The 461,373-nt window shown below is 42.0% G+C and carries 433 protein-coding genes, 6 tRNA genes, 3 rRNA genes, 3 pseudogenes, 2 riboswitches and 3 other annotated features (1 of these 450 only partly in view); of the genes and pseudogenes, 399 read left to right on the top strand and 46 right to left on the bottom strand.

Features of this window, described 5'->3' with window-relative positions:
• The first annotated feature begins 195 nt into the window (after positions 1 to 195).
• From NKF87_RS09910 to NKF87_RS09860, 11 genes are all read left to right on the top strand, one after another.
• Positions 196 to 405: a hypothetical protein gene (locus NKF87_RS09910; protein WP_253583511.1), complete on the top strand. Its 210-nt coding sequence runs from the start codon at positions 196 to 198 to the stop codon at positions 403 to 405.
• Positions 406 to 561: 156 nt separating this feature from the next.
• Positions 562 to 996 carry an Rrf2 family transcriptional regulator gene (locus NKF87_RS09905; protein ID WP_005337264.1) on the top strand — a complete coding sequence of 145 codons (435 nt, stop codon included), beginning with the start codon at positions 562 to 564 and terminating at the stop codon, positions 994 to 996.
• Between the two features lie 211 nt (positions 997 to 1,207).
• Positions 1,208 to 1,603: a pyridoxamine 5'-phosphate oxidase family protein gene (locus tag NKF87_RS09900; protein WP_004844992.1), complete on the top strand. Its 396-nt coding sequence runs from the start codon at positions 1,208 to 1,210 to the stop codon at positions 1,601 to 1,603.
• 24 nt (positions 1,604 to 1,627) lie between these two features.
• Positions 1,628 to 1,739: riboswitch (FMN riboswitch) on the top strand.
• Positions 1,740 to 1,813: 74 nt separating this feature from the next.
• Complete coding sequence (locus NKF87_RS09895; protein ID WP_253583509.1) at positions 1,814 to 2,437, top strand: ECF transporter S component; 624 nt, start codon at positions 1,814 to 1,816, stop codon at positions 2,435 to 2,437.
• Positions 2,434 to 3,042: a 4Fe-4S binding protein gene (locus NKF87_RS09890; RefSeq protein WP_253583507.1), complete on the top strand. Its 609-nt coding sequence runs from the start codon at positions 2,434 to 2,436 to the stop codon at positions 3,040 to 3,042. Before NKF87_RS09895 ends, NKF87_RS09890 begins: the two co-directional genes overlap by 4 nt.
• A 3-nt stretch (positions 3,043 to 3,045) precedes the next feature.
• Entirely contained in the window at positions 3,046 to 3,990 is a 945-nt protein-coding gene (locus NKF87_RS09885) for a Sir2 family NAD-dependent protein deacetylase (RefSeq protein WP_253583506.1), read from the top strand.
• A complete protein-coding gene (locus tag NKF87_RS09880; RefSeq protein ID WP_330642770.1) occupies positions 3,987 to 5,027 on the top strand; it encodes a protein-ADP-ribose hydrolase in 1,041 nt (346 codons plus the stop codon). The genes NKF87_RS09885 and NKF87_RS09880 overlap by 4 nt, the downstream gene beginning before the upstream one ends.
• Positions 5,028 to 5,072: 45 nt before the next feature.
• Positions 5,073 to 5,705, top strand: coding sequence for a GyrI-like domain-containing protein (locus NKF87_RS09875; protein ID WP_055247379.1), 633 nt, complete (start codon positions 5,073 to 5,075; stop codon positions 5,703 to 5,705).
• Positions 5,706 to 5,869: 164 nt separating this feature from the next.
• The gene (locus NKF87_RS09870; RefSeq protein WP_118224540.1) at positions 5,870 to 6,151 is read left to right on the top strand and encodes a hypothetical protein; all 282 of its coding nucleotides are present in this window, start codon (positions 5,870 to 5,872) and stop codon (positions 6,149 to 6,151) included.
• A gap of 16 nt (positions 6,152 to 6,167) precedes the next feature.
• A complete protein-coding gene (locus NKF87_RS09865) occupies positions 6,168 to 6,629 on the top strand; it encodes a helix-turn-helix transcriptional regulator (RefSeq protein WP_007887521.1) in 462 nt (153 codons plus the stop codon).
• An 88-nt stretch (positions 6,630 to 6,717) separates the two neighbouring features.
• Complete coding sequence (locus NKF87_RS09860; RefSeq protein ID WP_028087922.1) at positions 6,718 to 7,050, top strand: DUF3784 domain-containing protein; 333 nt, start codon at positions 6,718 to 6,720, stop codon at positions 7,048 to 7,050.
• A 131-nt stretch (positions 7,051 to 7,181) separates the two neighbouring features.
• On the opposite strand, the gene NKF87_RS14600 is transcribed toward NKF87_RS09860, so the two are convergent.
• Positions 7,182 to 7,301 carry a GNAT family N-acetyltransferase gene (locus NKF87_RS14600; protein ID WP_371277988.1) on the bottom strand — a complete coding sequence of 40 codons (120 nt, stop codon included), beginning with the start codon at positions 7,299 to 7,301 and terminating at the stop codon, positions 7,182 to 7,184.
• A gap of 53 nt (positions 7,302 to 7,354) precedes the next feature.
• On the bottom strand, positions 7,355 to 7,549 hold the full coding sequence (locus NKF87_RS09855) for a DUF6061 family protein (RefSeq protein WP_253584332.1): 195 nt from the start codon (positions 7,547 to 7,549) through the stop codon (positions 7,355 to 7,357).
• 412 nt (positions 7,550 to 7,961) lie between these two features.
• On the opposite strand from NKF87_RS09855, the gene NKF87_RS09850 reads away from it, so the two are divergent.
• The 12 genes from NKF87_RS09850 (at position 7,962) to hflX (ending at position 20,194) form a co-directional block, all read left to right on the top strand.
• On the top strand, positions 7,962 to 8,651 hold the full coding sequence (locus NKF87_RS09850) for a response regulator transcription factor (protein ID WP_008120506.1): 690 nt from the start codon (positions 7,962 to 7,964) through the stop codon (positions 8,649 to 8,651).
• A complete protein-coding gene (locus NKF87_RS09845) occupies positions 8,627 to 9,892 on the top strand; it encodes a sensor histidine kinase (RefSeq protein WP_253583504.1) in 1,266 nt (421 codons plus the stop codon). Before NKF87_RS09850 ends, NKF87_RS09845 begins: the two co-directional genes overlap by 25 nt.
• A 136-nt stretch (positions 9,893 to 10,028) precedes the next feature.
• Positions 10,029 to 10,703 (top strand): ABC transporter ATP-binding protein, encoded by a 675-nt coding sequence (locus NKF87_RS09840; protein ID WP_006426335.1) that lies wholly within the window; start codon positions 10,029 to 10,031, stop codon positions 10,701 to 10,703.
• Positions 10,700 to 13,144, top strand: coding sequence for an ABC transporter permease (locus NKF87_RS09835; RefSeq protein WP_253583502.1), 2,445 nt, complete (start codon positions 10,700 to 10,702; stop codon positions 13,142 to 13,144). The genes NKF87_RS09840 and NKF87_RS09835 overlap by 4 nt, the downstream gene beginning before the upstream one ends.
• A gap of 301 nt (positions 13,145 to 13,445) precedes the next feature.
• Positions 13,446 to 13,871, top strand: coding sequence for a GNAT family N-acetyltransferase (locus tag NKF87_RS09830; RefSeq protein WP_117598418.1), 426 nt, complete (start codon positions 13,446 to 13,448; stop codon positions 13,869 to 13,871).
• Positions 13,872 to 14,018: 147 nt separating this feature from the next.
• Complete coding sequence (locus NKF87_RS09825) at positions 14,019 to 14,702, top strand: response regulator transcription factor (protein ID WP_117598419.1); 684 nt, start codon at positions 14,019 to 14,021, stop codon at positions 14,700 to 14,702.
• Positions 14,699 to 16,204 carry a sensor histidine kinase gene (locus NKF87_RS09820; RefSeq protein WP_117598420.1) on the top strand — a complete coding sequence of 502 codons (1,506 nt, stop codon included), beginning with the start codon at positions 14,699 to 14,701 and terminating at the stop codon, positions 16,202 to 16,204. Before NKF87_RS09825 ends, NKF87_RS09820 begins: the two co-directional genes overlap by 4 nt.
• Positions 16,205 to 16,270: 66 nt before the next feature.
• Positions 16,271 to 16,876 (top strand): imidazole glycerol phosphate synthase subunit HisH, encoded by a 606-nt coding sequence (gene hisH / locus NKF87_RS09815; protein WP_055284692.1) that lies wholly within the window; start codon positions 16,271 to 16,273, stop codon positions 16,874 to 16,876.
• A 12-nt stretch (positions 16,877 to 16,888) separates the two neighbouring features.
• Positions 16,889 to 17,650, top strand: a complete 762-nt coding sequence (gene hisF / locus NKF87_RS09810; protein WP_117598421.1) for an imidazole glycerol phosphate synthase subunit HisF — start codon at positions 16,889 to 16,891, stop codon at positions 17,648 to 17,650.
• Positions 17,651 to 17,706: 56 nt separating this feature from the next.
• Positions 17,707 to 18,375, top strand: a complete 669-nt coding sequence (locus tag NKF87_RS09805; protein WP_028086893.1) for a uracil-DNA glycosylase — start codon at positions 17,707 to 17,709, stop codon at positions 18,373 to 18,375.
• A gap of 22 nt (positions 18,376 to 18,397) precedes the next feature.
• The gene (locus NKF87_RS09800; RefSeq protein ID WP_117598422.1) at positions 18,398 to 18,919 is read left to right on the top strand and encodes a tetratricopeptide repeat protein; all 522 of its coding nucleotides are present in this window, start codon (positions 18,398 to 18,400) and stop codon (positions 18,917 to 18,919) included.
• A gap of 6 nt (positions 18,920 to 18,925) precedes the next feature.
• Positions 18,926 to 20,194 (top strand): GTPase HflX, encoded by a 1,269-nt coding sequence (gene hflX / locus NKF87_RS09795; protein ID WP_055284641.1) that lies wholly within the window; start codon positions 18,926 to 18,928, stop codon positions 20,192 to 20,194.
• On the opposite strand, the gene NKF87_RS09790 is transcribed toward hflX, so the two are convergent.
• Positions 20,146 to 20,985 (bottom strand): AraC family transcriptional regulator, encoded by an 840-nt coding sequence (locus NKF87_RS09790; protein WP_117598423.1) that lies wholly within the window; start codon positions 20,983 to 20,985, stop codon positions 20,146 to 20,148. The two genes, hflX and NKF87_RS09790, sit on opposite strands and share 49 nt — an antisense overlap.
• Positions 20,986 to 21,297: 312 nt before the next feature.
• Between NKF87_RS09790 and dapF the strand changes: the two genes are divergently transcribed.
• From dapF to radA, 32 genes are all read left to right on the top strand, one after another.
• A complete protein-coding gene (gene dapF / locus NKF87_RS09785; protein ID WP_028086897.1) occupies positions 21,298 to 22,155 on the top strand; it encodes a diaminopimelate epimerase in 858 nt (285 codons plus the stop codon).
• 111 nt (positions 22,156 to 22,266) lie between these two features.
• Positions 22,267 to 25,626, top strand: a complete 3,360-nt coding sequence (gene addB, locus NKF87_RS09780; protein WP_117598424.1) for a helicase-exonuclease AddAB subunit AddB — start codon at positions 22,267 to 22,269, stop codon at positions 25,624 to 25,626.
• Between the two features lie 2 nt (positions 25,627 to 25,628).
• Positions 25,629 to 29,306, top strand: a complete 3,678-nt coding sequence (gene addA / locus NKF87_RS09775) for a helicase-exonuclease AddAB subunit AddA (RefSeq protein WP_117598425.1) — start codon at positions 25,629 to 25,631, stop codon at positions 29,304 to 29,306.
• Between the two features lie 192 nt (positions 29,307 to 29,498).
• Positions 29,499 to 29,822, top strand: coding sequence for a PadR family transcriptional regulator (locus tag NKF87_RS09770; RefSeq protein WP_055284649.1), 324 nt, complete (start codon positions 29,499 to 29,501; stop codon positions 29,820 to 29,822).
• Entirely contained in the window at positions 29,819 to 30,592 is a 774-nt protein-coding gene (locus NKF87_RS09765) for a DUF1700 domain-containing protein (protein WP_055284651.1), read from the top strand. The genes NKF87_RS09770 and NKF87_RS09765 overlap by 4 nt, the downstream gene beginning before the upstream one ends.
• 3 nt (positions 30,593 to 30,595) lie before the next feature.
• Positions 30,596 to 31,543 (top strand): DUF4097 family beta strand repeat-containing protein, encoded by a 948-nt coding sequence (locus NKF87_RS09760; RefSeq protein ID WP_117598426.1) that lies wholly within the window; start codon positions 30,596 to 30,598, stop codon positions 31,541 to 31,543.
• A gap of 123 nt (positions 31,544 to 31,666) precedes the next feature.
• Positions 31,667 to 31,864: a PspC domain-containing protein gene (locus NKF87_RS09755; RefSeq protein ID WP_055284694.1), complete on the top strand. Its 198-nt coding sequence runs from the start codon at positions 31,667 to 31,669 to the stop codon at positions 31,862 to 31,864.
• 91 nt (positions 31,865 to 31,955) lie between these two features.
• Entirely contained in the window at positions 31,956 to 32,174 is a 219-nt protein-coding gene (locus NKF87_RS09750; RefSeq protein WP_117598427.1) for a small, acid-soluble spore protein, alpha/beta type, read from the top strand.
• 85 nt (positions 32,175 to 32,259) lie between these two features.
• Positions 32,260 to 32,934, top strand: a complete 675-nt coding sequence (locus tag NKF87_RS09745) for a WecB/TagA/CpsF family glycosyltransferase (RefSeq protein WP_055284658.1) — start codon at positions 32,260 to 32,262, stop codon at positions 32,932 to 32,934.
• Positions 32,935 to 33,147: 213 nt separating this feature from the next.
• On the top strand, positions 33,148 to 34,236 hold the full coding sequence (locus NKF87_RS09740; RefSeq protein ID WP_055284660.1) for a PucR family transcriptional regulator: 1,089 nt from the start codon (positions 33,148 to 33,150) through the stop codon (positions 34,234 to 34,236).
• A gap of 16 nt (positions 34,237 to 34,252) precedes the next feature.
• Positions 34,253 to 34,939 carry a cell division ATP-binding protein FtsE gene (gene ftsE, locus NKF87_RS09735; RefSeq protein WP_028086906.1) on the top strand — a complete coding sequence of 229 codons (687 nt, stop codon included), beginning with the start codon at positions 34,253 to 34,255 and terminating at the stop codon, positions 34,937 to 34,939.
• Entirely contained in the window at positions 34,929 to 35,837 is a 909-nt protein-coding gene (gene ftsX / locus NKF87_RS09730; RefSeq protein WP_117598428.1) for a permease-like cell division protein FtsX, read from the top strand. The genes ftsE and ftsX overlap by 11 nt, the downstream gene beginning before the upstream one ends.
• Positions 35,838 to 35,864: 27 nt before the next feature.
• Entirely contained in the window at positions 35,865 to 37,025 is a 1,161-nt protein-coding gene (locus tag NKF87_RS09725) for a murein hydrolase activator EnvC family protein (protein WP_117598429.1), read from the top strand.
• A gap of 31 nt (positions 37,026 to 37,056) precedes the next feature.
• Positions 37,057 to 38,232 (top strand): S41 family peptidase, encoded by a 1,176-nt coding sequence (locus tag NKF87_RS09720; protein WP_117598430.1) that lies wholly within the window; start codon positions 37,057 to 37,059, stop codon positions 38,230 to 38,232.
• Positions 38,233 to 38,368: 136 nt separating this feature from the next.
• Positions 38,369 to 39,295: an orotidine-5'-phosphate decarboxylase gene (gene pyrF, locus NKF87_RS09715; protein WP_117598431.1), complete on the top strand. Its 927-nt coding sequence runs from the start codon at positions 38,369 to 38,371 to the stop codon at positions 39,293 to 39,295.
• 68 nt (positions 39,296 to 39,363) lie between these two features.
• Entirely contained in the window at positions 39,364 to 40,146 is a 783-nt protein-coding gene (locus tag NKF87_RS09710) for a dihydroorotate dehydrogenase electron transfer subunit (RefSeq protein WP_117598432.1), read from the top strand.
• Positions 40,146 to 41,048: a dihydroorotate dehydrogenase gene (locus tag NKF87_RS09705; protein ID WP_028086912.1), complete on the top strand. Its 903-nt coding sequence runs from the start codon at positions 40,146 to 40,148 to the stop codon at positions 41,046 to 41,048. Before NKF87_RS09710 ends, NKF87_RS09705 begins: the two co-directional genes overlap by 1 nt.
• Positions 41,049 to 41,259: 211 nt before the next feature.
• Positions 41,260 to 43,812, top strand: coding sequence for a YhgE/Pip domain-containing protein (locus tag NKF87_RS09700; RefSeq protein ID WP_117598433.1), 2,553 nt, complete (start codon positions 41,260 to 41,262; stop codon positions 43,810 to 43,812).
• Entirely contained in the window at positions 43,809 to 46,004 is a 2,196-nt protein-coding gene (locus NKF87_RS09695; protein ID WP_117598434.1) for a YhgE/Pip domain-containing protein, read from the top strand. The genes NKF87_RS09700 and NKF87_RS09695 overlap by 4 nt, the downstream gene beginning before the upstream one ends.
• A 131-nt stretch (positions 46,005 to 46,135) precedes the next feature.
• Positions 46,136 to 46,816: an orotate phosphoribosyltransferase gene (gene pyrE / locus NKF87_RS09690; protein WP_028086915.1), complete on the top strand. Its 681-nt coding sequence runs from the start codon at positions 46,136 to 46,138 to the stop codon at positions 46,814 to 46,816.
• An 18-nt stretch (positions 46,817 to 46,834) separates the two neighbouring features.
• Positions 46,835 to 46,987 (top strand): hypothetical protein, encoded by a 153-nt coding sequence (locus NKF87_RS09685; RefSeq protein WP_028086916.1) that lies wholly within the window; start codon positions 46,835 to 46,837, stop codon positions 46,985 to 46,987.
• Positions 46,988 to 47,017: 30 nt separating this feature from the next.
• Positions 47,018 to 47,497 carry a VanZ family protein gene (locus NKF87_RS09680; RefSeq protein ID WP_117598435.1) on the top strand — a complete coding sequence of 160 codons (480 nt, stop codon included), beginning with the start codon at positions 47,018 to 47,020 and terminating at the stop codon, positions 47,495 to 47,497.
• On the top strand, positions 47,466 to 47,858 hold the full coding sequence (locus NKF87_RS09675) for a DUF6142 family protein (RefSeq protein WP_055284675.1): 393 nt from the start codon (positions 47,466 to 47,468) through the stop codon (positions 47,856 to 47,858). The genes NKF87_RS09680 and NKF87_RS09675 overlap by 32 nt, the downstream gene beginning before the upstream one ends.
• A 1-nt stretch (position 47,859) precedes the next feature.
• Positions 47,860 to 49,902 carry an aminopeptidase gene (locus tag NKF87_RS09670; RefSeq protein WP_117598436.1) on the top strand — a complete coding sequence of 681 codons (2,043 nt, stop codon included), beginning with the start codon at positions 47,860 to 47,862 and terminating at the stop codon, positions 49,900 to 49,902.
• 42 nt (positions 49,903 to 49,944) lie between these two features.
• Positions 49,945 to 50,457 carry a 5-(carboxyamino)imidazole ribonucleotide mutase gene (gene purE, locus NKF87_RS09665; protein WP_028086920.1) on the top strand — a complete coding sequence of 171 codons (513 nt, stop codon included), beginning with the start codon at positions 49,945 to 49,947 and terminating at the stop codon, positions 50,455 to 50,457.
• Between the two features lie 50 nt (positions 50,458 to 50,507).
• Complete coding sequence (purM, locus tag NKF87_RS09660) at positions 50,508 to 51,533, top strand: phosphoribosylformylglycinamidine cyclo-ligase (RefSeq protein ID WP_117598437.1); 1,026 nt, start codon at positions 50,508 to 50,510, stop codon at positions 51,531 to 51,533.
• Positions 51,527 to 52,153 (top strand): phosphoribosylglycinamide formyltransferase, encoded by a 627-nt coding sequence (gene purN / locus NKF87_RS09655; protein ID WP_028086922.1) that lies wholly within the window; start codon positions 51,527 to 51,529, stop codon positions 52,151 to 52,153. The genes purM and purN overlap by 7 nt, the downstream gene beginning before the upstream one ends.
• 21 nt (positions 52,154 to 52,174) lie before the next feature.
• Positions 52,175 to 53,449 carry a phosphoribosylamine--glycine ligase gene (gene purD / locus NKF87_RS09650; protein ID WP_117598438.1) on the top strand — a complete coding sequence of 425 codons (1,275 nt, stop codon included), beginning with the start codon at positions 52,175 to 52,177 and terminating at the stop codon, positions 53,447 to 53,449.
• Between the two features lie 112 nt (positions 53,450 to 53,561).
• Entirely contained in the window at positions 53,562 to 53,933 is a 372-nt protein-coding gene (locus NKF87_RS09645; RefSeq protein ID WP_055284684.1) for a GntR family transcriptional regulator, read from the top strand.
• A gap of 20 nt (positions 53,934 to 53,953) precedes the next feature.
• Positions 53,954 to 56,389 (top strand): ATP-dependent Clp protease ATP-binding subunit, encoded by a 2,436-nt coding sequence (locus NKF87_RS09640; protein WP_253583500.1) that lies wholly within the window; start codon positions 53,954 to 53,956, stop codon positions 56,387 to 56,389.
• A gap of 56 nt (positions 56,390 to 56,445) precedes the next feature.
• Positions 56,446 to 56,859 carry a hypothetical protein gene (locus NKF87_RS09635; protein WP_028086926.1) on the top strand — a complete coding sequence of 138 codons (414 nt, stop codon included), beginning with the start codon at positions 56,446 to 56,448 and terminating at the stop codon, positions 56,857 to 56,859.
• Complete coding sequence (gene radA / locus NKF87_RS09630; RefSeq protein WP_055284688.1) at positions 56,859 to 58,226, top strand: DNA repair protein RadA; 1,368 nt, start codon at positions 56,859 to 56,861, stop codon at positions 58,224 to 58,226. The genes NKF87_RS09635 and radA overlap by 1 nt, the downstream gene beginning before the upstream one ends.
• Positions 58,227 to 58,307: 81 nt before the next feature.
• Here radA and NKF87_RS09625 read toward each other — a convergent pair whose 3' ends face one another.
• Positions 58,308 to 59,489 carry an MFS transporter gene (locus tag NKF87_RS09625; protein ID WP_117598440.1) on the bottom strand — a complete coding sequence of 394 codons (1,182 nt, stop codon included), beginning with the start codon at positions 59,487 to 59,489 and terminating at the stop codon, positions 58,308 to 58,310.
• A gap of 682 nt (positions 59,490 to 60,171) precedes the next feature.
• Between NKF87_RS09625 and NKF87_RS09620 the strand changes: the two genes are divergently transcribed.
• From NKF87_RS09620 to NKF87_RS09605, 4 genes are all read left to right on the top strand, one after another.
• A 16S ribosomal RNA gene (locus tag NKF87_RS09620) occupies positions 60,172 to 61,703 on the top strand.
• A gap of 118 nt (positions 61,704 to 61,821) precedes the next feature.
• Positions 61,822 to 61,939, top strand: a 5S ribosomal RNA gene (rrf, locus tag NKF87_RS09615).
• A gap of 343 nt (positions 61,940 to 62,282) precedes the next feature.
• A 23S ribosomal RNA gene (locus tag NKF87_RS09610) occupies positions 62,283 to 65,175 on the top strand.
• The 16S, 23S and 5S rRNA genes sit together here, the layout of an rRNA operon.
• A gap of 212 nt (positions 65,176 to 65,387) precedes the next feature.
• A complete protein-coding gene (locus NKF87_RS09605; protein WP_253583498.1) occupies positions 65,388 to 66,125 on the top strand; it encodes a peptidylprolyl isomerase in 738 nt (245 codons plus the stop codon).
• A 97-nt stretch (positions 66,126 to 66,222) separates the two neighbouring features.
• Here the strand turns inward: NKF87_RS09605 and NKF87_RS09600 are convergent, their stop codons facing one another.
• Positions 66,223 to 67,509: an aminotransferase class I/II-fold pyridoxal phosphate-dependent enzyme gene (locus tag NKF87_RS09600; RefSeq protein ID WP_055283975.1), complete on the bottom strand. Its 1,287-nt coding sequence runs from the start codon at positions 67,507 to 67,509 to the stop codon at positions 66,223 to 66,225.
• A 351-nt stretch (positions 67,510 to 67,860) separates the two neighbouring features.
• On the opposite strand from NKF87_RS09600, the gene NKF87_RS09595 reads away from it, so the two are divergent.
• A complete protein-coding gene (locus NKF87_RS09595; protein WP_195257103.1) occupies positions 67,861 to 68,835 on the top strand; it encodes a Gfo/Idh/MocA family protein in 975 nt (324 codons plus the stop codon).
• A 100-nt stretch (positions 68,836 to 68,935) separates the two neighbouring features.
• Here NKF87_RS09595 and NKF87_RS09590 read toward each other — a convergent pair whose 3' ends face one another.
• Positions 68,936 to 70,621, bottom strand: a complete 1,686-nt coding sequence (locus NKF87_RS09590) for a glycoside hydrolase family 13 protein (RefSeq protein WP_253583496.1) — start codon at positions 70,619 to 70,621, stop codon at positions 68,936 to 68,938.
• Between the two features lie 208 nt (positions 70,622 to 70,829).
• Between NKF87_RS09590 and NKF87_RS09585 the strand changes: the two genes are divergently transcribed.
• Positions 70,830 to 71,723, top strand: a complete 894-nt coding sequence (locus NKF87_RS09585) for an AraC family transcriptional regulator (RefSeq protein WP_253583494.1) — start codon at positions 70,830 to 70,832, stop codon at positions 71,721 to 71,723.
• 88 nt (positions 71,724 to 71,811) lie between these two features.
• Here NKF87_RS09585 and NKF87_RS09580 read toward each other — a convergent pair whose 3' ends face one another.
• Together NKF87_RS09580 and coaBC are read right to left on the bottom strand one after the other, a co-directional pair.
• Positions 71,812 to 72,015: a hypothetical protein gene (locus NKF87_RS09580; protein WP_044925779.1), complete on the bottom strand. Its 204-nt coding sequence runs from the start codon at positions 72,013 to 72,015 to the stop codon at positions 71,812 to 71,814.
• Between the two features lie 47 nt (positions 72,016 to 72,062).
• Positions 72,063 to 73,265 carry a bifunctional phosphopantothenoylcysteine decarboxylase/phosphopantothenate--cysteine ligase CoaBC gene (gene coaBC / locus NKF87_RS09575; protein WP_253583492.1) on the bottom strand — a complete coding sequence of 401 codons (1,203 nt, stop codon included), beginning with the start codon at positions 73,263 to 73,265 and terminating at the stop codon, positions 72,063 to 72,065.
• Between the two features lie 156 nt (positions 73,266 to 73,421).
• On the opposite strand from coaBC, the gene NKF87_RS09570 reads away from it, so the two are divergent.
• The 9 genes from NKF87_RS09570 (at position 73,422) to NKF87_RS09530 (ending at position 79,471) form a co-directional block, all read left to right on the top strand.
• Positions 73,422 to 74,060 (top strand): ECF transporter S component, encoded by a 639-nt coding sequence (locus tag NKF87_RS09570; RefSeq protein ID WP_055283986.1) that lies wholly within the window; start codon positions 73,422 to 73,424, stop codon positions 74,058 to 74,060.
• A 173-nt stretch (positions 74,061 to 74,233) separates the two neighbouring features.
• Positions 74,234 to 74,304, top strand: a tRNA-Trp gene (locus NKF87_RS09565).
• Between the two features lie 147 nt (positions 74,305 to 74,451).
• Positions 74,452 to 75,828, top strand: a complete 1,377-nt coding sequence (locus NKF87_RS09560) for a TrkH family potassium uptake protein (protein WP_253583490.1) — start codon at positions 74,452 to 74,454, stop codon at positions 75,826 to 75,828.
• Positions 75,829 to 75,843: 15 nt separating this feature from the next.
• Complete coding sequence (locus tag NKF87_RS09555) at positions 75,844 to 76,485, top strand: potassium channel family protein (protein WP_055283990.1); 642 nt, start codon at positions 75,844 to 75,846, stop codon at positions 76,483 to 76,485.
• A 143-nt stretch (positions 76,486 to 76,628) separates the two neighbouring features.
• Positions 76,629 to 77,153, top strand: a complete 525-nt coding sequence (locus NKF87_RS09550; RefSeq protein ID WP_055283992.1) for a hypothetical protein — start codon at positions 76,629 to 76,631, stop codon at positions 77,151 to 77,153.
• Between the two features lie 64 nt (positions 77,154 to 77,217).
• Positions 77,218 to 77,721 (top strand): NUDIX hydrolase, encoded by a 504-nt coding sequence (locus NKF87_RS09545; RefSeq protein ID WP_055283994.1) that lies wholly within the window; start codon positions 77,218 to 77,220, stop codon positions 77,719 to 77,721.
• Positions 77,722 to 77,735: 14 nt separating this feature from the next.
• Positions 77,736 to 78,218 (top strand): HD domain-containing protein, encoded by a 483-nt coding sequence (locus tag NKF87_RS09540; RefSeq protein ID WP_117598605.1) that lies wholly within the window; start codon positions 77,736 to 77,738, stop codon positions 78,216 to 78,218.
• 74 nt (positions 78,219 to 78,292) lie between these two features.
• Positions 78,293 to 79,069 carry a tRNA threonylcarbamoyladenosine dehydratase gene (locus NKF87_RS09535; protein WP_253583488.1) on the top strand — a complete coding sequence of 259 codons (777 nt, stop codon included), beginning with the start codon at positions 78,293 to 78,295 and terminating at the stop codon, positions 79,067 to 79,069.
• 84 nt (positions 79,070 to 79,153) lie between these two features.
• Complete coding sequence (locus NKF87_RS09530; RefSeq protein ID WP_049947160.1) at positions 79,154 to 79,471, top strand: DUF6465 family protein; 318 nt, start codon at positions 79,154 to 79,156, stop codon at positions 79,469 to 79,471.
• 118 nt (positions 79,472 to 79,589) lie between these two features.
• Here the strand turns inward: NKF87_RS09530 and NKF87_RS09525 are convergent, their stop codons facing one another.
• Positions 79,590 to 79,928 (bottom strand): hypothetical protein, encoded by a 339-nt coding sequence (locus tag NKF87_RS09525; RefSeq protein ID WP_028088332.1) that lies wholly within the window; start codon positions 79,926 to 79,928, stop codon positions 79,590 to 79,592.
• Positions 79,929 to 80,144: 216 nt separating this feature from the next.
• Here NKF87_RS09525 and NKF87_RS09520 point away from each other — a divergent pair, with 216 nt between their 5' ends.
• The 6 genes from NKF87_RS09520 to NKF87_RS09495 all read left to right on the top strand — a co-directional run bounded on the left by NKF87_RS09520 (position 80,145) and on the right by NKF87_RS09495 (position 89,256).
• The gene (locus NKF87_RS09520) at positions 80,145 to 81,029 is read left to right on the top strand and encodes a DMT family transporter (protein WP_055284003.1); all 885 of its coding nucleotides are present in this window, start codon (positions 80,145 to 80,147) and stop codon (positions 81,027 to 81,029) included.
• 21 nt (positions 81,030 to 81,050) lie between these two features.
• Positions 81,051 to 81,497 (top strand): D-aminoacyl-tRNA deacylase, encoded by a 447-nt coding sequence (gene dtd / locus NKF87_RS09515; protein ID WP_055284005.1) that lies wholly within the window; start codon positions 81,051 to 81,053, stop codon positions 81,495 to 81,497.
• A 72-nt stretch (positions 81,498 to 81,569) separates the two neighbouring features.
• The gene (locus NKF87_RS09510; RefSeq protein WP_253583486.1) at positions 81,570 to 84,386 is read left to right on the top strand and encodes an EAL domain-containing protein; all 2,817 of its coding nucleotides are present in this window, start codon (positions 81,570 to 81,572) and stop codon (positions 84,384 to 84,386) included.
• Between the two features lie 241 nt (positions 84,387 to 84,627).
• Positions 84,628 to 85,128, top strand: a complete 501-nt coding sequence (locus NKF87_RS09505; RefSeq protein ID WP_226851355.1) for a MarR family winged helix-turn-helix transcriptional regulator — start codon at positions 84,628 to 84,630, stop codon at positions 85,126 to 85,128.
• An 80-nt stretch (positions 85,129 to 85,208) separates the two neighbouring features.
• Positions 85,209 to 87,455, top strand: a complete 2,247-nt coding sequence (locus NKF87_RS09500; protein ID WP_117598603.1) for an ABC transporter ATP-binding protein — start codon at positions 85,209 to 85,211, stop codon at positions 87,453 to 87,455.
• Entirely contained in the window at positions 87,442 to 89,256 is a 1,815-nt protein-coding gene (locus tag NKF87_RS09495) for an ABC transporter ATP-binding protein (protein ID WP_161144366.1), read from the top strand. Before NKF87_RS09500 ends, NKF87_RS09495 begins: the two co-directional genes overlap by 14 nt.
• A gap of 450 nt (positions 89,257 to 89,706) precedes the next feature.
• On the opposite strand, the gene NKF87_RS09490 is transcribed toward NKF87_RS09495, so the two are convergent.
• On the bottom strand, positions 89,707 to 90,933 hold the full coding sequence (locus NKF87_RS09490) for an argininosuccinate synthase (protein WP_028088325.1): 1,227 nt from the start codon (positions 90,931 to 90,933) through the stop codon (positions 89,707 to 89,709).
• A 453-nt stretch (positions 90,934 to 91,386) separates the two neighbouring features.
• On the opposite strand from NKF87_RS09490, the gene NKF87_RS09485 reads away from it, so the two are divergent.
• The 17 genes from NKF87_RS09485 (at position 91,387) to hemW (ending at position 111,093) form a co-directional block, all read left to right on the top strand.
• On the top strand, positions 91,387 to 92,751 hold the full coding sequence (locus tag NKF87_RS09485) for an NAD(P)/FAD-dependent oxidoreductase (RefSeq protein ID WP_028088324.1): 1,365 nt from the start codon (positions 91,387 to 91,389) through the stop codon (positions 92,749 to 92,751).
• A 264-nt stretch (positions 92,752 to 93,015) separates the two neighbouring features.
• A complete protein-coding gene (locus NKF87_RS09480; protein WP_055284016.1) occupies positions 93,016 to 93,351 on the top strand; it encodes a PadR family transcriptional regulator in 336 nt (111 codons plus the stop codon).
• Positions 93,344 to 94,726 (top strand): permease prefix domain 1-containing protein, encoded by a 1,383-nt coding sequence (locus tag NKF87_RS09475; protein WP_253583484.1) that lies wholly within the window; start codon positions 93,344 to 93,346, stop codon positions 94,724 to 94,726. Before NKF87_RS09480 ends, NKF87_RS09475 begins: the two co-directional genes overlap by 8 nt.
• 879 nt (positions 94,727 to 95,605) lie before the next feature.
• Positions 95,606 to 96,646, top strand: a complete 1,041-nt coding sequence (argC, locus tag NKF87_RS09470; RefSeq protein WP_117598616.1) for an N-acetyl-gamma-glutamyl-phosphate reductase — start codon at positions 95,606 to 95,608, stop codon at positions 96,644 to 96,646.
• Positions 96,647 to 96,686: 40 nt separating this feature from the next.
• Positions 96,687 to 97,133, top strand: a complete 447-nt coding sequence (locus NKF87_RS09465; RefSeq protein ID WP_253583482.1) for a GNAT family N-acetyltransferase — start codon at positions 96,687 to 96,689, stop codon at positions 97,131 to 97,133.
• Between the two features lie 51 nt (positions 97,134 to 97,184).
• Complete coding sequence (gene argJ, locus NKF87_RS09460; RefSeq protein ID WP_028088319.1) at positions 97,185 to 98,408, top strand: bifunctional glutamate N-acetyltransferase/amino-acid acetyltransferase ArgJ; 1,224 nt, start codon at positions 97,185 to 97,187, stop codon at positions 98,406 to 98,408.
• An 11-nt stretch (positions 98,409 to 98,419) separates the two neighbouring features.
• Complete coding sequence (gene argB / locus NKF87_RS09455) at positions 98,420 to 99,319, top strand: acetylglutamate kinase (RefSeq protein ID WP_028088318.1); 900 nt, start codon at positions 98,420 to 98,422, stop codon at positions 99,317 to 99,319.
• A 3-nt stretch (positions 99,320 to 99,322) separates the two neighbouring features.
• Positions 99,323 to 100,498, top strand: a complete 1,176-nt coding sequence (locus NKF87_RS09450; RefSeq protein WP_118224880.1) for an aspartate aminotransferase family protein — start codon at positions 99,323 to 99,325, stop codon at positions 100,496 to 100,498.
• A gap of 68 nt (positions 100,499 to 100,566) precedes the next feature.
• Complete coding sequence (locus tag NKF87_RS09445) at positions 100,567 to 100,998, top strand: DMT family transporter (protein ID WP_055284024.1); 432 nt, start codon at positions 100,567 to 100,569, stop codon at positions 100,996 to 100,998.
• A gap of 64 nt (positions 100,999 to 101,062) precedes the next feature.
• Positions 101,063 to 101,773 (top strand): helix-hairpin-helix domain-containing protein, encoded by a 711-nt coding sequence (locus tag NKF87_RS09440; RefSeq protein WP_253583481.1) that lies wholly within the window; start codon positions 101,063 to 101,065, stop codon positions 101,771 to 101,773.
• Positions 101,774 to 101,787: 14 nt separating this feature from the next.
• Complete coding sequence (locus tag NKF87_RS09435) at positions 101,788 to 102,477, top strand: response regulator transcription factor (RefSeq protein WP_028088314.1); 690 nt, start codon at positions 101,788 to 101,790, stop codon at positions 102,475 to 102,477.
• Positions 102,434 to 103,906: a sensor histidine kinase gene (locus NKF87_RS09430; RefSeq protein ID WP_055284029.1), complete on the top strand. Its 1,473-nt coding sequence runs from the start codon at positions 102,434 to 102,436 to the stop codon at positions 103,904 to 103,906. Before NKF87_RS09435 ends, NKF87_RS09430 begins: the two co-directional genes overlap by 44 nt.
• A gap of 16 nt (positions 103,907 to 103,922) precedes the next feature.
• Positions 103,923 to 104,843 carry a GerMN domain-containing protein gene (locus tag NKF87_RS09425; RefSeq protein ID WP_253583479.1) on the top strand — a complete coding sequence of 307 codons (921 nt, stop codon included), beginning with the start codon at positions 103,923 to 103,925 and terminating at the stop codon, positions 104,841 to 104,843.
• 3 nt (positions 104,844 to 104,846) lie between these two features.
• Complete coding sequence (locus NKF87_RS09420; protein WP_253583477.1) at positions 104,847 to 107,093, top strand: DNA internalization-related competence protein ComEC/Rec2; 2,247 nt, start codon at positions 104,847 to 104,849, stop codon at positions 107,091 to 107,093.
• A gap of 57 nt (positions 107,094 to 107,150) precedes the next feature.
• Complete coding sequence (gene holA, locus NKF87_RS09415) at positions 107,151 to 108,131, top strand: DNA polymerase III subunit delta (RefSeq protein WP_028088310.1); 981 nt, start codon at positions 107,151 to 107,153, stop codon at positions 108,129 to 108,131.
• Positions 108,132 to 108,172: 41 nt separating this feature from the next.
• Positions 108,173 to 109,987, top strand: coding sequence for a translation elongation factor 4 (gene lepA, locus NKF87_RS09410; RefSeq protein ID WP_055284033.1), 1,815 nt, complete (start codon positions 108,173 to 108,175; stop codon positions 109,985 to 109,987).
• A complete protein-coding gene (gene hemW / locus NKF87_RS09405; RefSeq protein ID WP_253583475.1) occupies positions 109,987 to 111,093 on the top strand; it encodes a radical SAM family heme chaperone HemW in 1,107 nt (368 codons plus the stop codon). The genes lepA and hemW overlap by 1 nt, the downstream gene beginning before the upstream one ends.
• Positions 111,094 to 111,718: 625 nt before the next feature.
• Here hemW and NKF87_RS09400 read toward each other — a convergent pair.
• Genes NKF87_RS09400 through NKF87_RS09390 form a run of 3 tightly spaced genes read right to left on the bottom strand, consistent with a single transcriptional unit; the run spans position 111,719 to position 114,307 of the window.
• A complete protein-coding gene (locus NKF87_RS09400; protein WP_028088307.1) occupies positions 111,719 to 112,231 on the bottom strand; it encodes a DUF4364 family protein in 513 nt (170 codons plus the stop codon).
• A gap of 2 nt (positions 112,232 to 112,233) precedes the next feature.
• Positions 112,234 to 113,157: a TIGR01212 family radical SAM protein gene (locus tag NKF87_RS09395; protein ID WP_253583473.1), complete on the bottom strand. Its 924-nt coding sequence runs from the start codon at positions 113,155 to 113,157 to the stop codon at positions 112,234 to 112,236.
• Position 113,158: 1 nt separating this feature from the next.
• On the bottom strand, positions 113,159 to 114,307 hold the full coding sequence (locus NKF87_RS09390) for an NAD(P)-dependent malic enzyme (RefSeq protein ID WP_161144225.1): 1,149 nt from the start codon (positions 114,305 to 114,307) through the stop codon (positions 113,159 to 113,161).
• A 349-nt stretch (positions 114,308 to 114,656) separates the two neighbouring features.
• Between NKF87_RS09390 and rho the strand changes: the two genes are divergently transcribed.
• The 23 genes from rho (at position 114,657) to NKF87_RS09275 (ending at position 139,681) form a co-directional block, all read left to right on the top strand.
• Positions 114,657 to 115,997 carry a transcription termination factor Rho gene (gene rho / locus NKF87_RS09385; RefSeq protein WP_055284042.1) on the top strand — a complete coding sequence of 447 codons (1,341 nt, stop codon included), beginning with the start codon at positions 114,657 to 114,659 and terminating at the stop codon, positions 115,995 to 115,997.
• 103 nt (positions 115,998 to 116,100) lie between these two features.
• The gene (gene rpmE, locus NKF87_RS09380) at positions 116,101 to 116,304 is read left to right on the top strand and encodes a 50S ribosomal protein L31 (protein ID WP_022415351.1); all 204 of its coding nucleotides are present in this window, start codon (positions 116,101 to 116,103) and stop codon (positions 116,302 to 116,304) included.
• Positions 116,305 to 116,404: 100 nt separating this feature from the next.
• Positions 116,405 to 117,331, top strand: a complete 927-nt coding sequence (locus NKF87_RS09375) for a DUF1385 domain-containing protein (protein WP_055284046.1) — start codon at positions 116,405 to 116,407, stop codon at positions 117,329 to 117,331.
• Entirely contained in the window at positions 117,303 to 118,166 is an 864-nt protein-coding gene (gene prmC / locus NKF87_RS09370) for a peptide chain release factor N(5)-glutamine methyltransferase (RefSeq protein ID WP_253583472.1), read from the top strand. The genes NKF87_RS09375 and prmC overlap by 29 nt, the downstream gene beginning before the upstream one ends.
• Positions 118,167 to 118,184: 18 nt before the next feature.
• Positions 118,185 to 119,261, top strand: coding sequence for a peptide chain release factor 1 (prfA, locus tag NKF87_RS09365; RefSeq protein WP_006428954.1), 1,077 nt, complete (start codon positions 118,185 to 118,187; stop codon positions 119,259 to 119,261).
• Between the two features lie 58 nt (positions 119,262 to 119,319).
• The gene (locus NKF87_RS09360) at positions 119,320 to 120,228 is read left to right on the top strand and encodes a DUF2156 domain-containing protein (protein ID WP_055284050.1); all 909 of its coding nucleotides are present in this window, start codon (positions 119,320 to 119,322) and stop codon (positions 120,226 to 120,228) included.
• A 38-nt stretch (positions 120,229 to 120,266) separates the two neighbouring features.
• On the top strand, positions 120,267 to 121,454 hold the full coding sequence (locus tag NKF87_RS09355) for a pyridoxal phosphate-dependent aminotransferase (RefSeq protein WP_253583471.1): 1,188 nt from the start codon (positions 120,267 to 120,269) through the stop codon (positions 121,452 to 121,454).
• Between the two features lie 9 nt (positions 121,455 to 121,463).
• Entirely contained in the window at positions 121,464 to 122,519 is a 1,056-nt protein-coding gene (hisC, locus tag NKF87_RS09350; RefSeq protein WP_253583470.1) for a histidinol-phosphate transaminase, read from the top strand.
• Between the two features lie 12 nt (positions 122,520 to 122,531).
• Entirely contained in the window at positions 122,532 to 123,044 is a 513-nt protein-coding gene (locus NKF87_RS09345; protein WP_117598326.1) for a COG2426 family protein, read from the top strand.
• A 16-nt stretch (positions 123,045 to 123,060) separates the two neighbouring features.
• On the top strand, positions 123,061 to 124,092 hold the full coding sequence (locus tag NKF87_RS09340) for a 3-deoxy-7-phosphoheptulonate synthase (protein WP_117598327.1): 1,032 nt from the start codon (positions 123,061 to 123,063) through the stop codon (positions 124,090 to 124,092).
• Positions 124,093 to 124,437: 345 nt separating this feature from the next.
• Entirely contained in the window at positions 124,438 to 125,397 is a 960-nt protein-coding gene (locus NKF87_RS09335) for a carbohydrate kinase family protein (protein WP_055284060.1), read from the top strand.
• A gap of 7 nt (positions 125,398 to 125,404) precedes the next feature.
• A complete protein-coding gene (locus NKF87_RS09330; protein ID WP_117598328.1) occupies positions 125,405 to 126,745 on the top strand; it encodes a Mur ligase family protein in 1,341 nt (446 codons plus the stop codon).
• A 14-nt stretch (positions 126,746 to 126,759) separates the two neighbouring features.
• Positions 126,760 to 127,482, top strand: coding sequence for a type 1 glutamine amidotransferase (locus tag NKF87_RS09325; RefSeq protein ID WP_171029256.1), 723 nt, complete (start codon positions 126,760 to 126,762; stop codon positions 127,480 to 127,482).
• A 97-nt stretch (positions 127,483 to 127,579) separates the two neighbouring features.
• Entirely contained in the window at positions 127,580 to 127,813 is a 234-nt protein-coding gene (locus NKF87_RS09320) for a hypothetical protein (RefSeq protein ID WP_028088294.1), read from the top strand.
• A 108-nt stretch (positions 127,814 to 127,921) separates the two neighbouring features.
• Positions 127,922 to 128,380 carry a hypothetical protein gene (locus tag NKF87_RS09315; protein ID WP_028088293.1) on the top strand — a complete coding sequence of 153 codons (459 nt, stop codon included), beginning with the start codon at positions 127,922 to 127,924 and terminating at the stop codon, positions 128,378 to 128,380.
• Between the two features lie 121 nt (positions 128,381 to 128,501).
• Positions 128,502 to 129,563 (top strand): flavodoxin-dependent (E)-4-hydroxy-3-methylbut-2-enyl-diphosphate synthase, encoded by a 1,062-nt coding sequence (ispG, locus tag NKF87_RS09310; RefSeq protein ID WP_117598330.1) that lies wholly within the window; start codon positions 128,502 to 128,504, stop codon positions 129,561 to 129,563.
• Positions 129,556 to 134,067 (top strand): PolC-type DNA polymerase III, encoded by a 4,512-nt coding sequence (locus tag NKF87_RS09305; protein WP_117598331.1) that lies wholly within the window; start codon positions 129,556 to 129,558, stop codon positions 134,065 to 134,067. Before ispG ends, NKF87_RS09305 begins: the two co-directional genes overlap by 8 nt.
• A gap of 21 nt (positions 134,068 to 134,088) precedes the next feature.
• The gene (locus NKF87_RS09300; protein WP_055284090.1) at positions 134,089 to 134,652 is read left to right on the top strand and encodes a class I SAM-dependent methyltransferase; all 564 of its coding nucleotides are present in this window, start codon (positions 134,089 to 134,091) and stop codon (positions 134,650 to 134,652) included.
• A 137-nt stretch (positions 134,653 to 134,789) separates the two neighbouring features.
• Positions 134,790 to 136,538, top strand: a complete 1,749-nt coding sequence (gene iorA, locus NKF87_RS09295) for an indolepyruvate ferredoxin oxidoreductase subunit alpha (protein WP_055284066.1) — start codon at positions 134,790 to 134,792, stop codon at positions 136,536 to 136,538.
• Positions 136,538 to 137,107 carry an indolepyruvate oxidoreductase subunit beta gene (locus tag NKF87_RS09290; protein ID WP_117598332.1) on the top strand — a complete coding sequence of 190 codons (570 nt, stop codon included), beginning with the start codon at positions 136,538 to 136,540 and terminating at the stop codon, positions 137,105 to 137,107. Before iorA ends, NKF87_RS09290 begins: the two co-directional genes overlap by 1 nt.
• Positions 137,108 to 137,125: 18 nt before the next feature.
• The gene (locus tag NKF87_RS09285) at positions 137,126 to 138,457 is read left to right on the top strand and encodes a phenylacetate--CoA ligase family protein (protein WP_055284070.1); all 1,332 of its coding nucleotides are present in this window, start codon (positions 137,126 to 137,128) and stop codon (positions 138,455 to 138,457) included.
• Positions 138,458 to 138,472: 15 nt separating this feature from the next.
• Positions 138,473 to 138,916 (top strand): amino acid-binding protein, encoded by a 444-nt coding sequence (locus NKF87_RS09280; RefSeq protein ID WP_055284072.1) that lies wholly within the window; start codon positions 138,473 to 138,475, stop codon positions 138,914 to 138,916.
• An 18-nt stretch (positions 138,917 to 138,934) separates the two neighbouring features.
• Complete coding sequence (locus tag NKF87_RS09275) at positions 138,935 to 139,681, top strand: SseB family protein (protein WP_055284074.1); 747 nt, start codon at positions 138,935 to 138,937, stop codon at positions 139,679 to 139,681.
• A 154-nt stretch (positions 139,682 to 139,835) separates the two neighbouring features.
• Here the strand turns inward: NKF87_RS09275 and NKF87_RS09270 are convergent, their stop codons facing one another.
• On the bottom strand, positions 139,836 to 140,033 hold the full coding sequence (locus NKF87_RS09270) for a cold-shock protein (protein WP_028088285.1): 198 nt from the start codon (positions 140,031 to 140,033) through the stop codon (positions 139,836 to 139,838).
• 217 nt (positions 140,034 to 140,250) lie between these two features.
• Here NKF87_RS09270 and ptsP point away from each other — a divergent pair, with 217 nt between their 5' ends.
• From ptsP to NKF87_RS09235, 7 genes are all read left to right on the top strand, one after another.
• Positions 140,251 to 141,876: a phosphoenolpyruvate--protein phosphotransferase gene (gene ptsP / locus NKF87_RS09265; RefSeq protein ID WP_055284076.1), complete on the top strand. Its 1,626-nt coding sequence runs from the start codon at positions 140,251 to 140,253 to the stop codon at positions 141,874 to 141,876.
• A gap of 49 nt (positions 141,877 to 141,925) precedes the next feature.
• Positions 141,926 to 143,308 carry an NCS2 family permease gene (locus NKF87_RS09260; protein WP_117598333.1) on the top strand — a complete coding sequence of 461 codons (1,383 nt, stop codon included), beginning with the start codon at positions 141,926 to 141,928 and terminating at the stop codon, positions 143,306 to 143,308.
• Between the two features lie 98 nt (positions 143,309 to 143,406).
• Positions 143,407 to 145,248 carry an ABC-F family ATP-binding cassette domain-containing protein gene (locus NKF87_RS09255; RefSeq protein ID WP_117598334.1) on the top strand — a complete coding sequence of 614 codons (1,842 nt, stop codon included), beginning with the start codon at positions 143,407 to 143,409 and terminating at the stop codon, positions 145,246 to 145,248.
• A 16-nt stretch (positions 145,249 to 145,264) separates the two neighbouring features.
• A complete protein-coding gene (locus tag NKF87_RS09250; protein ID WP_117598335.1) occupies positions 145,265 to 145,978 on the top strand; it encodes a DUF975 family protein in 714 nt (237 codons plus the stop codon).
• A 39-nt stretch (positions 145,979 to 146,017) separates the two neighbouring features.
• Positions 146,018 to 146,980: an alpha/beta hydrolase gene (locus NKF87_RS09245; protein ID WP_117598336.1), complete on the top strand. Its 963-nt coding sequence runs from the start codon at positions 146,018 to 146,020 to the stop codon at positions 146,978 to 146,980.
• Between the two features lie 27 nt (positions 146,981 to 147,007).
• Positions 147,008 to 148,828 carry a DUF6320 domain-containing protein gene (locus tag NKF87_RS09240; RefSeq protein WP_117598337.1) on the top strand — a complete coding sequence of 607 codons (1,821 nt, stop codon included), beginning with the start codon at positions 147,008 to 147,010 and terminating at the stop codon, positions 148,826 to 148,828.
• Between the two features lie 189 nt (positions 148,829 to 149,017).
• The gene (locus tag NKF87_RS09235; RefSeq protein WP_055281743.1) at positions 149,018 to 149,521 is read left to right on the top strand and encodes a CarD family transcriptional regulator; all 504 of its coding nucleotides are present in this window, start codon (positions 149,018 to 149,020) and stop codon (positions 149,519 to 149,521) included.
• Between the two features lie 63 nt (positions 149,522 to 149,584).
• Here NKF87_RS09235 and NKF87_RS09230 read toward each other — a convergent pair whose 3' ends face one another.
• A complete protein-coding gene (locus NKF87_RS09230; RefSeq protein ID WP_117598338.1) occupies positions 149,585 to 150,673 on the bottom strand; it encodes an ABC transporter substrate-binding protein in 1,089 nt (362 codons plus the stop codon).
• Between the two features lie 158 nt (positions 150,674 to 150,831).
• Here NKF87_RS09230 and NKF87_RS09225 point away from each other — a divergent pair, with 158 nt between their 5' ends.
• The 7 genes from NKF87_RS09225 to NKF87_RS09195 all read left to right on the top strand — a co-directional run bounded on the left by NKF87_RS09225 (position 150,832) and on the right by NKF87_RS09195 (position 157,315).
• Positions 150,832 to 152,229, top strand: a complete 1,398-nt coding sequence (locus NKF87_RS09225; protein ID WP_117598339.1) for a sodium-dependent transporter — start codon at positions 150,832 to 150,834, stop codon at positions 152,227 to 152,229.
• 42 nt (positions 152,230 to 152,271) lie between these two features.
• Positions 152,272 to 152,688: a C-GCAxxG-C-C family protein gene (locus NKF87_RS09220; protein WP_117598340.1), complete on the top strand. Its 417-nt coding sequence runs from the start codon at positions 152,272 to 152,274 to the stop codon at positions 152,686 to 152,688.
• Between the two features lie 68 nt (positions 152,689 to 152,756).
• The gene (locus NKF87_RS09215; RefSeq protein WP_006428918.1) at positions 152,757 to 153,119 is read left to right on the top strand and encodes a VOC family protein; all 363 of its coding nucleotides are present in this window, start codon (positions 152,757 to 152,759) and stop codon (positions 153,117 to 153,119) included.
• 251 nt (positions 153,120 to 153,370) lie between these two features.
• Entirely contained in the window at positions 153,371 to 154,327 is a 957-nt protein-coding gene (locus NKF87_RS09210) for a ketopantoate reductase family protein (RefSeq protein WP_055281731.1), read from the top strand.
• 18 nt (positions 154,328 to 154,345) lie between these two features.
• Positions 154,346 to 155,635, top strand: a complete 1,290-nt coding sequence (locus NKF87_RS09205; RefSeq protein WP_117598341.1) for a serine dehydratase subunit alpha family protein — start codon at positions 154,346 to 154,348, stop codon at positions 155,633 to 155,635.
• Positions 155,635 to 156,987, top strand: coding sequence for an MATE family efflux transporter (locus tag NKF87_RS09200; protein ID WP_117598342.1), 1,353 nt, complete (start codon positions 155,635 to 155,637; stop codon positions 156,985 to 156,987). The genes NKF87_RS09205 and NKF87_RS09200 overlap by 1 nt, the downstream gene beginning before the upstream one ends.
• A gap of 70 nt (positions 156,988 to 157,057) precedes the next feature.
• Complete coding sequence (locus NKF87_RS09195; protein ID WP_028087213.1) at positions 157,058 to 157,315, top strand: hypothetical protein; 258 nt, start codon at positions 157,058 to 157,060, stop codon at positions 157,313 to 157,315.
• Between the two features lie 463 nt (positions 157,316 to 157,778).
• Here the strand turns inward: NKF87_RS09195 and NKF87_RS09190 are convergent, their stop codons facing one another.
• Positions 157,779 to 158,771, bottom strand: a complete 993-nt coding sequence (locus NKF87_RS09190) for an asparaginase (protein ID WP_028087214.1) — start codon at positions 158,769 to 158,771, stop codon at positions 157,779 to 157,781.
• Positions 158,772 to 158,886: 115 nt separating this feature from the next.
• Positions 158,887 to 159,141 (bottom strand): hypothetical protein, encoded by a 255-nt coding sequence (locus NKF87_RS09185; protein ID WP_055281722.1) that lies wholly within the window; start codon positions 159,139 to 159,141, stop codon positions 158,887 to 158,889.
• 252 nt (positions 159,142 to 159,393) lie between these two features.
• Between NKF87_RS09185 and NKF87_RS09180 the strand changes: the two genes are divergently transcribed.
• The gene (locus NKF87_RS09180; RefSeq protein WP_117598343.1) at positions 159,394 to 160,119 is read left to right on the top strand and encodes a phosphatase; all 726 of its coding nucleotides are present in this window, start codon (positions 159,394 to 159,396) and stop codon (positions 160,117 to 160,119) included.
• Between the two features lie 63 nt (positions 160,120 to 160,182).
• Complete coding sequence (locus tag NKF87_RS09175; protein ID WP_028087216.1) at positions 160,183 to 160,497, top strand: YerC/YecD family TrpR-related protein; 315 nt, start codon at positions 160,183 to 160,185, stop codon at positions 160,495 to 160,497.
• Between the two features lie 70 nt (positions 160,498 to 160,567).
• Here the strand turns inward: NKF87_RS09175 and NKF87_RS09170 are convergent, their stop codons facing one another.
• Positions 160,568 to 161,209 (bottom strand): DUF1836 domain-containing protein, encoded by a 642-nt coding sequence (locus NKF87_RS09170; RefSeq protein WP_055281718.1) that lies wholly within the window; start codon positions 161,207 to 161,209, stop codon positions 160,568 to 160,570.
• 210 nt (positions 161,210 to 161,419) lie between these two features.
• On the opposite strand from NKF87_RS09170, the gene NKF87_RS09165 reads away from it, so the two are divergent.
• The 15 genes from NKF87_RS09165 to NKF87_RS09095 all read left to right on the top strand — a co-directional run bounded on the left by NKF87_RS09165 (position 161,420) and on the right by NKF87_RS09095 (position 175,878).
• Positions 161,420 to 161,872: a MarR family winged helix-turn-helix transcriptional regulator gene (locus tag NKF87_RS09165; RefSeq protein ID WP_044924868.1), complete on the top strand. Its 453-nt coding sequence runs from the start codon at positions 161,420 to 161,422 to the stop codon at positions 161,870 to 161,872.
• Positions 161,873 to 161,938: 66 nt separating this feature from the next.
• Positions 161,939 to 163,687: an ABC transporter ATP-binding protein gene (locus NKF87_RS09160; protein ID WP_253583469.1), complete on the top strand. Its 1,749-nt coding sequence runs from the start codon at positions 161,939 to 161,941 to the stop codon at positions 163,685 to 163,687.
• A 1-nt stretch (position 163,688) separates the two neighbouring features.
• Entirely contained in the window at positions 163,689 to 165,590 is a 1,902-nt protein-coding gene (locus NKF87_RS09155; protein WP_117598345.1) for an ABC transporter ATP-binding protein, read from the top strand.
• A 157-nt stretch (positions 165,591 to 165,747) separates the two neighbouring features.
• Entirely contained in the window at positions 165,748 to 166,185 is a 438-nt protein-coding gene (locus NKF87_RS09150; protein WP_226850897.1) for a DUF3783 domain-containing protein, read from the top strand.
• A 28-nt stretch (positions 166,186 to 166,213) separates the two neighbouring features.
• On the top strand, positions 166,214 to 168,460 hold the full coding sequence (pcrA, locus tag NKF87_RS09145; RefSeq protein ID WP_055281712.1) for a DNA helicase PcrA: 2,247 nt from the start codon (positions 166,214 to 166,216) through the stop codon (positions 168,458 to 168,460).
• Between the two features lie 123 nt (positions 168,461 to 168,583).
• Positions 168,584 to 168,829 carry a hypothetical protein gene (locus NKF87_RS09140; protein WP_028087223.1) on the top strand — a complete coding sequence of 82 codons (246 nt, stop codon included), beginning with the start codon at positions 168,584 to 168,586 and terminating at the stop codon, positions 168,827 to 168,829.
• Positions 168,830 to 168,974: 145 nt separating this feature from the next.
• Positions 168,975 to 169,904, top strand: a complete 930-nt coding sequence (locus NKF87_RS09135; protein ID WP_055281710.1) for an NYN domain-containing protein — start codon at positions 168,975 to 168,977, stop codon at positions 169,902 to 169,904.
• Positions 169,905 to 169,990: 86 nt separating this feature from the next.
• Positions 169,991 to 171,403, top strand: a complete 1,413-nt coding sequence (gene rlmD / locus NKF87_RS09130; RefSeq protein ID WP_253583468.1) for a 23S rRNA (uracil(1939)-C(5))-methyltransferase RlmD — start codon at positions 169,991 to 169,993, stop codon at positions 171,401 to 171,403.
• 68 nt (positions 171,404 to 171,471) lie between these two features.
• Complete coding sequence (locus NKF87_RS09125; protein WP_182370819.1) at positions 171,472 to 171,810, top strand: hypothetical protein; 339 nt, start codon at positions 171,472 to 171,474, stop codon at positions 171,808 to 171,810.
• 462 nt (positions 171,811 to 172,272) lie between these two features.
• Entirely contained in the window at positions 172,273 to 172,458 is a 186-nt protein-coding gene (locus NKF87_RS14595) for an RNA methyltransferase (RefSeq protein WP_242998907.1), read from the top strand.
• 23 nt (positions 172,459 to 172,481) lie between these two features.
• A complete protein-coding gene (locus NKF87_RS09115; RefSeq protein ID WP_117598348.1) occupies positions 172,482 to 173,372 on the top strand; it encodes a LysR family transcriptional regulator in 891 nt (296 codons plus the stop codon).
• Positions 173,373 to 173,486: 114 nt separating this feature from the next.
• Positions 173,487 to 173,741: a hypothetical protein gene (locus NKF87_RS09110; RefSeq protein WP_181978378.1), complete on the top strand. Its 255-nt coding sequence runs from the start codon at positions 173,487 to 173,489 to the stop codon at positions 173,739 to 173,741.
• A 151-nt stretch (positions 173,742 to 173,892) separates the two neighbouring features.
• Positions 173,893 to 174,780, top strand: a complete 888-nt coding sequence (locus tag NKF87_RS09105; RefSeq protein WP_253583467.1) for an aldo/keto reductase — start codon at positions 173,893 to 173,895, stop codon at positions 174,778 to 174,780.
• A gap of 18 nt (positions 174,781 to 174,798) precedes the next feature.
• On the top strand, positions 174,799 to 175,431 hold the full coding sequence (locus tag NKF87_RS09100) for a flavodoxin family protein (protein WP_117598350.1): 633 nt from the start codon (positions 174,799 to 174,801) through the stop codon (positions 175,429 to 175,431).
• A 45-nt stretch (positions 175,432 to 175,476) separates the two neighbouring features.
• The gene (locus NKF87_RS09095) at positions 175,477 to 175,878 is read left to right on the top strand and encodes a flavodoxin (protein WP_242998908.1); all 402 of its coding nucleotides are present in this window, start codon (positions 175,477 to 175,479) and stop codon (positions 175,876 to 175,878) included.
• A 307-nt stretch (positions 175,879 to 176,185) separates the two neighbouring features.
• On the opposite strand, the gene NKF87_RS09090 is transcribed toward NKF87_RS09095, so the two are convergent.
• Complete coding sequence (locus tag NKF87_RS09090; protein ID WP_005341369.1) at positions 176,186 to 176,422, bottom strand: helix-turn-helix domain-containing protein; 237 nt, start codon at positions 176,420 to 176,422, stop codon at positions 176,186 to 176,188.
• A 141-nt stretch (positions 176,423 to 176,563) separates the two neighbouring features.
• Here NKF87_RS09090 and NKF87_RS09085 point away from each other — a divergent pair, with 141 nt between their 5' ends.
• From NKF87_RS09085 to NKF87_RS08820, 55 genes and pseudogenes are all read left to right on the top strand, one after another.
• Positions 176,564 to 176,944: a hypothetical protein gene (locus NKF87_RS09085; protein ID WP_226799356.1), complete on the top strand. Its 381-nt coding sequence runs from the start codon at positions 176,564 to 176,566 to the stop codon at positions 176,942 to 176,944.
• Positions 176,945 to 176,984: 40 nt separating this feature from the next.
• Positions 176,985 to 177,317: a DUF5720 family protein gene (locus tag NKF87_RS09080; protein WP_005341391.1), complete on the top strand. Its 333-nt coding sequence runs from the start codon at positions 176,985 to 176,987 to the stop codon at positions 177,315 to 177,317.
• A gap of 187 nt (positions 177,318 to 177,504) precedes the next feature.
• Positions 177,505 to 178,413, top strand: coding sequence for a ParM/StbA family protein (locus NKF87_RS09075; protein WP_253584330.1), 909 nt, complete (start codon positions 177,505 to 177,507; stop codon positions 178,411 to 178,413).
• The gene (locus NKF87_RS09070; RefSeq protein ID WP_055155830.1) at positions 178,410 to 178,700 is read left to right on the top strand and encodes a hypothetical protein; all 291 of its coding nucleotides are present in this window, start codon (positions 178,410 to 178,412) and stop codon (positions 178,698 to 178,700) included. Before NKF87_RS09075 ends, NKF87_RS09070 begins: the two co-directional genes overlap by 4 nt.
• A 154-nt stretch (positions 178,701 to 178,854) precedes the next feature.
• Complete coding sequence (locus NKF87_RS09065) at positions 178,855 to 179,445, top strand: hypothetical protein (RefSeq protein ID WP_253583465.1); 591 nt, start codon at positions 178,855 to 178,857, stop codon at positions 179,443 to 179,445.
• Between the two features lie 70 nt (positions 179,446 to 179,515).
• Positions 179,516 to 180,811, top strand: coding sequence for a DNA (cytosine-5-)-methyltransferase (gene dcm, locus NKF87_RS09060; protein WP_055247004.1), 1,296 nt, complete (start codon positions 179,516 to 179,518; stop codon positions 180,809 to 180,811).
• 2 nt (positions 180,812 to 180,813) lie between these two features.
• Positions 180,814 to 181,770, top strand: coding sequence for an amidoligase family protein (locus tag NKF87_RS09055; RefSeq protein ID WP_006426990.1), 957 nt, complete (start codon positions 180,814 to 180,816; stop codon positions 181,768 to 181,770).
• A 12-nt stretch (positions 181,771 to 181,782) separates the two neighbouring features.
• Positions 181,783 to 182,265, top strand: a complete 483-nt coding sequence (locus NKF87_RS09050; protein WP_006426989.1) for a gamma-glutamylcyclotransferase family protein — start codon at positions 181,783 to 181,785, stop codon at positions 182,263 to 182,265.
• 73 nt (positions 182,266 to 182,338) lie between these two features.
• On the top strand, positions 182,339 to 186,715 hold the full coding sequence (locus tag NKF87_RS09045) for a SpaA isopeptide-forming pilin-related protein (protein WP_253583463.1): 4,377 nt from the start codon (positions 182,339 to 182,341) through the stop codon (positions 186,713 to 186,715).
• Between the two features lie 88 nt (positions 186,716 to 186,803).
• A complete protein-coding gene (gene metK, locus NKF87_RS09040; RefSeq protein ID WP_195368715.1) occupies positions 186,804 to 187,964 on the top strand; it encodes a methionine adenosyltransferase in 1,161 nt (386 codons plus the stop codon).
• Positions 187,964 to 188,941 (top strand): DUF3991 and TOPRIM domain-containing protein, encoded by a 978-nt coding sequence (locus NKF87_RS09035; RefSeq protein ID WP_117482319.1) that lies wholly within the window; start codon positions 187,964 to 187,966, stop codon positions 188,939 to 188,941. Before metK ends, NKF87_RS09035 begins: the two co-directional genes overlap by 1 nt.
• A 6-nt stretch (positions 188,942 to 188,947) precedes the next feature.
• Positions 188,948 to 189,694, top strand: a complete 747-nt coding sequence (locus NKF87_RS09030) for a hypothetical protein (RefSeq protein ID WP_117482320.1) — start codon at positions 188,948 to 188,950, stop codon at positions 189,692 to 189,694.
• A 20-nt stretch (positions 189,695 to 189,714) separates the two neighbouring features.
• Positions 189,715 to 190,518: a DNA-methyltransferase gene (locus tag NKF87_RS09025; RefSeq protein ID WP_330609020.1), complete on the top strand. Its 804-nt coding sequence runs from the start codon at positions 189,715 to 189,717 to the stop codon at positions 190,516 to 190,518.
• Positions 190,519 to 190,599: 81 nt separating this feature from the next.
• Positions 190,600 to 190,923, top strand: a complete 324-nt coding sequence (locus tag NKF87_RS09020; RefSeq protein WP_178809504.1) for a hypothetical protein — start codon at positions 190,600 to 190,602, stop codon at positions 190,921 to 190,923.
• Positions 190,924 to 191,061: 138 nt separating this feature from the next.
• A complete protein-coding gene (locus tag NKF87_RS09015) occupies positions 191,062 to 191,238 on the top strand; it encodes a DUF3789 domain-containing protein (protein WP_015513331.1) in 177 nt (58 codons plus the stop codon).
• Positions 191,217 to 191,525 carry a plasmid mobilization protein gene (locus NKF87_RS09010; RefSeq protein WP_024852688.1) on the top strand — a complete coding sequence of 103 codons (309 nt, stop codon included), beginning with the start codon at positions 191,217 to 191,219 and terminating at the stop codon, positions 191,523 to 191,525. The genes NKF87_RS09015 and NKF87_RS09010 overlap by 22 nt, the downstream gene beginning before the upstream one ends.
• A 6-nt stretch (positions 191,526 to 191,531) precedes the next feature.
• On the top strand, positions 191,532 to 192,815 hold the full coding sequence (locus NKF87_RS09005) for a relaxase/mobilization nuclease domain-containing protein (RefSeq protein WP_024852687.1): 1,284 nt from the start codon (positions 191,532 to 191,534) through the stop codon (positions 192,813 to 192,815).
• A 2-nt stretch (positions 192,816 to 192,817) separates the two neighbouring features.
• On the top strand, positions 192,818 to 193,624 hold the full coding sequence (locus NKF87_RS09000) for a PcfB family protein (protein WP_253583462.1): 807 nt from the start codon (positions 192,818 to 192,820) through the stop codon (positions 193,622 to 193,624).
• Positions 193,625 to 193,629: 5 nt separating this feature from the next.
• Positions 193,630 to 194,616 carry an ArdC family protein gene (locus NKF87_RS08995; RefSeq protein ID WP_055172977.1) on the top strand — a complete coding sequence of 329 codons (987 nt, stop codon included), beginning with the start codon at positions 193,630 to 193,632 and terminating at the stop codon, positions 194,614 to 194,616.
• 83 nt (positions 194,617 to 194,699) lie between these two features.
• Complete coding sequence (locus NKF87_RS08990; protein WP_253583461.1) at positions 194,700 to 195,011, top strand: hypothetical protein; 312 nt, start codon at positions 194,700 to 194,702, stop codon at positions 195,009 to 195,011.
• A gap of 16 nt (positions 195,012 to 195,027) precedes the next feature.
• Positions 195,028 to 195,306 (top strand): DUF4314 domain-containing protein, encoded by a 279-nt coding sequence (locus NKF87_RS08985; protein ID WP_024852684.1) that lies wholly within the window; start codon positions 195,028 to 195,030, stop codon positions 195,304 to 195,306.
• Positions 195,303 to 197,054 carry a VirD4-like conjugal transfer protein, CD1115 family gene (locus tag NKF87_RS08980; RefSeq protein WP_117559090.1) on the top strand — a complete coding sequence of 584 codons (1,752 nt, stop codon included), beginning with the start codon at positions 195,303 to 195,305 and terminating at the stop codon, positions 197,052 to 197,054. The genes NKF87_RS08985 and NKF87_RS08980 overlap by 4 nt, the downstream gene beginning before the upstream one ends.
• An 87-nt stretch (positions 197,055 to 197,141) precedes the next feature.
• Positions 197,142 to 197,459: a hypothetical protein gene (locus NKF87_RS08975; RefSeq protein WP_006426976.1), complete on the top strand. Its 318-nt coding sequence runs from the start codon at positions 197,142 to 197,144 to the stop codon at positions 197,457 to 197,459.
• 87 nt (positions 197,460 to 197,546) lie between these two features.
• Entirely contained in the window at positions 197,547 to 198,389 is an 843-nt protein-coding gene (locus NKF87_RS08970; protein WP_173689658.1) for a hypothetical protein, read from the top strand.
• Positions 198,390 to 198,393: 4 nt separating this feature from the next.
• Entirely contained in the window at positions 198,394 to 198,825 is a 432-nt protein-coding gene (locus tag NKF87_RS08965) for a DUF4313 domain-containing protein (RefSeq protein ID WP_173818945.1), read from the top strand.
• Positions 198,826 to 198,828: 3 nt separating this feature from the next.
• Positions 198,829 to 199,269, top strand: coding sequence for a PrgI family protein (locus NKF87_RS08960; protein ID WP_195368708.1), 441 nt, complete (start codon positions 198,829 to 198,831; stop codon positions 199,267 to 199,269).
• Positions 199,256 to 201,592 carry a VirB4-like conjugal transfer ATPase, CD1110 family gene (locus NKF87_RS08955; protein WP_195368709.1) on the top strand — a complete coding sequence of 779 codons (2,337 nt, stop codon included), beginning with the start codon at positions 199,256 to 199,258 and terminating at the stop codon, positions 201,590 to 201,592. The genes NKF87_RS08960 and NKF87_RS08955 overlap by 14 nt, the downstream gene beginning before the upstream one ends.
• On the top strand, positions 201,592 to 201,942 hold the full coding sequence (locus tag NKF87_RS08950) for a hypothetical protein (protein ID WP_118702491.1): 351 nt from the start codon (positions 201,592 to 201,594) through the stop codon (positions 201,940 to 201,942). The genes NKF87_RS08955 and NKF87_RS08950 overlap by 1 nt, the downstream gene beginning before the upstream one ends.
• Before the next feature lie 29 nt (positions 201,943 to 201,971).
• The gene (locus NKF87_RS08945) at positions 201,972 to 203,663 is read left to right on the top strand and encodes a lysozyme family protein (protein WP_253583460.1); all 1,692 of its coding nucleotides are present in this window, start codon (positions 201,972 to 201,974) and stop codon (positions 203,661 to 203,663) included.
• 170 nt (positions 203,664 to 203,833) lie between these two features.
• Positions 203,834 to 206,095 (top strand): glycoside hydrolase domain-containing protein, encoded by a 2,262-nt coding sequence (locus tag NKF87_RS08940; protein WP_253583459.1) that lies wholly within the window; start codon positions 203,834 to 203,836, stop codon positions 206,093 to 206,095.
• A gap of 80 nt (positions 206,096 to 206,175) precedes the next feature.
• Complete coding sequence (locus NKF87_RS08935) at positions 206,176 to 206,736, top strand: hypothetical protein (protein WP_006426967.1); 561 nt, start codon at positions 206,176 to 206,178, stop codon at positions 206,734 to 206,736.
• A 403-nt stretch (positions 206,737 to 207,139) separates the two neighbouring features.
• A complete protein-coding gene (locus tag NKF87_RS08930; RefSeq protein ID WP_015513340.1) occupies positions 207,140 to 207,853 on the top strand; it encodes a LytR/AlgR family response regulator transcription factor in 714 nt (237 codons plus the stop codon).
• The gene (locus NKF87_RS08925) at positions 207,850 to 209,124 is read left to right on the top strand and encodes a sensor histidine kinase (protein WP_253583458.1); all 1,275 of its coding nucleotides are present in this window, start codon (positions 207,850 to 207,852) and stop codon (positions 209,122 to 209,124) included. Before NKF87_RS08930 ends, NKF87_RS08925 begins: the two co-directional genes overlap by 4 nt.
• A gap of 191 nt (positions 209,125 to 209,315) precedes the next feature.
• The gene (locus tag NKF87_RS08920) at positions 209,316 to 218,816 is read left to right on the top strand and encodes a DNRLRE domain-containing protein (protein ID WP_253583457.1); all 9,501 of its coding nucleotides are present in this window, start codon (positions 209,316 to 209,318) and stop codon (positions 218,814 to 218,816) included.
• A 59-nt stretch (positions 218,817 to 218,875) separates the two neighbouring features.
• On the top strand, positions 218,876 to 219,502 hold the full coding sequence (locus NKF87_RS08915; protein ID WP_173699801.1) for a hypothetical protein: 627 nt from the start codon (positions 218,876 to 218,878) through the stop codon (positions 219,500 to 219,502).
• 18 nt (positions 219,503 to 219,520) lie between these two features.
• The gene (locus tag NKF87_RS08910; RefSeq protein WP_173699803.1) at positions 219,521 to 219,865 is read left to right on the top strand and encodes a hypothetical protein; all 345 of its coding nucleotides are present in this window, start codon (positions 219,521 to 219,523) and stop codon (positions 219,863 to 219,865) included.
• Between the two features lie 22 nt (positions 219,866 to 219,887).
• Positions 219,888 to 220,514, top strand: a complete 627-nt coding sequence (locus tag NKF87_RS08905; RefSeq protein WP_253583456.1) for a hypothetical protein — start codon at positions 219,888 to 219,890, stop codon at positions 220,512 to 220,514.
• Positions 220,515 to 220,840: 326 nt separating this feature from the next.
• On the top strand, positions 220,841 to 221,275 hold the full coding sequence (locus NKF87_RS08900) for a helix-turn-helix transcriptional regulator (RefSeq protein WP_253583455.1): 435 nt from the start codon (positions 220,841 to 220,843) through the stop codon (positions 221,273 to 221,275).
• A gap of 519 nt (positions 221,276 to 221,794) precedes the next feature.
• Entirely contained in the window at positions 221,795 to 223,762 is a 1,968-nt protein-coding gene (locus NKF87_RS08895) for an ATP-dependent DNA helicase (RefSeq protein WP_227597321.1), read from the top strand.
• Between the two features lie 155 nt (positions 223,763 to 223,917).
• Positions 223,918 to 225,042 carry a tyrosine-type recombinase/integrase gene (locus tag NKF87_RS08890; protein ID WP_006426957.1) on the top strand — a complete coding sequence of 375 codons (1,125 nt, stop codon included), beginning with the start codon at positions 223,918 to 223,920 and terminating at the stop codon, positions 225,040 to 225,042.
• A gap of 28 nt (positions 225,043 to 225,070) precedes the next feature.
• Positions 225,071 to 225,721, top strand: coding sequence for a hypothetical protein (locus tag NKF87_RS08885; protein ID WP_253584342.1), 651 nt, complete (start codon positions 225,071 to 225,073; stop codon positions 225,719 to 225,721).
• A pseudogene (locus NKF87_RS08880) lies at positions 225,715 to 226,236 on the top strand (tyrosine-type recombinase/integrase); the annotation flags it as partial. The gene NKF87_RS08885 and the pseudogene NKF87_RS08880, both read left to right, overlap by 7 nt.
• Positions 226,211 to 226,594: a DUF6262 family protein gene (locus NKF87_RS08875; protein WP_227597930.1), complete on the top strand. Its 384-nt coding sequence runs from the start codon at positions 226,211 to 226,213 to the stop codon at positions 226,592 to 226,594. The pseudogene NKF87_RS08880 and the gene NKF87_RS08875, both read left to right, overlap by 26 nt.
• A 140-nt stretch (positions 226,595 to 226,734) precedes the next feature.
• Positions 226,735 to 227,478 carry a hypothetical protein gene (locus NKF87_RS08870; protein WP_215721249.1) on the top strand — a complete coding sequence of 248 codons (744 nt, stop codon included), beginning with the start codon at positions 226,735 to 226,737 and terminating at the stop codon, positions 227,476 to 227,478.
• 66 nt (positions 227,479 to 227,544) lie between these two features.
• Entirely contained in the window at positions 227,545 to 227,793 is a 249-nt protein-coding gene (locus tag NKF87_RS08865) for a flavodoxin (RefSeq protein WP_243187886.1), read from the top strand.
• A 108-nt stretch (positions 227,794 to 227,901) separates the two neighbouring features.
• Positions 227,902 to 228,903: an aldo/keto reductase gene (locus NKF87_RS08860; RefSeq protein WP_117597790.1), complete on the top strand. Its 1,002-nt coding sequence runs from the start codon at positions 227,902 to 227,904 to the stop codon at positions 228,901 to 228,903.
• Between the two features lie 128 nt (positions 228,904 to 229,031).
• Positions 229,032 to 229,535, top strand: coding sequence for a flavodoxin (locus NKF87_RS08855; RefSeq protein WP_021650495.1), 504 nt, complete (start codon positions 229,032 to 229,034; stop codon positions 229,533 to 229,535).
• A 20-nt stretch (positions 229,536 to 229,555) separates the two neighbouring features.
• Complete coding sequence (locus tag NKF87_RS08850; protein WP_117597791.1) at positions 229,556 to 230,110, top strand: flavin reductase family protein; 555 nt, start codon at positions 229,556 to 229,558, stop codon at positions 230,108 to 230,110.
• Between the two features lie 15 nt (positions 230,111 to 230,125).
• Positions 230,126 to 230,305 (top strand): annotated as a pseudogene (locus tag NKF87_RS08845) (carboxymuconolactone decarboxylase family protein); the annotation flags it as partial.
• Between the two features lie 238 nt (positions 230,306 to 230,543).
• On the top strand, positions 230,544 to 230,810 hold the full coding sequence (locus NKF87_RS08840) for a hypothetical protein (protein WP_117597792.1): 267 nt from the start codon (positions 230,544 to 230,546) through the stop codon (positions 230,808 to 230,810).
• 25 nt (positions 230,811 to 230,835) lie between these two features.
• A complete protein-coding gene (locus NKF87_RS14260) occupies positions 230,836 to 230,964 on the top strand; it encodes a hypothetical protein (protein WP_274600900.1) in 129 nt (42 codons plus the stop codon).
• 855 nt (positions 230,965 to 231,819) lie between these two features.
• Entirely contained in the window at positions 231,820 to 231,987 is a 168-nt protein-coding gene (locus tag NKF87_RS08835) for a hypothetical protein (protein WP_330368907.1), read from the top strand.
• Positions 231,988 to 231,994: 7 nt separating this feature from the next.
• Entirely contained in the window at positions 231,995 to 232,516 is a 522-nt protein-coding gene (locus NKF87_RS08830) for a hypothetical protein (protein ID WP_006428884.1), read from the top strand.
• 71 nt (positions 232,517 to 232,587) lie between these two features.
• Positions 232,588 to 233,934, top strand: coding sequence for an MATE family efflux transporter (locus NKF87_RS08825; protein ID WP_117597793.1), 1,347 nt, complete (start codon positions 232,588 to 232,590; stop codon positions 233,932 to 233,934).
• 45 nt (positions 233,935 to 233,979) lie between these two features.
• Positions 233,980 to 234,501 carry a phosphatase PAP2 family protein gene (locus NKF87_RS08820; RefSeq protein ID WP_117597794.1) on the top strand — a complete coding sequence of 174 codons (522 nt, stop codon included), beginning with the start codon at positions 233,980 to 233,982 and terminating at the stop codon, positions 234,499 to 234,501.
• A gap of 29 nt (positions 234,502 to 234,530) precedes the next feature.
• Here NKF87_RS08820 and NKF87_RS08815 read toward each other — a convergent pair whose 3' ends face one another.
• Genes NKF87_RS08815 through NKF87_RS08805 form a run of 3 tightly spaced genes read right to left on the bottom strand, consistent with a single transcriptional unit; the run spans position 234,531 to position 237,764 of the window.
• On the bottom strand, positions 234,531 to 235,688 hold the full coding sequence (locus NKF87_RS08815) for an ABC transporter permease (RefSeq protein WP_117597795.1): 1,158 nt from the start codon (positions 235,686 to 235,688) through the stop codon (positions 234,531 to 234,533).
• Positions 235,675 to 236,817, bottom strand: a complete 1,143-nt coding sequence (locus tag NKF87_RS08810; RefSeq protein ID WP_117597796.1) for an ABC transporter permease — start codon at positions 236,815 to 236,817, stop codon at positions 235,675 to 235,677. The genes NKF87_RS08815 and NKF87_RS08810 overlap by 14 nt, the downstream gene beginning before the upstream one ends.
• 14 nt (positions 236,818 to 236,831) lie before the next feature.
• Positions 236,832 to 237,764, bottom strand: coding sequence for an ABC transporter ATP-binding protein (locus NKF87_RS08805; protein ID WP_055195684.1), 933 nt, complete (start codon positions 237,762 to 237,764; stop codon positions 236,832 to 236,834).
• Positions 237,765 to 237,874: 110 nt separating this feature from the next.
• Here NKF87_RS08805 and NKF87_RS08800 point away from each other — a divergent pair, with 110 nt between their 5' ends.
• The 17 genes from NKF87_RS08800 to NKF87_RS08720 all read left to right on the top strand — a co-directional run bounded on the left by NKF87_RS08800 (position 237,875) and on the right by NKF87_RS08720 (position 257,040).
• A complete protein-coding gene (locus NKF87_RS08800) occupies positions 237,875 to 239,041 on the top strand; it encodes a sensor histidine kinase (RefSeq protein WP_117597797.1) in 1,167 nt (388 codons plus the stop codon).
• Complete coding sequence (locus tag NKF87_RS08795) at positions 239,038 to 239,694, top strand: response regulator transcription factor (protein ID WP_055281489.1); 657 nt, start codon at positions 239,038 to 239,040, stop codon at positions 239,692 to 239,694. The genes NKF87_RS08800 and NKF87_RS08795 overlap by 4 nt, the downstream gene beginning before the upstream one ends.
• 17 nt (positions 239,695 to 239,711) lie before the next feature.
• Complete coding sequence (locus tag NKF87_RS08790; protein ID WP_253583454.1) at positions 239,712 to 241,106, top strand: MATE family efflux transporter; 1,395 nt, start codon at positions 239,712 to 239,714, stop codon at positions 241,104 to 241,106.
• Position 241,107: 1 nt separating this feature from the next.
• Positions 241,108 to 242,055, top strand: coding sequence for an ornithine cyclodeaminase family protein (locus NKF87_RS08785; protein WP_138376332.1), 948 nt, complete (start codon positions 241,108 to 241,110; stop codon positions 242,053 to 242,055).
• A 4-nt stretch (positions 242,056 to 242,059) separates the two neighbouring features.
• Positions 242,060 to 242,437, top strand: coding sequence for a RidA family protein (locus NKF87_RS08780; protein ID WP_117597800.1), 378 nt, complete (start codon positions 242,060 to 242,062; stop codon positions 242,435 to 242,437).
• A gap of 5 nt (positions 242,438 to 242,442) precedes the next feature.
• Positions 242,443 to 243,276 carry an Mrp/NBP35 family ATP-binding protein gene (locus tag NKF87_RS08775; RefSeq protein WP_022415642.1) on the top strand — a complete coding sequence of 278 codons (834 nt, stop codon included), beginning with the start codon at positions 242,443 to 242,445 and terminating at the stop codon, positions 243,274 to 243,276.
• A 202-nt stretch (positions 243,277 to 243,478) separates the two neighbouring features.
• Positions 243,479 to 243,552, top strand: a riboswitch (glycine riboswitch).
• Between the two features lie 102 nt (positions 243,553 to 243,654).
• Entirely contained in the window at positions 243,655 to 244,902 is a 1,248-nt protein-coding gene (gene glyA, locus NKF87_RS08770) for a serine hydroxymethyltransferase (RefSeq protein ID WP_117597801.1), read from the top strand.
• Between the two features lie 68 nt (positions 244,903 to 244,970).
• The gene (gene gcvT, locus NKF87_RS08765) at positions 244,971 to 246,059 is read left to right on the top strand and encodes a glycine cleavage system aminomethyltransferase GcvT (RefSeq protein WP_117597802.1); all 1,089 of its coding nucleotides are present in this window, start codon (positions 244,971 to 244,973) and stop codon (positions 246,057 to 246,059) included.
• A gap of 37 nt (positions 246,060 to 246,096) precedes the next feature.
• On the top strand, positions 246,097 to 246,477 hold the full coding sequence (gcvH, locus tag NKF87_RS08760; RefSeq protein WP_117597803.1) for a glycine cleavage system protein GcvH: 381 nt from the start codon (positions 246,097 to 246,099) through the stop codon (positions 246,475 to 246,477).
• Between the two features lie 34 nt (positions 246,478 to 246,511).
• Entirely contained in the window at positions 246,512 to 247,831 is a 1,320-nt protein-coding gene (gene gcvPA, locus NKF87_RS08755) for an aminomethyl-transferring glycine dehydrogenase subunit GcvPA (protein WP_117597804.1), read from the top strand.
• Positions 247,825 to 249,249, top strand: coding sequence for an aminomethyl-transferring glycine dehydrogenase subunit GcvPB (gcvPB, locus tag NKF87_RS08750; RefSeq protein ID WP_117597805.1), 1,425 nt, complete (start codon positions 247,825 to 247,827; stop codon positions 249,247 to 249,249). Before gcvPA ends, gcvPB begins: the two co-directional genes overlap by 7 nt.
• Positions 249,250 to 249,273: 24 nt before the next feature.
• On the top strand, positions 249,274 to 250,272 hold the full coding sequence (locus NKF87_RS08745; protein ID WP_117597806.1) for a lipoate--protein ligase: 999 nt from the start codon (positions 249,274 to 249,276) through the stop codon (positions 250,270 to 250,272).
• A gap of 52 nt (positions 250,273 to 250,324) precedes the next feature.
• Positions 250,325 to 251,731 carry a dihydrolipoyl dehydrogenase gene (lpdA, locus tag NKF87_RS08740; protein ID WP_117597807.1) on the top strand — a complete coding sequence of 469 codons (1,407 nt, stop codon included), beginning with the start codon at positions 250,325 to 250,327 and terminating at the stop codon, positions 251,729 to 251,731.
• 832 nt (positions 251,732 to 252,563) lie between these two features.
• Positions 252,564 to 253,220 carry a corrinoid protein gene (locus tag NKF87_RS08735; protein ID WP_117597808.1) on the top strand — a complete coding sequence of 219 codons (657 nt, stop codon included), beginning with the start codon at positions 252,564 to 252,566 and terminating at the stop codon, positions 253,218 to 253,220.
• Between the two features lie 80 nt (positions 253,221 to 253,300).
• On the top strand, positions 253,301 to 254,332 hold the full coding sequence (locus NKF87_RS08730; protein ID WP_117597809.1) for an MtaA/CmuA family methyltransferase: 1,032 nt from the start codon (positions 253,301 to 253,303) through the stop codon (positions 254,330 to 254,332).
• Positions 254,333 to 254,365: 33 nt separating this feature from the next.
• The gene (locus tag NKF87_RS08725; RefSeq protein WP_242998873.1) at positions 254,366 to 256,159 is read left to right on the top strand and encodes an ASKHA domain-containing protein; all 1,794 of its coding nucleotides are present in this window, start codon (positions 254,366 to 254,368) and stop codon (positions 256,157 to 256,159) included.
• On the top strand, positions 256,156 to 257,040 hold the full coding sequence (locus NKF87_RS08720) for a uroporphyrinogen decarboxylase family protein (RefSeq protein WP_117597811.1): 885 nt from the start codon (positions 256,156 to 256,158) through the stop codon (positions 257,038 to 257,040). Before NKF87_RS08725 ends, NKF87_RS08720 begins: the two co-directional genes overlap by 4 nt.
• 100 nt (positions 257,041 to 257,140) lie before the next feature.
• On the opposite strand, the gene NKF87_RS08715 is transcribed toward NKF87_RS08720, so the two are convergent.
• Positions 257,141 to 258,202, bottom strand: a complete 1,062-nt coding sequence (locus NKF87_RS08715) for a uroporphyrinogen decarboxylase family protein (RefSeq protein ID WP_253583453.1) — start codon at positions 258,200 to 258,202, stop codon at positions 257,141 to 257,143.
• Positions 258,203 to 258,463: 261 nt separating this feature from the next.
• Between NKF87_RS08715 and NKF87_RS08710 the strand changes: the two genes are divergently transcribed.
• The 6 genes from NKF87_RS08710 to NKF87_RS08685 all read left to right on the top strand — a co-directional run bounded on the left by NKF87_RS08710 (position 258,464) and on the right by NKF87_RS08685 (position 265,235).
• Entirely contained in the window at positions 258,464 to 259,534 is a 1,071-nt protein-coding gene (locus NKF87_RS08710) for a uroporphyrinogen decarboxylase family protein (protein WP_117597812.1), read from the top strand.
• On the top strand, positions 259,506 to 260,375 hold the full coding sequence (locus NKF87_RS08705; RefSeq protein ID WP_242859258.1) for an acyltransferase domain-containing protein: 870 nt from the start codon (positions 259,506 to 259,508) through the stop codon (positions 260,373 to 260,375). Before NKF87_RS08710 ends, NKF87_RS08705 begins: the two co-directional genes overlap by 29 nt.
• Positions 260,376 to 260,481: 106 nt before the next feature.
• A complete protein-coding gene (locus tag NKF87_RS08700) occupies positions 260,482 to 261,783 on the top strand; it encodes an ABC transporter substrate-binding protein (protein WP_055284145.1) in 1,302 nt (433 codons plus the stop codon).
• A gap of 62 nt (positions 261,784 to 261,845) precedes the next feature.
• Entirely contained in the window at positions 261,846 to 262,724 is an 879-nt protein-coding gene (locus NKF87_RS08695) for a carbohydrate ABC transporter permease (RefSeq protein WP_117597813.1), read from the top strand.
• Positions 262,724 to 263,557: a carbohydrate ABC transporter permease gene (locus NKF87_RS08690; RefSeq protein ID WP_181978350.1), complete on the top strand. Its 834-nt coding sequence runs from the start codon at positions 262,724 to 262,726 to the stop codon at positions 263,555 to 263,557. The genes NKF87_RS08695 and NKF87_RS08690 overlap by 1 nt, the downstream gene beginning before the upstream one ends.
• Positions 263,558 to 263,573: 16 nt before the next feature.
• Positions 263,574 to 265,235 carry a DUF4091 domain-containing protein gene (locus NKF87_RS08685; protein ID WP_117597815.1) on the top strand — a complete coding sequence of 554 codons (1,662 nt, stop codon included), beginning with the start codon at positions 263,574 to 263,576 and terminating at the stop codon, positions 265,233 to 265,235.
• Positions 265,236 to 265,508: 273 nt separating this feature from the next.
• Here NKF87_RS08685 and glgB read toward each other — a convergent pair whose 3' ends face one another.
• Positions 265,509 to 267,293, bottom strand: coding sequence for a 1,4-alpha-glucan branching protein GlgB (glgB, locus tag NKF87_RS08680; protein ID WP_117597816.1), 1,785 nt, complete (start codon positions 267,291 to 267,293; stop codon positions 265,509 to 265,511).
• Between the two features lie 179 nt (positions 267,294 to 267,472).
• Here glgB and NKF87_RS08675 point away from each other — a divergent pair, with 179 nt between their 5' ends.
• Both NKF87_RS08675 and NKF87_RS08670 read left to right on the top strand, forming a co-directional pair.
• Entirely contained in the window at positions 267,473 to 268,030 is a 558-nt protein-coding gene (locus tag NKF87_RS08675) for a TetR/AcrR family transcriptional regulator (protein WP_117597817.1), read from the top strand.
• Positions 268,027 to 270,396, top strand: coding sequence for an ATP-dependent DNA helicase (locus NKF87_RS08670; RefSeq protein ID WP_117597818.1), 2,370 nt, complete (start codon positions 268,027 to 268,029; stop codon positions 270,394 to 270,396). The genes NKF87_RS08675 and NKF87_RS08670 overlap by 4 nt, the downstream gene beginning before the upstream one ends.
• A gap of 75 nt (positions 270,397 to 270,471) precedes the next feature.
• Here the strand turns inward: NKF87_RS08670 and NKF87_RS08665 are convergent, their stop codons facing one another.
• A complete protein-coding gene (locus NKF87_RS08665) occupies positions 270,472 to 271,350 on the bottom strand; it encodes a LysR family transcriptional regulator (protein WP_055284140.1) in 879 nt (292 codons plus the stop codon).
• Positions 271,351 to 271,460: 110 nt separating this feature from the next.
• Between NKF87_RS08665 and NKF87_RS08660 the strand changes: the two genes are divergently transcribed.
• The 16 genes from NKF87_RS08660 to sigH all read left to right on the top strand — a co-directional run bounded on the left by NKF87_RS08660 (position 271,461) and on the right by sigH (position 287,380).
• Positions 271,461 to 272,168 (top strand): TIGR01906 family membrane protein, encoded by a 708-nt coding sequence (locus tag NKF87_RS08660; protein WP_242998874.1) that lies wholly within the window; start codon positions 271,461 to 271,463, stop codon positions 272,166 to 272,168.
• Between the two features lie 109 nt (positions 272,169 to 272,277).
• On the top strand, positions 272,278 to 276,045 hold the full coding sequence (locus NKF87_RS08655; protein ID WP_117597819.1) for a phosphoribosylformylglycinamidine synthase: 3,768 nt from the start codon (positions 272,278 to 272,280) through the stop codon (positions 276,043 to 276,045).
• A gap of 309 nt (positions 276,046 to 276,354) precedes the next feature.
• Entirely contained in the window at positions 276,355 to 277,689 is a 1,335-nt protein-coding gene (gdhA, locus tag NKF87_RS08650; protein WP_006427973.1) for an NADP-specific glutamate dehydrogenase, read from the top strand.
• Between the two features lie 195 nt (positions 277,690 to 277,884).
• Positions 277,885 to 277,957: transfer RNA gene (locus NKF87_RS08645), tRNA-Val, on the top strand.
• A 22-nt stretch (positions 277,958 to 277,979) separates the two neighbouring features.
• Positions 277,980 to 278,053: transfer RNA gene (locus NKF87_RS08640), tRNA-Met, on the top strand.
• Positions 278,054 to 278,061: 8 nt separating this feature from the next.
• Positions 278,062 to 278,135, top strand: a tRNA-Met gene (locus NKF87_RS08635).
• A gap of 194 nt (positions 278,136 to 278,329) precedes the next feature.
• Positions 278,330 to 278,650, top strand: coding sequence for a hypothetical protein (locus NKF87_RS08630; RefSeq protein ID WP_253583452.1), 321 nt, complete (start codon positions 278,330 to 278,332; stop codon positions 278,648 to 278,650).
• Between the two features lie 3 nt (positions 278,651 to 278,653).
• Positions 278,654 to 279,205, top strand: a complete 552-nt coding sequence (gene ispF / locus NKF87_RS08625) for a 2-C-methyl-D-erythritol 2,4-cyclodiphosphate synthase (protein WP_253583451.1) — start codon at positions 278,654 to 278,656, stop codon at positions 279,203 to 279,205.
• Between the two features lie 26 nt (positions 279,206 to 279,231).
• The gene (locus tag NKF87_RS08620) at positions 279,232 to 280,236 is read left to right on the top strand and encodes a GNAT family N-acetyltransferase (protein ID WP_117597822.1); all 1,005 of its coding nucleotides are present in this window, start codon (positions 279,232 to 279,234) and stop codon (positions 280,234 to 280,236) included.
• Positions 280,237 to 280,349: 113 nt separating this feature from the next.
• Positions 280,350 to 281,057 (top strand): response regulator transcription factor, encoded by a 708-nt coding sequence (locus NKF87_RS08615; protein WP_055284154.1) that lies wholly within the window; start codon positions 280,350 to 280,352, stop codon positions 281,055 to 281,057.
• Complete coding sequence (locus tag NKF87_RS08610; RefSeq protein ID WP_055284136.1) at positions 281,029 to 283,140, top strand: sensor histidine kinase; 2,112 nt, start codon at positions 281,029 to 281,031, stop codon at positions 283,138 to 283,140. Before NKF87_RS08615 ends, NKF87_RS08610 begins: the two co-directional genes overlap by 29 nt.
• A 15-nt stretch (positions 283,141 to 283,155) precedes the next feature.
• Positions 283,156 to 283,401, top strand: a binding site (T-box leader).
• Positions 283,402 to 283,478: 77 nt separating this feature from the next.
• Positions 283,479 to 284,192 carry a serine O-acetyltransferase EpsC gene (gene epsC / locus NKF87_RS08605; protein ID WP_028086017.1) on the top strand — a complete coding sequence of 238 codons (714 nt, stop codon included), beginning with the start codon at positions 283,479 to 283,481 and terminating at the stop codon, positions 284,190 to 284,192.
• The gene (gene cysS, locus NKF87_RS08600; RefSeq protein ID WP_117597823.1) at positions 284,179 to 285,585 is read left to right on the top strand and encodes a cysteine--tRNA ligase; all 1,407 of its coding nucleotides are present in this window, start codon (positions 284,179 to 284,181) and stop codon (positions 285,583 to 285,585) included. The genes epsC and cysS overlap by 14 nt, the downstream gene beginning before the upstream one ends.
• Positions 285,570 to 286,013, top strand: coding sequence for a Mini-ribonuclease 3 (locus NKF87_RS08595; protein ID WP_117597824.1), 444 nt, complete (start codon positions 285,570 to 285,572; stop codon positions 286,011 to 286,013). Before cysS ends, NKF87_RS08595 begins: the two co-directional genes overlap by 16 nt.
• A 12-nt stretch (positions 286,014 to 286,025) precedes the next feature.
• Positions 286,026 to 286,778 carry a 23S rRNA (guanosine(2251)-2'-O)-methyltransferase RlmB gene (rlmB, locus tag NKF87_RS08590; protein ID WP_117597825.1) on the top strand — a complete coding sequence of 251 codons (753 nt, stop codon included), beginning with the start codon at positions 286,026 to 286,028 and terminating at the stop codon, positions 286,776 to 286,778.
• Positions 286,775 to 287,380 carry an RNA polymerase sporulation sigma factor SigH gene (sigH, locus tag NKF87_RS08585; protein WP_055284132.1) on the top strand — a complete coding sequence of 202 codons (606 nt, stop codon included), beginning with the start codon at positions 286,775 to 286,777 and terminating at the stop codon, positions 287,378 to 287,380. The genes rlmB and sigH overlap by 4 nt, the downstream gene beginning before the upstream one ends.
• 92 nt (positions 287,381 to 287,472) lie before the next feature.
• On the opposite strand, the gene NKF87_RS08580 is transcribed toward sigH, so the two are convergent.
• Positions 287,473 to 287,545 (bottom strand) — tRNA-Thr (locus tag NKF87_RS08580).
• Between the two features lie 145 nt (positions 287,546 to 287,690).
• Here NKF87_RS08580 and NKF87_RS08575 point away from each other — a divergent pair.
• The 4 genes from NKF87_RS08575 to NKF87_RS08560 all read left to right on the top strand — a co-directional run bounded on the left by NKF87_RS08575 (position 287,691) and on the right by NKF87_RS08560 (position 292,736).
• On the top strand, positions 287,691 to 289,037 hold the full coding sequence (locus NKF87_RS08575) for an MATE family efflux transporter (RefSeq protein ID WP_081021063.1): 1,347 nt from the start codon (positions 287,691 to 287,693) through the stop codon (positions 289,035 to 289,037).
• A 192-nt stretch (positions 289,038 to 289,229) separates the two neighbouring features.
• Positions 289,230 to 289,562 (top strand): sporulation initiation factor Spo0A C-terminal domain-containing protein, encoded by a 333-nt coding sequence (locus NKF87_RS08570; protein WP_055284130.1) that lies wholly within the window; start codon positions 289,230 to 289,232, stop codon positions 289,560 to 289,562.
• 83 nt (positions 289,563 to 289,645) lie between these two features.
• Positions 289,646 to 291,319, top strand: coding sequence for a glutamine--tRNA ligase/YqeY domain fusion protein (locus NKF87_RS08565; protein WP_028086010.1), 1,674 nt, complete (start codon positions 289,646 to 289,648; stop codon positions 291,317 to 291,319).
• A gap of 19 nt (positions 291,320 to 291,338) precedes the next feature.
• Positions 291,339 to 292,736 carry a PLP-dependent aminotransferase family protein gene (locus NKF87_RS08560; protein ID WP_055284153.1) on the top strand — a complete coding sequence of 466 codons (1,398 nt, stop codon included), beginning with the start codon at positions 291,339 to 291,341 and terminating at the stop codon, positions 292,734 to 292,736.
• A 94-nt stretch (positions 292,737 to 292,830) separates the two neighbouring features.
• Here NKF87_RS08560 and NKF87_RS08555 read toward each other — a convergent pair whose 3' ends face one another.
• The gene (locus NKF87_RS08555) at positions 292,831 to 293,115 is read right to left on the bottom strand and encodes a hypothetical protein (RefSeq protein ID WP_055284129.1); all 285 of its coding nucleotides are present in this window, start codon (positions 293,113 to 293,115) and stop codon (positions 292,831 to 292,833) included.
• A gap of 211 nt (positions 293,116 to 293,326) precedes the next feature.
• Between NKF87_RS08555 and cls the strand changes: the two genes are divergently transcribed.
• From cls to NKF87_RS08540, 3 genes are all read left to right on the top strand, one after another.
• A complete protein-coding gene (gene cls / locus NKF87_RS08550) occupies positions 293,327 to 294,889 on the top strand; it encodes a cardiolipin synthase (RefSeq protein ID WP_055284128.1) in 1,563 nt (520 codons plus the stop codon).
• A gap of 140 nt (positions 294,890 to 295,029) precedes the next feature.
• Complete coding sequence (locus NKF87_RS08545) at positions 295,030 to 296,322, top strand: adenylosuccinate synthase (protein ID WP_055284127.1); 1,293 nt, start codon at positions 295,030 to 295,032, stop codon at positions 296,320 to 296,322.
• A gap of 277 nt (positions 296,323 to 296,599) precedes the next feature.
• Entirely contained in the window at positions 296,600 to 296,779 is a 180-nt protein-coding gene (locus NKF87_RS08540; RefSeq protein ID WP_055284126.1) for a hypothetical protein, read from the top strand.
• Here NKF87_RS08540 and NKF87_RS08535 read toward each other — a convergent pair.
• Positions 296,749 to 296,988 carry a hypothetical protein gene (locus NKF87_RS08535; RefSeq protein ID WP_055284125.1) on the bottom strand — a complete coding sequence of 80 codons (240 nt, stop codon included), beginning with the start codon at positions 296,986 to 296,988 and terminating at the stop codon, positions 296,749 to 296,751. The genes NKF87_RS08540 and NKF87_RS08535 overlap by 31 nt on opposite strands.
• 95 nt (positions 296,989 to 297,083) lie before the next feature.
• On the opposite strand from NKF87_RS08535, the gene NKF87_RS08530 reads away from it, so the two are divergent.
• The 17 genes from NKF87_RS08530 (at position 297,084) to rplT (ending at position 313,579) form a co-directional block, all read left to right on the top strand.
• A complete protein-coding gene (locus tag NKF87_RS08530) occupies positions 297,084 to 297,587 on the top strand; it encodes an SEC-C metal-binding domain-containing protein (RefSeq protein WP_055284124.1) in 504 nt (167 codons plus the stop codon).
• The gene (locus tag NKF87_RS08525; protein ID WP_055284123.1) at positions 297,572 to 298,324 is read left to right on the top strand and encodes a YdcF family protein; all 753 of its coding nucleotides are present in this window, start codon (positions 297,572 to 297,574) and stop codon (positions 298,322 to 298,324) included. Before NKF87_RS08530 ends, NKF87_RS08525 begins: the two co-directional genes overlap by 16 nt.
• Before the next feature lie 35 nt (positions 298,325 to 298,359).
• Positions 298,360 to 298,597: a binding site (T-box leader), on the top strand.
• 160 nt (positions 298,598 to 298,757) lie between these two features.
• Positions 298,758 to 300,686, top strand: coding sequence for a threonine--tRNA ligase (gene thrS / locus NKF87_RS08520; RefSeq protein ID WP_117597840.1), 1,929 nt, complete (start codon positions 298,758 to 298,760; stop codon positions 300,684 to 300,686).
• 73 nt (positions 300,687 to 300,759) lie between these two features.
• Entirely contained in the window at positions 300,760 to 301,098 is a 339-nt protein-coding gene (locus NKF87_RS08515) for a DUF1540 domain-containing protein (protein WP_055284121.1), read from the top strand.
• Positions 301,099 to 301,290: 192 nt separating this feature from the next.
• Positions 301,291 to 302,634, top strand: coding sequence for an AI-2E family transporter (locus NKF87_RS08510; RefSeq protein WP_055284120.1), 1,344 nt, complete (start codon positions 301,291 to 301,293; stop codon positions 302,632 to 302,634).
• Positions 302,635 to 302,637: 3 nt separating this feature from the next.
• Positions 302,638 to 303,570: a homoserine O-acetyltransferase MetA gene (gene metA, locus NKF87_RS08505; RefSeq protein ID WP_055284119.1), complete on the top strand. Its 933-nt coding sequence runs from the start codon at positions 302,638 to 302,640 to the stop codon at positions 303,568 to 303,570.
• Between the two features lie 71 nt (positions 303,571 to 303,641).
• Positions 303,642 to 303,911 (top strand) — a binding site (T-box leader).
• A 152-nt stretch (positions 303,912 to 304,063) separates the two neighbouring features.
• Complete coding sequence (locus tag NKF87_RS08500) at positions 304,064 to 305,074, top strand: ABC transporter substrate-binding protein (protein ID WP_253583450.1); 1,011 nt, start codon at positions 304,064 to 304,066, stop codon at positions 305,072 to 305,074.
• Positions 305,075 to 305,094: 20 nt separating this feature from the next.
• Positions 305,095 to 305,976 carry an ABC transporter permease gene (locus NKF87_RS08495; RefSeq protein WP_055284097.1) on the top strand — a complete coding sequence of 294 codons (882 nt, stop codon included), beginning with the start codon at positions 305,095 to 305,097 and terminating at the stop codon, positions 305,974 to 305,976.
• Entirely contained in the window at positions 305,969 to 306,742 is a 774-nt protein-coding gene (locus NKF87_RS08490) for an ABC transporter ATP-binding protein (RefSeq protein WP_055284096.1), read from the top strand. Before NKF87_RS08495 ends, NKF87_RS08490 begins: the two co-directional genes overlap by 8 nt.
• A 102-nt stretch (positions 306,743 to 306,844) precedes the next feature.
• Positions 306,845 to 307,360, top strand: coding sequence for a deoxyuridine 5'-triphosphate nucleotidohydrolase (locus NKF87_RS08485; protein WP_253583449.1), 516 nt, complete (start codon positions 306,845 to 306,847; stop codon positions 307,358 to 307,360).
• Between the two features lie 92 nt (positions 307,361 to 307,452).
• Entirely contained in the window at positions 307,453 to 308,817 is a 1,365-nt protein-coding gene (locus NKF87_RS08480; RefSeq protein WP_138376827.1) for a spore germination protein, read from the top strand.
• A 69-nt stretch (positions 308,818 to 308,886) separates the two neighbouring features.
• On the top strand, positions 308,887 to 310,236 hold the full coding sequence (locus NKF87_RS08475) for an MATE family efflux transporter (RefSeq protein WP_253583448.1): 1,350 nt from the start codon (positions 308,887 to 308,889) through the stop codon (positions 310,234 to 310,236).
• Between the two features lie 46 nt (positions 310,237 to 310,282).
• Positions 310,283 to 311,146, top strand: coding sequence for a DegV family protein (locus tag NKF87_RS08470; RefSeq protein WP_028085974.1), 864 nt, complete (start codon positions 310,283 to 310,285; stop codon positions 311,144 to 311,146).
• A gap of 378 nt (positions 311,147 to 311,524) precedes the next feature.
• On the top strand, positions 311,525 to 312,190 hold the full coding sequence (locus NKF87_RS08465; protein ID WP_055284093.1) for a B3/4 domain-containing protein: 666 nt from the start codon (positions 311,525 to 311,527) through the stop codon (positions 312,188 to 312,190).
• A 271-nt stretch (positions 312,191 to 312,461) separates the two neighbouring features.
• On the top strand, positions 312,462 to 312,956 hold the full coding sequence (gene infC / locus NKF87_RS08460; RefSeq protein WP_028085973.1) for a translation initiation factor IF-3: 495 nt from the start codon (positions 312,462 to 312,464) through the stop codon (positions 312,954 to 312,956).
• A 32-nt stretch (positions 312,957 to 312,988) separates the two neighbouring features.
• Positions 312,989 to 313,186 (top strand): 50S ribosomal protein L35, encoded by a 198-nt coding sequence (gene rpmI / locus NKF87_RS08455; RefSeq protein ID WP_006427930.1) that lies wholly within the window; start codon positions 312,989 to 312,991, stop codon positions 313,184 to 313,186.
• Positions 313,187 to 313,222: 36 nt separating this feature from the next.
• Positions 313,223 to 313,579, top strand: a complete 357-nt coding sequence (gene rplT, locus NKF87_RS08450) for a 50S ribosomal protein L20 (RefSeq protein WP_006427929.1) — start codon at positions 313,223 to 313,225, stop codon at positions 313,577 to 313,579.
• A gap of 102 nt (positions 313,580 to 313,681) precedes the next feature.
• On the opposite strand, the gene NKF87_RS08445 is transcribed toward rplT, so the two are convergent.
• Positions 313,682 to 314,161, bottom strand: a complete 480-nt coding sequence (locus tag NKF87_RS08445) for an S-ribosylhomocysteine lyase (RefSeq protein WP_028085972.1) — start codon at positions 314,159 to 314,161, stop codon at positions 313,682 to 313,684.
• Positions 314,162 to 314,329: 168 nt separating this feature from the next.
• Here NKF87_RS08445 and NKF87_RS08440 point away from each other — a divergent pair, with 168 nt between their 5' ends.
• Both NKF87_RS08440 and NKF87_RS08435 read left to right on the top strand, forming a co-directional pair.
• The gene (locus NKF87_RS08440) at positions 314,330 to 314,968 is read left to right on the top strand and encodes a histidine phosphatase family protein (protein WP_215720479.1); all 639 of its coding nucleotides are present in this window, start codon (positions 314,330 to 314,332) and stop codon (positions 314,966 to 314,968) included.
• Between the two features lie 75 nt (positions 314,969 to 315,043).
• Complete coding sequence (locus tag NKF87_RS08435) at positions 315,044 to 315,559, top strand: hypothetical protein (protein ID WP_253583447.1); 516 nt, start codon at positions 315,044 to 315,046, stop codon at positions 315,557 to 315,559.
• 628 nt (positions 315,560 to 316,187) lie between these two features.
• On the opposite strand, the gene NKF87_RS08430 is transcribed toward NKF87_RS08435, so the two are convergent.
• Complete coding sequence (locus NKF87_RS08430; RefSeq protein WP_055282698.1) at positions 316,188 to 317,819, bottom strand: ABC-F family ATP-binding cassette domain-containing protein; 1,632 nt, start codon at positions 317,817 to 317,819, stop codon at positions 316,188 to 316,190.
• 190 nt (positions 317,820 to 318,009) lie between these two features.
• Here NKF87_RS08430 and NKF87_RS08425 point away from each other — a divergent pair, with 190 nt between their 5' ends.
• Together NKF87_RS08425 and NKF87_RS08420 are read left to right on the top strand one after the other, a co-directional pair.
• Positions 318,010 to 318,867, top strand: a complete 858-nt coding sequence (locus NKF87_RS08425; RefSeq protein WP_055282695.1) for a patatin-like phospholipase family protein — start codon at positions 318,010 to 318,012, stop codon at positions 318,865 to 318,867.
• 7 nt (positions 318,868 to 318,874) lie between these two features.
• Positions 318,875 to 319,903, top strand: a complete 1,029-nt coding sequence (locus NKF87_RS08420) for a bifunctional HD family hydrolase/N-acetyltransferase (RefSeq protein WP_044925015.1) — start codon at positions 318,875 to 318,877, stop codon at positions 319,901 to 319,903.
• Positions 319,904 to 319,921: 18 nt separating this feature from the next.
• On the opposite strand, the gene NKF87_RS08415 is transcribed toward NKF87_RS08420, so the two are convergent.
• Positions 319,922 to 320,083, bottom strand: a complete 162-nt coding sequence (locus NKF87_RS08415) for a hypothetical protein (protein WP_173792067.1) — start codon at positions 320,081 to 320,083, stop codon at positions 319,922 to 319,924.
• Between NKF87_RS08415 and NKF87_RS08410 the strand changes: the two are divergent.
• Positions 320,070 to 320,264, top strand: a pseudogene (locus NKF87_RS08410) (GntP family permease); the annotation flags it as partial. The gene NKF87_RS08415 and the pseudogene NKF87_RS08410 overlap by 14 nt on opposite strands.
• Positions 320,265 to 320,378: 114 nt before the next feature.
• Positions 320,379 to 321,488 (top strand): cation diffusion facilitator family transporter, encoded by a 1,110-nt coding sequence (locus NKF87_RS08405; protein ID WP_253583446.1) that lies wholly within the window; start codon positions 320,379 to 320,381, stop codon positions 321,486 to 321,488.
• Between the two features lie 379 nt (positions 321,489 to 321,867).
• Here the strand turns inward: NKF87_RS08405 and truA are convergent, their stop codons facing one another.
• A complete protein-coding gene (truA, locus tag NKF87_RS08400) occupies positions 321,868 to 322,605 on the bottom strand; it encodes a tRNA pseudouridine(38-40) synthase TruA (RefSeq protein ID WP_117597860.1) in 738 nt (245 codons plus the stop codon).
• Positions 322,606 to 322,717: 112 nt separating this feature from the next.
• Here truA and NKF87_RS08395 point away from each other — a divergent pair, with 112 nt between their 5' ends.
• Positions 322,718 to 323,188, top strand: coding sequence for an acyl-CoA thioesterase (locus NKF87_RS08395; RefSeq protein WP_226851036.1), 471 nt, complete (start codon positions 322,718 to 322,720; stop codon positions 323,186 to 323,188).
• Between the two features lie 18 nt (positions 323,189 to 323,206).
• Here NKF87_RS08395 and NKF87_RS08390 read toward each other — a convergent pair whose 3' ends face one another.
• The 4 genes from NKF87_RS08390 to NKF87_RS08375 all read right to left on the bottom strand — a co-directional run bounded on the left by NKF87_RS08390 (position 323,207) and on the right by NKF87_RS08375 (position 325,158).
• Positions 323,207 to 323,536, bottom strand: a complete 330-nt coding sequence (locus tag NKF87_RS08390; protein ID WP_044925018.1) for a hypothetical protein — start codon at positions 323,534 to 323,536, stop codon at positions 323,207 to 323,209.
• Positions 323,529 to 323,783: a hypothetical protein gene (locus tag NKF87_RS08385; protein ID WP_253583445.1), complete on the bottom strand. Its 255-nt coding sequence runs from the start codon at positions 323,781 to 323,783 to the stop codon at positions 323,529 to 323,531. The genes NKF87_RS08390 and NKF87_RS08385 overlap by 8 nt, the downstream gene beginning before the upstream one ends.
• Before the next feature lie 320 nt (positions 323,784 to 324,103).
• Positions 324,104 to 324,427 (bottom strand): chorion class high-cysteine HCB protein 13, encoded by a 324-nt coding sequence (locus NKF87_RS08380; RefSeq protein WP_253583444.1) that lies wholly within the window; start codon positions 324,425 to 324,427, stop codon positions 324,104 to 324,106.
• A 68-nt stretch (positions 324,428 to 324,495) separates the two neighbouring features.
• Positions 324,496 to 325,158 (bottom strand): DnaJ domain-containing protein, encoded by a 663-nt coding sequence (locus tag NKF87_RS08375; protein ID WP_253583443.1) that lies wholly within the window; start codon positions 325,156 to 325,158, stop codon positions 324,496 to 324,498.
• Positions 325,159 to 325,339: 181 nt separating this feature from the next.
• Between NKF87_RS08375 and ylxM the strand changes: the two genes are divergently transcribed.
• From ylxM to NKF87_RS08305, 14 genes are all read left to right on the top strand, one after another.
• On the top strand, positions 325,340 to 325,684 hold the full coding sequence (gene ylxM, locus NKF87_RS08370; protein WP_028087456.1) for a YlxM family DNA-binding protein: 345 nt from the start codon (positions 325,340 to 325,342) through the stop codon (positions 325,682 to 325,684).
• Position 325,685: 1 nt separating this feature from the next.
• A complete protein-coding gene (gene ffh, locus NKF87_RS08365; RefSeq protein WP_028087457.1) occupies positions 325,686 to 327,035 on the top strand; it encodes a signal recognition particle protein in 1,350 nt (449 codons plus the stop codon).
• Positions 327,036 to 327,157: 122 nt separating this feature from the next.
• Entirely contained in the window at positions 327,158 to 327,403 is a 246-nt protein-coding gene (gene rpsP / locus NKF87_RS08360) for a 30S ribosomal protein S16 (protein WP_028087458.1), read from the top strand.
• 24 nt (positions 327,404 to 327,427) lie between these two features.
• Positions 327,428 to 327,658, top strand: a complete 231-nt coding sequence (locus NKF87_RS08355) for a KH domain-containing protein (RefSeq protein ID WP_006427257.1) — start codon at positions 327,428 to 327,430, stop codon at positions 327,656 to 327,658.
• Between the two features lie 151 nt (positions 327,659 to 327,809).
• Positions 327,810 to 328,316: a ribosome maturation factor RimM gene (gene rimM / locus NKF87_RS08350; protein WP_117597864.1), complete on the top strand. Its 507-nt coding sequence runs from the start codon at positions 327,810 to 327,812 to the stop codon at positions 328,314 to 328,316.
• A 14-nt stretch (positions 328,317 to 328,330) separates the two neighbouring features.
• Positions 328,331 to 329,137 carry a tRNA (guanosine(37)-N1)-methyltransferase TrmD gene (gene trmD, locus NKF87_RS08345; RefSeq protein WP_253583442.1) on the top strand — a complete coding sequence of 269 codons (807 nt, stop codon included), beginning with the start codon at positions 328,331 to 328,333 and terminating at the stop codon, positions 329,135 to 329,137.
• A 156-nt stretch (positions 329,138 to 329,293) separates the two neighbouring features.
• Positions 329,294 to 329,641 (top strand): 50S ribosomal protein L19, encoded by a 348-nt coding sequence (rplS, locus tag NKF87_RS08340; protein WP_022415029.1) that lies wholly within the window; start codon positions 329,294 to 329,296, stop codon positions 329,639 to 329,641.
• A gap of 113 nt (positions 329,642 to 329,754) precedes the next feature.
• Positions 329,755 to 330,414 (top strand): signal peptidase I, encoded by a 660-nt coding sequence (gene lepB, locus NKF87_RS08335; RefSeq protein ID WP_177999011.1) that lies wholly within the window; start codon positions 329,755 to 329,757, stop codon positions 330,412 to 330,414.
• 22 nt (positions 330,415 to 330,436) lie between these two features.
• Positions 330,437 to 331,285 (top strand): ribosome biogenesis GTPase YlqF, encoded by an 849-nt coding sequence (gene ylqF, locus NKF87_RS08330; protein ID WP_028087462.1) that lies wholly within the window; start codon positions 330,437 to 330,439, stop codon positions 331,283 to 331,285.
• Between the two features lie 17 nt (positions 331,286 to 331,302).
• Entirely contained in the window at positions 331,303 to 331,872 is a 570-nt protein-coding gene (lepB, locus tag NKF87_RS08325) for a signal peptidase I (RefSeq protein ID WP_055282658.1), read from the top strand.
• Positions 331,865 to 332,524 (top strand): ribonuclease HII, encoded by a 660-nt coding sequence (locus NKF87_RS08320; RefSeq protein WP_253583441.1) that lies wholly within the window; start codon positions 331,865 to 331,867, stop codon positions 332,522 to 332,524. Before lepB (NKF87_RS08325) ends, NKF87_RS08320 begins: the two co-directional genes overlap by 8 nt.
• A 57-nt stretch (positions 332,525 to 332,581) precedes the next feature.
• Positions 332,582 to 332,959: a YraN family protein gene (locus tag NKF87_RS08315; protein ID WP_055282654.1), complete on the top strand. Its 378-nt coding sequence runs from the start codon at positions 332,582 to 332,584 to the stop codon at positions 332,957 to 332,959.
• A gap of 33 nt (positions 332,960 to 332,992) precedes the next feature.
• The gene (pgeF, locus tag NKF87_RS08310) at positions 332,993 to 333,847 is read left to right on the top strand and encodes a peptidoglycan editing factor PgeF (protein WP_055282652.1); all 855 of its coding nucleotides are present in this window, start codon (positions 332,993 to 332,995) and stop codon (positions 333,845 to 333,847) included.
• A 3-nt stretch (positions 333,848 to 333,850) separates the two neighbouring features.
• Positions 333,851 to 334,744, top strand: coding sequence for a mechanosensitive ion channel family protein (locus tag NKF87_RS08305; RefSeq protein WP_253583440.1), 894 nt, complete (start codon positions 333,851 to 333,853; stop codon positions 334,742 to 334,744).
• Positions 334,745 to 334,848: 104 nt separating this feature from the next.
• On the opposite strand, the gene NKF87_RS08300 is transcribed toward NKF87_RS08305, so the two are convergent.
• Positions 334,849 to 337,302, bottom strand: a complete 2,454-nt coding sequence (locus NKF87_RS08300; RefSeq protein ID WP_253583439.1) for a GH36-type glycosyl hydrolase domain-containing protein — start codon at positions 337,300 to 337,302, stop codon at positions 334,849 to 334,851.
• 181 nt (positions 337,303 to 337,483) lie between these two features.
• On the opposite strand from NKF87_RS08300, the gene NKF87_RS08295 reads away from it, so the two are divergent.
• From NKF87_RS08295 to NKF87_RS08280, 4 genes are all read left to right on the top strand, one after another.
• Positions 337,484 to 338,554: a LacI family DNA-binding transcriptional regulator gene (locus NKF87_RS08295; RefSeq protein WP_301291906.1), complete on the top strand. Its 1,071-nt coding sequence runs from the start codon at positions 337,484 to 337,486 to the stop codon at positions 338,552 to 338,554.
• A 17-nt stretch (positions 338,555 to 338,571) separates the two neighbouring features.
• Positions 338,572 to 339,978, top strand: coding sequence for an ABC transporter substrate-binding protein (locus NKF87_RS08290; protein ID WP_195956734.1), 1,407 nt, complete (start codon positions 338,572 to 338,574; stop codon positions 339,976 to 339,978).
• A 99-nt stretch (positions 339,979 to 340,077) separates the two neighbouring features.
• A complete protein-coding gene (locus NKF87_RS08285; RefSeq protein WP_253583438.1) occupies positions 340,078 to 341,016 on the top strand; it encodes a carbohydrate ABC transporter permease in 939 nt (312 codons plus the stop codon).
• Position 341,017: 1 nt separating this feature from the next.
• The gene (locus NKF87_RS08280; protein ID WP_253583437.1) at positions 341,018 to 341,881 is read left to right on the top strand and encodes a carbohydrate ABC transporter permease; all 864 of its coding nucleotides are present in this window, start codon (positions 341,018 to 341,020) and stop codon (positions 341,879 to 341,881) included.
• A 65-nt stretch (positions 341,882 to 341,946) separates the two neighbouring features.
• Here NKF87_RS08280 and NKF87_RS08275 read toward each other — a convergent pair.
• Positions 341,947 to 342,019: transfer RNA gene (locus NKF87_RS08275), tRNA-Thr, on the bottom strand.
• A gap of 151 nt (positions 342,020 to 342,170) precedes the next feature.
• Here NKF87_RS08275 and NKF87_RS08270 point away from each other — a divergent pair.
• The 11 genes from NKF87_RS08270 to NKF87_RS08220 all read left to right on the top strand — a co-directional run bounded on the left by NKF87_RS08270 (position 342,171) and on the right by NKF87_RS08220 (position 355,210).
• Positions 342,171 to 343,319, top strand: a complete 1,149-nt coding sequence (locus tag NKF87_RS08270; protein ID WP_253583436.1) for a ComEC/Rec2 family competence protein — start codon at positions 342,171 to 342,173, stop codon at positions 343,317 to 343,319.
• Positions 343,320 to 343,353: 34 nt separating this feature from the next.
• Positions 343,354 to 343,800, top strand: a complete 447-nt coding sequence (locus NKF87_RS08265) for an A24 family peptidase (protein WP_161143853.1) — start codon at positions 343,354 to 343,356, stop codon at positions 343,798 to 343,800.
• A gap of 245 nt (positions 343,801 to 344,045) precedes the next feature.
• Entirely contained in the window at positions 344,046 to 346,157 is a 2,112-nt protein-coding gene (locus NKF87_RS08260) for an NAD(P)-dependent oxidoreductase (protein WP_253583435.1), read from the top strand.
• A complete protein-coding gene (locus NKF87_RS08255; protein ID WP_161143855.1) occupies positions 346,154 to 347,047 on the top strand; it encodes a hypothetical protein in 894 nt (297 codons plus the stop codon). Before NKF87_RS08260 ends, NKF87_RS08255 begins: the two co-directional genes overlap by 4 nt.
• Entirely contained in the window at positions 347,035 to 348,879 is a 1,845-nt protein-coding gene (locus tag NKF87_RS08250) for a DUF2194 domain-containing protein (RefSeq protein WP_253583434.1), read from the top strand. Before NKF87_RS08255 ends, NKF87_RS08250 begins: the two co-directional genes overlap by 13 nt.
• 39 nt (positions 348,880 to 348,918) lie before the next feature.
• The gene (gene pelF, locus NKF87_RS08245) at positions 348,919 to 350,343 is read left to right on the top strand and encodes a GT4 family glycosyltransferase PelF (protein WP_161143856.1); all 1,425 of its coding nucleotides are present in this window, start codon (positions 348,919 to 348,921) and stop codon (positions 350,341 to 350,343) included.
• Complete coding sequence (gene pelG, locus NKF87_RS08240) at positions 350,324 to 351,793, top strand: exopolysaccharide Pel transporter PelG (protein WP_055282631.1); 1,470 nt, start codon at positions 350,324 to 350,326, stop codon at positions 351,791 to 351,793. Before pelF ends, pelG begins: the two co-directional genes overlap by 20 nt.
• Entirely contained in the window at positions 351,780 to 353,558 is a 1,779-nt protein-coding gene (locus NKF87_RS08235; protein ID WP_253583433.1) for a CotH kinase family protein, read from the top strand. Before pelG ends, NKF87_RS08235 begins: the two co-directional genes overlap by 14 nt.
• Complete coding sequence (locus NKF87_RS08230; protein WP_253583432.1) at positions 353,548 to 354,297, top strand: polyphosphate polymerase domain-containing protein; 750 nt, start codon at positions 353,548 to 353,550, stop codon at positions 354,295 to 354,297. Before NKF87_RS08235 ends, NKF87_RS08230 begins: the two co-directional genes overlap by 11 nt.
• A complete protein-coding gene (locus tag NKF87_RS08225; RefSeq protein ID WP_253583431.1) occupies positions 354,294 to 354,965 on the top strand; it encodes a DUF4956 domain-containing protein in 672 nt (223 codons plus the stop codon). Before NKF87_RS08230 ends, NKF87_RS08225 begins: the two co-directional genes overlap by 4 nt.
• Before the next feature lie 59 nt (positions 354,966 to 355,024).
• The gene (locus NKF87_RS08220; protein ID WP_055282626.1) at positions 355,025 to 355,210 is read left to right on the top strand and encodes a response regulator; all 186 of its coding nucleotides are present in this window, start codon (positions 355,025 to 355,027) and stop codon (positions 355,208 to 355,210) included.
• Positions 355,211 to 355,251: 41 nt separating this feature from the next.
• On the opposite strand, the gene NKF87_RS08215 is transcribed toward NKF87_RS08220, so the two are convergent.
• Entirely contained in the window at positions 355,252 to 356,133 is an 882-nt protein-coding gene (locus NKF87_RS08215; protein ID WP_330419042.1) for an ABC transporter permease, read from the bottom strand.
• Positions 356,111 to 356,893 (bottom strand): ABC transporter ATP-binding protein, encoded by a 783-nt coding sequence (locus NKF87_RS08210; protein WP_334304175.1) that lies wholly within the window; start codon positions 356,891 to 356,893, stop codon positions 356,111 to 356,113. The genes NKF87_RS08215 and NKF87_RS08210 overlap by 23 nt, the downstream gene beginning before the upstream one ends.
• A 155-nt stretch (positions 356,894 to 357,048) precedes the next feature.
• Here NKF87_RS08210 and NKF87_RS08205 point away from each other — a divergent pair, with 155 nt between their 5' ends.
• The 41 genes from NKF87_RS08205 (at position 357,049) to NKF87_RS08005 (ending at position 402,654) form a co-directional block, all read left to right on the top strand.
• Entirely contained in the window at positions 357,049 to 357,696 is a 648-nt protein-coding gene (locus NKF87_RS08205; RefSeq protein ID WP_118224281.1) for an epoxyqueuosine reductase QueH, read from the top strand.
• A gap of 156 nt (positions 357,697 to 357,852) precedes the next feature.
• Positions 357,853 to 359,229, top strand: a complete 1,377-nt coding sequence (argH, locus tag NKF87_RS08200; protein WP_055282623.1) for an argininosuccinate lyase — start codon at positions 357,853 to 357,855, stop codon at positions 359,227 to 359,229.
• A 28-nt stretch (positions 359,230 to 359,257) separates the two neighbouring features.
• Positions 359,258 to 360,343: an aspartate-semialdehyde dehydrogenase gene (gene asd, locus NKF87_RS08195; RefSeq protein WP_118377890.1), complete on the top strand. Its 1,086-nt coding sequence runs from the start codon at positions 359,258 to 359,260 to the stop codon at positions 360,341 to 360,343.
• Positions 360,344 to 360,763: 420 nt separating this feature from the next.
• The gene (gene ppk1 / locus NKF87_RS08190) at positions 360,764 to 362,902 is read left to right on the top strand and encodes a polyphosphate kinase 1 (protein WP_253583429.1); all 2,139 of its coding nucleotides are present in this window, start codon (positions 360,764 to 360,766) and stop codon (positions 362,900 to 362,902) included.
• A 71-nt stretch (positions 362,903 to 362,973) separates the two neighbouring features.
• A complete protein-coding gene (locus NKF87_RS08185) occupies positions 362,974 to 365,031 on the top strand; it encodes a DNA topoisomerase (protein ID WP_253583428.1) in 2,058 nt (685 codons plus the stop codon).
• A gap of 15 nt (positions 365,032 to 365,046) precedes the next feature.
• Entirely contained in the window at positions 365,047 to 365,724 is a 678-nt protein-coding gene (locus NKF87_RS08180; protein ID WP_253583427.1) for a UDP-N-acetylglucosamine pyrophosphorylase, read from the top strand.
• A 22-nt stretch (positions 365,725 to 365,746) separates the two neighbouring features.
• Positions 365,747 to 366,622, top strand: coding sequence for an NAD(P)-dependent oxidoreductase (locus NKF87_RS08175; RefSeq protein ID WP_173818592.1), 876 nt, complete (start codon positions 365,747 to 365,749; stop codon positions 366,620 to 366,622).
• A 385-nt stretch (positions 366,623 to 367,007) separates the two neighbouring features.
• Entirely contained in the window at positions 367,008 to 367,733 is a 726-nt protein-coding gene (locus NKF87_RS08170; RefSeq protein ID WP_253583426.1) for a CpsB/CapC family capsule biosynthesis tyrosine phosphatase, read from the top strand.
• Between the two features lies 1 nt (position 367,734).
• Complete coding sequence (locus NKF87_RS08165) at positions 367,735 to 368,517, top strand: YveK family protein (RefSeq protein WP_253583425.1); 783 nt, start codon at positions 367,735 to 367,737, stop codon at positions 368,515 to 368,517.
• A 9-nt stretch (positions 368,518 to 368,526) separates the two neighbouring features.
• Positions 368,527 to 369,222 carry a CpsD/CapB family tyrosine-protein kinase gene (locus tag NKF87_RS08160; protein WP_253583424.1) on the top strand — a complete coding sequence of 232 codons (696 nt, stop codon included), beginning with the start codon at positions 368,527 to 368,529 and terminating at the stop codon, positions 369,220 to 369,222.
• Positions 369,223 to 369,233: 11 nt separating this feature from the next.
• A complete protein-coding gene (locus tag NKF87_RS08155) occupies positions 369,234 to 370,019 on the top strand; it encodes an immunoglobulin-like domain-containing protein (protein ID WP_117597886.1) in 786 nt (261 codons plus the stop codon).
• A 19-nt stretch (positions 370,020 to 370,038) separates the two neighbouring features.
• Positions 370,039 to 371,475, top strand: a complete 1,437-nt coding sequence (locus tag NKF87_RS08150; RefSeq protein ID WP_117597887.1) for an LCP family protein — start codon at positions 370,039 to 370,041, stop codon at positions 371,473 to 371,475.
• Positions 371,476 to 371,653: 178 nt separating this feature from the next.
• Positions 371,654 to 373,468 (top strand): polysaccharide biosynthesis protein, encoded by a 1,815-nt coding sequence (locus tag NKF87_RS08145; protein ID WP_242998879.1) that lies wholly within the window; start codon positions 371,654 to 371,656, stop codon positions 373,466 to 373,468.
• Positions 373,469 to 373,520: 52 nt separating this feature from the next.
• Positions 373,521 to 374,804 carry a DegT/DnrJ/EryC1/StrS family aminotransferase gene (locus NKF87_RS08140; RefSeq protein ID WP_117597889.1) on the top strand — a complete coding sequence of 428 codons (1,284 nt, stop codon included), beginning with the start codon at positions 373,521 to 373,523 and terminating at the stop codon, positions 374,802 to 374,804.
• Positions 374,805 to 374,828: 24 nt separating this feature from the next.
• The gene (locus NKF87_RS08135) at positions 374,829 to 375,203 is read left to right on the top strand and encodes a sugar transferase (RefSeq protein ID WP_117597890.1); all 375 of its coding nucleotides are present in this window, start codon (positions 374,829 to 374,831) and stop codon (positions 375,201 to 375,203) included.
• 251 nt (positions 375,204 to 375,454) lie between these two features.
• The gene (locus NKF87_RS08130; protein WP_253583423.1) at positions 375,455 to 376,606 is read left to right on the top strand and encodes a radical SAM protein; all 1,152 of its coding nucleotides are present in this window, start codon (positions 375,455 to 375,457) and stop codon (positions 376,604 to 376,606) included.
• A 12-nt stretch (positions 376,607 to 376,618) separates the two neighbouring features.
• Positions 376,619 to 377,476, top strand: a complete 858-nt coding sequence (locus NKF87_RS08125) for an SDR family oxidoreductase (protein ID WP_253583422.1) — start codon at positions 376,619 to 376,621, stop codon at positions 377,474 to 377,476.
• A gap of 2 nt (positions 377,477 to 377,478) precedes the next feature.
• The gene (locus NKF87_RS08120; RefSeq protein ID WP_253583421.1) at positions 377,479 to 378,567 is read left to right on the top strand and encodes a hypothetical protein; all 1,089 of its coding nucleotides are present in this window, start codon (positions 377,479 to 377,481) and stop codon (positions 378,565 to 378,567) included.
• Entirely contained in the window at positions 378,551 to 379,114 is a 564-nt protein-coding gene (locus NKF87_RS08115; protein ID WP_253583420.1) for a GNAT family N-acetyltransferase, read from the top strand. Before NKF87_RS08120 ends, NKF87_RS08115 begins: the two co-directional genes overlap by 17 nt.
• Before the next feature lie 57 nt (positions 379,115 to 379,171).
• Complete coding sequence (locus NKF87_RS08110) at positions 379,172 to 379,684, top strand: PglB (protein WP_253583419.1); 513 nt, start codon at positions 379,172 to 379,174, stop codon at positions 379,682 to 379,684.
• A 57-nt stretch (positions 379,685 to 379,741) separates the two neighbouring features.
• Entirely contained in the window at positions 379,742 to 381,685 is a 1,944-nt protein-coding gene (locus tag NKF87_RS08105) for a polysaccharide biosynthesis protein (RefSeq protein WP_253583418.1), read from the top strand.
• A 43-nt stretch (positions 381,686 to 381,728) separates the two neighbouring features.
• Positions 381,729 to 383,012 carry a DegT/DnrJ/EryC1/StrS family aminotransferase gene (locus tag NKF87_RS08100; protein ID WP_253583417.1) on the top strand — a complete coding sequence of 428 codons (1,284 nt, stop codon included), beginning with the start codon at positions 381,729 to 381,731 and terminating at the stop codon, positions 383,010 to 383,012.
• Between the two features lie 16 nt (positions 383,013 to 383,028).
• Entirely contained in the window at positions 383,029 to 383,697 is a 669-nt protein-coding gene (locus NKF87_RS08095; RefSeq protein ID WP_253583416.1) for a sugar transferase, read from the top strand.
• A gap of 18 nt (positions 383,698 to 383,715) precedes the next feature.
• Positions 383,716 to 384,684, top strand: a complete 969-nt coding sequence (locus tag NKF87_RS08090; protein WP_253583415.1) for an ATP-grasp domain-containing protein — start codon at positions 383,716 to 383,718, stop codon at positions 384,682 to 384,684.
• 5 nt (positions 384,685 to 384,689) lie between these two features.
• Positions 384,690 to 385,895 (top strand): glycosyltransferase family 4 protein, encoded by a 1,206-nt coding sequence (locus tag NKF87_RS08085; RefSeq protein ID WP_253583414.1) that lies wholly within the window; start codon positions 384,690 to 384,692, stop codon positions 385,893 to 385,895.
• A gap of 28 nt (positions 385,896 to 385,923) precedes the next feature.
• A complete protein-coding gene (locus NKF87_RS14255; protein WP_301291668.1) occupies positions 385,924 to 386,538 on the top strand; it encodes a CatB-related O-acetyltransferase in 615 nt (204 codons plus the stop codon).
• A gap of 1 nt (position 386,539) precedes the next feature.
• The gene (locus tag NKF87_RS08075) at positions 386,540 to 387,745 is read left to right on the top strand and encodes a glycosyltransferase family 4 protein (protein WP_253583413.1); all 1,206 of its coding nucleotides are present in this window, start codon (positions 386,540 to 386,542) and stop codon (positions 387,743 to 387,745) included.
• Between the two features lie 17 nt (positions 387,746 to 387,762).
• Positions 387,763 to 388,695 carry a hypothetical protein gene (locus tag NKF87_RS08070; RefSeq protein WP_253583412.1) on the top strand — a complete coding sequence of 311 codons (933 nt, stop codon included), beginning with the start codon at positions 387,763 to 387,765 and terminating at the stop codon, positions 388,693 to 388,695.
• 34 nt (positions 388,696 to 388,729) lie between these two features.
• The gene (locus NKF87_RS08065; RefSeq protein WP_253583411.1) at positions 388,730 to 389,851 is read left to right on the top strand and encodes an EpsG family protein; all 1,122 of its coding nucleotides are present in this window, start codon (positions 388,730 to 388,732) and stop codon (positions 389,849 to 389,851) included.
• Positions 389,852 to 389,883: 32 nt separating this feature from the next.
• Entirely contained in the window at positions 389,884 to 391,398 is a 1,515-nt protein-coding gene (locus NKF87_RS08060) for a lipopolysaccharide biosynthesis protein (RefSeq protein ID WP_253583410.1), read from the top strand.
• Positions 391,399 to 391,756: 358 nt separating this feature from the next.
• Positions 391,757 to 392,794: a polysaccharide biosynthesis protein gene (locus tag NKF87_RS08055; RefSeq protein ID WP_253583409.1), complete on the top strand. Its 1,038-nt coding sequence runs from the start codon at positions 391,757 to 391,759 to the stop codon at positions 392,792 to 392,794.
• 31 nt (positions 392,795 to 392,825) lie between these two features.
• Positions 392,826 to 393,356 carry a hypothetical protein gene (locus NKF87_RS08050; RefSeq protein ID WP_253583408.1) on the top strand — a complete coding sequence of 177 codons (531 nt, stop codon included), beginning with the start codon at positions 392,826 to 392,828 and terminating at the stop codon, positions 393,354 to 393,356.
• A gap of 13 nt (positions 393,357 to 393,369) precedes the next feature.
• Positions 393,370 to 394,764 (top strand): hypothetical protein, encoded by a 1,395-nt coding sequence (locus tag NKF87_RS08045; RefSeq protein ID WP_253583407.1) that lies wholly within the window; start codon positions 393,370 to 393,372, stop codon positions 394,762 to 394,764.
• A 64-nt stretch (positions 394,765 to 394,828) separates the two neighbouring features.
• Positions 394,829 to 396,007 (top strand): non-hydrolyzing UDP-N-acetylglucosamine 2-epimerase, encoded by a 1,179-nt coding sequence (gene wecB / locus NKF87_RS08040; protein WP_301291905.1) that lies wholly within the window; start codon positions 394,829 to 394,831, stop codon positions 396,005 to 396,007.
• A gap of 50 nt (positions 396,008 to 396,057) precedes the next feature.
• Positions 396,058 to 397,254, top strand: coding sequence for an NAD-dependent epimerase/dehydratase family protein (locus NKF87_RS08035; RefSeq protein WP_253583405.1), 1,197 nt, complete (start codon positions 396,058 to 396,060; stop codon positions 397,252 to 397,254).
• Positions 397,255 to 397,276: 22 nt separating this feature from the next.
• A complete protein-coding gene (locus tag NKF87_RS08030; protein ID WP_253583404.1) occupies positions 397,277 to 398,515 on the top strand; it encodes a nucleotide sugar dehydrogenase in 1,239 nt (412 codons plus the stop codon).
• A 3-nt stretch (positions 398,516 to 398,518) separates the two neighbouring features.
• Entirely contained in the window at positions 398,519 to 399,154 is a 636-nt protein-coding gene (locus tag NKF87_RS08025) for a TRADD-N-associated membrane domain-containing protein (protein ID WP_253583403.1), read from the top strand.
• 23 nt (positions 399,155 to 399,177) lie between these two features.
• Positions 399,178 to 401,046: a glutamine--fructose-6-phosphate transaminase (isomerizing) gene (gene glmS / locus NKF87_RS08020; protein WP_253583402.1), complete on the top strand. Its 1,869-nt coding sequence runs from the start codon at positions 399,178 to 399,180 to the stop codon at positions 401,044 to 401,046.
• A gap of 79 nt (positions 401,047 to 401,125) precedes the next feature.
• A complete protein-coding gene (locus NKF87_RS08015) occupies positions 401,126 to 401,449 on the top strand; it encodes a hypothetical protein (protein WP_253583401.1) in 324 nt (107 codons plus the stop codon).
• Complete coding sequence (locus NKF87_RS08010; RefSeq protein ID WP_253583400.1) at positions 401,418 to 402,149, top strand: hypothetical protein; 732 nt, start codon at positions 401,418 to 401,420, stop codon at positions 402,147 to 402,149. The genes NKF87_RS08015 and NKF87_RS08010 overlap by 32 nt, the downstream gene beginning before the upstream one ends.
• The gene (locus tag NKF87_RS08005) at positions 402,118 to 402,654 is read left to right on the top strand and encodes a VanZ family protein (protein ID WP_253583399.1); all 537 of its coding nucleotides are present in this window, start codon (positions 402,118 to 402,120) and stop codon (positions 402,652 to 402,654) included. The genes NKF87_RS08010 and NKF87_RS08005 overlap by 32 nt, the downstream gene beginning before the upstream one ends.
• 10 nt (positions 402,655 to 402,664) lie before the next feature.
• Here NKF87_RS08005 and NKF87_RS08000 read toward each other — a convergent pair whose 3' ends face one another.
• Positions 402,665 to 403,675: a helix-turn-helix domain-containing protein gene (locus NKF87_RS08000; RefSeq protein WP_253583398.1), complete on the bottom strand. Its 1,011-nt coding sequence runs from the start codon at positions 403,673 to 403,675 to the stop codon at positions 402,665 to 402,667.
• A 574-nt stretch (positions 403,676 to 404,249) separates the two neighbouring features.
• On the opposite strand from NKF87_RS08000, the gene NKF87_RS07995 reads away from it, so the two are divergent.
• The 19 genes from NKF87_RS07995 to NKF87_RS07905 all read left to right on the top strand — a co-directional run bounded on the left by NKF87_RS07995 (position 404,250) and on the right by NKF87_RS07905 (position 421,659).
• Positions 404,250 to 404,459 carry a hypothetical protein gene (locus NKF87_RS07995; protein WP_147345593.1) on the top strand — a complete coding sequence of 70 codons (210 nt, stop codon included), beginning with the start codon at positions 404,250 to 404,252 and terminating at the stop codon, positions 404,457 to 404,459.
• A 293-nt stretch (positions 404,460 to 404,752) separates the two neighbouring features.
• Positions 404,753 to 404,926, top strand: a complete 174-nt coding sequence (locus tag NKF87_RS07990) for a hypothetical protein (protein ID WP_253583397.1) — start codon at positions 404,753 to 404,755, stop codon at positions 404,924 to 404,926.
• A gap of 103 nt (positions 404,927 to 405,029) precedes the next feature.
• Positions 405,030 to 405,365 (top strand): helix-turn-helix transcriptional regulator, encoded by a 336-nt coding sequence (locus tag NKF87_RS07985; RefSeq protein ID WP_253583396.1) that lies wholly within the window; start codon positions 405,030 to 405,032, stop codon positions 405,363 to 405,365.
• Positions 405,366 to 405,653: 288 nt separating this feature from the next.
• Complete coding sequence (locus NKF87_RS07980; protein WP_253583395.1) at positions 405,654 to 406,025, top strand: hypothetical protein; 372 nt, start codon at positions 405,654 to 405,656, stop codon at positions 406,023 to 406,025.
• A gap of 143 nt (positions 406,026 to 406,168) precedes the next feature.
• Positions 406,169 to 406,486, top strand: a complete 318-nt coding sequence (locus NKF87_RS07975; protein ID WP_330642814.1) for a sugar transferase — start codon at positions 406,169 to 406,171, stop codon at positions 406,484 to 406,486.
• 20 nt (positions 406,487 to 406,506) lie between these two features.
• A complete protein-coding gene (locus tag NKF87_RS07970) occupies positions 406,507 to 406,872 on the top strand; it encodes a hypothetical protein (RefSeq protein WP_253583394.1) in 366 nt (121 codons plus the stop codon).
• Positions 406,814 to 407,179, top strand: coding sequence for a GNAT family protein (locus NKF87_RS07965; protein WP_330642813.1), 366 nt, complete (start codon positions 406,814 to 406,816; stop codon positions 407,177 to 407,179). The genes NKF87_RS07970 and NKF87_RS07965 overlap by 59 nt, the downstream gene beginning before the upstream one ends.
• A 16-nt stretch (positions 407,180 to 407,195) precedes the next feature.
• A complete protein-coding gene (locus NKF87_RS07960; RefSeq protein WP_253583393.1) occupies positions 407,196 to 408,302 on the top strand; it encodes a glycosyltransferase family 4 protein in 1,107 nt (368 codons plus the stop codon).
• A gap of 130 nt (positions 408,303 to 408,432) precedes the next feature.
• The gene (locus NKF87_RS07955; RefSeq protein ID WP_253583392.1) at positions 408,433 to 408,819 is read left to right on the top strand and encodes an acyltransferase; all 387 of its coding nucleotides are present in this window, start codon (positions 408,433 to 408,435) and stop codon (positions 408,817 to 408,819) included.
• Positions 408,770 to 409,174: a hypothetical protein gene (locus NKF87_RS07950; RefSeq protein WP_253583391.1), complete on the top strand. Its 405-nt coding sequence runs from the start codon at positions 408,770 to 408,772 to the stop codon at positions 409,172 to 409,174. The genes NKF87_RS07955 and NKF87_RS07950 overlap by 50 nt, the downstream gene beginning before the upstream one ends.
• Before the next feature lie 97 nt (positions 409,175 to 409,271).
• A complete protein-coding gene (locus NKF87_RS07945; RefSeq protein ID WP_253583390.1) occupies positions 409,272 to 410,210 on the top strand; it encodes a DUF2971 domain-containing protein in 939 nt (312 codons plus the stop codon).
• Between the two features lie 141 nt (positions 410,211 to 410,351).
• The gene (locus tag NKF87_RS07940) at positions 410,352 to 411,296 is read left to right on the top strand and encodes an aldo/keto reductase (RefSeq protein WP_253583389.1); all 945 of its coding nucleotides are present in this window, start codon (positions 410,352 to 410,354) and stop codon (positions 411,294 to 411,296) included.
• 33 nt (positions 411,297 to 411,329) lie between these two features.
• On the top strand, positions 411,330 to 412,508 hold the full coding sequence (cytX, locus tag NKF87_RS07935) for a putative hydroxymethylpyrimidine transporter CytX (protein WP_253583388.1): 1,179 nt from the start codon (positions 411,330 to 411,332) through the stop codon (positions 412,506 to 412,508).
• A gap of 201 nt (positions 412,509 to 412,709) precedes the next feature.
• A complete protein-coding gene (locus NKF87_RS07930) occupies positions 412,710 to 414,710 on the top strand; it encodes an FAD-dependent oxidoreductase (RefSeq protein WP_253583387.1) in 2,001 nt (666 codons plus the stop codon).
• 178 nt (positions 414,711 to 414,888) lie between these two features.
• Positions 414,889 to 416,508 (top strand): phosphotransferase, encoded by a 1,620-nt coding sequence (locus NKF87_RS07925; protein WP_253583386.1) that lies wholly within the window; start codon positions 414,889 to 414,891, stop codon positions 416,506 to 416,508.
• A 142-nt stretch (positions 416,509 to 416,650) separates the two neighbouring features.
• Positions 416,651 to 417,127: a methylglyoxal synthase gene (locus NKF87_RS07920; RefSeq protein WP_006427320.1), complete on the top strand. Its 477-nt coding sequence runs from the start codon at positions 416,651 to 416,653 to the stop codon at positions 417,125 to 417,127.
• Between the two features lie 219 nt (positions 417,128 to 417,346).
• A complete protein-coding gene (locus NKF87_RS07915; RefSeq protein WP_118224333.1) occupies positions 417,347 to 418,876 on the top strand; it encodes a sodium:solute symporter family transporter in 1,530 nt (509 codons plus the stop codon).
• Between the two features lie 195 nt (positions 418,877 to 419,071).
• Positions 419,072 to 421,060, top strand: a complete 1,989-nt coding sequence (locus tag NKF87_RS07910) for a 2-isopropylmalate synthase (protein ID WP_253583385.1) — start codon at positions 419,072 to 419,074, stop codon at positions 421,058 to 421,060.
• A 167-nt stretch (positions 421,061 to 421,227) separates the two neighbouring features.
• Positions 421,228 to 421,659: a hypothetical protein gene (locus NKF87_RS07905; protein ID WP_028085856.1), complete on the top strand. Its 432-nt coding sequence runs from the start codon at positions 421,228 to 421,230 to the stop codon at positions 421,657 to 421,659.
• 50 nt (positions 421,660 to 421,709) lie between these two features.
• Here NKF87_RS07905 and NKF87_RS07900 read toward each other — a convergent pair whose 3' ends face one another.
• Positions 421,710 to 423,074: a peptide MFS transporter gene (locus NKF87_RS07900; RefSeq protein ID WP_253583384.1), complete on the bottom strand. Its 1,365-nt coding sequence runs from the start codon at positions 423,072 to 423,074 to the stop codon at positions 421,710 to 421,712.
• Positions 423,075 to 423,467: 393 nt separating this feature from the next.
• On the opposite strand from NKF87_RS07900, the gene NKF87_RS07895 reads away from it, so the two are divergent.
• The 19 genes from NKF87_RS07895 to NKF87_RS07805 all read left to right on the top strand — a co-directional run bounded on the left by NKF87_RS07895 (position 423,468) and on the right by NKF87_RS07805 (position 441,374).
• Positions 423,468 to 424,079 (top strand): hypothetical protein, encoded by a 612-nt coding sequence (locus NKF87_RS07895; protein ID WP_118309994.1) that lies wholly within the window; start codon positions 423,468 to 423,470, stop codon positions 424,077 to 424,079.
• A 238-nt stretch (positions 424,080 to 424,317) separates the two neighbouring features.
• Positions 424,318 to 425,757: an acyl-CoA carboxylase subunit beta gene (locus NKF87_RS07890; protein WP_118309992.1), complete on the top strand. Its 1,440-nt coding sequence runs from the start codon at positions 424,318 to 424,320 to the stop codon at positions 425,755 to 425,757.
• A 14-nt stretch (positions 425,758 to 425,771) separates the two neighbouring features.
• The gene (locus tag NKF87_RS07885; protein WP_330642764.1) at positions 425,772 to 426,557 is read left to right on the top strand and encodes an OadG family transporter subunit; all 786 of its coding nucleotides are present in this window, start codon (positions 425,772 to 425,774) and stop codon (positions 426,555 to 426,557) included.
• A gap of 21 nt (positions 426,558 to 426,578) precedes the next feature.
• Entirely contained in the window at positions 426,579 to 426,953 is a 375-nt protein-coding gene (locus NKF87_RS07880; protein WP_006427330.1) for a biotin/lipoyl-containing protein, read from the top strand.
• 44 nt (positions 426,954 to 426,997) lie between these two features.
• Positions 426,998 to 428,152 carry a sodium ion-translocating decarboxylase subunit beta gene (locus NKF87_RS07875; protein ID WP_006427331.1) on the top strand — a complete coding sequence of 385 codons (1,155 nt, stop codon included), beginning with the start codon at positions 426,998 to 427,000 and terminating at the stop codon, positions 428,150 to 428,152.
• A 26-nt stretch (positions 428,153 to 428,178) separates the two neighbouring features.
• On the top strand, positions 428,179 to 429,594 hold the full coding sequence (locus NKF87_RS07870) for an oxaloacetate decarboxylase subunit alpha (RefSeq protein ID WP_117597378.1): 1,416 nt from the start codon (positions 428,179 to 428,181) through the stop codon (positions 429,592 to 429,594).
• 729 nt (positions 429,595 to 430,323) lie between these two features.
• On the top strand, positions 430,324 to 431,262 hold the full coding sequence (locus NKF87_RS07865) for a MurR/RpiR family transcriptional regulator (RefSeq protein WP_028085848.1): 939 nt from the start codon (positions 430,324 to 430,326) through the stop codon (positions 431,260 to 431,262).
• Positions 431,259 to 432,500, top strand: coding sequence for an NAD(P)/FAD-dependent oxidoreductase (locus tag NKF87_RS07860; RefSeq protein WP_253583383.1), 1,242 nt, complete (start codon positions 431,259 to 431,261; stop codon positions 432,498 to 432,500). Before NKF87_RS07865 ends, NKF87_RS07860 begins: the two co-directional genes overlap by 4 nt.
• A 30-nt stretch (positions 432,501 to 432,530) precedes the next feature.
• Positions 432,531 to 433,187 carry a (d)CMP kinase gene (cmk, locus tag NKF87_RS07855; RefSeq protein WP_028085846.1) on the top strand — a complete coding sequence of 219 codons (657 nt, stop codon included), beginning with the start codon at positions 432,531 to 432,533 and terminating at the stop codon, positions 433,185 to 433,187.
• Positions 433,188 to 433,218: 31 nt separating this feature from the next.
• Positions 433,219 to 434,076, top strand: coding sequence for a 4-hydroxy-3-methylbut-2-enyl diphosphate reductase (gene ispH / locus NKF87_RS07850; RefSeq protein WP_118309988.1), 858 nt, complete (start codon positions 433,219 to 433,221; stop codon positions 434,074 to 434,076).
• Complete coding sequence (gene rpsA / locus NKF87_RS07845) at positions 434,057 to 435,142, top strand: 30S ribosomal protein S1 (protein WP_117597383.1); 1,086 nt, start codon at positions 434,057 to 434,059, stop codon at positions 435,140 to 435,142. Before ispH ends, rpsA begins: the two co-directional genes overlap by 20 nt.
• A 268-nt stretch (positions 435,143 to 435,410) precedes the next feature.
• Positions 435,411 to 436,733 carry an electron transport complex subunit RsxC gene (gene rsxC, locus NKF87_RS07840; RefSeq protein WP_118224343.1) on the top strand — a complete coding sequence of 441 codons (1,323 nt, stop codon included), beginning with the start codon at positions 435,411 to 435,413 and terminating at the stop codon, positions 436,731 to 436,733.
• 49 nt (positions 436,734 to 436,782) lie between these two features.
• On the top strand, positions 436,783 to 437,712 hold the full coding sequence (locus NKF87_RS07835; protein WP_055180443.1) for an RnfABCDGE type electron transport complex subunit D: 930 nt from the start codon (positions 436,783 to 436,785) through the stop codon (positions 437,710 to 437,712).
• Complete coding sequence (locus tag NKF87_RS07830; protein WP_118377975.1) at positions 437,712 to 438,293, top strand: RnfABCDGE type electron transport complex subunit G; 582 nt, start codon at positions 437,712 to 437,714, stop codon at positions 438,291 to 438,293. The genes NKF87_RS07835 and NKF87_RS07830 overlap by 1 nt, the downstream gene beginning before the upstream one ends.
• A 17-nt stretch (positions 438,294 to 438,310) precedes the next feature.
• Complete coding sequence (gene rsxE / locus NKF87_RS07825) at positions 438,311 to 439,030, top strand: electron transport complex subunit RsxE (RefSeq protein ID WP_028085840.1); 720 nt, start codon at positions 438,311 to 438,313, stop codon at positions 439,028 to 439,030.
• Positions 439,031 to 439,044: 14 nt separating this feature from the next.
• A complete protein-coding gene (locus NKF87_RS07820; RefSeq protein ID WP_117597385.1) occupies positions 439,045 to 439,620 on the top strand; it encodes an electron transport complex protein RnfA in 576 nt (191 codons plus the stop codon).
• A gap of 13 nt (positions 439,621 to 439,633) precedes the next feature.
• Positions 439,634 to 440,425: an RnfABCDGE type electron transport complex subunit B gene (locus NKF87_RS07815; RefSeq protein ID WP_006427345.1), complete on the top strand. Its 792-nt coding sequence runs from the start codon at positions 439,634 to 439,636 to the stop codon at positions 440,423 to 440,425.
• Between the two features lie 16 nt (positions 440,426 to 440,441).
• Positions 440,442 to 440,888: a DUF2752 domain-containing protein gene (locus NKF87_RS07810; protein ID WP_253583382.1), complete on the top strand. Its 447-nt coding sequence runs from the start codon at positions 440,442 to 440,444 to the stop codon at positions 440,886 to 440,888.
• 42 nt (positions 440,889 to 440,930) lie between these two features.
• Positions 440,931 to 441,374 carry a hypothetical protein gene (locus tag NKF87_RS07805; protein WP_242998833.1) on the top strand — a complete coding sequence of 148 codons (444 nt, stop codon included), beginning with the start codon at positions 440,931 to 440,933 and terminating at the stop codon, positions 441,372 to 441,374.
• 682 nt (positions 441,375 to 442,056) lie between these two features.
• Here NKF87_RS07805 and NKF87_RS07800 read toward each other — a convergent pair.
• On the bottom strand, positions 442,057 to 443,058 hold the full coding sequence (locus NKF87_RS07800) for an FAD:protein FMN transferase (RefSeq protein WP_253583381.1): 1,002 nt from the start codon (positions 443,056 to 443,058) through the stop codon (positions 442,057 to 442,059).
• A gap of 162 nt (positions 443,059 to 443,220) precedes the next feature.
• On the opposite strand from NKF87_RS07800, the gene NKF87_RS07795 reads away from it, so the two are divergent.
• The 16 genes from NKF87_RS07795 to recG all read left to right on the top strand — a co-directional run bounded on the left by NKF87_RS07795 (position 443,221) and on the right by recG (position 457,921).
• On the top strand, positions 443,221 to 443,586 hold the full coding sequence (locus NKF87_RS07795) for a NusG domain II-containing protein (RefSeq protein WP_118225684.1): 366 nt from the start codon (positions 443,221 to 443,223) through the stop codon (positions 443,584 to 443,586).
• 10 nt (positions 443,587 to 443,596) lie between these two features.
• Positions 443,597 to 444,088, top strand: coding sequence for a Gx transporter family protein (locus NKF87_RS07790; RefSeq protein WP_028085834.1), 492 nt, complete (start codon positions 443,597 to 443,599; stop codon positions 444,086 to 444,088).
• Between the two features lie 10 nt (positions 444,089 to 444,098).
• Positions 444,099 to 444,713: a Holliday junction branch migration protein RuvA gene (gene ruvA, locus NKF87_RS07785; RefSeq protein ID WP_055283816.1), complete on the top strand. Its 615-nt coding sequence runs from the start codon at positions 444,099 to 444,101 to the stop codon at positions 444,711 to 444,713.
• A gap of 16 nt (positions 444,714 to 444,729) precedes the next feature.
• Positions 444,730 to 445,731, top strand: coding sequence for a Holliday junction branch migration DNA helicase RuvB (gene ruvB, locus NKF87_RS07780; RefSeq protein WP_117597388.1), 1,002 nt, complete (start codon positions 444,730 to 444,732; stop codon positions 445,729 to 445,731).
• Between the two features lie 71 nt (positions 445,732 to 445,802).
• Positions 445,803 to 446,210, top strand: coding sequence for a cell division protein ZapA (gene zapA / locus NKF87_RS07775; protein ID WP_006427639.1), 408 nt, complete (start codon positions 445,803 to 445,805; stop codon positions 446,208 to 446,210).
• A gap of 59 nt (positions 446,211 to 446,269) precedes the next feature.
• Positions 446,270 to 448,393: a U32 family peptidase gene (locus NKF87_RS07770; protein WP_253583380.1), complete on the top strand. Its 2,124-nt coding sequence runs from the start codon at positions 446,270 to 446,272 to the stop codon at positions 448,391 to 448,393.
• An 8-nt stretch (positions 448,394 to 448,401) separates the two neighbouring features.
• On the top strand, positions 448,402 to 449,874 hold the full coding sequence (locus NKF87_RS07765) for an FtsW/RodA/SpoVE family cell cycle protein (RefSeq protein WP_117597390.1): 1,473 nt from the start codon (positions 448,402 to 448,404) through the stop codon (positions 449,872 to 449,874).
• A 37-nt stretch (positions 449,875 to 449,911) separates the two neighbouring features.
• Positions 449,912 to 451,240 carry a peptidoglycan D,D-transpeptidase FtsI family protein gene (locus tag NKF87_RS07760; RefSeq protein WP_253584324.1) on the top strand — a complete coding sequence of 443 codons (1,329 nt, stop codon included), beginning with the start codon at positions 449,912 to 449,914 and terminating at the stop codon, positions 451,238 to 451,240.
• 21 nt (positions 451,241 to 451,261) lie between these two features.
• Complete coding sequence (locus NKF87_RS07755; RefSeq protein WP_028085828.1) at positions 451,262 to 451,585, top strand: hypothetical protein; 324 nt, start codon at positions 451,262 to 451,264, stop codon at positions 451,583 to 451,585.
• Between the two features lies 1 nt (position 451,586).
• Positions 451,587 to 452,603, top strand: coding sequence for a DUF2953 domain-containing protein (locus NKF87_RS07750; RefSeq protein WP_253583379.1), 1,017 nt, complete (start codon positions 451,587 to 451,589; stop codon positions 452,601 to 452,603).
• Positions 452,604 to 452,630: 27 nt separating this feature from the next.
• The gene (locus tag NKF87_RS07745; RefSeq protein WP_055283804.1) at positions 452,631 to 453,020 is read left to right on the top strand and encodes a GerW family sporulation protein; all 390 of its coding nucleotides are present in this window, start codon (positions 452,631 to 452,633) and stop codon (positions 453,018 to 453,020) included.
• A 54-nt stretch (positions 453,021 to 453,074) separates the two neighbouring features.
• A complete protein-coding gene (locus NKF87_RS07740) occupies positions 453,075 to 453,212 on the top strand; it encodes a hypothetical protein (RefSeq protein ID WP_171029403.1) in 138 nt (45 codons plus the stop codon).
• 121 nt (positions 453,213 to 453,333) lie between these two features.
• Positions 453,334 to 453,522 carry a 50S ribosomal protein L28 gene (gene rpmB, locus NKF87_RS07735; protein ID WP_022415556.1) on the top strand — a complete coding sequence of 63 codons (189 nt, stop codon included), beginning with the start codon at positions 453,334 to 453,336 and terminating at the stop codon, positions 453,520 to 453,522.
• A gap of 147 nt (positions 453,523 to 453,669) precedes the next feature.
• Positions 453,670 to 454,029, top strand: coding sequence for an Asp23/Gls24 family envelope stress response protein (locus NKF87_RS07730; RefSeq protein WP_022415555.1), 360 nt, complete (start codon positions 453,670 to 453,672; stop codon positions 454,027 to 454,029).
• A gap of 29 nt (positions 454,030 to 454,058) precedes the next feature.
• A complete protein-coding gene (locus NKF87_RS07725) occupies positions 454,059 to 455,741 on the top strand; it encodes a DAK2 domain-containing protein (protein WP_118225679.1) in 1,683 nt (560 codons plus the stop codon).
• A gap of 146 nt (positions 455,742 to 455,887) precedes the next feature.
• Positions 455,888 to 457,921, top strand: a complete 2,034-nt coding sequence (gene recG, locus NKF87_RS07720; RefSeq protein WP_253583378.1) for an ATP-dependent DNA helicase RecG — start codon at positions 455,888 to 455,890, stop codon at positions 457,919 to 457,921.
• Positions 457,922 to 458,079: 158 nt separating this feature from the next.
• On the opposite strand, the gene NKF87_RS07715 is transcribed toward recG, so the two are convergent.
• Together NKF87_RS07715 and NKF87_RS07710 are read right to left on the bottom strand one after the other, a co-directional pair.
• Complete coding sequence (locus NKF87_RS07715) at positions 458,080 to 458,286, bottom strand: alpha/beta-type small acid-soluble spore protein (RefSeq protein ID WP_028085823.1); 207 nt, start codon at positions 458,284 to 458,286, stop codon at positions 458,080 to 458,082.
• A gap of 129 nt (positions 458,287 to 458,415) precedes the next feature.
• The gene (locus NKF87_RS07710; RefSeq protein WP_173792050.1) at positions 458,416 to 458,694 is read right to left on the bottom strand and encodes a type II toxin-antitoxin system HicB family antitoxin; all 279 of its coding nucleotides are present in this window, start codon (positions 458,692 to 458,694) and stop codon (positions 458,416 to 458,418) included.
• Positions 458,695 to 458,868: 174 nt separating this feature from the next.
• On the opposite strand from NKF87_RS07710, the gene NKF87_RS07705 reads away from it, so the two are divergent.
• Entirely contained in the window at positions 458,869 to 460,053 is a 1,185-nt protein-coding gene (locus NKF87_RS07705) for a D-alanyl-D-alanine carboxypeptidase family protein (protein ID WP_420315297.1), read from the top strand.
• Between the two features lie 611 nt (positions 460,054 to 460,664).
• On the opposite strand, the gene NKF87_RS07700 is transcribed toward NKF87_RS07705, so the two are convergent.
• Positions 460,665 to 461,373, bottom strand: the 3' end of a protein-coding gene (locus NKF87_RS07700) for an aminopeptidase P family N-terminal domain-containing protein (RefSeq protein ID WP_253583376.1). Its footprint extends 1,079 nt past the window's final position; the window shows 709 of its 1,788 coding nt (coding positions 1,080-1,788); its start codon lies off the right edge, out of view; the stop codon is at positions 460,665 to 460,667.

Here is a 461,373-nt window from a genome sequence, read left to right as displayed (position 1 = left end):
CCCTTGTTTTTGCCCTTATCAGAGTTCGTAAATACTCATGGGACAATATAATACAAGGGAAACAATAAGGGAAAGCTCACCTGCGATAAACTTAGTGTTTTCAAGGGCTTGAGAGATATTTGATAATAAAATATAACAATTATTAAATCCCTTGGAATATATGAAATCTCAATTCAAGTTTTCGGAGGTCGAAGTATGGGATTGCTTGATAGGTTAAAATCGAATAAAAACAACAAAGATTTCTTTGAATGGTTAGATTTACTTTTAAAGAATGAATTGAGTAGTGAAATAAAAGCGATTATCTTTAATTTATATGAAGATACAGATAATAAATGGTTTATTGAATTAGTTGGCACATTTTCATTCAATGTGAAAGACTGGCGGGAAGAACGAGGATATTACTAAAACAAAAAGAAAAACAGGAAGATTTTGTAAAGTATCTTCCTGTTTTTCTAAAGCAGACTATTGATTATATTTATATTAGGTTTTTAACAACAATGTAACCATTGAAATTACATCTGTTTTTTGATATGATTACTGTCGAAGAGAGGTGTTTATATAATGCAGATTTCAAGCAGATTTACAATGGCAATCCATATGTTTGCCTGTATAGATACATTTTCAGATCAGAAGATGACCAGTGATTTTATGGCAGCAAGCATTGGAACCAATCCGGTGATTGTCCGTAAAATATTGCAACAATTAAAGGCTGCTGGTCTTATTGAAGTTGCAAGAGGGACAGGCGGTGTGACAATTACCAGACCATTGGAGCAGATTACATTCCTTGATGTGTATAAAGCAGTGGAGTGTTCACCAGATGAGGAACTATTTCATTTTCATGAGAATCCCAATCAGAAATGTCCGGTAGGAAAGAATATTCACCATGTTCTTGATAAGAGGCTGTTAGAGGTACAGAGGGCGATGGAGGAAAAGCTTTCAGAAATGACACTTGCTGATGTGAAAAAAGATATTGCAATGTATACAGAGAAAGAGTAGCATACAGAAGGCTTCGGATGCGTGATTATATCATCACAATTTCCGGAGCCTTTTAGTTTGTCATAATCAATGTAAAACTTTTAAAGGAAGTTGTAACAAAAAAAGTTACAAAAAGTTTGATGTAACTGTTGACATTACATCAAACAAATGCTATAGTACAAACATAAGATGTAACAAACAGTGTTACAACAAATTAAGGAGGTAATTTAAAATGCAGAAAGTAGTAGAATTTTTACAGAAAAATCCGGTTCAGTATTTAGCAACAGTCGGAAGAGATGGAAAGGCAAAATGCCGTCCATTCATGTTCTGCTTTGAGCAGGACGGAAAGCTTTGGTTCTGTACTAACAACACAAAGGATGTTTACAAGGATATGTTAGCAAATCCTGAGGTAGAAGTATCAGTATCTTCCCCTGAATACGCATGGATCCGCCTTCATGGCAAAGCAGTATTTGAGGACAACAAGAGTGTAAAGGAAGGATGCATGAATAATCCTATCGTTAAGGGACAGTACCAGACAGCAGATAATCCTATTTTTGAGGTATTCTATCTTGAAAATCCTCATGGTTTAATCGCAGATTTCTCTGGAAATCCACCTTATGAATTTTAATAATAGGTAATCAACAGAAAAAATTACAGTCTTCGGGGCAAGGTGTAATTCCTGACCGGCAGTATAGTCTGCGAGCAAAAGCTGATATGGTGCAATTCCATAACCGACGGTAAAGTCCGGATGAGAGAAGATATGATAAAACACGTCTCGCAGGAAATCCCGTCCTGCGGGCTGTTTTAAATTCAGACATATCTCACAAAAAGGAGATTTATGAGTAACAATACAGCAACTATTAAAATAAGAAAAAATTTAGTTTCTACAAGGACGATAACAATGACAGCTCTACTGGCAGCTATATCATATGTGTTGGCATTTTTAGAGTTTCCGGTTCCTTTGAGTCCATCATTTGCACGAATGGATCTGTCAGATTTACCTGCACTGATTGGGGCGTTTGCGTTTGGACCGGTTACAGGAGTGATGATAGAATTGATAAAGAATATATTACAGCTTCTGTCAACATCAACAGGAGGAATTGGTGAACTTGCCAATTTCCTGATATGTACATCATATGTAATGGCTGCTGGTTTTATATACAAACATAAAAAGACTAAGAAAACGGCGATATGGGCATGTGTTATATCAAGTATTGTTATGGGAATAGCAGCGGCGATTGTGAATTATTTTATTCTTCTGCCACTGTTTGAAACATTTATGCCGCTTGATCAGCTGATTGCATCCTTTGGTGAGTTCCTGCCATTTATTGAGACAAAGTTGGACGTTGTGTTATTCAATGCATTGCCGTTTAATATTTTAAAAGGCTTGGTAATCGGAGCAATTACCATGATGATATATAAAAAACTTACACCGATACTGAAAGGAGAGACTTTGAAATGACAAAAATGGATTACCTTAAACTTCTGGTGGACGATATTCACTCCACAACAGTCGCCACAATAGGTTCGGACGGACATCCTCAGGCTAGGATTATAGATATGATGTACTATGATGAGGAAGGCGTGTATTTTCTTACAGCAAAAGGAAAAGCATTTTATGACCAGTTAATGGAGCAGCAGTATGTGGCAATATCTGCAACAAAAGACAAAATTGCAGTTTCTCTTCGTGGAAAAATAAAGAACATCGGGAAAAAGAATCTTGATATTATGTTTGATAGAAATCCATACATGAAGAAAATCTATCCGGGAGATACGAAAGACGCAATCGAAGTGTTTCAGCTGTATGAGGCACAGGGCGAGTATTTTGATATCAGCAATCCATCAAATATTGTGAGAGATACTATAACAATCGGAAAAGCAGAAGTTGTTCAGACGGGGTATTTTGTTGGGAAAGACTGTATCGGATGTAAGTTGTGTTACTCGGTATGTCCGCAAAAATGCATTGATATATCTTCAGTTTCTGTTGTAATCAATCAGAATCATTGTCTGCATTGCGGAAGATGTGCAGAAATTTGTCCGAAGCAGTGTATTGAGAAAAGAGGTTAAGCTATGATCTTTAAGAAAATCAGAAAAGGGCATATTAACTGGCAGGATTTTTTATGCAGTATTCCGGCAAGGGATTATGTATTCCAAAAGGATGCATATGAAGACCAGATTGACAGAACAGCAGAGTATATAAGAAATGCAGACTGTGTTATAATCGGGGCAGGAGCCGGGGCATCGACAGCGGCAGGAATCCAGTATGGCGGCAAAAGGTTTACGGACAATTTTGCAGAATTTATAAAAAAATACGGTGGGCACTACATGACAGATATGTATGCAGCCGGATTTTATCCATATCCGTCTGAGGAGGCAAAGTGGGGATACTGGTCAAAACATGCATTGATGAACCGCTTTGATCCTCCGGCATTGCCGCTTTATATAGAGCTTTATGATATTGTAAAGAACAAAGAATATTTTGTGCTTACAACCAATGTGGATCATCAGTTTTATAAGGCAGGATTTGATGAACAAAGAATATTTGCAACACAGGGAGACTATGGAAAAATCCAGTGCCAGAAAGCCTGTCATCCAAAGACATATAATGCGGAAGAACTGTTTCATAAAATGGATGAAGCAAGAAAGGATTGCCTGATTCCATCAGAGCTTGTACCAAAATGTCCGGTGTGTGGCGGCAATATGGCTATGAATCTGCGTTGTGATAATTATTTTGTGGAAGATGAAGCGTGGCATGAGGCAGCCGACAGGTATGCAGACTTCATGGAACAGAATAAGGATAAAAAGGTTGTTCTTTTGGAACTTGGAGTTGGATTTAACACCCCGATAATTATAAGATTTCCTTTTGAAAAGATGGTGCGGGAGAATTCATCTTATAGTCTGATACGTCTGAATATGGACGAAGCGGTAGTGCCGGAAAGCTTCGGGAAGCGTGCAATCGGTATTGGCGGTGATATGGCAAAGGCAATTACGGATATAAGGGGGAAAGTATTATGACACAGGATGAACGAAGAGAATATCTGATCCATTATCTTTTAAAAGAAGAAATGAAATTTGTCAGACAGAGTATTCCTACGGATAAGCAGGGGCAGGAAAATCTGCTCCGCTCACTTATGAATGTCAGACCGCCAAGACCAATCAGTAATGATTTTTTGAAAATACAGGATGAGTATCTTACAGAAAGAAATATAGAGCGTGGAATCACAGATGTTGACACGCTTGCACCTGTAAAATCCGATTTGAGATTATATATCTGGCAGGGGGATATTACCACTTTGAAATGTGATGCGATCGTGAATGCGTGTAACTCACAGATGCTTGGTTGTTTTTCACCGATGCATGCCTGTATTGATAACTTTATTCATACTTATGCTGGAATGGAACTTCGTCTGAAAATGCATGAAATTATGGCAAAGCAGGGGCATGAAGAAGAGACCGGCAAAGCAAAGATAACATCGGGATACAATCTTCCGACAAAATATATTCTTCATACGGTAGGACCTATTATACAATGGAAAGTCACAAAAGAAGACGAAGACCTGTTGGCAAGCTGCTACACAGAGTGCCTAAAGCTTGCAGCTGATACTGGTGTGGAATCTATTGCATTCTGTTGTTTGTCTACAGGTGTATTCCGTTTTCCACGGCAACGAGCTGCCGAGATTGCAACGAACACTGTAAAGCAGTATCTTAACAAAGACAGCAGAATAAAAAAGGTAATCTTTAATGTGTTTATGATGATTTGGGCAAATGTTACAGAGGATGAACTCAAAGAGAAAAAAGAAATTCAGACAACCTTTGGAGAGACTCTTTCATGGGATTATCTTTGCTATGCAAGAGAAAATCCTATTATATGGGAAATCCCAACGCACATTTTGTATGGTGAAAAAGATAATCTTACCGCTTATGGAACGATATTTGAATTTGTACAGAGGACTAATTCAACACTTTCTATTATGAAAAATGGAGAGCATTGGTTTCATACGGATGAACAAATGAAATTTCTTGATGAATGGATAATAAAATCTTCCAAATAAATTCAAGTTTGGAGAATTGAGAAAATCGGAATTTTGGAGGTTATTATGGCTTTTGATTTTAAAAAAGAGTATAAAGAATTCTATATGCCGAAGAACAAACCAGAGATTGTAAATGTACCTAAGGCAAATTATATTGCAGTTAGAGGAAAAGGCAATCCAAATGAAGAAGGCGGAGCATATCAACAAGCAATCAGTGTTCTATATGCTGTTGCATACACATTAAAAATGAGTTACAAGACTGATTATAAAATTGAAGGATTTTTTGAATATGTTGTTCCGCCATTGGAAGGTTTTTGGTGGCAGGATGATGTCGAGAGTGTAGATTATACAAATAAGTCTGCTTTCAGCTGGATTTCTGTTATCCGTTTGCCTGATTTCATTTCTAAAGCTGATTTTGACTGGGCGGTAGAAACAGCAACGAAAAAGAAGAAACTTGATTGTTCGTCAGCAGAGTATCTTACGATTGATGAGGGATTATGCGTTCAAATTATGCATATAGGTTCTTTTGATAATGAGCCAGCAACTGTTGCGCTTATGGATACTTATTTAGAACAAAATGGATATGTTAATGATATTAACAAAGATAGGTTGCACCACGAGATTTATATGTCTGATGCAAGAAAGGTTGCCCCAGAAAAATGGAAAACTGTAATTAGACATCCAATTAAGAAAGCGTAAAATTCCCGTTTATTGGGAAGTCGCAGAGAACGAAAAATCGGAATTTTGCTTTCGATGACCAGAATGAAAATCGTTACCGTTGCGCCTGTTTTCACAAGCGTTGCGTGACATAAAAAGAATTCTATTTTAATATCAAAGTATCAAAAACAAAGGAGGTTCTTTTTATGTTGAAGGAATTAAAGAAAAACAAAATGAGTGTTGTTGCAACTGGAATTTTATTTGGTGTTATGGGGGTATTAATTATTCCTATGATAGCAGTAATTATAAAAATATCGAATGCATTATCCCAAAAACATCCTAGGATATACAAGTATAGTATGATTGCTTTTATCGGTATGTTATTGGCAATTAGCCTATTTTGCGTTGTTATTAAACATCAGATGAGTTTTCTTGTAATAGTTGCTTGTTTAGCAATAACATTATGCGACACTATTAAAAACAGATAATAAATGGAGTACAACTATGGAAATATCAGATTTGATTAAATCAGCCAGAATTGAAAAGGGCTTAACCCAACAACAACTGGCTGATGTTGTCTTTGTTACGCGACAGACAATTTCGAAATGGGAATTGGGAAAAAGTGTTCCCGACCAAGCCTCTCTTATATTGCTATACCAGTATTTGGACATCAAGGATAATGAGAAAAAACAGTTATCAAAGCTTATTTTTAATAAGCAAAATATTATATTAATTTTGATTGCAATCTTATTTTCTCCTATGGTTATTGGAGTACGTTTTATCTGTTGTAAAATTGATAAGATTGAAAATCGAAAAATTAAAGCGGTAATCAAGGTTATTGGCTTTGTTGTATTCTCATCGTATCTAGTATCTTTAAAAGAAAATGTGGCGTATTTGTTAATTGGTATATTTTCTCTGGTGTATTTGTTATATCAATTCTATTTGAGTGGATTGGAAACTAAATGATTTGTGTCAGCAAGTTTAAGGCAAGCGATAATTCATGAAATTCCAGTTTATAGAATTAAGAAAATGAAATGTAAGGAGGAGTATGTAAATGAAATTAGCAGATTTAGCAACAGGCTCTGATTGGATAGTGTGGATTGTCTTTGTGATATTTGCTGTACTTTCTATTATTTTACTTTCTGGACATGGAAGCTGGTTCATTTCTGGATATAATACAGCTTCAAGAGAAGAAAAGGAAAAATATGATGAAAAGAAGTTATGCAGAACAATGGGAATTGGAATGTCTATTATAGCAATTCTTGCATTAACTATGAGCTTGTTTGAAAATATTTTGCCTGCATTTTTTATATATATTGCATTGGGGATTATTTTGGTTGATGTCGTGGTAATTATCATTTTAGGAAACACACTATGCAGAAAGTAATAACTTCCAGTATGTAGAGAATAAGTAGTAATAAAAATCTGTAAACCCCTTACGCCACCCAAGGGCGTAAGGGGATACAGATTTTTTTTGATGGAAAGATAAGAAAGTTTATACAAAAATTGAATAATTTTTTATGGAAAATATAAAGATATTTTGGTATAACCTAATTGCTTAGCAGTATTTTTAGCTTCGGATAATAGGTGTTTTCCGATGCCCTTTTGCCGGTAATATTCGTCTACATATAAATAAATGCCTTATGACGTTATAACGCTTCAAGTGAAAACTATGCATTTTATATTTTGTTCTACATCTCCAGTGAATCTTCTGTGTCTACCCAAATTTGCATCGTGCCATCAAGGTACAGCCTTGCATATTCAAGCGGTTCGTCAATCGCCAGTGCATTTAACGCACACTGAGAGCATGGTGTAGTTTTAATACTATTTTCTGCCTTATTGCAGTCAATACGAAGCATATAACCAGTATGGGTGTAGATGTCTATGCTGTTCTAGTACATATTGTATTCTGCGTAAATAATATTCATATCGTGTCTCCTTCAAATCAATTAATCACATTAAAAAAATCAGAAGCATTTCAATCAGTTCACCATGTCAGTTTCATTTTGTGTTATACTGTGTTATATGATTTTGTTGCCCTTGCTTTTTCCCTTACCAGAGTCCGTAAACTCTGGTGGGACGATATAACACAAGGGAACATATAAGGGAAAGATCACCTGTCACAAACTTAGTGTTTTCAATAGTTTGTGAGAAATTTGATAACAAAATATAACAGTTATTAAATCCCATAAAACAGGTGAAATCTCAATCGGAATTGTTTTAATATGTCTTGGATGCGGAAGGCGAACAAAAGCTAATTTCTATTCTGGATAGTTAATAAAGAGAGGTGCATATGCTATGCCAGGTATACTCGTGGTTGAAGATGATGAAAATTTAAATCGTGGAATTACATTCTCACTGAAAAAATCCGGATATGAGGTTTTTTCAGCAGAATCAGTGAAAAAAGCGAAAAGAATTGCAAGTGATAATAATGTGGATGTTACCATTTGTGATGTGAATCTTCCGGATGGGAATGGACTGGAATTTGTAAGGTGGATGAGATGCAATTATAATACATACATTATTTGTCTTACAGCACTAGATCAGGAGATGGATCAGGTCATGGGATATGAAGCAGGGGCAGATGATTATATTACAAAGCCGTTTAGTCTTTCGGTACTTCTTTTGAAAATAGAAGCACATTTCCGCCGCAGACAGGAGAAAACGGAAGCCGGAAAGATGATTTCGGGAGATATCGTATTTATCGCAGGAGAAATGAAAGTCCTGATAAAGAGTCGTGAAATCAGTCTGACAAAAACGGAGTTGAAAATGCTGACTTTTTTTCTTCAGAATCCGAAACAGATTCTTTCAAAAACACAAATATTGGAAAATGTGTTTGATCTGGAAGGGGATTTTGTGGATGAAAATACAATCGCTGTCAATATCAGAAGACTCCGTGAGAAAATCGAAGACAATCCGGCTGCACCGGTCTATATAAAGAATATCAGAGGTCTTGGGTATATATGGAATCAGGAGGTAAGGCAGTGACAAAGAGATATCGCAAGAAGATTACAGTAGTGCTCTCCTTGGTATTACCTGTCATATTATTGTTTGCAATATTAAATTGCTTTACCACGTATGTGTTTTATGAAGATTATAAATATAAAATGAATCTTATGACAGAGATTGCTACAAAGGAAGAATTTTCCGGGCTGGATGCTGTTTCGGAATTGCTTAAGAATAAGGATGTTGAAACCAACGAACAGGGAATGCAATTATTGGAGCAATATGGATACTGGGGAAATAAAGGGAATGCATTTTATTTGCAATTCCGGCATCAGGTTATGGTGACCAGTGCTGTAAGCACTGTGATATGTGTGCTTCTCTTGACTTTTTTATTTTATTGGAAGAAAAAAGAAGATGCGTGTCATCAGAAAATTTTAGACCAGTTGGAAGAAATTCTGATCAGATTCCGTGAAAATAAATTTGATGATTTACTGAAAACGGAAAATCTTGCAGAACTGGAAAAATTGAATGACCAGCTTGAAGCAATCGGACATCATATTCAGTTGCTAAAGGAAGAAGCAAGGGCAGAAAAGGAGAACACGAAAGAAATGGTTTCTGATATTTCTCACCAGTTAAAGACACCGGTTGCAGCTTTGGATACATGTTTTAGTGTGCTGATGCAGAATGACTTAAGTGCCACAGAACAGGAGGAGTTTCGTATCCGTTGTCGGAGTGCTCTGGATGGACTGGAGACATTATTGCAGTCGCTTCTTGAAATATCCAAGATGGAAACTGGACTGATTCAGATTAATAAGAAAAAACTTCCGCTTATGGATACTGTCATATCTGCTGTGAACTGTACTTATCCAAAAGCGGATGAGAAAGAAATTGAATTCGTTTTTGACTATGCAAAAGAGCTGGAAACATGTATGGTTATGCAGGATAAAAGATGGCTTGGTGAAGCTGTGATCAACGTTCTGGATAATGCAATCAAGTACAGTCCGTGTGGTTCAAAAATATTTATCCGGTTACAAAAAAGAAACGATCTTGTAAGAATGGAAATTGAGGATCAGGGAATTGGTATTCCGCAGAATGAGTATCACAAAATTTTTCAACGATTTTACAGAGGAAGTTCCAAGGAGGTCATGGAAAAGAGTGGTACAGGAATCGGACTTTTTCTATCGAGAGAAATTATCGAAAAACACGTAGGTACGATTACGGTAACCTCCGGCAAAAAGAAAAAAGGAAGCACGTTTGTGATTCAATTACCATATGTTGGTTAAATTTTAAGTGGGCAGAAATCTTACAATTCTGTAAGACTTCTGCTCGTTTTTTGAAAGTGAAATGAAAGATTATCCTGATACAATTTGGATGTAGGTTGAAAAGGTACACTTTACAGAATTAAAAAGGAGGCAACACATGAGTGTGATATTAGAAACCAAGCAGCTTTGTAAATTTTATGGCGCGGGTGAGAATCAGGTCAAAGCGGTCAATCAGGTGGACATTCAGATTGAGCAGGGAGAATTTGTCGCAATTGTTGGAAAGTCAGGTTCCGGTAAAAGTACATTACTTCATATGCTTGGAGGGCTAGACACCCCGACAAAAGGCAGTGTTACTTTAGCAGGGAAAGATTTATACAGGATGAAGGAAGATGCCCTTGCTGTTTTCCGCAGAAGAAAAATCGGATTTGTTTTTCAGGCATTTAATCTGGTTTCATCTGTTAATGTCTGGGAAAATATTGTACTGCCACTGGGGCTGGATGGAAGAAAAGTGGATGAAGCGTATGTAAATGATATCATTGCAACTCTGGGGATTGAAAACCGGATTTATAATCTGCCAAATCAGTTATCCGGAGGACAGCAGCAGAGAGTAGCAATTGCAAGAGCACTGGTGAATCGTCCGGAAATTATATTTGCAGATGAGCCGACAGGAAATCTTGATTCCAAGACCAGTGATGAGGTAATCGCCCTGCTTAAGATGACAGCAAAAAAATATGGACAGACAATTGTAATGATTACCCATGATGACGAAATTGCACAGGTCGCTGATCGTATTCTGGTGATTGAGGACGGACAGGTGGTGGATTTCAGATGAAGACAATAAGCAGGATTGCATATAGCAATGACAAAAGGAACAGGACAAGAAGTATACTGATCATGATGGCAATCTGTCTGACCACGATGCTGCTTGTTATCATCAGTACTGTGGGAAATGGGGTAATTCATTTACAGAAAAGTCAGGCGGCAGGATCATATGGAAGCAATTATGGTCTGTTTGTTTCCGCAGACGGATCGCAGTTAAAAGAAGTAAACCGCCGTGCGGAAATAGATGCTACAGGCACTATGTGCACCGAAGGTATCATAAAAGGCAATGAAAAAGGCGGGTTTGTCTGCATGGATGAGACTGCAAGAAAAATGCTTCCTTATAATAAAGAATATGAGTTGAAGGAAGGAAAGTATCCGGAAAAAATGCAGGAAATTGCCGCAGGAAGAGCATTTTTTCGTGCAATGGGGTATGGTGATGTAAAGATCGGAGATACGGTTACACTGGATTACCGCGCAGGGATGCAGTCAGAATATAAGCCGGAAGAATTTGTTGTCAGCGGAATCCTATATGATCGGGATGAGTATACCATCGAGGCATCTTATGTTGCTTTCGGGTCACAGGAGTTTTATGATGAGCACGTCGCAGAGAATGACAGACAGTATAATATTTATTTTACTTTAAATGATTCTGCAAATGTATCTATGAATAATATTGATTCGGTTATAAAGCAGATTGCAGCAGCTTGTGGGATCGAAGAAAAAAACGTTATAGTCAATGATCTCTATTTGCAATGGGTCTTGCAGCCGAGTTATGAAACGATTGCGGTATGCGGGGTTTTGATTCTTGCAATTGTACTTTTCTCTGTTGTGGTCATTTATAATATTTTTCAGGTCGGTATTGCCAATAAGATACAGGAGTATGGAAAAATCAAGGCTCTGGGAGCAACAAAAAAGCAGATGAAACAACTGATCTTCAGAGAGGGTATGTTTTTGACAATTTTTTCAATACCGGTTGGATTGCTTCTGGGCTTTCTGATTGCAAAATGCGGTTTTAACTGGCTGGTAGAACAGGGGAATCTTGTATCAACCGGAACTGACTCTATGGGAGTCCAAAATCAGCAGGTGTCACTGTTTTCCCTGCCTGTTATGCTTCTATGTATTTTCGTATCATTTCTTACCGTTGCTTTGGCACTGCGTAAACCAATGAAAATTGTTTCACGGATTTCACCTATCGAAGCAACACGGTATTTAGAAAATGCAGAAACACAAAAAAAAGGAAAACGAAATGGCAGAAAAAATGTCACCGTGTTTTCTATGGCAATGGCAAATGTAACGGGTAATCCCAAAAGAACTATTGGTACCATCCTCACAATGGGGCTTTCCTGCACATTGTTTGTGATTATTTCTAATTATGTGGGAAATATTGACACGGAGCATGAAGCACGTCTTTCCGTTAATCATGGACAATTTGAACTGCAGCTTGACTATTCTTCTGAGTATGATGAAAGATATCCGGAGAATAATCTGGATACGATTCTGACGGATAATCCATTGAATGATTCGCTGATTGAAGAAATCAAAAGCATTCCGGGAGTGACAGATGTCATGACGAGAGAGATTGTCTCTGTAAATCTGAACGGAACAAGATTTCCGGCTGCTGTTGTGAGTAAAAAGGATTTTGATTTTATGCGCCAAGATGGGGATATTGGTTCTATGGACTATGATCAGGCGGTAAAGAATGGTGATATTTTCTTTGGCTGGTCAACGTGGATGGAACAAGATGGATATGCTCCGGGTGAATCAATTGCATTTGACTTTGAAAATGGAAGTGGAACCTATACCTATCAGGGAAAGATTGCAGGATCCTTTGTAAGTGCGGACACTTATCTTGTCATTCCGGAAGGTGTATACCGTTCCATGAATCCGAGAGGAACAGCCTATGGTTATCTGTGGGTGGACTGTGATAAAAAAGATGTGGCATCTGTGGAACAGAGTCTGAATACTTTGATTTCTAATACTTCGCATATAAAAATGGATACCTATCATGCACAGTTAGAATCTGCAGAATCAGTAACCCGCATGATGAAGCTTGGCTGTTATCTGTTTATGGCGGTTGTAGGACTCATCGGTTTTATGAATATGGCAAACACCATGATCATGAATATTACGACAAAAAAGCAGGAATATGGTGTATTACAGGCTGTGGGCATGACAAATAAACAATTAAATTTATGCCTGCAGTTACAGGGACTGATGTTTACGGTTGGCACCATATGCGTAGCTTTGATTATTGGTCTGCCGCTCGGCTATGCACTTTTTTCCTATGCAAAGCATAATGGAATATTTGGAATGAATATTTATCATGTTCCAATCGTACCAATTTTTATTATGATTTTTTTGGTCGGTCTGTTGCAGATTGTACTTTCCTGCGTTTTAAGCAGTAATCTGAAAAAGGAAACGCTGGTTGAAAGAATAAGGTATCAGGGATAGCAAGTAACCAAGCTGTCACTCGGGCAATGAGTGACAGCTTGGTTTGCGAGTATACGTCAAAAGATTCTGTGCCCCTTTGACATTATCATAATTCTAAAAAATCTTCTGCATCGCCCAACCGCTTTCAAAAATACACATTTTTTTATTTCTTGAAAGTGGAAACTATGTAAAGGCAATCCGATTCTTTACTTAATTTCAGGAAAAAGAAAAAATATCAAAAAATTGATGATTAATGGTGAGCTTGTGATAGAATGAAAAAAAGAGAAAAGCATAAAGGATGTAGTTGGGGAGAATATTTGTTATGATTAGAAAGTTGCTGAACGGAGATGTAGATAGAGTTGCTGATATATGGTTAAAGACAAATCTGAAAGCACATTATTTTATTTCCAATCGATACTGGACAAGTAATTATGAATTAGTGAAAGAAATGGTGTCACAATCCGAAGTCTATGTGTTTGAAGCGGATAAAATGATACAAGGATTTGTAGGACTAAATGATGAATATATCGAAGGTATTTTTGTCGCTGAAGAAACGCAGTCATGTGGCATAGGTAAGCTTTTATTGGATTATATTAAGGATAAAAAAGTTAGATTACAATTAAATGTATACCAGAAGAATACCAGAGCAATTTCTTTTTACCAAAGAGAAGGGTTCATTATTCAATGCGAAGGTTTGGATGAAGCTACTGGTGAAAAAGAGTACACCATGCTATGGAAACAAAAATAAAAATCGTTAAGGAAAAAATCGAAATTGATGCAAACGAAAGGGCAGTTAATGAAAATTCACAAAGGCTACATAGTTCTCTGTTATAATAGATAAAGTCAAAGAAAAATATATCATGAAAATATAGATTTAAGAGGAGGGCCGGGTCTTATGGATAAGATCAAAATATTAGTAGTAGATGATGAAAGCAGGATGCGGAAACTGGTGAAGGATTTTCTGGAAAGAGAAGGATATCAGGTGATCGAAGCCGGAGATGGTATGGAAGCAATGGAACAATTTTATGATGAAAAAGATATTGCGCTGATCATCCTGGATGTGATGATGCCAAGAATGGACGGCTGGCAGGTATGCCGTGAAGTGCGCCAGTCATCCAAAGTTCCGATTATCATGCTGACTGCAAGATCAGAAGAGAGAGACGAATTACAGGGATTTGATCTTGGTGTCGACGAATATATCTCAAAACCATTCAGTCCGAAGATCCTGGTAGCCAGAGTGAATGCAATCTTAAGAAGAGCCAATGTAATAGGAGAGAGTAATGAGATCAATGCCGGCGGAATTGTGATCGACAAAGCAGCACATCAGGTGAAGATTGATGATAAGGAGATTGAATTAAGCTTTAAAGAATTTGAACTTCTGACGTATTTTGTTGAGAATCAGGGCATTGCATTATCAAGAGAGAAAATTTTGAATAACGTATGGGATTACGATTATTTTGGAGATGCAAGAACCATTGATACACATGTTAAGAAGTTGAGAAGCAAACTCGGAGAAAAAGGAAATTATATCAAGACAATCTGGGGGATGGGGTACAAATTTGAGGTTGATGAAGAATGAAGATCATAAGTGAAGAAAAAAAAGCAAAGATCAAAAACAGGCATCATTCGATCAAGACGCAGATGATCATGGCATTTGTAGGACTGCTGATCTGCCTGGTAGTGACATTAATGTTCATCAATGGCAAATTTCTGGAACCATATTATATCAGTAAGAAGGAATCCCGTTTTATAGAGCTTTATGAAAAGCTGAATAATGTATCAAATGAAGATAAGTGGAACAGTGCAAGGAAAAATAGTTCACTTATTCATTTCGCTGAAAAGAATAATATTTCTTATCTGGTCATAGAAAAAGATAATGATGTACATACAAATGTGCATGATAAGAATATGCTGAAGAATCAGATGATGGGATATTTTCTGAATCAGGCACAGAAAGAAAGCAGAATCCTGGATTCCACGGAAGTTTACCAGATCAATCAGTCATGGGATCCATGGAATCAGAACTATTATGTAGATATGTGGGGAAGCCTGGATGATGGCAGTCAGTTCCTGCTCAGAAGTCCGGTGGAAAGTATGCGGGAGAGTGCGGCGATATCGAATCGTTTCTTATTATATATAGGAAGTATTTTGATGGTTGTATCTATCCTGCTGATCTGGTATTTTGCAAAACGTATCACAGAACCGATCCGCGAATTGGCAAGATTATCAGACCGTATGGCAGATCTTGATTTTGATGCAAAATATACCAGTGGTGGAAGTAATGAGATTGGGGAACTTGGTGAGAACTTTAACCGGATGTCGGAAAAACTGGAAAGTACAATTTCGGAGCTCAAGAAGGCGAATAACAGCCTGCAGAAAGATATCGAAGAGAAAGACAAGCTGGAAAAGATGAGAAATGAGTTTCTGGGAAATGTATCGCATGAATTAAAGACACCGATCGCACTGATCCAGGGATATGCCGAAGGATTAAAAGAGGGTGTGAATGAAGATGCGGAGAGCCGGGAATTCTACTGTGATGTAATCATGGATGAAGCTTCCAAGATGAATCAGATGGTTAAGAATCTTCTGACATTAAACCAGTTGGAATTCGGCGATGAGGATATTGTGTTTGACAGATTTAATCTTACAGCACTTGTAAGAGGTGTGCTCCAGAGTATGGAAATCATGGCAGATCAGGCAGGGGCAAAAATTCTCCTGCATACAGAAGAAGATATCTATGCATGGGCAGATGAATTTAAAGTAGAGCAGGTCGTGAAAAATTATGTCAGCAATGCATGTCATCATGTCAGCGGGGATATGGTGATAGAGGTAAAAATGGTTCAAAAAGACGGTAAAGTGCGGGTATCCGTATTTAATACCGGAACTCCGATACCAGAAGCAGATATTGCACATATCTGGGATAAATTCTATAAAGTCGATAAAGCACATACACGCGAATATGGCGGCAATGGAATCGGTCTTTCTATTGTAAAAGCGATTATGAAATCGTTCCATCAGGAATATGGAGTAAAGAATTATGATAATGGAGTTGAATTCTGGTTTGAACTTGATGTACAATAAAGAATAATGGGCACGGAATGAATGGCCGGAGAGTTCCAGATCACATACGAAAGGCAGGACGACGAGATGATAGCGATTATTGACTACGATGCAGGAAATATAAAGAGTGTGGAAAAAGCCATGCAGCTTCTGGGACAGGAAGTAACAATCACAAGAGACAGAGAGACGATCATGAATGCAGATAAGGTAATCCTTCCGGGAGTCGGAGCATTCGGAGATGCGATGGGAAAACTCAGACAGTATGGACTTGATGAAGTAATCAGAGACGTAACAGCCAAAGGAACGCCATTTCTTGGAATCTGCCTCGGACTGCAGTTATTATTTGAACGAAGTGATGAGACTCCGGGTGTGGAAGGCCTTGGGATCTTGAAGGGAGAGATATTAAGAATCCCGGATCAGGAAGGACTTAAGATCCCTCACATGGGATGGAACTCACTAAAATTCCAAAATAACGGAAGATTATTTAAAGATATTCCGGAAGATTCCTATGTATATTTTGTACATTCGTATTATCTGAAAGCAGAGGATGAAGGCATTGTGACTGCAACAACAGAGTATAGTACACATATCCATGCTTCGGTAGAACAGGGAAATGTGTTTGCATGCCAGTTCCATCCGGAAAAGAGCAGTGATATAGGAATTCAGATTTTAAAGAACTTTGTGGAATTATAGGGGGACAAGGCAATGCATACAAAAAGAATTATTCCATGTCTGGATGTAAATAACGGAAGAGTGGTAAAAGGAGTCAATTTTGTATCTTTAAGGGATGCGGGAGATCCTGTCGAGATTGCAAAGGCATATGATAAGGCAGGGGCGGATGAACTGGTATTTTTGGATATTACAGCATCTTCGGATGCGAGAGGTACAGTCGTCGATATGGTCCGCAAAGTAGCGGAAAATGTGTTTATTCCGTTTACGGTAGGTGGAGGAATCCGTACAGTGGACGATTTTAAAGTTCTTTTGAGAGAGGGTGCGGATAAGATTTCTATTAATTCATCTGCAATCAATACACCAAATTTAATTTCTGAAGCGGCGGAAAAGTTTGGAAGCCAGTGTGTGGTAGTGGCAATCGATGCAAAGAAACGAGAAGATGGAAGCGGATGGAATATCTATAAGAATGGCGGACGTATCGATGTAGGAATTGATGCTGTGGAATGGGCAGCGAAAGTGGAGAAGCTTGGTGCAGGAGAGATTCTTCTGACCAGTATGGACTGCGACGGAACGAAAGCAGGATATGATCTGGAACTTACAAGAGCAATCGCAGAAGAAGTGAGTATTCCGGTAATCGCATCCGGCGGGGCAGGCAATCTGGAACATTTCTACGATGCACTGACAGAGGGAAAGGCAGATGCAGCGCTGGCGGCATCCTTATTCCATTACAAAGAGCTGGAGATCAGGGAAGTAAAAGAATATTTAAGAGAAAAAGGTGTATCTGTCCGTCTATAGTTTGTAGTCTGTATGACAGCGTGGACAAAAAAATAAAAAGGATAGTGTGAAAAATAATGGCAGCGATTAATAATGACTGGCTGGACGCTCTGAAAGAAGAGTTCAAAAAGCCATACTATAAGAAATTATTCGAGACAGTAAATGAGGAATACAGAACAAGACAGATCTTTCCTCCGGCAGATGATATCTTCAATGCATTTCATCTGACACCGCTTCATAATGTAAAGGCAGTAATTCTGGGGCAGGATCCATATCATAATGTAGGACAGGCGCATGGACTCTGCTTTTCGGTAAAAAAAGGCGTGGATGTGCCGCCTTCGCTTGTGAATATATATAAAGAACTACATGATGATCTGGGATGTACAATCCCGAATCACGGCTGTCTGACTAAATGGGCAGAACAGGGTGTGCTGATGTTGAATACGGTATTAACCGTAAGGGCACATCAGGCGAATTCCCATAAGGATATCGGATGGGAAGAATTTACCGATGCGGCGATCATGGCGCTTAACAGTCAGGATCGTCCGATCGTGTTCATCTTATGGGGAGCACCGGCGCAGAGAAAGGCGAGGATGCTGAATAATCCGAAGCATCTGATTCTGAAAGCACCGCATCCGAGTCCGCTGTCTGCGTACCGCGGATTTTTTGGAAGTAAGCCATTCAGTCAGACGAACGATTATCTGAGAGCGCACGGAATAGAGCCGATCGACTGGCAGATCGAATAAATGAGGAGTATATAGAAAAAGTATGAAAAGAGGAAAAGCACTACTTGCAATATTCAGTGCAGGTCTGTTACTGACTGCCTGTGGGAATCCTTCGGAAAAAGGAGTCGAGTATCTTGAAAAAGGAGAATACGATCAGGCGGTTGAACAGTTTGAGCAGGCAATAGAAAAGAATAAGAATACCGGAGATGCCTGGAGAGGAATCGGCATCGCGAAATGGGAACAAAAAGATTATAAAGGAGCAAGGAATGCATTCAGGAAGGCTTTGGATAATAATGCCGAGAAGACAGGAACCATTTATAATCTCATTGGAAACTGTGATCTGAAATTAGGCAAAGCAAAAGAAGCATTGAACTATTATAATCTTGGACTGGAACAGGATGACGTCAGCAAGAAGATGAAGAAAGAAATGAAATATAATATCATCGTTGCCTATGAGAAGATGGAAGACTGGGAGAGCGCGGAAGTAAAACTGGAAGAATATCTGGAAAGTTATCCGAATGACAAAGCAGCCAAAAAAGAAGCAGAATTCCTGGAGACGCGTTAATAGAATATGATAGAAATAAAAGATGAAACAGAAAAAGTGATTCTGGTCGGAGTTGCTCTTTCAGATCAGGATGATACAAAAGAATCACTGGAAGAATTAAAAGATCTGGTATCGACAGCCGGGGCAGAGACGGCAGGAATGCTGATCCAGAACCGGGAACAGCAGCATCCGGCAACTTATGTCGGAAAGGGAAAGATTGAAGAATTAAAAAATATGATCTGGGAATTGCGTGCGACCGGGATTGTGTGTGATGATGAATTGTCTCCGGCGCAGATGAAGAACCTGCAGGATGAACTGGATGTGAAAGTTATGGACAGAACCCTGATCATTCTGGATATCTTTGCGGCAAGGGCATCGACCAGTGAAGGTAAGATACAGGTAGAACTGGCGCAGCTTAAGTATCAGCAGACCAGACTGACCGGCTGGGGAAGAGCGATGTCCAGACTGGGAGGCGGAATTGGAACCAGAGGACCGGGAGAGAAGAAACTGGAGATGGATCGCCGCCTGATCAAAAGCCGGATCGCACAACTGAACCGTGAATTGAAGGATGTCAAAAAACACCGGGAAGTGACCAGAGAGCAGAGAAGCAGAAGTCATATTCCGGTGGCAGCAATCGTAGGATACACGAATGCAGGGAAATCTACACTCTTAAACACTCTGACCGGTGCAGGAATTCTTGCAGAAGATAAATTATTTGCAACTCTGGATCCCACTACCAGGGATCTGAAACTGCCAAGCGGTCAGGAAATTCTCATGACGGATACGGTAGGATTTATCAGAAAGCTTCCACATCATCTGATAGAGGCTTTTCGGAGTACACTGGAAGAAGCAAAATACGCAGACATCATCCTGCATGTAGTGGATGCTTCGAATCCACAGATGGATGAACAGATGTATACCGTATATGAGACACTGCAGAATCTCGGAGTGAAAGATAAGCCGGTGATCACGGTATTTAATAAGATTGACCGCATGGAAGATACCTGGGTTCCGAGAGACCTGCGTGCAGATTATCATGTAAAAATCTCGGCAAAGACGGGAGAAGGAATTACAGGATTCCTTCAGTCCATAGAAGCTGTATTGAGGGAGCGGAAAGTGGAGATTGAGGCATTGTATCCATATAAAGAAGCCGGAAAGATCCAAAAGATCCGGAAGTACGGAGAACTTCAGGAGGAAGAATACCGGGAGGATGGTATCTTCGTGAGGGCATTCGTTCCGGCAGAACTTTATGGGCAGGTACGTCCGGAAGGCGTCACACCGAACAATTGCTTATAAGCTCTGGAAAACGTAGAATAATCTTTAAATCCACAATCATAACAGACCTGTGTGCCCGGCACACCGGAAGATAATAGTTCTTTTGCAAGCAGGAGCCGCTTCTGGGAGATGTACTGTCCCAGTGTATAACCAGTTTCCTGCTTAAATAATCTCATCATATAATATTTGCTGATATAGAACTGTCCGGCGATCAGGTCGATCGATAAGTTCTCACAGAGGTGCTCGCCGACGTAATCAAGGATGGCGAGCACCTTTTCGTTACAATTAACCGTGTCAATGTATTCCAGCCGGTTTTTTCTTACCGCACGGTTCAGATGGATCATGAATTCCAGGAACATTACCTGCCGGTAGAGTTCGGAGGCATAGCCGCCGTCAGTGAAAGAGTGTTCCAGATTAGAGATAGAACGGAACAGGGAACTCTTTTCCGGCGAGGGGATGCGCAGAACATTGGAGTGCTCCTGATCAGCTTTTTGGAAACAATAACTCAGATCATAGCTTTCGGTCTGATATGCGTTCATAAAATTCGGAGAGATGTAGACAATAATTCTCTCATAAGGGCAGGAATTGTCTACTGTCAGCTTATGAATATCTCCCTGTTTTACCAGAACGATATCATAAGGCTTTAAGTCGTAAGAGCGGCCTTCGATCATATAATTGACCTTTCCCCGAATAAAGATTGTAATCTTATCAAAATCGTGATAATGGTAATCGATTTCTTTGGTCTCCTGATCAGTCAGGTGAAAAAGTCTGAATTCACTGTTCAGATATCCTTTTTTCTCGTATTGTTTCATATATATCCTCCATATATTATTAAAAATACAATATCAAAATCAGAGTGATTCGAGACAGATAAAAAGCTGCAAATAGTATCTGTAATCAGTTTATAGGAAAATGGCATTATTTGCAAGAAACATGGCATTATTTGTGTAGATTATGGAAATAATGCCTGTTATGATATGGATAAAGAGAAAGATGCAGCTAACAGATGCAGTGAGCGGCGAATACTCTGCGTGAACTATATACAGTTAAAAGAAATAAAAATACAACAGAAGAAATTTTTGAATGTAATCAAAGACGGGGATTAAAAATCAGGAGGAAGAAAGATGAAAGTAGTATTGGAACGTTATCATGGATTGGGGAATGATTATCTTGTATTTGATCCGAATCACAATGAATTAGAACTGGATCAGGCAAATGTAAAAATGATCTGTGATCGTAATGAGGGGCTTGGCGCTGACGGAGTTCTGGAAGGACCGATCCTGAAAGAAGACGGTATGCATGTAAAAGTATGGAATCCGGACGGAAGTGAATCAGAGACCAGTGGAAACGGTGTCCGTATTTTTGCAAAATATCTGAAAGATGCCGGTTACGTACAGAAAAAGAATTTCAAATTATATACAGGAAACGGTCCGGTGGAAGTGACATTCTTAAATGAAGATGGAAGCCGGCTGCGTGTATCTATGGGAAAATTATCATTTTGGAGTGATGAGATCCCGGTCATCGGCGAGAGGCGTGAAGTGATCAACGAGGACATGGTATTCGGAAGGACGTTGTATCCGGTTACCTGTGTATCCATCGGTAATCCACACTGCGTGATCCCTATGCGTGAGATTTCCAAACCGCTGGTATGCAAGATCGGTGATTATTCCGAGATCGCAAGATATTTCCCGAACAGAATCAATACACAGATCATGCAGGTGATGGATAAAGAGAATATTGCGATCGAGATCTTTGAGCGTGGTGCAGGATACACCAGAGCATCCGGAACCGGAGCATGTGCGGCAGCAGGTGTAGCGTACAAACTGGGACTTACGAACAGTAAAGTGATCGTTCATATGCCGGGAGGAGAACTCCAGGTAGAAGTAGAAGATGACTGGAATGTATACATGACAGGAGATGTGTTCTACGTTGCGAAGATGACACTTAGTAATGAATTTGCAGAGAGACTGCGTGCATTATAAGATACCGGGGAAATCTTGCAAAAGCTGTCGTGAATGACAGTATAAAAGCAGGTTTTACAGCTATACACAAACATATATTCGTGTTATACTAGGGCATAAGGAGGAAACCTTATGCCTTTAAAATTTGTATTCGGGCCATCCGGCTCAGGAAAATCAACTTATTTATATCAGCATGTCATAGAAGAATCAGAAAAATACCCACTGAAGAATTTCATAGTGCTCGTACCGGAACAGTTCACAATGCAGACGCAGAAGGATCTGGTCAGTATGCATCCGAGACACGGTATCATGAATATCGATGTACTGAGTTTTGCAAGACTTGCTTACCGGGTATTTGAAGAGACCGGTACAAAGCAGATGCAGGTTCTGGATGATGAAGGAAAAAACCTGATCCTCAGAAAGATTGCAGGGGATTATGAGAACAAACTGACGGTATTGAAAGGGAATATTAAGAAACTTGGCTATATCAGTGAGGTAAAATCCGTGATATCCGAATTTACACAGTATGATATCGGGGAAGAAGAGATTGATGAGATGCTGGATCATCTGGATGAAGACTCCAGATTGTATTACAAGTTAAAAGATATCAGGCTTTTGTATGAAGGTTTTCAGGATTACTTAAGAGAGCGGTATATCACGAAGGAAGAATTGCTGGATGTATTGAACAGTCAGGTAAAAGAATCAGAACTTTTGAAAAACAGTGTTGTAGTTCTTGACGGATTTACCGGATTTACACCGGTGCAGAACCGGCTGATACTGGAACTTATGCGGTGCTGCAAGGAAGTCTGGGTGACAGTTACGATGGATGAACGGGAGAATCCGTATGCTTATAAACATCCATATCAGCTGTTTGGACTGAGTAAGCAGATGATAACGACACTGGTCAGAATGGCGGGGGAAGATCATATAGAGGTAGAAGAACCGGTCTGCCTGTATGGATATCCGGTGAAACGATTTGAAAAGAACCAGGAACTTGCATTTTTGGAGAGAAATATCTTCCGGTACGGGTCTGGAAGGTATGATAAAGCTGTGGAGAATCTGGAAATCCATGCAGCAGGGAACCCAAGACAGGAAGCAGATGCAGTGGCAGAGGGAATCCGCAGACTGGTACGTAAAGAGCAGTACAGATACAGAGATATCGGTGTGATCGTCAGTGATATGAATGTATATGGAGACTATCTGGAACAGGCATTTGAGAATTACGGGATTCCGGTGTTTATGGATCATAAGAGAAGCATCCTGTTGAATTCATTTGTAGAATATATAAGGAGTCTTCTAAATATGGCGGAAAAGAATTTCTCTTATGAAAGTGTATTCCGCTTCTTAAGAACGAATCTTGCAGGATTCGCCTGCGAGGAAGTCGATGAACTGGAAAACTATGTGCTCGGACTGGGAATCAGGGGATATAAAGGCTGGCAGAACCGTTGGATCCGCAGATTGAAGGGGATGGAAGAAGAGGAACTGGACCGGCTGAATCATTACCGTGTACAACTGGTAGAAAAAGTGGATAACCTGATGTTTGTATTAAAACAAAAGAGGAAAACGGTGCGAGATATCACGATGGCAGTATATGAGTTCATGGTGAAGGAAAATATACAGGAACGCCTGCAAAGAACAGAAGAAGAATTTCAGAAAGCAGGTGAGCTGGCACTGGCGAAGGAATATTCACAGGTCTACCGGATCATTATAGAATTATTTGATAAATTTGTAGAACTTCTGGGTGAGGAACCGGTGGGACTGAACGAATATTGTAAGCTTCTGGATGCAGGACTGGAAGAGGCAAGAGTCGGTGTGATTCCTCCAAGTGTGGATCAGGTAGTGGCAGGAGATATGCAGAGAACAAGATTAAAAGACATCAGGGCACTCTTTTTTCTTGGAGCCAATGACAGCTTCCTTCCCGGAGCACTTATGAGAACCGGTCTGTTAACGGAACAGGACAGAGAGAAGTTCCGGCAGGCGGATCATGCGCTGGCGGCAGGCGGAAAGGAAAAAGCATATGTCCAAAAGTTTTACCTGTATATGAACCTGACTAAGCCGTCGGAGAAACTGAAGATTTATTATAGTAAAGTGTCTGCAGGAGGGAAAGCACAGCGTCCGTCTTATCTGATACAGGAATTATCAAGATTATATCCGGAGTTAAAGGTTCAGGATGAAGAAGCAAAAAAACTAAAGGAAAAAGAACTGACGGAGAAAAGTGGAGTTGCTTATCTGATCCGTGGACTGCAGGAGAAGAATCTGGACCTCACCTGGCAGGAATTATATACCTGGTATCAGAAATCTCCGGAATGGAAAGCTGCGGTGGACCGGATTTTGCGCGCATGGTACTACAGGCGTCCGGAAGATCCATTATCGGAACGTGTAGCAAGAGAACTTTATGGAGAGAATTTCGAAGGAAGCATCACGAGAATGGAACGGTATGCGACCTGTGCGTGTGCACATTTCCTTGCTTACGGGCTCCGCCTGAAGGAACGGCCGCTGTATGAATTTAAAGCAGTCGATCTGGGAAATGTCTGTCACAGGGCCCTGGAACTGTTTTCGAAAAAGGCGTCGGAGGCGGGCGGCTGGACAGTATTGCCGGAAGAAGAAAGAAAAAAGCTGATCGATGCAAGTGTGGAAGAAGCGATTACAGATTATGGCAATTCTGTATTATACAGTACGGCAAGAAATGAACAGATGATCGTGCGCATGAAGCAGATGCTGGAGAGAACAGTATGGGCACTTACGAACCAGCTGAAAGCCGGGGACTTTGTGCCGGAGGCATATGAACTGCGTTTCTTCGGAGGAAAGATTGACCGCATTGATATATGTGAGACGGAAGAGCAGATATATGTCAAAGTTATGGATTACAAGACCGGAAGTAAGGCATTTGACGTGGTTGCATTGTATCATGGCTTACAATTACAGCTTATGGTCTATATGGATGCAGCAGTCGAATTTCAGAAAAAGCGCCATCCGGATAAGGAGGTAATCCCGGCCGGTGTGTTCTATTACCGTATTCAGGATCCTCTGGTAGATAAGACAGAAGACAAAGAAAAAGCAGAGCGTGCAGTTCTAAAGCAGTTAAAACCGGATGGCATCATTCCGCTTGGGACAGAGATATTAAAGCATCTGGATCATAATACTTCGGGCGAATCTCTGGCGGTTCCGGTAAAATATAATAAGAACGGCAGCGTATCAGGGTACTCCAAAGTGGTTGCGGGAGAGGATTTTTCTGCGATGATGACTCATGCAAAAAGGCAGATGGAAGAGGCAAGAACGAAGATATTGAATGGTGAAGCAGGAGCCCTTCCTTATAAGCGCGGCCAGGAAAGCGGCTGTGATTACTGTCCGTACCGGCATGTCTGTGGATTCGATGTTAAGATCCCTGGATATGAATACCGTGATATCGGAGCGATGGGAAAAGAAGAGGCTATGGCGGCGATGCGGATAGAGCAGAGTGAGGCAGAGCAGAGCGGGAAAGGAGGAAATTAAGTATGGGTGTGAAATGGACCGAAGAACAGCAGAAAGTCATACAATTGAGGAATCGTAACATTCTGGTATCGGCAGCAGCAGGTTCCGGAAAGACGGCTGTTCTGGTGGAACGTATCATTACGATGCTGACAGAAGATGATCCTCCGGTGGATGTAGATAAGCTCCTGATCGTGACATTTACCGAGGCGGCAGCCTCAGAGATGAAAGAAAGGATTCGTCTTGCAATTGAGAAGAAACTGACGGAATACCCGGAAGATGAGCATTTGAAACAACAGGCAACCCTGATCCATAATGCGCAGATCACAACCATCCACAGCTTCTGTCTTTCTGTGATCCGCGATCATTTTCATGCGATTGATATTGATCCGGGATTCCGGATCGGTGAAGAAGGAGAACTGAAGCTGTTAAGACATGATGTGCTGGAGGAGATGCTGGAGGAGAAATATCAGGAAGGAAATAAACGGTTTCTTGATTTTGCGGCAGCTTACAGCACCGGAAGAGATGATAAAAAGATTGAAGATCTGATATTGAAGATCTATGAATTTTCCAGAAGTTATCCGGATAGTGAAGAATGGCTGGATTCCTGTGTGAAAGTATATGGAATACCGGATGTGAAGACGCTGGAAGAAAGCAGCTTCATGAAAAAGGTGATGACAGATATCCGAAAGAATCTGGATGATGCAAGAGAACTGCTGGCTCATGCGGAGAAGATCGCATTAAGTCCGGATGGTCCGGCGGTGTATGAGGCAACGCTGGATAAAGACATGCAGGTGATCGAGGATCTGTCCGGGATTCCGTCTTATGAGAAGATGGCAGAAGCATTTGCGAACGTAAAATGGGCAAGGATCGCAGCAAATAAAGATAAGACGGTATCGGAAGAAAAGATTGAGCAGGTTAAGAAGATCCGTGAACTGGTAAAAGGAATTGTAAAGAATATCAGCGGGCAGTATTTTTATGAAAGTCCGCAGGAACTGGTAGAGGATCTGAAACTATGTGCCCCGGCGATGGAAGAACTGGGAGATCTTGTGCGGCTGTTTGCGGAGAAGTTTGAGGAGCAGAAGCGTGCACAGAATATGATCGACTTTTCGGATATGGAACAATATGCACTGCGTATCCTGACAGAGAAGACTGAAGCGGGACTTGGACCGTCAAAAATAGCGGAAGAATACCAGAAACAGTTCCAGGAGATCATGATCGATGAATATCAGGACAGCAACCTGATCCAGGAAGCAATCCTTACCAGTGTATCGACCTGCAGAAGCGGAAGGTACAATATCTTCATGGTGGGGGATGTGAAGCAGAGTATTTACCGGTTCCGTCTGTCGAGACCGGAATTATTTCTGGAGAAATTCCACACATATAATATAGAAGAAAGTCAGACCCAGAGGATTGACCTGCACAAGAATTTCCGAAGCCGGAAGGAAGTACTGGAAGGTGCCAATGCGATATTCCGGCAGATTATGACGGAGAAACTGGGCGGGATTGTCTACGATAAGCAGGCAGCATTATATCCGGGAGCAGAATATCCGAAGACGGAGAATCTGGAGACAGAGATTCTGGTGATGGACGGTGATCTGGATGGATATCAGGAGAATGATGCAGTAGAAGAAGAAAACAGCACTGGTAATACGGATAAAGATACGGGAAAGGGAATTGTTTCCGAGAGAGAGCTGGAAGCCCGTATGATCGCCATGCGTATCCGGGAACTTCTGCGGTCGCAGAAAGTTACGGATAAGGAGACCGGAGAACTGAGAGATGTCCGCTATTCGGATATCGTGATCCTGACAAGAAGTATTAAAGGATTTGCCGATGTATTTACGGAAGTGCTGAACCGTGAAGGGATCCCGACCTATGCGGGAACCAGTGAAGGATATTTCCAGACACAGGAGATCGGCGTGCTTCTGGATTATCTGAGGGTTCTGGATAACCGGAGACAGGATATTCCGCTGGCAGCAGTATTAAGCTCGGCATTTGCGGAAATATCAGACGAAGAGCTGGCAGTGATCCGGTGTGCGTATCCGGATAAGCCGTTCTTTGAAAGCGTTGCAGAGTACAGAGTACATGGAAGTGAACAAAAGATCCGGGAAAAGCTGGAAAAGTGTCTGGGAGAGATGGACGAATTACGTAGAATTGTACCATATACACCGATGCATGAGCTTTTATGGAAGATACTGGATCGAACCGGATATGGAGATTATGTGGCAGCGATGCCCGGCGGCGCACAGCGCAGAGCGAATCTGGACATGCTGATCGAAAAAGCCAGGGCATACGAGGCAACCAGCTATAAAGGATTGTTCCATTTTGTAAGATATATCGAACAGCTGCAGAAATATGATGTGGATTATGGTGAAGCAAGTATTGAAGATGAACATGCGGATACGGTGCGCGTAATGACGATCCACAAAAGTAAAGGTCTGGAGTTCCCGGTTGTGATCGTTGCAGGAATGGGAAAACGTTTTAACATGCAGGATGCAAGAAGTGCAGTGGCACTCCATGCCGGTATGGGAGTCGGACTGGATGCGGTGAATCTGGAATATCGTACGAAGATTCCAAGTATCATCAAGAAAGTGATACAAAAAGAGGAAGCACTCGAGAGTCTGGGGGAGGAACTGCGTGTATTATATGTAGCCCTGACGCGTGCGAAAGAGAAGCTGATCATTACAGGAACACTTTCAAAACCAGAGGATAAGATTACCGGATATCAGATGTTTGGAGGAAACGCAGACGGAACATTATCATTCGCCCAGCTTAGCCATGCTTCCACATACTGGGACTGGATACTTCCGGCGGTATTAAAGAGTCAGAAAGAAGAACTGTTCAGACTTCAGATCCTGCATATGGAGGATCTGATAAAAGAAAGCATAGAGGAAGAAGAAAAGAGCGGTCTTTCAAGAGCCATTCTTGAAAACTGGAATGTAGAAGAAATCTATGAACCGGAATTGCACGAGATGCTGCAGGAACAGTTCGCATTTTCCTACCCATATGAAAAGAGCAGTGAAAGAAAGCTGAAATTCACCGTTACGGAATTGAAAAAAAGAGCTTATGAGATTGCGGTAGATGGCGGCCGGGAAGAACTTGAAGGCCAGGGTGATTTATTATACGAAGAACCGGAAGTGGTGCCGCTTTTACCGAAATTCATGCAGCAGGAAGAGGGACTGACAGGAGCACCGAGAGGTACGGCGTATCACCGTGTGATGGAGTTACTGGATTTTTCCGGTATGCAGGAGCCGTGGAAACAATGGTTCACCGGATGGCTGGAGGAACAGGTCAGAAGAGGAAGGATAGAAGAAGAGGCGGCAGCATGTGTCCGTTGGACAGATATTCTGAGATTTCTGCAATGTGATTCGGGAAAACGGATGCAGGAAGCAGACAGAAATCAGAAGCTCTGGAGAGAACAGCCGTTTGTACTTGGAATTAATGCAAAAGAGCTGTATCCGGAGGAAGAAGACGGGGAACTGATCCTGGTACAGGGAATCATTGATGCTTATTTTGAAGAACCAGATGGACTGATTGTGCTGGATTATAAGACGGATAAGGCAGACAGAGGAGAAGAACTGGCAGAGAAGTACCAGGAGCAGCTGCGCTATTATGCTAAGGCACTGGAACAGATGACAGGAAAAAAGGTTAAAGAAAAGATTATATATTCATTTACTTTGAAGAAAGAAATTTATATAAAATAACAAAGAGAAGCATATCCCAAGTCGGGGTGTGCTTCTTTTTGCGTTATGTATTTGGAAGAATCCGCTAGTGTCATATGATCAGCATCTTACAATTTTGTAACATACATAATATGTGTTGACATACTATATTATACGACGTATAATATGCGTAACAAAATAATATTAGATAATAGTGCGAAAGGGAGTGAGAGCATGGTTTTTAATACAGGTGCAGCTCTTCTGGATGCAATTGTGCTGGCGGTAGTATCGCGGGAAGATGAAGGAACGTACGGATATAAGATTACACAGGATGTAAGAAAAGCAATCGATGTATCAGAATCTACATTGTATCCGGTGCTTCGAAGACTGCAGAAAGGGGAATATCTGGAAGTCTATGACAGGCAGTTTGACGGAAGAAACCGACGTTATTATAAAGTAACAGAAAGCGGAAGAATCCAGCTTGCCATGTATCAGAAAGAATGGAAAGAATATTCCGGGAAGATCAGCGAATTGTTTGAGGGAGGTAGACTAGAATGAACAGAATAGAATTTATGGAGACGCTGTCCAGACTGCTTCTGGATATTCCGGAAGAGGATCGGATCGATGCATTGAAGTATTATAATGATTACTTCGATGACGCAGGAAGTGAGAATGAGCAGAATGTCATTGAAGAACTGGAGAGTCCGGAAAAAGTGGCGATGAAGATCAAAGCGGACCGGGAAGACACAGGAACTACGGAAGAATATGACACAGATACTGGAAAAGGGCAGGCAGAAAGAACTTCAGATTCCGAATACAAGGCTCAGACGGATACGGAAAATACATATCAGTATTATCAGGAGGACAGATCCGGAGATGAAAAAGATAATAAAATATACCAGGATAATGGAAGCTATGAGTATGGAGAGCGTCAGGAGAATAAGCCGTGGACGAATAAATGGTTAAAATGGACTATGATCGTGGCAATCGTTGTGATCGGATGTCCAATTGTGATACCACTTGCAGCCGGACTTCTGGCGTTGATCGCAGGAATTGTGATTGCGGCGTTCTGTGTGTTTGTGGCGATTGTACTTGCGTTTGCAGCAGTGGTGATGGCTGGTGTTGTACTTTTCGCAGCGGGGATAGGATGCATGATCGCAAATCCCGGCGTAGGGCTTGCAGTTCTTGGAGCCGGACTGATGGCAGTTGCAATCGGAGTGATCGGAACAGTAGTCGGTGTAAGGCTGTGCATTATCGTATTTCCGGGGATAGTCAGAGGAATTGTATATATATTAAGAAAACCATTTCACAGAAAGGTGGTGGCATAAAAGATGAAGAAGCGATGGAAAATATTCTGGATCGTGTGCGGCTCGATGTTTCTGGCCGGAATCATATGTTGTTCGGTTTCGTGGGGAATGGGAACGACCCTGACAGATATCGCGCGTCAATTTCCACATGGGATCAGCTGGATATCGGAAGATGAAGACTGGGATGATGCAGATGAAGAAGATGAAGAAGATATAGAGGATGATCAGGACGAAGAAGATGATCAAAATGAACGGAAGCAGGAAGAAACAGCAGCATCACAGGAGAAAGAGACGATGAAAGATGCAACGGGAATTATAGAAGGAAACGGAAAGGCTGCATATCAGAATATCCGGGAGATAAAGAGTACAGTAGGTGCAGGAAGGATTCATCTGAAAACACAGCCGGATACAGATGAGATTACGGTAGAAAGTAAAGACACACATAAAAAACTTGGCTTCCGTGCATACGCAAAGGATGGAATTCTATATCTGACATCGAATAAAAAAATTACAAAGACCAGGAATGTAGGAAAAGGAACAATTACCGTGACACTTCCTGCAGATATAGAGCTGGAAGAAGTAGAACTGAACCTGAAGGCGGGAGAATTAAAAGCAGAACAGATTCTTGCCAAAGATCTGGAGGTAAATGCCGGAGCAGGTGAAGTAAATATTCTGGAATTTTCAGCTGATAAAGCAGAATTCAAATGTGGAGCCGGTTCCGTAACCGCAGCAGGCGATGCGAAGAAAAAGATCGATGCAGACTGCGGTGTAGGAGAGATCAATTTAAAGCTAAAAGGAAACCAGAACGATTATAATTATGATCTGGACTGCGGTATCGGAGAGATTCAGTGTGGCGATTACAGTTTCTCAGGTTTCGGCAGAGAGAACAGTATTGACAATGGTGCAGACAAGAAAATGGATATCGACTGTGGTATCGGATCTATCAATGTGACATTTATGGAACAGATGTAAATCGCCATGCGTTCGAAAGGAGCTGCCGGTGGCAGATCCTGCAGATGCACACGGATCCGGAAATCGGGAAATATAAACAGCGTATGTATCGTAGATTATATCAAGAATATGGAGGATAGAATTATGGAAGGAAAAAGATTATACCGGTCAAGAAAAGACAGAATGATATGCGGAGTATGCGGTGGAATTGCAAAATATTTCAATATAGATCCGACGCTTGTAAGACTGGCATTTGTGCTGATCTCAATGGGAGCAGGATCAGGAATACTGGCTTATATCGTTGCGGCAATCATCATACCGGATGACCCGGAAGAGTATTAGGATATTTTTATTCAGGGATGAAAAAATACTGTGATGTATGAAATAGCAGGAAAGGTGGCATACTGATAAAAAACGAAAGGAATCAATCAATATGCCATCAAAAAAGAAAATACCTGTCCGTCTGGAAGATCTTACACCTGATGAAAAAGTCAAATACGAGATTGCGGAAGAATTAGGACTTCTCGACCGGGTAATGAAAGATGGGTGGAAATCCCTCACTTCCAAGGAAACCGGAAGAATCGGAGGCCTGATCACGAAAAAGAAACGACAGAATGACAAAAATGACAAAAATATTACGAATGTTAATTAGTATGAATATTATGTAATAAAGGTTGAAAAGAAAATATCCATTTGCTATAATCGAACAACTGGTAAAAGAGTTAGCAGGTGAGGATATGAACGAGAAGATTAATGTTTTAGGTGTAAATATAGACAGTTTTACAGCGAAAGAAGCCATGAAGGAAACAATTGCATTTCTGGAATCTGAACCTGTGAGTGTGATAGATGTTGTATCGGTAGATGCGCTGATGCAGATGAACGATCTCCCGGAACTGAAAGAAAAGATGAATGAATTTGATATGATATTGCCGGGGGAAAAGCTGATCCTTGAAGCAGCGGAAGAACCGGAACTGCCGGAAGAGATTAATATGGAATTGTATCTGAAGATGTTTATGCGCTATCTGCATAAGAACCATAAAAGACTCTATCTGCTGGTAGAGTCAGAAGAAGAAGGGCAGGAGGCATTCCGGTATCTGCAGAAGGCATATAGTGGGATTCAGTTAGTTGGGTTGGCGAAGGTATCTGCAGAAGGCAGAGCGGATGATATGCTGGTGAATGCGATCAACGGAAGTGAAGTGGATTGTGTCCTTTCGGCATTATCGGTTCCATTACAGGAAGATTTTATTGCAAAAAACAGAAATCTTCTGGATGTAAGAGTCTGGATCGGAGTTGGAAAGAAGATATTCTCGCCACGTAAGCCGGGATTCGGTCAGGGGAAAATTGCAAAGTATCTCTTGAATCACATTTTCAGACGTGAAATGGAAAAAAATAAGCTGAAAATGAAATCCTAAGAAAAATATAAGAAAGTTATTTCGTCACTATGTCTATGCAATAAATATGTACAAAATGTAAAAAAACTGAGGAAATCACCAAAAAAGTGTGATTTCCTCTTTATTTTTTTGGTTATATATATTAAGATAAGATTTGACGATATGTATTTTGTAGATTATTGTAGTGAATTTGTTGTGTAAAATGCATATTGAAAAGAGTGGAGGAGATGGAATATGATATCTAATCAAATACTTCAAAACACAATTGAAGGATTGAAAGGGATTACACGAATTGACTTTTGCGTGATGGACACAGACGGTAAATCTCTTGCAAGCACATTCTCAGAACAGGAGAACTACGTAGAGGAGGTACTTTCCTTTGTTGAATCCCCGGCAGACAGTCAGGTCGTGCAGGGATATCAGTTTTTTAAGATTTTTGATGAACATCAGCTGGAATACATACTTCTTGCCAATGGGGGAAGTGATGATGTTTACATGGTAGGCAAGATCGCGGCCTTTCAGATTCAGAATCTTCTTATCGCATATAAAGAAAGATTTGATAAGGACAATTTTGTTAAAAACCTGTTGCTGGATAATCTGCTGCTGGTAGATATTTACAACCGTGCTAAGAAATTACATATTGACACAGAAGTAAGACGTGTTATCTTTATTATTGAAACAAAGCATGAAAAAGATACGAATGCGCTCGACAACGTGAGAACACTTCTTGGTAACCGTACCAGGGATTTTGTGACAGCTGTTGATGAGAAGAATATTATCGTGGTAAAGGAACTGGAACCGAATGATGGCCATGCGGAACTGGAGAAGATTGCGGAGAATATGTATACGCTCCTGAAAGAAGATGGAGAAGAAGATATTCTGATAGCATACGGAACAGTTGTCGGTGATATCAAAGAAGTTTCAAAATCATATAAAGAAGCCAAATTAGCTCTTGATGTCGGTAAGATATTCTTCAGTGAACGCAGCGTTATTGCATACAGTGCTTTGGGAATTGGACGTCTGATCTATCAGCTGCCGATTCCACTTTGTAAGATGTTCATACGTGAGATTTTTGAGGGAAAATCGCCGGATGATTTTGATGAGGAGACATTGATAACGATCAATAAATTCTTTGAGAATAATCTGAACGTATCAGAAACATCCAGACAATTATATATACACCGTAATACACTGGTATACAGACTGGATAAACTGCAGAAGAGTACCGGTCTGGATCTGCGTGTGTTTGAAGACGCCATTACATTTAAAATCGCACTTATGGTAGTGAAGTATATGAAGTATATGGAGTCGCTGGAGTATTAATAATCAGGAGGAACTTATGATTGAACTAAGAGAAGTAACGAAAGAGTACTCAAAAGGGGTTGCAGCCCTGAATGGAATCAATCTGAAGATTGAACAGGGTGAATTTGTGTTTATCGTGGGAGACAGCGGATCTGGTAAGTCTACGTTGATTAAACTTATCATGAAAGAGCTGGAGCCTACATCTGGAACAATTATCGTAAATGGTAATAACTTAAGCCGTATGAAACATCGGAGAGTGCCGATGTACAGAAGAAATATCGGTGTTGTATTCCAGGATTTCCGTCTGTTAAAGGATCGCAATATCTATGAAAATATTGCGTTTGCACAGAGAGTAACAGAGACATCTACAAGAATTATCAAGAAAAAAGTACCGGCGGCATTGTCACTGGTAGGGCTTGCCCAAAAATACAAGGCATTTCCAAAGGAATTATCCGGTGGTGAGCAACAGAGAGTTGCAATCGCAAGAGCAATCGTGAATGAACCTGCAATTCTGCTTGCAGATGAGCCTACCGGTAACCTGGATCCGACAAATTCATGGGAGATTATGAAGCTGTTGGAAGAAGCAAACGACAGAGGAACTACAGTTCTGGTCGTTACGCATAACCAGGAAATCGTGAACGAAATGCAGAAGCGGGTTGTTACAATGAAAAAAGGTGTCATTGTAAGCGACGAGAAAAAAGGTGGGTACAAGCATGAGAATTAGTACAATAGGATATTCGATGAAACAAGGAGTTAAGAACATCCGCAGAAATAAGATGTTTTCCATTGCTTCGATTGCAACGATGGCGGCATGCATCTTCCTGTTTGGACTGTTCTATTCCATTGTAGTGAACTTTAATTATATCGTGGAAAAAGCAGAAGAAGGTGTGGCGATCACCGTATTTTTCAACGAAGATACAACGCAGGAACAGAAAGACTCGATTGGTGCCCAGCTTAAGAAAGAGGACGGCGTACTGAAAGTGAATTATGTAAGTGCAGACGCGGCATGGAACAAGTTCAAAGATCAGTATTTTGGAGAGTCCAGTGATCTGGCGGAAGGATTTAAGAGTGATAACCCGCTTGCAAATTCTGACAACTATGAAGTATATCTCTCGGACGTATCAAAGCAGAAGGGTGTTGTATCTTTTGCAAAATCACTGGAGGGAGTACGTAAAGTTAATAAATCGGATGTGGTAGCAAAGACGCTGACAAGTGTGAATAAGCTGGTGGGATATGTGTCTGTAGCAATTATTGCAATTCTGCTCGCAGTATCTGTATTCCTGATCAGTAATACAGTTACTATGGGTATTACAGTAAGACGTGAAGAGATTGCGATCATGAAGTATATCGGTGCAAAAGACGGATTCGTCCGTGCTCCGTTTGTAATCGAAGGTCTGATCATCGGAGCTGTAGGAGCGGTCATTCCGCTGGTACTTTTGTACTTTATGTATGATAAAGCAATTACATATATTATGACAAAATTCAGCCTGCTGAATAACATTGTAGACTTCCTTCCAGTAGCAAATGTTTACAGAACATTGCTTCCAATCGGAATCGCATTAGGTGTGGGAATTGGTTTTGTTGGAAGTTTCTTTACAATCCGCAAGCATTTGAAAGTATAATGCTTCTGATCCGGAAAGGAACGACATATGATAAATAGAAAGAAGAGGATAAGTCTTCTGCTGACAATGGCACTTACATGTGGAATGTTCATGCCGGCGTATGCAACTGAGATAGATGATACAAAGAAAAAAGCAGAAGAGCTGGAGAATAAGAAAAAAACTGCCGAGAGTGAGAAGACATCTCTTGCCAATCAACTGAGTAATCTGGTAAATGAGATGGAAAAGACAAAGAAAAAAATCTCGGATAAGGAAAGTGAAATCTCGAATAAAGAAGACGAGCTGATTCTTGCAAAAGCAAAAGAAAATGACCAGTATGAAAGCATGAAAAAGAGAATCCGTTTTATGTATGAGAACGGAAATACCGGATTTATTGAAATCTTATGCTCTTCTAAATCAATCGGAGAATTTCTGAATAATGCAGAATATATCAGTACGATATCTGGTTATGACAGAAATATGCTGGTGGAGTTTCAGAAGGTTGTAACAGATGTGGAGAATCAGGAAGCAGAGCTTCAGAAAGAATACAAACAACTGCAGACAATGCAGGATGATCTGATCGCAAAACAGGATAATGTCAATCAGCTGCTGACGAGCAAACAAAGCGAGATACAGAAGCTGGACAGTGAACTTGGCGATACAAAGAATAAGCTGGCTCAGTTAGAAGCAGCGGCAGCCGCAGCTGAGAAAAAACAAAAAGAGGCAGCTGAAGCAGCGGCAGCAGCGAAAAAAGCGCAGGCAGCAGCGGCATCTAAGAATACAGGTTCATCTTCAAGTTCTGCCGGTTCGCCGGTTGTATCAGGGAATGGAACATTTACCCATCCTTGTCCGGCCGGGTATATCTCAAGTACATTTGGCTATAGAACACAGCCGATTGCAGGAGCAAGTACGAATCATAAAGGAATTGATTTTGCAGCTGCAACAGGAACACCAATCTATGCAGCGGCAGCGGGAACTGTGATTTCAGCAGGATATGCAGGGAATGCAGGAAATCTGCTGGTAATCAATCATGGTAACGGTCTGCTGACATATTATATGCATTGCAGTAAGATTTATGTAAGTGCAGGGCAGAAAGTCAGCAAAGGACAGAATGTTGCGGCAGTAGGAACAACCGGTAATTCAACCGGACCGCATCTTCATTTTCAGGTAATGTTGAATGGAACACCGGTCAATCCGGCAAACTATCTGTAATAAAAGACAGATCATAGTAAGAGGCAGATAAATGAAAAACAGAAAAAGTTTTTTGAAAGGGGCGCTTTGTGGCGCCCTTGCTATGTTATTGGCAGCGGGACTTGTGTCCTGCGGATTAAAAGTAAATAGTGGAAGCAGTGATATCACATCAAAAACAGAGGATAAGATATCGGAATTACAGAACCTGGTCAAGAAGCATTATATGGGGGACGTAAAAGAGAAGAATCTGGAAGATGGAATCTATAAAGGTTATATCAATGGTCTGAATGATCCATACTCGGTATATTACAACAAGAAAGAGACGAAAGAATTATATGAATCGACCGGTGGGGAATATTCCGGAATCGGTGCTGTGATGTCTCAGAACACGGAGACAGGAGTGATTACTCTGGTTCAGATATATAAGGATTCTCCGGCTGAAAAAGCTGGACTTAAGGACAATGATATCCTATATAAGGTAGAAGGAAAAGAAGTAACAGGAAAAGATCTTTCGAAAGTTGTAAGTAAAATAAAAGGCGAAAAAGGAACAACAGTAGAACTTACCGTATTAAGAGGAGAAAATGCGAAGGAGGTAACTGTGACTGCTACAAGAGACACTGTGCAGGCACAGACGATAGAGTATAAGCTGATGGATGACAAGATCGGTTATATCAGAGTGTCTGAATTCGATACGGTAACCTATGATCAGTACGAAGAAGCACTGGATGATCTTGAGAAGCAGGGAATGACAGGATTAGTGGTGGATCTGCGTAATAATCCGGGAGGTTCACTTAGTACGGTATGTGATATGCTGGATCTGATGCTGCCAAAGGGACTGATCGTCTATACAGAAGACAAAGATGGCAAAAAGACAGAGATGAAATCTGATGAAGAGCATCAGTTTACCAAGCCGCTGGCAGTTTTGGTAAATGGTAACAGTGCCAGCGCATCAGAAATCTACTCCGGTGCAATCCAGGATTATGGAATCGGTAAGATTGTAGGAACCCAGACATATGGAAAGGGTGTTGTACAGCAGATTTTTGATCTGGATGACGGAACAGCTGTAAAACTTACGATTGCAGAGTATTTTACTCCAAAGGGAAGAAGCATTAATGGAAAAGGAATTACACCGGATGTAAAAATCAAGTACCAGAGCGATGAAGAAAATCCGGATGCAGATAACCAGCTTGAAAAAGCAGTAGAGACAGTAAAGGCACAGATGAAGTAATGGTGTGCCGGCAATGACATGGCAGAAGAAGAGTTTGGAAGGGAATGCAGTTAGGCATTCCCTTTTAGTATGCCTTATGGTAAAATATAAATAATGTAAAATTAAGATGATACATGTAAAATAGGAGGAAAAGACATTGATTAATCAGTTAGTAGCCAACATAAAGAAGACAGGAGCACCGATCGTAGTAGGTCTGGATCCAATGTTAAACTACATTCCAGAACAGGTTCAGCAGAAAGCGTTTGCAGAGTATGGTGAGACACTGGAAGGTGCCGCTGAAGCAATCTGGCAGTTCAATAAAGAAATCGTAGATAAGACGTATGATCTGATCCCTGCAGTAAAACCACAGATCGCGATGTATGAACAATTCGGTCTTCCGGGACTTGCGGCATTTAAGAAGACGGTAGATTACTGTAAGGAAAAAGGACTGGTTGTCATCGGGGATATAAAAAGAGGAGATATTGGCTCTACATCTGCAGCTTATGCGGTTGGTCATATTGGAAAAGTGAAAGTAGGAAGCAAGATATATGCACCATTTGACGAAGACTTTGTAACAGTCAATCCATACCTTGGTTCAGACGGAGTCAATCCATTCCTGGATGTATGCAAAGAAGAAAAGAAGGGAATCTTTGTCCTTGTTAAGACTTCCAATCCATCCAGCGGAGAATTCCAGGATCAGAAGATCGATGGGCGTCCGTTGTATGAACTGGTCGGAGAGAAAGTGGCTGCATGGGGATCAGAAGTCATGGGTGATGAGTACAGTTATGTAGGAGCAGTAGTTGGAGCAACTTATCCGGAGATGGGAAAAGTACTTAGAAAAGTAATGCCGAAGGCATATATCCTGGTTCCTGGCTACGGTGCACAGGGGGGAAAAGGAAAAGATCTGGTACACTTCTTTAATGAGGATGGACTTGGAGCAATCGTGAACTCTTCAAGAGGAATCATTGCGGCATACAAGCAGGAGCAGTATGCAAAGTTTGGAGCTGAGAACTTTGGTGATGCATCCAGAGCAGCAGTTGAGACTATGGTAGCAGATATCAAAGGAGCACTTGAGAACAGATAAGGTCTGATCTGAAAAAAAAGACAGATAAAAACGTATGACAGAGTAATCTTAACAGGAGATAAAGGAAGATGGAGAAAAAGAAAGAACAGGCGAAAGTTCTGTCACAGGAGATGCTGGCAGACGGGATCTACAGTCTGTGGATTGAGACAGAAGCAGCACGGACTGCCAGACCGGGACAGTTTGTATCTGTATACACGGCAGATGCAAGCAAATTACTTCCGCGTCCGATCAGTATCTGTGAAATTGATAAAGAGGGAAAAAAATTAAGACTGGTATACCGTGTAACCGGAGAAAAGACCGGAACAAAACAGTTCTCGGAATTAAAGTCAGGAGATACTGTGCCGGTGATCGGACCTCTGGGAAATGGATTTCCATATGAGAAAGCAGAAGGAAAGAAAGTATTCCTGATGGGTGGAGGAATCGGTGTTCCGCCAATCCTGGAACTTGCCAAACAGATGCAGTGCGAAGAAAAGCAGATTGTTGTCGGCTACAGAGATGCACATACATTCCTGAAAGACGAATTTGAACAGAACGGGACCTTATATATTTCCACAGAAGACGGAAGTGTAGGAACAAAAGGGAATGTCATGGATGCTATCCGTGAGCAGAATCTGGATGCAGATATGATATTTGCATGCGGACCGACACCAATGCTGCGGGCGATCAAGACTTATGCAGAAGAGAAGGGGATCGAATGCTATATTTCTCTGGAAGAGAGAATGGCATGCGGAATTGGAGCCTGTCTGGCATGTGTCTGCAAGACAAAGGAAAAAGATGCACACAGCAACGTGAATAACAAGAGAATCTGTAAAGACGGACCAGTATTCTTGTCTACGGAGGTGGATTTATAATGGATATGAAAGTAAATATTGCCGGCGTAGAGTGGAAGAATCCGGTTACAGTGGCTTCCGGTACATTTGGTTCGGGAGAAGAATTCGGTGAGTTTGTCGATCTGAACCGTCTCGGAGCGGTGACGACCAAGGGAGTCGCAAATGTCCCGTGGCCGGGCAATCCGACACCACGTGTAGCAGAGGTATACGGCGGGATGATGAATGCGATCGGACTTCAGAATCCGGGAATTGACCTGTTCTGTAAAAGAGATATTCCGTTTCTGAAGAAATATGATACAAAGATCATTGTGAATGTCTGCGGACATGCGCCGGAAGAGTATCTTGCGGTTGTTGAGCGGCTGGCGGATGAACCGATTGATATGATGGAGATCAATATCTCGTGCCCGAATGTCAATGCGGGATTTCTTGCATTTGGACAGGACGCAAAGCATGTAGAAGAACTGACGGCTCAGATCAAAAAGATCGCAAAACAGCCGATCATCATGAAACTGACACCAAATGTTACGGATATTACAGAGATCGCAAAGGCAGCAGAAGCCGGTGGTGCGGATGCATTGTCTCTGATCAATACCCTGACGGGAATGAAGATTGATATCAACCGCAGAACATTTGCGGTAGCTAATAAGACCGGCGGCGTATCGGGACCGGTTGTACATCCAATCGCAGTCCGTATGGTATACCAGACGGCGCAGGCGGTCAATATTCCGATTATCGGAATGGGAGGAATTGCTACACCGGAAGATGCAATCGAGATGATTCTTGCAGGAGCATCCGCAGTATCTGTGGGAACCGCGAATTTCTATAATCCAAATGCAACAATAGAGATCATTGACGGAATCGAAGCATATATGAAGAAAAATGGATTTGAATCCGTGAAAGATATGGTTGGTATTGTAAAATAATGATAAAGAGACACTGCTATCGGCAATGTCTCTTTTTTCTTGGAAATATGTAAGGAAAATATAAGAAAAATCGTGAATGGTAAAAATACGGGTGCCTGTATAGCAAATGCTATAATAAAAACATGACTGGCAGTCAGTTTTTTGAGTAGATTTTCAGAAATGTTTTTGTTATACTGATATGTATATGACGATACCAAAGGAGGATGTGTGGATGAAGAAATCATTTCAGATTTTCAAAAGAGATCTCGGTCGGTTATTCCGTAACCGTGCGGCGGTACTGATCCTGGTTGGAATCAGTGTACTGCCGTCTCTTTATGCATGGTTTAATATCGCTGCCAATATGGACCCGTACGGGAATACCAAAGGAATTCAGGTAGCGATTGCCAATGAGGATAAAGGTGCCGACAGTGAGCAGATGTCACTGGACGCAGGACAAAATATTGTAGACAATCTGAAGAAAAATGACCAGCTTGGCTGGAAGTTTGTAGATGCAAAAGAAGCAAAAAAGGGAGTAAGATCTGGAAAATATTATGCGGCGATCGTGATACCGGATAATTTCAGCGAATCACTTCTGAGCATTTTATCGGGAGATATCAAACAGCCGGAGCTGGATTATTATATTAATGAAAAGAAAAATGCGATCGCCCCGAAGATCACAGATACAGGTGCAGGCACGATCCAGCAGGAGATCAATGACACCTTTTCTTCGGTGGCGGCAGAATCCATTTCAAAGCTGCTGAGTGAAAAAGCCGGAGATATCGCAGGAAGAGTGACGGAGGGAAATTCGAGTCTGATCCGTGCGGTTGCCGAGACAAGGAAGAATCTGGAAGAATATAACAAAGTGCTGGAAAATTTTCAGAAAACGGTGGATAAGTCAGATGAAGTGATCCAGAATGCGGTAAAAACACTGGATCAGGTCAATGCATCGGCAAAATCAGGAGTGCAGACACTTTCAGATAGCGGAACGGTACTTTCAGACACAAGAACAGCAGTAGGAATATTTTCGACACAGTTCTCGGATAATATGTCGAACGGCGAGACGCTTCTGAATAATACCTATGTGTCTGCATCGGCAAAACTGGGCATATTCGAGACGAAGGCAGGACAGGCTCTGACGACAGTAGACGGAAGCCTGACAACAGCATCCACTCTCCTTGCCAGGAATCAGGAATTGCTGAGTCAGTTAAAAGCGCTGAATGAACAGATTCAGGGAAATACAGAATTATCACAGCAGTTTTCGGCATTGATCGCACAAAAGATTTCCGAACTGGAGAGCCAGAATGCGTCCCTTCAGGGGCTGGTGTCTTCATTGAAGAATGGCAATAAAGGAATTCAGAATGCAGTGACAACAGCGCAGAGTACACGGACATCTCTGGAAAAGCTTGTAAAAGACAGCAAGAAAAGTCTGCAGGATTACCGCAGTAATTTTGCGCAGACATTAATGCCGCAATTGAACCAGTCACTGGACAGTCTGGCTTCATTAAGCGGAAGCCTGGCCTCAACACTGGATGGTGTAGAACCAACGGTTGAACAGATGAAGAGTATCCTGAATCAGCTCAACAGCAGCTTGAAAGACAGTGCCTCGGCACTGGGACAGACAAAAGAGGTGCTGAAGCGGGTAGATGAATCGCTGGCTTCGGTTCAGGACGATCTGGGAGCACTGCAAAGTTCACAGATGTATCAGAAACTGACCTCTCTGGAGGGGATTGATGCGGATTCCATTGCCGGTTTTATGTCTTCGCCGGTAAGTGTTCAGTCGAAAGTATTGTATGATGTGGAAAATTATGGATCCGGTATGACACCGTTTTATACCAATCTGGCATTGTGGGTAGGCGGACTGATCCTGGTATCCATTCTGAAACAGGAAGTGGATAGAGACGGGAAGATTCACAGATTTACGGCATCACAGGCTTATTTTGGCAGATGGATGTTATTTATGGCGGTAGGCCTGGTACAGGGTCTGATCGTGTGTCTGGGCGATATTGTGCTTCTGAAAGTACAATGCGTACACCCGGTCGCATTCGTATGTGTAGGCATCTTCTGTTCCTTTATCTATGTAAATCTGATCTATGCACTGGCACTTACGTTCAAGCATATCGGAAAAGCACTGGGAGTTGTACTGGTTATTTTACAGATCCCGGGATCGGCAGGAACATATCCGATCGAGATGACACCTGCATTTTTCCAGAAACTTCATCCGCTGCTTCCTTTCACATATGGAATCAGTGCAATGCGTGAATGCATTGCCGGTATGTATGGAGCGAATATCTGGAAATATCTGGGAATACTGGCAATCTTCTTCCCGATATCGATTTTCATCGGTCTGGGACTTCGTCCGCTGCTTATGAATCTGAATCATTTGTTCGATAAGCGGCTGTCAGAGACAGAACTGATGCTGGGAGAGACGGAAACAGCAGAGCGGAAACGGCCGGAACTGACCATGATGATGAAGACGTTAATGGAAGATGATGAGTGGAAACAGGAATTCCTGGAAAGATCAGAAAAATTCGAGAAGCGTTATCCGAAGATGATCCGCTTTGGATTCCTTGGAATGATCATTATCCCGCTCATTTTCCTGATACTGATGTTCAGCTTGGAATCCAAACTGGTATTTCTGGTGTTATGGATCGTATCGCTGATCGCGCTTGCACTGTATCTGATCTGTGTAGAATATATACACGATAAGATGTTAAAACAGCTTGCTGCCACAGGAATGACAACAGAAGATCTGATACGGGGAATAAAGGAGGAAAAAGGCGTATGAAAAATATATGGGAGATTTTCCGGAGAGATATAAAACGGATTAAAAATAATGTGATCGCTATGATCGTCATTATGGGAATCACCGTTGTTCCCTGCCTTTATGCCTGGTTTAATATTGCAGCAAGCTGGGATCCATATAAAAATACAGGAAACTTAAAAGTTGCGGTGGCAAGCGTGGATAAGGGGTATGAAGGCAGCCTGATTCCGCTCGAACTAAATATGGGAGATCAGGTACTGACATCACTTCGCAGTAATTCGCAGCTTGACTGGGTATTTACCAGCAAGAAAAAAGCAGTATCCGGAGTAAAATCCGGAAAATACTATGCGGCGATCGTGATACCGGAAAACTTCAGTACAGATATGATGAGTCTGTTCTCTGAAAATATCAGTAAACCAAGTATCACATACTATTCGAATGCAAAAGAAAATGCGATCGCACCGAAGGTTACAGATAAAGGAGCAAGCGCGATCCAGAGACAGGTCAATGAAGTATTTATTGAAACGATCAGTGATACGGTTATTACTTCTTTCAAAGCAGTTACCAATGTGGCAGATCAGAATGGAGTAGAATCCATTGCAGGGAATCTGGCAAATAATCTGGACCAGATCGGTTCGGACCTGAATGTGGCATCTGCGACATTAAGTTCCTTTGCGGGAATGACGACATCTGCACAGCAGCTTCTGGATACGACAGGCACATTTCTGAAAGAGACACAGAACCGTTCGGATAAGACAACAGATGCCTTGAAGACAACGAAGAAATCATTCAATGGGATTGAAGGAACGATCAACGGTGCAACGGATGGCGTAAATGAGGCACTGAATTCCGGAAAGGAATTTTATTCACAGATGTCCGGGATCATTGATTCCGCATTTGCATCCAATTCACAGAGTGCGGCAGATGTAGCGGCGACATTGAACACTCTGGCATCCAGCGTGGAAAAGGTAACAGCCGCCTATCAGTCACTGCAGAATTCGGTAGATGATATGGCAGATAAAGTGAGCGGACTTGGCAATACGAAACTGAATGCATTGCTCGGCAACATTTCAGGGAAGCTCGGTGAGACAATCGCAACACAGACAGAGCTTAAGAATCAGTTACAGAGCACGGCATCCTCTCTGACAGATGCATCCGGCACAGCAATCCAGAATAAGGCAGAGCTGGACAAACTGGTAAAAGAAAGTGCGGACAGTCTTGCAAATGTGAAATCCGACTATGAAAAGAATGTAAAAAATAGTTTGGATAAGCTTTCCAAATCCATGGGAGATACCAGCAGCAGTCTGGGCAGTCTGATGGATCAGCTGGATGCAAGTGTGGACGGAGTCTATGATCTGTCATCTTCGGCTTCCGCAGATCTGACACAGATCAATAAGGCACTGGATCATTCCTGCAAGCTGTTGGATAAAGCATCCGGAAAGATCAGCGAGACAACAGGAAAGATCAGTCAGATGCAGTCGGGCGGAGACTTTTCTCAATTGGAAGAACTGATCTCCGGGGATTCCAGTGTGATCGGAGAGTTCCTGGCAGCACCGGTAAGCCTGAAGACGAATCAGGTCTATAAGATTGAAAATTATGGTTCTTCGATGGCACCGTTCTATTCCACCTTGTCGATCTGGATCGGCGGAATCGTACTGGTTGCCATGTTAAAGACAGGTGTTTCGACAAAATGTACTGAAGGTCTGAAGAAAGTAAAACCACATCAGGAATACCTGGGCCGTTATCTCATCTTCCTGATCGTTGGTCTGCTGCAGAGCACTCTGATCTGTCTGGGAGATCTGTTATATCTGGGCATCCAGTGTAAGCATCCGTTCTTGTTTATGCTGGCAGGATGGTTCTCGAGCATCGTATATGTGAATATCATTTATACACTGACGGTGTCATTCGGAGATATCGGAAAAGCAGTCAGTGTTGTACTTCTGGTCATGCAGGTGGCAGGTTCCGGAGGAACATTCCCGATTGAAGTGGCACCGGCGTTTTTTAAAGCAGTATATCCGTTACTGCCATTTGTTCATAGTATGGCGGCATTCAGGGAGACGATTGGCGGAATGTATGGTATGACATACTGGACGGAACTTGGGAAGCTGGGAATCTTCCTGCTTTTGTCATTGATTCTAGGACTGCTTCTGCGCAAACCGGTAATCCGGATGAACGAGGCATTTGCAGAAAAGCTGGAAGAGACAAAGATTATGTAATGATTACGTGTATATACTGTTCTTTTTTTCTGACGTGAATTGAAAAACTGATTTTCTTATGATAGAATTAAATGGAATTATTATGCAATAAATAAGACGCACAGAGTCTGAAATATATGGAGGGAATCAAAATGGAAAGTTATAAACAGGAGTTTATTGAATTTATGGTAGAGAGCGATGTGCTCAAGTTTGGAGAATTTACATTAAAGAGCGGAAGAAAATCACCGTTCTTTATGAATGCCGGAGCTTATGTAACAGGATCACAGCTGAAAAAATTAGGTCAGTATTATGCGAAGGCAATCCATGATACCTATGGAGATGATTTCGACGTGTTGTTCGGACCTGCATACAAGGGAATCCCGCTTGGAGTGGTCACGGCAATTGCTTACAGTGATCTTTACGGAAAAGAAGTACGCTATTGTTCTGACCGTAAAGAAGAAAAAGATCATGGTGCCGATAAAGGAAGCTTTCTCGGAAGTAAGTTAAAAGACGGAGACCGTGTGATCATGATCGAAGATGTGACAACATCAGGAAAGTCTATGGAAGAGACCGTACCAAAAGTAAAAGGTGCCGCAGATGTAACAATCGTAGGTTTGATGGTATCCCTGAACCGTATGGAAGTAGGAAAAGGCGGCGAGAAATGTGCATTGGATGAGATCAAAGATCTGTATGGATTCGATACAGCTGCAATCGTAACAATGGAAGAAGTTGTAGAGTGCCTGTATAACAAAGAATGTGACGGGAAAGTTGTGATCGATGATACATTAAAAGAAGCAATCGATGCATATTATGAACAGTACGGAGCAAAATAGAAAACGGGGGATCAGGATATGAATGAAAAAGCATATAAAGCAATGGGGCTAGCCGGTGCAGCAGGGATTGCGGTAGGAATTGTAGTCACGGTAATAGGAATCGCCGCAGGTGTGATCTCCATTATAAGCGGTGCCCGTTTACTGAAAGAAAAGAAAGGAATCTTATTCTAATACCGAAGAGACACAGGAGGTTGTAGGACGTTGGATTCAGGAAAAAGAAAACGAATCCGGATACTGGGAAAGATATTATTTATATTATATGTAATATTTATTGTATATTTCCTGCTGTTCTCTGATTGGTATGGACGTACAGGTGAGATGAGGGAATACCATTATAATCTGGTACTGTTTAAAGAAATCAAAAGATTCTGGCAGTATCGTGAGCAGGTGGGATTCTTTGCAATGTTCACTAATTTATTTGGAAATGTGATTATATTTATTCCGTTTGGATTTTTCCTCCCGATGGGAAGCAGGCAGAGAAGTTTTATTGCAACGGCATATTACAGCTTTGTACTGAGCCTGTGCGTGGAAGTCTTCCAGCTTATTACAAAGGTGGGGAGCTTTGATGTAGATGACCTGTTACTGAATACCATCGGTGGAATTTGCGGATATCTATTATTTGCAATATGTGCGGCAATAAGGAGAAGACATGCTGGGAAAAAAACTAAGAACAGAAGATGATAGAATTAAAGCGGTAGCGAAAGCCCGTAAAAAAAAGCGGAAAAAAATGATTAAAACGAAATATGGACAGAAAGCAGTCAGACACTCCAAAAGGGGTGTCTATTCCTGTACTTATGCAGTGGTGATTGCATTTCTGGTGATCGTGATGATTCTTTTTTCATTTTTAAATAAAGGAAATGTCAATATATTGATCGGATTTTTCGGACTGGGAACCTGTGCGATGGCAGTGATTGGAATCTGGCTTGGCATGAAAGGATTCAGAGAACGCGAAAAGATTTATACAACATGCAAGGTGGGAATCACGGTAAATGCGGTATTTCTCGCCGTTATGGTTGGATTATTCGTCAGGGGGCTTATGTAGAATGATAGAAGAAAGATATGAACTGGCACTTGACCGTATCCGTCTGATGCAGACAGAAGATACGGTGAAAGAGCCTTACAGAGATTATTTTAAGAAGATGGCAGAGTTCGTGCTTATGCTGGACGAACTGAGAGATGAACTTCTGGACGGAAGGTATCAGAAATTTACGCTGGAAGAATTAAGAACATGGAACAGACGGCTGTATCAGGATGTTTTGCCGGAGCAGTATGAAGAAAGTTATGCGAATCCGGATTATGCGTGTAAGATGTTTGGAAAAGAATCAGGACAGATTCTTGGGATGTTATATGCGGAACTTCGTGGGGCAGTCGTTTATGTTTTTGAGGGAAAGACGGAATATCTGGCAATTTTGTATGAATTATTGATTGAAATATATAACCAGTTCGAGGATACACCGGATGCAAAAACAGCCCGTGATATTTTTTACTGGTATGCAAGTGATTATTGTGATGTATTCCTTGCGGATCGTATCAGAGAACAGATCCTGCCGGAAGAATCCTTCGCAACAGATCTGATCATGAACAGTGATCTTAAAGATCTCAGATATCTGTATCAGTTTGGAGAGTATATCAGCGAAAACGAATGGAAGACAGCGGAGCATCTGAACCGTCTCCCGGAAGAGACTATCCAGAAGATGGCAGATGTCTATTCGGAAGGATACCGCATCGGATTCGTAAATACCGGAAAAGATCTTTCGAAGAAATCGGTAGTGAATATCCGTTATATTCTTGGATTTGAACGTGTAGTAAAGAAAGCGATAGAGAACTTTGAAAAAATGGGATTAAAACCGGTCATCTATCGTGCAGCGGTCAGTGTGTTGACAAAGAGACAACATTACAAGATCGGATACTGCGGAGCAGTGGCAAATAAGCAGTATGAATACGATCATAAAGATGATCAGGCAATCTTCATGGATAAGAAGTACCTGGAGCGCAAACTGGAAGTGATGCAGACAACATATGAACATTATAAGAAAGAGGCAGCCGGGTTTGCAGGACCGGCATGCATTGACATGTTTGGTGAAGAACCATTCGAACCGGTGGCAAAAGAGACTGTGGCAAAGCTTTCGGAGAGTCAGGAAGAGATGATCCTGCAGTATGACAGCCGTCAGAGCCAGATGGTGAACAGGTATATCAAAGGAGAAGAGCGCAGCTTTACGATCATTGCCTATCCGGTGCCGGAGATCGGAGAGAAGTATGAAGAGATTTTCGATGAGATTATCCGTATAAACACACTGGATGCAAAAGTATATGAAAAAGTACAGCAGACACTGATTGATGCATTGGATCAGGGAGAATACGTGCATATTCTCGGGACGAATGGGAATCGTACAGATCTGAATGTGCAGTTACATCCGTTGAATGACCCGGCAAAAGAAACAATCTTTGAGAACTGTGTGGCAGATGTGAATATTCCGGTCGGGGAAGTCTTTACTTCTCCTGTTCTGGAAGGAACGAACGGAGTCTTACATGTCAGCAAAGTGTATCTGAATGAACTGCAGTATCGTGATCTGGAGATCACATTCTCAAATGGCATGGTATCAGAGTATAACTGTGCGAACTTTGATCGCGATCTGGAAAATAAAGCGTATATTCACGATAATGTATTATACAAACATCCGACGCTGCCGCTTGGTGAATTTGCGATCGGAACGAATACAACTGCATATATAACTGCCAGGAAGTATGGAATCGAGGATAAGATGCCGATCCTGATCGCAGAGAAGATGGGACCGCATTTTGCGGTGGGAGATACATGTTACAGCTGGTGCGAGGATATCAAAGTCTATAATCCGAACGGAAAAGAGATTATTGCAAGAGACAATTCGGTATCGATCCGCAGAAAAGAAGATGTATCAAAAGCATATTTCCACTGCCATACAGATATTACCATTCCATATGAAGAACTTGGAAGTATTACGGTTGTTACAAAGGATAAAAAAGAGATTGTGTTACTGGAAAATGGAAAATTTGTACTTCCCGGTACAGAGATTTTAAATGAACCATTGAAAAATTCTAATAAATAGGGTATGATTTATTTGTCAAACTTATAAGAAAGGATGAAAATTATGCCAAAAGTAGGAATTATCATGGGCAGTGACTCAGATCTTAAAGTTATGAGTAAGGCTGCAGTAATGCTGGAAGAGTTAGGAATCGAGTATGAGATGACGATCATCTCAGCACATCGTGAACCAGATGAACTGATTGAATGGACCAGAGGAGCAGAAAGCCGCGGAATAAAGGTTATGATCGCCGGTGCAGGAATGGCAGCAGCCCTTCCGGGAATGTGTGCAGCATTATTTGCCCTTCCGGTTATTGGTGTACCTCTTTCAGGAAAGAATCTGGATGGAATGGATGCAGTGTTTTCAATCATGCAGATGCCGCCGGGAGTTCCGGTTGCAACCGTTGCGATCGATGGCGCAAAGAATGCAGCAATTCTTGCAGCAAAGATTCTTGCGGCTTCAGATGAAGAACTTCTGAAGAAACTGAAAGCTTATACAGAAGAACAGAAAGAGGCAGTCAAAGCCAAAGCAGCAAAGCTTGATTCTATCGGATATGAGGCATATCTGGCATCAAAATAATAGATATAAAAGTACAAAAATAAATAACAGGTACAAAAGGAGATCGGATTATGGATTACAAAAAAGCTGGTGTGGATATTGAAGCAGGTTACAAGTCAGTAGAACTTATGAAAGAGCATGTAAAGAAGACCTTGCGTCCGGAAGTTCTTGGAGGACTCGGAGGATTCTCGGGAGCATTTTCTCTTGCGAAGATCAAAGAAATGGAAGAACCGGTGCTGTTATCAGGAACAGACGGATGTGGAACAAAGGTCAAACTTGCCATGATCATGGATAAGCACGATACCATTGGAATCGATGCAGTAGCTATGTGTGTGAATGATATTGCATGTGCAGGCGGCGAGCCGTTATTCTTCTTAGACTATATTGCATGTGGAAAAAATTATCCGGAGAAGATCGCATCTATCGTAAAAGGTGTGGCAGAAGGATGCCTGCAGTCAGAAGCAGCCCTGATCGGCGGAGAGACAGCAGAACATCCGGGACTTATGCCGGAAGATGAATACGATCTTGCAGGATTTGCAGTTGGTGTATGTGATAAAAAAGATATGATTACAGGAGAAGACTTAAAAGCAGGAGACGTACTGATCGGTATGGCATCTTCAGGTGTGCACAGCAATGGATTCTCACTGGTACGTAAAGTATTCGAGATGACAAAAGAATCGTTGGATACATATTATGATGATCTGGGAACTACACTCGGAGAAGCACTGCTTGCTCCGACAAGAATCTATGTCAAAGCATTAAAGAGCATAAAGAACGCAGGAGTGAAAGTGAAAGCCTGCAGCCATATCACAGGAGGCGGATTCTATGAGAACATTCCAAGAATGTTAAAAGACGGAGTAAAAGCCGTTGTAGAAAAAGACAGTTATCCGGTTCCGCCAATTTTCACAAAGCTTGCAAAAGAGGGAAATGTAGACGAGCATGCAATGTACAATACTTATAATATGGGGATTGGTATGATCGTTGCGGTTGATCCTGCTGATGTAGATAAGACAATAGAAGCAATCAAAGCGACCGGAGATACTCCATATGTGATCGGTCATATCGAAGATGGTGAAAAAGGAGTGACATTATGTTAAATGTCGTAGTTCTGGTATCCGGTGGCGGAACAAATCTGCAGGCAATCATAGATGCAGTAGATTCCGGCGAGATTACAAACACAAAGATTGCCGGCGTCATCAGTAATAATAAGAATGCATATGCACTGGAGCGTGCTGAAAAACATGGAATTCCGAATCAGTGTATATCTCCAAAAGATTATGAAAGCCGTGAGATTTTCAATCAGGAATTTATGAAGGCTGTGGATGTCATGCAGCCGGATCTGATCGTTCTGGCCGGATTTCTGGTAGTGATTCCGGCAGAGATGATCGCAAAATACAGAAACCGTATGATCAACATTCATCCGTCCCTGATCCCGGCATTTTGCGGAACAGGATTTTATGGATTGAAGGTGCATGAAAAAGCACTGGAACGCGGAGTGAAGGTGGTTGGTGCAACGGTACATTTTGTAGATGAAGGAACCGATACCGGTCCGATCATTTTGCAGAAAGCAGTTGAAGTGGAACAGGGAGATACCCCGGAAGTTCTGCAGAGACGTGTAATGGAGCAGGCAGAATGGAGAATTCTGCCAAGAGCCATTGATCTGATCGCAAACGGTAAAGTTAAAGTAGAAGGACATCGTGTGACGATCGAGTCATAGAGGATAAAGGAGCAGTGTAAGATGAAAGTATTAATCGTTGGAAGTGGCGGAAGAGAACATGCAATCGCATACAGCGTTGCAAAAAGCGATAAAGTAGACAAGATTTACTGTACTCCGGGAAATGCGGGAATTGCAGAATTTGCAGAGTGTGAACCGATCGGAGCCATGGAATTTGACAAGATCGTAGCATTTGCAAAAGAAAAAGAGATTGATCTGGTTATTGTGGGAATGGATGATCCACTGGTTGGCGGTCTGGTGGATGAACTGGAAGCCGCAGGTATCCGTACTTTCGGACCTAAAAAGAATGCAGCGATCCTTGAGGGATCAAAAGCATTTTCCAAGGATCTTATGAAGAAATATAACATTCCGACTGCAGCTTATGAGAATTTTACAGATCCGGATAAGGCAGTTGAATATCTGAAGACGGAGGCCAGATTCCCAATTGTATTAAAAGCAGACGGACTGGCACTTGGAAAAGGCGTGCTGATCTGTAAGAATCTGGAAGAGGCTGAAGAAGGCGTGAAGACGATCATGCTGGATAAGAAATTCGGTACAGCCGGTAATGAGATGGTTATAGAAGAATTCATGACAGGAAGAGAAGTCTCAGTACTGTCATTTGTAGATGGAAATACAATCAAAACGATGACCTCGGCACAGGATCATAAGCGTGCAGGTGATGGAGATACAGGTCTGAATACAGGAGGAATGGGAACATTTTCACCAAGTCCGTTCTATACAGAAGAAGTAGATGACTTCTGTAAGAAATATGTATATCAGGCAACCGTTGATGCTATGAAGGCAGAAGGAAGACCGTTCAAAGGTGTAATCTTTTTCGGACTGATGCTGACAGCGGACGGACCGAAGGTTCTGGAATACAATGCCAGATTCGGAGATCCTGAAGCGCAGGTGGTTCTTCCGAGAATGAAAAATGATATCATTGATGTAGTAGAAGCTTGTATTGATGGTACGCTGGATCAGATCGATCTGCAGTTTGAAGACAATGCTGCAGTATGTGTTGTTCTGGCAAGTGACGGATATCCGGTGAAATATGACAAAGGACTTCCAATCAGCGGACTGGAGGAATTTGACAGGCACGAAGGCTATTACTGCTTCCATGCAGGTACGAAATTCAACGGTGATCAGATTGTGACCAACGGCGGACGTGTACTTGGTGTGACAGCAAAGGGAAAAGACTTAAAAGAAGCAAGAGCTAATGCCTATGCGGCAACCGAATGGGTAAAATTCGATAATAAATATATGCGTCATGATATTGGTAAAGCGATTGACGAAGCATAAAAAGTACGAAAAGAGTATGAAAAGAAGAGCTTACGATTTAGGTTGTAAGCTCTTTTTAATTGTGTTATAGTATCCATATAACAAAAGAAAAAGACAGATAACAGGTGATGAGATGTTGATAGAAATTGATTTTAACAGCAGCGAGGCAATCTATGTACAACTGCAGAATCAGATTATCATGGGGATTGCAACAGACATGATTCGGGAGGGAGATACCTTACCGTCTGTCAGACAGCTGGCGGATACTGTGGGAATTAATATGCATACGGTGAATAAAGCGTATTCGATCTTACGGCAGGAAGGGTTCATCCAGTTGGATAGAAGAAGAGGAGCCGTAGTCGCCATTGATGCGGACAAGGCACAGGCAATGTTAAAACTCAGGGAAAAGCTTGCGATATTACTTGCAAAAGGATGCTGCAAGAATATTGGAAGAGAAGATGTGCATGCATTGGTAGATGAGATATTTGACGAGTATAGAAGATAGGCAGAAAGGAACAAAAAGGCATGGATTATACAAGGCAGGCTAAGGAAGTGCTGAAGATTGCAGAAAAAAGTGCGAAGGAGATGGCACACCCTTATGTAGGAACAGAACATCTGCTTCTGGGACTCAGAAAGGTGTATACCGGCGTAGCGGCGCAGGTTCTGGGAATGAACGGGGTAGATGAGGAAAATATACAGAAAGTGATGTCCGAACTGATCTCTCCTGCAGGTGAGATGCCAGGCAGAAAGAAACCAGAATACAGTCCGAGACTGGAATATATTCTGGAAGACAGTAAGACAGAGGCAGAACAGTTCCGCTCAGAAGAGATTGGAACAGAACATATGCTGACGGCACTTATCCGTGATATGGATTGTGTTGCTGCAAAGATCCTGACTACGTTAGGTGCGAATCTTCAGAAGATCTATCAGGAAATATTTGAAACTGTCGGGATCGATCCGAAGATGTATCAGGAAGAATATGGACCGGAAGAGGGGAGAAAGAACGGAGTATTGGATCAGTATGGTACCGATCTGACAGCAGAAGCAGAAGAAGGAAAGCTCGATCCGGTCATCGGAAGAGAAGAAGAAATCGGACGGCTGATGCAGGTCTTAAGCAGACGCACAAAGAACAATCCCTGTCTGGTCGGGGAACCGGGTGTTGGTAAGACAGCAGTCATCGAAGGGCTTGCAATACAGATTGCAGAAGGCATCGTGCCGGAAGGAATCAGGGGAAAACGTATCTATACCATGGATCTGGCAAGTATGATCGCCGGATCAAAATACCGCGGAGAATTCGAAGAACGTATGAAACGTCTGATTCAGGAGGTGAAGGCGGCAGGTAATATCATTCTGTTTCTGGATGAAGTGCATACGATCATTGGTGCGGGTGGTGCAGAAGGAGCGATGGATGCGTCTAATATTCTGAAGCCGTCACTTGCAAGAGGAGAACTGCAGCTGATCGGTGCCACAACGATCGTGGAATACCGCAAATATATTGAAAAAGATGCGGCACTGGAAAGAAGATTCCAGCCAATCACGGTAGAAGAACCAGATAAAAATCAGTGTCTGGAGATACTGAAAGGTCTGCGCTCCAGATATGAAAAACATCATAAAGTAAAGATAAGAGAAGAAGCACTGGAGGCAGCAGTCAGCTATTCCAACCGCTATATCAATGACCGTTTTCTTCCGGATAAGGCGATTGATGTTGTGGATGAAGCATGTTCAAAAGTAAGCTTGCGTGGATTTAAAGTACCGGAAAATGTATATAAACTGGAAAAGGCACAGACGGAACTTGCAAAGGAACTGGAAGAAGCAATTCAAAGCGGCAATATCATTGAGGCATCCATGCTTCATAAAGAATTAAAGGATGCAGAAGAGAAATCAGAACAAATCAAGAAACGTATTCACAAGAAGAATGATGCAAAGCATCTGGAAGTAACGGAAGAAGATATTGCAGAGGTCGTATCACAGTGGACGAAGATTCCGGTAAGTCGTCTGGCTGAGTCAGAAAGCACAAGGTTAAATAAGCTTGAACAGACACTTCATAAGCGTGTGGTCGGGCAGGATGAAGCGGTAACAGCAGTAGCAAAATCTATCAAGCGCGGAAGGGTCGGACTGAAAGATCCAAAGCGTCCGATCGGTTCGTTCTTATTCCTGGGGCCAACAGGAGTCGGAAAGACAGAATTATCCAAAGCTCTTGCGGAAGCTCTCTTTGGAGATGAGAATTCTATGATCCGTGTAGATATGTCTGAATATATGGAAAAGCATAGTGTGGCAAAGCTGATTGGTTCGCCTCCGGGATATGTCGGACACGATGACGGTGGACAGCTTAGCGAACAGGTGAGAAGACATCCATATTCCGTCATCTTGCTTGATGAGATAGAAAAAGCACATCCGGATGTGTTTAATATCTTTTTGCAGGTGTTAGATGACGGGCACATTACAGATTCACAGGGAAGAAAGGTGGATTTTTCGAATACTGTGATCATTATGACATCTAATGCCGGAGCACAGTCAATCATCGATCCGAAAAAGCTGGGCTTTAATACAAAAGAAGATGCCGCAGGAGATTATAAGCGGATGAAGAATAACGTTATGAATGAGATCAAGTTTATCTTCCGTCCGGAATTTTTGAACCGTATTGATGAAATTTTGGTATTCCATCCACTGACAGTTGAGCAGATGCAGAAGATTGTGGGATTGATGTGCAGAGAACTGATCAAACGTGCAAAAGATCAGCTTGGAATCGATCTTACGATTCGTGATTCTGTGAAAAAGCATATTGTAGAGACTGGTATGGATAAGAAGTATGGGGCAAGACCACTCAGACGCGCTGTACAGAATCAGTTAGAGGATAAACTTGCCGAGGCGATTTTAAGTGGGGAAATCAGAAGAAATATGAAAGTTGTTGTTGGAATCTCTAAAAAAGAAATTAAATTTACGGCAAAGACTACAAATTAAAAATATTTTATTATATAATAGAATGAACGAAAGAAGAACCTTAGGAGGACAAGAAAATGGCAGCAGTGAAAGAGCTTTTAAGAGCTGAAACAGACGGTACACTTAGTTTTGGAGATTATACATTAGACAGCAAAACTAAGTTAGACGGATTCGAATTTCAGGGGGATATCTACAAAGTTAAGACGTTCAAAGAGATTACAAAATTAGAAAAGAACGGAATGTTTGTATACGAATCCGTACCGGGAACTGCAGTAGAGAATTTCAAGGCAACAGAGAACGTAGTTTCGTTTAAAGTATGTGGAGAGACAGATTTTCAGTTTACACTTGGAATGGAAGCGGATGCAGAGTATGTTGTATACATGGATGATGTGAATATCGGAGACATGACAACAAACTTAAGTGGAAAACTCAGCGTAAGTGCAGAAGCAGATCCGGGAAAAGAGATTGGAATTAAAGTCGTAAGAAAATAATGGCAAAAATAAAGAAAAGTATATATTTCTGTCAGAATTGCGGACATGAAGAAAGCAAGTGGCTGGGGCAGTGCCCAATGTGCAAAGAGTGGAATACATTTGTGGAGGAAAAGGTGAGTACTCCGGCAGCCGGTGTATCCAGAGGCAGCAGTGTGGCAAAGAAAAAGAGTCAGATTGTGACTTTATCCAGTGTATCAACGACAGATGAAGAACGAACAAAAACTGGAATAAAAGAATTAGACAGAGTATTAGGCGGGGGAATCGTACAAGGTTCCCTCGTATTAGTAGGTGGGGATCCCGGAATCGGAAAATCAACACTGCTGCTTCAGGTGTGCCAGAAGCTGGCAGCCAGGCAGAAGAAGGTGCTTTATATTTCCGGAGAGGAATCATTGAAGCAGATTAAATTGCGTGCAAATCGAATGGGAGAATTCGCGGATAGTCTCTTTTTATTATGTGAGACGAATCTGGCAGCAATTCAAAGTGTGATTGAGAAAGAAACGCCGGATGTTGTTGTGATTGATTCGATTCAGACAATGTATAATGAAGAAGTGTCATCTGCACCGGGAAGCGTATCCCAGGTGCGGGAATCAACAAATGTACTGATGCAGCTGGCAAAGGGGCTGAATATCTCGACTTTTATCGTGGGACATGTGACAAAGGAAGGAACGGTTGCAGGCCCGAGAGTACTGGAACATATGGTGGATACAGTACTTTATTTTGAAGGCGACAGGCATGCATCATACCGGATACTCCGAGGAGTGAAGAATCGTTTTGGATCAACAAATGAGATCGGCGTATTCGAGATGCGCAGAGAGGGACTATGCGAGGTAGAGAATCCTTCGGAATTCATGTTGAGTGGAAAGCCGGAGAATGCAGCCGGATCTGTGGTGGCATGTGCGATGGAAGGCACAAGACCGATGCTGATGGAGATTCAGGCACTGATCTGCAGGAGTAATTTCGGAATGCCGAGAAGAACTGCGGCAGGATTGGATTATAACCGTGTTAACCTGCTGATGGCAGTTTTGGAAAAGAGGATGGGGCTTCCGTTATCCAATTACGATGCTTATGTCAATATTGCCGGCGGGATTCGTATGAACGAACCGGCAGCTGATTTGGGCATTGTAATGGCTATTGCTTCCAGTTATAAGAATAAACCAATCGCAGAAGATACGATCGTATTCGGAGAAGTTGGATTAAGCGGGGAAGTAAGGGCTGTATCTATGCCCGAGCAGAGAGTTGCAGAAGCTAAAAAACTAGGATTTAAGACTTGTATTGTGCCATCGGTTACATTGAAGTCCATTGGGAAAGTGGACGGAATCGAAGTGATCGGGGTCAGTAGCGTGAATCAGGCAATGAATTATATTTAGAACCAGTGGGGACGGAGTTTTGTGGCTTTTTTAGTGTCCCCACTGGTTCTTTTTTATTTATTGTTATGTGGTATGAGAAAACTATACTATATGAGTTTTTTTGATAACTGTTTCATACATAAAGAACATGATGCATAAAAAGACTCCCAGATAAATTGGAAAGAGTGTAATATCTATGGATCTTGCAATAATGCCAAAAAATGGAGGCATCAGACAAGTTCCAATATAGGCAAACGCCATCTGTACTCCAATAATCGACTGAGATTTGTCTGCACCAAAATGTGCGGGGGTTGAGTGAATAATGGATGGGTAAATCGGTGCACATCCAAGTCCGATGAGGATAAGTCCGGTTAAAGCAATTGTTTTTCCAAAAGGAAAAATCATGGCGAGGACACCGATAAGTATGATCCCTTCACCAAGATGGATCATCTGTGAGTCATTTAGCTTAAAAGTAATGAAACCGCTGATACCTCTGCCTACAGTAATTCCAATAAAGAAGAGACTTGCGAATCCAGCTGCTTTCTCTGAAGAATAACCCAGGTGCAGAACGAGATAACTACTGGCCCAGAGAGAGGATGTCTGTTCGATTGCAGAGTAACAGAAGAAAGCAAAAAGAATTTCTCTGGCGCCTGGAATCTGAAAAATCTGCTTTAAAGTCAGGGCCGGCAAAGTACAGACGGAACTGGAATCAGGTTGTCCGGTGTTTCCTTTGTTCTGAAATTGCTTCCAAAGAGGAAGACTTATGATTAAAATAGCAGTAAGTCCAATCTGGAAAATGGAAATGTAGCGGTATCCCATAGACCACCCCTGCTTATTAGATAAAGCATATCCCATAATATAAGGTCCAATAGAGGCACCGACACCCCACATACAGTGCAGCCAGCTCATATGCCGGCTTTCGTAATGAAGTGCAACATAATTATTGAGTGCTGCATCAACACTTCCACCGCCAAGTCCGTAAGGAACTGCCCACAGACACAATGCAATAAATGAATGGCTGACAGAGAATCCAATCAAAGCAACAGCAGTAGTAGCTACACTGATGGCAGTGATTTTACCTGTACCAAGTTTTTTGGTAAGTCTGTCATTTTGCAGACTAGATATAACGGTACCGGCGGCTATGATCATGGAAATGATTCCTGCGTAAGAAACGGGTACATGAAAGACCGGATACATGGAGGGCCATGCGGAGCCCAAAAGTGCATCCGGAAGTCCGAGGCTGATGAATGCCAGATAGATTACGGCAAGTAATAAGTGAAACATATAATAGTAACTCCTTCCTTTTATATAAGAAGAATCATAAAAGAAAAGATAGACAGTGTCAAGAAAGGAAAACAGGCAATTTATATAGAAATAAGCAAGGGAAAAGAATAAAATTGTCTGAATTGTCTAAATTGCAGAAAATATAAAAACAACATTGACAATTCAAACGCCCTTGTGGTATATTAATCTAGCTGTCGCGTTAGACAAGGCCGTGAGGTAACAGAGTCGAAGCAGAAGACGGCGGGAACTGATTACGGAAAAGCAGAGAATGCCGGATCATAATCAGAAATCTTCGGGAATTGTTCCTGAAAAAAAGAATAAAATAACAGTTGACAAACACAACTGCTTGTGATATTCTTAATAAGCTGTCGCTTGAGACAAACGAATGTTTGAAAAAGAGATGGCAGACGGACAGCTGAAAAGCTGGTCGAAAAAAGATTAAAAAAGTTCTTGACAAACGTCAATGAATATGATAATCTAAATAAGCTGTTTCAAACAGCAAAGACAAAGAACCTTGATAATTAAACAATAGACAACAACCCTGAAAATTCTAAAGAGAATTATTCAGAACAGACATTTAATGTCGAACCTTAAAACAGTAAAGGGGATAAGAAAGCTAGTAGTTTTCTTGAACTGGAACGAACTTGATCTTTGAATCTGTGTTAAAGCAGGTTTGAGATATTTTAACGAGAGTTTGATCCTGGCTCAGGATGAACGCTGGCGGCGTGCTTAACACATGCAAGTCGAGCGAAGCACTTAAGTTTGATTCTTCGGATGAAGACTTTTGTGACTGAGCGGCGGACGGGTGAGTAACGCGTGGGTAACCTGCCTCATACAGGGGGATAACAGTTAGAAATGACTGCTAATACCGCATAAGACCACGGTACCGCATGGTACAGTGGTAAAAACTCCGGTGGTATGAGATGGACCCGCGTCTGATTAGGTAGTTGGTGGGGTAACGGCCTACCAAGCCGACGATCAGTAGCCGACCTGAGAGGGTGACCGGCCACATTGGGACTGAGACACGGCCCAGACTCCTACGGGAGGCAGCAGTGGGGAATATTGCACAATGGAGGAAACTCTGATGCAGCGACGCCGCGTGAAGGATGAAGTATTTCGGTATGTAAACTTCTATCAGCAGGGAAGAAAATGACGGTACCTGACTAAGAAGCCCCGGCTAACTACGTGCCAGCAGCCGCGGTAATACGTAGGGGGCAAGCGTTATCCGGATTTACTGGGTGTAAAGGGAGCGTAGACGGCACGGCAAGCCAGATGTGAAAGCCCGGGGCTCAACCCCGGGACTGCATTTGGAACTGCTGAGCTAGAGTGTCGGAGAGGCAAGTGGAATTTCTAGTGTAGCGGTGAAATGCGTAGATATTAGGAGGAACACCAGTGGCGAAGGCGGCTTGCTGGACGATGACTGACGTTGAGGCTCGAAAGCGTGGGGAGCAAACAGGATTAGATACCCTGGTAGTCCACGCCGTAAACGATGACTGCTAGGTGTCGGGTGGCAAAGCCATTCGGTGCCGCAGCTAACGCAATAAGCAGTCCACCTGGGGAGTACGTTCGCAAGAATGAAACTCAAAGGAATTGACGGGGACCCGCACAAGCGGTGGAGCATGTGGTTTAATTCGAAGCAACGCGAAGAACCTTACCTGATCTTGACATCCCGATGACCGCTTCGTAATGGAAGTTTTTCTTCGGAACATCGGTGACAGGTGGTGCATGGTTGTCGTCAGCTCGTGTCGTGAGATGTTGGGTTAAGTCCCGCAACGAGCGCAACCCCTATCTTCAGTAGCCAGCAGGTTAAGCTGGGCACTCTGGAGAGACTGCCAGGGATAACCTGGAGGAAGGTGGGGATGACGTCAAATCATCATGCCCCTTATGACCAGGGCTACACACGTGCTACAATGGCGTAAACAAAGAGAAGCGAACTCGCGAGGGTAAGCAAATCTCAAAAATAACGTCTCAGTTCGGATTGTAGTCTGCAACTCGACTACATGAAGCTGGAATCGCTAGTAATCGCAGATCAGAATGCTGCGGTGAATACGTTCCCGGGTCTTGTACACACCGCCCGTCACACCATGGGAGTCAGTAACGCCCGAAGTCAGTGACCCAACCGTAAGGAGGGAGCTGCCGAAGGTGGGACCGATAACTGGGGTGAAGTCGTAACAAGGTAGCCGTATCGGAAGGTGCGGCTGGATCACCTCCTTTCTAAGGAATTGGAAAAGTAAGTCGTGGAAACGGCTGAATCAATCCAACTAAAACGGATAAAGTAAGGGTTGTTATCTATTGTTTAGTTATTAAGGCTGTCAAAAGCTTAATAATGATTTTTGGTGGCGATGCGCTTGAGGGTAACACCCGTTCCCATCCCGAACACGATGGTTAAGACTCAAGCGGCCGATGGTACTTCACTGGAGACGGTGCGGGAGAGTAGGTGGCCGCCAAATCTAAAAAAAGAAAAATAACACTTAAGATAAAACTGGTTTTACCAGTGATCAGAGTTTTAAACATTGTTTAGAGTTCTGATGACTGATAAACTTCAGTCAAAATTGAATAGATGCAGAAGCTCTAAGGAGAAAAAGCATCTCTATGTACCTTGAAAATTGCATATAAGAAATAGAAATGATAAGATTTTTAAATATCTTAATCAAGACATCCGAGGTAATTGTTATAAACAGAGTAATAATTACTGTCTGAAGAAAACAGACGTAAATAAAATTGACCTTAAGCCAACGCCGATAACGCTATATCGGTGTAGTGATCATCCATTCCCGTGGATGAGAACAAGTTGGTCATGCTAGAAAGAGCGTATGGTGGATGCCTTGGCACTAAGAGCCGATGAAAGACGTGATAAGCTGCGAAAAGCTTCGGGGAGGAGCAAATATCCTTTGATCCGGAGATCTCTGAATGGGGAAACCCACTTGAGCAAACCTCAAGTATCCTTAAGCCAATACATAACTTAAGGAAGGGAACCCGGTGAACTGAAACATCTAAGTAGCCGGAGGAAGAGAAAACAACATGTGATTCTGTGAGTAGCGGCGAGCGAAAACGGAAGAGCCCAAACCGGGGTGCGTGCATCCCGGGGTTCGGACCGCATAATTGATTCAACAAATTTAGCAGAACGGTTTTGGGAAAGCCGGCCAGAGAGGGTGAAAGCCCCGTAAGCGAAAGATGAGTTGACATGGCGGTATCCAGAGTAGGTCGAGACACGTGGAACCTTGACTGAACACGCGGGGACCACCCCGTAAGGCTAAATACTCCTTAGTGACCGATAGCGCATAGTACTGTGAAGGAACGGTGAAAAGGACCCCGGGAGGGGAGTGAAACAGAACCTGAAACCATATGTTTACAAGCTGTGGAACCATGTTTTATGTGGAACCGCGTACTTTTTGTAGAACGGTCCGGCGAGTTGCGCTGGCTGGCGAGGTTAAGCACCAAAGGTGTGGAGCCGAAGGGAAACCAAGTCTTAATAGGGCGAAAGAGTCAGTCGGAGCAGACCCGAAACCGGGTGATCTATCCATGTCCAGGTTGAAGTTGCCGTAAAAGGCAATGGAGGACCGAACCCACATCCGTTGAAAAGGGTGGGGATGAGGTGTGGATAGGGGAGAAATTCCAATCGAACCCGGAGATAGCTGGTTCTCCTCGAAATAGCTTTAGGGCTAGCCTCATATAAGTCTTGCGGAGGTAGAGCACTGAATTTCCTAGGGGGCGTCAAAGCTTACCGAAGAATATCAAACTCCGAATGCCGTGTAGATGTTGTATGGGAGTCAGACTGTACGAGATAAGTTGGACAGTCAAAAGGGAAAGAGCCCAGACCTGCAGCTAAGGCCCCAAAATGTGTGTTAAGTGGAAAAGGATGTGGGATTTCAAAGACAACTAGGATGTTGGCTTAGAAGCAGCCATACATTCAAAGAGTGCGTAATAGCTCACTAGTCGAGAGGTCCTGCGCCGAAAATGTCCGGGGCTAAAACACACTGCCGAAGCTCAGGAATGATCCTAGATCATTGGTAGAGGAGCATTGTATACGGGACGAAGCAGTACCGATAAGGAGCTGTGGACTGTATAGAAGAGAGAATGCCGGAATGAGTAGCGAGAGGAAGGTGAGAATCCTTCCGGCCGAATATCTAAGGTTTCCAGAGTAAAGCTGATCTGCTCTGGGTAAGTCGGGGCCTAAGGCCAGGTCGAAAGACGTAACCGATGGACAACAGGTTGAAATTCCTGTACCTTAAGTAAACAGAACTGTGGGGACACGTGTGGAGAGCACAAGCCGGAAATGGAAAAGCCGGTGCAAGCGAGGTAGGAGATGAATAGGCAAATCCGTTCATCAATCCGAAGACGTGATGCGGACCGAATTAAGAGTAGGGAAGTGTGTGAGCCATGCGTCAAGAAAAGCCGCTATTGTTTTACTTAAGCCCGTACCGTAAACCGACACAGGTGGATGAGGAGAGAATCCTAAGGCCGACGGGAGAAGCATTGTTAAGGAACTCGGCAAAATGACTCCGTAACTTCGGGAGAAGGAGTGCCAGCGAGAGCTGGCCGCAGAGAATTGGCCCAAGCAACTGTTTAGCAAAAACACAGGTCTATGCAAAACCGTAAGGTGAAGTATATGGGCTGACGCCTGCCCGGTGCTGGAAGGTTAAGAGGAGAGGTTAGCGGCAACGCGAAGCTTTGAATTTAAGCCCCAGTAAACGGCGGCCGTAACTATAACGGTCCTAAGGTAGCGAAATTCCTTGTCGGGTAAGTTCCGACCCGCACGAAAGGCGTAATGATTTGGGCACTGTCTCAACAATGCACCCGGTGAAATTGAAATACCAGTGAAGATGCTGGTTACCTGCGCCAGGACGGAAAGACCCCATGGAGCTTTACTCCAGCTTGATACTGGGATTCGGTATTGCATGTACAGGATAGGTGGGAGGCTAGGAAGTGATAACGCCAGTTGTCACGGAGCCGCTGTTGGGATACCACCCTTGCAGTATTGGATTTCTAACCAGCGACCATGAACTGGTCGGGGGACAATGTCAGGTGGGGAGTTTGACTGGGGCGGTCGCCTCCGAAAGGGTATCGGAGGCGCTCAAAGGTTCCCTCAGAATGGACGGAAACCATTCGAAGAGTGCAAAGGCAGAAGGGAGCTTGACTGCGACACCGACGGGTGGAGCAGGTACGAAAGTAGGACTTAGTGATCCGGTGGTATAAAGTGGGATTGCCATCGCTCAACGGATAAAAGCTACCCTGGGGATAACAGGCTTATCACTCCCAAGAGTTCACATCGACGGAGTGGTTTGGCACCTCGATGTCGGCTCATCGCATCCTGGGGCTGAAGTAGGTCCCAAGGGTTGGGCTGTTCGCCCATTAAAGCGGTACGCGAGCTGGGTTCAGAACGTCGTGAGACAGTTCGGTCCCTATCCGGCGTGGGCGTAGGATATTTGAGAGGAGCTGTCCTTAGTACGAGAGGACCGGGATGGACTGGCCGCTGGTGTATCTGTTGCATACCAAGTGCATGGCAGAGTAGCCAAGCCGGGACGGGATAAACGCTGAAGGCATCTAAGCGTGAAGCCCCCCTCAAGATGAGATATCCCTACGTAAGTAGTAAGACCCCTTGAAGACGACGAGGTAGATAGGTCAGAGGTGGAAGTACAGTAATGTATGGAGCTGACTGATACTAATCGGTCGAGGGCATGACCAAGCAAGGTGATAGGTAGGATGAAAGAAATATTTCTTGTATGCAGTTTTGAAGGTATATATAAAAGGTAAAAAGCAATCAACATATGTTGGTTGCTTTTTTGATATTCGGCATAAAGAATAAAAAATATATAAAATCTCAAATATCTTTTGACCATATATGCTATAGATGATACAATTGAAACATTGTTGGAATAGAAAAGGAGTTTATTAATTATGGAACAGAAAGTAATTGCCACAGTTGGCGGACATCAGATTACAGAAGCAGAAGTAGAGGCATTCATTCGCAGCCTTCCGAGAGAACAGCAGGCATATGCTTCACATCCGGATTTTCGTAAACAGTGTGAAGAACAGCTGATCGCAGTTTATGCATTTGCAAAATACGGAGAAGAAGAGAAGATCGATGAGACAGAAGAGTTCAAGAGTGTGATGGAAAATGCGAGAAAAGACATTCTTGCGCAGATGGCTATGAGAAAGCTTTTTGCAACAGTAAACGTAACAGACGATGAGATCAAAGAATATTACGAAGCAAATAAAGGGAAATATTCTAAAGGTGCATCTGTACATGCAAAACACATCCTTGTAGATAATGAAGAGAAATGTACAGAGCTTTTGAACGCAATTACAAGCGGGGAGAAGGTATTTGAGGATGTTGCAAAAGAATCTTCTACATGTCCTTCAGGAGCAAACGGAGGAGACCTTGGAGAGTTCGGAAGAGGACAGATGGTGAAAGAATTCGAGGATGCTGCATTTGCTGCAGAGATCGGACATATTGTAGGACCGGTAAAGACACAGTTTGGATATCATCTGATTAAAGTAGAAGATAAGAAAGAAGCCGGTGAATCAAATCTGGAAGAAGTAAAAGACCAGATTCGTGCAGAATTATCTCAGAAGAAACAGGAAGAAGCTTACAGAGCTAAAGTAGATGAACTGAAGAAAAAATATATGGATTAATCTGTTAATCCACTAAAGAGATAATATAATAAAAGCAGGGGCATGATTATTGAAGATCATGCCCCTGCTGCGTCTTAGATGGCGATTTGCGCCTGTTTTATTTGGTTTGCAGTAATTTATCAATACTTACAAGTTTTACGCTTAAAACAAATATTTTAGCAGCTAATTTCAGCTCTTTTACAGTTGGATAAGAAGGTGCAATACGGATATTGCTGTCCTTCGGATCTTTTCCATAAGGGAAAGTAGCACCGGCACCAGTCATTACAAGACCGGCCTCTTTTGCTTTGGCAACGATTGCTTTGGCACATCCATCCATAGAATCAAAGGAAATGAAGTAGCCACCGCGTGGAGCAAGCCATGAACCAATTCCAAGTCCGCCAAGTTCTTTGTCCAGTGTTTTTAGTACGATATCAAACTTAGGACGGAGAATATCTGCATGTTTCTTCATGTGCTGAACCATTCCGTGAATATTTCCGAAATATCTTGCATGTCGGAGTTGGTTCAGTTTGTCATGTCCGATTGTCTGAATACGCATCTGTTTTCTGATATCAGCCAGGTTGGCATCAGATGCTGCGATTGCTGCGATACCGGAACCAGGGAAACTGATCTTGGAAGTAGAAGAGAACTTGTAAACCATATCCGGGTGTCCTTCTTTCTTACACTCCATTAAGATTTCAATCAGATAATCCTGTTTATCTTCATATAAATGGTGAATACCATATGCATTATCCCAAAAGATACGGAAGTCTTCTGCTGCAGGATTCAGTTTTGCAAAACGATGAACTGTTTCATCAGAGTAAGTGATGCCCTGTGGGTTGGAATATTTTGGAACACACCAGATACCTTTGATTGCTGGATCAGTGCTGACCAGTTCTTCTACCATGTCCATGTCCGGACCGGTTGGTGTCATCGGAACGTTGATCATTTCAATTCCGAAATATTCTGTAATTGCAAAATGTCTGTCATATCCAGGAACCGGACATAAGAATTTTACTTTATCAAGTTTTGCCCACGGAGTACTTCCCATAACACCATGAGTCATACTGCGTGCGATTGTATCATACATTATATTCAGGCTGGAGTTTCCAAAGATAACGATATTATCTTTTGGTACTTCCATCATATCTGCAAGCAACTGTTTCGCTTCTGCGATACCATCCAGAACACCGTAGTTACGGCAGTCAACACCTTCTTCACATACAAGGTCTGAGTCACTTCTTAATACATCCATCATATCCATGGACAGATTCAGCTGTTCTGTGGACGGCTTACCTCTGGACATATCCAAGTGTAGATTCTGTGCCTTTACATCTTCAAACTGGGCTTCCAGATCACTTTTCAGCTGCAATAATTCTTCTTTGGATAATTCTTCATATGCTACCACTATACCATCCTCCATATCATATATACCATTCAACATTATAATATTTTAACAGAATTTGACGTTTCGTCAATGGTTTCTTGCAAAATGATGAGAAATTATAGAAAAATATGCAATTCAAGACTTGTAAAATGAAATTTTTGTGAAAAAGTTATGCAAAAAATGCGATGTGATAAAGCATGCAAGTGAAAAATACAGTACCTATCCGAAGGAACAATCAGGAAATTACGGTAAAAATAAAAGGTGAATTATACAGGGAAGAAGTTGCCGGTGGCAGATTCCGGAGATTAGACATTCACAAAAACGGACAGCCTGTGTTATGATATGCTCAGATGATAACAAGGAGGAATTAATATGAGAGACATTAACTGGGCAGTACTTGGCACAGGCGTTATTGCAAATGAGATGGCCGTTGCATTAAAAAAGAACGGAAAGAATATCTATGCTGTTGGTAACAGAACTTATGAAAAAGCCGTCGCATTTGGTGAAAAGTATGGCATAGGGAAAGTTTATACGGATTATAATGAGATGTTTACTGATCGGGATGTTGATGTAATTTATATCACAACACCTCACAATACACATAAAAAATTTATGAAACAGGCAATTGAGAATGGGAAACATATTCTGGTAGAAAAGTCGATTACACTTAACAGTGATGAACTGAATGAGATGGCAGAACTGGCAGATAAGAATCATGTCATCATCGGAGAGGCAATGACAATCTATCATATGCCAATCTATAAAAAGTTAAAAGAAATTCTGGAAACCGGCGTATTAGGAAAAGTAAATCTTATTACAATGAATTTTGGAAGTTTCAAAGAATACGATATGAATAACCGCTTTTTTAACCCTGATCTTGCCGGTGGAGCAATGTTGGATATTGGAGTATATGCGCTTTCATTCATCCGCTGGTTCATGGATTCAAAACCAGATCAGTTGCTGTCGCAGGTGAAATCCGCACCCACAGGGGTAGATGAGCAGGCCGGACTGCTGTTGATGAACAAAGAAGGGCAGATGGCAACCGTTATGTTATCACTTCATTCAAAACAGCCAAAGCGGGGCATGATCTCCTGCGAAAAGGGATACATTGAGATTATGGAATATCCAAGAGCATGGGAGGCAAGAATTACCTATGTGGAAACCGGAGATGTAGATGTCATAAGAGCGGGAGAAAATGCAGATGCACTTGCTTATGAACTTGAAGATATGGAAAAAGCGATTGCAGGAGATTCGGAATGTATGCATTTTGACTATACAAAAGATGTTATGGATATGATGACGGAATTCAGAAAAGCATGGAAGTTCACTTATCCGGAAGAGGAATAGTTTGCAGAGATAAAAAACAGCACATAGATATCAGCTGATAATATCTGATATCTATATGCTGTTTTTGTTTCTTAGACATATAAAAACGATACAAAAGAAATTATAAAGTTTCTAATTCAAATACAAGAACTTCACAACTGTTAAGTGTAATTATATCATTGGCAGGAAGAGAATGCTCAGCACTGGCCATATTAGAAAGAAGAATCTGTTTTACGGGATATTCCAGCGTAAGAGAAACGGCTTCTTTCCCGAAGTTGGCGGTGATAAGGATTCGTTGATTTTCAGTCTTTCGATAATAAGCCATGACCGAGCTGGTATTCTGATAAACAGGCAGGAATTCGCCATAAGCAAATACTTCTTTGTAAGCAGGAGATTTGCGCAGTGCGATCAGCTTCCGATAATAATTTAATACAGAATCAGGATCTGTGTCCTGCGTTTCCATGTTGATTTCGGTATAATTATCATTTACTTTCAGCCATGGAGTTCCCGTGGTGAATCCGGCATTTTTTTCCGCATTCCATTGCATCGGAGTTCTGGCGTTATCACGGCTCAGTCTGCTGCATGCTTCAAGGGCTTCTTTATCGGTGAGCCCGGCATCTCTGGCAGTATGATACTGATCTATGGTATTGATGTCATTAAATTCGTCAACAGTGTTCCAGACTGCATTTTGCATACCGATTTCCTGCCCCTGATAGATAAAAGGAATTCCACGGAGGAGAACACTGATTGTTCCGAGCATCTTAGCACCGGTGGGATTCTGGGCATAGTCAGGAAGAAAACGAGATACACCTCTTGGTTCATCATGATTTTCGATGATATTTGCTTCCAGGCCACATTTCTGAACTCTAAGCTGGGAGTCGGTGATTGCTTTACGCCATTCTTTGAAGTCTACAGGTGGCGCATCATACCATCCATGTTCTCCTTCACTGAGTATATGTGCACTAAAGTCAAAAATTGTGGAAAAATGACCATTTTCACCGATAAATGCATCAAGTTCGCCCTCTTTCATATTAAATACTTCGCCTACAGTAAATGCTTCGTATTTCTGGAATGTATGTTTCTTCAGATCTTCAAGAAGTTCACCGACACCATCTACTTCGTCTACCATTTTCCAACAGCCGGCAAGTCCATCCGAACCATCCGGTTTGAAATTCGGAAAGTCCAGATCCTTCTTGATATTAATGATTGCATCAATACGGAATCCGGCAAGTCCTTTTTCAAGCCACCAGTTGATCATTTCATAAAGTTTTTCTCTCAGAACCGGGTTTTCCCAGTTAAGATCTGGCTGTTCTTTGGCAAACATGTGCAGGTAGTATTTATCAGTACCCGGTATTGGTTCCCAGCAGTTTCCACCAAAGTAAGAACGTAAATTACTTGGGGGATTTCCATTTTTTCCCTTACGGAAATAGAAATAACCGGCATATTCTCCGTCGGGATCGGCCAGGGCTTTCTGAAACCATTCGTGCTGGTCGGAACAGTGATTGATGACCAGATCCATAATAATATACATATCCCTTTTCTTCGCTTCGGCAAGCAGTTCGTCGAACTCTTCCATCGTTCCAAATTCTTCCGCAATTGCATAGTAATCGGAAATATCATAGCCCTGATCTACAAAAGGTGATTTGTAGATTGGAGAGAGCCAGATGATATCAATCCCCAATTTTTTTAAATAGTCTAATTTAGAAATGATTCCACGAAGATCTCCGATTCCGTCTCCGTTTGTGTCCAAAAAGCTTTTTGGATAAATCTGATATGCGACCTTATCATGCCACCATTTTTTTATCATAATTTTTACCATTATATACGAAATTGATTTCGTAAATTCCTTTCAGTTATTGTAGTCTTCTGTATGCTGCTTTGCCAAGATCACATTGAGGCATAACAGAAAATGTATTATAATGCTATTATATGAAAAAAAAAGCCTGATATCTTGCAGTATAGTGTTGTTATATAACATAATACTGCCTTGCAGAAGCAGAGAAAGGGAAAAGAAAATGAAGAAACAGTATTTCCATGCACCGGAACAAAAAGAAGAGACAAAGCACGGAGAGCCGTACTTTCCGGTTCAAAAATATATTACCAGACTGTCTGGAGAATATCCGGCGGTAACAACACACTGGCATGAAGAGGCAGAGCTTACATTGATTGTAAAAGGAAAATGCCATTATCAGGTAGATCTGGTCGATTATGAAGTGAAAGAAGGAGATCTGTTATTTGTCCCGCCACTATTTTTACATGCGATTTCAAAAGGAAGATGTGAAGAATTTATTTCGGAGACGTATGTATTTCATTTGAATTTTCTCGGAGGTAATTCAACAGATATATGCTCGACACGCTATCTGGTTCCAATTATGAACCAGGAATTTGCAATGCCTTGTCTGATTACAGAAAAACATTCGGTCTATGCTTCACTTAGAAAAGTCTTTGATCAGATTACTTCGCTTTGTGATGAAAATGTAGACGGATATGAACTGGCATTGAAAGCGTTGCTTTTACGAGCAATCTTTTTATTGCTTCAATATAGTAAAAAAATCACAAAGAAAGAAAAAGAGCAACATTCTGAGAAACTAAAAAGTGTACTGGATTATATCGGAGAACACTATGCAGAACCCATTTCAATAGCGGAACTGGCAAAGGTGTGCTATTTTAGCGAATATCATTTTATGCGTTTTTTCAAAAAGCATATGAATATGACTTGTGTGGAATACATGAATAATTTTAGATTGGAGAAAGCTGTGGAATTATTTGAACAGGCGCATTTATCGATCCTTGAAGTCTCGATGTCAGTCGGATTCCGGAATCTTTCTTATTTTCATCGTGCATTTAAGAAAAAATATGGTATGACACCACTTACCTTTATAAATAAACTGAAAAACACTGTCCAATAACATATTAAGATCATTGGACAGTGTTAAGTAATATCTATATGTTTTGAAAACTGTCAGAGACAGATTCCAGATCATCAACTGATAAAATTTATAAACTTGCTTCAACCAGTACAGCCACAGCCAGTGTGTCGTCTTCTGTAAATCCCTGTGCGCAGGTAAGGATTGTCTGCACATAGTCTTTTGAAAGATCTAGTTTGTGAGAGATGACATCCATATCATAACCCTCCTGATTCAATTCGGTTACATTCTTTACATCCTTGCGGATCTGTTCCATTGATAAATTTGCGTCCATTTTCATATATCCTCCTGTAAATTTCCGGATTTCTTTTTATACTGTATTTACATTTTGTTCTTAATCTCTAATATTTTATCAAGCAGATGGAAGGCAACTTCTTCTTTGCTCATCAGTTCAAGTTCGAATATCTGATCTGGTGTGATCATAGTAACGATGTTTGTATCCGTTTCAAATCCGGCGCCTCGTTCTTTCAGATTATTGGCAACGATCATATCCAGATTCTTCTTCTCTAGTTTTTTCTTGGAGTTCGCAAGCATATTCTGAGTCTCCATAGAAAAGCCGCATAAGAACTGACCGGCTTTTTTGTGTTCGCCGAGATATTTCAGGATATCATCCGTGCGCTCCAGTGGAATCGACATGGCATCGCCGTCTTTCTTTTTGATCTTTTCATCAGAGACATTGCATGGTCTGTAATCGGCAACGGCGGCAGCCTTGATGATAATGTCCATATCCTGGCTTCTGGAAGTGACTTCCCTGTACATATCCTTGGCAGACACAATTGGAACGGTATTGACAAAAAGCGGTGCATCAAGAGCGGTGCGTCCTGTTACAAGGGTAACATCTGCGCCGCGGAGCATGCAGGCTTTTGCAATGCTGTATCCCATCTTTCCGGAAGAATGATTCGTAATATAACGGACCGGGTCAAGGGCTTCCTGTGTCGGTCCTGCAGTTACAAGTACTTTCATACCGGTCATGTCTTTTTTGCATGCAATAGATTTGCAGATATACTGGAATAAAGTTTCCGGTTCCGGCATCTTTCCGGCACCATTATCACCACAGGCCAGATGACCTGTGGCAGGTGTAATGACTTCCATTCCATAATGCTTCAGTAATTCCATATTATCCTGTGTGACAGGATTCTCATACATAGCTGTATTCATAGCAGGAGCAATGATCTTTGGCGCACGGCTGGCAAGTACGGTTGTTGTCAGCATATCGTCGGCAAGACCATGAGCAAGCTTGGCCATCACATTTGCAGTTGCGGGAGCAACCATAACGACATCAGCAAGCTGGGCAAGTGCAATATGTTCCACTTTGAATTCAAAGTTCCGGTCGAATGTATCAGTGATACACTTATGTCCGGTGAGAGTCTCAAACGTAATCGGATTAATGAAATTGGCAGCGTTCTCTGTCATGATGACATGAACGTCAGCCTGTGCTTTTACCAGAAGACTTGCAAGAGTTGCAATCTTATAAGAAGCAATTCCACCGGTCACGCCAAGGAGAACGTGTTTTCCTTTTAACATAAATATTCATCCTCATTTCAATGTTTGTCATAATAATACAATCACTATAGCTCTTTTTATTCATTCTTGCAAGTAATAGATAACGATGTTATAATCGGATTCGTAATTGTATTGTATCCCGGATACCGGGAATGATAACAAGGAGGAAGATTAAACATGAAGACAAAAAAACATAACACCAGCTGGATGGTCAGTGTTGCACTTATGGCAGCAATCGTAATCGTTCTGGCGAACACACCGCTTGGAATGATACAGCTTCCGATCATTAAGGCGACAACGGTACACATTCCGGTAATTATTGGAGCAATTTTGTTAGGACCTGCAGCAGGAGCAATCCTGGGCGGTGTATTCGGTATTTGTTCATTGATCAGTAATACAATGGCACCGACGCTTTTATCATTCGCATTCTCTCCGTTTATGAGCACTACAGGAATACCCGGAGCGGTTAAGGCAGTCTGGATTTCAGTAGGATGCAGAATTTTGATCGGTGTGGCAGCAGGATGGCTTTGGATTCTCTTATCAAAACTGAAAGTAAACAATATCATTGCACTTCCTGTCGTAGGATTCGCCGGAGCAATGGTGAACACGATCACGGTAATGGGAAGTATCTACATTCTTTTTGCAAAACAGTATGCAGAAGCAAAAGATGTGGCAGTCAGTGCCGTATGGGGACTGGTAATGGGAACTGTTACGGCATCGGGAATACCTGAGGCAATTGCAGCGGCAATTCTGGTTCTTGCAATCGGTAAAGTTCTGATCGGTGTATTTAGAAAAATGAATATCGGAAATGTATAGATGAAAGATGGAATCTCCGGCTCGGATAAAGAAAGCCGGAGGTTTTTTAGAATACGGATTATATAAGAAAAAACAGAAATTTTCCAAAAAAATAAAAAAAATGAAAAATTCTGTTGACATATATGGAACTAATATGGTATAAATAATAAGCACTCAGCAATGAGTTACAATATAGGGGATTGGTCAAGTGGTATGATAGGGGTCTCCAAAACCTTTGGCGGGAGTTCGATTCTCTCATCCCCTGCTCCTGAAAGAGTCAGAAATGCTTTGTTTATAAGCTTTTCTGGCTTTTTTGTTTTTGCTGGAAAATAACTATTGACTTCTTTAAGGTGCAAGCGTAAATTATAGTCGTTATAGAAGAAAAAATACAGATAAGAAAGGCAAAATAAAAATGAAGAGAAAGCAAAATATCAGATGGAATACCATGAAAATTCTGGTAATTGGTTTTCTGAGTGTGATTGTTCTGGGAGCGGTACTTTTATGGCTTCCGGTATCGAATGAAAAACCAATCAGCTTCCTGGATGCATTATTTACATCAACAACATCGGTATGTGTGACGGGACTGGTTACGGTTGTTCCGAAATATCAGTTCACGATAATGGGAAAGATAATTTTATTGATTCTGATTCAGATCGGAGGTCTGGGCATAATTGCATGTATCACAGCATTCTTTATGCTTCTTAAAAGAAAGATTACGGTAAAAGAGAGAATTGTCATTCAAGAAGCTTATAATATGAATTCTCTTGGTGGTCTGGTAGGCATGGTCCGCAGAATTTTGTTCGGGACGGTAGTGGTAGAAGGAATCGGCGCCGTTTTTTATGCAATACAATTCAGTCGGGATTATGGACTTGTAAAAGGAATTTGGTATGGAGTTTTTCACTCGGTTTCTGCATTTTGCAATGCGGGAATTGATATTCTCGGAGAGGACAGCCTGGCAAGATACGTAACCAATCCATTGATCAATATTACAACGATGATGCTGATCATTCTTGGCGGAATTGGATTTACGGTGTGGTATGACGTGATTGATAACGGAAAGAAGATCTGGTATCGTGAAATTCCGAAGAAATGGTGTTTTACCAGACTTAAGTTACATTCAAAGATAGCAATTGTTACGACATTGATTCTGCTGATAGCAGGGACACTTTTGAATTTTGTACTGGAGTACCGGAATCCGGAAACGATTGGGAATCTGAATACCGGACAGAAGATAATGGCTTCGGCATTTCAGGCTGTGACGACCAGAACGGCCGGATTTAGTACATTTCAGCAGTCGGGAATGCATGAAGAGACCGGATTCCTGAATATTATTTTAATGTTTATCGGAGGATCTCCTGGAGGAACTGCGGGTGGTCTGAAGACAACGACATTTGCGCTTTTATTTCTCGCTTTTCACACGATGCTCAGGGGAGGTCATGATATTGAATGCTTCCAGAGAAAAGTGGCTGAAGATAGCTTTCGTGTAGCGTTCGTGACATTTATGCTGGCATTGGGCATATATGTAACAGGAACCACGGTTATTGCTGTGATAGAGCCGGATACAATCTCGCTTCAGAAAATTATGTATGAGACCGCATCTGCGATGGCAACAGTTGGCCTGACACAAGATCTGACAACTCATCTGAGGGTAGGAAGCAAGATCGTGTTGATGATACTGATGTATGCAGGACGAGTCGGACCGATGACCATTGCGTTATTATTTGCCGGAAAGGTAAATTTGCAGGAAAAGATGCGGACACTTCCGACGGAAAAGATTATGATTGGTTAATGAGGAGGAGTAACTATGAAGAAACAATTTGCAGTATTTGGTCTGGGCAGTTTTGGGGAAAGTATTGCGTTAGAATTACAAAAACTTGGATGCGAGGTCGTAGCAGTAGATAAAGATATGGAGCGCGTAAAAGGAATCGCCGACTCGGTATCGTATGCGATGCAGGCAGATATCGGTGATCCGGATTTTGTCAGATCTCTCGGCACGAGGAATCTGGATGGCGTTGTGATCGCAGAAGCAGAAAGTCTGGAAGCAAGTATTATGGCAACGCTGGTGTGTAAAGAAATTGGTGTACCGAATGTGATTGCAAAAGCAAAAAATGAGCGTCATGCAACCGTATTGAAAAAAATCGGTGCAGACTCCATTATTTTCCCGGAAAAAGAAATGGGAATCCGGATGGCAAAGAATCTTATGTCTGCCAGCTTCACAGATTGGATCGCTTTATCACCGGATTATAGTATAGTTGAGACACCGATGCCTGTAAAATGGAGTGGAAAAACGTTGCAAGAACTGGATGTGCGCCGGAATTATGAAGTGAATGTCGTGGGAATTAAAAGTGGGGCGCACGTAGAAGTGAATCCGGATCCTTCAGAAGTATTGCGTGAAGATATGGTTCTGATCCTGGTGGGATCTAATAAAGCATTAGAAGCATTATAAGAAAATTCCATGTCTGGAGATGATCCTGGCTGGTGTGACGAAGGTTGTAATATCGGCTTTGCAATCATAACAAGATAATGGTATAATATTCATACTGATTTGATCTGAAGATACGAAAGCTTTACCGTAAGGAGGACATGAGGATGAAAGAAAAAATAATACAGGGTGGGATCGTGAATGGCGAGAAGATGCTGGTATGTCCGACCTGGGAAGATGAATTTCAAAAAGCAATCAACAGTACAGGCGGCTGTTTCCGAATCAGCATGGATTATTCTGCTGTAGATGTTTCGTGGTGGAAAGAACTGGAAGCGATTGCTAAAAAATATGGATACACACTGGATTCCGAATCATTGGAGATCATTCAGGAATATGTACAGAAATATAAAAAGTACGAGAATCATTTCTGGGAATATGGAAAGAAAATCATAACATTTGAACAGTTCAGCAGGATGTTGAGTAAAAAGGCGGGAATACAGCCAAAAGAAGCAAAAGACTATGTGGCCGCTAATCTTCAGAATCTGGAGCATAAAGAGATTTTGGAGGCATTGTTGTTCTCGTTGCAGCTTATTAAATCCGAAAAGGGACTGGAGGGAACGCAGTGGACAAAACCGACGTGCGATTTTATTAAGAAAGAATTTGAGAAGATGATTGTAAACGGGGAATATTAAGAAGAAAAAGTGGGGAGTCAGTCAGAATGATTCTCCACTTTTGATGTAAAAGGAGATAAAGAGTATGGAATTATGGGATATTTATGATGAAAATAAAGAGCGTACAGGAGCTACAATGAAACATAATGACTGGAATATGAAACCGGGAGAATTTCACCTGACTGTTCTTGGTGTGCTGATGCGCCCGGATGGGAAATATCTGATTACCAGAAGAAGAATGGATAAAGAATGGGCAGCCGGATGGTGGGAAGTGCCGGGAGGCGGAGTACGTGCCGGGGAAGATTCGTTGGATGCAGTGATTCGGGAAATCAAGGAAGAGACAGGAGTCGATGTGACGGAAGCAGAAGGAGGCTATGCATTTTCATATAAGAGAGTAAATCCGGAAGAAAAAAACAATTACTTTGTGGATATCTACAAATTTATTCTGGATTTTGATGAATCTGATGTGAAGACACAGGAGGAAGAGGTGTCGGGATTTGCAATCGCAGATATCGAAGAAATCAAAAGATATGCGGATCAGGGGATATTTCTTCACTATGAAAGTATCCGACAGGTTTTCGAGGGATAAAACAGGCAGGCTGTATGAATGATGAAGAGAGAATCCTGAAGGAAATCAAAGATGTATTAAAAGAACTGGATGAGCAGGGAAGAATGAAGTATACGCAGAAATACATGCAGCATAGTGATATTTCGGTATATAAGCATTGCATTAGTGTGGCATATACAAGCGTAGAACTGGCGGATCGCTTGGCGTGGAATGTCAACCGCAGAGAACTGATCAGAGGTGCGCTTCTGCATGATTATTTTCTATATGACTGGCATGAAAAGAATGCAGGACACAGATTTCATGGATTTATCCATGCCGGCAGAGCGCTGCAGAATGCCAGGAAAGATTTTAAACTGACCATACGGGAGGAGAATATCATATTACGTCATATGTTTCCGTTGAATGTCGTACCTCCGATGTGTAAGGAGGCATGGCTGGTATGCCTCGCCGATAAGATATGTGCATCCAAAGAGACTGTGGCCGGAAGAATACATAGAAAAAGGAAACAGCAGAGATGAAAGATATGGTTGACTTGTCAGATATCCTACTATTATAATAGGGAATATTATGAAATATGAGTGGAGGAACAAATATGTTAAATCAGTTTTCCAGAACACAGCTTCTGTTAGGGGCTGACAATATGGACAGACTTGCAGATGCAAAGGTAGCGGTCTTTGGGATCGGCGGAGTAGGCGGATACGTGGTAGAAGCACTTGCGAGAAGCGGAGTAGGATCATTTGTCCTGGTGGATGACGATAAAGTGTGTCTGACGAATATCAACCGTCAGATTATTGCGACCAGAAAGACCGTAGGGAAGTATAAAGTAGATGTGATGAAAGACCGAATTCTGGAAATTAACCCGGATGCAGATGTAGAGATAAGAAAATGTTTTTATCTTCCGGAGAATGCACATGAATTTCCGTTTGAAGAATATTCTTATGTGGTAGATGCGGTAGATACGGTAACTGCAAAGATTGAGATCATAATGCGTGCGAAGGCCGCAGATGTTCCTGTTATCAGTTGTATGGGAGCCGGCAATAAACTGGACGCATCTGCATTTCAGGTGGCAGATATCTATAAGACAAAGATGTGTCCGCTTGCAAAAGTTATGCGGAGGGAATTAAAAGCACGTGGGATAAAAAAACTAAAAGTTGTATATTCGGAAGAAAAACCGGTACGTCCATTAGAAGATATGAGCATCAGCTGCAGACAGCATTGTGTATGCCCACCGGGGACAGAAAGAAAATGTACCCAGAGAAGAGATATTCCGGGAAGTATTGCATTCGTTCCATCCGTAGCAGGCCTGATCCTTGCCGGAGAAGTGGTAAAAGACCTGACCATCAATCAGTATGGACGGGGAACGGAATAATGGGGGATATCTTTTGACATTTTCTGTAAATCCGATATAATAGAAAACGTAATGTTCTATTTGTAGATTGAGGAGGTTATCAATATGAAAAAAAATAGAAGAAACAATTCAAGACCTGCAGCAATCACAACTGCAAAAGATACAACAAAGGCAATCGAGACAAGAGCAGGCGTATTGAAAGAAGCAGAAGATGTGAAGAAAGAGGCAAAGACAAGCTTTTATCTTCAGTATATGGGAAAAGAAATCAGCACAGAGGAGATTACACAGAAAGTACACGAAGCATGGAAAACTTTGGGGAAAAATGTAGATGAGATCAAAACGCTGAATGTATATTTGAAACCGGAAGAAGCAGCAGCTTATTACGTGATCAATGAAGAAACAACTGGAAAAGTAGCAATTTAATGTAATAACTATATTGAACGTCCGGTATATGGATACAGCAGTATAGAATTGTTCTATACTGCTGTATCTTTTTTGGACAGAAATGGAAGTCGTTACACCTGTCTAATGCCAATTGTATCTAGTATTTTGTTACATCTTCTTCAAGATGTGCAATCTGTTCCAAAAGCCCGGTAGTTTCTTTTTCGGAAAGACTTTCCAGGATCATGTTCATATCATCCGCAATTTTTGCGGGATTATAAGGAACTTCCAATGCAAAATCACTGAAAGCGCGAATCTTCTGGAAATAAGTGCGGGTCTCAGGTTCTTCACCTCCGGTCCGGCACATCTGATACATGGTGACACAGTCTGTGGCATCCTGATCTGTACATTTTTTACAGATCCATTTTCCAAGATAATAATAATTACTTCCAATCTGATAAAGGAATCCTGGAAGCTTTAATAATCGCTCTGATAACATGACAGAACCTCCTTGCATTGATGAAGTCCGGTTAAGAGGACTTACTTTTTCTGTTTTTAGTATCCGGTGAAGTGACAGAAATGTCAAGTCAGATTTGTCTGAAAAAAATATATAATTTGAAAATGCTCGAAATATGTCGTATTATAGACTATAGTATGATAAGATTTTGGTAAAAGAAAATTATATATGTAATTTGTAGTATAGGTGGAAAGTAGAATGAAACTGAAAAATGGGGGCATGCTGTTACTGACAGCATTTATATGGGGAACAGCATTTGTTGCCCAGAGTGTAGGAATGGATTATCTGGGACCTTTTTCTTTTAATGGAATCCGCTGTCTGATAGGAGCGGTGGCACTTTTACCGTGTATCTGGTTTTTGAACAGAATGAATAAAGATACTGAAACGGACTGTTCGGAAAAAGAAAAATCAGGGAAAGATCTGATAACAGGAGGTATTGCATGCGGGGTATTATTATTCACAGCGGGCAGTCTCCAACAGGCTGGGATTCAGTATACCACAGCGGGAAAAGCAGGATTTATTACTGCTTTTTATATCGTGATCGTTCCGGTTCTTGGAATTTTTCTTCATAAAAAAATCAAATGGAAGGTATGGATGGCAGTGTTACTGGCACTTGTCGGATTGTACTTTTTGTGTATTACGGAGTCTTTTTCTATTGGAAAGGGAGATATTCTGGTATTTTTGTGTGCACTTGTTTTTTCTGTGCATATTCTGGTGATTGATCATTTCTCTCCGAAAGTGGATGGTGTGAAGATGTCCTGCATCCAGTTTTTCGTGAGTGGAATTCTGTCATTACCATTTATGTTTGTGCTGGAGACACCAAGACTTGTAGCTGTGGCGGCTGCATGGATGCCGCTTTTGTATGCGGGTGTATTATCCTGTGGTGTTGCATATACATTGCAGATACTTGGACAGAAGAATGTGAATCCGGCGGTAGCATCGCTGATTTTAAGCCTGGAATCCTGTTTTTCGGTACTTGCGGGCTGGATCATACTTGGAGAACGTTTGTCATTCAGAGAATCGTTAGGGTGTATACTGATGTTTCTGGCAATTATACTGGCACAGCTTCCGGATAAAAAATAATGGGTAACAGGAGGAGAGAAAATGCGGTTTGTGATTCAGAGAGTTACAGAAAGCAGCGTAAAAGTGGATGGAAAAGTAATCGGACAGATAGGAAAAGGATTTATGGTCCTGATAGGTGTGGCTGATTCAGATACAAAAGAGATTGCTGATAAGATGGTTAAGAAAATGACTGGATTACGTATTTTTGAGGATGAAGAAGGAAAGACGAATCTTTCACTGGATGCGGTGGGAGGGGAACTCCTTCTGATCTCGCAGTTTACTTTATATGCGAACTGCAAAAAGGGAAACCGGCCAAGTTTTGTCGAAGCAGGGAAACCGGACATGGCAGAAGAACTTTACGAATATATTATCAGTAAGTGCAAAGAACAGATACCGGTAGTAGAACGGGGAATGTTTGGAGCGGATATGAAGGTGAGCCTGGTAAATGACGGACCATTTACAATTGTACTGGATTCAGACAGATTATAGTGATAAAATATAGATTATGATGAGGGAAGTAAAAAAACGAACAAATATTTGGGGGGGGGGGGGGTAAAACGTATGGAAGAACAGAGGAAGAAGATATTAATCGTCGATGATTCAGAAATGAACCGTGAGATTCTGGTGAGTATGCTCGAGGACGAATATGATCTGATACAGGCAGAGGACGGACAGCAGGCGGTTTATATTATGTCAGAACACCATATGGAATTATCCCTGCTGTTATTGGATATGAATATGCCTGTAATGAATGGATATGAAGTGCTGCAGGTTATGAAAGAAAGACTATGGCTGGATCGTATACCGGTTATCAGTATCTCGGCAGATTCCTCTGATGATAATATCGGACGCGCATATAAGCTTGGTGTAAACGATTATTTCTCACGTCCATTTGATGCGGCTGTTGTTTTGAGAAGAGTGCATAACACGATTGCACTGCATGATAAATCCATGGGGAATTTTCAGGATACATTGGGAATGCTGTCAGATTTCTATTATGTAATATTGAAAGTCAACCTGACAACAGACAGTTATCTGATATTGAAAGACGGATTTGATGATCAGAAAAAATATTTCGACAGTTTGACCTCCTTTTCAGCGAGACTACGCGGCTTTGCGGACATGGATTGCATTTATGAAGATGATAAAAAAGAATATCTTGAGTTTTGTAATATAAAACGTCTGAGAAAAGCGTTCGCAGGAGGAAACAGAAAAGAGATGATCCGTTATCGGCGGAAAGTGAAGGATGAATTCAAGTGGGTATCACTTACAATGATATGCAGTGAGGAATACGAAGATGATAATCAGATCGTGATGCTATATGTAAGGGATATTAATGATGACTATCTGAAACAGCTGGATGAAGTCATGAGAAAGACGACGGATTCACTGGGAACGGTGACCGTAAATGTAAGTAAGGGAATGTGTATCTCCTGTGCAGTGAAGAATAAGAATATCAGAATCAGGGGAGAAAAGGAAAATCTGGACGATTACGTAAGAAGAATATCGATGTATGCGATCGGCTGTGAAGACAGAGTAAAAGCAAACCAGTTGTTTGTACAGGAAAATCTACTGAAAGAATTTGCAGCTGGGAGAACAATTATTTCGCTCGAAACAGTTGCTCAGGGAGATCAGGATGAGAAGATTCGTATGTTCCGCATTACGATAGAGATGATCCGGAACTCTGTGACAGATGACATTGAAGGGGTGCTTTATTTTCAGGACATAACCGAAAGTTATCTGGCAGAAAAAATCCCACAGCTTCTTTACCAGAAGAATTTTGAAAAGGTTGCATTGATCGATGCTCGCAGAAATTTGATCAATATGGAATCGACAGAAGATTTTAATGCATACAGATATCTTCATACGAAGATCGATTATAATACGTATTGCCGGGAGATCCTGGGTACGATGGTTCCGGAGCAGGAAAAAGAGCATCTGAAGAAAAATACAGACATAGAAAAGATATGCAGGGAATTGAATCAAAATGGCTGTTATTCCTTTACAGTCCATCAGATCAGTGAGGATGGAGAGATACGCCTGAAAGAGTTTAATTTCATGTATCTGTTCAGAGAACTGGGAATCATTCTGGCTGTGACAGAAGATATTACAGAGCTTTCCGGTACAGATATGCTGACCGGCGGGTACAACAGACGGGGATTCATCCATAATTCGGAAAACATATTCCGGCACTGTGCCGACAGGACCGATTATGCAGTGTTGTACTTTAACGTCCGCAATTTCAAAGCAGTAAATGAGCTTTTTGGAATTGATACTGGTGATAGTGTGCTGCGCACAATTTATAAGAATCTGCGATCATCCAGCCTGAAGCCATGTGTAGTGGCGAGAGTGGAGGCTGATCAGTTCACCTGTCTGGTAGAGAAAAAGAATCTGGATTTTGATGCGCTTTCCGGACTTTGCGAGTGGAATTTCACAAAGAAGGGAAAGACGATGCACATCTTCTGCGGTTGCGGAATTTTCTTTGTTGAAAATAAAGAAATGAGCATCAATGGTATGATCGACCGTGCGAAGCTTGCAAAAAAATATATTACAGATGAATATGTAAAACCATATAATATCTATGATGCATCGATGAAATCATATTACATCGATCGTGCGGAACTTGCAGGAGAACTCAGAAACGGACTGGCACAGGAACAGTTTAAAGTATATTATCAGCCGGTTGTAGATGCGAAGACCGGAGAGATCCGGTCTGCAGAAGCCCTGATCCGCTGGGTGCATCCAAAGAGAGGATTCGTATCACCTGCCATATTTATTCCGGCATTAGAAGAGAGTGGTCATATCTCAGAACTGGATTTTTATGTGACAAAAAAAGTATTTGAATTCATGCGGAAGCGATGCGAAGACGGTAAGAAAAATATTCCGATATCAATCAATTTGTCATGGATGGATTTTTATGATGAAAAGATGATGAAATGGATCGAGGAAAATGTAGAGTCGTCTCAGAAGCTTGGAATCAAATCAAGATTTGAGATTACAGAGACATCGTTTGAGGCGATGAAGCAGAACCGCAATAATATCCTGGAATCATTGCAGAAAAAAGGTGCGGTGACACTGCTGGATGATTTTGGAAGCGGATATTCTTCTTATGGTGTACTTCAGGACTATAATTTTGATATTTTAAAGATCGATATGAGTCTGGTACGTCAGATTGAGACAAATCCGAAGTCGAGAAGCATCTTAAAATCTATCATTGCGATGGCTCATGAACTGGGGATGCAGCTGGTGGCAGAAGGAGCAGAGACGGAAGAACAGATTGTATTCCTGAGGGAAAACGATTGTGATTGTATACAGGGATATTATTATTCCAAGCCGCTTCCGGAAGACGAATTTTTGGAATACCTTGGGGAAAATTAAACGACAGATCAGAATCAGATTTTGAAGATATAAGCTGTGTGAGTGTGAAAACTCTCCGGAAATCTGCGCAAAAGTGTGGACTTCCGGGGATTTTTTTGACTGTATATTAGTTAGTATTCTAAATAAATAAAATATAAAACAAACAATAAAAATATAAAAAAAATATAAAAACATTGACAATATTGGTGGAAATGACTAATATAATTGTTAGAATTCTAATTAATAAAAGGAGGTAGAGGATTTGGAAAAAGATATGGAAACGTCAACATTTTTTTCCGTATTTCAATTAATGAAATTTATGCAATATCAGTCAATGAAGCGTATGGAAAAAATGGACTTGAAACCAAGTCAGGCGGGAGTCTTGTTTTCGTTGAAACATTGGGGTGAACAGTCGCAGAAACAACTGGCAGAACGTGTCGGCATTACACCACCATCCATGACTGTTGCGTTACGGAAGATGGAAGAAAAAGGATACGTGACACGAAGACAGGATGAAAAGGATCAAAGAGTGGTGAAAATTCATCTCGCGCCCAAAGGAGAAGAATGTATAGAAGGAATTCAAAGAGTAATTTGTGAAATGGAAGAAATAGTTTATCAGGGAATATCAAGAGAAGAGATACTTCTGATGAAGCGCCTTCTGACAGAAATGAAAAACAATCTGTTGAACTCAAAGGATTTCAAAGGTGTGGATATGGATACGATCATAGAAAAGACATGTCCATCGGCACGTGGGAGTTTTTAGTAATAGAATATACAGACGGAACTGGATAGGACAGATCCGTTGTATATAGATATGAATGCAGAAAGGAAAGACATAAGAAAATGGGAAAATTATTTAAGTTTCTGAAACCATATGCAGCTGCTGTGGCAGCGATTATCTGCATACTGGTTGTCCAGGCTTATTGTGATCTGTCTTTGCCGACTTACACATCGGATATTGTGAATGTAGGTATCCAGCAGGGCGGCATTGATGAAGCTCTACCTGATACAATTTCCAAAAAAGATCTGAACCATCTGTTACTGCTGGTTCCGTCGGACAGACAGAAAATTGTAAAAAACGCGTATACAGAGTCGGTGGAAAAATACGACTATAATGGTACTGTAATGGAATTAAAAGCTTCTGTGAAAGAAGATAAAAAGAAAGTGGACAGGCTTTCAGAGATTCTTGGAAAGCCAATGCTCATGGCAGCAGGATTTGATTCCGGCAGTGAGATGACACAGAAAATCGAAGAGCAGATGCGGACACAGATGTCTGGAATTCCGAATGTTGATAAGATGGATATCTATGATATGTTGGAGTTTATGGGAGCTGAAGGCAGGAATGCGCTGATCGGACAGATGGATCAGCAGATGGATTCCATGCAGGATTCAATTATTGCCCAGGCAGCAGCAGGGTACATTAAAGACGCTTACACCCATATAGGAATTGATACAGATCAGATCGAAACTACCTATATTTTACATACAGGAGCCAAGATGCTGGCACTTGCATTCCTCGGAATGGCAGCAAGTATACTGGTCGGACTGCTGGCATCACGTGTCGGTGCCGGTGTCGGACGCAGACTTCGTGAAAATGTATTCCGTAAAGTGGTTGGTTTCTCCAATGCGGAATTTGATAAATTCTCTACGGCATCACTGATTACAAGAAGCACGAATGACATTCAGCAGATCCAATTATTACTTGTTATGATCCTTCGGATGGTTCTGTATGCACCGATTATGGCAATCGGAGGAATCTGGAAAGTCTTTCATACGAATGTCGACATGTCGTGGATCATCGGACTTGCGGTTGCTGTTATTATAGTTATCGTAGGATTCTTATTCCTGGTGGTAATGCCGAAGTTTAAGCTAATCCAGAATCAGGTTGACAAACTGAATCTTGTCAGCCGTGAAATTCTGACAGGACTTTCGGTTATCCGTGCATTTGGTACACAGAAGTACGAGGAAGAACGTTTTGATGATGCAAATAAAGCACTGACAAAGACGAACTTATTTGTAAACCGCGCAATGACATTTATGATGCCGCTTATGATGTTCGTTATGAACAGTATTGCGGTCCTGATTGTATGGGTGGGTGGTCACAGCATCAATGATGGAGCAATGCAGGTTGGTGATATGATGGCATTTATCCAGTATACGATGCAGATTATCATGGCGTTCTTAATGATCTGTATGATCTCGGTTATGCTGCCAAGAGCAGCTGTATCTGCAGGCCGTGTAGACGAAGTACTGACAAGTGAGACTATGATCCATGATCCCAAGAACCCGTCACACATTCCGGAAGAAGGAAAAGGAAAGATTGTATTCGACCATGTATCGTTCCGTTATCCGGGGGCAGAAGAAGATGTCCTGCATGACATTTCCTTTACCGCAGAGCCTGGAAAGACGACGGCATTTATCGGAAGTACCGGGTGTGGTAAGTCTACGCTGGTGAATCTGATTCCGAGATTCTATGATGTTACAGACGGTAAGATTACGATTGACGGAAAAGATATCCGAAATGTATCACAACACGAACTCCGGGAGAAACTGGGATATGTACCGCAGAAAGCTGTATTATTCTCAGGCGATATTGCTTCAAATATCTTATATGGTAATCCGGATGGAAGTGAAGCCGAGATGACAGAGGCAGCAACGATCGCACAGGCAACTGAATTTATTGAACAAAAGAAGAAAAAGTATAAGAGTACCATTTCCCAGGGAGGATCGAATGTATCCGGAGGTCAGAAACAGAGACTTTCGATTGCAAGAGCGATAGCAAAACATCCAGATATATATATATTTGATGACAGTTTTTCAGCACTGGATTATAAGACAGATGCAACACTTCGTGCAAAGCTGAAAGAGAAAACATCAGAAAGTACGGTTATGATCGTCGCACAGAGAATCAGTACGATTCTCCATGCAGATCAGATCATTGTGTTAGATGATGGTCAGATCGTCGGAAAAGGTACACATAAAGAACTGCTTAAGAACTGTGAAGCATATTATCAGATCGCATCTTCACAATTATCAGAGAAAGAATTAGAAGAAGATCTTAAGGAGGTGGAATCATATGCCAAGAGGTAGAGGACATGGACCGAGAATGTCCAATGAAAAGGCAAAAGATTTTAAAGGCACGATGAAAAAGCTGATGGCATATTTGAGCGCATATAAGATTGGAATATTTTTTGTGATTGTATTTGCCATCGGAAGTACGATATTTAATATCGTAGGACCGAAGATACTTGGAAAAGCAACGACCGAGATATTTAAAGGTCTGGTCAGAAAAGTATCCGGCGGAGCTGGGATCGATTTTGACAAGATCGCACATATTGTACTGACTCTGTTATGCCTGTATCTGACAAGTGCAGTGTTTTCATTCGTACAGGGGTATATCATGACAGGAGTATCACAGAAGCTGACTTATCGTCTGAGAAAAGAAATCTCAGAAAAAATCAATCGCCTGCCGATGAATTATTTTGATAAACAGACACATGGAGAGGTGTTATCCCGTATCACAAATGATATAGATACCTTAAGCCAGAGCCTGAACCAGAGTGCAACGCAGGTGATCACATCGGTGACAACGATCATAGGTGTGCTGATCATGATGCTCAGTATCAGTCCGTTGATGACATTGGTAGCACTTCTGATTCTTCCGGTTTCAATGGGACTGATTTCTATGATCGTAAAACGTTCGCAGAAGTACTTCATGAGCCAGCAGGAGTATCTGGGCCATGTAAACGGACAGGTAGAAGAAATCTATGGCGGTCATAGTATCATCAAAGCATTCAATAAAGAGGAGGATGTAATCGCTACATTCAAGCGGGACAATGATATTTTATATACTTCTGCATGGAAATCGCAGTTTCTTTCCGGAATGATGATGCCAATCATGCAGTTTGTCGGAAATCTTGGTTATGTCGGAGAAGTTATCCTGGGCGGTTATCTTGCTATGAAAGGAAGAATCCAGGTTGGTGATATCCAGTCTTTTATCCAGTATGTAAGAAGCTTTACGCAGCCGATCCAGCAGGTTGCGCAGGTGGCAAACATGTTACAGTCCACAGCTGCAGCATCTGAGCGTGTCTTCGAATTCCTTGAGGAGGCGGAAGAAGACCAGACAGTGGAACATCCGGCATGTATTGATGAAATGGAAGGAAGCGTAAGCTTCGAACATGTTCATTTCGGATATAATCCGGATCACACGATCATCAATGATTTCAGTGTGGATGTAAAGCCGGGACAGAAGGTTGCGATTGTAGGACCTACCGGTGCAGGAAAGACGACGATCATTAAATTACTGATGCGTTTTTATGATGTTGGAAGTGGTTCGATCAAGGTGGACGGGCATGATGTCCGTGACTTTAACCGCGATGATCTGAGAAAAATGTTCGGAATGGTATTACAGGATACCTGGCTGTTCAAAGGAAGTATCGAAGATAATATCCGTTATGGACGGCTGGATGCAACGCATGAAGAGGTAGTGGAGGCTGCAAAGGCAGCACGTGCACACCGTTTTATACAGACCCTTCCGGGTGGTTATCAGATGGAGTTAAATGAAGAAGCAAGTAATGTGTCACAGGGACAGAAGCAGCTTCTGACAATTGCAAGAGCAATGCTTGCAGATCCTAAGATACTGATCCTTGATGAGGCGACAAGTTCGGTAGATACAAGAACCGAAATTCAGATCCAGAAGGCAATGGATCAGTTGATGAAAGGAAGAACCAGCTTTGTGATCGCACATAGATTGTCAACAATACGTGATGCAGATATGATTCTGGTTATGAAAGACGGAGATATCGTAGAACAGGGGAATCATGAAGAACTTCTTGCACAGAATGGATTCTATGCTGAACTGTATAATTCGCAGTTTCAAAGAAGTGCATAAAAACAGGATCATTGCGTTAAAGATTACGGAATCCTTAAAGAGAAATAAGGCGCTGTCAGAAGAAAATCTGACAACGCCTTTTGAATATGCACGGAAACATGCCGGAAATAATCCGGATCGTTCTGCTTTCATAACGTTTAGAGGGCAAAAAAGCGTATGTTACTATGCAAGGAAATATACGGTCAATATCCATTGCATGAAATAAACGAATAAAATCAGAACGGGAAGATCCGGATTCTTTTAAAGAAAAATGAAAGTGTGTAAAAAAACTGCTACCTGACAGCCTTTTTACCTGTTTAAGATGAATGCTTTAAAGTAATTAAATTATATCATAAATATACAAAAAATATATAAAAATATACAAATAAAAAATAAAGCAACGAAATGTGGCGTGAAAAAGAAGCACATATCTGCTCATGCATACCAGGTTTCGTTGCTTTTTTGTAAAAATTATTTCTGATTCTTATTTACGTTCTGCAGCTTCATTGCACGAACTTTCAGCGGAAGTCCGAACAGGTTGATGAATCCACTAGCATCATGATGATCATACAGATCACCGGTTGTAAAGCTTGCAAGAGACTCGCTGTACAGAGAGTACGGAGAAGTAGTTCCGGCTTTTGTGATCGTTCCTTTATACAGTTTGAACTTCACTTCACCTGTTACATATTCCTGTGTGCTTTCAACGAAAGCCTGGATTGCCTCACGCAGTGGTGTGAACCATTTTCCTTCGTATACAATCTGGGCAAGCTTGTCAGCCATTTCTTTCTTCACTTCTGCTGTAGCACGGTCAAGAATAAGTTCCTCTAACTGCTGGTGAGCGGCATACAGGATTGTTCCGCCAGGTGTCTCGTATACGCCGCGGGACTTCATACCTACAACACGGTTCTCAACAATGTCGATGATTCCGATACCGTGTTTTCCGCCAAGTTCATTCAGCTTGCGGATGATATCAGATACTTTCATTTCTTCGCCATTGATACTCTTAGGCACACCTTTTTCAAAAGTCATAGTAACATATTCTGCTTTGTCAGGAGCTTTTTCCGGTGTGGTAGACATTACCAGAAGGTCATCGTAGTTAGGTTCATTGGAAGGATCTTCCAGTTCCAGACCTTCATGGCTGATATGCCATAAGTTACGGTCACGGCTATAGCTGTGCTTTGCGTCGAATGGGAGGTCGATTCCGTGTGCTTTACAGTAATCAATCTCGTCTTCACGTGACTGCATGGTCCAGATATCTGTCATTCTCCAAGGAGCAATGATTTTGATGTCCGGAGCAAGTGCTGTGATACCAAGTTCAAAACGGATCTGGTCATTTCCTTTACCGGTAGCACCGTGGCAGATGGCAACAGCATTTTCTTTCCGTGCAATTTCCACGAGACGTTTTGCGATTGCAGGACGGGCCATGGAAGTTCCGAGAAGATATTCATCTTCGTATACGGCATGTGCCTGAACGCAAGGTACAATGTAGTTATCAGCAAAATCATCTACGATATCTTCGATATATAACTTGGCTGCGCCGGAAAGCTTTGCTCTTTCTTCCAGTCCATCCAGTTCTTCCCCCTGACCACAGTCGATACAGCAGCAGATAACATCATAGTTAAATGTCTCTTTCAGCCATGGGATAATTGCTGTGGTATCAAGACCACCTGAGTATGCTAATACAACTTTTTCTTTCATCTTATATATCCTCCTACATGAAATATAGTTTTATCAATCGCTTTAAAATAATCTTCTCGTATACAGCCGGAAAAGTCAAGTCTTTCTTCTGACAGTGTGTGTTTGCGGTTGCAAGGAATACTATACACCTAATTTTATAAATATGCAAGAAAAAACGAGAAAAAAGTTGGAAAATATGCAAATTAATGCATAAAAACAACAAAATGATGCATAAAATAAGCGAAGAAGAATAGATGCGGAAAGGAGAATTTGTCTGTTGGGAAACATTACAAAAATGCAGAGATATATACTGTGAACAATCTTTAAAAATCTATGGAAAAAGCTTGACGAAATGTGAATGTCAACGTAGAATATAGCCGGCACTTTACTTGCAAATAGTATAATTAGAAACAAGAATAAATATAAAACCGGAAGAAAGGTTTATATATATGTCATGAGAAGGAGAAGATACTTATGAATTATGATGTGATCATTATTGGAGCAGGTCCGGGAGGGATTTTTGCGGCGTATGAGCTGATGAAAAAGAAGCCGGAATGTAAGATTGCCGTGTTTGAAGAGGGATATCCGCTTGAAAAGAGAAAATGTCCGATTGACGGGGAAAAAATTAAGAGCTGTATCAATTGTAAACGATGTTCGATCATGTGCGGCTTCGGGGGAGCAGGAGCATTTTCTGATGGGAAATATAATATTACCAATGATTTCGGGGGAACATTGTTCGAATATATCGGGAAGAAACAGGCAGTAGAACTGATGAAGTATGTAGATGAAATCAACATGGAAAACGGTGGGGAAGGAACAAAACTCTATTCGACAGCCGGAACCAAATTCAAGAAGCTTTGTCTGCAGAACAAGCTGAATCTTCTCGACGCATCGGTACGTCATCTTGGAACAGATATCAACTATGTGGTGCTTCAGAATCTGTATGACCAGATGAAAGATCATATAGATTTCTATTTTGATACACCGGTAGAGACGATCGAAATAATTGAAAACGGTTACAAAGTGGTGTGTGAAAAAGGAAACTATGAATGTGAAAAATGCATCGTTTCTGTAGGACGAAGCGGAAGTAAATGGATGGAGAAAGTGTGTAAAGAGCTGGAGATTCCTACGAAATCTAACCGTGTAGATATCGGAGTCCGTGTAGAACTTCCGGCAGTTATCTTCTCGCATCTGACAGATGAACTCTACGAAAGTAAGATTGTATATCGTACAGAGAAGTTCGAAGATAATGTCCGCACATTCTGCATGAATCCAAATGGAATTGTCGTAAATGAGAATACCAACGGAATCATCACGGTAAACGGACACAGCTATGAAGGCAATGAGAAGAAGACAGACAATACGAACTTTGCATTGCTGGTTGCAAAACATTTCTCAGAACCGTTCAAAGACAGCAACGGTTATGGGGAAAGTATCGCAAGACTTTCCAATATGCTTGGCGGTGGTGTTATTGTACAGCGCTTCGGTGATCTGGTACGTGGAAGAAGAAGTACAGAGAAGCGTATTGAAGAAGGCCTTGTAACGCCAACCTTATCTGCAACACCCGGAGACTTAAGCCTTGTACTTCCAAAACGAATCCTGGATGGTATCGTGGAGATGATCTATGCGCTGGATAAAGTAGCACCTGGAACGGCGAATGATGACACGCTTCTTTACGGTGTGGAAGTGAAATTTTATAATATGGAAGTAGACATCGATGAGAATCTCGAAAGCTGCCATAAAGGTCTGTATGTGATCGGAGATGGAAGTGGAGTGACACATTCTCTTTCTCATGCATCGGCAAGCGGTGTATATGTAGCAAGACATATTATTGGATAGCCAATGGGGACGGGGAAAGTGGCTCTGACCAGTGAAAACGGAGAAATAAAAAGAAATGTCAGTTTCGGTAAAAGCAAGCCGGAACTGACATTTCTTTTTATTATATCTTCGAAAGAGGCTGACAGAAAAAAAGAATATAAAAAGATTCTGAAATAAAATAATAGGAATCATATTGACATATGTAGGTGACCGATATATTATGTAGATAACCGATACTATATGTAGATGATCTATATGTTATGCATGGAAAGGAGAAGAAAAAAGATGGCAGTAGATAAAAGCCTGGTTTCGGGAAGTACAACGATGCTGGTATTAAAATTATTAGAAGAAAAGGATATGTATGGGTATGAAATGATTGATACCCTGCGCGGCAAGTCAAAGAATGTATTTGAATTGAAGGCGGGAACCCTGTACCCTCTTCTGCATGGACTGGAGGAGAAAGGATTCGTGGAAGCATATGAAAAAGAAGCAGTCGGAAAGATCCGGAAGTATTACCACATTACAAGAGCAGGCAAAAAGGAATTAAAGAGAAAATCAGAAGAGTGGAAAGAATATTCACAGGCGGTTCTGGATGTGATGGGTGGTGTGTGCTTTGGATAGGAGAAGATATATACAGACGGTAACAGACCAGATTCGCTGTAAACGCGCACTTCCACTAGTGACCAAAGAACTGGAAGATCATATCGAAGACCAGAAGTGCGATTATATGACAGAAGGAATGGAACCTTCAGAGGCGGAAGAGGCAGCGGTTCTGGAGATGGGCGATCCGGTAGAAGTAGGAATCGAGATGGACCAGATTCACAGACCAAAAATGGCATGGAAAATGATTGGTCTTATTGCAGTTCTGAATCTGGCAGGAATTCTTCTGATGTACTGTCTGAGAACAAGTGCCCTTGCAGATGTGGGAAATAATCCGGGAGAGGTAGAAGGGATTACTTCGGGGATTGGCGGCAATATTGATTATCTGAAAAATATTGCGTGGACATTTGCAGGGCTGGCTTGTATGATCGGAATCTGTTATGTTGATTACAGCTGGATCGGAAAATATGCAAAGCGGCTGGCAGGTATATGGATCGTAGTAATGGGACTGGGGATATTCGTGGGAGCGGTGTATATCAACGGAGCGGTATACGGAATTCCGTTTTTATTCGGTATGGCATTACCGTTACGGCCGCTGTTATATCTGATCGTACCGCTATATGCAGCAATATTATATAGCATGCGAAGTAAAAAAACAGGATGTGTCGGTATCGCAAAGGCCATATTGTGGCAGCTGCTTCCGATATGGTTCATTTTACGCATTCCGAATTTGTCGATGGCAGTTAGTGTAGAATTTACATTTCTGATCTTGTTATCAATTGCAGTCTGGAAAGACTGGTTTGAAGTGAATAGAAAAAGAACGCTGATCACCATGTGGAGTCTGGTAATCCTGCTTCCGGCAGCAGGGATGACATTAATGATTAAAATGGGATATGTAAGAGCTTACCAGTCGGCAAGACTGTCGGCATTCATTCATCCGGAAGGCAATGATGCAGGAAGCTTATGGGGCACAATAAGAAATATGATCTCAGGGGCACATTTTACAGGACGTGGAGATTGTGAAAAGATAGGTTTTTTTAACAATGATTATATGCTGACATTTATCATACATTATTATGGAATACTGGCGGCAGTGTTGGCGATTGCTGTCATAGGCGCTGTCCTGATCTGGTTTCTGCAAAAGACCGGACACCAGAAAAACCAACTTGGCATGATCATGGGAACCGGATGCGTGGTGGTCCTGTTTACTCAGTTCATCGGATATGTAGTGGAGAATCTGGGCTGTTTTCCGCTTTCGAATAATTACTGCCCTTTCCTGACTGCAGGAGGAAGCGAAATTATGATAAGTTATATAATGTTTGGAATATTGCTTAGTATATATAGGTATCAGAATGTGCTGGTTGAGACGGAAGTAAAGAAGAAAATTGGGATTTAATTTAGAAGGCATGACTACCCGGACCTGCATAAAAAGTAGGAAGCCGTTCCTGTTCAGGTTCCGTCGGTGGGAAATACTAAAGCGTCAAAATTATGCTAAAAACGGGCTTCCGAAATTTGCAACTCGCCATTCGGCTCAAACAGGCAAATTTCGAAAACCCAACGCATAATTTTGACGCTTAACTATTTCCAACACCTTCTTCACATTCACTGGAACGGCTTCCTACTTTTTATTCCGTGGGTGTCGAATGCCTTACCAATTAAATGGCAATTGCGTAACGGTTGTGACAGCGGAAGGTTACAGTAATCAGCTGTCATTAGCGGATTTTCAAGGCTTTTGACAAGATTGTGTACCGTAGTGGACTACACCAGGTTATAGTTTCGGGTATTTCATTTCTTAACATCCACAGCCAGTCACGACTTGAAGAAAACAGTATAAAGTGGTTCTGGTGAATGTGGAATGCTCTTAGGAAAAGTTAGAGAGTCAGAATCTCCGTTAAAGGAACGAAGCGAACGTGTTTGAGGCGAACGCCGAGTTTGAGCGTAGTTCCTTTGCTTTTAGGAGATTCTGGCTCTCTTAGTTTTTCTTAGAGCATGGAACCTGAACCAGAACCACTTTATACTGTTTTCTTCAAGGATCGAGAGGCCAACTACGTTAATAAATTAAATTCCAATTAAATCCCAATACAATTTGAAGAAAAAGCTTGCATAATATGCAATGTAGATGTATAATTATGCAAGTTCATGATTTACAACGCAAAAGTAAATATATGGATTTTTGAAAAACAATCCCATCCAACTAGACAATCACAGGAATTTGGGGTACTATAAAACGAACAATAATTTATAAAAATTCAATATCGGAAAGGGTGTTATATAGATGATTAAAGTTGGAATTATTGGAGCGACCGGATATGCCGGAGGAGAACTGGTAAGAATCCTTACCGGACACAAGGACGCAGAGATCGTATGGTACGGCTCCAGAAGTTATATAGATAAAAAATACGCAGATGTATATCAGAATATGTTCCAGATCGTGGATGCAACATGTCTGGATGATAATATGGAAGAACTTGCAAAACAGGCAGATGTAATCTTCACAGCAACGCCGCAAGGCTTCTGTGCATCGATGATGAATGATAAGATTTTAAGTGAGACAAAGATCATCGACTTAAGTGCAGACTATCGTATCAAAGATGTAGCTACATATGAAAAGTGGTATGGAATCGAGCATAAGAGTCCACAATATATTGAAGAAGCAGTGTACGGGCTTTGTGAGATCAACAGAGAAGATGTAAAGAATGCAAGACTGGTAGCCAATCCGGGATGCTATACAACATGTTCCATCTTGACCGCATATCCGCTGGCAAAAGAAGGAATCATTGATATGAATACCCTGATCGTGGATGCAAAATCGGGAACATCCGGAGCAGGACGTGGTGCAAAAGTACCGAACCTTTTCTGTGAAGTGAATGAGAATATGAAAGCGTACGGTGTCGCAAGCCACAGACACACACCGGAGATTGAGGAGCAGCTCGGATATGCATCCGGAGAAAAAGTGCTGATCAACTTCACACCACATCTGGTTCCGATGAACAGAGGAATCCTGGCAACGGAATATGCAACACTCAAAAAAGATGTAACATACGAAGAAGTGAAAGCAATCTATGATAAATATTATAAAGATGAGAAATTTGTCCGTGTTCTTGAAAAAGATGTTTGTCCGGAGACAAAATGGGTAGAAGGAAGTAACTATGTGGACATCAACTTCAAGATCGATTCAAGAACGAACCGCATCATCATGATGGGAGCAATCGACAACCTGGTAAAAGGCGCGGCAGGACAGGCAGTACAGAACATGAACCTGATGTTCGGACTTCCGGAGACAGAAGGACTGGAACTGGTACCGATGTTCCCGTAGATTTACCGGAAAATACAGACAGAGGAGAAAAATAATACATATGAATATAAGAGTAATGACAATTGAAGATTTCGACCAGGTGCACGCACTGTGGATGAGTATCAAAGGATTCGGAATACGAAGTGTGGATGATTCAAAAGAAGGAATAGAACGTTTCTTAAAAAGAAATCCAACAACAAGCGTAGTTGCCGAAGAAGATGGGAAGATCGTCGGAGCGATTCTCTGCGGGCATGATGGAAGACGGGGCTGTCTGTATCATGTGTGTGTAGATGTGAATCACAGAATGAGAGGCATCGGAAAAGGCATGGTAGTATTTACGATGGAGGCACTGAAAAAAGAAGGCATCAACAAAGTATCCCTGATCGCATTCACACAGAACGATATCGGCAATGCATTCTGGAACGAAATAGGATGGACAAAGAGGGAAGATCTGAATTATTACGATTTTACACTGAATGAAGCAAATATCACGGCGTTTATCCAGTAAAGGAATTTATCAAAACATAAGAAAAGAGAATTAAGAAAGGTGGAAGAACAGATGAAACAGGTAAAAGGCGGAGTGACCGCAGCAAAAGGATTTGAAGCAGCAAGTACAGCAGCAGGAATCAAGTATAAAGACAGAACAGATATGGCACTGGTATACAGCCAGGTTCCATGCGTGGCAGCAGGAACATTTACAACAAATGTCGTAAAAGCGGCACCGGTAAAATGGGATCAGCAGGTCGTAAAGAGTGGTGCAAAAGCACAGGCGGTAGTTGTGAACTCAGGAATCGCCAATGCCTGCACCGGAGCAGAGGGATTTGGATATTGTAAAGATACTGCAGATGCAGCAGCAAAAGCACTGAATATTTCTGCAGATGGTGTCCTCATCGGTTCAACCGGAGTGATCGGAAAGCAGATTCCGATCGACAAACTGACAGCCGGAATCAAAGTACTGGCAGGTAAGAAGAATGATACACTGGAAAATGGTACAGAAGCAGCCAAAGCAATTATGACAACCGATACATTTCCAAAGGAACTGGCCGTTGCAATTGAAGTTGGCGGAAAGACTGTTACGATCGGTGGTATGGCAAAAGGATCTGGAATGATCCATCCGAATATGTGCACGATGCTTGCATTTATTACAACAGATGCTGTGATCACAAAGGATGCACTTCAGAAAGCATTAAGTGAAGATGTCGGAGACACTTACAACATGATCTCTGTAGATGGAGATACTTCTACGAACGACTCAGTTGTATTACTGGCAAATGGTATGGCAGAGAATCCGGAGATTACATATGGAACAGAAGATTATAAGAATTTTGCAGAAGCATTGCATACGATAAATGAATACCTTGCAAAGAAAATCGCCGGAGACGGAGAAGGTGCAACTGCATTATTCGAAGTGAAAGCGGTCGGATGCGAGAGTGTAGAGCAGGCTAAGACACTTGCAAAATCAATCGTATGTTCCAATCTTACAAAGACAGCAATCGCAGGACACGATGCAAACTGGGGAAGAATCCTCTGTGCAATGGGATATTCCGGAGCGCAGTTCGATCCTGAAAAGGTTGACCTGTTTTTCGAAAGCAAAGCAGGAAAAATCCAGATCATTGAAAATGGTACAGCTGTAGATTACAGTGAGGCAGAGGCAACAAAGATCCTGTCTGAGACTGAAGTTACAGCAATTGCAGATGTGAAGATGGGTGACAAGACAGCAACTGCATGGGGATGTGACCTGACTCATGGATATATCGAGATCAATGCAGATTACAGAAGTTAGGAGATTGAAAGATGGAAAAAGCAATGCAGAAATATCTGGACAAAGCAGAAGTACTGATTGAAGCCCTTCCGTATATCCAGAGATTCAACCGTAAGATTATTGTAGTAAAATATGGCGGAAGCGCTATGGTAGACGAAGAACTGAAAGCAAGAGTCATTCAGGATGTTACGCTGCTGAAATTAGTCGGTTTCAAACCAATCATTGTTCACGGCGGTGGAAAAGAAATCAGCAAATGGGTAGGAAAAGTCGGCATGGAACCACAGTTTATCAATGGGCTGCGGGTGACAGATGCAGAGACGATGGAACTTGCAGAGATGGTACTTGGGAAAGTGAATAAAAGCCTTGTTCAGCTGGTTGAGCAGCTCGGGGTAAGAGCCATTGGTATCAGTGGAAAAGATGGAGGACTTCTGAAAGTAGACAAGAAGCTGGCAGACGGTGAGGATATCGGATTTGTCGGAGATGTCAAAGAAGTGAATGCGGATATCATCTACGATCTTCTGGAGAAAGATTTCCTTCCGATTATCGCACCGATCGGCCTGGACGATGACTATAATACGTATAATATCAATGCGGATGATGCTGCATGTGCGATAGCAAAAGCAATCAATGCAGAGAAGCTTGCATTCCTGACAGATATCGAAGGAGTATACAAAGATCCAAAGGATCCGTCCACATTGATTTCTGAACTGAATGTATCAGACGGAAAGAAATTGATGGAAGAAGGCTATATCGGTGGAGGTATGCTGCCGAAGATACAGAACTGTATCGATGCGATTGAGAACGGAGTATCAAGAGTACATATCCTGGACGGAAGAATTCCGCATTGTCTGCTTCTTGAAATCTTTACAAATAAAGGTATCGGAACTGCAATTAAAAATGATATAGAAGAACGATATTATTACGGAGAATAAGTTATGAATGAATATATGAAAGAGACAAACGAAGCGCTGTTACATACGTATAATCAGTTTCCGGTAGTATTAGAGCGTGGAGAAGGTGCTTATCTGTATGATACAGAAGGAAAAAAATATCTGGACTTTGCGGCCGGATATGCAGTGTCTTCGCTGGGATATGCTGATAAAGAATTGAATGATGCGTTAAAGGAACAGATCGATAAGATTTTTCATACTTCTAATCTGTACTATAATACGGCTTGCGGAAAGGCAGCAGAAGATCTGAAACGTATTACAGGGATGGACCGTATCTTCTTCACCAACAGTGGAGGGGAAGCGGTAGAAGGAACTTTAAAAGCAGCAAGAAAATATGCATACAAAAAAGGAACAGGACGGTATGAATTCATTGCGATGAAGGAATCTTTCCATGGAAGAAGTTTTGGAGCCGTATCTGTGACAGGACATGATGCGTATCGTGAACCATTCGAACCGCTTGTTCCGGGGGTATCATTTGCACAATACAATGATCTGGACAGTGTGAAAGCACTGGTGACAGATAAGACTTGTGCGATCATTCTGGAACCGTTACAGGGTGAGGGTGGAATCAATGCAGCCACAGAGGAATTCATGAAAGGAATACGTAAACTCTGTGACGAAGAAGGAATCCTTATGATTTGTGATGAAGTACAGTGCGGTATGGGAAGAACAGGCGCTATGTTTGCATGGCAGGCTTATGACATCAAACCGGATATCATGTCTATGGCAAAGGCTATCGGAAGTGGAATTCCGGTCGGTGCATTTGCAATGACAGAGGAAGTTGCAAAATATTCACTGGAGCCTGGGGATCACGGTACAACTTATGGGGGAAATCCACTGGCTTGTACGGCAGTAAGTAAGACTATTGAGATATTTGAAAAGAAGCATCTGGTAGAACATGTGCAGAAAGTCGGAGCATATCTGACAAAAAAACTGGAAGAACTTGTGGAAGAATATGATACTGTAAAAGCGGTCAAAGGAAAAGGTTTGATGCAGGGAATTCAGGTGACAAAACCTATATCTGAGATTACAGGAGCAGCTTTGAAAGAGGGGCTGCTGATTATCGGTGCCGGAAGCGATGTGATCCGTTTTGTACCACCGCTTATTATTGAGCTTGAACAGGTGGATGAGATGATCCGGATATTAAAGAAAGCATTGTAAAAAGTAAAGAAATGGAATATAAAAACCGGTCATGGGACATATTATCTGCATAGGCAGGAGGTATGAAGATGACTGGTTTTTTGATTGCGCTTTTGTCGGGAGCGCTTATGAGTGTACAGGGAGTATTTAATACGCAGGTAACAAAGACAACCGGAATGTGGGTGAGTAACGGCTGGGTGCAGTTCAGTGCATTCCTGCTATGTGCCGTTGCATGGCTTATCGCCGGAAGAGATTCTGTTGGCGCATTGTGGAAAGTGGAACCCAGATATGTATTACTTGGAGGCGTGATCGGTGCAGGGATCACATGGACTGTGATCAAGAGTATGGCGTCGCTGGGACCGGCGAAAGCAGCACTTCTGATCGTGATATCGCAGTTGATCGTAGCATATGTGATCGAACTTCTCGGGTTGTTTGGAGTAGACAAAGAACCGCTGGAAATACGCAAAATTATTGGTATGTCCATTGCCCTGATTGGTGTTGCAATTTTTCAATGGAAATAGTACAATTAATTCACTAGGCATATGCGGGGATTTACAGTTTCCGACAGACTGTAAAGGAGAAGTTATGCGTAGAAAAAAACGACAAAACAAAATAACAGAAAAGAGAAACATACAGAAAGAAATACGCCGGATACCACTGTTTTTTCTGGTATTGTTAAGTGTCATGTGTACAGGTAGCCTGACTGGCTGCAGAGTTGGAAATCCACAAGGACAGACGGAACTGGTTCCGTTGAATAGAAATGATACGGATTCAGACAAACCAGATACCGCTATTAATTCCGGACAGAAAGAACAACAGACAGACCGGGAAAAACTGCAGATCTGTTATGTGCATGTATGCGGTGCGGTAAACCAGCCCGGAGTATACGAACTGACAGCAGACAGCCGTTTGTTTGAAGCCATTCAGATGGCGGGCGGACTGACGGAAGAGGCGGCAGATCAGACACTCAATCAGGCAGAAGTGATCGAAGATGGTTCCAAAATATACGTTCCGACGAAAGAAGAAGTAAAAGCCGGTATGGATAATGGCGGTACTTTGGTGCAGAATGAGGACAATGCAGAAAAAGCCGGAAGTACATCGGATGGAAAGATTGATATCAATACGGCGGCAAAAAACGAATTGATGACACTTTCAGGAATCGGCGAAGCGAAGGCAGATGCGATCGTGCGTTACCGGGAAGAACATGGAGCATTTCAGAAGATTGAAGATCTGATGGAAGTAGAAGGGATTAAAGAAGGTGTATTTCAAAAAGTAAAAGATCAAATTAAGATTTGATAAGGAGTAGGAACATGGGCAAACGCATATTGGTTGTGGATGACGAAAAACTGATAGTAAAAGGGATCCGGTTTAGTCTGGAACAGGATGGATACAGTGTGGACTGCGCATATGATGGGGAAGAGGCACTGAAACTGGCAAAAGAGAATGCATACGATATGATTCTGCTGGATGTTATGCTTCCAAAACATGATGGTTTTGAAGTGTGTCAGCAGATCAGGGAATATTCGGATGTTCCGATCATCATGCTTACGGCTAAGGGTGATGATATGGATAAAATTCTGGGACTGGAATACGGTGCAGATGACTACATAACAAAGCCATTTAATATTCTGGAAGTCAAAGCAAGGATTAAAGCAATCATACGCCGGATCAGTAAGCGTGATAAAAATCAGGAGGATGATAAAGTAATCATCAAAGGTGAGATGCAGATCGATTGTGAAAGCAGACGTGTGATCATCGGGGGGAAAGAGATTAATCTGACCGCCAAAGAGTTCGATCTTCTGGAATTGCTTGCTATGAATCCAGGTAAGGTATACAGCAGAGAGAACCTTCTGAATATTGTATGGGGATATGAATATCCGGGTGATGCGAGAACTGTAGATGTACATATCCGCAGACTTCGTGAGAAGATAGAGACAAATCCAAGCGATCCAAAATATGTATATACGAAATGGGGAGTTGGTTATTATTTCAGGGGTTAAAAAATATCTAAAAAAAAATATATTCAGGAGCATGAAATTCAGGATCATTATGCTGGTAGCATTGGCAGGAATCGTTCCGGTTCTGATAATGCGGGGCGTGTTCCTGAACAGTTATGAAAAATGCGCAGTGAGGGTACGTACTGCGGAGATACAGAATCAATGTACCATTCTCAGTAACCAGTTGAGCAGTTCGGGATATCTCACAGGAGATATATCAGAAGTGATGCGGACGGAACTGGTCCAGTTATCGAATATCTATAGCGGCCGTGTGATGGTGATAGATGGAGCATTTAAGATCCAGGAAGATACTTATGATATGGACAAGGGCAAGACCATCGTATCCGGCAATGTAATCCGTTGTTTCCAAGACAAAGGAACCAGTGAGTATAACAGAAAAAACAGATATATAGAAGTGACCGCACCAATCATAGGAAAAGATGATGCAGTTGTAGGTGTGCTGCTGGTAAGTGCACCTACAGATTCAGTGCTGGACAGTCTGGAAATATTAAGAAACAAGGCAGATGTAGTGGCACTTGCGACGATTCTAGTTATAATGATGATTGCAGTTCTGGCGGGGATAGCGATGCTGAAACCATTCAGACGTATTACAGAGTCGATCTCAGCGGTAACAGAAGGATATGATGATAACTACCTGCATGAGAACACATATACCGAAACGATAGAATTGTCAGAGGCATTTAATAAGATGTCGGGACGTATGAAGACGCTGGACGATTCGAAAAATGAATTTGTATCCAATGTATCACATGAATTGAAGACACCTTTGACATCTATGAAGGTTCTGGCGGATTCGCTGCTTCTGCAGGAGGATGCGCCGGTAGAACTTTATAAAGAATTTATGGGAGACATGTCAGAAGAGATCGAACGTGAGAATAAGATCATTAATGATCTGTTATCGCTGGTGAAGATGGACAAAACAGCGAATAACGCCAATACCATGAACATAAAATCCGAAAATATGAATGAGCTGGTAGAAAAAATCTTAAAGAGACTGCGTCCGATCGCAGCAACAAGAAATATTGAACTGGTTTACGAAAGTATTCGTCCGGTCACAGCTGAAGTCGACGAGATGAAGATTTCGCTTGCAATTTCAAATCTGGTAGAAAATGCGATCAAATATAATAAGGACAATGGCTGGGTTCATGTGACTTTGAATGCGGATCATAAGAACTGTTATATTGAAGTGGCAGATTCAGGGATCGGTATTCCGGCAGAGGCGCAGGAACATATATTTGAAAGATTCTATCGTGTGGATAAGTCACATTCCAGGGAAATCGGCGGGACAGGGCTTGGACTTGCAATCGCACGAAGTGCAGTGGTTATGCATCGCGGGGCGATCAAAGTATTCAGTCAGCCATCTGAGGGAACAACATTTACAGTCAGAATTCCGTTAAACTATGTGTCTTAGGTAGAAGGAGAATGCGATGATAAAGAAAAAGAGTTACTGGATCCTGATGCTTACTGCCATCTGTATTCTGGCGGTGACGGGATGCAAAAAAGAAGGAAAAACAGCAGACTTCCATATCTATTATACAGATTCCGAGGGTGTGTCGCTGGTTGAAAAAGGCATAAAGCCAGAAGGCAAAACACAGAAAGAACAGATTGATGAAATCCTGGATAAGATACAGAAGAATACGGATGACATTGATTACCGCAGTCCTTTTGTAAAAGAGGTAAAGGTGAAAGAATGGTCAGTGAAGGATGGAAAACTTATAGTAGATTTTAACAGGAATTACCAGAAACTGAGTGCGACGGAAGAGATTCTGCTGCGCGCTGCGGTTGTTCAGTCTGTCGGACAGATTTCTGGAGTGGATGCTGTGTTATTCACGATCGACGGAGAATCATTGCAAGATATGAATGGACAGGTGGTTGGTTATATGCAGCCATCGGATTTTGTAAAAAATACAGGTGTGAGTCTCCATTCCTATCAGAAAGAGACATTTTTGTTGTATTATGGTAATAAGCAGGGAGACCGTCTGGTAAAAGAAAAGGCCAGTATCCGGTATAACAGCAGCATATCAAAAGAAAAAGTGCTGGTAGAACAGCTGATCAAGGGGCCTTCATCGGACAACGAGACGGCAGTGATCCCGGCAGAGACAAAGGTGCTGAGTGTATCTGTAAAGGATCATATCTGTTATGTGAACCTGGATAAGGGGTTCCTGGACACAACGAATGTGATGAATCCGGAGCTTCCGGTCTATGCAATCGTGAATACAATTATAGAAGGAAGCTCGATCGGCAGGGTACAGATCCTGATTGATGGAAAAACAAATGTAAATTATATGGGGAAGATAAGTCTGGAAAAGCCGCTTTCCCGAAACCTGAATATTGTGGAAGGGGAGTAGTGCGTGAGGAACAGGCCGCTTCTTAGTGTCTGTCTGATCATTCTATGTGTTCTGGCTTCCTGTACGCTGGTGGGAAAGGAACGGTTTATAAAAGAACTTCGCCCATCGCCGCTTGAAATCTGCACCACGGAAGATGAATCTGTCATCGTCTGTGGTGTGATTTACAGGCAGGAGCAAAAAGAAAATGGTCAGATGATTTATCTGAAACATAATTCTGTTTATTCTATTTCTAACAAACAAAAATTTCAAGAGTCAAAGATAATCGTTTATATCAATTCCAAAGAAAAACTACATATAGGAAACAGGATAAAAGTCCGGGGGACAGTATCATTTTATGAAAATGCAAGAAACCCGGGTAATTTTGATCAGAAGTTTTATTATCAGAAACAGGGGATCCATGGGAAAATCTATGGCAGTCAGATGCAGATCACCGATAAAAGTGTGGACGTTTTCCGGGAAAAGCTGGCAGTGTTCCGTGCCGGGTGGAAGGAACTGCTGGTGCGGGAAATGGGTGAACGGGAAGGGGGAGTCCTTGCTGCGATACTTCTTGGGGAAAAGAGTGATATGGATCCGGAGATGAAGGAACTTTACCAGGTGAATGGGATTGGGCATATCCTGGCTATATCAGGATTGCATCTGTCGTTTGCCGGACTGGGTGCCTACCGTTTATTCCGGCGGTTGACAGGTTCGTACAAAGCAGGAGGACTGGCAGGAGGAATGCTGTTATTTCTGTATGTTTCAATGATCGGGATGACAGTCTCGGTACTAAGGGCATGGGTAATGTTCCTGTTCCGGGTCGGTGCGGATGTTACAGGGAGAAAATACGATATGCCGACGGCACTTTCTGTAGCAGCAGTAATCGCAGTCGGAAGTAATCCGCTGTATCTTTATGATGGCGGTTTTTTGCTTTCATTTGGTGCATTACTTGCGATCTGCACAGTGATACCATTGGTGAAGAAAGAATCACAGCAGCCGGTACTGGTACGTATATTGGGGCCGGGAATTGCCATGAATTGTGTGTTGTGGCCGGTGATTCTGTATTTCTTTTTCGAAGTGCCGTTATATAGTGTGATACTGAATCTTCTGGTGATACCGTTGATGCCGGTAATATTATCCTGCGGGATGGCCGGCTCACTTGTGCGGATGGCAGGGGGAACATTTGGAACATGGATATTGATGGTGTGCAGCCGGATATTAAAATTCTATGACGGATGTTGTGTGTTGCTCCTGAAATTTCCTGTGGCAAGATGGATAGCAGGAAGACCGGAAAAATGGCGGTGCATAGTCTATTATCTTATGTTGTCAGGAGTCATTCTGATATGGAAATATATGGACAGACAGCCGGTAAAAATCAGAAAAAAGTACATGGCTAGTCTGGCACTTTATATTACTGCATGGCTGATACTGATATCAGGACCGCTGCTAAGAAGAGGAATGGAGGTGACAATGCTGGATATCGGGCAGGGAGACTGTATCTGTGTGCAGGGACCAAAGCATCAGAATTATCTGGTCGATGGTGGCAGCAGTGATGTGAAAGAGATTGGAAAATACCGAATAGAACCATTTCTAAAATCCCGGGGCATTGCACAACTTGATTATGTCTTTCTGTCTCATGGAGATCTGGATCATATGAATGGAATAGAAGAACTTCTGATGCGTCAGGATGTGGGAGTGCGCATCCGGAATCTTGTAGTGCCGGGAAAACAGTACTGGGATGAAAGGATTCTTAAAATTATAACAATGGCAAAAATGTATGGCACAGATGTGAAGGAAATGGAATACGGAACGGAACTGAAAGAAGGTGAAATGAAGTTTACTTGTCTGGGTCCGGAAGGGAATACGGATGATAAGAGTCATAATGTGACGACTGGAAATGAATCCTCCATGATCCTGCATCTGGAATACGGTGAATTTGATATGTTGTTTACCGGAGATGTAGAAAAAGAAGGGGAAGAGAGGCTGACGGAGGTCCTGGATGTGATACAGGAAGAAAAGAAGATTACATGGGAAATACTAAAGACAGCGCATCATGGTTCAAAGAATTCTACAACGGAGACATTCCTTCAGACAGTTTATCCGCAGTATGCATGGATATCAGCAGGGAGAAAGAACCGTTACGGACATCCGCATGATCTGACGCTGAAAAGACTTGAAAAATCGGGTGCAAAGATATATTCTACACAGGATAACGGAGCGGTTGCCGTGACGGTCAGGAAAAAAACTATGTGGATTCACGGTGGAAACAGTTGAACTTAAAGTCGGAATTCAGTATACTTTTAAGAGGTGAAAGAAGATGGGAGAGAACCGATGAAAACTTTAAATGAAGACATAAAAACAGGAAATTTTAAGCCGGTATATCTCCTGTACGGAGAAGAAGCTTACCTGAAAAAGCAATACAGAGACCGGATCACGAAAGCAATATTTCCGGACGGGGATACGGTGAATTATGCATATTATGAAGGAAAAGGAATCAATCCGGGAGAACTTATCGATCTTGCAGAGACAATGCCGTTTTTTGCCGACAGACGTCTGATCGTAATCGAAAATTCCGGATTCTTCAAAAATGCGTCACCGGAGCTTGCAGATTATATCAAAACAATGCCGGATACCGCCTGCTTTTTATTTGTGGAAAATGAAGCAGACAAGCGTGGAAAGATGTATAAGGCTGTCAAGAGTAAAGGACGCGTGGTAGAGATGGCACGTCAGGATGAGAAGACACTTTTATACTGGGTTGCAGGGAATGTAAAAAAAGAAGGATATAAGATCAAAGAACAGACGGCCAGGTATCTGTTGTCTACCACAGGGACAGATATGGAAAATCTGGAAAAAGAACTGGAAAAGCTGTTCTGTTACTGTATGGGAAAGGAAGAGATTGAAGTCCGGGATATCGAAGCAATCTGTACGACACAGATTACAAATAAAATCTTTGAGATGGTAGAAGCAGTGGCGGTACGGAATCAGAAGAAAGCACTGGATTATTATTATGATCTGCTGGCATTAAAGGAGCCGCCAATGCGCATATTATATTTGTTGACAAGGCAGTTTAAATTACTTCTGGAAGTCAAAGATCTGGCAGGAAAGCGCTATGACAAGGCTGCGATTGCAAAGACAGTCGGACTGCATCCGTTTGTTGCAGGAAAATATATGCAGCAATGCCGGACATTCGAAAAGAAAGAACTGAGAAGTATTTTGGAAGATGCAGTAGATACGGAAGAACTGGTCAAGACCGGCCGCTTAAATGATGTGATGAGCGTGGAACTTTTCATTGTAAAATACAGTGCTGCATGATAGAATTGATAAGATAAACGTGTAATAAGGAGAAGATATTAGTGTCAGGAATAGATCAAAGTAAAATTCGAAATTTTTGTATTATAGCACACATCGACCATGGTAAATCGACGCTGGCGGACCGTATCATTGAGATGACCGGTCTTCTCACCAGCCGTGAGATGCAGTCGCAGGTGTTGGACAATATGGAACTGGAAAGAGAACGTGGAATTACGATTAAAGCCCAGACAGTCAGAACGGTATACAAAGCAAAAGATGGGGAAGAATATATTTTCAACCTGATTGATACACCGGGACATGTCGACTTTAATTATGAAGTATCCAGAAGTCTGGCAGCGTGTGACGGGGCAATTCTGGTGGTAGATGCTGCACAGGGAGTGGAAGCACAGACGCTTGCCAATGTATATCTCGCACTGGATCATGACCTGGATGTGGTTCCGGTACTGAATAAGATAGATCTTCCAAGTGCAGATCCGCAGCGTGTGATCGAAGAGATTGAGGATGTGATCGGAATTGAAGCAGAGGATGCACCTCAGATTTCAGCAAAGACCGGACTGAATGTAGATCAGGTGCTGGAAGAGATAGTGGCGAAAGTGCCTGCACCGACAGGAGATCCCAAAGCACCGCTTCAGGCTTTGATCTTTGATTCCCTGTATGATGCGTATAAAGGAGTTATTGTATTTTGCAGGATCAAAGAGGGAACCGTGAAAAAGGGAACACCGATCCTTATGATGGCAACAGGAGCGAAGGCAGAAGTTGTGGAAGTCGGTTATTTTGGAGCCGGACAGTTTATTCCGTGTGAGGAACTGAGTGCCGGAATGGTTGGATATATCACGGCCAGCCTTAAGAATGTCAAAGATACCCGTGTGGGTGATACGGTGACCGATGCAGGAAGACCATGTGCAGAACCACTTCCGGGTTATAAAAAAGTCAATCCGATGGTATATTGTGGATTATATCCGGCAGACGGGGCAAAATACCCGGATCTGAGGGATGCATTGGAGAAATTGCAGTTAAATGATGCGTCACTTCAGTTTGAACCTGAGACGTCAATTGCGCTGGGATTTGGATTCCGTTGTGGATTCCTTGGACTTCTGCATTTGGAAATCATTCAGGAACGTTTGGAAAGAGAGTATAATCTGGATCTGGTAACGACTGCCCCAGGGGTTATCTACAAAGTACACAAGACAAATGGAGATGTAATAGAGCTTACGAACCCATCGAATCTTCCGGATCCTTCTGAGATTGAATATATGGAAGAACCGATGGTCAAGGCAGAGATCATGGTGACATCAGAGTTTATTGGTGCGATCATGGATCTGTGTCAGGAACGTCGTGGTGTGTATGAGGGGATGGAATACATCGAGGAGACTCGTGCAGTATTGCATTATCAGCTTCCGCTTAATGAGATTATCTATGATTTCTTTGATGCGTTGAAATCAAGATCCAGAGGTTATGCGTCGTTTGATTATGAGATGGCGGGATATGTGAAGTCTGAACTGGTAAAACTGGATATACTGATCAACAAGGAAGAAGTCGATGCACTGTCATTTATCATTCATGCAGATACGGCTTATGAACGCGGAAGAAAAATGTGCGAGAAGCTAAAAGAAGAGATTCCGAGACAGTTGTTTGAGATTCCGATCCAGGCGGCAATCGGCAGCAAGATCATTGCACGTGAGACGGTCCGCGCGATGCGCAAAGACGTGCTTGCAAAATGTTACGGAGGAGATATCAGCCGTAAGAGAAAGCTTCTGGAAAAACAGAAAGAAGGGAAAAAACGTATGCGGCAGGTGGGCAGCGTAGAGATTCCTCAGAAAGCATTTATGAGTGTATTGAAGCTGGACGATAAATAATGAGACCATTAGAATTATATATCCACATACCATTTTGTGTAAAAAAATGCAGATACTGTGACTTTCTGTCTGCGCCGGCAACACCTGAGGCGAGACAGGAGTATGTCATGGGATTGTGTCAGAAGATACGTTCGTATTATGATCTTGGAGGACTGTACCATGTGAGCAGTATATTTATCGGAGGAGGTACGCCGTCCATCCTTGAGGCACAGCAGATGAGGAGTATCTTCGATGCGATCCGTTCCACGTTCCCGGTTGACTCGGATGCGGAGATCACAGTAGAAGTGAATCCGGGAACGGTAGACAAGTTAAAGTTGATGGCTTATCATAATATCGGAATCAATCGTCTGAGTATTGGGTTACAGTCAACGGATGATCAGGAATTGAAGATGCTTGGAAGGATTCATACATATCAGGATTTCCTGGATACATATTTCCTGGCAAGAGAAGCAGGATTTCAGAATATTAATGTAGACTTGATGTCCGGAATCCCGTTTCAGACACTGGGAGGATGGGAAGATACGATCAAAAGAGTTGCAGAACTTGCGCCGGAACATATCTCGGCATACAGTCTGATTATCGAAGAGGGAACACCATTTTATGAAAAATACGGGGAAGGCGAACGTGCGGAGGCCAGAAGGAGAAGGGAACTTCCGGATGAAGATACAGAAAGACTGATGTATCAGTTTACTAAAAATATCCTGCAGAATTATGGGTATCACAGATATGAGATATCAAATTATGCAAAAGAAGGATACGAATGCCGGCATAATCTCGGCTACTGGAACCGTACGGAATATCTAGGGATCGGAACCGGAGCAGCGTCCCTGATCAACAACCAGCGCTTCGTAGAAGGTGGTGAAATTGAAGTTCTTACTCCGCAAAACCAGATGGAAGAATATATGTTCCTGGGACTTAGACGGATAAAAGGAATATCCAAAGCAGACTTCCGCCGGACATTTGGCAGAAGTGTTGAAAATGTATATGGAAAAGTATTGATCCATATGTATCAGAAACAGTTGCTGGAAGATACGGGAGACAACATTTGCCTTACGGAAAAAGGGATAGATGTGAGTAATTATGTCATGAGTGAGTTTCTATTTTAAATTTAATTGGGATTTAATTTAGAAGGCATGACTACCCGGACCTGCATAAAAAGTAGGAAGCCGTTCCTGTTCAGGTTCCGTCGGTGGGAAATACTAAAGCGTCAAAATTATGCTAAAAACGGGCTTCCGAAATTTGCAACTCGCCATTCGGCTCAAACAGGCAAATTTCGAAAACCCAACGCACAATTTTGACGCTTAACTATTTCCAACACCTTCTTCACATTCACTGGAACGGCTTCCTACTTTTTATTCCGTGGGTGTCGAATGCCTTAAGAATGAAATGGCAAGTGCGTAACCGTAGTGGCCTTCACCGGGTTACACTTCCGAGCATTTTATTTATTAACATTCGCTGTCAGTCACGACTTGAAGGAAGCAATAGATAAGGATTATTGTGAATGTGGAATGCCGTTAGAAACAGTTAGAGAGTCGGAATCACCGTTAAAGGAACGAAGCGAACGTGTTTGAGGCGAACGCCGAGTTTGAGCGTAGTTCCTTTGCTTTTAGGTGGTTCTGACTCTCTTAGTGTTTCTTATGGTATGGAACCTGAACAAGAAGCCTTATCTATTGTTTCCTTCAAGGACTGAGAGGCCGCTTCCCCAGTTAATAAATTAAATCCCGATAATATTTATAAGAGCTTCGCCATCACCGACGCATAAATCTCCTGGTTACGTTTCTGCCAGTTGTTTGCAATGGTTGCGGCTTCGGATTCTGTCGGGGCTGTTACGGTAAGGTCGATGAGGGGAAGTCCCTGTTCAATGACCTGACAGCGCACAGAATATTCCATGTTGGAATTTTCAAAATAATCTGCTTTCACAGACATTTCGTTTTTTAATTCATAATGCTTTTCTTTTAAAAATTCATCAATATCATGCTGGATCGCAGGTGAGATATCGTTGGTGAAATAGTGGATTGTCTCGGCACCATCCTCCGTAAGATGGTAAAATGTACGGTGATGTGTAGACTCTTCTCGGATAAATCCCGATTCCAGAAGTTCGGATAAAGCCTGCTGTAATTTGAAGTAGGTTGTATATCCTTTATCCAGAATGAATTCAGATATCTGGGAATTGGTGAGAGGAAAATCAACTTGATTCAACATATACAAAATGATTAATTTATATAGCGTAAATGATTTGGCCATGGTTAATACTCCTTTCCCTGCCAGATGTCATGTGTTTTAAAGTACGACTGTAACTGATTCAGTACCTGTCTTTTATTACAGGTCCATAAAGGAGCGGTCAGAAGCTCCTTTGGTCCGTCTCCGGTCAGCCTGTGGATAACAATATCAGGTCTGAGGTGGCTGATGCATGCTCCGAGAAGTTTGTAATATTCCTGCGGATCTGGAACCGGAAATGGATCGGACGCATAGATTTCTGCCAGATCGGTGTCTTTTAATATGTGCAAAAGCTGCAGCTTGATTCCCTGGATATCCTGTCTGTTCAGATACTGTATGGTCTGAAGCATGTCAGGCTTTGTCTCGCCGGGAAGGCAGAGGATCGTGTGGACGATGACATCTATTCCCCGTCTGCGAAGTTCAGATACAGCGGTCTCGAATACCGGAAGATCATAGCCTCTTCGGATATAACGGGCAGTTCTTTCGTGAATAGTCTGAAGTCCCAGCTCGACCCACACAGGTTTGATCTGATTCAGACGTTCCAGAAGATCTAAGATTTCTGTGCTCAGGCAATCCGGTCTGGTTGCGATGGACAGAATCCGGATATCAGGATGCAGGATGGCTTCCATATATAACTTTTCCAGATATGCAAGAGAAGCATAAGTATTGGTGTATGCCTGGAAATAAGCGATGTAGGATGATCCGGTATATTTTTTCGCAGATTGTTTTTTACCGGATTCAATCTGCTCTGTGACAGACAGGGTATGGCTTTCGGCAAAATCACCGGAACCTCCGCGACTGCAGAAAATGCAGCCGCGGGTTCCAAGTGTTCCATCCCGGTTTGGACAGGTCATACCGCCATCGAGAGAAATCTTATAGAGCTTTTCACCATAAGTAGTTTTCAGATAATAATCGAGAGAATAATATCTTTTTTCTCCCCAGCGTACAGTCATATCAGATCAGTTCCTTTACAGCACGACTTACAACGTCGGCAACACGTGGATCAAAAGCTTCCGGAAGAATATTATTTTCATTTAATTCTTCATCTGGAACCAGACCTGCGATAGCCTTTGCAGTGGCAAGTTTCATTTCTTCCGTGATTGCAGTTGCACGTCCTTCCAGAGCACCTTTGAAGATTCCAGGGAAAGCAACTACGTTATTTACTTGGTTCGGGAAATCGGAACGTCCGGTTCCCACAACCTTTGCTCCGGCTGCTTTGGCAATATCCGGCATGATTTCTGGTACAGGGTTTGCCATAGCAAAGAGGATGGCATCTTTGTTCATAGAAGCAACCATGTCCTGGGTGACAATATTCGGAGCAGATACACCGACAAAGATGTCAGCACCTTTTAAAGCATCGGCAAGGGTACCTGTTTTCTGCTCCGGATTGGTTACTTCGACCATCTTTTGCTGCATCCAGTTGAGGTTTTGAGATCCTTTTCCGAGGATTCCGCTGATGTCACACATTGTCACGTCTTTGAAACCATAGGTGAGAAGAAGCTTTGTGATAGCAACTCCGGCAGAACCGGCACCGTTTACAACAACTTTGGCAGATTCTTTGTCTTTTCCAGTTACTTTCATGGCATTAATGATACCTGCAAGGACAACGATAGCTGTTCCGTGCTGGTCATCATGAAATACCGGAATGTCAAGGAGTTCTTTCAAGCGTTCTTCAATTTCAAAACATCTGGGTGCACTGATGTCTTCCAGATTAATACCACCGAAAGCAGGAGCGATATTTACAACGGATTTGATGATTTCTTCCGTATCTTGTGTATCAAGACAGATCGGTACAGCGTTGACACCGCCGAATTCTTTGAAAAGTACTGCTTTTCCTTCCATAACCGGCATTGCAGCAAGAGCACCGATGTTACCAAGTCCGAGTACGGCACTTCCGTCGGAAACAACAGCTACAGTGTTGGATTTCATTGTATAAGTATAGGCAGCCTCCGGATCCCTGGCGATCACCTTACAAGGTTCCGCAACACCAGGAGTGTAAGCAATTGCCAGATCTTCTCTTGAGTTTACGTGGGATTTTGCACAGGTTTCAATCTTTCCGTGCCATTCTTCGTGCATTTTTAAAGCTTTTTCGCTATTTGTCATTTTATGGATACCACCTTTTTATGAGTTTTTTTAATCATATCATTCATAGAAGAGCAAGTCAATATACGCAGAAAGCATGAAAAGTGAAACAATTTATTGTGAGAGGGTGCTGTTTGTGAAAAGATGTGCCGGGATGTGCAGTGGATTACTGTGCAGTGGATTACAAAAAAGTCCTTTAAAAATGTAGAGATATATAGTATAATAATGTCATGTTTCAACTAATATCGTCATTTCTGACGTAATTTTCCAGATAACCTGCAAATTAAGAAATGCTGAATCAATGAATGATGAAGTTATGAACGGGAAACCAGATAGAGAATGAAGATATATTTTGAGGTGAAAGGGCTATATGATGAAAGAAAAGTATGAATCTCTTCCGTTGGCGACATTAAAAGACCTGGCAAAGGCAAGAGGATTAAAAGGAATTTCCACCATGAAAAAAGCTGAACTGATCGAGCGCATGCTGGAGGAAGACGAGAAAGTAAAGAATAACGCAAAAGAAACAGTAAAAGAATTATCTGCCAATACCGGAGATAAAGAAGTTCATGACATAGACAAGCTGGACAGTGGTATTACAGTGCGGGGGATTCTTGAAGTTATGCAGGATGGATATGGATTTATCCGTAGTGCGAACTATCTGCCGGGAGATAATGATGTCTATGTATCCCCATCGCAGATCCGTAGATTTAATCTTAAAACAGGAGATATTCTGGAAGGAAATACCAGAATCAAGACGCAGCAGGAAAAGTTCAGTGCACTTTTATATCTGTCAAAGGTAAATAACATTGATCCGATGAAGATCATGCACAGAAAGAATTTTGAAGATATGACGCCGGTCTTTCCGAATGAAAGACTGAGCCTGGAGTGCGGGAAGACAAGTACGGCCATGCGTATTATGGATCTGATGTCTCCAATCGGAAAAGGACAGAGAGGGATGATCGTATCGCCTCCGAAGGCCGGTAAGACAACTTTGTTAAAGCAGGTGGCTTTATCCGTGCAGAAGAATAATCCAGAAGTACATCTCCTGATTCTGCTGATCGATGAACGTCCGGAAGAAGTAACAGATATCCGCGAGTCTATTGAAGGGGAAAATGTAGAAGTTATTTATTCAACATTTGACGAACTTCCGGAACATCACAAGCGTGTATCTGAGATGGTGATCGAGCGTGCAAAACGTCTGGTAGAACACAAGAAAGACGTGATGATCCTAATCGACAGTATTACAAGACTTGCAAGAGCATACAATCTGACTGTTCCACCATCAGGAAGAACCTTGTCCGGTGGTCTCGATCCGGCTGCACTTCATATGCCGAAGCGATTCTTTGGTGCGGCAAGAAATATGAGAGAAGGCGGAAGCCTTACAATTCTTGCAACAGCACTGGTAGATACCGGAAGTAAGATGGACGATGTGGTATACGAAGAGTTCAAGGGTACCGGTAATATGGAACTGGTACTGGACCGCAAGCTTTCGGAAAAAAGAATGTTCCCGGCAATCGATATTCTGAAATCAGGAACAAGAAGAGAAGACCTGCTGCTTTCAAAAGAAGAACAGGAAGCTGTAGAAAGTATGAGGAAAGGTCTGAATGGACTGCGTCAGGAAGAGGCAGTAGATAACATTCTGAATATGTTCTCAAGAACAAAGAATAATGAAGAATTAATACAAATGGTAAAAAAGACAAAATTTATCTAGACAAATATTGATTCTTGTGCTACAATAAACAAGCTGTGTAAATGAAAAGAAATTTACGGCACATTTATGTGCGTGTCAAGAAAATAAAGAAGAGGTGAAAATCATGAAAGAAGGAATACATCCAAATTATTATCAGGCAACTGTAACTTGTAACTGTGGTAATACATTCGTGACAGGATCTACAAGCGAAGAAATCCATGTAGAAATCTGTTCTAAATGTCATCCATTCTACACAGGACAGCAGAAAGCAACTCAGGCTCGTGGCCGTGTTGATAAATTCAATAAGAAATACGGAATGGACAAATAAGATTACAGGTATTGGGTTGAGGTTTTTGAATCTCAGCCCTTTTTTCTTATAATTAATTATATAGAACTTGTAATGATACAGAATATATGAAGGAGAGTATATGAAATCATCGAATATTGGCGGACAGGCGGTGCTGGAAGGTATCATGATGAAGAATCGGGACCGTTATGCCGTAGCTGTCAGGAAGCCGGACGGGGAGATCTTTGTCCAGACAGAGGAATTTCACAGTGTTACCGGCAGATATAAGAAACTGACGACAATTCCGTTTGTCAGAGGAGTGTTCAATTTTATTGATTCTATGGTACTGGGAATTAAGACACTGACATTTTCAGCATCATTCTATGAAGAAGAGGAAGAGAAAAATTTTTCCGAAGCTGAACAAAAGAAAAAAGAAAAACAGGAAAGTCTTTTGATGGCGGGGACGGTTGCATTTTCTATTGTGGCTGCAGTGGCGATCTTTATGGTCCTGCCATATTTCCTGTCATCATTGATGAAACCGGTTGTTCCGTCTTATCATTTGCGGACAGTGATCGAAGGCTTTGTAAGAATCGGAATCTTTATTATCTATATTTTACTGATCTCGAGGATGGAAGATATCCAGAGAACATTTATGTATCACGGTGCGGAGCACAAGTGTATCAATTGCATTGAACACGGACTTCCGCTCACGGTGGAAAACGTAAGGAACAGTTCCCGGCAGCACAAACGCTGTGGTACAAGCTTCCTGTTTTTCGTGCTTGCGATCAGTATTATTCTGCTGCTCCTGATCCGGGTAGAGTCACCGCTTATGAGAGTGGTTGTGCGTATCGTGCTGCTTCCGGTGATCGCAGGTGTTTCCTATGAGGTGTTGAAGCTTGCGGGAAACAGTGACAATCCAGTTGTTAATCTGCTGAGTAAACCTGGAATGGCAATCCAGAAGATGACGACCAGTGAACCGGATGACGGGATGATAGAAGTTGCGATACAGGCAGTAGAAGCAGTATTTGACTGGAGGGCTTATGAACGGGACAATTTTCACACTTCGTAATCTATACAGGGACGGAACCATCTGTCTGGAAAAAGCTGGGATAGCGGATGCAAAGTTAGATGCATGGTACCTGTTGGAATACGAGACAAAGATCAGCAGAGCCATGTTTCTTGCTGATCCGGATAAAGAGGTAGAGAAGGATAAAGCAGAGCACTATCGGAAAGATATTGAGACAAGAGCACAGAGAATCCCGCTTCAGCATATTACCGGTGAACAGGAATTTATGGGGCTGGATTTCAAGGTGAATGAGCATGTGCTGATTCCGAGACAAGATACAGAGACACTGGTAGAAGAGGCGCTGAAGAAGATCCGGCCGGGGATGCAGATCCTGGATATGTGTACAGGATCAGGCTGTATTCTGGAGAGCATTCTGAAATTTGCGGAAAGGAAAGGAATCTGCGTGTCCGGAACCGGATGTGATATATCAGAGGAAGCATTGAAAGTTGCGAAGGAAAATGACAGCAGACTTCAGACCGGAGCGGTTTTTATACAGGGAGATCTGTTCGAGAACATCGCAGAAACATATGACATGATCGTATCAAATCCACCGTATATCAGAACGGAGGAAATCAGCAGTCTGGAAGATGAAGTAAAGCTTCATGATCCATGGATTGCACTGGATGGGAAAAAGGACGGATTATACTTTTACCGTCTGATTGTGAAAGAAAGTGTAAAACATATAAAAAAAGGTGGATATCTTCTGTTTGAGACCGGTTTTGATCAGGGAAAGGATGTATCGGTTCTCCTGGAAGAACAGGGATATGAAGAAATCCAGGTAAAAAAGGATTTGGCGGGACTTGACCGCGTTGTTATGGGAAGGTACAATAAAGAGTAATGTTAAGGAGGAAATACCATGTTTGATAAATTAGAAGATCTGCGCATCCGTCTGGATGAGATATTAAATGAACTTCAGGAACCGGATGTGGCAAATGACCAGAACCGCTTCCGCAAACTTATGAAAGAGCAGAACGACCTGACTCCGATTGTAGAGGCGTATAATGAATACAAAGAATGCAAACAGGCAATCGAGGACAGCCTCGAGATGTTAGAGGAAGAGTCTGATGAAGAGATGCGTGAACTTGCAAAAGAAGAATTGAATGATAACAAAAAGCGTGTGGAGGAACTGGAACAGGAATTGAAAATCCTTCTTCTTCCGAAAGATCCGAACGATGAAAAGAATGTTATCGTCGAGATCCGTGCCGGTGCGGGCGGAGACGAGGCGGCACTTTTTGCAGCTGAAATCTACCGTATGTATATGCACTATGCAGAAAGTCAGAGATGGAAAGTCGAACTGGTAGAGTGTGAAGAGATTGGTATCGGCGGAATGAAAAATGTAACATTTATGATCGACGGAAAGGGTGCGTACTCAAAGATGAAATACGAATCCGGAGTTCATCGTGTACAGCGTGTACCGGAGACAGAATCCGGCGGACGTATCCACACTTCTACTATTACTGTAGCAGTTATGCCGGAGGCAGAAGACGTAGATATCCAGATTGATGAAAAAGATATCCGTATCGATGTAATGCGTGCATCCGGTAACGGTGGACAGTGTGTCAATACGACAGATTCAGCTGTACGACTGACTCACTATCCTACAGGAATCGTGATCTACAGTCAGACAGAGAAATCACAGTTGCAGAACAAGGACAAAGCATTTGCTCTCTTGCGTGCGAAGCTGTACGATCTGGAATGCCAGAAACGTCATGATGCCGAAGCAGAGGCAAGAAAGAGTCAGATCGGTACCGGAGACAGATCCGAGAAGATCCGTACTTATAACTTCCCACAGGGACGTGTGACAGATCACCGTATCGGACTTACATTATACAAACTGGATAAGATCATGAATGGAGACATCCAGGAGATCATTGATGCCTGCATCGCAGCCGATCAGGCTGCAAAGCTTGCAAATATGAATGAGGAAATGTAAGAATCCGGAATATGACTATCAGAAAATAGCTGAAACTAAAAGAAGGTAAATATAAAGGATGGAAGCAATACAGTTTAAGCGTGCAGAATTAGAAGATCAGGAGATTATTGCGCATTACTTTGAACATCATACCAGCAGAAGCTGTGAGAGAACATTTGCCAATGTTTATCTTTGGTCCAGACAATATCCGGTGAAGTGGGCAATTGTACAGAATGCACTGGTATTCAAAAGTGAAGATGAGAATCACGTATCTTTTGCGTATCCGGCAGGAGCGCCGGAAGATGTAAAAAATGCACTGGAAGAGATGATGGAGTATTCTAAAGAAAAAGGCAGACCGTTCCTGATGTACAATGTGACACCGGAATATTTCGAACAGCTGAATGAATGGTATCCGGAAAGATTTCAGATTGAGTATGACAGAGACTCTGCAGATTATGTATATGAATCAGAAAAGTTAGCGACGCTTTCAGGGAAAAAACTCCATGGGAAACGTAACCATATTAATAAGTTCAAAAGTTTGTATGACGGACGCTGGTCATATGAAAGTATGACCAGAGAAAATCTGGAAGACTGCTTTCAGATGGCATTAAAATGGCGGAAAGAGAATGAATGTGAAGACGACGATGAAAAAAGGGGTGAGATGTGTGTGGCATTGAATTCCCTTCGTCTGTTCGAAGAACTTCATCTGACCGGAGGAGTTTTACGGATTGACGGAGAAGTTGTAGCATTTACGATCGGAGAACCTATCTGTGAGGATACGTATGTAGTGCATATTGAAAAGGCATATGCAGATGTACAGGGTGCATATACAATGATCAACCAGCAGTTTGTAGAACATGAATGTATGAACTACAAATATGTGAACAGGGAAGATGATACCGGAGCGGAAGGACTCAGAAAAGCAAAACTTTCATACCGTCCTGTCTTTATGGTGGAAAAGGGCGATGTGACAGAAAAAGATGTTTGAAAGACAAAAAAGACTTGCAGTGAGAAAGGAGCAATAAAATGATAGCGGATAAGATGAAAAATATGGTGGCCAACAGTTCGGCTATCCGTGCAATGTTTGAGGAAGGTAACCGTCTGGCAGGAATTTATGGAGCTGAGAATGTGTTTGATTTCAGTCTTGGTAATCCGAATGTGCCGGCACCGGAGGCTGTAAAGAATGCGATTATCGAGATTGTAAATGACACAGATCCGGTTGCACTTCACGGATATACCAACAGCAACTGCGGATATGCGGAAGTAAGAGCAGCAGTAGCAAAATCTCTGAATGAACGTTTTGATACGCACTTTGAGGGAAAGAATATTGTTATGACAGTTGGTGCCGCAGGAGGTCTGAATGTTATCCTGAAAGCGATCATCAATCCGGGAGATGAAGTAATTGCATTTGCACCATATTTTGGAGAATATCGTTCTTATACAAATAATTACGATGGTGTGCTGGTCGAAATTTCACCGAATACTGTAGATTTTCAGCCGAAACTGGATGAATTCGAGCAGAAGATCACGTCTAAGACAAAAGCAGTCATCGTTAACAATCCGAATAATCCTACAGGTGTGGTGTACTCTGAAGAGACGATTAAGAAGCTTGCTGCCATCATGGAGGCAAAACAGAAAGAATTCGGAACGGATATTGTCCTGATCTCAGATGAACCATATCGTGAACTTGCTTATGACGGAGTAGAAGTTCCTTATCTCACAAAATATTATGATAATACAGTTGTAGGATATTCTTACAGTAAATCGCTGTCTCTTCCGGGAGAACGTATCGGATATCTGGTGATTCCGGATGAGATGAAAGACAGTGAAGAAGTGCTTGCGGCAGCAAATGTGGCAACACGTATCCTTGGATTTGTTAATGCTCCGACACTGCAGCAGAAAGTAGTGGAAAAATGCCTGAATGAAAAGACAGACCTTTCTTTCTATGACCGTAACAGAGAAGATCTTTATAATGGTCTGAAAGAATGTGGATTTGATTGTATTAAACCACAGGGGGCATTTTATCTGTTTGTGAAATCACCGGTTTCGGATGAAAAGCAATTCTGCGAAGCGGCCAAGAAATATAATATTCTGATCGTACCGGGAAGTTCCTTTGCGTGTCCTGGATACGTAAGACTTGCATACTGTGTATCTCACGAGACGATCATCCGTTCACTTCCGAAATTTAAAGAACTGGCAAAAGAATATTTCTAGGAGAGCAGCATGAAAGCATTTGAAAAAAACATTCGAAAAGTAGAACCATATGTGCCGGGTGAACAACCGCAGCGCAAAGTAATCAAGTTAAATACTAATGAGAATCCATATGCACCGGCACCGGGCGTGACAAAAGCACTGGAGGAGATGGATACAGACCGTTTACGGCTGTATCCGGATCCGACGGCAGCACCGCTTGTGAATGCCCTGGCTGATTTTTATCATGTGAATCCGGATCAGGTCTTTGTAGGAGTTGGCTCGGATGATGTATTATCTATGTGCTTCCTGACATTTTTTAATTCGGAAAAACCAATCTTTTTCCCGGATATTACCTATTCCTTCTATAAGGTATGGGCGGATCTGTATCGCATTCCGTATGAATGCCAGAAGTTAGATGAGAACTTCAAGATCGTAAAAGAAGATTACTACAAGGAAAATGGTGGTGTGATCTTCCCGAATCCGAATGCACCGACAGGGCTTTATGAAGATCTGGCTGACGTAGAAGATATTATCGCACATAATCAGGATGTGATCGTAATTGTAGATGAGGCATATGTTGATTTTGCTGGACGTTCTGCGCTGGAACTGATTGACAAATATGAGAATCTGATCATTGTACAGACATTTTCAAAAGCAAGATCAATGGCAGGAATGCGTATCGGTTATGCAATCAGTAATCCGACTCTGATCAAATACCTGAATGATGCAAAATATTCTTTCAACTCTTATACTATGAACCAGACATCACTGGTATGCGGTGTGGAAGCGGTAAAGGATCAGGCATATTTTGAAGCGTGTGTGAATAAGATTATCGAGACACGTGAATGGGCAAAAGAAGAATTAAAGAATCTTGGATTCCGCTGCCTGAATTCCAAATCGAACTTTATCTTTGCCATGCATCCGGATTATGATGCAAAAGAATTATTTGAAGCACTGAAAGAGAATGATATCTATGTGCGCTTCTGGGGCAGTGAGAGAATCGAACAGTATATGCGTATCACTGTAGGAACCAGAGAAGAGATGGAAGCAATGTTTGCGTTCCTGAAAAAATATATGAATAAATAAGAGGAGTTTCTTATGACCAATACATTAATACATGGAATTATTGATGCGTTAAGCGGAAGTGTAAGTAAAGAGGTAATTGTATTTCTGATTTCCATGATTCCGATCCTGGAACTTCGTGGTGCACTTCTGGTTGCGGGACCGATCCTCGGGGTCAAGGTGTCAACAGCGATTCCACTGTGCATTATCGGAAATATTATTCCGGTTCCATTTATTCTGCTTCTGATCACACCGGTATTTAACTGGATGAAGGGAACGAAGACATTCAAGCCGCTCGTGGATAAACTGGAGAACAGAGCCATGAGCCGGAAGGATCAGATTGAGAAATATGAGTTCTGGGGGTTGGTACTTTTTGTAGGAATTCCGCTTCCGGGAACAGGAGCATGGACAGGTTCTCTGATCGCAGCACTTCTGGGAATGAAGTTTAAGAAAGCGTTCCCGGCAGTGATCGTTGGAATCTGTATGGCAACTGTAATTATGTGGTTTATATCGTATGTGCTTCTTGGCGGGGTACATCTGTTAGGATAAAATAAGGAAAAAGATTATGTCTATGAAAGTAAATAAAGTTCTGCCATTGCCGGCAGAACTGAAAGAAGAATACCCTCTGTCTGAGGAACTGATCCGGTTGAAAAAAGAACGTGATACGGAAATCCGGGACATTTTTACCGGAAAATCCGATAAATTCGCAGTGATTATCGGACCGTGTTCGGCAGATAATGAAGATTCTGTATGTGAATATGTAAGCCGGCTTGCGAAAGTGAATGAAAAAGTCAAAGACCGTCTGATGCTGATACCGAGAATTTATACCAACAAGCCGAGAACAACAGGGGAAGGATATAAAGGAATGCTGCATCAGCCGGATCCGGACAAAGCACCGGATCTGTATGCGGGGATTATGGCGATCCGTAAAATGCATATCCGTGCAATGAAAGAAAGTGGCCTGACGGCAGCGGATGAAATGTTATATCCGGAAAACAGAAGCTATCTGGATGACATTCTTTCTTATGAGGCTGTAGGAGCAAGATCGGTGGAGAACCAGCAGCACAGACTGACTGCGAGCGGTATGGACATTCCGGTCGGAATGAAGAACCCGACCAGCGGGGATCTCTCTGTAATGCTGAATTCAATCGTAGCGGCACAGATGGGACACCGGTTCATTTACAGAACGATGGATGTGACGACATCCGGCAATCCGCTCGCACATACCATTCTCCGCGGCGGAGTGGACAAGTATGGACAATGTATGCCGAATTACCATTATGAAGAATGTGTAAGACTCTGGGAATTATATCAGAAAAAGGATCTTAAGAATCCGGCAGCGGTGATTGATGCGAATCATTCGAATTCAAATAAGAAATACAAAGAGCAGATCCGTATCGTAAGTGAGGTACTGCATTCACGCAGATACAACCCGGATCTTAAAAAGATGATCAAGGGTGTTATGGTAGAAAGCTACCTGGAAGAAGGCAGACAGGATATATCGGCGGATATGATCTATGGAAAATCTATCACAGATCCATGCATCGGATGGGAAGATACCGAAAAGCTGATCTATAAAATTGCCGAAGAATGTTAAAGAAAATGAAGAAAGTCACATAAAAAGTTTTGGCGGAAACTTTTTATGTGACTTTCTTACAAAACGCTATCAAGAGAGGGTTCGTGGGAGGGGAGTACCATCCAAACACGAACATTTGTGAAATCGTTGTTTCACAATATAAAATAATACGTCAGGTTGTTGTATTATTTGTTATTATTTTATCAATCATTACCAAATTCGTAAATAGGCAAAAATGACAAAAAAATAACAAAGACTTATGCGGAAATTAGTGATAATGCACTTTCAATACGGACAGGTTTTAAAATGACAAATTATATGGTAAAATAAATAATAATATAAAGATTAAGATAAGGAGTAGTGTATATGGAAAAGAAGTATGACGTGACAGCACTCGGAGAGCTGTTGATCGATTTTGCGGTAAACGGGGAAAGTGAGCAGGGAAATCAGTTATTTGAAGCATGTCCGGGTGGAGCACCATGTAATGTACTTGCAATGCTGAATAAACTGGGAAGAAAAACAGCCTTTATCGGAAAAGTAGGTGATGATCAGTTTGGTAAATTATTGAAGGATACGATTACGAATACAGGAATAGAAGCAAAGGGACTTGTAATGGATAAGGATATCCACACAACACTTGCTTTTGTACATACTTTCCCGGATGGTGACAGAGAATTTTCTTTTTACCGCAAACCGGGAGCAGATATGATGTTAAAGGAAGAGGAAGTAGATTATGATCTGATTCGTCAGTCAAAGGTATTCCATTTCGGAACACTTTCTATGACAGATGAACCGGTAAAAACTGCAACAAAGAGGGCACTCTCCGTTGCAAAAGAAGCCGGATGTATGATCACGTTTGATCCGAATTTACGTCCGCCGCTCTGGAAGACGCTGGATGAGGCGAAGGAGCAGATGGAGTACGGATTTGAAAACTGTGATGTACTGAAGATTTCGGATAATGAGATTCAGTTCGTATCCGGAGAAGAAGATTATGATAAAGGAATTAAGTATCTTCAGGAGAAATATCAGATACCGCTTATCTTCCTGACTATGGGAAAAGAAGGAAGCAGAGCTTATTATAAAAATCTTCGTGTAGAACAGCCGGGATTTACCGTGAAAGCAATCGAGACAACAGGAGCAGGTGACACGTTCTGCGGATGCTCTATCAATGGTGTGTTGAAGTATGGCCTGGATAATCTGGACGAAGAAAAATTAAAAGAGATTCTGACATATGCAAATGCGGGTGCAGCACTGATCACGATGAAAAAAGGTGCAATCCGCTCGATGCCGGAACCGCAAAATATCAAGGAACTGATCGGGGAATAAAAAAATTATGGGAGTACGCAGAATGCTGGCTGTATGGGCAGCAAAGATAAGTGAAAAAGCAAGTGTACACATCTTTCACCGCCAGGGTGTGACCTGGGCGGGGAAAATTGCATTAAAGATTGATCCAAGTATCCTGCACGATCTTGCAGGCCAGGTTAGAAAAGATATTTTTATTGTATGCGGAACCAATGGAAAGACGACGACCAACAATATGCTTTGTGCAGCAATTGAAAAAGAAGGCTATAAAGTAATCTGTAATCATACCGGATCGAACATGTTGAATGGAGTTGTAGCAGCATTTGTATTGGGCGCAGGCTTCAGTGGTAATCTGGATGCAGATTATGCCTGTATTGAGATTGATGAGGCATCAACCAGAAGGGTATTTCCACATTTTAAGCCGGATTACATGGTATTGACAAATCTGTTCCGTGATCAGCTTGACCGCTATGGTGAGATTGATATTACAATGAACATCTTAAAAGAAGTGATGCAGAGTGCACCAAAGATGAAGGTGATCGTGAACGGAGATGATGCATTGTCCGCATACCTTGCAATGGAAAGCGGTAATCCGTATGTGACTTACGGTATCAGCGAAAAGGTAGTGAATGATAAAGATTCGCATGAGATCAGAGAGGGACGTTTCTGTAAAAAATGCGGGGCTCCGTTGAAGTATAATTTCTATCACTACAGCCAGCTTGGAGATTATGCATGTACGGGTTGTGAGTTTAAGCGACCGGCAATTGTATATGATGCATCGGATGTAGCGGTCAGTGATCATCTTGCATTTACAGTTGAGGAAAGACATCTGGAAGCCAATTATAAAGGCTTCTACAATGTATATAATATTCTGGCAGCATATGCAGCGGGAAGAACCGGAGGACTTGGACTGGAACATTTCCAGGACATGCTTGCAGAATTTAATCCGGAGAATGGCCGCATGGAACAATTTGATGTACAGGGCACAAAGATCGTGCTGAATCTTGCAAAGAATCCGGCGGGATTCAATCAGAATATTTCTGCGGTAATGCAGGATGAATCCATGAAAGATGTAATCATTGTGATCAATGACAATGCACAGGACGGAACGGATATTTCATGGCTCTGGGATGTGGATTTTGACAGATTCAAGGGAGCGAATATCAATTCCATTACAGTAAGCGGTATCCGTTGTCAGGATATGAGATTACGTATGAAATACGTAGATATTATGTCCATGCTGGAAGCAGATGTGGAGAAGGCAATCCGTGAAAGAGTAGAAAATGGATGTGGCAACCTGTATGTACTGGTGAACTATACAGCTCTGTTCAGTACCCGGAATGTATTGAAAAAGATGGAAGGAGAAGGATAATGGAGACTAAGGATATGAAACTTACAATTGGTCATCTGTATCCGGATCTTTTGAATCTGTACGGAGACAGAGGGAATATTGCATGTCTGATGAAACGCTGTATCTGGCGGGGGATAGAAGCAGAGACAATAGAATTCAACACCGGAGACAAGATCGATTTTTCAAAACTGGATATCGTTTTGCTGGGAGGCGGTTCCGACAGGGAACAGGCAATCGTGTGTAAAAGTCTTCTGGAGATCCAAAGTGAATTCAAAGATTATGTAGAAGACGGCGGTGTGGTCATCGCAGTGTGCGGCGGTTATCAGCTTCTTGGGAAGTACTATAAAACAGATGCCGGAATGATCGAGGGCCTGAATCTGGTGGATATCTATACGGAGCAGGAAGAAGGACGTCTGATCGATAATATCGTTCTGGACAGTGAACTTGTAGACATGCCGGTAGTAGGATTTGAAAACCATGGCGGAAGAACTTATCTGAATGGAAATAAACCGTTCGGAAAGGTTCTGTACGGAGCCGGAAATGATGGTAAAAGCGGTTATGAAGGTGTTGTGTATAAGAATGTGATCGGAACTTATCTGCATGGTCCGCTGCTTCCGAAAAATCCACAGGTCAGTGATTATCTGATCAGAAAAGCGCTGGAAAGAAAGTATGGCGGAGAAGTGATTCTTACTCCACTGGATGACAGTCAGGAAAAAGAAGCAAATGATTATATTTATCACCGCTTTGTAAAGGAATAAGAACTGTCCGGCAAAAATCGTCAGTTTTTCAAAGGAAAGCTGACGATTTTTGCTTTTTGCGGTATTGTGTGGATAAAAAGAAAAGGAGACAGTAAAAATGCGTGTGGAACGTTTTAAAATGGAAAGAGAAGGTCTGGTGACAGAAGGACAGGAAGTAGAGATCAGTGAACGAAGTGCCGTTACCGGCCAATATACATATCTGGTCGAACCATCCATCGCTATGTCAGGAATCTACCGTACCAGACAGCGGATCAGAGCAAGAAAAGGAAAGATCAAGAAGATTGAACAGACGGACAGGGGATTTTATCTGCTTGTGGAGATTGACGAGTAAAGGGAAGAAGAAACAAAAGACCTGTCGTTGACACGGAAGAAAAAAGCACATATAATCTATAATAGCGGGAATAATAAAAGACACAATAAAAAGAAGGGAAACGGATAGATGATAGAAAACAATGATGAGGCAAAAAGAAGTAAGATATGGACAGTCGTTACGTCTGTTACATCTGTCCTGATTATAATCGTAGCAATATTTCTTCTGATGAAGATGTTTACGGGGAATCCGTTAGAAGGTTCCTGGACGGATGAGGACGGTAATATGAATCTGAAGATCAGTCGTGATGGTCAGATGACGGTAACAATTCCGGCATCGGGAGAAGGAAAAGATACAGAAGTTCCGATGACATATACGATGAACAAAGAATCCAAGACGATTTCTATACAGCAGGACGATGCACAGATTCAGAAAATTGCAGAAAAGTCGGATGGACAGTATACGACAGAGACTTTGAAAAATGCAGTACAATCCATAGGAACGACATTTGAATATAGTATTGATGACGGAACGCTGACATTGACAGAGCGTGAATATGGAGAACAGATGATGTTCAATAAGAATTAAAAATGACAGCCCCTCTATATGTATGGTATAGAGGGGCATTTGTTGCTATAGGGACAAATGCGCATATGCAAGAAGAAAGACAAAAAAGAAGTTTATATATCATAAAAACGGAGGGAAAAGGATGGAAGACTACAGAAATAAAACGAAAAAAGTACAGATCGGTAATGTGTGTATCGGCGGCGGGGAGCGGATTGCGATCCAGTCTATGACGAACACGAAAACAGAAGACGTGGAAGCCTGTGTGGCGCAGATCTTAAAGCTTGAGAAAGCGGGATGCGATATTATCCGGGTGGCGGTTCCGACGATGGAGGCAGCAGAGAGTATCCGCAAGATCAAAGAACAGATACATATTCCGCTGGTGGCAGATATTCACTTTGATTATCGCCTTGCAATTGCCGCAATTGAGAACGGGGCAGATAAGATCCGTATCAATCCTGGGAATATCGGGGATGAAAAAAGAGTCCGTGCAGTGGTAGAAAAAGCAAAAGAATATAATATTCCGATCCGTGTCGGAGTGAACAGTGGTTCACTGGAGAAACATCTGGTAGAAAAATATCATGGCGTAACGGCAGAAGGTCTGGTAGAAAGTGCACTGGACAAAGTACATATGATAGAAGAGATGGGATATGACAATCTGGTAGTCAGTATCAAGTCATCGGACGTTATGATGTGCGTGAAAGCGCATGAGCTCCTGGCACCGGTATGCCCGTATCCGTTACATGTCGGCATTACAGAATCAGGAACCCTGCTGGCAGGGAATATCAAATCTTCCATCGGACTGGGACTGATCTTAAGTCAGGGGATCGGTGATACGATCCGTGTATCGCTGACCGGAGATCCGGTAGAAGAGATCAAATCCGCAAAACTGATCTTAAAGACGCTGGGACTTCGGAAAGGCGGAATCGAAGTGGTATCCTGCCCAACCTGCGGAAGAACCAAGATCGATCTGATCGGACTTGCAAATAAAGTCGAAGAAATGGTGGCCGATATTCCGCTGGATATCAAGGTGGCCGTTATGGGCTGCGTGGTCAACGGACCGGGAGAAGCAAGGGAAGCAGATATCGGAATTGCCGGCGGAATCGGAGAAGGTCTTCTGATCAAGAAAGGTGAGGTCGTGAAGAAAGTAAAAGAAGACGAATTATTGGAGACATTGAGACAGGAGTTGTTACACTGGAATGAGTAAGCCGTTTTTTGAGGTATTTCCGACATTAAAAGTAAAAGATGATATTCAGATGATGTTTCAGGGCGTAGAGGTGACGAAAGTTTCCACAAATTCTACGAGAGACTTTATCCGTGTCAGCATTTACAGCAGACATCTGATCCAGAAAAAGGATATATATGAAGTGGAGCGTATGCTGAAGCAGCAGTTATTTGCCAGAAGCCATATCCAGGTGACAGTGCGGGAGCAGTATGACCTATCGGAACAGTATACACCGGAGAATCTGATGAATGAATACTACGACAGTTTTCTGCTGGAACTGGATCAGAAGAGCGTTGTAGAGCGGAACATGCTCCAGAACGCCAGTTATGAATTTGAAAATGGTAATATTCTCTGTCTGACGCTGACGGATACGATTGTTGCACAAGGAAAAAAGGACTCCCTGTCGGAGTATCTGACGGGTGTATTTGCAGAGCGTTTTCAACGGCCGGTGGAGATACGGGTTCTGTATGAAAAGGCAAAAGACAGTAAGTTGAAATATAACGAAGCCAAATTAGAACAGGAAGTAGAGGCAATTCGTGAACAGTCTGAGGCTGTCAAGGCAAAGAAAGCACAGGAACAGAAAGAAGAGAAAAAAGAGGAAAAAAGTGCGCCAAAAAGCACTTCCGGTGGAGAAAACAGTAATAAAATCAGCGCTAAGAGTTCCAAATCATTTGGAAAAGGCAGCTATTCGTTTGTACGTAAGGCTACGGATGATCCGAATCTGATTTACGGACGAGACTTTGACGATGAGACGATCGAACTGCAGAATGTGTTAGGCGAGATGGGTGAGATCACAATCCGTGGAAAAGTCATCAGTATGGAGACCAGAGAGATCCGTAATGAGAAGACGATCATTATGTTTGCAGTTACAGATTTTACGGATTCTATTATGGTGAAAATGTTTGTGCGGAACGATCAGCTTGCGGATATTTTGGGAGATATTAAGACAGGTGCATTTTTGAAGTTAAAAGGAGTAACAACGGTAGACCGTTTTGATTCGGAACTGAATATCCAGTCGGTAGTCGGAATCAAGAAGATCAGTGATTTTACAGAGTCAAGAGTGGATACTGCACCAGAGAAACGAGTGGAACTTCACTGCCATACCAAGATGAGCGATATGGATGCGGTAACAGACGTCACAACGCTTCTAAAGCAGGCGCATGACTGGGGACATCCGGCGATGGCGGTCACGGATCATGGTGTAGTTCAGGCATTCACGGATGCAAATCATTATATTGAGTCACTGGATAAGGACGATCCGTTCAAAGTTATCTATGGTGTGGAAGGATATCTGGTAGATGATCTGACTGATGTAGCGGTAAATGAAAAAGGGCAGTCGCTGGATGACATGTATGTAGTCTTCGATCTGGAGACAACCGGATTCAGTCCAATCAAGGATAGGATCATCGAGATCGGTGCGGTAAAGGTAGAACATGGCGTGATCACAGACAAATTCAGTACATTTGTCAATCCGAAAGTACCGATCCCGTTCCAGATCACACAGCTTACCAGCATTACCGACCAGATGGTTATGGGGGCGCCGGATATTGAGACGGTTCTTCCACAATTTCTGGAGTTCATAGGAGATGCGGCACTGGTCGCACACAATGCCTCTTTTGATGTAAGTTTTATTGAACAAAACTGCAGATATCAGGATATCCAGCCGGATTTCACATCGGTGGATACGGTGTCGATGGCGCGTATCCTTCTGCCGACGTTGTCAAAGTATAAGCTGAATGTGGTGGCAAATGCACTCCATATTTCACTGGAGAACCACCACCGGGCGGTCGATGACGCCGGAGCAACTGCGGAGATATTTGTAAAATTTGTGGAAATGTTAAAGGACAGAGGCATTTATGATCTGGCGAAGCTAAACCAGTTTGGAGAGAACAATGCTGATGCTGTCCGGAAACTTCCGTCATACCATGTGATCATTCTGGCACTGAATGAAGTGGGACGTGTGAATCTGTATACCCTGATCTCAATGTCCCATCTGAAATACTATGCAAGAAGACCAAGAATTCCAAAGAGCGAACTGTCGAAATACAGAGAAGGACTTCTGGTGGGAAGTGCCTGTGAGGCGGGAGAACTTTATCAGGCGATTCTGAATGAAAAGTCGGAAGAACGAATCGCAAAGATCGTAAACTTCTATGATTATCTGGAGATCCAGCCGCTTGGCAATAACCAGTTCATGATCGAGAGCCCGAAGATTACGAAGGTACAGAACGAGGAAGACTTAAAAGAGATCAACCGGAAGATCGTGGCACTTGGCGAACGGTTCAATAAGCCGGTTGTCGGAACATGTGATGTACATTTCATGAATCCGGAGGATGAGGTATACAGAAGGATTATCATGGCAGGGAAGGGATTCGGTGATGCGGACAGTCAGCCGCCACTGTATCTTAGGACGACTGATGAGATGCTGGAGGAATTCGAATACCTGGGATCTGCAAAGGCAAGAGAGATTGTCATTGAGAACCCGGTGAAGATCGCCGGAATGGTGGAGAAGATCACACCGGTGCGTCCGGACAAGTGTCCGCCGGTCATCCCGGATTCGGATAAGATGCTGCGTGACATCTGTTATAACAAGGCGCATTCAATGTACGGGGAAGATTTGCCGGAGATTGTTACCGAGCGTCTGGAACGAGAATTGAATTCTATCATATCAAATGGATTTGCCGTTATGTACATTATTGCACAGAAACTGGTATGGAAGTCGGTGGAGGACGGATATCTGGTAGGATCCCGTGGTTCCGTAGGATCTTCCTTCGTGGCGACCATGGCTGGGATTACAGAGGTTAACCCGTTAAGTCCTCATTATTATTGTAAAAAATGTCACTACAGCGACTTTGAGTCAGAAGAAGTCAGAAAATTTGCCGGAGGCTGCGGATGGGATATGCCAGACCGGATCTGTCCGGTGTGTGGAGAAAAGCTTACAAAAGACGGTTTCGACATCCCGTTTGAGACATTCCTTGGATTTAAGGGAAATAAAGAACCGGATATCGACTTGAACTTCTCGGGAGATTATCAGAGTAATGCACACAAATATACGGAAGTCATCTTCGGCGCAGGTCAGACGTTTCGTGCCGGAACGGTTGGTACACTGGCGGATAAGACAGCGTTTGGGTATGTAAAGAATTATTACGAAGAACACGGACAGGGAAAGAGAAAATGTGAGATTGACCGTATCGTACAGGGCTGTACGGGAATCCGACGAAGCACCGGACAGCATCCGGGAGGAATTATCGTACTTCCGCTTGGTGAAGAGATCAACTCCTTTACGCCGGTACAGCATCCGGCGAATGATATGACGACCGATATCGTTACCACACATTTCGATTACCATTCGATCGACCACAACCTGTTAAAGCTTGATATTCTCGGACATGATGATCCGACCATGATCAAGACGCTGGAGGAATACATCAGCTCTCCGGCGATGGACAATGAATACAATGAGACGGATAATCGTTTTGATGCAACCAAGATTCCGTTGGATGATCAGGGGGTGATTTCGCTATTCCATGATACATCGGCACTTGGGATCAAACCAGATGATATCGGCGGATGTCCGGTCGGATGTCTGGGAATCCCGGAATTTGGAACAGACTTTGTTATCCAGATGGTCGTGGATACGAAGCCGAATACAATCTCGGATCTGATCCGTATCTCCGGGCTGTCACATGGAACAGACGTATGGCTGAATAATGCCCAGGAACTGATCCGGAGCGGTAAGGCAACGATTTCTACTGCAATCTGTACCCGAGATGATATCATGACGTATCTGATCAACAAGGGAATGGACAGCGAGGAATCCTTTACTATTATGGAACGTGTCCGTAAAGGAACGGTTGCCAAAGGAAAATGTAAGGAATGGCCGGAATTCAAAAAAGACATGGCTGAGCATAATGTACCGGACTGGTATGTCTGGTCGTGTGAGCAGATCAAGTACATGTTCCCGAAGGCGCATGCGGCGGCGTATGTCATGATGGCATACCGTATCGCATATTGTAAGATCAACTATCCGCTTGCATATTACGGGGCATATTTCGGAATCCGTGCAGATGCATTCTCTTATGAGATCATGTGTCAGGGGAAGGAAAAGCTTCAGTACTATATCGATGATTACAATCGTCGTTCTGCGACACTCAGCAAAAAAGAACAGGATACGATGAAAGATATGAAGATCGTTCAGGAGATGTATGCAAGAGGATTCGAATTTGAGCCGCTTGACATCTACAAAGCACAGGCAACGAAGTTCCTGATCGTAAATGGCAAACTGATGCCGCCGCTTTCCAGCATTGACGGTATGGGAGAGAAGGCTGCCGAGGCAGTTGCAGAAGCCTCAAAAGATGGGACCTATCTGTCGCTGGATGATTTCAGACAGAGAACAAAAGCAAGTAAGACCGTTATTGACACGATGGTTGATCTTGGAATCCTTGCGGATCTTCCGGCATCGAACCAGCTGTCATTGTTTGATTTTTAGGAGAGAGAACAGATGGGAAGAATAAAACAGTCACAGATCACATACTGGTGTCACGAGATCATCCGTTCACAGGCAGAAGCAGGCGGATGTTATATCGATGCGACCATGGGAAAGGGGAATGATACCTTGTTCCTGTGTGAGCTTGCCGGAGAAAATGGAAAGGTACTTGCATTTGATATTCAACAGGAAGCACTGGATGCGACGCGAGAATTACTAAGGACACACGGAAAAGAGCAGCAGGCGGAACTGATCCTGGACGGGCATGAGCATATGGACCGGTATGCAATGGAAGAGAGTACAGATGTGATCTGTTTTAATTTCGGATATCTTCCAGGCGGGGATCATAAGCTTGCAACTACATACCAGACCAGCATAGAGGCAATCGGAAAAGGTCTCGGCATACTGAAACACGGTGGTATGATGAGCCTGTGTATTTATAGTGGCGGAGATACCGGATTCGAAGAAAAAGAGAAGATTCTCGAATACATAAAAGGACTTCCGGGAAGAGAGTATACCGTGATCGTCAATGAATACTATAATCGGAAGAACTGTCCGCCGATGCCGGTATTTATATTTAAAGAGTAATCCGGAAGCAAAAGAAACGAAGACAGAAAAATTTGGAATTTGACAAATCAATGCTTTAACTCATGAAAGTATTATGTTATACTATTACAAGGTGGCGTAAACGGAATGCCGCTTACACGAAAGGATGGAAGAGAAGTATGTCAGAAAAAGTAATTATGCTTGGGAACGAGGCAATCGCCAGAGGTGCATATGAGGCCGGAGTAAAGGTATCGGCAGCATATCCTGGTACGCCTAGTACAGAGATCAGTGAGAACCTGGTCAAATATAAAGATAGTTTATACTGCGAATGGTCACCGAATGAAAAAGTTGCAACAGAAGTAGCGATCGGTGCATCCGTATCAGGAGTACGTGCTATGTCCTGTATGAAGCATGTGGGATTTAACGTGGCAGCGGATCCTACATATACCGTATCTTACATGGGAGTCAACGGAGGACTTGTCATTGTTGTTGCAGATGATCCGGGACTTTACAGCTCTCAGAACGAGCAGGATACAAGAATGGTCGCTCGCGCGGCACAGCTTCCAGTGATCGAACCATCAGACAGTGCAGAAGCAAAAGAATTTATTAAGATCGCATTTGATTTAAGTGAACAGTTTGACCGTCCGTTTGTATACCGTACGACAACAAGACTTGCACATTCACAGGGACTTGTAGAATTAAACGAACGCAAAGAGATCGAAGATAAACCATATGAGAAGAATATCCGCAAGAATGTTATGATGCCGGGAAATGCGAAACTCCGTCACGTAGAGATCGAAAAACGGAATCAGGAACTGGCAGAGGCAGCAAATACACTTCCGATCAACAGAGTTGAGATGAACGATACAAAGATCGGTGTGATCACAAGTGGAATTCCTTATCAGTATGTAAAAGAAGCACTTCCGGAAGCATCTGTGTTAAAACTTGGACTGGTGAATCCGCTTCCGAGAAAGCTGATCGAGGACTTTGCTTCGAAAGTAGATACATTATACGTTGTAGAAGAACTGGATCCTGTCATTGAGACACAGGTGAAATCTTGGGGGATCAAGGCAATTGGTAAAGAAATCTTTACAGTACAGGGAGAGTACAGTGCGAATATGATCCGTCAGGCAATCCTAAAAGAGGAACTGGACATCAGCAAACCTGCAGAGGCACCGGGAAGACCACCGATCTTATGTCCGGGATGTCCACACAGAGGTGTGTACTATGTGCTGAATAAGTTAAAGATACATGCAGCAGGTGATATTGGATGTTATACACTGGGAGCAGTTGCACCACTTAGTGTCGTGGATACAACAATCTGTATGGGAGCCAGTATCTCAAGTCTTCATGGTATGGAAAAAGCCAAAGGAAAAGAATATATCAAGAACTGGGTCGCTGTGATCGGGGATTCTACATTCTTACATACCGGTGTCAATTCGCTTATGAATATGATGTATAACAAAGCAACGGGAACAGTTATTATTTTAGATAACTCTACAACGGGTATGACCGGTCATCAGGATCATGCGGCAACCGGAAAGACACTTCAGGGAGATCCGACATACGCAATCGATATTCCTGCTTTGTGCCGCGCGATCGGAGTGAAGAATGTTGTGGAAGTCAATGCAAGAGATATCCAGGCAGTAGAGAAAGCGGTGAAAGAAGAAATCGCAAAAGATGAAGTATCTGTGATTATCACAAAGACACCTTGCGTTCTTTTGGATAAGTCGAAGAAACCGTTATATCAGACACACACAGACAAATGTAAAAAATGTGGTATGTGTATGAAACCGGGATGTCCGGCTATGACAAAGAATGCAGACGGTACCATTTCTATCGATGATACAATGTGTACAGGTTGCGGACTTTGTGCAAGCTTGTGTAAATTTGACGCAATTGAGTTAGTAAAGGAAGGTGACAGATAATGGCAGCAAAGAATATTATGATCGTCGGAGTCGGCGGACAGGGAACACTGCTTACAAGCAGAATCTTAGGAGGCCTTGCCATTGCCGGCGGCTATGATGTAAAGCTTTCCGAAGTACATGGAATGGCTCAGCGTGGCGGAAGTGTTGTAACATTTGTAAGATATGGGGATAAAGTGGCAGAACCGATCGTAGAAGAGGGGCAGGCGGATGTGATCATCGCATTCGAACGTCTGGAAGCACTCAGATATGCACATTTTCTGAAAAAGGATGGTGCACTGATCATCAATGACTGGAGAATCGATCCGATGCCGGTTGTGATCGGGGTAGCACAGTATCCGGAAAATATTATTGAGACACTCGGAGAAGAACACAGAGTCTATACAGTAAATGCAACAGAAGAAGCAAAGAAGATCGGTAATCCAAGAGTGTTCAACCTGATCGTACTTGGTGTAGCGGCTCAGCATATGGATTTTACAAAAGAACAGTGGTACGAAGTGATTGAAAAGACAGTTCCTCCGAAAACCATTGAGATTAATAAAAAAGCATTTGACGTTGGCTATCATTTATAAGGAGGTACGGAACAGGTTATGGCAAGAGTAGCACTGAAAGATTGGAAAGAACAGATCAGAGATCCGAAGATTGAGTGTATGAGCAGAGATGAGATGACTGCACTGCAGAGCGATCGTCTGGTAAAACAGGTGAAAAATGTATACGAAAATGTAGAATTTTATCGTAAGAAAATGGATGAAATAGGAGTAGAACCAGGGGATATCAAAGGGATTGAGGATATTGGTAAGCTTCCGTTTACGACGAAAGAGGACTTAAGAGCAAATTATCCGTTTGGCCTTCTGGCTGTTCCAAAAGATAAGATTGTCAGGGTTCAGGGAACATCGGGAACAACTGGAAAACTTACCCTTGCTTCTTATACACAGAAAGACATAGATGTATGGAGCGAGTGTGTGGCCAGAGGTCTTACGATGGCAGGACTTACAGCAGAAGACCGCATTCATATCTGTTATGGATATGGATTGTTCACAGGAGGCATGGGGCTGGATTTCGGAGCAAGAAAGCTTGGAGCAATGGCTATCCCGATGTCAGCAGGTAATACGAAGAGACAGCTGATGTGTATGGAAGACTTTGGCGCAACTGCATTTGCATGTACACCATCTTATGCGCTGTATCTTGCAGAGGCTGCCAATGAGGCCGGAATTGTAGACAAACTCCAGTTGAAGGTTGGAATCAACGGGGCAGAGCCATGGACAGAAGAGATGCGTCTGAAGATCGAAGAACTCCTGGATGTAAACTGCTTTGATATCTATGGCCTGTGCGAGGTTACAGGACCAGGTGTAGCTTTAGAGTGTATCCATCATAATGGTATGCATGTATATGAAGACTATTTCTATCCGGAAGTATTGAACCCGGCTGATAACAGCCATTGCGCAGACGGAGAGATCGGAGAACTGGTATTTACAACACTTGCCAAAGAAGGTATGCCGTTACTTCGTTACAGAACCAAAGACCTTACAAGTATTGATCATTCTACCTGTGAATGTGGACGAACACTCCCGAGAATCTCAAAATTCAAAGGACGTACCGATGATATGAAGGTTATCCGCGGAGTCAATGTATTCCCGACACAGGTTGAGACTGCACTGCTTTCTGTCGGTGGAGGAGTTGCACCGCATTATCTGATGATCGTTGACCGTGAGAATAATCTGGATGTGCTGACCGTTATGGTAGAAGTGGATGAAAAATATTTCTCAGATGAGATTCGTAAACTGGATGAGTTAAAGAATAAAGTTGCGGCAGTCTTAAAACAGGCACTCGGTGTTGCAGTAAGAGTGAAACTCGTAGAGCCAAAGACCATCGAAAGAAGTGAGGGTAAGGCAAAACGTGTCATTGATAACAGAGGTTTATAAACAGGAGGAAATAACATGGGCGTAAGTAATACCGTACAACAGTTATCGGTTTTTTTGGAAAACAGAGAAGGACGTCTGGAAGAAGTATTAGATGTACTCGCAAAAAGCAATGTGAATATCGTAGCACTGAGTCTTGCGGATACATCTGATTATGGAATGCTGCGTATGATCGTATCAGATCCGCATAAGGGACGCATGGCATTAAAGGAAGTTGGGATTACTTCGATGCTGACAGATGTAGTAGCACTTCGTGTACCACATGCAACCGGTTCATTGAGCAAAGCAATGCATCAGATCGTGGACGGTGAAGTAAACATTGAATATATGTACGCTTTTGCAAATGGAGATGATGCGGCAGCAGTATTAAAGAGTGATGATCCGGCAAGAGTAATCGATATTCTGAAAGGAAGCGGCTTTGATGTGTACAGTGCAGATGAAGCGTATCGTGCAAACCAATAGACATGAAAGAGGAACAGTATGGGTGTAGATAAGAGTGATGTTTTAAAGAAAATGAGGGAAGCAGAAGCCATCTATGTATTGATGTCTGATTGTACCAGAATGCCTTTCGTAGTGTGCGATCCGGAGACTTATGATGATCAGGTGCTGATTTTCTTCTCTGAAGAAGAAGCCATGAAGGGCGGACAGGAATTCCTGAAAGAGGGAAATCCTCTGAAGATATTTAATATTGAAAATAAATACATGCTTCCATTTTACAGCAGTTTATTCCCGGCCGGAGTGAATGGGATGTGGGTAGGAAAAGATACAGAAGAAGAGATCAAGCTTCAACTCACAGAACTGGTCAGAAGACCGGAGCAGAAACCGGGAGAGGAACCGATCGAGAATCCGAGTTTCCAGATTACAGCTATGTACTTCATGCAGAAAGCACGTAAGCAGAAAGAAATGAAGATTACAGAAGATATGAAGGATCTTCAGGAAGAATTGATGGCGCATTATCAGGATGCAACTTTCATTACTGCGGTCACGGAAGAGAAGAAAATGCCGGTGTTGAATAAGAATGACGGACAGGTATTATTGCCATTATTTACCGATGTTCAGGAGTTTCTGAAGTTCCAGAACAATCATTCGGATACAAGATATTCTATGGGAGTGCTGGAAGCGGTAAAAGTTCCGGAAGCAATGGGTGATGAAATGACAGGTGTAGTGGTGAATCCATTTGGTGTGGATCTGCAACTGAATATTGCAAGACCACAGAATCAGAATTAGTACTTACAGGTACGAAAAAGCCGGATAACATTTGTTATCCGGCTTTTTTTCGTAATCTCTCGCATTAAGTCATGTATTTCTTTTAAATATTCAAATCTGAAATAGCTATATTTTAATATATAAAAAGTACATCAAAAACTTAGATTCGTTATGATTAGAGCGGTGTTACATTAACAGCCTGTGGTCCTTTGGCGCCGTCTGTAACTTCGTATTCCACTTCCTGACCTTCTTCAAGCGTCTTGAATCCATCCATGTTCAGTCCTGAATAATGAACGAATACATCATGACCTTCAGCGTCAGAAATGAAACCGTAACCTTTTTGGTTGTTAAACCATTTTACAGTACCTTTCATGATCATACCTCCATAAAATATTATTAAATCGCATATTTATATAGGAAAACTATAAAATACACTATTGTCAGATTAGCATATATTGATAAATACGTCAATGGATATATGAAATGTTTTTGTGTTTTTGTACAAAAAATCAATCTACTTGACGAATGAACGTCAAACGTGTAAAGTAATATTGTTCAAACTAACAAAGGATTAAAAGGTTGGAAAAACTATGATTACATTGACAGGAAAAAAGATATCGGAAGGAATTGCGATCGGAAGACTTTCCTTTTATAAGCGTGATACAAAAGAAATCCGCAGGATCTATGTCAAAGATGTAGAAAAAGAAGTGATGCGTTTTCAAAAAGCCAGACAGAAGGCATTGCAGGAATTACGCGATCTGTATGATCTGGCAGCGAAGGATGTCGGAGAAGCGAATGCGGCAATCTTTGAGATGCAGCAGATGATCCTGGAAGACCAGGAGATCATCCGTCAGATTACAAGTATTATTGTTGAGCATAAGCTGAATGCAGAATATGCGGTAAAAAATGCGGTTGAAAATATTTTGGCAAGCGCTTCAAAGAGTAATAAGAATTATGTGCAGGGGCATGAGGCAGATGTAAAGGATGTATCGACAAGAGTACTCCGGATTCTTGCAAGGACATGGAAAGATAAGATGCTGACGGATGAGCCGTTTATTCTTGCTGCGGGAGAACTTTATCCAAGTGAGACTGTAAAGTTTGATAAGAGCAAAATTCTTGGATTTGTGACCAGATATGGAACTATCAATTCCCACACGGCTGTGCTTGCAAGAACCAAAGGAATACCATCGGTGATCGGACTGGGAGAATCCCTGAAAAAAGAATACGAAGGCAAGACGATCATCATCGACGGTTTTGAGGGAAAAGTATATATTGAGCCGGATTATACGACGATTTCCAAGATGAAGCAGAAGCAGGATGAGAATCATACCCAGGTACAGAATCTGGAACGTCTGAAGGGAAAAGAGAATATTACACAGAGTGGACAGAAGATTGACGTCTGTGCAAATATCGGAACCAGGGAAGATATAGAAAACGTACTGAGAAGTGATGCCGGAGGAATCGGATTATTCCGTAGCGAATTCCTGTATATCGAAAATGGGACAAAGCTGCCGACAGAAGAACAGCAGTTCCAGGTATACCGTCTGGCAGCAGAGGCAATGGGCACCAAAAAGGTCGTAATCCGTACCGCAGATCTGGGAGGCGAAAAGCAGGCAGAATGTCTAGAGCTCGGAGAAGATAGAAATCCGGAGATCGGCTATAGGGGAATCCGTGTATCGCTGGATAAAGATGAGATATTTAAGACACAGCTCCGTGCAATTTTACGTGCATCCGCATATGGAAATATGTCGGTCATGTTTCCGATGATCACGGATGTGGAAGAAGTAAAACAGGCGAAACTGATTCTGGAAAAGATAAAGAATGAACTGAAAGACGAGAAGATTCCGTTCAATGAAGAGATTAAGATCGGTGTTATGATCGAGACGCCTGCAGCGGTTATGATCAGTGGAGAGCTGGCAAGAGAAGCAGATTTCTTCAGTATCGGAACGAATGACCTGACACAGCTGACACTCGGAATGGACAGAACAAACAGCAGACTGGAGCGCTTTTATAATACACATCATCCGGCGCTTCTTAAGATGATCCGTATTATTGCCAATAATATCCACCTGGAAGGAAAGAAAATCGCATTATGCGGTGATCTGGCGGCTGATCTTAGTCTGACTGAGAAGTTTATCCAGATGGGGATCGATGAGTTGTCTGTAGCACCGAGCCAGGTACTTGCTTTGAGAAAAAAAATAAGGGAAATACAGTAAGTTATAGTTAATATCTTGTTGTTGAGAGTATAAGGAGGAAAAGAGTAACATGTTGGAAAAATTATTTAAGCTCCGTGAGAACGGGACGAATGTCAGGACCGAGGTTATGGCAGGTATCACCACGTTCATGACCATGGCGTACATCCTTGCGGTCAATCCGAGTATCCTGTCTGCGACAGGGATGGATTCCGGTGCGATCTTTACATCCACAGCACTGGCGGCAATGATCGGTACGTTTCTGATGGCATTCTTTGCCAATTATCCGTTTGCACTGGCGCCGGGAATGGGATTGAATGCGTACTTTGCATATACCGTTGTTCTCGGAATGGGATATAAGTGGGAAGTTGCACTGACAGCCGTCTTTGTAGAAGGTATCGTATTTATCGTACTTTCGCTTACAGATATCCGTGAGGCAATCTTCAATGCAATCCCGAAAAATCTGAAGTCTGCAGTCAGTGTCGGCATCGGATTGTTCATCGCATTTATCGGACTTCAGAATGCAAATATCGTAGTGGGAGGTTCTACGCTTTTGGAGTTATTCTCAATTGATGGGTACAACAGTGCAAAAGGTGTGGAAGCATCCATGAATAACGTAGGAATCACGGTTCTTCTTGCATTGATCGGTGTGGGAATTACAGGAATTCTGGTAATTAAGAATGTAAAGGGAAATATTTTATGGGGAATCCTGCTCACATGGATTTTAGGAATTATCTGCCAGATGACAGGTATCTATGTGCCGGATCCGGAGATTGGATTCTACAGTCTGCTTCCGGACTTTAGCAGTGGATTTTCAATCCCTAGTATCATGCCGGTATTTGGTAAACTTGATTTTAGCGGAGTATTTTCCCTGAATTTCATCGTCGTTATCTTTGCATTTTTATTTGTTGATATGTTTGATACGATCGGAACATTGATTGGTGTATCTACCAAGGCAGGTATGTTAGATGAAGAAGGACATCTTCCGAATATCAAAGGGGCACTGATGGCTGATGCGGTTGCAACAACCGTCGGAGCAGTTCTTGGAACAACAACGACTACCACGTTCGTGGAAAGTGCATCAGGCGTATCTGAAGGAGGAAGAACCGGGCTGACTTCCGCAACAACAGCCATTTTATTCGGGTTGTCGTTGTTCCTGTCACCAATCTTCCTTGCAATTCCATCGTTTGCAACAGCACCGGCATTGATCGTAGTGGGATTCTATATGTTGACAAATGTGGCGCACGTTGATTTTGATGATTTTTCAGAAGCACTGCCATGCTACATCTGTATCCTGGCTATGCCATTTTTCTACAGCATCTCAGAAGGTATCTCTATGGGAGTGATTTCTTACGTGATCCTGAATCTGATGACTGGAAAGGCAAAAGAAAAGAAGATCAGCGCATTAATGTATGTACTTGCGGTATTATTCATATTGAAATATATCTTTCTGTAAAATATAATAGAAAGTGGAGAACGAAAAGAGATCGGTGTTTCCGGTCTCTTTTATGACTTATAAAAGTATCCGAAAGATACATGAAGGAGAACAAACGTATGAATTTACTTACGATGGAACATATTACAAAGGCTTATACAGACCGTGTTCTTCTGAATGATGTTGCATTCAGTATCAATGAAAATGAGAAGATCGGTGTGATCGGAATCAATGGGATGGGAAAGTCTACGCTGTTAAAAGTGACTGCAGGAATCGAACCATATGATGAAGGGAAGATCAGTATGGGAAAGCAGGTGAAGATCTGCTATCTTCCGCAGACACCGGAATTCGAAGAGGGAACAACAGTTCTTCGCGCAGCAATTGCAGATAATGTAAATGAACTGAACCAGTGGACGATCGAGGCAGATGCAAGATCTATGCTGAATCAGCTGGGGTTCTATGATTATGATGAAAAAGTAGAGCATATGTCCGGCGGACAGAAGAAGAGGATTGCACTGGTCAATGCACTGCTGACACCGGCTGACATACTGATCTTAGATGAGCCGACGAACCACCTGGATAATGCAATGTCAGAGTGGCTGGAGGAATATCTGATCGGCTTTAGAGGGGCAATACTGATGGTTACGCATGACCGTTACTTCCTGGATCGTGTGGCAACAAGAATCGTGGAAGTGGATCAGGGGAAGCTATACAGTTATCCGGGAAATTATTCCGAATTTGTTAAATTGAAAGCAGAGCGTCAGGATATGGCACTGGCTACGGAACGGAAGAGGAAGAGCCTTCTCCGCACCGAACTTGAATGGCTGGGAAGAGGTGCAAGAGCCAGAAGCACGAAGCAGAAAGCACATATTGACCGGATCAAAGCGATGCAGGAGATCAAGGATATTCAGGAAGAAAAGAGAGTGGTACTGGATTCCGTAGCATCCCGTATGGGAAATAAGACGATCGAGCTGGAGAATATCAGCAAATCTTATGGTAACAGAAAGCTGATCAGTGATTACAGCTATATATTCCTGAAAAATGACCGCATTGGAATTATCGGTCCGAACGGCTGTGGCAAGACAACACTTCTTAAGATCATCAATGGGATCGTGAGGCCAGACAGTGGAACAATAGAAATCGGGCAGACTATCCGGATTGGATATTTCTCGCAGGAGAACGAATATATGGATGCGTCCATGAAAGTGATCGACTATGTGAAAGAAGTGGGGGAATATGTCACTACATCTGACGGAAAGATCACGGCATCACAGATGCTGGAGCGTTTTTTATTTGACGGAGCCATGCAGTGGTCGAAAATCGAGAAGCTTTCCGGAGGAGAAAAGCGGAGATTGTATCTGATGCGTGTGCTGATGAGTGCGCCGAATGTGCTGATCCTGGATGAGCCGACGAATGATCTGGATATCCAGACACTGACCATTCTGGAGGATTATCTGGATCACTTTGACGGAATTATCATAACAGTATCTCATGACCGGTATTTCCTTGATCGTATCGTGAACCGTATTTTTTCTTTTGAAGGAGACGGGAAGGTACGCCAGTTTGAGGGAGGATATTCTGATTATCTGATCCGGAAAGAACTGGAAGGTCTGGATACGGAGATGTCATTGAAAGGACATGCTGCAGCAACAGAAGAACAATCAACGAAAGGGGAAAGTTCTTCCAAAGATACATGGAAGCAGAGAAAACCGAAACTTAAGTTCACGTATAAAGAGCAGCGGGAGTTTGAGACCATCGACGATGATATTGCAAAGCTTGAAGAAAAGCTCGAGACGCTGGATGCACAGATTGCAGCTAATGCGACTAATTCAGTGAAATTACGGGAACTCATGGATAAAAAAGAAGAGGCAGGGAATGAACTGGATGAAAAGATGGAGCGTTGGGTATATCTGAATGATCTGAATGAAAAGATTCAGAATGCAGACATAACAAAAGAATAGACAAGGAGGATATGATATGAGTTGGACAAGAGAAAGACTGAAAACGAATGGCAGGATTGCATTTAAAAAGAATTACTGGTCATGTGTCGCTGTAGCCGTGATCATGGGAATTATCACAGGATTAAGTGGTGTGAATGGAGGAAGAGCCGGAGGCAGTGCTTCGCAGAACAGTTTGTATGGAACAGATGGATTTGGATATCTGTTTGCCGGATTGGCGATTACAATGGCAGCAATTATAGTGACTCTCATAATTCTGGCACTGGAGATATTTGTGGGAAGTCTTCTGGAAGTAGGCGGAAAAAGGTTCTTTGTTCTCAATAAGACAGAGAATCCAACAGTCGGAACCATATTTGATGCATTCCGTTCCGGACATTATGTGAATGTTGTGTTGGTGATGTTCCTGAAAAATCTGTTTACATCTTTGTGGACGCTGCTTTTCGTTATTCCGGGAATTGTAAAACATTATGAATATCTGATGATCCCTTACATTCTTGCAGAGAATCCGGGAATGGACAGAAAAGAAGCATTTCAGATCAGTAAGCGTATGATGGACGGGCAGAAGATGGAGACATTTATTCTGGATCTGTCATTTATCGGATGGATATTACTGTCTGCAATTACCTGTGGAATCGTTGGGATATTCTATGTAAATCCGTACAGGGAGGCGACATTTGCAGAATTATATGCATTTAATAAGGCAAAAGCGTATGAAGAAGGATATATCAGATAAGGAAAATCAGAAAGAAAAGTTACAGGTAAAGGAAGTAGTATGGCGATTAATAAATCCATGAGAAGAGTATTGAAAGCTCTGTCTTTTGACGGCATTGAAGTAGAAGCCTCGAGGCATCTGGCAAATTTAAAGGCAATCGATCCAATGAAAATCTTTTATAAGACGATTGATTATAAGATTTATAACGGTGATCATCAGATTCCGGTGAGGATATTCCTTCCGGGAGAGAAGATGGAAGATGATCTCCCGGCATTGTTGTTCTTTCACGGAGGCGGATGGGTAACGGAAAGTATTGACAATTATGAGAGAATCTGTGCCCGTCTGGCATCGGCAACAAATCATATTGTTGTATCGGTAGAGTACAGGCTGGCACCGGAATATCCATTTCCGACAGGTTTCTATGACTGTTATATGGCGGCAAAGGCTATGTTTACGAACCGGTTCATTTTGAATACAGATCCGGACAAGATCACTTTGATCGGGGACAGCGCAGGCGGGAATCTGGCAGCAGCTGTTTCACTGATGGCAAGAGATCAGGGAGAATTTCTGCCAAAGAGACAGATTCTGATCTATCCGGCAGTGAATAATGATTACAGTGAGAATTCCCCGTATCTGTCAGTCAGACGCTATGGAACAGAGTATCTTCTGACAGCTGGAAAGATGAGGGATTATATTAATTTTTATGCTTCGGCAGAAGAAGATAAGAGGAGTAAATATCTTGCACCTCTGATGGAAACGGATTACAGTAACCAGCCGGATACATTGATCTTAACAGCAGAATGTGATCCGCTCAGAGATGAAGGGGAAGAGTATGGAAGGCGTCTGAAAGAAGCCGGAAATCAGGTGGAGATTCACCGGATTCAGGATGCACTTCACGGATTTTTTGCACTTGGGGTAAAATATTACCATGTGCAGGAGAGCTTCGCGATTATTAACCGCTTTCTTGACAGCTATGGACAGAAAGAAAGCGAAAAGAATGTCAATCCGGCGGATGGTAAATAGCAGCGGGAGAGAGAAAGGGGAAAAGCAGTGTTTGAACAAAAACGTGCTTACTGGAGAAGTCTGGATAATGCGGCAAAGTTATTTTCTGCCGCCAGCAGTCCGAAAGATACCAGAGTATTCCGGTTCTATTGTGAACTGAAGGAAGAAGTGGAAGAAAATGCCTTGCAGGAGGCACTGGATCAGACAATTGAGAAATATCCGGTATTCCTGTCGGTCATGAGAAAAGGCTTGTTCTGGCACTATCTGGAGAAAAGCGAATTAAGACCGATAGTAAGAAAAGAATATAAAGAACCATGCAGCAGTCTGTATGTACGGGATAAAAAGACGCTTCTATTCGAAGTGACCTATTATAAAAAACGGATTAATTTTGAAGTGTTTCATGCACTGACTGATGGAACCGGCGCGACGGAATTCTTGCGGGAACTGGTGAAGAATTATCTACATCTGGTTCATAAGGATGAACTTGAACCGGTTGAATTATCAGATCAGTATCTGACGGTAAAGGATCAGGAGGATGACAGCTTCAGCCGTTATTACGATCCGGATTTTCCAAGAAAGAAAAAGAAGAAGATCAAGGCATTTCAGATTAAAAAGAACGGAAAGGGATACGAAGAACTGCAAGTCAATGAGGCGACTGTGCCGGTAAAAGAACTTTTGGGCATCAGCAGGGAAAAGGGAGTATCCATGTCGGTGCTTTTAACGACGGCATTCATATGTGCAATTCATGAGGAAATGAGCCGGATACAGGAAAAAAAGCCGGTCATACTGATGGTTCCGGTGAATTTAAGAAAGATATTTCCATCCGATTCGATGCTGAATTTCTTTGGTTATATAGAACCGGGATATCAGTTTGGAGAAGAAAAAGATTCGTTTGAAGATGTACTGGAAACAGTTAAGATATATTTTCGGGAGAATCTGTCTAAGGAACATATGGCAGGTCGGATGAATGAATTGATCGCAATAGAAAAGCATAAAATTTTAAAGTGGGCACCTCTGGAACTTAAGAACCGGTGTATCCGTGCAGGAGCTAAGATGGCAGAGCAGGAAGTGACGGCTGTGCTTTCTAATATGAGTGTAGTAAAGATGCCGGAAGATTATGCGGACTATATTGAAAAATTCGGAGTGTATACCAGTACGAACCGGACAGAATTATGTATCTGTTCTTTTAAGGATACACTTTCACTCAGTTTTACATCAAGATATGACAGTACAAATATCCAGCGGAATTTTTACCGGATACTGACAGAACTCGGCGTACAGGTTACGGTTACAGAAGCAGATTTTCCGGAGGATGCAAAAGCAAATTACGAAGGGAAGAAAGTGTTGCAGATATTTACATTCTGCTGTATTGCAGCAATTGTGCTCAGTATGATGACCGATATCATCATATCCCCTGGGGTACACTGGTCGGTATATGTAGCGTCCGGCTGTGCAACGATGTGGTTGACGATGGCAGTTGGGTATGTGAAGCGCTTTAACCTGTTGAAGAATGCGGCGTGGCAGCTTCTGATCATGTCCGGCATCTGCGTGTTATGGGATCTGGGAACCGGATGGAGGGGATGGTCGGTAAATATCGGAATCCCGAATATCTGCCTATTGATCCAGATTGTAATGCTGATCATATCCCGAATACGGTCATTATCACCAAGAGAGTATATGATATATTATGTAATGGCGTCGGTATATTCGATGATACTGCCGTTCGTACTGCTCATGACAGGGGTGATCCGCTACAGAACCCCGTCTGTCATCTGTATCGGCTGTAGTTTTCTGCTGATGATTGGACTTATCATGTTCAAAAGAAAAGAATTTAAAGAAGAAATGCATAAAAAATTTCACGTTGGTTGACACTGATATCAAGAGTTATGTTATAATAGCTATATCAAGAGTTTATGTCAGCGCGTTTACAAATTTCATAATACGATACCAGAAAAGTTGGCGTGCAGTTCGATATAACTTCGGATTGTGCGCCCTTTTAGCGTTGTCATACGTCTGCAGAAGTTACCATGAGAGAAGTGTTAAGAACAGGAGGCAGAAATGTTCAGAATAGGAGATTATGTGGCGCATTATAAGGAGGGCGTCTGTGAAGTGGTAAATATTGGAAAGATTGATATGGGCAGTTCGGATAAAGAGTATTATACGTTAAAACCGGTATATGATGCAGCCGGAACGGTCTATACACCGGTTGACAACAAGAGGGAGCAGATCAGACAGTTAATTACAAAAGAAGAAGCAGAGAATCTGATCAAAGAGATGTCGGAGATTGATACAATCGGTGTGACGAATGAAAAGCAGCGGGAAGCAATGTACAAAAATGCGTTATTACACAATCAGTGCAGAGAATGGGTTTCATTGATCAAGACATCTTATGGGAGAAATAAAGAAAGAATCCAGGCAGGGAAAAAGACGATTAATATCGATGAGAGATATATGTCCAGTGCTGAAAAGTTCCTGTATGGGGAACTGGCGGTGGTGATGGAGATGCCGAGAGATAAAGTCAGTGGTTATGTGAAAGAGCATTTGGATACAGAGAGAGAATAGGAGAAGACAGAGTCAAAAATAATGTTGCAAACCAAAGAAATGGTTGCAACATTATTTTTGTGATTAATGTGAAATCGTTGTATCTTTAACTGCTTTTGCGGATTTTTCGGCATAAATTGTCGTTACAAGATTCTTATACGGAGCACGTTTTTTTAGTTCTCCGGCATCTTCTAAAATATCCTGAAGAAGATCAAAACTTTCCTGACGGAAGATTAGATCCTTCTTCCATGTGTCCTGTTCATAGTAACGGGATACGATGGTTGTAATGGTATCCGGTGTCGTCTCTTTGAACTGAGGCGCAATTACCTGAGCAATTTCTTCCGGAGTGTGAGATGCCACATAATTCATACCTTTTTGCAAAGCATTGGTAAATCCCTGAATGATTTCCGGATGTTGCGAGATGTAACTTTTCTTTGCAGAGAATGCGGTGTATGGGACATATCCGCTGTCAGTTCCGAGAGAAGCTACAACATATCCTTTTTCTTGTTTTTCAAGGTTGGTTGCGCCTGGTTCAAATTCTACCGTGAAGTCATAGTCTGCTTTTTCTTCAGCAAAGGCTGCAGCTGTAGAACCGAAATCAATGTTCTGGTCAATTGTAAGATCAGAGGCTGGGTCAATGTGATTCTGCTTTAAGATATATTCGAATACCATTTCAGGCATGCCGCCTTTCCGCCCGCCAATAACTTTTCTGCCTTTCAGATCTTCCCATTTAAAATTTTTAATATCCTCTCTGGCAACTAGGAAGTTTCCGGCTCGCTGAGTGAGCTGTGCAAAATTCACGACATAATCATGAGCCCCTTCATTATAAGTATAAATGGAAGCTTCTGATCCCATAAATCCGATGTCGGCTGTTCCGGAAAGGACAGCAGTCATGGTCTTGTCGGCGCCAAAACCGGTCACGAGAGAAAGGTCGATCCCTTCCTTCTCAAAATAATTCTTTTCCATTGCAACATACATCGGTGCATAGAAGATAGAATGAGCGACTTCATTCAGTGTGACAGGAATCAGATCCGTCTTTTTATCATTGATAGATTTTGAAGATTTTGAAGTTTTGCCTGTCGCAGATTCCGGTTTATCAGCGGATGTGCATGCCAAAAGTGAAGTGACGGATAGTGTAAAAAGTAGAAGAAGAGCGGTGATACACTTTTTCATAAGATCCTCCCAGGGAAATATATTCTATGCTTTATAGTATATTCAGATGTGAAAGATCAGTGACAGGGGGTGGATGGATTACAAAATTTCTTGTTTTATTTTTAATGAATTAATGGTAAAATATTGAAGTATTAACGAAAATGAGAGGAAAAAAGAGTATGAAACAAAAAAATAGCTTTAGCGGGCAGATTGGATTTGTATTTGCAGCTGCCGGAAGCGCAGTCGGTGTAGGAAATCTCTGGCGCTTTCCATATCTGGCGGCAAAAGATGGAGGCGGATTGTTCCTGCTTATCTATCTAGTACTGGTGTTGACGGTCGGATTTGTGTTATTGACTACGGATATTGCAATTGGCCGCAAGACAGGCAAAAGTGCAATCTATGCTTATGAATCAATGCAGAAAAAATGGAAATTTCTTGGAGTGATCACATTCTTGGTTCCGGTGTTGATCATGACCTATTACGCAGTTATAGGCGGATGGATTTTAAGATACATTGTTATTTATCTTACAAGCTCAGGGAAGCAGGCAGTAGCAGATGACTGCTTTACCGCATTCATTTCTTCACCATCGTCGGTGTGGTATGGATTGATCTTTATGCTGCTGACAGCATTGATCGTATATAACGGTGTAGAAGAGGGAATCGAACGGGTTTCGAAATTTATCATGCCGGTTCTGCTGATTATGGTAATCGGAATTGCAATTTTCTCACTTACATTGAAGACTACGCTGGATGATGGAACGGTACGTACCGGATTGCAGGGGCTTAAGGTGTATATGAAACCGGATCTGACAGGAATTACGGTTGGCCGCTTCCTGCAGATTACACTGGACGCAATGAGCCAGCTGTTCTTCTCTCTGAGTGTATCAATGGGAATTATGATTACATATGGCTCATATGTTAAGAAAGATGTAGATCTGAATAAGGCAGTATCGCAGATTGAGATCATGGATACCGGAGTTGCATTCCTTGCCGGTGTTATGATCATCCCAGCAGTATTCGTATTCTCCGGTTTGGACGGAATGTCAGCGGGACCGGGACTGATGTTTGTATCATTGCCAAAGGTATTCTACAGTATGGGAACGGTCGGACGTGTGATCGGAATTCTGTTCTTTGTACTGGCAGGATTTGCCGCATTGACATCCTGCATTTCGGTACTGGAATCAATCACTGCAAACTGTATGGAATTATTTCACACAGAGCGTAAGAAGACGACCAGAGTGTTATCGGTGATCTACCTTATCGCAACAGCAGTGATCGCACTTGGATACAGCATCTTCTATGTAGAAGTTGCACTTCCAAACGGAAGTACAGGACAGCTTCTGGATATCATGGACTATATCAGTAACAGCTTTATGATGCCGTTTATTTCGCTGTTATCAGCAATCTTGATCGGCTGGATCATGAAGCCGTCATGGATTGCAGAGGAAATGGAACTGAATGGCGAGAAATTCAAACGTAAAAAGTTATATAATGTGATGATGCGTTATATTATGCCGGTTATCATGGTGATTCTGTTCCTGCAGTCAACAGGTGTGTTGAATATGATTATGAAATAATAATATTGGAAGTAAATGAAGCAAAAAGGAGATCAGAGAAATATGAGTACAAAAGCAGAACATGCAGCAGAATTACACCAGAGAGGATGCAACTGCGCCCAGGCAGTAGCCTGTACATTTTGCAAAGAATTCGGAATCAGTGAAGACGATATGTTTCGTATCGCAGAAGGTTTTGGTCTGGGTATGGGCGTGATGGAGATGTGTGGTGCATTGTCTGGAATGGCAATGATCATCGGCCTTGATAACAGTCAGGGAGGCACAGAAGAAGGATCCAGAACCAAAGGGGATACATATAAGAAGATCCGAAGCAAAGTAGAAAAATTCAAAGAGAAAAATGGTTCCTGCATCTGCCGGGAGTTAAAAGGTGTGGAGACAGGAAAAGTTCTCTGCAGTTGTCCACAGTGTATCGCAGATGCCGTAGCTTTGACAGAAGAATATCTGGCAGAACAGGGAAAATAAAGTCTGGATAAAATAAAGCTCAGGGAAAATGAAATCCGGGAAAAGTCAATGCATAATGGAGAAAAGAAATGCGATTAAAAAATATATTAATTGTTGTAAAAGATATCGAACATTCCAAACAATTCTATCATGACCTGTTCGGACTGAATACAATTCTTGACAATGACGGCAATGTGATATTAACGGAAGGCCTGGTACTTCAGGACGAAAAGATATGGAAAGAAGTTCTGAATAAGGATATTATTCCAGAAAATCATGCCAGTGAGTTATATTTCGAAGAACCGGATATCGAAGCATTTGCCAGAAAGCTTGAAAAGTTGTATCCTAATGTTAGGTATGTCAACCGGCTGATGACACACAGCTGGGGGCAGAAGGTGGTCCGTTTCTATGATCCGGATGGCAATCTGATCGAAGTAGGAACACCGATGTAAAGAATTCCAATGAATGGTGCGAGGCAGTATCCGATGAAGAATACGGAAAATTGAAATAATCCTACCGAAGTATAAAAAATGTGATAAAATGGTTGCAGTCAGGGAACTGATTGCAGCCATTTTTTTGGTATCGCCATGTGTTCGTAAGGAACTGCCAGTGGCAGGTCATGTAGATACAAAAGTATGCAAGAGAAGTTGCTGGCGGTCGATTCTGAGGATTAACAGAGACAGAACATGAAAGGACAAGAATCATGAAGATAACATCAGTTGCAGTATTAGGTGCAGGTGCGGTAGGTTCCTATGTGATCTGGGGACTTGCGGACCGTGAAGATATAAAGCTTGGTGTGATCGCCGAAGGAGAGAGAAAGGAAAGACTGAGCCGTCAGGGCTGTGCGATCAACGGAAAGGTCTATCATCCGGAGGTGTGGACACCAGAGGAAGCAGAAAATGTGGATTTCCTGATCGTTTCGTTAAAATACGGTGCATTACCGGGAGCATTGGAAAGCATCCGAAAAATAGTTGGAAAAGATACCAGTGTAATGAGCCTGATGAATGGCGTGGACAGCGAAGAGATCATCGCAGAACAGATTGGAAAGTCACACATTCTTCCGGCTGTGATTAAAGTAGCGTCGCACAGAGAAGCGGACGGATATCATTTCGATCCGGAGACAACACTTGGGATCATCTTCGGTGAATATGAAGCCCCATACGAAAGTGAAAGGGTAAAGGCGGTGAAAGAACTGTTTGCCGGTACGGGAATCCATTACCGCTCAACGGAATATGCAATAGAAGAAGTATGGTGTAAATTCCGTCTGAATGTCTGCAATAATCTGCCACAGGCAATCCTGGGAGCAGGTGTTGGCTGTTACCGGGACAGTGAACATATGAAAGCAATTCAGAATGGTTTGAAAAAAGAACTGGAAGCAATTGCAGAAGCGAAAGGAATTGACATCAGTAAAGCGGACAGAATGTCCGGACGGGGAAGTGCGGTTCCGCCAAAGGCCCGTTATTCCACATTACAGGATCTGGATGCAGAACGTCATACGGAGATCGATATGTTTTCCGGAGCGCTGATGCGTATGGGAAAAGAACTGGGGATTCCAACACCATATAATGAATATACCTATCATATGATCAAAGCACTGGAAGAAAAGAATGACGGCAGATTTGCCTATACAGGAGAGGAAGAACCAACCTGGTCGAAATAAAAAGTTTGGAGAAGAGATATGTTAAAAAAAGAAGAAATGATTACACTTTTAAAGAATGACGTAGTTCCGGCACTTGGCTGCACGGAACCGGTATGTGTAGCACTGTGCGCAGCAAATGCAGGGAAAATGACGGAAAATAAGATCCGTTCGATAGAAGTGGAAGTAAATGCAGGAATCTATAAAAATGGAATGTCGGCAGGAATCCCAGGCTGTGATTATGTAGGACTTCCATATGCAGCAGCATTGGGAGTATATCTTAAGAATCCGGAAAAAGGGCTGGAACTTCTGGAAGATATCACACCGGAAATTCTGGAACAGATGAAAGAACTGTGCGGTATGGCTGCTGTATCCGTGAAGATTAAAGAGCAGGAGCAGGGATTGTATGTGAAATGTAAGATCAAGACAGAAGCAGATATGATCACATCGGTCATCAGAGGAACACATACGAATCTTGTATATCTGGAGAAAAATGGAAAGATTATATATGAAAAAAATCAGGAAAACGGACAGGCATCAGATAATGCTCTGATTGAGGCGTTGAAACAGATGACAATTGCACAGATCCGCCAGGTTGCAGATACAGCTTCAGAGGAAGAATTACATTTCCTGATGGATGGAGTGGAAATGAATGAAAGACTGGCAGCTTATTCCGAAGATAAGAAAGTCGGAGTAGGAATTGCAGATACGCTTCGGAGTGAAAAAGGTTCAGAGGTGTTGAAGAATGATCTGCTGACCAGAATTATGCTGAAAGTAAGTTCGGCAGCCGAGAGCCGTCTGGACGGCTGTCCGCTGCCGACGATGAGCAGTTCCGGTGCGGGAACAAAAGGTCTGGTAGTGATCCTGCCGGTCAGTGAAGCAGCAGACGCATTGGAAGTGTCAATGGAGAAAAAGGTGCGTGCGCTTGCAATTGCTCACCTGGTGAACCGTTATATCAATGCTTATATAGGAAAGCTGTCACCGATGTGCTCCTGTGTCATGGCATCATCAACGGCTGCATCCGTAGGAATTGCTTACCTGCTGGGAGGCAGTGACGAACAGCTTGGGTATGCGGTGCGAAATATGTCCGGGACGGTAACGGGAATGATCTGTGACGGCGGAAAGGTCGGCTGTGCAATGAAGGTTGCAACAGGATCAGCAGCAGCCCTGCTTTGTGCGCTGACGGCCGTTCATGATGCGCCGCTTCGTGTGAGTGACGGTATCTGTGCAGAGACACCGGAAGACTGTATCCGTCATATGGCACAGATTGGTAATCAGGGGATGGCGCAGACGGATAAAGAAATCATTCATATTATGGAGCAGAAAAAGTGATGACAGAAAAAGTGAAACAACAGCATATGTTTTCGAATAAAATGATCGCCGGTATTCTGATACCGGTCGTTCTGGAACAGTTATTGAATTCAATTATGGGAACGGCAGATACGATGATGGTAAGTAATATTGGATCTGCAGCTATCTCGGCAGTATCGCTGGTGGACTCTATCAATATTCTTGTGATACAGGCATTTTCGGCACTGGCAGCAGGAGGAGCAATTGTCTGTTCACAGTATATCGGACAACAGAATAAAAAGATGGCGAATGAATCTGCAAGACAGGTGTTATTCATCATCACGGCCATCTCGATCGCAGTCAGTGTGTTATGTCTGGGATTTAAGAAACCGCTTTTGCGCCTGATTTTTGGTTCAGTAGAAGCAGACGTTATGAGAGCCTCAGAGACATATTTCTTTTATACAGCTATTTCATTTCCGTTCATAGCGGCATATGATTCGGCGGCATCCATTTTTCGCGCGCAGGAGAATACGAAGGGTCCAATGCTCATTTCCATGATATCGAATGCGATGAATATTGTTGGAAATGCAATTATGATCTGGATTTTCCATATGGGAGTTGCGGGTGCGGCAATTTCTACACTGGTCTCCCGTATATTCTGTGCAGTGGTAGTATTGATTCAATTAAGAAAAGACCGGCAGCCAATCGTGGTAAGAGATTACCTGAAAATCCGTCCGGACTGGGCAATGATCCGGAGAATACTCGGAATCGGAATTCCGTCCGGTGTGGAAAACAGTATGTTCCAGCTTGGGAAACTGGCGATACAGTCTACCGTATCAACATTAGGTACAACAGCAATCGCAGCACAGGCAATGACAAATATTCTGGAGAATCTGAATGGAATGGCGGCAATCGGAATTGGTGTAGGGTTGATGACAATTGTAGGTCAGTGTATGGGAGCGGACAGAAAAGATGAGGCGGTCTATTACATAAAAAAATTAAGCGTGATCGCGGAAGTGGCAATCATTGTAAGCTGCTTGCTGGTATTTGCATTGACCGGACCTGTAACAGTTCTTGGCGGCATGGAGCCTGCAAGTGCAAAGATGTGTTTCCATATGGTAATCTGGATTACGATTGTGAAGCCGATTGTATGGACGCTGGCATTTGTTCCGGCATACGGACTTCGTGCGGCGGGAGACGTAAAATTTTCTATGATCACGTCGTGTCTGGTCATGTGGCTGTGCCGATTTTGTCTGTGCGTGATACTGATCCGATTTCTGGGATTTGGAACGATGGGTGTCTGGATCGGAATGTTTGCCGACTGGACAGTGCGTGCAGTAATATTTACATGGAGATTCCATAGCAGAAGATGGTTAAGGTATAAGGTGATTTAACCATTATTATGAATCAATAGAGTATGAGATCAAAACAAATAATAATCAGGAAGATTAAAGGAGAAAGAAAATGAATGAATTATATGAATTGATTGAAAAAAAAATAAAGGCATCCGGATATCCGAGACCAATCTCGGGGGCAGATGTATATGATGATATCTGTGATCAGATCGATGGAAAAGAAAACGGGACGTATTTATTATTGTCAAAATTTGAAGAAGATGTGGTATTTGAGTATCATATTACGATTCGGGATGAGGATTTTAATCTGGGAGTTCTGACGATGAAGACACCGGAAGGTACATTTGAAGTAGACTTCGATGCATAGATTTACTTGGGATTTAATTTATTAACTGGGGAAGCGGCCTCTCAGTCCTTGAAGGAAACAATAGATAAGACTTCTATCCTTATCTATTGTTTCCCTCAAGTCGTAACTGGCAGCGAATGTTAATAAATAAAATGCCCGGAAGTGTAACCCGGTGGAGGCCACAACCGTTACGCAATTGCCATTTAATTTGTAAGGTATTCGACACCCACGGAATAAAAAGTAGAAAGCCGTTCCAGTGAATGTGAAGAAGGTGTTGGAAATAGTTAAGCGTCAAAATTATGCGTTGGGTTTTCGAAATTTGCCTGTTTGAGCCGAATGGCGAGTTGCAAATTTCGGAATCCCGTTTTTAGCATAATTTTGACGCTTTAGTATTTCCCGCCGACGGAACCTGAACAGGAACGGCTTTCTACTTTTTATGCAGGTCCGGGTCGTCGTGCCTTTCTGAATTAAATCCCAAATCAACTCAGACTCTGTCGTGATTGATCTCGCGATAAAATAACCGTGCAATCTCATCCTGTTTATCCGTCTGACCAAGAATCCACATCAGTTTTGCAACAATAGATTCTGTTGTCATATCATCGGACTGCAGGATTCCTTTATGATTACTGAATTTTTTTCCAACCTGATATACGCCAAGATCACAGCCTTCTTCCGGCACCTGTGTGGTGACAGCGATTGTCTTGCCGGAATCTACCCAGGAGAAGATCGCTTTTTCAAAGGAATCATCATATTCCGGGATACCGCCGATACCAAAGGTTTCCAGGATGATAGCATCATAGTGACCACTCAACAGATCGAAAATCTCAGCTTTGACTTCCGGAGTCAGTTTCAGCACAAAGACACGGTCATTAAGACTTGCGTAAGATTTCAAATCCTGAGGAGCGGGACGTTCTTCCGTATAGTAACGGATGATACGGCTGTCACGGATAATGGCAAGTTCAGGGAAGTTCATACTGTCAAATGCATCAAAACTTCTGGTGCGCTGCTTACGTCCGCGGGTTCCGGCAACAACTTTTCCGTTAAATACAATGCAGACATTGCAGGAAAGATCGTCGGCAGCATACAGAATACTCTGGAACAGATTGATCTTTGCATCGGTATAAGGATTGGCCATTGGTTTCTGGGAACCGGTCAGTACAATTGGCTTTACACTGTCCTGGATCAGATAAGACAGGGCGGCAGCAGTATATGCCATGGTGTCTGTTCCGTGAAGAACGACAAACCCATCGTAGTTGTTATAATTTTCCATGATTGCATCACGGATCATCAGCCACTGACGTGGACGCATATTGGTGCTGTCGATGTTCATAAGTTGAAGTATTTCCAGATGACAGATGTCTTTGATTCCCGGTACGCTGGCTGCAAGTTCTTCCCCTGTCACAGCCGGTGTCAATCCAAGATCCCCCTCTTTGGATGCAATCGTACCACCGGTTGCTATCATTAGTATGTTTTTCATGATCAGTTACCTCTCAATATACATAATATATTTTTTATACTTCTATAAGATTAGCTGTGATTGGAAGGCATGTCAAGAAAAAACAGGTATTTTGCAGAGTATTTTCAGATGGACATTAACCCTTAATATCAGATGGATTTTTACCGGAAGGCGGAGCCTGCTCCGGAGCATCATCTGCGGATGAGACCGGAGGAAGGAATGGATAAAGTTCCTCATACGAATCTAGTTCCGCAGGATTAAGAGGTGCAGAAGGAATCAGACCGGTACAGTCATGAGAAGAGGCAGCAGTTGCGAGATAATCGTAAGAATCAATGAGTTCCTGGTTGGATAATGGGTTTACATTTACAGTCTTTTTTTCATGTTTCTTCATAATAAAAACTCCTTTATAATTCAGATATATTAGAGGGGTGAATAAATGGTGGTTATTTAGTAAAAAAAGAGGAAAACCTGCTTTCCGGTATAGAATGGGTAGAAAAAAAGAAAATTATACGGTATAATACTTCATGTTGTGAAATATTAGAGCGTTAAAGCTGAAAAGAAGAATAGTTACAATTTAAAATAATAAATAAAAATAACAGATAAAGAAGATCTGATGAAATACAACAGGAAGGAGAAGCAGGAAATGAGAGTAGAAATTGACACACATACGCATACGCTCGCAAGTGGACATGCATATAATACGCTGAATGAGATGGCGCAAGCAGCAGCGGATAAAGGACTGAAGGGACTTGCAATTACGGAACATGCACCAGAGATGCCCGGAACTTGTCATTTGTTCTATTTTCAAAATTTAAGAATTGTTCCAAGAAAAAAATATGGGATTGAGCTGTTATTAGGAACAGAACTGAATATCATGAATGCGCGGGGGGAGACCGATCTCCCGGATTCGGTTCTTGAAAGACTTGATATTGCAATCGCCAGTATTCATATGCCGTGTTTTAAAGATGAACGGACAATAGACAATGTAACCGCAGCATATGAGAAAGTAATGGAACATCCGTATGTGGACATCATTGGACATCCGGACGACGGGAGATTTCCTGTAGATATGAAGCGTCTGGTAAAAAAAGCAAAAGAAACCGGAACATTACTGGAAGTAAATAATTCATCACTGCGTCCGGAAGGATTTCGAGAGAATACAAAAGAGAACTGTCTGGAGATGGTAAAGGAATGTAAAGCACAGGGAGTGATGATCGTGCTTGGCAGTGATTCACATGTGGATGCAGATATTGCAGAGTATCCATATGCGGAAGAAATATTGAGAGAAACAGATTTTCCGGAAAAATTGGTTGCCAATGTTTCACTGGAAAAATTAAAAGCATGTATAAAACATGGGAAAAAACTATAGACTTCGCAATTTTAGTGTGTTAAAATGTAAAAGTAATGAATCTGCTACGAAGGAGATAATGCTATGAGTAAGAAAATCAGAACAGAGGCGGTTGATTATCTGTTTCAGGGAATTTTAAGCCTCAAAGATAAAGAGGAGTGTTATACATTTTTTGAAGATATCTGTACGATTAATGAATTGCTTTCATTATCACAGCGTTTTGAAGTTGCAAAGATGTTAAGAGAACACAAGACTTATCTTGAGATTGCAGAAAAGACAGGCGCTTCAACAGCAACGATCAGTCGTGTGAACCGTTCGCTGAATTACGGTAATGACGGATATGACATGGTATTCGAGAGAATTGGACTTGGGGAAGTCAAAGACGAAAAAGCAGAATAAAGTGCGAAAAAACAGTGCAGATGCATTTGGCAAGAATGCAGAAGCAAAAAAAGAAATAAGACGTGCGGTCTTATTTCTTTTTTTTGGCCGAATCCTTTTTGACACCGGTATTTTCAGAGTGAAGCAGATCGGGGAAATTATCCAAAAGCTTTTCTACAATCTGCTTTTTAACATAGATGTCAAAACTCAGGTTACAGATAAATGCAAACAACTGCAGAGAATCCCTGTCATCTTCCGGTGCTTCATCAAAACATTTTTTAGAAGAATTATAAGAGCGGATAATTTCTTTTTCAAATTCCGGAATTCTGGACTTTTCCAGTTCACATACTTCTTTATAGATAGAAGTGATATCAAAATCCTGATCTGTGTCAAAATACTTATCCGTAATCGGTTCTAACATAGTTTCAATATCTTTAATAGAAAGAAAATTTTTAAAATAATAGATAAAGATCATTATCAGCAGATGCTCTTTGGAGTACTTCTTCTTCACAGGTGGAGGGAGAAGATTGTTCTTGGCATAGTTGTTGATCATGGTCTTGGTAAGGATCTTATCATCTTCATGACGTTTACTGGATGCCAGTTCTTTTTCCATAAAGGTAGTAACCTGATCCATGTATAAATCTATATTCGGAATATCATCGGGTCTCACGTAATCAATCCGTGAGATGCTTGATAAAATGCTGTTCAGCATATCTTTTGTGTCTATTGTCATTTTTTATCACCTCAATGTAATTATTATATAGTTTTGAAAACTAGATGGCAAGCGTTTTTTTATACACGTTGCAGAAAATGTCTGGAAAATACGGCTGAATATCGGAGAAGTTATTGACATTTTAATTGGATATGATAAAATAAGTTCGCTAACAAACAATTTGGTAGCAAACAATTTGAATGCGAACAATTGAACGGAAAGGATGGTAATGTGGAAAGAAAAGGAAGAAAGATCGGACCGGAGATACACTGTGCGGATCTGAAATTGTCAAGGAATTTGTCTGCACATGTGAGAAAGTCCGGAGTGGATGAAGTGACGATGATGCATGGCTGGATCATACGGTATCTGTATGAGAACCGGGAGCAGGATATTTTTCAGAAGGATATTGAACAAAGATTTGCAGTAGGTAGATCTACAGTTACGAATCTGCTTCAATTGATGGAAAAGAAGGGATTCGTAAGAAGAGAATCGGTAAAACAGGATGCCAGGTTAAAAAAAGTAATCCTGACAGAAAAAGGAATTGCAAGTCAGGAATCTTTTGAGGATATTGTGGAGCATATCGAAGAAGAGCTTTCCGAAGGCATATCAGAAGAAGAACTTCATATTTTTTATAAGGTATTAGACCAGATTAATCAGAATGTGAAGAAATATGAAGTCAGGTAATCCGGAAAATCGGAGTTATAAATGTAACTATAAAACAAGAAACGAAACAGAAAGGGCGTAAATGGAATGATTAAGACATTAGCAAAACAGATTAAAGAATTTAAAGCAGCATCCATTGCAACTCCGCTCTTTATGATCCTTGAGGTATTGATGGAGATGATCATCCCATATCTGATGGCATCAATTATTGATAAAGGGGTCAATACCGGGGATATCCACCACATCTACAAAGTCGGCGGAATCATGGTTGTTGCGGCGGTCATCGGATTATTCGCCGGAATGATGGGCGGAAGATTCGGTGCAAAAGCATCGGCGGGATTTGCAAGGAACTTACGAGAGGCTATGTTTAACAATATTCAGACATTTTCATTTTCAAATATTGATAAATTCAGCACAGCAGGACTTGTAACCCGAATGACAACGGATGTAACCAATATACAGAATGCATATCAGATGATCCTGCGTATGTTCACCAGAGCACCGGCCAGTATGATCTGTGCGATGGTCATGGCATTTACAATCAATGCGAGACTGGCATGTATCTATCTTGTAGCGGTAATTATTCTTGGAATTTTATTGTTCCTGATCATGAGCCATGCGACAAAATATTTCCAACAGGCATTTCCAAAGTACGATGATCTGAATGAATCCGTGCAGGAGAATGTATCTGCGATCCGTGTCGTGAAGGCATATGTAAGAGAGGAACAGGAGACATCTAAGTTACGAAGAGCAAGTGAGAATATCTATAACATTTTTGTAAAAGCAGAGACAAATCTGGTATTCAATGCACCGATGATGCAGACGGTGGTATACACCTGTATCCTGTTAGTGAGCTGGTTCGGAGCAAAGATGATCGCAAGTGATTCCCTGACGACAGGAGAACTGATGAGTCTTCTTACATATTGCATGAATATTCTGATGAGTCTGATGATGTTGTCGATGGTATTTGTCATGGTCGCTATGAGTATGGCAAGTGCGAGACGTATCTCCGGAGTGTTAAATGAGACGAGTGATCTTAAGAATCCGGAACATCCGACCATGAAAGTAGAAGATGGAAGTATTGAATTCCGTCATGTGGACTTTGCGTATAAAAAGGACAGTGACGAACCAGTACTGGAAGATATTGATCTGAAGATCCGTTCCGGTGAGACGATCGGAATCATCGGAGGAACAGGAAGTGCCAAGACGAGTCTGGTTAACCTGATCAGTCGTCTGTACGATGTGACGAAAGGCGAAGTACTGGTCGGTGGCAGAAATGTCAAAGATTATGATATGGAAGTGCTTCGTGATCAGGTATCAGTAGTCTTGCAGAATAATGTGCTGTTCTCCGGAACAATCCTTGATAATCTCCGCTGGGGAGACAAGGAAGCAACTTTGGAAGAATGCAGACACGCGTGTGAACTTGCATGTGCGGATGAGTTCATCGACCGTTTCCCGAAAGGATATGAGACCTACATCGAGCAGGGCGGAAGTAACGTATCCGGAGGTCAGAAGCAGAGACTATGTATTGCAAGAGCACTACTTAAGAAGCCAAAAGTACTGATTCTGGATGACAGTACCAGTGCGGTAGATACCGCAACAGATGCGAAGATCCGAAGAGCGTTTCGTGAAGAAATTCCGGATACAACGAAACTGATCATCGCACAGAGAATCTCAAGCGTACAGGATGCTGACCGTATCATCGTTATGGAAGACGGTAAGGTCAATGGATTCGGTACACATGAAGAATTATTGGAACAGAATGATATCTACCGTGAAGTCTATGAATCACAGACCAGTGGTGGCGGAGATTTTGACGAGAAGGAGGGTGAATAAGATGCCGGGACCGGGAAGACAGCCGAGAGGAATGAAAGCACAGGTAAAAAATCCGGGTGAATTATTCCTCCGCCTTATGAAATATGTATTAAAAGATTATAAGTTTCACTGCATCAGTGTAGTAGTATTAATTGTTGTCAGTGTTCTTTGCAATGTGCAGGGAACGATGTTCATGAAGAACCTGATCGACGAATATATCACACCATTTTTATTATCAGATAACCCCAATTTTACACCGCTTGCACATGCGATCGCCAGAGTAGCAGCATTTTATGCACTGGGTGTACTGGCAACATTTGGTTATAACCGTCTGATGGTCAATGTGACGCAGGGGACACTACGCAATTTAAGAAATGATCTGTTCTCTCATATGGAGAAACTACCGGTCAAGTATTTTGATACGCATGCACATGGAGATATCATGTCGGTATATACGAATGATATTGATACATTAAGACAGATGATCAGCCAGAGTATGCCGCAGCTTCTGAACAGTGGGATTACGATCATCAGTGTATTTGTCAGTATGTTGATCTTAAGTATCCCACTTACGGTCGTAACGATGATCATGGTCGGAATCATGGTATTCTGTTCAAAGAAATCTGCCGGACAGAGCGGGGCATATTTTGCAAAACAGCAGAAAGACCTGGGAACTGTGAACGGTTATATCGAAGAGATGATGAACGGACAAAAGGTGGTAAAGGTATTCTGCCATGAAGAGGAGAACATGCAGAACTTCAAGAAGCTGAATGATGAACTATATGTCAGTGCAGACAAAGCCAATACATTTGCCAACTTTTTAGGACCGATCAATGCACAGATCGGAAATATCAGTTATGTGATCTGTGCGATCATCGGGGGTGTGCTGGCACTTGGAAAGGTCGGAGGTTTTACCCTCGGAGGTCTGGCAAGCTTCCTGACATTTAATAAGAGCTTCAGTATGCCGATCAACCAGATCAGTATGCAGATGAATGCAATTGTTATGGCGATGGCCGGGGCCGACCGTATTTTTAAGCTGATGGATGAAAAAGAAGAACTGGATGAAGGTTATGTAACACTGGTCAATGCGAAAGAAGAAGACGGAAAGCTTACAGAGTGTGAAGAAAGAACCGAACGCTGGGCATGGAAACATACACATCAGAATGATGGCAGTGTGGATTATGTGGAGGTGAAAGGTGAAGTCGTATTCAATGGTGTGGATTTCGGTTATAATGATGAGAAGATTGTATTGCATGATATCAAATTATATGCCAAACCGGGACAGAAGATTGCATTCGTCGGATCGACCGGAGCAGGTAAGACGACGATCACTAATCTGATCAACCGTTTCTATGATATCCAGGACGGCAAGATCCGTTATGATGGAATCAACATTAACAAGATTAAGAAAGCGGATCTCAGACATTCACTTGGGATTGTTCTGCAGGATACACATTTATTCACCGGAACGGTGCGTGACAATATCCGCTTTGGCAAACTGGATGCGACCGATGAAGAGATCGTGGCAGCAGCAAAGCTTGCAAATGCCGACAGCTTTATCCGAAGACTTCCGAAAGGCTATGATACGATGCTGACCGGAGACGGAGCAAATTTAAGCCAGGGACAGCGCCAGCTTCTGGCAATTGCAAGAGCCGCTATTGCTGATCCTCCGGTATTGATCCTTGATGAAGCAACCAGTTCCATCGATACCAGAACGGAACGGATCGTACAGGATGGAATGGATAAGCTGATGCGTGGAAGGACAACATTTGTTATTGCCCACAGATTATCGACAGTCCGCAATTCTGACTGCATTATGGTACTGGAACAGGGAAGAATCATTGAGCGTGGTACACATGATGAACTGATCGAAGAGAAAGGCAGATATTATCAGCTGTATACGGGAAATGCGATCAGCGCGTAAATGAATCGGATGATGAATGAAAATGAAAAAGGGACAGGACATTTTTTAAATTTGGGACGGAGGATTTTTTAAAATCCTCCGTCCCAAATTGTTTCTTGCAGAACCCGGACAAAGCAACTATAATGGAAACAGACATTCGAAAAGGGGTAGAATGCATATGAAATCAATCATGCTATGTTATAATCTGAAAGGCACGAAAAAGGGAAGAAAGATCGGCATGCTGGGAAGTTTTCTTGGTTTTCGTGTGAAATATGTGGAAAAAGAAGAGTATTCAAAGACAATCGGAGTACTGACCGGACTGAAAGAAGAAGTGGCGGAAGAGGCATCAAGGGAGGAAACTTCCGGGACAGACAATGAAAAAAATGAAGAAATCACAGACTTTGAAGAAGAGATGCTTGTCATGCTACTGGCAGACAATCGGATATTGGATAAGCTATTATTCCAAATGAAAAAAGAAAAAGTACAGGTTCCGCTGAAGGCAATCGTTACTGCAAAGAATCAGAACTGGACATCAACGGCTCTTTATAGCGAAATAAAAAGAGAGCATGAATCCATGACGAAAGCAGAACAGGCCGGAAAGAAAAAAGAAGAATAAAAAACCGGAAAGAAAGGAAACCATAAGATTGAGTATATACGATACATTAAATGAACAACAAAGAGAAGCAGTGTTCCATACAGAAGGACCACTTCTGATCCTTGCAGGAGCAGGATCCGGAAAGACAAGGGTTCTGACACACAGAATTGCTTACTTAATTGAAGAGCAGCAGGTGAATCCATGGAATATCCTTGCAATTACATTTACGAATAAAGCAGCCGGAGAGATGAGGGAACGTGTCGACAAATTGGTTGGATACGGATCAGAGAGTATATGGGTAAGCACCTTCCATTCCATGTGCGTGCGTATCTTAAGACGCCATATCGATCTGCTCGGATATGATACCAACTTTACAATCTACGACAGTGACGATCAAAAGACACTGATGCGTGAGGTCTGTAAGCTTCTGCAGGTAGATACGAAGATGTTCCGGGAAAGAGCACTGTTGTCAGAGATTTCCAAAGCAAAGGATGAACTGGTGACACCACAGGAATACCGTATGCGTGCGGAAGGGGATTACAGCCGGAAAAAAATTGCAGAAGTATATGAAGAATATGAAAAACAGCTCCGATCAAATAATGCATTGGATTTTGATGATCTGTTGTTTAAGACCGTGCAGCTTTTCCAGACACAGAAAGATGTACTGGAATATTATCAGGAGCGTTTCCGTTATATCATGGTAGATGAGTATCAGGATACAAATACAGTACAGTTCGAACTGATCCGTCTGCTGGCATCCAAGTACCGTAATCTGTGTGTGGTTGGAGACGATGACCAGTCCATATATAAGTTCCGCGGTGCGAACATTAAGAACATCCTGGATTTTGAACATGTGTTTGATGATACTAAAGTGATCAAGCTGGAGCAGAATTACCGTTCTACCGGCAATATCCTGAATGCAGCCAATGCCGTGATCCGGAACAATCAGGGAAGAAAAGACAAGACGCTCTGGACAGAGAATGAAGATGGAGATATGATCCAGTTACGTCAGTTTGATTCTGCTTATGAAGAGGCAGAATATGTAGTCGGTGACATCAGACGTCATGTCAATAAAGAACTCTGCAGCTACAAAGATAATGCAGTTCTTTACCGTACCAATGCACAGTCCCGTATGTTCGAGGAACGTTTTGTCCGTGACAGTATTCCATATAAAGTCATCGGCGGTGTGAACTTCTATGCGAGACGTGAGATCAAGGATCTTCTTGCATATCTGAAGACGATTGATAACGGAAGAGATGATCTGGCTGTCAGACGTATTGTAAATGTTCCGAAGCGTGGAATCGGACTGACCAGCATCAACCGTGTGCAGGAATACGCATCAACCAGAGAATGCAGCTTCTATGATGCACTTCGTGCCGTAGACCTGATCCCGAACATCGGAAGAGGACAGGCAAAACTGGAATCGTTCGTTGCAATGATCGAGCATTTTAAGAATGATACAGAAGACATGAGTGTATTGGAACTGTTGGAGGAAGTTATCAAAGAAACTGGTTATATCGATGCGCTGATCCACGAATGTGAGAGTGAAGAGGCAACATCAAGAATTGAAAATATAGACGAACTCCGCAATAAGATCGCTGCTTATGAAGAAAGCTGTGCGCTACAGAATGAAGCACCGACACTTGGAGGATTTCTTGAGGATGTAGCTCTGGTAGCAGATATCGACAGTCTGGATGAAAGTACAGATTATGTCGTATTGATGACATTACATAGTGCAAAAGGTCTGGAATTCCCACATGTATATCTGGCAGGAATGGAAGACGGACTGTTTCCGAGCTATATGACGATCACAGCAGACGACCCGGCAGAACTGGAAGAAGAAAGACGATTATGTTATGTAGGAATCACAAGAGCAGAGAAAGATCTGACACTGACCTGTGCAAGAAAACGTATGGTACATGGGGAGACACAGTATAAGAAGATGTCCCGTTTCTTAAAAGAAATCCCATTGGAACTTCTGGAGACAGGACCATCAGCAAAAAAAGAGAAGAAAGAAGAAAGTGAGCAGGTAAGGGTGAAGACCTCTTTCATGCAGGCGAAAGAAACATTTAAGACGAAGGCATTTACCGCACCAAAGCCAGTACAGCAGTTCGGGACACCAAAAGGCGGGAAGCTTCCTTACGGAGTGGGAGACCGTGTCAGACATATCAAATTCGGAGAAGGGACGGTAACTGCAATCATTGAAGGCGGACGTGATTATGAAGTAACAGTTCACTTTGACGGACCCGGAACGAAGAAGATGTTTGCCACATTTGCAAGACTTCAGAAAGTATAACAATCCGGAATCTATCCGGGATACAGGAGAAAAATCTGAAAAATAAGTAGTCATACACTACGTAAAGTGTTATAATAAATAAAGAATGATTTGCCGAAAGAGCAGAGGAAAGGACGTGGGAGCATGAGTAAAGTAGAAGATATTATTGCAGCATCCAAGCTTAGCGAACTGATGAATAAAAAAGAAGAGGACAAACACGGCAAGACCGTACTCTGGATTCTGGCAGTAGTCGGAGCTGTAGCTGCAGTTGCAGGAATCGCTTATGCAGTATATTGCTTCTTTACCCCGGATTACCTGGAAGATTTCGAGGATGATTTTGATGACGATGATTTCGACGATGACTTTTTCGATGATGACGATCAGGTATAAGAACCGGGCGGATGAATAAGTGAAGAAAGAGGCAGGTTAGAAACCGATCTGGTAAAAGAAAGGCGACTGGCCTGCTTTTCTTTTGCAATCTCAAATGCGTCCGCATGGAAAATTCAGTAATATTTATAGAAAGAAGAGAGAAGGTATGCAGGAACAGTGTTATGCACTACTGATTGATGCAGATAATGTATCAGCAAAATACATCAAGCCGATCCTGACAGAATTGTCAAAATATGGGATCATTACATATAAAAGAATATACGGAGACTGGACGAGCACACAGCATTCAAGCTGGAAAGATGAACTTCTGACAAACTCGATCACGCCGATCCAGCAGTTTAGTTATACACAAGGAAAGAATTCTACCGATTCAGCTATGATCATTGATGCGATGGATATCCTGTATACGAATGATGTGGATGGATTTTGCATTGTATCCAGTGACAGCGACTTTACAAGACTCGTCAGCCGTCTTAGAGAGAGTGGAAAGATGGTTATTGGCATGGGAGAAAATAAGACTCCGGAGCCATTCAGGAAAGCGTGTGATAAGTTTACGATTCTGGAAAATCTGATGAGTGAGCAGAATCCGGGAACATCGAAGAGCGAGACAACACATGACAGACGAAGTAAAGAGAAGATTGAAGATGCGATCATTAAGATGATCATTGAGAATCAGGATATCAATAAGCCAACCGGACTCGGTGAAGTAGGAAGCCGTCTGGTCAGTCTTTACCCGGACTTTGATGTGCGGAGCTACGGGTATAATATGCTGTCCAAGTTTCTGGAGGAATTCACAAGAATCCAGATGGTAAAACATGGAAATATTGTGTCGGTTACTTTAAGAGAGGATCAGGATCTGAAGGAAAATATCGACGGCTACGTCGTACAGATTGTGAAAAAGTCGGGAAGATCCGGAGTAGAACTCAGTACACTGGGAAATAAAATGTATGAAAAATACAAAGACTTTAAGATCCGCGATTATGGATATTCCCAGTTCAATCAGTATGTGAAAAGTCTGAAACATGTGAAAGTGGAACAGGAAGGGACGATCCTGAAAGCAGTATATAAAGGATAGAAAAGCGGAACAAGAGACAGAACCAGAAATAGTAAAGATAATGAAATAAATTGCAATAGACAAAAGCTATGACAGAAAGGATAGATATGAAAAAAGGACAGGTATACGAAGGAATTATAGAATCCGTAGAATTTCCAAATAAAGGGCGCATTTATCTGCCGGAAGAAGACAGATGGGTAGTCGTAAAGAATGGCGTGCCGGGACAGAAGGTAAGATTTTCTGTCAATAAGATCAGAAAAGGAAAAGCAGAAGGGCGTCTTCTGGAAGTACTGGAACCATCAGCCAGCGAGATTCCGTCAGCCTGTCCACATTTCGGACAGTGCGGAGGCTGTACTTATCAGAATCTTCCGTATGAAGAGCAGCTTGCCATGAAGAATGAGCAGGTGAAAAAAATGATGGATGAAGCGGTAGACGGGGAGTATATCTGGGAAGGTATCAAACCAAGTCCTGTCAGGACCGAGTACCGCAACAAGATGGAATTTTCATTCGGAGATGAATACAAAGACGGACCACTGGCACTTGGGATGCATAAACGCGGAAGTTTTCATGATATTGTAAATGTGACAGATTGTCAGATCGTAGATGAAGATTACAGAAAGATTCTTGCATGTACACTGGAATGTGCGGGAGAATCGGGACTTCCATATTATCACCGTATGCGCCATATCGGATATTTCCGCCACCTGCTGGTAAGAAAAGCAGTAAAGACAGGAGAGATCCTGGTGGATCTGGTCACAGCATCCGATACGGCAGAACTCGGAGTTGACCCGGCAGAGGCAATGAAAAAAATCCAGACATTCAAGGCTGCATGGCTGGAAAAGATGACAGCAATAAACTTTGATGGAACATTGGTCGGAATCCTGCATACAAAGAACGACAGCCTTGCAGATGTCGTAAAAGACGAAGGAACAGAAGTCCTGTTCGGACAGGATTATTTCTACGAGGAATTACTTGGATTAAAATTCAAGATCACACCATTCTCATTCTTCCAGACTAATTCGCTGGGAGCGGAAGTCCTGTATGAAACGGCCAGAGAATACATCGGAGATACGAATGAAAAAGTTGTCTTCGATCTGTACAGTGGAACAGGAACGATCGCACAGATCCTTGCGCCGGTTGCGAAGAAAGTGGTTGGTGTGGAGATTGTAGAAGAAGCGGTAGAAGCAGCAAAAGAAAATGCGAAGTTAAATAATCTGGACAATTGTACATTCTGGGCCGGGGATGTATTGAAAGTCATTGATGAACTGGGGGAAGTTCCGGATCTGATCATGCTCGATCCGCCGAGAGACGGTGTGAATCCGAAGGCACTTATGAAGATCCTGAATTTCGGAGTGGAGCGTCTGGTGTATATCGCATGCAAACCGACCAGTCTGGCACGGGATCTGGAGATGATACAGGGACGTGGATATAAAGTGGAGAAGATCAGCGGGGTGGATTTGTTCCCGGGAACGGTGCATGTTGAGACGGTCTGTCTCCTCTCTAAGAAATGCCTAGTTTAAGCGGGGTTGAGGGGTATATCTGCTAGAACATATTATGAAAATAAGCCTATAAATTAAGAAATTTATTGTTGGATGAGAAGAATGAACTTCATAATCGTACGATGCACATTAGTGGAAGGTTTGCAGAAGTGGACATTGAGAGTGGAGAAGTGGACATTGAAAGCACAAAAGTGGACATTCGAAATAAATTACTTTCTTTCTCAGATACGATTTCAGAAAAAACAATAAATCATACAGTAGAAATATTTTCAAAATGTGGAAAAGAAAATTGTTTCGGAAGAACGATAGTTGAAGAAATTACTGGATTAAAGCCATCAGGAGCTTCCAAGTTAATAAAACTGTTGGTTGATAGTGAGGTAATCGTACCTGTAACAGGACATGGAAAAGGAAAATATCGGTTTCAATAAAAGTGAACATTGAAAGGGTGTTAATGTCATTCGCAAAAATGTCCAAAACAAATCGGCGTACTGATATATTACCAAATTTGGTAGCAGTATTTAGAATAATTTTGTATTATAAAAGTGTTACAAAATATCGGCGTACCCGCCACACGTTTGCAAAGTCAAACGGTCTGTACGCCATGTCTTAACCTTATGATTGCAGATATTAGCAACCTGTCAAAGGGTGTAAAAACTCAGTAACTATGCGGGTTCGCGTACTGTTAAAGCAGTGAAAAACGACACCGCACGTGGAGACGGTATGCATTTTGTCCAAACTCCATGAAGCGAAGCATCATGTGAATGTGAGACTTGACATGGACGAAATGGATTTAACGGCGGCTGAGAGGCGCTAAAGGTCCAGGGGACCTTTGCCCAGCGCGGACTGAAGCGGGGCGTAGACAGGCTACTTATGAGGAGATAAAGAAGTATGTGGCAGAGCATAATGATGGGATGAAGGTATCTAATCTGTATATTGCACAGGTGAAGAGAAAGTGTGGAATTGAATTAGCGGAGAATTTTAATATTCCTAGGTCAGAGGGAGCAAAGCAACCACAATGTCCGAAGGAGAAAGAAGAGGCAATTATTGGGGCACTGAAAGCATTTCAGATGATTTAAAATCACAAAGAGGAGTGAATTACATGATGTATAATCCACAACTTGATACATTTATCTGCGTTGTAGAAGCTGGAAGTTTTAGTAAAGCGGCAGAAGAATTATATATAAGTGCACCTGCGGTTATTAAACAGATAAATTCTTTGGAAAACAGCTTGGATTTGCAATTATTTGAACGAACACACAGAGGTCTTATTATTACGGAAGCTGGTAAATCGCTCTATCAGGATGCAAAATATCTGATTCAATATTCAAAAGAATCGTTGATACGGGCGCAGGAAGCAATGAATCATAATGAAGAAATCATTCGTGTTGGAATATCTCCGATGACGCCACCGGAAGTTTTTGTGGAACTTTGGCCTAAGATACAGAAAATATATCCGGAGATGAAGTTTAAATTGATTACATTTGAAAATACACCAGAGAATGCAAGAGAGATACTGGCTAATATGGGAAAGAATATTGATGTGATAGCTGGAATCTTTGATGAAACAATGCTTGAACTCAGAGGCTGTGATGGCACTGAGATTTCAAGAGAACCATTTTGTGTGGCGGTATCAATTCATCACAGGCTGGCAAAAAAAGAAAAAATAACACTTGATGATCTGGCTGGAGAAAATCTTATGCTCATGCAAAGAGGATGGAGTTATTATGGCGATATGCTAAGGGATGATATGATGAAAAATCATCCTGAAATCAATATTATAGACTTTAATCTGTACAATGTAGAAGCATTTAACCGATGCGAAAACAATAATGAGGTATTACTGGCATTCAAGAGCTGGGAAAGTGTTCATCCACTGATCAGAATCATTCCAGTAGAGTGGGATTATACTATGCCGTTTGGAATTCTTCATTCGAAAAAACCGTCCATTAAGGTTAAGCGGCTGATAAATGCTATTAACAAGGTAAAATAAAAATTGAATACATGCGAGTAGAAACCTAAAGGTTAATACTGAATAACAAAACGAGACTTCTAATGGAGTCTCGTTTTGTTATACTTTAGTTGAAGTGAAAATGGAGGATACTATATGCAGATAAAGAGGATAGCTCTTGGAGGAATCATCATGACTGTTATCATGTTCAGTGGGTGTAGCACAACAGTCCAGAACCTGGCAATCGGGGAAGAAAAAACGCTGGAAACAGGAAAAACAGAGCAAGAGAGCGTGACAGAGAAGGATATCAATATGAATGAAAAAGAAAGTTTTAATGCAGAGAGTAATATAAAGAATGTTATTCACACCGGTCACTTATCAGCATGGCGGTGGCTATCTGTTTTGTCGTGACAAAGAAATTATGGGATGGCTGTTCAATCAGTAAGAACCAGAATAAACCGAAAGGTTAAGACTGAAAAACTTATCGAAACTTCTCAAAGGAATCTATCAGTATTATAGTATGAATGTAAGATGAATGAAAGAAAACAAGGAGGATATGACAATGGAATATGTTTCATTAAATAATGGTGTAAAAATGCCAATACTGGGATATGGCGTATATCAGGTAACAAAAGAGGAATGTGAAAGATGTGTGCTTGACGCTTTAAAAGTTGGATACCGGGCGATTGATACGGCACAGAGTTATTTTAATGAGGAAGAGGTTGGGAATGCAATCCAAAAGTCAGGCATTCCAAGAGAAGAAATCTTCCTTACAACAAAGGTGTGGATTGAACATTATGGATATGAAGAAGCAAAGAAATCAGTTCTTGAATCCATGAAAAAGTTAAAGACAGATTATCTGGATCTGGTATTGCTTCACCAGCCGTTTTCAGATGCTTACGGTGCTTACCATGCATTGGAAGATCTGTACGATGAGGGAAAAATCAGAGCAATCGGAATTTCCAACTTTTATGTAGACAGAATGGTTGATTTTGCATCCTTCAATCGCATTAAACCTATGGTAAATCAGGTGGAAACCCACATCTTCAATCAGCAGAAAGAGATGAAGGAATGGGCAGACAAATATGATATCCGGTTAGAAGCATGGGCACCATTCGGTGAGGGCAGAGGAGGCACCTTTGAGAATCCTGTCATCGCAGAGATTGCAGAAAAATATCAGAAAACTCCGGCACAGGTTATGCTTCGCTGGCATATTCAGAGAGGGGTAGTGGTTATTCCGAAATCAACACACACTGAGAGAATGGAAGAAAACTTTAATGTTTTTGATTTCACACTTTCTGATGAAGATATGAAGACTATTGCAGAACTGGACAAGAAGACAAGCTCCTTCTTCTCGCATCAGGATCCGAATATGGTGGAATGGTTCGTGAAGATGGTTGAGGAAAGAAAAAAGAATAATGACAGTTCAAAAGAAAAAAAGAACTGGTAAGCATAAGAGGAAAAATCAATGAAAGTATTACTTGTCAATGGCAGTCCACACAAAAATGGCTGTACTTATACAGCTCTTTGTGAAGTATCCAGTGCATTAAATGAAAATGGTATAAGTACAGATATTTTCTGGATTGGAAATAAGCCGATTTCAGGATGTATTGCCTGCAGAAAATGTCAGGAAAAAAATAAATGCATCCTGGATGATATCGTGAATGAATTTCTGGAAATAGCAGGGGATTATGACGGATTCGTATTTGGAACTCCGGTACACTGGGGTGGTGCAGGCGGTGCAATCACATCCTTTATGGACAGAGTCTTTTATGCCGATTTAAACGGTGGCGGTGACAGATTCCGCCTGAAACCTGCCGCTGTGGTAATTTCAGCAAGAAGGGCCGGAACAACGGCCACATGGGATCAGGTAAATAAATATTTTGGTCTGATGCAGATGCCGATCATTACATCAAGATATTGGAATATGATACATGGGACGAATCCGGATGAAGTAAAACAGGACCTCGAAGGAATGCAGGTTATGCAGATCCTTGGAAACAATATGGCATATTTCATTAACTGTAAAAATGTTGCGACAAAAATGGGAATTGAAATGCCAAAGGCACCGGATTTTGTATTTACCAATTTCATCCGATAGAAATTAGCGTGACAAACATTTTATACGACAGGAGGTGACCTTAGAATGAAAACAAAGAAAATAGCAGCAGTACTCTTAACATGCATCATGGCAATCGGTTTGATGGCAGGATGTGGAGCAAGCAATACAAACCAGTCTGCTTCTAATACAGAAAATACATCAACAGGAAATGGAAAAACATTGGTTGTATATTATTCAGCTTCAGGAAATACAAAAGATGCTGCTGAAAAGATAGCAAAAATTACAGAGGCAGATCTGTTTGAAATAGAGCCTGTGGAGCCATATACAGATGATGACCTTGACTGGACAGATGATGACAGCCGGGTGTCAAGAGAACATGATGATGAGAGCTTAAGAGATGTGGAACTGGTATCTACAACAGTTGATAACTGGGATTCATATGATACGGTATACATTGGCTATCCTAAAATGGAGTACAGTTTATAGTAGTGTATAGCGTGTACCAAGTTATAATTATGGGGTTGAAAATAACAGTATATACAGATAATGTGGAAAAATGTGTATGACGTTTATATAGAAAATAACATTGAAAAAGAAATTCAAGAATGGGTAAATTCATTAAATTTAAAATAGAATAATAATTACATGAGTGACAGAAGATAAGAATCTGAATTCCCTGTCACTTTTATATTATTTGATAAGAAAAAAGAACTGGTTTATATCCGATAAGAATATAGACTGGTTCTTATTTTTAATATGCTATTATATACACAGGGAGTCGGGGAATGTCGAACTATAGCAAGCCGGAAAAGAAAGCATTGATATCGGTATGAAAGAGTTTTGCAAGTGCAACTAATTCAGATGCCTTAATGTTCATGCGATTTGTTTCCAGTTTGGCATAGGTACTTTTGGTGATGGAGATACCCATAAGATTTAATTTTGCAACTACTTGGTCTTGAGTCATATTGTTTTTATATCGAATTGCTTGGATATTTTTACCAATATCCATATCTGGTCTAATCTTTTGCATAATGATGAACTCCCCTTATAAAATAAAAAGATTCGTAATACAGAAATATATATATTGATTCTAAAGAATTTAAATTTTATAATGTTTCGTAATAAGGAATTATTTTTAACAGGAAGAGGTAAAAGTATAATGGATGTGGAGATGGAAAAGAGAAAATTTTTAAATCTATGTGGCAAAAGAGATCGAGCATTATTGTCAGGTGAAAAAAGAATGACATTGGGGGATATGGAACGATTGACATATCTGACAGAATTTTTTGAACTGGAGAACTATGGAATCGCCTTATGGAAAGAATTTGGTGATGATGTAAAAGAGCCATTTGAAGCGATGATGAAAATGTTAGATGAGCCGGAGTGCATAGAAGATCGATGGCTTGATGACGAAGCAAAAGGGGAAAAGTGGTTGTTAGAATTTCAGGAACTGGCATTAACGGAAGAATACAGGGAATGGATTCGAAATTATATCGATAAAAAATATGAAGAAAGAGGATTACCATATCCGACAGGAGCAGACTTCGATTAAGAGGTCTGCTTTTTTCTGGTCTTTTGGGAGGTGATAAGAGGTGGAAGTAAGTATTTATGAACTCTTGGCGGCAGCAAGAGAATCGGCTAAATCTGATTATATAAAAGGGGACAGCATTTTGTGTGAGAAGAGATTTCATCCAGATACCCATTACATGGTAGAAATAGAACTGCTGAAAAATGATAACAAGCTGGGAAAAAAGGGCAATTATATACGGAAGTTTTTGACAGAACCGGAGTATCTTCCCATTTTACAAAAGCAGGAAAAACATCTCATAAAAATAAAAAGACAGGCAATTGTTCAAAAAGGAAACTTGCGATATATCCCTCCCCCGGACAGGCTGGACCGCCGCCGGGAGAGGGATCTTTTATAACCGGCTGGGAAGGAACAGTAGTGTTCCTCTGGCGATAGTGGTATAAAAAAACCAGATTTTCCGCAGGTTTTGGGACGCTGGAACATAGAAAAGTGTTCACGAATGGCACTTTTGCAACGATCCGTTGCAGCAGTGACAACATTTTTGACCTTACGTTAAACAGAAAAAATGAAAGGATGTGATTGCGATAATCATAGGAATTGATCATGGCTATTATGCCATTAAAACAAGACAAGTGTCTTTCCCAAGTGGAATTATTGGGTATGATTACGAGCCGTATACCATGCAGAATGTTCTGCAATATCAAGGAAAGTATTATGTCTGCGGTACGGGAAGACAGACGCTGGTAAAAAATAAAACGTCCAATGATAATTATTATCTGCTGACGTTGGCAGCCATTGCAGAAGAAATCAAGCATCGGAAAGCGGAACGAAAGACAGAGGTAATTCTGGCTGTTGGACTTCCGCTTTCAAGTTTTGGAAGAGAGAAACAGGGATTCAGGGAGTATCTGTTGCGGAAAGAGCAGCCAGTGCGATTTTTATATGAAAGTGAGTTATATGAGATAACAATAAAAGATGTGAAACTGTTCCCACAGGGATACTCTGCGCTTGCTCTGCATCCAGAGTATCTGAAGAATGAACCGTCTGTTCTGCTTGTTGATATTGGTGGCTGGACCGTTGACCTTATGAGGCTGGACAATGCTGTTCCGAATGCAGCAACGTGCAGAAGTCTGGAACTTGGAGTAATCCGATGTATTGATGAGACAGCAGAACAAGTGCGTAGAAATACCGGACTGTCTGTGACAGAAACTCAAATTGAGCGTGTGCTTCGGAGGGAATCTTGCAGTATGGCAGAGGAGGCCAGACGGATCATACAGGAAAACGGACGGAAATATATAGAAAGAATACTGTCTGCGGTGACAGAATCCGGGTTTGATCTCCGGGCAGTACCCACCGTATTTATGGGGGGAGGCTCCGCAATTTTAAAACGCCACGTGACCGCACAGGACGCGATTTGCCGCCCTGTTTTTATAGAGGACGTCCATGCCAACGCAACAGGGTATGAACGGATTGTAGAGCAGATGTGGGCGAGATGACACGCCCTGTGTATTCGTTCCGCCCGAACCTGAAAAATCCAGAACACCAGAGGGCATGGGAGAAATTTCAAAGTGTTCCAGAAGGGCAGAAAAGCCAGTATCTGGTTCAGGCAATTTTGGAAAAAGAGAATCGGAAATGGTTGGAAGAAGTCATTCAAAAGACGATAAAAGAAAGTGTTCAGGAGTTAGGAATATGTGGCACTACGGAACAATCGATAACGAAACTATCATCGGAAGAAATACCAGATCAGATGATGGATTTTCTATCTCAAATGGAAAATTTGTAAAGGGGGTGAGGCCTATGATTGCACGATACATACATTGTTGGATCTGCTAGGGGTAGGGCAAGAAATGCATCGTTATCTTTGGTGGGTATTGTGAATAGCTTTTCATGCATCTTTGGGGTATGTTGTGTGTAGCGAAAAAGAAAGGAGAAAAGTTATGGCAGAGATGAAAAATATCTGCGGAAAGATCCCGATGGACTTACATGAGAAAGTAAGAGAAGAGATTGAACTCACAGAAAGCAGCACACAAAAATTTTTACAACAGGTCATTGAAGAACATTTCAACAGACTGGACGGAAAAGGAGAAATAAGCATGGGAGCAGTAAGAACAGTAGCAGTACAGGTATCAGAGGAATTATTCCAGAGATTAAAAGTAGTCATCGGACAGAAACACATGAAACAGAAAGACTTCTTAATTCAGATTATAGAAGAAGCACTGGAAAAGGCAGAGGCCGAATGGCAAAGCAAAGATCAGCCTGAAGAATCCGAACAGACAACCGGAGAATTAGGAACAGAAGAAACTCAACCGGAAGAAAGCACTGATCCGGAAAGGAAAAGCGAACCAGAAGAGGAAAGCGAGCCAGATGGAGAGAGCGAACCGAAAGAGGAAAACGAACCGGATGGAGAGAGCGAACCGAAAGAGGAAAACGAACCAGAAGGGGAAAGCGAACCGGAAGAGGAAACTGAAACAGAAAGAGAAACTGATCTGGAAGAAGAAACCAAAGTAGAAGAACCAACAGAATGGTAACCAATTGATACAGAATAACGAAGGGCGGCATGAGAAATCATGCCGTCTGTTTTTAGCAGCAAAAAGGAGGTTGATAGCCGCAACCATTCAATTTTTTGATCTCTTTAGCGGAATCGGGGGATTTCGTGAAGGCTTAAGACGGGCAGGAAACTTTGTCTGTGTCGGACATTGCGAGGTGGATACTTATGCGGATAAGAACTACCGATTGCTGTTTGATACGGAAGGGGAGTGGTATTGTAATGACGCAAGAACAATCGAACCAGAACGAATGCCAGATTTTGATTTACTCTGTGCAGGATTTCCTTGCCAGGCATTCTCTATCGCCGGAAAGCGAGAAGGATTTGCAGATGCAAGAGGAACTCTCTTTTTTGAAATTGCCCGGATTCTTGAAGCTAAAAGACCCTCGTATTTTATCCTTGAAAATGTTCCCGGTTTGTTATCGCATGACAAAGGCCGGACGTTTTGCACCATCCTCAGTACGCTTTCTGAACTGGGGTACCATGTCGAATGGAAAGTGCTTAACAGCAAGGATTTCGGAGTCCCCCAAGCAAGAAAACGGGTGTATATTGTCGGATATTTTGATTTCCGATGTGCCGGAAAAGTATTACCTGAACCAGAAACAAATGGAGCAGCTCTTGTTCAAGTCCGGGCAGGAAGTCAGGGGAAAAGAGTCTACAGTCCCAAAGGACTAAGCTGTACCCTGACATCACAGGCAGGTGGAATGGGCGGCAAGACAGGATTATATGATGTAGGTGTTCCAATCAAAGAGAATACAAAGCTCGGCTACAAACTTGCAAGAGAAGGGGACAGCATCGATCTGGGTTATGCGAATCTCAACAGCAGGAGAGGAAGAGTCGGACACCAGATCGCACATACCCTGACAACAGGTGTTCAACAGGGAACGCTGCACTTTGTCGATCTTTCACCTCCGCCGGTGGTAACGGAAGAATGCAGAAGCCTGAATACCAGACAATGCGGTGTCCACAAATACAAAGGAGAATGTTCTGGTGTATTAGCAGAGGATGGAGCAAGAGCAGTCTTAACACCAGCAAAAGAGAATGTTCGTCAGAACGGCAGACGTATGAAAGAACCCGAAGAACCGATGTTTACAATTACTGCAACCGATCGTCATGGCATCTTGTATCACGGCAGAATAAGAAGGTTAGTTCCGAGGGAATGTCTGCGACTGCAGGGTTATTACGACTGGCAGATTGATAAGATCATAGACAGCACTTCTGACGCACAGCTTTATAAACAGGCTGGAAACGGAGTAACTGTCAATGTTATCGAGGCAATTGGCAGATTGTTACAAAAGGCAGACTCCGAACTTAACACACAGAAAGTGTCTGAGAAAGGAATCCATTAGGCATGATCGGAATAAAAGACCAATACTTTGGCACAGAAATCGAAATGACAGGGATTACCAGACAACGTGCTGCAGAAGTTGTTGCTGAAATGTTTGGAACAGAAGCATATTATGACGGCACTACTTATGGAGTCTGGTCAGTGATAGATCTGGAAGGAAAAAAGTGGAAATTTATGTCTGATGGGAGCATTTATACACAACGGAAAGTATACGGTCGAATTGTAGACGCAGGTGGAGAATATTCAACAGAAATGGTATCACCGAAATTATCCTATGATGAAATGGGAAAGTTACAGGAAGTAGTACGATGTCTGCGACAGCATGGAGGTTTTGTAAATGAGTCCTGTGGTCAGCATGTTCATGTAGATGCATCGAATCATACACCGCAGAGTCTGAAAAATGCACTGACAATTATGTATGCAAAGGAAGATATCCTGTTCAAAGCACTGAAAGTGCAGGAGAGAAGAGCAAATAGTTATTGTCAGAGGGTGCGACCGGAGGTATTGGAGAAAATCCGAAAAATACCAAATAAATCAATCACAATGGACCGAGTAAGAAATGTCTGGTATGGAGGCAGGGATGGAAGTCATACCCATTATGATCATACCCGTTATTATGCTCTGAATCTTCATGCTGTGTTTTCCAAGGGAACTTTGGAATGGCGTTGTTTTGAAAGCACACTACATGCAGGAAAGGTGAGAGCAAATATTACACTGGCATTAGCCATTTCCGCACAGGCAATCAATCAGAGATCGACACAGATGAAAAAGACACTGATATCAGAAAACCCGGCATTTACATTTCGTACATTTTTATTGAGACTTGGGTTAATTGGAGACGAATATAAAAATGTTCGAAAACATCTGCTGGCAAATCTGGATGGTGATCTTGCGTGGAGATATGATAAAAGCACGTATGAGTGTCTGAAGAAAAATCAAAGGACAGAAGGAGTCAGATAGAGGTGAGAAAAAATGAAAGATAGATATTACTTCGCTTATGGCAGCAACATGAATCTGGAGCAGATGAAGTACAGGTGTCCGGCTGCGGAAGTTGTGGAAAACGTCCGGCTTGAAAATTATCGGCTGGCATTTCGGGGAAGGGCTCCGGGCAATGGGGTAGCAACGGTTCTGCCGGAAAAAGGAAGCTATGTCGAAGGAGTCTTATGGAAAATCACAGAAGCGTGTGAGAAGAGTCTGGATTTTTATGAAGGATTCCCAAGTTTTTATGGGAAAGAATCGATTCGGGTAAAAAATCAGGATGGTGTGGAGAAAGAAGTGTTTGTATATATGATGAACGCTCCGCACAAAGATGTTCCGGCAAAGCCATCGAAATTTTATCTGGATGGAATTCTGGAAGGATGTAAGGATAACCAGATTCCAACGGAGTCTGTCATGGAAGCGGTAAAACGTACCAGACAGGAAGTAAAAAAAGAAAAAAATCGATATGCAAGATAAAACGTACCGCAGAGGAAACATCTTCTGCGGTATTTTACTGAAAAAATCTATTTATAATAGGAAGGAAAAGCACATGAAGGTTAGAAAATTAAAGACCAGAATTGCTGCTTTTGGACTGGCTGTCCTGATGGGCATCAGTACCTTGAGCAGTGCGAATGCGTTTGCGGCCGAACAGACAGGCTCGGAACAGCAGACGGAAGTACAGGCATCTGAACAGGCGGTAACAAGCCAGAAAGATACATCAGTTACAGCAGATGATATCACAAAAGCAGTTTCAGATGATACATTTGCAGTGGAAACCAGTATGGAAGGAATCCATTATGATGCAGAAAAAGAAGATGTTACGCTTGTAAGTATCAAAGATGAGAATGGTGGAGAGTATCATTCAGACAAAGCAGGAACATATATTGCCACTTATATGGTCGTTCCAAAAGATAAGAGTGACAGCTATACCATCACCCGTAAAGTGACTCTGACGGATACCGAAGGACAGGCACATTCCGAAGAAAATGGTGGAGAGAAACAGAAGTCAGATACAGAATCTGAAGATGATTCGGATTCGCCTGTGCAGAACTACACAGATGTAGAAATTGAAACATCCGAAGAAGATGCATCTGCACAGGCAATCAAAGAACTGAAAGAGGACATCGAAGAGGGAAATGTGATGGTATTGTCTGCGGCTGAAAGAGCTACAAGCAGCGGTTCCACAGTTACATTGACAAAGGGGAGAACTATTTATTATCCAAGTTATATTGGAAATTATCTTACTTGCCTGTTTACAGTCAATGGAAAAATTGCATACTGCCTTCAGTCCCAGAAAGCATCCCCACCGAGTGGAAGTTATGTAGCACAGGTACTGGACAGCAATAAAAATCTGCAGAAAGTCCTTTATTATGGTTATGGCGGGGCAGGAGATCTGACAGGAAGTTATCTGTCTGGAAAAACGGAAGATGAAAAGTATGTGTATACACACATTGCAGCCAGCTATGCTTATGCAGGAGAAGCCGGATTTACAGGGTGTAATTATAATGACCTTGTAAATGCAGGGGTTATCGCATATATCAATTATCTGTTTGGACAGGAAGAACCGCCAAAAGGTGAACTGAGCCTTTCAAGCACAAAGCTGAATGCAGTACGGGATGGAAACATCCAGAAAACACCAAATATCACACTGTCTGGAGATCACAGAAACTATGTGACACTGAGTGTACCAGAAAATGTGACAGCACATAATCTTTCCAAAGGAACAAGTGTTACAAATGGAAAAATCCAGATTTATGGTGGAGATACATTCTATCTGTCCGCAGATTTATTACTGACAGGCAGTTATGCTTCCGGCAACTTATATGGTTCTGTCGGAAAGACATGGAGAACACTGGTGCTGACAACCGGAAATTCCAAGCAGGATATCGGTGTATTTGAAAGTGAAACAGCAGCTCCGGTAAGTTTTAGTGTACAGTGGCTGAATATGACACGCATTGAACTTATGAAGAAAGATGTCAATACACAGAATCCACTGTCTGGAGCAGTTTATGGTATTTATACCGATAAGAAGTGTGAAAACCTGCTTATAACAATGTCAGCAACCGGAACAGATGGAAAAGCAGTCAGCGATTATTTTGATTCAGCACTGAAAACTGTGTATGTAAAAGAAGTTACTGACCCGACAGGGTACAAACTGAATACAGAAGTATATAAAGTGGATGTTGCAGCCGGAAAGACATTGTCTGTAACTGCAACCGATGAGAGAGTCACAGGAAAAGTAAAAATCGCAAAGATCGATAAAGAAACACTTGCATTTAAAGCACAGGGTGACAGTGCTCTTCGTGGTGCAGTCTATGGTCTGTATGCAAAAGAGGACATCGTGCATCCGGATGGTACAACAGGAGTTCTGTATAAACAGGACAGCCTGATTGCACAGGGAGTCATCGGAGATGACGGAACACTGGAATTTTCAGAATTATACCTTGGAGAAATGTATGTAAAAGAAATCACTCCACCGGAAGGATATACGCTGGATACTACAAAATATGAGGTATCAGTAACTTATGAAGGTCAGGATGTTGCGGAAGTGACAAGAGACCTTACGGTAAAAGAGCAGGTAAAGAAACAGGCATTCCAGTTGATCAAAATCAGTGAAGATGGAGAGCAGACAGAAACAGACCTGGTTGCAGGAGCAGGATTTAAGGTATATCTGATCAGCGACCTGACACAGGTAAAAAATGGGAAACTGAAACCTGCCAATGGAGAAAGCTATACAGCAAACGATTTCAAAAATTATGACTTCAGCAAAGAGCAGGTTGCAGTTACTTATGAGAACGGAACAGCCGTACCAGTACCGGAACTAATTACTGATACAAAAGGATATGCAGTCAGCCCGGAACTGCCGTATGGAAGTTATGTTGTAGTGGAAAGCACTACCCCTGAGAATCTGAAAACCATTGATCCATTTGTTGTAAATGTGGAAAATGACAGCAGAGAGCCAATGCAGTGGAGAGTATTTGATGACCGCCCGTTTGAATTTTTGCTGAAAATCGTAAAGAAGGATGCACAGACTGGAAATACGGTTTTAAAGGCTGGAGCATCTTATAAGATTTACGATGTAACAAATAAGAAATATGTGGAACAGGTTGTTCAGTATCCGAAGAAAGAAAAGATCAGTGTATTCAAAACAAATGAGGAAGGATATCTGATCACACCGCAGGAACTGAAGTGCTCTACCTACCGAATCGAAGAAGTGAAAGCACCGGAAGGATTTGTAAGACAGGGAAGCGAAGAGTCCCTGTATGATGGAACAACGATTATTTCACCATTAGAGCAGACTACAAAAGGAACATATAAAGAAAATCCACAGAGTGGTATTGTAATTACAGTATCCTCAAACACTGCACATCAGATTGATCCGGATACAGGAGCTGCGATTGTAGAGGTAGAACAGAAAAACGATGAACAGGTAGGAAGCCTGCTCCTGACGAAAAAGGGAGAACAGCTTACCGAAGCAACAGGAGATTCTGTTCTGGCAAAAGTAAAAGCACTGGTCTCTAAAGTAAGAAATGCTGTATCTGGTAAAGAAGAAACAGGTATCTATAAAGACTTTAAATATGAAGAAACCGGAGTAGAAGGTGCCCAGTTTGAAGTATATGCCAAAGATACCATCTATTCACCGGACGGAGCAAAGGACGAAGAAGGAAATCCAGTTGTCCGTTATGAGAAAGATGACCTGGTAGCCAAACTGACTACAGATGAAAATGGAACAGCAGTTATCAATAATCTGCCACTGGGAACGTATTATCTGAAAGAGGTTGTAGCAGGAGAGAATTTTGTCCTGAATACAGAACAGAAAGAATTTACCCTGACAGCAGAGGATGATACACAGGCAGTCGTTTATGAAGGCGTTACCTATAAAAATGAAAGACAGAAAGTTTCCGTATCGGTAGAAAAGAAGGATTCTGTCACAGGAGAAAAGCTGGAAGGTGTTATTTTTGGACTGTATGCTGCGGAAGATATTCTTTCTAATCAGGGAGAGGTTCTCGTAGAGAAAGATACCCTGCTGGAAAAGAAAGCAACCAATAAGAACGGAAATCTGACTTTTGACAGTGACCTTCCACATGGAAAATATTATGTCAAAGAGGAAGTCAGAAAAGCCGGATATCTTCCGAACGAGGAAGTATGGAAGGTAGATGCATCCTACGAAAACCAGAATCTTGAAAAGATTGTACTGAGTAAAGAAGTTGAGAACCAGCCGACCGAGACGCGTATCACCAAGACAGATGCGACTACCGGAAAAGAGCTGGAGGGAGCAAAACTTCAGGTGATCGACAAAGACGGAAATGTCGTGGAAGAATGGACCAGTACCAAAGAAGATCATGTGATTTATGGTCTGCCGGAAGGAACTTATACTTTGCATGAAGAACTGGCTCCTTATGAAGACGGCTATGTGTCTGCCAGCGATGTGACCTTTGAAGTCAAAGAAGATGGAAGTGTGACAAAGGTTGAAATGAAAGACGAATATTCCAAAGTGGAAATTTCCAAAACAGACATTAGCACAGGGAAAGAACTGGAAGGGGCAAAGCTTCAGGTGATCGACAAAGACGGAACTGTTCTGGAAGAGTGGATTACGGATGGAAAGCCACATTCCGTTGCAAAGCTCCCGGTCAATGAAGAACTTACTCTGCGTGAGATCACAGCACCGGATGGGTATGAGATTGCCGAAGATGTTACATTTACATTGAAAGATACGATGGAAGTGCAGAAAGTAGAAATGAAAGATGCCAGAACACCGGAGAAAACAACAGAAAAAACAAATGCACCAAAAACAGGTGATAACCAGAAAGTATGGCCGTTTGTTCTGCTTGTACTGGCATCTGCCGGAACAGCTACAGGAGTGACTGTATACCGCAGAAAGAAGTCAAAAATGACAGACAACAAAGAAGAAACAGAAGAAAAATAAAATAAGAATTACAGGATAAACCAATTTGACAGGGCAGGAGATGTGCATAAGGCAGCTTCTGCCCTGTTTGTAGATAAGGAGAAGAATGATGAGACGTTTTTATACAGCAGAATCAGTAACAGAAGGACACCCGGACAAAGTATGCGATCAGATAGCAGATGCAATCTTAGATGAATGTCTGCGTTATGATCCATCTTCGAGAGTGGCGTGTGAAGTCCTTGCCACAAGAGGAAATGTGTTTGTAGCAGGAGAAATCAGCAGCGGATATGAGCCGCCAGTGTTTGATGTAATCCGAAAAGTTTTAGAAGAGTGTGGATATTGTACAGATGGGATAGAAATGGATACGTTTGTACACCAGCAGAGTCCAGATATTGCGAAAGCAGTGAGTGTGTCGAAAGAATTTCGGGATAATATCGGCGCAAAAATAAGAGACAGGAGCAGGGGAGCTGGAGATCAGGGTGTTATGGTCGGATATGCGTGCGATGAGACTCCGCAGCTTATGCCAATGCCGACTGTTCTGGCACACCGGATCACACGTGAACTTTCAGCTTGCAGAAGAAGCGGATATATCAAAGATATCTTTTCTGATGGAAAAGCACAGGTAACCGTAGAATATGAAGATGGAAAGCCAGTGAGACTGGAAAGTGTTGTTGTTTCCTGCCAGCATGGTACAGAAAAGAGTCTGAAAAAGTTAGATGCCGAGATCAGAGAGAAGGTGCTTCGCCCGGCACTCAGATTACTGCCTCCGGATGAGGATACGAAAATTCTGATTAATCCGTCAGGGAGATTTGTGTGCGGAGGGTTTGATGCAGATACCGGACTGACCGGAAGAAAGCTGATGGTGGATACTTATGGCAGTATGGTTCCGCATGGTGGCGGTGCATTTTCAGGAAAAGACTGTTCGAAAGTAGACCGTTCGGCGGCTTATATGGCAAGGTATATCGCCAAAAATATAGTGGCTGCTGAGTTTGCAAGCAAGTGTCAGGTGTCTTTGGCTTATGCAATCGGAGTAGCAGAGCCGGTTATGATTGAGGTAGACACCTTTGGTACAGGAAAAGTGTGTGCGGATGATTGTCTGGCGGCAGCAATCCCACTGGTGTTTGGAGTGACACCCGTTCAGATCATGGAATCCCTTCGACTGAATCGTCCGATTTTCCGTCAGACGGCAGTTTTTGGTCATTTTGGAAGAAAGGAGTTTCCTTGGGAGCGGACGGATAAGGTACTGGCTCTTCAGGATGCAATTCTGTAATGCCTTGGGTAACGGAAGAAGAGATTCAGGCAGCAAAAAATATGACTGCGTATGAGTATTTGCGAACGCATCAGGCACAGCGGCTGCAAAAGACAAGGACCAGAAATGAATGGCAGTTGACGGATCATGACAGTTTTAAAATCAATGAACTGTCCGGCAAATGGCATTGGAAATCCAGAGATATCGGTGGCGTGTCCGCACTGCGCTTCCTGATTGAAGTAGATGGAATGAAATTTACAGATGCCGTAAAACTGTTGTGCGAAGAGAGTCCGTCTTTTATTCCGACACAGGCTGTGGAAAGGGAAAAACTGCCATTTAAGTTGCCGGAGAGGTATTGTAATTGCAGACGAATCAGGGCTTATTTAAACCACAGAGGAATCAGCGATGAAGTGATCACATATTGTATTTCACATGAAATCCTTTATGAAAGTGTCCCGTACCATAACGCTGTTTTTGTTGGGAAAGATGAATCCAGAAAAGCAAGATATGCATTCCTGCGAGGAATCTATGAAAAAAACGGGAAGGGATTCAAGATGGAGCAGACCGGGAGTGAAAAAAAGTACAGCTTTTGCATTCCACCTGAAAGAGAAACAAAGCGAGTTGCCGTATATGAAGCGTGTATTGATGCATTGGCACACATGACACTGGAAGAGGGAAATAGGGATAAATATCGTCTTTCCCTTGGGGGAATCGCTGCTCCGAAAGAAAACGCACAGATACAGAGTGAACGTTTTAAAAAGCCACCGGACGCACTGGAAGAGTTTCTGAAGAACCATTCGGAAATCAAAGAAATTGAAATCTGTACCGATAATGACTTTGCAGGAAGATGGGCGAAAGAACAGATGAAAAAACATTATGAGGGAACGTATCAGATTATCTGCAATCTGCCGAAAAAAGAAGGAGCAGATTATGCAGACCTTGCGAAAGAAAAAAAGCAGGCAAATAAATGCAGGGACAGACCATTAGAAAGAAGGTGATAGAGAATGGAAGAAAAAGGAACGATACACGTACATCTGTTGACGGAGCTGACTGGAAATCTTTATTCAGAAGAATCCGAATGGGAAGAAGATTGGTCGGAGAGTGATGAATATGGAATGCCGTTAGATGGAACAGAACTTGCCGATTATGAAGATGCCATCCGAGAAGAACTGGAACGCTATGGGGAAGATGATCTCATGCAGTATTTTGATGGAAGTGAGTCCATTCATGGAAAAATACAAAGTGCAGTTGTTACGATAGAAAACAAAGATGGAATCCTGTACGGCTGTACCAAACTGGAATTAAATGAATTTTTAAGTCAGGAAGAACTACAGGAATTCACCGAATACATTACAGGGCAGTACAGTGACGGTTGGGGTGAAGGATTTGAGCAGAGGGATATCAAGGTAGATGGTGGAATGCTGAATGTGCATTTCTGGCATCCTGATATGGAGCAGCCGAAAATCTATGAAAAGAAAACAGAGCAGATCCCGATAAAGCCTGAGAAACAACGTCCCAAGTTACAACTCCTTGGACATGATGGGAATATTTTTTCCATTATGGGCGATGCCTCAACTCTTTTGAAAAAGAATAAACAGACAGCAGAAGCAAAAGAAATGTGTAAAAGGGTATTGGAAAGTGGGGATTATTACAAAGCACTTTTGATTATCAGCGAATATGTGGAAACCGAGTTGAGTCCACCACCAAAAGAAAATAAAAAGACAAAGAAGAAAAATCAGCCGGAACGCTGAGAAAAGAAAGGATGATGCCTATGACAAATGGCCTGAGTTTGGAAGAACTTATGAAAGAGGAAACATACCCGGAGGAATATGCTGAAGGGGAAAACTGGAAAATATTACATGGAGATACATTAAAACTGGTCAAAGCATTCCAGCCGGGAATCTTTGATGCAGTCATTACCGATCCACCGTATGCGTCCGGTGGAACAAAGCAGAATGAAAGAAATCGTACTACAAACCAGAAATACAGCAGTATGAGTGCTGCAAATGCACTTCCGGATTTCGATGGGGATAATAAAGACCAGAGATCTTGGACGCACTGGATGGCTGAATGGCTCTATGATGTGCGGAAAGCCTGCAAGAAAGGTGCTCCGATCTGCCTATTCATTGACTGGCGTCAGTATCCATCGATTACCGATGCATTGCAGTGGGCAGGATGGATCTGGAGAGGAACAGCGGTGTGGGATAAGGGAAACTCCCGTCCACAGAAAGGTCGTTTCCGCCAGCAGGCTGAATACATTGTGTGGGGCAGTAACGGACCGATGCCAATCAACCGTCCGGTATCTTGTCTGCCGGGCGTCTTCCGATATGGAAATCCGCAGAACCGGATTCATGTGACAGAGAAGCCGTTGCAGCTTATGAAAGATGTCATCCAGATTTGCGAACCGGGAGGTCTGATCCTGGACCCGTTTGCCGGAGCAGGAACGACTGTCCTTGCAGCGGTTATGACAGGTTATCGTGCAGTGGGAATTGAGGTAACAGATGCCTACTACAAACTGGGAAGTGACAGAGTGAAAATTGCATTAGAAGCAGAGCAGAAAGAGGATGAAAAGTAGCCGGGATGTCCAATTGGACATCTTGTTTTTTATAGAGAAGATGAGTGGCATCCAACTGGATGCAGGAAGGAGATGGAGCGTATGGAACAGGCGCTGGCTTATGTGTGCTGTTCAGCAGAAGAAAGCCGGGTGAAAGTACAGAAATATTGCAGAAAAATCTATGAACTTGGGTATGTACCAATCTGTCCGAGATTTGTATTCTCACCATTCTTGGAAGAATCCGATGCAGAAGATATGCAGGGATATGGAAGAATGTCACATATCCTTTTGCGGAGATGCCGGATGGTAGTCGTATGTGGGAAAGATGTGACAGGAACAATGAATACCGAAATCAGTATGGCAGACAGACTCCATATCATTTGTACGACACTTGATGGACTGGTACAGATAAAAGAATCAAAATAAATCAGAAGCGGGTAAATCCGGTGCTACAGAAACTGGCGGTACTCGTTTTGCAAGCATAGCGTTTGGATATCCAAACGCACTTTGGGGAGAACCCCAATCCCCCGGACACAGACGGAAATGGAAAGGAAGGATCAAGTCATGTTAAGAAATGGAGTAATGATTGTAATCGCATTGATGAGCGGAGGATTTATAGGAGTGATAGTGACCTGTTGCATGGTTGCAGCGAAAAAATCCGATGAGGATCTTGGCGGTATGATGAAAGAGGAAGAGAAAAAAGAAGGGACGGTGATGCAATGCGAAAACGAAACCATGTGATCCCGGTGCGGTTAAATGCAAGGGAACTCAGGGAATTGGAGGAACAGGTGGAAAAAAGCGGACTGAGTCGGGAAGAGTTTATGCGTTCGCTGATCTTAGGAGCGCAGGTACACGCAAAACCCTGTGAGCATCACCCGGAACTGCTTAGGAAGATAGCGGGTCTGTGCAATAATGCGAACCAGCTTGCCCATGTTGCGAATGCTTCGGGAATGGCAAGTGAGCAGAGTGTGCAGGAAATGCTCCGGCTTACCAAAGAGACATGGCATCTGGTAAAGGAAGAGTGGTAATGACAGATGGCTTATACAAGTGTTATCCCCGTCCACCGCCTGGACCGTTCCATCGAATATGTGAAAGACAAAGAAAAAACCACACAGAAAGCAGACTCTCTGGAGGCTGCCATTGATTATGCCATGAACCGGACAAAGACGGAACAGGCGGTCTTCGAAGATACCATCGGATGTACCAATGAAAATGCGTATGCAGATATGGTGGCAACAAAAAAGAGATTCCATAAGATGGGCGGTGTGGAAGGATACCATCTGGTACAGAGTTTTGCAGAAGGTGAGGTGACACCGGAACTGGCACATCTCATCGGACAGGAACTGGCAGACCGGCTCTTAAAGGGACAGTATGAAGTCGTTATCACAACGCATCTGAATACCAGACATTATCATAACCACATTGTCTGGAACTCTGTGAGCATGGCAGACGGGCGTAAGTACCACAGCAATGCAAAGAGTTATTATACGGAGATCCGGAAGATCTCCGATGAGCTGTGCAGAAAATATGGTCTGTCTATCATTGAATCCGACCAGAAAAAATCAATCCCTTATGTACAGTGGAAAGCGGAACAGGAAGGGAAACCGACATGGAGAAGTGCGATCCGTCTGGATATCAGGGAGTCTGTACAGGAAAGCTACTCCTGGTCACAATTCTTAAAAGAAATGGAAAAGCGTGGATACACATGGAAACTGAACCGGAAATATGTCGCTTTAAAGGCTCCGGGGATGGAACGGTACATCCGGCTACGGTCTCTTGGAAAAAACTATTCCGAAGAGGAGATCCGTGGACAGATCTTACAGCCAAAAGTAAAACGCATCTATCAAAAGACGGTGCAGATCCCTCCAAAGAGGAAACTGACCGGGATACAGGCATTATATTATTCCTATCTATATCAGATGGGAGTACTGCCAAAAAGACCGAGAAGAAGTCCGTATGCCATCAGAGAGGATATCCGGAAACTGGATCAGAGGATTGAACAGATTGAGTTTTTAATGAAGCATGACATTACGACCAGAGAACAGCTTGCTACATACCGTGAGCCGTTACAAAAGCAGATTTCAGAACTGATGAAGGAACGCAGAAAGCTCTATCGGAATGACAGTGAAGACAGTGGAAAAGTACGGCTGTCCGAAATCAATGAGGAATTAAAAAATCTCCGAAAAGAAGTCCGTATGACCGTCCGGATTGAAAAGCATTCATTGGAAATCGAAGAAAGACTTCGAAAGGCAGAAGAACAAAACCAGAATGAGAAACGTGTGGAACACAAAGAAAAAGAGAGTCAGGAGGTGAGATAAGTATGAATTACGGAGCAGAACCGGCTGATCAGGTGGTGCGGTACAGTCTGGAAGGAATGGAATACTCTTTGAAGATTACCGGAAATGTGGCAAAGCATGTGGCAATCTTTATTGCAGCCGCCCTGAAAGATCAGAAAAAGACAAGAGGGAAAACAAGACTTACCAGAATGTTAAAGGAACAGCGCCCGATGAAATTTTTTACTGTTCCGGGTGACCGTCTGAAAGAATTTGCAAAAGAGGCAAAGGCGAGAGGTATCTTATATGTAGTCATCAAAGATAAGGTGAATCCGGACCAGACAGAGGTCATGGTATTTGCAGATGATGCCGCGAAGATGAACAGGGTACTAGACCGGATGAATCTGGATTTTGTAAAAGCAGAATCAGGCTCTATGGTTACAGAAGCAGTGGAAAGAGTGACTGCACCGGAAAAGACAGAAAATCAGATGGAAAAAGAATCAAGGGAGAATGTACGGACAGAGACCGTTGTCCTGCCGGAAGGCAAGATAGAATTTGAACTGGATGATGCGGAAGAAATGTTTCAGATTGGGGATGAGGCTTTCCCGGAAGGAAATTTTACACATGCGCAGGAGGGGAAAGCAAAGAATCCGTCCGAACCTTTCTCGCGCAACAAAAATATTTCTTCCGGTCGGGAAACTAGCTGGGAAGAAAAGAATGAAAAACCATCTGTGCGGAAAGAACTCGGAGATATCCGTAAGAAACAGGAAGAGAAACGTAAGAGGCCGGACAGACGGAAAAATGCCAGAGAGAGCAGGAAGAAACGTAAGAATATGAAAACGAAAGGCAGGTAATGTATATGGATTTAACAGATATGATTTCAGGTGGAACGGAAGAACAGCAGATTCCTGAACAGAAATTGACCAAGGAAGAATATGCAGCCAAGAAGCAGCAGGAAAGAGAAGAGGTATGGGCTGAAGTAGATTCACAGGCACAGGGAGTTTTTCAGGATGGAGAAAAACTGAAAGGCTTTCTGGATTTTATGGCAGAGTGTAATACACAGAGAACTCCGAATCTGCTTTTGATCTACGGACAGCATCCGGATTTTAAGGTGGTAAGGTCTTATGAACGCTGGAGAGAAGAACACCGTTCAGTAAAAGCAGGGGAGCATGGCATTACTTATATGATTTCCACTGAATACGAAAAAGACGGAGAAATGCGGAGAGGGTATACGATCGGAAAAGGATTTGACATCAGTCAGATGTCAGGAAAGCCATTGGAAGAACGCCCTCAGCGAAGTCTGACAGAACTGATAGGAACTGTCTTAAAAGACCAGTCGGTACGTGTGCAGATTGAGGATGATCTGCCAGACAAAGTGCAGGCCCAGTACAATCCGAGATACCGTACCATTTATATCCGCAACGGAATGAGTGAAGTAACGACATTCCATGCACTGAACAGAGAACTGGCGTGTGCAGCACTGGACCAGCATACCGGAACCTACAGCCGACAGAAAGTCAGTGCACAGGCTTATTGTGCAGCCTATGTGATTGCGAAACGTTATGGTGTGGATGTCACCGGATTCAATCTGGAGTATATTGCACAGAGGAATGAATGCGGAAAGAAAGATCCGCAGGAACTGAGAGACTTTTTAAATGATGTCCGTCAGGCTTCCTACAGTATACGAAACCATATCGAACGCAATTTTGGTGCAAAGGAACAGGAGTATATAACCGATGAGTTCGCAATCGGAGACCCTGTAAAAATACCGGAAACCAAGGATGAAAAACCATCTGAAAAAGCATCCGGAAAAGAGAAAAAAGCAAAGAGCCAGCCGGAACGATAAAAGTGAAAAAGTTGGACGGTTGGAGTAGCTATTACGGAGGTCTTGTGATATGGTTGGTGTAACAAAAAAAGGAGGTCAGCCAGATGACAAAATACTATTTGAAGATGGATAACATTATGAAAAATATGTTCGTGGTGGCACTGAATGATGAGCTGCAGGTACAGAGTGAGCAGGATGAATGTTTGGAAGAAACGAAAGCTCTTCTGAAAAAAGTAAGTGAATACGACCTCGCTCAGAAACGACTGCAGATTACAGCCGGGGAACAAAGGCAGATCCGTAAGGCACTGAACAGACTCAGAAGTAAATATCTTGCAGCCGGAAGATACAGTGATGGAATAGATAAAGTAATTATTCAGGTTGCAAAACCGAATACTAGCAGACACATGTTCTGGTAGAGAAAGGAGTGGTTGATTGGTCATTTATTCAAGAGAAAAAGTGGCAAGACTTAGAGAACAGTATCCGGCAGGAACAAGAATCTGTCTGAATTCGATGGATGGAGAAGCGGGTATGCCGCAGGGACTGGAAGGAACTGTGCAGTATGTGGATGATGCAGGCCAGCTTGGTGTTAAGTGGGACAACGGCAGAAGTCTCTCACTGATACCGGGAGTGGATTCCTTTCATAAGAAAGAAGGACAGGGACATCCAGAAGAAAAGCCACGCAAGAAAAGAGAATCTGACTTGCAGAGATAAGTACAAAAAAGCAGGACTGGGTTCTGTATCTTGTTTTTCTGCCATTTGTCTGGTGGGCGGCAGCGATTACCGCTTGTGCCATTACACCGGATAAGAATTTTATTCAAATCTTAGAAACGCTGAGCGAAAAACTCGAACAGCCGTTTTTTATCACGTATACACCGTATACGTTCAAATGTATTCTGATATTCACAGCAGCCTATTTCTTAGGCATTGGTATTTATGAATCCCAAAAAAGAAATTATAGAAGAGGCGTGGAACATGGTTCCGCAAAATGGGGCAACGTGTCCGAAATCTGCAGACGCTACTGCGAAAAACAATACACGCAGAATCTGCTTTTAACACAGCATTTCCGCATGGGACTGGACGGCTATAAGCACAAACGAAATCTAAATGTGCTGGTAGTCGGAGGTTCGGGAGCAGGAAAGAGCCGGACGTATGCAATCCCAAACATCATGCAGTGCAACTGTTCGATGGTGATTACTGATCCCAAGGCAGAACTTTTGCGTAAAACCGGAGGTGTCCTGGAACGGAATGGATATGAAGTCCGGGTTTTTGATTTGATCAATCCGGAGACTTCCTGGTGTTATAATCCGTTTGCGTATGTCCGGGATGATAAGGATGTACTGAAGCTGATCAATAACCTGATCCGCAACACAACACCAAAGGGTGCGCAGAGCTCAGACCCGTTTTGGGAGAAGTCCGAGACTGCACTTTTGCAGGCACTTATGCTGTATTTGCTGCATGAAGCTCCACCGGAAGAACAGAACTTCCCGATGATCATGGAAATGCTTGGAAGCGCACAGGTCAAAGAAGATGATGAGGATTACCAGTCTCCATTGGACATTTTGTTTGAAAGACTGGAAATGCGGGATCCGGAGAGTATTGCGGTCAAGCAGTATGCCATTTATAAGCAGGCGGCCGGAAAGACTGCAAAGTCGATTTTAATCTCGGTTGGTGTCCGTCTGGCAGCTTTTAACCTGAAACAGATCGCCAACCTGACCTGTACAGACGAACTGGACTTATACAGCATCGGGGAGAAGAAAGTAGCACTGTTTTGCTGTATTCCGGATGCGGACACCAGCATGAATTATCTGGTCGGCATGATTTACAGTAATCTGTTTCAGACACTGTATTATGTGGCAGACCGGAAGTACGGAGGAAGGCTTCCAATTCCGGTACACTGCATTATGGATGAGTGGCCAAACGTAGCCTTGCCGGATGATTTTGACAAGATTCTGGCAACCATGCGTTCCAGGGGGATTTCCTGCAGTATCATCATCCAGAACATCGCACAGATGAAAGCCTTATTTAAAGACTCGTATGAGAGTCTGATCGGCAACTGCGATGAATTTTTATATCTGGGTGGAAATGAAAAAGAAGGACATAAGTATGTCTCGGAATTATTGGGAAAAGAGACATTGGATACCAATACCTACGGACAGACAAAAGGGCGTAGCGGCAGCTATTCGGTGAATTATCAGCAGACTGGAAGGGAACTTTTAACACCGGATGAAATACGGCTTTTAGATAACCGCAAAGCGATTTTGTTTATTCGTGGGGAGCGTCCGATCATGGACGATAAATATGATTTAAAAAAGCATGTGAATTTCAGATACACAGAGGACGGTGGTGCATCGCCTTATGATTATGCGAAAACACCACTGGCTCACGACGACCTAAAGATTGACATTAACAGATTAGACGACTACGAACTGCTGTCTACCGAGGACATCCTTGGTGAATAGCAGTTTTTTGATGGATTGGAGTGATGTGTATTGAAGAAACTTCTCACAGGAGAAAAAAATAGAACAAAAAAGAATACAACTGAAAAAATGACAACCCCAATGCCGATGGGGAGAAAACAGAAAAAGTGGATGAGCCTTTACATGGCGCTGGTACTGACCGTAACGGTTGGAGCAACGACCGCATTCGCAGCCGGAGATCCGTTGTCCGTTATCAATAACCTGTCTACCTTTATTTTTTCTCTGATTCGTGCGATCGGTTTGATTTTGCTTGGATTTGGTGTTGTGCAGGTTGGTCTGTCTTTAAAAAGCCATGATCCAAGCCAGAGGGCAAATGGATTTCTGACACTGGCCGGAGGGGTAATTATTACGTTCGCCAAAGAAATCCTCGATTTGATTATGGCGTAAGCCTCTTTGAAAAAATATATCAGGAAACAGCAGGAGTGCCGAAAGGCGCTCCTGTATTCAAAAATATGTTTAAGGAGGTGAGAGTTTTTGAGTGATAACTGGATTGTACAGAATCTAAACTCAGCACTATCCACATGGAGTGAAAAGATGGCAGAACTGTGGACTCTGCTGACTGAAAATCCGGCAACTTTTAAGGGCGGCGGCATCTGGCGGATTATGGTAAATATTAATGATGCACTGACAGCCATTGCTTATGGATTACTGGTATTATTTTTCGCAGCCGGAATCATTAAAACGTGTGGCAGTTTTACAGATCTGAAAAAGCCGGAACATGTGCTAAAAGCATTTATCCGGTTTGCACTTGCTCAGGGAGCAATTACATACGGGATGGAACTTATGCAGGCACTGTTTTCCATTGTGCAGGGAATCGTGACAACCGTAATGAGTGGCTCCAGTATGGCAGGAAGCGTGACGGAACTGCCAACGGAGATTGTAGATAAGATTGAGAGTGTGGGAATGTTGGAATCCATTCCATTGTGGATTGTCACACTGCTTGGCAGTCTGCTGATCACTGTATTGTCATTTGTAATGATCCTGACAGTGTATGGCAGAATGTTCAAAATCTATATGTATACGGCAATCGCCCCGATTCCGATTTCCTCATTTGCAGGAGAACCCACGCAGTCCATCGGAAAGAACTTTATTCGTTCTTATATAGGCGTGTGTCTGGAAGGGGCAATTATTGCACTGGCATGCATTATCTTTTCTGCTTATGCGGCAAGCCCTCCGGCTGTCGGAGATACGGAGCTGAGTGCAGTTACAATCGTGTGGAACTATGTAGGAGAACTGGTATTCAATTTACTGGTGCTGGTTGGAGCAATTAAGGCATCTGACCGTATTGTCAGAGAAATGATGGGACTTGGAGGTTAAAAATATGGATACAAAGAAAACATTAAGATATAACTGGGAATTTGGACGTGAGACAGTAGCAATACGAGCGAGCTCTTATCGGAACAATGGAAATTTATATGTAGGACTCTGCCATAAGGAAGGGAGAGAATGGGAAGATTTTGGAGATGTAACCATTAATCTGCCTTATCAGTTCTTAGAGCCAAATGAGGCTTTTATAACAGGAGATTTTACCAAGGATATGCTTAATTTTATCAAGGAACATAAACTTGGAAAAGTGTTGAATGAAACAGGAAGATCAGGATATACAACCTATCAGAAGGTAGCGTTTGATCTAGCAAGACTTGCGGAATTTGATCCGGAAGGCGTTGCGGAACACTGTAGATTTGCCGGGATAGAAGTACCGAAAGAAAAACCACAGAAAACGAAGAAACAAAACAGGGGAGAGGAACGATAATTTATGGAAGTAAAGATGAACAAAGAAATCAGGGACTATCAGGAATCCATGTTTATGGGACTGGACCTGAGACAATGTGTGTGTTCTGTTCTTGCGATTCTTACAGCAATCGGAATTTACTTTGGAATGCGTGATATTACTGGACAGGAAATAACCGGATGGCTGTGTGTGCTTGGTGCTGCTCCATTTGCTGCCTGTGGCTTTTTCAAATATCATGGTATGACAGCCGAACAGTTTTTATGGGCAGTGATCAAATCCGAATTGCTGTATCCGAAGAAACTGGTGTTTCAGTCGGAAGATATCTACTACTCCTGCATGCAGGAGACCATCTCGCTGGGAGAAAAGAATCAAAAGGATGGAGCGGAAATCATAAAAGAGCGGGAGCAAATAGCAGAAGCAAAACAGAGAAAGAAACGCAAGGGAAGGAGTGATGCCTTTGATTAAAACTTTAAGTCAGGCACTTCGGATGGATAAGGAACGCTTCAAAGTTCCGAAATCCGTCCAACAGGCAATTCCCATCCAGCGAATCTGGCCGGATGGAATTTTTCAACAGGGAACGAAATTCTCAAAAACATATCGTTTTACAGATATCAACTATTATATTGCGAGTAAGGACAATAAGACAGAAATGTTTCTGGATTATTCCGAACTCTTAAATGCACTGGATTCCGGCATTTCTGCCAAAATTACCATCAATAACCGGAGAATCAATAAAGAAGAATTTGAAAAATCAATCCTGCTTCCAATGAAGGAAGATGGACTGGACCACTATCGGGAAGAATACAACGAAATGCTCCTGTCTAAGATTACAGGAACAAACAACAGCATCTATCAGGAACGGTATCTGACTGTCAGTGTACATAAAAGATCTATTGACGATGCAAGAACCTATTTTGCACGTATCGGAACAGACATCGTAACACATCTGGCAAAGTTATCGTCCACAGCAGAAGGACTGGACGCAGAGAGCCGGCTCCAGATCTTCCGGGACTTTTTCAAAGGAGATGTCCCACAGGCATTTCCGTTTGATCTGAAACAATTTGCCAAGAAGGGAACAAGTTTCAAGGACTGGATGTGTCCGGATTCTATGGAATTTGAACGTGACCATTTTAAAATCGGTGACAGGTACGGAAGAGTCCTGTATATGCAGGATTATGCAAGTTATGTCAAAGATGACATGATTTCAGAACTGTGTGACTTCAGCCGGAATCTGATGTTGTCGATTGACATCCTGCCAGTCCCTACGGATGAAGCAGTAAGGGAAATCCAGAACCGACTGCTTGGTGTGGAAACAAATGTGACCAACTGGCAGAGAAGACAGAATGCAAACAATAACTTTTCTGCCATCGTCCCATACGATATGGAGTTGCAGAGGAAAGAGACAAAAGAAATGCTCGATGATCTGACAACCAGAGACCAACGGATGATGTTTGGAATTCTGACGATGGTACATCTGGCAGACAGTAAAAAACAGCTGGATTCCGATACAGAACTGCTCCTGTCGGTGGCAAGAAAGCATCTGTGCCAGATGTCAACACTGAAGTGGCAGCAAGTGGACGGACTGAATACAGTGCTCCCGTATGGACTGCGTAAGATCAATGCGCTGCGTACACTGACAACGGAATCTACGGCTGTTTTAATTCCGTTCCATACACAGGAAATCCTGCAGCCGGGAGGCATCTATTACGGGCAGAATGCAGTCAGTAAGAATCTGTTGGTAGCCGACCGGAAGAAACTGATGAATGGAAACAGTTTCCGATTAGGTGTCAGTGGATCAGGAAAGAGTTTCTCGGCAAAAGAAGAGATCGTGCATCTGGCATTGAGTACCGATGATGATATCCTGATCCTTGACCCGGAGTCCGAATTTACAAAATTAGTAGAGGCTCTGGGCGGACAGGTTGTAAAAGTATCTGCGACATCAGACAATCACCTGAATGCAATGGATATGGACGCAGCCTACGGCAATGAAAAGAATCCACTGATTGAAAAATCGGAGTTTATCCTGTCTGTGTTCGAGCAGTTGGTTGGAGCAGGAAATCTGTCGGCAAAAGAAAAGTCGATTCTGGACCGCTGTGCTGCAGATGTGTACCGGGATTATATCCGAAGTGGTTATACCGGAGAAGTTCCGACATTGAAAGATATGTACCGACAGCTGATGTTACAGCCGGAAGAAGAGGCAAGAGGACTGGCATTATCATCTGAACTTTTTATCAATGGAAGCCTGAACACCTTTGCACAGCCGACCAATGTGAATAAGAAGAACAGGATCATGGATTATGACATCCGGGAACTGGGGGAACAGCTGATGCCGCTTGGAATGCTGGTTACCTTAGACAGTATTTTCAACAGGGTAATTCAGAACTGGAAAGAAGGAAAAACGACATGGATATTTGCCGATGAGTTCTATCTGTTATTCCGCTATGAATACAGTGCAAATTTCTTCTACCGACTTTATAAGAGAATCAGAAAATACAATGGATTCGTGACAGGTTTAACCCAAAATGTTGAGGAACTTCTGAAATCGGACACTGCAAGACTGATGTTGGCAAACAGTGAGTTTTTGATTCTTTTGAATCAGGCAAGTACAGACAGGGAAGAACTGGCAGCTCTTTTGAATATTTCCGAAAACCAACTGTCCTATATTACAAATGTATCGGTTGGTAGTGGTCTGATCCGTTGCTCTGGAAATATCGTACCATTTGAGAATACGTTCCCAAAGAATACAGACCTTTATAAACTAATGACAACAAAACCGGGAGAATCATAATGAAGAAAAAAGAAGAAGTAACGATAACTTTTTATGCTGCAGAGTGCGGTGAGTTCCATGATTTAGGAGAATATACAAAATGCAGAACGTTGGAAGAGGCATATAAAAAGTACCAGAAATATTGTAGAACATCTGCCAATATGTGTCCGGCTATTGAGTTTTCCATCCATGATCCGTACTCTATTTATTCGGATATGGAATATCCATTGCCGTTGTCATCAAAAGACAGGGGTGATTTGGAGCTTGTGCCATATTACAACGAGCATCCACTGGTAAATGAAGCAATCAGACAGTTGGAGCAGTTGCAGAAACAGCAGGAAAAAAAGAAACATCGGGATGTTGCCCGATGAGATAAGAGATACGGAAAGAGGGTGACCGGATGAGAGATATCAAGGAACGGGTAAGGGATAAGAATCCGAAGATTCGAAATCCGGATGCCCGGCTTCCGAAAGAACTGGTACGCTCGGCTGTACTGGAAGCAAAAGAAAAGCCAAGGGAACTACATGAGAAAAGCAGTGGTCAGTCAGACTCTCCAACACAGTATGGCATTGAAAAAATAGAATCCGTACAGTACAGGGCGGCGAGTGTGGCAGGAAAAACCATAGGGAAAACCACATATCGAGGTGGGAAAAAACTTGCCGGAGTGACCTACAGGAAGATAAAGGAAAGAAAACGCAGACAGGAAGAAGCGAAAGCTGCCGAAGAAGCAATGGAGCAGGGGGCAGAAAGCGGAAAGAAATTGATCAAGCTGAAACCGGAGCAGGCAGCACTTGCCAAAGAAAACGGTAAACGGCAGGTAAAAGCAGCACCGAGAGTGGTAAAAGTATCTGGTCTGTCTCAAGAAAAAATCAAGACACAGGCATCCGTACAGACACAGCAGGTGGAAAAGAGCCTTCAGGCGATGCAGAAAGCAAGAGCAGTCCAGATGGCAAGAAAATCAGCACAGGCATCGACAGAAAGTGGAAAAGCAGTCCTTCAGGTAACAGGAAAAGGCTCAAAGTTATCCGTAAAGGGAATTACAGCAGTGATTCAAAAAGGGGTAGTAGCTCTTGAAAAAATGGGAAAATGGATTGCTGCCGGAGGCGGTGCATTTCTTCTGGTATTTATTCTGATTGCAGGAATCATTGCAGGAGCAGCCTTCAGCAGTAGTTCGGAAAACTCCGAATCTCTAAGTGATGAGGTGCTGGCTTATACTTCGGTGATACAGCAGTATGCATCCCAATATGGCATTCCAGAATATGTGTCTGCGATACAGGCGATTATGATGCAGGAATCCGGGGGAAGAGGAACAGACCCGATGCAGTGTTCGGAAAGTCCGTACAATACAAGGTTTTCACACAGCCCCGGTTCTATTACCGATCCGAATTATTCGATAGAGGTGGGAGTACAGACCTTTGCAGACTGTATCAGTCAGGCAGGATGCAGCAGCCCACAGGATATGGACAAGTTAAAACTTGCATGGCAGGGATATAACTATGGAAACGGATACATAGTATGGGCGTTGCAAAGAGGCGGATACACAGAAGCCAATGCTTTACAATTTTCACAGGAGCAGGCAGCTTCGCATGGATGGAGCAGCTATGGAGATCCCGAATACGTTCCCCATGTGATGCGGTATTATTCCGGTGGCAGCCTGTTTGCTGGTTTGTTTGGAAGTCAGCAGATTGTATCGGTAGCAATGGGGCAGATCGGGAACAGTGGCGGCCAGAAGTTCTGGAGCTGGTATGGATTCGACAGCCGAGTAGAATGGTGTGCCTGTTTTGTGAGCTGGTGTGCAGATCAAAGCGGTCTGATAGCAAGTGGGAATGTTCCAAAGTTCTCATTGTGCCGTGATGGAGTGTCCTGGTTTCAGGGAAAGAATAAGTGGCAGAGTGGTGGAACAACCCCGACAGCCGGAATGATCATCTTTTTCGACTGGGATCACGACGGAACATCAGACCACGTAGGAATTGTAGAAAAATACGAAGGTGGACGAGTTTACACGATTGAAGGAAATTCCAGTGATCAGGTACGACAGAGGAACTATGCGGTGGATTATGCCTCAATCATAGGATATGGGGTGATAAATTGATGGTTTCTTTCATAATTTGTTAAGGATTTTATAAGGGAGTTAATGAATCCTTTGGAAAATAGTCACAAAATAGGCACAGTTGATTGATAAATTGTTATTGTAACTTTTAGTGATAGACATATAAAGAGTTAGAAATCTTTATAATTGACTTGAATTAGGAGGTAGTGAATATGAGTGATCAGAATGTAAAAGCAGCACAAAAATATTTAAATGCGATGTTTGGTGGACATAAGGATTGGGTAAAACTGGATGAAGATGGAAAGACCGGAACAGCCGTGATGCAGGGAATCATTCGTGCATTTCAGATTCAGAATGGAATCTCAACGATTACAGGAACGGTTGGACCACTTACTATTAATACCATGAAGAAGTTAGCCATTATTACAAAAATGGATCCGAATGATACTCCGCAGGTTAATGTATGCTTGATTCAGTGTGCTCTGTTTTGCAAAGGATATGCTGCTGGAGGAATTACTGGAATTTATTATACATCAGGAGTAAATGCAGTTAAAAAGATGCAGGAAAATGCAGGACTGGAAGTTACGGGCAAAATTGATTGGAAAGTTTGGTCTGGATTGTTATCCCTAAACTGGTTTACAAAGGTTTCTGGTGGGGATTCCAATATTGTTCTTATTCAACAGCAATTAAATAGTGATTGGTCAGATGTTATTGGTGTTGGACCTTGTGATGGAATTGCCTCAAGACAGACAATTTTGTCTTTAGTTGGTGCATTGCAGGCGGCTGAAGGAGTTACAACTGAATTAATTACAGATTTGAATTCCGTTAATTTTGGCGATGCAACAACAAATGCGTTTCCGGGTACATTACAGAACGGACAGAACTCGATGAAATATGTTCCATTTAATAAGATTGCTCAATACGGACTATATTTTAACGGATATAATCCGGGAAGATTCGATGGCGTGTTTGATTCGACTACAGAGTCAAAGGTGTCAGAATTTCAGGAGTTTTATGGCCTGACAGGAATTGGACTTGTAACAAAAGGAAAAGTAAATGTTTCTACTATGAAATCATTGCTTACGAGTAAAGGCGATACAAACAGGGCAGCAAAAGCGTGTGACTGTGCAACAGTATTAAATAAACAACAGGCATTAGATATAAAAAATGCAGGGTATACTCATGTAGGACGTTATCTGACAGGTTCTGTTGGAAAAGAGCATACACCGAAATATCTGACTTCTGCAGAAGTAAAAAATATAGAGAATGCAGGATTATCAGTATTTCCGATATATCAGGATGGGGGATATGAATTAAACTATTTTAAAGATCCATCACAGGGAAGTGTTGATGCACAGACGGCGATTTTAGCGGCAGAGAGAATTGGTATACCAAGCGGAACAACCATATATTTTGCAGTGGATTTTGACTGTTATTCATATCAGATTGATACGTTTATCATACCTTATTTTGAGCAGATTCACATGATCTTTTTTAGTTCGACAAATGACAAAAACTATAAAGTCGGCATTTATGCACCAAGATATGTATGTACAAAAGTTTATGAAGCTGGATTGGCAAGTAAATCTTTTGTGGCAGATATGTCTACCGGATTCAGCTGTAACTTGGGATATTCGATGCCGAAGAACTGGGCGTTTGATCAATTTTGTGAGTTGAGCTCATTTTCTTCATCACCTTCGTTCCCACTGGATAAAGATGCATATTCAGGGAGAGATACTGGATTTAAAAAGTTCGATGCCGTATCGACAAAAACAGATGAGGAAATAGCGCAAGAAAATCTTCGGGCAAAGGTAAAAATAGCACGAAATCAATATGTCTATAATGTAATGGAGCCGCTTGGTTATCTGAATAAAATTATGGATGTGGGTGTGGAGTATGATAAGAAAATTTCACTGGGAACAATGATGAGTCCTCAAGGAGCAATTGATATTTCTACTAAAATATCCACATCGCTTGAAAGTTCAACTGGTAAAATTTATAATATAAAAGTGGATATAGGAAATGATGGAGAATTGACACAAACTTGCAAAAATCAAATTATGGAGATTTCATCAAATTTATCAGATACAGGTATAGAGGGAGCAGATAACTTTGGAAATACGATAGAAAAAATTGCTTTATCGGTTAAATCTGGTAATATTGCTTTTGAAATAAATAATGTTTTTGCCAATAGTGTAGAGTTTTCCATTGTATTTAGTACATCAGATTTGCTGCCAGAAGAGGAAAAAGAGTGGACAATATCGGTTGCTTTGATTTTTACAATGACATTAAATTCTAATAGTGGTCTTGAATTTAATGTTGTAGAATTCACAAAAGAGCATAGTAATATACTGGCAGGAGCCGTAATATTAGTTCTTGCGGGTGCATTAGTTGTAAATGCAATTCCGTCAATTATTGCTTTATTTTCAGCTGGAGCAGGTACTGTTTTTGGTTTGTTGATTCAAGCGCTGTAAATTGTAAAAGAATAAAAGAGACAATGGCCAGAGGTTCGATTTTATAAAGAGGACCTCTGGCAAAAGGGGGATTAAGAAGAATGCATATTAAATCAATTGTGTCAGATGAGGATAGGGAAGAATTAGAAAGAATGCTTTCGCTTGGGTTTATAATTCCTAATCAATTATTTAAAACAAGACAGAAAAGTAGAATGATTATCTATATTTTTACACCTGTAGAATTTTTACTGTCGATTAATTGTTATCTGTCGGAAAGTTATTTGATGTTTGGAATAGGGATTGGAACTTGTGTGGCTTGTGTGGCTTGGATTATTTGGTATCAAATGATTGGTAAAAATTTTGAAAAAAATGTTCATGAATTTGTCTGGGGTAGATCAGGATATGAAACGGTGGATATCGATGAAAACGCAATTAAAATAGATGAAGATCAAATTTATGAATTTAAAAATATTGATAGAATGTTCTTATATAAAAACTTCTTTTTTTTCATAACAAATGAAAAGAAAATATTTATATTTAAAACGACAGATATGGAGTCGGATGAACTTATAAAAATTATTAAAACAACAGGGATTTTATTTGAAAAAAAAGAAAAACCATTTAATATTTATAAGTATTGTAAAAAAGGAAAAAGTTTTTAAAAATAAGCAGAGGATGGTGGATTTATCATCCTTTTAGAGAAGAGCATGTATTTTAAAGGGAATCTGGTTTTGCAGGTTCCCTTTTTGCCATCAAAAACGTTGATGTTTTATCAAATGACGCTAAAAATAAAAAGAATAATGCAGGGGGTGACATTATTAGTTATCGCTGTAATATTTGGATAAAATATAAATAAAACATAAAAAATATAAATAAATTATAAAATGGCGACAGTTTTTTCTTGTTCAAGTGTTTATTATATAGAGGACAAAATAAGACAGCAAAGGAAGTGGTGCTGTTGCATCGGAAAAATGACACAAAATTAGTGATGTCCATTCGGGAAAAGAATTGAAGGGGATTCTTTTCCCCATTTGTCGTGTTACGAAAGACTGAGGGTAAGAAAATATGCTAGAACTTGCAATCTGTGATGATGACATCATCCTATGTAATTGGTTAGAACAGAAGCTGCTCCATTATGGGAAAGCGAATGACTGTCAGATATCTATAGAAATATACTATTCTGCGGAGCAGCTTCTTAACAGGCTGGAAGAAGAATCCTACGATATGTTATTCCTTGATATTTGTCTGGAACATGAGAATGGAATTGATATCGGAACGGAGATACGAAAGAAAAATTATGGAAAAGAACTGCGGATTACCTATATTTCAACATATCAGGAATATGCTATGAAATTATTCCGTATTCATCCATTTGATTTTCTTGTAAAGCCAATCCGAGAGGAAGAACTTTTCCGGGTGATAGGTGAATTACGGGAACTGTTAAAAGAACGGAAGAAAATATTTGAATATACGGATACAAAAGGAATCCACAAGATTTCTTATGACAAGATCCTGTATTTTTATAGTCTGGGAAAAAGAGTACATATCGTGACATCGGAAAAAGAATATGAATATCGAGGAAAATTAAAGGATGTAGCGGATGTAACAGAAGAATATTTCTTACTGATTCACAAGTCCTATCTCATCAATATGGAACACGTGGAGCATTACGAATATGACAACGTGGTTATGAAAGACAAGACACGTCTCAGTATCAGTAAAGCAAATCGCAAGAAGGTCAGGGAAAGACTATTACAAACGGAGAAGAAAAGATTATGAATATCCATTTGATCACTTATCTGACAAGTAAATTATTCTGGATTTATACTGTGTTCCGTTACAATACCATCCTGTATCCAAAAAATGAGGATACACAAAAGCTATTTGCATATTTTTGTGCATATCTGCTTTCATGCTGGGGAAGCATGCAGTGGGGAACGATGTACGGAGATCTGATCTTTGAGCTGATAGCTCTGTTAATTATAACAGTGGCATATCAGGCAGACTGGCAACATCATGTCTGGAATACACTTATGGTATATATTATGGGAATTTTATGTGATGGGATTCCAATCGTGTTCTTTCAACGGTATGCGGTAGCAAGAAATCCGGTGCATCATCACATGGGACCGGGAACTATTGTAATGGGAAATTTTATATTCTTTTTACTGGAAGTCATTATTGAAAGAAAAGTAGGTGTAAAGAGAAGTTATTATATAAAGAACCGTCATTGGCTTGCTATGCTTTCTGTCCCGGTGATCAGCATTATAGTCTGTATCAGGATATTGCTGCCAGACAGAAGAGGTGTGCGGTCTACGATTGTATTATTCTTACTGTTTATCAATGTGTTTATTTTCTATCTGCACGATGAGGTTCAGAAAAGTTATATTGAAACAGCAAAACAGGAAGAGATGAAAATTCAGATGAGCCAGTATGCAAAAGAACTGGAGATGATGATGAAATCACAGGACAGGCTGAATAAGATACATCATGATTACAAGCACCATCTTACAACAATAGGGGCAATGGCAAAAACGGGAGGAAATGAAGAGATTCTATCGTATCTGAAACAAATGGAGAATATAGCCGGAACAGCCTTATGTCATCATTTATATACAGAAAACCGTAATATGAATAATCTGCTGAATTATATTTTGGAAGATGTGAAATCAGTAATTGAAAAGCCAGAGATTTCTGTGGAAATACCGAATCATATAGGGGAAGAATTATTTGATATAAGTATAATAGTGGGAAATCTTATGGATAATGCTATTCGTGGGACAGCAGCTTCAGATGAAAGGAGATTATCGTTTCAGATGTATTATGGAAAAGGAATCATGAATATCCAGATTGAGAATAGCATAAAAGATACACCAAAAGTGCGGAATGGAATTTATCTGACAACGAAAAGCAGGAAAGAAGGACATGGAATAGGATTACAAAATGTGAAACTCGTAGTAGAAAAATATCATGGTCAGATGGAGATCTGCCATACGGAGAAATCCTTTCAAGTGAAAATATTATTATATATGAAATTAGATGAAAAATAGTAAGGCGATGGTGTCTTACTATTTTTTTCGACCGATTTCGTCTATTTTTGCCACCTCAAGGGGCATTTTTACCATTTATGAAAATTTTGTGATTTTTTAGATTATAGTAGTGCCAAAGTCAGAAAAAAGGAGGGTAGCGGTTATTTTGTAAAGGAATTATAGAAAAAGATTACAAGAGGGAGAAAGAGACTATGAAGAGATTTCGAAAGTCGGCTATAGCCTTAGTACTTGCACTCCTGATGGCACTACAGGGAACAGAGCCTATTTTTGTACAGGCAAAAGAGGCCATTGAGGATGTACAGAAGAATGCAGATTTCTCCAGACCAGAGGCTTTGACGGAAGAGGAAGCAGGGATTACAGATTCCACATCTGGAGAACAAGATAAGAGTCAGCAGTCTGATGCGGACGTACAAAATGAAACGACGCCATCAGAAGATACAGAGACGCAGGAAGAACAGACAACTCCAGCGGAAGAAACAGAAGAAAATCCGCAGGAAAAAGAAGTGGAGTTGAAAGAACCACAGGATTACTATCCGATTCCAGAAGAACCGGAAGGTGAACTGATTGATTATGATGCCATTTCCAAGACTTATAAGACAGGGGACAAGCAGTATACAACCGTTTATGGAGGTTATGTCGGAACTTATAAGAATGAGGATGGAGATACCGAGCTGGTTGATAATACACTTGTAAAACCAGAAGAAGCAGATACTCCGGCATCCGAAGAAGCACAGGAAGCCAGCAGTGTAGTGGCAACTGAAGAAAAGGAAGAGAAAACAGAAGTTTATCAGAACAAGGCAAACGATTATGCTATCCTTCTTCCGGAACAGATGTCAGAAGAGAATGGTGTAACGATTGAAAATGGAAAGACCAGAATCGGGATCATTCCGGTAGATGGAGATTATACACATTCCGTTATTAAAGACAATGCGATCCTTTATAATGAAGTTTACGAGGGCGCAGATGTTCAGTATACAGTACTGGATTCCAGCATTAAGGAAGATATCGTACTTCAGCAGCCAACAGACAGGGAAGTCTATGAATACGAGCTGCAGATTCCGGGGTATCAGGCAGAAGTAAAAGACAATCAGGTCTATATCTATCCGGAAGGGAAGACAATCAAAGATGCGAAGTATCTTCTGGAGACGCCATCAATGGAAGATGCTGCCGGGGAAATCAGTTTCCTGATCACATTGGAACTTCGGGAAGAAGATGGAAAAACAATCCTGACCGTAAAACCAGATAGGGATTGGCTTTCGGCAGAAGAACGTCAGTATCCGGTCAGGATCGATCCGACACCAGTAGAGATTCAGAAGAGTTCCTTTAACATGATCGGTGTGGAAGAGGGAAGTCCTACCAGTCAGATTGGTGACAACAATTATCCGTATGTCGGATTTGATGATGGTATTAAGTCTGGGAACCTTGCAGGATTTGGTACTGCACACCAGAACTGCCGGACTTATATCAAAGTAAATTCAAATTTTAGTCAGATTCCGAAAGATTCCAAAATTGACAGTGCAACATTTGCAGTCAGTCAGAAAACTGCATACAGTGGTGGTGCATCCCAGTTTGGACTTTATCGTGTAGATCAGTCGTGGAACACCTCCATCACATGGAAAACAAAACCAGTAAATCTTACGTTTCAGGATGTACAGAATGCAAGTACCAGCAGGAACAGCTATATCAATTATGACGTCAAAGATCTGGTCAATGACTGGGTGCAGGGAACGCATGCGAATAACGGATTTGCACTGGTAGCCATTGCCGAGGCAAATAACCTTGGAGCTTCTATGCAGTGTGAGGTACTGAATAACAGGGCATCCGTTTATGGACCGAAACTCAGCATCCAGTGGTCACCGGCTGAAGATCCATATCTGCGAGATATGTCACTGGATGAAACAACGATCCTGCTTCGCCCGATGACAGAAAAGAATACAAATGGAAAGCTGAAGTTTGATGCCGTATTTGCAGACGGAATTGCAAAGAGCAAATCTACAGTAGAATATTATCTGCTTCCAGATGAGGAAAATGAAGAACATCACGAAACAGATGCAAAACCATTGTATTCCTATCCAGACAGTACTGAATACAATAAGCAGTTCCCGGAGGCGAATAAGTATTACAGCAAAGATTCCAACTGGCAGAGTGCACTGTATTCAGGGCTGACGAAGGACAAGCTTTATAAGATCAAAGCAAAAGCATCGAAAGAGATTGATGGAAAGCTGGAAACAGGAAAAGAAGTGACCAGTGACAGCTTTGTGATCTATGAAGTGAAGCAGTTTGATACATTCCCGAAGATTGCAAAATATTATGGTGTTCCGCTTAAGAACATTATGAAAGACAATCAGGTTATGGACGCACTGGTAGTCGCAAATAACACGATCTTTATCCGTAACCCACAGACAAATGTTCCATATAGTCCTGCACCGCTTACCGATCAGGATAAGATGCGGATTGACGGAGCATTGATGGGAAGAGGCCTGCACTGTGAATTTGGATTTGAACCAGTCAACTTAAATACTGGTAACTTCTACATGGATCAGTCCGATGCGACGATGAATGAACTGAATGGAGAATTCTCCATTACAAGAAGCTACAATTCCAAAGGAACAGACCAGCATTCCATGTTCGGACGTGGATGGAGCTTTAACTATGACCAGTCACTTTCTCAAATGGAGGACGGAAGTCTTCTGTATATGAGAGGGGACGGAAGTTATCTGATCTTTGATAAGAATGAAGATGGAAGCTACACTACTCCGGATGGTTATGTATATGATTTAAAAGCAGTCAGCTATAAAGATACAGACCATGACTACATCGGATGGGAACTGACAGATGCGGATCAGAGCGTCTGGTCATTTGATAAATATGGAATTTTACGTTATGTAACGGATGTGAATGGATTTAAGACAGTATTAGATTATGACGATGATTATAATCTGAGTAAGATTACAACACCATCCGGAAAAACATTCGGGGTAAAACAGGATAAATTCGGGCATATCAAGGAACTGTCTCTTCCAGATGGTGGAAAAGTTTCTTACAAATATGATGAGCAGGGAAATCTGATATCTGTAACAGATCCGAATGGAACAACAAAAGAGTACAAATATGATGATGACAGCCGTATGACAAGCTGGAAAGATGAGAATGGCAATACGGTTGTAAAGAATACTTACGATAAAGAAGGAAGAGTTGTAGAGCAGACTGATGCAGAAAAAGGAACGGCAACTTTCAAGTACGGAAAGAGTTCTACTACAACAACGGATAACGAAGGAAATAAGACCGTTTATCATTATGATGATCAGTACCGCACAACATCCATTGAATATCCGGATGGAACAACCTGTGAAAAGACTTATAATGCAGAGAATCAGCTTGCTTCCGAAACGACAGCAGCCGGAACAAAAACTTACACTTATGATACATTTGGCAATGTAGCAACGGAGACAAGAGAGGATGGAAAGACAGCCTCTTATACTTATAATGAGCAGAATAAGCTGACCAGTGCAACTGGATATAACGGAGCAACGGTTACTTACAGTTATGACGGTAATGGAAATATGGTCACATCTACAAAACCGGATGGAACAGCCATTACCTATACTTACGATGACAAACATCGTATGGTATCCCAGACAGACGGCAGAGGTGTCACAACAACGTATTCGTATGACGGACCGAACATGACCGGATATGTGGATGGAAATGGAGCAGCATGGGGATTCACGTATGACGCGATGAATCGTGCAGTTACCATGACAGATCCACTTGGAAATGTAACCTCGAACAGTTACGATGCGAATGGCAATCTGACTTCCAAGACAGCAGCCGATGGCGGTGTGACCGCTTATACGCTGGATGGTGTGGGAAATATTACAGCAAGTACTGACGCACTGGGGAATACCACCACTTATACTTATGATAAGATGTACAACATGACCAGTGGTACAGATCCGAAAGGAAATCAGATCAGCTACGTTTATGATAAGAATTATCAGCAGGTCAAAGCAACCGATGCAAAAGGAAATACAATTACTTATAAGTATGACAGCATGGGACGTGTCATAGAAGAGAGTAATAAAGATTTTGGAACAAAGCTCTATGAATATGACAAAGCAGGAAATCTGAAAAAATATACCGATGGAAATGGAAATGCAACCGTATCCAAGTTTGATTCTCTTGGACAGGTGCTTCAGTCCAAAGATGCAGTTGGTAATATAACCAAATATGAATATGACGCATTAGGAAATGAAACCAAGATTACTTATGGAGATGGAAGCAGCCATTCCAAGGAATATGATAACTGCGGAAGACTCGCTAAAGAGACAGATGAATTAGGTGCAGTTACCACTTATACTTATGATGCGGCAGACAATCTGGTATCAAAATCAGATGACAGTGGAAGAACCTGGACTTATACCTACGATAATACAGGAAACCGCTTAAGTGAAACCAACCCAGAAGGTGGAACTACCACATATACTTATGATAAAGCAGGAAATCTGGTATCTTCTACCGATGAAGAGGGAAGAACAGATACTTATGCTTACGACAAGGCAGGAAATCTGACTACATCCAAAGATGCCCTTGGATATACCGTATCCATGAAGTATGACTTAAATGGAAATCTGGTATCCTCTACCGATGAAAATGGAAATACCAGTACCATGACTTACGATGGTAATGGAAACATGACATCGGTAAGCGATGCAAAGGGCAACATTACAGCAATGAAATATGATTCCACCGACAATCTGGAACAGACGGTGGATGCCCTGAAAGGAAAGACCACTTACGAATACGATTCACAGGGCAACAGCACAAAGATGACAGATGCCCTCGGCAATGCGTATAGTTATGTGTATGATAAAGAGGGAAATAACACATCCATAATACTGCCGACAGGGGACAAGGTGCTGATGGAGTACGATGCCATCGGACAGCTTGTAAAATGTACGGATGCACAGGGACTCGTAATTACCTATCAATATGACGGAGCAGGCAACCTGATCCATTCCTCCGACAATAGTGGAAACAGTATGGATTATACTTATGATGGTGCCGGAAATGTACTGACACAGACCGATGAACTTGGCAGGACAGCAACATACAAGTACGATCAGTACGGCAGACTCCTGAAACTTACTGAAGCAGACGGAAGTATCACATCTTATGAATATGATGTTATGGACCGCATTACAGCGGTAACGGATGCGGAAGGTCATAAAACAACCTTTACCTACGATAAAGTCGGCAACCAGTTATCCATGACAGAAGAAGAGGAAGCCACATATAAATACGCTTACGATAAGAAAGACCGGGTTATTTCTCAGACAAATCCACTGGGAGCATCCAGCACCTTTAAGTATGACGGAAATGATAATGTGACGGAATCTGTCGATGAAAACGGTACGGTTACCAAGTATGCTTACGATAAAAATGACAACCTCGTATCCCAGACAGACGGAAATGGAAATACGACAACCTACCAGTATGATGAACTGGACCGCAAGATCGGTGAGACTTCTCCGTTAAAAGAAACAAATGAATACCGTTATGATGCCATTGGAAATCTTACCAAATCAAAAGATCCGATGGGACTCATTACCGAATACAAATATGACAGCCTGAGTAACATGACGGAACAGATTTCTCCAAAGGGAGCAGTTACCAAATATGATTACGACAAGCATGGCAATGTCATTTCTGTAACGGATGCAAAGGGAAATGAGACACAGTACAGTGTTGACCTGAATGACAATGTCACAAAGATGACACAGGCGAATGGTGGAGAGTATACCTATAGTTATGATAAAGCCGGACGTCTGAAGAGTATGACCAGTCCACTGGGTTATACCAAGAATTTCTCTTATGATAAAGTGGACAACGTGGTAAAAGAAAGCGACAGCTTAAAGAGTACCACCACTTATACTTACGATAAGCTCCATAACATGAAGTCTTCTACCAATGCACTGGATGGAACAACCAGCTTTTCTTATGATAAGTATGGCAATCTGGTGAAGGAGACAGATCCGCTTGGACGGAGCAATACCTACAGTTATGACCTGGCAGGCCAGATGACTTCTGCAGCTGATCCGCTTGGTAAGATAACTGCTTATACTTACGACCCGGCAGGAAATATTACTGAGATCACCAAACCGGGTGGAAGAAAGACCAGCTATGGATATGACAAGAATTATAATGTGACATCTGTAACAGACCCGATGGGCTATGTTGCAAAGACAGTATACGATAAAGACAATCGTGTAACAGAAGAGACCGATGCACTGGGGCAGAAGGAATCCTATACCTATGATAAGGACAGCAGGGTAACTTCTATTACAGACAAGCGGGGATTCACAACGGGATTTGATTACGATGCACATGGTAATATTCAGGTTGTTACAGATAAGACCGGATTAAAGAGCCATCTGGAATATGACAAGAATGACAATCTGACAAAAGTAACTGATGCTCTTGGCGGTGTAACAACTTACGGTTACGACAACATGGATAACCTGGTGACCTTCACCAATGCAGCAAATAAGACAACGAATTATACTTATGACTTAGAAGGCAACCTGACATCCATTAAAGATCCGGCAGGAAGAACGGAGAAATTCGACTATGATGAAAAAGGCAGACTGACCGGACATACACAGGCAAGCGGCAAGAAAACCACGTATGATTACGACAAGCTGAATGACCTGTTGGAGAAATCTTATCAGAACGCAAAAGGCGAGAAATCCGAAAAGAACGTGACCTACGCATATAACAGTGCCGGGGAACGGGTATCCATGAAGGATCAGACAGGCAAGAGCAGCTACGAATACGATGCACTCGGAAGAATCACCAAAGTAACAAACGGTTCGAAAAAGGATGTCAGCTACGTCTATGATGATGCAGATAATCTGCAGGCAATCGTATACCCGGATGGTACAAAGATCAGCTATGAATATGACTTAAATGATAATCTGGTAAAACTGACAGACCGTAATGGAAAAGTAACCACTTACAAGCATGATGCACTGAATCGTGTGACAGAAGTCATTAGAAGCAATGGAACAAAGACGGAAGTATCTTACGATGCAGAAGATCATATCACAAAGATTGTCAATACCTGTGGTTCGTGTGGCAAAGTAATCAGTACTTATGAGTACAAGTACAATGATCAGGGATATGTAGTTGGAGAAACAGCTACGGAACTGGAAGCTGGAACAAGAAAGACGCCAAGCTGGGAAGACTGGTATAACTGGGGCGATACACAGAAAGAGACAGACAAAGCAGACTGTGAGCATCAGGAAAAAGAGATCCAGACGACACGTACCTATGAATACGATGACAACTGGGAACTGACACGCTGTACGGAAAAAGCAGAGGGCGGTAAAAAGACAGTCCATAATTATACGTATGACAAGATTGGAAACCGGACCTCTTACGAGAAGATCGAAGATGGTGTCAGCAAAGCAAAATATAACTACAAGTATAACGATTCCAACCAGCTCATCAAACGCACGAATGCAAAAATCTGGGGCGATCCGGGAACAACCTACAGCTATGATAAAGATGGCAATCTAATCCAGGAATGTGATAAGACAAACAGTGCAGATCCGGTTACTTATGAATACACAGCAGAGAATCGTCTGGCAGTCGTAAAACAGGGTGGAACAGTCCTGATGGCAGCCATGTACGATGGAGATAACAATCGGGTATTCGAACTGGATAACACTTATAAATGGGAAGACTGCTATGGCGATGAAGTTCTGATTCCGGAGAACCAGCGTACAGAAGATGGAGACAGTCCGAAAGAACAGCTTGCATCTCTGGTAAAAGGCGGTTCCAATGCCAAAGGTTACACATTGACAGAGTATATCAACGATATCAATCGCGAGAATACAGAAGTCCTTGCAGAGTATGGAGCAGACGAGAAAGTACGTCAGGCTTATACTTATGGAGAAAGTGGAATCGGAGAACGGGTAAGCGTTGATAAATCGGAAGAAAGCAGTTATTATTTATATGACGGAAGAAACAGTGTAACCGGAATCCTGACAGAAAATGCTAACCTGACGAACAGTTATCAGTACGATCCGTATGGAAACCTTACATCAGGAACCGCAGATGGAGTCAATTATTACGCTTACAATGGGGAGTCCACAAATGTAAAAACAGGACTTCAGTATCTGCGGGCAAGATACTATGACGCAGAGAACGGAACCTTTACAACTGAAGATAGTGACCTTGGAACGACAGAAAATCCATTAACCAGAAATCGCTATGACTATACGACCAATAATCCGTTGAATTACAGTGATCCAACAGGACATTCCTTGTGGAGCAGGATTAAGGGTGCAGCTAAGAAAGCAGCAAAAAAGGTTGTAAAAACAGTCGTAAATACAGCGAAAAAAGTTGTTAAAACGGTTGCAAAAGGCGTAAAAGCGGCAGCTAAATGGGTGAAAAATGCAGTATCCCATCCAAAACAGGTAATACAGAAAGCTAAAAATACCGTAAAACAAAAAGCAAAACAGGCTTCTCAGAAGATTGTATCCAGTGGATCGAATTTTATAAGAGCTGTGAGCAAAGGTGGAGTAAAAGGCGGTCTTAGTTACATCGGAAATGGTGCTAAGAAAGTATATAGTTCTTTCAAATCCTATGCATCAGAAAAAACAAAAGAAATTCGCCAGACAATTAAAAGAGAAATGTGTACTACGACAAATAGAATTTCTTCAGCTTTTGGAAAAGTTGATTGGAATGTCGTAAAGAAAGTAGTAGCAGGTGGAGCAATCTTAGCTGGTCTTGGAATTGCAACAATAGTAACAGGTGGAGCAGCAGGAGTGATTGCGGCCGGAGCATTCAGTGGAGCTTTGATTGGCGGTGGAACTGGAGCTGTTCTTGGTGGTTTATCTAGTGCTGCAAATGGTGATGGATTTATTCAAGGTGCAGCTGATGGATTCTTGTGGGGAACAATTGGTGGAGCCGTATCAGGTGGTGTTGGAGCAGCAACAGGTTCACTTGCAAGTTCATCTGCATCGTCAATCATGAAAAATCCATTAGCTAAGAGTGCACTTGAAAATGCGGCAGATACAGCAGTTGGAACAATTGACGATTTAGCGCATGGTAGAGATGTATCTATAGGTTCCATAGCTATGGATTTTGGAACTGGGATGGTATCATCGAATATTGATTTGAAAAAGGCATCTCATACCACTTCAGTTATTGAAGACACAACAAAACATAGTGTCAAACCAGATTTTATTGTAGGAACAAATGGGACTACGGTATCTAAAGAAGTATATGATATGTCAAATGCAGAATTTGTTCAAGAAGTTGCAAACATATCGAATAAAAAAGTTAATGAGGAGTTGACACAGGAAGGAAAATCAGTATACGGTCATGTGGCAGGTTCAAAAAAACATAGTGAAGCCTATAGGATAGCAAGTGATTATCAAGAATTTGTAGATGATCGAGGTTTGAAGCTGGAACAGCCTTATAAAGATAATGAAAGCAAAACAAGAAATGAAAAAGAAGGCGTAAGGCTAGACGTTTACGATACAAATGATGGACAAGTATATGATTATAAGTTTGTAAAGAATCCGGGGAAAGGACTATCAAATAGGCAAAAGAACAAAATCATTCGCGAAGGCCCAGATGGATTAACGGAAAATGACATTCATGAAGTAAATCCGAAATAATTAAACAGGAAGCAATATTTGACGATATTGCTTCCGCTAAAGAGAAAAGGGGATAAAAGATGGTAACAAAAAAACAGATAACAAATGATTGGGAGCAACTTTTTCCAGAATTAAAAAAGACTCGATTACTTGAAATGGATAATAGATTGGGTCCATTGATAACAGGAATCTATCTAAAAGTAATTAGAAATACATATTACACACCGGTTTTTTATGTACATAATTTATGCAGAGAATATTCTAGCATTACAACATCATTAGAGTGTACTAGTGAAACAATAGAGTTAGAAAAACATGAAGAACGTTATATGTTTTCAGCAGAAAGGTTAAAAAATAAATTGTTGATTCCACTTAAAGGCGATGTCTCAATAGATAAAATTATAGAAGGCTATAAGTTCTTTTTAAGTAATCCAAGAAGAAAATCATTTGAAGAATATAAAGATATTGCTCTGGTTTGTGGATGGTATGGAGAAAAGAAAATACTTGACGATATCCTCGAATATATTTGGAATAATGTGCAAAAGGATAAAAATCATCCTTTTTTTAGAAATAAAGATAGAGGAGTAGAAGGATGGTTTGAAAAAATTTGCGAGGACTCAAATGATTATGAGAGACTTCATGAAATATGTGAGAGAGAAATACAAAAACATAAAGTAGAAAAGTTGCCATATAGAAACATTATTTAAACTCAGGTATATAAGAAAATGCAAGTAGAAGAATGTGTAAAAAAATTAAAAAGCAAAGGTATTATTGATTCCAGAGAAATATATATATATGCATCATTAAAAAATATAATAGGTGGAATGTTTGGAAGCATAAGAGGATTAGTTTTGTTATGCATATATGAGGATGTTTTATATATTTATCGAGCCAATATTGATAATTCTTATGGCGAACGATTAGCGAAAATTTATATTCCAAATATGAAAAATATCCAAGGGAAAGCCGGATTATTTGGTGGAAAGTTTTCTTTCAATTATGAAGGGCAAGAATATAAATTTAAATTGCCATCAAAAGCTGGAAAATTTGTGGATTTTTTCGTAAAGTAAAAGTATGAGGATAGATACCAAAATGAAAAAATTACAAAAATATATAATGATTTTGGAGACAGTATTGTTATGTACTGGATTTAGTGCTTGTTCAAAACAACCAGACTTCGATGCCAAATCCTACGTCCAAAGTTCTCTTGATGCATACTATCATGGAGAATATAAGGACTATGCGAATCTGTTAGAAATCTCGGAAAAAGATGCCAAGAAAGAAATCGAAGAGGATTTTAATGAGAGCATCCAACAGCAATTTGATGATTCCGATAACATTACAGACAAAGGAATTGCTGATTATGCGGAAAAACTGACAGAAGTAAAGAAACTGGCAAAATATAAAGTACAGGATGTGAAAGAAGAGGATGGAGTCTATACAGTAAGTGTACAAGTTGAACCATCCAATGTATTTCAGACATTGCAACAAAGCTCTACAGAGGTAAGCAATGAAAAAATAAAGCAGGGACTGGATGGAAATGATCCGGAAGTCTTTGCAGCTGTATTAACAGAAAGTGTCCAGAAGAGTCTTGAAAAGAACAGTTATGGGAAAGCTGTTACTGTAAAAGTATCCGTGGAAAAAGATAATTCAGGAAAATATGGTCTTTCGGATACAGAGATGAGTAAGCTGGAAGCAGCAATGTTTCCAACAGAATAAGAAGGAATGGAAAGCTATCAGAAGAAAAAACTGGTAGCTTTCTTTTAAACTCCAAGACAAGAAAATTTGTTAAAAAAGCTATTGTAATAGTAGAAAAATTATAATAAGTAATGGATGACAAGAGACTTTTATTCATTATGAGGAAAAGAAGGAATCTCCTATGAACCAACAAGAAATATTCACATAAGAGAGAAAAAAGTGCTGTAATCGAAGAGGTTGCAGCATTTTTTTCTTTGATATTTTTCAAACATTATAACGTACATATCCGGTCACCGCCATGCTCCGATTTGATCTCTATACGAAAAATCAGATCGGAGGAAAGATAAATGGCTTATAACAAGACAAGTGAAGAACGAAAGTGGAATTATTGGAAAAAACAGGAAGAAAAGAAACTGCGTGAACTGGGAATGGAAGAAGAGAAGATCCGAAAGTTGCGCCAGATGGACAGGGAAGATTTTCTGGAAGAGCGCAGATACCGGGAACATCTGGATGAAATGATGCAGGATATGGATTCCATAAAACAAAGGGACAGAGGACGGTTTGCACAGGACATCCGAGAACTTTTAGACAACATTGGAGACCGACGGATCTATGAATTATTAAAGGGCACAGAACATCAGATATTAGAGATACTTTTGCTTAGTACATGGGGATATTCAGGAAGAGAGATTGCCCAAATTATGGGAATGGCAGAACAGACCGTTTATACCAAAAGAAACCGTTTAAGAAATAAATTAAAAAATTTGTTGAAAATTGAATAATAACAGCATTTTTCGTCGGCTATTTAATAGGCAGGTAAATTTTGCCAGTGTACTTTGACAATCCTATACCAGCATTACAGGTACGTTCCCGTAAGTAGAAGCGTGTCAGGAAGGCGCGAGGACAGATGAAAATAACAGGAAAGAATATAAAAAAATTCTTTGCTGGTGTTTTTGTTTCGAGCGAATCACCTTTAACTGAAACAGGACCGTGGCGGTCTTTTGCGAGGATCACTTACGAGGGGATAATGATACATAGGAACTGCCAGTGAGCAGAGGATGGACTTTGGGTTGTAATCAGCAAGACCTTTAGAAAATCCATGAGCGGTGCAATGCCAAGCATCCGCCTGTAATGTTCCCGTAAGGCAGTGGGGGGAGTCGAGGACAAATACAACGCCAAAAAACAAAAGTATAAGAAATCAAGGAAGAATGTGTCGTTGATATCAGATACATGCGGCTGTAGGGAGTAATCCTTTACAGCCGTATTGATGTGGTATCAGCACGCATATCAGGTAACAAATTATGTATTACACAAAAGAATATTTAAAAAGAGCACATCGTGAAATTGATACAATCTTTCGTGTGCTGTTCCCGGAACATGGAATGGCAGTAAGGGAAGAACAGATTATGTTATGCCACGAAATGCTGGATAACCTGCTGGGAAGAAACATAGCACTGTGTGACGCAGGTGTCGGTATCGGCAAGACGTATGCTTATCTGGTGGCCTGTGTTCTGATGAGAAAATATTCCCTCCTTGCAGAAGGATGTTCCCCTTATGAGCAGCGTCCGGTCGTGATATCCACTTCCAGCATTGCACTCCAGAAAGCAATTCTTACAGAATATATCCCTTTTCTCTCCCGGATTCTTCAGGAGAACGGGACGATTCAGGCCCCCATTAAAGCTGTGATACGAAAAGGGAAAGAGCATTTTGTCTGCGATGAGAGGTTGGAGCAACGAATCGTTGCAATCGAAGAGAAAAACAAAAATGCGTTGCAGAAAGAAGCTCTGCTGTCGTTGAAAGAACATTATGATATGGACGAAGTGTCCAACTTAAGTGGGTTTGACAGAAGGATGGTGAGTGTACCGAAGTTCTGTTCGGGAGACTGCCCGAAAAGAGGTTCGTGCAGGTATCAGCAGTATCTGGAGCGTTCCAGAGATAATGAAATGTTCATTCAGATCTGTAATCACAATTATCTGCTGGCTGATGGTTATCACAGACTGCAGGATTACCGCCCGTTATTGAAAGATTACAGGGCATTGATTGTAGATGAAGCACACAAACTGCCGGATGCGGCAAAGCAGATGTTCGGGAAGAGCCTGTGTTATGACGATATCCGGGAAATATGCTTTTATCTAGGGAAAGAGTACCAAGGACCGGAGATAAGGAAATTGTCCGGCACGATCCGGATGGTGCTGGACATTATAGGAGAAAACCACAGAACCAGATATGGGATAAAAGAAGAATTTCACATGACAGAAGAGTGTGCAATGTATTTATATGAGGGGATACAGACCATGAATAAGATCATAGAAAAATTAGAAAAGAAGATTCCAAAGTGGATCAGAAACAAGCTGGAAGAAACCAGAAGTGTGCTGGAATGCTTTTTCCATCAGGATAAAAAGTATGTGCTGCATCTGAAGCAGGACCATGACCACCGGATTATATTGTGTGCATCCAGCAGACGGATTCCGCAGTACCTGGACCAGATGTTATGGAGCAGAGGTATGGGAGCGATTCTTACAAGCGGAACTTTAAAAACCGGACAGGGATTTTCCCACATTCGGAAAATGACAGGATTACAGAGGATGCGGAGAGTCCGGGAATATGTGGCAGACTCCCCGTTTGAATATCAGAAGAACTGTCTGTTATATCTGCCCAAGAATTTGAAAAAATACAGAAGAGGAAGTCAGGAAGAGGCAGAGATGATAGCAGGTCATATTCATTCGCTGATCTGTTCGACTTACGGACATACGCTGGTGCTGTTCACATCTTATCATTTGATGGGAAACATTTACCAGATGTTAAGGGATGAAATTCCATTCCCGATGATAGAGGTGTGGAGACATTCCCCGGAAGAGATCACAAGATTTAAACAGATGGACAATGCTGTCCTTTTTGCAGCTGGCTCCTGCTGGGAAGGAGTAGACTTCCCCGGAGATATGGTATCTTCGCTGATCATTGTAAGACTGCCCTTCGCTGTTCCAGATCCCATCAGCGAAGCACAGAAGAAGGAATATGCCGGTCTGAAAGATTATATTCAGGCAGTGATTGTTCCAGACATGCAGAAAAAACTAAGACAGGGATTCGGACGGGCGCTCCGCACCGAGACAGATACTTGTGTCGTGTCCATTTTAGACGAGCGTGCAGGAGAAGGCGGCAGGTATCATGAGGAAGTGATGTGTGCGCTTCCAAGCTGCAAGATGGCAAAAGACATCAAGGATATCCAGCACTTTATCCGAAACCGGAAAGGCGTGGAATACTACCTGTAACCGTTCGTGGTTCTGCTACAGGAAAAGCAGATTTTGCACGAAAAGTTTGGTGGTATTTCAAGGGCGTTTTCGGTGGGATTGTTGGTATTGATGAATAGCTATTTCGGCATGAAGTGGGTATACTGTGTATAGCGTTAGAGGAAAGGAGGCAGCTTATGATATACAAGGTGGAAACGATAAAAGATGGAACAGAAAAATATTTTTTCATCAGAAATCTGGAAACAATGAGTATTGAAGAACTGCCAAGTAAATATCTAATGCATAAGATTAAATGTAAACGTTCACCAAATACAGTGAAACGCACAGCATTTTCAATCTGCTATTATATGAAATATATGGCAGAGAAAGAAATGGAACTCACAGAAGTCTATCAGTTAGATTATGAAAAACAGACAGAACACTTTGTGGAATTTTTATACTGGCTTAAAGCCGGAAACCATACAGAGCAAACGGCTGGAGAAAAGAAGTGTCCGAATGAAGGAACCTGCAACGCATACTTAAAAGATGTGTTCAGGTTCTATTTATTTATAGAGGCAGAATATGAACAGTACGGAAGTCTCAAAACCTTATCGTATAACCAGATTATAGCGGTTAATCAGGTGGGAGTAAAAAAGGTACTGCGGAATCATTCTTTTAAAGCCTATCTGAAGGAAGAGGAACATCGTGGGAGAACAGCAAAAGAAAATCAGATTATTACAATTTTACAGGCCTGTACGAACCGAAGAGATCAGCTTCTGTTACTTATGTTAGCAGAAACCGGATACAGAATTGGGGAACTACTGGGAGTAAAATATGTCAAAGATATTGATTATAGGAATCACATGATAAGGGTATGCTTCCGGGAAGATAATGAAAATGAAGCGAGAGCCAAAAATGCGGAATACAGAAGTGCCAAGATAAGTAATGATACGTTTGAATTTCTCATGGATTATCTGGCAAAATATCGGAAAATCCTGCAACATCAGGATTACCTGTTTGTGAATATCATGGGTGAGAACATTGGAAAGCCATTAAGAGTGGACAGTGTATATGATATGTTGGACCGAATGGAAAAGAAAACCGGAGTTAAAATCACACCCCACATGTTACGTCACTATTTTGCAAATATGCGAAAGCAGGCAGGATGGGAACTGGAAATGATCAGTCAGGCATTGGGGCATAAACATTTGGATACGACTATAAAGTATCTGGACTGGCTGGATGATGAACTGATAGAAGCAAGTAATGAGTTTTATGCACAACACACTGCTATTTATGGGGCGGAACGTCTGCTGGAGTAGGGAGGTGTGAGAAATACCTATATATTTATTGCAACAGGCAGAACACATAACAGAATCTGAAGTAGATATTGAGAAGAAAAAGCAGGAACTATATTCAGAAATTGATGCACTTGGAATAAAAAGCGATTCAAGAATTAACAAATTGAAAAAGTTCTTGGCAGATAGAAAAATCTGGCATCTGGAAGAAATGGATTATCCTTTGCGAAATTCGTATGAACAATATTTAAGAGGACAGATACGATCACAAATTGTATCTTTCTATTTGAAAATATATGATACGGTAAAACAACAACATATCTATCAACAGATGCAGACGCTAAATGGAAAGCGGATATATGAATGGAAATATCAAAATAAAATTTATTTTCTGAAGTATTATCCGGAAAAGGAAATAGCTGAGACCTTTGAAACTTCTTATAAAACAAACCTATTGGTGTGGGATTTTACACAAAATTGTTCAGAAGTTTTAAAGAAACAAATTTTTTATACGTTGAGTCGTATCATTGCAAATACTTCAATGTCTAAGGCTTATAGAAATGTCAGGTTAAAATCCTTAAAACTTCTTTATGATTCTTGTGTTCAGTTAAATATTACGGATATTGGATTGCTGGAAATGGAACAAGTGGAAACTATTTTAAAGAATTTTCCCGAAACGAGTCAACGAAGTATTTTACACTGAGACCAGATTGTCTGACGAGAGAAAATGGCCAAGATATGATTGAAATATATCAAGTTAAAACTAAAAGATATAAAAAACCGATCAGTAAAGAACTTGCAAAACTGTTACAGAGTTCTATTGAATATACACAGGAAAAGTTCGGTGATACAGAATACATATTTGTTAATGAAAAAGAACCTGACCGCCCGATGCAGTATATGGCTATAAAAACAAAAGTCATGTCCATGATACAGGAAAAGCAGTTGAAAGATGATCATGGCGAATTATTCGGGTTTGGAACGCACATGTTCCGGCACTACTATGGCGTCAAACTTACAGAAATGCATCTGGATGACTGGACGATAGCGAGACTATTGGGGCATAAAAGACTGAATAATGTACAGCATTACCGGAAAATGAGCAATCAAAGAATGGCAGACGAAACCAGAGAAGTAAGACAGATGATGAGTGACATCATATATATGAGTCTGGCAGGATGGGGTGAAGAATATGAGCAAATACGACAAGATGATTGAGGAAAATCAGAGAAAAAGTAAAGAGAAAATTGAACTGGCATTGCAAGCAATACAAGATATGCTGGCAAATAAAGAACGTATCAGTGTTCCAAAGCTGATGAAGAAAACCGGATTGTCGAGAGGATTCTTTTATAAAAATCCAACCGTCCGAGATACATTGAACCAAGCAGTAGAGCAACAGGCCGGAATGATAGATCCAAGAAGAGAAATTCTGAACATGGCGATGGAAAAACAGATTGAACTGCTGAACCAGAAGGTAGCAGCTCTAACCAGAGAAAATAAGGAACTGAAGAGAAAGAACGAAAAGTTACAGAAGGCATTATGGAAACAGGATTTGAATTTTATTAAGAACTTATAACATTGAAAATAATGAGATGGAAGAGATGTGTGTAGACACATCTTTTCATCGTTGAGGATAAAACATATAGAATGAGAATGGGATTGTTTTATGGTATACTAAAAGTGAAATGCTAACTTTGATATGAGGTATAAAACAATATGACAGAAATACAAATTAAAAATTTAATTAAAGAATATGAAAAAGAATATATTGAGTTTATGGAAATTGAGAAATTACCACAGTATAAGATAGATTTTTTTGAAATTAATGTTGAGGAAAGCGATGCAGCAGGATTCGCTTCAGCCGCCCAAGCTTACTATAATACGAAAACAGATGAACATATATTAAGGATATGCAAAAGTTCGGAAATACCAAGGTATATTGTGTTTCATGAATTTACGCATATTTTAGATACGGAAATGTATGCAAAGCAAGATTCTTGGAAATATATGGCTTTGTCTGGTTATACAGAATATCATGCAGCACAAGTTGAATTGATGATAATGTTAGGAGCAGATAGTATACAAACTCAAGATTTTTCATTTACAGTTGATGTTGAAATAGGTAATAGTACAGTTAGGAATTACCTAAACTCAAGACATCAATTAGTAGTGAATATGATGAATAGAACAGATTTTCCAAGAGATATTGAAGCATTAAAAACAACGGTAGGTGTGCTATATAATTATTTTGGAGTGCGTTCTATATGTAAAATGTATACGAAAGATTATACTGAAGAAGTGGATAACACAATTATTATTCAGAAACTTTCAAAAGTATTATTTGAAGAGATAAATAGCTTTATGGTTGGATGGTTTAATGAAGCACAAGTAGAGCTGAGCTTTGTGTCATATATGAAAATAATGTGGCCTATGCTTCAAAGCTATTTTGGAAAAGAATGAAAGATAGTAACAGTAAACACAGTTTTGTATACAGTTAAACCCAGTAAAATCAACGCATGAGGGGAACTGGCTACATTTTACTATCCTATCTGGTGGGGAATTGCAGCATGGCCAGTAGATAACTTTGTAAAAGAGAATGACTTTACAGGAAAAACAGTCATCCCATTCTGTACAGCAGCGACCTCGGGAATCGGTGACAGCGGTAATCTTCTGGAAGAGATGACAGGAACAGGTGACTGGAAAGAAGGGGAACGATTCCATGGTGGAGCGTCTGAATCAGATATCAGTTCATGGATAGACAGTCTTGGATTATAAAAGAATATAAAAATATTTGGAGGAATCGTAACAAAGAGAGACTTCTGTCCGGAGTCTCTTTTTTTTATACTTACAGTAAAGTTTGAAATATAGAAAAGGAAGATAAAGATGGAAATAAGAATTTTAGGAAGAGACTTAGAAGTATCAGAAATCGGATTTGGATGTATGGGAATGAGTCATGCATATGGAACTGTTTCAACACAGAAAGAAGCAGAAGAATTGATTGAAAAAGCGATTGATGAAGGCTGCACATTTTTTGATACGGCAGAGATATACGGAACAACAGAAGACCCTCATCACAATGAAAAACTGCTTGGGGAAGTGTTAAGGCCATATAGAAACAAAATTGTCCTTGCATCAAAGTGTGGGATACGTTTTGATGAAACTGCAACAACTGTAAATAAACCTTTGATTCCTGATGGACGACCGGAGACGATTAAGGCATCGATTGAGGGATCTTTAATGAGACTTAACACAGACCATCTTGATTTGTATTATATTCATCGTATTGACATGACTGTACCGATTGAAGAGACGGCAGGAGCTATGAAGGAGTTAATGGAGCAGGGAAAAATCACACACTGGGGATTATCAGAAGCCAGTGAAGAGATTATTCGACGTGCACATAAAGTATGCCCGGTTACAGCGATTCAGAATAGATATTCCATGATGTACAGGGATTATGAGAAATTATTCCCGGTGCTTGAAGAATTGAAAATAGGATTTGTTGCATTTTCGCCGCTTGCAAATGGATTACTGACAGCAGCATATCATTCCCATGGGGAATTTGAAAAGCCGGGAGATTATCGAAGCGCAATGCCACAGTTTACAGAAGAAGGATTAAAGGAAAATAATGAATTTATGTCCTGGATGAAAGTGATTGCAGAAGAAAAAAATGCCACGCCTGCACAGATTTCTCTTGCCTGGATGCTTGCAAAGAAACCATATATCGTACCAATTCCGGGAACAAGAAAAGTAAATAGACTGGAAGAAAATATGGAATCAGCAGATATAAAGCTGACTCAGGATGAAGTAAAATCTATTGATGAGATGCTTGCCCATATTCCGATGTCGCAGGTGTTTGGAGGCTCAAAAATACAGAAGAAATAAAAGAGGTGAGCAATGAAAACAAGGAAAAAGATAACCATCGTGGTAATAGTGGTTTTCTTAGCGGTAGTCATGGTGGGTTATATCTATCTGTTTACAGGGACTAAAATAAGTAAAGGAGAATAGAGATAATGAAGAAAATGTTAGTTGTATATTATTCCTGGTCAAATGGAAACACGAAAAGAATTGCAGAGCAGCTGACTAATGGGACAGGTGCAGATATTGCGAGAATCGAAACAACAGAGCCATACAGCGGCAGTCATGAAGATGTGGTTGAACAGGGAAAAAGAGAGGTAGAGGCAGGCTTTATGCCTCAGATCAATCCGATATCTGTAAATCTTGCTGATTATGATGTGATTGCTATCGGAACTCCAACGTGGTGGTATACGATGGCACCTGCAGTGCTTACATTTTTGACAACAAATGATTTTACAGGAAAGACAGTGATTCCATTTATGACAAATGGTGGATGGCCGGGGCATGTTATAAAAGATATGGAGGAAAATTGCAAAGGAGCTGCCTTTGCACATGAAATGCAGATTCAGTTTGATTCCAAAGGAAAAGATCATCTGGAAACTTCAGAAGAGGTGATTACAGAATGGATTGGGCAGATAAATACTGATATAAACAAATAACCATAAGGAGAGATAAAACAATGAGAAAAAATTTTGGAGCAAAGCCATTTTTATATCCACAGCCGGTTATGATTCTGGGAAGCTATGATGAAAATGGAAAGGCAAATGCAATGAACGCTGCATGGGGCGGAATTGTAGGTGCAAATGAGATTATTGTAGATTTGTCTGCCCATAAGACAACAGACAATATTATAAAAAATAAGGCTTTTACAGTAGGGGTGGCAGATCTTGAACATCTGGTTGCCTGCGATTATGTGGGAATTGTTTCTGCAAATAAAGAAGCAGATAAGATGAAAAAAGCAGGCTTTACTACAACGAAAGGTGAATTTGTAAATGCACCAATCATCAATGAACTTCCATTGACTCTTGAGTGTGAACTTGTAAAAGTCATTGATGGCAGCAAGTATCTTGCGGAAATTAAAAATGTAAGTGCAGATGAGAAATATCTCGGTGATGACGGAGAAATTGATCTTAGTAAGTTTACACCAATTACATATGATCCGGTACATCACGGATATTACAGACTTGGAGAACGTGTGGGAAATGCTTTTAAGGATGGAGCAAAGTTAAAATAAGGACAGGTGATTAAAGTGAAAAAAATTGTACAGACAGCAGGAAGAAACGCACTGAATGAATTTGCACCACAGTTTGCACATTTTAATGATGATGTTTTGTTTGGAGAAAACTGGAATAATCAGGATATTGATGTAAAGACAAGATGTATTATAACAGTCACAGCACTTATCGCTTTAGGAATGATTAATACATCTTGTATCAGATTTTTACCTATGTAAAAAACCGCAGCTATCAATTTGGAGAAAAAGAGAATACAGTTTCAGGGATGCTTCTTTACGCGAAGACGGAAGAAGAAATCCAACCGGACAATGTATATCAGATGCATGGTAGTCGGATAAGTGTTAAGATGCTTGATTTGAATTTGCCGTTTGCAGAGATTGTCAGTCAAATGGATAGAATTGTGGAGACACATTTTTCTGGATTAACAAAGGCATGTTCTATGCAATCAGTCAGAAAATATCTGGATTAGAAATAAAAGCCGGTATAGGAGAACTTACTTCGGAAAATGTAATTGTACAGGCAGATAAATTTATCCAGACAGCAGATGCCGGACAAAGATTTATATTGCGTCTTGGAGTTGTAGCTGTTCCGGTAATTTCTATAGGAACTGCGTACATACTGATTAAACGGAAATATATTATTGACGAACGTAAGTATGAAGAACTGGTAGCGGAAATAAAAAGCACAAATAAAAAATGATTCAATAATAAAGCGGAGCAATAGAATGAAAAAAAGAATTATCGTCGGTATATCCATTGCAATATTATTATGTAGTGTTGTTTTTTGTGTGGCAGTTCAAAGAAAAAGTTCATTTGTTGAAGGAGTCGTTATCGAAAAAAATGAGCAGTTTTAAATACTAGAAACAGATATACAAGAAGAAATAATCTGTTATTGGCCAGAAAGATATGATTATTCAGTTATATCGCCGGGAGATAATATAAAAGTTTATTATAGTGGCGAAATTTGGAAAAAGAGTCTTGCACGAATAAAAAATGTAAAAGAGATTGAAAAATAATAGCCTTGCAGACAGGAAAGAGCGAATATAAAGAAAAAATTTTATTGATTTTTTACAGAAATTGAATATAATATAGTTGAACAAAGAGATTTGTTCAATTTGAAGTGCGTTGCTACTTTGAGTGCAAGCCTTTAATTTAAGTACTTCACTACTTTGAATGTGAACCTTTAATTTAAGTGCTTCGCAGCTTTGAATGCGAACCGTTAATTATCAGGGAGATAAGTGTATATCTCCCTGTTTTGCTTTGCTGCGGAGGATAAATATGGATTTTTATCGTATAAATGAGAAATACAATCAGTTTCTGTAAAATTATGAAAAAGAGAAAAGAGGAGTTACAAAAGTACCGAATATCAGATATACAGATCGTAATAAATTTGCTTTTGGTGTGGTTATGCAGATAAATGGAATGAACTATTTTTAATTAAATGTATTTGTAACATATTGAAAAATACAGTACATAAAACATAAAAAACCACAAACCCAGATCTCCCCACACCTCTCACAAACTTAAGTGATGTGTCCAACGGGGAGATTATTTTATTGACAAAAAGAAGGAATCCCCCATGAACCAACAAGAAATATTCACATACATCCAAAAGCAATACCCCACCCACCCGAAAGAACAACTTTCATGGAGGTTCAGGCAGAGCCGGACATGATAGGTAACTACAGCGAAATGTAGCACCTGTCATTGTGATCGAGCGTGATCTGGATGTGATGAAGAATGCAGATTACATGATTGATATGGGCCCGGGAGGTGGAGATGCCGGGGAAACGATTGTAGCAGCAGGCACGCCAGAGGATATTATGGCGTCAGAACAGAGCATAACCGAAAAATATCTGAAAACAGAAAGAGGATAAAAATTACATGAGAACATATAAAATACGTTTATTAAAATGCAGCGGAAAAGACCAGAAGATATCCGCTTATCTGCAGCTTCTGACAGGCCTCGATAAAGTGATGGCTAACCGCATCGTATCGAACCTTCCAGCCACACTGTTTGATAATCTGGACGAAGAAGGCATGGAATATTTTAAAGAGGCGTTTGATTTTTATGAAGTAGAATACGAGATCACACCACTGGAAGAAACATGTGAGGTGTGCGGCTATCCATCCAGACAGGTCATTGTACTTGGGAGAATTGTAGAATATTATGGTCAGAGAAATGGCTTCTTACAGCTTGCGAAAAAATATAATTTTGAAACGAAGGAAGACCTGTCTATGGCACCATTTCTGATCCGGGATGGTATGGATGCGGAGAAAGCCGTTAAGCTTCAGCAGGAATTGACCAACATCGGAATCCGTTCACAGGTTATCCGCAGCGGAAGTCCGGTGACAGAAAGAAAGCGGAAAAAATTCTTTCAGAGATTGCTCTCTTCGGAAGTATGATCTATAATGAGCGGTGCATGTTTTCTTGTAAAGAGAAAATCATACTGAAAAAGGAAGGACATTGAGAAAGAATGAAAGATTTAACGAAGGGAAAGCCCTCGGCACTGATACTAAGTTTCGCATTACCGATATTTTTAGGAAACTTATTACAGCTGACCTACAGTCTGGTAGATACCAGGATTGTCGGCTCGTTTCTGGGAGAAGATGCACTGGCAGCAGTAGGTGCGACCAGCACACTGAGCGGTCTGATCATCGGATTTTTACTGGGATTATCCAACGGATTTGCGATTATTACCGCACAGAAATTTGGTGCGAAGAACATCGCAGATATGAAAAAGTCCTTTGCAATGTCGCTTGTGATCGGGACTGGAATATCCATTTTATTTACGATAGCAGGACTGCTATTTTTGAAACCGATCTTACATTTCTTAAATGTGCCAAAGCATCTGGTTCCAGTGGCGAAAGGATATATCGCGATCATCATAGCAGGACTGCTTGCAACATTTTTATATGATGCCTGTGCGGCGACGCTTCGTGCAATCGGAGATGCAGTAACACCATTGATCATTCTGGCGATATCTGTAGCACTGAATATCGTGGGGGATCTGTTCTTCGTTGTGGTATTGAAGACTGGCGTAAAAGGAGCAGCAATTGCAACTGTACTGGCACAGATCATTGCATTTGTGATCTGCTGGATCTATATGATTAGAAAATATGAGATATTAAGGCTTCAGAAAGAGGATTTTAAAGATCCAAGTCCAATCATGGTAAAAGAGATGATAAGTGCCGGAATGTCGATGGGATTTATGAGTTCTCTGGTTAATATCGGTACTTTGACATTACAGACGGCGATCAATAAGCTTGGAAAAGACATTATCATTGCCCATACAGCGGCGAGAAAGATCTCGGAGATATTCATGATCATGTTCAGTGTATTCGGACAGACGATGGCAACTTACTGTGGACAGAACATGGGAGCAGGGAAGATCGACCGTGTGAAGAGAGGCATCTGGCTGGCGATTGTCTACACTGCGATCTGGTCAGGACTTACGATCATTGCAAGTTATACGATCGGAGTATGGCTGGTATATCTGGTAACCGGAAGTTATAATAAGACAGTAATCTTAAATGCAACAAATTATCTGAAGTTTGATACGCTGTTTTATATTGTGACTACCTTGATCTGTATTTTAAGAAATGCGATGCAGGGATTAGGGGATCATATTACACCACTGATCTCTAGCGGCCTTGAGATGGCAGGGAAGATCGTGATCGCGGCCACTCTGGTTCCGTGGCTTGGATATACGGGTGTGATCATCTGTGAACCGATCGTGTGGTTCATTATGGTAATCCCGCTTTTGATCCAGACATTCCGGATGCCGGTACTCAGGACAGAAAAGACAGATGGAAAAATATAGAGGGGAAATATAAATAAGAAAAATCAATTTGAGAGGATAAGATAGATGGAGATACATATTCTTGATATGATCCAGAATTTAAGAACGCCAATAGGAGATGTGGTTGTTCCGCTCATTACCAGACTTGGAGATGCGGGAATCATATGGATCATTCTGACGGTATTATTACTGATCATTCCGAAGACAAGAAAGACAGGGGTGATCATGATGGCGGCATTGCTGGTGGATGTGCTGCTCTGCAATGTGCTCATAAAGAATCTGGTGGCAAGAACCAGACCATTCGATGTCAATACAGCAGTACAATTACTGGTCGCAAAGCCGCGGGATTACTCTTTCCCGTCGGGACACACGGCGGCTTCATTTGCTTCGGTTACGGCATTGTATCTTGCCGGAGAGAAGAAGATGTGGAAAGCGGCTCTTGTACTTGCGGTTCTGATCGCATTATCAAGATTGTACCTGTATGTGCATTATCCGACTGATATTATCGGCGGCGTGATATTCGGAAGTCTTTCCGGATATCTGGGATATAAGATTGTGGAATGGATACAGAAGAAAAAGATAAAATAGAGATAGAAAAAAGAGCAGGGCAGGCAGCATTATGCTGTCTGCCTTGCTCTTTTACTGACTACCAGTGCGATACAGAAGATCGCAGCGGCAAAAAGTAACTGGATTCCATAGTTGCGGTATAAGAGTTGTCTCTGTGCCTGAGTGAGAACAGCAGAGTTATTCAGCAGATTGTTACTGATCTCATACCAGTAGACCGGAAGAAAATGAGCCACGGTTTTCACGCCTTTTCCCATGATATCAAGTGGAACGAATACACCGCACAGGAAGCTCATGCCAAGTGTGACAACATTTACGAGGGCGGTCAGGATATCTTCTTTGGTGATAAATGTACCAAGAAGGAAGGAAAGAGCAAGACCGACCAGAAGCAGGGTCAGACTGTTGAGCATATAATATGGCATCTTTGACGACTGGAAAAATGCTTTCCGGTAAAAGAAGAAAGCAGGGATCCATGTTGTGAGCAGCCAAACGGAGCATCCGACTGCCAGATATCCCAGTGCAAGCTGCAGATTCTGGCTTCTGATGGACACAGCCGAGCAAAGGATTCGCTTTTGCAGATCCGGCTGATGGAATGCGATCATGATCAGTCCCATTACATAACACAGTATGGAGATTAACACATATGGCAGATACTGATACATGTAACCATAACCCGGCGTCTTTTCAGAAGAAGCAGATTTTAACATCGTAACATGAGAAGAACTGTCTGCATGTTTCAGAATATATGCAGCTGCCTCTTTATCGGAATAACCACTGTCTGTCAGGACACGTGCCTGATTCAGATAGGTGTTGATCTGTTGATCGACGTAGTACCCGTCTGTGCTTCCCGGAATCTTGGATACCGGCAATGCCTGATGTTCACGGAGACAGGAGACTTTAAAATCTTTCGGAATGGTTACGATATAAGAGACATTCCGGTTAAAGAGTGCGTCCTGGAGTTTCGCAGTGTCATCCGGCATTTGCCTGATGGTATGATACTGTGATAAATATGTGGAAAGTCCTTTGGAAAGCACGCCTCCGTCATGATCTACCACACCTACCGTGAGTGCTTGGGCATGGAACCCGGTGCCGGAAGTATTGCTGTCGCTGCCGGAGGCAAGGATTCCGATCGTAAGGAAGATTGCCAGATACATGAATACCATCAGGAGATTGCGTTTGGTTATGATTAAAAATCCTTTAAATACTGTCATAACGTTCCCTCCTTATCATAAGAAATGAGAAGCTGATACAAAGCAGGCACATGATTACAAGAATCAGGATACACCTGCGGTAGCGGACAGCATCATCATAGACACTGAGGCAGTAGAATGCATCACTTAAGACACTGGCAGGATTGATCCGATTGATGACCGGGCAGTGCTGTTCGATCACATTTTTCATTCCACCGAACATCAGGCCTGCAAGGAAACTCGGTAACAGTGTAACGAGGACACCGATTCCGGATTTGACACTGTAGGACAGTTTGCCGGCGCATCCGATCAGGATTCCGAGACAGATACCGATCAGGGTTCCCATAAATGTAATGAGAAGAAGTTTCGGAATGTCATGCCCAAGGCTGATATGAAGTACCTGGGTAAGGTAAAGCTCCAGGATCAGGATGTTGACGAAATGAATACTTTCCAGTACCAGCAGATCGCCGAGAATCAGGGAAAGTTTGTGGGTCGGTGTGATGCTGCGCCGTTCTCCGAGTGCACTTAAGTTCGCCTGAAGCTGAACCGTGGAATGGATGCTTAAGTAGACTCCGCTTAAGCAGGCAAATGCGATTAGTGCGAGAAAATAAGTCAGTGTCGGATCTAAGGAATGTCCGCCTAAGGACTTTTCTTTCACCAGTGTCTGATAGTCGTTCAGGGAGGCAAGGGCGTCCGAAAGCTTTTCCGGATGCTGTGTGGCAATATCCCGGATCATGTCAGCATTCTTTTCATAGCTGTCCAGAAGGGAAGACAGAATGCTCTGGTTAATGCCATTGGAAGCAATGGTAAGGGAAGAAACCGACTTCACGTAATAGATGCCGGATATTTCCTCCCGCCGGAGCGCTTTTTTGGCAGCTTTTTCTGTCTTGTAAGAATGGATATCGATCATGTCCTGATCCGTTTCATTCAGGAATGTCAGGAAAGATGCTGCATTTGCGGAACTGCTGTCTACTGTGACGATGGCAACAGGAACCGGTTCCCAGTCAGTCTCTCCGGTTCCTGCAAGACCGGTATTTCCAAAGGACACATAGAACAGGGCTCCAAGGATGAGCGGAAATGCGAGAGCCCAGAACATGATAGAGCGGGAACGTATTGTCTGTAAGAACTGATATTTTAATAAATGTAACATAAAGTGTCCCTCCTTTAATCCCTGAGTTCTTTTCCTGTGATCTCAAGGAAGACATCATTGAGAGTCGGAAGCTCGGAGAAGACGCGTCCGAATGGAATGTCCTGTTCCTGCAGGTAATTCAGTACCCGGATCAGATTGTGTTTTGCACCGCTGCAGCGTAGGATCATTGTCTGATCTTGGTATGATAAGTCAAATACATGTGAAAGGGAGCGGATATCTGCCAGGTTGTTTTTCGTTAACGCAACCGCTTCGATCGTGATCGTCTCACCGGTCTTGATCATTTTTTTTAGTTCTTCGGTTGTGCCGGAAGCAAGTACACGGCCATGATCAATGATCGCGATCCGGGTACAGATCTGTTCTACCTCTTCCATGTAGTGAGAGGTATAGATGATGGTAGATCCTTGACGGTTGAGTTCCAGAATCCCTTCCAGAATCTTATTACGGCTCTGAGGATCTACAGCAACGGTCGGTTCATCCATGATGATGAGTCTGGGCTTGTGGACAATGCCGCATGCGATATTCAGTCTTCGTAAAAGTCCGCCGGAGAGTTTCTTCGGGCGCATCTTACGGAAATCGGACAGACCGGTGAATGCGATGGCCTCTTCCACGAGTTCTCTTCGTTTTTGTTTGTCTCTGATATAGAGTCCGCAGAAATAATCGATGTTTTCATAGACGGACATCTGCTCGAAGACGGCAACGTTCTGCATGACAACACCGATATCCTGCTTGATATCGTAGCTGTCCGGCTTCATGTCTTTTCCAAAGATCGTGATCGTTCCTTTGTCGTATTTTAACAGTGCGAGCAAGCAGTTGATGGCGGTGGTTTTACCGGAACCGTTTGGTCCGAGCAGTCCGAAGATCTCACCTTCTTCGATGTCGAGTGACAGGTGGTCAAGCGCTAACAGATCACCGTAACGTTTTACCAGATTTTCTATATGTACAAGCATAAGATTCCCTCCTTGATGATTTGTTACTTGTAGTATAGCGGATGGCTGATTATAATGGTAGTGTCACCGGTCATAAATTGAATGTGACAAATGTAATATAGGAGAAAAGAATGAGAAAGATAACAGATGAAGGATTTTTGTTCCTTTACGGAGCAGGACTTCTGGTAACAGCGGAAACAGGGATTCCGGCGGTTATCACTATTCTGTTTGCGTGTATCTATACCTGTGTGAATCTGGTAGGGGAAGAAAAGTATCTGCATTACATTATGACGATTGCTTTCGTGGCAGCCGGAATTGTTTTTAAAGAAATGTGGATGTTTCTTCCGGTAGTTTTATATAATATGCTATGCTTTTATTCTCCGGTTTATATAGGGGTTGGTGGTATAATCGTGGCCTGTGAGGCGCCGGCGTTCCGGGAATATTACGGGTTGGAAAAAGAGATGCTTATTGTTGCCGGGCTGGCAGCAGCAGTTCTGTTATATGGACGGACCAGGAGGCTAAATGAATTGGAGCAGAAATATAAAAGGGCCAGAGATGACAGCAGAGAACTGACACTGATGCTGGAAAAGAAGAATCAGGATCTGCTGGAAAAGCAGGACACAGAAGTATATCTGGCCACACTGAAAGAACGGAATCGTATCGCCAGAGAGATCCATGACAATGTGGGACATATGCTGTCGCGATCTATCCTGATGGTGGGAGCGTTAAAGACTGTTAATCAGGCTGAGAATCTGAAAGTCCCGATGGAGCAGTTGGATCAGACGCTGAACGAAGCCATGACGAATGTAAGACAGAGCGTGCACGATCTGCATGATGAGTCGGTAAATTTAAAAGAAGTGATGGAATCGCTGGCAGAAGAATTCCGTTTTTGTCCGGTACAGCTTACTTATGATATGGGATATGATATTCCAAAAGAGATCAAATACAGCTTTATAGCCATTACGAAAGAGGCACTGAATAACGTGATGCGCCACAGCAATGCAAATGAGGTGAAGATTTTGGCAAGAGAACATCCCGGACTATATCAGCTGATCATAGAAGATAATGGAACGTTAGATGAGCGGATCCGGCCAAACGGAGACCGAGAAGAATATGCAGAGAAGGAAAGTGCTGGAAAGACCGGAAACGATTGGAAAACAGAAAATACAGAAAGCAGCGGAATCGGGATCGAGAATATGAAAAAACGTGTCCGCATGCTTGGCGGAACCATGCAGATCCAGAAAGAAACTGGCTTTCGGATATTTATTACGGTTCCCAAAAATGAGGGGAAAAGATGAAGATAGTAATTGTAGATGATGATATCCTGGTGTCCAGTGCGTTAAAGACAATCCTGGAAGCAGGAGGAGAAGTAGAAGTAACCGGCACCGGACAGGATGGAAAAGATGCCGTCCGGTTATATGATGAACTGCTGCCGGATGTTCTTCTGATGGACATCCGTATGAAGGATATGAACGGTCTGGATGCCGCAGAACAGATTTTGAAAAGGCATACGGATGCAAAGATTCTTTTGCTTACCACGTTTTCCGATGATGCGTACATCGTAAAAGCATTAAAATATGGTGTGAAAGGATATCTGATAAAACAGGATTACGGCAGTATCCTTCCGGCATTGCAGGCGGTGCAAATGAATCAGACCGTATTCGGAACTGAGATTATGTCCAGAATCCCGGGATTGCTTCAGAAAGAGCAGAAAGAAAAAGAGCAGACATTTGACTGGAACAGTTACGGAATCGGAGAACGGGAACTAGAGATCACAGCACTGGTTGCTGAGGGACTCAGTAACAAAGAGATATCGGAGAAAGTCTGCTTAAGCGAAGGAACGGTCCGGAATTATATCAGCAATGTGCTCGAGAAACTGGAATTAAGAGATCGGACACAGCTTGCGGTGTATTATCTGCAGAGAGGAAGAAAATGTGATAAGAATAAATAGGAGCAGAGAAAAAATAAATGAAAGAAAAAAGTAAATATACAAAAACAATCAACTGGAAGCAGTTCTACCGGAATGTATTCGCTCTGGTTATCCCGATCGCAATCCAGAATCTGATCAATGTCGGAGTTACGGCGACGGACGTGATCATGCTTGGAAAGGTTGGAGAGAAAGTGTTATCCGGGGCATCTCTTGCAGGACAGATCCAATACATCATGACACTGATCTTTTACGGAGTGACCTCCGGAGCAACGGTTCTGACGGCGCAGTACTGGGGGAAGAAAGACACCAGAACGATAGAGAAAGTCCTGGGTATGGGATTAAGTGCCGGACTTATCGTTGCGGTAGTATTCGCAGGAGCAGCCCTTGGCATGCCGGAGACACTGATGCGGATTTATACCTCTGATCCGGAAGTTATTGCAGAAGGAGTAAAGTATTTAAGAATCGTAGGATTTTCCTATGTGTTCATGGCGGTGACACAGGTGTATCTGAATATTATGCGCAGTATCGAGAGGGTAATGGTGGCTACATTTATTTATCTGATTTCATTGCTGATGAATATTGTGGTAAATGCGGTTCTGATCTTCGGACTATTTGGATTCCCGGTAATGGGAGTAAGAGGTGCGGCAATCGGTACGCTGTGTGCCAGAGCAGCCGAGACAGTGATGGTTCTCGTTTATGCCATCTTCCGAAATAAAGTAGTAAGGATCCGGCTTAAAGATATGGTGAAGATCGATAAGGTTCTGTTGAAAGATTTCGCAGTTTATTCTATGCCGGTGGTATTAAATGAACTGATGTGGGGACTGGGAACGTCGGCGAATACGGCGGTGATCGGGCATCTTGGAAGCGCAGCAGTGGCAGCTAACTCGGTTGCGCAGGTGGCAAGACAGCTTGCAACAGTCGTAACATTCGGGATTTCCCATGCAACGGCGATCTATCTCGGCAAGACGATTGGGGAAGGCAAGATGGAACTGGCAAAGGCATACGGAAAACGTTTCGTGTGGTTAAGTCTGATTCTTGGAATCCTGGGTGGTGTGCTGATACTGATCTCGGCACCAATCGCCAATGCGAATCTGGCACTGACCGGACCGGCAAAGAATTACTTAAGTTTCATGTTCTTCGTTATGTCGTATTTTACTGTGGCACAGGCATTTAATACCACAATGGTAGTAGGGGTATTCCGTGCAGGCGGGGATACGAAATTCGGATTGATCATGGATGTATCGACGATGTGGGGATTCTCCATTTTACTCGGGGCAGTGGCGGCATTTATTTTGCATGCCAGTGTGCCGGTCGTATATGTTATACTGATGAGTGATGAACTGATCAAAGTATCGATTACTTTAAAGCGGTATTTGACATACAAGTGGCTGAGAGATGTCACAAGGGAACAAAAAGAACTGGAGGAAATGTAAAATGATCGTATTAAGCAAGGAGCAGATCGAAGAAATGGTCGATCCGGATCAGATGATGGATCAGATCGAAGAGGCATACCGGATCTATGGATCAGGTGAGTTCTATATGCCGCCAAGACCGACGGTAGAACATGAAAATAAGCAGCTCATGTATATGCCATGTTACACAAAGGATATCATAGGGACAAAGATCCTGTCGATCTTCCCGGAGAATTCTAAACTGGGATTGCCGTCGATAGATGGAATCGTGTTACTGAATGATTATACGACAGGCGCGCCGCTTGCTGTTATGGACGGGCAGTCGGTAACCGCATGGAGAACCGGAGCTGTCGGTGGTGTGGGAATCCGCCATCTGTCAAGAAAGGACTGCCATACGGTTGGAATCATCGGAGCAGGAATGCAGGGATTCCATCAGGCTGTGTATGCATGTGCGGCAAGAGATATCCATACCGTATATGTGTTCAACCACAGTGACCGTGATCTGACAGATTATCTGGAAAGACTGAAAAAAGCTATTGATAAGGAAGACGTAAAGGTAGTACAATGTAAAGCAGTGGAAGAGCTTGTACGAAACAGTGATATCATCTGTACAACAACTCCTTCTACCACACCTGTTCTTCCAGATGACAAAGAACTTCTGAGAGGAAAATGCATCATTGCGATCGGCTCTTATATGCCGGAGATGAGGGAAATCCCGGATGCAGTACTGGATTTGGTGGACAATGTATACATTGAACTGCCATACGCATGTGAGGAAAGCGGAGATCTAAGCCAGCCTCTGGCAAGTGGAAAACTTACAAAAGACCGGGTAAAACTGATGCATGAATATCTCGTATCGGGGGAAAAAGAGATCAAAGAAGGTCAGACAACATATTTCAAATCGGTTGGAATGGGATTATTTGATGTGTGTATCGCACAGAAATTATATGAAGTAGCAAAGGAGAAATAACATTATGAAAATCGTAGCAACAGAAAAAGCACCAAAGGCACTTGGACCATACTCACAGGGATATGTACACAACGGAGTACTGTATACAGCAGGACAGATCGCAATCAATCCTGAAGTGAATGATGTAGAAGCAACTACAATCGAAGCACAGACAGAGCAGGTATGCAAGAACTTAGGAGAAGTCTTAAAAGAAGCAGGAACATCATTTGACAACGTATTAAAGACAACATGCTTCCTTGCAGATATGAGTGACTTTGCAGCATTCAACGAAGTATATGGAAAATACTTTACATCAAAACCGGCAAGAAGCTGTGTTGCAGTAAAGACACTTCCAAAGGGAGTTCTGTGTGAAGTAGAACTTATTGCGGCTGTAGAGGAGTAAGACAGATGGCAGAAGAACAAAAAACAGGCTGCAGCCCGTCCGATTGTGCGGGCTGTTCCCATGCAGGTGAATGCGGAAGCAAACCGCAGAGTCTGATCAAACCGGAAAATAAAAAATCACACATCAACCATGTGATCGCAGTTGTCAGCGGAAAAGGCGGTGTTGGGAAATCTATGGTTACCGCATCGCTTGCAAGGCTGATGAGAGAACAGGGATTTTCTGTAGGTATCATGGACGCAGATATCACAGGTCCATCCATTCCGAAGATGTATGGAATCCATGAAAAAGCAAAAGGGGATGGAGAAAATATTTTCCCATGTGAGGCAAAGGATGGAACGAAGATCATGTCCATCAACCTTTTACTTCCGGAAGAAGATGATCCGGTTATCTGGAGAGGTCCGGTCATTTCAGGTGTTGTCACACAGTTCTGGACAGATGTTGCATGGGGAGAACTGGATTATCTCTTCGTAGACATGCCGCCGGGAACCGGTGATGTACCGCTTACCGTATTCCAGTCCCTTCCGGTAGAAGGCATCGTGATCGTAACTTCTCCGCAGGATCTGGTACGCATGATCGTAAAGAAAGCTTACAACATGGCAGGACAGATGGATATCCCGGTACTCGGAATCGTGGAGAACTACAGTTATCTGGAATGTCCGGACTGCGGACGTAAGATCTCCGTATTCGGCGAGAGCCACATCGACGAAGTGGCAGAAGAACTCGGCGTTCCGGTCATCGGTAAGATGCCGATCGATGCAAGTCTTGCAGAGGCGGTGGAGAATGAGAACTTTGCAGAAGTAAGCAATGATTATCTTGCGGAAGCAGTGAATAAACTTTAGAAGATACCATTTTTGTGATAAAAAATTAACTTATGGATTTACTGTTGACTTAGAGAAGATAACCTGTTATGCTAATTGCATAGTTGATGGATGAATTTGTGAGATACCTATGTACAAAGTGCATAAATGAAAAAGTGGAGATAGCACGCAGCATAGGAGCCGAAGGGGCATGCAAAAACTCTCAGGTAAAAGGAACGAATTCGGACGACGCTCTGGAGAACAATTAGAATTGTACCGAAGAAGTAATCTTTCAGGTAAAAGGACAGAGGCAGACAAAAAACACTTTTGAGAAGAAAGTATTTTTTGCCTGCTTTTTTAGTGCCTAAAATGGGGAATGGGCATGAAAAGCAGGCAGATTCCGAAGGAGGTAAAACAAAAATGAACAGAATCGAAGATGTAACAAATTACATCACAGAATGTGACAAAGAAGTTGGGGAAGCACTTTCATTAGAGCTTGGCAGACAGAGAAGAAATCTGGAACTGATCGCATCTGAAAATATCGTAAGTCCGGCAGTTATGCTGGCAATGGGAACTGTACCGACCAATAAATATGCGGAAGGTTATCCGGGAAAGAGATATTACGGCGGATGTGAAGATGTGGACATTCTGGAGAATCTGGCAATCGAAAGAGCAAAAGAATTGTTCGGATGTGAACATGCATGTGTACAGCCGCATTCAGGAGCCAATGCCAATACTGCAGTGTATCAGGCACTTCTGGAACCAGGGGACACGGTTATGGGATTAAATCTTGCACACGGCGGACATCTGACACATGGTTCACCGGTGAATTTATCCGGAATCTTATATCACTTCGTACCATACAATGTGAACGACGACGGATATCTGGATTATGATGAGATCCGTAAGACCGCACAGGAATGCAAACCAAAGATGATCGTTGCAGGCGCATCTGCATATCCAAGAGAGATCCGGTTTGATATCTTTGAAGATATCGCAAAGGAGGTAGGAGCATATCTGTTTGTAGATATGGCACACATTGCAGGACTTGTGGCAGCAGGACTGCACCAGAGTCCGGTTCCATACGCAGATGTTGTAACCACGACCACGCATAAGACGCTCAGAGGTCCGAGAGGCGGTATGATCATGTGTAAAGAGAAATACGCAAAAGCGATCAACAAAGCCATTTTCCCTGGAACACAGGGAGGACCACTGATGCATATTATTGCTGCAAAGGCCATCTGTTTCGGAGAAGCTTTAAAACCGGAGTTCAAAGAGTATCAGGAACAGGTGATCAAGAATGCGAAAGCACTTGCACAGGCTATGATCGATGAGGGATTCAACCTGGTAAGCGGAGGAACAGACAACCATCTGATGTTAGTGGATCTGCAGAACATGAATATCACAGGAAAAGAACTGCAAAACAGACTGGACGAAGTCTATATCACAGTCAATAAGAACGCAGTGCCGAATGATCCGGCAAGTCCGTTCGTAACAAGTGGAATCCGTATCGGAACACCGGCAGTGACAACGAGAGGTCTGAAAGAAGAAGACATGAAGACCATCGCAAAACTGATCAAGATAACCGTTACAGACTTTGATACAAAAGCAGATGAGATCCGTGCAGCAGTAAATGAGATTTGTGGTAAATATCCACTTTATGTTTAACAGTTAGTAATGCAACGGATTCGAACTGGTATTGCACTAACACACAGAATGTCAAGGAGGAAAAGACAATGGAATTAAAGACTCCACTTTATGACGCACATGTAAAAGCCGGTGGAAAGATCGTAGAATTTGGGGGATATCTTCTTCCGGTACAGTATGAAACAGGTGTGATCAAAGAACATATGGCAGTACGTACACAGGCAGGACTTTTTGATGTCTCACATATGGGAGAAGTATTATGTGAAGGGAAAGATGCACTGGCGAATCTGAACCAGATCCTGACGAATGATTTTACCAATATGGTAGACGGACAGGCAAGATACAGCCCGATGTGTAATGAACACGGCGGGACAGTGGATGACCTGATCGTATATAAGAAATCGGATGAACACTACTTTATCGTTGTAAACGCAGCAAATAAAGACAAAGATTATCAGTGGATGTTACGTCATCAGTTTGGCAAAGTAACATTCAAAGATGTATCATCCGAGTATGCACAGCTTGCACTGCAGGGACCGAAAGCAATGGAGATCCTTAAGAAGCTGACCGCAGAAGAGAATATTCCGGAGAAATATTATCATGCAGTATTCGATGCTGAAGTTGCCGGAATCCCATGTATCGTTTCCAAGACAGGATACACAGGTGAAGATGGTGTAGAACTGTATCTGGCAAGTGAGAAAGCAGAAGAAATGTGGGATGCATTGTTAGAGGCAGGAAAGGAAGAAGGACTCGTTCCTTGCGGACTGGGCGCAAGAGACACGCTCCGTATGGAGGCAGCAATGCCATTATATGGACATGAAATGAACGATGAGATCACTCCTCTTGAGACCGGACTGAAGTTCGCAGTGAAGATGGCGAAAAATGATTTTATTGGGAAATCAGCTTTAGAGGAGAAGGGGACTCCATCCATCAAACGAATCGGTCTTAAAGTAACGGGAAGAGGAATCATCCGTGAACATCAGGATGTATACGTAGGCGATAAGAAAATCGGACATACAACAAGCGGAACTCATTGTCCGTATCTTGGATATCCGATCGCAATGGCACTCGTTGATGCTGATTCTGTAGAAATTGGGGATACAGTAGAGGCAGATGTGCGAGGAAGAAGAGTGGCAGCAGAGGTGGTTGCACTTCCGTTTTATAAAAGAGAAAAATAAAAAGATATAATAAAAAGATATAAAGGAGAATAATATCATGATTTTAAAAGAAGAATTAAAATATTCAAAATCACACGAATGGATAGCATTAGACGGAGATACAGCAGTTGTAGGATTGACAGATTATGCACAGTCAGAACTTGGAGATCTGGTATTTGTTAACCTTCCGGAAGTGGGAGATACCGTAGAAGCGGGTGAAGTGTTCGGTGATGTAGAATCTGTGAAAGCAGTGTCAGATGTCTATTCACCGGTAACCGGAGAAGTAACAGAGATTAACGAAGAACTCTTAGATTCACCGGAACTGATCAATGACGATGCTTATGAAGCATGGTTCATCAAAGTAAAAGATGTATCAGCAACAGAAGAACTCTTAACTGCAGAAGAATACAAAGCATTTGTAGAAAGCAAGCAGGAATAAACACAAAGTCATTGAAAAAGGCGGTGAAAAAGCGATGGGAAGCTATGTACCGAATACGTTAGAAGAACGGAAAAAAATGCTTCAGGAAATAGGCTATTCGTCCATCGAGGACTTATTCGCACATATTCCGGAAGAAGTAAAATTAAAAGGGGAACTGAATATTCCGAATGGAAAGTCAGAGTTTGAAGTGCGGCGTGAGATGGAGCAGATCGCAGAGAAGAACCAGGTGTTCAAGACGATCTTCCGCGGAGCCGGAGCTTACAGACATTTTATCCCGGCAATGGTAAAAAATGTGACATCCAAAGAAAACCTGCTGACGGCATATACGCCATATCAGGCAGAAATCAGTCAGGGAATCTTACAGTCGATCTTCGAATATCAGACGATGATCTGCGACCTGACCGGAATGGATGTATCCAATGCATCTGTATATGACGGTGCAACTGCAGCGGCAGAAGGTGTTGCAATGTGTCAGGAAAGAAAGAAACATAAAGCGTTGATATCAGGAACTGTTCCGCCATATGTACTGGAAGTGGTAGAGACCTACTGCTTTGGAAATGGAATGGAACTGGAAGTTATTCCGGAAAAAGACGGACTGACGGACAAAGAATATTTAAAAGAACATATCGATGCGCAGACAGCCTGCGTATATATCCAGCATCCGAACTATTACGGTAATCTGGAAGACGCAGAAGAGATTGGCAAGATCGCACATGAGGTAGGAGCCAAATATGTGATGGGAGTGAATCCGATTTCTCTGGGAGTAATCAAGACTCCGGCAGAATACGGGGCAGACGTGGCAGTCGGAGAAGGACAGCCGCTCGGACTTTCTCTCGGATTCGGCGGACCTTATCTTGGATTTATGGCAAGTAAGGAAGCGATGATGAGAAAGCTCCCTGGAAGAATTGTTGGTGAGACGGTCGATCATAACGGAAAGACTGGTTATGTACTGACACTTCAGGCAAGAGAGCAGCACATCCGGAGAGAAAAAGCTTCCAGCAATATCTGTTCGAACCAGGCACTTTGTGCACTGGCAGTCGGTGTTTATCTTGCAACGATGGGAAATGAAGGTGTCAGACAGGCAGCAATTCTGTCTATGTCTAAAGCACATTATTTTGCAGAGAAACTGGAAGAGATCGGTCTGACAGTTTGTAACCAGGCAGAGTTCTTCCATGAATTTGTTACCAGATCAGAAGTGGATTCGGATAAGATATTAAGAGCATTGGAAGAAGAAGGAATCCTTGGCGGATATCCGTTAGATGAGCATCATATTCTGTGGTGTTGCACCGAGGTCAATACAAAAGAAGAGATGGATCAGGCAGTCCATATCTTAAGGGAGGTGCAGGGATGTTAATATTTGAAAAAAGCAGACCGGGAAGAGGCTGCGACCTGTTACCGGCATCAGATGTAGAAATCTACTTACCGGAAGAAAAAGATAAAAGAGAACAGCCGCTTCACCTTCCGGAATTGTCCGAAGGTGAATTGAGCAGACACTATACAGAACTCGCAAAGAAATCACACGGCGTGAATGACGGGTTCTATCCACTTGGATCATGTACGATGAAGTATAATCCAAAGATCAATGAAGATATGGCTTCACTGCCTGGATTTACAGAAATCCACCCATTACAGCCGGAACATACCGTACAGGGGTGTCTGGAAATCATCGGAGAGATTGAAAATTCCCTGTGTGAGATCACGGGAATGGATCGCATGACATTGCAGCCGGCAGCCGGAGCTCACGGGGAGTTCACCGGACTGCTTCTGATCAAGGCTTATCACGAAAGCCGATCAGACGAGAAGCGTACGAAGATTCTTGTACCGGATTCCGCACACGGAACGAACCCGGCAAGTGCAGCGATGGCCGGATATAAAGTTGTCAGCATTCCATCTGCACCGGATGGAGGCGTAGATATTGAGAAATTAAGAGAGGCAGCAGGAGACGATGTAGCAGGACTGATGCTTACCAATCCGAACACAGTCGGTCTCTTTGATAAGAACATTCTGGAGATTACAGATATCATCCATGAATGCGGCGGCCTCTGCTATTATGACGGGGCAAACTTAAATGCAGTTATGGGCACGGTACGTCCTGGCGATATGGGATTCGATGTTATCCATCTGAATCTTCACAAGACATTCTCCACACCACATGGCGGCGGCGGCCCGGGAAGCGGTCCGGTCGGATGTAAGGAAATGTTATCCGACTTCTTGCCATCTTATCTGGTGGAAGGTGAAGAGACGTTGCATCTGGAAAAACCGGCAAACAGTATCGGTGAAATGAAGAGCTTCTACGGTAACTTCCTTGTAGTGGTAAAAGCACTGACTTATATCAAGACACTCGGAAGAGAGGGTATTCCGGAGGCAAGTCGGAATGCAGTACTGAATGCCAACTATATGATGAATAAGTTAAAAGATCTGTATCCGATGGCATATGATGAAATCTGCATGCATGAGTTTGTTATGAGCCTTGCAGACCTGAAAAAGAAGACAGGCATTTCAGCAATGGATATTGCGAAAGGTCTCTTGGATGACGGTATTCACCCACCTACAATGTACTTCCCGCTGATCGTGGATGAAGCACTGATGGTTGAGCCGACAGAGACAGAATCGAAAGAAACACTGGACGATGCAATCGCAGTATTCCGCAAATTATATGAACTGGCAGAGACAGATCCTGAAAAGTTACATCAGGCACCTGTGACAACTCCGGTTACAAGACTGGATGAGGTCAATGCGGCAAGACATCCGCATCTGAGGTATGCGTTTTAAGGAAAAGTGAAGAGAGGAACAGTTATGGTCACAAAGCTTACATATATAGAAAGCGATCAGGTGAACCCATATAAGAATCTTGCAGTGGAGGAGTATTTACTCCTCCACTGTGAGAATAAAGAGTGTATTTTGTATCTCTGGCAGAATCAGAATACCGTTGTAATCGGGCGTAACCAGAACGCATGGAAAGAATGTAAAGTTACAAAATTAGAAGAAGAGAATGGTCATCTTGCGAGAAGACTTTCCGGTGGCGGAGCAGTCTATCATGATCTAGGAAATCTGAACTTTACATTTTTGGTAAATAAAGATGAATACAGTCTGGAAAAACAGTTACAGGTAATCATAAATGCAATGGGACGGTTGGGATTGAAAGCAGAAAAATCCGGAAGAAACGACATCCTGATCGATGGAAAGAAATTCTCCGGTAATGCATTTTATGAGCAGGAAAAACACTGCTATCATCACGGAACCATTATGGTAGATGTAAACAAGGAAATACTGTCCCGATATCTGACCGTATCCAAAGATAAGTTGAAATCCAAAGGTGTGGATTCTGTGAAATCCAGAGTGACAAATCTGAGGGAATATCTTCCGGAACTGACACTGGAAGAGTTAAAGAAGGCACTTCGCGAATCTTTTGAAGAGGTTTATAATCTGAAATCGGAAGAAAAGAAGATGCAAGAGCTGGATGCAGATGAGGTTGAAGAAAAGAAGGCACATTTTTCATCCTGGAAATGGCTGTATGGAAGAAAACTGGACTTCCAGTACGAGATGAGTCACAGATTTGCATGGGGCGGGATTACTATGCAGTTTCAGGTAGATGCAGGAAAGATCAAGGATGTGGAAGTCTATTCCGATGCGCTGAACATTGAACTGGCGGAGGCAATTCCAAAATTTTTAAAAGGAATCAAATACCGAAAAGAAACCATGTGTGTGCAGCTTGGATTATTCTGGTCGAAGGATGAGAATGTCGAAAATATGATGAATGATGTGATTGCCTGGATTCAGGAAACAGATTTATAAGAATGATAAGAAAACCTTGTAAAGATCACAGATTTTACAGGAGGAAAATGAAATGAGCGGAAAATATGATGTTGTGGTAATCGGCGCCGGACCGGGGGGATATGTGGCTGCGATCAAAGCTGCAAAGCTTGGACTTAAGACGGCAATTATAGAAGAACGAAGAGCCGGTGGAACCTGTCTGAACCGTGGATGTATTCCGGCAAAAGCAATGATCCATGCGTCTTCGTTATACAGAGAAATGCAGGAGGCAGAACGGTTTGGAATATCAGCTTCGGATGTAACATATGATTACGAAAAAATTGTTGCTTATAAAGAAGAAACAACGGACAAACTGGTGCAGGGAGTCGAGCAGCTTCTGAAGGCAAATGGCGTAGACGTATACGATGGAAAAGGTACGCTTCTGGAAGAAAAGAAAGTGCGGATCAGGAAAGAAAAGGAAGATGTTGTGCTAGAAGGGGAAAATATTATCCTTGCCAGCGGTTCCAAACCATTAATACTTCCAATTCCAGGAATGGATAGTGAAAGAGTCCTGACCAGTGATGCACTCTTTGCGATGAAAGAAGCTCCGAAGAGTCTGATCATTATCGGAGGCGGTGTTATCAGTGTGGAATTTGCCACAGTATATGCGAACCTTGGATGCAAGATTACAATCCTGGAAGCAATGCCAAAGTTAGTACCGAATATGGATAAAGAGATCAGTCAGAATCTGAAGATGATCTTGAAAAAGAGAGGTATTGATATTCATACTTCGGCTGCAGTACAGGGGGTAACAACAGAAGACGGAACCTGTACCTGTCACTATATAGAGAAGGATCAGGAACAGGAAGTAACGGCAGATTACGTTTTGTGTGCAGTAGGACGTTGCCCGAATACGGATGGTCTGTTTGGGGAAAATGTAAAACCAGATATGGAGCGCGGCCGTGTGCTGGTGAATGCGAACTTTGAATCCAGCATCCCGGGTGTCTATGCAATCGGTGATCTGATCTTTGGTGTACAGCTTGCACATGCGGCAAGTGCCCAGGGAATCGTGGTAGCAGAAAAACTTGCCGGAAAAGAACCATCCATAGATCTGAGTATTGTTCCGGGATGTGTCTATACAGATCCGGAGATCGCATCTGCAGGAGTGACAGAAGATCAGGCAAAAGAAAATGGAATTGCTGTAAAATGCGGCAAGTTCATCATGAGTGCAAATGGAAAATCTATCATTACGCAGGAAGAACGGGGCTTCATCAAAGTCGTAGCAGACGAAGCAACCGGCAAGATCCTGGGAGCTCAGATGATGTGTGCCAGAGCAACGGATATGATCGGAGAATTTGTGACTGCAATTACAAATGGGCTGACTGTAGAGCAGATGCTCAGAGGAATGCGGTCGCATCCGACTTATAATGAAGGAATCGGGGAAGCACTCGAGGAACTCGAAGGCGGTGCAGTGCATGTGGTGCCGAGGAAGAAAAAATAAATTTGGGATTTAATTTATTAACGTAGTTGACCTCTCGATCCTTGAAGAAAACAGTATAAAGTGGTTCTGGTTCAGGTTCCATGCTCTAAGAAAAACTAAGAGAGCCAGAATCTCCTAAAAGCAAAGGAACTACGCTCAAACTCGGCGTTCGCCTCAAACACGTTCGCTTCGTTCCTTTAACGGAGATTCTGACTCTCTAACTTTTCCTAAGAGCATTCCACATTCACCAGAACCACTTTATACTGTTTTCTTCAAGTCGTGACTGGCTGCGGATGTTAAGAAATGAAATACCCGGAACTATAACCTGGTGTAGTCCACTACGGTACACAATTTTGTCAAAAGCCTTGAAAATCCACTAATGACAGTTGATTACTGTAACCTTCCGCTGCCACAACCGTTACGCAATTGCCATTCTTAAGGCATTTGATACACACGGAATAAAGCTTGGAAAGGTGTTCCGGTGAATGTGAAAGAGGCGTTGGTAATTCTTAAGGGGCAAAATTCTGCGTTGGGTTTTCAAAATTTGACTGTCTGAGGCGTATGCCGAGTTTCAAATTTTGAAAGCCTGCTTTTAGCAGAATTTTGCCCCTTTAGAATTGACCCGCCGATGGAACCTGAGCAGGAACGCCTTTCCAAGCTTTATTCCGGTTCGGGTATCCACAGCCTTCCTGAATTAAATCCCAATTTCATGGAAGCTAATCAATAGTAATAAGATAAAGATGCTTTAGGTATGAATTATTATTGCAAAATGAAACGTGTAAATTTATAATGAAAGTAGAATTGGATGAAAGATAATGAGAAGACTAAGAAAAATATTGGGAGGACGTTGAAGATGACGACATCAAAGGAAGAATTATTGAATAAACTTTCAGAATGTGTTCTGGAAATGGAGGATGAAGAGGTTGTTGATGTAGCGGAAGAATATATTGAAGCAGGTTATCCGGCACTGGATGGAATCATGGAAGGTCTGGTAGATGGTATGAATAAGGCCAGTGAGTTGTTCGAAGAGGAAGAGTATTTTGTGACAGATATTCTGCTGTGTTCCGATGCAATGTATGCCGGACTGGAGGTATTAAGACCGTATCTGCCGGACGAAGAGGAACAGGCTGCAAAACCGGTTGCAGTTATCGGAGTGGTAGAAGGGGATACGCATGATATTGGAAAGAATTTGGTTAAGATTATGATGGAAACTGCAGGATTTGAGATGCATGATCTTGGAAGAGATGTGCCGGCGGAAGAATTTGTGAATCAGGCAGAAGCATTAAAGGCACAACTGGTGTGCATTTCCACATTGATGACGACCACAATGAGCGGTATGGAAGATATCATCGAACTTTTGAAAGAAAGAGGAATCCGGGATAATGTGAAAGTCATGGTCGGGGGAAGTCCGGTATCGAAGAAATATGCAGATGATATCGGAGCGGATGGCTATTCTGTTAATGCAGTAGAAGCAGTCAGAGTTGCAAAAGAATTACTGAATATTGCATAGTATGTTATGAAAGTGAGCACGTTAAGGTTGTAAAGTTATTCATCCGAATAGAAGATATCAGATAGGAAAAAAAGTAATCAATGAATGAAAAAGAAAGACTAAAAAAAGCGTTACATCATGAAAAGACAGATCGGCCGCCATGCATCTGTCCGGGCGGAATGATGAATATGATCACGACAGATTTGATGGACAGATCTGGGATTACATGGCCGGAAGCACATCTGAATGCAGAGATGATGGCGGATCTTGCGCAGGCCAATTATGAAAATGGATGTTTTGAAAATGTAGGTGTTCCATTCTGCATGACAATCGAGGCAGAGTCCATGGGTGCAAAAATCACAATGGGAGACAGGGTGCACGAACCGCATGTGACAGAATATGCCTTGCATTCGGTGAAAGAATGGGAGAAAATCAGGCCGATGGATATGAATTCCGGGAGAACCAAGGTTGTACTGGATGCAATCCGCATTTTGAAATCAAGAAATCTGGATGTGCCGATCATTGGAAATATTACAGGACCGGTCAGTACAGCAAGCTCGGTAATGGAGCCGGTGATATTTTATAAAGAGCTGCGTAAGAAAAAAGAAGATGCCCATAAATATATGGAACTGGTAGCAGATGAGATCATCCGTTTTGCGAGAGCGCAGATTGATGCAGGAGCGGATATTATAGCAATTTCGGATCCGAGCGGAACAGGAGAGATTCTGGGACCAAAATTATTTGAGGAATATGCGGTGCACTACATTAACCGTATCATTGACCATCTCCAGGCAGAAAAGATGGGTGTGATCGTACATATCTGCGGGCAGATGAGAAATGTGTATGCGCAGGTGGAAATGATCCATTCGGATGTGCTGAGTTTTGATTCCTGTGTAGCGATGAGCGATGCGAAGAAGCATTTGAAAAAGCATGTGCTGATGGGAAATGTCAGCACATGGACACTGGAATTTGGAAAGCCGGAGAAAGTGGAACAGTTAGCAGTCAAATGTTGGAGAGATGGTTCCGGGATTATTTCACCGGCATGTGGTCTGGGAACAAAATCACCACTTACGAATATTCAGGCAATCAGATTGGGAATCCGGAAAGCAACAGAAGAAAAAGTTGAAGTCTGAAAGACAGTAAATTACGAAATGACGATGAAAAATATGAAAAGAGAAAATCTTCTGGAAAAATTAAGAAAAGAAGGAAGATTCGTAGAAAATCCGTGTAATGGAAAAGGAATCTGCGGAAAATGTAAAGTGAAAATATTAAGTGGTGACGCAGGTAAAGTCACAGAAACAGAAAGGCGCTTTTTAAGTGAAGAAGAACTGGCGCGGGGAATCCGGCTTTCCTGTATGGTCTATCCGAAAGAAGAATTAGAAGTGGAAACCTTTAAGGAAGAGAAAAAGACTGAAGTTCTTTCGGAAGGTTACGTTCCGGAATTTGAGAAGCATACAGAGCTCAAAAAGCAATTGATCCATATCAGAAAACCGAATCTGAAAGACCAAACATCCATGGAAGATCAGCTTCTGAGCCAGTTGGGAAATGTAGAGATTCCATTTTCGTTGCTACAGCATCTGGAATTAGTAGAAGGGACTTATACGGCAGTCATCTGGTCAGAGAAAAGCCTTATGGCACTTGAGCCCGGTGATCAGACAGATTATCTTTATGGTGTGGCAATTGATATCGGAACGACAACGGTAGTAACTTCACTGATTGATATGATGACAGGAAAAGAACTGGGAACCGCGTCAAGAATCAATGCTCAGAAGGAGTTTGGTCTGGATGTTCTGACTAGGATCAGTTATGAGACCGAGCATCCGGAAGATGGAAAAGAACATTTGCAGAAAGTGATTATAGATTCCATTAATGAAATGTTAGACGAAGTCTGCAGAAAACCAGAGGTGCCGGGAAAGGGCAGAATTGAGAAGCATGATATTTATGAGATTACGGTGGCGGCGAACTGTACGATGATGCATATGCTGCTGGGTGTATCTGCCGGATCTATCGGAAGAGCACCGTATGCTCCTGTATTCGTAAAATCAAAGAATCTGCGTGCAGCAGAGATCGGCATTCAGGCAGGAGAAGGTGCGAGGCTTTATTGTCTGCCATCGGTATCTGCTTATATCGGTGCGGATATTGTTGCGGGGGCATATGTCTGCGAACTCCGTAAGCAACAGAAGAATGTATTGTTTATAGATATCGGAACGAATGGAGAGATTGTGTTCTCAGATCATGGAAGGCTACTCAGCTGTTCCTGTGCGGCAGGTCCGGCACTGGAAGGAATGAATATCAGTTCCGGCATGCGTGCGGCGGCCGGTGCGATTGAGAATGTAAAGATCACAGAACAGGGAGTGAAACTGCAGATAATCGGGCAGGAAGAATATCGGCAAGAGGAACCGGAAGGGGTCTGTGGTAGTGGAATCCTTGCGGTAGTAAAAGAACTTAGAAGAACCGGACTGATCCGGAAAGATGGTGCATTTATAAAGCCGAAGGATATCAGTGAAGAAGATTACCGTTATCCGATGTTAGAATTAGATGGCAGAAAGCGTAAATTCAAGATGACGGAAAGACTTAGAATCACACAGGGTGATGTCCGGCAGGTCCAGCTGGCAAAGGGGGCGATCCTTTCAGGATTCTATGCACTGTTGAAAAAGGCAGGAAGGACAATGGAAGATCTGGATCAGGTTATGATTGCCGGTCAGTTTGGAGCACATCTTCCGGCAGAAAGTCTGATCGGAACCGGAATATTACCGAAAGAAGTGAAAGAAAAACTGATCTATGTGGGAAACTCTTCCAAAACAGGAGCTTATCTGGCATTGATGTCCGGTAAAGCGAAACAGGAGATGGAAGAACTGGCACATCATATGGAATATATGGAACTGGGAGCAACGGAAGGATATGAGCGACTGTTTGCAGATTGCCTGATGTTCCCGGATGAGTCGGAGATTACGGAATGATTCAGGATTTTAAATGTACATATGGAAATTCAGCAGGCATCCGTGAAGCGGTAACAAATCGAACAAATCTGACGTTCCCGGATGCATATAAGCATGCGGAAACGATGGCAGAACTGGCACAAGTACTTAAGGAATGCGACAAGGCGCCGTTCTGTGAACTTCCGTTTTGCCATACCGTTGAAGCAGAGGCGATGGGCGGGATTATTAATTATGGAAATGAGAAGACCGGACCGAGAGCGAAAGAATATCTGTGTACGGATATAGAAGAAATATTAGAACTTCCGGCAATTGATTTCGGAAAAGGGAGAATACAGGAGGTTTTAAAAGCCTGCCGTATATTGTATGAAAAAGGAGAACACGTTGTATTTGAAGTTTCAGGACCTCTGACGATATTGAATGTTTTGATCGATCCTAAATATGTGTTCAAAGGGATGCGGAAAAAACCGGAACTTATGGCACGGATATTTGCGAAGTTAGGAAAAGAGATACTTGCCTATATGAAACTAGCGAAAGAACAAGGGGCAGACTTTATCAGTTATGCGGATTCTTCCGGTGGTGTCAACATTCTGGGACCGAAAATGGCCGAACAGATGGTGAATCTTTTTACTTATGATTTTGTAAAACAGGCGGGAAAACTGGCAGATGAGCATACAATGATTCTGCTCTGTCCGAAGACGACATTCGCACTTCTTGGAACGGGAAAAGCGAAATTAATTGATTGCCAGATTCATGATGATAGAAGTCAGGAAGAAGATTCATTAAGTTATGCGGAAGCATGCATTCGGATGAAAGGGAAAATACGTTTTGCAGGACAGATGTGCATAAAAAATCTGGATTACAGGATGAAGAATGGAATTATGAAGGAAGTCCACATACTATAAGAGTGATTTATAGAATATATTATGGGTGATTTTGGCATATCATATCGTATAAAAAGCTTGTGAGTAAAAAAATGTCTTTACTCACAAGCTTTATTAGTCTTTATTCCCAGTTTGATGGCTGAACCGGATATTTTGCGCATTTTCTTGCTGCACGCATATAAGCATCGATATTTTCAAGAGAAGTGGTAACCGGAATATCACATCCAGGTGCAATCGTGAATCCGCGAGGGTTGTCCCAGCATTTGCGGAAGCAGTCGATAACAGCCTGTTCGATACTTTCAGGAGTACCGTTTAAGATTTCCATAGGGGATACATTTCCCATAATAGAAAGTTTATCGCCGACTGTTTCTTTTGCGTAAGCGATATCAACAGAACTGTCGATACTGATGCCTCGGATACCCATTTCAGGGAAGGTTTCTAAGAGTTTGGTAGTGTCACCGCAGATGTGGAAGCCGGAACCATGGCTGCCCCATTCTTTCCATTTATCTATAACTTTTACATAGTATGGAATGACAAATTCACGGAACTGTTTTGGTGATAACAAAGAAGCGGTCGGTTCGGCAAGACCGATACCGATTTTATTTTCTACGAACTTGCGTCCGACTTCAATCGTTGCGTCAGCAGCAAAGTCAAGTAGCTTATGAAGATTCTCTTTGTCTTTGCGCATAGCTCTTAAGATTTTTTCTGTGCCGGCAAGGTTGGCAGCGGTCGTAAATGGTCCCATCAGTCCTACTCCGGTGAAAATCTCATCATTCAATTCATCCTGGATATAGCGGACGGCGTCAAAAGCAACCTGGGCATTATGGTCATTTTCAAAACGAAGTTTTTCAAGATCTAACTGGTCAACATTACCGATATTTTCCAGAACAGATTCCTTGATGATCGGAATTCCGAATGCATCATAAGTAGATGCGGCACCGAACGCAACCGGAATACCATCGATACGGTAATTAACGCTTAAGCCATCCTGACCAAAACGTTTGTAACTTTCAATGAGCCAGTGGGCACGGGATTTCGCCTCTACAAAAGCATCCTGGTAAGATGCTCCAAAGTTCATTCCGATGTACGGAGAAAAAAGCTTGATAGGCATACGGTCTACGGGTTTTCCGGCGAAGAGGGCGAAAGCACGCTCCTTTGGTGTCATTTGATCATCTTTGTGCATAATAAGTACACTCCTTTTATTGTAGTATGCATTAAGAAAATGTCAATGGCAGATTCTTAGCATTATGATAATATTATTATATCTTAAATGAAAGGAAATGTCAGAGAAAGCTAGAAATATCTGATTGAAAATACTTATAAATAATGCAAAATATAAATAAAATTAATGAGAAAAAATAGTATAGACGATATTGAACAAGACTGTGAAGCAGGTATAATAAAAGACAGAAAAATTTGACAGAAATTTTATCCGGGAGGAAACATGAGATTAGAAAAAAACAGACAAGACCAGATGACACCGGCGGAACGGATTACGTCGGCAGGAGAAGGGAAAATGGTGGATCGAGTGATCACAATCCCATTTATGGGAGAATTAAAATGTTATTTAAGCGGCATCAGTATCCGGGACTTCTGGTTTGATGCAGAAAAGATTGCACAGGCAGAGAGAATCGCATTTAACAGATGGGGATATGACAGGATAGTTCTCGGGCCGAATACAAGAGGAATCGTGGAAGCTCTGGGTGGGACATTTATTTATCCGAAGGATGGAATCCCATACATAGAGAGTCCGTATATTACAGATTATGGTATCTTAGACCGTATGGAACCGGTCAATGTGAAAAAGAATCACAGGATACAGGTGTTTGCGCAGGCGGCAGATATACTGAGCAAAGAAGCAGAAAATCTTGTGCCATTAGAAGCAAGTATCGGAGGACCGTTTACGATTGCTTCGAATCTTAAAGGTGTGGAATATCTGCTTAGGGACTGCAGGAAGAAACCAGAGGAGGTGCACAGACTTCTGGAAATTATCACGCAGACGCAGATGAGTTGTATTGAGATGGCAGCAGAATATGGAATGGGGATTGCAATGGCAGATCCGGTTGCAAATCCGGCTCTGATCGGACCGAAGATGTACGAGGAATTTGTCTTCCCATATACAAAGCAGCTGACAGACTACACCGTGAAAAAGACAGGAAAGAAAGTATCACTTCATATGTGCGGCAATACATACAGTATATGGAAGTATCTTGTACAATACGAACTGAACGAATTGAGTCTGGATAATATTATTGATCTGCAGCGGGCAGTAGAGAAAATAGGAAATCAGATCCCGATTGCAGGCAATGTAGATCCTGTGCAGGTTGTAATGAATGGGACAAAAGAAGAGATCGATCGGGCGGTTGCAGCATGTATACAGACTGGGGAAAAAGCAAAAAGGGGATATCATCTGGCAACAGGATGTGATATTCCGGAAAAAACGGATCCGGTACAGATTGACTGGTTTATGGAAGCAGTTAGAAATTATGATAGAGATCATAGTAGAAATAGATAAGGAAGGAATTATGATGAATATACAGGAACTGGAAAAAAGAATCAAACTGCCGGAAGCAGCAGGAAAGGCGGTAGATCAGATAAAGATTACAGAAGCAGAGTATCAGGAGCAGAAACAGATTTTTGATAGAAATCTGGAAGAATTTATTGATAAATGGAAGAATCGGGAGAACAAATATGAATGGGCATTGAAGTTTTATCTGATGTTGTGCTGTGAAACATATGAAGTGTATAAAGAAAAAGGGATTGCCGGCGAGATTTTTGACAAGACATTTTATGATATTACCATTTGGTGCGAAGAGTGTTACCGCAAATATCAGATATATGGACTGGAAGAGATCGGATGGATCGCACAGTCTGTTAAAATGAATCTTTTCAGACTAGGAAGATTGCAGTTCGAACCGTATATACTGAAGGAAAATCTGAAATGTAAATCAGGAATATTAAAGCGAGGAACGGAGGTTCTCAATGTACATATCCCGGCCGGAGAACCGCTGGATCATGAAAAATGCCTGGAGTCATTTAAGATGGCTGAATACTTCTTTGAGGATGATAGCAAAAGGCATATCTATATGTGTGATTCATGGCTGTTATCCCCAAGGTTGAAAGAAGTGCTTGGAGAAGAAAGCAATATTTTGAAATTCCAGGATATGTTCGAGATCGTGAAGGTCTACGAAACGTATCCACAGGCGGAACAAAGAGTATTTTTAGATGTAAAAAAAGATAAACAGCAGTATCCGGAAGACACAGGTCTGAGAAAAAAATTAAAGAAGTATCTGATAGAGGGAAAGAATCCGGGAATAGGCGTTGGAATTATAGAAAAGATTTATAAATTGATATAATTTATAAATATAATCAATTTGAGAGTGCCGAAAGACTTGGTTATAATAAGAAATGGATTATGAAAAATGTTTGGGACATTTGTAAAGAAGAGAAAAGGAGAAAATTATGAAAAAGAAATTCATCAGCGCACTTTTATGTGTTGCAATGACTGCATCACTCGTCGTAGGATGCGGATCAAAATCAGATGATAAAAAAGAATCATCTGATGGAAAAACTACCCTTACTTTTTGGTGCCATGAAAATGAACCATGGGTAAAATCTTACAAGAAAGTAGCAGAAAAATTCGAGAAAGAAAATCCGGACTATAAAGTTGTTGTAAAAGATTATCCGTACAAAGTTTACAATGACAAGATTCAGACTGCACTGACTTCAAAAACAGCAGGACCGGATATTATTGCTGTATGGGGTGGAAATGCACCTGCATTTATTGAATCAGATTCGCTCTCAGAAGTACCGGAGAGTCTGGCAAAAGAGCTGGATGAAGATTATCTTGCACCAACAACCGGTATTTATAAAAAAGAAGGAACTTATTATGGTGTTCCGATGGAATTCAACCTGGAATATGGCGGAATGATTGTCAACAAAAAGTTGTTTGACAAAGCTGGAATTGCTTATCCAAAGACATGGGATGAGTTGAGAAGCGTATCCAAGCAGGTATCAAAGATGAATGGGGATGTATCAGAGATGAAAGGTTTCGAGATGATCGATACAGATGCTCTGATCTGTAACTACCTTGCAATGATTCTTCAGCAGGGCGGACAGTATCTGGAAGAAGATGATTCCATTAATTTTGCAACTCCGGAAGGAATCAAGGCAATGAATGAGATCGTAAGCATGGTAAAGGACGGAGAATGTGATCTTGAGAATCTGACAGCCGGTGAGTATTGCTACAATGATGTATATAAAGATAAAGGATATATGTCATCTGTAGGATCATGGGCGATCGGAGAAGGAACAGATACTTACAGCCTTACATATGGTAAAGATTTCGAATATGTGCCGGTTCCTCAGTATGGTGAGAAGATGGCCTTTGCATCAGAAACAGGATGGGGATTAATGGTTCCTAAGAACAGTGCTAATCAGGATATGGCATGGAAATTCATTGAATTCTTCAGTAATCCGGACAATCTGGTAGAACATAATATTGCATGTAATCAGCTTCCACCGAGAAAATCTCTATTAGACAGCGAAAAATACAAAGAAGCAATGCCAAATATCTCATTCCTTCTGGATATCCTGCCAGACGGACAGTGGATGGGACCATACAACACTTCTGATATGAGAGATATCTTTAATGAAATGTTTATTGACCTTTGCCAGTCTGACAAAACAGACGTAGAAGGTGCATTAAAAGAAGCATCTCAGAAGATTACAGAAAAATGTAAGATCAGCTATTCTATGGAATAGAAAAGTGCATGGCAGAGAATACCGTACAGGTTTCTCTGCCATTTTTATAAAAGGGAAAATCAATGAAGAATAATCGTTTTGTGGCTTGTGTATTGATACCGAGCGTTATATTTTTACTTATATTTGCAGTGTTTCCGGTAGCTTACGGACTGGGAATATCATTTTATGATTATAATCCAACGAGTTCTTATAATGAATTCCTTGGGCTGGAAAATTACAAAAGGCTGCTTACAGATGAAGTGTTCTGGATAGCAGTAAAAAATACGATCATTTTTTGTGTAGTGGCAGTTACAGCGAATATTGTGATCACATTATTCCTTGCCAAAATTATTTCTGTTCTGCCATCCAAAGGAATGAAAACATTCTTCCGTACGATACTCTTTATTCCGTGTATTGCGCCGATTGTCGGAACATCTATGGTGTGGAAATATGGAATGGTCGGAACCGATGGAGGATTATTGAACCGTATTTTGGGACTTATGGGGATGCCGCCTAGGAATTGGTTCCTGACAACCTGGCAGTTGCTTGCAATTATAATCGTATATACATTATGGGCGGATATTGGATATAATGTTGTACTTTTTACAGCAGGAATCGAAGGGGTACCGAAAGAATTTGATGAAGCGGCAGCAATCGACGGTGCAGGACCGGTCCGGAGATTTGTGTCTATAAAATTACCGTTAATGAGCCGTACATTTGCATTCGTGGCAATCATGACAATGGCCAATTATTTCCAAATGTTTGCACAGTTTCAGGTGTTTGCGCCGGACGGAGGACGTAGTAATTCGGCAATGGTTCTGACAAATTACATTTATAAAACGAGTTTTAGCAGCTATGATATGGGGTATGCTTCAGCAGTAGCGGCGGCTTTGTTTATGATTGTATTTATTGTAGCGATGATTCAGAATAAAATGATGCATGCGGATTGGAGTTATGAATAATGAAAAAGAAGAAAAATGTATATAAAAAACACCATATAGTGATTATTGCATTTCTTACCGTTTTTTCGCTCATCATGATGTACCCAATGGCGTGGATGTTGATGACATCATTCAAGAGTAATGCAGATATCCAGATAAATAAGACAAAATTCTTTCCGGAAAAGTGGACGATAGAAGGATACCGGACAGCATTTGAAAAAGCACCGATTGCCCAGTGGTTTATCAACAGTATTCTGGTGGTGATTGTTGTTACGGCGGCGGTGATCATTACCAGTACATTGATCGGGTATGTTTTTGCAAAATATGAATTCAAAGGGAAAAAGGTATTGTTTGTATTGCTTCTGGCAACGATGATGGTGCCGCCACAGGTAACCATGATTCCGCGTTATCTGATGATTCAGGAAATGCATTTATTTAACACGATTGGAGCATTGATTGTGCCGGGACTGATCAGTGCATTTTCAATCTACATGGCAAGGCAATTTATTGCTGATGTACCTGACAGTCTGTGTGAAGCGGCTAAGATAGATGGTGCCGGACCGTTCAGAATCTATTGGAGTGTAATACTTCCGAATATAAAACCAGCCATTGGTTCAATCGGAATATTCACAGCAATGATGAACTGGAACGACTATCTGAATCCGTTATTGATGCTGAATGATATGGAAAAAATGACGCTGCCGTTAGGATTGGTAATTTTTGATACGCAGAGAGTGGCAGATATGTCGGCAACGATGGCGGCCGCATCTATGATGATGATGCCGATGATCATTATATTTGTTGTCTTCCAGAAGCAATTTGTAAAAGGAATGACAATGAGTGGTATAAAGTAATAAGGGGAGGAAGGTTATGTTTGAACAGAAGAAAATAACATACAAAATGAAGCTTTTAAGCTCTTTGGCAAAGGTATTTCAGGATGAAGAACCGGTATACCAGATGGAATGTCAGACGTTGAGTGCTCTTTGGGGTGAAACAGTATCTTTTCAAGCAGCATATACCGGAGACTTTTTTATGCGGGAGAGACTGGATGTGGAAGTAGTATCACCACTGAAAGACTATATCAGAGTCAGAACGGTGGAGCAGGTTCCGGTAGGAAGAGCGACGAATGGAATTGTAGATGATAATTATCTGCGGACAGAGCCTGGATTGTATCCAGATCTTTTGCGGGACGTGAAAGATGGAAAAGTAATCGTGTGCTCGAATCAATGGAGAAGCCTCTGGATTGACATTGAAGTGACGAAAGATATTGCACCGGGAAATTATGAAATAGAGCTTCGATTGAAAAAAGAAGGAGACGTTGTAACGTCAGCAAAGCAGAGATTAACGGTGATAGGAGTGGAACTTCCGAAGCAGAAGATTATGCACACAGAATGGATGCATGCAGACTGCCTTGCTGATTATTATCATGTAGATGTATTCTCTGAGGAACATTGGAAAATACTGGAGAATTATTTCAAGGAATATGTAAAGCGCGGCTGTAATATGATGCTGACTCCGCTTTTTACATCTCCGCTTGATACGGCTGTCGGATTGGAACGTACAACGACTCAGCTGATAAAAGTTGAGGTGGTAAAAGGAGAATACCGTTTTGAATTTTCGGAACTGAAGAGATGGATCGATCTTTGTAAGAAATGCGGAATAGAGTATTATGAAATGTCACATCTTTTCTCTCAATGGGGAGCAAAGTATGCACCGAAAGTTGTGGCAGAAGTAGACGGAAAAGAAGAAAAGATCTTTGGATGGCATACCCAGGCAGTTGGTGAATATACCAGATTCCTGAAGGCTTTCCTTCCACAATTAATTGAAAAATTAAAGGAATGGAACATTGATCAGGTTACATATTTCCATATTTCGGATGAACCGAGAGAAGAGCATCTGGAAAGCTACCGTGTGGCAAAAGAATCTCTGGGAAATATGCTGGATGGATTCCATACATTTGACGCATTGTCAAGTTATGAATTCTACCGTCATGGGCTAATTGATAAGCCAATTCCGGGAAACAATGAAATCGAAGAATTTTTGGAACATGGGCTGACAGATATGTGGACTTATTATTGTACCGGTCAGTTTTATGAAGTGAGCAACCGCTTCATGTCTATGCCGTCCGCAAGAAACAGAATATATGGAGTCCAGCTTTATAAATATAAGATTATCGGAATTCTTCACTGGGGATATAATTTCTATAACAGTCAGTTCTCGATAGAACATATCAATCCATATGAAGTGACAGACGCAGGAAATGCGTTCCCTTCGGGGGATCCATTCTTGGTATATCCGGGTGCGGACAGAAATCCGGAAGAATCTATCCGGATGATGGTTCATTATGAAGCACTGACAGATCTGCGGGCACTGGAACTTTTGGAATCCCTGACCAGCAGGGAACATGTGATGGAACTTATCGAAGGTGAATTGGCGGAGCCATTGACATTTAAGCGGTATCCGAAGTCGGATATGTATTTGATCATGTTGAGAAACCGGGTGAATAAGGAAATCCAGAAATTTGGTATTTAAGTTATTAACAATCCGCTGCCAGTCACGACTTGAAGGAAACAATAGATAAGGATTATTGTGAATGTGGAATGCCGTTAGAAACAATTAGAGAGTCAGAAGCACCGTTAAAGGAACGAAGCGAACGTGTTTGAGGCGAACGCCGAGTTTGAGCGTAGTTCCTTTGCTTTTAGGTGATTCTGACTCTCTTAGTGTTTCTTATGGTATGGAACCTGAACAAGAAGCCTTATCTATTGTTTCCTTCAAGGATTGAGAGGTCGCTTCCCCGTTAATAAATTAAATCCCAAAATACACTGCTGAATACGCCGAAAGATCCAGCACAGCTTTTCCATCCGTAACCTTCACTTTCTTCTTCGTATACTTCTTACTGCCTCCAAATGTTACATCATCACTAGCCAGAATCACTTCCAGTTCCTTTGCATCCGTTATTGGAAGCTCATAGCCTTTCTGATCCTCATCCGAGAAATTAAAGACAGCAACGATACGATCTTTTCCATCTGTTCTTTCAAACGCATAGATACAGCGCTCTTCCTGATGGCAGTCCAGCCACTGAAATCCTGCATTCTCATAATCTTTGGCAGAAAGAGCAGGAGTTGTCAGATACAGATGATTCAGTTCCTGCATGAAGTGGTGGAAAGTATCGTGTATCGGATACTTCAGGATATCCCAGTCCTGCTCACGCTTTTCATCCCATTCGCGGAGCTGGCCGATCTCGTTACCCATGAAGTTCAATTTTTTTCCCGGATGTGCGTACATATACATATAGAACGCACGCGCCTGTGGAAATTTCTCTTCGTACTCACCATACATTTTTTGTGCAATCGTTGCTTTTCCGTGAACAACTTCGTCATGTGAAAGAGGGAGAAGGAAATCGTCGTTATAATAATACATCATAGAGAAAGTAAGCTTGTGATAATCGCGGCTTCTGTATTCCGGTGCGGTGCGGAAGTAGTCAAGTGTATCGTTCATCCAGCCCATATCCCATTTGTAATCGAATCCAAGTCCGCCCTGATCAGCAGGTTTTGTTACGCCTTCGAAAGAAGTAGAATCCTCGGCAGAGAGCATAACTGTCGGGTGCAGTGTTTTTAATCCGCGGTTCATTTCACGAATAAAGTCTACTGCATTATTGTTGACACCTCTTGCCGGTTCACCCTGCCAGTAAATGATACGGCTGATTGCATCCATACGGATTCCGTCCACATGATATACGCTTAACCAGTAGTTCGCAGCAGACTGCAGGAAGCTTCGGACCTCGCCTCTGGAGTGCATGAAGTTGCAGCTTCCCCATTCGCTGACACCGACATCCTGGTGTGGATATTCATAGAGTGCAGTTCCGTCATAGTCGGACAGTGCATAGTGATCAACGGCAAAATGTACCGGTACAAAATCCATGATAACACCGATGTCATTCTTATGGCAGGCATCGATGAATTTCATCAGTTCTTCAGCAGTTCCGTAGCGGGCGGTCGGACTGAAGAATCCAGTGTTCTGATATCCCCAGGATTCATCACATGGATGTTCGCTGAGCGGCATAATCTCAATATAATTGTAATCATTTTCTTTCAGATAAGGAATCAGGATATCGATCATTTCCACATAAGTATACCAGTCGTCTGCTTTTTCAGAAGGCTTTTTAAATGATCCGAAATGCAGTTCATAGATGTTCAGCGGCTTGTCCTTGCATACCGAACGCTTCTGCATCCATTTGCTGTCTTTGAATTTATAGTGGGACAGATCGCGGATGATGGAAGCAAAGGCCGGGCGTAGTTCCATGCCGAAGCCGTAAGGATCGCAGTGCTCTACGCAGTTTCCGTCCTGTCTGTAGATGCGGTACTTGTACATCATGCCCGGCTTTGCACCTTTGGCATAGCATTCCCAAAAATTGCCGTCATAAGTTTTGTTCAGTTCCCATTCCTGCCAGTCGTTAAATTCCCCAATGACTGTAATGCGTGATGCGGCAGGTGCAAAGGTACGGAATGTGGTTCCGTCTTTGTCCGGGTGTGCGCCGAGAAATTCATAAGCGTCGAATATTTTTCCTGTGTAAAATCCGTAAAAATCCATATTAACCTCCGTGAAAATGCAACGTAAAAGATCAACTGTCGAAAAGATAATGGACAGTAGTTGCTTTTTTGATTTATAATTATATTATAAGAAAAATGCGAGGAGGTATCCACCAACAAAACCGACGAAAGGATGGATAACCGACGAATATGAGAAAGTGTTGGGAAATGGGAGGTAAGATGGATCTTAGAATTGAGAAAACAGAGCGGGGAATCAAGAACGCATTTATCGAACTGCGTTCCAGGAAACCTTTGGAAAAGATAACAGTAAAAGAACTATGTGAAAGCGCAAGAATCAATAAGTCTACCTTTTATGCGCATTATAAAGATATCTACGATTTGTCAGATGCGATGGAAGAAGAAGTAGTACAGTCGATTGCGAACAGTATCCAGCATCCGGAATATCTGTTGGAGCATCCGGCAGAGTTTGCACGGGAACTTCTGATGGCTTATGTATCGCAGAATTCCCTGACGGCGATTTTATTTTCCGGCAGTCAGGCGAATCATTTTGCGGATAGTATCGAGCGGAGCATCAAGCAGATGATCTTTGAAAAATACCCGGAATTGAAAGAAGATACAGCAATGAATGTGATGCTCAGCTATTGTATACAGGGAAGCTACCACGCTTACCAGAAGAATCGGAGCGGAGATATCATGACGGTGATCGATGTGATCGCAGGGATGACGGGAGCGATTCGATCGATGTATGAAGAACGATTGGGGGAAAGCAGATCATGAATCTGGAACAGCCGTGTATCCGCATTTCGGTGCGGAATCTGGTGGAATTTATATTAAGACATGGAGATATTGACAATCGGACCGGAGGGGCAGATAAGGATGCCATGCAGCAGGGCAGCCGCATACACCGGAAAATCCAGAGACAGCAGGGGGCAGAGTACCGTGCAGAAGTTCCGTTAAGATATCAGATCACGTGTGATGGATTTATCCTGAGTGTAGAAGGAAGAGCGGACGGAATCATAGAACTTCCGAAGCGTGTGGTGGTCGACGAGATCAAAGGTGTATTTAAAGATCTGAAACGTCTGGAAGAGCCACAGCCTTTGCATCTGGCACAGGCAAAATGCTATGCATATATTTATGCAGAACAAAATAATCTGGAAGAGATCGGAGTGCAGATGACGTATTGTAATCTGGATACCGAAGAGATCCGTAGATTCCGGGAGACATATACCCGGGCAGAACTTAAAAAATGGTTCGAAAAGCTGGTATCTGAATATGAAAAATGGGCAAGATACCAGATGACATGGAGAGCAAAGAGAAATGCTTCCATTAAAATCGTAGAATTCCCATTCGAATACAGAGATGGACAGAAGAAACTGGTTGAGTCTGTATATCGGAGCATTTTAAGAAAAAAGAAATTATTCATCCAGGCACCTACCGGAGTCGGCAAGACGATGGCGGCCGTATTTCCGGCGGTGAAAGCTGTCGGGGAAGAACTGGGAGAAAAGATTTTTTATCTGACGGCCAGGACGATTACCAGAACGGTGGCAAGTCAGGCATTCGCGATTCTGAGAGAACAGGATCTGAAGATGAAGGTCATCACATTGACGGCAAAAGAAAAAATCTGTTTCTGTGAAGAAACCATCTGTAATCCGGATGTGTGTCCATATGCAAAAGGGCATTTTGACCGTGTAAATGATGCCGTTTATGAACTGCTCACATCGACAGACGAGATGAGCCGGGAAGTATTGGAAGAACAGGCAAGAAAATGGAATGTATGTCCATTTGAAATGGCACTGGATGTATCACAGTGGGTAGACGCAGTTATATGTGATTATAATTATGTTTTTGATCCAAATGCACATCTGAAACGCTTTTTCGGAGACGGCGTCAAAGGAGAATACCTGTTCCTGATCGATGAGGCACACAATCTGGTAGAACGCGGCAGGACAATGTACAGCAGCAGTATTTGCAAGGAGGATTTTCTGAAGATCAAAAAGCTGGTAAAATACGGGGAACCGAAACTTGTCTCGGCGTTGGAGAGCTGCAATAAGCAGCTTCTGGAATTGAAAAGAGAATGTGACGGCTGCCAGATACTGAACAGTGTGTCACATGTGTATATTAAGCTTCTGTCTTTGATGACGAAGCTGGAAGAGTTTATAGAAGACTGTAAAGATGAAGCGATACGGAAAGAGGTGCTGGAGTTTTACTTTGGTATCCGTAATTTCATATATATTCATGATCGGCAGGATGAAAATTATCTGATCTATTCAGAACTTAGTGAAGAAGGAAAGTTTTACCTGCATCTGTTTTGTGTCAATCCGGCAGGATGTCTGCAGGAATATATGGGGAAAGCAAATAGTACGATATTATTTTCGGCAACATTTCTTCCGATCAATTATTATAAAAAACTGTTATCTACAACAAAGGAAGACTATGCAATCTATGTGGAATCTCCATTTGAACCAGACAAAAGATTATTGCTTCTGGGAAATGATGTCAGCACGAAGTATACCAGGCGAGGACCGGAGATGTACCGGAAGTATGCAGAATACGTGATGCATGTGATAAAAGGAAGAACAGGGAATTATATTGCTTTTTTCCCGTCTTATCGATTCCTGGAAAAAGTCTGGGAAGTATTCATGGAATTGCCACAGGAACAGATTGAAGTTGTAGTACAGTCCCAATATATGACGGAGCAGGAACGGGAAGAATTCCTGAAAAAATTCGAACAGGAAAGAGCACACAGCCTGATCGGTTTCTGTGTGATGGGTGGTGTCTTTTCAGAAGGAATTGATCTGACGGAAGATAAACTGATCGGGGCAATGATCATCGGGACAGGACTTCCGCAAGTGTGCCTGGAACGGGAACTTTTAAAGTATTATTTCGACCGGAAGAATCTGAACGGATTCGATTATGCTTACCTGTATCCGGGGATGAATAAGGTGTTACAGTCCGCAGGAAGAGTTATCCGGACCGATCAGGACAGAGGTGTGATCACACTGTTGGATGACCGGTTTATGGACAGACAGTGTCAGGAGGTGTTCCCGAGGGAGTGGAATGATTTCCAGATCTGTAACAGTGAAAATATTGAAGAAAAGATTGCAAAATTCTGGAAGGCGGAAGAACAGACAGATATGAAATAAGCAGCATTAAAAAGAAAAATACCATGAGGAACATATGCTCCTATGGTATTTTCCATCATGCATCCGAAAGATGTATTAAAAATAAGATAAAAATTCCTGCGCAGCTTTGGATATCGGGACTTTCTCGTTATATGCGATGACAAGCTCCCTTTCCGGAAGTACTTCTTTTGTCTCGACAATGAAAAGCGAATCCGAATCGGAGGTCTGGGAAAGGCAGAAATCCGGAATAAATGCAATTCCAAGTCCGATGCGGGCAAGATCAATGAGAAGATCATTACTGCTGAGTTCAATCTCCGGAACCAGATCCAGCTGGTTCTGAAGAAACAGATTGTGCAGATATTCACTGGTTGTACTTTTTCTGTCCAGCATAAGGATCGGATAGTTCAGAAGTTCTTTGAAAGAGAGCTTCTTTCCTTTTAATTCCTCAAATGCCTTGTCTGCGATAAATACATCCTGAAAATCTTTGATTTTTTTTACATTCGGAACATTCCCGAGATAAGCATTCGGTGAATTGACAACGATCAGATCCACCTGTCCGGTCTCAAGGAGTTCTACACAGCGAATGGATGTCGCATTGGTAACTTTGATATGCGCTCCGGGAAATTCCCGGTGGAAACGTTCCAGATAAGGTACCAGAAAATACCGGCAGATCGTGTCACTGGCTCCGATATGAAGCTGTCCTCCGCGTGCGCCGACATCGAGGAGCTGGCTTTCGCCGCGCTTGATCAGGCTGATCGCCGGTTCGATGTGGCGCAGAAGGATCTCGCCTTCGGTAGTAAGACGGACTTTCTTGGTACTCCGGATGAATAAGGTCTGATCCAGCTTCTTCTCCAGTGCCTTGATGGACTGGCTGACAGCCGACTGTGAGATGAACAATTGCTTGGAGGCTTCCGAAAAGCTTAAGGTGGAAGCTACATAGTAAAATACTTTATATAATTCATAGTTAATATCCATGATAAGTCCTCCTAATGAATCTTAACTGTATTATAAGTGAAATGAAAGAAAATTACAACCGTATTTATAAATAGAAGTGTTATAATAATGAAAAGCAGGAGGAAAAAGACTTGAAGAAGCTAACAACGATCATATCTGTTACGGCCATGATGTGTGCAGTGATGGCAGCACTGATATTTAGTATATGGCTGGCCGTATATGGAGACAGTAATTACAGGTTTTATAAAAAAGAATATCAACGCTATGAAGTGACGGAAGATCTGGATATGAGCATAGACCATGTCATGTATGTGACAGAACATATGATGAATTATCTGATCGGGAAAGAGGAGAAGCTGTCGGTTGTGACGACAGTGGAAGGAAGAGAGCAGGATTTCTTTAATGAAAGAGACCGGCTGCATATGCGTGATGTCAGGAATCTGTTCCTGGGAGGAATGAAAGTCGGAGTAATCTGTCTGGCTGTGGCAGCAGTTATACTGGCGGTACTGAGAAAACGGGAAGAAGACTGGAAGAGACTGTATTTCAGAACATACTCGATCGCACTGAGTGCCTGGCTGGTCATAGGCGTACTGCTGGGGATTGCATTCCGTGTAGATTTTACAACGTGTTTTACGATTTTTCATAAGCTGTTTTTTACCAATAATCTGTGGGTATTCGACCCGGAGACTGATTATATGATACGGATGCTTCCGGAAGGATTCTTTTTGGATATGGTGATCCGCATCAGTAAAGTGTTTGTTGCAGTGCTGGTTCTGATATGGATTGTATTGTTTTGGGGAAAAAGAAATTATAAAAAGGAAGAGAAAAAAGATGATTGATAAGTATAAGTTATAAAAGTGTTTAGATATATTAATTGTATTAAATAATGATTGTTGTGTTATACTAACAATAGAAAATGTGTAAAAATTCATTTGTGGAGGATTACTTATGAGCAATGTAAAAAGAGTGTACGTGGAGAAAAAATCAGGATTTGATGTACAGGCAAAGGAACTTAAGACCGAGATCCGAAGCTATCTTGGAATCAAAGACGTAGACAGCGTCCGTGTACTGATCCGTTACGATGTGGAAAACGTATCGGATGAGACATTTGAGAAAGCATGTAACGGCATCTTTTCTGAACCACCTGTAGATACATTATATAAAGAAGAATTTCAGGCAGAAGAAGGAAGCAAGATCTTTTCCGTAGAATTTCTTCCGGGACAGTTTGATCAAAGAGCAGATTCCGCTGTGCAGTGTATTCAGTTTATCAAAGAAGACGAGCAGCCGGTAATCCGTACAGCGACTACTTACGTGATCCATGGTGGAAACGGAACTGTTTCGGATGAAGAATTCGAAGCAATCAAAGAGCATTGTATTAACCCTGTAGATTCCAGAGAAGCACAGGAAGAAAAACCGGAGACACTGGTTACTGTATTCGATGAGCCGGCAGATGTAAAGATCTTTGACGGATTTAAAGATATGGAAGAAAGCAAACTGAAAGAATTATACGATTCTCTCGGACTTGCCATGACATTTAAGGATTTCCAGCATATCCAGAATTATTTTGCGTCAGAAGAAGACAGAGATCCTTCTATGACAGAGATCCGTGTTCTGGATACCTACTGGTCAGATCACTGCCGTCATACAACATTCTCGACAGAACTTACAGATGTTTCGTTCGGCGATGGTGATTACAGAGAGCCGATGGAAGCAACTTATAAACAGTATATCGCTGACCACAGTGAGATTTTCAAAGGAAGAGAAGATAAGTTTGTCTGCCTGATGGATCTTGCACTGATGGCAATGAGAAAATTAAAACGTGAAGGAAAGTTACAGGATCAGGAAGAGTCTGATGAGATCAATGCATGCAGTATCGTTGTTCCAATCGAGGTAGACGGAGTGGAAGAAGAGTGGCTTGTAAACTTTAAGAACGAGACACATAACCATCCGACAGAGATTGAGCCATTCGGTGGTGCTGCTACCTGCCTTGGAGGAGCTATCCGTGACCCATTGTCAGGACGTACTTATGTATATCAGGCAATGCGCGTGACAGGAGCTGCTGATCCTACCGTATCTGTAAAGGATACATTAAAAGGAAAGCTTCCACAGAAGAAACTGGTCAGAGAAGCAGCTCATGGATATAGTTCATATGGTAACCAGATCGGCCTGGCAACCGGAGCGGTAAAAGAAATCTATCATCCGAATTATGTTGCAAAACGTATGGAGATCGGAGCAGTGCTTGGAGCAGCACCGAGACGTGCGGTTATCAGAGAGACATCGGATCCTGGAGATATCATCATTCTTCTTGGCGGACGTACCGGACGTGACGGCTGCGGCGGAGCAACAGGATCTTCCAAAGTACATACAGAAGAGTCCATCGAAACATGTGGGGCAGAAGTGCAGAAAGGTAATGCACCGACAGAAAGAAAGATCCAGAGATTATTTAGAAGAGAAGAAGTCAGCAAGCTGATCAAGAAATGTAACGACTTCGGTGCAGGTGGAGTATCCGTTGCTATCGGAGAACTTGCAGACGGACTTCAGATCGATCTTGATAAAGTACCTAAGAAATATGCCGGTCTTGACGGAACAGAGATCGCAATCTCTGAATCACAGGAACGTATGGCAGTTGTTGTAGATCCAAAAGATGTAGATGAATTCATGAAATATGCATCCGAAGAGAACCTGGAGGCAACAAAAGTAGCAGTTGTAACAGAAGATCCAAGACTGGTACTTTCATGGAGAGGAAAAGAGATTGTAAATCTTTCACGTGCATTCCTTGACACCAACGGAGCACACCAGGAGACAACGGTAGCAGTTGACATTCCGAACAGAAAAGACAGTATCCTTGTAAGAGAAGATGTGAAAGATGTAAGAGAAAAATGGCTCGGCATGTTAAAAGACCTGAATGTATGCTCACAGAAAGGTCTGGTAGAGATGTTCGACGGATCGATCGGAGCAGCTTCTGTATTCATGCCGCATGGTGGAAAATATCAGAAGACAGAGACACAGGCAATGGTGGCAAAACTTCCGGTATTAACAGGAGACTGCGATACTGTAAGTATGATGAGTTACGGATTCGATCCGTATCTGTCAACATGGAGTCCATATCACGGAGCAATCTATGCAGTGACAGAATCTATCGCTAAGATCGTAGCAGCAGGCGGTGACTACAGCAAGATCCGTTTCACATTCCAGGAATACTTCCGTCGTATGACAGAAGATCCACACAGATGGAGCCAGCCGTTTGCGGCACTTCTTGGTGCTTACAGTGCACAGCTTGGATACGGACTTCCTTCTATTGGTGGAAAAGACAGTATGTCAGGAACGTTTGAAGACATTGACGTACCGCCGACACTGGTATCTTTCGCAGTAGACATTGCAAAAGAGAAAGACATTATTTCACCGGAACTTAAGAAAGCCGGAGATAAACTTGTATGGCTTCGCATCGAGACGGATAATTACGATATTCCTGTATACGGAAAGGTTATGGATCAGTATGGTAAGTTTACCGAAGATATCCACAGCGGCAAGATCGTAGCAGCTTATGCATTAGACAGACATGGTATCGCGGCAGCAGTCAGCAAGATGGCTTTCGGTAACGGCATGGGTGTGAAGATTGAGCATAATGTAGATGCAAGAGATTTATTTGCACCGGCATTCGGAGATATCATTGCAGAAGTACCTGCAGATAAGGTGTCTGAACTTGGAATTACCTATACCGTGATCGGTGAAGTGACAGATAATGCGGCAATCGAATATAAAGATGTGAAGATCGCATTAGAAGAGGCAGTATCTGCATGGGAAGAAACACTGGAAAAAGTATTCCCGACCAATTCCGGAGCGGAAGGACAGGATGCGAAGGTGGAGACAGGATTATATGATACATCTGATATTTATATTTGTGACCACAAGATTGCTCAGCCGACCGTATTTATCCCGGTAATGCCTGGGACAAACTGTGAGTATGACAGTGCGAAAGCATTTGAAAGAGCAGGAGCAAAGGTGATCACAAAGGTATTCAGAAATATGAGTGCATCTGATATCGTTGATTCGGTAGAAGTATTCGAAAAAGCAATCGGACAGTCACAGATCATCATGTTCCCTGGTGGATTCAGTGCAGGTGATGAACCAGACGGATCAGCAAAATTCTTCGCAACAGCATTCCAGAATGCGAAGATGAAAGAAGCAGTAGAAAAATTACTGAATGAGCGTGACGGACTGGCACTTGGTATCTGTAACGGATTCCAGGCATTGATCAAGCTTGGTCTGGTACCAGGTGGAAAGATCACAGGACAGTTACCGGATTCACCGACTCTTACATACAATACGATTGGACGCCATATCTCCAAGATGGTCTATACAAAAGTGGTAACGAATAAATCTCCATGGCTTAGAGAGGCAGAGCTTGGCGGCGTATATACAAACCCTGCATCTCACGGAGAAGGAAGATTTGTTGCAAATAAAGAATGGCTGGACAGATTATTTGCAAATGGACAGGTTGCAACACAGTACTGTGATCCGGAAGGAAATATCACGATGGATGAAGAATGGAATGTCAACGGTTCTTACTGTGCGATCGAAGGTATTACAAGCCCGGATGGACGTGTACTTGGCAAGATGGCACACTCAGAAAGAAGAAACAGAAGCGTGGCAATGAACATTTACGGAGAACAGGATATGAAGATCTTCGAATCCGGAGTAAAATACTTCAGATAATGAAACAGACAGAGAGAAGAACAGAATTCTATGTATTGTGATAAATGCAATTCAGAGTGCGTTCTGTTTCAAAAAAATGAATAAAATACAAGAAAAAGCACAAAACCCTTGCAAAATCTGCAAGGGTTTTGTAAAAAGTTGCAAAAATAACAAAAAACTGTAAAAATATCTTGCCAGATACACTTGTTTGCTTTACAATAGTAAAGGACAAAGGCGTCAGGGAAAAACAGATGGCGTAAGTCATCTGTTTTTTTATAGTAAAGTATGCCTTTGAAAAGGATACGTATATTATTTAGGAGGTAGAAAGCTATGTCATATGTTGATGAAGTACTAGAGAAAGTAGTAGCTAAGAATCCTGCAGAGCCAGAATTCCACCAGGCAGTAAAAGAGGTATTAGAGTCATTAAGAGTTGTTGTAGAGGCTAACGAGGAGAAATTCAGAAAAGACGCTCTTCTTGAAAGACTTGTTGAACCTGAAAGACAGATCAAATTCCGTGTTCCATGGGTAGACGATAAAGGACAGGTTCAGGTTAATACAGGATACCGTGTACAGTTTAACAGCGCAATCGGACCATACAAAGGAGGATTACGTCTGCACCCATCTGTAAACCTTGGTATCATCAAATTCCTTGGATTTGAGCAGATCTTCAAGAACTCACTGACAGGACTTCCGATCGGCGGAGGTAAAGGTGGTTCTGACTTCGATCCTAAGGGAAAATCAGACAGAGAAGTAATGGCATTCTGCCAGAGCTTTATGACAGAACTTTGCAAATATATCGGAGCTGACACAGATGTTCCTGCAGGAGACATCGGAACAGGTGCAAGAGAGATTGGTTACATGTTCGGTCAGTACAAGAGAATCAGAGGCCTGTATGAAGGTGTTCTGACAGGAAAAGGATTAAGCTACGGCGGATCTTTAGCAAGAACAGAAGCTACAGGATATGGACTTCTCTACTTAACAGAAGAATTATTAAAGATCAACGGAAAAGACATCAAGGGAATGACAGTTGCAGTTTCCGGAGCTGGTAACGTTGCAATCTATGCAATCCAGAAAGCTCAGCAGCTTGGAGCGAAAGTTGTAACAGCAAGTGATTCTACAGGATGGGTATATGATCCGGACGGAATCGACGTTGCAGCATTAAAAGAAATCAAAGAAGTAAAACGTGCAAGACTGACAGAGTACAAGAACTACCGTCCTAATTCAGAATATCATGAAGGACGCGGTGTATGGTCTGTTAAGGTTGACCTTGCTCTTCCATGTGCTACACAGAACGAACTTCACCTTGAAGATGCAAAACAGTTAGTTGCTAACGGATGCGTAGCTGTATGCGAAGGTGCTAACATGCCTACTACATTAGAAGCAACACAGTATCTGCAGGAGAATGGTGTGATCTTTGCACCTGGTAAGGCTGCAAATGCCGGTGGTGTTGCTACATCTGCACTTGAGATGTCACAGAACAGCGAGAGACTTAGCTGGACATTCGAAGAAGTAGATGCAAAACTGAAGAACATCATGGTAAACATCTGCCACAACATGGACGATGCTGCAAAACGTTACGGAATGGAAGGTAACTATGTTGCCGGAGCTAACATTGCAGGATTTGAAAAAGTTGTAGATGCTATGACAGCTCAGGGAATCGTATAATATTTTCAAAAATGCCCCGCAGGCCTTGTGTTTGCGGGGCTTTTTTTGAATCAGATTAACGCACAGCGATTTTGATTTATTCCGGTTATAGAAGAAATTGTAGAAAAAATTTGAAAAAATCAAAAAAACAGTTGACTTTCCAAAAAACCAATGCTATACTAACGAAGTCGGTTCAAGAGAAACGACAAAATATATGGGATCATAGCTCAGCTGGGAGAGCATCTGCCTTACAAGCAGAGGGTCATAGGTTCGAGCCCTATTGGTCCCATACATTTTCTAAAATTGGTTGTGGCGGGATAGCTCAGTTGGCTAGAGCACACGGTTCATACCCGTGGTGTCGCTGGTTCAAATCCAGTTCCCGCTACTGATTATGGCGGGATAGCTCAGTTGGCTAGAGCACACGGTTCATACCCGTGGTGTCGCTGGTTCAAATCCAGTTCCCGCTATTTTTATGCCAATGTATGCGGAACAAGCTGCCTGTGGCAGGTTTGCTGCATTTCTATATATCGTAACACAGCAAGAGAGTCGGAAGTATCCGGTTCTTTTTTGTTGTTTAATTTTATATATCGAAGTATACAAGAAAAGCGAAATCGTCTATAATACATTACATGTGATGTATAGAAACAGGAGGGATAGGAATATGGTACCAAGAAGCAGTTTGATCATTCGTTCGCTTGCCGGGGCGTATATAACTTATTTGGGAGGAAAACTTTTAGTGGATTCGCTGAAGGATCATCCGGACAATTATGTGTTTTATGCGGGAGCCGGGGTTGTTTTTGTGATCATAGGAATCTTCTGGCTTGGAAAATATGGTTCAAAGCTTATAAAAAAGGAATATCAAGATGACAGTGTGATGGGACAATTAAAAGATAAGGAAGAACAGTCAGAAGAAGCAGAAACAGAAGAAGCAGAAACAGAAGAAGCAGGAACAGAAGAAGCAGAAACAAAGGAAGGAGAATAATATATGCGTGTAGGTATGGGCTATGATGTACATAAATTAGTAGACGGAAGAGATCTGATACTTGGCGGAGTAAAGATTCCTTATGAAAAGGGACTTCTTGGTCATTCGGATGCAGATGTATTATTGCATGCGGTCATGGATGCACTTCTTGGGGCGGCGGCGCTTGGAGATATCGGAAAGCACTTTCCGGATACCGATCCGGCGTATGAGGGAGCGTCCAGCATAAAACTTCTGGAAGAAGTAGGAAAATTAATTGATGAAAAATTATATGTGATCGGCAATATCGATGCAACGATCATCGCACAGCGCCCGAAGATGGCACCGCACATTGAACAGATGAGAAAAAATGTGGCAGAAGCACTGCACATTGAAGTTGAACAGGTGAACATTAAGGCAACAACGGAGGAAGGACTTGGATTTACCGGAGCGGGAGAAGGTATTTCTTCTCAGGCAATTGCAAGTCTGGATACGATTGCTAATTACAGTTACAGAGTCGGACTGGCAGAAGGCGGATGTGCCGGATGTGGCGGATGTATGAAAGCGCAGGACAGATAAGAAACTTGTTGGGAAGGAAAATCAAAATGAAAATAAGAAAACTGGAAACAGGAGAAAAGCTGAATACAAGAAAACTGTACGAAGAAGTGTTTTCAGAAGACAGCAAAGACTTTGTTGACTATTATTACGAAGAAAAAGTAAAAGACAATCAGATTTATGTGGTAGAAGAAGACGGGGAGATACAGGCGATGCTGCATCTGAATCCGTACGAACTTGCAGTAAACGGCAGCAGAAAAGACGTGAATTATATTGTCGCTGTTGCAACGAGAAAATCATATCGGAAACGTGGCTTTATGGCAGAAATGTTGAAACAGGCGTTAAATGATATGTATGCAGACGGAGAGACATTTACATTTCTGATGCCGGCATCGGAGAGTATCTATCTGCCATTTGATTTCCGGACGGTGTATGAACAGAATCGGGCATATTATGATCCAGAAGCGGAAGTGGAAGAAGGTACAGATGTGACGGATGCCTCAGTGGAAGATGCAGAAAAAATGGCTGTTTATATGGAAGGCAGGCTGTCGCAGTCGTATCAGGTCTACGCAAAAAGAAATACAGCTTATTATGAACGTCTGATCAAAGAATATGCAAGTGACGGAGGGACGTTAAAGATATATAAAAAAGAAGGAGCGGTCACAGATATTAAGATCGCAGCAGAGGCTGAAGAAGTAGATGGGGAAAAACCTAAGATTATGATCCGTATCATAGATGTCAGACGGATGCTGATGTCTTTGAGACTCAAAACATTTATGGGAACATGTTTTACGGTGACAGATCCGGTTATCAAAGAAAATAACCGATGTGTCATGATTACGGGGACAGAATTTTCGGGAGTGATGCTGATGGATGGAAAGCCGGAAAACAGTGAAGGAACACTCACCGTAGCGGCGCTTACGAGCCTTGTATTCGGTGTGAAGACCGCAGAAGAAATCTGTGCGGACGGTGATGCGGTCATGTCGGATCGAATGAAAGAAGAATTAGATAAGATCATTCCATTGTCACAGATTTATCTGAATGAAACGGTATAAAGAAGAATCTTTTGTTTTTCTTTAGAATTTTCTGAAGTCACCCTTAAGAAATACCGGATAGGATGATAATAACAGAGGAAAAAGCTGGAATCAGGAAAAGGATGAAAAATGTGATGGAGATGAATCATGTACTGGTCGTAGAAGACGACAAGGAAATCAGGGAAGGCGTGGAGATATATCTGAAGAGTCAGGGCTATGAAGTATTTCAGGCGGCTGATGGTGCAGAAGGACTGGATGTTATAGAAAGGGAAGATATTCATCTGGCAATCGTGGATATCATGATGCCGGTAATGGATGGAATCTCTATGGTCGTAAAACTCAGGGAGAAGTATGATTTCCCGGTGATTTTTCTTTCTGCAAAATCAGAAGAAGTGGATAAGATCATGGGATTGAATATGGGGGCTGACGATTATGTGACAAAGCCATTTACTCCGATGGAACTGCTTGCCAGAGTCAATTCGCAGCTTCGCAGATACCGCAGGTTTATGGAACGGCTGGAGGATAAGAACGAAAATTCCAGGATCCATACGATAGGCGGACTGGAGATCAATGAGGATAATGTAGAAGTGACCGTTGACGGCGAACCGGTAAAGATGACTCCGATCGAGTACAAGATCCTGCTGCTTCTGATGAAGAATCCGGGACGGGTGTTCTCTGCGGAGGAGATCTATGAGCGGGTATGGAATGAACGTGCGATTAACACCGATACGATCATGGTGCACGTCAGAAATATCCGTGAAAAGATAGAAGTAAATCCAAGAGAACCAAAATACTTAAAGGTGGTGTGGGGCGTTGGATACAAAATTGAAAAACAGGCGTAAACTGGGACTTTTTCTTGCTGCTGTGACGATACTTGGAGCAGCGTTTTTCATGATATATAATTATCATACGATATATAGAAAAGCAGTCAGTGAAGCGCAGAAGACTTATACAACTTCACTTTCAGACAGGGAATATCTGGAAAGCTTTCTGGAATTCAGTTATGTCCTTTATAATCAGGAGATATCATCCAAGACAGGAGAAGCAAAAATGTCTCAGGAGGAGATCAGTGATGCTGCAGAAGTATGGATGGAGGATTATGAAGCGTTATATCCATATCTGGATTATAGGATTGAGGATGGATCAGGGGCAGTCCTGGGACGAAGTACAGCGAATACCGGAAAGGGTCTGGCAGATGACAGTTTCAAAGAATATGCATTTGGTATGGTACTGACTTATGATGAACACGGAGATCTGGATGTAAAAGTTGTAAAGAGCAGTGAAAAGACAACGCAGAGTATTGCTCTCAGAAAGATTATAGATAACTGGAGTGAGACGGTTGAGGATGCCACCGGCGGCAAATTGAAGACGCCGAAGAACCGTACATATATCTATGGAATGAAGAAAAACGGAATTGAACAATATCTGAACCAATGGTACTGGTTCGGGGATGAAGCGCCGAATGATGCATGGTATATGATGCTTGCCTGCATGGCAGCGGTAGGTGTGGCAGCATGGATTCTTGCACAAAGTGATACGCTGGGGATTGGCGGCAGAAAGCTTTTTCAACAGCCGTTTGAGATTGTTTTTATCGTTGCGGTAACAGGACTGGGACTTTTGGACAATAAGCTGAACTGGATTGTAACAAGGACGAAGGGAAGGCCCGGGGCGATGGATGCCGCAATCTGGATTGCAGCATTTGCTGTCACATACTGGGCAGCAAGCTGTGTCAGTGAAATACAGAAGACTGGTGTCAGAAAGTATGTTACAGAGCGGACGCTGTTGTGGCGTATGTGGAAAACGCTGAGGAAAGAAGCTCCGGCAGCAGCGGAAAGAGTCGGACGAGACAGCGGAAGATTGTACCGGAAAGTGAAAGAAATGGCACACAGGCTGTATCAGACCATTACAGATATCGACTTTACAGACAAAAGCAGTAAGGCAATTCTGAGGATTGTGCTTGTGAACTTTATCATTCTGGCAGTGACGAGTATTTTCTGGTTTTATGGAATTATGGCACTGATCATATATTCGGTAATTCTATACTTTATTTTGAAGAAATATTTTAATGAAATAAAGAAAAACTATCACAGACTGTTAGAAGCGACAAATGAGATTGCCGATGGAAATCTGGATGTGGAGATTGATGAAAATCTGGGGGTGTTCGAGCCGTTTAAAGAAGAGATTGAGAAGATACAGACCGGATTCAAGAAAGCGGTAGATGAAGAAGTGAAAAGCCAGCGGATGAAGACCGAACTGGTGACGAATGTTTCGCATGACCTGAAGACTCCATTGACTGCGATTATCACCTATGTGAATCTGCTGAAGATGGAACATGATCCGGAAAGACAGAAAGAATACATTGATGTACTGGATAGAAAATCACTCCGGTTAAAAGCATTGATTGAAGATTTGTTTGAAATCAGTAAAGCGAGCAGCCGTTCGGTGAACCTGAATATTATCGAGATGGATATTGTGAATCTTTTTAAACAGGTGAAATTAGAAATGGAAGAAAAGATTACAGAAGCGAATCTGGATTTCCGTCTGGATATTCCGGAGGAGAAAGTGATCGTGGCGCTGGATGGACAGAAGACATACCGGATATTCGAGAATCTGATCGGAAATGCAGTGAAATATGCAATGCCTCATACAAGAGTTTACGTGAAGATTGCTGCGGAAGAGGGTGAGGCGGTATTCCGGATGAAGAATGTATCGGCCACCGAGCTTACATTTAATCCGGAAGAGATTACGGAGCGTTTTGTCAGAGGCGATTCGGCAAGAAATACCGAAGGATCCGGACTCGGACTTGCAATTGTTAAGAGCTTTGTGGAAATTCAGAAAGGAAAGTTCTGGATCGAGACGGAAGCAGATCTTTTTAAAGCAGAGATCCGATGGAAACTGGTTGACAAAAAAGATGATATCGCATAATATATATTCTATATGAGAAAGACTTTGAACGGAAAGAGTAGCAGATGTGTTGTGTCGAAAGAGAGAAACTGTCACCGGCTGAAAGCAGTTTCCGATTACAGTTTTTGTGAAGTGCGTCCGGGAGTCGGTCCGGTGAGAAAGAAGGATAACATCATAGCCGGATCCGGGATTACACACGTTACGTGTACTGAGAGAAGAATGCGGGTAATAGAACTGTATTCTTTAAAAAGAGTGGAACCGCGGATATACTTCGTCTCTTGTGTAAAGCAGGAGACGGAGTTTTTTTGTACCAAAGCATACAGAACAGGCGGTAAACTTATAAAAAGGAGAGATCATAGATGGGCATCATATCATATGTCAATGAAGAAATTCAGGTGATACGGGAACGGGATCCTGCGATCAAGTCGAATATGGAAGTATTCCTGTATTCTAGTTTCAAAGCAATTCTTCATTACAGAATCGCACATAAGCTCTATCTGAAGAAACATTATTTTCTTGCCAGATGGGTATCGCAACGGGCAGTAAGAAAGACCGGAATCGAGATCCATCCGGGGGCAACAATAGGAAAAGGATTATTTATCGACCACGGAAGCGGAGTGATCATCGGAGAGACTGCGGAACTGGGAGATAATATTACCTTGTATCAAGGAGTCACACTTGGAGGAACCGGAAAAGAACAAGGCAAGAGACATCCGACCCTGAGAGATAACGTTATGGTGAGTGCAGGAGCAAAGGTTCTTGGTTCATTTACCATCGGAGAAAATTCCAAGATTGGAGCGGGATCGGTAGTATTGGAAGAAGTACCGCCGAATTGTACAGTTGTAGGTGTGCCGGGCAGAGTGGTTAAGATGAATGATGAGAAGATACCGAGACTCGATATGGATCAGGTGCATCTGCCGGATCCGATTTCAAATGATATCAGAGAACTGCAGGCAGATAATATAAGAATGCACAGACAGATCCAGGAGATGGAGAAACGCATGCAATGTTTAAAAGAGAATCCGATACCGGAAGAAAAAGAGGAGGAGAACGCGAAAAATGAAGATTTTTAATACAATGACAAAGAAAAAAGAAGAATTTATACCTTTGGAAGAAGGAAAGGTAAAGATGTATGTATGCGGGCCTACCGTATATAACTTTATCCATATTGGAAATGCCAGACCAATGATCGTATTCGACACGGTCAGGAGATATTTTGAATACAAAGGATATGATGTGAATTATGTATCCAACTTTACAGACGTAGACGATAAGATCATCAAAAAAGCCATCGAAGAAGGGGTGACAGCCGATGAGATTTCCAAACGTTACATTGCAGAGTGTAAAAAAGATATGGACGGTATGAATATCAAACCGGCAACCAAGAATCCGCTTGCGACGGAAGAAATCTGCGGTATGGTAGATATGATCCAGACGTTGATTGATAAAGGATTTGCATATGAGAAGAATGGTACCGTATATTACAGTACAAGAAAGTTCAAAGATTACGGTAAGCTTTCGCACAAGAATTTGGATGATCTTCGTTCGGGTGAACGTTCCCTTCTGGTATCCGGAGAAGATGAGAAAGAAGATCCACTGGATTTTGTACTTTGGAAACCGAAGAAAGAAGGAGAGCCTGCATGGGAGTCTCCGTGGAGCGAAGGACGTCCGGGATGGCACATCGAGTGCTCAGAGATGTCTAAGAAATATCTCGGAGAGCAGATCGACATTCATGCCGGCGGAGAAGATCTTGTATTCCCACATCATGAAAATGAGATCGCACAGAGCGAAGCTGCCAATGGCAAGGAATTTGCAAAATACTGGATGCACAATGCATTCCTTAATATTGATAACAGGAAGATGAGTAAGTCGCTTGGCAATTTCCGTACGGTACGTGAGATCAGCGAACAGTATGATCTGCAGGTACTGCGTTTCTTCATGCTGAGTGCACACTATAGAAGCCCGCTGAACTTCAGCGCAGACCTGATGGAAGCATCCAAGAATGGTCTGGAGCGTATCGTGAACGCAGCAGACAACCTGAAATTCCTTATGGAAAATGCAAAAACAGAAGCAATCACAGATGCAGAAGCAGAAAACTTTGCAAAAACAGAAGAGTTTGTTGCAGGATTTGAAAAGGCAATGGACGATGACTTCAATACAGCAGATGCCGTTGCAGCAATCTTTGACCTTGTAAAATATATCAATACAACAACCGATGCAGAAAGTTCCAAAGAATATCTTCAGAAATTATTCGATTTGCTTGTGAAGTTAACAGGAGTTCTGGGACTGATCGTAGATAAGAAAGAAGAGATCCTGGACGAAGACATCGAGAAACTGATCGAGGAGCGTCAGGCAGCACGTAAGGCTAAAGACTTTGCAAGAGCCGATGCAATCCGTGATGAACTGTTAGAGAAGGGTATCATCTTAAAGGATACCAGAGAAGGAGTACAATGGAAAAGAGCGTAGAGTGGGGATTTGACACTTATATGCAGGAGATTTTCCAGATGAAAGAGGTGGATATTAAAGAATATTCACCTCTTACTTTGGCATATATCGGAGACTGCATTTATGATCTGATCATTAAATCCCTGGTGATCAATGAAGGAAACCGTCAGGTACAGAAGCTGCACCAGAAGACCAGCTCTTATGTCCAGGCGTCCGCACAGTCGAAAATGATGCGTACGATGCAGGAACACCTGACAGAAGAAGAACATGCTGTCTATAAAAGAGGCCGCAATGCCAAGAGCGTGTCGCCGGCGAAGAACCAGTCGATTACAGATTACAGACGTGCGACGGGATTTGAAGCTCTGCTTGGATATCTATATCTGAAAAAAGAGTGGAAAAGAATGCTGGAACTGGTTAAAATAGGTCTGGACAGTATCAAAGAACAATAAGGAGTGTCGAATATGAGTCACGATAAGAATGTAAATGAAAGTATCATAGAAGGAAGAAATGCCGTTATGGAAGCATTTCGTTCCGGAAAACCGGTAGACAAGCTGTATGTACTGGATGGATGTCAGGATGGTGCGGTGAGATCCATCATCCGTGAGGCAAGAAAGCATGACACGATATTGAATTTCGTGGAAAAAGACCGTCTGAACCAGTTGTCGGAGACCGGTAAACACCAGGGAGTGATCGCAAGTGTTGCTGCATATGAGTATGCAGAGGTAGAAGATATGTTAAAGCTTGCAGAAGAAAAGGGAGAAGATCCGTTTCTGATCATTCTGGATAATATCGAAGATCCGCACAATCTCGGTGCGATCATCCGTACTGCGAACCAGGCAGGGGCACATGGTGTGATCATACCAAAGAGACGCGCAGTCGGACTGACGGCAACCGTAGCAAGAACTTCCGCAGGGGCCCTGAATTATACGCCGGTTGCAAAAGTAACAAATCTGGTAAAGACGATGGAAGATTTGAAGAAAAAAGGTCTGTGGTTCGTATGTGCCGATATGGACGGGGATGTCATGTATGATGTCAATATGAAAGGACCGATCGGACTCGTAATTGGTAATGAAGGCGAAGGTGTGGGACGTCTGGTAAAAGACACCTGTGACTTTACTGCAAAAATTCCGATGAAGGGGGATATCGATTCCCTGAATGCATCGGTGGCAGCGGGCGTCCTTGCATATGAGATTGTGAGACAGAGGAGTGTATGACAGAGTATAAAAAATTAACAGATGAAGAACTGATCCGCAGACTCCGGATGGGAGAAACGGGAATTATCGATTATCTGATGGAAAAATATAAGAATCTGGTCAGAAAAGAAGCCAATGCAATGTATCTGCTCGGCGGTGAGACGGATGATCTGATCCAGGAGGGGATGATCGGACTTTTTAAAGCAGTTCAGGACTACGATGTGGATCAGGAAGCATCCTTCTTCAGCTTTGCAAGACTATGTGTGACAAGACAGTTGTATTCGGCAATTGAAGCTTCAAACAGAAAGAAACACAGTCCGCTCAACAGTTATATTTCCCTGTATGAAAGAGAAGACGGGGAAAACTCGTTGATCGATACAATGGAATCCGGACATGAGACGAATCCGGAAGAACTGCTTGTCAGTCAGGAACGTGCGAAGACGTTGGAAGAACGTCTGGAAAAAGAATTAAGTGAACTGGAGCGCAGAGTTCTGTATCTTCATCTGATGGGAACGGATTATAAGACGATCGCAAAGCTTCTGGACCGGAGTCCAAAGACGATTGATAATGCACTTCAGAGAATCAAGGGAAAGATGCAGAAGATTCTGGAAAAGGAAAAATAAATCTAAAGAGGATATAAATATCGGCTGAATTTGTAATTGTAAAAAAATCCCGTAAAACAATCATTTGAAAGTTTTACGGGACTTCTCTTGTAAGCTGCCTAGCGGAATCGAACCGCCGACCTCCGCCTTACCAAGGCGACGCTCTACCGACTGAGCCAAGGCAGCATGCATAAGTGATATGCAACGTTGATACTATACACTGAAAGGAGTGCATTTGTCAATATATTTTCGTGATATTAATTGAAAATCGTGAAAAATCCTGCGAAAATCTGGAATATGAAAAGAAATGGTAATAGAGAGGAAGAAGAAAATGAAAAAGATGAAAACAATGACCGAAGGAGTGATTTGGAAAGAAATATTATTCTTTGCAATTCCACTGATTCTGGGGAATCTGTTTCAGCAGCTGTATAATACGGTGGATTCGATTATTGTCGGCAACTATGTGGGAAGTAACGCACTGGCAGCAGTCGGATCCAGCGGTGCGATCATTAACTTGCTGATCGGTTTCTGCATAGGAGCATCGACTGGTGCAGGTGTTGTAATCTCGCAGTTTTATGGGGCCAAAAATACAGAAGGCGTGAGGAAGGCCGTACATACTACGATGGCGATCGCGCTGGTAGCAGGAGTGCTTCTGACTGTAATCGGAATTACAGTGACACCATCGATGCTGCGCCTGATGGGAACACCGGACAAGGTATTTGAACAGTCGGTAATCTATCTGCAGGTATATTTTGGCGGAAGTTTATTTTCGGTAGTTTACAATATGTCGGCAGGTATTCTGAATGCGGTGGGGAATTCGAGGCGATCCCTGGTTTATCTGATGATCGCGGCAATTTCGAACATATTTCTGGATCTGATCATGGTTGTCGGATTGAAACTCGGAATAGTGGGTGCTGCATTGGCTACGGATATCAGTCAGCTGATTTCGTGCATTTTTATATGGGGATTTCTGATCAGAAGTGAAGATGTATATAAGTTGAAGATTAAGGAGATCCGATGCTATGATCATCTGCTTTCGAAGATCATCCGCATCGGAATCCCGACAGGAATCCAGAATATTGTAATTTCGCTTTCAAACCTGATCGTGCAGGCAAGTGTGAATAGTTTTGGAGCGACAGTTATGGCCGGTTTTGCAGCTTATATAAAAATCGATGGATTTAATATCCTGCCGGTACTGAGTATCAGTATGGCGGCAACTACATTTGCCGGACAGAATATTGGTGCAGGGAAAGCAGACAGGGTCAGAAAAGGAATGTACATATCCACAGCAATGGGTGCCGGGTATTCTGTGATAACCGGAATTGTGCTGCTGATATTCGCTCCGCAGGTAATCGGAGTCTTTACGACGAACCATAAGGTGGTGGAATATGGTGTATATATTATGAAATATTTCTGCCCGTTTTACTGGATGCTTGGAATCCTGCATGTGCTTGGCGGAACGATCAGAGGAACCGGCAAGACGATGCAGGCCATGATTGTATTTCTGGTATCATTATGCGGATTCCGTGTGATGTGGATTGCAGGAACCATGGCATGGGCAAAGAGTCTCGGCCATGTGATGATGTGCTATCCGACCTCATGGCTTTTGGGCATGCTTTTGATGATTCTGTATGTCTGGAAAGGAAACTGGATGGTTTTAAGGACGGAAAAGATATAGACAAATGCAAAAAAAGTTTGAAGATAAAAAGATGTCTTCAAACTTTTTTTGACCTATAGCTGATCTTTTTCGAAGAAATCAGACACATAAAGGTCTAAAAAATAAAAAAAGAAGGTTTTTGGTATCGAAATCATTGACAAACGACATGTTGTGATTTATTTTTTAGATAGAGCCAAAAAAGGGAGATTATTTATGAATAGGAATATTATGATACAGACACTCAGAAGATTTAAAGTCACATCAGGATATAAAGGATACTATTATCTGTTGGATGCTGCAGATATCATCAGTGGATTCCATACAAAAGAAAAGCCGTTTGCGACACAGAATGATATATATATCCCGATAGGAGAAAAACACGAAACCAGTTTTTATAATGTGGAACGCGGGATACGTGTAGTCGTTGATAAGTGTTGGAAAGAAGATAAAGAACTTATGATGGAGATCCTTGGTTACCATGCGATCAAGTGTCCAAGTAATTCTGAATTTCTGGATGCATTTACATTTTTCTGCGAAAACCGGTAAAAGAGGTATCTTCCCTTGTTTCATCATATTTTTTATGATAAGATAATGAGCATAATGTATAGTTAAAACCTAAGGAGGACACCATGGGAGAAGAAACAACAGTTTCCAAAAATTTTATTGAACAGGAAATAGATAAAGATCTTGCAGAAGGAGTATACAGCGAAGTATGTACGAGATTTCCGCCGGAACCGAACGGATATCTGCATATCGGACATGCGAAGTCGATTCTTCTGAATTCAGGACTTGCAAAGAAATATAACGGAACCTTTCATTTAAGATTTGACGATACGAACCCGATGAAAGAAGATATGGAATTCGTAGAGTCCATCAAAGAAGATGTAAAATGGCTGGGTGCCGACTGGGGAGATCATCTTTATTTTGCATCAGACTATTTTGACCAGATGTATGAGTGTGCAGTAAAGCTGATCAAAAAAGGAAAGGCATTCGTCTGTGACCTGACAGCGGAAGAAATGCGTGAATACCGCGGAACCCTGACAGAGCCTGGAAAGAACAGTCCGTATCGTGACCGTCCGATAGAAGAGAATTTAAGACTTTTCGAAGAGATGAAAGACGGAAAGTATCAGGATGGAGAGAAAGTTCTGCGTGCAAAGATTGATATGGCATCGCCGAATATCAACATGCGTGATCCGATCATCTACCGTGTGGCGCATATGACACATCACAATACAGGAGATAAATGGTGTATTTATCCAATGTATGATTTTGCACATCCGATCGAAGATGCGATCGAGCACATTACACATTCTATCTGTACACTGGAATTTGAAGACCACAGACCATTATATGACTGGGTTGTAAAAGAGTGTGAATTTGATCCGGCACCGAGACAGATTGAATTCTCCAAGCTGTATCTGACGAATGTTGTTACAGGTAAGAGATACATCAAGAAGCTTGTTATGGATGGTATTGTAGACGGATGGGATGATCCGAGACTTGTATCGATCGCAGCTCTCAGAAGAAGAGGATTTACACCAGAATCCATTAAGATGTTCGTTGAAATGTGCGGAGTATCCAAGAGCCAGAGCTCTGTGGATTATGCAATGCTGGAGTATTGTATCCGTGAAGATCTGAAGATGAAGAAGCCTCGTATGATGGCAGTCCTGGATCCGATCAAACTGGTGATCGACAACTATCCGGAAGGAGAAGTGGAATATCTGGATGTAGAGAACAATCTGGAGAATCCGGAACTTGGTGTGAGAAAAGTGCCGTTTGGACGTGAACTTTACATTGAGCGTAATGATTTTATGATTGATCCTCCGAAGAAGTATTTCCGCCTTTTCCCTGGAAACGAAGTACGTCTGATGCATGCATATTTTGTAAAATGTGTCAGCTATGAGACGGATGCAGAAGGAAATGTAACGGTGGTACATTGTACGTATGATCCGGAGACAAAATGCGGAACCGGGTTTACCGGACGTAAGGTAAAAGGAACGATCCACTGGGTAAGTGCACCACAGGCTAAGAAAGCAGAAGTTAGATTATATGAGAACCTGATCGATGAAGAGAAGGGAGTATATAATAAAGAAGATGGATCGCTGAACCTGAACCCGGATTCCTTACAGATTTTAAAAGAGTGCTATGTGGAAGACAGCTTTAACGAAGCAGGTCCGTGTGACAGCTTCCAGTTTGTAAGAAATGGATATTTCTGTATTGATTCGAAAGACTCCACACCGGAAAATCTGGTGTTTAACCGTATTGTATCTCTGAAGAGTTCTTTTAAACTGCCAAAGAAATAAACGGGTGCAAAATAAAAAAATGAATGAATTAACGATAAATCTTAACAGTCGTTCGAAGAAGCCGCTGTATGAGCAGATTTATGATCATATCAAGTCTGATATCCAGAACGGGAGACTCCGCTATGGGGAGAAACTCCCGTCTACCAGGGCTTTGTCCAAGCATCTGGAAGTCAGCCGCAGTACGGTTGAACTGGCATATGAACAGTTATTATCAGAAGGATATATCGAGTCTGCGCCATACCGCGGTTTTTTTGTGGCTCAGATTGATGAATTATACCAACTGAAAAAAGAAGAAAAAAAGCCGGAACCTAAGAGAGAAAAGAAAAGAATATACCGCTATGATTTCACACCGAACGGAGTAGATCTTAACAGTTTTCCATATAATGTCTGGAGAAAACTTTCGAAAGACATTTTGCTGGATGACAGGACGGAGTTGTTCCGCTCAGGAGATCCGCAAGGTGAATATGGATTCCGGGGAGCCATTTGCAATTATCTGTATCAGGCACGAGGCGTGGACTGTTCTCCGGAGCAGATCGTGATCGGAGCGGGAAGTGATTATATTCTGATACTGCTTAGTATGATTCTTGGAAAAGAACATACTATTGCATTTGAAGATCCTACATATAAGCAGGCATATAGAGTGATTCAGACACTTGGATATGAGACTGTGCCGGTTACAATGGATCACAATGGAATGAGAATATCAGAGCTGGAAGATTCAGAGGCAGATATTGCATATGTCACACCGTCGCATCAGTATCCGACAGGAATCGTTATGCCGATCAAAAGAAGAATGGAGCTTCTGAAGTGGGCATACGGGAAGGAAGGCAGATATATCATAGAAGACGACTATGACAGTGAATTCCGCTACAAAGGGAAACCGATCCCGGCTCTGCAAGGATATGATGCAGAAGATAAAGTTATCTATCTGGGAACTTTTTCAAAATCCATTGCACCGGCTATTCGTCTGAGTTATATGGTACTGCCGAAATCGCTCCTGGATGTGTATCGGACAAATGTGAACTTTATCAACTCGACCGTTTCAAAGGTGGATCAGATGATCGTACAACATTTTATCGAAGATGGTTATTACGAACGTCATTTGAATAAGACAAGAGCTCTGTATAAAAACAGGCATGATGTTCTGATCGATGCACTGAAGCCTCTGGCAGATATCTGTGCGATATCGGGAGAGCATGCGGGAGTACATATCCTGCTGACATTCGAAAAGAGATGGAACGAAAATGAGCTGATCGAACGGGCAAAAAAAGAGGATATCCGTGTATATGGACTTTCGGATTACAGGATCAGGAAAGATACAGATGAGCGGGCAACGATTCTTCTGGGATATGCAAATATGAATGAAGAGGATATCAAAGAAGCAGTGGGAATTTTGAATAGGTGTTGGAGAAGATAAAAGAGCAGTAAGCAATGTAAAATAAGAAAATAATTTACATTGTTTACCGCTCTTTTGTATAGCTGCAGTCTGAATTCAGTCTGTGTCAGCAGAACTAATCTTCTTTCCCTTCGTGAGCATCCGCATCCAGAGTATCTTCGCCGGTCTCTGTTTCTTCTGCATCGTCTGCTTCTTCCGGAGAAGCTTTTCCTGCGTTCAGATCAACGTATCCCCGGTCGACCGGTTGAAGATCATTGTCAAGATCGAAGTCTTCATCTTCAAAATCATCGTTGAAATCTTCATCCACATCTTTTTTAGATTTTTTAAAATAATAAACAAGACCTGCAGCGGCACTGCCGATTGCAGCAAGACCCAATAATTTTTTCATCCATTTTGCCATGATTGTATGACTCCTTTCCATTCTTTTCCTTATCATAGCACATATTATATGTATTTTTCTATTAAATTAAAATAAATTATCTGCAAGTTGAGAAGAAAATGAAAATATGATACACTGTATAACATATCCTGGCGGTACGGAGCCTGAGAAAACGGAGTAAGATATTAGGAACAAAGTGGATGTACAGCCCTGGATAAAGGAGAGAAAAAGTATGAAAGAACAAAGCACAAAGGCTGTTGCAAAGAAGAAATTCTTTAAAATGGTATTCAGCCGTGCCGGAATTTTTGTGATACTGATATTGGTACAGATGCTGATTTTTCTGGGCATTCCATACTATCTGAAAGAATATGCAACATTTATATACAGTGTGATGTCTCTGATGGAGATTATAGTTCTTGTGTATATTATTAATACAGAGGGAAATCCGGCGTTCAAGCTGTCATGGATTCTGTGTGTGATGGCAGTACCGGTTGTCGGGACGATATTTTACATCTATGTGCATCTGCAGCTGGAAACACGGTTTGTACAGAACCGCCTGGCGGCATTGCGTATGGAGACGGAACCTTACATGGATCAGGATCAGAAGATCACAGATGCACTCTGGGAGGGTAAATCTGCAAATGCGCAGCTGTCGTATTATTTGTCGCATCAACTGGGATTTCCGACTTACAGGAATACCGAAGCCGAATATTTTCCGGTTGGAGAAGCCAAATTCGCATCCATGATAAAAGAACTGGAAAAGGCGGAAAAGTTTATTTTCATGGAGTATTTCATCGTAGAAGAAGGTATCATGTGGAATACGATCCTTGAGATCCTGAAGCGGAAAGCAGCGGAAGGTGTGGAAGTCCGGTTCATGTATGACGGAATGTGTGCATTTGACCTGCTGCCGTACAGTTATCCGAAGAAACTTCAGAAATACGGTATCAACTGCAAGATGTCGAATAAGATCCGGCCATTTGTCTCGACGATACAGAACAACCGTGACCACAGAAAGATCTGCGTGATCGATGGACAGGTGGGATATGTAGGGGGTGTGAATCTTGCTGATGAGTATATCAATGAGAAGGAACGGTTCGGACACTGGAAGGATACGGCGGTACTGTTAAGAGGTGATGCTGTCCAGAGCCTGACGATGATATTTCTGCAGATGTGGGATGTGGATATGCGGGGCGTGGAGCCTTATGGAAAATATCTGACCAAAAAAGCGGATACATTGAATGAAAAACTGGGATATGTGATTCCATATGCAGACAGCCCGTTTGATCATGAAAATGTAGGAGAAGAAGTATATTTCCATATTTTGAACCATGCAAAAAAATATGTGCATATCATGACCCCGTATCTGATCTTGGACAATGAGATGCTTACTACACTGATCCGTGCAGCGAAGAGTGGTATTGAGGTGATCATCATCATGCCGCATATTCCGGATAAGTGGTATGCATTTGCTGTGGCAAAGACCTACTATAAGGAACTGATCGAGGGCGGGGTACAGATCTATGAGTATACACCTGGATTTGTACATGCAAAAATATTTGTATCCGATGATGATACGGCAACGGTAGGAAGTATCAATCTGGATTTCAGAAGCCTGTATCTGCATTTTGAGAATGGTGTGTTTATCTACGATAATCCTGAAGTGCAGAAAGTAGAAGAAGATTTTCAGAATACGTTGGCAAAATGTCATAAGGTTACAGTGACGGAAGTGAGAAACAGAGGAATTCTGATGAAGACGGCGGGACAGGTATTAAGACTGGTTGCGCCGCTAATGTAGAAAATACAGGAAATCCTGTGGATTTTATGTAAAAATATTGTTGAACCAAGGTGAAATGTATAGTATAATGCTTAGGGTGGTTTGATTAGATCCGCTAAAGAAGACTGATAAGTCATGTTAATATCGCAGGAGGAATGGATATGGTTAAAGCAGTAGTCGGTGCCAACTGGGGCGACGAAGGAAAAGGTAAGATTACAGATATGCTGGCTGAACAGGCTGATATCATCGTAAGATTCCAGGGAGGCGCGAATGCAGGTCATACAATTATCAATGATTATGGAAAGTTTGCATTACACACACTTCCATCAGGAGTATTTTACGATCATACGACAAGTATTATCGGAAACGGTGTAGCACTGGATGTGCCGGTATTATTTAAAGAAGTACAGTCTATCATCGATCAGGGAGTTCCGATGCCGAAGATTCTGGTATCTGACAGAGCTCAGATGGTAATGTCTTATCATAAGAATTTTGATGCATACGAAGAGGAAAGACTGGGAGGAAAATCTTTCGGTTCTACAAAATCAGGTATCGCACCATTCTACTCAGACAAATATGCAAAGATCGGATTCCAGGTCAGTGAGCTGTTTGATGATGAACTGTTAAAAGAAAAAGTTGTTCGCGTAGCAGAGCAGAAGAATGTATTACTGGAGCACCTTTATCATAAACCATTGATCAATCCTGATGATTTATATAATGAACTTCAAGAATATAAGAAGATGGTTGAACCATTCGTATGTGATACTTCTCTTTTCCTGAACAATGCGCTCAAAGAAGGAAAAGAAGTATTGTTAGAGGGACAGCTTGGATCACTGAAGGATCCGGATCATGGAATCTATCCAATGGTTACTTCATCTTCTACACTGGCAGGATATGGAGCGATTGGAGCAGGAATCCCTCCGTATGAGATCAAGAAGATCGTAACAGTATGTAAAGCATATTCAAGTGCAGTAGGAGCCGGAGCATTCGTAAGTGAGATCTTTGGTGACGAAGCAGACGAATTAAGACGCCGCGGTGGTGATGGCGGAGAATTCGGAGCAACAACCGGACGCCCGAGAAGAATGGGATGGTTCGACTGTGTCGCTTCCAAGTATGGATGCAGAATGCAGGGAGCAACAGATGTTGCATTTACAGTATTAGATGTACTTGGATATCTGGATGAGATCCCGGTATGTGTAGGATACGATATCGACGGAGAAGTAACAACAGAATTCCCAACGACACATCTGTTAGAGAAGGCAAAACCAGTTCTTAAGAAACTTCCGGGATGGAAATGTGACATTCGTGGAATTAAGAAATACGAAGACCTTCCGGAAAACTGCAGAAAATACATTGAGTTTGTAGAAGAGCAGATTGGATACCCGATTACAATGGTATCTAACGGACCAGAAAGACACGACATTATTTACAGAGAGTCAAAACTTTCAAAATAAGAGAGAGATGAAGACAGCAGCTATAAGATAAAAGTAGACTTATAGCTGCTGTTTTTTGAGTATTCATACATTCCGAAGAAACAGTCAGGGAGGGATTCTTCAGATCAGAGTTATGTTTTCCTTAAGAAATTTCTCATGCTTTATTTAGATTTCTGCCATAATGTTGCCACAAAATATGCATATAATAAGATCATCGTAAATATAATAATAACGTCGGTGTAATCAGACACCAGAGACGTAAGAGGGGATACAAATAATCAAGATGGAGGTATGCACAATGAATACAAGAGACCTGACAAAAGAAGAAGCAGAAGTAATTTCAATGGAAGAATACCTTGCAAAGAGAAAGAAAATAAGAGAAAACGAAAGAAAACACAAGAAAAAAGGATCAGACGATCGAGAAGAAAGTCTGATGCCTCTGGAATTCTATATGGTATCATCGCTTGCATGGTCGTGATCCTGGTCAGGGTCATCGTGGCGGGTAAGCTTAAATACCAGCGTATAAGCGTATAAAAGTACAGGAAGTATGATCGTACATGCAACAGATGCCCAGAGAAGGTCGATAGAATGTGGACTTCCCATCAGGGCAAATATTAATGTACTGAGATACATACCGAATAATAAAATAGCGGCAATGAGTGCCAGAATACGTTTTGCATTTTTCATAATAATCATCCTTTACAATGAATCAAGACTTTAGTATATTATATAGAGAGCAGTGAAAAATTGCAAATGAATATCGTACAAAGGAGTATAGAAATATGAGCACATTATATCAGCAGTGGCAGAACATCGCTTATGATGAGACTGCAGACAGAAGTCAGTTGGAAAAATTCTGGGGAACATATTTCCAGATTGAGAAAGAGATTTACGAAAAGCTTCTTTCTAATCCGGATGAAGCAGTGAAAGGAACAGTCAAAGAACTGGCTGAGAAGTTCGGACAGGAAGTTCTGACCATGATCGGTTTCCTGGATGGAATCAATGAAAGCCTTCTGATCGAACTGGATCTGGATACAGTAGAAGAAGATACAGTAATAAGCCTTGCATTTGATAAAGAGAGACTGTACAAGAATATGGTAGCAGCGAAAGCTGACTGGCTGTATGAACTTCCACAGTGGAAAGAGATTTTTTCTGAAGAAGAATTAAAAAAATTCTATAAAGAACAGAAAGAATCTACAACAATTCGTAAACCAAAGAAAATTGGAAGAAATGATCCATGTCCGTGCGGATCAGGTAAAAAATATAAAAAATGCTGTGGCAGATAATTTTTCTGGCTGCAGGTATCCTGAGTCTCATTTATTACAGTGCGATCTGTATCGCACTGAAAAAATGGGACTCTACTTTTTCCAGATTCTGGCTGGCGGCCGGAATTGTGGGGATCGCAGGAAGCGTTTTGATCCGTTTGTATGGAATGCCGTGTGTGGTAGAAGCGCTGATCGGTATTGCTGTATGCCTCCTTCTGATTGCTGAGATAAAGATCATAACAGGAATGTGCAGAAGGCCTTTGGAAAAAAGACCGGAAGAAGATACACGATCCGGCACAAGATGGATCATTGTGCTGGGAGCGCAGGTGAGAGGCCGGAAGATTACCGATTCACTGAAACGAAGACTGGATTCTGCATTAGAGTATCTGAAAGAGCACCCAGATGTACATGTAATCGTCTCCGGCGGACAGGGGAACGATGAAGAAGTAACAGAAGCGTATGCAATGGCGCAGTATCTGGAGCGTGCAGGGATCGACTGCAGACGCATTATACAGGAAGACGCATCGGTAAATACACTGGAGAATCTGAAGTTTTCCAGAAAACTGATTGCAGATGTGGATACACCGGTCGGTATTGTCTCGAATAATTTTCATGTATACCGGGGATGTGTGTATGCAAAACGCGCAGGATTTAAGAATCCATTTCCGATAGCGGCAGGCTGTCATCCATTACTATTTCCCAATTATTTTGTACGGGAATGTTTTGCGGTCTGGAAACTGTGGTTGAAAAAATGTTGACAAAGTAAAACCTCGTGCTATAATGAGAGCGTATAAAAAACACGTTGAAGAGAAGAGTAGGCTGGGAAAGAAATGCCAGAGAGAGAAGCCGCAGGCTGAAAGCTTCTTATTTTGGAACCTTCTGAAAACTACCTCTGAGTGGCTGCAAAACAGTCCGGTGATTCCGTTATCGTCATAATTAAGAGGTTCTGACATGAGAGGTCTTTGAAAAATGAAGAGACTTTGATGCGTCAGTTCAAACAGGGTGGAACCGCGAGAAAACTCGTCCCTTACAGCATTTGTCTGTAAGGGAATTTTTTATTGCCATGCGTTTGAAAGAAGCTGACAAAGCATACAATAGAAACCGCAGATTACAGGTGATTGCTGAACGGGCAGAAAAGAAGATGCATGCCCGAGGATAGAATAGAAAATAAAAAGAGAGGACATGATAATTATGAAAATCACATTAAAAGATGGATCTTTCAAAGAGTATGAAGGAAGTATGTCAGTACTGGATATTACAAAAGATATCAGCGAAGGTCTGGCAAGGGTGGCAACTTCCGCAAGAGTAAATGGTGAAGTAGTAGATCTCAGACATGTTGTGGATGAAGATTGTGAACTGGAGATACTTACATTTGATAACGAAGAAGGAAAGGGTGCTTTCTGGCATACCACATCTCATATTATGGCACAGGCAATCAAACGTCTGTATCCGGATACAAAGCTTGCGATCGGACCGTCGATCGAGAATGGATTTTACTATGATGTAGACCGTGAGACACCATTCGCAGCAGAAGATCTCGAAAAGATTGAAAAAGAGATGAAGAAGATCGTCAAAGAAGCTCTTCCGATCGAACGATTTACAAAGACAAGAGAAGATGCAATCGCATATTTCAAAGAAAAAGATGAACCATACAAAGTTGAATTGATCGAAGACCTTCCGGAAGGAGAAGAGATCAGCTTTTATCAGCAGGGAGAATTCGTTGATTTATGTGCCGGACCACACCTGATGACAACAAAGCCGGTAAAAGCATTCAAGCTTACAAGCCTTGCAGGTGCTTACTGGAGAGGCAGCGAGAAGAACAAGATGCTCACAAGAATCTACGGTATCTCTTATCCTAAGAAAGCACAGTTAGATGAATATCTGACAATGCTTGAAGAAGCAAAAAAACGTGACCACAGAAAACTCGGCAAAGAACTTGGACTTTTCATGATGTGCGAAGAAGGTCCGGGATTCCCGTTCTTCCTTCCAAAGGGAATGGTGCTTAAGAATACATTGCTTGATTATTGGAGAGAACTTCACAAAAAAGCAGGTTATGTAGAGGTATCTACGCCGGTAATCTTAAGCAGACACCTATGGGAGACATCCGGTCACTGGGATCACTATAAAGAAAATATGTATACAACACAGATTGACGGAGAGGACTTTGCAATCAAGCCAATGAACTGTCCGGGTGGAATGCTCGTATATAAAGCTGAGCCACGTTCATATAAAGATCTCCCGCTTCGTGTCGGAGAACTCGGACTGGTTCACCGTCATGAAAAATCAGGACAGTTACATGGTCTGATGCGCGTGCGCTGTTTCACACAGGATGATGCACATATCTTTATGATGCCGGAACAGATCCGTGATGAGATCAAAGGTGTTGTAGCGCTGATCGATGAAGTATATCAGCTGTTCGGATTCAAGTATCATGTAGAGCTTTCTACACGTCCGGAAGACAGTATGGGAAGTGACGAAGATTGGGAACTTGCAACAGAAGGTCTTCGTGGTGCACTGAATGATCTTGGTCTTGACTATGTAGTAAATGAAGGAGACGGAGCATTCTACGGACCAAAGATTGATTTCCATCTGACAGACTCTATCGGAAGAACATGGCAGTGCGGAACAATTCAGCTTGATATGCAGCTTCCACAGAGATTTGAACTGGAATATACAGGTGCAGACGGAGAGAAACACCGTCCGATCATGATCCACCGTGTAGCATTTGGATCCATCGAGAGATTCATCGGAATCCTGATCGAACATTTTGCGGGAGCATTCCCTACATGGCTCGCACCGGTACAGGTTAAGGTGCTTCCAATCTCGGATAAACATCTGGAATACGGACAGAAAGTACTGGAGACATTAAATGCAGCAGGTATCCGTGCAGAGATTGATACACGTGCGGAAAAGATCGGTTATAAGATCCGTGAGGCTCAGATGCAGAAGATTCCATACATGCTTGTAGTAGGAGCAAAAGAAGAAGAAGAAAATCTGGTATCCGTAAGAAGCAGATTTGCAGGAGATGAAGGCCAGAAGAGTCTGGATGCGTTCGTAGCATCTGTTGCAGAAGAAATCGCAACAAGAGAAAGACGAGAAGTTGTAAAAGAAGAAAACTAATTTGTTTTTACAAATGTATAAGAAATAAAAAGAACTGGCATAATATATCTTGTATTTGAAAGGAGGATATATTATGCCAGATTTACGATGTACCGTACAGACTTGTACGCACAATCAGAATTATTACTGTAATCTTGACAGTATCGTGGTAGGAGGAAATTCTGCAAAGAAAGCTGCTGAGACAAGCTGTGACAGCTTTGAAGAGAGAAAAGGCGGAAGCACCTATGTGGATGCATACTCGGATATGGAAGGGAAAGAGGCATCGGCAAAGAGCAGTGTAGACTGTAAGGCAACAGACTGCATGTATAATAAAGAATGTCAGTGTCATGCCGGAAAGATCAGTGTAGAAGGCGGAAATGCCTGTCATTGCGACGAGACAGAGTGTGCAACATTCAAGTGTGGATGTGCATAAGATAAGACAGATGCCGGATACCGGCTTTAACGGATAGAGCGGCCGGGGCAGAAATAAAAAAGATCAGAACATAAGTTTTTATAAAAGTTTTATAGAAACAATTGTTCTGATCCTTTTTTGTCGGTTGACGTAAATTTACGGCAAGGGTATAATGATTTTATATGCGAAACAGGCAGGAAAGAAGAGGAGTTTATGAGCAAAGAAGAAAATACATATTATAAAGACCGTCCCAGTTTTGGGAGAAAGGGTCCATCCAAATTAAGGCAGCAGTTCAACCGCGGAATGACATATTTCCTGGTGATCGTTGCATGTATTCTAGTCTATTTTGCAATGCTGCGTGTGACAGCAATTTCAGATACGGTATTAAAGATACTGTCTATCCTGAAGCCGGTGCTGTATGGATGCGGAATCGCATATCTGTTGAATCCGATCGTGAGAACGGTAGATGCATATCTGGTGCCGGTTCTGGAAAAACATATGAAGAAAGAAAAAGCGAAGACGGTATCAAGATGTGCAGGAGTGATTCTGGCATTGGTCGTACTGATCACCATTGTAACAACGCTTATCAATATGCTGATCCCGGAACTGATCACAAGTATCCGGAATCTGATCTTTACGCTTCCGGCTCAGATCAACCAGCTGGTGAAGCAGATGAATCATATACAACTGGATGATTCGACGATGACGACAATGTTGAAGAATGCGATGAACGAGGCATCTACAAGCCTTCAGAACTGGATGCGTACGGATCTTCTGAACAAAGTAAATGAAGTGATGACCCATCTGACGGTTGGATTATATACACTGGTTATGGAATTGTTCCATGCAGTAATCGGAGTGATCGTATCTGTGTATATTTTGTTCGGCAAAGAGACATTTATTAATCAGAGTAAGAAAGCGACATATGCGATCTTTCCGACAGAACGTGCCAACCTGTTGATTCATATTGCAGTAAAGACAAATGAGATATTCGGGGGATTTATCATTGGTAAGATCATTGATTCTATCATTATCGGAATCCTGTGCTTTATTGGTACATCACTTTTGAATATGCCGTATGCAATGCTTGTCAGCGTGATCGTGGGTATGACGAATGTAATTCCGTTCTTCGGACCATATATCGGAGCAATTCCGAGTGCGGTTCTGATCGCACTTGCAGATCCGATGAAAGGAGTCTATTTCCTGATCTTCATCTTGTTGCTGCAGCAGTTTGACGGAAATATACTGGGACCGAAGATTCTTGGAAATTCTACCGGGCTGTCCGCATTCTGGGTAATTGTATCGATCCTTCTCGGAGGAGGCTTATTTGGAATTCTCGGAATGTTATTCGGAGTGCCGGCGTTTGCAGTCATTTATTATATTGTAAAACTTTTTCTGGATAATCAGTTGGAGAAAAAGAAATTGCCGACAGAGTCAGAATGCTATAACGGAGATAGTTATGTAGATAATGATGGGACATATTTTCAGAAAAAAGATAATATGACCGAGAATGAAGAACAGAAGACAGAAGAAAATAAAAAGGAAAAAGAGGAATAAATTATGCCGATCAGAGTGCAGAATGATCTCCCGGTCAAGGAGATATTAGAGAGTGAAAATATATTTGTGATGGATGAACACCGTGCAATGCATCAGGATATCCGTCCGATCAAGATCGGACTTCTAAACCTGATGCCATTAAAAGAGGAGACAGAACTGCAGATATTACGTTCGTTGTCTAATACACCGCTTCAGGTAGATGTGACATTTGTTGCGGTTGCTTCACATCAGTCGAAGAACACTTCAGTGAGTCACCTGAACAAATTCTATCAGAAATTTGATGAGATCAAGGATAAAAAATTTGACGGATTTATCATTACCGGAGCACCGGTAGAGCAGATGCCGTTCGAAGAAGTGGATTACTGGGATGAACTGACCCGTATTATGGACTGGACCAAGACGAATGTAGTATCTACACTGCATCTTTGCTGGGGAGCGCAGGCAGGCATGTATTATCATTACGGAATTGACAAGGTCCAATTAGATAAGAAGGCGTTCGGTCTCTTCTGGCATAAAGTGCTGAACCGGAAAATTCCGCTGGTACGTGGCTTTGATGATGTATTTCTGGCACCACATTCCCGTCATACAGAGACACCACTGGATAAAGTGCATGCGGATGAGAGGATTACGGTTCTGGCGGAATCTGACGAAGTAGGTCTGTTCCTTGCCATGGCACAGAATGGGCGCCAGATTTTTGTGATGGGACATCCGGAATATGACCGTATAACATTGGACGGTGAGTATAAACGGGACAAAAGTAAGGGACTTCCGATTGAACTCCCGAAGAATTATTATCAGGATGATGATCCGGAGAAAGGACCGCTGCTTACATGGAGAGCAACAGCGAATAACCTGTATACGAATTGGTTGAATTATTACGTATATCAGGCTACGCCGTATGACCTAGAGGGGACGCCGGATTTTACCTGGAAATAGGGCGTGATTGAAAAAAAGTAAAAAACTTCTTGACAAAACAACTTTGATACAGTAAAGTATAACCATAACAAAGCAAACCGTTGAAAAAGAAGAGTAGCTTATACGATGACATCCAAGAGAGCAGCAGGTGGTGAGATTGCTGTATGAAGTTGATAAGTGAATGGACTTTTGAGGGCAGTCTGAAATCAAGAACTTGTATTCAGCAATCGTTTGAGAGAGTATGGCTTGTCGGGAACCGAACCCGTTATCAATCAGGAGTGTATGTTAGTACATGAGAAAGTGGACGATTCGTCAATTTGAGTGGTACCGCGATAATAATAGATATTATTACCGTCTCAAACCTTAAGGTTTGGGGCGGTTTTCTTTTTGTCTAAGATGGTATGGCAGACGGTAATCGGTGAAAGATTTTCTCTCCTAACAACTACAGAGAACTGGCAATTGGGATCTGTGGACAACAATAATATTTTATACAGAAAAAGAGGAGAAAAAAATTATGAAAAAGAAAATGGTAACAGTATTATTAACAGCGGCAATGGTAACGGCAATGGCAGCAGGATGTGGCAGTTCATCCGATTCCGGAAGTGATAAGAAAGAATCTTATACCATCGGAATTGAACAGTTTGCAGAACATGGTTCTCTTGATAACTGCAGGGAAGGTTTCTTAAAAGGACTGGAAGCAGAAGGAATCAAAGAAGGTGATAACCTGACCGTAAAATACAAAAATGCGGCAGCGGATATGGGAACTGCAAAACAGATTTCCGACAGTCTGGTATCTGATAAAGTAGACCTGGTATGTGCGATCGCAACACCAAGTGCACAGAGTGTATATAACGCAGCAATGAAAGCTGACATTCCGGTCATTTACACTGCAGTTACAGATCCTGTAGCAGCAGAACTCGCAGACAAAGATGGAAAACCGGTAGGAGAAGTGACCGGAACATCAGATAAACTTCCGGTTGAAGAACAGCTTAAAATGATTCGTGAGATGCTTCCGGATGCTAAGAAGATTGGCATCATGTATACTACAAGCGAAGCAAATTCTGTATCGGCGATCAAAGAATACAAGAGTCTGGTTAAGAAATATGATTTCGAACTGGTAGAAAAGGGAATCACAACAACAGCGGATGTATCTCTTGCAGCGGATGATCTGTTAAGCAAAGTAGACTGTATTACCAATCTGACTGATAACACAGTTGTAGCATCACTTCCAACTATCCTGGATAAAGCAAATGAAAAGAAGATCCCGGTATTCGGAAGTGAGATCGAGCAGGTGAAGATCGGATGCCTTGCAGCAGAAGGAATTGATTATATTGCACTTGGAAAGCAGACTGGTAAGATGGCGGCGAAAGTATTAAAAGGCGAAGCAAAAGCTTCTGAGCAGAATTTTGAAACTATCACAGAACCTGGATTCTATGTAAATAGCAAAGTAGCAGAGGATCTTGGGATCACAGTACCGGAAGATCTTGCAAATAGCGCAGTAGAAAGCTTTGGGGACGGGAATTAGTGGATTGGGAGGCATTTTTCATGAGTTTCATTACATCGATATTAGAACAGGGGCTGATCTATGGAATCCTGGCATTGGGGATTTATATCACATATAAAATATTAGACTTTCCCGATCTTACGGTGGATGGAAGTTTTCCTCTGGGGGCAGCGATCACAGCTGCCCTCCTTACAAGAGGAATGAATCCATACATCACGCTGGTTCTTTCATTTCTGGCCGGAGCAGTTGCGGGAATCTGTACCGGACTGATCCACGTGAAGTGTAAAGTCAGAGATCTTCTTTCGGGAATCATAATGATGACGGCATTGTGGACGATTAATCTGTATATAGCAGGAACGGCGAATGTGCCATTATTCTCACAGAAGACTATTTTTAACAATGATCTGATGGAGAAGATTATTCCGGATGTACTTGCACCATATGCGACATTGATCATCGTTCTGGTGCTTGCATTGATCTGTAAAGTATTGCTTGATCTTTATCTGAATACGAAGTCCGGATTCCTGTTAAGAGCCGTTGGGGATAATGATGTACTGGTTGTATCTCTCGCAAAAGACAAGGGCAATATCAAGATCCTCGGACTTGCAATTTCAAATGGTCTGGTAGCATTGGCCGGATGTATATTTGCACAGGAAGAGAGAGTATTTGAAATTTCTATGGGAACCGGAGCTATGGTCATAGGACTGGCAAGTGTAATTATCGGAACCAGTATTTTCCGTAAGATGACACTGCTGCACACAACGACAGCAGTCCTGATCGGATCGGTTATTTATAAAGCATGCGTTGCCGTTGCACTACGCAATTTCGATCCGCAGGCCATGAAACTGGTAACGGCAGTCCTGTTCCTGGTTGTGCTTATCATCAGTATGGACAGAAAGAAGAAGGTGAACACCAATGCTTGAGTTAAAAGGAATTCATAAATATTACAATCCGGGTACCGTGAATGAGATGTGCTTATTTCAGGACTTCAACCTGACGATCGACAAAGGAGAATTCGTCTCTGTCGTGGGAAGTAATGGTTCCGGAAAGACTTCCATGTTGAATATTATCTGCGGAAGTATCCCGGTGGAGGGTGGACAGATCCTGATCAATGGATCCGATATCACAAAACAGAAAGAATATAAGAGAAACCAAAGAATCGGCCGTGTCTATCAGAACCCGGCAATGGGAACATGTCCAACAATGACGATTTTGGAAAATATGTCTCTGGCAGACAATAAAGGAAAGGTATTCGGTCTTTCCAGAGGAACGAACAAAGCAAGGATAGATTATTATCGGGAGCAGTTAAGCCAGCTTGGACTGGGATTGGAAGATAAGATGGATGTAAAAGTCGGCGCATTGTCCGGCGGGCAGCGTCAGGCAATGGCACTTCTGATGTCTACCATGACACCGATCGAGTTTCTGATCCTGGATGAACATACAGCAGCACTGGATCCGAAGACGGCAGAACTGATCATGAAACTGACAGATAAGATCGTAAAAGAGAAGAATCTTACAACGATCATGGTTACACACAATTTGAGATATGCGATCGAATATGGTAACCGCCTGGTGATGATGCATCAGGGAAATACGATCCTGGATAAAAAGGGAGAAGAAAAAGATAGGATGTCGGTAGACGATATCCTGACATTATTTAATGAAATCAGTATTGAGTGCGGCAACTAAAAGATGTTATACTGGATATGCCGGAACAAAAGCACAGCTTTATAGGCTGTGTTTTTGTAGTTTAAGAAGTATAGAATAAATAACAGAAAAGAGGATATATACATGGCAAAGAGAATCGCAAAATTTGAAAAAGTAAGCTTTGAACAGTTTAAAGAAGGGTATCTGGATGCCATCGGACAGGACTCCGATGAAGTCATCCGCAGTATCTATGATGCATTGAAACTTCCAAAACGTGCGACAAAAGGATCGGCTGGATATGATTTTTATGCGCCGCGGGCAATCACATTAAAGCCGGGAGAGACAGCGAAGATTCCAACAGGAATTCGTGCGAAGATGGAAGAAAACTGGGTACTTCAGTGTTATCCGAGAAGCGGACTTGGATTCAAATTCCGCCTGCAGTTGAATAATACAGTAGGGATCATCGACAGTGATTATTATAATTCAGACAATGAAGGACACATTTTTGCCAAGATCACGAATGACACAAAAGAAGGAAAAATAGTGGAAATCCCGGCAGGAACAGGATTTATGCAGGGGATTTTCATGGAATATGGGATTACGGTTGATGATGAAGTGGAAGAAGTCCGTAACGGCGGATTTGGCAGCACGACGAAATAACCGGAAAGAGAAGCATTCCATTTTTGTATAAGAATGAAAAAAACGGGACATACTGGAACATACAGTCTATGTATGTAAGAGGTGGTAAGAAGATGACGCGTCAGGAAATCCCGGTTTTTAAGACAAGAGAAGAAAATGTAGCATATATGAACGCAACACTCCCGATCCGGGAAAGCTTTGACCTCATCCAGAGGGATCTGCTGATCGGCGGGAGGGTTTCTTCTTTTTATTATGTAAATGGTTTTACAAGTGAAGAGACAATGCTGAAGATCATGGATGCACTTCTGAAAGTGAAAGAAGAAGACATGCCGGAGGATATATGGAAGTTCGCGAATGCATGTATTCCGTACGTTGGAGTAGATGTCATGTTTGATTTTGATCAGATATTGAAAAGTCTGCTGTCAGGGGAAACATGCGTATTTATTGACGGATACCGGGCATGTATTGTGATCGACTGCAGGATGTATCCGGCAAGAAATGTAGAAGAGCCGGATAAAGACAAGTCACTTCGGGGATCCAGAGATGGTTTTGTGGAGACAATCGTATATAACACGGCAATGATGAGAAGAAGAATCCGGCATCCGGCACTGATCATGGAGATGATGGAGGTAGGGGACAGTTCCAGGACAGATGTGGCACTCTGCTATATGGGTGACCGGGCAGATAAGACATTGCTGAAAAATGTGCGTGACAAGATCCAGAGCATAGATACAGATGATCTGCGGATGAATCAGCAGAGCCTGGCGGAATGCCTGTTTAAGCGGAAGTGGTATAATCCGTTTCCGAAGTTTAAATTCACCGAACGGCCGGATACGGCATCGGCATGTCTGCTGGAAGGGAAAGTGGTGATCCTGGTAGATAATTCACCGTCTGCGATGATACTTCCGACATCGGTCTTTGATATGATCGAAGAGGCAAATGACTATTACTTTCCGACATTGACCAGTGTCTATCTGAAGATATCCAGAACACTGATCAATCTGATGACGATATTCCTGACGCCGGTCTTTCTGCTTTTTATGCAGAATCCGAACTGGCTTCCGAAAGTATTTGCATTTGTAGCGGTGAAGGATACGGTGAATATTCCGTTGATCTATCAGCTTCTGATGCTGGAAGTGGCAATTGACGGCCTGCGCCTGGCGGCCTTGAATACTCCGAGTATGCTAAGTACACCGCTCAGTGTGATCGCTGGTCTTGTCATGGGAGAATTTTCAGTGGAATCGGGATGGTTTAACAGCGAAGTCATGCTCTATATGGCGTTTGTTGCAGTTGCAAATTATACACAGCCGAATTTTGAACTTGGCTATGCGCTGAAGTTCATGCGTCTGGCTCTGCTGATACTGACGGCATTATTCAACGGGTGGGGATTTGTAATGGGATGTGTTCTGGTGGTGTGCAGTATCTGCTTTAATAAAACACTTTCCGGAAGAAGCTATCTTCATGTAAGCCTGAAATAACCGTGTGTGAAAAACGACCATTACAGGAAAATGGGATAATAAGTATACAAAAGAAAGGCAGAGATAGAAATGAATCACAGAGATGAAAGACTCGGAAGTGCACCGCTGGGAAAACTGATGTTTTCTCTGGCACTTCCTTCTGTGGCGGCACAGCTTATCAATGTGCTTTATAATATAGTAGACAGAATGTATATAGGTCATATTCCGGGATACGGAAATGCAGCACTGACCGGTGTCGGGGTTACATTTCCAATCCTGACGATGATCTCGGCATTCAGCGCGTTTGCGGGAATGGGCGGAGCACCGCTTGCTTCCATTCAACTGGGAAAACAGAACAGACAGAGGGCAGAACAGATCCTTGGAAATTCTGCGGGGCTTCTGGTACTATTTTCTGTAATCCTGACAGCATTCTTTTCGATATTCAAGACACCGGTCCTGTATGCGTTTGGAGCCAGTGATGCAACGATTGTCTATGCGAGAGATTACATATCGATCTATCTGATCGGAACCATCTTCGTACAGCTGGCACTTGGACTGAATGCTTACATCAGCGGACAGGGGGCGGCAAAGATTGCAATGTTATCCGTTCTGATCGGGGCAGTATTAAATATCTGCCTGGATCCGCTGTTCATCTTTGTAATGCATATGGGTGTGCGCGGAGCGGCTGTTGCAACGGTCCTGTCACAGGCGGTCAGTGCAATATGGGTGGTACATTTCCTGGTTTCGGAAAAAAGCGTGATGCGTCTTACATTGAAAAATATGCATTTGAAAAAAGATGTAATCAAGATGATCGCAGGACTCGGAATCTCACCATTTATTATGCAGAGTACGGAAAGCCTGGTAACGATCACACTGAATACGGGGCTGCAGAGATATGGCGGTGATCTGTATGTAGGATCCATGTCGATCCTTATGAGTGTCATGCAGATGATCACGATTCCGGTGCAGGGGATCACACAGGGGATACAGCCGATCATCAGCTATAATTATGGTGCTGGAAATAAGGAACGTGTGAAAGCAACGATGAAAAGAATGATCCTGGTCTGTCTGACAGGAACACTGTTGCTTGCAGGTGTGGCAATTTTTGCACCGCAGATATATACAGGGCTGTTTACGGATAATAAAGAACTTTTGGAACTGACATGTAAGGTTATGCCGGTATATTTCCTTGGAATATCCATCTTCGGAATCCAGTGCGCATGCCAGACATCATTCATTTCGCTCGGACAGGCAAAGGTATCGTTATTCATTGCGCTTTTAAGGAAGATTATTCTGCTGATTCCACTTGCGGTTATTCTGCCAAAATTTATGGGCGTGATGGGAATCTACCGCGCAGAACCGATTGCAGATGTAATATCGGTTCTGACAACCAGCGCAGTATTTATCATTACTGTGAAAAAAGTTTTGCGTAATATGTAAGACAATGGTAAGATGAAAAGGACTTGAGGATGAGGAGGTTTCCGATATGAGTGAATATGTAATAACGATTAACAGTACATCTGATCTGCCAAAAGAATGGGTGTGGGAAAGAGAGATACCGGTAGTCCCGCTGAACTGTACGATCGGTGGAAAGACTTACCGTGATATGTATGATCTGACAGCAGAAGAATTCTATGGTATGTTAGAGAACGGAGAGATGGCAGTGACTTCACAGCCAAGTCCGCAGACTGCAATAGATATCCTGGAACCGATCCTGAAAAAAGGAAAAGATATTTTGCATCTGAGCTTTACATCAGGACTTAGTGGTACATATAACAGTATGTGTATAGCTGCAGAGGAACTGCGTGAAAAATATCCGGAGAGAAAGATTGTTGTGATCGATACACTTTGCGCAAGCATGGGAGAAGGCCTGCTTGATTATAAGGCACTGGAACTTCAGAAAGAAGGCAGGAGTCTGGAAGAAGTTGCGCAGTGGGTGGAAGAAAATAAATTAAAAATCTGCCATTTCTTTATGGTAGAGGATCTGAATCATCTGCAGAAAGGCGGACGTATCTCGAAGACAGCAGCAGTGATCGGAACGATGGTACAGATCAAGCCGATCATTTGTCTGGATAATGAAGGAAAGCTTCAGATCATCAGGAAAGAGCGGGGCAGAAAGAAAGGCATGAATAAGATCGTGGATATGGCGGTCGAAGCATGCGAGGGAAAGATGCCGGATATGGTGATGATTCCGCATGGCAATTGTCCGGAAGATGCAGCTTATGTCGCAGAACTCGTCCGTAAGAAAATGGGTGTGACCAATGTCATGATGAACAATCTCGGTCCTGTGATCGGAGGTCATACAGGCGCTGGAATGATCGCCATTGTATGCATGGCAGACCACAGATAGATACATAGAAACATTAAGAATACTAATAGTAACATACAAAAGCTTCATTTAACAAATGTATAATTATGCTCTATACTGAAATCAGAAAGAGAGAAATAAATCATCCTGAGGAGGTGTAGAGTATGTTAAGTATCATCGGATGGGGAATCGTTGCAGTAGTAGCAATATATGGAGCAACAAGTCTTTTCGCCTAGAAAAGCATGCTTAATATACTGTGAAATAGATCAAAAGCAGCATAAAGAAGAGTCAAAGATGACAAGAAGCTTACGGGCAGATTGTCATCTTTTTTTGTATTTATGCGGGAAATTCTCAAAGCACATTTCTTACGGTTCGCCTGAACGATGATCCGACACTTTATAATACAGGAGAGCGATATATATGAAACATCTGATAATTGATAAAACGATGAAAGAAATCTGGCCGGATACCAGAGTGGGATGCCTGCAGTACCGGGTGAAAGTGGAAAAGAAGAACGAAGAACTGTGGAAATATCTGAAGAAAGACATTTTCAAAAAGACGAGAGATGCTATTTTTGATAACGGGATCAATGAAATCCCAAACGTGAAAGAATCCAGGGCAGCATACAAAGCATTCGGAAAGGATCCGAGCAGATACCGTGTGTCTTCCGAGGCACTGATCCGCCGGATCGGACAGGGAAAGGGACTATATGAAGTTAATACCGTTGTGGATGTCAATAACCTGATTTCCATCGAATCGGGATTTTCGGTAGGATCTTATGACGTATCTCAGATCTCAGAAGAACTGGTATTCCGGATCGGACAGAAAGGAGAGACTTATAAGGGAATCGGAAAAGATGAGATCAAGATCGAGGCGCTTCCGGTGCTCGCAGACAAAGACGGAGCCATCGGAAGTTCAACCAGTGATTCAGAGCGTGCAATGATTACGGAGGATGTGACAGAAGTATTGACATTGATCTATTCATTTTCAGGAAATGATGGTCTTGAAAAAGCATTGGAATATGGCAGAAAATATCTGGAAGAGTATGCCGGGGCACAGAATCTGGAAAGCTGGATCGTGGAATAAAGGCTGAATTATCAGGAATCAAAAAAGGATGAAAAAAAGAGAAAAAACAGTTGACATAAGAAAAATAATGTGATAAATTATATGTTGCGTAAGGCAAAAAAGAAAGTAGAGTATCCACTCTCACCTTAGCACAATCGGGTGACTAATGGTTTGATATTGAGTATATACAGATTTGATTATAGATCTTATGATACAGATATGCAAGTGGATAGTCTCGAACTATTCACTTATTTTTATTTTATGATGGAGGTGCACGACAATTAGCGATTTAATGATTAACGGGCAGATTAGAGACAAAGAAATTCGAGTGATTGGAGAAAACGGAGATCAGTTAGGTATCATGAGTCCGAAGGAAGCTATGAAGCTTGCTCAGGAAGCAGATCTGGATCTTGTGAAGATTGCTCCAAAGGCTCAGCCACCTGTTTGCAAGATTATTGATTACGGTAAGTACAGATATGAACTTGCAAGAAAGGAAAAAGAGGCTAAAAAGAAACAGAAGACCGTTGAAGTAAAAGAAGTGCGTCTTTCACCAAATATTGAGACGAATGATCTTAATACCAAAGTGAATAATGCTAAGAAGTTCATCAGTAAAGGTAACAAAGTAAAGGTTACATTGCGTTTCAGAGGCCGTGAGATGGCACATGTTCAGCAGAGCAAACACATTTTGGATGATTTTGCCCAGATGCTTGGTGACATCGCAGTCATTGAAAAGCCGGCTAAGATGGAAGGCAGAAGCATGAGCATGGTTTTAACTGAAAAACGTTAAAAATACAATACAAGTTGAAGGAGGAGCATATCATGCCAAAAATTAAAACTAATAGAGCAGCTGCAAAGCGCTTCAAAAAGACAGGTACAGGAAAATTAAAAAGAAATAAAGCTTACAAGAGCCATATCTTAACTAAGAAATCTACAAAGAGAAAAAGAAATCTTAGAAAAGCAACAATTGCTGATGCTACTAATGTAAAGAACATGAAGAAGGTATTACCATATCTCTAAGATAAGGTTCAATTTGTGAAGGAGGAAGAATAAGACATGGCAAGAATTAAAGGCGGATTAAACGCTAAAAAAAGACATAACAGAACTTTAAAATTAGCAAAAGGATACAGAGGAGCACGTTCTAAACAGTACAGAGTTGCAAAACAGTCTGTAATGAGAGCTCTTACATCTTCATACGCAGGAAGAAAACAGCGCAAACGTCAGATGCGTCAGCTCTGGATCGCTCGTATCAATGCTGCAGCAAGAATGAACGGACTGTCATACAGCAAGTTCATGCACGGCTTAAAAGTAGCTAACATCGAGATGAACAGAAAGATGCTTGCAGAGATGGCTGTAAATGATGCAGAAGGATTTGCAACACTTGCAGAAGCTGCAAAAGCTGCTTTAGCTTAATTTAAAATAAAATTTCAGCACGCAGGATTTCCTGCGTGCTTTTTGATTTCCGGCAGCCTGTAGTACAGATTACTCATAGTTTGAAAATACCGGTAACTGTGATCAGGAAGGATAATGTAACTGCTCCTCAGTGATATTTTCAAGAACCTCCGTAAGATATTTCTTAGACAGATATTTTGCCATCGGAAGATTCATATCCAGATAGTTTCCACAGTCTTTGGCAGAAGCTCCGGGAACTTCACCCTCAAAATCAGCCATAAATCGGTACATTTCTTTTAATAATGGTACGATGTCTTTGGATTCATAACTTCCGGCAAGGATCAGATAGAATCCTGTACGGCAGCCCATAGGTCCAAAATAAATGGTCTTGTCTGCATATTCTGCATGATTGCGTAAGAATGTGGCGGCCAGATGTTCGATCGTGTGAACCTCGGCAGTATTCATAACCGGTTCATCGTTAGGACTGGTCATACGCAGATCAAAAGTAGTGATCGGATTGCCGCCTGCCTGGTCGATACGGGAAACATACACACCCGGAACAAGGCGCAGATGATCTACTGTAAAGCTTGCAATTTTTTTCATGATTGATACTCCCTTTTCAATAATTTTAAAGAATTTTATGCAGAAATATTATAGCATTTTCAGCAGAATTTGACTATAAAAAGATAAAAAGGTATGGTATACTGTCAATTATATTGGCGTTAGAGGTCAATGGATAAAAAGGGTGTTTTAGGAGGAAGAATTGGTAGAATGAAACTTTATCTGGTAAGACATGGAGAAACGGATTGGAATAAAGTAAAAAAGATTCAGGGGCAGGTGGATATTCCGCTGAATCAGTTTGGCAAGCATCTGGCAGAAGAGACGGCGGAGGGATTGCATGATATTCCGTTCGATCTGTGTATTTCAAGTCCGTTGTCGAGAGCATATGAAACAGCGAGGATCATACTGGAAGGCAGGGATGTTCCGATCATCACGGATGCCAGAATTGGGGAAATGGCATTCGGTGAATATGAGGGAAAATGCTGCGCAAGAGATCATTGGGAACTTCCGGAAGATTTTCAGAAATTTTTCGATGATCCGGTGGGATTCAGACCGGGAAAAGGTGGCGAATCATTTGCGGATGTAAGGAAAAGAACCGGTGAGTTTCTGGAAAGTCTGTACAAAAAAGCAGAGGGTGTGTATGGAAATATACTGATCACCACACATGGAGCGGCGCTGGCAGGTATACTGAATAACATCAGAAAGGAACCGCTGGAAAAATACTGGGGCATCGGAGTGCACAGTAACTGTGCGGTGACAGAAGTGGAAGTAAAGAATGCGGAGGCAAAGATCCTTTCTGAAAATGTTACATATTATAAAGAAACAGTAAGACCATGGGCTGGTAACTAAGTGTCGGCAGAGTACAAGGTAACAGCGTGAAAATACCCGGAAAAAGCAGAAGATTCGGTAAAAGGAGAAAAAAGTATGGCGATTGAAACAGCAGGACAGCAAAAATATGCAAATCTGACAGCAAAAAGAATCAAATCACTACAGACAGGAATGATTGTCTGGATCAGTCTTCTGTGCCTGGCATTGATCTGCTCGTTTGATAATATCATGCTGGCTGCAATTATTGGATGTGTAGGAATTGTTTTAGCAGTGTTGAATACAAAAGCAAGAAAAGAATTCAATAGAAAGCTGGACAGAGTGAAAGACAAAGAAGAGTTCTACCGTCAGCTGGCAGCACCGGATGTACTGGAATTAAAAGAAGAACAGCTTCTGATTGCAAAAGATTATGTAGTGACCGTAGATACGGATGTAGAGATATATGATCTGAACCAGATGGAGAAACTGGAAGTAGGAAAACAAGGTAATATTAAAAAGACATTATTCCTGACAGAACCGGACGGAAAGAGGCATGCAATACTGTCAACAACAAAAGGAGATGGAAGACAGAGAGCATTCGATCAGGTATATGAAAGATTACATAAAAGATTTTGAGATTTAATTGGGATTTAATTTATTAACTGGGGAAGCGGCCTCTCAGTCCTTGAAGGAAACAATAGATAAGGCTTCTTGTTCAGGTTCCATACCATAAGAAACACTAAGAGAGTCAGAATCACCTAAAAGCAAAGGAACTACGCTCAAACTCGGCGTTCGCCTCAAACACGTTCGCTTCGTTCCTTTAACGGTGCTTCTGACTCTCTAATTGTTTCTAACGGCATTCCACATTCACAATAATCCTTATCTATTGTTTCCTTCAAGTCGTGACTGGCAGCGAATGTTAATAAATAAAATGCCCGGAAGTGTAACCCGGTGGAAGCCACTACGGTTACGCATTTGCCATTTCATTCGTAAGGCATTTGATACACACGGAATAAAACTTGGAAAGGCGTTCCAGCGAATGTGAAAGAGGCGTTGGTAATTCTTAAGGGGCAAAATTCTGCGTTGGGTTTTCAAAATTTGACTGTCTGAGGCGTATGCCGAGTTTCAAATTTTGAAAGCCTGCTTTTAGCAGAATTTTGCCCCTTTAGAATTGACCCGCCGATGGAACCTGAGCAGGAACGCCTTTCCAAGTTTTATTCCGGTTCGGGTATCCACAGCCTTCCTGAATTAAATCCCAATCAATTTAATTATCTTCCTCCTGAACAGTATAAGTCTGTCTCTTACGAGCCATCTCATCACTTTCAAGATATTCATCATAAGTAGTGATCTTATCAATCAGTTTACCGCCCGGAACAATCTCCATGATACGGTTGGCAGTAGTCTGGACAATCTGGTGGTCTCTGGAAGAGAAAAGAAGTACACCAGGGAATTTTGTCATTCCGTTGTTCAGTGCGGTGATGCTTTCCATATCCAGGTGGTTGGTAGGCTCATCAAGTATCAGTACATTTGCACCGCTGATCATCATCTTGGATAACAGACAGCGTACCTTTTCACCTCCGGAAAGAACACGCACCTTCTTCACACCGTCATCACCGGAGAACAGCATACGACCGAGGAATCCACGTACATAAGTGGCATCCTTTTCTTCGGAATACTGGGTCAGCCAGTCTACGATGCTGTAATCATTGTCAAATTCACTTCCGCTGTCAAGTGGGAAGTAGGCCTGGGTTGTTGTGATTCCCCATTTATAAGTACCCTCATCCGGTTCCAGCTCTCCGGCAAGAATCTGGAAGAGTGTTGTCTTTGCAAGCTCATTGCTTCCGACAAATGCAACCTTGTCATCGTGGTTCAGAGTAAAGGAAATGTTATCCAGAACTTTTTCGCCGTCGATTGTTTTGCTTAATCCCTCTACCGTAAGGACTTCATTACCGATCTCGCGGTTTGGACGGAAGTCGATGTAAGGATATTTACGGCTGGATGGCTGGATGTCATCAAGCTGAATCTTTTCCAGTGCACGTTTTCTGGAAGTAGCCTGCTTGGATTTTGAAGCATTGGCACTGAAACGAGAGATGAATTCCTGCAACTCTTTGATCTTTTCTTCCTTTTTCTTATTGGCTTCTTTCATCTGACGGATCAGAAGCTGGCTGGATTCATACCAGAAGTCATAGTTACCGGCATAGAGTTTGATCTTGCCATAATCGATATCTGCAATCTGTGTGCAGACCTTGTTCAGGAAGTAACGGTCATGGGATACAACGATGACAGTATTGTCAAAGTTGATCAGGAATTCCTCGAGCCATGCGATCGCATCAAGGTCTAAGTGGTTAGTAGGCTCGTCGAGGAGCAGGATATCCGGATTACCGAACAGTGCCTGTGCAAGCAGGACTTTTACCTTTTCCGGACCATTTAAGTTCTTCATCATCTCATAATGCATCTCAACCGGAATGCCGAGACCATTTAACAAAGTTGCGGCATCGGATTCTGCTTCCCATCCGTTCATGGCTGCGAATTCGCCTTCCAGTTCGCTGGCTTTCATACCATCTTCATCGGTGAAATCCTCTTTTGCATAGATGGCTTCTTTTTCTTTCATGATCTCATAGAGTCTTGCATTTCCCATCATAACAGTATCCAGTACCGGATATTCATCATATTTGAAATGATCCTGCTGCAGGAAAGAAAGACGCTCACCTGGTGTGATGATAACTTCACCGTTCGTTGGTTCAAGCTGTCCGGATAAGATTTTTAAAAATGTAGATTTACCTGCACCGTTTGCTCCGATCAGACCGTAGCAGTTTCCTTCTGTAAATTTAATATTAACATCTTCGAACAGGGCTTTTTTACCAACCCGTAATGTTACATTACTTGTACTAATCATATTGGTTTATATTCTCCTTGTCGTTTGAATCTCTGTTGATAGTGACTGCGTCCGGATTTGCAGACGCTGACTAGCATATAGTATCAAATATAGGGGAAAATAGCAAGGGAAGTTCCTCTTTTCCTTCTATGAAAAAGGGTATATAATGGTAACTACGAAGAATAGAAAGCAAAAGAGAGGTATGAAGTTTATGATAAAAGCAACATTAGTATTGGAAGGCGGAGCCAATCGCGGAGTATTTACATCGGGAGTCCTTGATTATCTGATGGGAAAAGAACTGTATATGTCCAATGTGATCGGTGTATCTGCAGGTGCCTGCAATGCAGTTGATTATGTATCAAAACAGGCTGGACGGAGCCGGGAATGCGTGATCCACCGTGAGAAAGAATATGATTATGTATACGGATTGAAGAAGACATTGAAAGAAAAAGCACTGATGGATATGGATATGTTGTTTGATAAATTCCCGAATGAAATCTATCCATTTGATTTCGAGACGTATTTTGCATCCGAGATGGAATGCGAACTGGTTGTTACGAATTGCATCACAGGAGCTGCAGAGTATCTGTCAGAAGATAAGGATCCGGAACGTCTGATGAAGATCTGCCGTGCATCAAGCAGTATGCCGCTTGCAGCACCGATTGCAAATGTAGACGGAATTCCGTATATGGACGGGGGACTTGCAGACTCCATTCCGATCGAGTATGCATTGGAAAAAGGGAATGACAAGATCGTTGTAGTGCTGACGAGAAATCCGGGTTACCGCAAGAAGAGAGCGCTAAAAGCAACAGAACAGCTTTATAAAAGAGCCTATAAAAAATATCCGAATCTGGTACGTGCGATCATGACAAGAAATGCGGTATATAACAGGCAGATGAAGCTGATCGAAAAGCTGGAAGAAGAAGGGAAGATCTTTGTGATCCGTCCACTGATTCCGACCGTATCACGTATGGAGAAGGATTACGATAAGCTGCAGCATTTCTATATGCATGGAAACAGATTAATGAAAAAAGAATATCAGGGCCTGTTGGAATATCTGAACGAGTAGAGGAAGAATGAGACCAGAAACATTATTAGACTTTATGGGTGTGGCAGAACACCTGAAATGTAATATGCGCCATTCCAGAATGACAGATCACAGGCGGGAAAGTGTGGCAGAACACACGTACCGTCTATGTGTATTTGCGTGGCTGGTAAAAGAAGAATTTCCGGATTGTGACATGGATAAGGTGATGAAGATGTGCCTGTTCCATGATCTGGGGGAAGCGCTAACCGGTGATATTCCGGCATTTGTGAAGACGGATGACGACCGGAAAACAGAAGGAGATGCGCTCACGCTGCTGACCGCAATGCTTCCGGGAAAAGAGCGGCAGGAGTTGGATGAATTGTTCGGGGAACTGGAAAGAGAAGAGACAATGGAAGCGAAGATCGTGCATGCCCTGGATAAGATGGAGACTTTGATCCAGCATAACGAGGCGGATATTGCAACCTGGCTTCCGCTGGAATATGATCTTCAGATGACTTACGGGGAAAAAGAATGTATGGCAGATCCATATCTTACGAAGCTGCGTGAAGTGATCCGGCAGATATCGGAAGATAAGATCACCGCAGAAGGAGAAGACAGAGAATCGTCTTACTATATCAGAAAAGATATAGAGAATATGCATCTGTCGGAAGTGACAGATCTCTTACGGAGTACAGAATGGGCAGAAGACAGAACGGAAGAGATGATCCGGAAAAGTATGGAGAATTCTTGTCCATATGGTCTGTTTCTGAAAGCCGGCACCGGTGAAGGCAGAATCAAGGAAAGCAGTATGGCCGGAAAAGACAGACAGATTGGATTTGCAAGGGTTCTGACAGACGGTGTCACGACGTTTTATCTGATGGATTTCGTTATAGAAGAAAAGTACCGCAGTCAGGGATTCGGAACCATTTTGATGGATCGGATCATGAAAGAGAACGGGCACCTGTATGGAATGCTGCATACAAAAGATGCAAAAGCCTTTTATGAAAAATATGGCTTCCGTGCAATCGGAGATACAAAGAAAACAGAAGAAATATATATGGAAAAACCGTGCAGTTGAAAATAGCTGCACGGTTTTTTACAGATCTTCCAGATTGATATCACGCGGTGTTTCCATATGTTTCAATGTAATCTCATAGATGCGTGAAGTATCGCCATTCTTCATACAATCCATGATCCAGTCAAGATCTTTAAAAAGCTTTTTTGCCTTACGGGAAGAGAACTCTTCAGAAGGATTCATGAATGTACTTATATTCCTCGGTCAGCCGATCGTAGCAGTCGGACTGGGACTGATCGTAGCAATTCTGACACTTGGAAGAAGCCTTGACAGACATGAAGCCCTTACAGAGATGGAAAAAGGAATGGCTTCAGCCGGAATCATCATGCTGGTAACAGGCGGAGGCGGAGCTCTCGGACAGATCAAGCCGTCTTTTGTATGCCGGAGAATGTAAGGGAACGAACATTCTGTGTTATCTTGTAAATAAAATGCCGGCATGTTATCATAAATACAGAAAAAAAGAAGGAACAGGTGTATTATGAATGAATCAAGCCGTCAGGAACGGATAATAAGAACGTCTGTGGTCGGAATATTAGTGAACTTACTGATCGCAGCAGTGAAAATAATGATCGGGACACTGGCATCGTCCATTGCGATCGTGTCGGAAGGTATCAATAATGCAACGGATGCAGGATCTTCGTTCCTGACTTATATAGGGACAAAACTTTCCGGGAAACATCCGGATGAAAAGCATCCGTTTGGGTATGGAAGAATAGAGTATCTGACAGGTATGGTGGTCGGCGTCCTGATATTATATGCCGGACTGGGGATGCTTAAGGAGTCTGTGGAAGGAATCCTTCATCCGTCAGATATGAATGTCAGTATACTGACGGTACTGATCGTTGCAGGAACAGCCGTAACCAAATTTATTCTGGGAATGTATACGATAAAAGTAGGAAAATCCGTAGAATCAGAAGTATTACTGGCAGTGGGGGAAGATGGAAGAAATGATTCGTATTTCTCAGGTCTGACAATCCTGTCATCTGTGATATTTTTATTTACAGGTTTCTCGCTGGATGCTTATGCAGGTATTGTGTTTTCTTTTGTCGTGATAAAGAGCGGAGTGGACACGCTTAAGAATACGGCATCCGATCTGATCGGACGGTCGGGGAAAGAAGAACTTGCGAGAAAGCTTTATAAAGAAATCCGTGCAACAGATGGAGTGATCAGTGCGATCGATATGATGCTGCACGATTATGGACCGGACCGCTATTCAGGTTCGGTGAATATCGAGATCGATCATAAAAGAAGCATCGGAGAAGTCTATGAAGAGATTCATAGATTGCAGCTTCGGATCATGGAAGAGTATCATGTGACGATGGTGTTTGGAATCTATGCAGTCGATGAAGATACTGCGGCTATCGTTGATATCCGCAGATACATCGGGAAATTCGTACGCGTAAATGAGCACGTGAAGAGTTTTCATGCGTTATATCTGAGCAAAGAGACCGGTACACTCTACTGTGATCTCATTGTGGACTATGCACTCAGAGACTGGGAAGAGTTGAGGGAATCTTTTGTAGAATACATGAAGAAGCAGTATCCGGAATATGAGATATCACTGACAATAGAGACAGAATTTGTATGATTTTTATTCCGTGTGTATCAAATGCCTTATGAATGAAATGGCAAATACGTAACCGTAGTGGCCTCCACCGGGTTACACTTCCGGGCATTTCATTTATTAACATCTGCTGCCAGTCACGACTTGAAGAAAACAGTATAAAGTGGTTCTGGTGAATGTGGAATGCTCTTAGAAAAAGTTAGAGAGTCAGAATCTCCGTTAAAGGAACGAAGCGAATGTGTTTGAGGCGAACGCCGAGTTTGAGCGTAGTTCCTTTGCTTTTAGGAGATTCTGGCTCTCTTAGTTTTTCTTAGAGTATGGAACCTGAACCAGAACCACTTTATACTGTTTTCTTCAAGGATCGAGAGGCCAACTACGTTAATAAATCAAATCCCAAATCAAATTAATAGGTAACCTCCTGCAAATACAACCCCTTCGGATCGCAAGGCGCACTGGCTTCCAGGATTCCGGCAAAGATATCATCAATATCCTGCACAGAGCGGTTGCCGAGTCCGATATCCATCAGTGTACCAACGATGATGCGGGCCATGTTGTGAAGAAAATCATCAGCATGGATCAGGATCTGCATTTCCTCAATGTCTCCATAGATATCAATATCAAAGATCTCTCGGACTGTAGATTTCGTCTTCTTCGCACTGGAGAAATTGCGGAAATCGTGACGTCCGGTGAGTTTCTCGGCGGCCTGCTGCATCATGCGTTTGTCCGGGATACGGTAGCAGTGGTAGGTATATTTACGGTCAAAGACACTTGGCACATCATCAATGGTCATGCGGTATACATAAGTCTTGGATGTAGCATTGAGCTGTGCGTGGAAACGTTCCGGCACTTCTTCCACTTCGATGATCGCAATATCCATCGGAAGATAACGGTTCAGATAGTGCTTGATGTTCTGTGTGCTGACAGAACAGGATGTCCGGAAGTTGGCAATCTGCGCATAAGCATGTACGCCGACTTCGGTACGGCATCCGCAGAAAAGTTCCAGATCATCTTCTTCTGTCATTTTCTTTAAAACTTCTGTGATTTTATTCGATATGGTATTGCCGGATTCGTCTTTTCCTAGTCTTGTCCATCCCTGGTAACGGCTTCCATCGTATTCGATCGTTAATTTTATATTTCTCATGAGAACTCCATTCCGCTGTAAAACAGCTTTTATTGAAATTAATTTAAGTATAACAAATACGGTGCTATAATAAAAGAGTTTAAAAAGAAAAGAGAGGTGTTTTTTTGTGGAAATGGAAAAAAGAAAGGTATCGGATTCAATCGTAGAGACGGTTCATATGGTAAGACCGCAGCACCTGAATGCGTCTGACCGTTTGTTCGGAGGGGCACTTATGCAGTGGATCGATGAAGTGGCAGGTATGGTGGCAAAACGTCACACAAGGAGAAATGTGATCACAGCATCTGTAGACAGTCTGAGTTTCCTTAGGGGTGCATATGTCAAAGATACAGTTGTGATCATTGGAAAAGTGACTTATGTTGGGAATACCTCTATGGAAGTAAAGGTAGATACTTATGTAGAGGCATTGAGCGGGGAACGTACGCCGATCAATCATGCGTATTTTACAATGGTGGCACTGGACAAGAATGACAGGCCGGTAAGAGTACCGAGACTGGAACTTGAGACAGAAGAAGAAAAAGAAGAGTGGGATAAGGGAGAAAAGAGAAGAGAACTCCGTATGATGCGTAAAGAAGAAGGACTTTAAAGCCCTTCTTCTATTTTGTTATGTATGATTCTTCATATGTGTGCGGACCATCTGCACCATCTGGTCAATCTGCTCCTGCTCTTTGGCGGGGCGTCCCTCTTTCAGGATGTCGAGGATGAGAGACATTTCCTGCGGAGTGAACTGGATTCCTTTTTTGTTTGCGCTGGTGATGAGTGCCATCATCACAGGAGCCAGTGATCTTCCGCTTTTGCCGGCAGTCTGTTTTGCGGCGAGCCGGATCAGCTCCAGTTTGACAGGATCCATTCCATTTATAGCCGGATGATCCATCCAGCTGTTGCCGGTATTGCTTCCGGAAGAGTCCGTTGTATGAGTGGTTCTTTCATTCATGTGAAGAGTCTCCTTTCTTTGCCGGTGATCCAGATGCGGAAAGTTCCTCGTCGAACAGTTCCATGTAATTCTGGAACATTTCCATATCTTCGCCGGACATCATTGCTTTCATAAGATCAACAGGGCTTGCAGGACCGGAAGCACCGGGATCTCCGGCTGTGGAACCGGCCTGCGCCATCGCCATCATTTCCGCCATCTGCATCACAGAAGTCATCTGATTCATCATATCCCGTTCATTTTCATCCATATAAGGCGCCAGTTCGCTGATCGATTGAAAAGAAAATGCATGGAAAGGAAGTCCCCGGAAATAGTCCATCGTATACCGGAATTCGGTAAATTTGATGTAGACGGCAAGAAAGCGCTGAATGGAAGGAGGTAGGAAGGCAAGAAACAGCTTCCATTTATATAAATAGGAGGGTGTGACAGATTTATCGAAGGGTGTCATTGGTTTAGAAGGTTTTCCGGCCATGGTGACTCCTTCCGGTATCAGCGTTATAAATATATATGAAAAAAGAGACGGGAAAATGACTCCGTCTCTTAAGTCCTATACAGGAAAATGTAAGTTGTCTAGCATCCACATCCACAGCCGTTGCCGCAACCATTACCGCATCCATTGCCAAAGCCGCCGCAGCAGCAGAGAAGAAGGATGATCCACAGGCAGCTGTCGTTACCATTGCCACATCCGCATCCATTGCCGCATCCATTGCCGCATCCATTGCCAAAGCCGCCGCAGCAGCAGAGAAGAAGGATGATCCACAGGCAGCTGTTGTTGCCGAAGCCACATCCGCTGTTACTGCATCCACAACTGCATCCGCCGCATCCACAGTCCCCGCCGAATCTGTCGCGTCCTTCGCATCCGCATCCACAGTTTGCTGTACTCAAATCGCTCATATTGAATCCTCCAATAATGATGTTTACAGTACATAATATGCAGACGGTGCAGATGTGTGAGCAGAATATTAAGTATAACTGACCAGCCGTTTCAGAGAATACTGGAAATGAAGCAGTTCTTTCTGAAGCTTCACACGTTTGAATCCACTGAGTTCTTTTTTTGAATAATCATCGTAAACCTTCAATAGATAAGATACCGGGAGATTCCGGTTCTTATACCAGGTGAAAAGCAGCCAGTCCATGATCGGAGGCAGCCAGTACTTTTCGGGAATCTCTGCCTCTCGCAGTGTTATGGCATAGCGGAGTGCCTGAGAGGAAAGATCCGACAGCCGGTCCGCTGCCTGTTTCTTATTTTTTTCTTTGAAAAGCTGTTCGCTTTCCAGCGTGATATCATATAAAGAATCAGCTGCCCGCCAATAATTCACAAATGGTGTACCGGTGACCGGCACTGTTTCTTCCATATTATGAAGATTGAACAGATCAAAGTTCCGGTCTGCACCTGCAGATGGCTTTCCGAATACTTTGCGGTCATAAGAAGCACGTTTCTTCGGATCGGAAAGTATGCGGTAGGCTTCCAGGATCTGCTGCATTTTTCTGGTTGTATCGATACCATTCTTCATGTTGGCATCGGGATGATATTTTTTCGCAAGTCTGTTCTTGGCGGCAGAGATTTCTTCAGGAGAAGCCGTTCTTGACACACCAAGCATCTTGTAATAATTCTTTTTTGCCATTATATTCTCCCCTTATAATATATGGACATGATCGGAAGATACTGCATCCGGCAATATCTCCCATCAGATATATTACGACAAAGCCGGTGGGAAATCAATTTTATTTTGAAAAAACAAAGGTGTAAAGAAAAAATACTTGACACCCATCCGGAAGTGTTATATGATATCGGAGGTGAAAGACATGAATGAAATATTAGAACAGGCATTATTATATGATTTTTATGGAGAACTTCTTACGGATCATCAGAAAGAAGTGTATGAGCAGTTTGTCCTGGAAGATTTATCACTCGGCGAGATCGCAAGAGAGGAAGGAATCAGCAGACAGGGGGTACATGATCTGGTAAAGAGATGTTCCCAGACACTGAAAGGCTACGAAGAGAAACTTCATCTGGTAGAGAAATTCGTGTCGGTCAGAGAAAAAGTAAAGCAGATTGATGAATTGCTGGATGGATATGAGAAGGAGAATGCAGAAGAACTTGTTGCAGACATCCGGAAGATATCCGATGAAATTATAGAGGAGTTATAGCATGGCATTTGACAGCTTGACAGAGAAACTTCAAAACGTATTTAAGAACCTGCGAAGCAAAGGACGTCTGACAGAAGATGATGTCAAAGAAGCTTTAAAAGAGATCAAGCGCGCATTACTCGCAGCGGATGTTAACTTTAAAGTGGTAAAAGATTTCATCAAGAGCGTGCAGGAGCGTGCGATCGGTCAGGATGTAATGAATGGTCTGAATCCGGGACAGATGGTGATCAAGATTGTAAATGAGGAACTGATCAACCTGATGGGTTCGGAGACTACAGAGATTCAGCTTCAGCCTGGAAAGGCCATCACGGTCATCATGATGGCAGGTCTTCAGGGAGCAGGTAAGACGACCACGACAGCAAAGCTTGCCGGAAAGTTCAAGTTAAAGGGCAAGAAACCACTGCTAGTTGCATGTGATGTCTACAGACCGGCTGCGATCAAACAGTTACAGGTCAATGGTGAGAAGCAGGGTGTGGAAGTCTTCTCCATGGGAGAGAACCACAAGCCGGCGAATATCGCCAGGGCGGCGATCGAACATGCGCAGAAGAATGGCAACGACCTCGTGATCCTCGATACAGCCGGACGACTTCACATCGATGAAGATATGATGGCAGAGCTTGAAGAGATCAAAGAGGAAGTAGAAGTACATCAGACCATACTTGTTATTGATGCGATGACCGGACAGGATGCCGTGAATGTGGCAAAAGAGTTCAATGAAAAGGTCGGCATCGACGGTGTGATCGTTACCAAATTAGATGGTGACACAAGAGGTGGTGCGGCACTGTCCGTAAAGGCAGTTACCGGAAAGCCGATCCTGTATGTAGGTATGGGAGAAAAACTTTCGGATCTGGAACAGTTCTATCCGGACCGTATGGCATCAAGAATCCTCGGAATGGGAGATGTCCTGTCACTTATCGAGAAGGCAGAGGCCGAGATCGATGAAGAGAAAGCCAGAGAGATGACCCAGAAGCTTAAGAAGAACCAGTTTGATTTTGACGATTATCTGGAAAGCATTAAGCAGATGAAGAATATGGGTGGTCTTGGAAATATCATGAACATGCTGCCGGGTCTTGGAGGCATGGGCAGTAAGATGAAGGGATTGGACGACGAGCAGACAGCGGAAGCCGAGAGGAAGATGGGAAGAATGGAAGCGATCATTCATTCCATGACACCGGCGGAAAGAGCCAATCCAGATATTCTTTCTCCATCCAGAAAGCACAGAATTGCCAAAGGTGCAGGGGTGGACATCAGCGAAGTGAACCGCATGATCAAGCAGTTTAACGAGATGAAAAAGCTGATGAAACAATTTGGCAAGCCGGGAAAGAAGAAAAAATTCGGATTCCCGTTTTAAACATGATATACCGCGGATCCCGCGTTATATAGATTCCAGATTATACATTAGAAGATGCCAAAGGCAGGTTCTGGGTATAAGAATAAACTATGAATATTATAATTTTACGGAGGTAAACTAACATGGCAGTAAAAATGAGATTAAGAAGAATGGGACAGAAGAAGGCTCCTTTCTATAGAATCATCGTAGCAGATTCTAGAGCACCAAGAGACGGAAGATTCATCGACGAAATCGGAACATACGATCCGAACTGTGATCCAAGTGCTATCAAAGTTGACGAAGAAGCAGCTAAGAAATGGCTTGCAAACGGAGCACAGCCTACAGAAGCAGTTGCAAAGATTTTAAAGGCAGCAGGCATCGAGAAATAATTATGCCACTGGAGGTGTGCATTTATGAAGGAATTAGTTGAAGTAATTGCGAAAGCATTAGTCGACGATCCAGAAAGCGTTGTTGTAAATGAACGCGAAGAGAAGAAGACGACAGTTCTGGAAGTACGAGTTGCTGAATCTGATATGGGAAAAGTAATCGGAAAACAGGGCCGTATTGCGAAGGCGATCCGCTCAGTTGTGAAAGCCGCAGCAGCGAAGGAAGATAAGAAAGTTATCGTAGATATCATGGACTAGAATAATAATGGGGATTCCCATTTTGTCCCGGGACAGGCCCGTTTGTGGTCTGTCCCGCTTATCTTATATCAGAGTATGTGAACAGTATCTGTTATGAAAGAGGAAAAGGGCGGTATAGAAATGCCCGCAACATATAAGAAAAGGAGTATCTATGGAAGAATTGTTACAGGTAGGCGTCATCACTTCGACACACGGAGTGCGCGGGGAAGTCAAAGTATTTCCGACTACAGATGACCCGGAGCGTTTTAAGACGTTAAAGCATGTGCTGTTAGACACCGGGAGAGAAAAAAAACCTCTGGAGATTCAGGGGGTCAAATTCTTTAAACAGTTTGTGATCCTGAAATTCAAAGGAATTGATAATATAAATGATATTGAGCGTTACAAGAGATGCCCGCTTCTGGTAGAACGAAAAGATGCGGTGGCACTGGAAGAGGATGAATATTTTATCGCCGATATGATCGGTATCCAGGTTGTAACAGAGGACGATGAACCATTCGGAACATTAAAAGATGTCATGGAGACCGGTGCGAACGATGTTTATGTGATCGATACCGAGGAACATGGAGAAGTGCTGGTTCCGGCAATCCGCGAATGTATCCTGGATGTTGATATAGAGAATCAGAAGATGAAGATCCACCTGATGGACGGGCTGATCTAGAAAGAGGATAGTATATGAATTTTTATATTATGACATTATTTCCGGAGATGGTCATGGACGGGCTGAACACCAGTATCATCGGGCGTGCGGTGAATAAAGGACTTCTGTCTATAGAGGCTTTGAATATCAGGGATTATGCGTTCAATAAGCATCACAGCGTGGATGACTATCCGTATGGCGGCGGTGCAGGGATGCTGATGCAGGCGGAGCCGGTATATCAGTGCTATGATGCACTTGCAAGACAGATCCGAGAAAGGAAAGCCGGGGAAGAAAGATCCGGAGAACAGCCGGACATGGCGTGTGGAAAGAAACGCACAAGAGTCATTTATCTGTCCCCGCAGGGAAAGACATTCAACCAGTCTATGGCAGAAGAATTCGCACAGGAAGAAGATCTTGTATTCTTATGCGGACATTATGAAGGGATTGACGAACGTGTGCTGGAGGAGATCGTGACCGATTATGTATCCATCGGGGATTATGTCCTGACCGGGGGAGAGCTTCCGGCGATGATTATGATCGATGCGATATCCAGACTGGTTCCTGGAGTCCTCCATAACGATGTATCTGCCGAATTCGAAAGCTTTCAGGATAATCTGCTGGAATACCCGCAGTATTCCAGACCGGAAGTGTGGCATGACAAAAAAGTACCGGAGATATTGATGTCCGGTCATCATGCCAATATTGAAAAATGGAGACGCGAACAGTCTGTGATCCGCACTGCGAAGAACCGGCCGGATCTGCTTGAAAAGGCAGAGCTTACCGAGAAAGAAAAAAAGCTGGCAAAGAAAATACAAAGAGACGGGCAGTCGGTTACAGAGTAGGATCATATAAAGCAGAAAAGAGTGCAAAAAAACAAGAAAAAATCCTTGTAATTTTGCACCGGGTATGATAGAATATAGTGTGTTGTGAAGAAAAATAGATGGTCCTCTGGTACAAATGTATTAAGAACATCCAAGTAAACAAGGAGGTCACACATAATGAACGATATTATTAAGAACATTGAAGCTGCTCAGTTAAAAGAAGTAGCACCAGAATTCCACGTTGGAGATACTGTTAAAGTTTACGGAAAGATTAAAGAAGGAAACCGTGAAAGAGTACAGATTTTCGAAGGAACAGTCCTGAAGAGACAGGGTGGCGGAGCAAGAGAGACATTTACAGTTAGAAAGTTTTCTAACGGAATCGGTGTTGAGAAGACTTGGCCGGTACACTCACCAAACGTTGAGAAGATCGAAGTAGTAAGAAGAGGTAAAGTAAGAAGAGCAAAACTGAACTACTTAAGAGACCGCGTTGGTAAGAAAGCTAAAGTAAAAGAATTAGTAAAATAATCAGGAAAATGAATGTAAAAAGGACAACTACATAATGTAATTGTCCTTTTTTGATATTGCCATGTATTTCGCAGGGAGCTGCCCGTGGCAAGTCATGAAGATAAGGGGATTATATGAGACGCAGAAGTAATCTGGATTTTGAAAGACGAAGAAGATCCCGGAGATCAAGTTACCGCAGACGTCAGGCAAAAAAGAAACTGTTGGGAAAACTTCCGAAGGAGAAGAAGAAGATTCATCTGAATCTGGAAAAGATCGTATCCGGCATAAGCTGGGTGTTTAAGATCGCAGTTACCTGCCTGATCGCATTTGTCGCAGTATGGTACTGGGGACAACAGGTGAGTACCGTGGGAGATTCTATGAGACCGGTACTTAAGAATGCGGATAAAGTGCTGGTAAACCGTATTGTATATAATGCATCTTCTCCAAAGCGTGGAGATATCATTGTCTTTAAGCCGAAGGGCAATGAAAGTTCGCATTATTATACGAAGAGGATTGTTGGACTTCCGGGAGAAACGGTACAGATCGTAGAGAACCGGATTTATATCAATGGAGAGAAACTGGAAGAAGATTATACAACCACGAAGATCGATACCGCAGGCATCGCAGCCGAGAAGTTTAAGCTTGGCGGGGATGAATATTTTGTGATGGGTGATAACAGAAAGAACAGCGAAGACAGCCGGAGTGCAGATATCGGAGCGGTAAAACGGTCTTACATTTACGGAAAGGCCTGGTTTGTGGTATCACCGAAGAAGAATTTCGGATTCGTGAGATAATAGATAAGAGGAGAACGAAGATATGCATTTTCAATGGTATCCAGGGCACATGACGAAAGCAAAACGCATGATGCAGGAGAATATCAAACTAATAGATCTGGTCATTGAGCTGGTTGATGCCAGAGTACCGATCAGTAGCAGGAACCCGGACATTGACGAACTTGGAAAGAATAAAGCAAGGCTGATCCTTCTGAACAAGTCAGATCTGGCAGAAGATAAATGGAACGATGCCTGGTCGGAATATTTCCGCGAAAAAGGGTTCTCCGTTGTAAAAGTGAACTCTAAAAAAGGCGGGGGGATCAAGTCTATCAACGGCGTGATCCAGGAAGCATGTAAAGAAAAGATTGAAAGAGACAGAAAGCGCGGTATCCTGAACCGTCCGGTCAGAGCCATGGTAGTAGGAATCCCGAATGTCGGAAAGTCAACATTCATCAATGCACTGGCAGGAAAAGCATGTGCGAAGACGGGCAACAAGCCGGGTGTGACCAAGGGAAAACAGTGGATCAGACTGAACAAGAATGTAGAACTTCTTGATACACCGGGAATCTTATGGCCAAGATTCGAAGATCAGGCAGTAGGTCTTAAGCTTGCATTTATCGGTTCGATCAAGGATGAGATCCTGCAGACGGAAGAACTGGCAGCAGAGCTTGTGACATTTATGAACAAGAATTATCCGGGAGTTTTGGAGAGCAAATATAACGTAGAAGAAGATGCGGATCCATACGGCATGATCGCAAGGATCGCTGAAAGCAGACATTGCCTGGTACGCGGAAATGAACTGGATACAGAGAAAGCGTCTGTCCTTCTGATGGATGATTTCCGTAACGGACGCCTGGGAAGACTGACTCTGGAATATCCGGATGCATATTAGAAAGGACACGCACGAATATGTCCAGACATTCAAAGAGAGAGGAAGAAGAAAGAGACATCCTGGGGGAACTCGGCGGATGGCTTGTGTATATACTGCTTATCATCGGTCTGACCTATCTGATCATCACCTTTGTCGGACAGCGGACGATGGTAAGCGGATCTTCCATGGAGACGACATTACAGGATGGAGACAATCTGATCGTTGATAAGATCAGTTACCGGTTCCGGGATCCGAAACGCTATGATATTATTGTATTTCCGTATAAATATGAAGAAGATACATATTATATCAAACGTATCATCGGAATGCCGGGTGAGACTGTGCAGATCCGGGACGGATATGTGTATATCGATGGAAAACGCCTGACCAGTGATATCTATGGGAAGGAGAAGATCAAGGATCCGCAGACGGCTGCAGAACCGGTTACGCTGGGAGATGATGAATACTTTGTGATGGGAGATAATCGTAATCACAGTATGGACAGCAGAGATCCGGGGGTAGGAGTGCTGACCCGGAAGGATCTGATTGGCAGAGCCTGGGTGCGTATCTATCCATTTGACAATATAGGAGTGATCCGACATGAATAAACGAGAAGAAGAAAAACTGAAAAAACAACAGGAAAAGCTTCAGAAAGAACTGGAGCGTACCGAAGCGATGAGCGTCTATGAAAAAGAATACAGCGACTGTACCTATATCTGTGGGATCGATGAAGTCGGCCGCGGGCCATTTGCCGGTCCGGTGGTAGCGGGAGCAGTCATTCTGCCAAAAGATGATCCGATCCTGTATCTGAATGATTCGAAAAAGCTTTCGGAAAAAAAACGGGAGGCACTTTACAATGAGATCATGGAGCGTGCAGTGGCGACAGGAATCGGGATCGTAAGTCCGGCAAGGATTGATGAGATCAATATCCTGCAGGCGACTTATGAGGCGATGCGCATGGCGATAGGGAACCTGAAGGTACAGCCGGATCTGCTTCTGAACGATGCAGTGACGATACCGGGCGTCGATATCCGGCAAGTGCCGATCATCAAAGGAGATGCTAAAAGTGTGTCCATTGCAGCGGCAAGTATCATTGCCAAAGTGACCAGGGACCGCCTGATGGTAGAGTATGATGCAGTGATGCCGAGGTATGATTTCGCTGCCAATAAAGGATATGGCACGAAGAAGCATATTGAAGGTCTGAAAGAACTGGGACCATCACCGATCCACAGAATGACATTTATAAAAAAATACATATAAAAATATATCACAGACAGCAAAGTTGTAAGAATGTTTGCTAAAATGAACGGGAGGACTATGGCCGGAGATACAGGAAGAGAACGGAAGAATAACCGGGAGACCGGAAGCCATTATGAACGGCTTGCCGGTGCATATCTGGAGCAGGAAGGATATGAGATCCTGGAGTATAATTACCGGTGTAAGACCGGAGAGATTGATATTATAGCAAGAGAAGCGGGATATCTGGTCTTCTGTGAGGTGAAATATCGCGCTTCAGATAAAAAAGGACATCCGGCGGAGGCTGTAAATCCAGCCAAACAGAGAACCATTTCCAAAAGTGCACTATGCTATATGACGGTCAACGGAATCGATGAGGTACCATGCAGATTCGATGTGGTGAGCATCGAGAATCATGAGGTGACACTTTACCGGAATGCATTTGATTATACAGGATAGGAAGAGATCCGGAACAGAAAGGATGAATATGGCATGAATCTGGGCTTACATTATAAAAATCAGGACCATATATTTGATGAAAAAGAAGTGAACGGTGTCCCGTTCTTAAGTTATCCGATGCTGGAAGAGACCGGAATCGTGAATCATGGATTCTCGACCAGACTTGGCGGTGTCAGCAAAGGATGCTGGGCAACGATGAATATCAGTACAACCAGAGGTGACGATCCGGAAGATGTCAGGGAGAATCAGAGAAGGATTGCCGGAGCCATCGGTGTACAGCCGGAAGATATGACATTCACCAATCAGACCCATACGACCAATGTAGCGGTAGTAAAAGCCGGAGACAGGGGAAAGCGTTTTCAGGAGACCGATGGAATGATCACAGATGTGCCGGGAATCTGTCTGGTTACATTTTACGCAGACTGTGTGCCGTTGTATTTTGTTGATCCGGTGAAGAAGGCGATCGGTCTTTCACATTCCGGATGGCGAGGAACCGTCGGTAAGATAGGAAAAGTTACCATAGAACTGATGCAGAAGACATATGGCTCTGATCCGGAAGATATCATTGCGGCAATCGGTCCGTCCATCTGCCGGGACTGCTATGAAGTGAGCGGGGATGTGATACAGCAATTCCGGGAAAGCTTTGACGAAGCGTACTGGCCGGAGCTGTTTTATAAAAAAGAAAACGGGAAATACCAGTTGGATCTCTGGCGTGCCAATGAACGGATATTCACAGAAGCCGGAATACGCGAAGATCATATTGCGGTAACCAATGTATGCACACACTGCAATCCGGATATTCTGTTCTCGCACAGGACTACCGGAGATAAAAGGGGAAATGTAAGCGCATTTCTTGCGCTGAAACAGATGACAACAAGAGGAGTATAACATATGACAGATACAACAATTGCAGATACGACGCAGGAAGTAACCGATGCGACCCAGGAAGCGGTCAAACAGGTTAATCAGCTGACACAATATGTACAGGACAGCATACCGGGACTGATCACGTTCGGATTGAAAGTGCTGGCGGCACTGGTGGCATTCTTTATCGGCCGGCTGGTGATCCGGTGGATCCGGAAGATCGTCAGACGTTCCTTTGAGCGCTCCGGTGCAGACAAAGGAGTGGAGCAGTTTGTAGATTCCCTGCTAAAATATGGACTGTATGCCCTGCTTGTCTTCAGTCTGATCTCCAGTCTTGGATTCGATACAACGTCCGTAGCAGCAGTACTGGCATCCGGTGGTGTGGCAATCGGTCTTGCATTACAGGGAAGCCTTTCGAACTTTGCAGGCGGAGTCCTGATCCTTTTATTAAAACCGTTTGTAGTCGGAGATTATATTATCGAGGATACCAACGGAAAAGAAGGAACCGTAAAAGAGATCCAGATCTTCTATACCAAACTCAGTACAATTGATAACAAGACGATCGTAATCCCGAATGGAATGCTGACCAACAACAGTATTACCAATGCAACGGCAAAAGATGAAAGGCAGCTGGATCTGCGTGTGGCTATTTCTTATGATGCGGATATCCGACAGGCAAAATCAGTGATCGAAAATCTGCTGATCAAAGATGAATGTATCATCAAGAACGAACAGATCAATGTATTTGTTCATGAGCTGGCAGACAGTGCGGTTGTACTGGGAATCCGTGCATGGGTGAAGAATGAGGAATATTGGGAAACCAGATGGAGACTGCTCGAAGAGATCAAGCTTTTACTGGATGAGAACGGTATCGAAATTCCATATCCGCAGATGACTGTACACATGCAGAAGAACACATAGAAACATATCGAAGCATATAAAAAAATACGCCATACAATACAGGAAGCAGATCAGCAGGCATTATGCCTGCGGCAGGCTTCTATATTGTATGGCGTATTTTGTAATTATCCTAAGACAACCTCTACCTTACAGGTCTTCTTGCCGGCATCGAACGGAATAAGAGTTCCTGTTACCGGCTGTCCGTCAACCGTGACAGACGCGACTCCGGACTCTACATGTGCACTGTTATCAATCGTAATATCGTAAGAGACACCACGGTAAGTACGGCGGCAGGTATAGCCGCTCCAGTCAGACGGAATACATGGATTGATACACAGTCCCTGTAAAGTCGGCTGGATACCGAGAATATACTGGCTGATACAGGTAAATGTCCAGGCGGCTGTTCCGGTAAGCCAGCTGTTCTTGCCTTCTCCGTGAGTCGGAGCATCCCGGCCGGCCATCATCTGACAGTAGACATACGGCTCGGTCCTGCGGATCTCACTCTGATCTTCCAGATAAGCAGGACAGGTCTTTTTGAAGACCTCGAAAGCCCGGCTGCCATGACCGAGAACCGTCTCGGCACAGCTGATCCATGGATTATTATGGCAGAAGATTCCGGCATTTTCCTTATATCCCGGCGGGTAAGAAGAGATCTCCCCAAGTTCTACATGATAGGTTGTATAAGCAGGAGTCTGCAGGATAATGCCGTATCTGGTATCCAGGCGTTCTTCCACACTTCTGAGCGCACGGGCAGCAGCGGACGGACTTCCATCTTCCGTAATATCCGTGCCGATTCCGGCCATCACACACATTCCCTGTGGTTCGATAAAGATCTGGCCTTCTTCGCAGACCTTGCTTCCTACCGGATTGGACATAGCATCATAAGCACGCAGGAACCAGTCTCCGTCCCAGCCGGCATCCATAACAGTCTCTTCCATAGCAGCCACTTCTTTTAATACAGCATCCCGCTCGTCGTCCAGGCGGAGGGCATCACAGATCTCTGCATATTCCCGTCCGTATTTTACGAACATACCGGCGATGAATACACTTTCGGCTATCGGTCCGTCGTTCGGTCCTGTCGTCTGGAAACTCTCACCCGGTTCTTCGGAAAAGCAGTTCAGATTCAGACAGTCATTCCAGTCTGCACGTCCGATGAGCGGCAGTCCGTGAGGACCTTTGTGGGTTGCGGTATACTGAAAACTCCGTCTTAGATGTTCCATCAAAGGAGCCGTGTTACCCGCATCATTATCGAATGTACAAGGTTCTTCAAGGATAGAAAAATCCCCTGTCTCACGAAGATAAGCAGCCGTTCCCGCAATCAGCCACAAAGGATCATCATTGAATCCGCTTCCGACATCCATATTACCGCGCTTGGTGAGCGGCTGATACTGGTGATAAGCGCTTCCATCAGGAAATTGCGTAGCTGCAATATCCAGGATACGCTGGCGGGCGCGTTCCGGGATCAGATGGACAAAGCCAAGCAGATCCTGACAGGAATCGCGGAATCCCATCCCGCGTCCCAGACCGCTCTCATAGTAGCTTGCACTGCGGCTCATGTTAAATGTAACCATGCACTGATACTGGTTCCATATATTCACCATACGGTTCAGCCTGACATCTTCTGTCTGAATCGTATAAGCGGACAGAAGCGTTGTCCAGTAATCTTTTAATTCCTGAAATGCGGCCATTACCTGTTCCGTTGTCTGGTATCTGGCAAGCAGTCTGTCGGCAGGTTCTTTGTTGATGACACCGGGTGCACTGAACTTTTTATCCTTTGGATTCTCGCAGTATCCCAGGACAAAGACCAGGGATACCGAATCGCCGGGGCTTAGCTTCAGGTGGATATGGTGGCTCGCAACAGGAGCCCATCCATGTGCGATACTGCCGGAGCAGGAGCCTTTTTTGACTGCCTGCGGATCCGCAGGACTGTTATACAGTCCGATGAAGGCATCTCTGGAAGTATCAAATCCGTTGACCGGATGATTGACCGAATATACCGCGTAATGATTGCGGCGTTCCCGGTATTCCGTCTTGTGATAAATGGTACTTCCGGCAACCTCCACTTCACCCGTAGAAAAATTCCTCTGGAAGTTTGAAGAATCGTCCGCTGCATTCCAGAGACAGAATTCAATATAGCTGAAAAGATCGAATTCTTTTTCCACATCCGTATAATTGGTCAGTGTAAGAAGATTGATCTCACAGTTGTCATGGACGGGAACGAAAGCAAGAAGCTTCGCATTCAGGCTGTTCTTTGAACTTTCAAAGACGGTATATCCGAGTCCGTGGCGGCACTGGTAAGAATCTAACGGTGTCTGGACCGGCTGCCATCCGGGATTCCAGACGGTATCTCCTTCTTTGATATAGTAATAGCGCCCGTTCTGATCCATCGGACTGTTGTTATAACGGTAGCGCGTCAGCCGGAGAAGCTTGGCATCTTTATAGAATGAATAGCCGCCGGCGGTATTGGATATCAGGCTGAAAAAGTCCTGAGTACCAAGATAATTGATCCAAGGCAGCGGTGTCTTAGGTGTGGTGATGACGTATTCTTTGTTGACATCATCAAAGTAACCGAATTTCATATGATAGCTCCTTTCTGATAAAAATATTCCGAACACGATTTCGTAATCTATTTTTATTATAAGAGTCTTATGGTCAAAATGTAAACAAAAATAATGATATAAAAATAACCTTTGTACAAAATACACAAGAAAAATGTGAAAAAATTGTGTATTTAAAAGGATTGACGAAATTGTGTAGACGATTTATTATAAAACTACGAAAACGTATTCGGGACGTTCGGAAAACCGGGAAAGGAGGAAACGCATGGTAACGATCAAGGATATATCGAAACGCTGCAACGTGTCGCCGGCTACCGTCAGTAAAGCACTGAATGGTTATGAAGATATCAGTAAAGAGACAATAGAGCTGGTAAAGCGGACGGCACAGGAGATGCACTATATGCCGAATGCAGCAGCAAGACAGTTGAAGACGAATATTTCACATAATATCGGAGTACTGTTCGTAGATGATACCATGTGTGGATTGACACATGAATATTTCTCGGCAATCTTAAACAGCACGAAAGAAGAAGCAGAACGGCTTGGGTATGATATAACATTTATCAGCCAGAACATAGGAGGTGAAAAGATATCATTTGCCGAACATTGCCGGTACCGCAAGTGTGACGGAGTGGTAATAGCAAGCGTAGATTTTTACAATCCGGGAGTCGTCGAACTGATGAGAAGCGACATCCCGACTGTTACTATTGATTTCGCAGCGGATAATCTGAACTGTGTCATGTCGGATAATGTTGACGGTACATACAGTCTGGTGAATTATCTGGCAGGAAAGGGACACCGCAAGATCGCATTCATCCATGGAGAGCATACATCCGTTACAGAAAAGAGACTGACCGGATTCTACAGGGGATGTGAACAGAACGGAATAGAGGTTCCGGAAGAATATGTTATAAAAGCGGTGTATCATGATCCGAAATCCAGCGCAAAGGCAACAGAATATCTGATGCAGCTTGACGATCCGCCGACGGCGATCATGTATCCGGATGATTTTTCTTACATTGGAGGGATGAATCAGTTAGAGAGAATGGGGCTTTCCATTCCGGATGATGTAAGTGTGACAGGATATGACGGAATTACATTGTCGGAGGTGTTGCGGCCGAAGCTGACAACTTATTATCAGGATGCAGAAGCGATCGGAAGAGAATCGGCAAGAAGACTGGTGGATGTAATTGAGAATCCAAAGACCAGCATACCGGAGAAAATAATGGTAACAGGACGGCTGATAGAAGGAAAAAGTGTAAAACAAATTTGAAAGGGAGGTACATCTTTATGAAAAAAAGAACAAAAAAACTCATTAGTATGTCGTTGGCATCTATCATGGCACTTTCTCTTGCGGGATGCGGAGGCAGCAGCGGCGGAAGCGACAGTTCGAAAAAAGAAGGTTCGGGCGATGCCGGCAAGACCTTGAACATCTGGTGCTGGAACGATGAATTCCAGAGCAGATTCAATGATTACTATCCGGAAGTGGAGAAAGTTTCAAAGGATAAGTCCACAACAACATTAAAGGACGGAACCGTTGTAAAATGGACGATTAATCCGAATGAGAACAACAACTATCAGAACAAACTGGATGAAGCTCTCCTGAATCAGGAGAAAGCATCCGCAGATGATAAGATTGACATATTCCTGATCGAAGCAGACTACGCATTAAAATATGTAGATTCTGATTACACAATGGATATCAAGGATCTTGGACTTACAGATGATGATCTGTCCGAACAGTATCAGTATACAAAAGATATCGTAACTATAGACGGAACACAGAAAGGTACGACATGGCAGGCAACACCTGGACTGTTCGCATACCGCCGTTCCATTGCTAAAGATGTTCTCGGAACAGACGATCCGGAACAGGTACAGGCAGCAGTTGCTGACTGGGATAAGTTCAACGCAGTTGCTGAAAAGGCAAATGAAAAAGGATACAAGATGTTATCCGGATATGACGATGCATACCGTACATTCTCGAACAACGTAGCTGCTCCTTGGGTAGATGGAAAGACAGTAAAAGTTGATGAGAACATTATGAAATGGGTAGACCAGACCAAGACATTTACAGATAAAGGTTATAACAATAAGACATCTCTGTGGGATGACGCATGGGCAAAAGATCAGGGACCAGAAGGAAAGGTATTCGGATTCTTCTATTCAACATGGGGAATCAACTTCACACTTCTTGGCAACTCCCTTGCAGATCCTGACGGAGAGAAAGAAGTCGGAAATGGTATCTATGGTGATTACGCAGTATGCCAGGGACCGGAACCATATTACTGGGGCGGAACATGGATCTGTGCAGCAACAGGAACAGACAACAAAGACGAAGTTGCTGATATCATGAAGAAACTGACATGTGACAAAGATATTATGAAACAGATCACACTGGATACAGAAGATTATACAAATAACAAATCAGCTATGAAAGAGATCGCTGACGATCCGGATTATGGCTCAGCATTCCTCGGTGGACAGAACCACATCAAACTTTTCGCAGAACAGGCTGAAAAGATCGATATGAGCAATGCAGGCAAATACGATCAGGGATGTAACGAAAAGATTCAGGCTGCATTCAAAGATTACTTCGACGGCAAAGTAGATGAAGATACTGCTAAGAAGAACTTTGAGAAGGCAATCACAGAGCTTTATCCAAATCTGGAAAAAGTTGAGTGGCCATCTAACTAACAGTAAGACCGGACAGGGTGGGCATCATCGCCCACTCTGTTTTGCTTAAAGATGCAAAGAATATTCATATTTTATATACGGCAAGAAAGGAGGATGCACATGAAGGCAACAGCAACGAAAAAGAAAGTAAGTTACGCAAAATGGGGATACCTCTTCATCTTGCCGTTTTTCCTTGTGTTTCTTGTGTTCCAGCTGGTACCACTGGTATCTACATTCTATTATAGTTTTTTCGAATATTACAGAGACGGACTTACCGTAGTAGGACCGAATTTTGTAGGACTTAAGAATTATCAGGAACTTCTGTCCGCAGATCTGCCGAAATACATCGGTAATACGATCGTCATGTGGCTGATCGGATTCATTCCACAGATTATTGTATCGCTGGTTCTGGCAGCATGGTTTACAGATGTAAGACTCCGGATCAAAGGAAAGACATTTTTTAAAGTTGTGATCTATCTTCCGAATCTGATCATGGCAAGTGCATTCGCAATGCTGTTCTTCGCCCTGTTCTCTGTGAACGGTCCGGTAAATGGATTGCTGAAATCCATGGGTGTGATACATACACCGATCCGGTTTCTGTCATCGGTTGCGGGAACGAGAGGTCTGGTAGGACTGATGAACTTTCTGATGTGGTTCGGTAATACGACGATCCTTCTGATGGCGGCAGTCATGGGAATCAGTCCGTCGATGTTCGAAGCGGCAGAACTTGACGGTGCAGATCACAGACAGACATTCTTTAAGATTACCCTTCCGCTTATCCGGCCGATCCTGGTATATGTACTGATCACATCCATGATCGGAGGTATGCAGATGTTCGATATTCCACAGATCCTGACAAACGGAAAAGGAAGTCCGAACCGTACTGCAACAACCGTTATCATGTATCTGAATAACCATTTATATAGTAAGAACTACGGCGCAGCGGGCGCAATATCTGTAGTATTGTTCATCATCTGCGCAATTCTGTGTGTGGGCGTTTACTTCACACTGAATCAGGAAGATGAGAAGAAACATCATCACAAGAAGGGAGGAAAATAACATGGCTGAAAAGAAAACGAACGGAACTAACAGAGTCCATAAAGGAAGAATGACGCTTGCCTATGTTGTACTGATCATACTTTCCTTCCTGTGCCTGTTCTTCTTCTATGTATTGCTGGTCAATGCGACAAGGAATCATTTCCAGATCCAGAAGGGCTTCTCGTTCGTCCCGGGAAAATCTTTGGTTCGGAATCTGAAAGCGGTTCTGAATGATGCCAACATTCCGGTAGTTTCAGGAATTAAGAACAGTCTGATCGTGTCTGTATGTACGGCAGCACTGTCTACATACTTCTCTGCAATGACCGCTTATGGCTTGTATGCTTATGATTTCAAATTAAGAAAACCGGCATTCTTATTCATCCTGCTGATCCTGGTAATGCCGACACAGGTATCTGCACTTGGTTTCGTTAACCTGATCACCAAGATGGACTTAATGGACAGTCTGGTTCCGTTGTTCCTCCCATCGATCGCGGCACCGGCGGTATTCTACTTCATGTACAGTTATATGCAGTCATCACTTCCGTTGGAACTGATCGAAGCGGCAAGGATTGACGGAAGCGGAGAGTTTCACACATTTAACAAGATTGTAATACCGATCATGAAGCCGGCGATGGCAGTACAGGCGATCTTCGCATTCGTGCAGGCATGGAACAACTACTTCCTGCCGGGACTGATCTTAAGCAGCAACGAGAAGAAGACACTTCCGATCCTGATTGCATCTCTCCGAAGTGCAGACTTCCTGAAGTTCGATATGGGTAAAGTGTATATGCTGGTAGCGATTGCGATCGTGCCGATCATTATCGTATATATCCTGCTTTCCAAATATATTGTTGCAGGTGTGACACTTGGAGGTGTAAAAGAATAAGAAATATAAGAAATGTTGTGGATAACAACAAAAAAGGAATCCTGATCAAAGGATTCCTTTTTTTAAGCTGGAAATCGGACTTGAACCGACGACCCCTTCATTACGAGTGAAGTGCTCTACCAACTGAGCTATTCCAGCATGTGCCTGTGACAGCCACGAATATAATTATACTGCATTTTCCCAGATTTGCAAGTGTTTTTTTAAAATATTAAATGGGATATGAAATGATGTGAAATGGCAGGAGATTTTGTGTATAATAGCAATGTGGGTGTGAAAGGGGAAAGATAAAATGATACAAGTATTAAAGAAAACATGGAGACAGAGGCTGTTATCCCTGTTGCTTCCGATCCTCCTGGTATTTGCGATGGCAGGCGTGGGAATGAAAGTTCCGGTGCAGGCCGCCGGGAACGATGCGGGAGCGCAGACAGGAGAGATGAAAGTCCATTTTCTGGATGTGGGTCAGGGGTTGTCCATTCTGGTACAGTCGGAAGGAAAGACGATGATCTATGACGGCGGTGACAAAAAGACATCGAGATTCGTCGTGGCCTATCTGAAAGAACAAGGAGTGACAGAGATTGATTATCTGATCAGCAGCCACTATGATGCAGACCATATGGCGGGACTGATCGGATGCCTGAACGTATTCGATGTGAAGAACGTTATATCCAGCAACTATGTCCATACAAGTAAATTATATAAATCTTTTGTGAAGGCAGTAAAGGCTGACGGGCTGAAGATGAAGCACCCGGCAGTCGGAAAGACGTATGAATTCGGAAGCGGATCATTTGAGATCCTTGCGCCGGCAGTTATCGAGAAAAACGGAAGTAATAACAACTCGGTAGCGATCAAGCTTACAAATGGCGAAAATAGCTTTGTATTTACCGGAGATGCCGAACATGAAAGTGAAGAAAGGATGTGCAGTTCAGGGGTAGACTTAAGCTGTGACGTGCTGGTTCCGGGGCATCACGGATCGGCGACAGCAACGTCCTGGGATTTCTTACAGAAGACGGTTCCGGAGTATGCGGTGATAAGCTGCGGGGCAGATAATAAATACGGCCATCCGGATAAAGATACCATGGATAAATTAAAGAGTATGGAGATCCAGGTATACAGAACGGATAAGCAGGGAACCATCACCGTGACCAGCAACGGGACAGATCTAAGCTGGAGCGCATCGCCGTGCAATGATTATACGCCGGGAGATGCATCGGATCAGGGGACACAGGTGCAGCAGACGGAAGCGCAGAGCGTGCAGGGGCAGGTTGGACAACAGACTGCATCACAGGCAGCGGAAGGAGGAAAAGTCTGGGTTTCGGCAACCGGTTCCAAATATCATAAGACGAACCATTGCGGCAGCATGAATCCGGACACGGCGAAGCAGGAGACAGAAGCAGAAGCCAAAGCCCAGGGACTGGAACCGTGTAAGAAATGTTACTAAATGAGATAAACAGTGAGAAAACGGAAAGGAATGTTTGAAAATTACAGAGTATGGAATTACGGTTGTTTACCTGATGATCTTATGCCGTATTGCTTATGCGGACTGGAAATATCAGATCATTGAGCCGTGGACACATATAGGAATCCTGACACTTGCCTGTATGGAAATGTTATTCCGTGTGGGAGTGTCTGTCCAGGAACGGTGTCTGGGCGCTGTGGTCATTGCAGTACCAATGCTGGTGTTGACAGTTCTGTTAAAAGGCGGATTTGGAGGCGGCGATATAAAGCTGATGGCGGTATCCGGTTTCCTGAACGGCGTGAAAATTATCACATATGCAGGAATGCTGGGAATCATATTGAGCGGTATATATGTAAGCATGATGCTGGCAGCAGGAAAGATGGGACGAAAGGACAGTTTTGCTCTTGGTCCCTTTCTTGTTATGGGAATTATTGGAATGAAATTATGGACTTCAATTAGTTGATATGGTAGTATATTATATTGGAGAATATATTTTTAGACACAATTAGAGGAGAATATAGATAAATGGGAGCGTTAAGTATCAAGCGTGGGACAAAGATGCAGAGGAAAAGAATCTGCCGGAGCTGATCCATTGTGCTGCCGAGAAGATGTATAAAGACAAAAAGAGGATAAAAGAAAATACACCTTCTGCATAAATGATAGTTTGGAAATGATAGAAATGCGCAATATATGATTACGAGGTGACGTATGAAATTATTGGTGACCGGAAATATCGGATATATTACAACAGAATTTATCGAGGAGGCTTTCCCTGAGTGTCAGATCCTTCTTCTTGGAGAGACTGAACAAAAGTCAAATCGCAATAAGAGCTTATCGGTATACCCGATGCCGAAGACGGAGGAAGAATTCAAAGACATTTTCAAGACGTATGAATTTGAGGGAGTGATTTATTTTTCTAATTATCTTACATTTCATGGGACGATGGAGGGTGAGATTGAGACTTTACGCAAGCTATTACATTACTATAAGGGGAATCTGAATTCCAGGCTTCTGTATATTACAGGACCGGATAGTTTATATGAAGATACAACAGGAAAGACGCTGATGGTCCGCTCGGCAGAAGAGTTCTGCAGGCAATACGGCGAGCTGCATCAGATCGCTGTCAAGATTCTGCGTGTGCCGTATCTTTATTCCGGTACTTATGAGGAGGATTATTTTTTCAAGCTGTTCTCAACTGTGATCAATAAGAAGCAGATTACATTTGAAGAAGCACCGGCACAGGAGATGCATTTTCTTGCTTTGAGTGATCTTGGGGATTTATTATACAAGATTTTTGATAACTGGGGAGAGGGGAGCGCCTGTCTTCAGGTTCCGCAGGTATTTCATTTTACTTTTCAACAGTTCGGGGAGAGACTGGCACAGATGTTTCCGGATGCAAACATTACCTATTTGTCAGATGTGCTGATCCGGGATGGGATATCTGATGACCACGTTCTGAAAAATGAATACGGTTGGTTTCCGAAGATTTCTCTTTTGGAGGATCTCACAGAAATTTATGAGGATTATTGTGAGAAAACGAACCATAAGACACGGAAGATCGATGTAGTAAAAACTTTTTTGAAAGTACATGATAAAATCGTGAAAATCGTGGAATTGCTGCTCACATTTTTTGCTTTTGAAGCACTGAACCGGGTGGTGGGAAATCAGGTGCAGTTTCAGATGATCGATCTGAGGCTTGTTTACATCGTGCTGTTCAGCAGTCTGTACGGCATTAATTACGGGCTTGCTGCAGCGGGGCTGGAAACACTTTCATTGCTGGCAGCATATACGAAAACCGGGATCGGCTGGACGACACTTTTCTACGAACCTTCGAACTGGATTCCGTTTATCTTCTATTTTGCAGTCGGCGCGATCTGTGGTTACATCCGACTGAAAAACAGAGATAATATTCAATTCATGAAAGAGGAGAATAAACTGATCCTGGATAAATTTCTGTTTATGAGAGAAATGTATCAGGAGACGCTTTCTGATAAACGGCAGTACAAGAAGCAGATTCTGGGAAGCCGTGACAGCTTTGGTAAGATTTTTGATATTACGAAAAAACTGGATATCATTCTTCCGCAGGAGCTTTTTATTGAAACTCTGCATGTGATGGAATCAGTTCTTGAGAATCATACATTTGCGATTTATTCAGTTGGAAAGAATCAGAGCTATGGACGTCTTGAGATCGCATCCCAGGGAATGACAGATGTGTTGAAAAAATCCATTTGTCTGGATGATTATCTGGAAGCGAAAGAGACGATTGTGTCCGGAAAGGTGTGGGTAAACCGGAATTTCCTGGACGGCTATCCGATGTATATGAACGGGATTCACAAAGATGGAGAGCTCGTGATGCTGATTTTCATTCAGGAAGTGGGAAATGAACAGCTTTCCCTCTATTATCTGAATCTGTTCCAGATTCTCTGCGGTCTGGTAGAAACAGCACTTTTGCGCGCACTGGAATATCAGGAGGCAATCAAGAACAGGCAGTACGTGCAGGGTACACGTATATTGAAGCAGGAGTATTTTGAAGAACGGCTGTATTCCTTCCATTCTATGAGGGAGGAGAATCGGGCATCCTATGTGCTTTTGAAGCTGGAGTATCCGAAGATGACACTGGAAGAGGCAGACACAGCGCTACAGGCTTTGGTCCGTGAAAATGATGTCAGGGGGATTTCTGAAAAAGGAGAGCTCTTCCTTATTCTTTCACAGACGGACAGAAGTTCCTTGCCGATCATTCATGCAAGACTGGAAAATAACGGCTTCGTCTGTCATGAGATCGATACCATGGAGAATGCAAATACAGGAGAAAAATTATGATTCAGACAGTGCTTGGAGTATTCCTGATCCTGTTACATATTGTCTGCTGTGTGCTGGTCTGGCTGGGGATAAAGACACATCTGCTGAAGGTGAAAAAATATCTGATGGCACTTGTGATCTTCGTCCCTTTCTGGGGAACAGTGTGCGTGCTGCTTTTGCATTTGCAAATGCTGACCAGAAGAAACAATAGGATAGAACCGGGAGTGGAAAAGCTTCGTGTAAATGAAGAGATTTATAAAAATATTTTTCAGGCAGTTTCGGATACGGACAAAAAGATCGTTCCGTTAGAGGAAGCACTTTTGATTAACGAACCGGGAGTGCGCCGTGAACTGATCATGGATGTGTTAAATGATGATCCGGAAGAATATATGGATCTTCTGAAACAGGCCCGCATGAATGAAGATGTAGAGGTTGTCCATTATGCGATCACAGCCATGGTTGAACTTTCCAAGGAATATGATTTTCGTTTGCAGAAGATGGAGAAGCTGTATGAGGCATCACCGGACGATCCGGAGATCCTGGAGCAGTACTGTGATTTTATGGAAGAGTATCTGAATCAGGGGATTCTGGAAGCCCAGATGGAGAGAGAACAGAGGGAACGTTATATCCGTCTTTTAAGACAAAAGCTGAAGGTGAAAACGACGCTTTCCACATGTGTGCGTCTGTTCCAAAATCTGATGAAAACAGGAGATTATGTTCAGGCGGAAGAGATTCTAGGGCTGATGGATCAGAAATGGCATCGGAAAGAGGAGTTCTGGATTTTGAAGATCCGGTATCTGGCAGAACGAAAAAAGGGAGCGGAGTTGCAGCAGTGTTTAAGACAGATGAAAGAGGAGCAGATCTATCTGTCGTCTAAGAGTAAGGAGGTATTGGCTTTTTGGCTGGATTAAAATCATTGAAAACATTTCCGTTTAAAAGTATGCTGGTGATCCTGGGTGTATTTCTGATGATCGCGGTCTTCCTTTTTGCTGAACGAAGTGGAATTCAATATACTGAAAAAAACAGAAAAGTCGCATATCTCAGTCAGGAAGAAGTGGTTACGGAACAGATGGCTGCGAAATCACTGCCGAAGACCTGTCTGGTACTTCGTAACAGTGAAGATGAGGCGAGTGTGGCTGCATGGGAGCAGTTTCAACAAATTTTTAAAGATATGAAGGTTGGAACAGATGTGGTAGACCTGCAGAGTGCATCCTCTATTCCAGATTATCATGCTTATGAAACGGTTGTTGTATTACTGAGCGATGTAAGTCCGTTGAAAGAGAATCTTATGGAACTGTGTGATTGGGTGTCAGAGGGTGGGAATGTACTTTTTGCCCTGACACTTCAGAAAACAGCGTATTCATCAGTGATTGAGCAGAAGCTTGGAATCGTTTCTTCCGGATATGACAATATACGTGTAGACAGTATTTATTTTGAACCGGAATTTATGCTTGGCGGCGGACAGGCTTATGCAATCACGGATCCGTATGACTCTGCCTGGGCAGTGCAGCTGAGTGAGAATGCGAAGGTTTATGCGCGTGTCAATGGAAAAAACGGTCAGCCTGTCATTTGGGAGAACCAATATGGAAAAGGGAAGTTTGTAGTAGACAACTTTGGACTGTATGAGAAAGCGGTGCGTGGATTCTATGCGGCTTCCTACAGTCTCCTTACTGATGTGGGGGTTTATCCGGTGATCAATGGATCAGCATTTTATCTGGATGACTTTCCGTCACCGGTTCCGGAGGGAGATGGTACTTATGTGAAGCGGGACTATGGAATGAGCATTAGTGATTTCTATATGGATGTGTGGTGGCCGGATATGCAGGAGCTTGCATCTGATCACAACGTTCGCTATACCGGTGTGATTATTGAAAATTATGAGGATGCGACGGATGGAACGATTAAGAAACAGAAGGATACCAGACGTTTTCAGTATTTTGGAAATATGCTGCTTCATCAAGGTGGAGAACTCGGGTATCATGGATACAATCATCAGCCGTTGAGTCTTTCAAATGTAGATTATGGTGACGCGCTTCCGTATGATACATGGAAAAATGAGGCGGCCATGAAAAAGGCTGTAAAAGAATTGATCCATTTTGGAGAGGATACATTTCCCGGTGTATCAATGTCAGTCTATGTACCGCCGTCCAATGTATTGTCAGCAGAAGGAAGGGAGATGCTCGCGAAAGATTTCCCGGAGATCCGGACGATCGCCAGTAATTATTTCACCGGTGAGTTTGCGTATGTGCAGGAATTTGAAGTTGCAAAGGATGGGATTGTAGAACAGCCGCGTATCATCTCCGGTGCAATTATCGATAATTATATGAAGATGGCGGCACTGTCGGAATTAAATATGCATTTTGTGAACAGTCATTTTATTCATCCGGATGATCTTCTGGACGAAGACCGCGGTGCGGCGCTTGGTTGGGAAAAGATGAAGGGCAATCTCGCTGATTATATGGACTGGCTGGTGGATTCGGCACCGTCCTTGAGACAACTCACCGGTTCAGAACTATCCGGTGCGATCCAGCGTTATGGAGCGGTTACATTCACAAAGACAGTGACAGAGCGGTCTATAGAATTGAAGCTTAAAAACTTCTATGATGAAGCATATTTTATGGTGAGGATCAATGAAGGAACACCAGGTGAAGTTTCAGGAGGAAAACTTACACATCTGACAGGAAATCTCTATCTGCTTCAGGCAAAGAAACCAACAGTAACTATTGAGAAATTAGAAGATTGAAATACAAAGCGGTAACACGCGACAGATAAGGAGTTAATTGTGAGAATCTGTCTCATATTGGAGGGGTGTTATCCCTACATATTTGGAGGTGTATCCACCTGGATGCACCAGTATATCAATGAAATGAAAGAGCATGAGTTTGTTCTGTGGGTGATTGGGGCAAATGCGAAGGATAAAGGGAAATTTGTCTACGAGCTTCCGAAAAATGTTGTAGAAGTTCACGAGGTCTTTCTGGATGACGCTTTGCGGCTGAAGGATTCAGGAAAAATGCTTCATGCCTTTACAGAGGAAGAGACGAACAGCCTGAAAGAGCTGATGCTGTGTAGACGCCCGAATTGGGAAATCTTGTTTCGGCTCTATCATGACCAGAAGCTGAATCCTATGTCTTTTTTAAGAAGTGAGGAATTCCTGAATATATTGACGGAGTGCTGTATAAAAGATTATCCATATACTCCGTTTGCGGATGCATTTCACACAATGCGTTCTATGCTGCTTCCGGTCCTTTATCTAATGGGAAGTGAAGTGCCCAAGGCAGATGTCTATCATGCAATCTGTACAGGATATGGCGGACTTCTTGCATGCCTGGGCGGGCATGTTTATAAGAAGAAAGTGCTGCTGACAGAGCATGGAATATACACAAGAGAGCGTGAAGAAGAGATCATTCGTGCAAAATGGGTACAGCCGGCATTTAAAAAGCAGTGGATTTCTTTCTTCTATATGCTGTCGGATATTATTTATACGAGAGCGTTTCTAGTCTCAGCATTATTTACCAATGCCATGCATGCACAGATCCAGATGGGATGTGACAAGGAGAAATGTCGTGTCGTTGAGAACGGAATCAACTATGAAAGGCTTTCCCCTATTCCATTGAAAGAGGAAGACGGATGGGTTGACATCGGTGCGATCGTGCGTCTGGCACCGATCAAGGATATCAAGACGATGATCTATGCGTTTTATGAGCTTTGCACGACAAGAGAGCATGTGCGTCTCCACATTATGGGAGGCGTCGATGATGAGGAGTATGCGCAGGAGTGCTATGCGCTGGTCGATCAGCTTCATCTGGAAAATGTGATCTTTACAGGACGAGTGGATATCATCTCTTATATGGAGAAGCTGGACTTTACAATTTTGACGAGTATATCGGAAGGACAGCCGCTGTCTGTTTTAGAATCATTTGCTGCAAGGCGGCCTTGTGTGACTACAGATGTAGGATGCTGCAGGGAACTTCTGAATGGTAACGAGGAGGATCGATACGGAAAAGCAGGATATTGTGTTCCACCGATGTATCGAGAGGGGCTCGCGCAGGCAATGGATCGGATGTGCGCTTCCAGAGCTCGGAGACTCCGCATGGGGGAGAATGCACAGAAACGAGTGAAAGCATATTATCGAAAAGAAGAAATGATTGAAAAGTACCGGAAGATGTATCAGGAGGTGGAAGAGGCAGATGGCCGGAATCGGATTTGAGTTAAAAAAATTATTCCAGAAGCGCGGACTTGCAGCGACGGCAAAAGCGTATGGGTATGCAGGAGTGATCTGTACAGGTCCGATGCTGCTTGGTATCGTGCTGTTGGTAGGAATCGCTTTTATCTGCGATCATACCGGTGCGACGAGACATAACCGGGAACTTCTGAACTGTATGATTACTTACACACTTCTCGCTTCGCTGACCGTGACTAGTTTCTTCTCTATGGTCGTGACGAGATATATTGCGGATATGCTGTATGAAGAACGCCACGAGGCGGTGCTTTCTTCTTTCTGGGGTTCAACAGCGCTCCTGCTTGTAGTCGGCGGAATCATGTATGGGATTTTTCTTCTGTTTTCAGGAATCAATCTGATCGATCAGTTTTTGTGCCTGGAGTTTTTCGGAGAATTGATCGTCACCTGGAATGCGATGAGTTATCTGACAGCGATCAAGGATTACAAAGGGATTCTTATTTCATTTATTACAGCGGTAGCGGTATCATTGTTGGTCGGATTCCTATTGATCCTGATTGGGATTCCACATGTAGAGGCGTTGATGATCGCAGTTACGATCGGTTATGGAATCATGCTGCTTTGGGATGTGACGCTGTTGTACCGTTATTTTCCGCAGAGAGAGATCAGTGCATTTTTCTTTTTGCGCTGGGTGGATCAGTTCCTTCCGCTTGCGTTTACAGGCTTGTTCACAAACATCGGACTATTTGCACATCTTGTTATCATGTGGTGCGGACCGATCCGTGTACATGTTCAGGGATTATTTTATGGTGCACCGTATCATGATGTACCTGCGATGATCGCCTATTTGACGATTCTTATTACAACCGTTAATTTCGTTGTATCTGTGGAAGTGAATTTCTATCCGAAATATCGGAATTATTATAGTTTGTTTAATGACAAGGGAGAAATCAAGGATATCCTGCAGGCGGGAAATGAGATGAGAAAGGTCTTAAACATGGAGCTGAAATATACGGCGTTAAAGCAGCTACTTACAACGGCACTGGCTATTTCGATCGGACAGCTGCTTTTGACATATCTTCCGCTTGGATTTAATGATCTTATGGAAGGATATTTTAGGACACTCTGTGTCGGCTATGGACTCTATGCAATTGCTAACACAATGATGCTGATCTTACTTTATTTTACAGATTACAAGGGAGCATTATTTGCAACAGGAATGTTCGCCGCATGTACGACGACATTTACCTGTGTGTCTTTATTCTTCCCACAGGTGTATTATGGGTTTGGATTTTTGCTGGGAAGTGCAGTGTTCTTTTTGATCTGTACACTGCGTCTTGGATATTTTATAAAAAAACTTCCGTATTATATTTTGAGCGTACAGCCGATTGTGGCAGAGGATAAAACAGGTTTCTTCACACGGCTTGGATGCTTTTTGGAAGAGAAAATAGAGAGGGGAGATAAGCTTGAAAAAATATAAATTACTTGCGTTGGGATGTGCCCTTTTATTAGGAATGTCCTGTTGCCTGACGGGATGTACCACCCCGGAGAAAACAGGGGATACTTCAAAGAAACAGACAGAACAACAGGAAGAGATAAAAAAGGCAGAGACACAGGATATCAATGACGTTCACCTCAGGGATAAGGATAGTCTCTATGAAAATGATGACGAGACAAGTGTTGTGACGATGTATCTCACCGTTTCCCGCGGAAATTCTTCAGAGGGAACAGCTCATACCTGGAAGGAGATCAACAGTTATTCGGCCTATGATTATGACAAGATGGGAGTAGAACGTTACCAGACAGCGGCGCTTCTTCAGGTTGGTGATGAGTCAGGTCCGCAGAGCGGGGAGGTTGGATATGGTGAAAATGTGCCGAATGCTACCGTGCAGATCAGAGGACAGACATCGAGCCGTAATTCGCAGAAAAACTATAAGATTGAGCTGAAGAAGAATAAGGGAACCTGGCGTGGACAGCGCACGATCAATCTGAATAAACATCAGACAGATGGAATGCGTTTCCGTAATAAGCTGTCCTACGATCTTCTGAAAGGGATACCGCAGCTGATGTCACTTAGAACTCAGTTCGTACATTTATATGTAAGAGATCTTACCGAAGGAAACAGCGCAGAGTTTCAGGATTATGGATTGTACACACAGGTAGAACAGCTGAACAAGACAGGAATGGAGAATCACGGAATGGACTCGAAAGGACAGTTATATAAAATCAATTCGTTTGAGTTTTTCCGTTATGAAGATGTGATAAAAAAAGAAGACGATCCGACCTATGACCAGAAAGCCTTTGAAAAGCTCCTGGAGATCAAAGGAGATTCAGATCATACGAAACTGATTCAAATGCTGACAGATCTGAATGATACTTCTCAACCGATTGAGGATATCCTGGATCAATATTTTGACAGAGAAAATCTGACGTACTGGATGGCGTATCAGATACTGACCGGAAATGTAGATACACAGAATCGTAATACATATTTATATAGTCCACAGAATTCGGACACATGGTATCTGATCGCGTGGGATAATGACGGCTCTTTCATGAGAACCGAATACAACATTCAGAATCGTTTCGATCAGGGAAGTTGGGAATGTGGAGTCAGCAATTACTGGGGAAATGTTCTTTTTCAAAGATGTCTGCAGTCCGAGGATTTCCGTGAGGAACTTGACGCGTCGATCCAGGATCTGAGATCCTATCTCAGTGTGGATCGGATCAGTAGTATGATAGAGGGATATCGTACAGTTACTCAGAAGTATTTAAATCAGATGCCGGACCAGATGTATGCACCGTTGACTGAAGCGAAGTATGAAACAATTGCATCGGCAATCCCTTCAGAGGTAGAACAAAATTATGAACTTTATAAGGAGAGCCTGGAAAAGCCAATGCCGTTTTATATCGGAAAACCGGTGATCAAGGGAAATATTTTGAAGTTCAACTGGGACGCATCGTATGACTTTGATGCAGAGACGATCACTTACACAGTTGAACTGGCAAAAGATTATAAGTTTAATGAGATTGTATTTCGTAAGGATAATATTCAAATTCCGGAAGCGGAGACTACAGTTCCGGCAGATGGTCAGTATTTTGTGCGTATCCGTGCGACAAATACATCTGGACAGACGCAGGATGCTTTTGATTATTATGTAACAGACGCAGGAAAGAATTATGGTATGAAATGTTTCTACATTACAGGCGGCCAAAATGTTGAGGAAGATATTTATGAGGAATGATTTATCAAAAGAACGCTTCCGTAATGAATGGAAATATCTGATCAGTCCCAGTGAGAAAGAATTGCTGGAGCTGAGGATGAAGCATTTGCTGAAAAAGGATCCAAATGCAAAGGGAAATGGCTATATGATCCGCAGTCTCTATTTTGATGATTATTTCAACAGTGCCTATGCGGAAAAGGAGTCAGGTGTTCTGATGCGTAAAAAATACCGAATCCGTATATATGATTGTAGTGACCGTTCGATCAAGCTGGAGCGGAAGAAGAAATTCGGAAGTTATATTTATAAAGAAAGTGCTCCGCTGACAAAGGAAGAATTCTATGAGATCCTTGATGGAGATTATAAATTTTTGTTAAGCAGTCCGTATTCATTGTGCAGAGAATTTTATGTGGAATGTGTCAGCAATCTCATGCGTCCACGCACGATCGTTGACTATGACCGTGTACCGTGGATCATGGATGAGGGGACAGTCAGGATTACATTTGACAGTGATGTGAGGGCTGCGGTCGGAAGTTATGACATCTTTGATCCGTCCCTTCCGACACTTCCGGTGCTTGAACCGGGGAAACTAGTTATGGAAGTGAAATTCACAGAGATGCTTCCACAGATCGTGCGTGACTTGCTTCCACCAAATGCACAAGAATTCACAGCAGTATCAAAATATGTACTTTGTTATGAAAAATCGCAGTATTTGCATGGATTTGAATATTGGAATGAAACACAGGAGAGAAAACTATTATGAGTATACAAGATATGATTAAGAAGTCGGTGCTGGAATCCAGCGTATTTGACAGCTTTAATGCACCGAAGATGGCAATTTCGCTGATCGTGGCGTTGCTTCTCGGAGCAGTGATCTATATGGTTTACAGCAAGTTTTATGTAGGGGTGATCTTCTCTCGGAGCTTTGCAGTTACGTTGGTCGGCATGACACTTCTCACTTGCATGGTTACTCTGGCAATCAGTACGAATATCGTGATTTCCCTTGGTATGGTCGGTGCATTGTCTATCGTACGTTTCCGTACGGCGGTGAAGGATCCGATGGATCTGCTCTATCTTTTCTGGGCAATCACGACAGGTATCACGACTGGAGCGGGAATGTATCCGTTGGCACTGATTGCAGCAGCGGTTATGATCATTATGATTTATCTGTTTTATCATAAGCAGCAGAAAGGCAGAATCTATATCGCCGTGATCCATTATCAGGGAGATGAAGCCGGTGATGAGATCATCCGCAGCTTTGGCAGAATGAAATACTTCATAAAGTCAAAGACGATGCGTGGGGAGAAAACAGAGATGGCAGTTGAGGTATTCTGTCGGCAGAATGATCTCGATTTCACAGAGAAGATCCGGAAGATCACAAATGTAGAAGATATTACATTGATCCAGTATAATGGAGAGTATCACGGATAAAATGAAAAGACTATAACTGGTTGATTCATTAAGAATATATATTCCCTTTTGTGGACAGAATGGATGGAAGTGCAATCCGGTCACTGAAACATCCAGATGCTGAGACGATCCCGATTGTTGCCATGACTGCCAATGCATTTGAGGAAGATAGAAAAAAGGCATTTGAAAAAGGAATGAACGGACATATTGCAAAGCCTGTTGATGCAGAAAAGGTTAAGAAAACCATTCTTTCAGCTATACGATGAGATGAAGGGAATGAGGAGAAATAAGAGATGAACGGAGAGGCTCATCTCTTATTTCTTTTTAGGTAGCAGGATTCAAGCTGATTGATGAGTGCATACAAACACATGGCAAACAGGCAGAGAAGACAGATGCTCATGAGGAGCCAATCCATTTTGAACACCTGACTGGAATAAATAATCAGATACCCCAGCCCTTCTTTCGCAGCAAGAAATTCCCCAATGATCACCCCGACCAGACACAATCCGATATTTACCTTCATATTGCTGATGATCGCCGGAATCGAACTTGGAAGCACAACTTTAGTCAGTACCTGATGCCGTTTCCCGCCAAGTGTATAGATCAGCGTCATCTTTCCCGGATCCGCGGACATAAAACTGGTATACAGATTCAGGATGCTTCCGAAGATAGCCACCGACATACCGGCAACAATGATGGTGGTACGTGTGGCACCGAGCCATACGATGAGAAGCGGGGCCAGGGCGGATTTTGGCAGACTGTTTAGAACAACCAGATACGGCTCCAGGATTTCTGAAAGCTTCTTACTGAACCACAGAAGCACCGCCGTCAGGATACTGAAGACGATAACCAGAAGGAAACTTACGATCGTCTCATATAAGGTGACGCCAAGGTGCAGGAAGATGCTGCGGTCTGCGACCATGTCGAGAAAACACCGGGCAATCTTAGAAGGACTGCTAAAGATAAAAGAATCGATGATTTGATGTGAGGCGGTCAGTTCCCAGACAGACAGGAAGACAACCAGAAGGAGAACCCGGGCAGCAGCTACGAACTTTTTGTGCAGCCGGTACTTTGATAAAAAGGTTCTTTGCGCTGTAGAAGATGAGGCGGCGGTAGAGATGGCACTTGCATTGGAAGTGATATTTGTGCCAGAGGCAGCAGGAATCTCAGTCTTTGACATTCGGTTCATCTTCATTTAACTCCTTCCATATCAGATTAAAATAATTCTTGAATTCCGGCGCACTTCTGCGGTTCAACGGAGTATCGTGCTCCAGATGGAACAGCAGAGGAATCGTTTGTTTGATTGTTGCCGGACGATTAGAAAGGACAATGACACGGTCGGCAAGTGAGATCGCTTCCGACAGGTCGTGCGTGACCAAAAGTGCAGATTTTCCTTCATTCCGGATGATCTGACCGATGTCATCGCCAACCTGAAGCCTGGTCTGATAGTCCAGGGCGGAAAAAGGTTCATCCAGAAGAAGAAGCTCCGGCTCCAGGACGAGTGTGCGGATCAGGGCAGCACGCTGCCGCATCCCGCCGGACAACTCCGAAGGCCTTGCATTCTTAAAGTCACCGAGTCCATAGATGTCAAGAAGCTCATGTGCCCGTTGCTTCGTACGCGCTGTCAGTGCGTGCTGGACTTCCAGCCCAAGGATTACGTTATTATAAATCGTGCGCCATTCAAAGAGTTCATCGTGCTGTAACATATAGCCGACATTTGTCGTGCTCTCTTTCAAAGGCTTTCCGTTGATCTTAATCTGCCCCTCTGTACAAGGCAGCAGTCCGCAGATCAGCGAAAGCAGTGTAGATTTGCCACACCCGGAAGGCCCCACAATGGCGGCAAATTCGCCTTTTTTCAATGAAAATGAGATATCAGACAGAGCCAGGGTCTCCCCTTGCAGAGTATGATACGTGTAAGAAATGTGCTGTAGATTTAAAATCTGTTCCAGAACCGGTTCCATAGAAGACCTCCTACAAGCAAAAAATAACCTATATAAGTAAGATATGCCGCAGACAGAAAACAGGTGAATAAATGTGGTGTGTGTGGTAAAATGCTGATATGGAAATGTCAGAAAGACATTAACACACCAGGAGAGGTCATTATATGTTACAAAAAATAAATTATCAAAAAGAACTGGATAGATTAATCACGGATCTGCAAAAAGAAGAAAAAGTCCCGACGCTTCTGCTTCACAGCTGCTGCGCCCCGTGCAGCAGTTATGTGCTGGAATACTTAAGCAATTACTTCAGGATCACGGTACTTTATTACAACCCGAACATTTACCCGGAGAGTGAATACAGCAAGCGCATCATCGAACAGCAGACACTGATCGGGGCGATGCATACGAAATATCCGGTGCAGTTCATTGCGGGCAGCTATGAGAAAGAGAAATTCTATGCGATGGCAAAGGGACTGGAAGAAGTAAAAGAAGGTGGCGTGCGTTGCTTCAAATGCTATGAACTCCGCTTAAGAGAGGCCGCAGAGATTGCAAAAGCCGGAGGATATGAGTACTTCACGACGACGCTCAGCATCAGCCCGCTTAAGAATGCAGCAAAATTGAATGAGATAGGATTAAAACTTGCAGAAGAGTATGGCGTGGCATATCTGACGTCAGATTTCAAAAAGAAGAACGGATATAAGCGGTCCGTAGAATTATCCGCACAGTACGGACTTTACCGGCAGGACTACTGTGGCTGTGAGTTCTCCATGCGCCAGCGTCTGGAAGAACAGCAGGCACGAAAAGAACAGTGAAAATGCATAAATGGAATTAGAAAATTGCATGGATTAAGAAAAAAATCACGTTTTAGAGTGAATAAATATGTAAATTTCTGTAATAATATTTGCTTTTACGCGGAAATGTGTTAAAATCGGAAACAGTAAACTTAAAAATGAAAGGAAGAAATCCATATGGCACAGTTATGGGGAGGCCGTTTCACAAAAGAAACAGACCAGTTAGTATATAATTTCAACGCTTCCATTACATTTGACAAAAGATTCTATAAGCAGGATATCAAAGGCAGTCTTGCACATGTAGCAATGCTTGCAAAGCAGGGAATCTTAACGGAAGAAGAAAAAGAACAGATCACAGACGGACTGAATGGCATCTTGGAAGATGTAGAATCCGGGAAATTAGAGATATCAGATAAATATGAAGACATCCACAGCTTTGTGGAAGCAACACTGATCGACCGTATCGGTGATCCGGGAAAGAAGCTTCACACCGGACGGAGCAGAAATGACCAGGTTGCATTAGATATGAAGCTTTTCACCAGAGACGAGATCCATGAGATCGATGCCCAGGTAAAGGAACTTCTGGAAGTGATCCTTCACGTGATGGAGGAAAATGTCGAGACATATATGCCTGGATTCACACACCTTCAGAAAGCGCAGCCAATCACACTGGCCCACCACATGGGAGCATATTTTGAAATGTTCCGCAGAGACCACGAGAGACTGCAGGACATCGCAAAGCGTATGAATACCTGTCCGCTCGGTTCCGGAGCACTTGCGGGGACAACCTATCCGCTGGACCGTGAGTACACAGCCGAATTACTTGGATTCGACGGACCGACACTGAACAGCATGGACGGGGTATCCGACAGAGATTACTTATTAGAACTGTTATCTGCACTCAGCATCATCATGATGCACCTGAGCAGATTCTGTGAGGAAGTCATCATCTGGAATTCGAATGAATACCAGTTCGTGGAGATTGATGACGCATACAGCACCGGAAGCAGTATCATGCCGCAGAAGAAGAACCCGGATATCGCAGAACTCGTAAGAGGTAAGACAGGACGCGTATATGGTGCGCTCAATGCACTCCTTACCACAATGAAAGGGATCCCGCTTGCATACAACAAAGATATGCAGGAAGACAAAGAATGGGCATTCGATGCCATGGATACCGCAAAAGGATGCATCACATTATTTGCCGGCATGTTAAAGACCATGCAGTTCAACAAAGACCGCATGGAAGAAAGTGCAAAACACGGATTCACCAACGCAACAGATGCAGCAGATTATCTGGTAAATCACGGTGTACCATTCAGAGATGCACACGGCATCGTAGGAAAACTTGTGCTGACCTGTATCGAGAAGAAGATCCCGTTAGATGCACTTCCGCTGGAAGAGTACAAGAAGATCTCACCGGTATTTGAAGAAGACATATATGAAGCAATTGATCTTGAGACATGTGTGAATAAGCGTATCACGATCGGAGCACCGGGAAAGGATGCGATGGAGAAGTCGATCGCAGCTTATAAGAAATATATGGCTGAATAAAAAACAAAAGTAAGGGAGAGAAAAGAAGATGGAGAAGAAATTAAGAGTAGGTATTTTAGGAGCAACAGGAATGGTTGGACAGCGTTTTATCTCATTGCTTGAAAATCACCCTTGGTTCGAAGTAGTAACAGTAGCAGCAAGCCCGCGTTCAGCAGGAAAGACATACGAAGAGGCAGTCGGCGGACGCTGGAAAATGGATACACCAATGCCGGAAGGCGTTAAGAAACTGATCGTAAAGAATGTAAATGAAGTAGAAGAAGTAGCTTCTACCGTAGATTTTGTATTCAGTGCCGTAGATATGACAAAAGACGAGATCAAAGCGATCGAAGAAGCATATGCAAAGACAGAGACACCGGTTGTATCAAACAACAGCGCACACCGCTGGACAAAAGATGTACCGATGGTAGTACCTGAGATCAACGCAGCGCACTTCGACCTGATCAAGACTCAGAAAGAGCGTCTCGGAACAACACGCGGATTCATCGCAGTAAAACCAAACTGCTCCATCCAGAGCTACACACCTGCACTTGCAGCATGGAAAGAATTCGGACCGAAGGAAGTTGTTGTAACAACATACCAGGCAATCTCCGGAGCAGGTAAGACATTCAAAGACTGGCCGGAAATGATCGAGAATATCATCCCATACATCGGAGGAGAAGAAGAAAAGAGCGAAAAAGAACCTCTGCGTGTACTCGGAACACTGGAAAATGGTGAAATTAAACTTGCAGAAGAGCCAAAGATCACATGCCAGTGCTTAAGAGTCCCTGTACTGAATGGACATACAGCAGCTGTATTCATCAACTTCGAGAAGAAGCCAACCAAAGAACAGCTGATCGAGAAACTGGAAAGCTTCAAGGGATTCCCACAGGAAGCAGAACTTCCAAGTGCTCCAAAGCAGTTCATCCAGTACCTGTCAGAAGACGACAGACCGCAGGTAAAAGCTGACGTTAACTACGAGAACGGAATGGGCGTATCCATCGGACGTCTGAGAGAAGACAGCATGTATGATTACAAATTCATCGGACTGTCACACAACACTGTCCGTGGTGCAGCAGGCGGAGCTGTGCTTTGTGCTGAAGCACTTACTGCTAAGGGATATATCCAGGCGAAATAGCCAGGGGGACGGGAAATCCGGCTTTTTTAGTGTCCCTGGTGGTACACTCACCTGCTTAGCATTCATAAGGCGAAGACATAAAAAGGCAAAAGCATAAAAAAGATGAAAGCATAAAATATAAAAGGGCGGGAACTGCAATATGTAAAAAGGCGCAGTTCCCGCCTTTTTATACGTTATATCTCCAGCAAAGAAGCCGGTCCCGCCTGCCGATACAAAATCCAATCACAAATCCGATCACAAATCTGAACACCAGTTTTGTCACAAGTCTGAACACGATACATCTCAGTGTTGAGAATAAAAGATGGTTTTGCTATAATAAAGTATACAATAAACTCGCTGATTACAAAGTGCCGGTGGGGACACTAAAAAAACCAAAAACACCGTCCCCATGGCCCATGGCAAGAAACGGAGGAAGCCCCTATGGACCGAGAATTATTGAACTACACACAGAACCGAGAACTTTCCTGGCTGAGATTCGATCAGCGTGTATTGGAAGAAGCAAGAGATAAGAGCGTGCCGCTATTAGAACGTATGAAATTTGTAGCCATCTTCACCAGCAACTTAGATGAATTCTTCATGATCCGTGTCGGAAGTCTCTATGATATGGTGCAGACAGATGACCGCCACAAGGACAGCCGGTCGGGAATGACACCGCAGGAGCAGCTGGATGCGATCTACGCAGCAGTTGCCCCGTTATATAAAGAACGTGACAAGACCTACGCCGGGATCAAGAAAGAACTGTCCCCATACGGAGTCTGCGGACTGGACTTTAAAGAACTGGAGGCAGACGAGAAGAAATATGTTAAGAAATGTTTCAAAGAGCAGATCCTGCCGGTACTGTCACCGCAGATCGTAGACAGCAGCCACCCGTTCCCGCATCTTATGAATAAAGATATCTACGTAACAGCCAATCTGAAGCATATCAATAGCAGGAAGAATAAAGACGACAAAGAAAAAGAACAGATCCTCGGAATCGTACCGGTTCCGACCTATGTATCCGATATCCTGATGCTTCCGGGACATGACATCCGTTATATCCGCATGGAGAAAGTCATCATGGAATACCTGGATCTGGTATTTGACCAGTACGAAGTATACGACCCGAACTACATCTGCGTGACAAGAAATGCAGACGTATCTCCGGACGATGAGGCACTGGAGGTTACCGATGATTTCCGGAAACTCATGCAGAGTACCCTGCACAAACGCCGCAGGATGGCGGTAGTAAGATTAGAAACAGCGGAGAAACTGACATCGGAAATGCAGGAATACTTCTGTAAGAAATTCAAAATCACACCGGAGCAGATCTTCCGCACGAAGATGCCGATGAAACTGGATTATATGTTCTCCATCGCAGGAAATCTCCCGGAGTCCATGAAGAAAGCACTGGTCTACGAACCATTCTCCCCGCAAAAATCAGCACATGTACAGGACGGAAACATGTTAAAACAGGTGAAAAAGAATGATATCCTGTTGTTCTACCCATACGAAAGCATGGATCCATTCCTGAAGCTGATCAAAGATGCCGCGGCAGATCCGAATGTAATGACGATCAAGATCACCATCTACCGCCTGGCGAAGAAGGCAAGACTGGTGGAATATCTGTGCGCAGCTGCGGAAAATGGAAAAGAAGTCACCGCGCTGATCGAGCTGCGTGCAAGATTTGACGAGCAGAACAACATCGACTGGTCGGAACGTCTGGAAGAAGCAGGATGCCGTGTGATCTACGGATTCGACGGTTACAAAGTGCATTCCAAGATCTGTCTGATCACATACAGGAACCGCAATGACATCCAGTATATCACACAGGTCGGAACCGGCAATTATAACGAGAAGACAGCTGCCATGTATACCGATCTGTCCCTGATGACAGCCGATCCGCGAATCGGACAAGACGCCGCAGAATTTTTCAAGAATATGTCCATCGGCAATCTGCAGGGCAGCTATCAATACCTGATCGTATCACCGGTCAGTTTAAAGAGCCGTATCTTACAGATGATGGACGAAGAGATAGCAAAAGGAAGCGAAGGACGCATCATTATGAAGATGAACTCCGTGACAGATGTGGACTTCATAAAGAAAGTATCCGAGGCCTCCTGCGCTGGAGTAAGGGTAGACTTGATTGTTCGCGGAATCTGCTGTATACTACCGGGAGTGCCTGGATTTACGGAAAATGTCAGAGTGATGAGCGTGGTTGGCCGCTATCTGGAACATCCACGTATCTTCAGCTTCGGAACCGGCAAAGAGCAGAAGATCTATATCGGCTCCGCAGACATGATGACAAGAAATACAGAAAAAAGAGTAGAAGTAGCCTGCCCGGTATTAGACGGGCAGATCAGACGCCAGATCAACCATGACCTGAAGATCATGTTAAGCGATAACGTGAAAGCAAGGATCATGCAGAAAGACGGCACATATATGAAACGGACCGGCGGCATAAAAGCTGTGGATTCCCAGGCAGTCTTCATGGAAGAAGCACAGCACGGCAGCCGAGAAGAAGACCAACGGGGACGGGGATTACTGGCTTTTTTCCTGTCCCTCCGGCACAGAAAAAAATAAAAGCCATCAGGGACAGGAAAAAAGCCAGTAATTCCCGTCCCCATCGGCTCACCAAGGAGTAACACAATTACATGGGAAAATCACTATACATTGCCGAAAAACCCAGCGTAGCGCAGGAGTTCGCCAAGGCATTGCATATCAATACACAGAGAAAAGACGGATATCTCGAATCAGCAGAAGCAATCGTAACCTGGTGCGTCGGACACCTAGTCACGATGAGTTATCCGGAAGAATACGATCCGGCATTAAAAAGGTGGAGTCTTGAGACTCTGCCTTTTATCCCGCAGGAATTCAAATACGAAGTCATTCCGGCAGTGTCAAAGCAGTTCCGAATCGTATCGGGACTGCTGAACCGCACAGACGTAGACACCATCTACGTCTGTACCGACTCGGGACGGGAAGGAGAATACATCTACCGTCTGGTCGAACAGCAGGCAGGCGTAAAAGGCAAGAACCGCCGCCGCGTATGGATCGACTCCCAGACAGAAGAAGAGATCCTGCGCGGGATCAAAGAAGCAAAAGACTTAAAAGAATACGACAATCTGGCAGCATCGGCTTACCTAAGAGCCAAGGAAGACTACCTGATGGGAATCAACTTCTCCCGCCTTCTGACATTGAAATACGGCAACAGCATCTCCAATTATCTGAATACGAAATATTCCGTCGTATCCGTAGGCCGCGTTATGACCTGCGTCCTCGGCATGGTCGTGCGCAGAGAACGGGAGATCAGGGAATTCGTAGAGACCCCGTTCTACAGAGTCCTAAGCACCATCGGAGAGAAAGGGGCAACATTCGAAGGAGAATGGCGGGCAGTCAAAGGATCAAAATGGTTCGAATCCTTCGACCTCTATAAGGAAAATGGATTCAAAGAAAAGGAAAAGGCAGAAGAACTGATCCGCTGCCTAAGCAACAGCGAGTTAGACGCCAGCCAGCCCCTGACCTGCCAGATCGTATCCATAGAAAAAAAGAAAGAAAAGAAGAACCCGCCGTTATTATTCAACCTGGCCGAGATCCAGAATGAATGTTCCAAGCGGTTCAAGATCAGCCCGGATGAGACTCTCCGGATCATCCAGGAACTATATGAAAAAAAGCTCGTCACCTACCCAAGAACGGACGCCCGCGTGCTGTCGACAGCAGTGGCAAAAGAGATCCACAAGAACTTGAACGGCCTGATGCAGTACGAACCGGCAAAGCCATATCTTCAGGATATCGTGAAATTCGGCAGTCACAAAGGACTGGAGAAGACGAGATATGTCAACGACAAACAGATCACAGACCACTATGCGATCATCCCGACCGGACAGGGCATGGGAGCACTAAAAGGACTTCCGAATCTGTCACAGAGGGTGTATGATGTGATCGTAAGACGATTCTTAAGCATCTTCTACCCACCGGCTGTCTATCAGAAAGTATCGATCGTGACGAAGATCAAAGAAGAATCCTTCTTCTCAAGCTTCAAAGTACTGGCAGAAGAAGGCTATCTGAAAGTTACAGGCGTGCCGGGCAGGAAGAACGACAATAACGACAATACAGACAGCAGCGCAGACAGTACCGAGGACAAAGACACTGATGCAGCCTTCTTCGCCAGGATCCAGAGCCTCAAGAAAGGCATGACCCTTCCGGTACAGTCCCTGGACATCAAAGAAGGCAAGACCTCGCCGCCGAAGCGCTACAATTCCGGTTCACTGATCCTTGCCATGGAAAATGCAGGACAGCTCATCGAAGATGAAGAACTCCGTGCCCAGATCAAAGGAAGCGGAATCGGCACCAGTGCCACCAGAGGCGAGATACTGAAGAAATTATTTAATAATAAATATCTGGCACTCAATAAAAAGACCCAGATCGTCACGCCGACGATGTTAGGGGAAATGATCTACGATGTCGTAGACCATTCCATCCGGCCGCTCCTGAACCCGGAACTTACGGCAAGCTGGGAAAAAGGTCTGACGTATGTGGCAGACGGAGATATCACATCAGATGAATATATGAAAAAGCTGGATGATTTTGTATCAAGACGCACACTTGCAGTCAAAGGTCTGAACAATCAGTATCAGATGCGGGCGTACTATGATAAGGCAGCGCAGTTTTATAAGAAGCCGGTGAGAAAGACCGGAAAAACTAAAAAATAAAAAAGGAGAACCAACATGTCAGAACAATTAACCATCAAAAACCTCTACAACCACATGGATGAAACCATCGCAAAAGACATCTTCGAAGGAGCCACCTACCCATGGGAAATCCTTCCGAAGATCAGCGGCTTCATCAAAGAACTCGGAAAGACCCTTCCGGCAGATGAATACGATCAGGTCGGCGAAGACGTATGGATTGCCAAATCCGCAACCGTATTCCAGACAGCCTACATCCACGGACCGGCGATCATCGGAAAGAACGCAGAAATCCGCCAGTGCGCATTCATCCGCGGAAATGCGATCGTCGGCGAAGGCGCAGTCGTAGGTAACTCGACAGAACTTAAGAACGTCATCCTGTTCAACAAAGTACAGGTGCCGCACTATAATTACGTGGGTGATTCCATCCTCGGTTACAAATCCCACATGGGAGCCGGATCCATCACATCCAATGTCAAATCCGATAAAAAGCTTGTCGTAGTAAAAGCCGGAGACGAAAGGATCGAGACAGGTCTTAAGAAATTCGGAGCCATGCTCGGAGACGAAGTAGAAGTCGGCTGCGGCAGCGTACTGAATCCGGGAACCGTGATCGGAAGCCACAGCAACATCTACCCGCTGTCAAGCGTCAGAGGATTCGTACCGGCACACAGCATCTACAAGAGACAGGGCGAAGTAGTGGAGAAAGTAGAAGAGTAATCAGACCACGGAGGAAAAATCAATGAACAAAATAGCATTCATCGGCGTAGGCATCATGGGCAGATCCATGGTCCGCAATCTCATGAAAGCAGGATTCGAATTACACATCTACGCCAGAACCAGATCCAAAGTCGAAGACGTGATCAGCGAAGGAGCCACCTTCCACGACACCATCGCAGACTGCGTAAAAGACGCAGAAGCAGTCATCACCATCGTAGGCTTCCCGACCGACGTAGAAGAAGTCTACTTCGATGCAGGCAACATCTTAGACAGCGCAAAAGAAGGCGCATACCTGATCGACATGACGACCACAAGCCCGATGCTGGACCAGAAGATCGCAGAAGAAGGAACCAAAAGAGGCTTTCACGTACTGGACGCACCGGTCACCGGCGGTGACACCGGGGCAAAGAACGGTACACTCTCCATCCTGGTCGGCGGTTCCAGAGAAGACTACGAAGCCTGCATGCCGTTATTCGAGGCGATGGGAACCAACATCAACTATCAGGGAGGATCCGGCTGTGGCCAGCACGCCAAACTTGCGAACCAGATCATGATCGCCGGCACCTTATCCGGAGTGTGCGAGGCACTCACCTATGCGAAGGCAAAAGGCCTGGACCTTCAGACGGTACTCGATTCCGTATCGACCGGAGCGGCAGGAAGCAAACAGCTGGATACCTTCGGACCAAAGATCCTGGCAGGAGACTACGCACCGGGCTTCTTCCTGAAGCACTTTGTCAAAGACATGAAACTCGCCCTTACCGAAGCGAACATGAGCAATCTCAATCTGGACGTATTAAGCCAGGTGCTTGCCAACTACGAACTCCTTCAGGCAGAAGGCTGCGGAGATCTCGGCACTCAGGCACTGATCAAGTACTATGAAGAAGAGATGGACGTATAAAACATGTCGAAAAAAAGACAAAAAATAGGAAAAGTTGTACAAATTGTTGATACATAGTTGAAGCCTGCTTAAAGATATGATAAAATCATACATGTTTATGAATGGATGAGGGATGTGGGCAAAAAATGATATATAATAATCCCAGTTATTTGTGCTTTAAAGACAGAAAGCCAAATATAGAGATATTACATAACACTTATAAAATGTATAAATATACGAAGAGCTTGAGAGATACCCTTCCTTCCATTGGTATGAAATGATAAGAATACCGGGGGGGGGGTATTTTGGTGCGCAAAAAATTGCGCAGAGAAGAAAAGGATATAATGAATTTATTCCAACTTATAAGAAACCGATGAAAAAGCAGAGAATAAAGGAGTACCACCAGATGAAAGAATGTTACATAGATATGCATTGCCACATTCTGCCGGGAGTCGATGACGGGGCAAAAGACCTTGCCGAGACGAAGAAGATGCTTGAGATCGCATACGCAGAAGGAATCCGGTGTATCATAGCAACCCCTCACCACCATCCGCACCGCGGAAAGGCGCCGGCAGAGAAGCTCCGTGAAAAGGCAAAGCTTGTGCGCGAAGCAGCACACGAGATCGATGAACGCTTCCGGGTATACCTTGGAACGGAAGTCTATTTCGGACAGGATGTTGCAGACAAATTAAAAGAAGGAAAGATCCTTTCGATGAACCGCAGAGAGTATGTACTGGTAGAATTCCCGCCCTCACAGACATACAGCTACATCAGACAGGGGATCCAGCAGCTGCAGTTCGCAGGATACGAAGTCATACTGGCGCATGTCGAACGCTATCACTGCATCGCCGAAGATGTAGAACTTGCGGAAGAACTGTACGATATGGGTGTGAACCTGCAGGTAAATGCAGACAGCATCACCGGGGGATCCGGCCGTAAGATCAGAAAGTTCATCGAAGAACTGATGAACCGCGACATGGTATTCTGCGTCGGAACCGATGCACACGATACAAAGCACAGACCGCCGAAGATGAAGAAGGCGGCCGCTCACGTAGAGAAACGATACGGAGAAGATTATACAAGGAGGATATTCTACAGCAATGCCAAGAGTATGCTGAAGAAGAGAGATTAAGATGAGCCGAGAAAATTATGGAATGATGAATCAGGAGATTCAGGATGACGAAGTTACCATTGATCTGATGGAATTATTCAGTGCCTTATGGGCAAAGAAGACGATAATTATTCTGTCTGCGGTATTCATGGCACTGGTAGCGTTCGTCGGAACGAAGATGTTCGTGACACCGAAGTACACGTCAGTAACAAAGCTCTTTGTTATGACGAAGAATGACGACACCTCAGCAAGCGCAACCTACACAGACTTACAGACAGGAAGCATGCTGACAAAGGACTACATGGAACTGGTAAAGAGCCGACCGGTACTGGAGAAGACCATCTCCAAGCTGAAGCTTGATGTAACGCCGGAAGAACTGGCAGGCATGATCACCACAGAGACACCGACCGACACACGTATCATGAGCATCAGTGTGACGGACGATGATCCGAAAGAAGCAAAACAGATCGCAGACACACTCAGAAAAGCAGTCAGCGTACAGATCACAGAGATCATGAATGCGGATTCTGTCAACACCGTAGAAGAAGGGAACCTTCCGACCAGCCCGTCTTCCCCGAATGTCAAGAAGAACATGATGCTCGGCGCACTGCTCGGACTTGTCATCTCTATGGGATTCGTTGTACTGATCTCCATCTTAGATGATACGGTCAAGACTCCGGATGATGTAGAAAAGTACCTCGGACTGAATGTACTGACTTCCATCCCGATCCAGGAAGGAAGTAGCGCACCGAAGAGAGCAAATCAGCAGAGAGAATCAAGAAATGCTGTGAAAAGCAGAAGATAGGAGAAGGACATGGCAGAGATAGTATTAAAGAATCTAACGAAAGATTACCGGAGCAACGAAGCATACAAGACACTTCGTACCAACATTGAATTCTCCGGATCAGATAAGAAAGTGATCGTATTCACAAGCTGTACACCGAACGAAGGAAAGAGTACCGTGACGATGGGACTTGCAGCATCCCTCGCAGAAGGCGGCAAGAGAGTATTGTTCGTGGATGCAGACCTTCGGAAATCCGTCCTGGTGGGACGGCACAGAGTCACAGGAGAAGTGAAGGGACTGACACACTTCCTCTCCGGACAAGCAGACGTAAAAGAAGTGATTTTAAGAACACAGGAACCGAATCTCTTCGTGACATTCGCAGGACCGGTCCCGCCGAACCCGGCAGAACTGCTCGGCAGCAGAAGGTTCGAAGCATTCCTTGACGGTGCAAGACAGGCATATGATTATGTGATCATCGATGCGCCGCCGCTCGGAAGCGTCATTGACGCAGCGATCATTGCAAAATTCTCAGATGCCTCCGTGATGGTCATCTCAGCGAAGACGATCAGCTACAAGTTCGCCAGAGTGGTAAAAGAACAGTTGGAGAAGGCAGACTGCCCAATCCTCGGCGTGGTATTGAATAAAGTAGAGATGAAACAGAACAAGTATTATGGTAAATACTACGGTAATTACTATGGCAGTTACGGAGAAAACGGAAAGAAATAGAGGGTGAGCGTATGAACCAGCGCGTGGTTACCGGCCTGTTGACGGCCGGATGTATAGCACTGGCGGGTGCAGGATATATGACCTATAAGAATCAGGATCGCACTGCACCGGAGATGAAAGTAGACCAGAGTAAGAAGATTGCCTATACAGAAGGAGAAGACTACGGAAAGCTTCTGGAAGGCGTGACGGCACAGGACAATAAAGATGGAGACCTGACCAGTGAGGTGTTTGTAGAGAAGGTCGTGCCGGTCAGTAAGAAGAAGGCGGTTGTCTATTACGGTGTCACAGACAAGGCGAAAAATGTAGGAACAGCAAGCCGGGAAGTGACCTATCAGGCAGCAGAAGACAGTGATGTGGCAGAAGATATCGCACAGGATACGGCTTCGGAAGAGGTGTCGGAAGATACCACACAGAAGACAAAGAAAAAATCCAAAAAAGCAAAGACCAAGAAGATTGCTGAAGAAAAAAAGGCAGAAGATACCGTACAGGATGCAGCGGCAGCAGATCAGCAGAGCGCAGACCAGCAGAGTGAGGCGCTGCAGCCGAATGGCACACGTCCGGCAATGAAGCTTGCCGAAGAAGCGAAGACGATAGCTAGAGGAACATCATTCAATGCACTAAATGAAGTAACTGATGCAGTGGACGACAAAGACGACAGAGACACCTTGTTCCGCGGGCTTCACATCGACGGTAATTACAATGTAAACCAGGCAGGAACCTATACATTACAGTATTACGTACAGGACAGTGACGGTAACACCTCAGATCCGATCACATTTACACTGACTGTACAGTAACAGACGAAGGATGAATGATATGAGACAGAGACTTCTGGAAATGGAAAGAAAAAACCTGATAGGAAAACTGATCACACTGATCCAGCTTCTGGTATCGGTGATCTGCATCGTGACTGTGGCAGGCAGCGGGATGTTGCCGAAGAAGTACCTGATCTTCCTGATCGGGACACTGGCGGTACTCTTTGGCGCGACACATATCCTGCAGTATCCGAAGAATAAAGTACTGCGCTATACGGGTATGATCATCAGTCTGCTGATGACGATTATACTGGCAGCAATCAGTATGGGAATGATGAAGACCGATGATGTACTTAAGAAAGTCGGCGGAGCTACCTACAAGACGGATAACATGGTCGTGGTCGTGAAGAAAGGTGATTCTGCGAAGAACATCAAAGATGCCGAGGATTACCGGTTCGGTTATCAGACGGCAGTAGATCAGAATAATACCGATAAGATGATCAAGGATATCGAGAAGAAAGTCGGCAAAGACGTGAAGACCGAAGAATACGAATCATTGACGGATGAGGCAAATGCACTTCTGAATGGAAATGTGGATGCGGCGGTGTTCAATGAGGGGTATATGAGTATGATCGATGAGTCGATTGAGGGGTTCTCGGATCAGGTTCGTGTTTTGTATCAGTATGGAATAAAGACAAAATTAAAAGAAGAGAAAAAAGCAGATGTACAGGAACCGTTCAATGTGTTTATCAGTGGTATCGATGTATCTGGACCAATCACAACGAACAGCCGAAGTGATGTAAATATTATTATGACGGTGAATCCGAATACGAAGCAGATCCTGCTCACAACGACACCGAGAGATTATTATGTTACGATTCCAGGTGTATCGGGTGATGCAAGGGATAAGCTGACACACGCAGGTATCTATGGAGTGGATGCATCTATGGCAACGCTTGAGAATCTGTATGGAATTGACATCAGTTACTATGCGCGGGTGAACTTTACTTCCCTGGAGACGATAGTGGATGCGCTTGGCGGTGTGGATGTGAATTCGGAAGTAGAATTTGAAGCAGGTGGATATAGCTTCCATAAAGGTGTAAATCATATGAATGGTGCGCAGGCACTGGCGTTCTCAAGAGAGAGGCATAGCTTCGCAGCAGGTGATAACCAGCGTGGTAAGGATCAGGAAGCGGTATTGACTGCGATTATTCAGAAAGCCACATCTCCGGCAATCATTAAGAGTGCTAACGAGATCCTGGCAACGGTCAGTGATTGTGTAGAGACGAATATGACATCGGATGAGATGGCAAAATTCATTAATATGCAGCTTAATGACGGAGCAAGCTGGAATATTGAGTCGCAGGCGGCATCCGGCAAGGGAGATACGCAGGCTTGTTATTCGTCGGGATCGCAGCTGTTGTATGTGATGTGGCCAGATGAAGCGGTGGTAGCAAATACAAGTGATAAGATGAAAAAAGTATTAACAAAGAAATAGTATAGGAAAAGAGAAATAGATTATGAAAATACAGGAGAAGAAAAAAGTTCATATTCGGTGGATGCTTGTCTGCTATGATATATTGATATATTTATTGTCGGCAATATTATTACTGAGGCTATACGGAGGAAATGATAGATTATCAAATACAGGCATACTTCAACAAATGTGTATATCTATGGTGTGCATATTTGGCATCCGCCTGCTTGGAAATATATATGGACAGGTGTGGAGATATGGAGGCATTCAGTGCTATATGCGTCTGATCTTTGCAGATGGAATAGCATGTGTGCTCTATATGATCATAGAAATTCTTCTCCCTGTTGAAAGCATTACTTTTACAAGAATGCTTTCTCTTGTAAGCGTGGATCTGCTTGGAGCATTAACGATACGTATGTTGTATCGCTATGCATATAAATGCGGGAACAGCAATGATATGCAGGGCAGATTCTGGACGGTGCTTCTGAAGATATTCTCGGGAATTGATGCAGGACGTGAAAAAGAAATCCAGAAAATTAAAATTGCGATTATCGGTGCAGGCCGCGTAGGTGTCGGCCTTGCAGAAGAACTGCTGAATAACGAACAGGCATCCTACGTTCCAAGATGCTTTATTGATATTAATAAGGAAAAAGTAGGACGTGAGATCCAGGGGATTCCTGTATGGTCGGAAACGGATGCAACATTATCGAAGCTGGATGATTATGAAGTGCAGGAGATTATCTTTGCAATTCCGTCTATGGAGACAGAAAGGAGAAAAGAACTGTATGATTATTATAAGAATGCCGGCTATAAAGTAAAAATCTATGATTACCCGACGATGCATGCTGCCGGAGGGAAAAGATATCTGAGAGAGTTCGACATTGAGGAATTACTTTTTAGAAAGCCACTGGTAGTTGCGGATGAACAAACCAATGCATATTATAAAGATAAAGTGGTATTGATCACCGGTGGCGGCGGTTCGATCGGATCGGAGCTCTGTCGTCAGATGGCTAAGATGCAGCCGAAACAACTGGTTATTCTGGACATCTATGAAAATGGTGCTTATGATGTACAGCAGGAACTGAAAATTGCTTACAAAGGGAAATTAAAGTTACAGGTTGAGATTGCGTCAATTACGAATCGAAAGGCGATGGCAAGAATATTCGAACAGTATCATCCACAGATCGTAATTAATGCTGCTGCGCATAAGCATGTACCATTGATGGAGCATAATTGCATTGAGGCGATTGAAAACAATATATTTGGAACAAAAAACATGGTGGAATTGTGCGAAGAATATGGCGCGGAACGATTCATGATGGTATCCACGGATAAGGCAGTTAATCCGACGAATGTCATGGGTGCCACAAAGCGTATGTGTGAGATGATCGTACAGAGTGCAAGTACACATGGAAATGTAAAGTATAGTGCAACCAGATTCGGCAATGTGCTTGGAAGTGCGGGATCGGTGATTCCGCTGTTCAAAAGACAGATTGCAAATGGCGGTCCTGTGACGATCACAGATAAGAGAATCATTCGGTATTTTATGACGATACCGGAAGCGTCTCAGCTGGTACTGCAAAGTGGAGCAATGGCACAGAATGGTGAATTGTTTGTTCTGGATATGGGGAAACCGGTTAAGATTATGGATCTTGCCGAGAATATGATCCGCTTATCTGGAGTACAGGGGATTGAGATTGTTGAGACAGGACTTCGTCCGGGCGAAAAGCTTTATGAAGAGTTATTGGTAAAGACAGAAGAACTGGACAAGACAGAGAACAGTATGATTTTTATCGAAAGAGATTCTGCGCTCAGTGCAGCCGAAATTGATGAGAAACTTGCAATGTTGAAGGAAGCATGCGCTACGGATGATGACTCGAAAGCGAAAGAAGTGTTGAGAAAGGTTGTTCCGACATTTAAAAGACCGGAAGAGGTAAATAAGACGGCATTTAAAAAACAACATAGAGAAAATGAAGAAAATTCGAAAAAGGGAATGAAAGTTGCATTGTTTTAAATCTTGATTGGTCTGGAATGATTAATAAATGATATAAACAAAGGGTGAGAAAATGTATAAGAAAAGTAATCAATTTGAGAAATTTGAAAAAAAGGTATGGCTTTCTTCGCCGACAATGTATCCAGATTCTATGCGTTATGTAATGGAAGCTTATGAAACAAACTGGATGTCTACGGTAGGTGCGAACATCAATGAAGTAGAAAAGATAGCTGCAGAGATATCAGAAACCAAATATGCAGTTGCATTATCTTGTGGTACCGCAGCACTTCATCTTTGTATGAAACTTGCGGGAGAGAGATTATATGGAAAACCACCGGTTGGAGTTGGAGCATTACAAAATAAGAGAGTATTTTGTACAGATATGACATTTAATGCTACGTTAAATCCTGTTGTTTATGAAGGCGGCATTCCAGTATTTATCGATACAGAATATGATTCATGGGGAATGGATCCTGTTGCGTTAGAGAAAGCATTTGAGATGTATCCGGATGTGAAATTGGTTGTTTATGCAGAACTTTATGGATTCCCAGGAAATGTCAAACAGATTAAAAAAATATGTGAAAAACATGGTGCGTTGTTAGTCGAAGATGCTGCTGAAGCAATGGGAGCAACATGGGAAGGTAAAGCGTGCGGATCTTATGGTGATTATGCCGCAATATCTTATAATGGAAATAAAATCATTACAGGATCTGCGGGGGGATGTCTGTTGACAAATTCGCTCGAAGACGCAAACCAGGCTCGTAAATGGTCAACACAGGCAAGAGAAGCTGCCACATGGTATCAGAATGAGGAAGTCGGATATAATTATCGAATGAGCAATGTTATCGCAGGAGTAATCCGAGATCAGTATAATCATTTATTCGACCATGTAGCACAGAAGAAAGCTGTTTATGAAAGATATAAAGAAGGATTTAAAGATCTTCCAGTACAGATGAATCCATTTGATGAAACAAAAGCTGAGCCAAATTACTGGTTAAGTAGTTTGCTAATCAATGAAGATGCTATGTGTAAGCAAGTAAGAGGAGAAACAGAAGCACTTTATATTTCAGAAGCAGGTAAGAGTTGCCCGACAGAAATTTTAGATGCAATTACAAGTATAAACGCAGAAGGAAGACCAATTTGGAAACCTATGCATATGCAGCCGATGTATAGAATGCATGAGTTTGTTACAGTAAATGGATCTGGTAGGGCGAAAACAAATGCTTATATTGCGGGTGGAATTAAGGATGCTGGGGCAGATGTCTTCCAGCGAGGTGTGTGTCTGCCGAGTGACAATAAGATGACAGCAGAGCAACAGGAGAGAATTATTGAAGTTATAAGAGCTTGTTTTGAGTAAAGCTATGAAGGGATATATGTTTTAATGTACGCTAAATTTTTTAAGAGAGCAATTGATTTTATATTGAGTTTGTGTGCTTTGATTGTACTTTCTCCATTGCTTGTTATTTTAACTATTATTGGAGCAATTTGTATGAAGGGAAATCCTTTTTTTGTACAGAAAAGACCAGGAAAGAATGAAAGAATCATATCATTATTGAAGTTTCGAACAATGACAAATGAGAAAGACAAGGATGGAAAGCTGCTTCCAGATGAAATTAGATTAGTTTCATATGGCAAATTTTTACGTTCTACATCATTAGATGAGTTGCCGTCATTAATCAATATTTTGATTGGAGATAGCGGTATAATAGGGACAACCAAGAAAAACCTTGATTTTACAAGGGTTTCGCTGGCTTAGTCGAATCTGGTTATGATGATTTTTCTGCATGGTTGTGTCGGGTGAGTAGCGGAACTATGAAAATTGAATGGTTTCTTGGATGCTTATTTTGACCCACACTATAAGCCGAAAAATTATGATAAGGAGGTTTGACCTAGCCTGCGGATGCTCTTTAAAAAAGAACATTCACAGGCTAGTTGTCGTGTTAGAGAAGCCTTTAAGACTGTTAAAAACAAGTAACTATTTCATTCTGTTAGGAAGGAGGATGCATTATGCCACATTCAAACAAAAAAATGATTTCGTTCTTTTTGACAACAAAATGTAACTTGTGCTGTCGGTATTGTTACAACGCAAAGGAAAGAAACTGTATTGTTGAACAGACTTTAAATTTTGAAATCGCAAAAAATGGAATTGATTGGTATTTCAATAATAACCCAAGTCGCCATATAAGATTTTATGGTCCAGGAGAACCTACACAAGAATTCGAAATGCTAAAGAGAATTACAGAGTATGCTAAAAATCATCCTAATAGGGGATCAGATGTTACTGTAGAAATTCAGACAAATGGTGTATTCACTGAAGCAATTCGTAGTTGGGCATTAGAAAACTTTAACATCATCTGGATGTCCTTTGATGGAATGAAAGAGATCCAGGATTATAACAGACCTTTAAATCCACAATATGCTCATCTATACAATGGACGTACATCAGCAGAAGTTCTTGAAGATAACGTAAGGTGGCTTATTGAAAATAAGAATAGTCGTAATCTTATGGTAGGAGCAAGGGTCACTATTACGGATAAGAATATCAGCAAACAGATGGAAATGGTTGATTATTTCTATGATTTGGGAATCAGGTATGTGTGGACTAATCCTCTTTTCTATACTGTTGGGCGAGTTCCTGTATGTCAGGACATTAAGAAAAAAGAAGCGTACCATTTTGATATGGATTTGTATTTATCAGAATATATAAAGGCTTTTTACTATGCAAAGGGCAAAGGTATGTTTTGGGGAAGCTTTTTGTCAATCAATTTTGATGGAGAATCTCCTTATCATTGTAGATGTTGCACACCATTAGAAGCTCCGCATTTAACCCCTGACGGATACATATCAGCGTGCGATATGGTTGTATTGGGAGCAGAGGCATATCATATGTCACCATTTATTGTAGGGAAATGGAATGAAAGTTCTAATGAATTTGATTTGGATTATGAAAAGATACAACGCTTAAATATGCGTAAATCAACAGAAATGTTACACTGCAAGTCATGTCCGGCTCAACTACATTGTGGTGGATATTGTCTTGGAGAAACTGTAAATGAATCAGGAAAACTTGATGGTCAAAATCTTGTAAAGTGTAATGCTGTTCGTAAGTTGTTAAAGGAAATTGGAACAAGTGAACCATATAAATATTTACACCCATAGGAGGAGAATTTAATGAAAAAAAGTGCATTAGTAATGGGATTTGATAACAGTGTAATTGCTAGAGAAAGCATTCTTTTATTAATTAATGAAGGATACTATGTTGTTGCAGGATATGAGGGAGATTCTATTAATAGAGAAAAATTCGTTGAGGACAATGGTATATCTTCCGAAATAGAATTTGCTCAGATTAATTACTCATCTGGCGAAACTGTAAATACTTTTATTTCACAGGTTTCAAATAGGAAATATACAGCCATTGTAAATTGTTATGCGACGTTAGCGGAAACTGCGGACAAAGGATTAAGACATGAATTTTTTGATTTTGACTATGTGGAATTTTCAAGAGTCATGAATGCAAATGTAGCGGCCATTGCGGCAATTGTGATTGGTTTGAAAGACAACATTGTTGAAAATGGTTGCATAGTTAATGTTACCAGCAGTGCGGCTTTTGAAGGGGCTTTTGCAACTATTTCATACAATGCTAGTAAAGCTGCTATTGAAAATTTAAGTAAATCCCTTGCAAATAATTTGGGACCATACCGGAATATTAGAGTTAATTGTGTTGCGCCTGGATGGATTCCGCAAAGTGAATCAGTGGTAGAGGGAAATATTGTGGAATTAGCGAATAAATGTACGCCAATCAGTCAATATGGAAAAGCTAAAGATGTTGCAAAGGCTGTGCTTTCGCTGATTGATAATGAATATGCGAATGAGACTACCTTGAAAATTGATGGCGGCATAACCAGTAGCTATATGATGTATTTGCTAGAATCAGCAGATTTATCAGGACATGAAACAAAAGAAGTTATGAATCAACTTATAAAACTTGTGGATTCAGTGAAGTCAAGTGTAAAAAAGGAAATTAACTAATTATGAGCGCACAAAAAGATAAGCAAAGTAAAGCCCAGACTATACAGACAGTTGTATTTGTGTGTCAGATTATTAGTACGTTTATTATTCCACTTATTTTGACAAAGTGGAATAGTATGACGATTGATCAGGGCATTGCTATTTTAGTTGCAGATGTTTCTGTTTTGTTTTTAACAAGTGAGTTTTCCAATAAGTTTATTTTAGATGAATATGAGGAAAAAACGGATGGAGAATATGCGGACTTAAAAGATGAATATGCAAATCTGAAAAATGAACTGCTAATTATTGAAGAAAGCCTAAAACTAGATGATTTGTATAAACGGATTTACATGCTGGAAAATTCAGAACAAAAAGAAATATATCTCAATTCTATGAGATTATACATTAATACTATGAATGACAGGATAATGGGGGCACGTTCTGGTGCATTGTCAAGACACGATTATTATGGTGAGCTTACAAAGGCTGGGGATTCAATTATTAATGATCACAGTATTAATGGGACGAATTTTTCAGGTGAAATCTGGGCGATGACATTTTGGCAGGACGATGAATTGGATTTCAGCGATGCATATGAAAACGCATGGGTCAAAAAAATGGAATCAATGGACAACGAGGGAATTAAGACACGTAGACTGTGTGTTATGAAAAACAAGAAAGATATACTGCGTCGTGAAGTTGTGGATGAGTCTGTTAAAGATTTTTTAATTCGTTTGAAATATTACTGTCAAGAGAATGCTATATGTAAAAATACTACAGTTTTTGCGATTGATTCTATAGACACTTTGACAGTTGAACAGCAGGAGTGGATTGGTAAAGGTTTTTTTGCTACTAAACATTCCAATGGAGAATTACGTCTGATCAGAGGTGTTAGTCTGGATAACAGAAATGCAACTACATTAGGTGGGGAAATTGATTTTGATGAAAGACGAGTAAAAGAGATTAGACATCTATGGGAGCGTTTAATTGAAGAAAGCGGAAGTCAAAGTATAAATGAATACCTTTTGCGAGTATCTTCTATGGCTGTAAAAGATGAAATGAAAAAAATGAATTTTGAAGGATGTAGTGCAAGCGGTGCAGAAGGAAAATAGTAAATTACAGTTTAATAGTAACAATGATTCTGATGAAATATCTATAAAGAAAATGGGAATTTCTGATTTTGATAATATTAAAGATTTTGTTGTTGAGCAACATAATAGTCTTGAACGAGAGGATTTCTTCATAATTGAGGATATTGACACTGAATTACCAGTAATTCTAAGCAATGGTATTGTGGTTGCGATAATGCAAAAAGATAAAATATTGGGTTTGCAGGCTATTGATTTGAGCTTGAAAAATAGCCTGACTTTACAAGAAATTCTACAATCGGTTTATACAACCAATGGAGAATTATATGAGCTTGGGTGGACGATGGTACGGAAGGAATGTAGAGGAAAAAACTATGCAAAAAAGTTGATAGAACATGTGTGTAGTTATTTAGAAGATATATCTGAATATACATTAGTTGCCACAGTACACCCAGCGAATACCATTGCTCTAAAAGTCTACATGGATTATGGTATGAAACCGATTTTTCAAACTCAATATTATGGTTATGATAGAACTTTTCTGATTAAAAAAGTAACACAAATAAAGTAAGCGGTTTTATAGAAAGAATATGATTAATAACAAGTGAATATATAGGGAGTGATGTATATGGAAAAGAAATTATTGATTGTTGCCTCAGAAAGATATGGAGATTATGTAAAGGAAATAGCAGAGTCGATGGGCTGCTTTGAGGCAATCTCCTTTGTAGATAACGACAGAGAAGGTGCTATTGGGAAACTGGAAGATGTAGAAACTTTTTATCCAGAATATAGATATGCAATAGCAGCATGTGATGATGGAGTAGAAAGACTTGAATGGAACAAGAAATTAGAAGCACTTTATAATATTCCGGTTTTAGCTCATATGGATTCTACAATTTCTCCATCAGCTAATTTAATGCCTGGTTGCATTGTTGAGCCGGGAGCAGTTGTTGGTTGTGGAAGCACTATCGGTCAGGCAACAGTTATAGGTGCTAATACAGTAGTGGAGCCATATAGCTTTATTGGAGATAGCTGTACATTAAAATCTGGAACGATTGTGAAATCAACAAGCGTACTTCAAATTGGAACTGAAACAGAGCAGGGAACTGTTTTGTTTACACCACTTACAAGCAAACAGTGAAAAAATAAAAAAGTGAAAGGATGAAAACCTCTCCGATTTTCGTGGGGGGGGTACACAATGAATAGTCAATCAAATGAAAAAAATATGGAAATGAATCGTACAAATCAGGGTACGCCGAATATACGATGGATGCTTGTCGGGTACGACTTGGTTGTATACGCAGTAGTAGCAATAATTCTTTTAGTCTTATATGGAGGAATGGATAAATTATCGCTTGTTGGAATTTGCCAGCAAGTTGCTTTATCTGTCCTGTGTATTTTTACAGCACGTCTTTTGGGTAAAATTTATGGACAAGTATGGAGATATGGTGGGATTCAGTGCTATATCCGCTTGTTGTTTACTGATTCTATCGCTTTTGTAGCGTATCTGGGTTTGGAACTCCTGCTTCCAGTTCAAAAAATTACATTTGCTAGATTGCTTTCATTGGTTAGTTTGAATCTTTTAGGAGCCTTAGCACTTCGCATGATGTATCGCTATGCGTATAAATGTGGAAATCAGGAAACAGCGAGAGGAAAATTTCTTTCTATATTATTACATATATTTTCTGGAATTGAAGCAGGAAATGAAAAGGAAGTACAGAAGATCAAAGTTGCAATTATCGGTGCTGGACGAGTTGGTGTAAGTCTGGCAGAAGAACTTTTAAATAATGCGGAAGCAGCATATATACCAAGATGCTTCATTGACATTAATAGAGAAAAAGTTGGACGAGATATACATGGTATTCCTGTATGGTCGGAAGATGAAGCAACATTTAAGCGTTTGGGAGAATTTGAGGTACAGGAAATTATTTTTGCAATCCCATCAATGGACGCTAAGAAAAAGAAGGCACTTTATGATTATTACAAAGATGCCGGATATAAATTGAAAGTATATGATTATCCGACTGTGTATGCAGCAGGAGGAAAAAGACATCTTAGAGAATTTGATATTGAAGAACTTTTATTCAGAAAACCACTGGTAGTTTCTGATGAGAGAACAAATGCATACTACAAGGACAAAATTGTGCTGATCACTGGTGGTGGCGGTTCTATTGGTTCGGAGCTGTGCAGACAGTTGGCAAAGATGCAGCCGAAGAAAATTATTATCCTTGATATTTATGAGAATGGTGCTTATGACGTTCAGCAGGAATTGAAAATAGCGTATGGAAATAGCTTAGATTTACAGATTGAAATTTGCTCTATTACCCATAGAAAAGCACTTGAAAGAGTATTTGAAAAATACCATCCGCAGATCATTATCAATGCGGCAGCTCATAAGCATGTTCCGCTGATGGAGCATAACTGTGTAGAAGCTATCTATAACAATGTGTTTGGTACACAGAATCTGGTAGAGCTTTGCGAAGAATATGGAGCAGAACGCTTCATGATGGTATCCACAGATAAAGCAGTCAATCCAACCAACGTTATGGGTGCGACAAAGAGAATGTGTGAAATGATCGTGCAGAGTGCAAGTACACATGGAAAAGTAAAATATAGTGCTACACGATTTGGAAATGTACTTGGCAGTGCGGGATCAGTGATTCCGTTGTTTAAGCGTCAGATTGCTAACGGCGGTCCGGTTACTGTTACAGATAAGAGAATTATCAGATACTTTATGACAATTCCGGAGGCTTCACAGCTCGTTCTTCAGAGTGGGGCGATTGCAAATAATGGAGAATTATTTGTTCTGGATATGGGACAGCCGGTTAAGATTATGGATCTGGCAGAAAATATGATCCGTTTATCTGGTGTCCAGGGAATTGAAATTATTGAAACGGGATTAAGACCGGGAGAAAAGTTATATGAGGAATTGTTAGTTAAGACAGAAGAACTGGATAAGACAGACAACAGCATGATCTTTATAGAAAGAGATACACCAGTAAGTGAGGAAGAAATTAATAAAAAAATTCAGACTCTTAGAAATGCCTGTGATACAGGAGATGATTCGATCGCAAAAGAAGCTCTCCGAAGTGTCGTGCCAACATTCAAGACACCGGAAGAGGTAAATAAAGAGATTGCATAAAGAATAGCCACAACATAGAACGATATAAAAGAGGGAATTACATATGTTTAAAGAGAACAATAATTTTGAAAAATTTGAATCAAAGGTTTGGTTAAGCAGTCCGACTATGCATGGTCCGGAGATTGAATATGTAAAAGAAGCATACGAAACAAACTGGATGTCAACAGTTGGAAAAAATATCAATGAAGTTGAAAGACTTGCCTGTGAATATATTGGCTGCAAACATGCGGTTGCATTGTCAGCCGGAACAGCATCTTTACACTTATCTATGAAATTAGCAGGAATTAAAGCATATGGAATGCCAAAAGTAGGACATGGTGCATTAGAAGGTAAAAAAGTATTCTGTTCAGATATGACATTTGATGCGACTGTTAATCCGATTGTGTATGAAGGTGGAGAACCGGTATTCATTGACACAGAATACGATACATGGAATATGGACCCGGTAGCTTTGGAAAAGGCTTTTGAAATTTATCCAGATACAAAAGTAGTAGTAATAGCTCATCTTTATGGTACACCGGGAAAGATTGACGAATTGAATGCAATCATAAAAAAACATGGAGCAATTCTTGTTGAGGATGCTGCAGAATCCATGGGTGCTACATACAAAGGTGTTCAGACAGGAACATTTGGAAAATATAATACGATTTCTTTTAATGGAAATAAAATCATTACAGGAAGTTCAGGTGGATGTTTCCTGACTGATGATGAAGAAGCAGCAAATAAAGTGCGTAAATGGTCTACTCAGGCGAGAGAAAATGCTGCATGGTATCAGCATGAAGAACTGGGATACAACTACCGCATGAGTAATGTTGTTGCAGGTGTAGTGCGTGGGCAATTCCCTTATCTGGATGAGCATATTGCACAGAAGAAAGCAATTTATGAGAGATATAAAGAGGGATTAAAAGGGCTGCCAGTGTCTATGAATCCGATAGATCTGGAAAACTCTGAACCAAACTACTGGTTGTCTTGCCTGATTATTGATAAAGAAGCAATGTGCGAACAAGTTCGTGGCGAGCAGGAGGTGTGCTATGTAAAAGAAACAGGAAAGTCTTGCCCGACAGAAATTCTGGAAGCGATTGCATCTATTAATGCTGAAGGAAGACCAATCTGGAAGCCAATGCATATGCAGCCGATTTATCGTTTAAATCCGTTTGTTGTCAGAGATGGAAATGGACGTGCAAGATCAAATGCTTACATTGCAGGTGGTGTAGCTGATGTAGGAATGGATATTTTTACAAGAGGTTTATGCCTGCCGAGTGATAATAAAATGACAGTAGAACAGCAGGATAGAATTATTGAAGTAATAAAGTGTTGCTTCGAGTAAAATAGAGGAATTTGTAATGGAAAAAATAAAGCATAAGCCATATGGACCATATGAAAAATATATAAAAAGACCATTAGATTTGATATGTAGTTTAATAGCAATAATAGTTTTTTCATGGCTCTATCTGATAATTGCAATATTGGTTAGAGTGAAATTGGGTTCTCCAGTGATTTTTACGCAGGATAGACCAGGAAAAGATGAAAAAATATTTAAATTATATAAGTTTAGAACAATGACAGATGCAAAAGACGAAAATGGAAATTTATTGCCAGATAGTGAAAGACTTACCAAATTTGGGAAAATGCTTAGAGCAACTAGCTTAGATGAAATGCCAGAAGCGTTTAATATAGCCAAAGGCGATATGAGCATCTTAGGACCAAGACCGTTGCTGCCATCTTATCTTCCTTGGTATACAGAACGAGAACGACACAGACATGATGTTCGACCTGGCTTGTCTGGCTTAGCTCAAGTTAATGGAAGAAATTATTTAGACTGGGATAAACGATTTGAGTTGGATGTTCAGTACACTGAAAAAATCACGTTTTTAGGAGATATGAAAATTATATTTCAAACGGTAAAAAAAATTTTATCACATAGCAATATTGCAGCCGATACGAATAAAACAGAAGGTAATATGGCAGAAATACGTGCAGAAAAGTTAAAGAATGAAAATAGTAATAAGTAATTAAGGGAGTAACATATTATGAATATATTGATTTTAAGTGCGGGAACCAGAAATAAAATAGTTGAATATTTTGTAAAAACGCTTGCGGGAAATGGGAAGGTTGTTGCAACTGATATGAGTAAACTGGCACCTGCAATATATGAAGCAGATAAGTATTATATTGTTCCTAAAATGACAGATCCGGAATATATAGACATTATTTTTGATATATGTAAAAAAGAAAACATCAGTGGTGTTTTATCATTAATAGATCCAGAATTATCATTGCTTGCTCAGAATGAAAAAAAATTTAAAGATATCGGTGTAAAAGTAATTGGTTCTACATATGAATTGTGTGAAATGTCGTTAGACAAATATCAGATGTTTTTGTGGCTTAACAAAAATGGATACAATTGTGCAAAATCTTATATGGATAAGGAAGAGTTCTATAAAGATATTGATAATAAAACAATAACATATCCAGTATTTGTGAAACCGGCGAGAGGAAGCGCAAGTATTGCTATTTCAAAAGTTTATGATAAGGAAACAGTAGAATTGTTATTTGCACATGATGAGGGACTTATGATTCAAGAATTTCTTAATGGACAGGAAATAGGTGCAGATGTATATATTGATATGGTTTCTGGAGAAATTGTTTCTATTTTTACGAAGAAAAAATTAAAAATGAGAGCTGGAGAAACCGATAAAGCTGTTTCGTTTAAGGATGATAAGTTATTTGATCTAATTAAGAAATTTGTTTCAAAAGCGGGATATAGGGGTCAGATTGATATTGATATTTTTGACATTGATGGAGAGTATTATATATCAGAAGTCAATCCACGTTTTGGCGGGGGATATCCTCATGCGTATGAGTGTGGATGTGACCATATGAAACTGATAGAAAACAATCTTGAGGGAAATAGTAACAAGCCAGTTATTGGAACATACAAATCAGACATTTATATGATGAAGTACAATGAAATTTGTATAAAGAATTTTGAGGTGTAATATAAATGAATGTTTTATTTATGACAATAGGAAAAATGGATAATGTTGAAGAACATACAATATATTGCGATTTATTACGATATTTTCGTGATGCTGGACATTCTGTATACACTATTAGTCCATATGAAAAAAGAACAGGACTTCAGACAGCGTATGAAGAAAAAAATGGAATTCATATGCTTCATGTGAGAACCGGAAATGTAACAGGAATGGTAAGTTTAATAGAAAAAGGTCTTGCCCAGTTGTCAATAGAGCCAGTTTTTATTAAAGCAATAAAAAAATATTATTCAAATGTTAAATTTGATCTTGTTATGTACTCGACACCTCCGATTACGTTTTGCAATGCAATAGAATATGTAAGGCGTAGAGATAATGCAAAAACATATCTTTTGCTTAAAGACATTTTCCCTCAGAATGCAGTAGATATAGGCATGATGAGCAAATCTGGTATTAAGGGAATTTTGTATAAATTTTTCCGTAACAAAGAAAAAAAGCTTTATGGCTTATCAGACTATATTGGATGTATGAGCCCGGCGAATGTAGAATATGTAAAACAAAACAACCCAGAGATTGATGAGTATAAAGTGGAAGTATGTCCAAATTGTATTGAAGTAGTGGATAAATCTATAAACGAAGAAGAACGTAGATACATTAGAAAAAAATATGATATTCCTTTAGAAAAAAAAGTGTTTGTTTATGGTGGTAACTTGGGAAAACCACAAGGAATAGATTTTTTGATAGAGTGTTTACATAGCCAAGAAAACAGTAAAGATAATTATTTCCTTATTGTAGGAGATGGCACCGAATATGGAAAAATTGAGAAATTTGTAAAGGACAGCAATCAGAATAATATAAGATTGATGAAAAGATTACCCCAGGAGGATTACGATACTATGGTAGGGGCATGTGATGTAGGAATGATTTTTTTGGATCATCGTTTTACAATTCCTAATTTTCCAAGTCGAGTATTAAGTTATATGCAAGCAAAAATTCCAGTTTTAGCATGTACAGATCCGAATACAGATATAGGAAGAATTATAGAAGAGGCTGGATTTGGAAACGGGTGTGAAAGCAATGATATAAAAGGATTTGCTGAATGTGTGGGAAAAATTATGCAAATACAAGATGTAGCTGATAAAGAGTGGAATTATTTGAACAAGTATTATTCAACAAAAACTGGATACGATATAATAATGAAACATTTTAAATAAAATTAATAGTTAATTTTGGAGAAAAATAATGGATTTAAAACGTATAGTTGCTAAAGGAATAAAAACTATCTTTAATCCGGCAGCTTTAACGAATTGCCAAGTAAATAAAAATGCGAAGATTTGTTCGGGTACGCAAATGAATAATTCAAGTATAAATAGGTACTCATATTGTGGGCATGATTGCTTTATTTTAAATTGCGATATAGGCTCTTTTGTTTCAATAGCAGATAATTGTCGATTAGGCGGTGCAATGCATCCAATAGAAAGAGTTTCGTCGTCTCCGGTTTTTCATAAGGGAAAGAATGTTTTGAACAAAAATTTTGCAAAATTTGATGATATTTCTGATAAAAAAATAGTAATTAGCTCGGATGTGTGGATTGGCGCAGGAGTAACTGTTTTATCAGGAATAACAATAGGAGTGGGAGCAGTTGTGGGAGCTGGGAGTGTTGTTACACATGACATTCCACCATATGAAATATGGGCTGGAAATCCTGCAAAAAAAATTAGAAATAGGTTTGATGAAGAAACAAGTAAAGAACTATTGCAAACAACTTGGTGGGAATGGAACGATGAAACAATAGGAAAATATTCTCATTTGTTTGACAATCCACAGAAATTCATTGAAACGATCAAGGAGAAGTAAGATGAGAATATTAATGCTGACCTCAGTATATAAAGATGAATTTTTGGGTAACAAGGATACATCTACTAATATTGTGAATTCATTTGTGAAAGAGTGGAAGAAACAGGGACACGAGGTGCTTGTTATTCACAATTCACATTGTTATCCTAGAGTAATTCATGAAATTCCAGAGAAATTGAAAAAATCTTTAGCAGCAAGGATGGGATTCGCAATTTCTGATTATGATGCAGTTAAAGAAAAAGAATACCAAGATAATGGAGTAAAAGTATTTCGTCTTCCAATAAAAAAGTTTATTCCTCATTCACAGCCTAGCGATAATGTTATAAAAAGACAAGTAAATAAAATTGTAGCTACTTTGAAAAAAGAAAAATTTGAACCAGATGTAATAACAGGACATTGGGCAAGTCCACAAATGGAGATAATTTCGGAATTAAAAACAATATATCATTGTAAAACAGCAGTAGTTTTACATGGGACAGGATATATTGAATCGCCAAAATTTAATGCTGAAGAGTACTTGAAAAATATAGATTCATTAGGAGCAAGATCTCTATCTCAGGCAAAACAGATAAAGGAGATACTTAAGTTAGATAAATTGCCATTTGTGTGTAATTCGGGCGTACCGGATGAGTATTTGAAAAATTATAGGCTTAATACAGAAAAATATAGGAACATTAAAACGTGGAAAATTACTTATGTCGGAAGACTAGTTTCTTATAAAAATATAGACTCCACAATAAAGGCACTATCAGAAATAAAAGATGTAAAGTGGGAGTTTAACATTGTGGGAGATGGTGCTTCCCGCACAGAACTGGAAGAATTAGCACAAAACCTTAACTGTGCTGACAAAGTTCATTTTTGGGGACGTGTTTCAAGAGATAAAGTTATGCAAATACTTGAAGATACACATATTTTTGTAATGATTAGTACAAATGAAATATTTGGCTTGGTGTACCTTGAAGCCATGGCTGCTAGTTGCTTGACTATTGCTTCCAAAAACGGTGGAGTTGATGGGATTATTAAATGTGAAAAGAATGGTTTTTTATGTGAAGAGGGAAATGATAAAGAACTGCATAGTATCTTGAATAGAATAACCAAAAAAGAAATTGATGAAATATCAAATATTGTAGAAATGGGTTATAAAACCGCGAGAGAATATTCAGATTCAGAAGTCGCTAGAGTTTATATAAAAAATATAACACAATAAGTCGTAAGGAACAATTTATGATAAAAAAATTATATGATTCAATAAAGTTAAAATATGATAATCATTTCCTGGCAATATGGAAATATAGATTTTATAAAATGTTAATTAATTTGGGATATCCAATTTTAAATAAAAAATTTGAAAAGATTGGTATTAGTGAAGAGAGCAGTATTATTGTTTCACTGACTTCATTTCCTGAGAGAATAAATACTGTATGGCTGACTATTGTCACATTGCTTTCACAAACACTAAAGCCTAAAAAGGTACTCTTATGGTTAGCAAAATCTCAATTTGAAGGAATAGAGTTACCTGATAATTTGAAAAGGCTTGAAAAATATGGCCTAGAGATTAAGTGGTGTGATGATCTGAAGCCGCATAAAAAATATTACTATACAGTGCAAGAATATCCTGATGACTGTGTTGTAATAGCTGATGATGATATATTTTATCCGGAAAATCATTTGGAAATTCTATGGAATAATTATTTAAAACATCCTGATTGTATAATTGCAAATAAAACACATCGAATAGAATACGGTGTAGATAATCAATATCTTGCATATAATAAATGGTCAAATCGTATAGTCGAAAATCCAAGTTACTTATTAGTGCCTATTGGATGTAATGGTGTATTATACCCACCGCACAGTTTGCCAGAGTATACATTTGATAAAAATTATATTACAGAAGCGGCTTTGTATACTGATGACTTATGGCTAAAATTATGTGCAATACGCAATAATAAAATGACATTTTCATGTATGGAAAATGAATTAGTATATTTTGATTGCATAAAGGCTGGAAAAGTTGGCTTATGGAAATCAAATACAAAAGGAATTAATAGAAATGATATGGTTTGGAAAAGGTTGATGAGTGATTTTCCTCAGATGAATGAATTACTATATAAAGAGTGGAAGCGTGAAGCGGAAGCATATCAAGAAAACTGTTAGACAATGTTTTTGAAAAGGGGGTGCAATATAACTTATGAGTATGCAAATTCAATTTGTTGTTTTTTGGATAGCGATAATTGTTATTCTTTTATTGGGATTAATACAGAATAAATTTTCAAAAAAAAGTCAATGCGCAATAGTCATTTTTGCAATTTTTATATTAAGTTTTATGTATTCAAACAGAACTTTGGGATTGGATTTGAGAAACTATATTGAATATTATTCATCTTCAAATATAAATCGCATAATGAGTACACTTGATATTAAAAGCTTGTTTTTGAATGAATATGAGCCTTTGTTTACATTGACAATAGTGGTAGCAAAAAAAATAGGTTTGTCTGTTCAAAAATGGTTATTTGCGATTGTATTTATACCATCATTAATTTTTTATGGCATTTTTTTTAGAAAAGGGAAAAAGCCATTGTTAATGTTTTACTTTTTTCTGTTGATTATGATGTTTCAAGTTGACTTGACAAGATTTTATTTAGCAGCGCCTTTTTTATGTATTGCATTTCATAGTGAAAAATTGACAAAAAAAGGAATTTTTTATGTACTAGCATTTGGATTCCATTATTCTGCAATATTTTTAGCTTTTGCAGAAATATTCCTTGTTATGAAGTTATCGAATAAAAAGAAGTATGGAATTGTGTTTTTTTTCCTATTGGGAGCATTGGTACTTAAAAATATTGATTTATCATTCTTGGAGTATTCGCAGTATAGATTTTTATTTAAATTGTGGTACAACCTATATCATTCGGGAGCTAGCAATAGTTTAATAAATACGTATCAGATTATTATGACATATGTGATTAATGTGTATCCGATAATAATGTGCTTAATAATACTTAAATTGATGAAAAAAGATGAAGCGTTAAATAAGTGCCCAATAGGACTAAATTATGCAAAATATGAAGATGTCCTTAGAATTGGAATCATTACTAGCATTTTATTGGTTATAGTATTTGGTTCTGTAAAGATAGGATTTAGAATTTTACTTCTTACATATTTTATTTTATTTATTCCTATTTCAAATATTTCAAGGGACAGCATTTATGATGGAAAGATATCAGGAAGTGCAATTGGATATACATTAGCATTATTTATGTATAATATATTCATGTCTTTATACTATGTGCTGATATCAATTATATATTAAAAATATCGGCTTAGGAAATGAGGAATGTTAAATTGTCAAGAACTAGAACACAAAATACCATACGTAATTTTAGTAGTGGATTAATAAAGCAAATACTAAATATTATTTTGCCATTTATTATTAGAACAATAGTTATTTATTATTTGGGAGCAGAATATCAAGGCTTAAGTGGATTATTTACATCAATACTCCAAATGTTAAGTCTTGCAGAATTGGGATTTTCAACGGCAGTTGTATTTGCATTATATAAGCCCATATCAGAAAAAAATACAGATTTGATATGTGCTTTAGTAAATTATTTGAATAAAGTTTATAAAATTGTAGGAATTGTAGTATTAGGAGTTGGATTAGCTTTATTACCTTTCTTGGGACAGCTAATAACTGGATATGTACCAGAAAATATAAATATATACATATTATATTTGATATATTTATTTAATACTGTAATATCGTACTGGTTATTTGCCTATAAAAGCGCACTGTTAACTGCAATGCAACGAGAAGATATTGTTTCAAATATACAAACAGTTACAACAGTATCAATTAGAGTTATTCAAATTATATTTTTGATGTTGTTTAAAAATTATTATGTATATATTCTCGTAATGCCAATAGGAACAATTGCTAATAACATTTTTCTACAGATATATTCTCATAAGTTATTTCCCCAAATTATCCCAAATGGAAAAGTTCCAAATTCTATAAGGGAAAATTTGAACAAACAAATAAAAGCACTTTTGATTTCCAAAATTGCAGATACTGCTAGAAATTCTTTGGATAATATAATTATATCTAGTTTTATAGGACTATCTGCAGTAGCTGTATATGATAATTATTTATACATTTATTCGGGAATTAGAGGATTCTTTCTTGTTTTAGTAAGTGCAATGCAGGCCAGTGTAGGAAATAGCTTGGTAGAAGAGTCTGTCGATAAGAATTACAAAGATTTAAATAAGTTTACATTTTTTATTATGTTTTTTACCGGCTGGTGTACGGTCTGCCTATTCTGCTTGTACCAACCTTTTATGCAAATATGGATGTCTGGAAATGAAAAAATGTTATTGTCTTTTTCTGGAATGAGTTTGTTTTGCATTTATTTTTACATAATAAATATGAACAATACAGTGAATCTATATCTTCATGGAAATGGATTTTATTGGCAATGTAGATGGTGGTATATATTAGAAGCAGTTATGAATCTTTGCCTTAATATTTTGTTGGGTTATATTTGGAAAATTAATGGAATATTGATTGCTACTATAATAACTTTATTTGCATTTAATTTTATGCCAAGAACAGCGGTAATATTTAGAGATTATTTTAAAAGAGATAAGAAAGAATTTTTATTAAATCATTTTGTCTATTTTATAGTAACCGTGGCTATAGCAGTGATAACTGCAATGTTTATATCCTTGATTCCGACTGGTGGACTTATAAAATTTGTAATAAAAAGTATAGCAGTCGCTTTTATATCAGCAATTCTTTTTATTATAGCATACAGAAAAAATCAATATTTTGCAGGATTGACAAGTATTTTAAGTCAGTAATCAACAATACAAAGAATGAGCCAGTAGTCGGCAGGAATTTTTACCATAGGGCATGACCCTGTAATGGAGCATAGCTGACACCCTGGTTATGGGCAGGCAGGACGAAGGAAGTTAGGACCTCTGGAGACAGAGATGATCCTGGTGGATATAGGAGGTTAGCTGCCATAGAGGGAAGGGTATACACAAGGCCAGTAAAGCGAAAATCAATGACGTTTTATTTCGTATACCATTCAACCGCTATTTCAGTACCTGATACATCGAAATGCTCATAGCTGTGGCTTATTCACTGAGATATGAAAGGTTGAAAAACCTTGAATTTTCAATAAAAAACACTTGATTATATGAGGAGGTTATATTAATGTCTTTATTTGAAGGAAAAACACTTATGATAACTGGTGGAACAGGTTCGTTCGGAAATGCGGTTTTAAATCGTTTTCTTAAAACAGATATAGGAGAAATCCGCATTTTTTCACGAGATGAAAAAAAACAGGATGATATGCGACATGATTTTCAAGCGAGAATGCCAGAAGTAGCAGATAAAATCAAGTTTTATATTGGCGATGTTCGTGATTTACAATCAGTAAGAGCAGCAATGCCAGGAGTAGATTACATCTTTCATGCAGCAGCTTTAAAGCAGGTGCCATCATGTGAGTTCTTCCCGATGGAGGCAGTTCGTACAAATGTGATTGGAACAGAGAATGTGCTTACGGCAGCGATTGAGGAAGGGGTAGAGTCTGTTATTTGCTTATCAACAGATAAGGCAGCTTATCCAATTAATGCAATGGGAATTACAAAAGCAATAGAGGAAAAAGTTGCGGTTGCAAAATCCAGAATGTCTGGAAAAACAAAGATTTGTTGTACTCGTTATGGAAATGTTATGTGCAGTCGTGGATCAGTTATTCCACTTTGGATTGATCAGATCAAGCAGGGAAATCCGATTACTCTGACAGAGCCATCTATGACACGTTTTATTATGAGCTTGGAGGAAGCTGTTGACCTTGTGTTATTTGCATTTGAGCATGGCGAAAATGGAGATCTTCTTATCCAGAAAGCTCCAGCTTGTACAATTCAGACGCAGGCTGAAGCAGTGTGCGAGCTGTTTGGTGGCAGAAAAGAAGATATTAAGGTAATTGGTATTCGTCATGGAGAGAAGATGTATGAAACACTTCTTACAAATGAAGAATGTGCGAAAGCTGTTGATATGGGAAATTTCTATCGTGTTCCGGCTGATAATCGAGGCCTGAACTATGATAAATACTTCAAAGACGGCGACGAGAAGAGAAATACTCTGACAGAATTTAATTCTAATAATACAAAGAGATTAAATTTGGAAGAAACAAAAGAAAAGATTGCTTCTTTGGCATATATTCAGGCGGAACTTGCAAAGATGGAATAGTAATAAATACATATAACGGAAGGGGGAGAGCATGATGAGCGAAAAGTCAAATTTTGATGCGAATGTAGAACGTATATATGACAATCTGGAGTTGTTGGAGAAAGGACATGTTTATGAACTGCAAAAAACTCCGGGAATACCGAAATGTGCAACATTAGCAAGTCGAATAAGAGATGATGTAGATGTAATTGTTAAAGCACTTGATGAAAAGGAAGATATGGAAGCTACAGATGAGGAACAGTTTAATTTACTTGCAAAATTATTGGGTGGTTTATATGCGGAATTTTCATCACTGGCAAAAAAACAACCAGATGCCCTAACGAATGCATTTAAGACGAGTCGAGTCAATCGTGTGCTTTCTCCTCTGAAACAGATAATGGCATCAGAAGATTCTACACAGTATTTGGATTTATTACAGGAAGCTGATGATGGACAGGCGAATGGAAAAGGAAGAAGCACATATAGTGATGCGGTAATTATAATGAGCCAGTACAAAACTGCCTGTGATGAGTTTAGATTAAAATACTTTAATAAAGGCTGGGACATGCTGTGGCAGAGATGAGGTGTTTTGAAAAATGCTGTTATCGGATTATTTGAAAATAGGAGAATCATTGGAGAAAATAGGTGTATTTGATCCTATTCTGGATAAGGATAATGCTTTTTTCATTAATATCCAGAGATTGAAAGAAACAACTACTCCAGAATTTGAAGGCTCTTATGATAGAATCAATGATTTTTTTCGGAAAATCATAAAATTGTTGGATCGTGCGGAACAGAAAAGTTTAAAAGATACATATTTCCGGGCTGCATTTGACATATTCAAATTTTCAGAAGTAAATGGCATTTGTCTGGGTTTTGGAGAAAAAGCGCCCGGATCAGGATTTGGACCTAAAATATCAAAAATGGTATTGGAAACAGCGTATGATATAGTTAAGGCTGGAATTGAAGATCCGGAGTTTTTTCAACTATTACCATTGTTCCAGGACAATGTTGGACCTGATCGTTTAAGCGATATGATTGCAACATTGATTTTACCAGACATACAGGCATATACGGAGAGAGTGAACCAACAACTTGGAATTACAATAAATAATTATCCAGATAAGTTGTTTAATAATGGATTATTATGCAACCCGGAAAAAGGATATGAAGTACTTTTGCTTCCGACAGAAATATTGCATAAATTGCCGGTAGCAAAATCATGGGAAGAAATAGATTCAGTTATTGTAGAGAATAATACAATTCGTGCTATGATGAATAATGAGGTAGCAGAACACTGGACACAATGGGCTGCTACTGATCGTAAATATTATTTACGAGAGAAGATATTTAAAGATTCAGAAAAGTGTAAGCAGGTTATCGAGGCGTACCGAGAAGAAAAATTGGACGCATACAATCCGGAAGAACAGATTGATTATTTCCTTGCTAAATTATGGCAGAGAATAGAGAAAAGTGGAATATCATGGTTGTCAAAACATAAAGATAGGGAAATTGATAGCAAAGCTGCTTCACTTGAGATTTTAAATCTTTTCAAAAATTGGGTAGAATATAATAGAGGCTGGGAAGTCATACTAAGTGCCGGAACTCAGAAGCGTGAAAAAATTGTGCAGCGAGTGATTCACTTATCTGGTATAGCCTATATTGAGGCAAATAATTTAAGCCTGAGCTGTGAAGCTGATGAGGGTAGAGGACCGGTGGACTTCAAAATTAGCCGAGGACAGGATATAACGGTTATAGAAGTAAAATTATCTTCTAATGGTCAGTATATGCATGGATATGACACGCAGGTGGAGGAATATGCAAAAGCTGAGCAGACGGATAATATGATTTATGTATTAGTTGATGTTGGAAATCCTGTAAAGGTAAAAAAGCTTCTTGATCGTTATAATCGAGATATAGATGAAGGTAAAAAAGTTCCAGAAGTAATCATGATAGATTCAACAAGTAAAGAATCCGCAAGTATCACATGATTACTCTAATGAAGCGAATAACGCATATTGATAGAATATTCAGAGAAAGAGAGTGCAAATGGCAATGGGAACATATGATAATGTGAAATGGAAAGAAAATGGAAAATTAAAATTGTTAATTATTGTAGGAACCAGACCAGAGATTATCCGTTTGGCGGCTGTAATTAATAAAACCCGTAAGTATTTTGATGTGATTCTGGCACATACAGGACAGAATTACGATTATAACTTAAATGGTGTGTTCTTTAAGGACTTGAAGTTGGAAAATCCGGAAGTATATTTGAATGCTGTCGGAACAGACCTTGGAGAAACCTGTGGAAATATTATTGCACAAAGTTATAAGCTGATGGCAGAGATTAAACCGGATGCAGTGCTGGTTCTTGGAGATACGAATAGCTGTCTGTCAGTAATTGGTGCGAAGAGATTGCATATTCCGATTTTTCATATGGAGGCAGGTAATCGTTGCAAAGATGAGTGTCTGCCTGAAGAAACAAACAGACGTATTGTAGATATTATTTCTGATGTGAATATGGCATATTCTGAACACGCACGCAGATATTTAGCGGATTGTGGTTTGCCGAAAGAGCGTACTTATGTAACTGGTTCGCCTATGGCAGAAGTATTGCATAATAATCTGGCAGAAATTGAAGCATCAGACATTCATAGCAGACTTGGCTTGGAAAAAGGAAAATATATTTTGCTGTCAGCACATCGAGAGGAAAATATTGATACAGAAAAGAATTTCTTATCTTTATTTAATGCAATCAACAAGATGGCTGAGAAGTATGATATGCCAATTTTATATTCATGCCATCCAAGAAGCAAAAAGAGAATTGAATCCACTGGATTTAAACTTGATCCGAGAGTAATTCAGCATGAACCACTTGGATTCCACGATTACAACTGTCTGCAGATGAATGCGTTTGCAGTAGTGTCAGATTCTGGAACATTACCAGAAGAGAGCAGCTTTTTTACATCGGTTGGGCATCCATTCCCTGCTGTATGCATCCGTACATCAACAGAACGTCCGGAAGCATTGGATAAAGCATGTTTTATTCTTTCAGGAATTGATGAAAAGGGATTGTTACAGTCTGTAGATACTGCAGTTGAAATGAACCGAGCAGGAGATTATGGTATTCCAGTTCCAGATTATATTGAAGAAAATGTTAGTTCAAAAGTAGTAAAGATTATTCAGAGCTATACAGGTGTTGTTAATAAAATGGTTTGGAGAAAAGAAGTGTAAATGGAGCGTTACACGGATTCTATAACAAATGGAATAAGGATGTGAGTTGTATGAATATTTTAGTAACAGGTGCAAAAGGGATGGTAGGCACTGCCTTGGTAAATAATTTAAAAAATATCCGAGATAACAAGAATAGGACAAGACCGAATATCTCAATAGAAGATATATATGAATATGATCTTGATTCAACACCAGAAGAATTAGACCGGTATTGCCAGAAAGCTGATTTTATATTTAATTTGGCAGGAGTAAATCGTCCTGAAAATCCAGAAGATTTTATGAAAGGGAATTTTGGATTTGCTTCTGATTTACTGAATACCTTAAAAAAATATAATAATAAAGCAACAATTATGCTTTCTTCATCAATACAGGCTACACTTGCAGGACGTTTTGGAAATTCAGAATATGGGCGTTCAAAAAAGGCAGGCGAGGAATTGTTTTTTGATTATGCAAATGAAACAGGAGCTAAGGTTGCTGTATACCGTTTTCCTAATTTGATGGGACATTCCAGACCGAAATATAATTCAGCAGTGTCAACTTTTTGTTGGGCAGTGGCAAATGATGAGAAATTTACTGTAAACGATCGTAATACAGAACTGGAATTATTGTATATTGATGATTTAGTAGAAGGCATGTTTGATCTGATAGAGAGAAAAGAGAAGCATTGTGAATTTGATGGTGTGGAAACAGTTATAAAAGAAGATGGAAAATATTGCTGTGTTCCAGTAACACATAAAGTTACGTTGGGAGAAATCGTTGACTTATTGCAGCAATTTAAAGAACAGCCAACGACACTTATGATGCCTAAGATGCCAGAGGGTTCTTTTGCAAAGAAATTATACAGCTTGTATTTGACATATCTGCCAACAGAAAAATTCAAATATGCCTTAAAAATGAATGTGGATGATCGTGGTAGTTTTACGGAATTAGTACATACGCAGGATTGTGGTCAGGTGTCAATTAATATCAGCAAGCCGGGAATTACAAAAGGACAGCATTGGCATAACTCAAAATGGGAACTTTTTATTGTTGTGGCAGGGCATGGATTAATTCAAGAACGCAATATTAATACAGGAGAAAAGGTGGAATTTGAAGTAAGCGGAGATAAAATTGAGGCTATACATATGATTCCAGGCTGGACACATAATATTATCAATTTGAGTGAAACGGAGAATCTTGTGACTGTCATGACATGTAATGAAATATTTAATCCAGAAAGACCGGACACATTTTTTGAAGAAGTTTAGTAGTTGGGGAGGTAGAAGTAAAATGAAAATAGCAGTAGCAGGAACAGGATATGTAGGACTTTCTATTGCAACGTTGTTATCTCAAAATCATGAGGTAATGGCAGTTGATATTATTCCAGAAAAAGTAGAAAAAATCAATAAAAGGATTAGTCCGATTCAGGATGAGTATATTGAAAAATACCTAAAGGAAAAAGAGTTAAAGCTGACAGCTACGTTAGATGCAGAGGATGCATATAAGGATGCTGATTTTGTTGTTATTGCTGCACCTACAAACTATGACAGTAAGAAAAATTTCTTTGATACGTCAGCAGTAGAAGCTGTGATTAAGCTGGTTATTGAATATAACCCAGATGCAATTATGGTAATTAAATCTACAATTCCGGTAGGGTATACTGCTAGCATTAGAGAGAAATTCCATTGTGATAATATTATCTTCAGTCCGGAATTTTTACGAGAGTCAAAAGCATTATATGATAATCTGTACCCATCCAGAATTATTGTGGGAACAGATGTTGAAAATGCCAGACTTGTAAAAGCTGCGAACACGTTTGCTGGATTGTTACAAGAAGGGGCAATTAAAGAAAATATTGATACTTTGATTATGGGATTTACAGAAGCGGAAGCAGTGAAGTTATTTGCTAACACATATCTGGCTCTCAGAGTATCATATTTTAATGAGCTTGATACTTATGCAGAAATGAAAGGACTGAACACACAGCAGATTATTAATGGGGTATGCCTTGATCCTAGAATTGGTTCTCATTATAACAATCCGTCATTTGGTTATGGTGGATATTGCTTACCGAAAGACACAAAACAGCTTCTGGCAAATTATGCGGATGTTCCTCAGAATATGATGTCTGCAATCGTTGAGTCTAATAGAACAAGGAAAGATTTCATAGCAGATCGTGTATTACAGAAAGCTGGGTATTATGCTTATGGAGATGAGAACACATATGATGCTTCTATGGAAAAAGAGGTCGTAATTGGTGTATACCGTCTTACTATGAAATCAAATTCAGACAATTTCCGTCAATCTTCTATACAGGGAGTTATGAAGAGAATTAAGGCCAAAGGGGCATCAGTTATTATTTATGAGCCAACATTGGAAGATGGAAGCACTTTCTTTGGAAGCAAGGTTGTGAATAATCTGGATAAATTTAAAGAACAGAGTCAGGCAATTATTGCTAATAGATATGATAGTTGCTTGGATGATGTGAAAGACAAAGTATATACAAGAGATTTGTATGGCAGAGATTAAAAAATGTTTTGGAATGCATTGCAATTTATATATAAGCTGATAGTGCAGTATTGTGAATCACCAGTCTCATCACCGATTACATGGTGTTTGGGAATTATCTGGATAATAAAATCAATACATACTCTGTATAAAACGAAAGTAAAAACAGATGAGTTAGCTGCAGAAAGGGAAGCCAAAGAGGTTTCAGAAGCTATCAAGGATCTGAATATTTTAACTGAAAAAAGCAAAGAAGAGAATCAGGATATTAGGACTTTAATGTTTGAAAATTTAAAAGAATTGAAGGAGTTCTATGTTATCTGTAAACAGCAAATCAGAAAATCTTTCTCAGCAGCTATGTTCTCATGCTTTGCAGGATTTATGCTTTTTGTTTTGGCAGTCGTTCTATTTTTATTAGGTGGAAATAATTCTGCATCATTTATGGCTGGTCTATCTGGAGCGATAGTAGAGATTGTATCTGGTCTTTATTTTTGGATGTATAAGGAAACTTCTAAACAACTTGGAAAGTACCACAAACGATTGGAGGCAACCGAGAAATATTTAATTGCTTTGCAAATTATCGAAATGATACCGGAAGAAAATAGAAGTGAACACTATGGAAAATTAATAGATCATATTTTTGAAAACGCAAATAAACAATAGTATTTACGGGGAGATAAAATAAAATGTGTGGAATAGTTGGTTTTACTGGAACACAGCAGGCAGCACCTATTTTATTAAATGGTCTGTCTAAATTAGAGTACCGAGGGTACGATTCGGCTGGAATCGCTGTGCGAGATGGGGAGCGTCTGGCACAGGTGGTTAAAGCCAAGGGAAGATTAAGTAATCTGATTGAAAAAACAGATGAAGGAAAAGCACTGATAGGAACATGTGGAATCGGACATACACGTTGGGCAACACATGGCGAGCCAAGTCAGATTAATGCGCATCCGCATGTATCTGGAAATTGTACAAGATCAGGTTCTGGAGAAGTAGAATCAGAAGTAGTTGGAGTACATAATGGCATTATCGAAAATTATACGGAACTTAAAGAAAAATTATTAAAGCATGGTTATACTTTTTACAGTCAGACTGATACAGAGGTAGTAATCAAACTGGTGGATTACTATTATAAGAAGTATAATCTCGGACCGATTGATGCGATTGCCAAAACGATGGTTCGTGTGCGTGGTTCTTATGCCCTGGAGCTTATGTTCAAAGATTATCCGGGAGAAATTTGGGTAGCAAGAAAAGACAGCCCAATGATTATTGGAGTGACAGACGGCGAAACCTATGTAGCTTCTGATGTTCCGGCTATTCTGCAATATACCAGAAATGTTTATTATATTGGTAATCTGGAGTTTGCCAGATTGACACCTGGAGAAGCTCATTTCTTTAACCTTGATGGGGATGAGATTGAAAAGCAGACAACAGAAATTAAGTGGGATGCCGAGGCAGCAGAAAAAGCAGGATTTGAACATTTTATGATGAAAGAGATTCATGAACAGCCGAAAGCAGTTCAGGATACTTTGGGTTCTGTCATAAAAAATAATTGTATTGATTTAACATCTGTTGAGATTACAGAAGAAGAAATTCAGAAGTTTGAACAGATATATATTGTTGCATGTGGTTCAGCCTGGCATGTTGGGATGGCAGCACAGTATGTGATCGAGGACTTAGTGGATGTTCCGGTAAGAGTGGAACTTGCATCTGAATTTAGATACAGGAAAATGCCAATAAATAAAAATTCGTTGGTTATTGTCATCAGCCAGTCTGGGGAAACAGCAGATACGTTAGCAGCTTTGCGTTTGGCAAAGGAAAAAGGCATGACAACTCTGGCAATTGTAAATGTTGTTGGCAGCAGCATTGCTCGTGAGGCGGATAAAGTATTCTATACTCTTGCTGGACCGGAAATATCAGTGGCAACGACAAAGGCTTACAGTGCCCAGCTTGTTGCAATGTATTGTCTGGCTGTTCAATTTGCCAGAGTTAGAAACAGCATTACAGAAGAGCAGTACGGTAATTACATTTCCGAGCTATTAACCATTCCGGATAAGATTCAGAAAATCTTGCAGGATAAGGAAAGACTTCAATGGTTTGCTGCAAAATATGCCAATGCTCATGATGTGTTCTTTGTGGGCAGAGGAATTGATTATGCAATTTCCCTGGAGGGAAGTTTAAAGCTGAAAGAAATTTCTTATATCCATTCTGAAGCATATGCAGCCGGAGAATTAAAGCATGGTACGATCAGTCTGATCGAGCCAGGAACATTAGTAATTGGTGTATTGACACAGAGTGATCTTTACGAGAAAACCATCAGTAATATGTTGGAGTGTAAGAGTCGTGGTGCGTATTTGATGGGATTGACTACATATGGAAAATATGAGATTGAAGATCAGGTAAATTTTGCAGTTTATGTCCCGAAGATAGATGAACACTTCGTGGGAAGTTTGGCAGTTGTTCCGTTACAGTTAATGGGATATTATGTCAGCGTGGCTAAAGGGTTAGATGTAGACAAGCCTAGAAATCTGGCAAAAAGTGTTACTGTAGAATAAGAAATGAATACTCTGGCACTGTCAGGTGCCAGAGTATCAGTATAATATGATTGGATTGACACGAAAAAAAGGAGAAGGTATGAAAGTATGGATTAAGGCGGGTGTGATTATATTTTATGTTTTGGGATATTGTTTTTTAAGAAAACGTATGCGGAGGGATATAGTCAAATTATTTAAAGCGTACATGCTATTGATGATTTTTTTGCTTTCGCTCTTGCCGGAACCATTTATGCTGAAGCATTTAGGGGTAACACTTCGGACAGATACCCTGGTGCTATGGATGGCAGGGATTGAGGCAGTAGATGCATGGGATGAATATAAAAGAGAGAAAAATAAGAATAAAAGCAATCATGGCAGTGGAGTAAAGAAAAATGGGAAGAACAAAAAAGAAACCAGGGTATGATCAGAACAAAATAATGGAACAGTTCCAGAATTGTATTGTAGAGGCATATACTTCGGGGATGACTGATGGATCAAGTATTTCGTTAAGGCAAGTATCAGAAGAATTTGGCATTACATTGATGAAAACACGAAAAATATTGATTACTGCAGGTGTATATCATACTGAGAACAGTGAGCAGATTAACTCAATGCGAGAGCAGGGAATGAGTATTCCGGAAATAATGAAGGCAACTGGTTTGAGTAAATCGTCTGTACATTCCTATCTGCCATATACAAAAATGATTTACAATGTAGATGAACTTAGTCTTTACGCAGAGCGTTGCAGAATGTATAGAGAAAGAAAGCAAGCCGTTGAGCATTTACAGATATGTAAGGGGACTTCCTTAGAATATATGGAGAAGTATCTGTGGAGTACGATTGAAATTTTTTCAGGATATTCCTTTACAACAGTAAAAGGATTACGATTTCGGTATGGTGTAAATGGAAATGAAATACAGATTAATCGAAAGAAAAAATCTATAACGAGGAGTAGTGTGAAAGTTGCTCTAAAAGTGATATTGGAGGAGAATGGGAATATAAGCGGACAGAAAAAATTAGGAGTATTCGGTGCCAGTTATTTGTATCCGATGTTCTTGAGATTTGGGCTGATTGATACAGAAAGGAAATCGAATGGATATTTACCAGATATGGACAACGTATAATAAGCAGTGGTCAAGATATGAAATATTGGCTTTTGTGGGTGTATTGATACTGGTATGTGCAGCGATGGTAATGTGCGTACATAGAAAGAAATTGAATATGATTCAGGCAGCAGCAGTATTGACGTTGGTGGTGTTCCTGGGGATTGTATTTGGCTCAACTGTATTTACCAGGACGGGAACTATTCGGCAGTATGAGTTAGTACCATTCTGGTCATGGAGAGATATTATTCGCTACCATGATTGGACGTTATTAAAAGAGAATTTGCTGAACTGTATATTGTTATTGCCCGCCGGAGTCCTGCTTCCCATAATTGCAAATCATAAGATAAAGTGGTATCAGGCTCTGGTAGTTGGGATACTGGTTTCGGCAATAATAGAGTTTAGTCAGTTGATTTTCATGCGTGGTTTATTTGAATGGGACGATATGATTCATAATGGTCTGGGATGTATGATTGGCTGCATGGTTACGCATTATATAAAGAATGTATGGAGAAAAAATAAGTAAGTCCCGGTTGCTATTTGCCGGGACTTATGATGTATGGTGCGAGATCAGTTTCATCTTTGGTAATTTTATCGTTGCAAGGCATAGTGGAGTACTGTAGCAATAAAGCTAGTTCTTGTGCATATTTTTCGTTTGCAACAGGTGGTTTAATCATGTTGAGAGGAATATTATAGAATGTTTCTGGCGCTGTTAAGGCTCGCTCAATATTACTTTTGAATTTTAGGTCTAAACCAGAGTGATTCATAAAAGCATTTAACTGTTTCTTTGAAATTGTAATTTCATCACGATATAATCGAAGTAATCCACTGACATAACATTGTTGTTCTTCGGTGAGTTCGGTAGAACTAAGAAAAACTTTATGTATAGTAGGAAAACGCATACTTCCAGAAGATGAAGTGATGCCGCATCCAATAGCTCCGATAAATGAATTGATGTTAAGCTGAATATGGTTAAAAGCCAGTGTCCATATATCTCCATATTCATAAGAAAGTAAATTACAATATATACATCCGACTCGTGAGATTACCATATCTCCAGTGTATGATTTAGTGCGTGGATTGTTTGTATCTGGATCAGGTTCGCCAGTATAGAGTTCAAGTGTTGCCTCACATGGAGAGGGAGAATTTCTCTTTTTAAAATCAAGCTCGCCATGAACAAGTACACCATTATTTTTTTCGTCTGTACTTAAAAAATAAATAAAATATTTTTTGAAGTAACCTCTATACGAAGGATCAGAAGTATCATAAATCATCAGGTTGGAAGAAGAATCGGGCAATTTTTGTGAAAGCTCGATATTCTTCATGAGAGAGGAAAGGTCAATGTCCAATCCATCACAAATATTGATTAGAGTTGAGAGTCGTATGGCCGAAGGCTTTTTATTGAAAACATTAGAAATGGTTCCTTGAGATACTTCGGCATTCTTTTCCTTACATAAAGCTACGAGTTTTGGCTGAGTAATTTTGTTCGCTTCCATGTAACTTTTTATATACGAGATAATTGCTCTTACATATTCTTGGTTATTCATTAGTAACATCTTCCTTTCTCGCCTTATATAAAATGGAAATTATATCCAGACAACTTTTACATTTATTATAAAAGACGAATGATAAAATGTCAATTAAAGAAATGATATCGGTATTAAATAATTAATATTACGGTGCAACAAAATATCAAATTATGAGTAAAAATGACGGAAATTTAAAAAGATTTTACAAATGTTTTTAGTAATATTGACATTTCTGGTGTTGAGGAGTATAATCAAAAAAGAGACTTCCCCTATAGGGAAAGTCTCTGCAATAACTGGAAAATCAATAAAGTTGTTTTATTAACCAACTATTCTGATTTATGAGATTGTACCAGAATCTCATCCTGACATGAGCCATTATCTATGACTATACCACATTAAAGTGATAATATATAGGCAATGTGAACATGACATTATTCATTTTACTTCAGAAAACATTGGATGTCAAGCACTTTATTGAAAAAATCGCAAGGAGGTGTAGGACAAAAATCCAATGAAGGCGTTAAAAAATCAGCAATACTATAACAGAAACATGGAGAAAGTACACTGTCAGTGTAAGTAGAGGTATACAGCTTTGAGAGGTAAAAATGAATTAAGGACGAGAATGTATAATGTACGAGTAGGGGACAAAGTTTGGGTAGACGGTCAGCCCGCCTTTTCTGTAAAAGGTGGAGGCAACAGATTTGATGTCTACACCATGAAAGAAATGATTGCAGCATTTTACGGAGAAAACTGTAAATGCATCATTATTAAACAGAGTGGTAGAAAAGTAGTAATTGAATAAAGAAGGATAATCGCTCGGACAAGAGCTATCCGCAATGCGAGATAAGCCGGAGCAGAATGGTATTAGTATGCCATTTTGCTTCGGCTTATTTTTTTGCCACAAAAGAAGTGGATGACAAATGAAAAAACAGATGAAACAGACGAAAAATATAAACATAATATTTGACAAAGGGAACATATGTTCGCATAATGTAAGCATCGCTACCTTGGAAATGCTAAACAATCTATTGTTGTTGGAAAATTTGGTCAGCTTTGACTTTCCCTTTAGCTGGCTTTCTGCTGAAGGAGGCTAACATGCAAAAAGTTGACATTATACCAGTTGCGTGTCCAACATGCAAAAACAAAAGGTTATTTGACATTGATTTACATACAGAGGGAAACATACAGATAAAATGCCCTAAGTGCAGATCAATCGTTAAAGTAAAAATGCATAAACAAGAAATTCATACTGAGCAAATCGGGATATAGAATCAGTCTATAATCACCTACGCCTGATGAATATGGGATGTTTATTAAGGGACAACCATATCATCAGGCATTTTTTGTGCCTGTAAAGGGGAGGTGAGTCGGTTTGACAGATGAAGAAAAGAATATCTTTGGGAAGCAATTAAGGGAACGAAGGAATGAATTAAATCTTACAACACAGAAAGTTGCTTTAGATGCGGAGGTAGGAGAATCAACTTACAAACGCTTAGAGGCTGGCGATGGAAATCCTCGTTTAGATACACTGGTTAGAATTGTAAAATGTTTGAAAACCGACTTAAACTCTGTGGTGCCACAGGAACATTTATGTAAAGATTCTGGAATTTGGCAAATAGTACGAAAGTTGTTAAGCATGGATAAAAAGAAAATGGATAAGGCAATAAAAGCAATTCTAGCAATGTTGGATGCAATGTCTGATGATTAAAGGTTATTGAACTTAGAGTAATAAGTCAATGACCTTTATTTTTTGAAAAAGACAATAAAGGAGCTTTTATTAGACAAGAAAATTATATAAAATATGTTGTATGTTTGATTCATGAGCGATAATGAATAGTAAAACAGATACTAACGGAGGCTATGTTAAAAATGGGAAGAACAAAACATAAATTTAAACTATAAGCACTGGAAATAAATATGCTGGATGGTTATGCAGAATTTACAACAGGGAAATAGTTAAAGGGGAAAGTCTGCCCTAAAGATCGGAGGTATCAGTGTGCATGAACATAATATTGTGATACCGGGGATTTCTCTATGCCAAAAATGGGGAAAGATACGGATTTTTCATTCAACGATAGTGGCATTGGGCGAGCCAAAGTACATACGATTTTTGTTTAACCCTGAAAAGCGGGGATTGGTGGTGCAGGCATGTGCCAGAAAAGAAGCAGAGTGTTTTCGGGTGCCTAAATATAACCCGGAAAATTGGGAATTTAAGATCAGCAGTGTGCCAATGCTGCGAATGATATGGAAAACGTGCGAATGGGATACGGAAAAGACGTATCGTTTTACGGGGATATGTCATTCAGAGTACAATTTGGTGGAATTTGATATGAAGCAGGCAACGGTGTTGACAGTGGAAGTGTTTTAAGAAAACAGCGTAAAATAGGGACTTCTGAGAGATCAGAGGTTCTTTTTTTATACTGTTTTTGAGGGTAATTGCTTGGTGTTGTGCTGAAAAATTTTCTCTGAAAAAAAGTTGTTTCTACCTTTACATCAGGAGGAGATCTTTCAATTATAGGTCCTAGACCGTTGCTTATTGAATATCTTCCTTGGTATACAGAAACAGAAAAACATCGTCATGATGTAAGACCGGGATTAACTGGATGGGCACAGGTTAATGGAAGAAATACTGTTAATTGGGACAGAAGATTTGAGCTTGATGTAGAATATGTTAATAATATTTCTTTCAGGTTTGATTTGAAAATTTTTCTTATGACAATTCAAAAAGTTATTAAGAGAAGTGATATAGCTGAAGATACGAGAATTGTTGAGGGAAATTTTGCTGATATTAGAAAGAAAAAAGTGAAGATTGAGAAAAAAGAATTTTAAACAATACGAGGAGAGATAGCATGAATTTATTAATTTTAAGTTCAGGAACAAGAAATAAAATTGTTCAATATTTTAAGAAAACATTAGCGGGAGAGGGAAAAGTTATCTGTACTGATATGAGTGAATTGGCTCCTTCTATATATGAAGCTGACAAATATTATATAGTTCCAAGAATGACAGATCCAGGATATTTAGAGATCATTCTTGATATTTGTAAGAAAGAAAAAATAGATGGAGTTTTAAGCCTCATTGATCCGGAATTATCATTATTAGCTGAAAACGAAGATAAGTTTGCTGCAGTAGGTACAAAAGTTATCGGATCAGCATATAAGCTTTGCCTACGTTATCTATACAAGGTGTCGACGACATGTTTTCAATTCTGGTAATAAAAACGATTATTATGTTATTTTTTATTATACTTATCCGGAATATAGAGGGTATGGATATGCAAATATTTTAATGAAAACATTATTTAGACTTATTGATGATAATAATGATTTTTATGAGTGTATAGCAATAAATAATTTTGCTTCAATTCGTGCAGCAGAAAAAATAGGATTTAAAAAAGATGGCTTTGTAAAAAAAAGTAAGTATTTACACACATTATCAAGAGTTAAAGAAAGTTCAACATTATTATATAAATATAATAGAAATACTAATAGTTCAGATATGAAAAAAGTTAATGAATCATAAAAGAATGGGACCAAAGATGAAAATTTTAATTATATGTAATTCGGCTTCAGGGCTAGAAGTTTTCAGAGGGATGTTAATAAAAAGATTAATAAAAGAGGGAAATACTGTAAGTTCGATTATTCCTGTAGCTGCTGAACAGAAAGAATTAAATGCAGAAAAAGAAATAGAAAAATGGAACTGCAAATTAATACGGATTCCTATGGAAAGAAGAGGAATGAATCCTATAAAGGATATTAATTTATTAAAATCATATTATAACATTATAAAATTAGAGAAACCGGATTTTGTGATTACATATACAATTAAACCTAATATTTATGGTGGATTTGTAAGTAGAATTCTAAAAGTGCCATATGCAGTTAATATTACTGGACTTGGTACTGCATTCCAGAGTGATGGAATGTTGAAACATATGGTCACTGTCATGTACAAGATTGCTCTAAAAAAAGTGAAGATTGTATTTTTTGAAAACAGTGAAAATAGAAATCAAATTGTAAATTACGGAATCGTTCCATTTGAAAAAACTCAAGTTCTTGCTGGAGCAGGTGTTGATTTAGAACATTTTCAGTATATTGAATATCCAGAGGAGTGTGAGTGTACAAGATTTTTATTTATTGGGCGGGTAATGAGAGAAAAAGGCATTGATGAATTATTTGAAGCAATGCGACGTCTAAAACAAGATGGATACAACTGTTCATTGGATGTTTTAGGAGGATTTGAAGAAAATTATTCTAGTAAAATAAAGAAATATGAGGAAGAAGGATGGCTACATTATCAAGGATATCAAGATGATGTAAGACCGTTTATCGAAAAATGTCACTGTTTTGTACTTCCATCGTGGCATGAGGGTATGGCAAATACAAATTTGGAATGTGCAGCAAGCGGAAGACCAGTTATTACATCCAATATTCATGGCTGTCTTGAAGCAGTAATTGATGGGAAAACAGGCTATCTTGCCGAAAAGAAAAGCGCAGATGATTTGTATAAAACGATGAAGAAATTTATTCAACTTTCATATAAGGAACGAAAAGAAATGGGATTAGCAGGCAGAAGACATATAGAGGATGTTTTTGATAAAAAAAAGGTAGTTGAGGAAACTATGAGTTATTTGAAAAATGAGTAAGAGTATGGAAAGGCTTAATAATGGTAAAGATAGGTTATTTGATGGCAAAAGTAAAAGAAAAAATATTTCATAATCATGAGATACTGTACGATTATTATCGTTGCGTGGGGTGAAAATAGGAAAGGATTGTTTGCTTTGTTCTTCACCGATGACTAGAGAGCCATATTTAATTAATATAGGCAATAATGTAACAGTTTCTACTAACGTTACATTTGTTACACATGATAATAGTATAAAGCTTTTATATCCTGAAAAATCGGATGTTTTTGGGAAAATAGTTATAGGAAATAATTGTTTTGTAGGTGAAAATGTCACAATTCTTTATGGTGTTACTTTAGCTGATAATATAATCGTTGCAGCAGGATCTGTTGTAACAAAATCTTTTAGCAATTCCAACATTATAATCGGTGGAAATCCTGCCCATATTATAAATACATGCTATTATTGTTTTTGCGGTGGGATATTGCATGGTGTATTCTTTTCAAAAAGATTTAATCGAAAAAAACAGAAGAAATAAAAGAAAAGAACCAAAAAAGAATTTGTCAAGGAAACACAAATACAGATGGAAAAATAAAGATTACCAGTTGATAGGGTGGCTGCTTATCATTGTGGCGATTGTGTTCTATGGAGCATATGTTAACTGGCAAGGAATCCAGAACGCACAAAAACAGGAACTATTTTTGACTACTAGGATAGACAATGATACATATATAGTAGTTATGACCGATGGAGATGAAGCAATTTTAGAAAAAGACAGGACGGGGAAAGATGGAAAGTTGAAGATTTGCAAGGATAAATATATGAAAGTAGATTGTAAAAATCTTTTGCTGGAAAAAAAGAAATATAGAAGGGCCATTGGGGACGGGGAATAGTAGCTTTTTATCTGTCCCCAGTGGTATTTTAAATGCACAAAATATACCATAATAGTATAGCAGCAGAACAGCAGAACACAAAAGCGAGGAACATAACATGTCTAAATACAAACACATAGATGATTTCATCAAAATCCCACAACTAAATAACAACGACCGGTTATTCCATTACACCTCGGCAGCAGGGGTAAAAGGCATAACCGACGGTGAATTCTGGATAACAGAGAGTCATTTCTTGAATGACAGCACGGAATTTACGATTGGAACAGATATTTGCATGGAAATACTGGAAAAGCATATGAGAAATCCCAGAAGACTTTTGTATGCGAAAGATCTGTTGATGGAACAAATGCGAAAATATTATAGAGAAGAGCAAGAAGACACTGTATCCGGATCGGCAGAAGGCAGCTATGTTATTTCCTTTTGTACAAGCGGTGACAGCCTGTTGATGTGGTCGGAGTATTCGGATTTCATGGGATATTGCATGGAATTCGAATATGGAAAATTGAAGGAAACATTTCAGGAACATTGCGGGAATGACAGCACGTTATTTGATGGAAAAGTGATATATGATCATGATGAACAGATTGAATTACTGGAAGATACTATAGAACGGCTGCTGTTATCGGATGGAGAAGATTATAAAACCATTTATGGCTGGGATGATCTGGATAGCGCAGAAGAAGAGGATGTCAAATTATTTGTAGATCATATCTCAGTGATCTGCCTGTTGTATAATATGTTCTTCAAAAAGGAATGTTTTGCACAGGAGCAGGAATATCGCATGGTGTTCCTCTGTGTACATAAAAGAGAGCATCAAGTGCCGGAAAATAGCATTCCGGTGGAATATCGGATAAAAGATGAAGTATTTATTCCGTTTATAAGAATGAAGCTTGGAGATATAAGCTGTTTAAAATCTGTTTGCGTTGGGACGAAGAATACAAGTGATCTGGCGGTTAAGGGATTGCGGCATTATTTTGGAAGCAGAAATCTGGAAGTGCATGTGAGAAAGTCGGAGATTCCGCTGCGGTATTGACAGTCGTTGGAGACGGGAACGGGCGAGCTTGGAAGAAAGCATTCAGCTCTTGAGTCATAAAAAGTTTTCTGATATCATTATTCTAAATATAAAAATGATAGATTGACAAAATGAGCGAAAAATGAAACGGAGATGAAGAAAATGGAATATACAGAATTTGGAAAGACACAGCTTCGTGTATCCAGGATGTGTCTTGGTACATGGGGAATCGGAGGTGCCGGATGGGATTCTTATTCCGACGAAAGCCGGATGGATGCGATCAAGGCAGCAGTAGATTGTGGAATCAATTTTATTGATACGGCACCTGCCTACAACGGAGGCAGGGCAGAACAGTATATCGGAGAAGTTGTGCACAAACTTGGCGTCAGGAAAGAAGTGATCCTGGCTACCAAGTGTGGAAATGAATTTATTAATGGAAAATATGTACGCTGCGGGTCGGCAGATAAGATCATGCGGGAATGCGAAGAATCACTCCGAAATCTGAAGACAGATTATATCGATGTATATCTGGTCCACTGGCCGGATCCGAATGTTCCGATGGAAGAGACAATGGATGCGCTTAATACACTGAAAAAGCAAGGAAAGATTCTGCATATCGGAGTATCGAATTTTACAAAAGAACAGATGGAAGAAGCAGAAAAATATTGTGCTATAGAAGCATATCAGCCACAGTATTCTATGCTAGATTGGAAATGGGAGCAGCTGATCCGGTGGGCCTGTGCTCAGGAAATGGGAGTTATGACTTATGGAACGCTCGGAGGAGGCATTTTAACCGGAAAATACAGAGAACTCAAGGAATATGGTGTGGATGATAACCGAAACCGGTTTTACCCATATTTTAAAGAACCGTTGTTTTCAAAAGTAATGCTTCTTTTAAGAACAATGGATCAGATCAGTGAGGAACGAAATGTTCCATTGTCGCAGATTGCATTGAACTGGACCTTGCAGAGACCTTTTATTTCTTCTTGTATTATAGGAGCGCAGAGCCGTGATAAAATTGAGGAGAACTGTAAGGTATTTGAGTGGAAATTAAGCGATGATGAGATGCAGCTGCTGGAACAGGCTTTGAAAAAGACTATTATATAAGACTACAAAGGAAGACGAGGAGGAATAAACATTATGGAAGAGAAGCGTACCGGCTTATTTGAAAACGGTCTGATCTGGTTCGGCGCAGGGGTTTCGATCGCAGAGATCCTGACCGGAACATACCTGGCCCCGCTTGGCATGGGAAAAGGACTGGCGGCAATCATAGTAGGACATATCATTGGTTGTCTGATGCTGTTCCTGGCAGGAGTGATCGGCGGAAAAGTCAGAAAGAGTGCAATGGAGACTGTAAAGATGAGCTTTGGACAGAAGGGAAGTATCCTTTTTGCGGTCCTGAATGTGTTGCAGCTTGTCGGCTGGACTGCGATCATGATCTATGACGGGGCACTGGCAGCAGATGGTGTGATGCATACCGGCAGATGGATTTGGTGTCTGGTGATCGGAGCATTGATCATTCTGTGGATTGTGATCGGAATTACGAATCTGGGCAAGATCAATACCGTTGCGATGGCAGCATTATTTATCCTGACACTGATTCTGTGTAAGGTGATATTTACAGGAAGCGGGGCGGGAACACCGTCTGACGACAGTATGACATTTGGAGCAGCAGTAGAGCTTGCGGTTGCAATGCCATTATCGTGGTTGCCGCTGATCAGTGATTACACAAGAGAGGCGAAGGAGCCGGTGAAAGCAACTGCAGTCAGTGCGGTTACATATGGAATCGTAAGCTGCTGGATGTATGTGATCGGAATGGGAGCTGCTATCATTACCGGAGAGTATGACATTGCACAGATCATGTTAAAGGCAGGTCTTGGCATCCTGGGACTTCTGATCATTGTATTTTCAACAGTTACAACCACTTTCCTGGATGCATACTCTGCTGGAATCTCCAGCGAGACGGTTGTAAGCAGATGGAACGGAAAGCATGTTGCTATCGTTGTGACAGTGATTGGAACGGCCGCAGCAATTGTATACCCGATGGATAATATAACGGATTTCCTGTATCTGATCGGTTCTGTATTTGCACCGATGATCGCTATCCAGATTGCTGACTTTTTCCTGTTAAAACAAGACAAGAGCAGTCGGGCAGTATATGTGCCGAATATGATCATCTGGGTGATTGGATTCGTTGTGTACAGAATTCTTATGAATGTAGATATGCCGGTAGGAAATACATTGCCGGATATGGTGATCACGATCATCCTGTGTCTGATCGCCGGGAAATTAATACCTGAAAAAAATCAGAAAAAATAAAAAAGTTAAGAAAAATGGCCGCTGTACCGGTAGTGAATAATCTGCTGGCGCAGCGGCCATTTTTTATGATTAAAATTCATAGACAAAATCTATCAACTTTCATAAAAATACTAATTTGTCTTTTATTTAACAAAATCATATAATCAAATTATAAAGAAATGCAAACAAATACAATCATATTTTTATGGAGGTTAATAAACTATGAAAAATAATTTTCCACACGTATTCAGCCCTCTTACGATCAGAGGTATGACACTCAAAAATCGTGTTGTAATGATGCCTATGGGAAGTGATTTCGCCGGACATGATGGGGAACTGAGCGACGAACATATCAAATATTATGAGCTGCGTGCACGTGGCGGCACAGGGCTTATCATGGTTGAAAATGTCTGTGTAAAATATCCGGAAGGATCAAACGGAACGACACAGCTGCGTCTTGACAAAGACTGCTACATTCCACGCCTTTTTACATTAACGGAAGCCTGTCACAGACAGGGGGCGCTGATGGGGATTCAGATCAATCATGCAGGTGCGTCTGCGATGAGTTCCAGAATCGGTATGCAGCCGGTATCTGCGTCGCGTTTTCCGTCAAAAGCCGGTGGAGAGATTCCGCGCGGACTTTCGAAAGAGGAGATCACAAGCATTGCAAAAGATTATGGAACCGCTGCAAAGAGAGCAGTCAATGCCGGATTTGATGTTGTAGAGATCCATGCCGGACACTCTTATCTGATCAGCCAGTTCTTATCGCCTACTACAAATGACCGTACAGATGAATTTGGCGGATCTGCCGAGAACCGTGCCCGTTTCTGCCGTATGGTCATTGATGAAGTCCGTAAGGCTGTCGGACCAAGAGTTCCAATCTCTCTGCGTCTTAGTGTAGACGAGCTTGTCGAAGGTGGTAATACGGTAGAAGATTGCCTGGAATATCTGGAATACCTGAACGATGAAGTAGATATCTACGATACTTCAGCCGGATTAAATGCTTCTATCCAGTATCAGATCGATGCGAACTATCTGGAAGATGGATGGCGTTCATACATGGCGAAGGCGGTTCGTGATAAATTCGGAAAGCCGACGATTGCGATCGGAAATATCCGTGATCCTAAGATCGCCGATGACATCCTTGCCAGAGGTGATGCTGATCTGATCGGTATGGGACGTGGACTGATCGCCGATCCTGACTGGTGTAATAAAGCACAGTACGGGGATGTATGTGATATCCGTAAATGTATCTCTTGTAACGTCGGATGTGTCGGCAACCGTATCGGCGGTAACAAACCGCTTCGCTGTACGGTCAACCCGGATCTGATAGGCGGAGAAGCTTATAAAAAACAGAAAGTAAATAAACCATGTAATGTCGTAGTTGTAGGTGCCGGAACTGCCGGACTGGAAGCTGCATGTACAGCTGCTGAAGTTGGATGTAAAGTTACGTTACTGGAGAAAGAGAAAGAAGCAGGTGGTCTGTCGGTAGAGATCTCTAAGATTCCTGCGAAGAAGAGACTTGCGGATTTCCCGACTTATCTGAAATACCGTGCATCAAAACTTCCGAATCTGACGATCAAAACAGGAGTAGATGCAACGGTCGCAGAGATCAAAAAATACACCCCGGATCTTGTTGTAAATGCGACTGGTTCGGTACCGCTCCTTCCACCGATCGAAGGACTGCATGACAATCTTGGAAAGAAAGATGCCAGCGTGTATTCTATCAAAGATATGATCGCAGCTGTTAAGAACTATCCGGAAGACATGACAGGCAAGAAGGTTGTTGTTGTCGGAGGTGGTGCGGTAGGACTTGATGTTGTTGAATTCTTTGCCCCGCGCGGTGCAGAGACAACCATCATCGAAATGATGCCGGTTATCGGAAACGGACTGGATGCATCTTCTACATCAAGTATGAAAGAATGCATGGAAAAACATCATGTAAGACAGATGGCGAATACAGCCCTGCAGAAAGTAAATGCACATTCCTTCCTCGTAAAATACGATGGAAAAGAAGAAGAACTTCCGTTTGACTATGGTTTCGTATGTCTCGGAATGAGAGCGAATGCCCCGATCTGGAATGATATTCAGGAAGCTTTTACAGGTGAAGATGTGGAAGTCCTCAACATTGGTGATTCTGTACGTGCGAGACGTATCATTGACGGAACGGATGCCGGACGCCATATGGTATTGAATACCCTTGAAAGATTGAACTATCTTTAAAATATGTCCCTAAAAGGGAACCCCTTTCCAATATAAATATAAATACAAAGAAGCTTCGGAGAATCCTGCTACCTGTGATTCTCCGAAGCTTTTTGTGAAAATAACTATCTCCGGGTCCACTTCTATGATATGATATAGTATAACTGATCAATAAAAAAACAATTGGGGGAAATACGTAATGAAAAGTTTGCTGATTCTCGGTGCAGGCGGATTCGGCCGGATGGTAGCGGAGACTGCGCAGGCACTGGGGTATGAAAAGGTTGTATTTTTGGATGATGCGGTGAAGGATGAAGCGGTCATCGGAATGTGCTGTGATTATGAGATCAGGCATAAGGAGTATCCGGTGGCAGTAGCAGCATTTGGAAATAACAAGATGCGTCTGTACTGGACGGATAAATTGCTGGAAGAAGGGTATGAGGTACCGGCAATCGTGCATCCGTCTGCAGTTGTAAGTCCGAGTGCGGTGCTAGAGCCGGGCTGCTTTGTGATGCAGAGAGCGGTGGTAAATACCAATACCCGGATCGGGCGTGCGGTGCTGGTGAACAGCGGGGCAATCGTAGATCACAATTCAGTGGTATGTGCCGGAGCGCATGTCGGACTGGGAAGTGTTGTAAAGTCAGACTGTACGATCGAGAGCGGACGCAAAGTGGAGGCAGGAGAAGTGATCTTCTCAACCAGAAGGAAGATCGAGGGTGTGGACAGCCGGAGTCTGGAAGATGCCGTGTACGCATTTGGTTTCGGGCAGCAGTGCAGTTATGTGAAGCCGTTCGGAGAAGGCCACATCAATGAGACTTATGCAGTCTATATGCCGGGCGTAGATGGAAAGGATACGCCGCTCTATGTTTTGCAGCGCATCAATATTAATGTATTCAAGAACCCGGATCAGGTAATGGCGAATATATTCGGCGTTACGGAGTATCTGCGCGGTATGATCCGTGAGGCAGGCGGAGATCTGGACAGAGAGGCATTGTCTTATATTAAGACAAAATCAGGAGAGAGCTATTTTGAAGATGCGGACGGACAGCCATGGCGCTGCCTGCATTATGTACCGGATTCTGTGTGCTATCAGATGGTGGAGAGACCGGAACAGTTCTATCAGTCGGCACTCAGCTTTGGCCATTTTCTGAAGCAGCTGGGGGATTATCCGGCCGAGAGTCTCTATGAGACGATTCCGAAGTTCCACGATACGGTGAAGCGTTTCCATGATTTCAAAGACGCACTGCGGAAAGATGTGAAGAACAGGGCAAGACTTTGCCGTGAAGAAATAGAGTTTGTACTGGCACGCGAGGATGACTGCAGTGTCCTTATGAAGCAGCTTGAGGAAGGAATACTTCCGCTCCGTGTGACGCACAACGATACCAAGCTGAATAACATTTTGTTTGATAAGAATACAGGAGAGGGACTGTGCATCATCGATCTGGACACGATCATGCCGGGACTTGCGGCAAATGATTTTGGTGATTCCATCCGGTTCGGGGCATCGACAGCAGAAGAAGATGAGAAGGATCTGAACAAGGTGCACTTTGATATAGAGCTTTACCGCATCTACGTGAAAGGGTATCTGGAGATGGCGAAGGATGTACTGACACCGGCGGAGAACGCCAGTCTTCCGTGGGGAGCGAGACTTATGACACTGGAATGCGGCATGCGTTTTCTTGCTGACTTCCTCCAGGGCGATGTATATTTCAAAACAACTTATCCGGAACACAATCTTGTTCGGGCAAGAACACAGTTCAGGCTTGTAAAAGAGATGGAAGAACAGTTTGATCAGATGCAGGAAATCGTTGAGACGTTCTGAAAGTGAGAAAAAATTGTTGGAACTAAAATACAATTTAATTTTCAGTTTAAAGTTGACAGATAATAAAATGCATTTTATTATAAATATAAGTTTGATATATAAAGATAACGAAGAGAGTTAAAACGGAAGGAGAATTCAACAGATGTTAAACGATAATTTTGTAACATTTGAAATTGGAAAAGCAAAGCATATCGCACTCGTTGCCCATGATGGTAAGAAAAAAGAACTGATCGAATGGTGCGACAAGAATAAGGAAATCTTAAAAGGTCATTTCTTATGTGGTACAGGTACAACCGCACGTCTGATCGCAGAGAAGACCGGGCTTCCGGTAAAGGGATATAACAGCGGCCCGCTTGGAGGAGATCAGCAGGTCGGAGCGAAGATCGTAGAAGGACAGATCGACTTTATGATCTTTCTGTGGGATCCGTTAGAGGCACAGCCGCACGATCCGGATGTAAGAGCATTGTCCCGTATTGCCGTTCTTTACGATATCCCTACAGCTAACAATCTTGCAACAGCAGATTTCATGCTGAAGTCTGAATTTATGAATTCTACATATGAAAGAAAGGTAGAGAACTTTAACAAGACCATTCAGGACAGAGTGGAGAAGATGAAATAGAAGCTAAAGAGCAGCTGCGCATTCCGTAAAAAAAAGGAATCGCAGCTGTTTTTTGGCTTTTATATGTTTCTTTTATATTTCTGCAAAATAAGATTGACATACGGTATCATCTGTGCTATTCTAACACTACAAACTTTAACACTTTAAAGCGCAACACTTTAAAGCAGATTAGCAAAGCGATAAGTAAAAAAGAAATGAGGAAAGTAGAGGAGAAAGGTTATGGCGATGAAATTATTGATGCTGGTGATATTTTTTGCAATTATGGTATCGGTTGGCATCTATGCAAGAAAGCATGCGACAAGTGTAGACGGTTATGTATTAGGGGGGAGATCGGTAGGCCCGTGGCTTACGGCATTTGCGTATGGTACGTCATACTTCTCAGCGGTTGTATTTGTAGGATATGCAGGTCAGTTCGGATGGAAATACGGTCTTGCGTCGACATGGATCGGAATCGGAAATGCGATTATCGGAAGTCTGCTGGCATGGGTGGTACTTGGAAGACGTACCAAGGTAATGACACAGCATCTGAATTCCAAGACGATGCCGGATTTCTTTGGTGAGAGATATGGAAGTAAGGCGCTGAAGATTACGGCTTCAGCGATCGTATTCATATTCCTGGTGCCGTATACAGCTTCTGTATACAATGGATTGTCAAGATTGTTTGGAATGGCATTTAACATTCCTTATAAATATTGTGTAATCGGAATGGCAGTATTTACAGGAATCTATGTTATCCTCGGTGGATACATGGCTACGGCGATCAATGATTTTATTCAGGGAATCATTATGCTGGGCGGCATTGTTGCAGTCATCCTGGCAGTATTAAATGGTCAGGGAGGATTTATTCAGGCAATTAAGACCATGGCAGAGATTCCAAGTGATGTGCCGGTGACAATGGGACAGCCGGGAGCATTTACTTCATTCTTCGGGCCGGATCCGTTGAATCTTCTTGGAGTGGTTATCCTGACTTCTCTTGGAACATGGGGACTTCCGCAGATGGTTGGAAAGTTCTATGCGATCAAAGATGAGAAATCCATCAATACGGGAACGGTGATCTCTACATTATTTGCGATCGTGATCTCCGGAGGATGCTACTTCCTCGGAGGATTCGGAAGACTGTTTGATGCACCGGAACTGCACGATGAGGCGGGCAATATGATCTTTGACGGAATCATCCCGCATATGTTGTCAACACTTCCGGATATCCTGATCGGTATTGTGGTAGTATTGGTATTATCGGCTTCCATGTCAACACTGGCTTCGCTGGTACTGACATCCAGTTCAACGCTGACACTGGATTTCTTAAAAGATAATGTAATGAAAGATATGAGCGAGAAGAAACAGGTACGTACGATGCAGGTGATGGTTGTGTTCTTTATTGTATTATCGGTAGTGATCGCAATGGATCCGCCTACATTCATCGCACAGCTGATGGGAATTTCCTGGGGAGCACTTGCTGGAGCGTTCCTGGCACCATTCATGTATGGTCTCTACTGGAAAGGCGTGACGAGAGCCGCTGTATGGGCCAGCTTTGCGGCAGGTGTCGGGATTACGGTTCTGAATCTGTTCTTCCACTTTATTGCATCACCGATCAATGCAGGAGCAGTTGCAATGGTAGCAGGACTGATCGTAGTGCCGGTAGTGAGTGTGCTTACACCAAAGCTTAAGAAGGACAGAGTGGATGAGATCTTTGCCTGCTATGATGAAAAGGTTACGATCACCAAGAAACGTTCGTTGGAACAGAATTAGTGAAAATAATCTGAAAAATCAAACATATTAAAAAACATCAAGGGAAGTGATTAAAATTATCACTTCCCTTTTGCGTGGGGATATGTTAGGATATAAAAGTATTAAAAATGAACAACAAAGTTGATGAATATTATTGCTGATTTGGCAGAGATGATTTGATTTGAAATATGAGGCAAAAGGAGTGGAGCTTGAATTATGAAGAATTATCAGAAATATGAGAAAAGTTATTTTATGCCGCCGGAGGTTACATATGACTGGGCGAAAAAAGATGCGGTAGAACAGCCTCCGAAGTGGTGCAGCGTAGACTTAAGAGATGGTAATCAGGCGTTGATCGAGCCGATGAGTCTGGATGAAAAGTTGGAGTTTTTCCAGATGTTGGTAGATATTGGATTTAAGGAGATCGAGGTTGGATTCCCGGCTGCTTCCGAGACAGAATATCAGTTTATGAGAACCTTGATCGAAAAAGACATGATTCCGAATGATGTAACGGTCCAGGTACTGACACAGGCAAGAGAGCATATCATCAAGAGAACATTTGAAGCTGTAAAGGGAGCACCTCACGCAGTGATTCATTTATACAATTCTACCTCTGTTGCACAGAGAGAGCAGGTGTTCCGAAAAGATAAAGAACAGGTAAAACAGCTTGCAATCGACGGGGCAAAATTACTTCTGAAGCTTGCAAGTGAGACAGACGGTAACTTTACATTCGAATACAGTCCGGAGAGTTTCCATGGAACAGAAGTGGACTATGCCGTAGAAGTTTGTAACGCTGTTTTGGATGTATGGCAGCCGACAGCTGATAATAAAGCAATCATCAATATTCCTACAACTGTAGAAAACGCAATGCCGCATACATTTGCTTGCCAGTTAGAGTATGTACATAAGCATCTGAAACACAGAGAGAATGTAGTACTTTCCCTGCATCCGCACAATGACAGAGGATGCGGTGTGGCGACAGCGGAGCTTGGTATCCTTGCAGGTGCCGATCGTATCGAAGGTACACTGTTCGGAAACGGAGAACGTACCGGTAACGTTGACATTATTACACTTGGCATGAATATGTATTCCCAAGGTGTAGATCCGGGACTTGATTTCTCGAATATGAAAAAGATCCGTGAGACTTATGAACGCCTGACAAGAATGCAGGTATACGATCGTCAGCCATATTCCGGAGATCTGGTGTTTACGGCATTTTCGGGATCTCATCAGGATGCGATCGCGAAAGGTATGGCATGGAGAGATGAGAAGAAATGTGACAAATGGACGGTTCCATATCTGCCGATCGATCCGAAGGATGTTGGTAGAGAATACGATTCAGACGTTATCCGTATCAACAGCCAGTCCGGTAAGGGCGGCGTAAATTACATCTTAATGCACAGCCACGGAATCAATCTTCCAAAGGCAATGCGTGAAGAAGTAGGATATATGGTAAAAGATGTATCGGATAAAGCACACAAGGAGCTGACACCGGATTGGGTATACCAGATCTTCTCAGATCATTATATTAATACAAAATCCATCTTCCATATCGACGAGTGCCATTTTAAACAGGTAGATGGAATCACTGCGGAAGTGACGATCAATCATGCAGGAGAGAGCAAAGTGATCACTTCGAATGGAAACGGACGTCTGGATGCAGTAAGTAATGCAATCAAGCAGTATTTTAACATCAGCTATGAATTATCCTTCTATGAGGAGCATTCGCTTACAAAGGGATCTTCTTCTAAGGCTGTGGCTTATGTGGGAATTATCTGCAACGGAAAGACATTCTGGGGTGTAGGAATCGATCCGGATATTATCAGAGCTTCCATTGAAGCCTTGATCGTTGCGGTAAATAAGATTGAAGAACTTGGGAGTGCTAATGCATGTACGGATGCAAGAATGATCGAGATCATGAATTATGTACAGGCGAATTATATTGACATTACATTAGATGACCTGGCAGAAAAATTCTTCCTGTCCAAACCTTATCTGTCAAAATACATTAAGGAAAAATCCGGAATGACATTTGGGGATCTGGTGAAGAAGATCCGCATGAAGAAAGCGAAAGCACTGCTCAAGAGCAGCAATATGACGGTTGAGAATATTGCAATGTCGGTAGGATATCAGAATGTGGAACATTTTAACAGACTGTTCAAGAAAGCTTATGATATGACTCCGATGCAGTTTAGAAATCAGAAATAGAATATGTAATGAAAAGTGACGGGGATGTGCCGGAAGGTGCATCCCTTTTAAAAGTGCGTAAACGGAAAAATAAAAATATACATATAAAAAGATAGGAATCGAGATGGATTTCATGTATAATAAATAATAGACTTTACAGAAAACATGATTGGGAGGAAGAGATAGAAATGTTAAAGTACATATTGATGATCCTTGGCGGTGTGATTTTTATCGCAGGATACTACTTCATGCAGCAGAATGAAGGCAGGGGGAAGACGATGATGTTCTATTCGTTGTTTACTTATGCCGGACTGACACTGGTGATCCTTTCCGGGGCAAGAGTTCTGGATCCTTTCTTTGAAGGACTCGGAAAGAACGGGGAGATGATCCAGCTGGCAGTAGAAGTTGCCTGCTTTGTAATTGGTGCGGAATTACTTCTGAAGCCTGCGTTCGAAGACCAGAAAGAGATCGGAACAAAGAAGAATATTACACCACGTGGATCCGGAGATTCATTCAGTGCGAAGGCAAATAAGAAAGAAAGCACGAAGAAGACGAAGAAAAATAATAATCAGATTAAAAGAAGTTACAGTACAGGGAATAAAAAATATCGTAAAAAATAAGACTTGCATAAGCAAGTCTTATTTTTTATGTACGGTATTTAATTCACGAATTATTTACCTTCAACCATCTTGTCGAACTTCTTAGTAAATGCTAACATGATAACTCCGCAGGCAACGATGATGATTGTAACAACACCATATGCTTTAACGAAGTCGAAGTTTTCGAGCCAGTTATAAAGTGGTCCATAAGCTTTACCAGCGAAGAAGATGACCAGTGGCCATACACCAAGCATAGTTCCAAGAAGTTTCTTTGGAGCATATTTGCTGATGAATGAGTTTCCAAGTGGTGAGAAGATAACTTCTCCGACTGACATACATACAGAAGCCAGGATGATTACCCAGATACCAACTGGTTTATCTGCACTCTGTCCGCAAAGAACTGCTGCAAGTACCATGGAAGCTGTACAAAGACCAAGTATGATAATACCGATAGCTGTCTTTGTGAACATTCCCCAGTCACCCTGTGGACGCTGTCTCATCTTAGCCCAGATTCCTGCGAATACAGGACAAAGGATGATACAAAGAAGTCCGTTCATTGAGTCGAACCATGCAGTAGGCATCTCGAAGGAACCAATGTTCCAGTTAGCCCATCCAAGTCCTGCTTCTGATACTGGACCGAATTCATAGTAAACAGGCATGTAAGCCATGTACCAGATCAGCCAGAAAATACCAGAGAAGAGTGTTACGATGCAGATAGCAATCACACGGTTTCTCTCAAGTTTGGTAAGAGGTGCATTGTCTTTCTCTTTGTCGGCTTTGTCAACATTTTCAGAACGGTTGTCAACAAGGAATGGTTTCTTTCCGGCTTCGCCGAAGGACTTCATTCCAACGAACCACCATACGCAGTCGATGAACAGGAAGATTCCACAAACCAGGAACATAGTACGGTATCCAGCGCTCTTTCCAACAAGTGAAAGGAAAGTAGTTCCGCAGAAAGAACCGATGTTAACGAACATGTACTGTAAGTTGAATACAGTGTCGAGTTCGTCCTGATCAGCTAATGGGAAGAGACGTCCGTTAATACCAGATACGTTTCCTTTGAAGAAACCAGTTCCGATAGAAACGAGAATGATCATTGCCCATAACATTGCGATGCCGTTAGCCTCTGTTGCTCTCCATGCACACAGATAACCAAGACCCATAAGGATCTCACCAACAGGAACAAGAATACGAGGACTAATCCAACGGTCAGCGATATATCCACCGATGATAGGTGTGATATAAGTAAATGCTACCAGGTTAGAACTCATTGCAGCACCAACGGATTTGTCAAGTCCAAGACCACCGTTTACTGCTTTGGCTGCGATGAAAATCGCAAGCCCCCATTTAGCAGCGTAGTATGCAAGTCTTTCAAAAGAGAAAGTCAGACAGCACACATAGAAACCAAATGGTAATTTTTTCTTAGTGTTCTCCATGAGATTCACCCTCCAATATGAAATTTTTCTTTGGTTTTAACAATACGAGGAAAACCCCCCTTATGATTAAAACTCTCAACGCAGTTAATCTTATCACAAACCAGACTAAAGTACAACTAATTGTTTAAGAAAAAGTTAAGGTTTTTTATATTTTGTTAGGAATATATATGTTGATATGTAATAAAACGACCATATATAGACGGAAAATGTAAGCAAAAATCACTAAATGATAATAGGAATCAAAAATAAACAGAAGCGGTTATAGAGAAACCCTATAGAGAGAACACATAGAAGAGTTTATAGATAATTTACAAATAATTATAAAGTATTTTCTTGAATAATCAACTATATAAGGATATAATAAGACACAGATTTTGTAAAGGGGAAAATGATATGGCGAATTATTACCGTGTGGCATATAAAGAGTCACAGAATACGTTGAAGCAGATCTGCGAACTTTTCCGAGTGGACAGCAGTGATATTACGATTAAGTTCGTGATGACAGTGATGGGACCGCTTGTGTTCTATTTTATGTGGGAATATGGAAACCCGGGAGGCGGTACGCCGGGAGGAATGACTTTTTTTGTCATTAAGTATATTGTAGTCTGGGCATTGGCATTTGTTGCGGCAGTGATACTGAACAGAACAATCTGGAGAAAGGTGTTATCGACAACGGCGGTCGGGGATGCAGAAGATCAGTTTGACAGACGATGCAGATTGAACGGTGGACCGGTGAGTTCCGAAATCCACTTTTTTGATGATCACTTTGACAGTGTAACTGCGAAAAAGACAAGATCATTTTCGTACAAAGATGTTACCAAGATCCTGGAGACGAAAGAGGCATTCGGTGTAGTTGTGAAGGCAGATCCCGAGACGGTCGGATCGGCGAGAGCGATGATCGGATTTCCAAAGACTGCACTGGAAGGAAACAATACGGACGAACTGGCAGAATTTCTTTTGGAAAGATGCAGGAATATGAAGAGAAAAAAAGTGAAGAAGTTTTAGAATGGAACACTGCAGATGAAAAGGCTATGTGCGTACGGAACAAAGTACGGGGACACATAGCTTTTTATATTTATGCAGGATTTATGCGGGTCGTCAAGTATTTAACAAAAAACAACACAAAGTATTGCGTTAAAGTAGCAAAAACAGTATAATATAATTGGAAAAAATTTGGTTTTACTTTTCAATACAGAAAAAGCAAAAAACCCAATTTGAAATAATGAAAATGGAGGGCTAGACTATGGGCAACATGGCAGCAGGTAATGCAGCAGGTAAGAGAATCAACAGTTTACTTGATGCAGGCAGTTTTGTTGAGATCGGTGGAGCAGTAACAGCAAGAACGACTGATTTTAACATGCAGGAAAAAGAAACTCCGGCAGACGGTGTGATCACCGGATATGGAGTGATCGATGGAAATCTGGTATACGTATACAGCCAGGACGCCACTGTTTTAAATGGCGCGATCGGCGAGATGCATGCAAAGAAGATTTCTAATATCTATGATATGGCAATGAAGATGGGAGCACCGGTCATCGGACTGGTTGACTGTGCCGGATTCAGACTTCAGGAAGCAACAGATGCATTAGAAGCATTTGGAAAGCTTTATCAGAAACAGTCAATGGCTTCCGGAGTGATCCCTCAGATCACAGCAATCTTCGGAACATGCGGCGGTGGACTTTCTATCGTACCGGCTCTGACAGATTTTACATTTATGGAAGCAAAGAACGGTAAATTATTTACCAATACTCCGAATGCAATTCCTGGAAATGACATTTCCAAATGTGATACATCTTCTGCGGCATTCCAGAGCGAGACAACAGGTCTTGTGGACGGAACAGGGTCAGAAGAAGATATCCTTGCAGACATCCGTTCTCTTGTATGTATGTTACCGTGTAACAATGAAGAGGATTCTTCTTATGAAGAATGTAACGATGATCTGAACCGTGTATGTGCAGACCTTGCGAATGCAAAAGAAGACACAGCGATCGCTCTTACAATGATTTCTGATGACAACATCTTCTGCGAAGTGAAGAAAGCATATGCAAAAGATATGGTGACAGGATTCATCAAACTGAATGGTATGACTGTTGGTGCAGTTGCTAATCGTTCGAAAGTATATAATGAAGAAGCTGAAGTGGAGGCTGAATTTGACGGCTCACTTTCTGCTGACGGAGCTGAAAAGGCTGCAGAATTCGTACAGTTCTGTGATGCATTTAATATCCCTGTACTGACACTTACGAATGTAAGCGGATTTACAGCAAGCAAATACGATGAGAAACGTATCGCAAAATCAGCAGCAAAACTTACTTATGCATTTGCAGATGCAACAGTACCGAAGGTGAATGTTGTGATCGGTAAAGCATTCGGAAGCGCTTATGTGACAATGAACAGCAAAGCAGTCGGAGCAGATATGGTATATGCATGGCCGGATGCAGAGATCGGAATGATGGATGCAAACCAGGCAGCTAAGATCATGTATGCGGATGCTGATGCAGCAACCATCAGAGAGAAAGCAGCAGAATATAAGAATCTGCAGTCAAGCCCATTATCAGCAGCGAAAAGAGGATATGTGGATACGATCATCGAAGCAGCAGATACAAGAAAATATGTGATCGGCGCATTTGAGATGTTATTCACAAAAAGAGAGGATCGTCCGGCAAAGAAACACGGTACGGTTTAGAGAGGTGAGGCAAAGTGAAGAAAAAAATAAGCGTATTACTTTGTGTGCTTGTCGCAATGCTCTGCTTTACCGCTTGCGGAAGTAAGAAAGAAAATCTTCAGTATGATAAATCAACGATCACACAGGCAACAGATTTTCTGATCGAGTATTGCAACAGTGCAGATGCAGATACTATCGAACAGTGGAACAAGATGACAGATTTTCAGATTGAGTCCCAGCTGAACCAGGCGGGTGTTCCATTTACAAAAGATAGTTTCCTTGCAGCTCTGGATGCATGGCAGCAGGGAACAAAAGAGTGTGGGGAATATGTAAGCCACGGTGATTACAAATTCGAACCATCCTCTGATGAACTGAAAGTAACGGCCAGTGCAAAATTCAAAGACCGTGATGCAGACATTACATTTGTTTTTGATGAGGACCTTTATCTGGACAGTACAACGATCGATGCACATTACAGCATCGGTGAGATCATGGAAAAAGCAGGACTGAATACAATCCTTGGAATGGGTACCGTATTCGTAATCCTGATCTTTATCTCAATTCTGATCTCCCTGTTCAAATACATTCCTGCACTTGAAGAAAAATTCAAGAACAAAGGAAAAGCAGAAAGCACACAGGAAGCAGCTCCGGCTCCGGCAGCAGTTGCAGCACCTGTAGTAGAAGAAGCATCGAATGATGATGAACTGGCAGCAGTTATTTCCGCAGCGATCGCTGCTTATGGAGCAGAAGCCGGTGGAAGCACAGACGGCTTCGTAGTAAGAAGCATCAAGCGTCGTCCATCAAATAAGTGGCACGCATAATTAATTAGGAGGATGAATTCAATGAAAAATTATACAATCACAGTGAATGGCAATGTATATGATGTAACAGTAGAAGAAAACGGAGCAGGTGCAGCACCGGTTGCAAGACCTGCAGCAGCACCGAAGGCAGCTCCTGCGGCAGCACCAGCAGCACCAAAGGCAGCACCTGCAGGTGGAGCAGGATCCATCGAAGTAAAAGCCGGAGCAGCCGGAAAAGTATTCAAGATCGAAGCAAATGTAGGTCAGGCTGTAAAGAAAGGTGATGCAGTTGTCATCATCGAGGCTATGAAGATGGAGATTCCAGTTGTAGCACCGGAAGACGGAACCGTTGCAAGCATTGATGTAGCAGTAGGCGATGCAATTGATTCAGGCGCTGTTCTTGCTACATTGAACTAACATCATTTATATGGTGTTTATCTAACACGACTGGAGGTTAAAAAATGGAATATATAACGACAACATTAGGAAACCTCGTGCATCAGACGGCGTTTTTCAGTCTTACATGGGGCAATGTAGTCATGATCGCGGTTGCATGTGTTTTCCTTTATCTTGCAATCAGACACGGATTCGAGCCTCTGCTTCTTGTTCCAATCGCATTCGGTATGTTACTGGTTAACATTTATCCGGACATCATGCTTCATGCGGAAGATGCGGCAAATGGAACAGGCGGACTGCTTTACTACTTCTATAAACTGGATGAGTGGTCAATCCTCCCTTCCCTGATCTTCATGGGTGTAGGAGCGATGACAGACTTCGGACCACTGATCGCTAACCCTAAGAGCTTCCTTCTTGGTGCCTCTGCTCAGTTCGGTATCTTTGCAGCATACCTTGGAGCGATGGCTATGGGATTCTCTGACAAAGCGGCAGCAGCGATCTCAATCATTGGTGGAGCTGATGGACCTACCTCTATCTTCCTTGCAGGTAAGTTACAGCAGACAGCTTTACTTGGACCAATCGCAGTAGCAGCATATTCTTATATGTCACTGGTACCGATTATCCAGCCACCGATCATGAAGCTTCTGACAACAGAAAAAGAACGTAAGATTAAGATGGAACAGTTAAGACCTGTTTCCAGGCTTGAGAAGATCTTATTCCCAATCATCGTTACGATCGTTGTGTGTGTAATTCTTCCTACAACAGCACCACTGGTTGGTATGTTAATGCTTGGTAACCTGTTCCGTGAGTCTGGAGTTGTAAGACAGTTAACAGAGACAGCTTCCAATGCAATGATGTACATCGTAGTTATCCTGCTTGGAACATCCGTAGGAGCAACAACAAGTGCTGAGGCATTCCTTAATATGGATACGATCAAGATCGTAATTCTTGGTTTGATCGCATTCGCATTCGGTACAGCCGCAGGTGTACTGTTCGGTAAACTGATGTGTGTTGCAACACATGGTAAGGTTAATCCACTGATTGGTTCTGCCGGTGTATCTGCAGTTCCAATGGCAGCCAGAGTATCACAGAAGGTCGGAGCTGAAGCAGACCCGACAAACTTCCTTCTGATGCATGCTATGGGACCAAACGTTGCGGGTGTTATTGGTACAGCCGTAGCTGCCGGAACATTCATGGCAATCTTTGGCGTAGGAATTTAAGCGATATATAATTAGGAGGAAAGAAAATGGCAGATATAGTAAAAAAACCTGTAGAGATTACAGAAACGATCCTGCGTGATGCGCATCAGTCTCTGATCGCAACTCGTATGACAACAGAGCAGATGCTCCCGATCGTTGATAAAATGGACAAGGTTGGGTATCATTCCGTAGAGTGCTGGGGTGGAGCTACATTCGATGCATCTCTTCGTTTCTTAAAAGAAGATCCATGGGAAAGACTTCGTAAATTCCGTGATGGATTCAAGAATACAAAACTTCAGATGTTGTTCCGTGGACAGAACATCTTAGGATATCGTCCATATGCAGATGATGTGGTAGAATATTTCGTACAGAAATCTGCTGCCAACGGAATCGACATCATCCGTATCTTTGACTGCTTAAATGATCTTCGTAACCTGAAGACAGCAGTTAAGGCTGCAAACAAAGAAAAAGTAGAAGCTCAGATCGCATTATCTTACACTTTAGGTGATGCTTATACACTGGATTACTGGGTAGACATTGCCAAGAAGATTGAAGAGATGGGTGCAAACTCTATCTGTATCAAAGATATGGCTGGTCTTCTGACACCGTATAAGGCAACAGAGCTGATCGGAGCAATGAAAGAAGCTGTAGATCTTCCAATCCAGCTTCATACACACTACACATCAGGTGTTGCTTCTATGACTTACATGAAAGCAGTAGAGGCCGGTGTAGATGTCATTGATACCGCAATCTCACCATTCGCACTTGGAACATCTCAGCCTGCAACAGAAGTTATGGTTGAGACATTCAAGGGAACACCTTATGATACAGGATTAGACCAGAAACTTCTGGCAGAGATCGCTGACTACTTCCGTCCGATCCGTGACGAGGCTCTTGACAGTGGACTCCTTAATCCAAAGAACCTTGGTGTTAACATCAAGACTCTTCTGTATCAGGTACCAGGCGGAATGCTTTCTAACCTGACATCTCAGTTAAAAGAGCAGGGTGCTGAAGACAAGTTCTACGATGTACTTGAAGAAGTGCCAAGAGTACGTAAAGACCTTGGAGAACCACCACTTGTAACACCTTCCTCACAGATCGTTGGTACACAGGCTGTATTTAACGTACTGATGGGAGAACGTTACAAAGTTGCTACAAAAGAGACAAAAGACCTCTTAAGTGGAAAATACGGACAGACAGTAAAACCGATGAATCCAGACGTGATCAAGAAAGTACTTGGAGACGATCCTGAGATCATCACATGCCGTCCTGCAGACCTGATTCCGGACGAATTAGATACACTCCGCAAAGAATGCGAACAGTGGATCCAGCAGGATGAAGATGTACTGTCTTACGCACTATTCCCACAGGTTGCTGTAGACTTCTTCAAGTATAGAGAAGCACAGCAGACAAAGGTGGATGCGACAGTAGCGGATACGGAAAACGGAAGTTATCCTGTATAGGTTTTCGGGGACGTCAAGTGTAGAAGTGCCTGGTCCAATGCGACTTCGGGTGCTTGCAAGGCGTAAGCGAAAAAAAGACGATAAGATAAGAACCGAATACATTCGGACGGAAAATCCTGATGATTTTCCGCCTCAGGTATTCTTTTGGGATGTGCTTGTAGCACATCCCAAATCTTATTTTATCGTCTTTTTTTCACCAACTCCTTGCAAAGCACCCTGCGAATGCATTGAACCAGGAACTTCTACACTTGACTGTTCGTGAAAATATACGAGGATAGCGGGGAGTGTGGCTTTTCAGGAAGTAGTGGAAAAAGCGAGATGAAAAACGTTTTCCGGCGGAGCCCCAATAGCTTGGTGGTAACAGTAAATTCACTTCCGGTTGTCGGAGTGTATGGCTGAGGGAGATGTGGAGGTTTGGGTGGATGGGCATCCGTTGGCGGGAGTAGAAGATGTTAAAAGAAAGTTTGGGCAAAATAAGGATTCGCTCTGTGCTACAGGCACAGAGCGAAAGAATACCTGAGGTGAGAAATCATCAGATTTCTCGCCGAATGTATTCGGTGCCTGGTTTTACCCAAGCTTTCTTTGTTACATCTTCTTCCCGTCCATAAGCGCCCATCCACCCAAACCTCCACATCTCCCGTCCCCACACACCCTGACACCGACATCCGATTGACTATTCCCCCACAAAGCTATATAATAAAACCATTGTTTGAAAAAGAGGTACATCGCATGAGCGTAAAAAATGAACTGCTGAAGATGATTGATGAAAGATATCAGAAATTCAGCAAAGGACAGAAAAAACTGGCGGATTTTATCCGTGAGGATTATGATAAAGCGGCTTTTTTGACGGCTGCGAAGATGGGGGAAGAGGTTGGTGTCAGTGAATCGACAGTTGTGAGATTTGCAACTGCCCTTGGATATGACGGATATCCGGAGTTCCAGAAGGCTCTGGGAGAACTGGTGCGGATGAAGCTGAATTCCATCCAGCGTATGGAAGTGACGTATGGGCGGATCAGCCAGGGGGAGATCCTTGCTTCGGTTTTGCATTCGGATATTGAGAAGATCAAGCTTACGATGGAAGCAATTGACCATGAGGCATTTGAAATGGCGGTAGATACGATCTTAAAAGCAAAACGGATCTATGTGATCGGAATCAGAAGCTGCTCGCCGCTTGCAAGCTTCTTAAGCTTTTATCTGAATCTGATCTGCGAGAATGTAACGGCTGTCAATACGAATAGTTCCAGCGAGATTTTTGAACAACTGATCCGTGTCAGTGAAGATGATGTGGTGATAGGGATCAGTTTTCCGAGATATTCCATGCGTACTTTGAAAGCACTGGAATTTGCAAGCAATCGGAAAGCTACGGTGATCACACTGACAGACAGTGTACATTCTCCGATGACGTTGTATTCTTCCTGCAACCTGATCGCAAGAAGCGATATGGCATCCATTGTAGATTCACTGGTGGCACCTTTGAGTGTGATCAATGCACTGGTCGTAGCGCTCTGTATGAAGAAGCAGAAAGAGGTTATTACAACGCTTGAGACACTGGAACAGATATGGGATGAATATCAGGTGTACAGTAAGGATGAACTGAATATGGTGGGGGATCGAGTTGAACTTTCCGGAAATGAAAAAGGAAAACCAGAGAAGGATAATGGAAGATGAGTAAAGTAGTTATCGTTGGAGGAGGAGCGGCAGGAATGTTCGCTTCTATCGCAGCAGCCGAATGCGGACATCAGGTTGTAGTATATGAGAAGAATGAAAAGCTTGGAAAAAAATTGTATATTACAGGAAAAGGAAGATGCAATATAACCAATGCCTGCGATATGGAAGGATTATTTGAGGCAGTCAGAACAAATGCAAAGTTCTTATACAGCAGTTTTTACGGATACACGAATCAGCAGGTGATCGATTTCTTTGGGCGGATCAATGTGCCGGTGAAGATTGAACGTGGAGACCGTGTATTTCCGGTGTCGGATCGTTCTTCGGATGTCATCCGTGGTCTGGAACGGGAGATGGACCGTCTGGGCGTGGAAGTGCATCTGCGCACGGCAGTAAAAAAAATAGTGGAAAAAGGCGGACATTTTGAAAAAGTAATACTGGGAGACCAGACGCAGGTTTGTGCAGATGCATGTATCGTGGCAACGGGCGGATTATCTTATCAGTCAACCGGATCCACCGGTGATGGCTTCCGCTTTGCAGAAAGCCTCGGTCATACCGTGACGGAATGTATGCCGGCGCTGGTACCGATGGAATGCAAAGAGGACTGGGTGTCTGAACTGCAGGGGCTTTCTCTTCGGAATGTTAATGTGACGATCTGTGACGGAAAGAAAAAGCTGTACGACGATTTCGGAGAAATGTTATTTACGCATTATGGTGTGAGCGGACCGCTGATCTTAAGTGCGAGCAGTTATGTCGGAAAGAAACTGAAAGCAAAAGAACTGACGCTTAAGATCGATCTGAAACCGGCGCTTTCAGAGGAGCAGCTGGATCACAGGGTGCTCCGTGAATTTGAGGAGAATCAGAACCGTCAGTTTAAGAATGCGGTACACAAGCTGTTCCCGTCAAAACTGATTCCGGTTATGATCGAATTGAGCGGGATCGATCCGGAAAAGAAAGTCAATGTGATCACAAAAGAAGAACGTCTGGGATTCGTCAGACTGATCAAGAATCTTGAGTGTACGCTTACAGGTCTGAGAGATTACAATGAAGCGATCATCACAAAAGGTGGAATCAAGATCAAAGAAGTCGATCCGGGAACGATGGAATCAAGACTTGTGAAAGGATTGCATTTTGCCGGAGAGGTTCTGGATCTGGATGCAGTGACGGGTGGATTTAATCTTCAAATCGCCTGGTCTACAGCGTATGCGGCGGGAACCGGAATAGAAAGCGCAGATGAATAAAATAGAAAATAAAAACAGAGGAGAGATACCATGGGATATAATGTGGCGATAGACGGACCGGCAGGTGCCGGAAAAAGCACGATTGCGAAGCTTGTAGCAAAGGAAAAAGGATACATTTACGTAGATACAGGAGCCATGTACAGAGGTCTTGCGATTCATTTTCTGGATAAAGGGATCCAGCCGCAAGAGACAGAGAAAGTGATCGAAGCATGCAAGGATGCGGAAGTGACGATCGCATATGAAGATGCTGTACAGCATGTATACCTGAACGGAAAAGATATTTCATCACGTCTGAGAAATGAAGAGGTGGGAAATATGGCATCTGTAACCTCCGCAATTCCGGAAGTGCGTAAGAAACTGCTGGAATTGCAGCAGAATCTTGCAAAGACACAGAATGTGATCATGGACGGAAGAGACATCGGAACCTGTGTTCTTCCGCATGCGGATGTGAAAGTATATCTGACGGCAAGCGTTGAGACGCGAGCTAAGAGACGTTACCAGGAACTGCAGGAAAAAGGGGAAGACTGTAATCTGGAAGAGATCGCACATGACATTGAAGAGCGTGACCGCAGAGATATGACGCGTGAGATCGCACCGCTGAAGCAGGCGGAGGATGCGGTTCTTGTAGACAGCTCGGACATGACGATCGCCGAAGTGGTGAAAACGATCGTAGATCTGTGTAGATAGATAATGTAGGCAGAGAAAGGAATTGCATGATATGAATGTCGAACTTGCAAAGACAGCAGGATTCTGTTTCGGAGTGAAGCGTGCGGTAGATACCGTATACCAACAGATAGAACAATATCGGGGAGAGAAGATATTTACCTACGGACCGATCATCCATAATGAAGAAGTAATCAAGGATCTGAGGAGCCACGGTGTAGAAGTCCTGAATGATGAAGAAGAACTGAAAACGGCAGATGCGGATGTGGTAGTGATACGGTCCCATGGTGTGGCGAAATATATCTACGATATCATGGAAGAACGTGGAATCACCTGTGTGGATGCAACGTGTCCTTTCGTGAAGAAGATTCATAAGATCGTTGCAGAAAAAAGCGCAGAGGGGTCATACATTGTGATTGTCGGAAACGGTGAGCATCCGGAGGTGCAGGGAATCCGCGGCTGGGCAGGAGAACAGGTGACGGTGGTGCAGACACAGGAAGATGCAGAACGATTTGAATTGCCGGATAAAGATCAGAAAGTATGTATCGTGGCCCAGACGACATTTAACTACAATAAATTCAAAGAATTAGTTGAAATTATTTCGAAAAAGAGGTATGATATAGTTGTTTTAAATACGATTTGCAATGCGACGAAAGAAAGGCAGACTGAAGCCCGTCAAATTGCAGCGAGAGTAGATGCTATGGTTGTGATAGGTGATAAACGTAGTTCGAATACTCAGAAGCTATTTGAAATCTGCAAAGAGGAATGTTTGAATACGTACTATATACAGACACTTGACGATTTGGATATTAATCAATTAAGGTCCGTGGAATCAGTAGGTATTACAGCAGGGGCATCCACGCCCAATAAAATAATTGAGGAGGTTCAAAATAATGTCAGAATTAACTTTTGAACAAATGTTAGAAGAGTCTTTTAAGACAATAAGAAATGGAGAGGTTGTAGATGGTACAGTCATCGACGTTAAACCTGATGAAATCATCTTGAATATAGGCTACAAAGCAGACGGTATCATTACAAGAAACGAATATACTAACGAGGCAAATGTTGATCTTACAACAGTTGTATCTGTTGGTGATCAGATGAGCGCAAAAGTCCTGAAGGTAAATGACGGAGAAGGACAGGTTCTGCTGACATACAAGAGACTTGCAGCAGAAAAAGGAAATGAAAGATTAAAAGAAGCATTCGAGAATCATGAAGTATTAAAAGCTCCTGTAACTCAGATTCTTGGCGGTGGATTAAGCGTAGTAGTTGACGAAGCAAGAGTATTCATTCCTGCAAGCCTTGTTTCTGACACATATGAAAAAGACCTGAGCAAATATCAGGGACAGGAGATCGAGTTCGTGATCAGCGAGTTCAATCCTAGAAGAAACCGCGTGATCGGTGACAGAAGACAGCTTCTTGTTGCTGAACGTGCTGAAAAACAGAAAGAACTGTTTGCAAAGATCAGTGTAGGAGACAGAATGGAAGGAACTGTAAAGAACGTTACAGATTTCGGAGCATTCATCGATCTTGGAGGAGTAGATGGCCTTCTTCATATCTCCGAAATGTCTTGGGGACGTGTTGAGAATCCTAAGAAAGTATTCCAGGTAGGAGATAAAGTGGAAGTGATGATCAAAGATATCCATGATACAAAGATTGCACTCAGCCTGAAATTCCCGGAGACAAATCCATGGGCAAATGCAGCAGAGGATTATGCAGTAGGAACAGTGATCACAGGAAAAGTTGCAAGAATGACAGACTTCGGAGCATTCGTTGAATTAGCTCCTGGAGTAGATGCATTACTTCATGTTTCACAGATTTCAAGAGCTCATGTTGACAAACCGTCAGACGTACTTTCAGTAGGACAGGAGATCACAGCTCAGGTCGTAGACCTGAACGAAGCTGAGAAGAAGATCAGCCTGAGTATGAAAGCATTAGAGCAGCCGGAAGAAGCTTCTGAAGAGACAGACGCTGAATAATATTGTGACAGATATACAAGGATAGAGGTGATTTCCTCTATCCTTTCTGAAGCTAAAGATAATAATGAGCTGGGATAAGTAAAAAGGCTCAATGATGTACTATCTTGGGAAACCTGCCTATGGCAGGTTTTCTGTGCGTATATGCATTTGTTAAAAATGCGACAAGATGTTCATGAAAATATACAATGGAATTAGTCACTTTCTATAGAAAATTGTCTATTTTTCCTGTATATTATATAAAGAGTAAATAGGAAGGAAGGAAAAAAGGATGGCATTGTTAACATTTAAGGGTGGAATCCACCCGGATGACGGCAAGAGCCTGGCTAAAGATAAGGCAATTGTCGAAGTAAAACCTAAGGGCGATCTGGTGTATCCTGTATCACAGCATATCGGTGCTCCGGCAAATCCTGTGGTAGCTGTTGGCGATCATGTTTTAAAAGGCCAGATGATAGCAGAAGCAGGAGGATTTGTGTCTGCTCCGATCTATGCATCTGTATCCGGAACAGTAAAGGCTATTGCACCGCATCTGAACCCGACAGGCGGAAGAGTGAACAGTATCGTGATCGAGAATGATGGCGAGTACAAAGAAGTGGAATATCCGGAAGTGACTCCGTTAGAGGATATGAGCAAAGAAGACATTCTGAATGCGATTGGAACAGCGGGAGTTGTAGGTATGGGGGGTGCAGGTTTCCCTACCAGAGTAAAGCTTTCACCGAAGGAACCGGAAAAGATTGATTATATCATTGCAAACTGTGCAGAGTGTGAGCCATATATCACCGCTGACTACAGAACAATGATCGAGACTCCGGAAAAGCTGGTCGGAGGAATGAAGATCATTCTCCGTCTGTTCGACAACGCAAAGGGAATCTTTGGCGTAGAGGACAACAAACCGGATTGTATCGAAAAATTAAAAGAACTGACGAAAGATGAACCACGTATCGAGGTGATGGCTCTGAAGACCAAGTATCCTCAGGGTGGTGAGCGTCAGCTTATCTATGCAACAACAGGACGTGCGATCAATTCTGCAATGCTTCCGGCAGATGCAGGATGCGTTGTGGATAACGTGGCTACAATGGTAAGTGTTTACCAGGCAGTGGTAGAAGGAAAGCCTTCTATGGAGCGTGTAGTGACAGTCAGTGGTGATGCGGTTGCAGAACCAGGTAACTTCAGAGTTCCGTTTGGTATTAATCAGCAGGAACTGGTAGAAGCAGCAGGAGGATTTAAGACAGAGCCTGAGAAACTCATCTCCGGTGGTCCGATGATGGGATTCTCCATGTTCTCATTAGATGTACCTGTAACAAAGACATCTTCATCAATTCTTGGATTTACCAAAGATGAAGTGGCTAAGATGGAGCCGTCTGCATGTATCAACTGCGGACGCTGTGTAGAAGCCTGTCCAAGCCGCCTGATTCCATCGAGACTGGCGGATTATGCAGAACATCATGACGAAGAGAAGTTTACAAAACATGAAGGACTCGAATGTATGGAATGTGGTTCGTGCAGTTTCGTATGTCCGGCAAAACGGCCGCTGAAACAGGCAATCGGATCTATGAGAAAGATTGCTTTAGCGAACCGTAGAAAGAAAAAATAAAACAAGAAAGAAGAAGAGGTGAACAAAAGTGAGTGAGAACAATTTGAAAATGTCATCTTCACCACATATTCGTTCCAAAGCGACTACCAGTAATATTATGATGCTGGTGGCCATCGCACTTTTGCCGGCATCTGCATTTGGTGTATGGAACTTTGGACTGCCGGCATTCGGAATGCTGGTTACAACAACGGTTGTAGCAGTATTGACGGAATACATATACGAAAAATTAATGCACAAGAAGATTACGATCAATGACTGGAGTGCAGCAGTAACAGGACTGTTACTCGGACTGAATATGCCTCCTACAGCTCCGTGGTGGATGGGAGCAATCGGTAGTGTATTTGCTATTCTGATCGTAAAACAGTTATTCGGAGGTCTGGGACAGAACTTTATGAACCCGGCTCTCGGCGCAAGATGCTTCCTTCTGCTTTCATTTACAAGCCAGATGACAAGCTTTGTATATGACGGTGTGACAGGGGCTACACCACTTGCACAGTTAAAAGCAGGTAATACAGTGAATACGATGGATATGCTGATCGGTAGAATTCCTGGAACAATCGGTGAGACATCCGTGATCGCAATCGTGATCGGAGCAATCTTCCTGATTCTTATGGGAGTAATTGATCTCAGAATTCCTGGAACATACATTGTTACATTTGTGATCTTTGTCGGAATCTTCGGACATATTGCAAATCCGGATGTCGGATTCTTTGATCCACAGTACATCACAGCACATCTCTGCGGAGGCGGACTGATGCTTGGTGCATGGTTCATGGCAACCGATTATGTAACATCTCCGATCACACCGAAAGGACAGTTTGTATACGGTATCATCCTTGGTGTGTTAACAGGTCTGTTCCGTCTGTTTGGCGGTTCCGCAGAAGGAGTTTCTTATGCGATCATCATCAGTAACCTTCTGGTGCCATTGATCGAGAGAGTTACTCTTCCAAAACCATTTGGTAAAGGAGGAGAAAAATAATGAATAAGATTGTTAAGAATACACTGATCCTTACACTGATTACTGTAATTGCAGGATTCCTTCTTGGTGCGGTATATGAAATTACCAAGACTCCGATCGCACAGGCACAGGAGACAGCCAAAAAAGAAGCATGGCAGGCAGTATTTTCAGATGTAAAACTGGATGATTTCAAAGCAGAAGATGTAGATCAGAAGGCTGCAGACAAAGCTGTAAAAGATATGGGTGTCAATGCAACGATCGACGAAGTCTGTACAGCAGGTGATGCAGGATATGTCATCACAACAACAGACAAAGACGGATTCGGCGGCAATATCCAGATTACAGTTGGTATTAAGAAAGACGGTACGATCAACGGTGTATCTATTCTTTCTATCAGCGAGACAGCAGGTCTTGGTATGAAAGCTACAGAGCCTTCATTCTATAACCAGTATGTGAATAAACAGGCTGATAAATTCGTGGTTTCCAAAGACGGTGGAGACGGAGAACAGATCGATGCCTTAAGTGGTGCAACCATTACTTCAAGAGCAGTAACAGGAGCTGTCAATGCAGCACTCGGATATTATCAGAATGCATTTAAATAAACAGGAGGTAGTTAGTCATGAATAAATGTACTGAAAGAGTATATAACGGTCTGATCAAAGAAAATCCTACCTTCGTTCTGATGTTAGGAATGTGTCCGACCCTGGCGGTAACAACATCCGCTATTAACGGTTTAGGTATGGGACTGTCCACAACAGTCGTACTTGTACTGTCGAATATGTTGATCTCTATGTTACGTAAGGTGATTCCGGATTCAGTCAGAATGCCGGCATTCATCGTAGTCGTAGCATCTTTCGTAACAATTGTACAGTTCCTTTTAGAGGGATTCGTTCCAAGTCTGTATGATTCACTTGGACTTTACATCCCGCTGATCGTTGTTAACTGTATTATCCTTGGACGTGCAGAAAGTTACGCATCCAAGAACCCGGTACTTCCATCTATCTTTGATGGTATTGGTATGGGACTTGGATTCACATTTGGTCTGACCTGTATCGCGATCGTGCGTGAGTTTATCGGAACCGGAGCAATCTTCGGTGTTCAGATTCTTCCACTTGCAGACGCAGCAGCAGGAAAAGGCGGATATGTACCGGTAACAATCTTCATCCTGCCGGCAGGAGCATTCCTTGTTCTTGCATTCCTGGTTGCAGGTATGAACAGACTGAAGAGACACGCAGCACAGAAAGGCAAGAAGATTGCCGAGCCACAGGGATGCGGCACAGACTGTGCATCATGCGGCGGATGCGGAAGCAAAGTATTCCCGACAGGGAATGAAGAGTAGGAGGAGTACATAGTATGAAAGAGTTATTGATTATTGCAATTGGTTCAGCTATCGTAAATAACGTTGTACTCAGCCAGTTCCTTGGAATCTGTCCGTTCCTTGGTGTTTCGAAGAAGGTTGAGACTGCAACCGGTATGGGTGGAGCAGTTGTATTCGTTATCACATTATCATCATTCTTTACGGGACTGATCTATAAATTCATCCTGGTTCCGCTGGGATTTGAATATCTGCAGACAATCGTATTTATTCTGTTTATCGCAGCTTTGGTACAGTTTGTAGAAATGTTCCTGAAAAAGAGTATGCCATCATTGTATAAAGCACTTGGTGTGTATCTTCCACTGATCACAACAAACTGTGCGGTTCTTGGTGTGGCACTTACAAATGTTCAGAAAGAATATTCTATCTTAGAAGGTGTTGTCAATGGTATTGGTACATCTGTCGGATTCCTGATCGCGATCGTGATCATGGCCGGTATCCGTGAGAAGATGGAATACAATGATATTTCAGAGTCCTTCCAGGGAACTCCGATCGTACTGATCACAGCTTGTCTGATGGCGATCGCGTTCTGTGGATTCTCAGGATTAATTTAGGAGGAGGCAGACAATGAGTGTTACAGGTATTATTCTTGCGGCAGTTATCGTAGGAGGCACCGGATTATTCATTGGTGTATTCCTCGGCGTTGCCGGTAAGAAATTTGCGGTAGAGGTAGATGAAAGAGAAGAAGCCATCCTGGGCGTTCTTCCTGGAAATAACTGCGGTGGCTGTGGTTATGCCGGATGTTCCGGACTTGCAGCAGCAATCGTAAAAGGAGAAGCTGAAGTCGGCGGATGTCCGGTCGGAGGCGCTCCGGTAGCAGCAAAAGTCGGAGAGATCATGGGCGTTGCTGCAGGTGCACAGGTACACGAAGTTGCATTTGTAAAATGTGGCGGAGACTGTGAGAAAGCAAAACAGGAATATGAATATCATGGACTGAGCGACTGTACTATGGTCAACATGATGCAGGACGGCGGACCGAAAGCCTGTTCTTATGGATGTCTTGGAGACGGAAGCTGTGTTCAGGCATGTCCGTTCGATGCGATTCACATTGTAAACGGTGTGGCAGTTGTAGATAAAGAAGCATGTAAAGCATGTGGAAAATGTGTAGCTGTATGTCCAAAACACCTGATCGAGATCGTGCCATATGATCAGAAACATCTGGTAAAATGTAATTCACAGGACAAAGGTAAAGCAGTTATGCAGGCATGTACAGCCGGATGTATCGGATGTAAGATGTGTGAGAAAGCATGTAAGTTTGAAGCTGTTACAGTGGAAAATAACATTGCGCACATCGACTACGAGAAATGTAAAGACTGTGGTGCCTGTGCAGTAAAATGTCCGAAGAAAGTTATCTCATAACAGGATGAAAAAGATATTGAAAGACGGATTTGTATTATTAAAAAATGATATAAAGAAGGCAAAATGGGCGGTTATATTTATAATCGCCTATTTTGTATTTGGAAGTCAATTTCTGCCGGGTATCTGCCCTATGGTCTGGATCACGGGATTTCCCTGTCCGGCATGCGGACTTACAAGAGCAGGAATCCGGCTTTTACAGCTGGACTTCAAAGGAGCATGGAAGATGCACCCGTTTATCTATGCATTTGCAGCAGGTGTGGTGATATTTGCATGGAAGCGCTATATCTGTAAGAAGCCGATTGGAAAATGGTTTAAGACAGGCTGTGTCGTGTGTGTGGTTCTTATGGTGATTTACTACGTGTGGCGTATGTATCGGTATTTTCCGGACCAGCCGCCAATGAGTTATTACCACTATAATCTGCTTCGACTGCTTATGGATGTTGCGTTCGGAGCCCTGAAATGATAAGATAGACGCAAAAATAAGTAAGGCAAAGGAGAATGACAGATGGATGAAGAAAATAAGCAGGTAACCGCTGACGAGGTCTACAGTTACGGTGAATCAACAGAAAAACCGGCAGGAGAGCCGGAAGAGAAGGCGGAACCAGAGCCAGAGTCGGGAAAAAGTGAATCAGCAGATTCACAGGATAATAAATTCGTATATCAGGACAATCAATACGACTACAGCCAGCAGTACAGCCGGAACAGAAATGAGCAGTCAGACAACTCTCCAATGGACTTAAAAGACTGGATACTGACATTGATCGTATTACTGATCCCGTGTGTTGGAATAGTCATGTATTTCGTATGGGCATTCGAAAGTAACGGTAATATTAACCGGAGAAACTTCTGCAGAGCACAGCTGATCATATTCGCAGTATTACTGGGGATTTATCTGGTGTTGTTTATGTTGTTCGGCGTGGTTGCATTTAGCCGGGTGGTGGGCTATTAAATTTGTTTGGGATTTAATTTATTAACGTAGTTGGCCTCTCGATCCTTGAAGAAAACAGTATAAAGTGGTTCTGGTTCAGGTTCCATGCTCTAAGAAAAACTAAGAGAGCCAGAATCTCCTAAAAGCAAAGGAACTACGCTCAAACTCGGCGTCCGCCTCAAACACGTTCGCTTCGTTCCTTTAACGGAGATTCTGACTCTCTAACTTTTCCTAAGAGCATTCCACATTCACCAGAACCACTTTATACTGTTTTCTTCAAGTCGTGACTGGCTGCGGATGTTAAGAAATGAAATATCCGAAACTATAACCTGGTGTAGTCCACTACGGTACACAATCTTGTCAAAAGCCTTGAAAATCCACTAATGACAGCTGATTACTGTAACCTTCCGCTGCCACAACGGTTACGCATTTGTCATTTCATTCGTAAGGCATTTGATACACACGGAATAAAACTTGGAAAGGCGTTCCAGTGAATGTGAAAGAGGCGTTGGTAATTCTTAAGGGGTAAAATTCTGCGTTAGGTTTTCAAAATTTGACTGTTTGAGGCGTATGCCGAGTTTCAAATTTTGAAAGCCTGCTTTTAGCAGAATTTTACCCCTTTAGAATTGACCCGCCGATGGAACCTGAGCAGGAACGCCTTTCCAAGCTTTATTCCGGTTCGGGTATTCACAGCCTTCCTGAATTAAATCCCAATTTTATGCACCTTCTCATCATCCGTAATAAATATCGCCTTCACTCCATCCATACTCTGGATCAGTTCCATTCCTTTCTCGTATCCCAGTAGAAAGCAGGTTGTGCTGAGTGCATCTGCTTTTGTAGAAGAGTCTGTGATGATCGATACACTGTAAAGATTGTTCTCGCACGGATATCCGGTCCGTGGGTCCAGGATGTGATGATATAGTTTTCCGTTTTTCTTAAAATACCGTTCATAGATTCCGGAAGTTACAACTGTCTGGTCTTTTAACTGTACAGAGGTGATAGCTTCACCGGATTCATCGAAAGGTTTCTGGATTCCGATGTTGTATTTGCTTCCGTCGGGTTTGGTGCCGATGACATCAACATTTCCTCCAAGATTGATGATCGCATGTTTTATCCCTTGCTTTTTGAGATATGTTTTCACCTGGTCGGCAATGTATCCTTTGGCGATGGCTCCCAGATCGATGCCGGCTTCGGGATCTTCCAGTGTAACGGTGTTATCCTGAATGTCGACCTTTGTGTAATCAACGTGGCTTACGGCCTGGGCAATGGCATCGGAAGATGGAACCGTTGGTTTATCTGCCTTGAAATCCCAGAGAGCCGATACCGGTTCAATGGTGAGATCAAAGGCACCGCCGGAAAGTTCGCTGTAATGGATACCCTCCTGAATAAGATTGGCCGTTTCGGAAGAGACAGTGAAGGGCTGACCGTTTGCGTGGTTTAATTTATAAAGTTCACTGTCTGTATTGGTGGTGGAGAACATTGTGTCATATTTTTCGCAAAGTTTCTTCAGACCATCCAGAATACTTTCATCTGCAGGATCAAGGATCTGGATTTTGATGACAGTGTCAAAGAGCATATCGGTATAAGTAAGATCCTGATCGGTCTGTGTACTGCTTTTTGCGCCGGAGCATCCGGTCAAGAGAAGAGCAGAGGCAGTGAGAACCGCACTGAGTTTTTTTATGATATTATTTTTTTTACATTTCATAATACTAATAACCTCGTAGTTGATGATTTTCTATCATGTATTTACATAACTTGTAGTATAACATGAAAAAAAACAGATGCAAACCAAACATATTTTCTTTTTGGTTGAATGGGACAATTTCTTGTGATAGAATAGTACCGTTAGTGGACAAGGAGAGAACGTATGAATTGGAAAAAAAAAGATGCGGTTCTTATATTGACAGTTCTTTTGATTGCCGGTGCAGCTTTCGGTGTACATGAATTTGCCGGCGGGGATGGAGCTGATACCGTGACTGTGAAGGTGGATGGTAAGGTGACAGGAACCTATCCGCTCGCAAAGAATCAGAAGATTAGGATCAATGGCGGTACGAATATACTTACGATAAAGAACGGAAAAGCGAAGATGACAGATGCAGACTGTCCGGATCAGTTGTGTGTACATCAGAAAGCAGCTTCAAAGAATCATGAGAGCATTATCTGTCTGCCGAATAAAGTGGTGGTTGAGGTAGACGGAAGTGAAGAAAGTGAATTTGATGCAGTGGCAAATTAGGAGGGACATTGTGAAGAACAGAGTGGCATATTTTGGAGTGTTTACGGCACTGGCGCTGATATTCAGCTATGTGGAGACGCTGATCCCTATCAATTTCGGAATCCCGGGAGTGAAGCTCGGGCTTGCGAATCTGGTGATCGTGATCGCGTTATATAAGATGAAGCTGACGGAGGTATATCTGTTGTCTGTGGTCAGAGTACTACTGTCAGGATTCATATTTGGAAATTATTTCAGTATCATTTACAGCCTGGCCGGTGGATTGTTAAGTCTGACGGTAATGGCGCTCTTGAAGAAGAGCAAAGGATTCAGTGTGATGGGAATCAGTGTGGCGGGCGGAGTGTTCCACAATGTGGGACAGCTGATCGTTGCAATGCTTGTGGTGGAGACATTCAGTGTCGGTTATTATTTCCCGGTGCTTCTGGTCGCAGGACTGATCACCGGACTGGTGATCGGGATCGTGTCGGCGGAAATGTTGAAGAGAATTAAGAATATACAGTTTTGATGGAGGAACTATGATTACATATATACGTGGAATTCTGGAAGGAATGGAAGAAGACAAGGTCATTGTAGATGTCGGCGGTGTCGGATATGGAATCTACATGGCAGGAACCGCAATGGGCAGGCTTCCGGCTCTTGGAAAAGAAGTAAAGATCCACACCTATCTGCATGTAAAGGAAGATCTGATGCAGTTATATGGCTTTCTTACCAGGGATGAACTCCGTGTATTCCGGCTTCTGATCGGTGTCAGCGGGATCGGACCGAAAGGCGGTCTTGGGATTCTTTCGGCACTCGGACCCGATGATCTGAGATTTGCGGTTGCGTCGAATGATGTAAAGGCAATCCAGGCGGCACCGGGAATCGGTAAAAAGACGGCGGAGAAGCTGATTCTGGAATTAAAAGACAAGTTGAAGCTGGAGGATGCGCTTGAGAATACCGTGAATGCAGTGCAGAACACGGCAGATACATCTGCAGGCATGGCAAATGAGATGACAGGAGAAGCGGTACAGGCACTGGTTGCACTTGGGTATGGCAATACCGAGGCATTAAAAGCAGTCAGACAGGTAGAGATTACGGAAGAAATGAGTGTGGAAGATGTTCTCCGTCAGTCTCTGAAATATATGTTGTAGAAGGTAAGGCAGACAGATGAGCAGAAGAATTATGACGACTGAGAATCTGGAAGAAGATGTCAGGATCGAGAATCATTTAAGACCTCAGCTTCTGGAAGATTACATTGGTCAGGCAAAAGCAAAAGAAATGCTGAAGATTTATATTGAAGCGGCAAAGGCGAGGGGCGAGGCACTGGATCATCTCTTGTTCTATGGACCTCCGGGACTTGGAAAGACGACACTTGCGGGAATCATTGCCAATGAGATGAATGTAAATATGAAGATCACATCAGGACCGGCGATCGAAAAGCCGGGAGAGATGGCGGCAATCCTGAATAACCTGCAGGAAGGGGATGTCCTTTTTGTAGATGAGATCCACCGCCTGAACCGTCAGGTGGAGGAAGTGCTGTATCCGGCGATGGAAGACTATGCGATCGATATTATGATCGGAAAAGGCGCTTCGGCAAGATCGATCCGTCTGGATCTTCCAAAATTCACCCTGGTAGGGGCAACGACAAGGGCAGGTATGCTGACAGCGCCTTTGAGGGACCGCTTCGGTGTGGTGACCAGGATGGAATATTATACGGTCGAAGAACTGAAGATGATCATTTTACGTTCGGCAAAGGTTCTGGAAGTCGGGATTGATGAAAATGGTGCATATGCGATGGCGAGACGTTCGCGGGGGACTCCGAGACTTGCCAATCGTCTGTTAAAGCGTGTCCGGGATTTTGCCCAGGTGAAATATGACGGCTACATCACAGAAGAAGTGGCGGATTATGCACTGGATCTTCTGGATGTGGATAAGGAAGGTCTGGATCAGACGGACAGAGGGATCCTTCTGGCTATGATCGGGAAATTCGGCGGCGGCCCGGTCGGATTGGAGACGCTTGCGGCATCGATCGGAGAAGATCCGGGTACGATTGAGGATGTATATGAGCCATATCTGTTGAAGAATGGGTTTATTCAGAGAACTCCAAGAGGAAGAGTCGTGACGGATGCGGCATATGCCCATCTGGGAATTTGTAAGGAAAATGAATAAAATAGTTGGTTTTTCTTACAGATTAGTTTATAATAGTTATCAGAAATTATGAAAGTTCGAGGAGGCTTCTTATGGCATCATCAAAAAACTATACAGAAGTATTAATAGGAGGAAAGGTTTTTACTTTAAGTGGATTTGAAAGTGAAGACTATTTACAGAAAGTTTCTACATATCTGAACCATAAGCTGGACGAATGCAGCAATAGTGAGGGATATCGCAAGCAGAGCGCAGAGACCAGAAGTATTCTGCTGGCGCTGAACATTGCGGATGATTACTTTAAGGCGAAGAAGCAGGGCGGTACACTGGAAAGTGATATCGAGGCAAAAGATAAAGAGATGTATGACTTAAAGCATGAACTGATATCCGTTCAGATCAAGCTGGAGAATGCAGAGAAAGCGATGGACAAGCTGAAGGAAGAGAATAAGGAACTTCAGATGAAGATCGTACAGCTGGAAACAGAGATTAAGAATAATAAGTAAGAATTAGGCTGTCACACGACAGCCTTTTTTACAAGAAAGAAAAGACAGGATAAGAGACTATGAACAGAGTGGTAGAGATATTGGCACCGGCAGGTTCGATGGAATGCCTGCAGGCAGCAATAGCCGCAGGTGCGGATGCAGTATACCTTGGCGGTACCAGATTTGGAGCAAGGGCATATGCACAGAATCTTTCGGAAGAAGATATGGTGCAGGCAATTGAATACGTACATATTCACAGAAGAAAGATATATATGACGGTGAATACACTTCTGAAAGACAGGGAGATGGAGGAATTGTATGCATATCTGCTTCCGTATTACAGAGCGGGACTGGATGGAGTGATCGTACAGGATATCGGTGTGGTAAAGTATATCAGAGAGCATTTTCCCAAGATGCCGGTACATGCAAGTACACAGATGACCATTACCAATACGCTCGGAGCGGATCATTTAAAACAATACGGAATCACGAGAGTCGTGCCGGCGAGAGAACTTTCGCTCGGGGAAATCCGTGATATGAAGAGACAGACGGGACTGGAGATGGAATGTTTTGTACATGGAGCACTGTGCTATTGTTATTCCGGACAGTGCCTTCTGAGCAGTATGATCGGTGGACGGAGCGGCAACAGAGGACAGTGCGCACAGCCGTGCCGTCTTCCTTATCAGATAGATGGAAAGAAACCGGCAGATCTGATGAGTCTGAAGGATCTGTGTACAATAGACATTTTGCCGGAACTGATCGATGCGGGGGTTGATTCATTTAAGATAGAAGGAAGAATGAAGCAGCCGGAATATGTCTATACGGTTGTAAGGATGTATCGGAAATATGCGGATCATTATCTTAAGCTTCAGAAAGAAGGAAAAGACAGATCGGCATACCGGGTGTCAGAGGCTGATAAACGGGAACTGCTTGCTGCTTACCAGAGGCGTGGTTATTGTGAGGGCTACTATCATCAGCATAACGGCAGAGATATGATATCATTGAAGCGTCCGAAGAATGCCAAAGATGGCAACACTGAGGAAAAACCGTGGCAGGATATAAAAGTACAAGAAAAAATTAATGGTATTTTAACATTTTCTGTCGGAAAGCGTGCTAAACTAACAGTATCGTATGGCAATATTACCGTGGAATGTACCGGTCAGGAAGTTCAGGAAGCGCAAAAGCAGCCGTTGGATCCGAAAAGAATTGAAAAACAGATGAGAAAGACCGGCAATACAGAGTTTGTGTTTGAACGTCTGAAGATCCATACAGAAGGAAATGTGTTCCTGCCGATGCAGGCGCTGAATGAACTGCGAAGAGAAGGAATCAAAGAACTGACAGAGAAGATACAGATGCAATACCGGAGAGAAGAAGCGGATTGTGAGACAGAAACAAAAAAAATCGTGGAAAAGAACAGCACCGGAAAGGAATGCAGTATATCTGCGTCTGTGCAGTCAAAAGCACAGCTTGAGGCAGCGGTAAACAGCGGAGTACGGTGTGTGTATCTGGATGAGAAGATAGAATTTGAACGTGAAAACGGCGTACAGTATTTCCTTGCGATGCCATACATTTTCAGGGAACGTACGATCCGCAGATATGAACGTATGTATGCAAAAATCGAGGAAAAATATGATGGTATACTGATCCGCAACTGGGAGAGTTATGCGTGGCTCAGACAACATGCATACCAAAAAGAAATCCGCAGTGATTATAATCTCTACATTTTTAATCAAAAAGCAAAAGAAGAGTTGAAGGATCTGGGGATCGGACAGGGAACAGCGCCGGTGGAATTGAATGATCGTGAGCTGGCAGAACTTGGGATAGGAGAACAGGCATTTATCGCATATGGATACCAGCCGGTGATGGTCAGTGCGGGCTGTATAAAGAAGACCAGTGCTTCCTGTGACGGAAAAGGCGGAGTACTTACGATTTCTGACCGTTATCAGAAGGAGTTTACAGTCAGATGCTATTGCAGAGACTGTTATAATGTAATGTATAATTCAGCACCGTTGTTCCTGGCGGATAAGGCGGAAGAGATCAGAAAGCTGATGCCTGCACAGATACGGCTGGATTTTACAGTTGAGAATAAAGAACAGGTAAAAGAAATCTGTAAGATATATATGAATGCATTTACAGAAGGAAAAAAGATGGAACCTCAGATACGGGAGTATACGAGGGGGCATTTTAAAAGAGGAGTAAAGTAGGTGGAAAGTTGGTAAACATAATTGTACAGTTATCAAAATATCTGATGATACTGATGATCACAGTGTATACGTATCTGTGTTTCAGTATCTTCGGATATTATGATCCGGATAAAAAGAAACGTTGTCTCAGGAAGCAGAATGTGCTGATGTTTGTGATGCATCTGACGGCATTTCTTGTGATGTATCTGGAAAAAAAAGATACAAAGATTCTGGCATTGTATCTGATGCAGGTGACGCTTCTTGGAGGAACGATCCTGTTGTATAGCTTTATTTATCCGAAAGTATCACGTCTGGTTGTAAATAATATGTGTATGCTGCTCAGCATCGGTTTTATCATGATCACCAGACTGAATTATGATAAGGCTGCGAAACAGTATCTGATCGCGGCAGCAGGAATTGTGCTCTGCCTTGTGATTCCGATCATTATCCGAAAAGCACGTTTTCTGTCAGAATGGAGAATTCTTTACGGAATTATCGGTATCGTGTCGCTGGCGGTAGTAGTGGTTGTAGGTAAGGTGTCTTATGGTGCAATGCTTGGCTTTACGGTTGCCGGAATCAACATCCAGCCATCAGAACTTGTGAAGATTGTCTTTGTGTTCTTCGTGGCATCGAGTTTTAAGCGTTCTACAGAATTTAAAGATATTGTGGTGACGACGGCAGTTGCAGCATTTCATGTGTTGATCCTTGTGGCATCTAAGGACCTTGGTGCGGCGCTTATTATCTTCGTCGTATATCTGGTCATGTTATATGTGGCAACACATCAGCCGCTTTATATTCTCGCAGGACTTGGTGCGGGAAGTGCCGGAGCAGTTGTGGCGTATCATCTGTTTACGCACGTTAAGACGCGTGTAAATGTATGGAGAGACCCGTTTGGAACATATGATAAAGGCGGTTATCAGGTAGCACAGTCATTATTTGCCATCGGGACCGGCGGATGGTTCGGAGCGGGACTTTATCAGGGACAGCCGGACACGATTCCGGTATCGGCAGAGGACTTCATCTTTTCTGCAATTTCAGAAGAGATGGGGCTGATCTATGCGATGTGTCTGATACTGATCTGTGTGAGCTGTTATGTGATGTTCTTAAATATCGCAATGCAGCTGCATAATCTGTTTTATAAGATGGTAGCGCTGGGACTTGGTACCTGTTATATATTCCAGGTGTTTTTAACGATCGGAGGAGCGACAAAGTTCATTCCGTCAACAGGTGTAACACTTCCGCTGGTAAGCTATGGCGGAAGTTCTCTGATCAGTACGCTGATCATGTTTGCAATTATCCAGGGACTGTATATTTTAAGAGAAGACGAGGAAGAGGATATTGAGAGAAGGAAGAAAGAACGGTTACGAGCAAAGAGAAGCCGACAGGAGAGTGCGGCGGGATATCGAGAGGCAGAATATGACCCGCAAAGAGCGAAAAGAAGCCAAAAAGCGCGAAAAGAAGCGGCTCAAGGCAAAGCGCGCAAGAAACAAAGAGTTCGCTAGAGTTACGTATGTATTCGTAGCGCTTTTTCTGGTACTGCTGGGATATATCGGATATTTTCAGGTAAAAAAAAGCCAGGAGATCATCAGAAGTCCTTATAATGCCAGACAGAATTCGAATGCAAAGAGGGTGACCCGGGGAACAATTGTAGATAGGAACGGGAATGTGCTTGCGAAGACCGATACGGCAGCAGACGGAAGCGAGACAAGAGAGTATCCTTATGGCGATGTATTTGCACATGTGGTCGGTTACAGCGTACAGGGCAAATCCGGGATCGAATCTCTGGAGAATTATGACCTGCTGACTTCGGATGAGAATTTCCTGATCAAGTTGAAGAATGAATTCCAGGATAAAAAAAATATGGGAGACACGGTTGTGACAACACTGGATTCGGACCTTCAGGAAGCGGCATATCAGGCACTGGGAGAGAAAAAAGGTGCGGTAGTGGTGATGGAGCCGAAGACAGGAAAGATCCTTGCCATGGTATCTAAGCCGGACTTTGATCCGAATACGGTAGAATCCAGCTGGAACGCTCTGAGTACAGATGAAAACAGTGTACTGTTGAATCGTGCGACACAGGGGCAGTATGCACCGGGTTCTACGTTCAAAGTTGTGACACTTCTGGAATTCATGAGGGAGAATCCGGATTACAGTTCTTATTCTTATAATTGTACCGGTTCGATCGAGAACAGTGGAATTAAGATTCACTGCTATAACGGACATGTCCACGGGCAGGTCAGTCTGGAGGAAAGTCTGGCATATTCGTGCAACACATCTTTTTCGAATATAGGACTTTCACTGGATTCGGTGAAATTTAAGAAGACGGCGGAGGAAGTTCTGTTTGATTCAAAACTGCCTTCGGATCTTCCGTATAGTAAGAGCAGCTTTACGATGGATAGCTCTGCCGGAAACGGTACAAAGATGATGACGGCGATGGGACAGGGGGAGACGCAGGTAAGCCCGTATCATATGGCACTGATCACATCTGCTATCGCCAATGGCGGAAAGTTGATGAAACCGTATCTGGTTGACAAGGTGACAAATGCATCGGGAGCGGTCATGAAAGAGACGGATCAGAAAGAATATAAGCAGCTTATGACAGCTGAAGAAGCTGCCCAGATCAAAGAATACATGAAGAGTGTAGTAGATTACGGTACAGCATCTGTATTGAGCGGACAGAGCTACACAGCAGCGGGAAAGACCGGTACGGCAGAATATAGTTCCGATAAAGAAAAAGACCACTCCTGGTTCATCGGTATGTCGAATGTGGAAGATCCGGAACTGGTTGTAAGCGTGATCATTGAAGCTTCGGATGGAACTGCAAAGGCGGTAAATGTTGCAAAAGAGATTTTTGACTCGTATTATTAGAAGTATAGAAGGACGGGAAATATGCGATACTATAAGCATCTGTACCTGACAGAAGGACTGGAAAAGAAAAAAGAGAAAATCATCCGCAAGCTGGAATCCGGAAAACTGCAGCCGAGTGTGCATGTGATCACGCTGGCAATCAGTGAAAAGAATCAACTGGAAATCTATCCGACACTCCAGTTTAAGCAGCCTGCATTTCCGGAACAGGATCTGTTCGTGGTAGGAATTACAAAAGGATATGAGGAAGCGGTAGAACTGGTAGAACAGATCGTACAGGAAGTATATGAACAGACGGGCGGATGTGATATACGGTCTTATATATTAGAAAAAGAGCAGGGAAGATAAGATGGTGTTACATATTCTTTTGATCATTTTAAAAATAATAGGGATCATAATTGCAGTGATTCTCGGGCTGCTGCTTCTGCTTCTGGTGACCTTTTTGTGTGTTCCGGTGAGATACCGGCTCGATGCGTCAATGCCCGGAGAGATAAAGGAAAGCAGCGCATACGGCCGCGTGACGTGGTTCTTGCGCCTGATACGGATCGATGTGTCATTTGAAGAGCAGGAGTTAAAATGGCGGGTAAGGATTGCGTGGAAATCTTTCGGAAGTGAACCGCAGAAAAGCGGACATACAGATACTGAGAAGAAAAAATCGGAAGATCGTCCGGTGAAAACAGACGTTGAGAAAACAGAAACTGCGAAGATAGAATCTGAGAAGGAGGAAGCTCATGAAAAAGAGAATACAGCTTCGAAAGAAAACCGGAAAGAACAGAGAGTGGAAAGCAGTAGCAGACTATCGGAAATGGAAGAAGAGCCTGAAGAAGAAAAAAGAACTGTGGAGAGCAGTAAAACGCTTCCGGAGAATGTGGAAGAAATCCCGGAAAATACTCCTGAAAAAGCTGGGAGATTTGCGAAGATAAAATGTACAATCTTAAAGTTCTGTGATAAGATAAAGCATACGGTTGGACATGCAGAAGAAAAGCTGGACAGCATATTGGATAAGAAAGAAAGAATTATGAAGGAATTGGAAGATCCGGTGCACAGGAAAGCTTTTTCGAAGGTGAAAAAAGAGGCGGGCAAGCTGTTAAAGCGTTGGAAGCCGAAAGTAATAAAAGGTGAAGTTCAATTTGGATTCGAAGATCCGTACCATACAGGACAGGCACTGGCGGGGTTAAGTATGATCTATCCGTTTATCGGAGAGCATCTGTTAGTGGAACCTGATTTTGAAAGAAGGATACTGAAAGGGAAAGTCAGAGTCCGCGGTGGATTCCGCATGATGCCGTTGGTCTGCTTCCTGTGGAACCTGGTGTGGTGCAGCGAGATCAGAAAGACATATCATGATATCCGCAAGTTTCAATTATAGATATAGAGAATGCAAGGAGGAAAGAAGATGGCTGAGAATAATTTCAAAGGGACTGTAGAAGCGCTGTTCCATGGTATGGACGGAGTGGTATCATCCAAGACGGTAGTAGGAGAAGCAATCCATATCGGCGATACGATTATTTTACCACTGGTAGATGTATCCTTTGCGGTAGGCGCAGGTGCGTTCAACGCAGATAAGAAAGAAAAAGGTGCCGGAGGTATCGGCGGGAAGATGACACCAAGCGCGGTGCTGGTCATTCAGAATGGTCACACCAAGCTTGTGAACATCAAGAATCAGGATACGATCACGAAGCTGCTGGATATGGTACCGGATGTGATGGATCGTTTTACATCCCGAAAAGAAGATAACGTTACGGAAGAGGATGTGAATAAGATCCTTGACGAAGCAGAAAAATAGCAGACATTTTTTGTGGCAGTGTACATATAATGTACAAAAAGCAGGTGTGTGTCTGTGAAAAGAATCGTAGGATTTGCATTGTTCTGGATAGCGGCAGGAATGCTTCTGGCACTGGTCATACCAGGTTTGTTCTGCCAGATTTTGTGTATGATCCTGTGCGTTGCAGTGGGATATTGCCTGTTTTGTTGCTGAAAATCGAAAAGTAAACAAAAAAATATCAAATAACTCTTGCAATTCTTGCAACAGTCTGCTAGAATAACTATTGTTGCGAGTTCGGACAAAGAACTTATTATGAGCGTTAGGAGGTGCAGTCATGGCAAAATGTGCTATTTGTGAAAAGGGTGCTCACTTTGGAAACAATGTCAGCCACTCTCATAGAAAATCACCAAAGATGTGGAAATCAAATGTAAAATCTGTTCGCGTGAAAACCGAAAACGGAGCTACAAAGAAGATGTATGTTTGTACTTCTTGTTTGAAATCAGGAAAAGTTGAGCGTGCATAAGATGTATTGAAACTCAGATTTCGATGTGTGGAATCTGAGTTTTTTTGCGCAATAAGAACTATTGTAATTAGCGGTAAAACAGAGTATAATAAAATATATTATGTTTTGATTTAGATAGAAGATAATAAAAGAAGTGGAGGTTTTGCTATGAAAGGGTGTATGAGTACAGATTTGGGAATTATTACCATTGATCCTGAAGTAATTGCAAAATATGCAGGAACAGTGGCGGTTGAATGTTTTGGTATTGTTGGAATGGCAGCTGTAAATATGAAAGATGGCCTGGTTCATCTGCTGAAAAAGGAGAGCCTGACAAGAGGAATCCATGTAAATATAAGTGATGATAATCATATCAGTATTGACTTCCACATTATTGTGGCATACGGTGTAAGCATTTCCGCTGTAACAGATAATCTGATCAGTGATGTGAAGTACAGAGTGGAAGAATTTTCCGGTATGCAGGTAGATAAGATCAACGTCTATATTGAAGGCGTAAGAGTCATTGATTAGTTTGTGGATTTTAAGGAGGAACGTAAGAAGTGGCTACGAAAACGATTAATGTGGACGTGCTTGCAAAGATGTTTCTTGCAGGTGCTCAGAACATTGAAGCAAAGAAAGACTATATCAACGAATTGAATGTATTCCCGGTACCAGATGGAGATACAGGTACAAATATGTCTATGACGATCATGTCAGCGGCAAAAGAAGTAACAGCATTAAATAACCCGGAGATGAAGGATCTTGCAAAGGCAATCTCTTCCGGATCCCTGCGCGGGGCGAGAGGTAACTCAGGAGTTATCTTATCTCAGCTTTTAAGAGGATTTACAAAGGCGATCAAAGAAGAGAAAGAGATTGATGTGCTTGCACTTGCTGCGGCATGCCAGAGAGCAAGAGATACTGCTTACAAGGCTGTTATGAAGCCGAAGGAAGGAACCATCCTTACTGTTGCCAGCGGAATTGCGACAAAGGCAGCAGAGATGGCTGAAGAGACAGATGATCTGGAAGTATTCATCCCGGCTGTGATCGAATATGCAGAGGAAGTGCTGAATAAGACACCAGAGATGCTTCCGGTATTAAAAGAAGCAGGTGTGGTAGATTCCGGCGGACAGGGACTTCTGGAAGTGATTAAAGGCGGATATGATGCATTCCTTGGTAAAGAGATTGATTACAGTTCGATCAAACCAAGTACAAGTGTTACCGTGAATAAGGTGAATGCAGAAGATACGGCAGATATCAAATTTGGATATTGTACAGAATTTATCATTCTGACAGAAAAAGAATTTACCGAAGAAGATGAACATGAATTCAAGAAATTCTTAAGCTCGATCGGAGATTCCATCGTATGTGTTGCGGATGATGATGTCGTGAAGATCCACGTACACACCAATGATCCGGGACTTGCGATCCAGAAAGCGCTGACTTATGGACAGCTTTCTAAGATGAAGATCGATAATATGCGTGAAGAACATCAGGAAAAACTGATCCGTGATGCGGAGAAGCTTGCAGAAGAACAGGCAAAAGAAGAAGCTGCATACGAAGAAAAGAAGACAGCAGAGCCGAGAAAGGCAATGGGATTCATTACCGTTTCCATTGGAGCCGGTATGAATGAGATATTCAAAGAACTGGGTGCAGATTATATCATCGAAGGCGGACAGACCATGAATCCAAGTACAGAGGACATGCTGAATGCTATCGATCAGGTAAATGCAGATACGGTATTTATCCTTCCGAACAACAAGAACATTATTCTGGCAGCAAACCAGGCAAAATCATTGGTAGAAGATAAAGAGATCATCGTAATCCCTACTAAAACTGTACCACAGGGAATTACAGCGATCATTAACTTTATGCCGGACGCAGATGCCAAGACAAATGAAGAGGCTATGTTGGAAGAGATCAAGAATGTAAAGACCGGTCAGATGACGTATGCGGTAAGAGATACACATATTGATGACAAAGAGATCCATGAAGGAGATATCATGGGTATCGGTGACAGTGGAATCCTTGCGGTAGGAAAAGATCTGGAAGAGACTACAAAAGAACTGATTGCGAATCTGGTAGATGAAGATTCCGAACTGATCAGTATCTATTACGGAGAGGAAGTATCAGAAGAAGAGGCGGAGAAATTCGCAGGAGAGATAGAAGAACTGTATCCGGATGTAGATGTGGATATTCAGTTTGGCGGACAGCCGATCTATTACTATGTGCTTGCTGTAGAGTAAGAGATAAAGTATAGAATTATATACAGAACCGGATCTGTATATCCAGAGTGAGAGAAGCTCCTGGTATATAGATCCGGTTCTTTGTATCCGGATGAGTTTTGTGATGAAGAGATTGGATTTACAGGATGGAGGGAAGGAAGCATCGTATGATAGAAAAGACAGATATCGGAGATTTGAAAGGAATCGGAGAGAAGACGAAAAAGCTCTTCGAAAAGATCAATATACATACGGTAGGTGATCTGATCCGTTATTATCCGCATGGATATGATGTGTACGAGGAAGCGGTGCCTGTCAGTGAACTGGAAGAAGACAAGATCCAGACCGTTACAGGCGCAATCTACGGTCGTGTGCAGGTATCCGGAAGCAGCCGGATGCAGGTGACAACGCTGTATGTAAAAGATATTACCGGAATATTAAAGGTAATCTGGTTTCGTATGCCATTCTTGCGGAATACGTTATCCGGCGGAGGTGTGATCACCCTGCGTGGAAGAGTCGTTCGCAAGAAAACGGGTGATCTGGTTATGGAGCATCCGGAGATATTCTATCCATCTGCAAAATATGAAGAGAAACTGCATACATTACAGCCGGTCTATGGTCTGACCTCCGGACTATCCAACAACATGGTCATGAAGGCTATGAAACAGGCTTTGGACGGCCTGGATCTTACCAGAGAGATCCTGCCGGATTCCCTGCGTTTGAAATATGGTCTGGCGGAATATAACTATGCTGTGAGAGGAATCCATTTTCCCGAAGATAAAGAAGTCTTTTATCATGCGAGAGAACGTCTGGTATTCGAGGAATTCTTAGAGTTTATTCTGTCGATCAGGAGATTAAAGGAGAAAAATGAACGTCTGGAAAACAATTATCCGATGCAGTCACGCCCGGAGGTAGAGACATTTCTGAAGAGTCTGCCGTTTGAACTGACCGGCGCACAGACAAAGGTCTGGAAAGAGATTGAAAAAGATCTCGGTTCGGAGAAGACGATGTCAAGGCTGGTGCAGGGAGATGTGGGCTCCGGTAAGACGATCGTTGCGGTGCTTGCACTGATGAATGCGGCATTCAATGGCTGTCAGGGAGCAATGATGGCACCGACAGAAGTGCTTGCAAGACAGCATTATGAGAATATTACGAAGATGTTCGAAGAGTATGATATTCCAATCAAGGTAGAACTTCTGACGGGATCTATGACAGCAAAAGAAAAACGGCGGGCATATGACCGTATCGAGTGCGGACTGGCGAAAATCATCATCGGAACACATGCGCTGATCCAGGGGACCGTAAGTTATGATAATCTGGGACTTGTTATAACCGATGAGCAACATAGATTTGGAGTAAAACAGAGAGAAACATTTGCGTTAAAAGGCGGGGAGCCGCACGTGTTAGTCATGAGTGCGACACCGATTCCGCGAACACTTGCCATCATTTTATACGGAGATCTGGACATCTCGATGATCGATGAACTTCCTGCAAATCGTCTGCCGATCAAAAACTGCGTGGTAGATACCGGATACCGCAACACAGCCTACAACTTCATGAAAAAGCAGATCGCAGAAGGACGGCAGTGCTATGTAATCTGCCCTATGGTAGAAGAAAGTGAGACGATGGAAGCGGAAAATGTTACGGATTATACGGTGGCACTTCAGGAAGAGATGGGAGAACAGATCCAGGTAGCCTGTCTGCATGGCAAGATGAAGCAGGCACAGAAAGACGATATCATGGATCGTTTCGGAAGAAATGAGATCCAGATACTGGTATCGACAACTGTGATCGAAGTCGGAATCGATGTGCCGAATGCAACGGTTATGATGATTGAAAATGCAGAGCGTTTCGGCCTTGCTCAGCTTCACCAGTTGAGAGGACGTGTGGGACGTGGAAAACACCAGTCCTACTGTATCTTCATGAGTGCGTCAAAATCGAAAGAAACAAAAAAACGGCTGGATATCCTGAATCATTCGAATGACGGATTCAAGATCGCAAGTGAAGACTTAAGACTCCGCGGACCGGGAGACCTTTTTGGAATCCGTCAGAGTGGTCTTATGAACTTTAAACTGGGAGATGTCTATCAGGATGCGAAGATCCTTCAGATGGCAAACGAGGCGGCAGACCAGCTCACAGAAGAAGATGAAGAATGGATCCGGAAACTGCCGAATTATGAGAATGCGGCGGAAGTTGTGCTGTAATCGGATTGTTTATATGGTACATTCCGCAGATATGGATGGATATAGCGGCAAAAAAATAATCAACACATGACAACTTCGTATGATAGAAGTCATGTGTTGATTTTTTGATCTTTTAGTTTTTCATTCTGTGTTTCCAGCCTGTTACAGATACTGTGCGGTTATTTACCTGCCATCTGTTTTTCCTGCTGTTCGATCATTTTCTTGACCATATAACCGCCGACAGATCCATTCTGTCTGGATGTCAGGTCTCCGTTGTAGCCATCTGATAACGGAACTCCAAGTTCACTTGCTACCTCGTACTTGAATTTGTCTAATGCACCCTTTGCTTCAGGTACGGCTGTTTTGTTTGATGAACGATTTGCCATTTTTTATACTCCTCCTTTTGGTAACTTTGTAACTTTTTCCTTGTCGTTACATCCATAGTATGTGGAGAAATACAATTAATACACTAGAAGTGTTTTCATAATCTGGAAATATTTTCAGATTAAAAATGACTATTCGTCCCAGCCTTCGTAGAAGCGGATGTTCATAGAAATATTGCGGACGATCTCGCCTTCTTTTACTTCAATATCTTCAATGTCAGATACATATGGGATCAATGGATCATCTTCGGAAAGTTCCAGTGTGATCCAGTCGCGTGCAGCTTCGTTGGCACTTTCAATGGCTTCATCTAAAGTCTCGCCTTCACCATAACAACATTCCAGATCCGGGAAATATCCTTTATAGTGTCCTTCTTCGGTTTTGTGAAATACTGCAGGGTATATGAATTTCATAATTTTGTCATCCTTTCAAAATGTGTTCCTGTCTATTATATGATTTTCGGAGTGGGAAAACAATAGGTGGATGGAATAATGTACAATTTCTCCGAGTAAGATAATAATAATCGAAAGGATGTCAGCGAGGAATCAGATGCGATGCGGCATAGACGATGTATCAGTGCAATACTAATGTCTTTTGTACTATTTTTACAACCGGTATATGCAGTTCCGCCGGAAGAGAATCAACCGGAAAATTCACAAGAAAATAATAAAGAAAATGAGAAAAGACAACAGGAGCAGATCAGTGCACCGTCGGCAATTCTGATGGAAGCGTCAACAGGACAGATCATATATGAGAAAAATCCGGATGAGAAATTACCACCGGCAAGTGTAACAAAAGTTATGACATTGCTGTTGATATTCGATGCACTGGAAAGCGGCCAGATCAAGCTGGCGGATGAAGTGACAACATCTGAATATGCGGCGTCCATGGGCGGTTCACAGGTGTTTCTGGAGCCTGGGGAGACACAGACGGTAGATACGCTGATCAAATGTATCTCTGTAGCCAGCGCAAACGATGCCTGTGTATCAATGGCTGAATATATCTGTGGAAACGAAGAAGAATTTGTTGCAAAGATGAACAAACGGGCAAAGGATCTTGGCATGAAAAATACACATTTTGTAAATTGCAACGGATTGGATGCAGAAGGTCATCTGACAACGGCAAGAGATATTGCACTGATGTCAAAAGAACTGATCACTACATATCCGCAGATCTTCGATTACTGTAACATCTGGATGGAGAATATCACACATAAAACCCAAAAGGGCGAATCAGAATTCGGACTTACGAATACAAACAAACTGATCCGTCAGTATGAATATGCAACCGGGTTAAAGACCGGCTCTACCAGTAAAGCCAAATTCTGTGTATCCGCAACCGGAAGGAAAGGCGACATCGATCTGATCGCCGTGATCATGGCAGCAGACGACAGCAAAGCCAGAGTCAGAGATGCGATCACTTTATTGAATTATGGTTTCGGAAAATGTCAGAAATATACAGAAAAAGAACAAAAGAAGATATCACCGGTCGAAGTCAGAGGCGGGACGGAAAAAGAGGTGAAGGTACGTCAGAAAGATACATTCACCTACGTGGACACCACAGGCGCTGACCTGTCCAAAATAAAGAGCAAAACAAGAAAAGACAAGAATGTAAAAGCACCATTAAAAAAAGGCGAAAAAGTAGGTGAAACAGTCTATTATCTGGATAGAAACAAGATTGGAGCAAGAGATATTGTTACGACAGAAAAAGTTGAGAAACAAAATTACGGCAGTGCGTTGGAAAATGTGCTGGAAGAGTATTTTGGGATTTAATTCAGGAAGGCTGTGGATACCCGAACCGGAATAAAGCTTGGAAAGGCGTTCCTGCTCAGGTTCCATCGGCGGGTCAATTCTAAAGGGGCAAAATTCTGCTAAAAGCAGGCTTTCAAAATTTGAAACTCGGCATACGCCTCAGACAGTCAAATTTTGAAAACCTAACGCAGAATTTTACCCCTTAAGAATTACCAACGCCTCTTTCACATTCACTGGAACACCTTTCCAAGTTTTATTCCGTGTGTATCAAATGCCTTACGAATGAAATGGCAAATGCGTAACCGTAGTGGCTTCCGCCGGGTTACACTTCCGGGCATTTTATTTATTAACATTCGCTGCCAGTCACGACTTGAAGGAAACAATAGATAAGGATTATTGTGAATGTGGAATGCCGTTAGAAACAGTTAGAGAGTCAGAAGCACCGTTAAAGGAACGAAGCGAACGTGTTTGAGGCGAACGCCGAGTTTGAGCGTAGTTCCTTTGCTTTTAGGTGGTTCTGACTCTCTTAGTGTTTCTTATGGTATGGAACCTGAACAAGAAGCCTTATCTATTGTTTCCTTCAAGGACTGAGAGGCCACTTCCCCGGTTAATAAATTAAATCCCAACTAAATTTAAATAGCCCGAGTATATTCCTTCAACCACTCACGTTCCTCTTCACTAAGATGCGGAGCAACAATCTCATAAACTTTCTTATGATACTCATTTAACTGCTCGCGCTCCTGATCGGTTAACATTTCAGGAATAATCGCATCCAGATCGATCGGTACGTATGTGATAGGTTCAAAGTACAGGAACTGTCCATATTCATTCTTAGGACCTTTTCTTACCAGAAGTTCGTTCTCTGTACGGACTCCGTGGCTGCCTTCGATATAGATACCAGGTTCGTCTGTGATGACAAGTCCGTCCATCAAAGGATCCTGCTCTTTTTCACGGATTGCGCAGCGGAATCCGCAGGAAGCTTCGTGGATGTTCATCAGATATCCGACATCATGTCCGGTACCGTGGTTAAAGTTGATGCCACGTCTCCATGCCGGCATTCTGGCCAGAACATCCAGGTTGTATCCGGTAGTTCCTTCAAGGAACACGGCATGTGCAAGATTGAAGTTACACTGTAATACAGTTGTGAAATCTTCTTTCATCTGCTGTGTGAGTTCACCAAATGCAAAAGTACGGCTGATATCGGTAGAACCTTCTAAGTATCCTCCGCCTGTATCGGTCAGGAATAATCCGTTCTGTGTCAGAGGAACATCTGTCTCCGGAGTCGGTTCATAGTGAACGATCGCAGCATGCTCAGCGGAAGCGCAGATTGGTTCAAAGCTC

Source organism: Dorea longicatena, assembly GCF_024168045.1.
GTDB lineage: Bacteria > Bacillota > Clostridia > Lachnospirales > Lachnospiraceae > Dorea_A.
Note: the sequence above shows the minus strand (reverse complement) of the source record. Positions and strands in the feature narration are given on the sequence as shown.

Coding starts and splice junctions, on each gene's coding strand:
- NKF87_RS09705 (WP_028086912.1), top strand. CDS start 40,146: ATGGATATGAAAGTAAATATTGCCGGCGTAGAGTGGAAGAATCCGGTT.
- NKF87_RS09395 (WP_253583473.1), bottom strand. CDS start 113,157: ATGACTGTACGCTGGGGAGAAAAAAGATATTATTCTCTCGATTATTAT.
- metA (WP_055284119.1), top strand. CDS start 302,638: ATGCCGATCAGAGTGCAGAATGATCTCCCGGTCAAGGAGATATTAGAG.
- NKF87_RS09670 (WP_117598436.1), top strand. CDS start 47,860: ATGATAGAAGAAAGATATGAACTGGCACTTGACCGTATCCGTCTGATG.
- NKF87_RS08875 (WP_227597930.1), top strand. CDS start 226,211: ATGAGCAAATACGACAAGATGATTGAGGAAAATCAGAGAAAAAGTAAA.
- NKF87_RS09110 (WP_181978378.1), top strand. CDS start 173,487: ATGCAGATAAAGAGGATAGCTCTTGGAGGAATCATCATGACTGTTATC.
- addA (WP_117598425.1), top strand. CDS start 25,629: ATGGGTGTGAAATGGACCGAAGAACAGCAGAAAGTCATACAATTGAGG.
- NKF87_RS09760 (WP_117598426.1), top strand. CDS start 30,596: ATGAAGAAGCGATGGAAAATATTCTGGATCGTGTGCGGCTCGATGTTT.
- NKF87_RS09440 (WP_253583481.1), top strand. CDS start 101,063: ATGCGTAGAAAAAAACGACAAAACAAAATAACAGAAAAGAGAAACATA.
- NKF87_RS09590 (WP_253583496.1), bottom strand. CDS start 70,621: ATGATAAAAAAATGGTGGCATGATAAGGTCGCATATCAGATTTATCCA.
- NKF87_RS08130 (WP_253583423.1), top strand. CDS start 375,455: ATGCCACATTCAAACAAAAAAATGATTTCGTTCTTTTTGACAACAAAA.
- ruvA (WP_055283816.1), top strand. CDS start 444,099: ATGATTACATATATACGTGGAATTCTGGAAGGAATGGAAGAAGACAAG.
- NKF87_RS08690 (WP_181978350.1), top strand. CDS start 262,724: ATGAAAAAGAAGAAAAATGTATATAAAAAACACCATATAGTGATTATT.
- NKF87_RS08230 (WP_253583432.1), top strand. CDS start 353,548: ATGAGGAATGATTTATCAAAAGAACGCTTCCGTAATGAATGGAAATAT.
- NKF87_RS08525 (WP_055284123.1), top strand. CDS start 297,572: ATGCTGTGGCAGATAATTTTTCTGGCTGCAGGTATCCTGAGTCTCATT.
- NKF87_RS08735 (WP_117597808.1), top strand. CDS start 252,564: ATGACGACATCAAAGGAAGAATTATTGAATAAACTTTCAGAATGTGTT.
- prfA (WP_006428954.1), top strand. CDS start 118,185: ATGTTTGATAAATTAGAAGATCTGCGCATCCGTCTGGATGAGATATTA.
- NKF87_RS08385 (WP_253583445.1), bottom strand. CDS start 323,783: ATGGATGAAAATGAACGGGATATGATGAATCAGATGACTTCTGTGATG.
- ruvB (WP_117597388.1), top strand. CDS start 444,730: ATGAGCAGAAGAATTATGACGACTGAGAATCTGGAAGAAGATGTCAGG.
- NKF87_RS08095 (WP_253583416.1), top strand. CDS start 383,029: ATGGAAAAAATAAAGCATAAGCCATATGGACCATATGAAAAATATATA.
- NKF87_RS09055 (WP_006426990.1), top strand. CDS start 180,814: ATGATCGGAATAAAAGACCAATACTTTGGCACAGAAATCGAAATGACA.
- NKF87_RS08220 (WP_055282626.1), top strand. CDS start 355,025: ATGGATGGAAGTGCAATCCGGTCACTGAAACATCCAGATGCTGAGACG.
- NKF87_RS08990 (WP_253583461.1), top strand. CDS start 194,700: ATGACAAAATACTATTTGAAGATGGATAACATTATGAAAAATATGTTC.
- NKF87_RS09840 (WP_006426335.1), top strand. CDS start 10,029: ATGAGTGTGATATTAGAAACCAAGCAGCTTTGTAAATTTTATGGCGCG.
- NKF87_RS08165 (WP_253583425.1), top strand. CDS start 367,735: ATGAGCCGAGAAAATTATGGAATGATGAATCAGGAGATTCAGGATGAC.
- NKF87_RS09005 (WP_024852687.1), top strand. CDS start 191,532: ATGGCTTATACAAGTGTTATCCCCGTCCACCGCCTGGACCGTTCCATC.
- NKF87_RS08945 (WP_253583460.1), top strand. CDS start 201,972: ATGAGAGATATCAAGGAACGGGTAAGGGATAAGAATCCGAAGATTCGA.
- zapA (WP_006427639.1), top strand. CDS start 445,803: ATGGCATCATCAAAAAACTATACAGAAGTATTAATAGGAGGAAAGGTT.
- NKF87_RS07880 (WP_006427330.1), top strand. CDS start 426,579: ATGAAAAATTATACAATCACAGTGAATGGCAATGTATATGATGTAACA.
- NKF87_RS08725 (WP_242998873.1), top strand. CDS start 254,366: ATGAAAAGAGAAAATCTTCTGGAAAAATTAAGAAAAGAAGGAAGATTC.
- NKF87_RS09805 (WP_028086893.1), top strand. CDS start 17,707: ATGGCAGCGATTAATAATGACTGGCTGGACGCTCTGAAAGAAGAGTTC.
- NKF87_RS08745 (WP_117597806.1), top strand. CDS start 249,274: ATGGTCACAAAGCTTACATATATAGAAAGCGATCAGGTGAACCCATAT.
- rlmB (WP_117597825.1), top strand. CDS start 286,026: ATGAGTCACGATAAGAATGTAAATGAAAGTATCATAGAAGGAAGAAAT.
- NKF87_RS08010 (WP_253583400.1), top strand. CDS start 401,418: ATGGGAAGAACAAAAAAGAAACCAGGGTATGATCAGAACAAAATAATG.
- epsC (WP_028086017.1), top strand. CDS start 283,479: ATGGGCATCATATCATATGTCAATGAAGAAATTCAGGTGATACGGGAA.
- NKF87_RS09645 (WP_055284684.1), top strand. CDS start 53,562: ATGTTGATAGAAATTGATTTTAACAGCAGCGAGGCAATCTATGTACAA.
- NKF87_RS08255 (WP_161143855.1), top strand. CDS start 346,154: ATGATTCAGACAGTGCTTGGAGTATTCCTGATCCTGTTACATATTGTC.
- glmS (WP_253583402.1), top strand. CDS start 399,178: ATGTGTGGAATAGTTGGTTTTACTGGAACACAGCAGGCAGCACCTATT.
- NKF87_RS09695 (WP_117598434.1), top strand. CDS start 43,809: ATGAAAAATATATGGGAGATTTTCCGGAGAGATATAAAACGGATTAAA.
- NKF87_RS09530 (WP_049947160.1), top strand. CDS start 79,154: ATGAAAAAAAATAGAAGAAACAATTCAAGACCTGCAGCAATCACAACT.
- NKF87_RS07915 (WP_118224333.1), top strand. CDS start 417,347: ATGGCGATGAAATTATTGATGCTGGTGATATTTTTTGCAATTATGGTA.
- NKF87_RS08825 (WP_117597793.1), top strand. CDS start 232,588: ATGAAAGATTTAACGAAGGGAAAGCCCTCGGCACTGATACTAAGTTTC.
- rsxE (WP_028085840.1), top strand. CDS start 438,311: ATGAATAAATGTACTGAAAGAGTATATAACGGTCTGATCAAAGAAAAT.
- NKF87_RS09845 (WP_253583504.1), top strand. CDS start 8,627: ATGGAATCAGGAGGTAAGGCAGTGACAAAGAGATATCGCAAGAAGATT.
- NKF87_RS09065 (WP_253583465.1), top strand. CDS start 178,855: ATGGCAGAGATGAAAAATATCTGCGGAAAGATCCCGATGGACTTACAT.
- NKF87_RS07800 (WP_253583381.1), bottom strand. CDS start 443,058: ATGAAATGTAAAAAAAATAATATCATAAAAAAACTCAGTGCGGTTCTC.
- argB (WP_028088318.1), top strand. CDS start 98,420: ATGGAAAAAGCAATGCAGAAATATCTGGACAAAGCAGAAGTACTGATT.
- NKF87_RS07960 (WP_253583393.1), top strand. CDS start 407,196: ATGAAAATTTTAATTATATGTAATTCGGCTTCAGGGCTAGAAGTTTTC.
- NKF87_RS08780 (WP_117597800.1), top strand. CDS start 242,060: ATGAAAATCGTAGCAACAGAAAAAGCACCAAAGGCACTTGGACCATAC.
- NKF87_RS08695 (WP_117597813.1), top strand. CDS start 261,846: ATGAAGAATAATCGTTTTGTGGCTTGTGTATTGATACCGAGCGTTATA.
- NKF87_RS08485 (WP_253583449.1), top strand. CDS start 306,845: ATGGCAAAGAGAATCGCAAAATTTGAAAAAGTAAGCTTTGAACAGTTT.
- NKF87_RS09050 (WP_006426989.1), top strand. CDS start 181,783: ATGAAAGATAGATATTACTTCGCTTATGGCAGCAACATGAATCTGGAG.
- NKF87_RS07990 (WP_253583397.1), top strand. CDS start 404,753: ATGCAAAAAGTTGACATTATACCAGTTGCGTGTCCAACATGCAAAAAC.
- NKF87_RS09535 (WP_253583488.1), top strand. CDS start 78,293: ATGTTAAATCAGTTTTCCAGAACACAGCTTCTGTTAGGGGCTGACAAT.
- NKF87_RS09290 (WP_117598332.1), top strand. CDS start 136,538: ATGGCAGCAAAGAATATTATGATCGTCGGAGTCGGCGGACAGGGAACA.
- NKF87_RS09100 (WP_117598350.1), top strand. CDS start 174,799: ATGAAAGTATTACTTGTCAATGGCAGTCCACACAAAAATGGCTGTACT.
- NKF87_RS08785 (WP_138376332.1), top strand. CDS start 241,108: ATGATCGTATTAAGCAAGGAGCAGATCGAAGAAATGGTCGATCCGGAT.
- NKF87_RS09030 (WP_117482320.1), top strand. CDS start 188,948: ATGGAAGAAAAAGGAACGATACACGTACATCTGTTGACGGAGCTGACT.
- rimM (WP_117597864.1), top strand. CDS start 327,810: ATGGAAGAATTGTTACAGGTAGGCGTCATCACTTCGACACACGGAGTG.
- NKF87_RS09025 (WP_330609020.1), top strand. CDS start 189,715: ATGACAAATGGCCTGAGTTTGGAAGAACTTATGAAAGAGGAAACATAC.
- NKF87_RS08710 (WP_117597812.1), top strand. CDS start 258,464: ATGAGATTAGAAAAAAACAGACAAGACCAGATGACACCGGCGGAACGG.
- NKF87_RS08215 (WP_330419042.1), bottom strand. CDS start 356,133: ATGAACCGAATGTCAAAGACTGAGATTCCTGCTGCCTCTGGCACAAAT.
- NKF87_RS08560 (WP_055284153.1), top strand. CDS start 291,339: ATGAATGAATTAACGATAAATCTTAACAGTCGTTCGAAGAAGCCGCTG.
- NKF87_RS09330 (WP_117598328.1), top strand. CDS start 125,405: ATGGGAGTACGCAGAATGCTGGCTGTATGGGCAGCAAAGATAAGTGAA.
- NKF87_RS08270 (WP_253583436.1), top strand. CDS start 342,171: ATGATACAAGTATTAAAGAAAACATGGAGACAGAGGCTGTTATCCCTG.
- NKF87_RS09725 (WP_117598429.1), top strand. CDS start 35,865: ATGATAAATAGAAAGAAGAGGATAAGTCTTCTGCTGACAATGGCACTT.
- rpmE (WP_022415351.1), top strand. CDS start 116,101: ATGAAAGAAGGAATACATCCAAATTATTATCAGGCAACTGTAACTTGT.
- ffh (WP_028087457.1), top strand. CDS start 325,686: ATGGCATTTGACAGCTTGACAGAGAAACTTCAAAACGTATTTAAGAAC.
- NKF87_RS08185 (WP_253583428.1), top strand. CDS start 362,974: ATGGGAAAATCACTATACATTGCCGAAAAACCCAGCGTAGCGCAGGAG.
- NKF87_RS09480 (WP_055284016.1), top strand. CDS start 93,016: ATGGCAGTAGATAAAAGCCTGGTTTCGGGAAGTACAACGATGCTGGTA.
- NKF87_RS08700 (WP_055284145.1), top strand. CDS start 260,482: ATGAAAAAGAAATTCATCAGCGCACTTTTATGTGTTGCAATGACTGCA.
- NKF87_RS08595 (WP_117597824.1), top strand. CDS start 285,570: ATGGAAAAGAGCGTAGAGTGGGGATTTGACACTTATATGCAGGAGATT.
- NKF87_RS07820 (WP_117597385.1), top strand. CDS start 439,045: ATGAAAGAGTTATTGATTATTGCAATTGGTTCAGCTATCGTAAATAAC.
- NKF87_RS09870 (WP_118224540.1), top strand. CDS start 5,870: ATGTTGAAGGAATTAAAGAAAAACAAAATGAGTGTTGTTGCAACTGGA.
- NKF87_RS09905 (WP_005337264.1), top strand. CDS start 562: ATGCAGATTTCAAGCAGATTTACAATGGCAATCCATATGTTTGCCTGT.
- pelG (WP_055282631.1), top strand. CDS start 350,324: ATGGCCGGAATCGGATTTGAGTTAAAAAAATTATTCCAGAAGCGCGGA.
- NKF87_RS09885 (WP_253583506.1), top strand. CDS start 3,046: ATGATCTTTAAGAAAATCAGAAAAGGGCATATTAACTGGCAGGATTTT.
- NKF87_RS08665 (WP_055284140.1), bottom strand. CDS start 271,350: ATGGATATTAACTATGAATTATATAAAGTATTTTACTATGTAGCTTCC.
- sigH (WP_055284132.1), top strand. CDS start 286,775: ATGACAGAGTATAAAAAATTAACAGATGAAGAACTGATCCGCAGACTC.
- NKF87_RS09140 (WP_028087223.1), top strand. CDS start 168,584: ATGAGTAAAGTAGAAGATATTATTGCAGCATCCAAGCTTAGCGAACTG.
- NKF87_RS08790 (WP_253583454.1), top strand. CDS start 239,712: ATGAAAGAAAAAAGTAAATATACAAAAACAATCAACTGGAAGCAGTTC.
- NKF87_RS07705 (WP_420315297.1), top strand. CDS start 458,869: ATGTCTTTTGTACTATTTTTACAACCGGTATATGCAGTTCCGCCGGAA.
- NKF87_RS08995 (WP_055172977.1), top strand. CDS start 193,630: ATGGATTTAACAGATATGATTTCAGGTGGAACGGAAGAACAGCAGATT.
- NKF87_RS09550 (WP_055283992.1), top strand. CDS start 76,629: ATGAAAGAAAAAATAATACAGGGTGGGATCGTGAATGGCGAGAAGATG.
- NKF87_RS09890 (WP_253583507.1), top strand. CDS start 2,434: ATGACAAAAATGGATTACCTTAAACTTCTGGTGGACGATATTCACTCC.
- wecB (WP_301291905.1), top strand. CDS start 394,829: ATGGGAACATATGATAATGTGAAATGGAAAGAAAATGGAAAATTAAAA.
- NKF87_RS08715 (WP_253583453.1), bottom strand. CDS start 258,202: ATGCACAAAGATGATCAAATGACACCAAAGGAGCGTGCTTTCGCCCTC.
- NKF87_RS09525 (WP_028088332.1), bottom strand. CDS start 79,928: ATGTTATCAGAGCGATTATTAAAGCTTCCAGGATTCCTTTATCAGATT.
- hisF (WP_117598421.1), top strand. CDS start 16,889: ATGCATACAAAAAGAATTATTCCATGTCTGGATGTAAATAACGGAAGA.
- NKF87_RS08025 (WP_253583403.1), top strand. CDS start 398,519: ATGTTTTGGAATGCATTGCAATTTATATATAAGCTGATAGTGCAGTAT.
- NKF87_RS09445 (WP_055284024.1), top strand. CDS start 100,567: ATGACTGGTTTTTTGATTGCGCTTTTGTCGGGAGCGCTTATGAGTGTA.
- NKF87_RS08180 (WP_253583427.1), top strand. CDS start 365,047: ATGTCAGAACAATTAACCATCAAAAACCTCTACAACCACATGGATGAA.
- NKF87_RS08425 (WP_055282695.1), top strand. CDS start 318,010: ATGATAAAAGCAACATTAGTATTGGAAGGCGGAGCCAATCGCGGAGTA.
- NKF87_RS08155 (WP_117597886.1), top strand. CDS start 369,234: ATGAACCAGCGCGTGGTTACCGGCCTGTTGACGGCCGGATGTATAGCA.
- NKF87_RS14255 (WP_301291668.1), top strand. CDS start 385,924: ATGGATTTAAAACGTATAGTTGCTAAAGGAATAAAAACTATCTTTAAT.
- purD (WP_117598438.1), top strand. CDS start 52,175: ATGAAAGTATTAATCGTTGGAAGTGGCGGAAGAGAACATGCAATCGCA.
- purM (WP_117598437.1), top strand. CDS start 50,508: ATGGATTACAAAAAAGCTGGTGTGGATATTGAAGCAGGTTACAAGTCA.
- NKF87_RS08815 (WP_117597795.1), bottom strand. CDS start 235,688: ATGACAGTATTTAAAGGATTTTTAATCATAACCAAACGCAATCTCCTG.
- NKF87_RS08205 (WP_118224281.1), top strand. CDS start 357,049: ATGTTACAAAAAATAAATTATCAAAAAGAACTGGATAGATTAATCACG.
- NKF87_RS08395 (WP_226851036.1), top strand. CDS start 322,718: ATGGAAAAAAGAAAGGTATCGGATTCAATCGTAGAGACGGTTCATATG.
- NKF87_RS09500 (WP_117598603.1), top strand. CDS start 85,209: ATGGGAAAATTATTTAAGTTTCTGAAACCATATGCAGCTGCTGTGGCA.
- NKF87_RS08540 (WP_055284126.1), top strand. CDS start 296,600: ATGAATACAAGAGACCTGACAAAAGAAGAAGCAGAAGTAATTTCAATG.
- NKF87_RS09770 (WP_055284649.1), top strand. CDS start 29,499: ATGGTTTTTAATACAGGTGCAGCTCTTCTGGATGCAATTGTGCTGGCG.
- NKF87_RS07710 (WP_173792050.1), bottom strand. CDS start 458,694: ATGAAATTCATATACCCTGCAGTATTTCACAAAACCGAAGAAGGACAC.
- NKF87_RS08855 (WP_021650495.1), top strand. CDS start 229,032: ATGAAGAAAATGTTAGTTGTATATTATTCCTGGTCAAATGGAAACACG.
- NKF87_RS08170 (WP_253583426.1), top strand. CDS start 367,008: ATGAAAGAATGTTACATAGATATGCATTGCCACATTCTGCCGGGAGTC.
- NKF87_RS08920 (WP_253583457.1), top strand. CDS start 209,316: ATGAAGAGATTTCGAAAGTCGGCTATAGCCTTAGTACTTGCACTCCTG.
- NKF87_RS09230 (WP_117598338.1), bottom strand. CDS start 150,673: ATGAAAAAGTGTATCACCGCTCTTCTTCTACTTTTTACACTATCCGTC.
- NKF87_RS07920 (WP_006427320.1), top strand. CDS start 416,651: ATGTTAAACGATAATTTTGTAACATTTGAAATTGGAAAAGCAAAGCAT.
- NKF87_RS09160 (WP_253583469.1), top strand. CDS start 161,939: ATGATTAAGACATTAGCAAAACAGATTAAAGAATTTAAAGCAGCATCC.
- iorA (WP_055284066.1), top strand. CDS start 134,790: ATGTCAGAAAAAGTAATTATGCTTGGGAACGAGGCAATCGCCAGAGGT.
- ylxM (WP_028087456.1), top strand. CDS start 325,340: ATGAATGAAATATTAGAACAGGCATTATTATATGATTTTTATGGAGAA.
- NKF87_RS08530 (WP_055284124.1), top strand. CDS start 297,084: ATGAGCACATTATATCAGCAGTGGCAGAACATCGCTTATGATGAGACT.
- rplS (WP_022415029.1), top strand. CDS start 329,294: ATGAACGATATTATTAAGAACATTGAAGCTGCTCAGTTAAAAGAAGTA.
- NKF87_RS09375 (WP_055284046.1), top strand. CDS start 116,405: ATGAAATCATCGAATATTGGCGGACAGGCGGTGCTGGAAGGTATCATG.
- dapF (WP_028086897.1), top strand. CDS start 21,298: ATGAAAGTAGTATTGGAACGTTATCATGGATTGGGGAATGATTATCTT.
- NKF87_RS08420 (WP_044925015.1), top strand. CDS start 318,875: ATGAGACCAGAAACATTATTAGACTTTATGGGTGTGGCAGAACACCTG.
- NKF87_RS07900 (WP_253583384.1), bottom strand. CDS start 423,074: ATGGAGAACACTAAGAAAAAATTACCATTTGGTTTCTATGTGTGCTGT.
- NKF87_RS09485 (WP_028088324.1), top strand. CDS start 91,387: ATGAATTATGATGTGATCATTATTGGAGCAGGTCCGGGAGGGATTTTT.
- NKF87_RS09585 (WP_253583494.1), top strand. CDS start 70,830: ATGAAGAAACAGTATTTCCATGCACCGGAACAAAAAGAAGAGACAAAG.
- NKF87_RS08720 (WP_117597811.1), top strand. CDS start 256,156: ATGATTCAGGATTTTAAATGTACATATGGAAATTCAGCAGGCATCCGT.
- NKF87_RS08965 (WP_173818945.1), top strand. CDS start 198,394: ATGGATACAAAGAAAACATTAAGATATAACTGGGAATTTGGACGTGAG.
- NKF87_RS09015 (WP_015513331.1), top strand. CDS start 191,062: ATGTTAAGAAATGGAGTAATGATTGTAATCGCATTGATGAGCGGAGGA.
- NKF87_RS08545 (WP_055284127.1), top strand. CDS start 295,030: ATGGTTAAAGCAGTAGTCGGTGCCAACTGGGGCGACGAAGGAAAAGGT.
- trmD (WP_253583442.1), top strand. CDS start 328,331: ATGAATTTTTATATTATGACATTATTTCCGGAGATGGTCATGGACGGG.
- ylqF (WP_028087462.1), top strand. CDS start 330,437: ATGCATTTTCAATGGTATCCAGGGCACATGACGAAAGCAAAACGCATG.
- NKF87_RS09180 (WP_117598343.1), top strand. CDS start 159,394: ATGAGAGTAGAAATTGACACACATACGCATACGCTCGCAAGTGGACAT.
- gcvT (WP_117597802.1), top strand. CDS start 244,971: ATGGAATTAAAGACTCCACTTTATGACGCACATGTAAAAGCCGGTGGA.
- NKF87_RS09750 (WP_117598427.1), top strand. CDS start 31,956: ATGCCATCAAAAAAGAAAATACCTGTCCGTCTGGAAGATCTTACACCT.
- NKF87_RS09605 (WP_253583498.1), top strand. CDS start 65,388: ATGGAACAGAAAGTAATTGCCACAGTTGGCGGACATCAGATTACAGAA.
- metK (WP_195368715.1), top strand. CDS start 186,804: ATGAGACGTTTTTATACAGCAGAATCAGTAACAGAAGGACACCCGGAC.
- NKF87_RS09580 (WP_044925779.1), bottom strand. CDS start 72,015: ATGGACGCAAATTTATCAATGGAACAGATCCGCAAGGATGTAAAGAAT.
- radA (WP_055284688.1), top strand. CDS start 56,859: ATGGCAAAAATAAAGAAAAGTATATATTTCTGTCAGAATTGCGGACAT.
- NKF87_RS08260 (WP_253583435.1), top strand. CDS start 344,046: ATGAAATTATTGGTGACCGGAAATATCGGATATATTACAACAGAATTT.
- NKF87_RS07970 (WP_253583394.1), top strand. CDS start 406,507: ATGAATTTATTAATTTTAAGTTCAGGAACAAGAAATAAAATTGTTCAA.
- NKF87_RS08145 (WP_242998879.1), top strand. CDS start 371,654: ATGGTGTGCATATTTGGCATCCGCCTGCTTGGAAATATATATGGACAG.
- NKF87_RS08915 (WP_173699801.1), top strand. CDS start 218,876: ATGGTAACAAAAAAACAGATAACAAATGATTGGGAGCAACTTTTTCCA.
- NKF87_RS09170 (WP_055281718.1), bottom strand. CDS start 161,209: ATGACAATAGACACAAAAGATATGCTGAACAGCATTTTATCAAGCATC.
- coaBC (WP_253583492.1), bottom strand. CDS start 73,265: ATGTTAAAAGGAAAACACGTTCTCCTTGGCGTGACCGGTGGAATTGCT.
- NKF87_RS09685 (WP_028086916.1), top strand. CDS start 46,835: ATGAATGAAAAAGCATATAAAGCAATGGGGCTAGCCGGTGCAGCAGGG.
- NKF87_RS08895 (WP_227597321.1), top strand. CDS start 221,795: ATGTATTACACAAAAGAATATTTAAAAAGAGCACATCGTGAAATTGAT.
- NKF87_RS09850 (WP_008120506.1), top strand. CDS start 7,962: ATGCCAGGTATACTCGTGGTTGAAGATGATGAAAATTTAAATCGTGGA.
- NKF87_RS07860 (WP_253583383.1), top strand. CDS start 431,259: ATGAGTAAAGTAGTTATCGTTGGAGGAGGAGCGGCAGGAATGTTCGCT.
- NKF87_RS08070 (WP_253583412.1), top strand. CDS start 387,763: ATGATAAAAAAATTATATGATTCAATAAAGTTAAAATATGATAATCAT.
- NKF87_RS08840 (WP_117597792.1), top strand. CDS start 230,544: ATGTTCTATGCAATCAGTCAGAAAATATCTGGATTAGAAATAAAAGCC.
- NKF87_RS09465 (WP_253583482.1), top strand. CDS start 96,687: ATGAATATAAGAGTAATGACAATTGAAGATTTCGACCAGGTGCACGCA.
- NKF87_RS09320 (WP_028088294.1), top strand. CDS start 127,580: ATGCGTGTGGAACGTTTTAAAATGGAAAGAGAAGGTCTGGTGACAGAA.
- NKF87_RS08775 (WP_022415642.1), top strand. CDS start 242,443: ATGGCAGAAGAACAAAAAACAGGCTGCAGCCCGTCCGATTGTGCGGGC.
- rho (WP_055284042.1), top strand. CDS start 114,657: ATGATGAAAGAAAAGTATGAATCTCTTCCGTTGGCGACATTAAAAGAC.
- NKF87_RS09745 (WP_055284658.1), top strand. CDS start 32,260: ATGAACGAGAAGATTAATGTTTTAGGTGTAAATATAGACAGTTTTACA.
- NKF87_RS09790 (WP_117598423.1), bottom strand. CDS start 20,985: ATGAAACAATACGAGAAAAAAGGATATCTGAACAGTGAATTCAGACTT.
- NKF87_RS09570 (WP_055283986.1), top strand. CDS start 73,422: ATGAAGACAAAAAAACATAACACCAGCTGGATGGTCAGTGTTGCACTT.
- NKF87_RS09545 (WP_055283994.1), top strand. CDS start 77,218: ATGGAATTATGGGATATTTATGATGAAAATAAAGAGCGTACAGGAGCT.
- NKF87_RS08670 (WP_117597818.1), top strand. CDS start 268,027: ATGAATCTGGAACAGCCGTGTATCCGCATTTCGGTGCGGAATCTGGTG.
- NKF87_RS07830 (WP_118377975.1), top strand. CDS start 437,712: ATGAATAAGATTGTTAAGAATACACTGATCCTTACACTGATTACTGTA.
- argC (WP_117598616.1), top strand. CDS start 95,606: ATGATTAAAGTTGGAATTATTGGAGCGACCGGATATGCCGGAGGAGAA.
- NKF87_RS09875 (WP_055247379.1), top strand. CDS start 5,073: ATGGCTTTTGATTTTAAAAAAGAGTATAAAGAATTCTATATGCCGAAG.
- NKF87_RS08375 (WP_253583443.1), bottom strand. CDS start 325,158: ATGGCAAAAAAGAATTATTACAAGATGCTTGGTGTGTCAAGAACGGCT.
- dtd (WP_055284005.1), top strand. CDS start 81,051: ATGCGGTTTGTGATTCAGAGAGTTACAGAAAGCAGCGTAAAAGTGGAT.
- NKF87_RS09400 (WP_028088307.1), bottom strand. CDS start 112,231: ATGGCCAAATCATTTACGCTATATAAATTAATCATTTTGTATATGTTG.
- NKF87_RS08575 (WP_081021063.1), top strand. CDS start 287,691: ATGAAAAAGATGAAAACAATGACCGAAGGAGTGATTTGGAAAGAAATA.
- NKF87_RS08150 (WP_117597887.1), top strand. CDS start 370,039: ATGAGACAGAGACTTCTGGAAATGGAAAGAAAAAACCTGATAGGAAAA.
- NKF87_RS08935 (WP_006426967.1), top strand. CDS start 206,176: ATGCATATTAAATCAATTGTGTCAGATGAGGATAGGGAAGAATTAGAA.
- NKF87_RS09520 (WP_055284003.1), top strand. CDS start 80,145: ATGAAACTGAAAAATGGGGGCATGCTGTTACTGACAGCATTTATATGG.
- NKF87_RS09095 (WP_242998908.1), top strand. CDS start 175,477: ATGAAAACAAAGAAAATAGCAGCAGTACTCTTAACATGCATCATGGCA.
- NKF87_RS08805 (WP_055195684.1), bottom strand. CDS start 237,764: ATGCTTGTACATATAGAAAATCTGGTAAAACGTTACGGTGATCTGTTA.
- lepB (WP_055282658.1), top strand. CDS start 331,303: ATGTCCAGACATTCAAAGAGAGAGGAAGAAGAAAGAGACATCCTGGGG.
- NKF87_RS08830 (WP_006428884.1), top strand. CDS start 231,995: ATGAGAACATATAAAATACGTTTATTAAAATGCAGCGGAAAAGACCAG.
- NKF87_RS08030 (WP_253583404.1), top strand. CDS start 397,277: ATGAAAATAGCAGTAGCAGGAACAGGATATGTAGGACTTTCTATTGCA.
- pgeF (WP_055282652.1), top strand. CDS start 332,993: ATGAATCTGGGCTTACATTATAAAAATCAGGACCATATATTTGATGAA.
- NKF87_RS09020 (WP_178809504.1), top strand. CDS start 190,600: ATGGAACAGGCGCTGGCTTATGTGTGCTGTTCAGCAGAAGAAAGCCGG.
- NKF87_RS07945 (WP_253583390.1), top strand. CDS start 409,272: ATGTCTAAATACAAACACATAGATGATTTCATCAAAATCCCACAACTA.
- NKF87_RS09430 (WP_055284029.1), top strand. CDS start 102,434: ATGTATATACGAAATGGGGAGTTGGTTATTATTTCAGGGGTTAAAAAA.
- NKF87_RS09900 (WP_004844992.1), top strand. CDS start 1,208: ATGCAGAAAGTAGTAGAATTTTTACAGAAAAATCCGGTTCAGTATTTA.
- NKF87_RS09325 (WP_171029256.1), top strand. CDS start 126,760: ATGAAACTTACAATTGGTCATCTGTATCCGGATCTTTTGAATCTGTAC.
- NKF87_RS14260 (WP_274600900.1), top strand. CDS start 230,836: ATGAAAAAAAGAATTATCGTCGGTATATCCATTGCAATATTATTATGT.
- NKF87_RS08435 (WP_253583447.1), top strand. CDS start 315,044: ATGGCGATTGAAACAGCAGGACAGCAAAAATATGCAAATCTGACAGCA.
- NKF87_RS09315 (WP_028088293.1), top strand. CDS start 127,922: ATGATAGAAAACAATGATGAGGCAAAAAGAAGTAAGATATGGACAGTC.
- NKF87_RS08120 (WP_253583421.1), top strand. CDS start 377,479: ATGAGCGCACAAAAAGATAAGCAAAGTAAAGCCCAGACTATACAGACA.
- NKF87_RS07795 (WP_118225684.1), top strand. CDS start 443,221: ATGAATTGGAAAAAAAAAGATGCGGTTCTTATATTGACAGTTCTTTTG.
- NKF87_RS08005 (WP_253583399.1), top strand. CDS start 402,118: ATGGATATTTACCAGATATGGACAACGTATAATAAGCAGTGGTCAAGA.
- NKF87_RS09255 (WP_117598334.1), top strand. CDS start 143,407: ATGAATTTACTTACGATGGAACATATTACAAAGGCTTATACAGACCGT.
- NKF87_RS08125 (WP_253583422.1), top strand. CDS start 376,619: ATGAAAAAAAGTGCATTAGTAATGGGATTTGATAACAGTGTAATTGCT.
- NKF87_RS08910 (WP_173699803.1), top strand. CDS start 219,521: ATGCAAGTAGAAGAATGTGTAAAAAAATTAAAAAGCAAAGGTATTATT.
- NKF87_RS09450 (WP_118224880.1), top strand. CDS start 99,323: ATGAATGAATATATGAAAGAGACAAACGAAGCGCTGTTACATACGTAT.
- NKF87_RS07715 (WP_028085823.1), bottom strand. CDS start 458,286: ATGGCAAATCGTTCATCAAACAAAACAGCCGTACCTGAAGCAAAGGGT.
- NKF87_RS09280 (WP_055284072.1), top strand. CDS start 138,473: ATGGGCGTAAGTAATACCGTACAACAGTTATCGGTTTTTTTGGAAAAC.
- NKF87_RS08090 (WP_253583415.1), top strand. CDS start 383,716: ATGAATATATTGATTTTAAGTGCGGGAACCAGAAATAAAATAGTTGAA.
- argJ (WP_028088319.1), top strand. CDS start 97,185: ATGAAACAGGTAAAAGGCGGAGTGACCGCAGCAAAAGGATTTGAAGCA.
- NKF87_RS09740 (WP_055284660.1), top strand. CDS start 33,148: ATGATATCTAATCAAATACTTCAAAACACAATTGAAGGATTGAAAGGG.
- NKF87_RS09720 (WP_117598430.1), top strand. CDS start 37,057: ATGAAAAACAGAAAAAGTTTTTTGAAAGGGGCGCTTTGTGGCGCCCTT.
- NKF87_RS09085 (WP_226799356.1), top strand. CDS start 176,564: ATGGAAAAGAGAAAATTTTTAAATCTATGTGGCAAAAGAGATCGAGCA.
- prmC (WP_253583472.1), top strand. CDS start 117,303: ATGAACGGGACAATTTTCACACTTCGTAATCTATACAGGGACGGAACC.
- NKF87_RS08135 (WP_117597890.1), top strand. CDS start 374,829: ATGTACGCTAAATTTTTTAAGAGAGCAATTGATTTTATATTGAGTTTG.
- NKF87_RS07940 (WP_253583389.1), top strand. CDS start 410,352: ATGGAATATACAGAATTTGGAAAGACACAGCTTCGTGTATCCAGGATG.
- NKF87_RS09135 (WP_055281710.1), top strand. CDS start 168,975: ATGCAGGAACAGTGTTATGCACTACTGATTGATGCAGATAATGTATCA.
- NKF87_RS07815 (WP_006427345.1), top strand. CDS start 439,634: ATGAGTGTTACAGGTATTATTCTTGCGGCAGTTATCGTAGGAGGCACC.
- glyA (WP_117597801.1), top strand. CDS start 243,655: ATGAACAGAATCGAAGATGTAACAAATTACATCACAGAATGTGACAAA.
- NKF87_RS08795 (WP_055281489.1), top strand. CDS start 239,038: ATGAAGATAGTAATTGTAGATGATGATATCCTGGTGTCCAGTGCGTTA.
- NKF87_RS08555 (WP_055284129.1), bottom strand. CDS start 293,115: ATGGCAAAATGGATGAAAAAATTATTGGGTCTTGCTGCAATCGGCAGT.
- thrS (WP_117597840.1), top strand. CDS start 298,758: ATGAAAATCACATTAAAAGATGGATCTTTCAAAGAGTATGAAGGAAGT.
- NKF87_RS09435 (WP_028088314.1), top strand. CDS start 101,788: ATGGGCAAACGCATATTGGTTGTGGATGACGAAAAACTGATAGTAAAA.
- NKF87_RS09335 (WP_055284060.1), top strand. CDS start 124,438: ATGGAAAAGAAGTATGACGTGACAGCACTCGGAGAGCTGTTGATCGAT.
- NKF87_RS09510 (WP_253583486.1), top strand. CDS start 81,570: ATGGAAGAACAGAGGAAGAAGATATTAATCGTCGATGATTCAGAAATG.
- NKF87_RS09200 (WP_117598342.1), top strand. CDS start 155,635: ATGACAGAAAAAGTGAAACAACAGCATATGTTTTCGAATAAAATGATC.
- rsxC (WP_118224343.1), top strand. CDS start 435,411: ATGGCATTGTTAACATTTAAGGGTGGAATCCACCCGGATGACGGCAAG.
- infC (WP_028085973.1), top strand. CDS start 312,462: ATGATTAACGGGCAGATTAGAGACAAAGAAATTCGAGTGATTGGAGAA.
- NKF87_RS07805 (WP_242998833.1), top strand. CDS start 440,931: ATGGATGAAGAAAATAAGCAGGTAACCGCTGACGAGGTCTACAGTTAC.
- cytX (WP_253583388.1), top strand. CDS start 411,330: ATGGAAGAGAAGCGTACCGGCTTATTTGAAAACGGTCTGATCTGGTTC.
- NKF87_RS09825 (WP_117598419.1), top strand. CDS start 14,019: ATGGATAAGATCAAAATATTAGTAGTAGATGATGAAAGCAGGATGCGG.
- NKF87_RS07905 (WP_028085856.1), top strand. CDS start 421,228: ATGTTAAAGTACATATTGATGATCCTTGGCGGTGTGATTTTTATCGCA.
- NKF87_RS09155 (WP_117598345.1), top strand. CDS start 163,689: ATGCCGGGACCGGGAAGACAGCCGAGAGGAATGAAAGCACAGGTAAAA.
- hisC (WP_253583470.1), top strand. CDS start 121,464: ATGAAAGCATTTGAAAAAAACATTCGAAAAGTAGAACCATATGTGCCG.
- NKF87_RS08015 (WP_253583401.1), top strand. CDS start 401,126: ATGAAAGTATGGATTAAGGCGGGTGTGATTATATTTTATGTTTTGGGA.
- NKF87_RS07950 (WP_253583391.1), top strand. CDS start 408,770: ATGGTGTATTCTTTTCAAAAAGATTTAATCGAAAAAAACAGAAGAAAT.
- NKF87_RS08620 (WP_117597822.1), top strand. CDS start 279,232: ATGAAAATAAGAAAACTGGAAACAGGAGAAAAGCTGAATACAAGAAAA.
- NKF87_RS08440 (WP_215720479.1), top strand. CDS start 314,330: ATGAAACTTTATCTGGTAAGACATGGAGAAACGGATTGGAATAAAGTA.
- NKF87_RS08035 (WP_253583405.1), top strand. CDS start 396,058: ATGAATATTTTAGTAACAGGTGCAAAAGGGATGGTAGGCACTGCCTTG.
- hflX (WP_055284641.1), top strand. CDS start 18,926: ATGATAGAAATAAAAGATGAAACAGAAAAAGTGATTCTGGTCGGAGTT.
- NKF87_RS08065 (WP_253583411.1), top strand. CDS start 388,730: ATGAGTATGCAAATTCAATTTGTTGTTTTTTGGATAGCGATAATTGTT.
- NKF87_RS08615 (WP_055284154.1), top strand. CDS start 280,350: ATGGAGATGAATCATGTACTGGTCGTAGAAGACGACAAGGAAATCAGG.
- purE (WP_028086920.1), top strand. CDS start 49,945: ATGCCAAAAGTAGGAATTATCATGGGCAGTGACTCAGATCTTAAAGTT.
- NKF87_RS07750 (WP_253583379.1), top strand. CDS start 451,587: ATGGTGTTACATATTCTTTTGATCATTTTAAAAATAATAGGGATCATA.
- NKF87_RS08860 (WP_117597790.1), top strand. CDS start 227,902: ATGGAAATAAGAATTTTAGGAAGAGACTTAGAAGTATCAGAAATCGGA.
- NKF87_RS09215 (WP_006428918.1), top strand. CDS start 152,757: ATGCGATTAAAAAATATATTAATTGTTGTAAAAGATATCGAACATTCC.
- NKF87_RS09275 (WP_055284074.1), top strand. CDS start 138,935: ATGGGTGTAGATAAGAGTGATGTTTTAAAGAAAATGAGGGAAGCAGAA.
- NKF87_RS09830 (WP_117598418.1), top strand. CDS start 13,446: ATGATTAGAAAGTTGCTGAACGGAGATGTAGATAGAGTTGCTGATATA.
- NKF87_RS09425 (WP_253583479.1), top strand. CDS start 103,923: ATGATAAAGAAAAAGAGTTACTGGATCCTGATGCTTACTGCCATCTGT.
- ftsX (WP_117598428.1), top strand. CDS start 34,929: ATGAGAATTAGTACAATAGGATATTCGATGAAACAAGGAGTTAAGAAC.
- lpdA (WP_117597807.1), top strand. CDS start 250,325: ATGAGCGGAAAATATGATGTTGTGGTAATCGGCGCCGGACCGGGGGGA.
- NKF87_RS08960 (WP_195368708.1), top strand. CDS start 198,829: ATGGAAGTAAAGATGAACAAAGAAATCAGGGACTATCAGGAATCCATG.
- rpsP (WP_028087458.1), top strand. CDS start 327,158: ATGGCAGTAAAAATGAGATTAAGAAGAATGGGACAGAAGAAGGCTCCT.
- NKF87_RS09000 (WP_253583462.1), top strand. CDS start 192,818: ATGAATTACGGAGCAGAACCGGCTGATCAGGTGGTGCGGTACAGTCTG.
- NKF87_RS08045 (WP_253583407.1), top strand. CDS start 393,370: ATGCTGTTATCGGATTATTTGAAAATAGGAGAATCATTGGAGAAAATA.
- NKF87_RS08820 (WP_117597794.1), top strand. CDS start 233,980: ATGGAGATACATATTCTTGATATGATCCAGAATTTAAGAACGCCAATA.
- NKF87_RS09035 (WP_117482319.1), top strand. CDS start 187,964: ATGCCTTGGGTAACGGAAGAAGAGATTCAGGCAGCAAAAAATATGACT.
- purN (WP_028086922.1), top strand. CDS start 51,527: ATGTTAAATGTCGTAGTTCTGGTATCCGGTGGCGGAACAAATCTGCAG.
- NKF87_RS08570 (WP_055284130.1), top strand. CDS start 289,230: ATGAATAGGAATATTATGATACAGACACTCAGAAGATTTAAAGTCACA.
- NKF87_RS08730 (WP_117597809.1), top strand. CDS start 253,301: ATGAATGAAAAAGAAAGACTAAAAAAAGCGTTACATCATGAAAAGACA.
- rpsA (WP_117597383.1), top strand. CDS start 434,057: ATGTCAGAATTAACTTTTGAACAAATGTTAGAAGAGTCTTTTAAGACA.
- NKF87_RS09390 (WP_161144225.1), bottom strand. CDS start 114,307: ATGACAAATAGCGAAAAAGCTTTAAAAATGCACGAAGAATGGCACGGA.
- ftsE (WP_028086906.1), top strand. CDS start 34,253: ATGATTGAACTAAGAGAAGTAACGAAAGAGTACTCAAAAGGGGTTGCA.
- NKF87_RS08285 (WP_253583438.1), top strand. CDS start 340,078: ATGAAGGCAACAGCAACGAAAAAGAAAGTAAGTTACGCAAAATGGGGA.
- NKF87_RS08300 (WP_253583439.1), bottom strand. CDS start 337,302: ATGAAATTCGGTTACTTTGATGATGTCAACAAAGAATACGTCATCACC.
- NKF87_RS09490 (WP_028088325.1), bottom strand. CDS start 90,933: ATGAAAGAAAAAGTTGTATTAGCATACTCAGGTGGTCTTGATACCACA.
- rplT (WP_006427929.1), top strand. CDS start 313,223: ATGGCAAGAATTAAAGGCGGATTAAACGCTAAAAAAAGACATAACAGA.
- NKF87_RS08930 (WP_015513340.1), top strand. CDS start 207,140: ATGCTAGAACTTGCAATCTGTGATGATGACATCATCCTATGTAATTGG.
- NKF87_RS08495 (WP_055284097.1), top strand. CDS start 305,095: ATGAGTTTCATTACATCGATATTAGAACAGGGGCTGATCTATGGAATC.
- gdhA (WP_006427973.1), top strand. CDS start 276,355: ATGTCATATGTTGATGAAGTACTAGAGAAAGTAGTAGCTAAGAATCCT.
- hisH (WP_055284692.1), top strand. CDS start 16,271: ATGATAGCGATTATTGACTACGATGCAGGAAATATAAAGAGTGTGGAA.
- rpmI (WP_006427930.1), top strand. CDS start 312,989: ATGCCAAAAATTAAAACTAATAGAGCAGCTGCAAAGCGCTTCAAAAAG.
- NKF87_RS08355 (WP_006427257.1), top strand. CDS start 327,428: ATGAAGGAATTAGTTGAAGTAATTGCGAAAGCATTAGTCGACGATCCA.
- NKF87_RS08905 (WP_253583456.1), top strand. CDS start 219,888: ATGAAAAAATTACAAAAATATATAATGATTTTGGAGACAGTATTGTTA.
- rpmB (WP_022415556.1), top strand. CDS start 453,334: ATGGCAAAATGTGCTATTTGTGAAAAGGGTGCTCACTTTGGAAACAAT.
- NKF87_RS09560 (WP_253583490.1), top strand. CDS start 74,452: ATGAAGAGAAAGCAAAATATCAGATGGAATACCATGAAAATTCTGGTA.
- NKF87_RS08075 (WP_253583413.1), top strand. CDS start 386,540: ATGAGAATATTAATGCTGACCTCAGTATATAAAGATGAATTTTTGGGT.
- NKF87_RS07910 (WP_253583385.1), top strand. CDS start 419,072: ATGAAGAATTATCAGAAATATGAGAAAAGTTATTTTATGCCGCCGGAG.
- NKF87_RS09150 (WP_226850897.1), top strand. CDS start 165,748: ATGAAATCAATCATGCTATGTTATAATCTGAAAGGCACGAAAAAGGGA.
- NKF87_RS09835 (WP_253583502.1), top strand. CDS start 10,700: ATGAAGACAATAAGCAGGATTGCATATAGCAATGACAAAAGGAACAGG.
- NKF87_RS08290 (WP_195956734.1), top strand. CDS start 338,572: ATGAAAAAAAGAACAAAAAAACTCATTAGTATGTCGTTGGCATCTATC.
- NKF87_RS08445 (WP_028085972.1), bottom strand. CDS start 314,161: ATGAAAAAAATTGCAAGCTTTACAGTAGATCATCTGCGCCTTGTTCCG.
- NKF87_RS08955 (WP_195368709.1), top strand. CDS start 199,256: ATGCCTTTGATTAAAACTTTAAGTCAGGCACTTCGGATGGATAAGGAA.
- NKF87_RS09355 (WP_253583471.1), top strand. CDS start 120,267: ATGATAGCGGATAAGATGAAAAATATGGTGGCCAACAGTTCGGCTATC.
- NKF87_RS07730 (WP_022415555.1), top strand. CDS start 453,670: ATGAAAGGGTGTATGAGTACAGATTTGGGAATTATTACCATTGATCCT.
- NKF87_RS08685 (WP_117597815.1), top strand. CDS start 263,574: ATGTTTGAACAGAAGAAAATAACATACAAAATGAAGCTTTTAAGCTCT.
- NKF87_RS08925 (WP_253583458.1), top strand. CDS start 207,850: ATGAATATCCATTTGATCACTTATCTGACAAGTAAATTATTCTGGATT.
- NKF87_RS08305 (WP_253583440.1), top strand. CDS start 333,851: ATGACAGATACAACAATTGCAGATACGACGCAGGAAGTAACCGATGCG.
- NKF87_RS08175 (WP_173818592.1), top strand. CDS start 365,747: ATGAACAAAATAGCATTCATCGGCGTAGGCATCATGGGCAGATCCATG.
- NKF87_RS08890 (WP_006426957.1), top strand. CDS start 223,918: ATGATATACAAGGTGGAAACGATAAAAGATGGAACAGAAAAATATTTT.
- NKF87_RS09700 (WP_117598433.1), top strand. CDS start 41,260: ATGAAGAAATCATTTCAGATTTTCAAAAGAGATCTCGGTCGGTTATTC.
- NKF87_RS07930 (WP_253583387.1), top strand. CDS start 412,710: ATGAAAAATAATTTTCCACACGTATTCAGCCCTCTTACGATCAGAGGT.
- NKF87_RS09245 (WP_117598336.1), top strand. CDS start 146,018: ATGGCGATTAATAAATCCATGAGAAGAGTATTGAAAGCTCTGTCTTTT.
- NKF87_RS08465 (WP_055284093.1), top strand. CDS start 311,525: ATGAAACATCTGATAATTGATAAAACGATGAAAGAAATCTGGCCGGAT.
- NKF87_RS09205 (WP_117598341.1), top strand. CDS start 154,346: ATGTTAAAAAAAGAAGAAATGATTACACTTTTAAAGAATGACGTAGTT.
- NKF87_RS09305 (WP_117598331.1), top strand. CDS start 129,556: ATGAGTAAGCCGTTTTTTGAGGTATTTCCGACATTAAAAGTAAAAGAT.
- NKF87_RS08000 (WP_253583398.1), bottom strand. CDS start 403,675: ATGAATAACCAAGAATATGTAAGAGCAATTATCTCGTATATAAAAAGT.
- NKF87_RS09250 (WP_117598335.1), top strand. CDS start 145,265: ATGAGTTGGACAAGAGAAAGACTGAAAACGAATGGCAGGATTGCATTT.
- ppk1 (WP_253583429.1), top strand. CDS start 360,764: ATGGACCGAGAATTATTGAACTACACACAGAACCGAGAACTTTCCTGG.
- NKF87_RS09175 (WP_028087216.1), top strand. CDS start 160,183: ATGAGTAAGAAAATCAGAACAGAGGCGGTTGATTATCTGTTTCAGGGA.
- NKF87_RS07890 (WP_118309992.1), top strand. CDS start 424,318: ATGGGCAACATGGCAGCAGGTAATGCAGCAGGTAAGAGAATCAACAGT.
- NKF87_RS08050 (WP_253583408.1), top strand. CDS start 392,826: ATGATGAGCGAAAAGTCAAATTTTGATGCGAATGTAGAACGTATATAT.
- cmk (WP_028085846.1), top strand. CDS start 432,531: ATGGGATATAATGTGGCGATAGACGGACCGGCAGGTGCCGGAAAAAGC.
- NKF87_RS09710 (WP_117598432.1), top strand. CDS start 39,364: ATGGAGAAAAAGAAAGAACAGGCGAAAGTTCTGTCACAGGAGATGCTG.
- hemW (WP_253583475.1), top strand. CDS start 109,987: ATGAGACCATTAGAATTATATATCCACATACCATTTTGTGTAAAAAAA.
- ispF (WP_253583451.1), top strand. CDS start 278,654: ATGCGTGTAGGTATGGGCTATGATGTACATAAATTAGTAGACGGAAGA.
- NKF87_RS08160 (WP_253583424.1), top strand. CDS start 368,527: ATGGCAGAGATAGTATTAAAGAATCTAACGAAAGATTACCGGAGCAAC.
- NKF87_RS08055 (WP_253583409.1), top strand. CDS start 391,757: ATGTCTTTATTTGAAGGAAAAACACTTATGATAACTGGTGGAACAGGT.
- rlmD (WP_253583468.1), top strand. CDS start 169,991: ATGAAAAAAGGACAGGTATACGAAGGAATTATAGAATCCGTAGAATTT.
- NKF87_RS08380 (WP_253583444.1), bottom strand. CDS start 324,427: ATGAGCGATTTGAGTACAGCAAACTGTGGATGCGGATGCGAAGGACGC.
- NKF87_RS08850 (WP_117597791.1), top strand. CDS start 229,556: ATGAGAAAAAATTTTGGAGCAAAGCCATTTTTATATCCACAGCCGGTT.
- NKF87_RS08675 (WP_117597817.1), top strand. CDS start 267,473: ATGGATCTTAGAATTGAGAAAACAGAGCGGGGAATCAAGAACGCATTT.
- NKF87_RS07875 (WP_006427331.1), top strand. CDS start 426,998: ATGGAATATATAACGACAACATTAGGAAACCTCGTGCATCAGACGGCG.
- NKF87_RS09820 (WP_117598420.1), top strand. CDS start 14,699: ATGAAGATCATAAGTGAAGAAAAAAAAGCAAAGATCAAAAACAGGCAT.
- NKF87_RS09190 (WP_028087214.1), bottom strand. CDS start 158,771: ATGAAAAACATACTAATGATAGCAACCGGTGGTACGATTGCATCCAAA.
- NKF87_RS08950 (WP_118702491.1), top strand. CDS start 201,592: ATGAAGAAAAAAGAAGAAGTAACGATAACTTTTTATGCTGCAGAGTGC.
- NKF87_RS07770 (WP_253583380.1), top strand. CDS start 446,270: ATGAACAGAGTGGTAGAGATATTGGCACCGGCAGGTTCGATGGAATGC.
- NKF87_RS08140 (WP_117597889.1), top strand. CDS start 373,521: ATGTATAAGAAAAGTAATCAATTTGAGAAATTTGAAAAAAAGGTATGG.
- NKF87_RS09880 (WP_330642770.1), top strand. CDS start 3,987: ATGACACAGGATGAACGAAGAGAATATCTGATCCATTATCTTTTAAAA.
- NKF87_RS08655 (WP_117597819.1), top strand. CDS start 272,278: ATGAGCAATGTAAAAAGAGTGTACGTGGAGAAAAAATCAGGATTTGAT.
- NKF87_RS09185 (WP_055281722.1), bottom strand. CDS start 159,141: ATGAAGAAACATGAAAAAAAGACTGTAAATGTAAACCCATTATCCAAC.
- NKF87_RS08320 (WP_253583441.1), top strand. CDS start 331,865: ATGAATAAACGAGAAGAAGAAAAACTGAAAAAACAACAGGAAAAGCTT.
- NKF87_RS09895 (WP_253583509.1), top strand. CDS start 1,814: ATGAGTAACAATACAGCAACTATTAAAATAAGAAAAAATTTAGTTTCT.
- NKF87_RS07745 (WP_055283804.1), top strand. CDS start 452,631: ATGGCTGAGAATAATTTCAAAGGGACTGTAGAAGCGCTGTTCCATGGT.
- NKF87_RS07865 (WP_028085848.1), top strand. CDS start 430,324: ATGAGCGTAAAAAATGAACTGCTGAAGATGATTGATGAAAGATATCAG.
- NKF87_RS08500 (WP_253583450.1), top strand. CDS start 304,064: ATGAAAAAGAAAATGGTAACAGTATTATTAACAGCGGCAATGGTAACG.
- NKF87_RS08405 (WP_253583446.1), top strand. CDS start 320,379: ATGAATGAATCAAGCCGTCAGGAACGGATAATAAGAACGTCTGTGGTC.
- NKF87_RS08280 (WP_253583437.1), top strand. CDS start 341,018: ATGGCTGAAAAGAAAACGAACGGAACTAACAGAGTCCATAAAGGAAGA.
- NKF87_RS07925 (WP_253583386.1), top strand. CDS start 414,889: ATGAAAAGTTTGCTGATTCTCGGTGCAGGCGGATTCGGCCGGATGGTA.
- NKF87_RS07870 (WP_117597378.1), top strand. CDS start 428,179: ATGGCAGATATAGTAAAAAAACCTGTAGAGATTACAGAAACGATCCTG.
- NKF87_RS08100 (WP_253583417.1), top strand. CDS start 381,729: ATGTTTAAAGAGAACAATAATTTTGAAAAATTTGAATCAAAGGTTTGG.
- NKF87_RS08870 (WP_215721249.1), top strand. CDS start 226,735: ATGACAGAAATACAAATTAAAAATTTAATTAAAGAATATGAAAAAGAA.
- NKF87_RS08975 (WP_006426976.1), top strand. CDS start 197,142: ATGACAACCCCAATGCCGATGGGGAGAAAACAGAAAAAGTGGATGAGC.
- NKF87_RS09210 (WP_055281731.1), top strand. CDS start 153,371: ATGAAGATAACATCAGTTGCAGTATTAGGTGCAGGTGCGGTAGGTTCC.
- NKF87_RS09860 (WP_028087922.1), top strand. CDS start 6,718: ATGAAATTAGCAGATTTAGCAACAGGCTCTGATTGGATAGTGTGGATT.
- NKF87_RS09010 (WP_024852688.1), top strand. CDS start 191,217: ATGCGAAAACGAAACCATGTGATCCCGGTGCGGTTAAATGCAAGGGAA.
- NKF87_RS09910 (WP_253583511.1), top strand. CDS start 196: ATGGGATTGCTTGATAGGTTAAAATCGAATAAAAACAACAAAGATTTC.
- gcvPA (WP_117597804.1), top strand. CDS start 246,512: ATGGGAAGCTATGTACCGAATACGTTAGAAGAACGGAAAAAAATGCTT.
- NKF87_RS08705 (WP_242859258.1), top strand. CDS start 259,506: ATGATAGAGATCATAGTAGAAATAGATAAGGAAGGAATTATGATGAAT.
- pyrE (WP_028086915.1), top strand. CDS start 46,136: ATGGAAAGTTATAAACAGGAGTTTATTGAATTTATGGTAGAGAGCGAT.
- NKF87_RS09555 (WP_055283990.1), top strand. CDS start 75,844: ATGAAGAAACAATTTGCAGTATTTGGTCTGGGCAGTTTTGGGGAAAGT.
- NKF87_RS09800 (WP_117598422.1), top strand. CDS start 18,398: ATGAAAAGAGGAAAAGCACTACTTGCAATATTCAGTGCAGGTCTGTTA.
- NKF87_RS09285 (WP_055284070.1), top strand. CDS start 137,126: ATGGCAAGAGTAGCACTGAAAGATTGGAAAGAACAGATCAGAGATCCG.
- NKF87_RS08515 (WP_055284121.1), top strand. CDS start 300,760: ATGCCAGATTTACGATGTACCGTACAGACTTGTACGCACAATCAGAAT.
- NKF87_RS09640 (WP_253583500.1), top strand. CDS start 53,954: ATGGATTATACAAGGCAGGCTAAGGAAGTGCTGAAGATTGCAGAAAAA.
- argH (WP_055282623.1), top strand. CDS start 357,853: ATGGCACAGTTATGGGGAGGCCGTTTCACAAAAGAAACAGACCAGTTA.
- NKF87_RS08480 (WP_138376827.1), top strand. CDS start 307,453: ATGACGCGTCAGGAAATCCCGGTTTTTAAGACAAGAGAAGAAAATGTA.
- NKF87_RS08800 (WP_117597797.1), top strand. CDS start 237,875: ATGAGAAAGATAACAGATGAAGGATTTTTGTTCCTTTACGGAGCAGGA.
- NKF87_RS09540 (WP_117598605.1), top strand. CDS start 77,736: ATGAATGATGAAGAGAGAATCCTGAAGGAAATCAAAGATGTATTAAAA.
- NKF87_RS08110 (WP_253583419.1), top strand. CDS start 379,172: ATGGAAAAGAAATTATTGATTGTTGCCTCAGAAAGATATGGAGATTAT.
- NKF87_RS09225 (WP_117598339.1), top strand. CDS start 150,832: ATGAAACAAAAAAATAGCTTTAGCGGGCAGATTGGATTTGTATTTGCA.
- gcvH (WP_117597803.1), top strand. CDS start 246,097: ATGATTTTAAAAGAAGAATTAAAATATTCAAAATCACACGAATGGATA.
- NKF87_RS09755 (WP_055284694.1), top strand. CDS start 31,667: ATGGAAGGAAAAAGATTATACCGGTCAAGAAAAGACAGAATGATATGC.
- NKF87_RS08430 (WP_055282698.1), bottom strand. CDS start 317,819: ATGATTAGTACAAGTAATGTAACATTACGGGTTGGTAAAAAAGCCCTG.
- NKF87_RS08475 (WP_253583448.1), top strand. CDS start 308,887: ATGAATCACAGAGATGAAAGACTCGGAAGTGCACCGCTGGGAAAACTG.
- NKF87_RS09360 (WP_055284050.1), top strand. CDS start 119,320: ATGGAAGCAATACAGTTTAAGCGTGCAGAATTAGAAGATCAGGAGATT.
- NKF87_RS09345 (WP_117598326.1), top strand. CDS start 122,532: ATGACCAATACATTAATACATGGAATTATTGATGCGTTAAGCGGAAGT.
- NKF87_RS09220 (WP_117598340.1), top strand. CDS start 152,272: ATGAGTACAAAAGCAGAACATGCAGCAGAATTACACCAGAGAGGATGC.
- recG (WP_253583378.1), top strand. CDS start 455,888: ATGATAGAAAAGACAGATATCGGAGATTTGAAAGGAATCGGAGAGAAG.
- NKF87_RS09765 (WP_055284651.1), top strand. CDS start 29,819: ATGAACAGAATAGAATTTATGGAGACGCTGTCCAGACTGCTTCTGGAT.
- cysS (WP_117597823.1), top strand. CDS start 284,179: ATGAAGATTTTTAATACAATGACAAAGAAAAAAGAAGAATTTATACCT.
- NKF87_RS09270 (WP_028088285.1), bottom strand. CDS start 140,033: ATGAAAGGTACTGTAAAATGGTTTAACAACCAAAAAGGTTACGGTTTC.
- NKF87_RS08470 (WP_028085974.1), top strand. CDS start 310,283: ATGAGTGAATATGTAATAACGATTAACAGTACATCTGATCTGCCAAAA.
- NKF87_RS07895 (WP_118309994.1), top strand. CDS start 423,468: ATGGCGAATTATTACCGTGTGGCATATAAAGAGTCACAGAATACGTTG.
- NKF87_RS08390 (WP_044925018.1), bottom strand. CDS start 323,536: ATGAATGAAAGAACCACTCATACAACGGACTCTTCCGGAAGCAATACC.
- NKF87_RS09340 (WP_117598327.1), top strand. CDS start 123,061: ATGTCTATGAAAGTAAATAAAGTTCTGCCATTGCCGGCAGAACTGAAA.
- NKF87_RS08900 (WP_253583455.1), top strand. CDS start 220,841: ATGGCTTATAACAAGACAAGTGAAGAACGAAAGTGGAATTATTGGAAA.
- gcvPB (WP_117597805.1), top strand. CDS start 247,825: ATGTTAATATTTGAAAAAAGCAGACCGGGAAGAGGCTGCGACCTGTTA.
- NKF87_RS07835 (WP_055180443.1), top strand. CDS start 436,783: ATGTCATCTTCACCACATATTCGTTCCAAAGCGACTACCAGTAATATT.
- NKF87_RS08085 (WP_253583414.1), top strand. CDS start 384,690: ATGAATGTTTTATTTATGACAATAGGAAAAATGGATAATGTTGAAGAA.
- NKF87_RS09625 (WP_117598440.1), bottom strand. CDS start 59,489: ATGTTTCACTTATTACTTGCCGTAATCTATCTGGCATTCATCAGCCTC.
- ptsP (WP_055284076.1), top strand. CDS start 140,251: ATGATTACATTGACAGGAAAAAAGATATCGGAAGGAATTGCGATCGGA.
- NKF87_RS08105 (WP_253583418.1), top strand. CDS start 379,742: ATGAATAGTCAATCAAATGAAAAAAATATGGAAATGAATCGTACAAAT.
- NKF87_RS09495 (WP_161144366.1), top strand. CDS start 87,442: ATGCCAAGAGGTAGAGGACATGGACCGAGAATGTCCAATGAAAAGGCA.
- NKF87_RS08565 (WP_028086010.1), top strand. CDS start 289,646: ATGGGAGAAGAAACAACAGTTTCCAAAAATTTTATTGAACAGGAAATA.
- NKF87_RS09260 (WP_117598333.1), top strand. CDS start 141,926: ATGTTGGAAAAATTATTTAAGCTCCGTGAGAACGGGACGAATGTCAGG.
- NKF87_RS08490 (WP_055284096.1), top strand. CDS start 305,969: ATGCTTGAGTTAAAAGGAATTCATAAATATTACAATCCGGGTACCGTG.
- NKF87_RS09595 (WP_195257103.1), top strand. CDS start 67,861: ATGAGAGACATTAACTGGGCAGTACTTGGCACAGGCGTTATTGCAAAT.
- NKF87_RS09070 (WP_055155830.1), top strand. CDS start 178,410: ATGACACGCCCTGTGTATTCGTTCCGCCCGAACCTGAAAAATCCAGAA.
- NKF87_RS08225 (WP_253583431.1), top strand. CDS start 354,294: ATGAGTATACAAGATATGATTAAGAAGTCGGTGCTGGAATCCAGCGTA.
- NKF87_RS09195 (WP_028087213.1), top strand. CDS start 157,058: ATGAATGAATTATATGAATTGATTGAAAAAAAAATAAAGGCATCCGGA.
- asd (WP_118377890.1), top strand. CDS start 359,258: ATGGAGAAGAAATTAAGAGTAGGTATTTTAGGAGCAACAGGAATGGTT.
- ispG (WP_117598330.1), top strand. CDS start 128,502: ATGGAAGACTACAGAAATAAAACGAAAAAAGTACAGATCGGTAATGTG.
- glgB (WP_117597816.1), bottom strand. CDS start 267,293: ATGGATTTTTACGGATTTTACACAGGAAAAATATTCGACGCTTATGAA.
- NKF87_RS09115 (WP_117598348.1), top strand. CDS start 172,482: ATGATGTATAATCCACAACTTGATACATTTATCTGCGTTGTAGAAGCT.
- NKF87_RS08415 (WP_173792067.1), bottom strand. CDS start 320,083: ATGAATCCTTCTGAAGAGTTCTCTTCCCGTAAGGCAAAAAAGCTTTTT.
- addB (WP_117598424.1), top strand. CDS start 22,267: ATGCCTTTAAAATTTGTATTCGGGCCATCCGGCTCAGGAAAATCAACT.
- NKF87_RS09675 (WP_055284675.1), top strand. CDS start 47,466: ATGCTGGGAAAAAAACTAAGAACAGAAGATGATAGAATTAAAGCGGTA.
- lepB (WP_177999011.1), top strand. CDS start 329,755: ATGAGACGCAGAAGTAATCTGGATTTTGAAAGACGAAGAAGATCCCGG.
- NKF87_RS08630 (WP_253583452.1), top strand. CDS start 278,330: ATGGTACCAAGAAGCAGTTTGATCATTCGTTCGCTTGCCGGGGCGTAT.
- NKF87_RS09235 (WP_055281743.1), top strand. CDS start 149,018: ATGTTCAGAATAGGAGATTATGTGGCGCATTATAAGGAGGGCGTCTGT.
- NKF87_RS09105 (WP_253583467.1), top strand. CDS start 173,893: ATGGAATATGTTTCATTAAATAATGGTGTAAAAATGCCAATACTGGGA.
- NKF87_RS07755 (WP_028085828.1), top strand. CDS start 451,262: ATGCGATACTATAAGCATCTGTACCTGACAGAAGGACTGGAAAAGAAA.
- NKF87_RS08810 (WP_117597796.1), bottom strand. CDS start 236,817: ATGTTACATTTATTAAAATATCAGTTCTTACAGACAATACGTTCCCGC.
- NKF87_RS08510 (WP_055284120.1), top strand. CDS start 301,291: ATGAGCAAAGAAGAAAATACATATTATAAAGACCGTCCCAGTTTTGGG.
- NKF87_RS09090 (WP_005341369.1), bottom strand. CDS start 176,422: ATGCAAAAGATTAGACCAGATATGGATATTGGTAAAAATATCCAAGCA.
- truA (WP_117597860.1), bottom strand. CDS start 322,605: ATGAGAAATATAAAATTAACGATCGAATACGATGGAAGCCGTTACCAG.
- NKF87_RS08535 (WP_055284125.1), bottom strand. CDS start 296,988: ATGAAAAATGCAAAACGTATTCTGGCACTCATTGCCGCTATTTTATTA.
- NKF87_RS09045 (WP_253583463.1), top strand. CDS start 182,339: ATGAAGGTTAGAAAATTAAAGACCAGAATTGCTGCTTTTGGACTGGCT.
- ispH (WP_118309988.1), top strand. CDS start 433,219: ATGAATGTCGAACTTGCAAAGACAGCAGGATTCTGTTTCGGAGTGAAG.
- NKF87_RS08940 (WP_253583459.1), top strand. CDS start 203,834: ATGAGTGATCAGAATGTAAAAGCAGCACAAAAATATTTAAATGCGATG.
- holA (WP_028088310.1), top strand. CDS start 107,151: ATGAAAACTTTAAATGAAGACATAAAAACAGGAAATTTTAAGCCGGTA.
- NKF87_RS08315 (WP_055282654.1), top strand. CDS start 332,582: ATGGCCGGAGATACAGGAAGAGAACGGAAGAATAACCGGGAGACCGGA.
- NKF87_RS09865 (WP_007887521.1), top strand. CDS start 6,168: ATGGAAATATCAGATTTGATTAAATCAGCCAGAATTGAAAAGGGCTTA.
- cls (WP_055284128.1), top strand. CDS start 293,327: ATGAAAGAACAAAGCACAAAGGCTGTTGCAAAGAAGAAATTCTTTAAA.
- NKF87_RS09635 (WP_028086926.1), top strand. CDS start 56,446: ATGGCAGCAGTGAAAGAGCTTTTAAGAGCTGAAACAGACGGTACACTT.